At 41.0% G+C, this 461373-nt stretch carries 408 protein-coding genes, 36 tRNA genes, 9 rRNA genes, 3 other RNA genes and 13 pseudogenes (1 of these 469 only partly in view); 391 read left to right on the forward strand and 78 right to left on the reverse strand.

Annotated elements, in window-relative coordinates; translation table 11 throughout:
• The first annotated feature begins 100 nt into the window (after positions 1 to 100).
• The 5 genes and pseudogenes from dnaA to L6410_RS00025 all read left to right on the forward strand — a co-directional run.
• Positions 101 to 1465 carry a chromosomal replication initiator protein DnaA gene (gene dnaA / locus L6410_RS00005; RefSeq protein WP_237395535.1) on the forward strand — a complete coding sequence of 455 codons (1365 nt, stop codon included), beginning with the start codon at positions 101 to 103 and terminating at the stop codon, positions 1463 to 1465.
• A gap of 154 nt (positions 1466 to 1619) precedes the next feature.
• Complete coding sequence (gene dnaN / locus L6410_RS00010) at positions 1620 to 2756, forward strand: DNA polymerase III subunit beta (protein WP_024391649.1); 1137 nt, start codon at positions 1620 to 1622, stop codon at positions 2754 to 2756.
• 91 nt (positions 2757 to 2847) lie between these two features.
• The gene (locus tag L6410_RS00015) at positions 2848 to 3729 is read left to right on the forward strand and encodes a diacylglycerol/lipid kinase family protein (protein ID WP_237395536.1); all 882 of its coding nucleotides are present in this window, start codon (positions 2848 to 2850) and stop codon (positions 3727 to 3729) included.
• 9 nt (positions 3730 to 3738) lie between these two features.
• Complete coding sequence (locus L6410_RS00020; RefSeq protein WP_024404576.1) at positions 3739 to 3942, forward strand: DUF951 domain-containing protein; 204 nt, start codon at positions 3739 to 3741, stop codon at positions 3940 to 3942.
• A gap of 101 nt (positions 3943 to 4043) precedes the next feature.
• Positions 4044 to 4160, forward strand: a pseudogene (locus L6410_RS00025) (helix-turn-helix domain-containing protein); the annotation flags it as partial.
• A 613-nt stretch (positions 4161 to 4773) separates the two neighbouring features.
• Here the strand turns inward: L6410_RS00025 and L6410_RS00030 are convergent.
• The 3 genes from L6410_RS00030 to L6410_RS00040 form a co-directional block, all read right to left on the reverse strand.
• A complete protein-coding gene (locus L6410_RS00030) occupies positions 4774 to 5640 on the reverse strand; it encodes an aminoglycoside 6-adenylyltransferase AadE (protein ID WP_001255868.1) in 867 nt (288 codons plus the stop codon).
• Between the two features lie 175 nt (positions 5641 to 5815).
• On the reverse strand, positions 5816 to 6361 hold the full coding sequence (locus L6410_RS00035) for a P-loop nucleotide/nucleoside kinase family protein (protein ID WP_001071501.1): 546 nt from the start codon (positions 6359 to 6361) through the stop codon (positions 5816 to 5818).
• A 28-nt stretch (positions 6362 to 6389) separates the two neighbouring features.
• On the reverse strand, positions 6390 to 7193 hold the full coding sequence (locus L6410_RS00040) for a helix-turn-helix domain-containing protein (RefSeq protein WP_002334816.1): 804 nt from the start codon (positions 7191 to 7193) through the stop codon (positions 6390 to 6392).
• A gap of 338 nt (positions 7194 to 7531) precedes the next feature.
• On the opposite strand from L6410_RS00040, the gene L6410_RS00045 reads away from it, so the two are divergent.
• The 38 genes from L6410_RS00045 (at position 7532) to pcsB (ending at position 33564) form a co-directional block, all read left to right on the forward strand.
• The gene (locus tag L6410_RS00045; protein WP_002588751.1) at positions 7532 to 7945 is read left to right on the forward strand and encodes a cysteine-rich VLP domain-containing protein; all 414 of its coding nucleotides are present in this window, start codon (positions 7532 to 7534) and stop codon (positions 7943 to 7945) included.
• 111 nt (positions 7946 to 8056) lie between these two features.
• The gene (locus L6410_RS00050) at positions 8057 to 8452 is read left to right on the forward strand and encodes a replication initiator protein A (protein ID WP_237395537.1); all 396 of its coding nucleotides are present in this window, start codon (positions 8057 to 8059) and stop codon (positions 8450 to 8452) included.
• Positions 8453 to 8635: 183 nt separating this feature from the next.
• Positions 8636 to 9580: a MobV family relaxase gene (gene mobV / locus L6410_RS00055; RefSeq protein WP_002334814.1), complete on the forward strand. Its 945-nt coding sequence runs from the start codon at positions 8636 to 8638 to the stop codon at positions 9578 to 9580.
• 72 nt (positions 9581 to 9652) lie between these two features.
• Positions 9653 to 9847, forward strand: a complete 195-nt coding sequence (locus L6410_RS00060) for a hypothetical protein (RefSeq protein ID WP_002334813.1) — start codon at positions 9653 to 9655, stop codon at positions 9845 to 9847.
• A 99-nt stretch (positions 9848 to 9946) separates the two neighbouring features.
• Positions 9947 to 11569: a recombinase family protein gene (locus L6410_RS00065; RefSeq protein ID WP_002334812.1), complete on the forward strand. Its 1623-nt coding sequence runs from the start codon at positions 9947 to 9949 to the stop codon at positions 11567 to 11569.
• Positions 11570 to 11940: 371 nt separating this feature from the next.
• Positions 11941 to 13056, forward strand: a complete 1116-nt coding sequence (gene ychF / locus L6410_RS00070; protein WP_024391654.1) for a redox-regulated ATPase YchF — start codon at positions 11941 to 11943, stop codon at positions 13054 to 13056.
• A gap of 587 nt (positions 13057 to 13643) precedes the next feature.
• Complete coding sequence (pth, locus tag L6410_RS00075) at positions 13644 to 14213, forward strand: aminoacyl-tRNA hydrolase (protein ID WP_024391655.1); 570 nt, start codon at positions 13644 to 13646, stop codon at positions 14211 to 14213.
• Positions 14213 to 17707, forward strand: coding sequence for a transcription-repair coupling factor (gene mfd / locus L6410_RS00080; protein WP_237395538.1), 3495 nt, complete (start codon positions 14213 to 14215; stop codon positions 17705 to 17707). Before pth ends, mfd begins: the two co-directional genes overlap by 1 nt.
• Positions 17708 to 17757: 50 nt before the next feature.
• Positions 17758 to 18030, forward strand: a complete 273-nt coding sequence (locus L6410_RS00085; protein ID WP_024391657.1) for an RNA-binding S4 domain-containing protein — start codon at positions 17758 to 17760, stop codon at positions 18028 to 18030.
• Entirely contained in the window at positions 18017 to 18388 is a 372-nt protein-coding gene (locus L6410_RS00090) for an FtsB family cell division protein (protein ID WP_160864063.1), read from the forward strand. Before L6410_RS00085 ends, L6410_RS00090 begins: the two co-directional genes overlap by 14 nt.
• The gene (locus tag L6410_RS11000) at positions 18381 to 18494 is read left to right on the forward strand and encodes an SP_0009 family protein (RefSeq protein WP_032512079.1); all 114 of its coding nucleotides are present in this window, start codon (positions 18381 to 18383) and stop codon (positions 18492 to 18494) included. The genes L6410_RS00090 and L6410_RS11000 overlap by 8 nt, the downstream gene beginning before the upstream one ends.
• Before the next feature lie 22 nt (positions 18495 to 18516).
• Positions 18517 to 19797 (forward strand): serine hydrolase, encoded by a 1281-nt coding sequence (locus L6410_RS00095; RefSeq protein ID WP_024396357.1) that lies wholly within the window; start codon positions 18517 to 18519, stop codon positions 19795 to 19797.
• Positions 19798 to 21066, forward strand: a complete 1269-nt coding sequence (gene tilS, locus L6410_RS00100; protein ID WP_237395540.1) for a tRNA lysidine(34) synthetase TilS — start codon at positions 19798 to 19800, stop codon at positions 21064 to 21066.
• Between the two features lie 7 nt (positions 21067 to 21073).
• Entirely contained in the window at positions 21074 to 21616 is a 543-nt protein-coding gene (gene hpt, locus L6410_RS00105; RefSeq protein WP_024396359.1) for a hypoxanthine phosphoribosyltransferase, read from the forward strand.
• Positions 21617 to 21637: 21 nt separating this feature from the next.
• Positions 21638 to 23608 (forward strand): ATP-dependent zinc metalloprotease FtsH, encoded by a 1971-nt coding sequence (gene ftsH, locus L6410_RS00110; protein WP_024396360.1) that lies wholly within the window; start codon positions 21638 to 21640, stop codon positions 23606 to 23608.
• A 453-nt stretch (positions 23609 to 24061) separates the two neighbouring features.
• Positions 24062 to 25618, forward strand: a 16S ribosomal RNA gene (locus tag L6410_RS00115).
• Positions 25619 to 25670: 52 nt separating this feature from the next.
• Positions 25671 to 25743: transfer RNA gene (locus tag L6410_RS00120), tRNA-Ala, on the forward strand.
• 301 nt (positions 25744 to 26044) lie between these two features.
• Positions 26045 to 28948 (forward strand): 23S ribosomal RNA (locus tag L6410_RS00125).
• Between the two features lie 124 nt (positions 28949 to 29072).
• Positions 29073 to 29188: ribosomal RNA gene (gene rrf / locus L6410_RS00130) — 5S ribosomal RNA — on the forward strand.
• Together the 16S, 23S and 5S rRNA genes with 17 tRNA genes alongside form the textbook arrangement of a ribosomal RNA operon.
• A 25-nt stretch (positions 29189 to 29213) precedes the next feature.
• Positions 29214 to 29286: transfer RNA gene (locus tag L6410_RS00135), tRNA-Val, on the forward strand.
• A 113-nt stretch (positions 29287 to 29399) separates the two neighbouring features.
• A tRNA-Asp gene (locus L6410_RS00140) sits at positions 29400 to 29472 on the forward strand.
• Positions 29473 to 29537: 65 nt separating this feature from the next.
• Positions 29538 to 29610 (forward strand) — tRNA-Lys (locus L6410_RS00145).
• Positions 29611 to 29613: 3 nt separating this feature from the next.
• Positions 29614 to 29695 (forward strand) — tRNA-Leu (locus L6410_RS00150).
• Between the two features lie 15 nt (positions 29696 to 29710).
• Positions 29711 to 29783, forward strand: a tRNA-Thr gene (locus tag L6410_RS00155).
• A gap of 12 nt (positions 29784 to 29795) precedes the next feature.
• Positions 29796 to 29867 (forward strand) — tRNA-Gly (locus L6410_RS00160).
• A gap of 6 nt (positions 29868 to 29873) precedes the next feature.
• Positions 29874 to 29957: transfer RNA gene (locus tag L6410_RS00165), tRNA-Leu, on the forward strand.
• 19 nt (positions 29958 to 29976) lie between these two features.
• Positions 29977 to 30050, forward strand: a tRNA-Arg gene (locus L6410_RS00170).
• A 47-nt stretch (positions 30051 to 30097) separates the two neighbouring features.
• A tRNA-Pro gene (locus L6410_RS00175) sits at positions 30098 to 30171 on the forward strand.
• Between the two features lie 10 nt (positions 30172 to 30181).
• Positions 30182 to 30255 (forward strand) — tRNA-Met (locus tag L6410_RS00180).
• A 13-nt stretch (positions 30256 to 30268) separates the two neighbouring features.
• A tRNA-Ile gene (locus L6410_RS00185) sits at positions 30269 to 30342 on the forward strand.
• 3 nt (positions 30343 to 30345) lie between these two features.
• Positions 30346 to 30435 (forward strand) — tRNA-Ser (locus L6410_RS00190).
• Between the two features lie 11 nt (positions 30436 to 30446).
• A tRNA-Met gene (locus L6410_RS00195) sits at positions 30447 to 30520 on the forward strand.
• A 22-nt stretch (positions 30521 to 30542) separates the two neighbouring features.
• Positions 30543 to 30615 (forward strand) — tRNA-Phe (locus L6410_RS00200).
• Positions 30616 to 30651: 36 nt separating this feature from the next.
• Positions 30652 to 30725, forward strand: a tRNA-Ile gene (locus tag L6410_RS00205).
• Between the two features lie 11 nt (positions 30726 to 30736).
• A tRNA-Ser gene (locus L6410_RS00210) sits at positions 30737 to 30824 on the forward strand.
• A 63-nt stretch (positions 30825 to 30887) separates the two neighbouring features.
• On the forward strand, positions 30888 to 31712 hold the full coding sequence (gene mreC / locus L6410_RS00215) for a rod shape-determining protein MreC (RefSeq protein WP_172090069.1): 825 nt from the start codon (positions 30888 to 30890) through the stop codon (positions 31710 to 31712).
• Between the two features lies 1 nt (position 31713).
• On the forward strand, positions 31714 to 32229 hold the full coding sequence (gene mreD, locus L6410_RS00220) for a rod shape-determining protein MreD (protein WP_172055142.1): 516 nt from the start codon (positions 31714 to 31716) through the stop codon (positions 32227 to 32229).
• 84 nt (positions 32230 to 32313) lie between these two features.
• On the forward strand, positions 32314 to 33564 hold the full coding sequence (gene pcsB / locus L6410_RS00225; protein WP_172055141.1) for a peptidoglycan hydrolase PcsB: 1251 nt from the start codon (positions 32314 to 32316) through the stop codon (positions 33562 to 33564).
• Between the two features lie 49 nt (positions 33565 to 33613).
• Here pcsB and L6410_RS00230 read toward each other — a convergent pair whose 3' ends face one another.
• The gene (locus L6410_RS00230) at positions 33614 to 34870 is read right to left on the reverse strand and encodes an ISL3 family transposase (RefSeq protein WP_237395183.1); all 1257 of its coding nucleotides are present in this window, start codon (positions 34868 to 34870) and stop codon (positions 33614 to 33616) included.
• A gap of 223 nt (positions 34871 to 35093) precedes the next feature.
• Here L6410_RS00230 and L6410_RS00235 point away from each other — a divergent pair, with 223 nt between their 5' ends.
• The 32 genes from L6410_RS00235 (at position 35094) to L6410_RS00385 (ending at position 67278) form a co-directional block, all read left to right on the forward strand.
• The gene (locus L6410_RS00235) at positions 35094 to 36059 is read left to right on the forward strand and encodes a ribose-phosphate diphosphokinase (RefSeq protein ID WP_237395543.1); all 966 of its coding nucleotides are present in this window, start codon (positions 35094 to 35096) and stop codon (positions 36057 to 36059) included.
• Positions 36060 to 36148: 89 nt separating this feature from the next.
• Positions 36149 to 37327: a pyridoxal phosphate-dependent aminotransferase gene (locus L6410_RS00240; protein WP_237395544.1), complete on the forward strand. Its 1179-nt coding sequence runs from the start codon at positions 36149 to 36151 to the stop codon at positions 37325 to 37327.
• Positions 37314 to 38096 (forward strand): DNA repair protein RecO, encoded by a 783-nt coding sequence (gene recO / locus L6410_RS00245; protein ID WP_237395545.1) that lies wholly within the window; start codon positions 37314 to 37316, stop codon positions 38094 to 38096. Before L6410_RS00240 ends, recO begins: the two co-directional genes overlap by 14 nt.
• Positions 38093 to 39100, forward strand: a complete 1008-nt coding sequence (plsX, locus tag L6410_RS00250; protein WP_024392875.1) for a phosphate acyltransferase PlsX — start codon at positions 38093 to 38095, stop codon at positions 39098 to 39100. Before recO ends, plsX begins: the two co-directional genes overlap by 4 nt.
• Positions 39093 to 39341: a phosphopantetheine-binding protein gene (locus L6410_RS00255; protein ID WP_024392874.1), complete on the forward strand. Its 249-nt coding sequence runs from the start codon at positions 39093 to 39095 to the stop codon at positions 39339 to 39341. The genes plsX and L6410_RS00255 overlap by 8 nt, the downstream gene beginning before the upstream one ends.
• Positions 39342 to 39458: 117 nt before the next feature.
• A complete protein-coding gene (purC, locus tag L6410_RS00260) occupies positions 39459 to 40166 on the forward strand; it encodes a phosphoribosylaminoimidazolesuccinocarboxamide synthase (RefSeq protein WP_237395546.1) in 708 nt (235 codons plus the stop codon).
• Between the two features lie 121 nt (positions 40167 to 40287).
• Entirely contained in the window at positions 40288 to 44004 is a 3717-nt protein-coding gene (locus L6410_RS00265) for a phosphoribosylformylglycinamidine synthase (RefSeq protein WP_172025380.1), read from the forward strand.
• Between the two features lie 49 nt (positions 44005 to 44053).
• Positions 44054 to 45514 carry an amidophosphoribosyltransferase gene (gene purF / locus L6410_RS00270; protein WP_024392871.1) on the forward strand — a complete coding sequence of 487 codons (1461 nt, stop codon included), beginning with the start codon at positions 44054 to 44056 and terminating at the stop codon, positions 45512 to 45514.
• 72 nt (positions 45515 to 45586) lie between these two features.
• Entirely contained in the window at positions 45587 to 46609 is a 1023-nt protein-coding gene (gene purM, locus L6410_RS00275) for a phosphoribosylformylglycinamidine cyclo-ligase (protein WP_160864439.1), read from the forward strand.
• The gene (gene purN / locus L6410_RS00280; RefSeq protein ID WP_024397576.1) at positions 46606 to 47163 is read left to right on the forward strand and encodes a phosphoribosylglycinamide formyltransferase; all 558 of its coding nucleotides are present in this window, start codon (positions 46606 to 46608) and stop codon (positions 47161 to 47163) included. The genes purM and purN overlap by 4 nt, the downstream gene beginning before the upstream one ends.
• The gene (locus L6410_RS00285; RefSeq protein WP_105127391.1) at positions 47160 to 47318 is read left to right on the forward strand and encodes a phosphoribosylaminoimidazolecarboxamide formyltransferase; all 159 of its coding nucleotides are present in this window, start codon (positions 47160 to 47162) and stop codon (positions 47316 to 47318) included. Before purN ends, L6410_RS00285 begins: the two co-directional genes overlap by 4 nt.
• Before the next feature lie 25 nt (positions 47319 to 47343).
• The gene (gene purH, locus L6410_RS00290) at positions 47344 to 48891 is read left to right on the forward strand and encodes a bifunctional phosphoribosylaminoimidazolecarboxamide formyltransferase/IMP cyclohydrolase (RefSeq protein ID WP_172025379.1); all 1548 of its coding nucleotides are present in this window, start codon (positions 47344 to 47346) and stop codon (positions 48889 to 48891) included.
• Positions 48892 to 48984: 93 nt separating this feature from the next.
• On the forward strand, positions 48985 to 49284 hold the full coding sequence (locus L6410_RS00295) for a hypothetical protein (protein ID WP_237395547.1): 300 nt from the start codon (positions 48985 to 48987) through the stop codon (positions 49282 to 49284).
• A gap of 134 nt (positions 49285 to 49418) precedes the next feature.
• On the forward strand, positions 49419 to 50681 hold the full coding sequence (gene purD, locus L6410_RS00300; RefSeq protein WP_172025377.1) for a phosphoribosylamine--glycine ligase: 1263 nt from the start codon (positions 49419 to 49421) through the stop codon (positions 50679 to 50681).
• Between the two features lie 27 nt (positions 50682 to 50708).
• Positions 50709 to 51197: a 5-(carboxyamino)imidazole ribonucleotide mutase gene (gene purE, locus L6410_RS00305; RefSeq protein WP_172025376.1), complete on the forward strand. Its 489-nt coding sequence runs from the start codon at positions 50709 to 50711 to the stop codon at positions 51195 to 51197.
• The gene (gene purK, locus L6410_RS00310; protein ID WP_237395548.1) at positions 51184 to 52251 is read left to right on the forward strand and encodes a 5-(carboxyamino)imidazole ribonucleotide synthase; all 1068 of its coding nucleotides are present in this window, start codon (positions 51184 to 51186) and stop codon (positions 52249 to 52251) included. The genes purE and purK overlap by 14 nt, the downstream gene beginning before the upstream one ends.
• A 181-nt stretch (positions 52252 to 52432) precedes the next feature.
• Positions 52433 to 53725, forward strand: a complete 1293-nt coding sequence (gene purB / locus L6410_RS00315; RefSeq protein WP_237395549.1) for an adenylosuccinate lyase — start codon at positions 52433 to 52435, stop codon at positions 53723 to 53725.
• Between the two features lie 504 nt (positions 53726 to 54229).
• Complete coding sequence (locus tag L6410_RS00320) at positions 54230 to 54979, forward strand: amino acid transporter (protein ID WP_237395550.1); 750 nt, start codon at positions 54230 to 54232, stop codon at positions 54977 to 54979.
• Between the two features lie 10 nt (positions 54980 to 54989).
• Positions 54990 to 55577, forward strand: a complete 588-nt coding sequence (locus L6410_RS00325) for a CPBP family intramembrane glutamic endopeptidase (RefSeq protein WP_237395551.1) — start codon at positions 54990 to 54992, stop codon at positions 55575 to 55577.
• Positions 55578 to 55591: 14 nt separating this feature from the next.
• Positions 55592 to 56011 (forward strand): Msa family membrane protein, encoded by a 420-nt coding sequence (locus L6410_RS00330; RefSeq protein WP_024397565.1) that lies wholly within the window; start codon positions 55592 to 55594, stop codon positions 56009 to 56011.
• Between the two features lies 1 nt (position 56012).
• Positions 56013 to 56882, forward strand: coding sequence for an ABC transporter ATP-binding protein (locus tag L6410_RS00335; protein WP_024392859.1), 870 nt, complete (start codon positions 56013 to 56015; stop codon positions 56880 to 56882).
• Positions 56883 to 56886: 4 nt separating this feature from the next.
• Positions 56887 to 57633, forward strand: a complete 747-nt coding sequence (locus L6410_RS00340; protein WP_222367817.1) for a hypothetical protein — start codon at positions 56887 to 56889, stop codon at positions 57631 to 57633.
• 4 nt (positions 57634 to 57637) lie between these two features.
• Positions 57638 to 59350: an ABC transporter ATP-binding protein gene (locus L6410_RS00345; RefSeq protein ID WP_024392857.1), complete on the forward strand. Its 1713-nt coding sequence runs from the start codon at positions 57638 to 57640 to the stop codon at positions 59348 to 59350.
• A 108-nt stretch (positions 59351 to 59458) separates the two neighbouring features.
• On the forward strand, positions 59459 to 60727 hold the full coding sequence (locus L6410_RS00350) for a MerR family transcriptional regulator (RefSeq protein ID WP_237395552.1): 1269 nt from the start codon (positions 59459 to 59461) through the stop codon (positions 60725 to 60727).
• A gap of 1085 nt (positions 60728 to 61812) precedes the next feature.
• Positions 61813 to 61965, forward strand: coding sequence for a class IIb bacteriocin, lactobin A/cerein 7B family (locus tag L6410_RS00355; RefSeq protein WP_079269043.1), 153 nt, complete (start codon positions 61813 to 61815; stop codon positions 61963 to 61965).
• Between the two features lie 61 nt (positions 61966 to 62026).
• Positions 62027 to 62155, forward strand: coding sequence for a hypothetical protein (locus L6410_RS11005; protein WP_261311026.1), 129 nt, complete (start codon positions 62027 to 62029; stop codon positions 62153 to 62155).
• Positions 62152 to 62313: a hypothetical protein gene (locus L6410_RS00360; RefSeq protein ID WP_237395554.1), complete on the forward strand. Its 162-nt coding sequence runs from the start codon at positions 62152 to 62154 to the stop codon at positions 62311 to 62313. Before L6410_RS11005 ends, L6410_RS00360 begins: the two co-directional genes overlap by 4 nt.
• Before the next feature lie 470 nt (positions 62314 to 62783).
• Positions 62784 to 64937: a peptide cleavage/export ABC transporter ComA gene (gene comA, locus L6410_RS00365; RefSeq protein ID WP_237395556.1), complete on the forward strand. Its 2154-nt coding sequence runs from the start codon at positions 62784 to 62786 to the stop codon at positions 64935 to 64937.
• Positions 64938 to 64948: 11 nt separating this feature from the next.
• A complete protein-coding gene (locus L6410_RS00370; protein ID WP_024397560.1) occupies positions 64949 to 66301 on the forward strand; it encodes a bacteriocin secretion accessory protein in 1353 nt (450 codons plus the stop codon).
• A gap of 388 nt (positions 66302 to 66689) precedes the next feature.
• Positions 66690 to 66869 carry a class IIb bacteriocin, lactobin A/cerein 7B family gene (locus tag L6410_RS00375; protein WP_237395558.1) on the forward strand — a complete coding sequence of 60 codons (180 nt, stop codon included), beginning with the start codon at positions 66690 to 66692 and terminating at the stop codon, positions 66867 to 66869.
• On the forward strand, positions 66870 to 67070 hold the full coding sequence (locus tag L6410_RS00380; RefSeq protein WP_237395559.1) for a hypothetical protein: 201 nt from the start codon (positions 66870 to 66872) through the stop codon (positions 67068 to 67070).
• 16 nt (positions 67071 to 67086) lie between these two features.
• Positions 67087 to 67278 (forward strand): hypothetical protein, encoded by a 192-nt coding sequence (locus L6410_RS00385; protein WP_024392851.1) that lies wholly within the window; start codon positions 67087 to 67089, stop codon positions 67276 to 67278.
• 684 nt (positions 67279 to 67962) lie between these two features.
• Here L6410_RS00385 and L6410_RS00390 read toward each other — a convergent pair.
• Genes L6410_RS00390 through L6410_RS00405 form a run of 4 tightly spaced genes read right to left on the reverse strand, consistent with a single transcriptional unit; the run spans position 67963 to position 70913 of the window.
• Positions 67963 to 68832 (reverse strand): cysteine ABC transporter substrate-binding protein, encoded by an 870-nt coding sequence (locus L6410_RS00390; protein ID WP_205028832.1) that lies wholly within the window; start codon positions 68830 to 68832, stop codon positions 67963 to 67965.
• A gap of 12 nt (positions 68833 to 68844) precedes the next feature.
• Entirely contained in the window at positions 68845 to 69591 is a 747-nt protein-coding gene (locus L6410_RS00395; RefSeq protein ID WP_237395561.1) for an amino acid ABC transporter ATP-binding protein, read from the reverse strand.
• A gap of 4 nt (positions 69592 to 69595) precedes the next feature.
• Positions 69596 to 70273, reverse strand: coding sequence for an amino acid ABC transporter permease (locus L6410_RS00400; protein ID WP_024392848.1), 678 nt, complete (start codon positions 70271 to 70273; stop codon positions 69596 to 69598).
• Positions 70254 to 70913 carry an amino acid ABC transporter permease gene (locus L6410_RS00405; protein WP_237396593.1) on the reverse strand — a complete coding sequence of 220 codons (660 nt, stop codon included), beginning with the start codon at positions 70911 to 70913 and terminating at the stop codon, positions 70254 to 70256. Before L6410_RS00405 ends, L6410_RS00400 begins: the two co-directional genes overlap by 20 nt.
• A 127-nt stretch (positions 70914 to 71040) precedes the next feature.
• Between L6410_RS00405 and ruvB the strand changes: the two genes are divergently transcribed.
• The 17 genes from ruvB (at position 71041) to L6410_RS00490 (ending at position 87045) form a co-directional block, all read left to right on the forward strand.
• Positions 71041 to 72039: a Holliday junction branch migration DNA helicase RuvB gene (gene ruvB / locus L6410_RS00410; RefSeq protein ID WP_237395563.1), complete on the forward strand. Its 999-nt coding sequence runs from the start codon at positions 71041 to 71043 to the stop codon at positions 72037 to 72039.
• The gene (locus tag L6410_RS00415; protein ID WP_237395564.1) at positions 72039 to 72785 is read left to right on the forward strand and encodes a GNAT family N-acetyltransferase; all 747 of its coding nucleotides are present in this window, start codon (positions 72039 to 72041) and stop codon (positions 72783 to 72785) included. Before ruvB ends, L6410_RS00415 begins: the two co-directional genes overlap by 1 nt.
• Before the next feature lies 1 nt (position 72786).
• Positions 72787 to 73401: an HAD-IA family hydrolase gene (locus tag L6410_RS00420; protein WP_237395566.1), complete on the forward strand. Its 615-nt coding sequence runs from the start codon at positions 72787 to 72789 to the stop codon at positions 73399 to 73401.
• Between the two features lie 155 nt (positions 73402 to 73556).
• Complete coding sequence (locus L6410_RS00425) at positions 73557 to 74459, forward strand: transcriptional regulator (RefSeq protein WP_172075747.1); 903 nt, start codon at positions 73557 to 73559, stop codon at positions 74457 to 74459.
• A gap of 207 nt (positions 74460 to 74666) precedes the next feature.
• Positions 74667 to 75887 carry a bifunctional folylpolyglutamate synthase/dihydrofolate synthase gene (locus L6410_RS00430; protein ID WP_237395568.1) on the forward strand — a complete coding sequence of 407 codons (1221 nt, stop codon included), beginning with the start codon at positions 74667 to 74669 and terminating at the stop codon, positions 75885 to 75887.
• A 181-nt stretch (positions 75888 to 76068) separates the two neighbouring features.
• Positions 76069 to 77589 (forward strand): quinol oxidase, encoded by a 1521-nt coding sequence (locus tag L6410_RS00435; protein ID WP_237395570.1) that lies wholly within the window; start codon positions 76069 to 76071, stop codon positions 77587 to 77589.
• A gap of 117 nt (positions 77590 to 77706) precedes the next feature.
• Entirely contained in the window at positions 77707 to 79644 is a 1938-nt protein-coding gene (mutL, locus tag L6410_RS00440) for a DNA mismatch repair endonuclease MutL (protein ID WP_237396594.1), read from the forward strand.
• A 38-nt stretch (positions 79645 to 79682) separates the two neighbouring features.
• Positions 79683 to 80273 (forward strand): Holliday junction branch migration protein RuvA, encoded by a 591-nt coding sequence (gene ruvA, locus L6410_RS00445; protein ID WP_237395572.1) that lies wholly within the window; start codon positions 79683 to 79685, stop codon positions 80271 to 80273.
• Positions 80274 to 80786: 513 nt separating this feature from the next.
• The gene (locus tag L6410_RS00450) at positions 80787 to 81356 is read left to right on the forward strand and encodes a DNA-3-methyladenine glycosylase I (RefSeq protein ID WP_237395574.1); all 570 of its coding nucleotides are present in this window, start codon (positions 80787 to 80789) and stop codon (positions 81354 to 81356) included.
• Between the two features lie 35 nt (positions 81357 to 81391).
• Entirely contained in the window at positions 81392 to 82573 is a 1182-nt protein-coding gene (locus L6410_RS00455) for a competence/damage-inducible protein A (protein ID WP_237395575.1), read from the forward strand.
• Between the two features lie 51 nt (positions 82574 to 82624).
• Positions 82625 to 83779, forward strand: coding sequence for a recombinase RecA (gene recA / locus L6410_RS00460; protein ID WP_024392836.1), 1155 nt, complete (start codon positions 82625 to 82627; stop codon positions 83777 to 83779).
• A gap of 214 nt (positions 83780 to 83993) precedes the next feature.
• Positions 83994 to 84392, forward strand: a complete 399-nt coding sequence (gene spx, locus L6410_RS00465; protein ID WP_024392835.1) for a transcriptional regulator Spx — start codon at positions 83994 to 83996, stop codon at positions 84390 to 84392.
• Positions 84393 to 84501: 109 nt separating this feature from the next.
• Positions 84502 to 84768, forward strand: coding sequence for an IreB family regulatory phosphoprotein (locus tag L6410_RS00470; RefSeq protein ID WP_024392834.1), 267 nt, complete (start codon positions 84502 to 84504; stop codon positions 84766 to 84768).
• Positions 84768 to 85187 carry a Holliday junction resolvase RuvX gene (gene ruvX / locus L6410_RS00475; protein WP_079269042.1) on the forward strand — a complete coding sequence of 140 codons (420 nt, stop codon included), beginning with the start codon at positions 84768 to 84770 and terminating at the stop codon, positions 85185 to 85187. The genes L6410_RS00470 and ruvX overlap by 1 nt, the downstream gene beginning before the upstream one ends.
• A gap of 11 nt (positions 85188 to 85198) precedes the next feature.
• Positions 85199 to 85519, forward strand: a complete 321-nt coding sequence (locus tag L6410_RS00480; RefSeq protein ID WP_024392832.1) for a DUF1292 domain-containing protein — start codon at positions 85199 to 85201, stop codon at positions 85517 to 85519.
• A 324-nt stretch (positions 85520 to 85843) separates the two neighbouring features.
• On the forward strand, positions 85844 to 86392 hold the full coding sequence (locus tag L6410_RS00485; protein WP_237395576.1) for a nucleotidyltransferase family protein: 549 nt from the start codon (positions 85844 to 85846) through the stop codon (positions 86390 to 86392).
• Between the two features lie 182 nt (positions 86393 to 86574).
• Positions 86575 to 87045, forward strand: a complete 471-nt coding sequence (locus L6410_RS00490) for a sigma-70 RNA polymerase sigma factor region 4 domain-containing protein (protein WP_024392830.1) — start codon at positions 86575 to 86577, stop codon at positions 87043 to 87045.
• 377 nt (positions 87046 to 87422) lie between these two features.
• Here the strand turns inward: L6410_RS00490 and L6410_RS00495 are convergent.
• The 3 genes from L6410_RS00495 to L6410_RS00505 all read right to left on the reverse strand — a co-directional run bounded on the left by L6410_RS00495 (position 87423) and on the right by L6410_RS00505 (position 89086).
• Positions 87423 to 87495 (reverse strand) — tRNA-Lys (locus L6410_RS00495).
• A gap of 9 nt (positions 87496 to 87504) precedes the next feature.
• Positions 87505 to 87698, reverse strand: a non-coding RNA gene (gene ssrS / locus L6410_RS00500) — 6S RNA.
• A gap of 110 nt (positions 87699 to 87808) precedes the next feature.
• Positions 87809 to 89086: a replication-associated recombination protein A gene (locus L6410_RS00505; RefSeq protein WP_024397541.1), complete on the reverse strand. Its 1278-nt coding sequence runs from the start codon at positions 89084 to 89086 to the stop codon at positions 87809 to 87811.
• 73 nt (positions 89087 to 89159) lie between these two features.
• Between L6410_RS00505 and L6410_RS00510 the strand changes: the two genes are divergently transcribed.
• From L6410_RS00510 to L6410_RS00530, 5 genes are all read left to right on the forward strand, one after another.
• Complete coding sequence (locus L6410_RS00510) at positions 89160 to 89630, forward strand: DUF3013 family protein (RefSeq protein WP_237395577.1); 471 nt, start codon at positions 89160 to 89162, stop codon at positions 89628 to 89630.
• A gap of 1 nt (position 89631) precedes the next feature.
• Positions 89632 to 89985: an ASCH domain-containing protein gene (locus L6410_RS00515; RefSeq protein ID WP_014636733.1), complete on the forward strand. Its 354-nt coding sequence runs from the start codon at positions 89632 to 89634 to the stop codon at positions 89983 to 89985.
• A 595-nt stretch (positions 89986 to 90580) separates the two neighbouring features.
• Positions 90581 to 91534 carry a 50S ribosomal protein L11 methyltransferase gene (gene prmA / locus L6410_RS00520; RefSeq protein ID WP_237395578.1) on the forward strand — a complete coding sequence of 318 codons (954 nt, stop codon included), beginning with the start codon at positions 90581 to 90583 and terminating at the stop codon, positions 91532 to 91534.
• A 1-nt stretch (position 91535) separates the two neighbouring features.
• The gene (locus L6410_RS00525; protein WP_237395579.1) at positions 91536 to 92282 is read left to right on the forward strand and encodes a 16S rRNA (uracil(1498)-N(3))-methyltransferase; all 747 of its coding nucleotides are present in this window, start codon (positions 91536 to 91538) and stop codon (positions 92280 to 92282) included.
• A 3-nt stretch (positions 92283 to 92285) separates the two neighbouring features.
• Positions 92286 to 93002 carry a DUF554 domain-containing protein gene (locus L6410_RS00530; RefSeq protein WP_237395580.1) on the forward strand — a complete coding sequence of 239 codons (717 nt, stop codon included), beginning with the start codon at positions 92286 to 92288 and terminating at the stop codon, positions 93000 to 93002.
• Positions 93003 to 93039: 37 nt separating this feature from the next.
• Here the strand turns inward: L6410_RS00530 and L6410_RS00535 are convergent, their stop codons facing one another.
• Both L6410_RS00535 and L6410_RS00540 read right to left on the reverse strand, forming a co-directional pair.
• Positions 93040 to 93588 (reverse strand): GNAT family N-acetyltransferase, encoded by a 549-nt coding sequence (locus L6410_RS00535; protein WP_237395581.1) that lies wholly within the window; start codon positions 93586 to 93588, stop codon positions 93040 to 93042.
• Positions 93589 to 93626: 38 nt separating this feature from the next.
• Positions 93627 to 96173, reverse strand: coding sequence for a bifunctional 2',3'-cyclic-nucleotide 2'-phosphodiesterase/3'-nucleotidase (locus L6410_RS00540; protein WP_237395583.1), 2547 nt, complete (start codon positions 96171 to 96173; stop codon positions 93627 to 93629).
• Positions 96174 to 96592: 419 nt separating this feature from the next.
• On the opposite strand from L6410_RS00540, the gene L6410_RS00545 reads away from it, so the two are divergent.
• The 6 genes from L6410_RS00545 to L6410_RS00570 all read left to right on the forward strand — a co-directional run bounded on the left by L6410_RS00545 (position 96593) and on the right by L6410_RS00570 (position 101717).
• A complete protein-coding gene (locus L6410_RS00545; RefSeq protein WP_237395585.1) occupies positions 96593 to 98797 on the forward strand; it encodes a RelA/SpoT family protein in 2205 nt (734 codons plus the stop codon).
• Between the two features lies 1 nt (position 98798).
• Positions 98799 to 99242, forward strand: coding sequence for a D-aminoacyl-tRNA deacylase (gene dtd, locus L6410_RS00550; protein WP_024396732.1), 444 nt, complete (start codon positions 98799 to 98801; stop codon positions 99240 to 99242).
• Between the two features lie 76 nt (positions 99243 to 99318).
• A complete protein-coding gene (locus L6410_RS00555) occupies positions 99319 to 99504 on the forward strand; it encodes a hypothetical protein (RefSeq protein WP_024396731.1) in 186 nt (61 codons plus the stop codon).
• A 382-nt stretch (positions 99505 to 99886) separates the two neighbouring features.
• Positions 99887 to 100084, forward strand: a complete 198-nt coding sequence (locus L6410_RS00560) for a hypothetical protein (protein WP_237396597.1) — start codon at positions 99887 to 99889, stop codon at positions 100082 to 100084.
• Positions 100085 to 100186: 102 nt separating this feature from the next.
• Entirely contained in the window at positions 100187 to 101023 is an 837-nt protein-coding gene (locus L6410_RS00565) for an ABC transporter ATP-binding protein (RefSeq protein WP_024396730.1), read from the forward strand.
• Positions 101016 to 101717: an ABC transporter permease gene (locus tag L6410_RS00570; protein ID WP_237395586.1), complete on the forward strand. Its 702-nt coding sequence runs from the start codon at positions 101016 to 101018 to the stop codon at positions 101715 to 101717. The genes L6410_RS00565 and L6410_RS00570 overlap by 8 nt, the downstream gene beginning before the upstream one ends.
• A gap of 27 nt (positions 101718 to 101744) precedes the next feature.
• Here the strand turns inward: L6410_RS00570 and L6410_RS00575 are convergent, their stop codons facing one another.
• The gene (locus tag L6410_RS00575; RefSeq protein ID WP_024396728.1) at positions 101745 to 102404 is read right to left on the reverse strand and encodes a metal-dependent transcriptional regulator; all 660 of its coding nucleotides are present in this window, start codon (positions 102402 to 102404) and stop codon (positions 101745 to 101747) included.
• A 125-nt stretch (positions 102405 to 102529) separates the two neighbouring features.
• On the opposite strand from L6410_RS00575, the gene L6410_RS00580 reads away from it, so the two are divergent.
• The 7 genes from L6410_RS00580 to leuS all read left to right on the forward strand — a co-directional run bounded on the left by L6410_RS00580 (position 102530) and on the right by leuS (position 111697).
• On the forward strand, positions 102530 to 103453 hold the full coding sequence (locus tag L6410_RS00580; RefSeq protein WP_237395587.1) for a metal ABC transporter solute-binding protein, Zn/Mn family: 924 nt from the start codon (positions 102530 to 102532) through the stop codon (positions 103451 to 103453).
• A 132-nt stretch (positions 103454 to 103585) separates the two neighbouring features.
• The gene (locus tag L6410_RS00585; protein ID WP_024396726.1) at positions 103586 to 104356 is read left to right on the forward strand and encodes a metal ABC transporter ATP-binding protein; all 771 of its coding nucleotides are present in this window, start codon (positions 103586 to 103588) and stop codon (positions 104354 to 104356) included.
• Complete coding sequence (locus L6410_RS00590; protein ID WP_024396725.1) at positions 104349 to 105209, forward strand: metal ABC transporter permease; 861 nt, start codon at positions 104349 to 104351, stop codon at positions 105207 to 105209. Before L6410_RS00585 ends, L6410_RS00590 begins: the two co-directional genes overlap by 8 nt.
• Entirely contained in the window at positions 105202 to 106041 is an 840-nt protein-coding gene (locus L6410_RS00595) for a metal ABC transporter permease (RefSeq protein ID WP_024396724.1), read from the forward strand. The genes L6410_RS00590 and L6410_RS00595 overlap by 8 nt, the downstream gene beginning before the upstream one ends.
• A gap of 55 nt (positions 106042 to 106096) precedes the next feature.
• A complete protein-coding gene (locus L6410_RS00600) occupies positions 106097 to 107989 on the forward strand; it encodes a M13 family metallopeptidase (protein WP_237395588.1) in 1893 nt (630 codons plus the stop codon).
• 222 nt (positions 107990 to 108211) lie between these two features.
• Entirely contained in the window at positions 108212 to 109054 is an 843-nt protein-coding gene (locus L6410_RS00605; RefSeq protein WP_024396722.1) for a patatin-like phospholipase family protein, read from the forward strand.
• Between the two features lie 141 nt (positions 109055 to 109195).
• Positions 109196 to 111697, forward strand: a complete 2502-nt coding sequence (gene leuS / locus L6410_RS00610; RefSeq protein WP_237395589.1) for a leucine--tRNA ligase — start codon at positions 109196 to 109198, stop codon at positions 111695 to 111697.
• A gap of 130 nt (positions 111698 to 111827) precedes the next feature.
• On the opposite strand, the gene L6410_RS00615 is transcribed toward leuS, so the two are convergent.
• The gene (locus L6410_RS00615) at positions 111828 to 113084 is read right to left on the reverse strand and encodes an ISL3 family transposase (RefSeq protein ID WP_237395183.1); all 1257 of its coding nucleotides are present in this window, start codon (positions 113082 to 113084) and stop codon (positions 111828 to 111830) included.
• A 307-nt stretch (positions 113085 to 113391) separates the two neighbouring features.
• On the opposite strand from L6410_RS00615, the gene L6410_RS00620 reads away from it, so the two are divergent.
• The 9 genes from L6410_RS00620 (at position 113392) to ltrA (L6410_RS00660) (ending at position 123908) form a co-directional block, all read left to right on the forward strand.
• Complete coding sequence (locus tag L6410_RS00620) at positions 113392 to 114750, forward strand: 6-phospho-beta-glucosidase (RefSeq protein ID WP_237395590.1); 1359 nt, start codon at positions 113392 to 113394, stop codon at positions 114748 to 114750.
• Positions 114747 to 116147, forward strand: coding sequence for a glycoside hydrolase family 1 protein (locus tag L6410_RS00625; RefSeq protein ID WP_237395591.1), 1401 nt, complete (start codon positions 114747 to 114749; stop codon positions 116145 to 116147). The genes L6410_RS00620 and L6410_RS00625 overlap by 4 nt, the downstream gene beginning before the upstream one ends.
• A 9-nt stretch (positions 116148 to 116156) precedes the next feature.
• Positions 116157 to 117263: a DUF871 domain-containing protein gene (locus L6410_RS00630; protein WP_237396599.1), complete on the forward strand. Its 1107-nt coding sequence runs from the start codon at positions 116157 to 116159 to the stop codon at positions 117261 to 117263.
• A gap of 91 nt (positions 117264 to 117354) precedes the next feature.
• Positions 117355 to 119349 (forward strand): BglG family transcription antiterminator, encoded by a 1995-nt coding sequence (locus tag L6410_RS00635; protein WP_237395592.1) that lies wholly within the window; start codon positions 117355 to 117357, stop codon positions 119347 to 119349.
• Positions 119350 to 119361: 12 nt separating this feature from the next.
• Complete coding sequence (locus tag L6410_RS00640) at positions 119362 to 119673, forward strand: PTS sugar transporter subunit IIB (RefSeq protein WP_012027953.1); 312 nt, start codon at positions 119362 to 119364, stop codon at positions 119671 to 119673.
• Position 119674: 1 nt separating this feature from the next.
• Entirely contained in the window at positions 119675 to 119989 is a 315-nt protein-coding gene (locus L6410_RS00645; protein WP_014638781.1) for a PTS sugar transporter subunit IIA, read from the forward strand.
• A gap of 18 nt (positions 119990 to 120007) precedes the next feature.
• Positions 120008 to 120448, forward strand: coding sequence for a DUF3284 domain-containing protein (locus L6410_RS00650; RefSeq protein WP_237395593.1), 441 nt, complete (start codon positions 120008 to 120010; stop codon positions 120446 to 120448).
• Between the two features lie 43 nt (positions 120449 to 120491).
• Positions 120492 to 121868, forward strand: a complete 1377-nt coding sequence (locus L6410_RS00655; protein WP_237395596.1) for a PTS sugar transporter subunit IIC — start codon at positions 120492 to 120494, stop codon at positions 121866 to 121868.
• A 762-nt stretch (positions 121869 to 122630) separates the two neighbouring features.
• Positions 122631 to 123908: a group II intron reverse transcriptase/maturase gene (gene ltrA / locus L6410_RS00660; protein ID WP_237395598.1), complete on the forward strand. Its 1278-nt coding sequence runs from the start codon at positions 122631 to 122633 to the stop codon at positions 123906 to 123908.
• Between the two features lie 273 nt (positions 123909 to 124181).
• Here ltrA (L6410_RS00660) and L6410_RS00665 read toward each other — a convergent pair whose 3' ends face one another.
• Complete coding sequence (locus L6410_RS00665) at positions 124182 to 124946, reverse strand: alpha/beta fold hydrolase (RefSeq protein ID WP_237395600.1); 765 nt, start codon at positions 124944 to 124946, stop codon at positions 124182 to 124184.
• 159 nt (positions 124947 to 125105) lie between these two features.
• Between L6410_RS00665 and L6410_RS00670 the strand changes: the two genes are divergently transcribed.
• From L6410_RS00670 to tkt, 4 genes are all read left to right on the forward strand, one after another.
• Positions 125106 to 125687, forward strand: a complete 582-nt coding sequence (locus L6410_RS00670) for a CHAP domain-containing protein (RefSeq protein WP_024391558.1) — start codon at positions 125106 to 125108, stop codon at positions 125685 to 125687.
• A gap of 262 nt (positions 125688 to 125949) precedes the next feature.
• Entirely contained in the window at positions 125950 to 126897 is a 948-nt protein-coding gene (locus L6410_RS00675) for a LacI family DNA-binding transcriptional regulator (protein ID WP_237395602.1), read from the forward strand.
• Between the two features lie 191 nt (positions 126898 to 127088).
• Positions 127089 to 133490 (forward strand): pullulanase, encoded by a 6402-nt coding sequence (locus L6410_RS00680; RefSeq protein WP_237395604.1) that lies wholly within the window; start codon positions 127089 to 127091, stop codon positions 133488 to 133490.
• A 299-nt stretch (positions 133491 to 133789) separates the two neighbouring features.
• Positions 133790 to 135760 (forward strand): transketolase, encoded by a 1971-nt coding sequence (tkt, locus tag L6410_RS00685; RefSeq protein ID WP_237395606.1) that lies wholly within the window; start codon positions 133790 to 133792, stop codon positions 135758 to 135760.
• A gap of 397 nt (positions 135761 to 136157) precedes the next feature.
• Here the strand turns inward: tkt and L6410_RS00690 are convergent, their stop codons facing one another.
• Positions 136158 to 137489, reverse strand: coding sequence for an Nramp family divalent metal transporter (locus L6410_RS00690; RefSeq protein WP_024391562.1), 1332 nt, complete (start codon positions 137487 to 137489; stop codon positions 136158 to 136160).
• A gap of 413 nt (positions 137490 to 137902) precedes the next feature.
• On the opposite strand from L6410_RS00690, the gene tadA reads away from it, so the two are divergent.
• From tadA to L6410_RS00735, 9 genes are all read left to right on the forward strand, one after another.
• Positions 137903 to 138415 carry a tRNA adenosine(34) deaminase TadA gene (gene tadA, locus L6410_RS00695; RefSeq protein ID WP_172041138.1) on the forward strand — a complete coding sequence of 171 codons (513 nt, stop codon included), beginning with the start codon at positions 137903 to 137905 and terminating at the stop codon, positions 138413 to 138415.
• Between the two features lie 38 nt (positions 138416 to 138453).
• Positions 138454 to 138547: signal recognition particle sRNA small type (ffs, locus tag L6410_RS00700), an RNA gene on the forward strand.
• A 338-nt stretch (positions 138548 to 138885) separates the two neighbouring features.
• Complete coding sequence (locus L6410_RS00705) at positions 138886 to 139428, forward strand: hypothetical protein (RefSeq protein WP_160864317.1); 543 nt, start codon at positions 138886 to 138888, stop codon at positions 139426 to 139428.
• A gap of 81 nt (positions 139429 to 139509) precedes the next feature.
• Positions 139510 to 140859, forward strand: a complete 1350-nt coding sequence (locus tag L6410_RS00710) for a glucose-6-phosphate isomerase (protein ID WP_024391565.1) — start codon at positions 139510 to 139512, stop codon at positions 140857 to 140859.
• Positions 140860 to 140924: 65 nt separating this feature from the next.
• Complete coding sequence (locus tag L6410_RS00715; RefSeq protein ID WP_237395607.1) at positions 140925 to 141665, forward strand: metallophosphoesterase; 741 nt, start codon at positions 140925 to 140927, stop codon at positions 141663 to 141665.
• 75 nt (positions 141666 to 141740) lie between these two features.
• Positions 141741 to 142439 (forward strand): 2,3,4,5-tetrahydropyridine-2,6-dicarboxylate N-acetyltransferase, encoded by a 699-nt coding sequence (gene dapD, locus L6410_RS00720; RefSeq protein WP_013730634.1) that lies wholly within the window; start codon positions 141741 to 141743, stop codon positions 142437 to 142439.
• 9 nt (positions 142440 to 142448) lie between these two features.
• A complete protein-coding gene (locus L6410_RS00725; RefSeq protein WP_237395608.1) occupies positions 142449 to 143576 on the forward strand; it encodes an N-acetyldiaminopimelate deacetylase in 1128 nt (375 codons plus the stop codon).
• A gap of 41 nt (positions 143577 to 143617) precedes the next feature.
• On the forward strand, positions 143618 to 144160 hold the full coding sequence (locus tag L6410_RS00730) for a 5-formyltetrahydrofolate cyclo-ligase (protein WP_172041315.1): 543 nt from the start codon (positions 143618 to 143620) through the stop codon (positions 144158 to 144160).
• Positions 144144 to 144821, forward strand: a complete 678-nt coding sequence (locus L6410_RS00735; RefSeq protein WP_172041316.1) for a rhomboid family intramembrane serine protease — start codon at positions 144144 to 144146, stop codon at positions 144819 to 144821. The genes L6410_RS00730 and L6410_RS00735 overlap by 17 nt, the downstream gene beginning before the upstream one ends.
• 24 nt (positions 144822 to 144845) lie before the next feature.
• Here the strand turns inward: L6410_RS00735 and galU are convergent, their stop codons facing one another.
• Together galU and L6410_RS00745 are read right to left on the reverse strand one after the other, a co-directional pair.
• The gene (galU, locus tag L6410_RS00740) at positions 144846 to 145748 is read right to left on the reverse strand and encodes a UTP--glucose-1-phosphate uridylyltransferase GalU (protein WP_237395609.1); all 903 of its coding nucleotides are present in this window, start codon (positions 145746 to 145748) and stop codon (positions 144846 to 144848) included.
• A 42-nt stretch (positions 145749 to 145790) separates the two neighbouring features.
• Positions 145791 to 146807 carry an NAD(P)H-dependent glycerol-3-phosphate dehydrogenase gene (locus tag L6410_RS00745; RefSeq protein WP_024396701.1) on the reverse strand — a complete coding sequence of 339 codons (1017 nt, stop codon included), beginning with the start codon at positions 146805 to 146807 and terminating at the stop codon, positions 145791 to 145793.
• A 471-nt stretch (positions 146808 to 147278) separates the two neighbouring features.
• Between L6410_RS00745 and L6410_RS00750 the strand changes: the two genes are divergently transcribed.
• From L6410_RS00750 to L6410_RS00760, 3 genes are all read left to right on the forward strand, one after another.
• The gene (locus tag L6410_RS00750) at positions 147279 to 147725 is read left to right on the forward strand and encodes a MarR family winged helix-turn-helix transcriptional regulator (protein WP_024396700.1); all 447 of its coding nucleotides are present in this window, start codon (positions 147279 to 147281) and stop codon (positions 147723 to 147725) included.
• Complete coding sequence (locus tag L6410_RS00755; RefSeq protein ID WP_172025314.1) at positions 147718 to 149427, forward strand: ABC transporter ATP-binding protein; 1710 nt, start codon at positions 147718 to 147720, stop codon at positions 149425 to 149427. Before L6410_RS00750 ends, L6410_RS00755 begins: the two co-directional genes overlap by 8 nt.
• A 139-nt stretch (positions 149428 to 149566) precedes the next feature.
• Entirely contained in the window at positions 149567 to 151351 is a 1785-nt protein-coding gene (locus L6410_RS00760) for an ABC transporter ATP-binding protein (RefSeq protein WP_172055048.1), read from the forward strand.
• Positions 151352 to 151405: 54 nt separating this feature from the next.
• Here the strand turns inward: L6410_RS00760 and L6410_RS00765 are convergent, their stop codons facing one another.
• Both L6410_RS00765 and L6410_RS00770 read right to left on the reverse strand, forming a co-directional pair.
• Complete coding sequence (locus L6410_RS00765; RefSeq protein ID WP_153309178.1) at positions 151406 to 152545, reverse strand: hypothetical protein; 1140 nt, start codon at positions 152543 to 152545, stop codon at positions 151406 to 151408.
• A gap of 15 nt (positions 152546 to 152560) precedes the next feature.
• The gene (locus L6410_RS00770) at positions 152561 to 153202 is read right to left on the reverse strand and encodes a YiiX/YebB-like N1pC/P60 family cysteine hydrolase (RefSeq protein ID WP_172055049.1); all 642 of its coding nucleotides are present in this window, start codon (positions 153200 to 153202) and stop codon (positions 152561 to 152563) included.
• Between the two features lie 379 nt (positions 153203 to 153581).
• On the opposite strand from L6410_RS00770, the gene L6410_RS00775 reads away from it, so the two are divergent.
• The 4 genes and pseudogenes from L6410_RS00775 to L6410_RS00790 form a co-directional block, all read left to right on the forward strand.
• Complete coding sequence (locus L6410_RS00775) at positions 153582 to 154448, forward strand: helix-turn-helix domain-containing protein (RefSeq protein WP_024396695.1); 867 nt, start codon at positions 153582 to 153584, stop codon at positions 154446 to 154448.
• Positions 154449 to 154542: 94 nt separating this feature from the next.
• Entirely contained in the window at positions 154543 to 154689 is a 147-nt protein-coding gene (locus tag L6410_RS00780) for a hypothetical protein (RefSeq protein ID WP_153309001.1), read from the forward strand.
• Positions 154690 to 154857: 168 nt separating this feature from the next.
• Complete coding sequence (locus tag L6410_RS00785; protein WP_024391579.1) at positions 154858 to 155079, forward strand: hypothetical protein; 222 nt, start codon at positions 154858 to 154860, stop codon at positions 155077 to 155079.
• Positions 155080 to 155097: 18 nt separating this feature from the next.
• Positions 155098 to 155586, forward strand: a pseudogene (locus L6410_RS00790) (virulence RhuM family protein); the annotation flags it as partial.
• 122 nt (positions 155587 to 155708) lie between these two features.
• On the opposite strand, the gene L6410_RS00795 reads toward L6410_RS00790, so the two are convergent.
• The 4 genes from L6410_RS00795 to L6410_RS00810 form a co-directional block, all read right to left on the reverse strand.
• Positions 155709 to 156500 carry a formate/nitrite transporter family protein gene (locus L6410_RS00795; RefSeq protein WP_024391580.1) on the reverse strand — a complete coding sequence of 264 codons (792 nt, stop codon included), beginning with the start codon at positions 156498 to 156500 and terminating at the stop codon, positions 155709 to 155711.
• 84 nt (positions 156501 to 156584) lie between these two features.
• Complete coding sequence (locus tag L6410_RS00800; RefSeq protein ID WP_024396694.1) at positions 156585 to 157820, reverse strand: NAD(P)H-dependent oxidoreductase; 1236 nt, start codon at positions 157818 to 157820, stop codon at positions 156585 to 156587.
• 15 nt (positions 157821 to 157835) lie between these two features.
• Positions 157836 to 158438, reverse strand: a complete 603-nt coding sequence (locus L6410_RS00805; RefSeq protein ID WP_024391582.1) for an NADPH-dependent FMN reductase — start codon at positions 158436 to 158438, stop codon at positions 157836 to 157838.
• A 171-nt stretch (positions 158439 to 158609) separates the two neighbouring features.
• Positions 158610 to 160361, reverse strand: a complete 1752-nt coding sequence (locus L6410_RS00810; RefSeq protein ID WP_237395190.1) for an IS1634 family transposase — start codon at positions 160359 to 160361, stop codon at positions 158610 to 158612.
• Positions 160362 to 160554: 193 nt separating this feature from the next.
• Between L6410_RS00810 and L6410_RS00815 the strand changes: the two genes are divergently transcribed.
• The 11 genes from L6410_RS00815 to gltX all read left to right on the forward strand — a co-directional run bounded on the left by L6410_RS00815 (position 160555) and on the right by gltX (position 170070).
• On the forward strand, positions 160555 to 160914 hold the full coding sequence (locus tag L6410_RS00815; RefSeq protein WP_024396693.1) for a YbaN family protein: 360 nt from the start codon (positions 160555 to 160557) through the stop codon (positions 160912 to 160914).
• 194 nt (positions 160915 to 161108) lie between these two features.
• On the forward strand, positions 161109 to 161633 hold the full coding sequence (locus tag L6410_RS00820) for a hypothetical protein (RefSeq protein ID WP_024396692.1): 525 nt from the start codon (positions 161109 to 161111) through the stop codon (positions 161631 to 161633).
• Positions 161634 to 161659: 26 nt separating this feature from the next.
• On the forward strand, positions 161660 to 162103 hold the full coding sequence (locus tag L6410_RS00825) for a dUTP diphosphatase (protein WP_024396680.1): 444 nt from the start codon (positions 161660 to 161662) through the stop codon (positions 162101 to 162103).
• Positions 162104 to 162109: 6 nt separating this feature from the next.
• Positions 162110 to 162643 carry a histidine phosphatase family protein gene (locus tag L6410_RS00830; RefSeq protein ID WP_024391586.1) on the forward strand — a complete coding sequence of 178 codons (534 nt, stop codon included), beginning with the start codon at positions 162110 to 162112 and terminating at the stop codon, positions 162641 to 162643.
• Positions 162644 to 162649: 6 nt separating this feature from the next.
• On the forward strand, positions 162650 to 164017 hold the full coding sequence (gene radA, locus L6410_RS00835; RefSeq protein ID WP_024391587.1) for a DNA repair protein RadA: 1368 nt from the start codon (positions 162650 to 162652) through the stop codon (positions 164015 to 164017).
• Between the two features lie 123 nt (positions 164018 to 164140).
• Complete coding sequence (locus L6410_RS00840; RefSeq protein ID WP_024391588.1) at positions 164141 to 164635, forward strand: beta-class carbonic anhydrase; 495 nt, start codon at positions 164141 to 164143, stop codon at positions 164633 to 164635.
• Between the two features lie 195 nt (positions 164636 to 164830).
• The gene (locus L6410_RS00845) at positions 164831 to 165589 is read left to right on the forward strand and encodes a TIGR00266 family protein (RefSeq protein ID WP_024391589.1); all 759 of its coding nucleotides are present in this window, start codon (positions 164831 to 164833) and stop codon (positions 165587 to 165589) included.
• A gap of 171 nt (positions 165590 to 165760) precedes the next feature.
• Positions 165761 to 166207, forward strand: a complete 447-nt coding sequence (locus L6410_RS00850; protein WP_024396677.1) for a LytTR family DNA-binding domain-containing protein — start codon at positions 165761 to 165763, stop codon at positions 166205 to 166207.
• Positions 166208 to 166211: 4 nt separating this feature from the next.
• The gene (locus L6410_RS00855; RefSeq protein ID WP_237395610.1) at positions 166212 to 166886 is read left to right on the forward strand and encodes a LiaF transmembrane domain-containing protein; all 675 of its coding nucleotides are present in this window, start codon (positions 166212 to 166214) and stop codon (positions 166884 to 166886) included.
• Positions 166801 to 168252, forward strand: coding sequence for an MFS transporter (locus L6410_RS00860; RefSeq protein WP_336512755.1), 1452 nt, complete (start codon positions 166801 to 166803; stop codon positions 168250 to 168252). The genes L6410_RS00855 and L6410_RS00860 overlap by 86 nt, the downstream gene beginning before the upstream one ends.
• A 363-nt stretch (positions 168253 to 168615) precedes the next feature.
• On the forward strand, positions 168616 to 170070 hold the full coding sequence (gene gltX, locus L6410_RS00865; RefSeq protein ID WP_024396674.1) for a glutamate--tRNA ligase: 1455 nt from the start codon (positions 168616 to 168618) through the stop codon (positions 170068 to 170070).
• Positions 170071 to 170153: 83 nt separating this feature from the next.
• Here the strand turns inward: gltX and L6410_RS00870 are convergent.
• Positions 170154 to 171724 (reverse strand): IS3 family transposase gene (locus L6410_RS00870; RefSeq protein ID WP_237395611.1). Its coding sequence is split into 2 segments (ribosomal slippage): positions 170154 to 171079 and positions 171079 to 171724, totalling 1572 coding nucleotides; the frame shifts between segments, so codons are not numbered across the junction.
• A gap of 92 nt (positions 171725 to 171816) precedes the next feature.
• The gene (locus tag L6410_RS00875; protein WP_172019075.1) at positions 171817 to 172179 is read right to left on the reverse strand and encodes a MerR family transcriptional regulator; all 363 of its coding nucleotides are present in this window, start codon (positions 172177 to 172179) and stop codon (positions 171817 to 171819) included.
• A 60-nt stretch (positions 172180 to 172239) separates the two neighbouring features.
• Here L6410_RS00875 and L6410_RS00880 point away from each other — a divergent pair, with 60 nt between their 5' ends.
• Positions 172240 to 172530 carry a hypothetical protein gene (locus L6410_RS00880; protein ID WP_172075991.1) on the forward strand — a complete coding sequence of 97 codons (291 nt, stop codon included), beginning with the start codon at positions 172240 to 172242 and terminating at the stop codon, positions 172528 to 172530.
• On the opposite strand, the gene L6410_RS00885 is transcribed toward L6410_RS00880, so the two are convergent.
• On the reverse strand, positions 172477 to 173019 hold the full coding sequence (locus tag L6410_RS00885; RefSeq protein WP_237395612.1) for an NUDIX hydrolase: 543 nt from the start codon (positions 173017 to 173019) through the stop codon (positions 172477 to 172479). The genes L6410_RS00880 and L6410_RS00885 overlap by 54 nt on opposite strands.
• Positions 173020 to 173139: 120 nt before the next feature.
• Here L6410_RS00885 and L6410_RS00890 point away from each other — a divergent pair, with 120 nt between their 5' ends.
• The 9 genes from L6410_RS00890 (at position 173140) to rpmH (ending at position 180662) form a co-directional block, all read left to right on the forward strand.
• Entirely contained in the window at positions 173140 to 174015 is an 876-nt protein-coding gene (locus tag L6410_RS00890) for a VOC family protein (RefSeq protein ID WP_237395613.1), read from the forward strand.
• A 102-nt stretch (positions 174016 to 174117) separates the two neighbouring features.
• On the forward strand, positions 174118 to 174645 hold the full coding sequence (locus L6410_RS00895) for a transcription repressor NadR (RefSeq protein ID WP_024397302.1): 528 nt from the start codon (positions 174118 to 174120) through the stop codon (positions 174643 to 174645).
• 70 nt (positions 174646 to 174715) lie between these two features.
• A complete protein-coding gene (locus tag L6410_RS00900; protein ID WP_160863941.1) occupies positions 174716 to 175264 on the forward strand; it encodes a hypothetical protein in 549 nt (182 codons plus the stop codon).
• Between the two features lie 190 nt (positions 175265 to 175454).
• On the forward strand, positions 175455 to 176648 hold the full coding sequence (locus tag L6410_RS00905; RefSeq protein ID WP_237395615.1) for an argininosuccinate synthase: 1194 nt from the start codon (positions 175455 to 175457) through the stop codon (positions 176646 to 176648).
• A gap of 13 nt (positions 176649 to 176661) precedes the next feature.
• Complete coding sequence (argH, locus tag L6410_RS00910) at positions 176662 to 178056, forward strand: argininosuccinate lyase (RefSeq protein ID WP_024391600.1); 1395 nt, start codon at positions 176662 to 176664, stop codon at positions 178054 to 178056.
• A 70-nt stretch (positions 178057 to 178126) separates the two neighbouring features.
• The gene (rnpA, locus tag L6410_RS00915; RefSeq protein WP_024391601.1) at positions 178127 to 178486 is read left to right on the forward strand and encodes a ribonuclease P protein component; all 360 of its coding nucleotides are present in this window, start codon (positions 178127 to 178129) and stop codon (positions 178484 to 178486) included.
• Complete coding sequence (locus tag L6410_RS00920) at positions 178470 to 179282, forward strand: YidC/Oxa1 family membrane protein insertase (protein WP_024391602.1); 813 nt, start codon at positions 178470 to 178472, stop codon at positions 179280 to 179282. Before rnpA ends, L6410_RS00920 begins: the two co-directional genes overlap by 17 nt.
• An 18-nt stretch (positions 179283 to 179300) precedes the next feature.
• Positions 179301 to 180305: an RNA-binding cell elongation regulator Jag/EloR gene (gene jag / locus L6410_RS00925; RefSeq protein ID WP_237395617.1), complete on the forward strand. Its 1005-nt coding sequence runs from the start codon at positions 179301 to 179303 to the stop codon at positions 180303 to 180305.
• Positions 180306 to 180524: 219 nt separating this feature from the next.
• Positions 180525 to 180662: a 50S ribosomal protein L34 gene (gene rpmH, locus L6410_RS00930; protein WP_024391604.1), complete on the forward strand. Its 138-nt coding sequence runs from the start codon at positions 180525 to 180527 to the stop codon at positions 180660 to 180662.
• Between the two features lie 49 nt (positions 180663 to 180711).
• Here rpmH and L6410_RS00935 read toward each other — a convergent pair whose 3' ends face one another.
• Entirely contained in the window at positions 180712 to 181593 is an 882-nt protein-coding gene (locus L6410_RS00935) for a diacylglycerol/lipid kinase family protein (RefSeq protein WP_024391605.1), read from the reverse strand.
• Positions 181594 to 181742: 149 nt separating this feature from the next.
• Here L6410_RS00935 and L6410_RS00940 point away from each other — a divergent pair, with 149 nt between their 5' ends.
• The 3 genes from L6410_RS00940 (at position 181743) to L6410_RS00950 (ending at position 185430) form a co-directional block, all read left to right on the forward strand.
• Entirely contained in the window at positions 181743 to 182525 is a 783-nt protein-coding gene (locus L6410_RS00940) for a TatD family hydrolase (protein WP_237395618.1), read from the forward strand.
• Entirely contained in the window at positions 182509 to 183075 is a 567-nt protein-coding gene (gene rnmV, locus L6410_RS00945) for a ribonuclease M5 (RefSeq protein WP_237395620.1), read from the forward strand. Before L6410_RS00940 ends, rnmV begins: the two co-directional genes overlap by 17 nt.
• A 387-nt stretch (positions 183076 to 183462) precedes the next feature.
• Positions 183463 to 185430, forward strand: coding sequence for a retron Ec67 family RNA-directed DNA polymerase/endonuclease (locus L6410_RS00950; protein WP_237395621.1), 1968 nt, complete (start codon positions 183463 to 183465; stop codon positions 185428 to 185430).
• A 193-nt stretch (positions 185431 to 185623) separates the two neighbouring features.
• Here L6410_RS00950 and L6410_RS11065 read toward each other — a convergent pair whose 3' ends face one another.
• Positions 185624 to 185707, reverse strand: a complete 84-nt coding sequence (locus L6410_RS11065; RefSeq protein ID WP_221739394.1) for a putative holin-like toxin — start codon at positions 185705 to 185707, stop codon at positions 185624 to 185626.
• Between the two features lie 246 nt (positions 185708 to 185953).
• On the opposite strand from L6410_RS11065, the gene L6410_RS00955 reads away from it, so the two are divergent.
• The 4 genes from L6410_RS00955 (at position 185954) to L6410_RS00970 (ending at position 187696) form a co-directional block, all read left to right on the forward strand.
• Entirely contained in the window at positions 185954 to 186214 is a 261-nt protein-coding gene (locus L6410_RS00955) for a type II toxin-antitoxin system Phd/YefM family antitoxin (protein WP_172028539.1), read from the forward strand.
• Between the two features lies 1 nt (position 186215).
• Positions 186216 to 186473, forward strand: coding sequence for a Txe/YoeB family addiction module toxin (locus L6410_RS00960; RefSeq protein ID WP_237395623.1), 258 nt, complete (start codon positions 186216 to 186218; stop codon positions 186471 to 186473).
• Between the two features lie 114 nt (positions 186474 to 186587).
• Positions 186588 to 187463 carry a 16S rRNA (adenine(1518)-N(6)/adenine(1519)-N(6))-dimethyltransferase RsmA gene (rsmA, locus tag L6410_RS00965; RefSeq protein WP_172055060.1) on the forward strand — a complete coding sequence of 292 codons (876 nt, stop codon included), beginning with the start codon at positions 186588 to 186590 and terminating at the stop codon, positions 187461 to 187463.
• Between the two features lie 65 nt (positions 187464 to 187528).
• Positions 187529 to 187696, forward strand: a complete 168-nt coding sequence (locus tag L6410_RS00970; protein WP_237395624.1) for a hypothetical protein — start codon at positions 187529 to 187531, stop codon at positions 187694 to 187696.
• A gap of 120 nt (positions 187697 to 187816) precedes the next feature.
• Here the strand turns inward: L6410_RS00970 and L6410_RS00975 are convergent, their stop codons facing one another.
• A complete protein-coding gene (locus tag L6410_RS00975; protein ID WP_172055062.1) occupies positions 187817 to 188362 on the reverse strand; it encodes a cysteine hydrolase family protein in 546 nt (181 codons plus the stop codon).
• Positions 188363 to 188954: 592 nt separating this feature from the next.
• On the opposite strand from L6410_RS00975, the gene L6410_RS00980 reads away from it, so the two are divergent.
• The 8 genes from L6410_RS00980 to L6410_RS01010 all read left to right on the forward strand — a co-directional run bounded on the left by L6410_RS00980 (position 188955) and on the right by L6410_RS01010 (position 199329).
• Positions 188955 to 190718 carry a hypothetical protein gene (locus L6410_RS00980; RefSeq protein ID WP_237395626.1) on the forward strand — a complete coding sequence of 588 codons (1764 nt, stop codon included), beginning with the start codon at positions 188955 to 188957 and terminating at the stop codon, positions 190716 to 190718.
• Entirely contained in the window at positions 190699 to 191979 is a 1281-nt protein-coding gene (locus tag L6410_RS00985; RefSeq protein ID WP_237395628.1) for an LTA synthase family protein, read from the forward strand. Before L6410_RS00980 ends, L6410_RS00985 begins: the two co-directional genes overlap by 20 nt.
• A 10-nt stretch (positions 191980 to 191989) precedes the next feature.
• Positions 191990 to 193144 (forward strand): LTA synthase family protein, encoded by a 1155-nt coding sequence (locus L6410_RS00990; RefSeq protein WP_237395629.1) that lies wholly within the window; start codon positions 191990 to 191992, stop codon positions 193142 to 193144.
• A 512-nt stretch (positions 193145 to 193656) separates the two neighbouring features.
• Positions 193657 to 194520, forward strand: a complete 864-nt coding sequence (locus tag L6410_RS00995) for a helix-turn-helix domain-containing protein (RefSeq protein ID WP_237395630.1) — start codon at positions 193657 to 193659, stop codon at positions 194518 to 194520.
• Positions 194521 to 194616: 96 nt separating this feature from the next.
• Positions 194617 to 194730, forward strand: coding sequence for a TQQ cross-linked RaS-RiPP peptide (locus L6410_RS11125; RefSeq protein WP_014636519.1), 114 nt, complete (start codon positions 194617 to 194619; stop codon positions 194728 to 194730).
• A gap of 158 nt (positions 194731 to 194888) precedes the next feature.
• Positions 194889 to 196130 (forward strand): radical SAM protein, encoded by a 1242-nt coding sequence (locus L6410_RS01000; protein ID WP_237395631.1) that lies wholly within the window; start codon positions 194889 to 194891, stop codon positions 196128 to 196130.
• Complete coding sequence (locus tag L6410_RS01005) at positions 196127 to 197704, forward strand: ATP-binding cassette domain-containing protein (protein ID WP_237395632.1); 1578 nt, start codon at positions 196127 to 196129, stop codon at positions 197702 to 197704. The genes L6410_RS01000 and L6410_RS01005 overlap by 4 nt, the downstream gene beginning before the upstream one ends.
• 53 nt (positions 197705 to 197757) lie before the next feature.
• Positions 197758 to 199329: an ATP-binding cassette domain-containing protein gene (locus L6410_RS01010; RefSeq protein WP_237395633.1), complete on the forward strand. Its 1572-nt coding sequence runs from the start codon at positions 197758 to 197760 to the stop codon at positions 199327 to 199329.
• A 50-nt stretch (positions 199330 to 199379) separates the two neighbouring features.
• Here the strand turns inward: L6410_RS01010 and L6410_RS01015 are convergent.
• A tRNA-Leu gene (locus tag L6410_RS01015) sits at positions 199380 to 199461 on the reverse strand.
• A 124-nt stretch (positions 199462 to 199585) separates the two neighbouring features.
• Between L6410_RS01015 and rsgA the strand changes: the two genes are divergently transcribed.
• From rsgA to L6410_RS01045, 6 genes are read left to right on the forward strand one after another with little or no spacing between them, the layout of a single operon-like run.
• On the forward strand, positions 199586 to 200461 hold the full coding sequence (gene rsgA, locus L6410_RS01020; RefSeq protein ID WP_024391619.1) for a ribosome small subunit-dependent GTPase A: 876 nt from the start codon (positions 199586 to 199588) through the stop codon (positions 200459 to 200461).
• Between the two features lie 14 nt (positions 200462 to 200475).
• The gene (gene rpe, locus L6410_RS01025) at positions 200476 to 201135 is read left to right on the forward strand and encodes a ribulose-phosphate 3-epimerase (protein WP_024391620.1); all 660 of its coding nucleotides are present in this window, start codon (positions 200476 to 200478) and stop codon (positions 201133 to 201135) included.
• Positions 201128 to 201760, forward strand: coding sequence for a thiamine diphosphokinase (locus L6410_RS01030; RefSeq protein ID WP_024391621.1), 633 nt, complete (start codon positions 201128 to 201130; stop codon positions 201758 to 201760). The genes rpe and L6410_RS01030 overlap by 8 nt, the downstream gene beginning before the upstream one ends.
• On the forward strand, positions 201761 to 202999 hold the full coding sequence (locus L6410_RS01035) for a DNA recombination protein RmuC (RefSeq protein WP_105126371.1): 1239 nt from the start codon (positions 201761 to 201763) through the stop codon (positions 202997 to 202999).
• Positions 202989 to 203930 carry a 3'-5' exoribonuclease YhaM family protein gene (locus L6410_RS01040; RefSeq protein WP_024397117.1) on the forward strand — a complete coding sequence of 314 codons (942 nt, stop codon included), beginning with the start codon at positions 202989 to 202991 and terminating at the stop codon, positions 203928 to 203930. The genes L6410_RS01035 and L6410_RS01040 overlap by 11 nt, the downstream gene beginning before the upstream one ends.
• Positions 203930 to 204796, forward strand: coding sequence for an aminoglycoside phosphotransferase family protein (locus tag L6410_RS01045; protein WP_172076019.1), 867 nt, complete (start codon positions 203930 to 203932; stop codon positions 204794 to 204796). Before L6410_RS01040 ends, L6410_RS01045 begins: the two co-directional genes overlap by 1 nt.
• Before the next feature lie 33 nt (positions 204797 to 204829).
• Here L6410_RS01045 and L6410_RS01050 read toward each other — a convergent pair whose 3' ends face one another.
• Entirely contained in the window at positions 204830 to 205783 is a 954-nt protein-coding gene (locus tag L6410_RS01050; protein WP_237395634.1) for an IS30 family transposase, read from the reverse strand.
• 242 nt (positions 205784 to 206025) lie between these two features.
• On the opposite strand from L6410_RS01050, the pseudogene L6410_RS01055 reads away from it, so the two are divergent.
• Positions 206026 to 207583: pseudogene (locus L6410_RS01055) on the forward strand (IS1182 family transposase); the annotation flags it as partial.
• A 332-nt stretch (positions 207584 to 207915) separates the two neighbouring features.
• Positions 207916 to 208728 (forward strand): pur operon repressor, encoded by an 813-nt coding sequence (gene purR / locus L6410_RS01060; RefSeq protein WP_024391625.1) that lies wholly within the window; start codon positions 207916 to 207918, stop codon positions 208726 to 208728.
• 25 nt (positions 208729 to 208753) lie between these two features.
• On the opposite strand, the gene L6410_RS01065 is transcribed toward purR, so the two are convergent.
• Both L6410_RS01065 and L6410_RS01070 read right to left on the reverse strand, forming a co-directional pair.
• Complete coding sequence (locus L6410_RS01065; protein WP_237395635.1) at positions 208754 to 209620, reverse strand: RluA family pseudouridine synthase; 867 nt, start codon at positions 209618 to 209620, stop codon at positions 208754 to 208756.
• 1 nt (position 209621) lies between these two features.
• Positions 209622 to 210590: an NAD(P)/FAD-dependent oxidoreductase gene (locus L6410_RS01070; protein WP_237395636.1), complete on the reverse strand. Its 969-nt coding sequence runs from the start codon at positions 210588 to 210590 to the stop codon at positions 209622 to 209624.
• A 155-nt stretch (positions 210591 to 210745) separates the two neighbouring features.
• On the opposite strand from L6410_RS01070, the gene pbp2a reads away from it, so the two are divergent.
• From pbp2a to nusG, 4 genes are all read left to right on the forward strand, one after another.
• Positions 210746 to 212944 (forward strand): penicillin-binding protein PBP2A, encoded by a 2199-nt coding sequence (gene pbp2a, locus L6410_RS01075; protein ID WP_237395637.1) that lies wholly within the window; start codon positions 210746 to 210748, stop codon positions 212942 to 212944.
• A 49-nt stretch (positions 212945 to 212993) separates the two neighbouring features.
• On the forward strand, positions 212994 to 213146 hold the full coding sequence (rpmG, locus tag L6410_RS01080; RefSeq protein ID WP_032512074.1) for a 50S ribosomal protein L33: 153 nt from the start codon (positions 212994 to 212996) through the stop codon (positions 213144 to 213146).
• A 9-nt stretch (positions 213147 to 213155) separates the two neighbouring features.
• On the forward strand, positions 213156 to 213332 hold the full coding sequence (gene secE, locus L6410_RS01085; RefSeq protein ID WP_024391629.1) for a preprotein translocase subunit SecE: 177 nt from the start codon (positions 213156 to 213158) through the stop codon (positions 213330 to 213332).
• 153 nt (positions 213333 to 213485) lie between these two features.
• A complete protein-coding gene (nusG, locus tag L6410_RS01090; RefSeq protein ID WP_002940254.1) occupies positions 213486 to 214025 on the forward strand; it encodes a transcription termination/antitermination protein NusG in 540 nt (179 codons plus the stop codon).
• Positions 214026 to 214259: 234 nt separating this feature from the next.
• On the opposite strand, the gene L6410_RS01095 is transcribed toward nusG, so the two are convergent.
• Positions 214260 to 214451 (reverse strand): hypothetical protein, encoded by a 192-nt coding sequence (locus L6410_RS01095; RefSeq protein ID WP_024391630.1) that lies wholly within the window; start codon positions 214449 to 214451, stop codon positions 214260 to 214262.
• A gap of 519 nt (positions 214452 to 214970) precedes the next feature.
• A tRNA-Cys gene (locus L6410_RS01100) sits at positions 214971 to 215041 on the reverse strand.
• 198 nt (positions 215042 to 215239) lie between these two features.
• Between L6410_RS01100 and rpsB the strand changes: the two genes are divergently transcribed.
• Together rpsB and tsf are read left to right on the forward strand one after the other, a co-directional pair.
• Complete coding sequence (gene rpsB / locus L6410_RS01105) at positions 215240 to 216016, forward strand: 30S ribosomal protein S2 (RefSeq protein WP_024391631.1); 777 nt, start codon at positions 215240 to 215242, stop codon at positions 216014 to 216016.
• Between the two features lie 155 nt (positions 216017 to 216171).
• Positions 216172 to 217212 carry a translation elongation factor Ts gene (gene tsf / locus L6410_RS01110; protein ID WP_024391632.1) on the forward strand — a complete coding sequence of 347 codons (1041 nt, stop codon included), beginning with the start codon at positions 216172 to 216174 and terminating at the stop codon, positions 217210 to 217212.
• 158 nt (positions 217213 to 217370) lie between these two features.
• On the opposite strand, the gene L6410_RS01115 is transcribed toward tsf, so the two are convergent.
• Positions 217371 to 217709 carry a DUF6568 family protein gene (locus tag L6410_RS01115; protein ID WP_024391633.1) on the reverse strand — a complete coding sequence of 113 codons (339 nt, stop codon included), beginning with the start codon at positions 217707 to 217709 and terminating at the stop codon, positions 217371 to 217373.
• A 143-nt stretch (positions 217710 to 217852) separates the two neighbouring features.
• On the opposite strand from L6410_RS01115, the gene L6410_RS01120 reads away from it, so the two are divergent.
• The 5 genes and pseudogenes from L6410_RS01120 (at position 217853) to L6410_RS01140 (ending at position 222164) form a co-directional block, all read left to right on the forward strand.
• A complete protein-coding gene (locus tag L6410_RS01120) occupies positions 217853 to 218311 on the forward strand; it encodes a CtsR family transcriptional regulator (protein ID WP_024391634.1) in 459 nt (152 codons plus the stop codon).
• A gap of 5 nt (positions 218312 to 218316) precedes the next feature.
• Positions 218317 to 220770 carry an ATP-dependent Clp protease ATP-binding subunit gene (locus tag L6410_RS01125; protein ID WP_024391635.1) on the forward strand — a complete coding sequence of 818 codons (2454 nt, stop codon included), beginning with the start codon at positions 218317 to 218319 and terminating at the stop codon, positions 220768 to 220770.
• 214 nt (positions 220771 to 220984) lie between these two features.
• Positions 220985 to 221134 (forward strand): annotated as a pseudogene (locus L6410_RS01130) (adenylyltransferase/cytidyltransferase family protein); the annotation flags it as partial.
• 557 nt (positions 221135 to 221691) lie between these two features.
• On the forward strand, positions 221692 to 221925 hold the full coding sequence (locus L6410_RS01135) for a hypothetical protein (protein WP_024391636.1): 234 nt from the start codon (positions 221692 to 221694) through the stop codon (positions 221923 to 221925).
• Complete coding sequence (locus L6410_RS01140; protein ID WP_024391637.1) at positions 221922 to 222164, forward strand: hypothetical protein; 243 nt, start codon at positions 221922 to 221924, stop codon at positions 222162 to 222164. Before L6410_RS01135 ends, L6410_RS01140 begins: the two co-directional genes overlap by 4 nt.
• A gap of 126 nt (positions 222165 to 222290) precedes the next feature.
• Here L6410_RS01140 and dusB read toward each other — a convergent pair whose 3' ends face one another.
• The 4 genes and pseudogenes from dusB to gshAB all read right to left on the reverse strand — a co-directional run bounded on the left by dusB (position 222291) and on the right by gshAB (position 228097).
• Positions 222291 to 223295: a tRNA dihydrouridine synthase DusB gene (gene dusB / locus L6410_RS01145; RefSeq protein ID WP_237395639.1), complete on the reverse strand. Its 1005-nt coding sequence runs from the start codon at positions 223293 to 223295 to the stop codon at positions 222291 to 222293.
• Positions 223288 to 224154 (reverse strand): Hsp33 family molecular chaperone HslO, encoded by an 867-nt coding sequence (gene hslO / locus L6410_RS01150; protein ID WP_024391639.1) that lies wholly within the window; start codon positions 224152 to 224154, stop codon positions 223288 to 223290. Before hslO ends, dusB begins: the two co-directional genes overlap by 8 nt.
• Positions 224155 to 224358: 204 nt before the next feature.
• A pseudogene (locus L6410_RS01155) lies at positions 224359 to 225649 on the reverse strand (IS4 family transposase).
• A 216-nt stretch (positions 225650 to 225865) separates the two neighbouring features.
• Entirely contained in the window at positions 225866 to 228097 is a 2232-nt protein-coding gene (gene gshAB, locus L6410_RS01160) for a bifunctional glutamate--cysteine ligase GshA/glutathione synthetase GshB (protein ID WP_237395640.1), read from the reverse strand.
• 364 nt (positions 228098 to 228461) lie between these two features.
• Here gshAB and L6410_RS01165 point away from each other — a divergent pair, with 364 nt between their 5' ends.
• The 6 genes from L6410_RS01165 (at position 228462) to L6410_RS01190 (ending at position 235279) form a co-directional block, all read left to right on the forward strand.
• Positions 228462 to 229754: an adenylosuccinate synthase gene (locus L6410_RS01165; RefSeq protein ID WP_024391664.1), complete on the forward strand. Its 1293-nt coding sequence runs from the start codon at positions 228462 to 228464 to the stop codon at positions 229752 to 229754.
• A gap of 109 nt (positions 229755 to 229863) precedes the next feature.
• A complete protein-coding gene (gene yajC, locus L6410_RS01170; RefSeq protein WP_024396366.1) occupies positions 229864 to 230187 on the forward strand; it encodes a preprotein translocase subunit YajC in 324 nt (107 codons plus the stop codon).
• Between the two features lie 113 nt (positions 230188 to 230300).
• Positions 230301 to 231056: an isoprenyl transferase gene (locus L6410_RS01175; RefSeq protein ID WP_024391666.1), complete on the forward strand. Its 756-nt coding sequence runs from the start codon at positions 230301 to 230303 to the stop codon at positions 231054 to 231056.
• 9 nt (positions 231057 to 231065) lie between these two features.
• Entirely contained in the window at positions 231066 to 231872 is an 807-nt protein-coding gene (locus L6410_RS01180) for a phosphatidate cytidylyltransferase (RefSeq protein ID WP_024396368.1), read from the forward strand.
• A gap of 9 nt (positions 231873 to 231881) precedes the next feature.
• Entirely contained in the window at positions 231882 to 233141 is a 1260-nt protein-coding gene (gene rseP, locus L6410_RS01185; protein ID WP_237395641.1) for an RIP metalloprotease RseP, read from the forward strand.
• 275 nt (positions 233142 to 233416) lie between these two features.
• Positions 233417 to 235279 carry a proline--tRNA ligase gene (locus tag L6410_RS01190; protein WP_237395642.1) on the forward strand — a complete coding sequence of 621 codons (1863 nt, stop codon included), beginning with the start codon at positions 233417 to 233419 and terminating at the stop codon, positions 235277 to 235279.
• 77 nt (positions 235280 to 235356) lie between these two features.
• On the opposite strand, the gene L6410_RS01195 is transcribed toward L6410_RS01190, so the two are convergent.
• The 4 genes from L6410_RS01195 to dhaK are packed head-to-tail and all read right to left on the reverse strand — an operon-like array spanning position 235357 to position 238023.
• Positions 235357 to 236067, reverse strand: a complete 711-nt coding sequence (locus L6410_RS01195) for an MIP/aquaporin family protein (protein ID WP_237395643.1) — start codon at positions 236065 to 236067, stop codon at positions 235357 to 235359.
• A gap of 9 nt (positions 236068 to 236076) precedes the next feature.
• Positions 236077 to 236451: a dihydroxyacetone kinase phosphoryl donor subunit DhaM gene (dhaM, locus tag L6410_RS01200; RefSeq protein ID WP_141600231.1), complete on the reverse strand. Its 375-nt coding sequence runs from the start codon at positions 236449 to 236451 to the stop codon at positions 236077 to 236079.
• Positions 236448 to 237023, reverse strand: coding sequence for a dihydroxyacetone kinase subunit DhaL (gene dhaL / locus L6410_RS01205; RefSeq protein WP_237395644.1), 576 nt, complete (start codon positions 237021 to 237023; stop codon positions 236448 to 236450). Before dhaL ends, dhaM begins: the two co-directional genes overlap by 4 nt.
• A 10-nt stretch (positions 237024 to 237033) precedes the next feature.
• Positions 237034 to 238023 (reverse strand): dihydroxyacetone kinase subunit DhaK, encoded by a 990-nt coding sequence (dhaK, locus tag L6410_RS01210; RefSeq protein WP_237395645.1) that lies wholly within the window; start codon positions 238021 to 238023, stop codon positions 237034 to 237036.
• A gap of 145 nt (positions 238024 to 238168) precedes the next feature.
• Here dhaK and dhaS point away from each other — a divergent pair, with 145 nt between their 5' ends.
• The 13 genes from dhaS to L6410_RS01275 all read left to right on the forward strand — a co-directional run bounded on the left by dhaS (position 238169) and on the right by L6410_RS01275 (position 254144).
• Positions 238169 to 238714 (forward strand): dihydroxyacetone kinase transcriptional activator DhaS, encoded by a 546-nt coding sequence (gene dhaS, locus L6410_RS01215; protein WP_237395646.1) that lies wholly within the window; start codon positions 238169 to 238171, stop codon positions 238712 to 238714.
• A 10-nt stretch (positions 238715 to 238724) separates the two neighbouring features.
• Entirely contained in the window at positions 238725 to 239714 is a 990-nt protein-coding gene (gene dhaQ, locus L6410_RS01220) for a DhaKLM operon coactivator DhaQ (RefSeq protein ID WP_237395647.1), read from the forward strand.
• 121 nt (positions 239715 to 239835) lie between these two features.
• Positions 239836 to 244227, forward strand: a complete 4392-nt coding sequence (locus tag L6410_RS01225) for a PolC-type DNA polymerase III (protein WP_237395648.1) — start codon at positions 239836 to 239838, stop codon at positions 244225 to 244227.
• A gap of 152 nt (positions 244228 to 244379) precedes the next feature.
• Positions 244380 to 244982, forward strand: coding sequence for a nitroreductase family protein (locus L6410_RS01230; RefSeq protein ID WP_237395649.1), 603 nt, complete (start codon positions 244380 to 244382; stop codon positions 244980 to 244982).
• A gap of 644 nt (positions 244983 to 245626) precedes the next feature.
• Positions 245627 to 246868: an aminopeptidase gene (locus tag L6410_RS01235; protein ID WP_024391423.1), complete on the forward strand. Its 1242-nt coding sequence runs from the start codon at positions 245627 to 245629 to the stop codon at positions 246866 to 246868.
• A gap of 59 nt (positions 246869 to 246927) precedes the next feature.
• Entirely contained in the window at positions 246928 to 247161 is a 234-nt protein-coding gene (locus tag L6410_RS01240) for a GlsB/YeaQ/YmgE family stress response membrane protein (protein ID WP_024391424.1), read from the forward strand.
• 657 nt (positions 247162 to 247818) lie between these two features.
• Entirely contained in the window at positions 247819 to 249381 is a 1563-nt protein-coding gene (locus tag L6410_RS01245) for a 2-isopropylmalate synthase (RefSeq protein WP_024391425.1), read from the forward strand.
• A gap of 8 nt (positions 249382 to 249389) precedes the next feature.
• Entirely contained in the window at positions 249390 to 250442 is a 1053-nt protein-coding gene (gene leuB / locus L6410_RS01250) for a 3-isopropylmalate dehydrogenase (protein ID WP_024391426.1), read from the forward strand.
• The gene (gene leuC, locus L6410_RS01255; protein WP_024391427.1) at positions 250439 to 251830 is read left to right on the forward strand and encodes a 3-isopropylmalate dehydratase large subunit; all 1392 of its coding nucleotides are present in this window, start codon (positions 250439 to 250441) and stop codon (positions 251828 to 251830) included. Before leuB ends, leuC begins: the two co-directional genes overlap by 4 nt.
• Entirely contained in the window at positions 251830 to 252423 is a 594-nt protein-coding gene (gene leuD, locus L6410_RS01260) for a 3-isopropylmalate dehydratase small subunit (protein WP_024391428.1), read from the forward strand. The genes leuC and leuD overlap by 1 nt, the downstream gene beginning before the upstream one ends.
• 340 nt (positions 252424 to 252763) lie before the next feature.
• The gene (locus L6410_RS01265; protein WP_024391429.1) at positions 252764 to 253549 is read left to right on the forward strand and encodes an L-threonylcarbamoyladenylate synthase; all 786 of its coding nucleotides are present in this window, start codon (positions 252764 to 252766) and stop codon (positions 253547 to 253549) included.
• Between the two features lie 111 nt (positions 253550 to 253660).
• The gene (gene relB, locus L6410_RS01270; protein ID WP_024391430.1) at positions 253661 to 253882 is read left to right on the forward strand and encodes a type II toxin-antitoxin system RelB family antitoxin; all 222 of its coding nucleotides are present in this window, start codon (positions 253661 to 253663) and stop codon (positions 253880 to 253882) included.
• 1 nt (position 253883) lies between these two features.
• Entirely contained in the window at positions 253884 to 254144 is a 261-nt protein-coding gene (locus L6410_RS01275) for a type II toxin-antitoxin system RelE family toxin (RefSeq protein WP_024391431.1), read from the forward strand.
• A gap of 72 nt (positions 254145 to 254216) precedes the next feature.
• On the opposite strand, the gene L6410_RS01280 is transcribed toward L6410_RS01275, so the two are convergent.
• Entirely contained in the window at positions 254217 to 255077 is an 861-nt protein-coding gene (locus tag L6410_RS01280; protein WP_237395650.1) for a helix-turn-helix domain-containing protein, read from the reverse strand.
• Between the two features lie 130 nt (positions 255078 to 255207).
• Between L6410_RS01280 and L6410_RS01285 the strand changes: the two genes are divergently transcribed.
• The 3 genes from L6410_RS01285 (at position 255208) to L6410_RS01295 (ending at position 258713) form a co-directional block, all read left to right on the forward strand.
• The gene (locus L6410_RS01285) at positions 255208 to 255420 is read left to right on the forward strand and encodes a hypothetical protein (RefSeq protein WP_024391433.1); all 213 of its coding nucleotides are present in this window, start codon (positions 255208 to 255210) and stop codon (positions 255418 to 255420) included.
• A gap of 69 nt (positions 255421 to 255489) precedes the next feature.
• A complete protein-coding gene (locus tag L6410_RS01290) occupies positions 255490 to 256374 on the forward strand; it encodes an ABC transporter ATP-binding protein (protein ID WP_024391434.1) in 885 nt (294 codons plus the stop codon).
• Entirely contained in the window at positions 256371 to 258713 is a 2343-nt protein-coding gene (locus L6410_RS01295) for a hypothetical protein (protein WP_024391435.1), read from the forward strand. The genes L6410_RS01290 and L6410_RS01295 overlap by 4 nt, the downstream gene beginning before the upstream one ends.
• 44 nt (positions 258714 to 258757) lie before the next feature.
• On the opposite strand, the gene def is transcribed toward L6410_RS01295, so the two are convergent.
• Positions 258758 to 259372: a peptide deformylase gene (gene def / locus L6410_RS01300; protein WP_024391436.1), complete on the reverse strand. Its 615-nt coding sequence runs from the start codon at positions 259370 to 259372 to the stop codon at positions 258758 to 258760.
• 129 nt (positions 259373 to 259501) lie between these two features.
• Between def and L6410_RS01305 the strand changes: the two genes are divergently transcribed.
• Genes L6410_RS01305 through L6410_RS01315 form a run of 3 tightly spaced genes read left to right on the forward strand, consistent with a single transcriptional unit; the run spans position 259502 to position 262068 of the window.
• Complete coding sequence (locus L6410_RS01305; RefSeq protein WP_024391437.1) at positions 259502 to 260662, forward strand: MFS transporter; 1161 nt, start codon at positions 259502 to 259504, stop codon at positions 260660 to 260662.
• A gap of 36 nt (positions 260663 to 260698) precedes the next feature.
• The gene (locus L6410_RS01310; protein ID WP_032512068.1) at positions 260699 to 261349 is read left to right on the forward strand and encodes a GNAT family N-acetyltransferase; all 651 of its coding nucleotides are present in this window, start codon (positions 260699 to 260701) and stop codon (positions 261347 to 261349) included.
• The gene (locus tag L6410_RS01315) at positions 261340 to 262068 is read left to right on the forward strand and encodes a pseudouridine synthase (RefSeq protein ID WP_024391439.1); all 729 of its coding nucleotides are present in this window, start codon (positions 261340 to 261342) and stop codon (positions 262066 to 262068) included. The genes L6410_RS01310 and L6410_RS01315 overlap by 10 nt, the downstream gene beginning before the upstream one ends.
• Before the next feature lie 42 nt (positions 262069 to 262110).
• Here L6410_RS01315 and L6410_RS01320 read toward each other — a convergent pair whose 3' ends face one another.
• On the reverse strand, positions 262111 to 262692 hold the full coding sequence (locus L6410_RS01320) for a xanthine phosphoribosyltransferase (RefSeq protein ID WP_024391440.1): 582 nt from the start codon (positions 262690 to 262692) through the stop codon (positions 262111 to 262113).
• A 213-nt stretch (positions 262693 to 262905) separates the two neighbouring features.
• On the opposite strand from L6410_RS01320, the gene L6410_RS01325 reads away from it, so the two are divergent.
• A complete protein-coding gene (locus L6410_RS01325; RefSeq protein ID WP_024391441.1) occupies positions 262906 to 264213 on the forward strand; it encodes a nucleobase:cation symporter-2 family protein in 1308 nt (435 codons plus the stop codon).
• Positions 264214 to 264406: 193 nt separating this feature from the next.
• Positions 264407 to 265096, forward strand: a pseudogene (locus L6410_RS01330) (aspartate/glutamate racemase family protein); the annotation flags it as partial.
• Positions 265097 to 265161: 65 nt separating this feature from the next.
• Here L6410_RS01330 and L6410_RS01335 read toward each other — a convergent pair.
• The 3 genes from L6410_RS01335 to L6410_RS01345 are packed head-to-tail and all read right to left on the reverse strand — an operon-like array spanning position 265162 to position 267247.
• Positions 265162 to 266550, reverse strand: a complete 1389-nt coding sequence (locus tag L6410_RS01335; RefSeq protein ID WP_024396647.1) for a DUF4153 domain-containing protein — start codon at positions 266548 to 266550, stop codon at positions 265162 to 265164.
• Positions 266547 to 266765: a helix-turn-helix domain-containing protein gene (locus L6410_RS01340; RefSeq protein WP_024396648.1), complete on the reverse strand. Its 219-nt coding sequence runs from the start codon at positions 266763 to 266765 to the stop codon at positions 266547 to 266549. Before L6410_RS01340 ends, L6410_RS01335 begins: the two co-directional genes overlap by 4 nt.
• A gap of 8 nt (positions 266766 to 266773) precedes the next feature.
• The gene (locus L6410_RS01345) at positions 266774 to 267247 is read right to left on the reverse strand and encodes a DUF2975 domain-containing protein (protein ID WP_024396649.1); all 474 of its coding nucleotides are present in this window, start codon (positions 267245 to 267247) and stop codon (positions 266774 to 266776) included.
• Positions 267248 to 267526: 279 nt separating this feature from the next.
• Here L6410_RS01345 and L6410_RS01350 point away from each other — a divergent pair, with 279 nt between their 5' ends.
• The 11 genes from L6410_RS01350 (at position 267527) to rpsO (ending at position 275705) form a co-directional block, all read left to right on the forward strand.
• On the forward strand, positions 267527 to 268516 hold the full coding sequence (locus L6410_RS01350) for a zinc-binding dehydrogenase (protein ID WP_024404378.1): 990 nt from the start codon (positions 267527 to 267529) through the stop codon (positions 268514 to 268516).
• Positions 268491 to 268940, forward strand: a complete 450-nt coding sequence (locus L6410_RS01355; protein ID WP_024404377.1) for a MarR family winged helix-turn-helix transcriptional regulator — start codon at positions 268491 to 268493, stop codon at positions 268938 to 268940. Before L6410_RS01350 ends, L6410_RS01355 begins: the two co-directional genes overlap by 26 nt.
• The gene (locus tag L6410_RS01360; RefSeq protein ID WP_237395652.1) at positions 268933 to 269664 is read left to right on the forward strand and encodes an ABC transporter ATP-binding protein; all 732 of its coding nucleotides are present in this window, start codon (positions 268933 to 268935) and stop codon (positions 269662 to 269664) included. Before L6410_RS01355 ends, L6410_RS01360 begins: the two co-directional genes overlap by 8 nt.
• Positions 269664 to 271178 (forward strand): ABC transporter permease/substrate-binding protein, encoded by a 1515-nt coding sequence (locus L6410_RS01365; protein ID WP_237395653.1) that lies wholly within the window; start codon positions 269664 to 269666, stop codon positions 271176 to 271178. Before L6410_RS01360 ends, L6410_RS01365 begins: the two co-directional genes overlap by 1 nt.
• A gap of 9 nt (positions 271179 to 271187) precedes the next feature.
• On the forward strand, positions 271188 to 271949 hold the full coding sequence (locus tag L6410_RS01370) for a nuclear transport factor 2 family protein (protein WP_237395654.1): 762 nt from the start codon (positions 271188 to 271190) through the stop codon (positions 271947 to 271949).
• 81 nt (positions 271950 to 272030) lie between these two features.
• The gene (locus L6410_RS01375; protein ID WP_237395655.1) at positions 272031 to 272540 is read left to right on the forward strand and encodes a hypothetical protein; all 510 of its coding nucleotides are present in this window, start codon (positions 272031 to 272033) and stop codon (positions 272538 to 272540) included.
• 146 nt (positions 272541 to 272686) lie between these two features.
• Positions 272687 to 272905, forward strand: coding sequence for a helix-turn-helix transcriptional regulator (locus tag L6410_RS01380; protein WP_024378860.1), 219 nt, complete (start codon positions 272687 to 272689; stop codon positions 272903 to 272905).
• Positions 272886 to 273359 carry a DUF6773 family protein gene (locus L6410_RS01385; protein WP_237395656.1) on the forward strand — a complete coding sequence of 158 codons (474 nt, stop codon included), beginning with the start codon at positions 272886 to 272888 and terminating at the stop codon, positions 273357 to 273359. The genes L6410_RS01380 and L6410_RS01385 overlap by 20 nt, the downstream gene beginning before the upstream one ends.
• 218 nt (positions 273360 to 273577) lie before the next feature.
• A complete protein-coding gene (locus L6410_RS01390; protein ID WP_237396600.1) occupies positions 273578 to 274855 on the forward strand; it encodes a uracil-xanthine permease family protein in 1278 nt (425 codons plus the stop codon).
• 78 nt (positions 274856 to 274933) lie between these two features.
• On the forward strand, positions 274934 to 275284 hold the full coding sequence (locus L6410_RS01395; protein ID WP_237395657.1) for a hypothetical protein: 351 nt from the start codon (positions 274934 to 274936) through the stop codon (positions 275282 to 275284).
• A 151-nt stretch (positions 275285 to 275435) separates the two neighbouring features.
• Positions 275436 to 275705: a 30S ribosomal protein S15 gene (rpsO, locus tag L6410_RS01400; RefSeq protein WP_024391455.1), complete on the forward strand. Its 270-nt coding sequence runs from the start codon at positions 275436 to 275438 to the stop codon at positions 275703 to 275705.
• A 105-nt stretch (positions 275706 to 275810) separates the two neighbouring features.
• Here rpsO and L6410_RS01405 read toward each other — a convergent pair whose 3' ends face one another.
• The gene (locus L6410_RS01405; RefSeq protein ID WP_237395658.1) at positions 275811 to 276338 is read right to left on the reverse strand and encodes a GNAT family N-acetyltransferase; all 528 of its coding nucleotides are present in this window, start codon (positions 276336 to 276338) and stop codon (positions 275811 to 275813) included.
• Positions 276339 to 276551: 213 nt separating this feature from the next.
• Here L6410_RS01405 and pnp point away from each other — a divergent pair, with 213 nt between their 5' ends.
• The 17 genes from pnp (at position 276552) to ltrA (L6410_RS01490) (ending at position 293581) form a co-directional block, all read left to right on the forward strand.
• Positions 276552 to 278771, forward strand: a complete 2220-nt coding sequence (pnp, locus tag L6410_RS01410) for a polyribonucleotide nucleotidyltransferase (protein WP_172039606.1) — start codon at positions 276552 to 276554, stop codon at positions 278769 to 278771.
• Between the two features lie 55 nt (positions 278772 to 278826).
• Complete coding sequence (gene cysE / locus L6410_RS01415) at positions 278827 to 279444, forward strand: serine O-acetyltransferase (protein WP_024403247.1); 618 nt, start codon at positions 278827 to 278829, stop codon at positions 279442 to 279444.
• 43 nt (positions 279445 to 279487) lie between these two features.
• Positions 279488 to 280348, forward strand: coding sequence for a GNAT family N-acetyltransferase (locus tag L6410_RS01420; RefSeq protein ID WP_237395660.1), 861 nt, complete (start codon positions 279488 to 279490; stop codon positions 280346 to 280348).
• A 1-nt stretch (position 280349) separates the two neighbouring features.
• Positions 280350 to 281123, forward strand: a complete 774-nt coding sequence (locus tag L6410_RS01425) for a nucleoside phosphorylase (protein ID WP_237395662.1) — start codon at positions 280350 to 280352, stop codon at positions 281121 to 281123.
• Entirely contained in the window at positions 281117 to 281302 is a 186-nt protein-coding gene (locus L6410_RS01430; protein ID WP_024391464.1) for a hypothetical protein, read from the forward strand. The genes L6410_RS01425 and L6410_RS01430 overlap by 7 nt, the downstream gene beginning before the upstream one ends.
• Before the next feature lie 10 nt (positions 281303 to 281312).
• A complete protein-coding gene (gene cysS, locus L6410_RS01435) occupies positions 281313 to 282656 on the forward strand; it encodes a cysteine--tRNA ligase (protein ID WP_237395664.1) in 1344 nt (447 codons plus the stop codon).
• On the forward strand, positions 282649 to 283053 hold the full coding sequence (locus L6410_RS01440; protein WP_237395666.1) for a Mini-ribonuclease 3: 405 nt from the start codon (positions 282649 to 282651) through the stop codon (positions 283051 to 283053). Before cysS ends, L6410_RS01440 begins: the two co-directional genes overlap by 8 nt.
• A 700-nt stretch (positions 283054 to 283753) precedes the next feature.
• A 16S ribosomal RNA gene (locus L6410_RS01445) occupies positions 283754 to 285310 on the forward strand.
• A 52-nt stretch (positions 285311 to 285362) separates the two neighbouring features.
• A tRNA-Ala gene (locus L6410_RS01450) sits at positions 285363 to 285435 on the forward strand.
• A gap of 301 nt (positions 285436 to 285736) precedes the next feature.
• A 23S ribosomal RNA gene (locus tag L6410_RS01455) occupies positions 285737 to 288640 on the forward strand.
• Positions 288641 to 288848: 208 nt separating this feature from the next.
• A 5S ribosomal RNA gene (gene rrf, locus L6410_RS01460) occupies positions 288849 to 288964 on the forward strand.
• 109 nt (positions 288965 to 289073) lie between these two features.
• A tRNA-Val gene (locus L6410_RS01465) sits at positions 289074 to 289146 on the forward strand.
• A 5-nt stretch (positions 289147 to 289151) separates the two neighbouring features.
• A tRNA-Gly gene (locus L6410_RS01470) sits at positions 289152 to 289222 on the forward strand.
• Between the two features lie 41 nt (positions 289223 to 289263).
• Positions 289264 to 289337: transfer RNA gene (locus L6410_RS01475), tRNA-Ile, on the forward strand.
• An 8-nt stretch (positions 289338 to 289345) separates the two neighbouring features.
• A tRNA-Glu gene (locus L6410_RS01480) sits at positions 289346 to 289417 on the forward strand.
• 77 nt (positions 289418 to 289494) lie between these two features.
• Complete coding sequence (gene recG / locus L6410_RS01485; protein ID WP_419580012.1) at positions 289495 to 291507, forward strand: ATP-dependent DNA helicase RecG; 2013 nt, start codon at positions 289495 to 289497, stop codon at positions 291505 to 291507.
• Positions 291508 to 292303: 796 nt separating this feature from the next.
• Positions 292304 to 293581, forward strand: a complete 1278-nt coding sequence (ltrA, locus tag L6410_RS01490) for a group II intron reverse transcriptase/maturase (RefSeq protein WP_172006496.1) — start codon at positions 292304 to 292306, stop codon at positions 293579 to 293581.
• 65 nt (positions 293582 to 293646) lie between these two features.
• Here the strand turns inward: ltrA (L6410_RS01490) and L6410_RS01495 are convergent, their stop codons facing one another.
• Positions 293647 to 294606 carry an asparaginase gene (locus L6410_RS01495; RefSeq protein WP_222383127.1) on the reverse strand — a complete coding sequence of 320 codons (960 nt, stop codon included), beginning with the start codon at positions 294604 to 294606 and terminating at the stop codon, positions 293647 to 293649.
• 72 nt (positions 294607 to 294678) lie between these two features.
• Between L6410_RS01495 and L6410_RS01500 the strand changes: the two are divergent.
• A pseudogene (locus tag L6410_RS01500) lies at positions 294679 to 296044 on the forward strand (HAD-IIB family hydrolase).
• 20 nt (positions 296045 to 296064) lie between these two features.
• On the opposite strand, the gene L6410_RS01505 reads toward L6410_RS01500, so the two are convergent.
• The gene (locus L6410_RS01505; protein WP_024397621.1) at positions 296065 to 296517 is read right to left on the reverse strand and encodes a universal stress protein; all 453 of its coding nucleotides are present in this window, start codon (positions 296515 to 296517) and stop codon (positions 296065 to 296067) included.
• A 150-nt stretch (positions 296518 to 296667) separates the two neighbouring features.
• On the opposite strand from L6410_RS01505, the gene L6410_RS01510 reads away from it, so the two are divergent.
• Positions 296668 to 297882, forward strand: coding sequence for a pyridoxal phosphate-dependent aminotransferase (locus L6410_RS01510; RefSeq protein ID WP_024391780.1), 1215 nt, complete (start codon positions 296668 to 296670; stop codon positions 297880 to 297882).
• Between the two features lie 157 nt (positions 297883 to 298039).
• Here the strand turns inward: L6410_RS01510 and L6410_RS01515 are convergent.
• Positions 298040 to 299330 (reverse strand): annotated as a pseudogene (locus L6410_RS01515) (IS4 family transposase).
• A gap of 220 nt (positions 299331 to 299550) precedes the next feature.
• Here L6410_RS01515 and codY point away from each other — a divergent pair.
• The 5 genes from codY to gatB all read left to right on the forward strand — a co-directional run bounded on the left by codY (position 299551) and on the right by gatB (position 304229).
• On the forward strand, positions 299551 to 300339 hold the full coding sequence (codY, locus tag L6410_RS01520; protein ID WP_024397619.1) for a GTP-sensing pleiotropic transcriptional regulator CodY: 789 nt from the start codon (positions 299551 to 299553) through the stop codon (positions 300337 to 300339).
• A 1-nt stretch (position 300340) separates the two neighbouring features.
• The gene (locus tag L6410_RS01525) at positions 300341 to 300892 is read left to right on the forward strand and encodes a cysteine hydrolase family protein (protein ID WP_024391782.1); all 552 of its coding nucleotides are present in this window, start codon (positions 300341 to 300343) and stop codon (positions 300890 to 300892) included.
• 129 nt (positions 300893 to 301021) lie between these two features.
• Positions 301022 to 301324 carry an Asp-tRNA(Asn)/Glu-tRNA(Gln) amidotransferase subunit GatC gene (gatC, locus tag L6410_RS01530; protein WP_024391783.1) on the forward strand — a complete coding sequence of 101 codons (303 nt, stop codon included), beginning with the start codon at positions 301022 to 301024 and terminating at the stop codon, positions 301322 to 301324.
• Complete coding sequence (gatA, locus tag L6410_RS01535) at positions 301324 to 302790, forward strand: Asp-tRNA(Asn)/Glu-tRNA(Gln) amidotransferase subunit GatA (protein WP_237395670.1); 1467 nt, start codon at positions 301324 to 301326, stop codon at positions 302788 to 302790. Before gatC ends, gatA begins: the two co-directional genes overlap by 1 nt.
• Positions 302790 to 304229: an Asp-tRNA(Asn)/Glu-tRNA(Gln) amidotransferase subunit GatB gene (gene gatB / locus L6410_RS01540; protein WP_237395671.1), complete on the forward strand. Its 1440-nt coding sequence runs from the start codon at positions 302790 to 302792 to the stop codon at positions 304227 to 304229. Before gatA ends, gatB begins: the two co-directional genes overlap by 1 nt.
• Positions 304230 to 304286: 57 nt before the next feature.
• On the opposite strand, the gene L6410_RS01545 is transcribed toward gatB, so the two are convergent.
• Complete coding sequence (locus L6410_RS01545) at positions 304287 to 305285, reverse strand: LacI family DNA-binding transcriptional regulator (RefSeq protein WP_237395672.1); 999 nt, start codon at positions 305283 to 305285, stop codon at positions 304287 to 304289.
• Positions 305286 to 305418: 133 nt separating this feature from the next.
• On the opposite strand from L6410_RS01545, the gene L6410_RS01550 reads away from it, so the two are divergent.
• The 23 genes from L6410_RS01550 (at position 305419) to glgP (ending at position 328364) form a co-directional block, all read left to right on the forward strand.
• Positions 305419 to 306591 (forward strand): galactokinase, encoded by a 1173-nt coding sequence (locus tag L6410_RS01550; RefSeq protein WP_172006320.1) that lies wholly within the window; start codon positions 305419 to 305421, stop codon positions 306589 to 306591.
• Positions 306592 to 306600: 9 nt separating this feature from the next.
• Positions 306601 to 308082, forward strand: a complete 1482-nt coding sequence (gene galT, locus L6410_RS01555) for a UDP-glucose--hexose-1-phosphate uridylyltransferase (protein WP_237395673.1) — start codon at positions 306601 to 306603, stop codon at positions 308080 to 308082.
• A 148-nt stretch (positions 308083 to 308230) separates the two neighbouring features.
• Positions 308231 to 309133, forward strand: coding sequence for a DMT family transporter (locus tag L6410_RS01560; protein WP_237396601.1), 903 nt, complete (start codon positions 308231 to 308233; stop codon positions 309131 to 309133).
• A gap of 34 nt (positions 309134 to 309167) precedes the next feature.
• Positions 309168 to 310015, forward strand: a protein-coding gene (locus L6410_RS01565) for an IS630 family transposase (RefSeq protein WP_172016537.1) whose coding sequence is annotated in 2 segments (ribosomal slippage) — positions 309168 to 309471 and positions 309471 to 310015 — 849 coding nt in all. Because the reading frame shifts where the segments join, the coding sequence is not laid out codon by codon here.
• Between the two features lie 71 nt (positions 310016 to 310086).
• Positions 310087 to 310716 carry a copper homeostasis protein CutC gene (locus L6410_RS01570; RefSeq protein ID WP_024397612.1) on the forward strand — a complete coding sequence of 210 codons (630 nt, stop codon included), beginning with the start codon at positions 310087 to 310089 and terminating at the stop codon, positions 310714 to 310716.
• A gap of 367 nt (positions 310717 to 311083) precedes the next feature.
• Positions 311084 to 311767: an SEC10/PgrA surface exclusion domain-containing protein gene (locus L6410_RS01575; protein WP_172089983.1), complete on the forward strand. Its 684-nt coding sequence runs from the start codon at positions 311084 to 311086 to the stop codon at positions 311765 to 311767.
• A gap of 122 nt (positions 311768 to 311889) precedes the next feature.
• On the forward strand, positions 311890 to 312417 hold the full coding sequence (locus L6410_RS01580; RefSeq protein WP_024391791.1) for a YqeG family HAD IIIA-type phosphatase: 528 nt from the start codon (positions 311890 to 311892) through the stop codon (positions 312415 to 312417).
• Positions 312418 to 313524, forward strand: a complete 1107-nt coding sequence (gene yqeH, locus L6410_RS01585; RefSeq protein WP_024397609.1) for a ribosome biogenesis GTPase YqeH — start codon at positions 312418 to 312420, stop codon at positions 313522 to 313524.
• Between the two features lie 24 nt (positions 313525 to 313548).
• Positions 313549 to 313938 (forward strand): DUF5301 domain-containing protein, encoded by a 390-nt coding sequence (locus tag L6410_RS01590; protein ID WP_237395674.1) that lies wholly within the window; start codon positions 313549 to 313551, stop codon positions 313936 to 313938.
• Between the two features lie 32 nt (positions 313939 to 313970).
• A complete protein-coding gene (gene yhbY, locus L6410_RS01595; RefSeq protein ID WP_024404207.1) occupies positions 313971 to 314282 on the forward strand; it encodes a ribosome assembly RNA-binding protein YhbY in 312 nt (103 codons plus the stop codon).
• Between the two features lie 12 nt (positions 314283 to 314294).
• Entirely contained in the window at positions 314295 to 314927 is a 633-nt protein-coding gene (locus L6410_RS01600) for a nicotinate-nucleotide adenylyltransferase (RefSeq protein ID WP_024391794.1), read from the forward strand.
• Positions 314924 to 315511 (forward strand): bis(5'-nucleosyl)-tetraphosphatase (symmetrical) YqeK, encoded by a 588-nt coding sequence (gene yqeK, locus L6410_RS01605; protein ID WP_024397607.1) that lies wholly within the window; start codon positions 314924 to 314926, stop codon positions 315509 to 315511. The genes L6410_RS01600 and yqeK overlap by 4 nt, the downstream gene beginning before the upstream one ends.
• A 1-nt stretch (position 315512) precedes the next feature.
• Positions 315513 to 316022, forward strand: coding sequence for a cysteine hydrolase family protein (locus L6410_RS01610; RefSeq protein WP_024397606.1), 510 nt, complete (start codon positions 315513 to 315515; stop codon positions 316020 to 316022).
• A gap of 1 nt (position 316023) precedes the next feature.
• Positions 316024 to 316383: a ribosome silencing factor gene (rsfS, locus tag L6410_RS01615; RefSeq protein WP_237395675.1), complete on the forward strand. Its 360-nt coding sequence runs from the start codon at positions 316024 to 316026 to the stop codon at positions 316381 to 316383.
• A 213-nt stretch (positions 316384 to 316596) separates the two neighbouring features.
• Entirely contained in the window at positions 316597 to 317343 is a 747-nt protein-coding gene (locus L6410_RS01620; RefSeq protein WP_237395676.1) for a class I SAM-dependent DNA methyltransferase, read from the forward strand.
• Positions 317340 to 318428, forward strand: a complete 1089-nt coding sequence (locus tag L6410_RS01625) for a nucleotidyltransferase (protein ID WP_237395677.1) — start codon at positions 317340 to 317342, stop codon at positions 318426 to 318428. The genes L6410_RS01620 and L6410_RS01625 overlap by 4 nt, the downstream gene beginning before the upstream one ends.
• 98 nt (positions 318429 to 318526) lie before the next feature.
• On the forward strand, positions 318527 to 320182 hold the full coding sequence (locus L6410_RS01630) for an SWIM zinc finger family protein (protein WP_237395678.1): 1656 nt from the start codon (positions 318527 to 318529) through the stop codon (positions 320180 to 320182).
• A gap of 12 nt (positions 320183 to 320194) precedes the next feature.
• Positions 320195 to 320626: a UPF0158 family protein gene (locus tag L6410_RS01635; protein WP_237395680.1), complete on the forward strand. Its 432-nt coding sequence runs from the start codon at positions 320195 to 320197 to the stop codon at positions 320624 to 320626.
• A gap of 60 nt (positions 320627 to 320686) precedes the next feature.
• On the forward strand, positions 320687 to 321415 hold the full coding sequence (locus L6410_RS01640; protein ID WP_237395681.1) for a MerR family transcriptional regulator: 729 nt from the start codon (positions 320687 to 320689) through the stop codon (positions 321413 to 321415).
• 71 nt (positions 321416 to 321486) lie between these two features.
• Positions 321487 to 321897 carry a peptide deformylase gene (locus L6410_RS01645; RefSeq protein WP_172037031.1) on the forward strand — a complete coding sequence of 137 codons (411 nt, stop codon included), beginning with the start codon at positions 321487 to 321489 and terminating at the stop codon, positions 321895 to 321897.
• Between the two features lie 417 nt (positions 321898 to 322314).
• A complete protein-coding gene (locus tag L6410_RS01650; RefSeq protein ID WP_024397601.1) occupies positions 322315 to 324414 on the forward strand; it encodes an AAA family ATPase in 2100 nt (699 codons plus the stop codon).
• 184 nt (positions 324415 to 324598) lie between these two features.
• Positions 324599 to 326107: a 4-alpha-glucanotransferase gene (malQ, locus tag L6410_RS01655; protein WP_024391807.1), complete on the forward strand. Its 1509-nt coding sequence runs from the start codon at positions 324599 to 324601 to the stop codon at positions 326105 to 326107.
• Positions 326100 to 328364 (forward strand): glycogen/starch/alpha-glucan family phosphorylase, encoded by a 2265-nt coding sequence (glgP, locus tag L6410_RS01660; protein ID WP_024391808.1) that lies wholly within the window; start codon positions 326100 to 326102, stop codon positions 328362 to 328364. Before malQ ends, glgP begins: the two co-directional genes overlap by 8 nt.
• 249 nt (positions 328365 to 328613) lie before the next feature.
• Here glgP and L6410_RS01665 read toward each other — a convergent pair whose 3' ends face one another.
• A complete protein-coding gene (locus L6410_RS01665) occupies positions 328614 to 329321 on the reverse strand; it encodes a UTRA domain-containing protein (protein WP_024391809.1) in 708 nt (235 codons plus the stop codon).
• Between the two features lie 196 nt (positions 329322 to 329517).
• Between L6410_RS01665 and L6410_RS01670 the strand changes: the two genes are divergently transcribed.
• The 9 genes from L6410_RS01670 (at position 329518) to L6410_RS01710 (ending at position 339210) form a co-directional block, all read left to right on the forward strand.
• Positions 329518 to 330309: an endonuclease/exonuclease/phosphatase family protein gene (locus L6410_RS01670; RefSeq protein WP_160864257.1), complete on the forward strand. Its 792-nt coding sequence runs from the start codon at positions 329518 to 329520 to the stop codon at positions 330307 to 330309.
• A gap of 32 nt (positions 330310 to 330341) precedes the next feature.
• Positions 330342 to 332510, forward strand: a complete 2169-nt coding sequence (locus tag L6410_RS01675) for a PTS transporter subunit IIBC (RefSeq protein ID WP_172055528.1) — start codon at positions 330342 to 330344, stop codon at positions 332508 to 332510.
• 110 nt (positions 332511 to 332620) lie between these two features.
• The gene (locus L6410_RS01680; RefSeq protein WP_105113568.1) at positions 332621 to 333337 is read left to right on the forward strand and encodes a YebC/PmpR family DNA-binding transcriptional regulator; all 717 of its coding nucleotides are present in this window, start codon (positions 332621 to 332623) and stop codon (positions 333335 to 333337) included.
• A 264-nt stretch (positions 333338 to 333601) separates the two neighbouring features.
• The gene (locus L6410_RS01685; protein WP_237395683.1) at positions 333602 to 334450 is read left to right on the forward strand and encodes an SAM hydrolase/SAM-dependent halogenase family protein; all 849 of its coding nucleotides are present in this window, start codon (positions 333602 to 333604) and stop codon (positions 334448 to 334450) included.
• Positions 334451 to 334477: 27 nt separating this feature from the next.
• Entirely contained in the window at positions 334478 to 335023 is a 546-nt protein-coding gene (locus L6410_RS01690; RefSeq protein WP_024397599.1) for an ECF-type riboflavin transporter substrate-binding protein, read from the forward strand.
• A gap of 193 nt (positions 335024 to 335216) precedes the next feature.
• Positions 335217 to 336200, forward strand: coding sequence for an oxygen-dependent tRNA uridine(34) hydroxylase TrhO (gene trhO / locus L6410_RS01695; protein WP_024391814.1), 984 nt, complete (start codon positions 335217 to 335219; stop codon positions 336198 to 336200).
• Between the two features lie 143 nt (positions 336201 to 336343).
• Positions 336344 to 338014, forward strand: coding sequence for an ABC transporter ATP-binding protein (locus L6410_RS01700; RefSeq protein ID WP_237395687.1), 1671 nt, complete (start codon positions 336344 to 336346; stop codon positions 338012 to 338014).
• The gene (locus L6410_RS01705) at positions 338014 to 338847 is read left to right on the forward strand and encodes an energy-coupling factor transporter transmembrane component T family protein (RefSeq protein ID WP_024391816.1); all 834 of its coding nucleotides are present in this window, start codon (positions 338014 to 338016) and stop codon (positions 338845 to 338847) included. The genes L6410_RS01700 and L6410_RS01705 overlap by 1 nt, the downstream gene beginning before the upstream one ends.
• Positions 338848 to 339006: 159 nt before the next feature.
• The gene (locus L6410_RS01710; protein WP_024391817.1) at positions 339007 to 339210 is read left to right on the forward strand and encodes a cold-shock protein; all 204 of its coding nucleotides are present in this window, start codon (positions 339007 to 339009) and stop codon (positions 339208 to 339210) included.
• Positions 339211 to 339251: 41 nt separating this feature from the next.
• Here the strand turns inward: L6410_RS01710 and rsmG are convergent, their stop codons facing one another.
• From rsmG to recU, 3 genes are read right to left on the reverse strand one after another with little or no spacing between them, the layout of a single operon-like run.
• Positions 339252 to 339965: a 16S rRNA (guanine(527)-N(7))-methyltransferase RsmG gene (gene rsmG / locus L6410_RS01715; protein ID WP_024391818.1), complete on the reverse strand. Its 714-nt coding sequence runs from the start codon at positions 339963 to 339965 to the stop codon at positions 339252 to 339254.
• A gap of 57 nt (positions 339966 to 340022) precedes the next feature.
• The gene (gene pbp1a / locus L6410_RS01720) at positions 340023 to 342212 is read right to left on the reverse strand and encodes a penicillin-binding protein PBP1A (protein WP_024397595.1); all 2190 of its coding nucleotides are present in this window, start codon (positions 342210 to 342212) and stop codon (positions 340023 to 340025) included.
• Complete coding sequence (gene recU / locus L6410_RS01725) at positions 342193 to 342810, reverse strand: Holliday junction resolvase RecU (RefSeq protein WP_024391820.1); 618 nt, start codon at positions 342808 to 342810, stop codon at positions 342193 to 342195. The genes pbp1a and recU overlap by 20 nt, the downstream gene beginning before the upstream one ends.
• Positions 342811 to 342876: 66 nt before the next feature.
• Between recU and L6410_RS01730 the strand changes: the two genes are divergently transcribed.
• The 5 genes from L6410_RS01730 (at position 342877) to L6410_RS01750 (ending at position 346881) form a co-directional block, all read left to right on the forward strand.
• Positions 342877 to 343416: an SLOG family protein gene (locus tag L6410_RS01730; RefSeq protein WP_237396603.1), complete on the forward strand. Its 540-nt coding sequence runs from the start codon at positions 342877 to 342879 to the stop codon at positions 343414 to 343416.
• A gap of 71 nt (positions 343417 to 343487) precedes the next feature.
• Positions 343488 to 343820, forward strand: coding sequence for a cell division regulator GpsB (gene gpsB / locus L6410_RS01735; protein ID WP_024397592.1), 333 nt, complete (start codon positions 343488 to 343490; stop codon positions 343818 to 343820).
• A 19-nt stretch (positions 343821 to 343839) separates the two neighbouring features.
• Positions 343840 to 344203: RNase P RNA component class B (gene rnpB, locus L6410_RS01740), an RNA gene on the forward strand.
• A gap of 53 nt (positions 344204 to 344256) precedes the next feature.
• Complete coding sequence (locus L6410_RS01745) at positions 344257 to 345423, forward strand: THUMP domain-containing class I SAM-dependent RNA methyltransferase (RefSeq protein ID WP_172040425.1); 1167 nt, start codon at positions 344257 to 344259, stop codon at positions 345421 to 345423.
• A gap of 9 nt (positions 345424 to 345432) precedes the next feature.
• Complete coding sequence (locus L6410_RS01750; protein ID WP_237395688.1) at positions 345433 to 346881, forward strand: cell division site-positioning protein MapZ family protein; 1449 nt, start codon at positions 345433 to 345435, stop codon at positions 346879 to 346881.
• A 289-nt stretch (positions 346882 to 347170) separates the two neighbouring features.
• Here the strand turns inward: L6410_RS01750 and L6410_RS01755 are convergent, their stop codons facing one another.
• The gene (locus tag L6410_RS01755) at positions 347171 to 347653 is read right to left on the reverse strand and encodes an S-ribosylhomocysteine lyase (RefSeq protein WP_172025114.1); all 483 of its coding nucleotides are present in this window, start codon (positions 347651 to 347653) and stop codon (positions 347171 to 347173) included.
• Positions 347654 to 347860: 207 nt separating this feature from the next.
• Between L6410_RS01755 and L6410_RS01760 the strand changes: the two genes are divergently transcribed.
• The 14 genes and pseudogenes from L6410_RS01760 to L6410_RS01820 all read left to right on the forward strand — a co-directional run bounded on the left by L6410_RS01760 (position 347861) and on the right by L6410_RS01820 (position 362715).
• The gene (locus L6410_RS01760) at positions 347861 to 349474 is read left to right on the forward strand and encodes a ribonuclease Y (RefSeq protein WP_237395690.1); all 1614 of its coding nucleotides are present in this window, start codon (positions 347861 to 347863) and stop codon (positions 349472 to 349474) included.
• Between the two features lie 210 nt (positions 349475 to 349684).
• Positions 349685 to 350311, forward strand: coding sequence for a guanylate kinase (gene gmk / locus L6410_RS01765; protein ID WP_171989522.1), 627 nt, complete (start codon positions 349685 to 349687; stop codon positions 350309 to 350311).
• A 23-nt stretch (positions 350312 to 350334) separates the two neighbouring features.
• Positions 350335 to 350649 (forward strand): DNA-directed RNA polymerase subunit omega, encoded by a 315-nt coding sequence (gene rpoZ, locus L6410_RS01770; RefSeq protein ID WP_024391829.1) that lies wholly within the window; start codon positions 350335 to 350337, stop codon positions 350647 to 350649.
• Positions 350650 to 350841: 192 nt separating this feature from the next.
• Positions 350842 to 353232, forward strand: coding sequence for a primosomal protein N' (locus L6410_RS01775; protein ID WP_237395695.1), 2391 nt, complete (start codon positions 350842 to 350844; stop codon positions 353230 to 353232).
• A 163-nt stretch (positions 353233 to 353395) separates the two neighbouring features.
• Positions 353396 to 354334, forward strand: a complete 939-nt coding sequence (fmt, locus tag L6410_RS01780; RefSeq protein WP_237395697.1) for a methionyl-tRNA formyltransferase — start codon at positions 353396 to 353398, stop codon at positions 354332 to 354334.
• Positions 354285 to 355634, forward strand: a complete 1350-nt coding sequence (rsmB, locus tag L6410_RS01785) for a 16S rRNA (cytosine(967)-C(5))-methyltransferase RsmB (RefSeq protein WP_419580008.1) — start codon at positions 354285 to 354287, stop codon at positions 355632 to 355634. The genes fmt and rsmB overlap by 50 nt, the downstream gene beginning before the upstream one ends.
• 39 nt (positions 355635 to 355673) lie before the next feature.
• Entirely contained in the window at positions 355674 to 356411 is a 738-nt protein-coding gene (locus L6410_RS01790) for a Stp1/IreP family PP2C-type Ser/Thr phosphatase (RefSeq protein ID WP_172040420.1), read from the forward strand.
• Positions 356411 to 358141: pseudogene (pknB, locus tag L6410_RS01795) on the forward strand (Stk1 family PASTA domain-containing Ser/Thr kinase); the annotation flags it as partial. The gene L6410_RS01790 and the pseudogene pknB, both read left to right, overlap by 1 nt.
• Positions 358130 to 358384, forward strand: a pseudogene (locus tag L6410_RS11130) (PASTA domain-containing protein); the annotation flags it as partial. The pseudogenes pknB and L6410_RS11130, both read left to right, overlap by 12 nt.
• 187 nt (positions 358385 to 358571) lie before the next feature.
• The gene (gene liaF, locus L6410_RS01800; RefSeq protein ID WP_024396193.1) at positions 358572 to 359267 is read left to right on the forward strand and encodes a cell wall-active antibiotics response protein LiaF; all 696 of its coding nucleotides are present in this window, start codon (positions 358572 to 358574) and stop codon (positions 359265 to 359267) included.
• Positions 359267 to 360283, forward strand: a complete 1017-nt coding sequence (locus L6410_RS01805) for an envelope stress sensor histidine kinase LiaS (RefSeq protein ID WP_237396608.1) — start codon at positions 359267 to 359269, stop codon at positions 360281 to 360283. Before liaF ends, L6410_RS01805 begins: the two co-directional genes overlap by 1 nt.
• Positions 360255 to 360896: a response regulator transcription factor gene (locus L6410_RS01810; RefSeq protein WP_024391837.1), complete on the forward strand. Its 642-nt coding sequence runs from the start codon at positions 360255 to 360257 to the stop codon at positions 360894 to 360896. The genes L6410_RS01805 and L6410_RS01810 overlap by 29 nt, the downstream gene beginning before the upstream one ends.
• A 51-nt stretch (positions 360897 to 360947) precedes the next feature.
• Positions 360948 to 362348: a bifunctional Cof-type HAD-IIB family hydrolase/peptidylprolyl isomerase gene (locus L6410_RS01815; RefSeq protein ID WP_237395701.1), complete on the forward strand. Its 1401-nt coding sequence runs from the start codon at positions 360948 to 360950 to the stop codon at positions 362346 to 362348.
• A 1-nt stretch (position 362349) separates the two neighbouring features.
• Entirely contained in the window at positions 362350 to 362715 is a 366-nt protein-coding gene (locus L6410_RS01820) for a S1 RNA-binding domain-containing protein (RefSeq protein WP_024391839.1), read from the forward strand.
• 145 nt (positions 362716 to 362860) lie between these two features.
• Here L6410_RS01820 and cysK read toward each other — a convergent pair whose 3' ends face one another.
• The 3 genes from cysK to L6410_RS01835 form a co-directional block, all read right to left on the reverse strand.
• A complete protein-coding gene (cysK, locus tag L6410_RS01825) occupies positions 362861 to 363787 on the reverse strand; it encodes a cysteine synthase A (protein ID WP_172040418.1) in 927 nt (308 codons plus the stop codon).
• Between the two features lie 90 nt (positions 363788 to 363877).
• A complete protein-coding gene (locus tag L6410_RS01830; RefSeq protein ID WP_237395705.1) occupies positions 363878 to 364510 on the reverse strand; it encodes a YigZ family protein in 633 nt (210 codons plus the stop codon).
• 79 nt (positions 364511 to 364589) lie between these two features.
• A protein-coding gene (locus L6410_RS01835) for an IS630 family transposase (protein ID WP_172016537.1) occupies positions 364590 to 365437 on the reverse strand; the annotation gives its coding sequence in 2 pieces (ribosomal slippage) (positions 364590 to 365134 and positions 365134 to 365437; 849 coding nt in all).
• A gap of 18 nt (positions 365438 to 365455) precedes the next feature.
• On the opposite strand from L6410_RS01835, the gene L6410_RS01840 reads away from it, so the two are divergent.
• The 16 genes from L6410_RS01840 to L6410_RS01915 all read left to right on the forward strand — a co-directional run bounded on the left by L6410_RS01840 (position 365456) and on the right by L6410_RS01915 (position 374769).
• The gene (locus L6410_RS01840; RefSeq protein ID WP_237395707.1) at positions 365456 to 366757 is read left to right on the forward strand and encodes an ATP-dependent helicase ComFA; all 1302 of its coding nucleotides are present in this window, start codon (positions 365456 to 365458) and stop codon (positions 366755 to 366757) included.
• A complete protein-coding gene (locus L6410_RS11050; RefSeq protein WP_024391843.1) occupies positions 366750 to 367415 on the forward strand; it encodes a ComF family protein in 666 nt (221 codons plus the stop codon). The genes L6410_RS01840 and L6410_RS11050 overlap by 8 nt, the downstream gene beginning before the upstream one ends.
• A gap of 76 nt (positions 367416 to 367491) precedes the next feature.
• On the forward strand, positions 367492 to 368031 hold the full coding sequence (gene hpf / locus L6410_RS01850) for a ribosome hibernation-promoting factor, HPF/YfiA family (RefSeq protein ID WP_024391844.1): 540 nt from the start codon (positions 367492 to 367494) through the stop codon (positions 368029 to 368031).
• A gap of 474 nt (positions 368032 to 368505) precedes the next feature.
• Positions 368506 to 370062, forward strand: a 16S ribosomal RNA gene (locus tag L6410_RS01855).
• Between the two features lie 52 nt (positions 370063 to 370114).
• Positions 370115 to 370187: transfer RNA gene (locus L6410_RS01860), tRNA-Ala, on the forward strand.
• Between the two features lie 308 nt (positions 370188 to 370495).
• Positions 370496 to 373399 (forward strand): 23S ribosomal RNA (locus L6410_RS01865).
• 192 nt (positions 373400 to 373591) lie between these two features.
• Positions 373592 to 373707: ribosomal RNA gene (gene rrf / locus L6410_RS01870) — 5S ribosomal RNA — on the forward strand.
• 129 nt (positions 373708 to 373836) lie between these two features.
• Positions 373837 to 373909 (forward strand) — tRNA-Val (locus L6410_RS01875).
• Between the two features lie 113 nt (positions 373910 to 374022).
• Positions 374023 to 374095: transfer RNA gene (locus tag L6410_RS01880), tRNA-Asp, on the forward strand.
• Between the two features lie 40 nt (positions 374096 to 374135).
• A tRNA-Lys gene (locus L6410_RS01885) sits at positions 374136 to 374208 on the forward strand.
• A gap of 3 nt (positions 374209 to 374211) precedes the next feature.
• Positions 374212 to 374293 (forward strand) — tRNA-Leu (locus tag L6410_RS01890).
• Positions 374294 to 374308: 15 nt separating this feature from the next.
• A tRNA-Thr gene (locus L6410_RS01895) sits at positions 374309 to 374381 on the forward strand.
• A gap of 12 nt (positions 374382 to 374393) precedes the next feature.
• A tRNA-Gly gene (locus L6410_RS01900) sits at positions 374394 to 374465 on the forward strand.
• 6 nt (positions 374466 to 374471) lie between these two features.
• Positions 374472 to 374555, forward strand: a tRNA-Leu gene (locus L6410_RS01905).
• A gap of 19 nt (positions 374556 to 374574) precedes the next feature.
• Positions 374575 to 374648 (forward strand) — tRNA-Arg (locus tag L6410_RS01910).
• A 47-nt stretch (positions 374649 to 374695) separates the two neighbouring features.
• Positions 374696 to 374769, forward strand: a tRNA-Pro gene (locus tag L6410_RS01915).
• Positions 374770 to 375024: 255 nt separating this feature from the next.
• On the opposite strand, the gene L6410_RS01920 is transcribed toward L6410_RS01915, so the two are convergent.
• The 5 genes from L6410_RS01920 to rlmD all read right to left on the reverse strand — a co-directional run bounded on the left by L6410_RS01920 (position 375025) and on the right by rlmD (position 378594).
• Positions 375025 to 376377, reverse strand: a complete 1353-nt coding sequence (locus L6410_RS01920; protein WP_172006064.1) for an IS66-like element short variant transposase — start codon at positions 376375 to 376377, stop codon at positions 375025 to 375027.
• Positions 376331 to 376537, reverse strand: a complete 207-nt coding sequence (locus tag L6410_RS01925) for an IS66 family transposase (RefSeq protein WP_105126552.1) — start codon at positions 376535 to 376537, stop codon at positions 376331 to 376333. The genes L6410_RS01920 and L6410_RS01925 overlap by 47 nt, the downstream gene beginning before the upstream one ends.
• 50 nt (positions 376538 to 376587) lie before the next feature.
• The gene (gene tnpB / locus L6410_RS01930) at positions 376588 to 376938 is read right to left on the reverse strand and encodes an IS66 family insertion sequence element accessory protein TnpB (RefSeq protein ID WP_024407179.1); all 351 of its coding nucleotides are present in this window, start codon (positions 376936 to 376938) and stop codon (positions 376588 to 376590) included.
• Positions 376919 to 377104: a hypothetical protein gene (locus L6410_RS01935; protein ID WP_024404060.1), complete on the reverse strand. Its 186-nt coding sequence runs from the start codon at positions 377102 to 377104 to the stop codon at positions 376919 to 376921. Before L6410_RS01935 ends, tnpB begins: the two co-directional genes overlap by 20 nt.
• Before the next feature lie 134 nt (positions 377105 to 377238).
• The gene (gene rlmD, locus L6410_RS01940) at positions 377239 to 378594 is read right to left on the reverse strand and encodes a 23S rRNA (uracil(1939)-C(5))-methyltransferase RlmD (protein ID WP_237395709.1); all 1356 of its coding nucleotides are present in this window, start codon (positions 378592 to 378594) and stop codon (positions 377239 to 377241) included.
• 37 nt (positions 378595 to 378631) lie between these two features.
• On the opposite strand from rlmD, the gene recX reads away from it, so the two are divergent.
• The 4 genes from recX to L6410_RS01960 all read left to right on the forward strand — a co-directional run bounded on the left by recX (position 378632) and on the right by L6410_RS01960 (position 381284).
• Entirely contained in the window at positions 378632 to 379408 is a 777-nt protein-coding gene (gene recX / locus L6410_RS01945) for a recombination regulator RecX (protein WP_237395710.1), read from the forward strand.
• A gap of 76 nt (positions 379409 to 379484) precedes the next feature.
• Positions 379485 to 380018, forward strand: coding sequence for a nucleoside tri-diphosphate phosphatase (gene ntdP, locus L6410_RS01950; RefSeq protein WP_024396634.1), 534 nt, complete (start codon positions 379485 to 379487; stop codon positions 380016 to 380018).
• A 55-nt stretch (positions 380019 to 380073) separates the two neighbouring features.
• On the forward strand, positions 380074 to 380391 hold the full coding sequence (locus L6410_RS01955) for a DUF960 domain-containing protein (RefSeq protein ID WP_024392821.1): 318 nt from the start codon (positions 380074 to 380076) through the stop codon (positions 380389 to 380391).
• 155 nt (positions 380392 to 380546) lie between these two features.
• Complete coding sequence (locus L6410_RS01960; protein ID WP_024392822.1) at positions 380547 to 381284, forward strand: GntR family transcriptional regulator; 738 nt, start codon at positions 380547 to 380549, stop codon at positions 381282 to 381284.
• Positions 381285 to 381395: 111 nt separating this feature from the next.
• Here L6410_RS01960 and L6410_RS01965 read toward each other — a convergent pair whose 3' ends face one another.
• Positions 381396 to 382106 carry a GntR family transcriptional regulator gene (locus tag L6410_RS01965; protein WP_024396633.1) on the reverse strand — a complete coding sequence of 237 codons (711 nt, stop codon included), beginning with the start codon at positions 382104 to 382106 and terminating at the stop codon, positions 381396 to 381398.
• Between the two features lie 218 nt (positions 382107 to 382324).
• Between L6410_RS01965 and L6410_RS01970 the strand changes: the two genes are divergently transcribed.
• From L6410_RS01970 to L6410_RS02010, 9 genes are all read left to right on the forward strand, one after another.
• The gene (locus L6410_RS01970) at positions 382325 to 384100 is read left to right on the forward strand and encodes a glycoside hydrolase family 35 protein (RefSeq protein WP_237395713.1); all 1776 of its coding nucleotides are present in this window, start codon (positions 382325 to 382327) and stop codon (positions 384098 to 384100) included.
• A 13-nt stretch (positions 384101 to 384113) separates the two neighbouring features.
• Positions 384114 to 384599: a PTS sugar transporter subunit IIB gene (locus L6410_RS01975; RefSeq protein WP_024391485.1), complete on the forward strand. Its 486-nt coding sequence runs from the start codon at positions 384114 to 384116 to the stop codon at positions 384597 to 384599.
• A gap of 38 nt (positions 384600 to 384637) precedes the next feature.
• Positions 384638 to 385534: a PTS mannose/fructose/sorbose/N-acetylgalactosamine transporter subunit IIC gene (locus L6410_RS01980; RefSeq protein ID WP_024391486.1), complete on the forward strand. Its 897-nt coding sequence runs from the start codon at positions 384638 to 384640 to the stop codon at positions 385532 to 385534.
• Positions 385521 to 386339: a PTS system mannose/fructose/sorbose family transporter subunit IID gene (locus tag L6410_RS01985; RefSeq protein ID WP_172040588.1), complete on the forward strand. Its 819-nt coding sequence runs from the start codon at positions 385521 to 385523 to the stop codon at positions 386337 to 386339. The genes L6410_RS01980 and L6410_RS01985 overlap by 14 nt, the downstream gene beginning before the upstream one ends.
• Positions 386339 to 386740 carry a PTS sugar transporter subunit IIA gene (locus L6410_RS01990; RefSeq protein ID WP_024391488.1) on the forward strand — a complete coding sequence of 134 codons (402 nt, stop codon included), beginning with the start codon at positions 386339 to 386341 and terminating at the stop codon, positions 386738 to 386740. The genes L6410_RS01985 and L6410_RS01990 overlap by 1 nt, the downstream gene beginning before the upstream one ends.
• Positions 386741 to 387159: 419 nt before the next feature.
• Positions 387160 to 388863 (forward strand): dihydroxy-acid dehydratase, encoded by a 1704-nt coding sequence (ilvD, locus tag L6410_RS01995; RefSeq protein WP_172040586.1) that lies wholly within the window; start codon positions 387160 to 387162, stop codon positions 388861 to 388863.
• Positions 388864 to 388968: 105 nt separating this feature from the next.
• Positions 388969 to 389973 carry an aldose epimerase family protein gene (locus L6410_RS02000; protein ID WP_172055684.1) on the forward strand — a complete coding sequence of 335 codons (1005 nt, stop codon included), beginning with the start codon at positions 388969 to 388971 and terminating at the stop codon, positions 389971 to 389973.
• A gap of 186 nt (positions 389974 to 390159) precedes the next feature.
• Positions 390160 to 390245: transfer RNA gene (locus tag L6410_RS02005), tRNA-Leu, on the forward strand.
• 217 nt (positions 390246 to 390462) lie between these two features.
• Complete coding sequence (locus L6410_RS02010; protein ID WP_024396627.1) at positions 390463 to 391344, forward strand: class II fructose-bisphosphate aldolase; 882 nt, start codon at positions 390463 to 390465, stop codon at positions 391342 to 391344.
• A 509-nt stretch (positions 391345 to 391853) separates the two neighbouring features.
• Here L6410_RS02010 and L6410_RS02015 read toward each other — a convergent pair.
• On the reverse strand, positions 391854 to 393707 hold the full coding sequence (locus L6410_RS02015; RefSeq protein ID WP_237395720.1) for a helix-turn-helix domain-containing protein: 1854 nt from the start codon (positions 393705 to 393707) through the stop codon (positions 391854 to 391856).
• Positions 393708 to 394135: 428 nt separating this feature from the next.
• Here L6410_RS02015 and L6410_RS02020 point away from each other — a divergent pair, with 428 nt between their 5' ends.
• The 15 genes and pseudogenes from L6410_RS02020 to L6410_RS02085 all read left to right on the forward strand — a co-directional run bounded on the left by L6410_RS02020 (position 394136) and on the right by L6410_RS02085 (position 411370).
• Complete coding sequence (locus tag L6410_RS02020) at positions 394136 to 394408, forward strand: DNA repair protein (RefSeq protein ID WP_160864352.1); 273 nt, start codon at positions 394136 to 394138, stop codon at positions 394406 to 394408.
• Positions 394389 to 394988 (forward strand): signal peptidase I, encoded by a 600-nt coding sequence (lepB, locus tag L6410_RS02025; protein ID WP_172040579.1) that lies wholly within the window; start codon positions 394389 to 394391, stop codon positions 394986 to 394988. Before L6410_RS02020 ends, lepB begins: the two co-directional genes overlap by 20 nt.
• A gap of 228 nt (positions 394989 to 395216) precedes the next feature.
• A complete protein-coding gene (locus tag L6410_RS02030) occupies positions 395217 to 400244 on the forward strand; it encodes an InlB B-repeat-containing protein (RefSeq protein WP_237395721.1) in 5028 nt (1675 codons plus the stop codon).
• A 181-nt stretch (positions 400245 to 400425) separates the two neighbouring features.
• On the forward strand, positions 400426 to 401802 hold the full coding sequence (locus tag L6410_RS02035) for a SpaA isopeptide-forming pilin-related protein (RefSeq protein ID WP_237396615.1): 1377 nt from the start codon (positions 400426 to 400428) through the stop codon (positions 401800 to 401802).
• A gap of 144 nt (positions 401803 to 401946) precedes the next feature.
• The gene (locus L6410_RS02040; protein WP_237395725.1) at positions 401947 to 402891 is read left to right on the forward strand and encodes a class C sortase; all 945 of its coding nucleotides are present in this window, start codon (positions 401947 to 401949) and stop codon (positions 402889 to 402891) included.
• Positions 402884 to 403024, forward strand: a complete 141-nt coding sequence (locus tag L6410_RS02045) for a hypothetical protein (RefSeq protein WP_172040573.1) — start codon at positions 402884 to 402886, stop codon at positions 403022 to 403024. Before L6410_RS02040 ends, L6410_RS02045 begins: the two co-directional genes overlap by 8 nt.
• Before the next feature lie 105 nt (positions 403025 to 403129).
• Positions 403130 to 403600 (forward strand): ribosome maturation factor RimP, encoded by a 471-nt coding sequence (gene rimP / locus L6410_RS02050; protein ID WP_172025325.1) that lies wholly within the window; start codon positions 403130 to 403132, stop codon positions 403598 to 403600.
• Between the two features lie 86 nt (positions 403601 to 403686).
• Positions 403687 to 404829 (forward strand): transcription termination factor NusA, encoded by a 1143-nt coding sequence (gene nusA / locus L6410_RS02055; RefSeq protein ID WP_024391499.1) that lies wholly within the window; start codon positions 403687 to 403689, stop codon positions 404827 to 404829.
• Positions 404830 to 404845: 16 nt separating this feature from the next.
• Complete coding sequence (gene rnpM / locus L6410_RS02060; protein ID WP_024391500.1) at positions 404846 to 405142, forward strand: RNase P modulator RnpM; 297 nt, start codon at positions 404846 to 404848, stop codon at positions 405140 to 405142.
• Positions 405099 to 405437, forward strand: coding sequence for a YlxQ-related RNA-binding protein (locus L6410_RS02065; RefSeq protein WP_050571150.1), 339 nt, complete (start codon positions 405099 to 405101; stop codon positions 405435 to 405437). Before rnpM ends, L6410_RS02065 begins: the two co-directional genes overlap by 44 nt.
• A 17-nt stretch (positions 405438 to 405454) precedes the next feature.
• Positions 405455 to 406193 (forward strand): annotated as a pseudogene (locus L6410_RS11070) (translation initiation factor IF-2 N-terminal domain-containing protein); the annotation flags it as partial.
• A 104-nt stretch (positions 406194 to 406297) separates the two neighbouring features.
• Positions 406298 to 408277, forward strand: a pseudogene (infB, locus tag L6410_RS02070) (translation initiation factor IF-2); the annotation flags it as partial.
• 133 nt (positions 408278 to 408410) lie between these two features.
• The gene (rbfA, locus tag L6410_RS02075; protein WP_237395727.1) at positions 408411 to 408764 is read left to right on the forward strand and encodes a 30S ribosome-binding factor RbfA; all 354 of its coding nucleotides are present in this window, start codon (positions 408411 to 408413) and stop codon (positions 408762 to 408764) included.
• A gap of 582 nt (positions 408765 to 409346) precedes the next feature.
• Entirely contained in the window at positions 409347 to 410036 is a 690-nt protein-coding gene (locus tag L6410_RS02080; RefSeq protein WP_237395728.1) for a colicin lysis protein, read from the forward strand.
• Between the two features lie 170 nt (positions 410037 to 410206).
• Positions 410207 to 411370: a carbohydrate-binding domain-containing protein gene (locus L6410_RS02085; RefSeq protein WP_237395731.1), complete on the forward strand. Its 1164-nt coding sequence runs from the start codon at positions 410207 to 410209 to the stop codon at positions 411368 to 411370.
• A 43-nt stretch (positions 411371 to 411413) separates the two neighbouring features.
• Here the strand turns inward: L6410_RS02085 and L6410_RS02090 are convergent, their stop codons facing one another.
• Positions 411414 to 412073 (reverse strand): trimeric intracellular cation channel family protein, encoded by a 660-nt coding sequence (locus tag L6410_RS02090; RefSeq protein ID WP_024404117.1) that lies wholly within the window; start codon positions 412071 to 412073, stop codon positions 411414 to 411416.
• A 234-nt stretch (positions 412074 to 412307) separates the two neighbouring features.
• Between L6410_RS02090 and L6410_RS02095 the strand changes: the two genes are divergently transcribed.
• From L6410_RS02095 to rpsR, 16 genes and pseudogenes are all read left to right on the forward strand, one after another.
• Entirely contained in the window at positions 412308 to 413276 is a 969-nt protein-coding gene (locus tag L6410_RS02095) for a thiamine pyrophosphate-dependent dehydrogenase E1 component subunit alpha (RefSeq protein ID WP_024391508.1), read from the forward strand.
• A gap of 538 nt (positions 413277 to 413814) precedes the next feature.
• A complete protein-coding gene (locus L6410_RS02100) occupies positions 413815 to 414810 on the forward strand; it encodes an alpha-ketoacid dehydrogenase subunit beta (protein ID WP_024396612.1) in 996 nt (331 codons plus the stop codon).
• A gap of 233 nt (positions 414811 to 415043) precedes the next feature.
• Complete coding sequence (locus tag L6410_RS02105) at positions 415044 to 416426, forward strand: dihydrolipoamide acetyltransferase (RefSeq protein ID WP_024396611.1); 1383 nt, start codon at positions 415044 to 415046, stop codon at positions 416424 to 416426.
• Positions 416427 to 416695: 269 nt separating this feature from the next.
• Positions 416696 to 418456: a dihydrolipoyl dehydrogenase gene (lpdA, locus tag L6410_RS02110; protein WP_024391511.1), complete on the forward strand. Its 1761-nt coding sequence runs from the start codon at positions 416696 to 416698 to the stop codon at positions 418454 to 418456.
• Between the two features lie 811 nt (positions 418457 to 419267).
• Positions 419268 to 420638 (forward strand): anthranilate synthase component I, encoded by a 1371-nt coding sequence (gene trpE / locus L6410_RS02115; RefSeq protein ID WP_024405150.1) that lies wholly within the window; start codon positions 419268 to 419270, stop codon positions 420636 to 420638.
• The gene (locus L6410_RS02120) at positions 420622 to 421188 is read left to right on the forward strand and encodes an aminodeoxychorismate/anthranilate synthase component II (protein WP_237395732.1); all 567 of its coding nucleotides are present in this window, start codon (positions 420622 to 420624) and stop codon (positions 421186 to 421188) included. Before trpE ends, L6410_RS02120 begins: the two co-directional genes overlap by 17 nt.
• Positions 421185 to 422189 (forward strand): anthranilate phosphoribosyltransferase, encoded by a 1005-nt coding sequence (gene trpD, locus L6410_RS02125; protein WP_237395733.1) that lies wholly within the window; start codon positions 421185 to 421187, stop codon positions 422187 to 422189. The genes L6410_RS02120 and trpD overlap by 4 nt, the downstream gene beginning before the upstream one ends.
• The gene (trpC, locus tag L6410_RS02130; protein WP_024405153.1) at positions 422186 to 422953 is read left to right on the forward strand and encodes an indole-3-glycerol phosphate synthase TrpC; all 768 of its coding nucleotides are present in this window, start codon (positions 422186 to 422188) and stop codon (positions 422951 to 422953) included. Before trpD ends, trpC begins: the two co-directional genes overlap by 4 nt.
• Positions 422940 to 423521: a phosphoribosylanthranilate isomerase gene (locus L6410_RS02135; RefSeq protein ID WP_172006358.1), complete on the forward strand. Its 582-nt coding sequence runs from the start codon at positions 422940 to 422942 to the stop codon at positions 423519 to 423521. The genes trpC and L6410_RS02135 overlap by 14 nt, the downstream gene beginning before the upstream one ends.
• Positions 423518 to 424726, forward strand: a complete 1209-nt coding sequence (gene trpB, locus L6410_RS02140; RefSeq protein WP_024391517.1) for a tryptophan synthase subunit beta — start codon at positions 423518 to 423520, stop codon at positions 424724 to 424726. The genes L6410_RS02135 and trpB overlap by 4 nt, the downstream gene beginning before the upstream one ends.
• A gap of 1 nt (position 424727) precedes the next feature.
• Entirely contained in the window at positions 424728 to 425510 is a 783-nt protein-coding gene (gene trpA / locus L6410_RS02145; RefSeq protein WP_237395734.1) for a tryptophan synthase subunit alpha, read from the forward strand.
• Positions 425509 to 426108, forward strand: a pseudogene (locus tag L6410_RS02150) (family 1 glycosylhydrolase); the annotation flags it as partial. The gene trpA and the pseudogene L6410_RS02150, both read left to right, overlap by 2 nt.
• 134 nt (positions 426109 to 426242) lie before the next feature.
• A complete protein-coding gene (locus L6410_RS02155) occupies positions 426243 to 427232 on the forward strand; it encodes a lipoate--protein ligase (protein WP_237395735.1) in 990 nt (329 codons plus the stop codon).
• 141 nt (positions 427233 to 427373) lie between these two features.
• Positions 427374 to 427664 carry a 30S ribosomal protein S6 gene (gene rpsF, locus L6410_RS02160; protein ID WP_024391536.1) on the forward strand — a complete coding sequence of 97 codons (291 nt, stop codon included), beginning with the start codon at positions 427374 to 427376 and terminating at the stop codon, positions 427662 to 427664.
• Between the two features lie 11 nt (positions 427665 to 427675).
• On the forward strand, positions 427676 to 428170 hold the full coding sequence (locus tag L6410_RS02165; protein WP_002942409.1) for a single-stranded DNA-binding protein: 495 nt from the start codon (positions 427676 to 427678) through the stop codon (positions 428168 to 428170).
• A gap of 32 nt (positions 428171 to 428202) precedes the next feature.
• Positions 428203 to 428442, forward strand: a complete 240-nt coding sequence (rpsR, locus tag L6410_RS02170; protein ID WP_002939250.1) for a 30S ribosomal protein S18 — start codon at positions 428203 to 428205, stop codon at positions 428440 to 428442.
• Positions 428443 to 428984: 542 nt separating this feature from the next.
• On the opposite strand, the gene L6410_RS02175 is transcribed toward rpsR, so the two are convergent.
• The gene (locus tag L6410_RS02175; RefSeq protein WP_237395737.1) at positions 428985 to 429641 is read right to left on the reverse strand and encodes a DUF1129 domain-containing protein; all 657 of its coding nucleotides are present in this window, start codon (positions 429639 to 429641) and stop codon (positions 428985 to 428987) included.
• A gap of 15 nt (positions 429642 to 429656) precedes the next feature.
• The gene (locus tag L6410_RS02180) at positions 429657 to 430601 is read right to left on the reverse strand and encodes a magnesium transporter CorA family protein (protein ID WP_024391538.1); all 945 of its coding nucleotides are present in this window, start codon (positions 430599 to 430601) and stop codon (positions 429657 to 429659) included.
• An 832-nt stretch (positions 430602 to 431433) separates the two neighbouring features.
• Between L6410_RS02180 and uvrA the strand changes: the two genes are divergently transcribed.
• The 5 genes from uvrA (at position 431434) to nusB (ending at position 436881) form a co-directional block, all read left to right on the forward strand.
• Positions 431434 to 434259: an excinuclease ABC subunit UvrA gene (gene uvrA / locus L6410_RS02185; protein WP_172024985.1), complete on the forward strand. Its 2826-nt coding sequence runs from the start codon at positions 431434 to 431436 to the stop codon at positions 434257 to 434259.
• A gap of 108 nt (positions 434260 to 434367) precedes the next feature.
• Positions 434368 to 435429 carry a M24 family metallopeptidase gene (locus tag L6410_RS02190; protein WP_237395739.1) on the forward strand — a complete coding sequence of 354 codons (1062 nt, stop codon included), beginning with the start codon at positions 434368 to 434370 and terminating at the stop codon, positions 435427 to 435429.
• A 62-nt stretch (positions 435430 to 435491) separates the two neighbouring features.
• Complete coding sequence (gene efp, locus L6410_RS02195) at positions 435492 to 436049, forward strand: elongation factor P (RefSeq protein ID WP_024391541.1); 558 nt, start codon at positions 435492 to 435494, stop codon at positions 436047 to 436049.
• Positions 436050 to 436076: 27 nt separating this feature from the next.
• Positions 436077 to 436469 (forward strand): Asp23/Gls24 family envelope stress response protein, encoded by a 393-nt coding sequence (locus L6410_RS02200; RefSeq protein WP_024396589.1) that lies wholly within the window; start codon positions 436077 to 436079, stop codon positions 436467 to 436469.
• Positions 436459 to 436881 carry a transcription antitermination factor NusB gene (nusB, locus tag L6410_RS02205; RefSeq protein ID WP_024391543.1) on the forward strand — a complete coding sequence of 141 codons (423 nt, stop codon included), beginning with the start codon at positions 436459 to 436461 and terminating at the stop codon, positions 436879 to 436881. The genes L6410_RS02200 and nusB overlap by 11 nt, the downstream gene beginning before the upstream one ends.
• A gap of 71 nt (positions 436882 to 436952) precedes the next feature.
• Here nusB and L6410_RS02210 read toward each other — a convergent pair whose 3' ends face one another.
• Both L6410_RS02210 and L6410_RS02215 read right to left on the reverse strand, forming a co-directional pair.
• On the reverse strand, positions 436953 to 437918 hold the full coding sequence (locus L6410_RS02210) for a LacI family DNA-binding transcriptional regulator (protein ID WP_024392546.1): 966 nt from the start codon (positions 437916 to 437918) through the stop codon (positions 436953 to 436955).
• Complete coding sequence (locus tag L6410_RS02215) at positions 437899 to 439353, reverse strand: sucrose-6-phosphate hydrolase (RefSeq protein ID WP_237395741.1); 1455 nt, start codon at positions 439351 to 439353, stop codon at positions 437899 to 437901. The genes L6410_RS02210 and L6410_RS02215 overlap by 20 nt, the downstream gene beginning before the upstream one ends.
• Before the next feature lie 201 nt (positions 439354 to 439554).
• Here L6410_RS02215 and L6410_RS02220 point away from each other — a divergent pair, with 201 nt between their 5' ends.
• The 7 genes from L6410_RS02220 to lacD all read left to right on the forward strand — a co-directional run bounded on the left by L6410_RS02220 (position 439555) and on the right by lacD (position 449746).
• Entirely contained in the window at positions 439555 to 441501 is a 1947-nt protein-coding gene (locus tag L6410_RS02220) for a sucrose-specific PTS transporter subunit IIBC (RefSeq protein WP_024392548.1), read from the forward strand.
• A 127-nt stretch (positions 441502 to 441628) separates the two neighbouring features.
• Positions 441629 to 442510 carry a fructokinase ScrK gene (scrK, locus tag L6410_RS02225; protein WP_024392549.1) on the forward strand — a complete coding sequence of 294 codons (882 nt, stop codon included), beginning with the start codon at positions 441629 to 441631 and terminating at the stop codon, positions 442508 to 442510.
• A 454-nt stretch (positions 442511 to 442964) separates the two neighbouring features.
• Positions 442965 to 445490 carry a preprotein translocase subunit SecA gene (gene secA / locus L6410_RS02230; RefSeq protein ID WP_024403624.1) on the forward strand — a complete coding sequence of 842 codons (2526 nt, stop codon included), beginning with the start codon at positions 442965 to 442967 and terminating at the stop codon, positions 445488 to 445490.
• A gap of 236 nt (positions 445491 to 445726) precedes the next feature.
• On the forward strand, positions 445727 to 446086 hold the full coding sequence (acpS, locus tag L6410_RS02235; RefSeq protein ID WP_172089522.1) for a holo-ACP synthase: 360 nt from the start codon (positions 445727 to 445729) through the stop codon (positions 446084 to 446086).
• Positions 446079 to 447182 (forward strand): alanine racemase, encoded by a 1104-nt coding sequence (gene alr, locus L6410_RS02240; protein ID WP_237395744.1) that lies wholly within the window; start codon positions 446079 to 446081, stop codon positions 447180 to 447182. Before acpS ends, alr begins: the two co-directional genes overlap by 8 nt.
• A 346-nt stretch (positions 447183 to 447528) precedes the next feature.
• A complete protein-coding gene (gene nagA, locus L6410_RS02245; RefSeq protein WP_237396626.1) occupies positions 447529 to 448674 on the forward strand; it encodes an N-acetylglucosamine-6-phosphate deacetylase in 1146 nt (381 codons plus the stop codon).
• A 70-nt stretch (positions 448675 to 448744) separates the two neighbouring features.
• On the forward strand, positions 448745 to 449746 hold the full coding sequence (gene lacD, locus L6410_RS02250; protein ID WP_237395748.1) for a tagatose-bisphosphate aldolase: 1002 nt from the start codon (positions 448745 to 448747) through the stop codon (positions 449744 to 449746).
• Positions 449747 to 449848: 102 nt separating this feature from the next.
• Here lacD and L6410_RS02255 read toward each other — a convergent pair whose 3' ends face one another.
• Positions 449849 to 451198 carry an aspartate kinase gene (locus L6410_RS02255; protein WP_172103306.1) on the reverse strand — a complete coding sequence of 450 codons (1350 nt, stop codon included), beginning with the start codon at positions 451196 to 451198 and terminating at the stop codon, positions 449849 to 449851.
• A 177-nt stretch (positions 451199 to 451375) separates the two neighbouring features.
• Between L6410_RS02255 and L6410_RS02260 the strand changes: the two genes are divergently transcribed.
• From L6410_RS02260 to L6410_RS02315, 12 genes are all read left to right on the forward strand, one after another.
• Positions 451376 to 452017 carry an HAD family hydrolase gene (locus tag L6410_RS02260; protein WP_024392558.1) on the forward strand — a complete coding sequence of 214 codons (642 nt, stop codon included), beginning with the start codon at positions 451376 to 451378 and terminating at the stop codon, positions 452015 to 452017.
• A gap of 192 nt (positions 452018 to 452209) precedes the next feature.
• Positions 452210 to 453001, forward strand: coding sequence for an enoyl-CoA hydratase (locus L6410_RS02265; RefSeq protein ID WP_237395749.1), 792 nt, complete (start codon positions 452210 to 452212; stop codon positions 452999 to 453001).
• A 79-nt stretch (positions 453002 to 453080) separates the two neighbouring features.
• Entirely contained in the window at positions 453081 to 453515 is a 435-nt protein-coding gene (gene fabT / locus L6410_RS02270) for a fatty acid biosynthesis transcriptional regulator FabT (protein WP_160863908.1), read from the forward strand.
• Complete coding sequence (locus L6410_RS02275) at positions 453512 to 454489, forward strand: beta-ketoacyl-ACP synthase III (RefSeq protein WP_237395750.1); 978 nt, start codon at positions 453512 to 453514, stop codon at positions 454487 to 454489. The genes fabT and L6410_RS02275 overlap by 4 nt, the downstream gene beginning before the upstream one ends.
• Before the next feature lie 59 nt (positions 454490 to 454548).
• A complete protein-coding gene (locus tag L6410_RS02280; RefSeq protein WP_002938891.1) occupies positions 454549 to 454773 on the forward strand; it encodes an acyl carrier protein in 225 nt (74 codons plus the stop codon).
• 486 nt (positions 454774 to 455259) lie between these two features.
• Entirely contained in the window at positions 455260 to 456225 is a 966-nt protein-coding gene (fabK, locus tag L6410_RS02285; protein ID WP_237395751.1) for an enoyl-[acyl-carrier-protein] reductase FabK, read from the forward strand.
• Position 456226: 1 nt separating this feature from the next.
• Positions 456227 to 457147 (forward strand): ACP S-malonyltransferase, encoded by a 921-nt coding sequence (gene fabD, locus L6410_RS02290; RefSeq protein WP_237395753.1) that lies wholly within the window; start codon positions 456227 to 456229, stop codon positions 457145 to 457147.
• A gap of 9 nt (positions 457148 to 457156) precedes the next feature.
• Positions 457157 to 457891, forward strand: coding sequence for a 3-oxoacyl-[acyl-carrier-protein] reductase (gene fabG, locus L6410_RS02295; protein WP_237395755.1), 735 nt, complete (start codon positions 457157 to 457159; stop codon positions 457889 to 457891).
• 25 nt (positions 457892 to 457916) lie between these two features.
• Positions 457917 to 459152, forward strand: coding sequence for a beta-ketoacyl-ACP synthase II (gene fabF, locus L6410_RS02300; protein WP_237395757.1), 1236 nt, complete (start codon positions 457917 to 457919; stop codon positions 459150 to 459152).
• Complete coding sequence (gene accB / locus L6410_RS02305; protein WP_024392566.1) at positions 459153 to 459626, forward strand: acetyl-CoA carboxylase biotin carboxyl carrier protein; 474 nt, start codon at positions 459153 to 459155, stop codon at positions 459624 to 459626.
• Positions 459623 to 460045 (forward strand): 3-hydroxyacyl-ACP dehydratase FabZ, encoded by a 423-nt coding sequence (gene fabZ / locus L6410_RS02310; protein WP_172040491.1) that lies wholly within the window; start codon positions 459623 to 459625, stop codon positions 460043 to 460045. The genes accB and fabZ overlap by 4 nt, the downstream gene beginning before the upstream one ends.
• Positions 460046 to 460070: 25 nt before the next feature.
• Positions 460071 to 461373 carry the 5' portion of an acetyl-CoA carboxylase biotin carboxylase subunit gene (locus L6410_RS02315; protein WP_237395759.1) on the forward strand. It continues 71 nt past the right edge of the window, so the window shows 1303 of its 1374 coding nt (coding positions 1-1303); it begins with the start codon at positions 460071 to 460073; the stop codon falls past the right edge of the window.

Here is a 461373-nt window from a genome sequence, read left to right on the forward strand (position 1 = left end):
TAACTTTTATAAACAGTGTGGATTTTTTAAAACACCTGTGGAAAACTTTTCTTTTTTATGGTAAACTATTAGGACGATAACAAAAAGAAGGGAGGATGTTATGAATCAAGAACAACGTTTTTGGCATCGTTTTTTAGAATTGGTGCAATCGAATTTTAAACCGTCTGTATATGACTTTTACGTTGCTGATGCAAAACTACTGACTATTCAACATCAGACTGCCAAAATATTTCTGAATCGTGATTTCAAAAAAGAATTTTGGGAAAAGAATTTTGAAGAATTAATGGTAGCTGCAAGTTTTGAAGTATACGGTGAACCTATTACGATTCAGTACCAGTTTACTGAAGAAACTACACAATATACTCCTCAGAGTGGGGCAATACCACCAATAGAAAATAGCATAGCTGAGGCTGCACCTGCTGAAATTCTTCCTGCTGTTCATCCTGATATTAAACCTCAATATACATTTGAAAACTTTGTGCAAGGGGACAATAATCAATGGGCAAAAGCAGCCGCACTGGCTGTCTCTGATAATCTGGGAGGCTTATACAATCCATTATTTATTTTTGGAGGCCCAGGACTCGGTAAGACTCATATTTTGAATGCAATTGGAAATAAGGTATTAAGTGATAATCCTCACGCGCGAATTAAGTATGTCTCTTCAGAAACCTTTATCAATGACTTTTTAAAACATCTGCAATTAAACGATATGGATAGTTTTAAGAAGACCTATCGGAATTTAGACTTGCTACTCATTGATGACATTCAATCATTGAAAAATAAAGCCTCTACGCAAGAAGAGTTTTTCAATACATTTAATGCACTCCACACCCAAGATAAACAAATTGTATTGACAAGTGACAGAAACCCTGATTTCTTAGATAACATTGAAGAGCGCTTGGTAACACGTTTTAAATGGGGATTAACAAGTGAAATAACTCCGCCAGATTACGAAACTCGAATTGCGATTCTACGAAATAAATGTGATGAATCGCCCTATACATTTACCAATGAAACACTCTCTTATCTAGCAGGACAATTTGATTCCAACGTTCGTGATTTAGAAGGAGCATTGAAAGATATTAATCTTTTGGCATCCATGCGAAATCTTTCTGAAATTACCGTTGAAGTTGCAGCAGAGGCTATTCGTTCTAGAAAACAAACAAGTCCTCAAAACCTAGTCATACCAATTGAAAAAATTCAAAATGAGGTAAGCAGTTTTTACGGTGTTAGTGTAAAAGAATTGAAGGGCTCTAAACGAGTGCAACATATTGTTCACGCGCGCCAGGTGGCTATGTATCTAGCAAGAGAATTGACCGATAACTCTCTTCCAAAAATAGGAAAAGAATTTGGTAATAGAGACCATACAACTGTCATGCATGCCTACAATAAAATTAAATCTCTCTTGTTAGATGACGATAATTTAGAAATAGAGATAACTGCTATAAAAAATAAAATCCGCTAAGCTGTGGATAACTTCTATCAAAACCTGCCAAGTTATCCACACTTTGTGAACAAGTAGAAATCCTTGATTTATCTATAGTTTTTTAAGTTATCCACACTTTTCACAGAACCTACTATTACTATTAACCTTATAGATACTAAATAAAGGAGAATCCATGATTCAATTTTCAATAAATAAAACTATATTTTTACAAGCATTGAATGTTACTAAAAGAGCTATTAGTAGTAAGAATGCTATTCCAATTCTTTCAACTGTTAAAATTTCAGTAACAAGTGAAGGAATTACTTTAACAGGTTCAAATGGACAAATTTCAATTGAACACTATATTTCAACTCAGGATGAAAATGCTGGTTTATTAATCTCTTCACCAGGTTCTATTCTTTTAGAAGCTGGATTCTTCATCAATGTTGTTTCTAGCATGCCAGATCTAGTATTAGATTTCGCTGAGATTGAACAAAAGCAAATTGTTTTAACAAGTGGAAAATCTGAAATTACTTTAAAAGGGAAAGATTCTGAGCAATATCCTCGTCTACAGGAAGTTCCTACCTCAAAACCTCTGATATTAGAAACAAGTACACTTAGACAAACCATCAATGAAACAGCCTTTGCGGCATCTACCCAGGAAAGTCGTCCAATTTTGACCGGTGTTCACTTTGTTTTGACAGAACATAAAAATCTAAAAACAGTAGCAACAGACTCGCACCGAATGAGTCAACGTAAACTTGAATTAGACACATCAGGAGATGACTTTGATGTTGTCATCCCAAGTCGATCCCTTCGTGAATTTACAGCTGTCTTTACAGATGATATTGAGACAGTAGAAGTATTCTTCTCCAATAATCAAATTCTATTTAGAAGTGAATCAATTAGCTTCTATACTCGGTTATTAGAAGGAACATATCCAGATACTGATCGTTTGATTCCAGTAGAATATAAAACAACTGTTGTTTTTAATACTGCTTCTTTACGCCACTCTATGGAACGCGCACGCTTACTGTCAAATGCTACTCAAAATGGTACTGTAAAACTAGAGATTACCAATAGCATAGTTTCTGCCCACGTAAATTCGCCAGAAGTTGGACGGGTGAATGAGGAATTAGACACTGTCGAAGTATTGGGTGAGGACTTAGTAATCAGCTTTAACCCAACTTATTTGATTGAAGCTTTGAAAGCCACAACTAGTGAACAAGTGAAAATTAGCTTTATTTCTTCAGTTCGACCATTTACCTTGGTGCCAAATAATGATGGTGAAGACTTTATTCAATTGGTAACCCCAGTTCGCACAAACTAATATGAACAAGAACGGCCAAACAGGCCGTTTTTATGTTATACTAAAAAAATAATACTCTGTAATAATCAATGTGACTAGTGACGGGAAATAGATGACTTTATATATCTTAGCAAATCCGAATGCAGGTAGCCATACTGCCAAAAGCATCGTATCAAGCATTAAGGATAATTATCCGCAATTTACAATAAAAGAGTTTATGACTGCAGGGCCAGGGGACGAAAAAAATCAAATAGAGGCCATTTTAAGAGAATTTTCGTACAGAAAAGATCACTTTATCATCATAGGTGGAGATGGTACTTTATCAAAGGCTCTTACTTTTTGGCCTGCAGAATTACCTTTTGCTTACTTTCCGACCGGATCTGGGAATGATTTTGCAAAAGCTATGAATATCAAAAATTTATCTACAGTTATAGACTCAATCCTAGAGGGAAAAAGACAAAGCATATATGTTTTACAGAGTTCTATTGGAACAGTTGTGAATAGCATGGATATTGGGTTTGCAGCACAAGTAATCAATAGTTCTACAGATTCAGCTTTAAAAAGAATGTTAAATAAAATAAAATTAGGTAAATTAACTTACTTATTTTTTGGTATCAAAACCCTATTTTCAAAGCAATCCATTAATATAGAAGTGATTCTTGATGAAAAATCCTATCCATTAGACAATCTCTTTTTTCTTTCGATAGCCAACAGTAGTTATTTTGGTGGTGGAATTATGATTTGGCCAACAGCAAGTACTAAAAAGAAAGAAATTGATCTTGTTTACTTTGAGAATGGTTCGTTTTTTCAACGAGTTCAGTCATTGTTATCTATGGTTTTGAAAAAGCATGAATTATCACCAACTATTCGTCATCTAACAGGCTTACACGTAGTACTTAAATCAAATGAAAAACTATTATTACAGATGGATGGAGAGATTACTACAGCAAACGAAGTAAGTTTAATCTATCAAGAAAGAAGTATGTATCTTTAAGGAGGAAGTATGTATCAATTAGGATCCTTTGTTGAAATGAAAAAGCCTCATGCCTGTGTCATCAAATCGACCGGAAAGAAGGCCAATAAGTGGGAAGTAATCCGTCTAGGAGCGGATATCAAAATCCGCTGTAGCAACTGTGACCATGTAGTGATGATGAGCCGGCATGATTTTGAGAAAAAAATGAAGAAAGTTCTGCCAAGCGAAGGCTAGTTGACAACTTGCAACCATTGGTTGCGAAAATTTCTGAAGTGTTGCTAGTCAGCGACTCATGTCTAAGTTATACTAATCTTAGAAATCAGGAGGAATCTATCATGACTCAATTAGCCCAACAAATTCGAGCTTTACGCACAGCTAAGAATTTATCCCAAGATGGATTGGCAGAAAAACTCTATATTTCCCGTCAGGCTATTTCCAAATGGGAAAATGGAGTTTCCCAAAGTTAAAGATACCACATCAATCCCACGCGGACTTTTGCTCAACCGATACAGCCGGAGGGCTGGATAACAAGAAAAGGCGGTATGCGCCCCGTGGAGGGGTAGCGTACCGCCTTTTCTTGTGGGGGTTTCCAAAGGGGGCAACGCCCCCATTTGGCACACGACTTTGCGAAGCAAAGTGTAGTGTGTTATACGCTCTGCCGGCGTTGCCGTGAAAATGCCGTTGCCGCCGGGGAGGGCAAGGGCATTTGAAGCGGCAGGAAAACAGGGCTGTGCTTGCGTGGCGTGGAGCCGCAAGCGCAGGTCTGGACTCATCAGCAGACAGGGCGTATATGAAAGCCCCAGTTCCTCGTCCTACGCTCCAACTTGTGGACAAAGTGTCCCGAAGTTGTGGCCACACTCCCGGAAAAGTAGCAGGACAACGGGCAACCGTCAAGGCTGAAATGAACGGGTTTACACCCGGCCTTGACCTCCGCCCGCTGTCCCGCTGGATGGGTGGACAAGGCGGCCAATCCCTCAAAGTGCTTGGCCGCTCTCTTTCTGATTTTGAGGTATTCAGTTTTTCAAAATTGAATAATCAAAATAAATTTTTTCGATTGAAAAAATTTTATTTGTTATCATCTTCAATGCCATATTTTTTCTTTTGCCGAATCACATAATTACTGATTTTTTCATCATATAGTGGATACTGGTAATCCAACTGGCATGCCACTTCTGACGAAACCTCCCGGAACAATGCCATACATTGTTCAAAGGATTCCCACATATGGGGATAGGAATCCATATTATAAGTGGACATAAGTCGTTCCCACAATTCCTCTGGGACATATTGCTTCATAAATTTATAGTTTTTTCCCAAACTGAAATGAAATCCCTGTTTGATACCAATCAGCCAGGAAATCATGCGAAGCAATTCTTTTCGTACTATATCATTCATATGGTCAATAGCAAAAAGAATTTCTTTGCGGCATAAGCCCTTTACTACATATGTTGTAGTATTCCAAAATTCATTACAGCAATCGTCAAACATTCTTTGAGTAGGCTTCTGCAAGTGGTAGTCTATATCCGTTGGTATTGGCGGCTTTACGATACGGTTGTCTTTATCCAACAGTAACTTTACCAGTTTATCCCATGTAAAATACTCGTCTATCAGTTCCAGCGGCAGCAAAGTTAAATCTATCTTAACATCATCAGTAAACAGCATTAAATATGAAAATCCCTTTTCTACAGCTGGAAATAATTCCATATCTTCCGGCTTTTGCAGAATCAACCTTTCACCAAATATATCTAGCCATTTATCATCACTTGTGAAGCTGTCCATATCCGTAACAAAAAAAGTAATATCAAAATCCTGAAAATCATCAGGCGGAATATTTGTATTTGTTCTAGATCCTTCCAAAGTAACCATGCGAATGCGTTTGTCTGTTTTTGCAAAATTCAAAACAATATCATAAACTTCCTTTTCTGATCTCATTTTTATCTCCTCCAATTATTGAAATAGGTGTGAAGCCATTTTAGGGCTTTCCCGCCTTGATTACCCTTTAGCAAAGACGGGCGGGACTGTCAACGGCGGCGCATGAAATGCGCCGTTCATCTTGACCGTTGACTGGCTCGGCTGGCTTTGCTATCTTCCTGACAAATGGGAATGTCTAAGATAGTAAAGACGTCCCACATGCAACTCTTTCTTTTATTGCGGAAACCGTATCTTTAATTGTGAATGTAGTTGTGTCTATGACATTTGATTCATATACTCCCAAACCGGAAAATTGCTCCCACATTGTTTCCACTAATTCAATATTTGTTTTTCTATCTAATTTTGAGCGTTCCACAGCTCGCTTCATAGTTTCTTTTTTACTCGCTCTTAATACAATATAGTGTACCTCGTAATCTTCTTGGGCAAGAGCTTTCCATGGCTCCAAAAACCATGGCCCGACAATCCCATCTACAATTACATCATATCCGCCACGAGCATATCGCTTTGCAGCTTCTAAAAAGGCTTCAATGACAACCAGATTTTGCTCGTTGGATTCTGGCAAATGTGGTGGTATTGCGCCTTTGCTTAAGTAATGAAAAAAGTCATCGGTGTGCATATGCACTGATTTATCCATATCTGATTCCTTTGCGACAATTGACGCAGTTGTTGTTTTTCCTGTCCCCGGTGAGCCTGTAATCACAATAATTCTTCCTTGATTCATCTGTATTTTCCCTCACAATTCAAATTTATCACTTTGTTCCTGCCTGCTCAATCATCTTCTTCGCAAACTGCTGGAACATTTCAACAGTTTCTTTATCCATCGGTGTAAGCTGTCCGATCTGTCCAGCTATCATCGCCGTTACATCGTCAATGGAAAGTGGTTTTTGTTTCTGTTCCGCCAGTGCGTCCCGCATGGCTTGGAACATAGCGGCGGTCACAGCTTCTCCCGGCTGTTCCCCGTTGTCAATGTCTTTCTTAATGTCCCGCAGGATAGCCAGGAACACATTTTTGATTTTTTCAATCTCCGCTTCATGTTCCCCTATCTTTTGGGCGTTCAAAAGCTGTAAATCCTGCTTCGCTTCTGCCCGGTGTTCCGGGTGTTCTTTCATCAGGTCGGACAGGGAAGCCGTTGCCATCTCGATAAGCTGGTTTCTTGCTGTTATGCCCTTTGCCGCCGTATCCTGAAAATAAATCCGTATCAAATCTATCAGCTTAGGAAAATTCCTGTGTTCCAACAGGCGGTTGAGGATTTGCACATCAACAGCACCCGTCACAAGCCCCCTCACGGCTCCCTCGGACAAGCCTAATTCAGAAATATCGTAGCTTTTACGAACGCTCACGGTAGACAAGCCCAGTATGTAGTCTGTCGATACCTTAAATTCCTTTGCCACACCTATGAGAATATCACTGCTGACCGTTCTTGTTTCGCCGCTGACAATGCGGCTCAACTGGGAAGCGGAAACGCCTATCTTCTCCGCAAGTTCCTTTTGTGTGATGTGGTTCCCGTTGCATAAATCGGAAATCCGCTGTCCGGGCGTTCCGGGTAAAGCCATAGATACGCACCTCCTCCGCATACTTCCATTATACAGAATGATTGCAAAAATGCAATTTCCAAAGTGTAAACTTCATCAAAATGCAATTCTCGCAATATTCCGGGAATTGCATTTTTTTCGTGTAGACTTAGGGTAGTTCATCGATGGACGGCACCTTGAAAACAGAATGACCGTCCGAAAAGGAATACCCCGGCTGGGGAAGCACCGCAAGGAGTCGGACTTCGGGACAAAATGTCCCGAAGTTGCGAGGAGCGTGCCAACGCCGGAACACGCCGCAGGAATGGGGCAGGAAACCTTTTCGGGGAGAACGGCAACGGAAAGCAAAATGGAGGGAACGCATGAGAGATAACCCCTATAAAGACTTGCCGCCGCTGGAACGCAGGCCGGACGGTTCCCTTTACCGCATGACCCCGGCGCAGAGAAAACAGGCGGCCAGCCTGATACGCCGGGAGTGCTGTTGCTGTGAGGACGGCAACTGCATTGTCCTTGACGATGGGGACACCTGCACCTGTCCGCAGACGATTTCTTTCTCGGTCTGCTGTAAGTGGTTCCGCTGGGCGGTCTTGCCGCTGGACGGGACGCTGGAAGCGGAGATTTTCCGGGATAAGGACTTGAAACGCTGTGAGGTCTGCGGCGGTGTGTTCGTCCCCAAATCCAACCGGGCAAAATACTGCCCCGGCTGTGCCGCCAGAGTTCACAGGCGGCAGAAAACAGAAAGTGAACGGAAAAGGAGGTCTGCTGTGGACAGTTAGGAGCGAAAAAAGCCTTGATTTATCAGGCTTCGCAAGCCCCAAACCGGGGCTGGTGGTATAAAGTATCGCCCGCCCCGGAAAACGGGCTTCTAACCGTCCACAAAACGCACTATGACAAATACCATCTATATCCATCAGCCGGAAAAGGCGTTCAGCTTCACCCGGCTCCCGAATTTCCTCTTTGAAGCCCCCACATTCAAGCCCTTGTCCAACGAGGCAAAGGTTCTGCACGCCTTTATCCTGCGCCGGACAGAGTTATCCCGCAAGAATGGGTGGGCGGATGATTGCGGACGGATTTATCTGTACTATCCCATCTGCGAGGTGGTTGACCTGCTCCACTGTGGGCGGCAGAAAGCGGTAAACACCCTGCGGGAACTGCAATACGCCGGGCTGGTGGAGATCCAGAAGCAGGGCTGTGGAAAACCCAACCGCATTTTCCCAAAATCCTATGAAGCGGTTCCAAACACCGACTTCAAGAAATCCGGTTCTGGTACGCCGGAGGGCTGAAAACCGTACTTATGAAGTGAGGAAATCACTCCCCGGAAGTACGAAAACCGGACGGTATATAGAAATACAAAGATTAAAAAGATTTATTTATATTCTATCCATTCCAATCCTATCCGAGCTAATTTCTGCGGGATTTTCCCTGTGGAAAACCCCGGATAGGAAAGGAATGGGGAAAGGAGCAGAATGGCACAACACGCAATTTTGCGGTTTGAGAAGCACAAGGGCAACCCGGCAAGGCCGCTGGAAGCCCATCACGAAAGACAGAAAGAACAATACGCCAGCAACCCCGACATTGACACAAGCCGGAGCAAGTACAACTTTCATATCGTCAAGCCAGAGGGCAGGTACTATCATTTCATTCAAAACCGCATTGAACAGGCCGGGTGCCGAACCCGCAAGGACAGCACACGGTTTGTCGATACGCTGGTAACTGCCAGCCCGGAGTTTTTCAAGGGGAAATCCCCAAAGGAGATACAGGCGTTTTTCCAGAGGGCGGCGGACTTCCTCATTGGCCGGGTAGGACGGGAAAATATCGTGTCGGCGGTGGTACACATGGACGAGAAAACGCCCCACCTGCATTTGACCTTTGTTCCGCTGACAAAGGACAACCGCCTGTGTGCAAAGGAGATTATCGGCAACCGGGCAAACCTGACGAAGTGGCAGGACGATTTTCACGCCTATATGGTGGAGAAATATCCTGACTTGGAGCGTGGGGAGAGCGCCAGCAGGACAGGCCGGAAGCATATCCCCACCCGGCTTTTCAAACAGGCGGTTTCCCTCTCCCGGCAGGCAAGAGCCATTGAAGCCACACTGGACGGCATTAACCCGCTGAACGCCGGAAAGAAAAAAGAGGAAGCCCTCTCCATGCTGAAAAAGTGGTTCCCGCAGATGGAGAATTTCTCCGGGCAGTTGAAAAAGTACAAGGTCACAATCAATGACCTGCTGGCGGAGAATGAGAAGTTGGAAGCAAGGGCAAAGGCCAGCGAAAAAGGAAAGATGAAAGATACGATGGAACGGGCAAAGCTGAAAAGCGAACTGGACAATTTACAGCGGCTGGTTGACCGTATCCCGCCGGATATACTGGCGGAACTGAAACGTCAGCAGCGGCACACGGTAAAGGAAAGGTGATAGATATAAGCAGAAATTTTCGCCGCCTCTGTGCGGCATTGTACCTTGAAAACTGAATATGGAGGACACTGGATGGCAAAAAGTGAAAGCGATATTTTTACACCCCGAACAGGGCAGGTTATACAAGCAGAGAACGGCACGCAGTATTTTGTATGTGGGAACAACCGTATAAAAATCTCCGAACACTTCGCCGCAGGCGGGAAGCCCCTCGGTGATCTGATTGTAGATGTGGTGCGGCATACCGCAGAAAAAGCCGCTTCAACCTGATAGCCCATCATTGATAACACGCCCACGCTTATGATATAATTGCCATAGAGCAAAAGTATTGTAAGCGTGGGTTGTTTCTTTAGAAGGAGGATTTTTACGGTGAAACAACCTTACAATACTACGATTTACAACACGGCGCTTTATATGAGATTGAGCCGGGACGATGAACTGCAAGGAGAAAGCGGGAGTATTCAGACACAACGCATGATGCTCCGGCAATATGCCGCCGAGCATGGCCTGAATGTCATAGATGAATATATCGACGATGGATGGTCTGGAACGAACTTTGACAGGCCGGATTTTCAGAGAATGATTGATGACATTGAGGACGGGAAAATCAACTGCGTTGTTACGAAGGATTTATCCCGCTTAGGCAGAAACTACATTCTGACCGGCCAGTACACGGAAATCTACTTTCCCAGCAAAGGCGTCCGCTATATCGCTGTCAATGACAATGTGGACACCATCAACGGAGAGAATGAGCTTGCCCCATTCCTCAACATTCTGAATGAAATGCACGCCCGCCAGACCAGCAAAAAGGTAAAGGCGGCCATGCGGACACGGTTCGCAAATGGCGCACACTATGGAGCCTATGCTCCGCTTGGCTATGTCAAAGACCCAGATAAGAAAGGCCATCTTCTGATTGACCCGGAAACAAGGTGGATTATCGAAAAGATTTTTGACCTTGCCGTTCATGGCCGGGGAGCCGCCAGCATTACACGGATTTTGGTCGAAGAAAAAGTACCTACTCCCGGCTGGCTGAATTTCCAGAGATACGGCACTTTCGCAAATATCTATGCCGGAGCGCCGGAGGAAAAAGCCTATGCGTGGACGATAGCGCAGGTGAAAAGTATTCTGAAAGAGGAAACCTATATCGGACACAGCGTCCACAATAAGCAGACCAACATTTCATTCAAAAACAAGAAGAAAGTACGCAAGCCAAAAGAGGAATGGTATCGTGTGGAGAACACCCACGAAGCGATTATTTCCGAAGATGTGTTCCGTCAAGTACAGGAGCAGATTTGCAACAGGCGCAGACGGCAGAAGAACGGCACAACACAGATATTTTCCGGGCTGGTAAAATGTGCGGACTGCGGCTGGTCGCTGGCCTATGGTATGAACAGCCAGAACAAAAATCCCTATGCCCACTACCATTGTAGCAAGTACGGGCAAGGATTGCACCAGTGTTCCATGCACTATATCCGCTATGATGTGCTTTACGCCTATGTCCTTTCCCGTCTGCAATACTGGTCTGTGCTGGCACAGCAGGATGGGGACAAACTTCTGAAACGGCTACTTAACGCCAGCGACAAGGAACGCAATACTGCAAGGAAGCGGCAGACAGCCGAACTGAAAAAGGCGGAAAAGCGCAAAGCAGAAGTAGACACCCTGTTTGCAAAAATGTATGAGGACTGGTCTGCCGGACGCATTACAGAATACAATTTCAATATGCTGTCCGAAAAGTATCAGGGCGAACAGCGAGAATTGGACGTAAAAATTGAACGGCTTCACGAAGCGATGGAGACCGCCGCCCAGACAGCGGTTGACGCTGAAAAGTGGATAGGTCTGATGAAACAGTATGTCAATCCCACAGAATTGACGGCTGAACTTCTGAATACGCTGATTGAAAAAATCCTTGTCCATGAAGCGGTCAAAAGTGAGGACGGAAGCCGGGAACAGGAAGTGGAAATCTTCTACCGCTTTATCGGCAAAATCGAATGACACATCTTGAGATACCCAACAATATCTTTAACTAAGGGAAACGGGTGAAGCAACGCCAGATATTGATAAACTGGTCCAGCTGGCAGAAATTTTTGATGTCAGTCTAGACTATCTGGTTTTAGGAAAAGAACCTGAGAACAATACCAAGGAAACAGGAACATATCAAACAGCAGAGCAAAAAATGGATATTTGGCAATTTATTGCTGGCTATTGGTGGATTGTGCTCTCTATTTTGGGATATTTATCTTGGTTTCTACCTCATATTTTGCCATCTATTTTTGGATGATACAAAGCTTGTTGATTCGCAAGCTTTTTTTCAAATTTTCTGCTATAATAGTCATGATTGAATTTTTAATTGGAGAGTAAAAAACATGGCTTTAACAGCAGGAATCGTAGGTTTACCTAACGTAGGTAAATCAACCTTATTTAATGCAATTACAAAGGCAGGAGCGGAAGCAGCAAACTACCCGTTCGCAACAATTGATCCGAACGTCGGTATGGTGGAAGTACCTGATGAGCGGTTACAAAAATTGACCGAACTCATTACCCCTAAAAAAACAGTGCCAACTACTTTTGAATTTACCGATATTGCTGGTATCGTCAAAGGTGCTTCAAAAGGTGAAGGGCTTGGAAATAAATTCTTGGCCAATATCCGTGAGGTGGATGCCATTGTTCACGTTGTCCGTGCTTTTGATGATGAAAATGTTATGCGTGAACAAGGCCGTGAAGATGCATTTGTGGATCCAATCGCAGATATTGATACCATTAACCTAGAATTGATTTTGGCGGACCTAGAGAGCATCAACAAGCGTTATGCGCGTGTTGAAAAAATGGCCCGTACTCAAAAAGACAAGGATTCTGTGGCAGAATTTACGGTTCTTGAAAAAATTAAGCCAGTTTTAGAAGATGGAAAATCTGCCCGTACCGTATCATTTACTGATGAAGAACAAAAGATTGTGAAACAGTTGTTCCTCTTGACTACTAAGCCAGTACTCTACGTAGCCAATGTTGATGAGGATAAGGTAGCTAATCCAGACTCTATCGCATATGTCCAACAAATTCGTGATTTTGCTGCGACAGAAAATGCAGAAGTGGTGGTGATTTCTGCGCGTGCAGAAGAGGAAATTTCAGAACTAGACGATGAAGACAAGGGTGAGTTTTTGGAAGCTCTTGGTTTAACAGAATCTGGCGTGGACAAATTAACCCGTGCAGCCTACCACTTACTTGGATTAGGTACTTACTTTACAGCAGGAGAGAAGGAAGTACGTGCATGGACTTTCAAACGGGGGATTAAAGCACCTCAAGCTGCAGGTATTATTCACTCAGATTTTGAAAAAGGCTTTATCAGAGCAGTAACCATGTCCTATGATGATTTAATCAAGTATGGTAGCGAAAAGGCTGTAAAGGAAGCTGGGCGTCTTCGTGAAGAAGGAAAAGAATATGTCGTTCAAGATGGTGACATCATGGAGTTCCGTTTTAATGTCTGATAGCCAACAATTCCCATTCTCTAATACCGTATTTACAAAGTGCTTAGGTAGAGGAATTGATAGAAAAAGAGTTCGTAGAATAATAGGACTAGTATTCGGTTGGGAAGTATTTTCCAGCCTTTTGGTATTTCTGATTGTTTAGTTTGTTTTTAGCACTAGGCATCGAACTATTGGCAGTACTAGAGTACAGCAAAGTGAGTGTGAAGTAACTTGACCAGTTCAAAAAGAGTACCTCCTCACTTCCAAATATGTAGGTTCGGGCTTCTATGGTCACCTTCTAATTTTACGGTGACCAGCTGAAACAGTTTTCCAAACAAGCCTCGCTTTTATTTTTTTAGCTCGGGTTAAAACAGTCATTTCCCTGACAGTTTTAATCCACCCCACTGGACTATTTTGACACAAACTTCGTTTGTTTTATTTCCTACCTCTAAGAATCTCCCAGATTGTTAGAGCAATCAACCACTGCGCTGAGATGTTGACACGAACTCTGAGAAGTGGTCCTGGGCTTGAGCCTAGCCTCATCTGGAAATAAGGAAACGGTTCAATGAAGTAATAAAAGATAAACTAAATGACAATAAGGAGGATAAATGACACGATTGATTATTGGTCTAGGGAATCCAGGAGACCGTTATTTTGAAACCAAGCATAATGTTGGTTTTATGCTTATTGATAAAATTGCTAAGCGTGAAAATGTAACCTTTACCCACGATAAGATTTTTCAAGCTGATATTGCAACAACTTTCATTGATGGAGAAAAAATCTTTTTAGTTAAACCAACTACGTTTATGAATGAGTCAGGAAAAGCTGTCCATGCTCTGATGACCTACTATGGTTTAGACGAAAAAGATATTTTAGTTGCATACGATGATTTAGATATGGCTGTTGGGAAAATTCGTTTTCGCCAAAAAGGTTCTGCTGGCGGCCATAATGGAATAAAATCTATCGTTAAATATATTGGAACACAAGAATTCGATCGGATTAAAATTGGAATTGGTCGCCCTAAAGGGAAGATGAGTGTTGTCAATCATGTCTTATCAGGATTTGATGCAGAGGATCGCATTGAAATTGATTTAGCACTAGATAAACTTGACAGTGCTGTCAACTTTTATTTAGAAGAAGATGATTTTGAAGCAATTATGAGAAAGTTTAACGGATAATGAATATATTAGATATACTTCACAAGAATAAGCAAATCAACCAATGGCAGTCAGGATTGAATAAATCAACTAGGCAATTGCTGTTGGGGCTTTCTGGAACGAGTAAATCTTTAGTCATGGCTACTGCTTATGATTGTCTAGCAGAGAAAATAATGATAGTGACTGCTAGTCAGAATGAAGCTGAAAAGCTAGTAGCAGATTTAACAGCGATAATTGGTAGTGAGAATGTTTACAACTTCTTTACAGACGATAGTCCGATTGCAGAGTTTATATTTGCCTCAAAAGAACGAATCCAGTCAAGAATTGACAGCTTGAATTTTTTGACTGACACCACTCGGTCAGGAATTATTGTTGTCAGTATGGCAGCTTGTAGGGTTTTATTGCCAAATCCAGTAGCCTATAAAAATGCAAAGATTCAAATTGAAATAGGTCAAGAATTTGAAGTTGACACTCTTGTAAAGAAACTTGTTAATATTGGTTATAAGAAAGTGTCTCGTGTCTTAACACAGGGAGAATTTAGCCAACGTGGTGATATACTAGATATTTTTGATATGCAAGCAGACTCACCATATCGCATGGAATTTTTTGGAGACGAGATTGATGGTATTCGAATTTTTGATGTGGATAGTCAAAAATCTTTAGAAAATCTAGATAAAGTCACCATTGCTCCTGCTTCAGATATCATTTTGTCTTCGGAAGATTATGAGCGAGCGAGACAAAAAATTCAAACAGCCATTGAACATTCAAGTATAGAAGATCAGCAGTCTTATTTACGCGAAGTATTAGCAGATATGCAAGCGGAGTATAGACATCCAGACTTGCGTAAATTCTTGTCTTTTTTATATGAAAATTCATGGACCTTATTGGACTATTTACCTAAGAGTTCGCCTCTATTTTTAGATGATTTTCATAAAATTGCTGACAAACAAGCACAGTTTGAAAAAGAGGTTGCTGAATTATTGACAGATGATTTACAAAATAGTAAATCCGTGTCAAGTATACAGTATTTTGCATCAACGTATTCAGAATTAAGAAAATATAAACCTGCTACCTTCTTTTCGAGTTTTCAAAAGGGGTTGGGAAATGTAAAATTCGATGCACTTTATCAATTTACACAACACCCTATGCAAGAATTCTTCCACCAAATTCCACTTTTAAAGGAAGAATTGACTCGGTATGCTAAGTCAAAGAATACGGTCATAATTCAAGCAAGTTCTGAATCAAGTTTACATACTTTACAAAAATCTTTACAAGAGTATAATATCCAACTACCATCTTATCCATCAGATAAGTTGGTAGAAGGTCAACAACAAGTTACTATTGGGCAATTTACAGCTGGGTTTCATCTGATGGATGAAAAGCTTGTTTTGATTACTGAAAAAGAGATTTTTAATAAAAAAATTAAGCGTAAGGTTCGAAAAACGAATATTTCTAATGCTGAGCGCATAAAGGACTATAGTGAGCTAGCTGTTGGTGACTATGTTGTTCACCATGTTCACGGTATTGGTCAGTATTTAGGAATTGAAACCATTGAAATTTCAGGAATTCATCGTGATTATCTGACTGTCCAATATCAAAATGCAGATCGAATTTCCATTCCAGTCGAACAAATAGATCTTCTCTCCAAATACTTAGCATCTGATGGAAAAGCTCCAAAAGTTAATAAATTAAATGATGGTCGTTTCCAGCGAACAAAACAAAAAGTTCAAAAACAGGTAGAAGATATAGCAGACGATTTAATTAAACTATATGCTGAGCGTAGCCAACTAAAAGGCTTTGCCTTTTCACCAGATGATGAGAATCAGGTTGAGTTTGACAACTACTTTACACATGTGGAAACCGACGACCAACTTCGTTCCATTGATGAAATTAAGAAGGACATGGAAAAAGACTCTCCAATGGATCGTTTATTAGTAGGAGATGTTGGTTTTGGTAAAACAGAAGTAGCTATGCGTGCTGCCTTTAAAGCTGTCAATGATGGCAAACAGGTTGCTATTCTTGTACCAACGACTGTTCTGGCCCAACAACATTATGCGAATTTCCAAGAACGGTTTGCAGAGTTTCCTGTAAATGTGGATGTTATGAGTCGTTTTAAAACAAAGGCAGAGCAGGAAAAAACACTTGAGAAGTTGAAAAAAGGACAAATTGATATCCTGATTGGGACCCATCGTCTTCTATCAAAAGATGTTATTTTTGCAGATTTAGGTTTACTGGTTATTGACGAAGAGCAACGGTTCGGTGTCAAGCATAAGGAACGCTTGAAGGAACTGAAAAAGAAAATTGATGTCTTAACATTGACTGCTACCCCAATTCCTCGCACTCTACAAATGTCTATGCTAGGGATAAGAGATTTATCAGTAATTGAGACTCCACCGACCAATCGGTATCCTGTTCAGACATATGTGATGGAAACAAATCCATCTGTAATTCGAGATGCAGTTCTAAGAGAAATTGATCGAGGAGGGCAGGTTTACTACCTTTACAATAAAGTTGACACTATTGAACAAAAAGTGTCTGAATTGAGAGAATTAGTCCCAGAAGCTACTATAGGATATGTTCATGGTCAAATGTCAGAAATCCAATTAGAAAATACTCTCTATGCCTTTGTAGAGGGTGAGTATGATATTCTAGTGACTACAACAATCATCGAAACAGGTGTTGATATTCCAAATGCTAATACACTGTTTATTGAGAATGCAGATCACATGGGACTGTCAACTCTTTATCAACTTAGAGGACGTGTTGGCCGTTCCAGTCGGATTGCCTATGCCTATCTCATGTACCGTCCAGACAAGTCCTTGACAGAAGTAGCTGAAAAACGTTTGGAGGCAATCAAGGGCTTTACAGAACTAGGATCAGGTTTCAAGATTGCTATGCAAGATTTGTCTATTCGTGGTGCAGGTAATATTTTAGGTGCTGCCCAGTCAGGATTTATTGATTCTGTAGGTTATGAACTGTATTCACAATTGCTAGAACAGGCTATTTTAGAAAAACAAGGCAAGTCAGCTCAGCGTCAGAAAAGTAACTCTGAGGTCAACCTACAGATTGATGCTTATCTACCAAGTGACTACATTGCTGACCAACGGCAAAAAATCGAAATTTACAAACGCATCAAGAGCATTGACAGTCGTGTAAACTATCAAGAATTACAAGAAGAATTGATAGACCGTTTTGGTGAATATCCAGATGTTGTTGCATACTTACTTGAAATTGGACTTCTTAAATCATATCTGGACCAGGTCTTTTGTCATACTGTTTTAAAACGACAACATCAGGTGATTGTCACATTTGAACCGATGGCAGGTCAAATTTTTCTGACGCAAGATTATTTCGAAGCACTTTCTTCCACTAATTTAAAAGCTCAGATAACAGAAAATAGAGGAAAGTTGGCAATTATTTTTAATGTGCAACAGAAAAAAGAATATGAGATTTTAGGAGAAATGATTTCTTTTGCTGAAAAGTTGCAAGAAATAAAGGCTAGAAAGGCAGAATAAATTTCTCAATTGAATGAAAAAATGGTAGAATATTTACTTGAGGTAAAGGTATGAGACTAGATAAATATTTAAAAGTTTCTCGCATTATCAAGCGTCGAACAGTTGCAAAAGAAGTAGCTGATAAGGGAAGAATAAAAGTCAATGGCATTTTAGCAAAATCTTCAACAGATTTGAAAATAAATGATCAGATTGAAATCCAATTCGGCAATAAACTACTCACTGTTAAAGTACTTGAAATGAAAGATTCTACAAAAAAAGAAGATGCGCTGAAAATGTATGAAATAATCAGTGAAAAAAGGATAGAAACAGATGAAAAAATCTAACATCCTCCAACTGAATAATGCCTTTATTCAGTCAGAACGCCAAAAAGATCAACATTTTCATGAAGAACGACAACGAAAAAATCGTTTTATGGGAGCCATACTTGTTTTAGTCATTTTTTTGTTTATATTGCCGACTTATAACTTAGTTCAAAGCTATGGTAAGTTGCAAGAAAATGAAAAGAAATTGGTTGAATTAGAAACACGGTATGAAGAATTAGTTGATGTTGAAAAGCAAGAATCTCAATTGGTAACCAAATTAAAAGATGAAGATTATGCTGCCAAATATGTTCGAGCAAAATATCAATACTCCAAAGAAGGGGAATTTGTCTACAATATTCCAGGGTTACCAAATGACTGAGTCTATTTTACAAATTGTGGAGCAATTTTTACAGCATTCTGACGAAAAATTAGAAGAATTATCGCAAAAAAATAGGGAACTGAAGCTAGAAGAAAAGGAAACATAGAATAGAGAGGAAAGGAGGGAATATGCAGAAAAAACTGATCGTATGGTTGTTACCAATTTTATTTGGATGGCAAGTGGTTGATAGTACTGAAATACCATTTGAACTCACAGCGCAAGAAGAATATGAATTAACGCAAACTGTTTATGATCAGTATTTTCAAACAATCCCTCAAAATCCAAATGTTTTTCAAACTGAAAGTATCTATTCTGATGTAAACTTGACTCAGGTAAGTGGACAAATAAAACCAAATCAAGATTTTTCTATCACTGGTGTAGCAATCAATGAAAGGAAAGAGTTAGTGTATCAATTAGATAATACTTACTATATTCTTGCAAGTAAACAGCTACTCTTTGATGATAGGATTGTGACCGAATCCTCTGTAGAACAAACTTATTGGCTTAAACAAGGTTTTACTGTATTGTCTTCCCCAATTTCTAATCAAGCAAAGGAATTGAAAACAGACTTGCGGGCCTATCAAGCAATTACCATTTCTAAAATTGCGACAACTGCCATTGGAGACTTTGCCTATATCAGTGATAGAGGCTGGATTTCACTAAAAGATTTATCAGAAAAAGACAATAGAATGGAAGCTGTTCAAGCATTGTTGAGTAGCAACTATTCAAAAAATAATATAGGTATTTATGTAAAAGATTTAACAACTGAAACGGAAGCAGGTGTTAATCAAGACAAGATATTTTATTCTGCAAGTATTGCTAAGCTCCCTATTTTATACTATGTCCAAGAGCAACTGAATGCTGGTCAAGTTGTTTTGAACACTACAGTTAAATATACAGCAGAATCAATCTCATTTAATGGGGCATATAAAGTCTCTGGTAGTGGTTCCTTAGCAAAAACACCCGATAACAAAGACTACACCATTGAGGAATTAATTAATAAAACAGCTAAAGAGTCAGATAATGTAGCAAGTAATTTACTTTCATATTATATAGCAAATAAATTTGATGATGATTTTTATCAAGTGACGACTGCTGTAACAGGTAGTAGATGGGATATGGTTTCACGTGAAACATCAGCTCAAGTTGCAGGAAAAATGATGGAAGCCTTATATGAACAAAATGGCTATGTCATAGAAAGTTTATTATCTACCCAATTTGATAACCAACGCATTTCGAAAGACATTCCAGTCCCAGTTGCTCATAAGATTGGTGATGCAGATGATGTGAAACATGATGTGGCAATTGTATATGCAGAATCTCCTTTTGTTTTATCCATCTTTACGGATAAATCGAGCTATGATGAGATTACCCAAATCGCAAATGATATTTATGGTATATTGAAGTAAATGAAAAATAAATTTTTAAAAGTGACACAGGAAGGTCACTTTTTTGATAAACACAAGAAAGTATTAGTAGCCGTATCAGGTGGTTTAGATTCTATGAATCTATTTCATCTCTTGCACGAATACAGCAAAGAATTAGGCATTGAACTTGGACTTGCCCATGTCAACCATGGACAAAGAGAGGAATCTGTTACTGAGGAAAAATATCTCAAACAGTTAGCAAAAGATTGTGAAGTACCTTTCTATTTATCCCGCTTTGAAGGAATATTTTCAGAAGAAGCAGCACGTAAATGGCGCTATACATTTTTTGCTGAAGTTATGGAGAAAGAGGGATACACTGCTCTAGTCACAGCCCATCATGCTGATGATCAAGCCGAGACGGTGTTGATGCGTTTGATAAGAGGGAGTCGACTGCGCCACCTATCTGCCATTAAGTCTATTCAATCCTTTGCCTCAGGTGAGCTTATCCGACCACTATTATCTTTCCATAAAACCGAGTTTGAAGACCTATTTCACTTTGAAGATAGTAGTAATACAGATTTGGGATATTTTCGAAATAGAGTCAGAAATAACTACATTCCACAGTTAAAACAAGAAAATCCTAAAATTGATGTGGCACTCAATCATCTAGCAGATGATACCAATTACATCTATCAAGCATTACGAGACTTAACAAAGAATATATCAACAACTGATTTGGTAAGTTTTCAACAACAGACACCGGCGGTTCAACGCGTCTTAATTGAAGAGTATTTAGATAATTTTCCTGAATTACAACTCTCTCGTTCTCAGTTCGAGCAATTGATACATATATTACAATCGAATAAGAACTATTATCATATATTAAAAAATGACTATGTACTAGAGAAAAACTATCAGAATTTTCGTATCTATAAAATAGGACCAGAGACGTATAGCCAACAGGAAAAAATCGTGGTAAAATCAGAAGGTATTTTTTCATATGATTCTTATATTTTTTCTCTGAACCTCCCCTTAAAAGATGCGGATTGGGTAATTTATTTTCCAACAGATGAACCAATTTTATTAAGAGGAAGACAAGCAGGAGATGCTATCCTAGTAAATGGCATCACTAAAAAACTCCGTCGCTGGTTTATTGACCATAAAATTCCACAAAAAATTAGACAGGATGCTATTATCATCGAACAATCGGATAAAATATACGGAATTGTAAAACTAGTGACTAGTGATTTGAGTAAATTTGCAAAGAATGATATAATTAAGGCTACATTATATATAAAAATGAAAGAGTAGAACAACTATGTTGGACAAAGATATAAAGAAAATTCTTGTTTCAGAAGAAGAGATAGTCGAAAAAAGTAAAGAACTCGGACAAATTATTGCGAAAGAATATGCTGATAAGAACCCACTTCTCGTTGGTATTTTGAAAGGTTCTATTCCTTTTATGGCAGAACTTATCAAACATATTGATGCCCATATTGAAACAGACTATATGGTTGTTTCAAGTTACCATGGTGGTACTGAAAGTAGTGGGACAGTTAAAATTGTCAAAGACTTAGACAATAGTGTTGCTGGTCGTCATATTATTTTTGTAGAAGATATCATTGATACTGGTCGCACACTGAAAGAATTAAAAGAACTCTTTGCATTGCGACAAGCTGCATCAATTAAAATTGCTACACTTCTAGATAAACCTGAAGGTCGTGTTGTTGAAATAGAACCAGACTATACTTGTTTCACCATTCCAAATGAATTTGTAGTAGGGTTTGGATTAGATTATGACGAAAATTACCGTAACCTTCCTTATGTTGGTGTACTCAAAGAGGAAGTTTATACAAAATAGAAAAAGGTTTCCTAGAATATTATGAACAATCAACCAAATAAAGGATTTATAAAAAATCCTTTTCTCATTATTCTCGTTATAGCGACCTTAGTTACAGCTTTTCAATTTTTTAATGCTGGTCAACAGGTTGCAACACAAGAAATTAGCTATTCACAAGTCATTACGGAATTAAAAAATAACAATGTATCTGAAATTACATATCAACCTGATTCAAGTGTCATCGAAATAACAGGTACATATAAAGAAGAACAAGAAGCTAATGATGAACTCGCATCTTCTATCAAATTATTCCAAGTCTCTAGTACAATTAAATATAAAAACTTTAAGGCTCTAATACTTCCATCTGAAACAAGTTTGTCAGAATTACAAACACTTGCGGATGAAAATGGTGTTAAAGTTACAGTTAAACCAGAGAGTACAAATGGCTTATGGTTTAGTATCTTGATAAATCTTGTTCCACTCATCATTTTTGGTGTATTTTTCATGATGATGATGAACCAAGGTGGCGGTGGAGCACGCGGAGCAATGAACTTTGGTCGAAACAAAGCTAAAGCTCTTGAACAAAGCAATATAAAAGTACGTTTCTCAGACGTCGCAGGCGCAGAAGAAGAAAAACAAGAACTGGTAGAAGTTGTTGAATTCTTGAAAGATCCTAAACGTTTCACGAAATTAGGTGCTCGTATTCCAGCCGGCGTCCTTTTAGAAGGCCCTCCGGGAACAGGTAAAACACTACTTGCTAAAGCTGTGGCTGGTGAAGCCGGTGTACCATTCTTTTCTATTTCAGGCTCTGATTTTGTTGAAATGTTTGTTGGTGTTGGTGCTAGTCGTGTACGTTCACTTTTTGAAGATGCTAAAAAAGCAGCCCCAGCCATTATTTTCATCGATGAAATTGATGCCGTTGGTCGCCAACGTGGCGTCGGCATGGGTGGCGGTAATGATGAACGTGAACAAACTCTTAACCAACTCTTGATTGAAATGGATGGTTTTGAAGGAAACGAAGGAATTATTGTTATTGCTGCAACAAACCGTAGTGATGTACTCGATCCAGCTTTGCTTCGTCCAGGGCGTTTTGACCGTAAAGTATTGGTTGGCCGTCCAGATGTTAAAGGTCGCGAAGCTATTCTTAAGGTTCATGCTAAAAATAAACCACTTGCAGCAGACGTTGATTTAAAATTAGTAGCACAACAAACACCAGGTTTTGTTGGTGCAGATTTAGAGAATGTTCTTAACGAAGCAGCCCTTGTAGCTGCACGTCGAAACAAGACTGTCATTGATGCTTCAGATATTGACGAAGCAGAAGATCGTGTCATTGCAGGTCCATCTAAGAAAGATCGTCAGGTGTCTGCCAAAGAACGTGAAATAGTTGCCTATCATGAAGCGGGACACACTATTGTAGGTCTTGTTTTATCAAACGCTCGTGAGGTACATAAAGTAACTATCGTCCCACGTGGTCGTGCAGGAGGTTACATGATTGCACTACCTAAGGAAGACCAAATGCTTCTTTCAAAAGATGATATGAAAGAACAATTGGCAGGCCTTATGGGTGGACGTGTAGCAGAAGAAATTATTTTCAATACACAGACTACAGGAGCATCAAACGACTTCGAACAAGCAACCCAGATGGCGCGTGCAATGGTTGCAGAGTATGGTATGAGTGAGAAAATGGGTCCAATGCAGTATGAAGGGAACCATGCAATGTTTGGTGGTCAAACCACTCAGAAATATATTTCAGAACAGACTGCTTATGAATTAGATAATGAAGTCAGAGACTTATTAAATGAAGCTCGAAACAAAGCAGCAGATATTATCCAGTCAAACCGTGAAACGCATAAACTCATCGCTGAGGCATTGCTCAAATATGAAACACTTGATAGTGTCCAAATAAAATCACTCTATGAAACAGGCAAAATGCCTGAGCATACCGAACATGGTGAGGATGACGTCCATCCACTTTCATATGATGAGATAAAAAATAAAATGAATGATCAGTAATAAAATAATTCAAAATATAAATGATTATTCAAAATAAATTTCCATAGCGCTCTTAATCGAGAGCGCTATGTTTGGTATTTAGGGAAATAGAGGCCAAAGAAACTTCACTAAGATATTAGTATAAAAATAAATGAAAATACAGTTTGAAAAGAAACAAAAAAGTTTGAAAAAGTAGTTGACAAAAGTAAGTGAAGATGATAGAATAATTGAGTTGTCTCTTGAGGGAGTTCGATACAAAGGGAACGAAAAAAAGTTTCAAAAAAGTGTTGACAAGACCTTGAAGAAATGATAAACTAAGATAGTTGTCGCAAGGACGCGACAACGACAAGACCTTTGAAAATTAAAGAAGACGAACCAAACGTGCAGGGTGATTTATCTAAGGATAAATCGTCAATGACAAAACAAAAACAATAAAACGGAAAGCTAGCAATAGCTTGAGTTTGAATCAAAACTTTTAATGAGAGTTTGATCCTGGCTCAGGACGAACGCTGGCGGCGTGCCTAATACATGCAAGTGGAACGCATGATTGATACCGGAGCTTGCTCCACCATTAATCATGAGTCGCGAACGGGTGAGTAACGCGTAGGTAACCTACCTCATAGCGGGGGATAACTATTGGAAACGATAGCTAATACCGCATAACAGTATTTATCGCATGGTAAATGCTTGAAAGGAGCAACTGCTTCACTATGAGATGGACCTGCGTTGTATTAGCTAGTTGGTGGGGTAACGGCTCACCAAGGCTTCGATACATAGCCGACCTGAGAGGGTGATCGGCCACACTGGGACTGAGACACGGCCCAGACTCCTACGGGAGGCAGCAGTAGGGAATCTTCGGCAATGGGGGGAACCCTGACCGAGCAACGCCGCGTGAGTGAAGAAGGTTTTCGGATCGTAAAGCTCTGTTGTAAGAGAAGAACGTGTGTGAGAGTGGAAAGTTCACACAGTGACGGTATCTTACCAGAAAGGGACGGCTAACTACGTGCCAGCAGCCGCGGTAATACGTAGGTCCCGAGCGTTGTCCGGATTTATTGGGCGTAAAGCGAGCGCAGGCGGTTTGATAAGTCTGAAGTAAAAGGCTGTGGCTTAACCATAGTACGCTTTGGAAACTGTCAAACTTGAGTGCAGAAGGGGAGAGTGGAATTCCATGTGTAGCGGTGAAATGCGTAGATATATGGAGGAACACCGGTGGCGAAAGCGGCTCTCTGGTCTGTAACTGACGCTGAGGCTCGAAAGCGTGGGGAGCGAACAGGATTAGATACCCTGGTAGTCCACGCCGTAAACGATGAGTGCTAGGTGTTGGGTCCTTTCCGGGACTCAGTGCCGCAGCTAACGCATTAAGCACTCCGCCTGGGGAGTACGACCGCAAGGTTGAAACTCAAAGGAATTGACGGGGGCCCGCACAAGCGGTGGAGCATGTGGTTTAATTCGAAGCAACGCGAAGAACCTTACCAGGTCTTGACATCCCGATGACCGCCCTAGAGATAGGGTTTCTCTTCGGAGCATCGGTGACAGGTGGTGCATGGTTGTCGTCAGCTCGTGTCGTGAGATGTTGGGTTAAGTCCCGCAACGAGCGCAACCCCTATTGTTAGTTGCCATCATTCAGTTGGGCACTCTAGCGAGACTGCCGGTAATAAACCGGAGGAAGGTGGGGATGACGTCAAATCATCATGCCCCTTATGACCTGGGCTACACACGTGCTACAATGGCTGGTACAACGAGTCGCAAGTCGGTGACGGCAAGCTAATCTCTTAAAGCCAGTCTCAGTTCGGATTGTAGGCTGCAACTCGCCTACATGAAGTCGGAATCGCTAGTAATCGCGGATCAGCACGCCGCGGTGAATACGTTCCCGGGCCTTGTACACACCGCCCGTCACACCACGAGAGTTTGTAACACCCGAAGTCGGTGAGGTAACCATTTAGGAGCCAGCCGCCTAAGGTGGGATAGATGATTGGGGTGAAGTCGTAACAAGGTAGCCGTATCGGAAGGTGCGGCTGGATCACCTCCTTTCTAAGGAAACGGAACCTGTACGTTAGTCTTCTTTAATTTTGAGAGGTCTTGTGGGGCCTTAGCTCAGCTGGGAGAGCGCCTGCTTTGCACGCAGGAGGTCAGCGGTTCGATCCCGCTAGGCTCCATTAGGATAGAAATCCTACTAAACTGAATACCAGTGAAGTTGAATTCACGACTAACTTCTTAGGAAAATAGATTATCTTCCTTGTGTCTAAAGACACAACGTCAGATTCCTAATTTTCTACAGAAGTTTCGCAAAAGCGACCGTCGTTCATATCCTAAACTTGTCCATTGAAAATTGAATATCTATCAAACATTCCTTGTGTATCTGTAAGGATACATAAAGAAATAGTAACAAGAAAATAAACCGAAAACGCTGTGAATATTTAATGAGTTTTCTAATTTTTGAAAAAATTAGGTTAATAAGGTTAAGTTAATAAGGGCGCACGGTGGATGCCTTGGCACTAGAAGCCGAAGAAGGACGTGACTAACGACGAAATGCCTTGGGGAGCTGTAAGTAAGCAATGATCCAGGGGTGTCCGAATGGGGGAACCCGGCAGGTAATGCCTGTCACTCACTACTGTTAAGGTAGTGTAGAGGAAGACGCAGTGAACTGAAACATCTAAGTAGCTGCAGGAAGAGAAAGCAAAAGCGATTGCCTTAGTAGCGGCGAGCGAAACGGCAGGAGGGCAAACCGAGGAGTTTACTCCTCGGGGTTGTAGGACTGCAATGTGGACTTAAAGAGTATAGAAGAACTACCTGGGAAGGTAGGCCAAAGAGAGTAATAGCCTCGTATTTGAAATATTCTTTATACCTAGCAGTATCCTGAGTACGGCGAGACACGCGAAATCTCGTCGGAATCTGGGAGGACCATCTCCCAACCCTAAATACTCTCTAGTGACCGATAGTGAACCAGTACCGTGAGGGAAAGGTGAAAAGTACCCCGGAAGGGGAGTGAAATAGAACCTGAAACCGTGTGCCTACAACAAGTTCGAGCCCGTTAATGGGTGAGAGCGTGCCTTTTGTAGAATGAACCGGCGAGTTACGATATGATGCGAGGTTAAGTTGAAGAGACGGAGCCGTAGGGAAACCGAGTCTTAATAGGGCGCATTAGTATTATGTCGTAGACCCGAAACCATGTGACCTACCCATGAGCAGGTTGAAGGTGCGGTAAGACGCACTGGAGGACCGAACCAGGGCACGTTGAAAAGTGCTTGGATGACTTGTGGGTAGCGGAGAAATTCCAAACGAACTTGGAGATAGCTGGTTCTCTCCGAAATAGCTTTAGGGCTAGCGTCGACATTTGAGAATCTTGGAGGTAGAGCACTGTTTGGATGAGGGGGCCATCTCGGTTTACTGATTTCAGATAAACTCCGAATGCCAAAGATTTATGGTCGGCAGTCAGACTGCGAGTGCTAAGATCCGTAGTCGAAAGGGAAACAGCCCAGACCACCAGCTAAGGTCCCAAAATAATTGTTAAGTGGAAAAGGATGTGGGGTTGCACAGACAACTAGGATGTTAGCTTAGAAGCAGCTATTCATTCAAAGAGTGCGTAATAGCTCACTAGTCGAGTGACCCTGCGCCGAAAATGTACCGGGGCTAAAACAATTTACCGAAGCTGTGGATAACACTTAAGTGTTATGGTAGGAGAGCGTTCTATGTGTGAAGAAGGTATACCGTGAGGAGTGCTGGAACGCATAGAAGTGAGAATGCCGGTATGAGTAGCGAAAGATGGGTGAGAATCCCATCCACCGTAAGACTAAGGTTTCCAGGGGAAGGCTCGTCCGCCCTGGGTTAGTCGGGACCTAAGGAGAGACCGAAAGGTGTATCCGATGGACAACAGGTTGATATTCCTGTACTAGAGTATGAAGTGATGGAGGGACGCAGTAGGCTAACTAAAGCGGGCGATTGGAAGTGCCCGTCTAAGCAGTGAGGTGTGATATGAGTCAAACGCTTGTATCTATAACATTGAGCTGTGATGGGGAGCGAAGTTAAGTAGCGAAGTTAGTGACGTCACACTGCCAAGAAAAGCTTCTAGCGATGTATCATACTCTACCCGTACCGCAAACCGACACAGGTAGTCGAGGCGAGTAGCCTCAGGTGAGCGAGAGAACTCTCGTTAAGGAACTCGGCAAAATGACCCCGTAACTTCGGGAGAAGGGGTGCTGACTTAAAGTCAGCCGCAGTGAATAGGCCCAAGCAACTGTTTATCAAAAACACAGCTCTCTGCTAAATCGTAAGATGATGTATAGGGGGTGACGCCTGCCCGGTGCTGGAAGGTTAAGAGGAGGGTTTAGCGTAAGCGAAGATCTGAATTGAAGCCCCAGTAAACGGCGGCCGTAACTATAACGGTCCTAAGGTAGCGAAATTCCTTGTCGGGTAAGTTCCGACCCGCACGAAAGGCGTAATGATTTGGGCACTGTCTCAACGAGAGACTCGGTGAAATTTTAGTACCTGTGAAGATGCAGGTTACCCGCGACAGGACGGAAAGACCCCATGGAGCTTTACTGCAGTTTGATATTGAGTATCTGTACCACATGTACAGGATAGGTAGGAGCCTACGAAATCGGGACGCCAGTTTCGATTGAGGCGCTGTTGGGATACTACCCTTGTGTTATGGCTACTCTAACCCGGTAGGTTTATCATCTACGGAGACAGTGTCTGACGGGCAGTTTGACTGGGGCGGTCGCCTCCTAAAAGGTAACGGAGGCGCCCAAAGGTTCCCTCAGAATGGTTGGAAATCATTCGCAGAGTGTAAAGGTATAAGGGAGCTTGACTGCGAGAGCTACAACTCGAGCAGGGACGAAAGTCGGGCTTAGTGATCCGGTGGTTCCGTATGGAAGGGCCATCGCTCAACGGATAAAAGCTACCCTGGGGATAACAGGCTTATCTCCCCCAAGAGTTCACATCGACGGGGAGGTTTGGCACCTCGATGTCGGCTCGTCGCATCCTGGGGCTGTAGTCGGTCCCAAGGGTTGGGCTGTTCGCCCATTAAAGCGGCACGCGAGCTGGGTTCAGAACGTCGTGAGACAGTTCGGTCCCTATCCGTCGCGGGCGTAGGAAATTTGAGAGGATCTGCTCCTAGTACGAGAGGACCAGAGTGGACTTACCGCTGGTGTACCAGTTGTCTCGCCAGAGGCATCGCTGGGTAGCTATGTAGGGAAGGGATAAACGCTGAAAGCATCTAAGTGTGAAACCCACCTCAAGATGAGATTTCCCATAACATTAAGTTAGTAAGAGCCCTGAGAGAAGATCAGGTAGATAGGTTGGAAGTGGAAGTGTGGTGACACATGTAGCGGACCAATACTAATCGCTCGAGGACTTATCCAAACTAAGTAATGAGAACGTTGTAGTTCGAATACAATTACTTATAAAAACCGAAGTCAATATTGACAGCGTTGGTAAAACTTGTTAGAATATAGATATTCAATTTTGAGTTGACAAGACTCAGTAGTTAAGTGACGATAGCCTAGGAGATACACCTGTACCCATGCCGAACACAGCAGTTAAGCCCTAGAACGCCTGAAGTAGTTGGGGGTTGCCCCCTGTTAGATACGGTAGTCGCTTAGCAAGATTTGGAGAGAAATCTCCATATGGGAGTTTAGCTCAGCTGGGAGAGCATCTGCCTTACAAGCAGAGGGTCAGCGGTTCGATCCCGTTAACTCCCATATCATGTTACTAAAAGCGTTAAGAAATCCGTATGAAAATAGGAAACTGACACAGAGTCGATGACTCTAGGAAGTCTATCTTTTTCACTAGGATTTTAGCTTGAGTACAGATAGGTCCCGTAGTGTAGCGGTTATCACGTCGCCCTGTCACGGCGAAGATCGCGGGTTCGATTCCCGTCGGGACCGTTCAAATAGTCTGGGAGACTATTTGAAGTTGGAAATGGAGCAAACGGAGTTTGCGTCATATTAAAGACTCGTTAGCTCAGTTGGTAGAGCAATTGACTTTTAATCAATGGGTCGCTGGTTCGAGCCCAGCACGAGTCATATGCGGGTTTGGCGGAATTGGCAGACGCACCAGATTTAGGATCTGGCGCTTTCGGGCGTGGGGGTTCAAGTCCCTTAACCCGCATAGGAATAGAAATAGGCCGGCTTAGCTCAGTTGGTAGAGCATCTGATTTGTAATCAGAGGGTCGCGTGTTCAAGTCATGTAGCCGGCATTCAGAAGAATTGCGAACGTAGTTCAGTGGTAGAACACCACCTTGCCAAGGTGGGGGTCGCGGGTTCGAATCCCGTCGTTCGCTTTAAGAGCCGGGGTGGCGGAACTGGCAGACGCACAGGACTTAAAATCCTGCGATGGCAACATCGTACCGGTTCGATTCCGGTCCTCGGCATGGACTACATATATAGTTAGCACCCTTAGCTCAATTGGATAGAGTACCTGACTACGAATCAGGCGGTTAGAGGTTCGACTCCTCTAGGGTGCATCACTCGCTTAATGGAGACGTTAGGGGAGCTTTATTTTTAATGATATCGGGAAGTAGCTCAGCTTGGTAGAGTACTTGGTTTGGGACCAAGGTGTCGCAGGTTCGAATCCTGTCTTCCCGATTCAATATTTGGCGGTGTAGCTCAGCTGGCTAGAGCGTCCGGTTCATACCCGGGAGGTCGGGGGTTCGATCCCCTTCGCCGCTATTAACTTGTTGCTGGACCTTTAGCTCAGCTGGTTAGAGCTCTCGGCTCATAACCGAGCGGTCGTAGGTTCAAGTCCTACAAGGTCCATTTGGAGGATTACCCAAGTCCGGCTGAAGGGAACGGTCTTGAAAACCGTCAGGCGTGTAAAAGCGTGCGTGGGTTCGAATCCCACATCCTCCTTTACTTACTATCGCGGGATGGAGCAGCTAGGTAGCTCGTCGGGCTCATAACCCGAAGGTCGTAGGTTCAAATCCTGCTCCCGCAATTTTATTTATATTGTGGATTATGGCTCGGTAGCTCAGTTGGTAGAGCAATGGATTGAAGCTCCATGTGTCGGCGGTTCGATTCCGTCTCGCGCCATTACATGGCTATGTCCAAGTAGTTGTTTTATTTCTTGGGCGCGTAGCTCAGATGGTTAGAGCGCACGCCTGATAAGCGTGAGGTCGGTGGTTCGATTCCACTCGTGCCCATAAAATAATATGGAGAATTACTCAAGAGGCTGAAGAGGACGGTTTGCTAAATCGTTAGGTCGGGTAACTGGCGCAAGGGTTCGAATCCCTTATTCTCCGTAAGTGAACGAGATTATCTATTGATATTCTCGTTTTATTGTATTTTCAGTAGAGGGTTCTTTAATGAATAAATTGTCTAAGCTCATCATAGCCTTTTTCGTTTTCCTAATTCTATCATTTTCATTGCTGTTTGTTACGACAAGTGGTAGTCATGATATTCCGTTTCTTTCTAATATTGTTTCTGGAGTCATGACGCCTATAGAAAAAATTTTTTCACCAACCGTTTCATTTATTACCGCACAAAGAACAAAGATTGAGGATCTTTTTTCTACTTTTAATGAAAATCAAGAATTAAAACAATCTATCGCTTCACTTGAGAATATTTCTGAAGACAATGAAACTTTACGTTTAGAGAATGAGTCTTTAAGAAAAGATTTAGGGATTGTAGCTTCATTTCCTGAAAAATCTTTTCTTTCTAGTTTTGTTTTAGTTAGAAATCCTGTATCTTGGACTGAACAATTGATTATCGATGCTGGAACTGAACAGGGTGTTGTTGAAAATATGTTAGTTGTAGCGAATGGTGGCCTTGCTGGGATAGTTACAAATGTTGAGTCTTCTTCTGCTAATGTTAAATTGTTAACTAATTCTGATGAATTTACTAAAATACCAGTTAAAATTTCAACTCAATCTGGGGATATTTATGGTATTTTGTCTGGTTATGATTCAGATTCAAATAGTTTTGTTGTGAATCAACTTAATTCTATGGATGACATTAAAATTGATAGTAATGTTGTAACTAGCGATTTAGCAGGGACAACACCTGCAAATATTCAAGTTGGGAAAGTCAAATCTATTAGTTCAACAAGCAATAGTTTGAATAGAGAAGTTTTTATTGAGCCAACTACCGATTTTTCTGAGATTTATTCGGTCTTATTAGTGGAGGAATAATATGAAATATAGCTCATTACGCTTATTAGTTTTTCCTTTGTTATTCTTCATTTTTTTGATTGATAGCCAGTTATCAACTTTATTTACTACAGTTTCTTTTAGTCATTTTTCTATTTCGAGCCATCTTTTGCTTTTAGCTGGTCTGTATCTAATTGACCTCATTTCTTTGCCGTCGTCCCTATTTATTTTTATTGTACTCGGTTTAATTTATGACCAATATTATCTGAATATCCTTGGAATTGCAACAACAATTTTTCCGCTCCTGATATTTGTCATCTATTATTTCTACAAATCCTTCGAACGCAATTGGTTCGTTGATTTACTAGTTTTTTTGGTGTTAATCTTCTATTTTGAATTTGTTAGTTATTTGTTTGCTAGGATTTTTCATCTGACGAATTTATCAGTCTTTATTTTTACTTTTTATAATCTGTTACCTAGTTTAATCATAAATAGTGTTATGTATTGTCTAGGAAGACCGGTTTTTAAACGTTTTTTTGACATTACATATAAGACATAAAAATGTAATAATTGCGTAATATTATTACGCTTTTTTTTTGTTAAAATGATAGAGTCAGAATATGAAAGAGGAGTCTAATTTAGTATGAAGAAAAAAATCTTAGCTACATTGATGTTGAGTACTGTTGTTTTATCGAATGTTAGCTATGTGGCTGTAATTAGCGCGAATGATATTGATAGTCAGATTGAAGCTAAAAACCAAGAAATTAGTAGTCTCACTGCACAGCAAGCAGCTGCACAACAACAAGTTGATAATATTCAAGGTCAGGTTGACGAAATTGTTGCTGAGCAGGCTAAATTAAATGAAGAAAATGCTCGTTTAGAAAGTGAATCTGCATCATTAGCGGCTGAAATTGAACGTTTGTCTGCTGATATTGTGTCTCGTGATGGTGCATTGAAAGAACAAGCTCGTAGCGCACAAGTTGATGCTTCAGCATCTAGTTACATCAATACTATTTTAGATTCAAAATCAATTATTGATGCAGTGTCACGTGTGAATGCTATGCGTGAAATTGTTGCTGCTAATAATCGTATGTTAGAGCAACAAAAAACTGATAAGGAAGCTATTGTAGAAAAACAAAAAGCAAACCAAGAGGCAATTAAGACTTTGGCGGCTAATCGTCAAAAACTTGAAGATGATGCTCAAGTTTTGGAAGTGCGTCAGGCTGAGTTAAAAGCAGCTCAATTAAATCTGGCGGCAGAAAAAGCGACTGCTGAAGATGAGAAGTCAGCGTTGTTGGCAGAAAAATCTGCTGCTGAAGAGGCAGCTCGTCAGGCTGCAGCTCGTCAAGCTGCGTATGAAGCTCAACAAGTTGCTTTGGCTCAACAACAGGCGGCCTCAATTATTTCAACACCTGTTGCACAATCTAGTACTGAAACAGTTGCAACTTCTTCTCAAAGTCAAGTAGTTGAACAATCAACAACTGTATCAACACCTTCAAATTCATCCTCTTCATCATCCTCTTCGTCTTCATCAGCAGCATCTAATAATGCAAGATACAATGCTTCATCTTATCCTGTAGGTGAATGTACTTGGGGTGTTAAATCTCAAGTGTCATGGGTTGGCCCTTATTGGGGTAATGCTAACCAGTGGGTTGCATCAGCACGTGCAGAAGGTTTTAGCGTTGGGACAACTCCGCAAGTTGGAGCAGTTGCTGTTTGGGTTGGTGGAGCATATGGTCATGTAGCTTTAGTTACTGCTGTTGAAAGTTCTACAAACATTCAAGTCTCAGAGTCCAACTATATGGGTCGTCGTTATATTGGTAACCACCGCGGTTGGTTTAATCCTACGACAACTTCTGAAGGTGCAGTTTATTATATTTATCCTTCATATTGATTTGTTATTTTTATAGGCTCTTTGTCAACTGTAGTGGGTAGATGAAAAGCTAACACCTAGAGAGGACGAACTTCGTTCTCTCTTTCTTTATGTTCAAAGCAATCAAAATCCGTTTTTTAAAATTTTCAAAGTTCCTGAAACCAAAGGCATTTCTTTTAATGACTTTGATGAGATTATTGGTAGCTTCCAGTTTGGCGTTGGAATAAGGCAATTCCATGGCGTTTAAAACCTTGTCTTTATCCTTTAGAAATGTCTTAAATACCGTCTGAAAAATAAGATTAACAGTGGCTACTTCCTGTTCGATGAGGTCAAAGAAATGGTCTGAGTTCTTCTCTTGGAAATGGAATAAGAGCAATTGATAGAGTTCATAGTGCTGTCGTAGTTCCTTGGAGAAAGACAGGAGTTTTTCTAGGATTTCCTTGTTAGTCAAATGCATTCGAAACATAGGGCGATAAAATCGTTTATCGCTGAGTTTACGGCTATCTTGTTGTATCAATTTCCAGTAGCGTTTCAAGACTCGGTATTCCTGCGATGTTCTGTCGAATTGATTCATAATTTGAATACGGACACGGTTCATAGCCCGGCTAAGGTGTTGAACAATATGAAAGCGGTCTAGTACGATTTTTGCATTCGGAAAAAGCTGTTTAGCAAGTTGATAATAGGGACTAAACATATCCATGGTAATCACTTTGACCTGATTTCTAACCTTTCTAGGATAGCGTAGAAAGTGGTTTCGGATGGTTGCTTGAGTTCTTCCGTCGAGAATGGCGATGACATTTAGGGAGTTGAAATCTTGAGCGATGAAGCTCATTTTCCCCTTCTTGAAGGCATACTCGTCCCAACTCATCACCTCAGGTAGGGTATTCCAATCCGTTTCAAACTTGAACTCATTGAGCTTTCTCATAACTGATGATGTTGAGATAGCTAGCCTGTGTGCGATATGTGTCATTGCTTGATTTTCGATGAGTAATTGGGCAATTTTCTGGTTAACAGCGACAGATATTTGATGGTTTTTCTTAACAAGAGGAGTTTCAGCGACCGCCATTTTCCCACATTCTTTACACTTGAAACGACGCTTTTTAAGGCGGATAAGGAGTGGATAACCAGCGGTTTCTAGGTAGGGAATTTTTGATGCTTTCTGGTAGTCGTACTTAGCCATTTGTCCCTTGCATTTTGGGCATTTAGGAGCCATGTAATCCAAGTAACCGTGGAGTTCTAAGTGAGTTCCCATATCATATTCATCAGTGATAGTGATATTTTTGTCTTTAATTCTGAGAAAATTTGTGATAAGATTTAGTTGTTCCATATGAGTCTTTCTAAAATGATAGTTTGAGCACTTTTCATTATAGGTCATATGGGACTTTTTTTCTATACTCAAAAAGGCTCCATAATCTCCACGGTGGTTTTACCCACTACAGAAATTATAGAGCCTTTTTATAAGAGCGTAATCATTGTGCGCTCTATTTTTTATTGAAAAATGAAGTAAAAAACGTTAAAATAGTAAAGGTAGAAAAATATAGGAGGCAGTCATGTCGTTTACTGACTTAAAATTGTTCGCACTATCATCTAATCAAAAGTTAGCAGAGAAAGTGTCACACATCATAGGGATCCCTTTGGGAAAATCAAGTGTTCGTCAATTTTCAGATGGTGAGATTCAAGTCAATATTGAAGAGTCTATCCGTGGTACGCATGTGTACATTCTTCAATCAACTAGCTCACCAGTCAATGATAACTTAATGGAAATTTTGATTATGGTAGATGCTCTAAAGCGTGCATCTGCAGAATCAGTAAACGTTGTTATGCCTTACTATGGTTATGCACGTCAAGACCGTAAAGCACGTGCACGTGAGCCAATCACTTCTAAATTGGTTGCTAATATGTTACAGACAGCCGGAGTTGATCGCTTGTTAACGATTGATTTACATGCCGCGCAAATTCAAGGTTTTTTTGATATTCCTGTTGATCATTTGATGGGAGCTCCTTTAATTGGTGATTATTTTGAGCGTCGTGGTATGGTAGGAGATGGCTATGTGGTTGTATCTCCAGACCATGGTGGTGTGACTCGTGCTCGTAAATTAGCTCAATTCTTAAAGACTCCGATTGCAATCATTGATAAACGTCGTAGCGTTGATAAGATGAATACGTCAGAAGTTATGAATATTATTGGTGATGTTGAAGGGAAAACCTGTATTTTAATTGATGATATGATTGATACAGCAGGTACGATTTGTCATGCTGCAGATGCGTTAGCAGAAGCGGGTGCAATAGCTGTCTATGCTTCTTGTACTCACCCGGTTTTATCAGGACCAGCGATGGATAACATTAGTAAATCAGCTATTAAGAAATTAGTTGTTTTGGATACAATAGAGATTGCTGAGGATCGCTTGATTGACAAGATTGAACATATTTCGACAGCTGAATTATTGGCAGAAGCGATTATTCGTATTCATGAAAAACGTCCACTGTCACCTTTGTTTGAAACAAGTCGTGGTTAATACGTATAAGAAGAGTTAAATGACTCTTCTTTTTTACATTTATTTGGAAATTATATTATAATAGTTCTATATGTTTTTGAGGTGACAGTATGGACTTATTAAATCGTTTCAATAAAAATTTAAATCGAATTGAGGTATCAATGATTCGTCAATTTGATCAGTCAATTTCTGATGTGCCTGGGATTTTAAAACTGACCTTGGGAGAGCCTGATTTTACAACACCGGATCATGTGAAAGAGGCAGCAAAAGCGGCAATTGATGCGAACCAAAGTCACTATACAGGTATGGCTGGACTGCTGGATTTGCGTGAAGCTGCGGCTGAATTTGTAGCTGAAAAATACAATTTAACTTACAATCCAAATACTGAGGTTTTATCAACGATCGGTGCGACCGAGGCTTTATCAGCTAGTTTAGTGGCCATTTTGGAGGCTGGTGATACTGTTCTCCTGCCTGCTCCTGCCTACCCTGGTTATGAACCTATTGTCAATATGGTAGGGGCAGACATCGTTGAAATCGATACGACTGCTAATGATTTTGTATTGACACCTGAGATGTTGGAAGAGGCGATACTTGAGCAGGGGGATAAGCTAAAAGCGGTCATTCTCAACTATCCTGCCAATCCAACGGGTGTGACTTACTCACGGGAGCAAATTCAGGCTTTTGCGGATGTCATTCGGAAGTATCCAATTTTTGTCTTGTCTGATGAGGTTTATGCAGAGTTGACATATACTGGTCAGCAACATACATCAATTGCAGAATTTTTACCAGAGCAAACCATTTTGATTCAAGGACTTTCTAAATCTCATGCTATGACAGGATGGCGGATTGGCTTGATTATGAGTCAAGCTCCGATTATTGCTCAAATAATTAAAAGTCACCAGTATCTAGTAACAGCCGCAGCGACAGCTATGCAATATGGTGCAGTGGAGGCCTTAAAAAACGGTAAGGATGATGCCCTACCGATGCGGGCGGAGTATGTCAAGCGACGGGATTATATCATCGAAAAGATGACTGACTTGGGCTTTAAGATTATCAAACCTGATGGTGCTTTTTATATCTTTGCCAAAATACCTGCGGAATACAATCAGGATTCATTTAGTTTTTTACAGGATTTTGCTAAGAAAAAAGCAGTTGCCTTTATTCCAGGTGCAGCTTTCGGTAAATACGGGGAAGGGTATGTACGTATTTCTTATGCGGCAAGTATGGAAACAATTCAAACAGCCATGGCTCGTTTGAAGGAATATCTAGAAGAAAATGGAACGAATTGAAACTAGGGGATTAGTCCTTTATAATCGGAATTTTCGAGAAGATGACAAGCTGGTCAAGATTTTTACGGAGAAGGCTGGCAAGCGAATGTTTTTCGTGAAACATGCCTCTAAGTCCAAGCTGGTAGCCTCTATTCAGCCGTTGACACATGCGGATTTTATCGTCAAAATCAATGATGACGGTCTGTCTTATATCGAAGATTTTCATCAGGTACAGCCATTTAAGAATATTAACGGCGATATTTTCAAGCTTAGCTATGCTACCTATATCTTAGCCCTGGCAGATGCGGCCTTGCAGGACAAGGTCTATGACCCAGCCCTCTTTGCATTTTTGGTCAAGACCTTAGATTTGATGGAGTCGGGTTTGGACTATGAAATTTTGACCAATATCTTTGAAATTCAGCTCTTGGGACGATTTGGGATCAGTCTGAATTTTCACGAGTGTGCTTTTTGTCATCGGGTTGGCTTGCCTTTTGACTATTCCTACAAGTACAGCGGTGTCTTGTGTCCGCAACACTATCAACAAGATGAGCGACGGGCTTATCTGGATCCAAATGTTCCCTATCTACTTGATCAATTTCAGGCTATTTCCTTTGATGAGCTGGAAACCATTTCTATCAAGCCTGAGATGAAGCGAAAATTACGGCTTTTTATTGACCAGCTGTACGAGGAATATGTGGGGATTCACTTGAAATCCAAGAAATTTATAGATGATTTGTCTTCTTGGGGGCAGATTATGAAACCAAGAACAGAAAATGAGGAAACAGAATGAAACGTATTGCAGTAGATGCTATGGGTGGGGACCATGCCCCTCAGGCAGTGGTAGAAGGTGTCAATCAAGCCTTGGCTGCCTTTCCAGACATTGAAATTCAACTTTATGGTGATGAGGCTAAAATCAAGCAGTATTTGACAGCGACAGAGCGTGTCAGCATCGTCCATACGACGGAGAAAATCAATTCAGATGATGAGCCTGTCAAGGCTATTCGTCGTAAGAAAGATGCTTCTATGGTCCTAGCGACCAAGGCTGTCAAGGATGGTCAGGCAGATGCAGTCTTGTCAGCTGGAAATACAGGTGCTCTTTTGGCGGCAGGCGTCTTTGTCGTCGGTCGCATCAAGAACATCGACCGTCCTGGTCTTATGTCTACCTTGCCGACTATGGACGGTAAGGGATTTGATATGATGGACTTGGGGGCAAATGCTGAAAATACAGCTCATCACCTCTATCAGTATGGTATTCTTGGCTCATTTTACGCGGAGCACGTGCGTGGAGTTAAACAACCTCGTGTGGGACTTTTGAACAACGGTACGGAAGATACCAAGGGCACGCCAGTTCACCAAGAAGCCTATAAACTCTTGGCGGAAGACAAGTCGATTAACTTTATCGGAAATGTGGAGGCGCGTGAGTTGCTTAACAGCGTGGCGGATGTGGTCGTGACGGATGGTTTCACGGGAAACGCTGTGCTGAAAACAGTTGAAGGGACTGCAAAATCCATCGTTGGTCAGTTGACTGGCTCAATCAAGAATGGTGGGCTGCGTGCTAAATTGGGTGGTCTTTTGGTTAAACCAACCTTGAAAAAGGCCTTGGGGGCTATGGACTATAAAACTGCAGGTGGTGCTGTCTTGCTTGGTCTGAAAGCACCTGTCATCAAGGCGCACGGATCCAGCGATGCTCAGTCAATTTTCTATACGATCAAGCAGACACGTTCGATTTTGGAGGCTGGCATTGTTGAAAAATCAGTGGCCAAATTTTCAGTAGTGGAGGAAAGTCATGACTAGAGAGCAGGTCTATCAGCGGGTTGTTGAATTGATTCAAGATGAAAAAGGTGAGGATTTCAATGTTCAACCTGAGTCGACTTTGGCTGATAATATTGCTGCAGATTCTGTTGAAATTATGGAATTTGTGCTGAATTTGGAGGATGAGTTTGGAATTGATATTCCAGATGCTGCAATTGAGCGCTTTGAAACCCTTTCTGATATTGTTGATTTTGTTTATAAAGAAACACAAAAACGTTCGTAGTTTACGGGCGTTTTTCTTTACTTTTACAGGAAGATTAAGGTATTTCTTGAATATACGAACAAGCTGTGATAAAATAAACAAAAAGGTTAGAATAATTTGTGAAAGGCGAACATTTTTATGAAAACAGACCTTATCTATTCAGGAAAAGCTAAAGATATTTTTGCTACAAGTAATGATAATCAAATTGTTGCAGTGTACAAGGATCAGGCAACGGCTTTTAATGGTGGTAAGAAAGAACAGATTGCTGGGAAGGGTCGGCTTAATAATCTGATTTCTTCGCTTATTTTTGAAAAGTTAAATGAGGCTGGTGTAAAAACGCATTATATCAAGCGTTTATCAGATACGGAACAATTAAATTCGAAGGTGGATATCATTCCTCTTGAGGTGGTATTGCGTAATATTACAGCTGGATCATTTTCAAAACGTTTTGGTGTGGAAGAAGGTATTGAGTTAACTCATCCTATTGTTGAGTTTTACTATAAAAAAGATGAGCTGGATGACCCTTTTATTAATGATGAACATGTTGCGTTTCTCAATATAGCTAGCCAAGAGGATATTGCTTATATTAAAGAAGAAACTCGCCGAATCAACGTTCTCTTGAAAGAGCTGTTCGCTCAGATTGGTTTAACGTTGGTAGATTTCAAATTGGAATTTGGATTTGATAAAAGAGGACAAATTGTATTGGCTGATGAATTTTCACCGGATAATTGTCGTCTGTGGGATGTGGATGGAAACCATCTTGATAAAGATGTGTTCCGTCGTGGTCTTGGAGAGTTGACCGATGTTTATGAGGTTGTTTTAGAAAAATTGCAGAGCGTGAAATAGGGGATTTTAGAAAGGGATTGAAACCGTCCGGAAAAATATGATTAGACTGAGAATCCACTAAATGTATTTGGTGATTTCTAAGTGTAAGACAGCTTTTCTTGTCGGACTTGGTATCTTGAATATGGCAAAACGTATTTTTGTTGAAAAAAAAGCAGATTTTCAAATTAAGGCAGAAGCTCTTCTCGAAGAATTGGTTCACAATTTGCAGTTGACTAGTCTATCCAGTCTTCGATTAGTACAGGTATATGATATTTTCAATTTAGAGGAAGAATTGCTTGAACAAGCGATTAAGCATATCTTCATGGAACAGGTAACAGATAAGGCGTTGTTGGAAGAAGAACTGGGTTTAGAAAGCTCAGTCTATTTTGCCATTGAGGCTCTCCCTGGTCAATTTGATCAACGTGCAGCTAGTAGTCAAGAGGCTCTCCTTTTATTGGGTAGCCGCCAAAATGTACGTGTTCATACTGGTCAGCTTTTTATCTTAAATGGAAATGTACTAGAAGAAGAATTGGCTGCAATTAAGAATTATCTTCTTAATCCTGTTGATTCTCGTTTCAAAGATATGGAATCACCTTTGCTGGAACAGGAATTTTCTGTTTCAGATAGCTCTATTCCAAATTTGGAATTTTTTGCAAACTATAGTGCTGAAGACTTTGCGATGTATAAGCGTGAAGTTGGTTTGGCCATGGAAGTGGAGGATTTATTATTTATCCAAGACTATTTCAAATCAATCGGTCGAGTTCCAACTGAAACAGAGCTCAAAGTCTTAGATACTTATTGGAGTGATCACTGCCGTCATACGACATTTGAAACAGAACTCAGAACGATTGACTTTTCAGCTTCAAAATTCCAAAAGCAATTGCAGGCGACATATGACAAATACATTGCGATGCGTTCAGAACTAGGTCGATCAGATAAGCCTCAAACTTTAATGGATATGGCTACTATTTTTGGTCGCTATGAGCGTGTGAATGGTCGGTTGGATGATATGGAAGTTTCTGATGAGATTAACGCTTGTTCAGTAGAAATTGAAGTGGACGTGGATGGAGTGAAGGAACCTTGGCTTCTCATGTTCAAAAATGAAACACATAATCACCCAACAGAAATTGAACCATTTGGTGGGGCAGCAACTTGTATTGGTGGTGCTATCCGTGATCCGTTGTCAGGTCGGTCTTATGTCTATCAAGCAATGCGGATTTCAGGTGCAGGAGATATCACTCAACCATTAACTGCAACACGTGATGGGAAATTACCACAACAAATCATTTCAAAAACAGCTGCACATGGCTATTCTTCTTACGGCAACCAAATTGGTCTTGCGACGACCTATGTCCGTGAATACTTCCACCCAGGTTTCGTTGCCAAACGTATGGAACTTGGAGCGGTAATTGGAGCTGCTCCGAAAGAAAATGTAGTCCGTGAAAAACCGGTGGCTGGTGATGTGGTCATCTTACTTGGTGGTAAAACTGGACGAGATGGTATCGGTGGAGCAACAGGTTCGTCTAAGGTTCAGACTGTCGAATCGGTCGAAACAGCTGGTGCAGAAGTTCAAAAGGGAAATGCTATTGAAGAACGTAAAATTCAGCGTTTATTCCGAAATGGACAAGTGACACGACTGATTAAAAAGTCGAATGACTTTGGTGCAGGAGGTGTCTGTGTAGCGATTGGTGAGTTAGCAGATGGTTTGGAAATAGATTTAGATAAGGTGCCACTCAAGTATGCAGGTTTGAATGGAACTGAGATTGCCATTTCAGAATCACAAGAGCGGATGAGTGTAGTCGTTCGTCCAGAGGATGTAGAAACTTTTATCGAAGCCTGTCGTGAAGAAAATATCCATGCTGTTGTAGTAGCTAAAGTGACGGATAAACCAAATCTAGTCATGACTTGGAATGGCCAAACGATTGTTGATTTGGAACGTTCTTTCCTTGATACAAATGGTGTTCGTGTAGTAGTTGATGCAAAAGTAGTTGACAATGCTGTCAACCTTCCCGAATTACGTCAGACATCACCTGAAACCCTAGAAGAGGATTTGAAGACAATTCTTTCAGACCTCAACCATGCTAGCCAAAAAGGATTGCAGACTATTTTTGACTCTTCAGTTGGTCGTTCAACAGTGAATCATCCGCTTGGTGGGCGTTATCAGTTGACGCCGACAGAAAGTTCCGTTCAAAAGTTACCTGTCCAAGATGGTGTGACGACAACAGCTTCGGTTATGGCGCAAGGTTACCATCCATATTTAGCAGAGTGGTCTCCATATCATGGTGCAGCGTATGCGGTGATTGAAGCAACAGCTCGTTTGGTTGCAACAGGTGCAAACTGGTCTAAGGCCCGTTTCTCTTATCAAGAGTATTTCCAAAGAATGGATAAACAGGCGGAACGGTTTGGACAGCCTGTAGCGGCTTTACTTGGCTCAATTGAGGCTCAAATTCAGCTAGGTTTACCATCTATTGGGGGTAAGGACTCTATGTCTGGTACTTTTGAAGAACTAACGGTTCCTCCGACACTAGTTGCTTTTGGTGTAACCACTGCAGATAGTCGCAAGGTTCTTTCTCCTGAGTTCAAAACAACCAGTGAGAATATCTATTATCTTCCAGGTCAAATTTTATCGGAAGACATAGATTTTACATTCATCAAGTCAAACTTTGAGACTTTTGAAAAATGGCAGAATACTTATGCGATTACAGCAGCAAGTGCTGTTAAGTATGGTGGTGTTTTAGAAAGTATAGCTCTTATGACCTTTGGAAATCAGATTGGTGCGACAATTGAATTAGAAACCGTAGAAACATGTCTGACAGGTCAATTAGGTGGTTTTGTCTTTACTTCTACTGAAGAAATATCAGGAGCAGTGAAAATTGGACAGACAACTGAAGAGTTTACACTTGTTGTCAATGGTGTCAAGTTGTTTGGACATGATGTACAAGCTGCTTTTGAAGGAAAACTTGAAGAGGTCTATCCGACAGAATTTAGACAAAACACTTCTATAGAGGATGTCCCAGCCATTGCGAAAACAACGATTCGTAGAGCCAAGAAAAAAGTTGATGTTCCACTGGTGTACATTCCAGTTTTCCCAGGAACTAACTCTGAGTATGACTCAGCCAAGGCGTTTGAACAAGCTGGTGCCCAGGTAAATCTAGTACCATTTGTAACCTTAGATGGAAAGAGTATCGAACATTCCGTTGACACAATGGTGGACAATATTGACAAGGCTAATATTCTTTTCTTTGCAGGTGGTTTCTCAGCAGCCGATGAGCCAGATGGTTCTGCTAAATTTATCGTGACTATCTTGCGAAATGCCAAGGTCCGTTCAGCTATTGACCAGTTTATCGAAAAAGGTGGTCTCATTATCGGGATCTGTAATGGTTTCCAAGCCCTTGTTAAATCAGGCTTATTACCTTATGGGAATTTTGAAGAAGTAGTGGAAACCAGTCCAACTCTCTTCTATAACGATGCTAACCAGCACGTTGCAAAAATGGTTGAGACACGCATTGCTAATGTAAATTCTCCATGGTTATCAGGAGTTCAAGTTGGAGATATTCACGCTATTCCAGTTTCTCATGGTGAAGGGAAATTTGTAGTTACTGATGAAGAATTTGAAGTTTTGCGCAACAATGGCCAAATTTTCAGTCAATACGTGGATTTCACTGGTCAACCAAGTATGGATTCAAAATACAATCCAAATGGCTCATATCATGCGATAGAAGGAATTACTAGTGCCAATGGTCAAATCATTGGGAAAATGGGACATTCAGAGCGTTATGAAACTGGTCTCTTCCAAAATATTCCGGGGAATAAAGACCAGGGCTTATTTGCATCAGCGGTTCGCTATTTTACAGAATAAGAAAGTTCAGTCATCATTCTGGTTGAATAAACATAATAAAGGGAATAACATGTACGAAGTTAAATCACTTAATGAAGAATGCGGAGTCTTTGGGATTTGGGGTCATCCGCAAGCTGCTCAGGTCACATATTTTGGACTCCATAGTTTGCAGCACCGAGGTCAAGAAGGCGCAGGGATTTTAGCAAATGATGAAGGACATTTACGTCGTCATCGGGATACAGGGTTGATTGCGGATGTTTTTAAAAAGTCAGAAGACCTAGAACGTCTCACTGGGAGAGCAGCGATAGGTCATGTTCGCTATGCCACGTCAGGTTCAGCTTCTATCCATAACATTCAACCTTTTCTCTTTGATTTTTCAGATATGCAAGTTGGACTAGCTCATAATGGCAATTTGACTAATGCAGTTAGTTTAAAGGCAGAATTAGAAAAAAATGGTTCGATTTTTTCAAGTTCATCTGATACTGAAATTTTGATGCATTTGATTCGTCGCAGTCATAATCCAGACCTGATGGGTAAAATCAAGGAAGCTCTTAATACTGTCAAGGGTGGATTTGCCTACTTGATTATGTTAGAAGATAAAATGGTTGCAGCCTTGGATCCAAACGGTTTTCGTCCATTATCTATTGGAAAGATGAAGAATGGGGCTTGGGTCGTTGCCAGCGAGACATGTGCGTTTGAAGTCGTTGGAGCAGAATGGGTTCGTGATGTTGAGCCGGGAGAGATGGTCATTATTGATGATTCAGGAATTCGCTATGATACCTATACGACGGATACACAACTTGCAGTCTGTTCGATGGAATATATCTACTTTGCGCGTCCAGATTCTGTCATTCATGGGATAAATGTTCATACTGCCCGAAAAAATATGGGGCGCCGTTTGGCTCAAGAATTTCAACACGAAGCAGATATTGTTGTTGGTGTGCCTAATTCATCACTTTCAGCTGCAATGGGTTTTGCAGAGGAGTCCGGTTTGCCAAATGAGATGGGGCTGATTAAAAATCAGTACATTCAAAGGACCTTTATCCAGCCTACACAGGAATTACGGGAACAGGGTGTTCGCATGAAGTTATCAGCTGTTTCCAGTGTTGTTAAGGATAAGCGCGTGGTTATGATTGACGATTCAATTGTTCGAGGAACAACGAGTCGTCGTATTGTCCAACTGTTACGTGATGCTGGTGCGAAAGAAGTCCATGTTGCTATCGGTAGTCCTGAACTGAAGTATCCATGTTTTTATGGAATTGATATTCAAACACGTAGAGAACTGATTTCAGCCAATCATTCTGTAGATGAGGTTTGTGAAATTATAGGAGCTGATAGCCTTACCTATCTGTCATTAGATGGTTTGATAGACTCGATTGGTATAAAAACAGATGCACCTAAGGGTGGGCTCTGTGTGGCGTATTTTGATGGAGAATTTCCAACGCCCCTTTATGACTATGAGGAAGAATATCTTCGAAGCTTAGAAGAGAAAACTAGTTTCTACATAGAGAATGTCAAAAGAGATAAATGAGTGTCAATCAATATTGACAACCTTGTAAACCTTGTCAATCAACTGTAAAGTTTTTAGAGGAAAGGAAATAAAATGACGAATAAAAATGCTTATGCTCAGTCAGGAGTGGATGTCGAAGCGGGTTATGAAGTAGTTGAACGTATCAAAAAACACGTTGCTCGGACAGAACGATTGGGTGTCATGGGGGCACTAGGTGGTTTTGGTGGTATGTTTGACTTAACCAAATTAGATGTAAAAGAGCCTGTTTTAGTATCAGGAACTGATGGTGTTGGTACTAAGCTTATGCTTGCAATTCAATATGACAAACATGACACAATTGGCCAAGATTGTGTTGCGATGTGTGTCAATGATATTATTGCAGCAGGTGCAGAACCGCTTTATTTTCTTGACTATATTGCGACAGGGAAAAATGAGCCAGCTAAATTGGAACAAGTAGTGGCGGGTGTTGCAGAAGGCTGTGTCCAAGCAGGGTGTGGGTTGATTGGTGGTGAAACTGCTGAAATGCCTGGCATGTACGGCGAAGATGATTATGATTTAGCCGGTTTTGCAGTCGGAATCGCTGAGAAATCACAAATTATTGACGGAAGTAAGGTCAAAGAAGGTGATATCTTACTCGGCTTAGCTTCAAGTGGCATCCACTCTAATGGTTATTCATTGGTTCGCCGTGTTTTTGCGGATCTTGATGGTGACGCTCTGTTGCCAGAGCTCAATGGCAAAGCTCTTAAGGATGTCTTACTAGAACCAACGCGTATTTATGTCCAACAAGTACTACCATTGGTAAAAAATGAACTTGTAAATGGTATCGCTCATATCACTGGTGGTGGATTTGTTGAAAATATCCCTCGTATGTTTTCAGATGATTTAGCGGCAGAGATTGAAGAAGATAAGATTCCGGTCCTTCCTATCTTCACTGCCCTTGAAACATATGGCAAAATCAAACACGAAGAAATGTTTGAAATCTTCAACATGGGGATTGGTTTGGTGTTAACAGTCAGTCCTGAAAAGGTTGACAAGGTTCGAGAATCAGTCAATGAAGAAGTTTATGAAATTGGTCGTATTGTAATCAAAGAAGACAAGAGTGTGATAATCAAATGAAGCGAATAGCAATTTTTGCCTCTGGTAATGGTTCCAATTTTCAAGTTATAGCTGAACAATTCAAGGTACATTTTGTTTTTTCAGATCATAGAGATGCTTTCGTTTTAAAGAGAGCTGAAACATTAGGAGTTCCAGCCTATGCTTTTGAACTGAAGGAGTTTGCTGATAAACAGGCATATGAAAAAGCACTTATTGACTTATTGGACAAACACCAGATTGATCTGGTTGTTTTAGCTGGCTATATGAAGATTGTTGGCCCTACATTGCTTGCTAAGTATGAGGGACGGATTATCAATATTCATCCGGCTTATCTGCCAGAATTTCCAGGAGCCCATGGGATTGAAGATGCCTGGAAAGCTGACGTTCCAGAGAGTGGTGTGACGGTCCACTGGGTCGACAGTGGTGTCGATACAGGTCAAATTATTAAACAAGTCCGTGTACCTAGGTTGGCTGATGATTATTTGGAGCAGTTTGAGGAACGGATTCACGCTGCAGAATATCAGCTTTATCCAACAGTTTTAGAAGAGCTGGGGGTAGAAAGGATAGAGTTATGATAAAGAAAATAATCTCATTCGTTTTGGTATTTGTTTTAGCTGCTCTGCTATTTAATAGCTTTATTTTTGCAAACTTAGAAAATCCAGCACGTTTGATATTGGCCTATGGATTATCCTTGATTTTATCAGGATTTTTAATGACTCAAATCAAATAGTAAATGTGTAGAAAAAGGAGTAAACATGACAAAGCGTGCGTTAATTAGCGTATCTGATAAAAATGGTATCGTTGAATTTGCTAAGGAATTAAACAGTTTTGGTTGGGAGATTATCTCAACTGGAGGTACAAAAGTTACATTGGATCAGGCGGGTATTCCCACTATTGCCATTGATGATGTGACAGGTTTTCCAGAGATGATGGATGGTCGTGTCAAGACTCTTCATCCGAAAATTCACGGTGGTTTGTTGGCGCGTCGGGATTTGGACAGCCATTTGCAAGCTGCTAGCGACCATGAAATTGGCTTGATTGATTTGGTGGTAGTCAACCTTTATCCTTTCAAAGAGACTATTTTACGTCCAGATGTGACCTATGATTTAGCGGTGGAGAATATTGACATCGGTGGTCCCTCTATGCTTCGTTCGGCAGCCAAGAACCACGCCAGTGTGACAGTTGTGGTAGACCCGGCAGATTATCCAACAGTTTTAGGAGAAATAGCAGAGCAGGGGGAAACTAGCTACTCAACGCGTCAGCGATTAGCAGCGAAGGTCTTTCGTCATACCGCGGCTTACGACGCTTTAATAGCTGATTATTTCACTAAGCAAGTAGGTGAAGAGAAACCTGAGAAACTTACTCTTACTTATGACCTTAATCAGCCAATGCGCTATGGAGAAAATCCACAACAAAATGCGGATTTCTACCAAAATGCCCTTCCGACTGCATATTCCATTGCATCTGCTAAGCAGTTAAACGGGAAGGAACTATCCTTCAATAACATTCGTGATGCGGATGCCGCTATTCGTATTATCCGTGATTTCAAGGACCGTCCAACTGTTGTAGCTCTTAAACATATGAATCCATGTGGTATCGGACAAGCAGAAACTATTGAAAAGGCGTGGGATTATGCTTATGAGGCTGATCCAGTATCGATTTTCGGAGGCATCGTCGTGCTGAACAGGGAAGTAGATGCTGCGACGGCTGAAAAGATGCACCCGATTTTCTTAGAAATCATCATCGCACCGAGCTACTCGGCAGAAGCATTAGCAATTTTGACCAATAAAAAGAAAAATCTTCGCATTTTAGAATTGGCTTTTGATGCTCAAGATGCTAGTGAAGTAGAAAAGGAATTCACAGGCGTTGTTGGTGGTCTCTTGGTGCAGAATCAGGACGTGGTGGTGGAAAACCCAGTGGACTGGCAGGTTGTGACTGAGCGTCAACCGTCCGAGCAAGAGTGGGCGGCTATGGAGTTCGCCTGGAAGTCTTCTAAGTATGTCAAATCCAACGGGATCATCATCACCAATGACAAGATGACCTTGGGAGTGGGACCGGGGCAAACCAACCGTGTGGCTTCCGTCCGTATCGCCATCGAGCAGGCCAAGGACCGTTTGGAAGGAGCCGTTTTGGCATCGGATGCCTTCTTCCCCTTTGCTGATAACGTGGAAGAAATCGCTGCCGCAGGCATCAAGGCTATCATTCAGCCGGGGGGTTCTGTCCGTGACCAGGATTCCATTGACATGGCCAATAAGTACGGCTTGACCATGGTCTTTACGGGAGTAAGACATTTTAGACATTGAGAAATTTGGAGAAAGAGGAACACCCCAGCTGGAGAAGTTGGGGTGGTTTTTTAGAATATTTTCAGTCTAGTCCGTTAAGCTGTTCTCATAAATATGAAAGTGAGGATAATAGCGATGTTAAATAAAAATCAGTTTAGTGAATTGGGACTGGAACTAGGAATAGCCACAGAAAACTTACGTTTACAGGTTGCGACTGTAGATTTACTACACTCTTTTAACAAACCAGAAAACAGTGATTTGGTACGGATTCACCTTCATAATATTACAGATGCCCTTCACTCCAACTTACAAGATGTTATAAATCGTATCGATAATGTAGCTAGTAAATTATTTTCTGAAATGGAGCAGTTGGAAAAAGAGGAGGCTAGGCAAGTAGAGACTACTATTCAATAACAGTACATTCTTTTAGATAATTTGCTCACCTCGGTGAGCTTTTTCCATTCCCGAACATTCCCCTGTTTTCTCTATTAAAATCCGTCTGTTTTTGCTATACTGTTTATATAAAATCCGTTTTTGAGGTATAATAAATGAAACTTTTGGTTGTTGGGTCTGGTGGTCGTGAACATGCTATTGCAAAGAAATTGTTAGAGTCTGATCAGGTAGAAAAGGTCTTTGTCGCTCCTGGAAATGATGGAATGCTTTTAGATGGGATTGAATTGGTAAATATCGGTATTTCCGAACATTCTGCTCTCATCAACTTTGCTAAGAAAAATGACATTGCCTGGACTTTTGTTGGTCCAGACGATGCTTTGGCAGCAGGTATCGTTGATGATTTTGAACAGGCTGGGTTAAAGGCATTTGGTCCGAGTCGTCTCGCCGCGGAGCTAGAGTGGTCAAAAGACTTTGCTAAGCAAATCATGGTCAAATACGGCATTCCAACAGCAGCCTTTGGCACATTTTCCAACTTCGAAGAAGCCAAAGCCTACATCGAAGAGCAGGGTGCACCAATCGTGGTCAAGGCGGACGGATTGGCGCTGGGCAAGGGTGTGGTCGTGGCGGAAACCGTCGAGCAGGCGGTCGAAGCGGTACGGGAGATGCTCTTGGACAATAAGTTCGGTGACTCGGGTGCCCGCGTAGTCATCGAGGAGTTCTTGGAGGGTGAGGAGTTCTCGCTCTTTGCCTTGGTCAACGGCGACCAGTTCTATATCCTGCCGACAGCCCAGGACCACAAGCGTGCCTTTGACGGCGACCAAGGTCCTAACACAGGCGGCATGGGGGCTTACGCTCCTGTTCCCCACCTGCCTCAAAGCGTGGTGGATACAGCAGTTGACACCATTGTCAAGCCTATTCTTGCGGGCATGATTGCTGAAGAGCGACCTTATCTTGGCGTGCTCTATGCTGGCTTGATTCTGACAGATCAAGGTCCTAAAGTCATTGAGTTCAACGCTCGGTTTGGCGACCCAGAAACTCAGATTATCCTACCTCGCTTGACCTCTGACTTTGCTCAGAACATTGACGACATCCTCCACAAACGTCCGACCCAGCTGACTTGGCTAGATAGTGGCGTGACACTTGGGGTAGTGGTGGCATCAAATGGCTATCCTTTGGATTACGAAAAAGGTGTGGTCTTGCCAGCAAGGACCGAGGGAGACATCACGACCTACTATGCAGGGGCTCGTTTTGCGGAAAATAGCAGAGCACTGCTATCAAACGGCGGTCGGGTCTATATGTTAGTCACCACAGCAGACACCATCCAAGAAGCCCAGGAAAAAATTTACTCGGAGCTGAAAAATCAAGATACCACAGGCCTCTTTTATCGTACAGATATTGGAAGTAAAGCTGTTAAATAACTTGGTATAAGAAAAGGAAGTGCAAATATGAACATTCCAATTTCCATCATTATGGGTTCTAGTTCTGACTGGAAAACCATGAAAAAAGTAGCCGAAGTGCTGGATAAATTTGGCGTAGCCTATGAAAAGAAAGTGGTATCTGCCCATCGCACGCCCGACCTCATGTTCCGTCATGCCGAGGAAGCGCGTGGCCGTGGCATCAAGGTCATCATCGCAGGAGCGGGCGGTGCGGCTCATTTGCCGGGTATGGTGGCAGCCAAGACAACCCTGCCTGTCATCGGAGTCCCTGTCCAATCTCGTGCCCTAAGTGGTGTGGATTCCCTCTATTCTATCGTGCAGATGCCAGGCGGTGTGCCTGTTGCAACCATGGCTATTGGTGAAGCAGGTGCGACCAATGCAGCTCTGACAGCTCTTCGCATTCTCTCCATTGAAGACCAAACCATTGCAGCTCAGCTGGCAGATTTTGCCAAGGAACAGGAAAAAATTGCGGAGGCTATGTCAGATGAACTCATCTAAAACGATAGGTATTATTGGCGGTGGTCAGCTAGGTCAGATGATGGCCATTTCCGCTATTTATATGGGTCACAAGGTGATCACGCTGGATCCAGCTGCAGACTGCCCAGCCTCCAAGGTCAGCGAGGTTATCGTCGCTCCCTATCACGATGTGGCGGCCCTCAAACAGTTGGCGGAGCGGTGCGATGTCTTGACCTACGAGTTTGAAAATGTCGATGCCGACGGACTGGATGCAGTCATCAAGGACGGACAGCTCCCTCAGGGGACAGATCTCCTCCGTATTTCCCAAAACCGCATTTTTGAGAAGGATTTTTTGGCCAAAAAAGCTGGCGTGCAAGTCGCCCCTTACAAAGTTGTCACATCTAGCCTAGACCTAGAAGGTCTGGACCTCAGCAAAAACTATGTTTTAAAAACAGCCACTGGGGGCTACGACGGACATGGCCAGAAGGTCATTCGAGAAGCAGCGGACTTGGGGGCGGCTAGTCAGTTAGCTAACTCTGCCGAGTGTGTATTGGAAGAGTTTGTGAATTTCGACCTGGAAATCTCCGTCCTTGTGTCTGGGAATGGCTCCGACTACACAGTCTTTCCTGTGCAGGAAAATATCCACCGCAATAATATTCTTTACAAAACTATCGTGCCTGCCCGTATTTCAGATGAACTAGCTGAAAAAGCCAAAACAATGGCCTTGCAAATAGCAGATAAACTTCAATTAGCAGGCACCCTTTGTGTTGAAATGTTTGTGGCAGGGCAGGAAATTCTTGTGAATGAAATTGCCCCTCGACCACACAATTCAGGACACTATTCTATTGAAGCTTGTAATTTTTCACAGTTTGATACCCATATACAGGGTATCCTTGGTCAACCCCTCCCTCCTATTCGCCTGCTCTCTCCAGCCGTTATGATCAACGTCCTCGGACAAGACATGGAAGCAGCACAAGCCTTTTCTCAAGAAAATCCTAACGCATATCTTCATTTTTATGGTAAACTAGAAGCGAAGCACAATCGCAAAATGGGACATGTGACGGTGTTGGGGGAGGATGTTGAGGTAGAGTTGTAGGGGATTTCGAAATTCAAGTAAAACCCAATACATTTAAAGATAGAAAGGAGAGAGGGCAAGTTCGAGTATTTTAACTCGGTCTAAAAGCGTCGGAAAAATGATAAACGGTCGTGTGTGCTAGCACACAGTGGCAGTTTCCTATTTTTCTTTTGTGTTCTTAAAGCCCTCTGCATCATAAACAATGATTGATCGTTATTCGCGCCCAGAGATGGCGGCTATTTGGAGTGAAGAAAACAAGTACAAGGCTTGGTTGGAGGTGGAAATCCTCGCTGATGAGGCTTGGGCTGAGTTGGGTGAGATCCCCAAGGAAGATGTGGCTTTGATTCGTGAGAAGGCGACTTTTGACATCGACCGCATTTTAGAGATTGAAGAGGAAACCCGTCACGATGTGGTGGCTTTCACCCGTGCGGTTTCGGAAAGTCTTGGTGAGGAACGCAAGTGGGTCCATTACGGTCTGACATCGACCGACGTGGTGGACACGGCTTACGGCTACCTTTACAAGCAGGCCAACGACATTATCCGTCGTGACCTTGAAAACTTTACCAATATCATCGCCGACAAGGCTCGTGAGCACAAGTACACCATTATGATGGGTCGGACTCACGGTGTCCATGCGGAGCCAACGACCTTCGGTCTTAAATTGGCGACTTGGTATAGCGAAATGAAACGCAATATGGAGCGTTTTGATGTGGCAGCCAAGGGTGTTGAGGCTGGTAAAATTTCAGGTGCGGTTGGTAACTTTGCCAACATTCCTCCATTTGTGGAAGAGTATGTTTGTGGCAAATTAGGCATTCGTCCGCAGGAAATTTCTACCCAGGTTCTTCCTCGTGACCTCCACGCAGAATATTTCTCAGCTCTAGCCTTGATTGCAACGTCTATCGAGCGTATGGCGACAGAGATCCGTGGGCTACAAAAATCTGAACAACGCGAAGTCGAAGAGTATTTCGCCAAAGGCCAAAAAGGCAGCTCTGCTATGCCCCATAAACGCAACCCTATCGGCTCTGAAAATATGACCGGTCTGGCTCGTGTGGTGCGTGGACACTTGGTGACGGCTTTTGAGAATGTGGCTCTCTGGCACGAACGCGATATTTCCCACTCGTCAGCGGAGCGGATTATCACACCGGATACGACCATTCTAATCAACTATATGCTTAATCGTTTTGGTAATATCGTCAAGAACTTGACGGTTTTCCCTGAAAATATGAAACGCAATATGGAGTCGACTTTTGGCTTGATTTATAGCCAGCGTGTCATGCTCAGCTTGATTGAAAAAGGTATGACCCGTGAGGAAGCCTATGACTTGGTGCAACCAAAAACGGCGCAGTCTTGGGACAATCAAGTGGACTTCAAGCCTCTTCTTGAAGCGGATGAGCGTGTGACAGCTAAACTTAGTCAGGAAGAAATCGATGAACTCTTCAACCCAGACTACTATGCTAAGCGGGTTGATGATATCTTTGAACGACTTGGATTATAAAAAAATCAAAATTCTTTGGATTTTCCAGAGAATTTTTTGTTTACTTGCGAATAAACAAGTGTAGGAAAAATGAAAGGAGAAAGAATATGAAGAAACTTTTTCGTCAAACATTGGGGCGTTGTGAATTAAACCTAGGTTTTTTGAAATTTGGTTATCGTGGTAAAGTCTTCTATTGGTAATAATACCTGAAATACATATATGTTCTAAAATCGTTATGAATCTGATGATTCCGAATAAGAATATATGTATTAGTTTACTAGAATAGAAAGATTGATTTTGTCTTATTAAATAATAAATAAAATAGATAGGAGATAAATATGCATAAATTGTTTGGAAAAATTGCTTCTCGTTTTGAACTTAATTTTGGTTTCTTAAAATTTGGGTACAAAGGCAAGAGATTCTATTGGTAATCAAATAAAATAAAGTGAAAATTTGGAAACAAAAGAAGTTAGACGTGTATCTATTTACGCGTCTAGCTTAGTTTATAAAAACAGAGGAAAAGAAATGAAGGAATTATTAAAACCTGTTTTTCGTTCAATTTTAAGTAAGAGAGAAATAGTATTATTTTTAATTTGTATGATATATCCGTTGATAACTGCTTTAGTCAGTATTTTTCAAGCTGGTATTGCAAGTTACGCTGAAGGAGAACAGATTTCGTTTATCATGTTTTGGCAGATAATTGTGCATACTCAGTGGCAACTCACAATTCCAACATTATTATTAAGTTACAGTGTGATGAGTGTCTTTAGAAATGAAATTTCTTCAAAACGTCTGTTTTTATTTAAAGATATCGAAAAACCACTCATATTTAAAGCGAAGATCTATAACCTGATGAAAATTTTAGGAATTTTTACTATTGGTACATTTATCACATCATTTATTTGTTATTATGTGTTCATGTTGCCTCATAACTATATTTCAGGACATTTCTTCCCAAGTTCCCCCCAATCACTATCACATCATTTATTGATTATTTTAGCCCGAATAGCAGTATATGTTATTGTTATTCTTTTAGTAGCTAATCTTTCTATCCGGTATAATATTGCAGCATCGGTGCTTGGAGGGGTACTATTTATGCTATTTTCAAATGTAGCTCCTCAATTATCGTTAGGTAAATTCTTATTTCCAACAGGGTATGCTGAGTTGGGTGGCTCAACCTTATTTGCTGTATTTGGATTAATTTTTATTAGTGGTGTTTATTGCTGCACTTTCTATTATTTAGGAATGAGGGCATTTGAAAAAATAGAATATTAGGAGATAGTTTGTGAATACACATGCTAAAAATAATAAAATATTTTATTTGATAATAGTTGTTGCTCTTATTATGTTAGCTGGTTTAATAGCAAATATTGGCAATGTTGCATTAATAATGTTGGGAATTCTACAGAATGATAGTGGTCATTTATTTGTTAAGTTAGTAGGAATGAGTACAGGATTTATTTTAATTCCCACTTTTATTTCAAAGAAAATTGGAATCGAGTTTGAAGAGGAATTGGTTCCGTTTAGCAAAAATCAGTCTATATTGATACTCGTTATCATTCTTCTGATGAATTCAATTTTTATTAAATCAGATGAAATTTTTACAGCACTGATTGTTGCAATCTGTGAGGAATACTTATTTCGATATGTCGCATTTCATATTTTATTTAAGGAATATCATACGTTTTTCACTATTATAGTGACATCATTACTTTTTGGGTTATTACTTCATATAAATGGAGATTTTTGGTTAAATGCGATGATTAAAGTACCTGCAGGTTATCTGTTGTCTAGGGTAGGTCTGAAATTTGGTTTACAATATTCTATTGCCATTCATTGGTTACACAATGTAGTGGTTGGGAAAATTATTTAAGGAGAAGAATATTTATGTTGTTTGTTGTTTCCATGTTATATGCTGCTTTAGTATTTATATCCATAACATTTTTGAGCGATATGCCTCTAATTGTTTTAGCTGGTCTTCTATATGTGTTACCACTTATCGTTAGTGTTGTTGTTACGAATAAATTAATAAAACAATCTAAGAATACAGGCATAGCGAAACTGATCATGGTACCACTATTATCACTACTATTTTATATTTCTTTTGGTATTTTTGCTGAACAAAGTGGAGAATGGCAACAATATATTTTACAAAACACAGTACAGACAAGTAATTTTACAGTGGAGGTAAGTAATTCTCTACTTTATCCTTCTCAGTTAATTTTTGCCACAATTCTATATTTTAGTATATTTGGATTAAATTACTATTATCAGATGCATAGAAATACAACACTAGTGGAGGCATAGTATGTTAAAAATAGAGAATTTATCAAAAAGATTTTCAGGAAATGATTTCTACTCTTTAAAAGATGTGAATCTAACGATTAATCAAGGAGATATTGTAGGATTAATCGGGAAAAACGGAGCAGGAAAGTCTACTTTATTGAAGTTAATTGCAAAATCTCTAAGACCAACGGATGGGAGCATTGAGTATTTTGGACATAATATTCATCAGACAAAGCATATTCTGTCAAATTTTGGAATCATGATTGAACCAGTTTTTTATCCAGAAATGACAGTAATGGACAATTTGAAATTTTATCTAGATATTCATGGAAAAAAAGAACAATATTCTAATATTGAGAAAACACTTCGTTTAGTTGATTTATGGGAAGCAAGAAATAGGAAACCAAAAGGGTTTTCATTTGGAATGAAACAAAGGACAGCCTTGGCTATAGCCCTGGTATCGGAGCCAGAATTCTTGTTGCTTGATGAACCATTTGTTGGACTAGATCCATTAGGAGTAAATCAATTAATTTCGATACTAAAACAGTGGTCACAAGAACGAAATATTTCAATGATTATCTCTAGTCACCAATTAGGAGAATTAGAGGCTTTATGCAATCGTTATGTATACATTGAAGGAGGCAGGCTTGAAACGGAAATGCAGATTCAATCTGCTCCAAGTGTTATTATTCAATTGAAAGATGATTTATCAGAAGTCCAATTACCTCTTGAACTGTTTGAAAGTATCCAAGATGGTAAAATTGAGGTTACAATCGATTCGGAGGCGGATTATTTGAATCAATTAATGTATACACTATCCAGTCAAAAAGCCATTAAAAAAATTGAAATAAAAGAAAACCATTTGAAAGATTATTTTGAGATGGGAGACTAAAGATATGATGTTTTTTCCAGAATTACGCTCAACTTTAAGTCGTAAAGAAACCAAGATATTTCTGTCACTTTGTTTAACGCCAGTTTTATATTTGATATCAACATTGTTGAATTCTAGAATGTTCTCTTTTGCGGGCCCTGAAAATATTAAAATCGCATTTTTTGATTTTTATTATGGCCAATTTAATCTACAGTTCAACTCGATCATCCCATCTATTGCATTAGCTTTTGTTTCAATCAGTATGATGCGTCAAGAGGTTCAATCAAAAAGACTGTTATTATATAAGGATATAAATAGATTTAAAATTCTACTGATGAAATTATTAAGTATGCTTACAGTAATTTTGATTTATAGTATAGGGTACTTTATCATTTCGCTCGGTGTGTACTATCTTCAAGTTGCACATCTGCCGTATGGGAGTTTAAATTTTTGGAGTCAAGATTTTAATTATTCTATTCTTTCAGTAATCTCAGTAATTTCGTCATATGTTATTGTTGGGGTTGTGACAAGTGTGTGTGCGCTATATTTCAGGAACGGTATTACATTAATCATTGCGTTAATCCTTAATACATTAATGAGTATCGCAATATTCTTTCCATCATTGGCCCCATTCTTTCCGAGTGGTTATGTCACTGTCTTTGAAAAATCAAATATTACCATAGGCTGTTTAATGTTATTGGGCGTAGGCATTATTTATTGTCTATTCTCTTATGTTGCAGGTGCATTTCGTATGAAAAATTTGGAATTTTAGTACTATGAAAAAAATAGTCAGGCTAATATATCGTCATCTGAAAAAGAATCTATTCATTTTAGGTATTTTATTAAGTATAACAGGTGTAATTTTGGGACTATTTGTACCAAAAGTTATCGGACAGTTCCTAGATCGGCACTTCCTTGTTGATTTATTAGAACATCCTATCAAACTGATTGGTTATCTTTCACTTTTTATCTTAATTAATGTAATAAAAGTTTTTGGAAACTATTTGATTTGTAGGGTTGGAAATTTGGCGATAAAGGAGGTACAAGTAACAATATATTCTGATTTGTTACACTCGGAAGTTTCTGCATTGGATCACTTTCAATCAGGGGACATTGCCAGTCGTCTAACCAATGATATGTCTGCTGTTTTAAATTTTATAACGGTAGTTCTTCCGAATTTATTCATGAATGTTCTTATTCTACTAGGCTCTATTTATTTTCTTTGGACTATTAGTTCCTCTCTCACTCTCATGAGTCTACTGCTGATGCCTCTTATAGCTTTAGTAATGGTGCCAATGAGCCACAAATTAGAGAACAGCTATTCAAATTATCAAAAGGGTTTGGGTGACATTTCTAGCCGTATCAGTCATAAATTTACTCATTTCCGTTTGATGAAGGCTTTTCAAGGAGAAGAATCTGAATTACATAGTATGACAGAAGCTTTTGACCGTTTAGCTCTCAGTTTTGAAAACATAATAAAATATTCAGTTGTGCAACATTCGCTAGTTAGTAGCTTAATGATGGGATTAATTATCTTAATGTTACTTGTTGCAGGAATGGAAGTAACAAACGGAATGATGACAATAGCAACACTAACAACCTTTGTTTTATACATGATGCAACTGATTGAACCTGTGATTGATATGGTTTCATCTTTGAATGAATTGACAGAATTTAAAGCGATTTCTAAGAGACTGGTAGAATTATTAGAACAGAGTAAGGAAGAACAACCATTAACTGAATTGATGATTCAAGATGCTTCAATTCAATTGAAAGATGTTCATTTCTCATACAATGAAGATCAAGTATTGAATGGTCTTTCCGTGGAAATCCCTGCGGGCTCGCATGTGGCTGTTGTTGGTCCAAGTGGTGCTGGGAAATCAACGATTTTTTCTTTGTTGATGAAGTTTTATGAAGATTACCAGGGAGATATTTTGATTGGTGGTCACTCGCTATCGTCAATTTCTGCAAAACAAGTGAGAAGCATGATTTCTTATATTCCACAGGACAATACGCTTTTCCATGGAACGATTAGGGAAAATCTTATATATGGTAAAAATGAAGCTGTATCGGAGGAACGAATTTGCTTTATTTTAAAAGAGTTGGGTCTCAATAAGTTAGTTTCGGAGATGGAACAAGGCTTAGATACACAGATTCTAGAAAATGGTGCAGGTCTGTCAGAGGGTCAGAAACAACGCTTAAATATTGCGAGAGCTTTGTTACTAGAGCACCCTATCTATCTTTTAGACGAAGTAACAGCAAGCTTAGATAATGTGACGGAACACATCATTAGCAAAGCGATTGATCGTCTAACAGTTGGAAAGACACGCTTGACCATTGCTCACCGCCTACATACTGTAAAAGGAGCTGACGCTATTCTTGTCTTGGATAAAAATGGGCAGGTTTCTGATTATGGGAACCATCAACAGCTAATGACTCGTAGCCATTTGTACAATGATTTTCTAAGAAACTTACCAAATGCAAGTTAATAAAGCGGGAGTTGATAGCTCCTGTTCTTATTTTTTTTCAGTTAAGTCTTGACTCAACCCTAGGGGAATAGTGTATGCTTTATGTATTAACAAATATGGAGAATTAAGATGCGAGTAAAAGATGTGGAAAGGTTGACAGGGCTGTCAACTAAGGCAATACGTCTCTATGAGGAGAAGGGATTGATTTCTGTGGAGAGAAATCCGGTCAACGATTATCGTGACTATTCAGTGGAAAATGTGCGGCAACTTCGTTTGATTAAGTTGCTCCGCTATTTCGATTTTTCTTTATCAGAGTTAGAAGAATCTTTTACATGGTCAGAAGAAGGGTTGAAATCGGCTTTGTTGAGAAAAAAGCAAGCCATCATTCAGAAGCAAGAAAGATTGACGAATAAGATTGATTTGCTAGACCAAGTGGTCAAAGACTTGGGGAAGAATGATGGTTGGCTTGAAGAAATACAGAATTCGATTACTCATATGGAAAGCGATGATTTCCAAGAGTTGAAAAAAGACATAGAATATGCCTTGCTACCGAGTATTTGGATGACTCTTTTGCAGACGTTCATATTATCAGGTCCGATTCTTTGGTTGTTTACAAGAATTCAACAAGGCCGCCAAGAAAACCTACTCTTACTATCTATTCTCTCGCTTTTTGCTTCCGCCTGGATAACACTCCTGTGGAGAGATTATCTTGTGAATTGGTGGAAGAATCGGGACAAGGTTTGTAAGAAAAACCGCAGTCAAGTTTGGTGGATTCCCATAGCACTAGTTTCCCTTGTGGTCGGGATTGTCTGCTTTATCTTGGTTAGCTGGTTGATAGAAACTTTTTTTCTACCAAGTGATTGGCTCTTTTATGAGTATTCGATTGGTCTGAGTAAGGTTTTTATATTATTTATCATGACTTTTCTTATATTGCTTTTTGGAAAACTGGCGAGACTGTTGAGGCTGTCATGGAAATATCTACTTGCTCTGATAGGAAGTTGTATCTTGTTGATGGCTCTGCTAATTAGTACAACAACAGCTGTCACTAATAATCGTATCATTGAAATTAATCTGATTGTTCCGTCCAAAGAATTTGTTTACAGCGATGTCAAGTCGGTCTGGACAGGATTTGGGACAAAGTTGTTTACACTAGATGAGACTAAACGACAGGGAACATTTAGCTACTGTATTGATTTAGATGGGGAAGAAAAAGTGTTCATGCAACCGACTGTCAATCAGAAATTAGTGTCAGATGACACCTATATTGAGCTAGAAGAATTTGATCAGCGACTGATGGAATTGGGAATTTCCAAAGAAAGTTCGGCAGAAGGTAGTCAGTACAATGATTTGGATCCACATTATGTAGAGCGATTTTTACGGATTATTGAAAATAAATAGTATTGAGGGATCATTCTGATTCATCTCTCTGCAGTTTGAAAAGCTTATTCCTCATCATTGTGAAGATAGCGAAACTTCAAGGAAGGGGCTGGGAAAATTCGAAATCCAACTAATATTTTTAACTTTTTAAAAATTTCTATTGCATAATAATATGAAAGAGGATCTAGACATTAATTTAGCTAGATTCTTTTTTTTTTAAAGAGTGTAGTTTGATTTATATTTGGAAAAGATTGTAACAATATGTTTAAGGATTAAATACTTTATATAAAATACCTAAGCAAGTTTCAATGTTACAAAAGGTACATCTGGTTTAATTTAGTATACTTTTGACTACGAATAACACGAATAGTATTAATATTTTTTAAATTTTTGATAGTTTGTCTTTTTCTTACGAATAAATAGGTGAGGGGGAATTAAAACTCTTACTTATTTAAAAAATGTAAAACATCTAAAAAAAAATAAAATAGTTTACGAATAAGTAAGTGAGAGGAAGAATTCCCTCAAGGAGATGCGCACTTGAAAACAAATCAAATAGTACTGATTTATGAAAAGACAAGTGTAAGAAAATGAAAGGAGGAAATTTGATGATTAGTTACATGTTTCCGCTTGTATGGCTCAGAACCTTGTTTAAAAACTACTAATACTAATGAAAAATAATATTTTTCATTAATTATGCAATGATATATCAGGGAGGTGAATATGAGTATAGAAACATACAAGAGCATTGATAAAATTGATTATCAAGATTTGGAGAACAAAGATTTAGTTGAGTGTTGCGGCGGGATGATCATTTTTCCATATTTTATAAGACGGAGATCACAGCCAGTCACACCAAGGAAAAATCATTACTTAACTATAATTTTATAACAGAATAAATAGTTATTGAAAGATATTCCGCCCTAGTTTGTCTAGAAATATTGAAGGTGATATTTTTTAGGAGATAATTCAAAGAAGAATTAAAGTTGACTACTAAAAATAAATGGTGGAATTATCGCAATTACAACATCAGTAGTTTGACCTTAAAAAGGTTGCAACATAGATTTCTAAAAATTGAAAATAAAGAATATATATAAGGAGAAAATAATATGACTAAATTTGAAACATTAGATAACTTGAATACAAACTTTGTAACATTATCAGAAAATGAATTGATGGAATTGGAAGGTGGTATTGCTCCCGCAATTATTTACGGTGGAGCAGTTGCAGGAGGATTATTGCTGGGTTGGCTTCTAGGTTAAGTTTTTAGGTATTATTATGAAAAGATACTTACATTTAGTTATATTTTGCATCATTTTTTTTATGGTAGTACTATATGACGCAAATTTAATAAATTATGGCATTGGAATATCATTACCAATAGCTACAGCAATTTTCTTAATGGTAGATGAGTCAGTAAATAATAATCAAAAGAAAGAGGATAATAAATGAATAATATTGAATTAACAAATAATCTTACTACAAACTTTTCAACACTTACAGAAGATGAGTTAATTGGAACAGAAGGCGGGAGTGTATTAGCAATAGCTATTGGACTTGCAGGTTTTGCATATACAATTGGAAAAGATCTGAAGAGAAAGTACGGTTAATTGATTTATGATTCCTTATGAAAAGTAAGAAGTTCTTCTTAATCAGCATCATTTTTGATAATATGGTTATCTTTTTGAATTGAAGTAAGTACTAATAGAGAAAAACATCAGATTGGTGATTGTCTCATATTGATTTGGAAGATGAGTTCAGAACTCAAATTTATCAATAAAATTGGAAGTTTTTAAATGCATGAAATCGTATTACTAAAATATGATTTTATGCTTTTTTTATACAGATTCTTTGGTAAAGTAGTTTTGTTATTTATTTAAATAATAAGTTACTTATACAATGTATTATCTTAACTACCCTGTTTATCGTAAAAATTAATTGTTAATGTAGGAAGTTATTGTCTATTTCTATCTGCTAGTGGCTACTTTGAATTGAAATATTTTAGTAATTTTTTTCTTTTTTACGAATAAATTAATTGAGGAGGCTCTTCTCAAAAATTGTGGTGAAAAAGGGAATAGGTATGAAATTTGGAAAACGTCATTATAGAGCACAAGTAGATACACGAGACTGTGGTGTAGCAGCGCTTGCTATGATCTTGGAATATTATCGTTCTCATCATTCTTTAGCAAGTTTGCGAGAAATGGCAAAGACAACTATGGAAGGCACGACAGCATTTGGTTTAGTAAAGGTTGCTGAAGAGCTAGGGTTTGAGACGCGTGCGATTAAGGCAGATATGTCTTTGTTTTCGATGAGGGAAGCGGTCTATCCTTTCATTGCCCATGTGGTAAAAGATGGCACGTTACTACATTATTATGTTGTCATTGGGGCAGATAAGAAATATATCTATATTGCAGACCCGGATCCATCAGTGAAATTAACAAAGTTATCCCATGAACAATTTGAAAAGGAGTGGACAGGAGTTTCGCTATTCATGGCTCCCAAACCGGAATATCAACCTCATAAAGAGAAGAGTCATGGGTTACTTTCTTTCATTCCATTGTTGACTAAACAAAAGGGATTGATTACAAATATTGTTCTCGCAACGCTCTTGGTTACTTTCATCAACATTGTGGGCTCCTATTATTTACAATCCATTATTGACACTTATGTTCCAAATCAGATGAAAACAACATTAGGTGTCATTTCAGTCGGTTTGGTGGTTGTTTATGCCCTGCAACAATTGTTATCTTATTCCCAAGAGTATTTATTAATCATTCTTGGGCAACGACTCTCTATTGATGTGATTTTGTCTTATATTAGACATGTTTTTCATCTACCAATGTCATTTTTTGCTACTCGGCGAACTGGGGAAATTGTTTCACGATTTACAGATGCCAATTCTATTATTGATGCTTTAGCTAGTACCATTCTATCAATATTTTTGGATGTATCTATTGTTGTGGTTGTTTCGGTAGTGCTGTTTAGTCAGAATGTCTATCTTTTCTTTATTTCCTTGTTGGCATTGCCAATCTATACTCTAATCATTTTTGCGTTTATGAAACCATTTGAAAAGATGAATCAAGAAGTGATGGAAAGTAATGCAATTCTTTCTTCGTCTATCATTGAAGATATCAATGGTATTGAAACCATAAAATCATTGACAAGTGAGAAACAACGTTATCAGAAAATTGATAGAGAATTTGTAGATTATTTACAAAAATCATTTGCATACAACAAGGCCGAAGGGCAGCAAAAAGTGTTAAAGCGCTTGGCCCAACTCGTATTAAATGTAGCTATTCTTTGGTTAGGAGCTTGTCTTGTTATGGATCAGAAAATGACTTTGGGGCAGCTAATCACCTTCAATACCTTATTGGTCTATTTCACGAATCCATTGGAAAATATAATCAATTTACAAACAAAATTACAGACAGCTCAAGTTGCCAATACCCGCTTGAACGAGGTCTATTTGGTTGAATCGGAATTTGCTGAAAAGAAATCCGTGACGGACCTTTCGTTACTTTCGGGGGATATTGAATGCAACAAAGTGCATTATAAATATGGCTATGGTAGGGATGTTTTGACAGATATTAATTTGAAAATTAAACGAGGGGAAAAGGTCTCCTTTGTTGGAGTTTCTGGTTCTGGGAAGACGACGTTGGCTAAAATGATGGTGGATTTTTATGATCCTTACAAGGGTGAGATTCGATTAAATAATGTCAACATTAATCAAATCGATAAGCAAACACTTCGTCAGCATATCAATTATCTTCCACAGCAACCCTATGTTTTTAATGGGACAATTCTCGAAAATCTATTGCTAGGTGCAAAAGAGGGAACAAGTCAAGAAGATATTTTGTGGGCTGTTGAAATGGCATGTATTAGAGAAGATATTGAAAAAATGCCACTGAATTACCAAACGGAATTGACTTCTGATGGAGCCGGAATTTCCGGTGGACAACGGCAGCGAATTGCCTTGGCGCGTGCCCTTCTTACGGATGCCCCTATTATGATTTTGGATGAGGCAACCAGTAGTCTGGATATTTTGACAGAGAAGCGTATTGTGGACAACCTATTGTCATTGGACAAAACACTGATTTTTATTGCTCATCGTTTAACCATTGCAGAGCGTACTGAACATATTGTTGTGCTAGATAAGGGAAGAATTGTAGAACAAGGGAGTCATAAGGAATTGTTAGACAAGCAAGGGTTCTATGAATATTTAGTAAATAGTTAGGAGAGTGAGAGATGGACCATCATCTGTTAGAAAGTGCGGAATTTTACAACAGACGTTATCATAATGCAGCCAGTAGAGTGATTATTCCTAGTTGTGTATTGTTTTTGTTTCTCATTCTTTTTTCAATCGTTGCTAAAAAAGAAATGACCATTTCAACAAGAGCAACCGTAGAACCTGTACAACGATTGGCACAGATTCACTCAACCAGTAATCATCAGATTCTGAGGAATCATTTAATCGAAAATCAAGAGATTTCAGTTGGAGATTTATTAGTAGAATATCAATCAGAGAATGAGCAAATCCAAGAAGACAAGGTCAAAGAAAACATAGCTGTTTTGAAAAATCAGATTTCTCAACTCAATGTCTTGAAGAAGAGTTTGGAATCGGGAAGTAATCAATTTGAGAAAGAAGATCAATATGGTTATTCTCAAATGTTTAAGGATTATTGCAATCAATTAGAAACATTGGCAAGTACGATTGATCAACAAAATGCAACGATTGCATCTCAAAATCAAGCCGCAAAACAATCACAATTGGAATTGGAAAAAGTAATGCATCAAACGGAGAAAGCCTTAGCAGACTATAGAGAATTGAAATGGGCCATTCAGTCTGATGGTGTCATTGATGAGGAGAATGTTGGCTATTCAATCTATGCACAGTATCAGTTAGCACAATCAGAGGATGCAGTTGCCAGTCAAGAATCATTCGTCGCTCAAATCGATAATCAAATCAGTCAAGTAGAGACTCAACTGGCCAGTTATAAATTGCAATATGCTGGTGCAGGAGTACAACAATCGTATACGAATAGCTTGGATAGTCAGTCGGCATCATTGGAAGCTCAATATTTAACCAAGGTTGGTCAGGAAATGACCTTGTTGTCTTCTCAATTAAGAGAACTAGAAGCAACACTTACGGTTCAAAAACAAGCAATGGATAAGACAAAAATTATTGCTGATCAGGCAGGGGTCGTTCATTTAAATACAGAAGTTGAAGGCTCAATGATGATTCCAGAAGGAACAATTATTGCATATGTTTATCCCGTTCTAACGGAAGCTAAGAAAATGAAGATTACAGCATATATTCCTTCGAAAGATATTGCAAGCATCTCATTAAAGGATAATATCCAGTTTTCATTACAAGGGAAGGGAGAGAAACGACTAGCACTGCAGTCCAACATATCAGAAATTGCAAGTACTGCCATTCAAACGGAAGCTGGTAATTTTTTCAAAGTTGAAGCAGAAACCAGGATATCAACAGAAATGGCTGAACAATTGAGGTATGGAATGGAAGGCCAGTTTGTCGTGATTACAGGTAAGAAGACGTATTTTCAATATTTCATAGATGAATTTTTAGGTAAGGAATAGAAGAAGGGGCATGTCTATCAGATTGATAGACAAGTCCTTTTTTATACTAGTCGTGAAAGATTCCGCGCTTTGAAGTTAGTGAATTTCATTCTCATTGAGTAGTAATAAATGATATTAAGGAAAAATTGTGGTTTGTTTACGAATAAGTAAAGTGAGGGAGCTATCCTTCACATGTCACAATGAATGGAAAGGAGGGGAAGGGTATACTGAGGTATTTATGCAATGTGCAAGGGCGTAACATACCAACTATTTGCTTGAAAATACAATTCATCAATTCAATGTCAATTAACGGGCCTCCAGTTGTCGAGTAAGATAGTTCAGAGAGCAGATTGTAATCTGATTGAAAACCAACACAGATATATTACAAATAATAAGGAGGAAAAAATAGATGTTTGGTGAATTAGAAATGAAGTACTCATTGGTAATGGATGAACAACTACAAGATTCTTCAGGAGGTAGCATCTTTTTAGGAGTTGCAATAGCAAGTGGTGTTGCAATTGCTGGAACCTATATTTTTGGAGCATTAGATGGTGCTTTTGAAGCGAAAGCGAAACGAAGAGGCTTCTAGATGGGGAATATGCTGCAGTCGATTGACTTAGGGTTTCAAAAGCTGAATCAGCTTTATGATCAACAATCTCCTGTTGTAAAAATAGTTACTTTTGTTGTTGGGGTTATTCTTGTATATTGCCTAGCAACACTGGTGTTAGGACCAGTTTATTCTGCTGGGAAAGACTTTGGTCGCTATGTTTACAATGCAATGTTTAGGTAAGAAAGGAAAATAAGCAATGAATAATTTTGGAAAACTGGAAAATCAGTTCCTGTGTCTAAGTGATACTGATTTACAATATGTAAGTGGCGGTAGTTATAATTTTAAAGTAGATGTTGATAAGTTAGTAGATTATGCAACTCGTGCTTTTGGTAGTATTTATAATGCAGGAAAAAGCTTTGGTCGCAATTGGTATAATGCATTTTACTAATCGTGTATTGATTCAAAAATGGAAAAGTGAAGAGTAGCAGACTGTATCTTAAAATAAAAAACTAGAAAAGGATATAAGACAGGAGCGTAAATAAAAAAAATAAGCTCAACTATTCATTTTAGTTTCCCTTAAGCTTGGCGAGTTATACTAAATCCAAGCTAGAAATAGCTCATCACTTTCAGTATCGTCATCCGTAAGAGCTAAAGCTCAAACGGCTGGCATATCTTTTTCATATAATCTCCGAGATAGCTGACGGTCTCCCGTCAGCTGTTTTTGTCCTTTAAAAGCATAATGAAGGAAGGAGATAAGAAGATTGGATAAACTAAAAAGGAGAGTGGGAAAGAACTCGACCAGTCTAAAAAGAGTTTGTCAACAATTTTTCGTTTTAAGTTGTTGAGCTGAAACAGTCTATCCCCAGACTGTTTCACTCCCACCCCCGCACACCTCAAACTGTCTGGGAGACAGTTTGAGGTTGGAGATAAAGCGAACTTTGTTCGCAACAGTCGTAATGGTCAGATTTGGAGAGTGAAACACGAATTGCTGAGATTTGCTTCGCAAATCTTATCTCCAACCTTTAACAGTCCACTGGACTGTTAAACCCAATCAACCACTGCGCTGAGATGTTGATACGAACTCTGAGAAGCGAGGCTGGACTTTCTGCCCAGCCTCTTTTTGTATAAAAAATTATTTAACAACTCCACCTTCTACAACAAGATCATCAGCTTGAGCAGCATCACCATATACTGGTTGAAGGGTTTCTTGGTAGGCTTTATGGAAGAATTCTTCCTCACCAAGTTTTTCAATTGTTTGGTTGATGAAATCAAGTAATTCGGTGTTTCCTTTTTGGACGGCAGGAGCGATAGTGTCTACATCCCCTAGCGCTTTTACACCAACCTCGAAACCTTTGTTTTCCAAGGCCCATGCGAGAACTTCAGTATTGTCTGTACTCATGGCATCGCCACGTCCGTCTAAGAGGGCAGCATAGGCTTCGCTGTATTGGTTGTATTTTTGAAGTTTGACTTCTGGGTAATTCTCTTCGAAATAAAGTTCAGCTGTGGTACCTTTGCTGACGATGAGGGTTTTACCATTGAGTTGTTCTGGATCAGTGATGACAGCAGAGCTTGGAGATACAATACCGAGGGATACTTTCATGTAAGGAAGGGCGAAGTCTACTTGTTCTTTTCGCTCATCTGTTACTGTGAAGTTGGCTAGGATGATGTCAACCTTGGCAGAAGTGAGATACTCCACACGGTTTGCGGCTTCGACAGGGACGTATTCTACCTCAACGCCCAATTCTTTTGCCAAGCGGTTGCCTAGATAGACGTCATATCCTTGGTATTCACCATTTGCATCCACATAGCCAAATGGTTTCTTGTCACTGAAAACACCGATTTTGACTGTTCCACTTTCTTTGATTTCTTCAAGAGTACGTGCGGTTGCTCCACTTGTGGAACTGCTGGAACTAGTTGAAGAAGTGCTTGTATTACTGCAGGCAACTAAAATAATCGCAGCTATGACACTAAAAATAGCAAAAATAGGTTTAAAGATTTTCATAAAATTCTCCTTTTAAAAATGATTAAAGTCAAAAGTTGTTAGAAAGGCTTGAGCCCGTTGAGTTTGTGGATGTTGGAAGAAATTCTGAGCAGTATTCTCTTCGATAATTTCTCCCTTGTCCATGAAAATGATGCGGTCAGCAATGGCGCGTGCGAATTCCATTTCATGCGTCACAATCAGCATGGTCCGTCCTTCTTTTGCCAAATCATTGATGAGAACCAAGACTTCCCGAACCATTTCTGGGTCAAGAGAAGCAGTGACTTCATCAAATAATAAAATTTCAGGGTGCATCAGGAGGGAACGAATGATAGCTACCCGTTGCTTTTGCCCGCCAGATAATTCTCTAGCATAACTATGTTTTTTCTGTTCAAGTCCTACCCGTTTTAGCAAGGTCTCGGCTTCTGCTTGGACCTCTTCTTTGTTGCGTTTTAGGGCTTTGACAGGTGCAAGGGTCAGATTTTGTAAGACATCCATATGGGGAAATAATTCATAATCTTGAAAGACCATGCCAATTTTTTGCCGAATATCCTGTAGAGAAAGTGAACCAGACAGAATAGATTGGCCATCTAGTAAAATATCGCCCTCTTGAATGCTTTCTAACTTGTTAATACAGCGTAGTAGTGTGCTTTTTCCACAACCAGAGGGGCCTAAGATGACGACCACTTCTCCTTCCTTAACGGATAAGGAAAGATGGTTGAGAATGGTTTGCTGACCAAAATTTTTAGTAATATTTTGTAATTCTAAGACAGGTTGACTCACGACTTCACTCCTTCCAAATCGATTCAAGATAGCGAGAAAATGCAGATATTGGGAAACAAATCATAAAGTAAATACAGAAAATCACTCCGTAAATCCATAAGGACACGCTTGGAGAGCTAGTCCTGTAAAAATCAATAATCTGTTGCCCGATTTTATTGACCTCAACCACGCCAATGAGGATAACCAAGGAGCTGGTCTTAATCATGCGGGTGACCAAGTTAATTGCCTGTGGGAGTAGTCTGCGTAGAACTTGAGGAATGATGACATAGCGATAGAGACTTCGTTTGCTTAACCCTAATGCTAATCCGCTATCGAATTGGTGTTTAGGTAGAGAAGTGATGGCTCCTCGAACTAAATCTCCCATTTCAGCTGTCCCCCAAAGCGAGAATACTATAATCGCGGCCAATTCACCTGAAATATTGATATTGAATCCCCGTGCTAATCCAAAGTAGAAAAGGAAGAGTAGAACCAGCTGTGGAACAATTCGAATGGTTTCTAAGTAAATTCTGAATATCCATACTATCAGTCTATTTTTTGATGTCATGATGATTCCTACTAATAGCCCTGCAACGCTTGAAATGCCAATGGAGAGAAAGGAAATCCAGAGTGTGACACTCAGTCCGACTAATAGTCGTTGTAAATTATTCCCCTCCAGTAAGACTTTAATGCCCATATCCTGCATGGCGAATCCTCCTTTCAAGATAATAGAAGAAGAGCGAAAGCGGTAGCAAGATGATTAAATAGGAACTCACTAGGAGAAAGAGCGCTTCGTCAGTTTCGTATTGTAGTCCGATCAAATCTTGAGCGACGTACATGAGGTCGGCTAAGGCAATAATGGAGAAGACGGAAGTTTCTTTTATTAGAAAGATAATATTAGCACTAAATGAAGGCAAGGCGATAGCTAGTGATTGAGGTAGCAAAATATATAGGAAAATTTGCCAGTTTGTTAGCCCCAAACTAGCTCCGATTTCTATCTGACTTTTCTTGATAGCTTCAAAGCCACTGCGGAAAGATTCTGCCATGTAAGAACCACCAAGAAAAATCAAACCAGCAATTGCACAAACTTCTGCATCAAGTACAATTCCCAATCGCGGTAAACCATAGTAGAGGAAGAAAAGTTGAATGACCAAGGGAGTATTGCGTGACAACTCAATATAAGCTGTAGAAATCTGTTGAAGAAGAGGAATACGGTAATAACGGATGATACTAATGAGCAGTCCCAATCCGAAAGCTCCAACAATGCCTAGAAATGCCAGCCGAACAGTGAGAAAGAGTGCTTCCTGGTAGACTGGTATGGATTCTTGAATAAAGTTCCAATCCAGAAGATTCACCTCCTTTGTGAAGTATTGAATTTATAGTAACATATATGCTTTTGCTTGAAAATTTTATTTTTTTAAAGAGGGATATAAGTTTTTCCTATCAGTCAATTTGCTATGTTATAATAGAGGTATGACAAGAATTTTAGATATGGAACCGATGCAGGACGAGGAATACGTTGAGCGTACCTTACGTCCGCAAAAATTAAATGAATATATTGGACAAGATAAGGTCAAGGATCAGCTGAAGATTTTTATTGAAGCTGCCAAATTACGGGATGAAGCCTTAGACCACACTCTTCTTTTTGGACCTCCAGGGTTGGGTAAGACCACCATGGCTTTTGTTATTGCCAATGAGTTGGGAGTTAATATCAAGCAGACCAGCGGTCCTGTTATTGAGAAAGCTGGCGATTTGGTTGCATTACTCAATGATTTGGAACCGGGAGATGTTCTCTTTATCGACGAAATTCATCGTATGCCGATGGCGGTTGAGGAAATACTCTACAGTGCCATGGAGGATTTTTACATTGATATTATGATTGGATCTGGAGAAGCTAATCGCTCAGTACACCTGGACTTACCACCCTTTACTTTGATTGGTGCTACCACACGTGCAGGGATGTTATCCAATCCACTGCGGGCTCGTTTTGGTATTTCTAGTCACATGGAGTATTATGAGTTGGCTGATTTGACTGAGATAGTCGAACGCACAGCAGATATTTTTGAGATGGAGATTACCCACGAAGCAGCGATTGAGCTGGCTCGTCGGTCAAGGGGGACCCCTCGTATCGCTAATCGCCTTCTTAAGCGGGTACGGGATTTTGCCCAGATTATGGGAGATGGGTTGATTGATGAAACGATCACTGATAAGGCTTTAACGATGTTAGATGTGGACCGTGAGGGGTTGGACTATGTGGATCAAAAGATTCTCCGTACCATGATTGAGGTGTATGGCGGTGGTCCCGTCGGTCTCAATACCCTTTCGGTCAATATCGCTGAAGAGCGCGAAACAGTGGAAGATATGTACGAACCCTACCTAATTCAGCAAGGTTTCCTCATGCGGACCCGGACGGGGCGGGTCGCGACCGCCAAAGCCTACGAGCATTTGGGCTATCCATATAGGGAAAAATAATGGCAGAGCAGATGAGACGAGTAGCTAGCTTATTTGGAGACTGGCCTGAACCCCTTATCTGGACCTGTTTAGAAGGCACAATGGGGCAAGTTTATGTTGATGATAGTCAGTCGCCCCAGTCAGCTCTAGCTCTTTATGGACGGCAGAGCTTCTTTGGTTTTTTGGCCGGAAAACCAAATCTAGACTTGCTAAAAATGTGTGAGGGAAAGGATATTATTTTAGTCCCCCAAACCCAAGCCTGGTCTGACTTGATTGAAGGGACATACGGAGACAGGATTAGGGCCTTTACCCGTTATGCAACGAAGAAAGATACAGCCTTTGACCTCGGGTATTTACAGTCTTTGGTAGAGAATTTGTCAGCTGATTTTGAATTATATCCGATTCATTCAGAGCTTTACCAGACTTGTTTACATGAGGAATGGTCACGCGATTTGGTTGGCAATTATGCGGATGTGGCACAGTTTTTGGAGTTGGGGCTAGGCTATGTCATCGTGCACAAGGGGCAAGTTGTTTCTGGTGCTTCGTCTTATGCCAGTTATTCCGGGGGGATTGAGATAGAGGTTGATACTAGAAAAGACTATCGAAGGATGGGTTTGGCAGCAGTTTGTGTTGCCAAATTGATATTAGTCTGTCTAAAGCGTGGTCTCTATCCTAGCTGGGATGCCCATACTCTGACTTCCTTGAAACTCGCAGAAAAAATGGGCTACCAATTGGACAAGCCCTATCAAGCATTTGAATGGAGATAAGATGACACCGACATTTATTTGGGATTTGGATGGAACACTTCTGGATTCGTATGAAGCGATTTTGGCTGGAATTCAGGAAACCTATGAGCAATTTGAACTTCCTTTTGACCGTGAAGAGGTGAGAAAATATATTCTCCGCTATTCTGTTAAAGACTTGCTGGTGCGTGATGCAGATAAGTATGGTCTGGATAGTGATGAACTCAACCGTGTACGAGCGACTTCCTTGAAGGAGAAGAATACACAGATTCCCTTGATGGCTGGTGCGCGTGAAATTCTGGATTGGACAGCAGAGAAAGGAATTCAAAATTTCGTTTATACACACAAAAGTGACAATGCTTTTCAGGTTTTGGAGGATTTGGGTGTCCGTCACCATTTCACAGAAATCTTGACCAGCGATTCTGGTTTTGCTCGCAAACCAAGTCCAGAAGCTCTGCTATTTCTCATAGACAAGTACGGTCTGGAAAAGGAACATACTTACTATATTGGTGACCGTCTGCTTGATGTGGAGACAGCTATTCATGCGGGAATACATAGTATCAACTTGCAGATTGACGGGATAAAAGAGAACAAAAAGATCACCAATTTACAGGAGATTGTGGAGCTAAATTTTAGTTAGAGGTGGAGTTTATATCTCAGCCTCTATTTTTATGTGCACATCGTTCGTTCTATTCATATTGTTAACGGTATCATTTTTATAAGTGCAAAAAAATATATTGTGAATTTATTAACAAATTTGTTATAATATACAAAAAATACTTGGGAGGATAGCGGGTGAACGATAAGGAATTTGGGCAACGTGTGAGATATTTACGGGAGAAATTAGCCATTACGCGTGAAGAATTCTGTGAAGATGAACTAGAATTATCTGTTCGTCAATTGAGTCGTATAGAAGCGGGACAATGCAAACCAACTTTTTCAAAGATAGGTTTTATAGCGAGCAGGTTGAATATGGGTTTATATGAGCTTATGCCGGATTATGTCCAACTTCCGGAACGCTATTCGCGTCTAAAATATGAGGTATTACGAACTCCTACCTATGGAGACCAATTTTTGGTAGAGCAACGCAATCAAATGCTGACAATCATTTATGATGAATATTACGATGAGCTCCCAGAAGAAGAACAAATAGCTATTGATGCTTTTCAGTCTAAGATAGATGCTTTTCAAACAAAGTCTACTCAATATGGAAAGTCAATATTAGATGATTATTTTGAACAGGTTATTCGTAAAACTATATTTGATGTCAATGACTTATTGATTATCCATTTATACTTAATTCATCTTGATAGTGAACCAGAAAATATTATTGAAAATCAATATTTTTTGGAAATGGTAAATCGACTCCATGATCAAATGGAGATTATGAATTTGAATGAATTATTCGTTTTAAGGGATGTGATGATGACGTCTGTTGGTATTTTGGGGAAAATAGAAGCTTACGACTTAATGCCTTCGCTTTTTAATGCCCTAGATAAAATAATGGTTTTAACTCAAGATTTTCAAAAGAAACCCATTTTAAATTTATTGAAATGGAAATATGAGTTATATGTTAACAAGGATCAAGTGGCAGCATACCAATATTATGAAGATGCTGTGAAGTTTGCTCAACTTATTGGAAATGATTATTTGGTTAGGAGAATAAAGGAGGATTGGGAAGAGGAGGACCACCTATAGGACATAAATGTCCTGTTTGAATCCGATCATTTTCTTTAAACTAAGATTACAAATAAAGTTTAAAGGAGATGACTATGAGAAATTTTTTACGATCTTTCTGTGTATTTGGAGCTTCTTGGTCAATGTGGTGGGCTGACTAAAAATACGAAAAAAGCTAACTACGTAGTTAGCTTTTTTGTTATACTAGACAGTATGTAGGAGGTGGCTATGTTAGAAAATTGGTTAAACACCAAACAAGGTCAGGTTTTTCATTACAAGATGGAAAAGATTGAGTATGCCCTAGAACTGCTAGGGAATCCCCAGTTTGCAGTTCCGGTCATTCATGTCGCTGGAACTAATGGCAAGGGATCGACCATTGCCTTTATGCGCCAGCTATTTCAGGCACATGGTATGCGTGTTGGAAGTTTTGTATCCCCCCACATGGTGAGTGTGCACGACAGGATTTGTATTGACAGCCAGCCCATTTCAGACCATGATTTTCAGCACTATTTACAGAAAGTCTACGATTTGGAGCAGGAAATCGCCACTCGTTATGAGCCTTTTCGCTATTTTGAGGTCATGGTGCTCATTATGTTCCTCTATTTCGAAGCTCAACAACCCGATGTGGCACTAGTAGAGGTGGGCATCGGAGGGCTTTTGGATACGACGAATGTCGTGGCCCCAGCCCTAAGCGTTATCACCTCCATCGGCGTGGACCATCAGGATTTACTAGGCTCGACTTTAAGGGAAATAGCAGAGCAGAAAGCAGGGATTATCAAAGAAAACGTGCCTGTCGTCCTTGGACCACTTTTTCCAGAAACCACAGCCATCTGTCGACAAATTGCCCTTGACAAACAAGCACCTGTCTACCAATTTGGTCAGGAATTCACCTATAAAGCAGGACAGTTCAGCAATCCGGACATCGACCTGTCAGAATTGGTTTTGGGTCTGGCTGGCCATCACCAAGAAGAGAATGCGGCCGTAGCCCTACAAACTTTTCTACTCTATATGACCAATATCCAAAAAGACATTCAGCCTCAGTTGATTCAACAAGCTCTTGCCCAAACCAGCTGGCCTGGTCGCTTGGAATTGGTTGCTCAAGAGCAGAAAATCTATTTGGATGGAGCCCACAATGTCCCAGCTATCGAACGTCTTGTTGAATTTATTCAAGAACAAGAAGAACCTGTTACTATTCTCTTTTCGGCCCTTCGGCGTAAGGACTTTCAAGAAATGTTGGGATTGTTAGAGAAAAGACTGCCTCATGTTCCCCTTATTTTGACCAGCTTTGCTTATGACGGTGCCTTGTCCGAGGAGAATCAACAAGATCGAGACTTTGTTGCGGATTATCAACAATTTATTGAGAAGTGGCAATCTGAAGGGCAAGGGATTTTGATTATCACTGGCTCTCTCTACTTTATCTCAGAAGTTCGTCAGAATTTTATAAAATAAGCAACTTTTCAAATGAACGGTTGAACATTGTAGAAAAAAGCTTCTCAAAGGAACAAAAAACGCCAAAGAGCCTTATTTTTTGCGAATTAGCATGGAGTGAAAATGTTTAGAACTCCCGATAGGAAATGACATTGGGAGGGCTTTTTGATATAATAAGAAAAGCAAATCTGAGGAGAAAAAAATGACAGAATTAGAAATAGTTTCTGAGGTCGTTGATCACGAAGCAACCTATCGACGTAGCCGTAGAGCATCACGTAAGCAGTCAGTTAAGCTAAACAAAGAATTTGGTAAGACAATATTAAAAACAAAGGTTTGGCCAGCGCTTGTCTGGAGTATTGTCTTAAGTTTTTGTAGCGTAGCAAACCCGTTGCTAACATCGTTTGCGACCAACATACAGACTCAGAATTTATATGCAGGAATGGCCATGATGAAGGGCCAAATTCCATACGGTGATTTTTTTGGAACAAGTGGTTTATTATTTTACTTATTGGCCTTATTAGGGAATGTGGGTGGAAACTTTATCATTTTTGGCGTTCTCCAATTCATCGCATTGCTGATAGCAGGAGTCTATTTTTATAAGATTATTGCTTATTTTAGCCGGTCCGAAAAAGTTGCCCTTAGTGCAAGCCATTGGTTTTATATATTCATCTTTGCTCTTGGCTTCGGAGGATTGTATGCTGAGATGTTTGCCCTCCCTTTCATTTTAACCAGCATCTGGTTTTTAGTTCGTTACTTTGAGAACGCAGTGACTGACGAAGCATTTATTCTTTATGGCATAGATGCCGCCCTCGTTTTTCTTATCTATCCGAAAAGCTTAATTCTTTGGGTAGTAGCAGGCATAGTTTTAGTTGTATACAATGTTCAGCACCATCAGGTGGCTCGCGGATTTTACCAATTATTAGCAGCTGTTTTTGGATTTCTGCTTATTTTGTATTCGGTCGGGTATTATGCATTTGAAGCACAAGTTTTAGGAACAGCAATTCAGCAGACCTTTTTATATAATCTTCGTTTAGATTTTCAACATGCGACAGTATTTATGGATTTGACAATTGTCATTCTTTTCCTCCTATTGTCTGGATTTGTAAAAAATGCCATCCAAACCTTATTTTCATTTAGACAAGAAAAATATACTTACATTAAGGTCTTAATGTTACTAGTATTCACTATTCAATTAATTTTCATCGTTGGAAGTGCACATTTTCAGTGGAGTCAATTGGTCCTACTTTTGCCATATGGATTTGTGATGGCGGTAATACATACTCAGGAGGAACATGAGGATACTAATAGTAGTTATGCACGTCGTCATTTCTTTCTACCTGTATTTATTGGATTAGGAATTCTTGCACAACCTGCCTATATTTACTTAGTTCAAGGAGGTTTAAGAGCCGATCGTCAAGAAGTTGCCCAGTACATCAGTAGCCAAACAGAAAACTCAGACAAAGTTTATGCTTGGGATAATAGTGCAGGTGTTTACCTTTCAAGCCAGCGTTTATCGGCAGCGACGATAACGACAGCAGAGCCATTTCTAAATACAGATGAAAATGTGAATAGTTTGATATACGACTTAAATAAGAGTGAAGCAAAATACGTGGTTGTAAATAAATATATTTCCATGTTAGACAAGGTGAAAACAATTCTCGAATCTCAATATAAAGCTGTTCAAACAACGGACCATTTTATTATTTATCAAAAGAATGAATGATTGCTCAGGCAGTCATTTTTTCTTTAGCTTATCTAGGAAAAGGAGGGAAAGTGGATATGTGGTATAATGGAAAAATAAGTACTCAGGAAAAATTATCAAAAGAATGTAGGAGAAATGATGTCACATATTATTGAACTACCAGAAATACTAGCCAACCAGATTGCGGCTGGTGAGGTCATTGAGCGACCAGCCAGTGTGGTTAAGGAGTTGGTGGAAAATTCCATTGACGCAGGGGCTAGTCAAATTGAAATTAGTGTTGAAGAGGCTGGCCTTAAAATGATTCAAATCACGGATAACGGTGAGGGGATTGCCCCTGATGAAGTAGCGCTTGCCCTCCGCCGTCACGCCACCAGTAAGATAAAAAATCAATCGGATTTGTTTCGTATTCGCACCCTCGGTTTTCGTGGAGAAGCTCTGCCTTCCATTGCTTCTGTCAGTCAGATGGTTATTGAGACAGCTACGGCAGACTCTGCACATGGACTTCATTTGGAGGCCAAAGGCGGTGTCATCAAGAAAGAGGAGCCAGTTAGTCGTCCAGTTGGTACGCAGATTACTGTTTCGGATTTATTTTACAATACCCCTGCTCGTCTCAAATACGTTCGCAGTCAACAGGCTGAATTATCACATATTGTTGATGTTGTAAATCGATTGAGTCTAGCTCATCCGGAAATAGCTTTTGCCTTAGTAAACGAAGGACGAGAATTAATTAGAACTGCAGGGACAGGGAAACTTCGTCAGGCAATTTCAGGGATTTATGGGATTGCTTCTGCCAAAAAAATGGTTGAAATTGAGGCAGAAGATCTGGATTTTCAGATTTCAGGTTACGTTTCCTTGCCAGAGTTGACTCGTGCCAACCGCAACTACATTTCCATTTTCATCAATGGTCGCTATATCAAGAATTTTTTGCTGAATCGAGCGATTTTGGAAGGTTATGGTAGTAAGTTGATGGTTGGACGCTTTCCGCTGGCAGTCATTTCTATAGAAATTGACCCTTATCTTGCTGATGTCAATGTGCATCCGACCAAGCAGGAAGTTCGCATCTCCAAGGAAAAAGAACTTATGACCTTGATTCGAGAGGCGATTAGTCAAGCGCTTAAAGAGCAGGACTTGATACCAGATGCTCTTGAGAATTTAGCTCAGTCAAGTACTCGACCAAAAGTAAAAGTAGAGCAAGGCACCTTACCACTCAAAGAGCCAAAAATCTATTATGATACGATTAAGCAAGACTTCTTCTTAAAACCAGATGTGGTCGCTGAGGATGTCAAACCTCTCGAAGAGGATAGGCAAGAGATTGTTGAGTCGCCTGTCGAAAATAAACCGACATCCGTTCAATTTGCAGAACGTCAGTCGGTGGAATCAGGAGATCAGGAGCATCCTAATCTAAGTGCAAAAGAATTGGCAAAACTGGCAGATAAATTAGACCGGGAGGAAACATCGACATTTCCAGAGTTAGAATATTTTGGTCAAATGCATGGGACGTATTTATTTGCACAAGGCAAGACAGGACTTTATATCATTGACCAGCATGCCGCACAAGAGAGGGTCAAATACGAATACTATCGTGAGAAAATTGGACAGGTTGACAATTCAGCTCAACAGTTATTGGTGCCATATATTTTTGAATTTCCGCAGAATGATGCCCTTAACCTTGTCCACAAAATGGATGCTCTTCGTCAAGTTGGTGTCAACTTAGAAGAATATGGAGCTAATCAATTTATTCTGCGTGAACATCCTATTTGGATGAAGGAAGAAGAGATTGAGTCTGGCATTTATGAGATGTGCGACATGTTGCTTTTGACGGATCAGGTGTCTATCAAGCAGTATCGGGCAGAACTGGCTATCATGATGTCTTGTAAACGGTCAATCAAGGCCAACCATGCTTTGGATGATTATTCGGCGCGTGATTTATTGAGACAATTGTCTTACTGCCAAAATCCCTATAACTGCCCGCACGGTCGCCCAGTCTTAGTGCATTTTAGCAAATCGGATATGGAAAAAATGTTCCGTCGCATTCAAGAAAATCACACGAGTTTGCGAGAATTGGGGAAATATTAACATAGTTGAAAAAGTTGACACATTAGCAAAGGAAGTATATGTACGACTATATCAAAGGTATTTTAACGAAAATAACTGCAAAATACATTGTGGTAGAAACGCATGGAGTAGGCTATATCTTGCAGGTTGCGAATCCCTACGCCTATTCAGGACAAGTCCAGCAAGAAGTGACTGTCTATACTCATCAGGCGATTCGTGAGGATGCTCATCTGCTCTACGGATTTGCTACAGAAAATGAAAAATCCGTCTTTCTGAGTCTGATTTCAGTATCAGGTATTGGTCCAACAACAGCTCTGGCTATTATTGCTGTCGATGATAATGATGGGCTTGTTCGTGCCATTGAGCAGAAAAACATTACCTACCTGACCAAGTTTCCAAAGATTGGCAAGAAAACAGCCCAGCAGATGATTTTGGACTTGGAAGGCAAGTTTGTCATGAGCGAAGAAGCGAGTCCTGTTCAACAAATAGCACCATCCAGTGAAAATATCGCCCTCGAAGAAGCTATGGAAGCCATGGAAGCCCTTGGTTACCGACCAGCCGAACTCAAGAAAATCAAGAAATTCTTTGAAGGAACCAACGACACCGCCGAAAACTACATCAAGTCAGCCCTTAAAATGTTGATGAAGTGATAAGATACAAAGGACGTAAAGGACAAAGAGAAAATAGGAAACCTAACGCAGAGCCTTTAGGCTCTAGGCAGGTTTATCTTTTTCTCACAGTCCTTAGTCCGTGTTCAATTAACGTACCAGTATGATGGTTACTAAAGTAACTCATCCTACTACGGCAATCGCTATTTGCGACTTGCCTAGGTACCTTACTAATTCGCCACAAAAATAATATCGATTTTTGCGGCTCATGTCGTGTCCAGATACAAAGGACGTAAAGGACAAAGAGGAAATAGACGGCCGAACAGAAATTTTGTTAGAAATTTCGTTGTGAGACCTCCGCAATGACAGCTAGGTAAGAGGCGAGTTTTAACGACGCCTCTTGCCAGATGTCAACTGCGTTATTCGGTGATATTTAGGACTTAGGGTTATGTTTCTCACAGTCCTTAGTCCGTGTTCAATTAACGTACTAGTATGATGCTTGCTGAATTAAGTAGCTAAAAGTATTAAGTGAACCGTATGTAAAAAGGAGTTTCTATGTCCCGTTGTGCTTGGGTTAATCTAAATAATCCACTTTATATTGCTTACCATGATGAAGAATGGGGCAAGCCACTTCACGATGAGCAGTCTTTGTTTGAGTTGCTTTGCTTGGAATCCTACCAAGCAGGACTTTCCTGGGAAATTGTTCTCAACAAACGGCAGGCTTTTCGCTCCGCATTTTTCAACTATAATATTCAAAAGGTTGCAACAATGACCGATGAAGATTTGGATGCACTTTTGGATAATCCACATATCATCCGTCACAAGGCAAAGCTGTACGCTACCCGTGCCAATGCCCAGGCTTTTCTTCGAGTACAGGAGGAATTCGGTACGTTTGATACGTATCTTTGGGAATGGGTGAACGGTGCAACAATTGACAACCCTGTCAAGTCCTTCCGAGAATTGCCGACCAAGAATGACTTGTCTGAGCGGATTTCAAAAGATTTGAAGAAACGAGGTTTCAAGTTTGTAGGGCCTGTCTGTATTTACTCCTATTTGCAGGCCGCAGGTCTTTTAAATGACCATGAAGAAACCTGTGAAACTGGAAAGAAATTACGAATTAATTAGATGAGCGAGCAATCGTATCTTAGTTAGGGAGGAACATGAAAGCAGAATTAATTGCTGTTGGAACAGAAATATTGACAGGTCAAATTGTGAATACGAATGCTCAATTCTTGTCAGAAAAATGTGCAGAGCTAGGTATTGATGTATACTTCCACACTGCTGTAGGTGATAATGAACAGCGACTATTGTCTGTACTTGAAATTGCAAGTAAACGGAGTGATATGGTCATTTTATGTGGTGGTTTAGGTCCAACTGAAGACGACTTGACTAAGCAAACTTTAGCAACATTTTTGCAAAAGGAGTTGGTTGTTGACGAACTAGCGATGGCAAAATTAGACCGTTTCTTTGCCAGTCGACCAGGTCGAGTTCGCACACCTAATAATGAGCGTCAAGCACAGATTGTGGAGGGAAGTCAGGCGCTACAGAACCCAGCTGGTTTAGCTGTTGGTGGTATGCTTGAGCAAGATGGTGTGACCTATATTGTTTTGCCCGGACCACCAAGTGAACTCAAGGCTATGTTTTCTGAGAGTCTGTTACCTTTTTTGACTCAATCTCAGCAGCAACTTTACTCGCGTGTCCTACGCTTTTTTGGCATTGGCGAAAGCCAGTTGGTAACTGTTTTGGCTGACTTGATTGACAAGCAGACAGACCCGACTCTTGCGCCTTATGCAAAAGTTGGAGAGGTGACGCTTCGTTTATCTACGAAGGCAGATAGTCAGGAAGAAGCGAACGTGCGTTTGAATCAGTTGGAAGAAGAGATATTGCAACGTGACCATTTGAGAGATTTTTTCTATGCATATGGGGATGATAATAGTTTGGTTAAAACCGTAGCGACTCTTTTAGAGGAAGAGAAACAATCTTTGGGCATCCTAGAGCATGGAACAGGTGGTTTATTACAAGCAGAATTGAGTCTGGCTTTGGCTGGTCAGCCGTATTATAGCGGAGGAAAAATCATCGGTCAGCTAGGGACAGAATCGGGCGGGTTATCAGAAGAAGCAAGTCGTATTCGGGAGGAACTACAAGCTGATTTAGGGCTAGTAGTGTCGGTGGCAGTCGAGCCAGAATCAACAATAGACAACGTACTTGCTAGAGTATATCTAGCCTTGGCCAGTACCTCGGGGATTTCCAAAAAAGAGGTAGATTTAGGAGGTTATTCATGGCAATACCTTCGACAACTTGCTTGTTTACAGGCGTTAGATTTTGTACGAAACACTTTGTGAAATAGCAGATATTTGCTATAATAGTTTGACTAAGAAAAGAGGAGAAAATCATTGGCTAAGAAACCAGGAAAAAAACTAGAAGATATTACAAAAAAATTTGGAGATGAACGTAAAAAAGCGCTGGATGATGCACTAAAATCTATTGAAAAAGATTTTGGTAAGGGAGCTGTCATGCGTCTCGGTGAACGTGCAGAGCAAAAGGTTCAAGTTATGAGCTCAGGTAGTCTGTCTATTGATATTGCGCTTGGGGCAGGTGGTTATCCCAAAGGGCGTATCATTGAAATTTATGGTCCAGAAAGTTCAGGTAAGACAACAGTTGCTCTTCATGCTGTGGCTCAAGCACAGAAAGAAGGTGGAATTGCAGCCTTTATTGATGCAGAACATGCTTTGGATCCAGCCTATGCAGCAGCCCTAGGGGTAAATATTGATGAATTACTTTTGTCGCAACCAGACTCAGGGGAACAAGGTCTTGAGATTGCAGGTAAGTTGATTGACTCTGGCGCGGTTGACTTAGTTGTCGTTGACTCTGTAGCAGCTCTTGTACCTCGTGCAGAAATTGATGGTGATATTGGTGATAGTCACGTAGGTTTGCAAGCACGCATGATGAGTCAGGCTATGCGTAAGCTGTCAGCTTCTATCAACAAGACCAAGACAATTGCTATCTTTATCAACCAGTTACGTGAAAAAGTTGGGGTGATGTTTGGTAACCCTGAAACAACACCTGGTGGACGTGCTCTTAAGTTCTATGCATCTGTTCGTATGGATGTCCGCGGAAATACGCAGATCAAAGGTACTGGCGATCAAAAAGATCAAAACGTTGGTAAGGAAACCAAGGTCAAGATTGTGAAGAATAAGGTAGCTCCTCCGTTTAAGGAAGCTGTCGTTGAAATCATGTATGGAGAGGGAATTTCTCGCACAGGTGAATTAATCGAGATCGGTAGCAACCTTGGTATTATTCAAAAAGCAGGTGCCTGGTATTCTTATAATGGAGAAAAAATCGGACAAGGCTCTGAAAATGCTAAGAAATTCTTGGCAGACAATCCAGCAATCTTTGATGAAATCGACCGTAAGATTCGTATTCACTATGGTTTGATTGAAGCGGATGAAGAACAAGAAGTAGTGGAAGCAGAAGAAAAGACGATTGCTGTTGAAGATATACAAGATGTTGTACTTGATCTAGATGGTGGCATTGAGTTAGAAGATTAGGATGTTGAAATGGGAGGGAAAGATTTCTCCCTTTTCTCTTTTTTAGGAGAATAACCACGAAAGAAACGTATATTTTGAGGAATTTTAATTGGGATTTTCCGAATTTTCGCCAATAAATTTTGAGTTTTTCTAAAAAATAGGTCTACAGACTGAGTATTTATATGGTATAATGTAATATAATGTGCTTAATAAAATGTAGCAAAGGAGTGACTACATGATAAAAATTTATACAGTATCTAGTTGTACCTCTTGTAAAAAAGCAAAGAATTGGTTGAATGCACATCAACTATCCTATAATGAACACAATTTGGGAAAAGAGGCAATTACAAAAGAAGAAATTCTTAACATCTTAACAAAGACTGAAAATGGGATTGCAAGCATTGTTTCATCGAAAAATCGTTATGCAAAAAGTTTAGATTTTGATATTGAGGAGTTAAGTGTGAACGAAGTAATCGATTTGATTACCTCTAATCCTCGCATTTTAAAAAGTCCAATATTAATTGATGAGAAAAGACTCCAAGTTGGCTATAAGGAAGATGATATCCGTGCATTTTTACCTCGTTCTGTAAGAAATGTTGAGAATGCACAGGCCCGCATGAGAGCAGCTTTATAAATTGTGTTGAGAGAGCTCTAAAATACAGGGTTCTCTTCGTTTATTTATTTGAGAAAAATGTCCAAATATGGTATAATGACTAGACCATAAAATGAAAGAAGGTGTAAGTATGGGATTCACGGAAGAAACTGTTCGTTTTCGTCTAGATGATACCGATAAGCAGGAAATCAGCAAAACATTGATTAGTGTTTATCGTTCTTTGGAAGAGAAGGGCTACAATCCAATTAACCAAATCATCGGTTATGTATTGAGCGGGGACCCTGCTTATATTCCGCGTTATAATGACGCGCGTAACCAGATTCGTAAGCATGAACGTGATGAAATCATTGAAGAATTGGTACGCTATTACCTGAAAGGGAATGGGATAGACCTTTAATGAGAATAATGGGATTAGATGTTGGTTCTAAAACTGTAGGGGTCGCTATTTCAGATCCATTAGGTTTTACAGCTCAAGGTTTGGAAATCATTCCGATTGATGAAGACAAGGGTGAATTTGGCTTGGAACGATTGACAGAGCTTGTTGAACAATACAAGGTTGATAAGTTCGTTGTTGGCTTACCAAAGAATATGAACAATACAAGTGGCCCTCGAGTAGAAGCTAGTCAAGCTTACGGTGATTTATTAACCGAGCGATACAAACTTCCGGTAGATTATCAGGACGAACGGTTGACAACTGTTGCAGCAGAGCGAATGCTAATTGAACAAGCAGACATTAGTCGAGGAAAACGTAAAAAAGTTATTGACAAATTAGCAGCTCAGCTGATTTTGCAAAATTATTTAGATAGAACATTTTAAAGGAGACACCTATGGCACACCATCACGATCATGAACATGACCATAATCACGACGAACCTGAATTGATTACTTTAGTAGACGATCAAGGTAATGAAACACTTTTTGAAATCTTGTTGACAATTGATGGTCAGGAAGAATTTGGAAAGAACTACGTCCTCCTGATTCCTGCTAGTGCAGAAGAGGATGAGAACGGAGAAGTTGAAATCCAAGCCTACTCATACATTGAAAATGAGAACGGCACAGAAGGCGATTTGCAACCTATCCCAGAAGACGCAACAGCAGAATGGGATATGATTGAAGAAGTTTTCAACAGCTTTATGGAAGAGGAATAAAAAGGTCCAGTGGACCTTTTTATCATGAGCCTGAAAACAATAGAGCGAATTAAGGTCCAGTGGAGTGAAACAGTCTGGGGATAGACTGTTTCAGCCCGAGCTAAGAAACAGTAAGGCGAGGCATGCATCATGAGCCTGAAAACAAGAAAGCGAATTAAGGTCCAGTGAAGTGGAACAGTCTGGGAAGAGACTGTTCCAGCCAGAAATCGGAAATAGAAGAGTGAAGTTTTTTGGTTGGTTTAATCGAGGATTCTACTCTGAAGAACTAGACCCTCCTTCTGGAAAACGATTGTACTAGGAAGTTTTGTTGAGCTGGAGAATGAGATGAGTGGAGAACTGGAAAAGTATTTGAGAGCAAACTCAGATATCATTAGGATTTTGGAAATCGTTAGGGAACTTGATTTAAAAGATTCTTGGCTATGTGCTGGGACGATTCGTAATTTCATCTGGAATCAATACCATTTTGATAGGACAACTGATGTTGATATTGTATTCTTTGACGAAGGAATATCCTATGAAAAAACTTTAGAAATAGAAAACTATTTGCATTATATGTATCCAGAATATAAATGGGAATTAAAAAATCAGGTCTTTATGCATATTCACAGTCCGAACAGTCTTCCTTACCAGTCATCAAAAGATGCAATTGAAAAATTTCCAGAAAGATGTACAGCTGTTGGTGTACGACTGCTAAAAGAGGGAAACATGGAGCTGTTTGCCCCATTTGGACTGGAGGATATCTATCAATATAGAGTACGGCCTACCCCTCATTTTTTAGCGGACAAAAACCGTATGCAGTTGTATAAAACGAGAGCTTCTAAGAAGAACTGGGATCACAAATGGCCGCAAATAATCATTTCATTTGAAGAATAGCTAAATAGAGATAAGTTCTATTTGGCCTTTTTTATTTATCCAAATGTATATTCGCGTTGCTTGAATGATGAGAGCAAAATGACCACATTCTAAAAAGAGGACAAAAATGTCATGTAAAGTATTGCTTGTTTTCGATAAACTATAGCCAACGAATTAAGAAAAAACTAAGAGGTTAATAGTTTATGAAATTTGAACAAACTTATGCAAAGGTTAGTGGTATTGTACATAAGGCTCGTCAAGAATTTTATATCAAGTTATGGGAAAAGTCAGACTGGGATCAAGAAGGAATGATGGTATTATATGAATTATTAGAAAAACAACCCCAGCTATATGATGATAAAGAAAAATTATATGTATATTTTAAAGTAAAATTTAGAAATCATATAAAGGATGTTATACGCAAGCAAGAAAGTTACAAAAGAAAATTTGACAGAATGGCACATGAAGACATCCATGACCTATCCCATGTTGTGAAATCACCTGGACTGGTTAACGATGAATTTATTCTTCTGCAAGATATGTTACAGTCTTATCGGCAACAGTTAAATTCAGAACAACTAGAGCAATACGAAAAATTGATGGCAGGGCAGAGTTTTAGTGGCCGAAAACAAATGATTCGTGATTTGCAAGACTATTTAGCAGATTTTAAATAAGGTAGGTCAAGACTGGATAATATGCATTTTTTCTATCAACTTAGGACGTGTAAAATACCATGATAGGTGTCTATGACAGTTTCTCCATTGAATAGTAAAAATGAACAAGAAGTCCTCACTAAGTGAAGAATCTTAGCAAGGGCTTTTGGTTTACGACTTATTGATTTTAATAATCAAAGACAAAACGGATGCGCTCTACTGACGAGCTCTCCCAAAAGCACAGCCTTCGATTGCTAAAAGAAACAAGGTGATTCATCTAAATTAATTACATATTTACTTTGAATGAAGCAATATCGATTCTTTGTGACTGAATTTTTGTTTTTTACGCAAGGAACCACCTGCCCCTTCGGACAGGTGGTTTCCCACATATCAACCAATCCTCCCTGTAGGGATCGAACCTACGACCCACGGATTAAGAGTCCGCTGCTCTGCCAGCTGAGCTAAGGAAGGATAAAAAATAAAAATGCTGTATTGGTACCGGTTATCCATGATTTGTATTGATCCCGCACGCTAGAAGCAGGTGGGTGACGCGTTTCTGACTTAGTTGCTTCTGGGTGCGCCAGCTTGCATACTGTCAGAGGATCTTTGTCTCCCTAATAATACAAAAATAGTCGGTCAACACATAGGTATGAATTCGTATACCACAGCAGTTCTTATCTATAATCTAATCTTACCACTTTTTTTAGAAAAATCAAGAGAAAAAATTAAAAAATGTAAGCGTTACCAACACGTTATTGGTTAAAAACCTTGTGTTATCAAGGTTTTATCTATTATTTTTTTTCAAATTTTTTATCTTTTCTTGGGTCATACCCAAGGCACGCTCGTATTTACCGGTGTCATTGGCGGTAAAGTAGTCCGCATGAAGTAACTTATCGGGCAAGTATTGCTGGTCCACCCATTTTTCAGGATAGGCATGCGGATACTGGTAGCCAATAGCATTTCCCAGCTCCTTACTACCGGCATAGTGACCGTCCCGAAGATGATTTGGAATGGGCAGATGGCCGTTTTTCCGCAAATCAGCCAGAGCTGCATCCATAGCCTGATAGGCAGAATTAGACTTGGGCGAGAGAGCCAAATCAATGACCACATTGGCAATCAAAATCCGTGCTTCTGGGAAGCCGATTTTTTGGGCGGCTTCAAGGGCAGTCACTGTATGAATCTGTGCCTCTGGATTGGCCAAGCCAATGTCTTCATAGGCAATGACCGTCAAGCGACGGGCCAGGCTAGGTAGGTCTTCAGCCTCAATCAAACGAGCGGCGTAGTGGAGGCTGGCATTGACATCGCTACCCCGAATGGATTTTTGTAGGGCTGAGAGAATGTCGTAGTGGGCATCGCCGTTCTTGTCCATGCTGATGTAGGACTTTTGCAAGCTATTTTCCACGGCATCCAGATCAATGTGGCGACTGCCGTCGTCACTTTCCTTGGTAGAAAGCACAGCCAGCTCTAGTGAATTATAGGCGGCACGAAGGTCACCGTTGGTAGCATTGGCTAGGAAGTCTAGAGCCTCAGGTTCAATGGTGACGGGGAAGTCAAAACCACGTTCGCTGTCTGTCAGAGCCAGTTCCAAGGCTTGTCGGATATGGCTGGTTTGCAAAGGCTGCAATTCAAAAATCTGAACCCGACTACGAATGGCAGGCAGAATCGAGAAGAAGGGATTTTCCGTCGTTGCCCCAATCATGATGATATTGCCATTTTCCAAAAGAGGAAGCAGAAAGTCCTGCTTGGTCTTGTTGAGACGGTGAATCTCGTCGAGTAGGAGGACTAGGCCACCAGAAAATTTAGCTTCTTCAGCGATTTCCTGCAGGCGTTTTTGGTTGTCTGTCGTGGCATTAAAGGTCCGAAAGGCATACTTGGTCGTGCCAGCAATGGCGGACGCAATCGAGGTCTTGCCAATCCCTGGCGGACCGTAGAGAATCATGGACGACAGCATATTGGCATCAATCATGCGACGGATAATCTTTCCAGGACCGACCAGGTGCTCCTGACCGATGACTTCATCAATGGATTTGGGCCGCATACGAAGGGCGAGATTGGCTGGCATAGGCTTCCTTTCGTTTCTTTTGTTAGCTGATTATGGTACACTTATTATAACACAAAATCGAAAGAGGACTGACATGGCAAAACATGGCTTTTTAGATGTGCTGGAAGTGGCACTGGACAAACATTTTACCTACGATTACGAGCTCAACTGGGACAAGAAAAACCACGCAGTTGAGCTGGCTTTCATCTTAGAAGCACAGAACGCGGCAGGGATTGAAACGGTGGACGACGAAGGCAATGCCTCTGCGGAGGATATTTTCCTAGAGGAGTATGTCCTATTCTACAACCAGGACAAGTCCCGCTTTGACGAGGAAGACTACCTGGTTGCTCTGCCATTTGACGCCAAGAAGGGCTTTTCAGCAGAGTTTCTGACCTACTTCGCAGGTTTTCTCAAGGACACCGCCGATCAAGGTTTAGATGACCTCATGGACTTTTTGGCGGATCCAGAAGCCCAAGAATTTGCGGTTGCATGGGATAGCGAGGCCTTTGAAAAAGGCAGGGCAGACTTGGTAGAGGGGGAGTTTTACCCATATCCGAGGTATTGAGATGGTTCATGAAATGTTACTGGCTCCAAAACCGTTTGAAATGATGAAGTCTGGTCAGAAGACCATTGAGCTACGACTTTACGATGAGAAGCGCAAGCATATACAAATTGGAGATCGCATCCGTTTTTATTGTACAGAGAATCAGACGCAAACGATCGAGGTGCAAGTATTAGATCTTCACATATTTGATAATTTTGCTCAGTTATACAAAGAACTGGATTTATTATCTTGTGGGTATACGCAAAGCAGTATCAGAGAGGCGAAACCAGAAGATATGGAAGTTTACTATTCGCGAGAACAGTTAGAACAATATGGTGCAGTAGGTATAGAATTGAGGGTAATAGATTCTATTTGACATTCCGTTTCCTCTCTTGCTTGACTGCAGGCGAAACTTTTGCTATTATAAAAATAGAAAAGACGTTGAGTTCCAGCTCAACGCCCAGTAGGACCGCTAAACGGTGGTTCAGTTCGTTAGATTAAATAACCGTCAGAACTGTGTCAAAGTTTGCTGACGGTTATTTTTTATCTCGAATAGCTAAAATGATGACGATTATCAAATTCAGCATTCCAACAAGTAGACTTGATAAATATAAATCCAGAGATCTCCGACGTGAGAGTTTTGAAACGATATTTTTCAAAACTCGAGCTAGTGCGTGTCCTAGACAAATCTTATAGGATTTGTCGTTGCCAGATGAGTAAGTTTACTTACCATCTGGCATGGGCTAGCCTTTCTAGCAGATTTGCTGTCCACTTCCATGGGCATCACCTCCGTTCAGAAACTTGGAACCACCGTCTTAAACTTTCCTACACATGTTTATTCGCAGTGCGAATAGAAAATTTTCGAAAAGTATTATTAGGGCTCCATCGCGTAACATTAACTTGTAAAATGGGTTAGAAATCGGTACAATAATACAGTGATTGACGCATAGAAAAGAAAAGGAACAACAAACATGAACTCATGGCAAGAATTAACGATTCACGTGCATCGTGATGCAGAGGAAGCAGTTTCAAATCTGATGATTGAAACGGGCAGTCAGGGGGTGGCCATTAGCGACTCGGCTGACTATGTGGGACAGGAGGACCGTTTCGGTGAACTTTATCCCGAGGTGGAGCAGTCGGATATGATTGCGATTACGGCCTATTATCCTGATACCTTGGATATTGAAGAAATCAAGGCAGATTTGGCGACTCGCTTGGCGGATTTGACAGGCTTTGGCTTGGAAACTGGTCAGGTCAGTCTAGAAAGTCAGGAACTAGCAGAGGAAGACTGGGCGGACAACTGGAAGAAATACTATGAGCCAGCCCGCATTACCCACGATTTGACCATTGTGCCGTCTTGGACCGACTATGAGGCGACTGCTGGTGAGAAGATTATCCGTCTGGATCCAGGCATGGCTTTCGGTACGGGTACTCACCCGACGACCAAGATGAGCCTCTTTGCCTTGGAGCAGGTACTGCGTGGTGGCGAAACAGTCATCGATGTCGGCACAGGCTCAGGCGTTCTCTCAATCGCTAGCTCTCTTCTTGGGGCTAAGGAAATCTTTGCTTACGATTTAGATGAAGTGGCGGTGCGTGTGGCTCAGGAAAACATTGACCTCAACGCCCATACCAGCAATATTCATGTTGCGGCAGGTGACCTGCTTCGTGGCGTTGACATTGAAGCGGAGGTCATCGTTGCCAACATCTTGGCGGACATTCTCGTTCATTTGACGGATGATGCCTACCGTCTTGTCAAGGACGAAGGCTACCTGATTATGAGCGGCATCATCGCGGACAAGTGGGACATGGTGCGAGCATCTGCGGAGGCGGCTGGCTTCTTCCTCGAGACCCACATGATTCAGGGCGAGTGGAATTGCTGTATCTTCAAGAAAACGGCTAACCGCTCAGGTGTGATTGGAGGCTAGGATGCAGCAGTATTTTGTCAATGGCAGAGCACCGCAGGGTATTTTCCAGATTAAGGATAAGGACACTGCCAAGCATATGTTTTCTGTTATGCGATTACAGGCAGATGACCAAATTGTCCTAGTCTTTGATGATGGCATCAAACGCTTGGTGCGAGTAGTGGATAGCCAAAGTCAATCTGTTGAAATCATCGAAGTATTGGCAGACAATGTTGAATTGCCCGTTTCCGTGACCATTGCCATGGGCTTTCCAAAGGGAGATAAGCTCGAGTTTGTCGCTCAAAAGGCAACAGAGTTAGGCATGTTAGCCCTCTGGGCCTTTCCAGCTGATTGGTCTGTGGTCAAATGGGATGGTAAAAAATTAGGCAAAAAAGCAGAGAAGCTAGAAAAAATTGCCCAAGGAGCAGCAGAGCAAAGCAAACGCAATCGTATTCCGGCTGTTCGATTATTTGAGAAAAAATCGGATTTCCTAGCTCAACTAGCAGGATTTGACCAGATTATCTTAGCCTACGAAGAGGCTGCAAAAGAGGGCGAACAAGCTAACTTGGTGAAAATCTTATCTGGCTTAGAAGCTGGCCAATCAGTCCTTGTCATCGTCGGTCCAGAAGGTGGCGTGTCGCCTGAGGAAGTAGCCGCATTTGAAGGAGCGGGAGCGGTCAAGACAGGTCTTGGTCCTCGTATCTTACGAGCGGAGACGGCTCCCCTCTACGCCCTTTCTGCCATTAGCTACGCGACGGAGTTGTTGAGGTAGTGTATGTTTGCTTTAGGAACGATTATCAATACCTTGGCCATTGCCCTAGCAGGTTTGCTAGGGTCTTGGTTTGGACATTTACTGAAAGAACGGCATCAGTCGGGGTTGACGATGGCGAGTGGTGTTGCTGTTCTTTTTCTGGGGATTTCTGGTAGTTTAGAGGGGTTACTGACAGTTGTAGATGGTCAGATCACAAGTCAGAATAGTATGCTTCTGGTCATTAGTTTGGCGTTAGGAACCTTGGTGGGGGAAGTACTCCATATCGAAGGCTGGTTTGAGCAACTTGGTATTTGGCTCCGTGAAAAATCGGGAAATAGTCAAGATTCTCAGTTTTTAGATGCCTTTTTGACGGCTACCTTGACTGTTTGTATTGGAGCTATGGCCATTATTGGTTCTATTCAAGATGGTTTGACGGGAGATTATCGATTATTAGCTATTAAAAGCATTTTGGATTTTATAATTATTTTGATTATGACTTCTAGTTTAGGTAAGGGAGCAGGGTTTTCGGCCGTACCCGTCTTCTTTTTCCAGGGCTCAGTAACGATTTTGGCACGTTTGATTGAACCGATTATGACGGAACAAGCACTTGTGAACCTTTCTCTAATAGGGTCAGTTCTTATTTTTTGTGTCGGAGTTAATATTGTTTGGGATCGAAAAATCCATGTGACTAATATGTTGCCTGCCATCTTAGTAGCAGTTGTTTGGACGTATTTTGTATAATCTTTTTATGAAAATTTACAGAAAAGCAGCTTGAACCTCAGGCTGTTTTTAACGTGTAGAGAAGCAAGTCGACTTCTCCCAACCCTTTCCAGTTTGCGGAAGTCTGATTACTAAGAGTAAAACCATTTTTTAGCAATACTCTTTGGGATGCTTGATGTTCAGGCATGACGAAGGCAAGGATTTCTGAGATGGGATACTCCTGTATTAAGAAACGGCAGAGCAGACTGACCGCTTGGCTGGCTAGACCTTGATTCCAGAAAGCATGATGAAGACGGTAGCCAATGGTCACCGACGCAGTTCGTTTTTTGTAGTCGAAAACTTCCAAGACGCCAATCAATTTCCCTTGAAATTCTAGTCCTAAAAACAATCTTTTTTTCTTATCAAAATCACGTTGGAAATGACTGATTCGTTTGCGAAGGGTTTCTTTATTTTTAGTTGATGTGTTAGGAGTGTATTGGAAATGAAGAGGATTGGAATAGATTTCCCAAAGGTCGTCGAGGTCTGTTTCCTCTATTTTTCGCAGTTGGAAGGAGGCGGCTTGTAGAGTAGGGAAAGTGTCAAATATGGTCGTCCTTTCAAAAGACAAGAGCTTGGTAGACCCAAACTCTCGACTTTTATCTATGTTTAGTTTTCTTTTTTCTTGCGAAGTGCACCAACAAAACCAATCAAGCCGAAGCCAAGAAGACTGAGCATGGAGCTTGCCTCACCAGTAGCTGGGAGTGTTTTTTGACCTGCTTGAGCTGTTGAAGTGGCAGTGCTTGCTTTTGCAGGGCTAGCAAGCTTGTGTTTTGGTGCGGGTACTGTTGTTTTTTCAGCTGGAAGGGTAATAACTTGACCAGACGGAAGTGTGATTTGAACACCTGTTTGATTAGTTGCTATGTTCGTATTGGTATCTGTTTGAACAGTTGGAGGTGTCACTGCTTTTGGCTCGGTATAGACAAAGCGGAACTCACCGAAACCTTCATTTTCAGTAGAGGCTTGGAGGTAAACCAGGCCTTCTTGATCCGCTAGCAAGTCTTTTGCACGATCTGCCGTCAAGAAGCGGAGGTCTAATCCTTTGATGCTATCGGTAAAGGTCCAGTTATTGTCTGCTGTTGGGTTGATGACCTTTTCAGCGATGATGTAGTTGATGATAGCTTGGCGGTTTTCCAGATTGAGTAAGTAGTTGACAGAGGCGTCTTTGACACCTGGGAAGGTACCATTTGCACGGTAGTTGTTGGTCACCACGATAAACTCTTGCTCATCTGTAACAGCCTGTCCATTGTACTGAAGGTTGCGAACACGGCTTGCTGTTTCGTTAACCACCTTACCGTTGCGGTCGTACTTGTTTGGCTGGGTGATGTCGTATTGATAGGTTACGCCGTCAATTACATCGAAGTTGTAGGTCCGGTAGTCAGTATTGACCAGGTTTTGTGGCTCAGTAGAGCTTGGATCGATTTGGTTGAACTGACCTGCGGACATTTCTAACCATTCTTTGAGTTGGGAACCGTTGATTTTTAAGATGGCAACTACGTTATCGTAGAGGTAGAGGTCCGCTACGTTTTTGATAGCGATTGGGCCAGCTGGAATGTCTGTGTAGGCTGTTGCATCGCCACGGGTTCCAGCCTTGAATGGGGCCGCTGCAGAAAGGATTGGTAGGCCAGCTTCAGGCGTTCCTGCTAGTTGCTGTTTGGCATACCAGATTTGGGCATTGTTGACGATTTGAACAGATGGGTCATCTTGCACTAAGGCGAAGAAGCTGTTGATTGGTGCAGTTGTTTCACCGACTTGCTGGCGGACGTAGTTGATGGTTTCAGTGTGGGCTTCTTTAGCCAGGTCAATGATACGGCTGTCGGCCACAGATGACTTGGTATCAATCTTGCGGATGGCAGCCTTGCTAGAAGTTGTGGTCCATTTACCGTCAGTATACGTCAGATTAAGGTCAATCACACCAAGGTGGTCACCGTATTTTCCAGCCATAGTGACAGGAGTGCCGTTGATTTTACCATTTGTGTCGTCCACGCCAGTATATTTAGCGTAGAAGCTTGGTTTTTCAGCTGTCCCTGGAAATTCTGCGTGGGAGTGACCTGTAATCACCGCATCAACTCCTGACAGGCTGGCGATTTGGTAACCGACATTTTCTTCGCCAACTTCATACTGATCATCACCGATACCCGAGTGAGAAAGAACCAAAACGATGTCTGCGCCATTTTCACGAATAACAGGAACAATGTCACGGACTGCTTCAACCGCATCGCGCACGATGACCTTGCCTTCCAAATAGGCCTTGTCCCAGTTGAGGATTTGTGGCGGAACGATTCCTGTGATACCGACTTTCAGGCTGACAGACTTGCCAGTAGTATCTGTAAAGGTTTTGTCAACGATAGTGTAAGGTTGGTAGATGAAATCTTTGGTTGTAGGGTTGAGAACATTGGCGTTGAGAAGGGGCATGCCAGCTGTTGAAATCACCTTGCGGAGGTAGTCTAGACCGTAGTTGAACTCATGGTTACCGAGGGTGCCGGCATCGAAACCTAGCGTATCCAAGGCGGTGTACATAGGATGTTGTTCACCATCTTCAATCGGATCAATGAGAGACTTGTAATTGCCAAGCGGTGTTCCTTGGATGGTGTCACCGTTATCCACAAGGATGACGTTTGGATTTTCAGCCTTGGCATCTTCAATTAGCACGGCCGTTTTTGCCAACCCGAGTGTTTCCACAGGTTTATCTTGGTAATAGTCGTAGTTGACCAAGTTAGTATGGAGGTCCGTTGTTGCTAGGATACGGACATCGACAGATTGGCCTTCGACAGGAGTTGTTGTCTCTGTCGTGGCTGCGCGTGTTTCGGTTGTAGGGTTAGTTGTTGTCTCGTCGCTAGTTGCTACAACGCTAGCTGGAGTGCTAGTTTCAGTTGTAGTTTCAGCGCTTGCAAAAGTCTCAGTTGCTGTAGTTGTTTCTGCTGTTTCAGTTGAAGTCGTCTGATCCTCTGATGTAACTTCCTCAGAGCTTATTTGACTTAATTTGGTTGCTGTCTCTGTTGAGCTAACTGCTGCTTCAGAGGTTTGTGATGCTTGCTCAATTTCTGTGGTACTAGCAAGTGTTCCGTCTACTTCTTCTGCTTGAACGAAGTTAGGACTAGTTGCTAGCAAGGCTAGACTTAATGCGATAGCACATTTGCTAAAACGAAAATTCATGAGAATCCTCCATTTTCTTTTTATAATAATCTTCCACCATCATTATACAGGGGTAAAACCAAAAACTCAAGACAGAATCTGAACGTTTAGGTAATTTTGTTTGAAAAAAACATGAAAACAGAGTGAAAACCGAATATTTTTTCTGATTTTAGTAGAAAAAGAAACTTAGAACCTGTATTCAAAGTTCAGTACTTCCACCTAAGGCTCTTTTTTCAGCTACTCATCGTTCTTTTTTCAAAATACAGTCAGCGTTCCCTCAAAAAAAGCCTTGATTAGCGAAAAAACGATCTCCTATCCACAAGCACGTCACTTGTGAATACAGGTTCTTAGTTTTTATCTGTGTTAGTGGTGCTAGATTCCTTTTTCTTTTTTCATGAAAATGGTAAAATAGTAGGAAATATAAGAGGAAGAGTAATGATATGAAAGAAATAAATTATACTGGGGAGGAAGTGGTTGCCTTAACGGCCACCTACTTACCGGAAGAGGATGTTGCCTTTGTCAAAAAAGCATTAGATTTTGCTACAGAGGCGCACAAAACACAATTTCGAAAATCAGGTGAGCCCTATATTGTACACCCTATTCAGGTGGCAGGTATTTTAGCAGGTCTCAAGCTAGATGCTGTGACGGTTGCATGTGGTTTCTTACATGATGTGGTTGAAGATACAGAGGTGACCTTGGATGAGATGGAAGCTGAATTTGGCCCGGAAGTCCGCCATATTGTCGGCGGTGTGACCAAACTGGGTAAGGTTGAATATAAATCTCATGAAGAACAACTAGCAGAAAACCACCGAAATATGTTAATTGCTATGTCTCAAGATATGCGGGTGATTTTGGTTAAACTCGCTGACCGCTTACACAACATGCGGACTCTTAAGCACTTGCGCAAGGACAAGCAGGAACGTATTTCACGTGAAACAATGGAAATCTATGCACCTCTTGCTCACCGATTAGGTATTTCTTCCATTAAGTGGGAATTGGAGGACATGTCTTTCCGCTATCTCAATGAAGTTGAATTTTATAAAATTACACATATGATGCGTGAGAAGCGCCGTGAGCGTGAGGAATTAGTGACTGAAGTCGTCAACAAACTGCGAGAGTATACAGAGGAACGCCATCTTCACGGACAAATCTATGGTCGTCCAAAGCATATTTATTCTATTTATCGAAAAATGCATGATAAGAGGAAGCGTTTTGATGAGTTGTACGATTTGACTGCTATTCGTTGTATCATGGATACTCAAAGTGATGTTTATGCGATGCTAGGTTACATACATGAGTTGTGGAAACCAATGCCAGGAAGATTTAAAGATTACATCGCAAATCAGAAAGCAAATGGTTACCAATCCATTCATACAACTGTATATGGGCCTAAAGGTCCAATCGAATTTCAAATCCGTACTGTAGAGATGCACCAAGTTGCAGAGTACGGGGTTGCAGCACACTGGGCCTATAAGCGTGGTGGTAAGGCGACCGCTTCTGAAAAAGAATTGCGTTGGATTAATAATTTGATCGAACTTCAAGAAGGTGCTGGTGGAGACGCACAAACCTTTGTAGATTCTGTCAAAGAAGACATTTTTACAGAACGAATTTATGTCTTCACTCCTGATGGTGCGGTACGGGAACTGCCTAAGGACTCTGTGCCAATCGACTTCGCATATGAAATTCATACCAAGGTAGGTGAGCGAGCGACAGGTGCTAAAGTCAACGGTCGCATGGTCCCTCTGACAACCAAACTCAAAACAGGGGATCAGGTAGAAATTATTACTTCAGCCAATTCCTTTGGTCCGAGTCGTGACTGGGTTAATCTTGTAAAAACCCATAAAGCCCGTAACAAAATCAAGCAGTTCTTTAAAAATCAAGATAAGGAATTATCGGTTTCCAAAGGACGTGAGATGCTTCAAAGCTTGCTTCAAGAAAATGGCTACGTTCCGAACCAGTATTTAGATCGTCGTCACATGGATGAAGTTTTGCAAAAGACCAGCTATAAAACAGACGAGGCTCTTTATGCGGCAGTCGGTTTTGGAGAAGTTTCTGCCGTGTCAATCTTCAATCGTTTGACAGAAAAGGAACGTCGTGAGGCCGAACGTGCCAAGGCAAAAGCGGTCGCAGATGAACTGGTTAATGGTGGAGGGGTCAAACACGACAATAAAGACAGTTTAAAAATCCGACACGAGGGTGGTGTGGTTATCGAGGGCGCTTCTGGCTTGCTGATTCGGATTGCCAAATGTTGTAATCCAGTACCGGGTGATGAGATTGTTGGTTATATCACCAAGGGGCGTGGGGTGGCTGTTCACCGTGTGGACTGTATGAACCTTAAGAGTCAAGAAAATTACGATGTGCGCTTAATTGATGTTGATTGGGAAGATGATAATTCAACAAAAGAGTACATGGCCAATATTGATATTTATGGACTGAATCGCTCGGGACTTCTCAATGATGTTTTGAAAGTATTGACTAATGCTAGCAAAAACATTTCGTCCGTTAATGCACAACCAACCAAGGATATGAAATTTGCGACGATTCATGTATCCTTTGGGATTTCCAATTTGGCAACCTTGACCAGTTTGGTCGACAAAATTAAGTCGGTTCCAGAAGTTTATTCAGTGAAAAGGACCAACGGATAAGATGAAAATAGTATTACAACGTGTTTCTCAAGCCAGTGTGACTATCGAAGATATAGTACATGGGCAGATCAAGCAAGGCCTTCTTCTTTTAGTCGGTATTGGTCCGGAAGATGGTCAAGAAGATTTGGATTATGCTGTGCGAAAAATCGTTAATATGCGGATATTTTCAGATGAGGCAGGTAAGATGAACAAATCTGTTCAAGATGTGGAGGGTAAGATATTATCCATTTCTCAATTTACTCTTTTTGCGGATACAAAAAAAGGCAATCGCCCTGCATTTACAGGAGCGGCAGCTCCTGCTCTGGCCAGCCAACTCTATGATGAGTTTAATCAGGCCTTGTCTGAATTTGTACCAGTCGAGGTGGGTGTTTTTGGGGCTGATATGCAGGTCAGTCTAGTCAATGATGGACCGGTTACCATTATCTTAGATACAAAAAACAGGTAAGAATTTTAGAAATAGTCTGTACTCTCTATCTCTATTTTGATATACTAATGTCGAAAGGTAGTTATGGAGGCTGGCTATGAAAAAATTGTTCACCAATCATTTCTTTTATTTGACGATTGCATTTATTTTGATTCTAGTGATTTTCTTTAGCGGAGTGGATAAACGCTGGATTATTCTTGTGAGTTTTCTTTACTTCATCCCTTCGCAGATTTTATATCGGCGTCGCCTAAAAGAGCGACTACAAGAAGACCAGCCCAAGTAGGCTGGTTTTTGATGTAAATTGGACTACAATTTTTTATTAACTGTGCTATTATAGTTTTTGCGGAAAAGTAAAGACGGTGGCTCTAATTTCTGAAAGTTAGGTGGGTGTGGTACAGAACACAACTAGTAGAAAATGAGTTCCTTTTGCCTCCATATTTGTAGTTTCAGGCTAAAATACTCTACTGGACTATTTTACTACCGCCCCGCACAGCTCAAAAGGTTCAGTGAACATTTTGAGGTTGGAAATGGAGCGAACTTGTTCGCAACAGTCGTATAGGTCAGATTTGGAGTGCGAAGCACGAATTGCAGAGATTTGTTTCACAAATCCTATCTCCAACCTTTAACAGTCCACTGGACTGTTAAAGCCAATCAACCACCAAATCATTGAGGAATCAACGAACTATCAACACAAACCAGTAGTCTACGTTTTTGAGGCAAAATACTATCTAGAAGTGGAAAATGATAAGGAAAAAGTAGAAGAATTATATGATAAGGCAATTGCCTTCGCAAAGATGCTTAATGATGATATTCTAGTGAAGAATCTTAAGATGGAAAAGGAAAACGATTTAGCACGTTTCTAAAGAGCTGAATATGCAACCTGACATAGATGTCATGTTGCTTTTTTTATTTTTTTCTTATACTAGGACTATAAAGAATGACACGATTAGTTAAGGAGATAAGTTATGAAAGAAACTATGATTGTAGCAGATACGATTACCAAGTCGTTTGGGAGTAAAGTTGCATTAAATAGTATTAGTTTTGAAATCCGTGAGGGGAACATCTTTGGATTCTTAGGGCCGTCTGGTTCTGGTAAAACAACGATGATTAATATTTTAACAGGTCAGATAAAGGCAAACCAAGGGAAGGGTAAGTTGCTAGGCAAAGATTCTTCTGATTTGACTCCATCGGATTTAGAAGAAATTGGAATTGTCAGTGACAAAAGTGGTTTTTATGAGAAATTATCATTGGAAAAGAATTTACAGTTGTATGGAAAATTATTTGGTGCGAAAGCAGGGAAAATAGATGAATTATTGAAACAGGTTGGCTTGTTTGACAGCAAGAAGACACCTGCTGAGAAGTTATCAACTGGTATGAAACAACGCATGCTACTTGTCAGGGCATTACTAAATAATCCAAAAATTCTCTTTCTTGACGAACCAACAAGTGGGTTAGATCCAACTACCTCTCAATCCATACATGCCTTACTTATGGATTTGAAAAAACAAGGAACAACGATTTTCTTGACAACTCACGATATGCGTGAAGCTACCTTGCTCTGTGATGAGTTAGTCTTACTAAACAAAGGTAGGTTAGTGGAAAAAGGTCTTGCGAGAGATATTATTCAAAGATACAATCAGGATAAAGTGGTAAGAATTACCTATTCTGATTTTAGTCAAAAAGAAATTCCGTTTGCAAACTTTACCAATAATGACCTATCGAATGCGATTGCCGTCCACTCATGCGAGCCAACGCTCGAAGATATCTTTATTCAATTGACAGGAGAGAAGCTAAATGTTTAGAAGAATGAATGCCTTAATTTGGCTGAGAAATCAAATTTTATTAAGCAATAAAAATCTATCCGTTCAGATTCTATTGCCTTTCATGCTCGTTCTACTTTATAAAAATTTTATGGAAGCCTCAGGAATGAAACTCATGTTTGTCTGTTTGTCCATGGCGATTTCAATGTCTATTGGGATGACGATTTCAACCATGATTGCGGAAGAGAAAGAAAAAAACATGCTCAAAACTCTGTTGCTGAGTGGCGTGAGATACCATGAATATATTCTGTCTGTCCTTATACATCCACTGATATTAACGGTGATTACTTTGATTCTATTTCCGGTGATGACCGATGCCAATTTAGAAGGAATCTATATCGAATATATAGTAGTTATGTTTCTAACCACGGTAGCAGTGATGCTGATTAATATGTGTATTGGTTTGTTATCTGATACACAATCAAAAGCCCAAATTAATGGACTGCCTATTACATTTATTGTAGCCTTGTTGCCGATGTTTTCGTTGGCGAAGGAAGGAGTGGCAACCGTTGTAAGTTATACTTTCATGGGAGCCTATACAGATTTCTTTATTGAAACAAATTTTTCTATGAGTGATAACTCTATTAAGATTCTGTTACTTTGGAATGTTATTCTTATCGTGCTTACTATTCTTGCGATAAAGAGAAGTAAGGTAATAGTTACTGATAAAAAGTAGTTGGATACTAAAAACCAATCGCTCTGTTTAATTGGGGTGATTGGTTTTTTCTATGTATAATTGTTGAGCAATAGTGGTGGGTACTGCGAGTTCTTTACCCTTGTACTGAATAGTAATCGTTTGGGCAAAACTATCAAAATCTGTTACAACCAGCTGATCTCCGACAGCTAAATCATGTTGTTCTAAGTACTGGAGGAGCTGATAAAAGTCGTGTATACGGACAAGTTGGTAGTATCCAGTTTCAGTGAGTTGGGAGAGTCGTGTCTGGTAGCGTTCGATGAGTGGCTGACCTGCTTGAGGAATGCTTCCGCCGTGAGGACAAGTTTGGGGCTGTTCTAGTAGTAGGTCTAGGCGATTGATAAAGTGATCTGAAACAGTGTGCTCTAAAATCTCAGCCTCTTCATGGACTTCCTCTGGAGAATAGCCGAGTTGTTCCACCAGAAAGACTTCAATCAGACGGTGCTTGCGGTAGAGGCTAGATACCATCTCAAGTGCGGTTTGGCTGAGGAGATAGCCTGCCTTGGTATCCTTAGAAATGAGCCCTTCGGCTACCATTTTTTTTAGCATTTCAGAAACGGCTGGTGCGGAGAAGGCCATCTTCTCTGCGATGAGTTTATTGGTAATTTTTTGGTCTAATTGACCTAATTCATAAATACATTTTAGGTAATCTTCTTTGTTTGGTGTCATGAGAACTCGCTTTCTACTGAGACTATTATATCAAAAAATTTAAAAATCAGTTGACAAAATGAATTTTTTAGCTTAATCTAATTATATAGTTAGGTATGCTTAATAAAAATAAAAGGAGAACCTATATGAAGAAAATGTTGTTCAGTTTTGCTCTGCTATTGTCCCTAATAGGACTAGGAGCTTGTCGTCCATCGCAAACCACAGAAGGCTCTAGTAAGCCAAGGGTGGCCGTGACTACTTCCTTCCTCAATGATATGGTCTATCAGTTGGCGGGTGATGAGGTGGAACGTGATTTGCTGATTCCAGCAGGAGAAGACCCTCATTTGTACGTAGCCAAATCTAGTGATTTATCAAAATTACAAAAGGCTGACCTTGTTCTCTACCACGGTTTGCACTTTGAAGGTAAAATGGTTGAAGCTTTGGAGAAGACCGGAGTAGCTGTTTCTAAAAACTTTAACGCAAAAGACTTGAATACGATGGATGAGGATGGGGAAGAGATTGTCGATCCCCACTTCTGGTTTTCAATTCCCTTGTACAAGTCAGCTGTAGCTGTAGCTTCAGAGGAACTACAAAAACTCTTACCTGCTAAAGCTGAGATGATTCAGAAAAATGCAGAAAAATACCAAGTGCAGCTAGATGATTTGCATGCCTGGGTAGAAAAAGAATTGAGTGTGATTCCAAAAGAATGTCGCTATTTGGTAACACCGCATGATGCCTTTAATTACTTTGCTGCTAGCTATGACTTCACTCTATATGCTCCTCAGGGAATTAGCACGGATTCCGAAGTGGCTAATAGTGATATGATTGAGACAGTTAACCTAATCATTGACCATAATATCAAAGCTATCTTTACAGAGTCTACAACTAATCCAGAACGCATGGAGAAATTGCAAGAGGCAGTAAAAGCCAAAGGCGGTCAGGTTGAAGTTGTTACTGGCGAAGGTAAGGAGTTATTCTCAGATTCCTTGGCACCAGAAGGCGAGGAAGGGGATACCTTTATCGACATGTACAAACATAATGTTACATTGATTGTTAAATATCTAAAATAAAATTGTTATGGGAGACGGAAACTGTATGATATCTATTGGAGCTATGGTTTGAAAATCATATTTAAATAGCAAAGTAAAATATTTGACTACGCCTACAAATGTAGAATGGATGGTAGAACAAAGGGGGGAAATATGTCAGCAATCATTGAATTAAAAGATGTCAATTTAGCATATACAGCCAGCCAGACCATGGCTTTAGAAGATGTCAATTTGGTGATTCCCAAAGGGAGTCGGACGGCTATTGTTGGACCAAATGGTGCTGGGAAGTCCAGTCTATTCAAGGTCATTTTGGGGTTGGAAAAACCTATCACAGGACAGGTTCGCTTGCTTGGTCAGGAGGCAGGTCTAGAGAGGTTGATTGCTCAAAAAGTAGCCTATATTCCCCAATCCAGTCAAGTAAACTGGCAATTTCCTGCAACAGTTTTTGAAATTGTTCTGATGGGACGCTTTGCTCATAGTAAGGGGATGTTTAGAAGACCGACTAAAGCTGATAGACAGATTGTTGAGCAGGCTCTAGAACGGTTAAAAATTGCGGATTTACGCCATCGTCAGATTGATCAGCTTTCAGGTGGGCAGCGTCAGCGGGTATTTTTAGCGAGAGCCCTGGCACAGGAAGCAGAATTGTACCTTATGGATGAACCTCTGGCAGGGATTGATCAGGCAACAGAAATCATGATCATGGATATGCTCAAGGAGTTCCAATGTGAAGGGAAAACTTCCATTGTCATTCATCATGACTTAACGACGCTGGATGCCTACTTTGATCACCTTGTCTGGCTTCATAAGCATGTGATTGATTCTGGTCCGATGGATGAGACTTTGACAAGTGAGAATTATCAGGCGACCTACGGTATAGGAAATGGGCTGTTTCTAGGAAATGCCAAAGGAGGCAGTCATGTTTGAGGTTTTCAAAGAGTATTCTTTCTGGACAGTCGCTTTAGGGACCGTTAGCCTAGCTGGGGCAGCCAGTACTATCGGAAGTATATCTGTTCTTACTAAACAGAGCTTGCTTGGGGATGCTCTTGGGCATGCTTCTTATCCTGGAGTGATTGTCTCTTTCATGATTTTTCAGTCGCGACATCCTCTCTACTTGCTGTTAGGAGCAGTGTTGTCAGGCTACCTTTCTTATGCACTTGTCCATTGGCTGTGTCGAAAAGGTGGTCACAGTCTAGTCAATGCCCTTTCATTGGTATCTGCTTCTTTCTTTGGTTTGGGAATGGTCTTGAAAAATGCTATTCAGGGAAATGAAGCCTTTGCAGGGGCTTCCCAAGCTGGATTGCAAACCTATCTATTTGGACAGGCAGCCTTTATTCAGCTGGATGATGTGATACTCATCGGACTCATTTCCCTATTGGCTTTGGTATTGTTTGCTTTCTTTTATCAAGACTATAAGCTGTATCTGTTTGATCAAACTTTTGCAAGGGTTATTGGTGTTCGTGTAAAGTACTTACAGCAGTTGACGATGTTTTTGATGATTTGCCTAATTGCAGTAGGATTAAAGTTAGTCGGGGCTATTTTGATGAGTAGTTTTTTGATTGCACCAGCTGTCTTTGGCTTAATGCTGGGAAAAACGTATCACAAGAGTCTGTTACTGGCAGGAATCGTTGCAATTGGGTCGGCTTTCGTAGGGACCTGGATTAGCTCTAGTGTATCTGGTTTGTCGACCGGACCGACTATTATCGTCTGTCTGACAGGTCTGACCCTGTCTGCATTCGTGTATGTTACCTATGTCAGAAAGGAGAATGGTCGTGTTTGAAGTATTGCTCATTTTGATGGTTATTGCTAGTTCTTGTGGCTTGCTCGGCTCGATATTGGTTGTAAAAAATCAATCGATGCTGGCAGATGCTCTCTCACATTCTGTCTTGCTTGGGATTGTTCTGGGATTTTTTATTAGTCATAGTTTGGATTCGCCATTGCTAATAATTGGTGCCAGTCTGTTTGGGTTATTATCGGTTCTTGCCATTGACCGTCTGCATAGTCGAAAGATAGCGCATGATGCCGCAACAGGTCTGGTTTTTTCTTTCTTTTTTGCGGTGGCGGTTTTGCTTATTTCTCTTTTTGCTCGCAATGTTCATTTGGATGTGGATATGGTTTTGCAGGGGGAAGTACTTTTTGCTCCGCTCCATCGTATGGATGTTCTAGCCTCGTCACTCCCTGTTAGTCTGGTCAAGTCAAGTTTGGCTTGGTTGGTTATTGTTCTATTTTTGGCTTGGGCTTACCATCGTTTGCAAGTGTATCTATTTGACAGCAACCATGCTCGTTTGTCTGGCTTACGAACAAGGATGTTAGAAATGGTCATTTTGATTCTAGTTTCCTTAACTACTGTTCTGGCCTTTGAAGCGATTGGCTCGATGACTGTTATTGTTTTCTTGGTGGCACCAAGTATGGCTGCCCTACGTTGGGTCAAATCCTTTTGGCAATTGCTTCTTTTAGGGCAAGGTATCGCTATTCTAACGGTTGTGCTTGGTTTTTTAGTGGCCAATCAACTGGATTTAACCATGTCAGGAACCTGTGCCGTTGTCAGCCTTCTTGTGGTTTGCTCGAGTATTATTCTGAAAAATACTTGGTCACGGTCATCTGATAAGTGAAATTGTCAGAATTTTTTGTTATTATAGTCATTAAGAAAGACAAAGGAGAAAATCAATGACACGTTTACAAGATGATTTTTACGAATACGTCAATGGTGAATGGGCAAAAACAGCCGTGATTCCAGACGATAAGCCAAGAACAGGTGGCTTTTCTGATTTGGCGGACGAGATTGAAAAGCTCATGATTGATACGACAAATGCTTGGTTGACAGGGGAGAATGTCCCAGAAGATAGCGTTTTGCAAAACTTCGTGGCTTTCCACAAACAAGCAGCCGACTATGAAACCCGTGACCGTTTGGGAGCGGAGCCTGCTCAGGCCTTGATTGCGGAGTACAAGGCTCTTAACTCTTTCGAAGAATTTACCAGCAAGTTGGCAGAGTTTGAGTTGGCCGGCAAGCCAAACCTCATGCCTTTTTATGTGGCACCTGACTTTATGGATGCGACAATAAATGTTCTTTGGGCAGATTCATTAGGTATTATCTTACCAGATACGACCTACTATGAAGAAGGTCATGAAAAAGGAGCAGAATTGCTAAAAACGTGGAGAGAGAGTCAAGAGGCCCTCTTACCTAAGTTTGGTTTTTCAGATGAAGAGATCAAGGACCTTCTGGACAAACGTTTGGAACTGGATGCCAAGGTTGCCAAGTATGTCTTGTCAAATGAAGAAGGTTCTGAGTACGCCAAACTTTACCACCCGTACGAGTGGGCAGATTTTACTGCCTTAGTACCAGAGTTGCCTTTGGATGATTTCTTCACAGCGATTTTGGGGCAAACACCAGACAAGATTATCGTTCCAGAGGAACGTTTCTGGCAAGCAGCTAAGGACATTTACAGTGCGGATAATTGGGAGCTTTTGAAGGCGACCTTGATTTTGAAAGCGGCAGGAGCTTATACAGCCTTTCTGTCGGATGAAATTCGTATTCTAGCAGGAGCCTATAGCCGTGCCCTTTCTGGTACACCGCAGGCTCAAAACCAAGAAAAAGCAGCCTACAATCTGGCACAAGGCTACTTTGACCAAGCCCTCGGTCTTTGGTACGCTGGAGAAAAATTCTCGCCAGAAGCCAAGGCCGATGTGGAAGCAAAAGTTGCCAAGATGATTGAGGTCTACAAGTCTCGTTTGGAAACTGCAGACTGGTTGGCTCAGGAAACGCGTGACAAAGCTATTGTCAAACTCAATGTTATCAAGCCTTACATTGGTTACCCAGATGCCTTGCCAGAGCGTTATTATAAGAAGATTATTGACCCAAGCAAGTCCTTGGTGGAAAATGCTATCGAACTAAACAAGATTGACATTGCCCATAGTTGGAGCAAGTGGAACAAGCCTGTGGATATTAAGGAATGGGGCATGCCAGCTCACATGGTCAATGCCTACTATAACCCACAGAAAAACTTGATTGTCTTTCCAGCAGCCATTTTGCAGGCGCCTTTCTACTCTCTGGAGCAGTCTTCATCAGCTAACTACGGCGGTATTGGTGCTGTCATTGCCCACGAGATTTCCCATGCCTTTGACTCAAACGGGGCCTCCTTTGATGAGTATGGTAGTCTCAATAACTGGTGGACAGAAGAAGACTATGCAGCTTTTGAAGCTCGTACCCAGCAGGTCATTGACCAGTTTGAAGGTCAGGATTCTTATGGTGCCAAAATCAATGGTAAGTTGACTGTGTCAGAAAATATTGCCGACCTTGGTGGGATTGCAGCAGCCTTGGAAGCAGCCAAGTCAGAAGAAGACTTCTCCGCTGAGGAATTCTTCACCAACTTTGCTCGTATCTGGCGAATGAAGGCCCGTCCTGAGTTCATGCAGATGTTGGCAAGTGTGGATGTCCATGCACCAGGTCACCTGCGTACCAACATCCAGTTGCCAAACTTCGATGAATTCCATGAAACCTTTGGCGTTCAAGAAGGCGACGGCATGTGGCGTGCTAAAGAAGACCGTGTGATTATTTGGTAACATTGTAACACTCAACATCGAACCTTGGTAATTCGATTTGCTAAGTAAAAGGGTCTAGTGGTTCTTTTCAGCTAATTCCCTTGAAATAGAAAAAGAACAGATCCCAAGCTGTTCCTGCATTACCCGATCGGATGTTCAGTTTCATTGAATATCATATAGCAAAAATCTCGTTTCGACGGGATTTTTTGCTACAATAGAAGGTAATTTTAGGAGGTGCTACAGATGAAAGTTGGTCTAGTTTTAGAAGGTGGGGGTATGCGAGGCCTTTATACTGCGGGTGTTCTAGATGCTTTTTTAGATGCTGATATTCATGTTGATGGGGTGGTTTCAGTTTCCGCAGGAGCACTTTTTGGCGTTAATTTCCTTTCCAAACAAAGAGGCAGAGCGATTCGCTATAATAAGCGTTTTATTAAAGATAAGCATTATATGGGATTGAGATCCTGGTTGACAACAGGAAATATGGTCAACAAAGACTTTACATATTACAAGGTACCAATGGAGTTAGATAGGTTTGATCAAGATTCTTTTGCGCAGTCAGGAGTTCCGTTCTATGTGACGGTGACCAATATTGAAACCGGTCAGCCAGAATATTACAAAATTGATCATGTCTTTGAGCAAATGGAATTGTTGCGCGCCAGTTCAGCATTGCCTCTCGTTTCAAAAATTGTCGAAGTTGATGGTAAAAAATACTTAGATGGTGGATTATCAGATTCTATTCCTGTTGAATTTGCCAAAAGTCTTGGCTTTGACAAACTCATTGTTATCTTGACGCAGCCAATTACTTATCGTAAAAAGGCTTCAAGCGGACGGATTTACCGTATGTTTTATGGAAAGTATCCTAAATTTGTATCTGTCGCATCAAAACGGTATCAACATTATAATCAAACTGTCGAAAAAATCATCCAGCTAGAAAATGAAGGCCAGATTTATGTTATCCGTCCTCATCAAGCTTTACAAATTGGCCGTTTAGAGAAGAATCCAGAAAAATTTGAAGAAATTTACCAGGCTGGATTACAAGATGGGATGGGAGCGATTGAGGATGTAAAGGAATACTTGGAGAAATGATGATCGATTGATGTAAAAAAAACAACATTATTTTTGTTTTTTTCCTCTGGATACCCAGTAGTTTGCGTTTATTTCTACCTTTTTTCTTTCCTTATTTCGTGATATAATAGTAAAGATAATTTATTGACATGGAGAAATGATATGAGCTTCTACAATCACAAGGAAATCGAGCCCAAATGGCAGGAATTTTGGGCAAAAAATCACACATTTAAAACGGGAACAGATGCAGATAAGCCAAACTTTTATGCCCTAGACATGTTCCCTTATCCGTCTGGTGCAGGCTTGCACGTTGGTCACCCTGAGGGCTATACGGCGACGGACATTCTCAGCCGTTACAAGCGTGCCCAAGGCTACAACGTCCTTCACCCAATGGGGTGGGATGCCTTTGGTCTTCCAGCGGAGCAATACGCTATGGATACGGGAAATGACCCAGCTGACTTTACAGCAGAAAACATTGCCAACTTCAAGCGTCAGATTAACGCCCTTGGCTTTTCTTACGACTGGGACCGTGAGGTTAATACAACAGATCCTAACTACTACAAGTGGACTCAGTGGATTTTCACTAAGTTGTATGAAAAAGGCCTGGCCTACGAGGCAGAAGTGCCTGTAAACTGGGTAGAAGAATTGGGAACAGCTATCGCCAACGAAGAGGTCCTTCCTGACGGAACATCTGAGCGTGGTGGCTATCCAGTTGTCCGCAAGCCAATGCGTCAATGGATGTTGAAAATCACTGCCTATGCAGAACGTCTGCTCAATGACTTGGAAGATGTTGATTGGCCAGAGTCGATCAAGGATATGCAACGCAACTGGATTGGCAAGTCAACTGGTGCCAATGTGACCTTCAAGATCAAGGACACAGACAAGGACTTCACCGTTTTCACAACTCGTCCAGATACCCTCTTTGGTGCGACTTATGCTGTTCTTGCCCCTGAGCATGACTTGGTTGATACCATTACATCGCCTGAGCAGGCAGAAGCTGTGGCAGAGTATAAACGCCAAGCTTCTCTTAAATCAGACCTTGCTCGTACAGACCTTGCTAAAGACAAGACAGGTGTTTGGACAGGTGCCTATGCTATTAACCCAGTCAATGGTCGTGAAATTCCGATCTGGATTTCAGACTACGTGCTTGTGAGCTACGGAACAGGTGCTATTATGGCTGTTCCTGCCCACGATGAGCGTGACTGGGAATTTGCCAAACAGTTTGGTTTGGACATCATTCCGGTTTTGGAAGGTGGTAATGTAGAAGAAGCACCTTACACAGAAGATGGTCTTCACATTAATTCAGACTTCCTAGATGGTCTGAATAAGGAAGAGGCCATTGCTAAAATGGTTGCTTGGTTGGAAGAAAATGGTGTCGGTCAGGAGAAAATTTCCTACCGCCTCCGTGACTGGCTCTTCAGCCGTCAGCGTTATTGGGGTGAGCCAATTCCAATCATCCACTGGGAAGACGGCACTTCCACAGCAGTACCTGAAAATGAGTTACCTCTGGTATTGCCAAAAACCTCAGACATCAAGCCTTCAGGTACAGGTGAATCACCACTTGCTAACTTGACAGACTGGTTAGAGGTGACACGTGAAGACGGCGTCAAAGGTCGCCGTGAAACCAACACTATGCCACAATGGGCGGGTTCTAGCTGGTACTACCTCCGCTATATCGACCCACACAACGATGAGAAATTGGCAGACGAGGAGCTTCTCAAAGCTTGGTTGCCAGTGGACATCTACATCGGTGGTGCCGAGCATGCAGTCCTTCACCTGCTTTATGCTCGCTTCTGGCACAAGTTCCTCTATGACCTTGGCGTTGTACCGACCAAAGAGCCATTCCAAAAACTCTTTAACCAAGGGATGATTTTGGGAACTAGCTACCGCGACAGCCGTGGGGCCCTTGTAGCGACAGATAAGGTGGAAAAACGTGAGGGTTCCTTCTTCAACATCGAAACTGGTGAAGAGTTGGAGCAGGCACCTGCTAAGATGTCTAAGTCTCTTAAAAACGTGGTCAATCCAGATGATGTGGTCGAGCAATTCGGTGCGGACACCCTTCGCGTTTATGAAATGTTCATGGGCCCACTTGATGCGTCAATCGCTTGGTCAGAAGAAGGTCTTGAAGGTAGCCGTAAGTTCCTTGACCGTGTTTATCGCCTCTTGACAACCAAGGAGCTTGTGGCGGAAAATAGCGGAGCGCTTGATAAAGTTTACAATGAAACTGTGAAGACGGTGACAGAGCATATTGAAGACCTGAAATTCAACACGGCTATCGCTCAGCTCATGATTTTTGTCAATGCGGCCAACAAAGAAGACAAGCTCTATGTCGAATACGCCAAAGGCTTTGTCCAATTGATCGCCCCATTTGCACCACACTTGGCAGAAGAGTTATGGCAAGGTTTGACTAAGTCAGCTGAGTCTATCTCATATGTCGCTTGGCCAACATATGACGAAAGTAAGCTGGTAGAAAGCGAAGTGGAAATCGTTGTCCAAATCAAGGGTAAAGTAAAAGCTCGCTTGACTGTAGCCAAAGACTTAGCACAAGCTGAACTTGAAAAAGTTGCCCTTGCAGACGAAAAAGTCCAAGCTGAAATCGCTGGGCAAACAGTGGTGAAGGTGATTACGGTTGTAAACAAATTGGTTAATATCGTTATCAAGTAACGATTGCCTCGTTTGTTTGTTTATCTCCAACCTCCAACAGTCTATCCGCAGACTGTTGGAGCCAACTAAACTTGTTAATATCGTAGTAAAATAAATGGCTCTTTGTCAACTGTAGTGGGTAGATGAAAAGCTAACACCTAGAGAGGACGAACTTCGTTCTCTCTTTCTTTATGTTCAAAGCAATCAAAATCCGTTTTTTAAAATTTTCAAAGTTCCTGAAACCAAAGGCATTTCTTTTAATGACTTTGATGAGATTATTGGTAGCTTCCAGTTTGGCGTTGGAATAAGGCAATTCCATGGCGTTTAAAACCTTGTCTTTATCCTTTAGAAATGTCTTAAATACCGTCTGAAAAATAAGATTAACAGTGGCTACTTCCTGTTCGATGAGGTCAAAGAAATGGTCTGAGTTCTTCTCTTGGAAATGGAATAAGAGCAATTGATAGAGTTCATAGTGCTGTCGTAGTTCCTTGGAGAAAGACAGGAGTTTTTCTAGGATTTCCTTGTTAGTCAAATGCATTCGAAACATAGGGCGATAAAATCGTTTATCGCTGAGTTTACGGCTATCTTGTTGTATCAATTTCCAGTAGCGTTTCAAGACTCGGTATTCCTGCGATGTTCTGTCGAATTGATTCATAATTTGAATACGGACACGGTTCATAGCCCGGCTAAGGTGTTGAACAATATGAAAGCGGTCTAGTACGATTTTTGCATTCGGAAAAAGCTGTTTAGCAAGTTGATAATAGGGACTAAACATATCCATGGTAATCACTTTGACCTGATTTCTAACCTTTCTAGGATAGCGTAGAAAGTGGTTTCGGATGGTTGCTTGAGTTCTTCCGTCGAGAATGGCGATGACATTTAGGGAGTTGAAATCTTGAGCGATGAAGCTCATTTTCCCCTTCTTGAAGGCATACTCGTCCCAACTCATCACCTCAGGTAGGGTATTCCAATCCGTTTCAAACTTGAACTCATTGAGCTTTCTCATAACTGATGATGTTGAGATAGCTAGCCTGTGTGCGATATGTGTCATTGCTTGATTTTCGATGAGTAATTGGGCAATTTTCTGGTTAACAGCGACAGATATTTGATGGTTTTTCTTAACAAGAGGAGTTTCAGCGACCGCCATTTTCCCACATTCTTTACACTTGAAACGACGCTTTTTAAGGCGGATAAGGAGTGGATAACCAGCGGTTTCTAGGTAGGGAATTTTTGATGCTTTCTGGTAGTCGTACTTAGCCATTTGTCCCTTGCATTTTGGGCATTTAGGAGCCATGTAATCCAAGTAACCGTGGAGTTCTAAGTGAGTTCCCATATCATATTCATCAGTGATAGTGATATTTTTGTCTTTAATTCTGAGAAAATTTGTGATAAGATTTAGTTGTTCCATATGAGTCTTTCTAAAATGATAGTTTGAGCACTTTTCATTATAGGTCATATGGGACTTTTTTTCTATACTCAAAAAGGCTCCATAATCTCCACGGTGGTTTTACCCACTACAGAAATTATAGAGCCAAATAAATGTAAATAACAAGAACCGACTTCCGTATTGGAGGTCGTTTTTGTATTTTATAGAATGATCCTGTTGTCTTAATTTCCGTTGTGATACGGAAAAAGAGGGTCTGTGTATCCGTTTACAATCGATGTGCACTGAAATATAATAAGAATATAAAAGAAGATGAGGGAGGGAAAGTGTATTGAAAACTCTTAAATTAGTGACAATTGGTGGCGGTTCAAGTTACACACCCGAATTGGTTGAAGGTATGATTCTTCGTGCACATCAATTACCCATTCGAGAATGGTGGTTTGTTGATGTTGAACAAGGCGCAAAAAAACAGGAGATCGTAGTTGAGTTAGCACGGCGAATGGTCGAAAGAGCAGGCCTGGACTGGAAGATAGAGTCGACCTTAGACAGAAGAGAAGCATTGATAGAGGCTGATTTTGTAACGTCTCAGTTCCGAGTTGGCCAACTACCTGCAAGATACTTAGATGAGACCATTCCCTTGAGTTATAGGATGCTGGGGCAAGAGACCAATGGGGCTGGAGGAATCTTTAAAGCTTTTAGGACCATTGAAGCATATAAAGGGATTATCAAGGATATGAAGGACTTGTGTCCGAATGCTTGGTTGATTAATTTTACGAATCCTGCTGGTATCGTAACGGAAGCCATTGCTAATGAACTCCACTGGAAGAAAGTTATTGGTCTGTGTAATATCCCTATTGGTCAAAAGAAACTTGCTGCTCGGATTTTAGGCCAATCAGAAGGAGACCTAAGTACGCGCCATATTGGGTTAAATCATTTTCACTTTCATGAAGTTTGGGATAAGTATGGGGAAAATCGTACGCAAGTAGTCTTAGAAACATTGTATGGGGATTTGAGAGAGGAGACGCCAGAAGCAGTCAAAAATATTACCAATATAGAGTTTCCTATTCAATTGCTTCGGACGATTGGAATGTTGCCATGTGATTACCATCGTTATTATTTTTTGGAACAAGAAATGTTAGAGGATGCTTTGGAACAGTATCGTCAGGGTAATGTACGAGCCAAGGTTGTTCAAGAAGTAGAGACAGAATTGTTTGAGCTTTACAAAGACCCACAATTGAAAGACAAACCAAAACAACTGGAACTACGTGGGGGTGCCTACTATAGTGATGTTGCCTGTCAAATCATTTGTGCTATCCATAATGATAGTAGAGAAGAATTGACCGTATCTACTGTAAATAGAGGAGTTATTCCCTATCTACCTGAAAATTGTGTGGTAGAAGTCACCTCGATTATCTCTGCGCAAGGAGCAACACCACTAGCTTGTCCACCAACTCCGCCGATTGTAACCGGCTATTTACAACTGATGAAGCAAATGGAGCTTGTCACTGTTCAGGCAGCAATGACAGGTGATTATTCACTGGCTTTACAAGCTTTTACACTCAACCCGCTTATTTCAAACGGACCACAAGCTGAAGCGCTATTACAAGATATGTTACTTGCACATGAGAATTATTTGCCACAATTCGCACCAGTTATACAGCACATAAAAGAGAGAAGGAACAATCAATGACTAAAGACAAGGTATTTTATCAATTTCCAACAAATTTTTTGTGGGGTTCTTCTACATCAGGACCTCAAAGTGAAGGAATCGAGCCAGGTGATGGAAAAGGACAGAACAACTGGGATTATTGGTATAGTATTGAGCCTGAACGATTTCATAACAAAATTGGCCCTAGTCAAACATCAACATTTTACAAACATTATGAAAAAGATATTGATCTATTAGTTGAAACTGGGCACACTGTATTTCGGACTTCCATTCAATGGTCGCGTCTCATACCAACAGGTACTGGAGAAATTAATCAAGAGGCGGTGTCCTTCTATCGTTCGGTTTTTTCTTTGGTAAGAGCAAAGGGAATTCAGCTCTTTGTCAATCTTTATCACTTTGATCTTCCCTATTGTTTACAAGAAAAAGGTGGTTGGGAAAATAAGGAAATTGTTCGAGCCTATGAAGCATATGCACGTACATGTTTTGAATTGTTTGATGACTTAGTCGATCGTTGGATTACCTTTAATGAGCCGATTGTTCCAGTAGAGTGTGGTTATCTAGGAAATTATCATTATCCATGTAAGGTTGATGTAAAAGCGGCAGTTGCGGTGGCTTATCATACACAGTTGGCAAGTTCTTTAGCTGTAAAGGCATGCCATGAGGTAAATCCTCACAAAAAAATCGCTATTGTCTTGAATCTAACTCCAGCCTACCCTCGTAGTGAGCAAGCAGAGGATATAAAAGCAGCTCGAATTGCAGAATTGTTTCAAACAAAGAGCTTTCTAGATCCGTCTGTGTTAGGAGAATATCCCGATGAATTAGTCGAGCTGATTGATGCATATGGGCTAATGCCAGAGGTCAGTGATGAGGAATTAGCCATTATTAAGGAAAATCGTGTGGACTTCCTAGGGGTGAATTATTATCAACCCCTTCGGGTACAAGCTCCAACCAATAGTTGGAAAGAGGGAGAGCCTCTTACTCCGGAACATTTTTTTGCCCCATATGATATGCCAGGTAAAAAAATGAATCCGCATAGAGGTTGGGAGATTTATGAAAAAGGGATATATGATATTGCGATAAATATTAAGGAAAATTACCATAATATCGAATGGTTTGTAACAGAAAATGGTATGGGAGTTGAAGGAGAGAGCGCATTTAAAGACAATGGACTCATTCAAGATGATTACCGGATTGAATTTATCGAAGATCATTTAATTGAATTACATCGAGCTATCCAAGAAGGGGCGAATTGTAAAGGATACATGTTATGGACCTTTATTGATTGCTGGTCTTGGTTAAATGCATACAAGAATCGCTATGGGTTAGTTGAACTGGATCTAGACACGCAAGAAAGAATTGTTAAGAAATCAGGCAAGTGGTTCAAAAAATTGAGCGATGCTAATGGTTTTCATCGCTAGGAGGGAATGATGGTGGAACTGGGCTTTTCAATTTATCCTGAAAACTATTCGCTAGAAGAGAGTCAAGCTTACATTAAACTTCTGCACCAATACGGAGCAAGTCGCCTATTTATGAGTTTGTTGCAACTTGAAAATGGAGACCGAACAGTTTTCGAATTGTATCAAAGACTAATTGACTATGCAAATCAATTAGGGATGACTGTCATTGCAGATATCAGTCCCCATTTTATCGTAGCGCAAGGTTGGGATGGGGCATTGATGGAGCGTGCAGCTGAACTGGGGGTGGCTGGGATTCGTCTTGATGAAGCTCTTCCTTTGGAAGAAATCATTGAGATGACACATAATCCACACAACATAAAAGTTGAATTGAATTTGAGTACAGATAGGACCTTGCTGTCCAATCTTTTGGCTAGTGTTGCAAACAGGGATAATATTATTGCCTGCCATAATTTTTATCCTCATGCTTTTACAGGTTTATCCGAAGAGCACTTCTTAGAGATGTCATCTTTTTATCATCAATCCGGTATAAGAACTGCGGCATTTGTCAGTGCACAAACAGCTTCTGAGGGGCCGTGGCCATTATCTGAAGGTCTACCAACTTTAGAAGATCATCGATTCTGGCCTCTTCCCTTGCAAATTGCTTGGATGAAGGCAACGGGTTTTATTGATTCTATTTTGATTTCAAACCAATTTATCTCGGAGGAGGAACTACAATCCATTCAAACAGTTTTAAATGAAGATACAATCAGCCTCATGGTTGATATTGAGGAGGGGTTGACTCCCGTTGAAAGAGAGATTGTAGCGTTTGATCATGTTTATAGAGGTGATATTTCTGCTTATGTTCTGCGTTCAACCATGCCCCGTGTGGTGTATAAGGACGCATCGGTACCGGCTCGGTCAGACCAAGCAATTCCTGTGGGACGAGGGGATATCTTAATTGATAATGATTTATATGGTCGCTACAAGGGTGAATTGCAAATTGCACTCAAAGAATTTACCATCAGTCCAAAGGTAAATAAGGTCGGACGAATCAGCCCAGACTATCTTCCCTTGTTACGCTTTATTAAACCGTGGCAAGAGTTTAAACTGGTCATAGCTTCCGAGCACTTTCATTAATGATGCGGAAAAAGTAGGCACCTCTAGAAATCGCTTTCATGTTATAATGTACATATAAGAAATCAAAGATTGTTGGCGGAAAGGAGGGAGCATGTTATCTAAAAAAGAAGTACGCTTGTTAGAGGCTTTACTTGCAAAACAGGAGACATTCGTACCAAGCATCGAGCTAGCCAAGGTATTATCAGTGAGTGATCGAACGGTAAGAACGTATATTCATCAACTGACATCTTCTTTAGAAAATAGCGGCGCTCATATCCTTTCAAAACAAGGTAGTGGTTATTGTTTACAGATTGAACGGCCAGTTGAGTTTGAAATGTTTTGGCAGGAGCAATTGCTCCTAAAAAAGCGGTTAACTGATTTAACTCAACTAGAAGAAGCGGGTGATCGGCAACGGTATATTCTCAATAAGCTCTTGTTTGAGGATCCGATTCAGTCACCAGATTGTTTACAAAGAGAGCTATTCATTGGAAAGACTACGCTTCATTCCATTTTGGCGGATATTCGAAAACTATTTATCCCCTATCAATTAGAACTCCTTGTGACACGTAAAGGAATTGAACTAAAGGGGGATGAACCTGCTATCCGTCACTTTATTATGGATTACTTTTTTGATGAGGGAAATGTTCAATCTGTTTATGGGGTTGTCGAAACCAATCTATTGCCAGATATACGGTTCACAGACTTAATGTTAATCGTCTTAGACGAGTGTCGGGATGCTAAATTACGTTTATCAGATTTTGTCATGCAGAATCTAGTGCTCCATATCGCTCTTCTTTTACAACGGTTGAAAATCGGGTCTGGTCTAGACCGATTCCCGATACCGGAGCGTATTCAGTCGTCTCAAGAGTATCTTGTGGCACAACGGATTATAGACCGAATCGAAGAAACGTTTCAAGTGACGATACCGTCAGAGGAAGCAAATTACATTGCGTTGCACCTTAAGGTAAAACTAACGGGGAATCCAAATCAAGATGGTGAGGTGGAAGAGATATTTAGACAGAATGTGGAGAATAGTCTTCTACATTTGTCACATTTAACAGGCCTAGAGTTGTCAAAGGATCAGCAGCTATTCAAAGGAGTTCTGGCCCATTTGATGCCGTTACGTATTCGTTTGGAGAATAATATTCAACTGGGAAATCCCCTAACTGCTGAAATTAAAGACCAATATTTTGAGGCTTTCGAATTAACAAAAACGGCATTTGCAGCGATACCAGAACTAATGGGGTATTCGATTTCGGATGATGAGTGGGCTTACCTTACCTTACATGTGATGGCGGCAATTGAACGTTATCAGGGATTTAAGAAGACCAGAGTATTGGTAGTCTGTGCTACCGGAATTGGAAGTGCATTGATGTTAAAGAATCGCTTGGAGAAAGAATTTTCATCCAGCTTAGAAATTCTTGATACGGTTAGTTATTATGAAGTTACAGAGGAACGACTAAAAGATGTTGATTTGATTATTTCATCCATTAGCTTGTCGAATCTAATTTTTATGACACCGGTTATCAATGTCAGCGTCTTCCTATCAGAGAAGGACATTGAGGCTATTCGATCTCATTTACAGCAAACGACCCCAGTTATTCCTGACCAAGGGGAAAATGTGCTAATGGAAGTAGGTCGGGCTAAGCAGATTGCAGAAGCAGTATTTGCTCCACATAGAATAATCTATCTTGAGGAGGATTGTGATCGAGAAGTAGCCTTGAAGCAACTAGTAACTACTTTGAACGAATCCATTGAGCCTGATTTTGTTAATCGCTTTATAGAACAAGTGAATTTACGAGAATCTTACAGTCCGATTGTCTTTGGGGATCGGTTAGCCTTCCCTCATCCAGCCTTGCCGATGAGTTATTCAGAACAAATTGTTGTAGGGATATATAAGAATGCTGTCGATTGGGGCCATGGAAAGCAAGTTCAATTCGTCTTCCTATTGTCACCGTCAAAGGGTCGAAATGCATTTCTGAAGTATATCTCACCTTGTCTGGTTGATTTTGTTCAAGATAGAGTTCTCCAAGAACGTTTGTTACATCATCCAAATTATAAAGAATTAATTGATATTTTTATTCCCCTCATTCAAAGAAAGGGGTAGGAGGAGTTTTTTATGAAACACATTATGTTAGTTTGTAACGCAGGTATGTCTACAAGTATGCTTGTAACTAAGATGCAAAAAGCAGCAGAAGAAACAGGGGTTGAAGCAACTATTTGGGCTGTTCCAGTATCTGAAGCCGATAATGAAGTTGCTCAAAAAGAGATTGATGTATTACTCTTAGGTCCACAAGTAAAATTCCTATTGAACGACTATAAGGCAAAATTTGAGCCAACTATTAAGGTAGATGCTATCAATATGATGGATTACGGAGTGATGAACGGAGCTAAGGTGCTAGAGGCTGCCCTAAAAATGATGGAGGGGTAGTATGAATTCTCCAGAGTATCTTGAAGCGATTATGGGGCTAATCATGTACGGTGGTGAAGCAAAGGGCTTCGCTAGCCAGGCGATTCGAGCAGCCAAAGAAGGTCGTATTGACGAAGCGGAACAGCTGCTCCAAGACGCAACAGCTTCATTGAATATTGCCCATAAATCACAAACACAATTATTAGCAAAAGAAGCAAGTGGAGAGTCTGTTGAATTATCTTTGTTAATGGTACATGGACAAGATCACTTGATGAATGCTTTGACATTTATTGATTTAGCGAAAGAGTTCGTAGATCTTTATAAACAGATTGGATAATTATAGGAGGACTGGGTTATGAAGCTATCAAAAATAGGTCAAGTTCCAATTGAGCGACTTTTCGCTACTATTCGCCAATCCTTAAAAGATGATTTTCAGCAAAATACGGGTTCCACCTTGCAAGATCAAGACATTACCCAGGGACTTACTTATACTAAAACATTTGGTGATAAAGGACAACATAGTGTCAAGGTAACTGTCGAAGAGTTTACAGCTCCTTATTGCTATGCAGTTTGTTTCCATTCTAATCGAGGAAAAGAGCATGTTCGCTACCAGTTAGAGGATTTAGGAAATGCTCAAACCAATATAGAATATTCTTATGAGATGGAGGCTGGTGATATTTTTGTAAAAGGTAATCAATTTCTCATGGAAAAAATCTTTTCAAAAAGTATAAAACGTCAGACAAACGCCCAGTTAGAAGCACTGATTCGTTGCTCAGTTGAGCCGGTATCAGTTTAACATTTAGGACATATAAAACAAAAAATAGAAAAGGAGACAGAATATGTCAAATATTTCTGAGAAATTCATGGAAATATCTGGGAAAATTGGTTCGCAACGGCATTTGATTGCGATTCGTGATTCCTTTATTTCTATGATGCCCATTACGATGGCAGGTACAGTAGCCGTTCTATTGAACGTCTTTCTGAGAGACATCCCAAATAATATGGGATGGACTGGTTTTGCTGAGGCCATGCAACCAGTGATAGATATAAATGGCTACGTTTATTTTGGAACCATCGGGATTATGGCACTTGTATTTGCCTTTACCTTTGGTTATAATTTATCACTCATGTATAAGGTGAATCCTTTAGCAGGTGGTTTAATTTCCTTTGCATCATTCATCTCTACTATTCCTCAAAGTGTAACGATTTCCACTACTTTAGACGGAGTTGATAAGTCAGTTGTTTCTGCTTTGGAAGGTTTGGGATTATCCATTGTGACGACAGATGGAGTTTCAGCCTTGGAAACAAGCCAGTGGGGAGCTATCGCCTTGAAATATGGCGGTGCAACAGGTTTATTTACAGCACTGTTTATTGGATTTCTCGCTACATGGGTCTATGCAAGTCTTGTAAAACGGAATGTCATTATTAAATTGCCAGATTCTGTTCCACCGGCAGTTAATAAGGCCTTTGCTGCCATAATCCCTGGTACTGCTGCGATTTATGCGTCATCCATTGTGGCATATCTTGTCTTTGCCCTAACTGGACAATCTTTGAGCGATGTTGTATCAACTTATATTCAGTTGCCACTTCTTGGCCTGTCACAAGGCTTGGGCTCTGTCGTTCTTTTAACTTTCCTTGTACAGCTTTTCTGGTTCTTCGGTCTCCATGGTCACAATGTCTTGGCACCGATTATGGATGGCATTTACGGTATTGCATTAAATGAAAACACTGCTATTTACAATGCGACTCACAGTGCGGCAAACTTGCCTTGGCTTTGGACTCGTGGTTCCTTCGATGCCTATGCTCAAATGGGTGGATCAGGGGTGACTCTAGCTTTGATTATTGCTATTTTCCTCTTCTCCAAACGAGAAGAATACAAAATGGTAGCTAAATTATCTGCTCCAATGGGGGTATTCAATATTAATGAACCAATTACCTTTGGTATTCCAATGGTATTGAATCCACTGTTTGTTATTCCATGGCTAATTGTTCCACCAGTATGTGCATCTATCGCATATTTAGCGACAGCAGCTGGCCTAATCCCACCTGTTTTCCTTGCAGTTCCATGGATTACCCCTCCAGGACTCTACGCTTATCTAGCAACAGGTGGTAACATTATGGCTGCGTTGGTTTCACTATTCAACCTCTTTGTTGCCTTCCTGATTTGGACACCATTTGTTATTGCAGCCAATAAGGTTAAGGCTGGTGAGGAATAATGTTTTCCAAGAACAGATCTCCCTTCTTACTGGCGTTAGGATTTTTCCTCATTGCCATTAGTCCGCTTTATGGGAATAAATATCTAAACATTATATCTGGTTTGGTCTTTATTCTAATCAGTGTACTTAGGAGTAGGAGAAAATAATTACACTAAATAGAAAACGACTTCCGTATTAGAGGTCGTTTTTGTATGTACGACGGGCATGTCGTACATCTGAGGTGAAAGTCCTCCGTGGACACCCGCTACCGGTGAACCCCAAAGCGACTCCCAAGCCTGACTATCGTGAGGTAGCGGGGAGAGGAAGGGATAGCGAAATCGTGGCTCTACGAACAGAAACGTGATAACAAGGCGTATATAGGGGATGAGGGGGCATACAACTCTAAAGTCCAAAAAGGTAGTCGTAACCTATAGACGTAAATCACGAGAGTAAACGAGGAAAGATGTACGACTTATCCCGTGAGGTCTCATGAGCGTCAAAGACGTAGTAACAACGAATCATGAGAAGTCAGCCGAGGCCATAGTAGCGATGAAACTTCTGTAATAGAGGTGGAGCGAAGGGCTGAATATTTCAACAGTCAGGGGAGTGACTGTTGAAAGTTTGACATTGAAAATAAAGGCTGTCAAACCGAAGTATACCTACTTCACTTGTGTCTGTAAAACTAGCGGTCTGATAGAACTGGGTGCGGTCACGTATTGACTAGAGGAAAGTTCACCAATATAAGACGTCCCTCAGACACCGAAACAAGAAAGGAATACGCACATGTCACAGTTACTAGATAATATCCTATCTCGGTCCAATATGCTTGAAGCCTACAATCAAGTTAGAGCCAATAAAGGTTCAGCAGGAATTGACGGCGTAACTATTGACGAAATAGATGACTATCTCCGCAAACACTGGCGTTCAACTAAAGAACTCATAAAGCAGAGGAAGTACAAACCTCAGCCAGTCTTACGAGTTGAAATTCCCAAACCTAACGGCGGAGACCGTCAGTTAGGTATCCCAACGGTCATGGATAGAATGATACAACAAGCTATTGTCCAAGTCATTAGTCCTATTTGTGAACCCTATTTCTCTGAGAGGAGTTACGGATTCAGACCCAATCGGTCATGCGAACAAGCTATTATCCAGTTATTAGAATACCTTAATGACGGTTATGAGTGGATAGTAGACATAGACCTGGAGAAGTTCTTTGATACCGTTCCTCAAGATAGACTGATGTCGCTTGTTCATAACATTATCCAAGATGGAGATACAGAATCTTTAATTCGTAAGTACCTTCATTCAGGTGTAGTCATCAACGGACAACGGTATAAAACACTAGTTGGAACTCCACAGGGAGGAAACCTATCACCGCTCCTGTCCAATATCATGCTTAATGAGCTAGATAAAGAGTTGGAAAATCGTGGACTTCGCTTCGTTCGCTACGCAGATGACTGCGTCATCACAGTCGGTAGTGAGGCGGCGGCTAAACGTGTGATGCATTCAATTAGTCGTTATATTGAAAAACGATTAGGTTTGAAAGTCAACATGACCAAGACCAAGATTGTGAGACCGAGCAAATTAAAGTACCTAGGATTTGGGTTCTGGAAATCATCTGAGGGCTGGAAAAGTCGTCCGCATCAGGATAGCGTACAGAGTTTCAAGAGAAAACTCAAGAAACTAACGGCCCGTAAGTGGAGTATTGACTTAGACAGCCGAATTGAGCGACTAAACTGGGTCATCCGAGGTTGGATAAACTACTTTTCTATGACGAACATGAAATCAGTCATGGAAAGCATTGATGAACGACTAAGAACTCGAATAAGAGTTATTATCTGGAAACAATGGAAGAAGAAATCTAGGCGATTATGGGGACTTCTCAAATTAGGAGTACCGAAGTGGATAGCGGATAAAGTATCTGGCTGGGGAGACCATTATCAATTAGTGGCTCAGAGGTCTGTACTGAAACGTGCTATATCAAAACGAGTCCTCGCTAAACGTGGACTGGTTTCTTGCCTAGATTATTATCTAAAACGACATGCGTTAAAAGTTAGTTGAACCGCCGTGTGCCGAACGGCACGCACGGTGGTGTGAGAGGGACTAGAAATTAGTCCCTACTCGATTTATACTCAATAAAAATCAACAGTAGCCTAGCTTCAACTATTTTGGAAATCTTGAAGGCTGAAAATAACGAGAACTGTGTTCGCATCATTAAGCCGAAGATAGAACTCTGTCACTTTCTCATTTCAAAGTGACAGGCTGAAAAGCGCCATTAGTGCTTTTTATTCATCAAGGCACTTAACAACGGATATTTTAGATGTTCGAAGAGTATTAGATAAATTCCTGTTCTTCCAACCATGCTCGAATAACAGAAAGGGTTTTACCTTGAAATTTTCCAGTTGGGTACATATGATCAGCCCCTGTTAGTGAGACTAGAACAGAATTTTTGTAATTATGTGCTGTTTTTCTGGCGATGGCAGAGACAGTCATTTTGTCCTCACTTCCTGTGATGACTAAGACAGGCCCGGTAATGCTACGAAAGTCCACATAGCCTGCTCTGCTTTTATCTAGGAATGGAAAGGCCATTTGTGTGTAAACCTTGCCTGAGTCAGGGACGAGGTTTTGATAGAGCTTTTCTTTTATACTAGGATCCTGCGCATTGAGGCAGTAAGAAAAGAAGGCTTTTTTATAAGGTGGAATAGGTTTTTTCCAAAATCCCCAGCGAAGAAAATGGGGTAAGAAACTGGCAAGCATGGTTGGATAAAGAGCGAAGATATCAGCAGTTGGGGCAGGGCCCATGAGAATCATGCCAGCAACAGGGGTCCGTTCCGCAACCATTTGGGCTAAGAGACATCCAAGTGAGTGACCCAGAAGTAAAGGTGGCTCTTCTAGATTTTCGACCAAGGATACCAAGTCATCCACGTAGTCTGTCAAACTAACGTCACCGACTTTTTTGATCCCTTCTTCATAGGGTAAATCGTGATAGCGTAAACTAGGGGTATAGATCTGTAAGCCGGTTTTTTCTAACTGACTAGCAAAGTCTCCCCAGAATGTGCCATTGCACCAGGTGCCATGTATTAAAACGATGCTTTTCATAGGTTTACTCCTGACTTTTTCTTAATTATAGCATGAGAAAAAAACAATTGTTAAGTATTTGCAACCTATCTGTAATATTTGTTACGTTATTTTAAGCTCTATGCAAGAATTGTTCTATAGGATGGATTGGGTGAAAAAAACTTAAAGGAATCGAATAATATGAACCACCAAATTATCAAAAGATATCTTAAATTAGGGCTATTTGCTCTGTTTATGGGAAATCTGTTTTGGACGGGAACATCCACTATTCTTGCGGATGACCTAACTGTAAATGATAGACCTTCGTTAGAAATATTAAAAAAGCAGGCTTTAGCAACAAAAGCTGCAGCGAAAAAAAGAGCTGAAGAAGCAGCATTAGCTACAAATATGGTTTCAGAGGTGAAGGTTGAATATACATCCAATACTTACCCAGCAGGTCAATGTACATGGGGAGCAAAAGAAATGGCTCCATGGGTTGGGAACTATTGGGGAAATGCTGGAGATTGGGCGGCCAGTGCAGCTTCATTAGGCTATGAAGTTGGAACAATACCAAAAGTTGGCGCAATTGCAGTCTGGACAGATGAAAATGGTGGCTACGGGCATGTTGCCTATGTGACAGATGTGGCTACCGATGGTCAAATTCAAGTCACTGAGTCAAACTATAATGGATCCTATTATCCAAGTAATATTCGAGGTTTCTTTGATCCGACAAAAACCAGTGAGGGAACGGTAAGTTATATTTATCCCCCTGCTGGAGTGTGAAACTGCAAGATTTTTGTCAATGAAAAAGGTTTGGCTTCTTTGAATATCATCTCAAAGTATAAAACTAATAACACAAGATAAAACTACCTCCATGGGTGCGACCGAATATGGTTAAATCCAAGGGGGTAGTTTTTGTATACAAATCTTACTTATTTTTAATAAATATATATTGAAAGGGCTTTACTTTTTAGTGGTCAATAGTATATAATAACAATAAGAAAACGTTTGCACTTTATGGCTTTGAAATCTAAAGGGGAGAAATATGACGACGTTGGCGGATGTGGCGAAAAGGGCCAATGTTTCAAAGATGACTGTTTCTAGGGTTCTGAATCATCCGGAACTTGTCACAGAAGAGTTAAAACAAATGGTCCAATTAGCGATGAAAGAGTTAGACTATCAACCAAATGTTGTAGCAAAAGCCCTTGCTCAACAACGGACATTGACAGTTCAAGTTATCATTCTAGAGGAGATGGAGATTGTAGAGCCTTACTATGCCGAATTGATCGCAGGGATTGCTCTTGGATTGAGTGAAAAAAATTACACGATGCAAATTGTGACCGAAAAGCACCAAGTAACAGACCAATGTGATGGTTATATCGTTACTGGCGCACGGACTTCAGACTATAGTTGGCTGAAAAGTTTGAATAAACCAGTAGTACTTTTTGGAGAGAATCGAGCAGGGATACCTTTTGTTGATACACAGAATAAAGAGGCAACCTATCAAGCCAGTAGATTTGCAACAAGAAAAGGATATCATCAAGTTGTATTTGTGGGAATCGATTTAACAGATACTTTTGCTCAAGCTAGAGAAGCTGGATACTTAGAGGCTATGGATGAGTTAGGTCAAAAACCAAGGGTTTACCGATTAGAAAATCGGTCAAGGATAGCAGAAAAGTTCATTACACAATTTAATAAGTTAATGCCGAATACATGCTTTATCTGTGCCTCAGACCGAATAGCTTTGGGAATTGCTCGAGGATTAATGAATATGTCAAGGAATGTACCTGAAGATTACGGGATTATTGGGTTTGATGGAATATTTATTGATCGAGTTTCTAATCCACAGTTGACAACGATGAAACAACCCTTTCGTCAAATGGGAAGAATTAGTGTTAGCCAGTTGATGCACTTGGTTGAAGGACGGGAATTGAAAGAATACAAACGGTATTGTCAAGCGAGTTTAGTCGAGAGAGAGAGCACTCGGTCTTAACAATTAAAAATTTTCATAAATAGGGAATTGTCCAAAGTACAGTTAGAAACTATCTAACAATAAGTTCCAGCGGCACAACTCCTTTATTTTTTAAGCAAAACTGTTACCGCTAACAATTAAGAAAACGTTTGCAAAGAAACAGCTGTTTTTTATATACTATTATTATATTAGACATACCAAAGGAGAATGGAATGAATAGAAAACGTTTGCGTGTAGCAAAGAAATCACCAATGTTTGAAAAAAAGGTTATTTTTGGGATACGTAAGTTCACGGTGGGTGTTGCATCAGTCGGTATTGCAACAGCTTTTTTGATATCCGGAACTGGTCAATTAGTTAAAGCAGAGGAAGTAGCAACTCCCTCCACAGAAATAACAGCTCCCGTTAATACAGATCAAACGTCAGATGTTGATGCTACTGCATCAGTCGCTGGCAGTGAGTTGGTTGAAGAGGTTGCAACTTCTGACACAACTGCTACAGAGGCATCAACGCTAGTTGCTGAAGCAGGTGAAGCTTTCGATGCACAATTAAATACAGCATCAGTAGAAAATGTTGCAACTGCAACAGAAACAACTACATTGTCCACCCCAGCAGAAGCGCCAATTGAAGAAGGTAGTATTCGTCTGCACTTTGAAAATGTAGACGAAACAGTACCAGAAAGTCAAGGTTTGTGGACTTGGGGAGGAGTTGAAACACCATCTGATGGAAATAAATGGCCAACTGATACGGTGAATTTCTCAAGTAACCAAGTGGATGACTTCGGCCATTATGTTGATATTAAAAAATCTGAGACACCAGGCACAATCGGTTATTTGGTCCTTAAAGATGGGGAAAAAATAACAGAATCGGACCAAAAAGTGGAGCTTCTTGTTCCGGAACAAAATGAGGCTTGGATTGCTAGCGATTATACTGTTTCTAGCTATGAGCCACTCAAGGATGACAATGTTCTCCGCATCAATTACACACGTGAAGACAACAATTATGATGGTTGGGGCGTATGGACTTGGGGAGATACGACTGAAGCAAGTAGCGGCTGGCCAGCAGGTGCCGTTGATTTTAAAGTTGGGAAATACGGTGCTTATGTTGACATTCCCCTATCGAATGGTTTAGATTCTAAGCTTGAATTTCTACTAATCAATCAGAATAATCCAGATCTTGCTGGCAATAAATCGATTGATTTAGCTTTTGCAGATCGTAAACGGCATAGCCAAATTTTCCTTCGAAACGGTGACGACAAAGTTTACACAAATCCATATTTTATCGAAGAGAAAGTAGAATTAGATACAAGTAAAGCTACTCCGGGTACAAAAAATGTGACTGTTGAGGCTAGTAGCAAAGCTCCATTCAACTACAATGAGAGCGGCTTGGTATCTGTAACTGTCACCAACCCTGAAAATGCTGAGATTGTCAAAATGGAAGTCGATACAAGCGCCATCGGCGGAGGTCTTGTGCCAATCTCTACTGAGCTCAATCGTGTGACCATTAAAGCGACGTCTAGCACAGCGCCAGGGACCTATAGTCTTCCTGTAAAAGTCTATGATAAAGACAATGGTTACTACGAAACAAAATTGGATGTGACCGTTACAGAGCGCATTAAGGCAGAAGGTGAAAAAGACTGGGACGAGCAAGTCATCTACTTCATGATGACCGACCGTTTCTACAATGGAGACACCAGCAATGATCAGGTGGTTGACGGAGACGTGACCAATCCTCGCGGTCTTTACCAAGGCGGTGACTTCAAAGGAGTGACAGCCAAGCTGGATTACTTGAAAGAATTGGGTGTAGATTCTATCTGGTTGACACCAATTGTTGAAAATATTCCACAGAATGTTGGCAGCGTAAAAGATGGAGAGTACTATGCTTACCATGGTTATTGGGCATCCAATTTTGAGAAACTAAATCCGCATTTGGGAAGTTTAGCTGATTTCCATGAATTGATTGATGCCGCAGCCGAAAAAGGCATCAATATTATTGTTGACGTGGTACTTAACCATGCTGGCTATGGTACAGAAGAAACCTTTGCAGGTATGGTACGGACTAAGGAAGAAGATAAGCAGGGAGATGACCAATTAGGCTCATTATCTGGTTTACCAGACTTCAAGACAGAAGAAGCTACCGTTCGCAATCAGTTGGTTGCTTGGCAGGCATCTTGGTTGGAACGCTCAACAACTGCTAAAGGTAATTCAATCTATGGTTTCCGTGTCGATACAGTCAAACACGTTGATGATACCACATGGCAACATTTCAAAAATGAATTGGTGGATAGAGACCCTGACTTCCACTTGATTGGAGAAACATGGGGAGCTAACTATAAAGATACCAAGGGTGACTTGGGAATCGGTACGATGGACAGCTTGTTGGACTTTGGCTTCAAGGATATCGCCAAGTATTTAGTCAATGGTCAACTGAAAGCAGCTGGAAAAGAGCTAGAAGAACGTAGCAAGGTTCTGACTAGCGCAGCTTCTCTGGGTCAATTCTTGGGCAGTCATGACGAAGATGGTTTCCTTTACAGTCTCGGTGGCGCAGAAAAAGAAGGAAATCTGGATAAACTGAAATTGGCTGCTAGTCTCTTGATTACTGCTAAAGGTCAGCCAGTCATCTACTACGGTGAAGAATTAGGTCAATCTGGACAAAACAACTGGCCAGTTTATGACAACCGGTACGATTTCGATTGGAGTAAGGTAGAGACAAGTGACATAGAGGACCATTACCAAAAATTGTTGGCTTTCCGTAATGCCAATTCAACATTGCTCTCACGTGGTGATACAACAACACTTGCTGGAAATGATAGCCAAGGTTGGCTTATCAGCAAACGCAGTTACCAAGATCAAGCTGCCTATCTTGTCTTCTCAACCAATACCGAGAACAAGGAAATGGCGATTGAAGTATCTGGTAAAGATGTGGTTGTTACAGATGCCTACACAGGAAAATCTTATCAAGCTATCGAGAAAGACGGTAAATGGGTTGTTCAGGTCGAACTTCCAACTATCGGTCAAGGTGGCACCATGCTCCTTCAGACAGAAGCAGGTGACATCGTCAATGCAAGTGTGCAAGGAGCAACTGAAGAACCAATTGAAGCAGGCTACTTCCGTGTTCACTTTAAAACTCTACCATCTGATAATTTATCTAGCTTAGGTTTATGGACATGGGATGATGTCGAAAAACAATCGTCAGATGTTGGTGCTTGGCCAACGGGTGCAACCAATTTCAGTACCGCTAAACAGGATGACTATGGCTATTATCTGGACATCAAGATGAAAGATGAAACAGCTAGCAAGATTAGTCTTTTGATTAATAACACTTCTGGTGAGAACATCACAGGTGATAAGACCATTGAACGGATTAGCACCAAGATGAATGAAGTTTGGTTTGATGAAAACTATCAACTCAGCCTCTATCAACCACTCAAAGAAGGCTATATCCGTATCAATTACTTCCGTACAGATGGCGATTATGACCAAAAAGGTCTCTGGATCTGGGGAGATGTGACTGATGTTGCCTTGGGTGATTGGCCAAATGGTATTGATTTTGAAAACCAAGGCAAGTATGGTGCCTATATCGATGTCAAATTGACAGATTTACCAAGTACCATTGGCTTCCTGCTATTGGATGAAAGCAAGTCAGGAGATGATGTGAAGATTCAGCAGAAAGATTATAGCTTTAAAGATTTGAAAAATCAGACACAAATCTTCCTCAAGGATGATGATGCGACTATTTACACCAACCCTTATTTTGTCAATAATGTCCGTGTGACAGGTGTTTCTCATGTTAGCCTAACAGCTCTAGAAGCAGCCTTTACAACGCTTGAAGGTGCGGATAAGGATAGCATCTTGGAGAAATTGTCTGTAACAGATAAAAATGGCCAGACAGTTGCTGTGACGGACCTTGTCTTGGATCTTACTAGCAACAAGGTGCGAGTCCTCGGGGATTTCAACCAAGAAAATGCGGGCTATACCCTCAAATATGGCAATGATAGCTTCACAACAACTATGAGCTGGCAATTGAAGGATGAGCTCTATGCTTATGATGGAGAACTTGGTGCGCGTGTGCGTCAGGCTGGTAGTGTCGTTGATATGACTCTCTGGTCTCCAAGTGCAGACAGTGTAGCAGTTGTTCTTTATGATAAGGATGACCAATCTAAGGTGGTCGGTAAATTAGCCATGACCAAGGGCGATAAAGGACAATGGGATCTTGAATTGAATGGTCAATCAGGTCTTGGTATTTCGGACTATCGTGGTTACTACTACCATTATGAAATCACTCGTGGGGATCAATCTGTTCTTGTTTTAGATCCATATGCTAAGTCTTTAGCTGAGTGGAATAGTGATTTGGCAGATACAGATCCATCTTATCGTATTGCAAAAGCTGCGATTGTGGATCCATCAGAAGTTGGTCCAAGTGATTTGAACTATGCCACAATTCCTAACTTCAATCAGCGTGAAGATGCGATTATCTATGAAGCACATGTTCGTGACTTCACATCAGATCCTGCTATTTCCGATGAATTGACAGCTCAGTTCGGCACCTTTGCAGCCTTTGCAGAACGTCTCAGCTACCTAAAAGAACTGGGTGTGACCCATATTCAACTGCTCCCAGTTATGAGCTACTATTTTGTCAATGAATTGAAAAATGCAGAGCGGATGAGTGAGTATGCATCAAGCAACAGCAACTATAACTGGGGTTATGATCCACAGAGCTACTTTGCCTTTACAGGTATGTATTCTACAGATCCGACAGATCCAATGAAACGCATCGAAGAGTTCAAAAACCTGGTCAATGAAATTCACAAACAAGGCATGGGTGTGATTTTGGATGTGGTGTATAATCACACTTCTAAGACTTTCTTATTTGAAGATTTAGAGCCAAACTATTATCACTTCATGGAGGCAGATGGTACGGCTAAATCAAGCTTTGGTGGTGGTCGTCTGGGAACCACTCACTACATGAGCCGTCGTGTCTTAGTTGATTCCATCAAGTATCTTGTGGACGAGTTTAAGGTAGATGGTTTCCGTTTCGATATGATGGGGGACCATGATGCCGAAGCAATTGAGCTGGCCTTTACTGAAGCTCAAAAACTCAATCCAAACATTATTATGCTTGGTGAAGGATGGAGAACCTTTACAGGTGATGCCAATCAGCCTGTTCAGCCAGCGGACCAAGACTGGATGAGTTCAACAGATACTGTTGCGGTATTCTCAGATGAAATTCGCAATACACTTAAATCTGGTTATCCAAACGAAGGTCAGCCAGCCTTTATCACAGGCGGTGCTAAGAGTGTTGAGTCTGTCTTTAATAACATCAAGGCACAACCAGGCAACTTCTTGGCAGACGATCCAGGTGATGTGATCCAGTATATTGCTGCGCATGATAACTTGACGCTCTTTGATATCATCGCTCAGTCCATCAAGAAGGATCCATCAATCGCTGAAAATTACACTGAAATTCACCAACGTCAACGTTTGGGTAACTTGCTAGTCTTGACTGCTCAAGGGACACCGTTTATCCATTCTGGTCAGGAGTATGGACGGACCAAACAGTTCCGCCATCCTGATTACAAGAACCCAGTTACAGAGGACAAGGTACCAAACAAGGCGCATTTGTTGACCAATGCAGATGGAACGCCATTTGACTATCCATACTACATTCATGACTCTTACGATTCATCTGATGCAGTCAACAAGTTTGACTGGACCAAAGCGACAGATGATGCGCTCTATCCAGAGAATACCCGTACTCAGGCCTTTACAAAAGGATTGATTGCCTTGCGCAAATCAACAGATGCCTTCCGTTTGGGAACAAAAGAAGAAGTTGAACAGAAGGTTAGCTTGATTTCAATTCCAGGTCAAAATGGCATTGCTAAAAATGATGTGGTCATTGCCTATCAAACCATTGCAAGCAACGGTGATCGCTATGCTGTCTTTGTCAATGCTGACAGTAAAGAACGTAGTTTTGTTCTTTCAGATATTTACAAAGACTTACTGCAGGGTCAAGTACTGGTTGATGGTGAACGTGCAGGTGTAGAAGCATTGTCTGATTTAGTGGGTGTCGAATTGACTGATAGCGCAGTTGTTCTTGCACCTTTGACTGCAACAGTGATTCGTTTGCCTTATATCATCACAGAAGTTCCAGATACAGCACCTACTGCTGAAGAAAAACCAACCCTAGACTTTACTACGAAAGAACGTACAGAAGAATCTGTCCTTCCGATTGCAGAGGAAGTTCGCTATGATGCAACTCTTGCAAAAGGTCAATCTTATGTGCTTCAAGAAGGTAAGGCAGGTAAGAGAGTCTTGGTTTATCAAGATGTCTTAGTTGACGGCAAGGTGATTGCTACTAACTTGTTATCAGAATCAGTTGTAGATGGTGAGGCACGGATTGTTGTTAAGGGTAGTATGGAGGCTAAGGATGTGGTAGAAAAACCAAGTCTTTCTACTCCAACAGCTCAAGTGTCTGAACAAACCACAAGTGCATCAAACAAAGAAAGCCTACCAGCTACAGGTGACCGACAAAGTGATTTGGCACTTCTAGGTCTCGGACTTGCTGGACTTGGTTTGACAGTTGCTGCACAAGGAAGAAACAAAAAATCAGAAGAATAGTATTCTTCGGTCGTAACAATAGTTTTTACAGTTTTTGGGAAAAGCTCAAAATGTAGTAAAATTATTGAGATAGACCACATTATAAAACGCATAGAATCAAAGGTTTAGTAACGCAATGATTCTATGCGTTTTTTTAATGAAGAATTTACTTAGATTTCAAAAATTGTAATTTGTTTCATACATTTATTGATTCCCCTTCTCTCAAAAAAATTTCGTTATATAGAAACAAGAATATTCTGACAGACATAGAAAACGCTTTATGGTATAATGAAAACATGACTTTATAAAAGGAGAAAAACATGTCAAATCTTTCAGTCAATGCGATTCGTTTCCTTGGTATTGATGCCATTGAGAAATCGAAATCAGGTCACCCTGGCATCGTTATGGGTGCAGCCCCAATGGCTTATAGCCTCTTTACTAAAGAACTTCGTGTAAATCCATCCCAACCGAATTGGATTAACCGTGATCGTTTCATCTTATCAGCCGGCCATGGCTCCATGCTTCTTTATGGCCTCCTTCATTTGTCAGGATTTGAAGATGTCACAATGGATGAAATAAAGAATTTCCGTCAATGGGGTTCAAAAACACCTGGTCACCCAGAATTTGGTCATACAACAGGTGTAGATGCGACTACAGGCCCTCTTGGACAAGGGATTTCAACTGCGACAGGTTTTGCGCAAGCAGAGCGTTTCCTTGCAGCTAAGTACAACCGCGATGGCTTCCCAATCTTTGATCACTATACTTATGTGATTTGCGGTGATGGGGACTTGATGGAAGGTGTTTCCTCAGAGGCTGCTTCTTATGCAGGACTTCAAAAATTAGAAAAACTCATCGTTCTCTATGATTCAAATGACATCAACTTGGATGGTGAAACGAAAGATGCCTTTACAGAAAGTGTACGTGCACGTTACGATGCATATGGTTGGCATACAGACCTCGTAACAGATGGTACAGATGTAGATGCCATCTTTGCGGCTATTAAAAAAGCAAAAGCTGCTGGTAAACCATCACTTATCGAAATCAAGACAGTTATTGGTTATGGTTCACCAAATAAAGCTGGAAGCAATGCGGCTCACGGTGCTCCTCTTGGTCCAGAAGAGGCAGAAGCAACTCGTAAGGCGCTTGATTGGAACTATGCTCCGTTTGAAATTCCAGCTGAAGTCTATGCAGACTTCAAAGCTAATGTAGCTGACCGTGGAGCAGCTGCGTATGATGCTTGGGTGAAATTGGTGGAAGACTACAAAGTAGCACATCCAGAATTGGCTGCAGAAGTAACAGCTATCTTGGAAGGTCGTGAATTGGCTGAGTTGACAGAAGCTGATTTCCCTGTCTATGAAAATGGTTTCTCACAAGCAACTCGTAACTCATCACAAGATGCGATAAATGCAGCAGCGGCTGTATTACCAAATTTCTTTGGTGGCTCAGCTGACTTGGCACATTCAAATATGACTGTCATTAAGGGGGAAGGACTTCAAGACTCTGCTAATCCTCTGAATCGCAATATCCAATTCGGTGTGCGTGAATTTGCTATGGGTACTATCTTGAATGGTATGGCAGCACACGGTGGACTTCGCGTTTTCGGTGGTACCTTCTTCGTCTTCTCAGACTATGTGAAGGCAGCAGTTCGTTTGTCAGCCCTTCAAGGTCTTCCTGTGACTTATGTCTTTACGCATGATTCAATTGCAGTCGGTGAAGATGGCCCAACTCACGAGCCAATCGAGCACTTGGCAGGACTTCGTGCCATGCCAAACCTCAATGTCTTCCGCCCAGCAGATGCGCGTGAAACACAGGCAGCTTGGTACTTGTCATTGACCAGCAAATCAACACCATCAGCCCTTGTTCTCACTCGTCAAAACTTGACAGTTGAAGAAGGAACAGCCTTTGACAAGGTTTCAAAAGGTGCTTACGTTGTCTATGAAGCATCAGGCTTTGATACCATCCTTCTTGCATCTGGTTCAGAAGTGAACTTAGCTATAAAAGCTGCCAAAGAGCTAGAAGCATCAGGCACTAAGGTTCGTGTGGTTTCTGTACCGTCTACTGAGCTCTTTGATGCGCAAGATGCAGCTTATAAGGAAGAAATTCTTCCAAATACCATCCGTCGTCGATTGGCCATTGAAATGGGTGCAACTCAAAGTTGGTACAAGTATGTCGGTCTTGATGGTAAAGTCCTTGGTATCGACACGTTCGGTGCCTCAGCTCCAGCACAAACAGTTATTGACAACTACGGCTTCACAGTAGAAAACGTAGTGAAATTGGTTGGCGAATTGTAATAAAGTCAGAAACAGCCTTTCGGGGCTGTTTTTCAAGTTCGTTTCAATTGTTATGGACAATACTATGTAATTTTGAACATTGATACTCTTCGAAAATCAACATAATCCGTTGTCAAGAGCCTTTATGAGTGAAAAGCTCCCAGCCTGTAACCTTGAAATGAGGTAGTAATAGAGTTCTATCTTCGGCTTAATGACGCGAACACTGTTTGCAATTTTTCTAGCCTCCGACTATCTCCCAGATAGTTGAAGCTAGGCTACTTTTGATTTTCATTGAGTATGACAATCAAAAAAACGCACAATGATTATTCTAATGGAGAGATATCATCCTGCGTTTGTGTTTAGCGTTTTAATTGTAGTTGCCTTTTGGTTTAAAAAATAAATAGGGAAATAAAATATTCTACAGAACGTCATAGATAAGTTTGAAGTTGAGTAAGGTTAATATGAAAGCCACAAGGTAGCCGAAAAGAGTGTTCCAACGGGCATTAACCATATTTCCCATTATTTTAGGGTTAGACGTAAAGTAAACAAGTGGAAAGATAGAAAATGGCAGAGCAAGTGAGAGGAATACTTGTGAATAGACAATTAGTTGATCTAGAACGGCTTCTTTATCCCCGTAAAATACAGCTGCAATGACTACTGGTAATAAGGCTAAGAGTCGAGTTGTTAATCGGATACTCCATTGTGGGAGTTTGAGGTTAAGAAAGCCTTCTGTGACAATCTGTCCAGTCAGTGTTCCTGTGATGGTTGAATTCTGGCCACTAGCCAATAAAGCGACTGCAAATAAAGTTGATAAGAAGCCGCTAGCAATACTCCCTGCAACTGAGGAGTCATTGAGTGCATTATACATTTGTGAAAAAGCACTGATATCACTAGAGTGTCCATAAAATAGTGTGGCTCCAAGAATGAGAAGTAAAGAATTGACAAAAAATGCTAGGCTTAGTTGTAAGTTTGAATCCCAACTCATAAAGCGTACCGCTTCAGAGATTGACTTATTATCTTCATAATTTACTTTCCGTGTCTGTGAAATGGACGAGTGCAGATAGAGATTGTGTGGCATGACTGTAGCGCCAATGATACCAAGAGCTAGAGTTAGTTGGCTATTAGTAGTAGTTTGATGAAGGTTGAATATAGAGAGATGAGGAAGGTATCCGTGTAGAATCCCTGAAAAACTAGGTTTGGACAATGCTACTAGATAAATGAAAATGCCTAAAATAGTTAAAATTAACGTTGTTACCACGGCTTCTATTTTTCGAAAACCCAATCTCATCAGTGACAAGAGTAAGAAGACATCCAGTATGGTAATGAGAATGGAGAATAGTAATGGCCAGCCAAAGAGTAAATGAAGAGCAATACCAGAACCAATAACCTCAGCCAAATCAGTCGCCATTAAGGCTAATTCTATGACGATAAACAGCAGATAGCGTAGCCAACTAGGTAAATGTGCTGCTGTCATTTGGGCTAAATCTTGGCGAGTAACAATACCTAACTTTCCGGCCATTTGTTGCAGTTGCATGGCAATAAGAGAAGATATCAAGATAACAGATAATAATAGGTATTTATAACTGGCACCACCTATAACACTAGTAATCCAGTTCCCTGGATCCATATAACCAACAGCTACTAGTGCTCCAGGTCCTAAAAATGCCTTTAGAGTCTTGAAAAAACCACCATTTTTTGGAACAGCAATACTTTGATTTACTTCACTAAGCGATATTTTTGTTTTTTTCATAGTGTTACTTCTTTCTGATGAAAGATATTATAACAGAAAAAAATCAATTTGTTAACAATGTTTAAATTATTTATTTGGCACACCTAAAATGTCAGATGCTAACGAATCCAATATGCAATAAAATAGAAATTATTGTACCTAGAGTAATTGATTTCTTGCATTGGATGGGAAAAAGAGAAGGAGTTCGATTTGATTTTGTAGCTTTAAGTCGGAAGATAATTTGCGTCACTTTTAAGAACTTAAATCATTATCTGAGTATATGAGGTTACTGGCTTAGCCATCAATTCGATTCTTCAAAGTTGGAGAGGGTATCACGCTAAAGTATGGTTACTTATTCTCAAGTATCTTTATTTCTTTTTCGAAATTTCCATTAGCGAAAGAGTTCGTTTCGGATTTTCTGATATAATAGACCTATGCACTATACAGACGAAGAAAAAGAATATTTTATGAGACAAGCCTTAGAAGAGGCACGAAAATCCCTTGAAAAAGATGAAATCCCAATCGGTTGCGTAATTGTGAAGGAAGGGCAGATTATTGGTAGAGGCCACAATGCGCGTGAAGAGCTCAATCAGGCGATTATGCATGCTGAAGTTATGGCGATTCAAGAGGCTAATCGTGTTGAGGGGAATTGGAGGTTGCTTGAGACCACACTTTTTGTGACAATTGAACCCTGTGTCATGTGTAGCGGGGCTATTGGTCTCGCACGCATTCCAAGGGTGATTTATGGAGCCACCAATCAAAAGTTTGGTGCTGCTGGGAGTCTTTATGATATTTTAGCGGACGTCCGTCTGAATCATCGAGTAGAGGTGGAAAAGGGAATATTGGAAGAGGAGTGTGCCCAAATGATGCAAGTTTTTTTCAGACAACGTAGGGAGAAGCAAAAAGCTGATAAGCTGGCTACTAAATCCAAAGTGGATCAATCCTAATCGACTCTCCACTTGCACTCTAGTCAAATTGTGTTATAATAATAAACGGAGCAACATTCGTGCGTGAAGCGGGTCAGGGGAGGAATCCAGCAGCCCTAAGCGAATTCGAGTGTGTGCTCTTTTTGTGTATAGTCTAAAAACCCTTTGAAATCAAGCTTTCGGAGGGTTTTCTTTGGCTTATTTTTAGAAATAGGAGCAAAATAGGAGCAAAATAGGGGCGGTCAAATCAAACCACGAACGAAAGTAGCCAAGCTACAATAACCCAACTCATAACGAAAAGAATAAAAGTCAGGCACTGTCAGGGTGGAGGCAGTTTGAAGTATTCTTTGTCCCTTATTGTTCGAATTCTTTTTCATGGTCACATAACATGTCGTGTTTGAATTAATAACAGATGGCTCTGTTTTTCGAATATTATTAAGAAAACTTTTGGACTGCTCTGCTATTCTATTGAAAAAGAAGGAGGAAAGTCTATGTTTGTATTTGCCTTTCCAGGTATGGGGAAAACGACTCTTGCTAAGAAATATAGCAGTGTAGTGGACTTAGAAATGTCTGATATTAAATACGATAATAGTAGTGTACAGCATTTGAGTAAGGAAGAACGAAAATCAACGAGGCGTCCTTTAAAGGATAAGCGCTATAAAACAATCTATGTGGATAAAGCATATAGTCTCTACGAGGATGGAAAAGTTGTTTTAGTAGCACTGAATTTTTTAGCCAGAATGCTAGCCGCAATGATAGTACGTGGTGGGGTCTTGTTTCATATTTTCATTCCACATCCATTTTTAAAAGAGGAATATCGCCAACGCTATATTTCTAGAGGAAACAACCAACGCTTTATCTTTGAGGTTATGTTTATTTGGTACATCGCTCTGATTCCACTGTATATGCTAGCTAAGCTATTTCCCTACTGGATTACTGTAACACACTCGGGAGAGACCCTAGAAGATTATTATAAATGTGAAAATTTCATAGAATTTTCAAGAAAACCAAAAATTGCGCAAACCATTTCATGAAAATGAATGAAAATTGATAAATTCCTTGAAAAAAACCTGATAAAGCGTTATCATATTATGGTATACAAATGGAGGAAAAACATGACACATATTACATTTGATTATTCAAAAGTCTTAGGCCAATTTGTTGGTGCACAAGAAGTTGATTATATGCAACCACAGGTTACATTGGCTGACCAAATGCTTCGTCAAGGTACAGGTCCTGGTAGCGACTTTATTGGTTGGTTGGATTTGCCAGAAAACTATGACAAAGAAGAATTTGCTCGTATCAAGAAAGCTGCAGCTAAGATCCAAAATGAAAGTGAAGTTTTGGTGGTTATTGGTATCGGTGGTTCATACCTTGGTGCCAAAGCAGCGATTGACTTTTTAAGCAATTCTTTTGCTAATTTGCAAACTCGTGAAGAACGCAAAGCGCCACAAATCCTTTACGCTGGAAATTCTATCTCATCAAGCTACCTTGCTGACTTGGTTGACTACGTGGCAGATAAAGATTTCTCTGTTAACGTGATTTCTAAATCAGGTACAACAACAGAGCCTGCGATTGCTTTCCGTGTCTTTAAAGAATTGCTTGTGAAAAAATACGGTCAAGAAGAAGCTAATAACCGTATCTATGCTACAACAGATAAAGCCAAAGGTGCTGTAAAAGTGGAAGCAGATGCAAATGGTTGGGAAACTTTTGTTGTTCCAGATAACGTTGGTGGACGCTTCTCAGTATTGACAGCAGTTGGACTTTTGCCAATCGCAGCATCTGGTGCAGATATTGACGCTCTTATGGAAGGTGCAAATGCTGCCCGTACGACATTCACATCTGATAAAATTGCTGAAAACCAAGCATACCAATATGCTGCAGTGCGTAACATTCTTTACAGAAAAGGTTATGTAACAGAAATCTTAGCTAACTACGAGCCATCACTTCAATACTTCAGCGAGTGGTGGAAACAATTGGCTGGTGAGTCAGAAGGTAAGGACCAAAAAGGTATCAATCCAACATCTGCAAACTTCTCAACAGACTTGCACTCACTTGGACAATTTATCCAAGAAGGAAACCGCAACATCTTTGAAACAGTTGTTCGTGTTGACAAACCTAGAAAAAATATTCTTATCCCTGAAATGGAAGAAGACCTTGACGGTCTTGGCTACTTGCAAGGAAAAGACGTTGACTTTGTAAACAAAAAAGCAACGGATGGTGTGCTTCTTGCTCACACAGATGGTGGCGTACCAAACATGTTTGTAACTCTTCCACAACAAGATGAGTTCACACTTGGTTACACCTTCTACTTCTTTGAATTGGCTATTGCTATCTCTGGTTACCTCAATGCTATCAACCCATTTGACCAACCAGGTGTAGAAGCCTACAAGAAAAATATGTTCGCTCTTCTTGGCAAACCAGGATTTGAAGAACTCGGTGCAGAATTAAACGCACGTTTGTAAGAAAACCAAACTGATCGGAAACGGTCAGTTTTTATTTGCTTATTAAATGTGGTAGAATAGAGTCTATGAAAAATGAATTTTTTGTAGTGGGTGATGTCCATGGAGAGTTTGAGCTCCTACTAGATATTTTAAATAAATGGAATGAAGAGCGACAACAGCTAATTTTTCTGGGAGATTTGATTGACCGTGGAGAAAATTCAAAGGCCTGTTTAGAACTGGTTTGGCAGTTGGTTCGCGAAAAGGAAGCTATCTATCTGACAGGTAACCATGAACGTATGTTTTTAGCTTGGTTGCGGAATCCCTTGGAACGCTATGACCATTACCGGAGGAATGGAGGAGATACGACCATTAACTCTCTTCTTGGGCGTCCCTTGGATACACCTGTGGATGGCTTAGTCGATGCCAATGCGGTGATGGAACAATACGAAGAATTGATTAACTTTGTCAAAACATGCCCTTACCATGTAGAAACCGAGCACTATATTTTCGTTCATGCGGGTGTGGATCTGACCTTGTCTGATTGGCGTGCAACGAACAACCATGATAAGGTATGGTTGCGCAAGCCATTCCATGAGGCTAAAAATACAACCGGAAAGACCATTGTTTTTGGTCATACACCTGTGTATAGTCTTTATCAGACCAATCTCCGCATTAGTCAAATTTGGACTAGCCCAGACGGTAAAATGGGGATTGATGGCGGAGCTGTTTACGGCGGAGTTCTCCATGGGATTGTACTGGATGACACAGGTCTGGTAAAAGATAATATTATTGGTACTGTTTATCCAAGGAAACATACGAGTGATTGAGAAAACAAAATTTCCCCAAATTTTCTGAAAATTTTGATATAATAGAAAAAATATTATTTTTAGATTGGAATCATTATGACTGCACAAAAAATGACTGCACAAGAAATCATTGCCTTTATCGGTAATGCTGTGAAAAAAACAACTGTGAAAGTAACTTTTGAAGGGGAATTGGCTGGTCCTGTTCCTGCAGAAGTGACAAAACTTGGCAACGTCCTCTTCGGTGACTGGAAAGACGTCGAGCCACTTTTGACAAACTTGACTGAAAATGTAGACTACGTGGTTGAGCAAGACGGCCGCAATTCAGCTGTGCCCTTGTTGGACAAACGGAACATCAATGCCCGTATCGAGCCAGGTGCGATTATCCGCGATCAAGTGACCATTGGCGATAATGCCGTTATCATGATGGGTGCTGTGATCAACATCGGTGCGGAAATCGGCCCAGGTACCATGATTGACATGGGTGCTATCCTAGGTGGTCGTGCGACGGTTGGTAAAAACAGCCACATCGGTGCAGGTGCGGTCCTTGCAGGTGTCATCGAGCCAGCTTCGGCTGAGCCAGTGCGTGTTGGCGACAATGTTTTGGTCGGTGCCAATGCCGTTGTTATCGAGGGCGTGCAAATCGGTAGTGGCTCTGTTGTCGCAGCGGGTGCTATTGTGACTCAAGACGTCCCTGAAAATGTTGTGGTGGCAGGTGTGCCAGCCCGCATCATCAAGGAAATCGACGCTCAAACCCAACAAAAAACAGCCTTGGAAGAGGCTTTGCGGACACTCTAAGAGGTAGCTATGCTAGATTTAATCGCGACACGCCGAGCCCTCCACCAGATTCCAGAGCTGGGCATGGAGGAGTTCAAGACCCACGCCTTTCTTATGGAGACCATTGCAAATCTGCTTCAAGACTGCTCTTTTGCCCAAGTTCGCACGTGGGAGACGGGTATCTTGGTTTATCTGACAGGTTCTGCACCTGAAAAGACCATTGGTTGGCGGACGGATATTGACGGCCTGCCTATCGTGGAAGAAACGGACCTGGACTTCAAGTCCCTCCACCCAGACCGTATGCATGCCTGTGGACATGATTTCCACATGACCATTGCCTTGGGGCTTTTGGAGAAAATGGCAGAGCAGCAACCGAAAAATAACCTACTCTTCTTGTTTCAGCCTGCGGAGGAAAATCTAGCGGGTGGTATGCTCATGTATGAAGCGGGGGCCTTTGGTGATTGGTTACCAGATGAATTTTATGGGCTCCATGTCCGACCAGATCTCAAAGTTGGTCAAATGGCCACCAACCGTGCGACACTCTTTGCTGGGACCTGTGAAGTCAAGATACGGTTTACAGGAAAGGGTGGTCACGCAGCATTTCCCCATACCGCCAATGACGCCTTGGTGGCAGCCAGCTACTTTGTGACCCAGGTTCAGTCAGTGGTGAGTCGAAATGTCGACCCAATCGAGGGAGCTGTGGTGACCTTCGGCTCCATGCACGCGGGCACGACCAACAACGTTATTGCCGAAACAGCCTTTTTGCATGGCACCATTCGGGCCTTGACCCAGAGTATGAGCCTCTTGGTGCAAAAACGAGTGCGTGAAATAGCAGAAGGGATTGCCTTGTCCTTTGGAGTGGACTTGGACATCGAGCTCAATCCAAGTGGTTATCTGCCTGTGGAGAACAATCCTCAACTGGCAGATGAACTGATGACCTATTTTGAACAGGTTGATGGTGTGGAAATGATTGACTGTCCACCTGCCATGACGGGTGAAGACTTTGGCTACCTGCTCAACAAGGTTACAGGTGTAATGTTCTGGCTGGGTGTGGATACGCCTTATCCCCTTCACAATCCTCGTCTCAGTCCCAAAGAGGAAGTACTTCCCTTTGCTGTGGATAAGTTGAGCGATTTTTTGAAAATGAAAGCAAACTAGACTGGGCTTTCCAGTCTTTTTCTGAAAGAAAAGGAGTTTCTGTGGATAAAAAAGAAATTCGGAAAGAAGTGCTAGGGACTTTGCAAGGACTAACGAGTAGTCAACGAGCAAGATGGAGTCAGCAACTAACAGAAAGGCTCCTTTCTTCTGACACCTATAAGTGCTCAAAGTCGCTTGGGACCTACCTTTCTATGGGACATGAGTTCGATACTAGTTACTTAATTGAACAGGCTCAAAAGGATGGAAAATGTATTTTCATTCCTAAGACCTATTCACAAGGACGCATGGATTTTGTAGAATATAATCCTGATGATTTGGTTAAAACCAGGTTTGGAGTTTGGGAACCAGGGACTTATTCACAACCTGTGGATAAGTCTGTGGTTAACTGGATTCATGTCCCTGGATTGGCTTGGAATCTAGCAGGGTTTCGGGTTGGCTATGGGGCAGGGTTTTATGACCGCTACTTGTTAGATTATCAGGGGGAGACGGTATCGACCTTGGGCTCTTTCCAGTTATATGATTTTGAACACCAGACATTTGATATCCCAGTAAAGGAGTTGTTGATTTTTGAAGAATCTTTTTGATAAGCGCTACCCTGTGACCAATGGCTTGTTGGCAGCTACGGCTCTTGTTTTTCTATTTATACAAATATTTCGCTTTGGGCAGACCACTACAGCCTATACGATTTTTGAATTCGGTGGTATGTATGGGGAAGTAGTGCGTTATGATCCGACTCAGTTGTGGCGCTTGGTTTCGCCTATTTTTGTCCACATTGGTTGGGAGCATTTTCTATTCAATGGTATTACTTTACTTGGTTTAGGTTATCAATTAGAGGGGCTTTTTGGGGCCCGGAGGTTCTTTCTTCTCTATCTATTATCTGGTATTATGGGGAACCTTTTTGTTCTCTTCTTTACACCAGATGTAGTTGGTGCAGGTGCGTCGACCTCGCTCTTTGGTCTATTTGCAGCCATGGCTCTTTTGAGAAAATTTAGTCGTAGCCCTTATTTACAAGTTCTTGGTCAGCGTTACATGCTTCTTCTAGGTCTGAACTTGGCATTAGGCCTTTTTACCCCATCCATTAGTATGGCGGGACATATTGGAGGAGCAATCGGTGGTTGTTTAGTCGTTATTTTTTTACCGCCGCTTACAGAGAAAAATTTATTTACTGGGAAACAGGTTTTTTACAGTTTCATTGGTTATTTGGCTTTGATTGCTTTGCTACTGGGCATATTCTATTTCATGTAAAAAAACTAGCGGATGCTAGTTTTTTTACTTTTCTTCTTCAGTGTGGAACTGTTTAGCAAGTTCAATGATGTAATCTTTGACATCATCTTTAACCTGTGGATGGGTCAATGCGTAATCAATTGATGTTTTCATGAAACCAAATTTATCTCCGACATCATAACGTTTGCCTGTAAATTCACGTGCGAAAACACGTTGCGTTTTGTTCAGAGTATCAATGGCATCTGTCAACTGGATTTCATTGCCGGCACCTGGTTCTTGATTTTCCAAGATATCAAAGATTTCAGGTGTCAAAAGGTAGCGACCAATGATGGCAAGGTCAGATGGTGCGTCTTCTGGTTTTGGTTTTTCAACAAAGGTTTCCACGCTGTAAAGACCGTTTACTCCTTCGCCGTGAGGTGCAATCACACCGTAAGATGAAACTTCTTCGTGTGGAACTGGCATCACTGCAATGGTAGAAGCATGTGTTGCTTCGTAGTCCTCGATCAATTGCTTGGTTATTGGAGTGGCTGTAGGATCGGTAATATCCATGAGGTCATCGCCCAACATAACAACGAAAGGCTCATTTCCAACAAAGGCCTTGGCCTGTAATACTGCATCACCCAATCCCTTTGGATAACTTTGGCGGATAAAATGAAGTCGGATGGCAGTCGCATCATCGACCAATTTCAAAAGATCATTCTTCCCTTTTTCCTTGAGGTTGTATTCCAATTCAAAGTTTGAGTCGAAGTGATCTTCGATGGAACGTTTTGATTTGTTGGTTACGACCAAGATATCTTCGATACCAGATTTGAGGGCTTCTTCAAAGATAAATTGAAGAGTTGGCTTGTCCACAATCGGTAGCATTTCTTTTGCGAGTGCTTTTGTTGCTGGAAGGAAACGTGTTCCCAATCCTGCAGCAGGGATGACTGCTTTTCTAACTTTTTTCATAGTTCATATATTCCTTTGTGCAATTATTTTCAACTAAAAGAATTAGTGCCATTCATTTTCATGGCGGAACTCACCAGTCATGATTTCCTTAATGGCATCTTCAATATTAGCTCCTTGGTAGATGACCTTGTAGATTGCTTGAGTAATTGGCATATAGACACCTAGTTCTTGTGCTAATTCATAGGCAGCTTTGGTTGTCGAAATTCCTTCGATAACCATCCCCATATTGCGCTCAACGTCCTCCAGTTTTTCACCACGACCGAGCTGGTCACCGGCTCTCCAGTTACGTGAATGGACAGAGGTACCGGTAACAATTAAATCACCGACACCAGAAAGGCCACTATAAGTTAAAGGATTAGCCCCCATAGCAACGCCAAGACGTGTGATTTCAGTTAAACCACGGGCGATAATGGCAGCCTTGGCATTGTCCCCATAGCCCAAACCATGTAAGGCACCCGCACCAACTGCAATAATGTTTTTCAGAGCACCTGCTGTTTCTACACCAATGACATCATTATTAGTATAAAGTCGGAAGTAACGATTACTAAATAGGTTTTGAACGTAGGTGGCTGCCTCCATGTCTTTTGATGCAGCAGAAATCAATGTTAAATCACGAACGATTGTTTCTTCTGCATGGCTAGGACCTGATACAACTACGATTTCGGAACGAAGTTGTGCTGGAATTTCTTCTTCTAAAACCTCAGACAAACGTTTGTGACTATCAGGTTCCAAACCTTTAGAGGCATGCATGATAACGACTTTGTGCTTGAGCACTTGCGCCACTTGTTTGGCCACCAGTCGAGTTACCTTGGTTGGGACAACAAAAAGAACAGCATCAACTCCGTCAAGAGTCTCTGATAGGTCTTTGTATGCCTTAATTTTTTCATCTAGAACAATATCTTTAAAATATCGAGTATTCGTATGTTGTTCATTGATTTCATCAATTTGTTCGGAAATATTTCCCCAAATACGTACCTCATGTCCATTATCGTTTAAGACTTGAGAGAGAGCTGTTCCCCATGATCCAGGACCAAGAACGGCAATTTTTTGTTTTTCCATGACCTCTCCTTGCATAGATTATTACTAATATTATATCACAAGTAGGTATATTCTCACAGAAAAATCATTGGCTGACTTTCATTCAATTGATGTGCAATTATAGTGGTTCATTTGGGAGAGTTTCAAACAGGAGGGATGGGAATATGAGGTGGAAGAGAGTGAGGAATGTACGGAACAATGAAGAACGAATTACTTCTAGAAAGCCTAATGGTATTGCAACAAATTGGAATTAGAGAGAGACGTAACCGAGTTCTATTTTAAACATAATATAAAAGTTAGATATTGAGAAAGGTTGTTAAAGCTAGTATAAACGAAATGGAAAAATATAAAAATAAATCTTTTTTTTTTGCTGTTTTTCAGTTCTATGGGATCATTTTTTCAAATTAATGAAAAAAAGAGAGCAGTAGACTTGACATTAGTTCTCTTAAGAACTATAATAATCAGCGTGCTAACAAAAAAGGAGGGTTCTTGATGTCACATATGGCAGACTTACGACATGTTTTTCACCAGTTAGAATACTTGAGTGATAAGATTGCAAAACACTATGGTGTCGAGCATTTGGCTGGTCCGCAGGGTCATGTCTTACACTTTTTAGGTGATAATATGGATAAGGAAATTTTTGTAAAGGATATTGAAACTGAACTGAAAATATCTAAGTCTGTCGCCAGTAACTTGGTTAAGCGTATGGAAAAAAATGGCTTTGTTCAAATCATTCCATCTGTGGTAGATAAGCGATATAAGCAAGTTGTTTTGACGCCATTGGGTCAAGAGAAGTTGCAACCATTAAGGGACTGGCACCAAGAAATGTCGGAATCAATTTTTAGGGGAATCCCTCGGGAAGATTTCCAATCAATGATTCGGCTGATTGATCAGTTGAAGGAGAATATTAATCAGTATAAGGAGAATAATGATGTTTAAAAATGCAATTCTACGCTACAAGTGGCACGCATTGACGTCGGTTGTGCTAACATCCATTGTTGTTATTACAACACTTTTGCAACCAAGTTATCTCAAAGATGTCTTGACGGCAGTTTTGTTAAATGATCAAGATGAGATTTTTCGGGTTGGGAAAATTCTTTTAGTTATTGCTGGAATTGGCTTACTTGCAGGACTTGCTAATACTATCAATGCTGCGAAAATTGCTCAAGGAGTTTCTGCGGATATTCGTGAAAATACATTCAGGAAGATTCAAAGTTTTTCATATGCAAATATTGAAGAATTTAATGCTGGAAATTTAGTTGTCCGCATGACCAATGACGTCACGCAAATTCAAAATTTGACCATGATGCTATTCACAATATTAATGCGAGTACCTTTGCTATTTATTGGTGCTTTCATTATGGCGGTAAGAACCCTGCCAGAACTTTGGTGGATGATTATTGTCATGGTGATTTTGATCGTAGCCATTATGGCCATTGTGATGGGACAAATGGGACCACGTTTTGGGAAATTCCAAACCTTAATGGATCGCATGAATAGCATTGCCAAGGAAAATTTACGTGGTATTCGAGTGGTAAAATCATTTGTCCAAGAAAAAAATCAATACGATAAATTCAAGGAAGTTTCAAATGAGTTGCTTGATTTAAATATTTTTATCGGGTATGGTTTTTCAATTCTGCAACCATTGATGATGTTTATTTCCTATATGGCTATCTTTGCTTCTCTCTACCTCGTTTCTGGTATGGTAGATACAAACTTGGAAGCTGTAGGAGGCTTTACTTCGTTCATGAGTTACCTGATGCAAATCATGTTTGCAATCATTATGACGAGCTTTATGGGAATGCAGGCATCTCGTGCTGCCATTTCAATTAAACGAATTACAGAAGTATTAAATACTGAACCTGCTATGACTTTTGCAGATGTGCCAGATGAAGAATTAAATGGGAAGATTGTTTTTGATAATGTGACATTCACCTATCCACACGATACAGAGCCAACCTTGAAAAATATTTCATTTGAGATTGAATCAGGACAAATGGTTGGGGTTGTTGGTGCAACAGGTGCCGGTAAATCAACCTTGGCACAGTTGATACCTCGACTCTTCGACCCACAAGAGGGTAGTGTCTCTATTGGTGGTCGCGATGTGAAAGAGGTGAGTAAAAATACCCTTCGCAATACCGTTTCGATTGTACTTCAAAAAGCAATTCTTTTCTCAGGAACGATTGCGGACAATTTGCGCCAAGGGGCTCCGAGAGCGGATATTCTTCGATTGGAACGTGCAGCGGGAATTGCACAAGCGAAAGAATTTATCGATCGCTTAGATGAAACCTATGAAAGTGAAGTCGAGGAACGTGGAAACAACTTTTCTGGTGGTCAAAAGCAACGGATTTCGATTGCCCGTGGTGTAATAGGGGAGCCAAAAGTACTTGTTTTAGACGATTCAACTTCAGCTTTGGATGCGAAATCTGAGAAGTTGGTTCAGGAAGCTTTGAACCATGAATTAAAAGCGACCACAACGGTTATTGTTGCACAGAAAATTTCATCAGTCATTAAGGCAGATAAAATCCTAGTACTCGACGAAGGTCGTCTGATTGGGGAAGGAACCCATGCTGAACTGGTGGAAAATAATGCTGTTTATCGCGAAATCTATGAAACACAGAAAGGGAAGGAGGAAAACTAAGCAAGTGCAGTCTATATAGTACGATTGCATTTGAACTCGCTCGGAAAGCTTCGAAAAAAGATAAACCGCCTAGCGTTTCGGAATGCGGCGTTGGTTTCCTATTTTTCGGTCGCATTCTGGACGATCTTAGTATCATGTTATGAAAACACTTAGATTTTTCTGGTTTTATTTTAAACGTTATAAAGTATCCTTTGTCTTTATTTTTCTAGCTATTGTTGTAGCAACCTATTTGCAAGTCAAAAGTCCAGTTTTGCTTGGTGATGCAATTGCAGAAATGGGAAAAATTGGTCAAAGCTATGCTGTTGCTAAGCAGATGGGACAATCAGGATTTGAAGCAGATTTTTCAGATTTTAATAGCATCATGTTCAAACTCTTTCTTGCCTATGCGATGACAGTTGTAGCGAACTTAATTTATAGCTTACTGTTTACTCGCATTATTGCGAATTCAACAAGTCGTATGCGAAAAGGGCTTTTCGGCAAGTTAGAACGATTGACGATTGCTTTCTTTGATCGACATAAGGATGGAGATATTCTTTCACGCTTCACATCTGATTTGGATAATATTCAAAACACTTTCAACCAATCATTGACACAAGTGATGACCAACGTTGCCTTATATATTGGTTTGATTATTATGATGTTCCGTCAAGATGTTCGTTTGGCTTTAGTGACTGTAGCTTCGACACCTGTTGCTTTACTTGCTTTGGTAGTCATTGTTCGTCTTGCACGGAAATACACTAATCTTCAGCAAGCAGCAGTTTCGAAATTAAATGCCTACATGGATGAAAAAATTTCTGGTCAAAAAGCGATTATTGTCCAAGGTGTGCAACAAGAAACAATTGATGGCTTTTTAGAACTCAATGAAGAAGTTCGTCGCACAACCTTTAAAGGTAGATTATTCGGGGGTATTCTCTTCCCATTTATGAACGGGATGAGCTTGGTAAATACAGCGATTGTTATTTTTGTTGGTTCTACGATTGTCCTCAATGATAGTTCATTAGAAGCGGCTGCGGCATTAGGTTTGGTTGTTACCTTTGTACAATATTCTCAACAGTATTACCAGCCAATGATGCAGATTGCTTCAAGTTGGGCTGAACTTCAGCTGGCCTTCACTGGTGCTCACAGGGTCCAAGAAATGTTTGATGAGCCTGAAGAAGTTCGCCCTCAAAATGCACCGTTGTTTACTGAATTGAAGGAAGGCGTTGCTATTAAGAATATTGATTTTGGATATTTGCCTGGTCAAAAAGTTCTTAATAATGTCTCAATCACTGCTCCTAAAGGAAAAATGATAGCAGTCGTTGGTCCAACTGGATCAGGCAAGACAACAATCATGAACCTCATTAACCGTTTTTATGATGTAAATAGTGGTAGTGTAGAGTTTGACGGTCGTGATATTCGTGAATATGATTTGGATAGTTTACGAAATAAAGTCGGTATTGTTCTGCAGGAATCGGTGCTCTTTTCGGGAACCATTGCGGATAATATTCGATTTGGTAGCGATGATATTTCACAGGAAATGGTTGAAACTGCAGCGCGTGCTACGCATATTCATGATTTCATTATGAGTTTGCCAGAAGGGTATGACACTTATGTAACGGATGATGAAAATGTATTTTCAACAGGTCAGAAACAGTTGATTTCCATTGCCCGTACATTGTTGACAGATCCACAAGTATTGATTCTGGATGAAGCAACGTCTAACGTTGATACCGTGACTGAAGCTAAAATTCAAAAAGCTATGGAGGCCATTATCGCAGGACGGACCAGCTTCGTCATTGCCCACCGCCTTAAAACCATTCTAAACGCAGATGAAATCATTGTATTAAAAGATGGTCAAGTCATTGAACAAGGAAACCATAGTGAGTTACTCAAACTCAATGGCTTCTATGCTGAACTCTACCACAACCAATTTGTGTTTGAATAGAGGGATTATAGAAAAAGGTCTGAAACCTGATGAGCTGGTTTTAGACCTTTTTTGTTAACCGTTGGATAGATCGTTCTTGAACATGATAACCTCGGCAGATTCAATGCCGTATTCGGTCAGGTCATAGACGACCTGTTCCTGGGTATCGTAGTTGTATTTAACCAATTTTGTATCAAAAAGGAAATAGTAGTTGCCGTCGTATAAAGTAGAGAATGGATTCCATTCAGCAGGATATTCATCGCGATCAAACTCCAAGATACGTTGATCACCAGTTGTTAGGTTAATCAAGGTCCAAGTGTAGGGGTTCACCTGAGTCTGATCGTGTAAGGTCTGTAGTACATTCCGCTCTTTATCGAAATGTAATTTAGTTGGAGCTACTGTTTTTAAGGGAATAAATTCCTTGTCACCTGTTCTAATATTGTATCGCAGTATGTTTTGGCCAGTCGTATCTTTTTCCCGTGTCCAAGTATATGACTCGGATAAGTAGAAAGTATCACCTATTTGAATAAACTGGTGATAGTTATGGTATAAATTAGGGTCTCCGATTCCCTGTAGGTCAAATCGCTGTAAGACCTCAAGATCTTCAGAAAGCTCCCAAATCTCGGTGAACACAGCACCATGGTAATTTACGGGGTCGTTCATAAATTTTTTCAAATCTTCAAACTTTTCCCCAGAGATGGAAAGATAGAGTTTACCCTCTTTTGTTATTATGTCGTAGACCATCAGCTGTCCCCACTCTTCGATGCCGAAATCCTTTTGTAGTATCAACTCAAAGTCGGTATCGTACTTGTAAATCTCGACACGGTCTGAAAATATTGCAACAGAGTAGAAAAATTTACCATTAAAAGTAGCAGGATAGGCATCTTTTCCTTTGGGTTTCACTATTTTTTCCATTTTCAGTTTTTCTTTGTTAAGACGGTAGTGCTTGAATTCGACAGGATAGGTGTGTAGTGTTGTTCCGTAGATCATCCCCTGACTTTCAAAAAAATCCACATTTTGTAGCTGCTTCCCATCTGAAAAAAGGTTTCGGTCCTCTATTTTTGTTAACTTGACTTGTTCATCATTAAACGTAATCGCTCTTTGGTCATCGAAGATAACAAAATCGTAGTCTTTAGCATCATTGGTCGCTAGTGTGCTACAGGCTGAGAGTAGAAAGAGAGGTAAGATACTGAGTAGGATTTTCTTCATTCTCACAGGAGAACCTCCTAATTATTTTTTGCGGTAGATAACAAGGGTATTTGGATGATCCCGTAGTTCATATGGGTGGATGGCGACACCGTATAGGCTCGAACTAAGGTCTGCACCCGAACCACTAGTATCTCGATAGGCTGCCCAGACTAACTGAGAGCAGTAGAAGCGTTCACGATTCCAAATATCATTGAAGTTGGTGTTATAATACTTTCCAATTTGAGCCATAGCCCATTTAGCAGCAGCGCTATCTTGCTCAGCCGAAGTATTTTTAACATTCAATTGCCAAACCTGATTGGCATCGTCCCATCTTTTTCTTTTGGCTTGTACTCCATCAAGCAGATTTGCTTCAATAATATACGTGTGTCGGTTTCCGGCACCCATGATGCCAGCGTGTCCAACTGAGATGATACCGCTGACTTTACCGTCTCTGACCACGATGATTCCAGGACGAGTGGACCAGGAGCCTAGAGGAGCACGTGTGTATTCTTTACTATCTGCTTCAATAGGTTTGGGGGCTTCGACATTCCATTCGGCCATTTGTTCTTCTGTAAATAGGTCTACATCACGTACCATCTCTTGAGTGAATGAGTCGGGTATAGTTTCATTGGCCTGTACAGGATTTACGAATAATAAGCCACTGGTCGCAAGTAATGCAATCATAGTTAGATAGCTCTTTTTCATACGTTTTTCTCCATTCTATTTAAATGAACAATGGTTCTTGTAACGTATTGTAATTTGTCACCTACTGTCATCCCCTCCACCCAACATATAGTTTCCAGTCATTTTCCTCCTTTCCAGAGTGGTGAGATGGTAATAGCTTATTTATTGATAATCGGCCAAATTAATATCCATCCACCCCCTAAAAGTTGAGGAGTTAGTAGGATGGTTGCGTAAGTTAAAAGCATAAGATAGTTTTTCCAAGTTTTCATAAGAGTGCCTCCTTATTATATTATTTTTTGTTTTTCTTTAGTATTATGATATCATATAGTAAATTCGATTGATGAAAACGTAAACATTTCTCACGTTTTGGGAGGTTATAATGAAGTGGGATTTTGGGACAGTCTTAAAAGAAATTCGCAAGTCCAAAGGGCTTAGTCAGCAGGAAGTTTGTGGAGATGCCCTATCACGGACAACCCTATCAAAAATTGAAAACAACAAAGAATACCCGACCATTGCTCACTTTTCCCATATTCTTCGTCAGTTGGATATGACCTTTGCAGAGTTTGACTATATCTGCCATGCCTATCAGCCTTCGGAACGTTCTTCTATCATCCATCGCTTTGAAAATCTGAGAGGACAATTTTTTTCTGAATCAAACTGTCAAGATTTTTTGTACCAAGTAAATCAGTATTTGAAGAAGCAAGAAGATATACGGGTTCAGCGGATAGAACAACAGATACAGTTAGCTCTCTCTATCTATCAAACAGGAGATGGGGAGCGAACCAGACAGTTGGGTCAAGCACTCTGGAAGGAATTGGAGAAGTCAGGCACCTGGTATCTAGCTGACTTTCGTAAGCTAGGTCTGGTACTCCCTATCATTCCTGTATCTCGTTTGAAAGGCTTTGTAGATAAAATCTTGCTTTCCTTGGACAAGTATAAGGACTTCAGAGATGTACAGGTTAGCCAGTTTGCTTTTCTCAATAATCTATCGACCGTTTTACTGAAAAATGGGGAGTATCAACTTTGTGTTTCAGTAATGGAGAGAGTTTACACTATGGCTCAGGAAAGTATGCGGATTGATTATGTAGGCATGGCCAATGTTCGTATGGGTATCTTTCAGCAGGATAGAGGGATGGTGGACAAGGGGATTGCTATTCTCCGAGCCGCAGACTTGCTAGAGGTGGTTGAACATTTGGAGAAAGAAGTCGAGGAGTATTGGGAGATTTTTGGCTCGGAAGTGGTTTGAACTGATTGAGCTTGTTTATAGTGGTAGCACCTGTTTGTCAGGTGTTTTTTTGTTGACAATCGCAGGCTTTGATGAATTAGTGCATAATAGACCTATGAAAAGACAGAGTGCTAGGGTTGAACTGTTTCCCCTGAAAAAGGAAGATATCCTTGCCTACTTAGATGACAAGGAAATTTTGGTAAACGACTATTTCAAGACTTACCTTGCTCATCCTGCTTATCAAGAAGTGGTGGAGAAATAGAAGTGTTTAGTTGAGATTGTCAGTCTAGCCGACATGGGATTTGATAGGGAAGCGACTGCTCTTCAAATAGAGGAGAGAGCCGTGGAGATGGGTTATCGGTTACCACCAGCTCATCTGGGAGTCTATCTTCGATTGGCCTTGTTGGAATAGGAAGTCAGTCAAGATGCCATGCTTTCCCAAGGAAAATCACCAGACGGAGCCATTTGCCTGCTGTCGCCTCAGTTTGAAGAAGAATTCACCTTCCCTCGCAGTGTTTATCTCCGCAAGGTTGACCAAGACTTGTGGCTACGTGCGGCTCGCTTTGATGATGAGTATGTCTTTCCCTTAACAACAGTTTTTGCATTTGTGGTGAAAAATGTGAATGAATCTGTAGTAGGGAGTGAGCCCTAAATAATAAAAGAGGCAAATATGAAGGAATTACAATTTTTAATTTACCGAGCAGAAAATGACCAAGAAAAGGCTAGTGTTATCGTCGGTGACGAGACGATTTGGGCCAGTCAAAAGGAAATGGCAAGATTATTTGATGTTGGTGTACCAGCTATCAGCAAACATTTGAAAAATATTTTTGAAGAAGGCGAACTAGATGAGCATTCAGTTATTTCCAAAATGGAAACAACTGCAAGTGATGGTAAAAATTATCTAACTAGCTATTACAATCTCGATGTCATCATTTCAGTCGGTTATCGTGTCAATTCTCAAAAGGCTACTAAGTTTAGGCAGTGGGCAACAACTGTGCTTCGAGAATACATGATTAAAGGTTTTGCCATGGATGATGAGCGTTTGAAGCAAGGCGAAAACCTGTTGGAAAAAGATTATTTCCGTGAGCTCTTAGAATGAGTTCGTTCTATCCGTGCTAGTGAACGACGAATTTGGTTACAAATCACAGATATTTTTGCAGCCCCGTTCATTTGGACATGTTTTGCAATCTGATATACCTAAAATATTATTTGATTGTGATAAATTTAAAAATAAAACAGCACCGAATTTGCGACATTCGGGCTGCTATGTTTTTAAGTTTACTATTCAAGGTGGTTGGTTTTAGTCTGATTGAGCCAAGCATAAGCAATTCCAATAAAGAGACCGGCTCCAAGCCAATTTCCAAAGAAAACAACAATCCACTGACGAAGAATATTCACGATGGTAAAGGTATCTACATTTGTACGAGCAGCGTTGAAGGCTAAGAGCATGAATGATGCGAAATTAGCAACTAAGTGTTCGTTGATAAGGAAAACAAACATAAAAATAGCAGATACAATAACAAAGAATTTGGCGGATTGTTCCTTGAGTAGCATATACCCAAGGATAGCCATATTCACAAACATATTGGCAGTAATTCCCTCAAAGAAGTTACTCCAGTCGGATTTTCCTAGTTTGATGGTGACAGCGTTGACAACAAAACTTTCGTCAGATAAGTTAAGGTAGGAGAAGGACTGATTGAAAAGCCAAGCCAGAATGGTAGCACCTACAAAGTTGAAGAAGGTGCAGTAAAGTAACATCAGCGTTACTTTTTTCCAAGTAATTTGCTTATAATAGGCACCAGTCGTTAGATACATCATATTAGATGTAGCCAATTCGCCACCAAAAATAAGAACAAAAATCAGTCCGATAGCAAAGATAAAGGTAAAAACAAAACGCGAAAGACTTGGGAATTGACTGGAGATGACATCAGCTCCAATAATACCAACAGCTGTTGACATGGTCAAATAAGCTCCTGCATACATGGAGCGTAAGGCGTAACGGCTTAGACTTTCATCAAAAAGGGATTCTTTTTTTGAAACTGCAATCGAAATTTTTTCTTGAAATGGGGACATGGGGCCTCCTTGTGACATAATAATCAAAAATTTATTGAAAAAAATATAGTGGAAAGGGAGCCCCTTCCCACTAGTTTTTATTTGTTAGTGAGCAGATGCACCAGAATTGGCATCTGTCGGTGTGGAAGCTGTATGGGTACTACCTGTATCTGAAGCGCCAGAGGTTGCATCAACATGGGCAGGAGATGTAGTGTTTCCTGCCCCCCCCACCAAGCGTTGTCCAGTGGTTTCAAGATACCAATCTAACCATGGCTTAAAATTAAAGATAATTTCATTGATGCCAGCGTAGGACCCGTCAGGATAGTACATAGCTTGGTAGTTATGAGTATTGATAATTTCAGGTGGTGTGCCTGGGACGATTGTTCGAACGTACTCTTGGTTACCATTACGTAAGGTTCCAACAACCCATTCGACATTTTTCATACGAGCAGGTGGTAAAGTGCCGTGAACTGTTGACAAGCGATTCCCTACTTGTTCAGGGACCCGTTTACCAAGCATTGTTTCCGGCTCTTGGTGACTATTATTATAGTAGAGGAATTGGTTGTTATCGTCAGCAAAGGTTAACTCAAAGGGCATGGCGTTGAGGAACATATTGAGTTGGTTAACTGTTAAAAGACCGTTATCTAATTTAACATACGTATCTCCCTCGACAGCGTTGACCAATTTAGAAGCCTTATCCAGCCAGTCTGGGTCATCTGGGTCCACACCTATGATGGTCGTTGCGATTGGCTGGGTACAGTCTAAATCTTCGGGTGCAATTGGCTTGGGTTGTTTCAATTTAGATACAACGCCGACATACTTGATAAAGTTGTCTAGACAGCTTTCCAAGAATTTCACAGTCCCTTCATTAATAATGTTCCCTTTATCATCAAAAGCTTCTTTCGCTTTACCAAGGAGGAATTCATTACCTGGTAGTGTATAGGCATTGACACCTGGAGCATCCAAAATTTTTCTCAAGTGGACTTGAGCACGAGACGTTCCTTGGTCGTAGTAAGAAGCCCCGATAATCATAACGGGCTTATTTTCAAATGGATGTAAGTTGAAACTGAGCCACTCTAGAGTACTCTTAAGAGCAGGTGTGATGGTGTGGTTGTGCTCAGGTGTAGCAATGATGACACCATCAGCACGTGTGATTTTGTTGTAAAGGTATTGGATCGCAAAACTATTAGACTGATCTTCGTCCTGATTGAACATTGGGACATCTTTGATTTCTAATAGTTCTAATTCAAATTTTACTTTAAAGTGGCGTTGAATAAATTGCAATAGCATGCGGTTATAAGATTGGTCTGCATTAGACCCGACAATTCCGACAAATTTCATGATTGTTCTCCTCTCTTACAAGTTTTCCCAGTCAAAGTTTTCAGCTTCTTTTTGAAGTAACTCTTTGGCGCTAGACAGTTTACTTGTCATCTTGACAAAGAGACGGAAGTCATCAAAGATGGCATCCAGTTTTTGACTGATTTCTAAATCAATGAGCTCACCGTTTGTATCAAAGGCTTTCATGGAATTAGATAGTAAGAACTCATCTGGTAAAACAGTAGCTTTGAGTTCAGGAGCATTGAGAATTTGGCGTAGTTGCAATTGAGCACGGGAAGAACCGAGCGTCCCGTATGAGGCACCTGTAATCATAACCGGCTTGTTAAGCATAGGGTAGACTCCATATGATACCCAAGCTAGTGCATTCATAAGAACAGCGGGGATCGAGTGGTCATACTCAGGTGTTCCGATGATGACACCATCAGCACTTTCAATCTTTGCAACTAATTCTTTAACACTTTCTGGCAGTTCACGATTAGCCGGTTTATTGAAGACTGGAAGGTCCTTGATTTCAACCAATTCAATATCTGCCTTGTCAGCAAAATGCTGTTTGATGTACTGCAAGAGTTTGCGGTTGGTTGAGCGAGCGGAGTTGGTTCCGACAAGTCCTAGAAGTTTCATAGCATCTTCTCTCTTTTCTAAATGTAATATCCTTATCATACCAGTTTACAGGGTGTAAAGCAAGCGCTTTCCTAAACCATACAGAAAATGTTCAAAAAATCACGAACTCTTTTGGTATAATCTCGAGTTTATCAGTTAAAAAATGAAAAAAGCTCCCTAAACGCTGTCAAATCAACGTTTAGGGAGCTTTTTTGAGTCATAAATTGTGTTGTGTATGCAGTTTTTCCCTAACTTTTGAATATCTTCATGTCTGACAGTTCCACGATCCCAAGTGATTCCTAATAAATGAAGTAACTCACTTGCTTCATGGTTCTGCTTGACTCTATATATCCCTTGTCCCATATCTGCAGCTAACATACTGTTTAAGCCCTCTATCATTCGAGCAGGACTCATTTTCTTATCGGTAATGTAATACAATAAGCGTATCATCACTAAACTGATAAAGCAGGTTAGGAAATGGCCTTCAATATGTTCATTTTTTCGTACATAAACAGGTCTCGTTTCAAACTCTGTTTTTGTAATTCGGAAACAATTCTCAATCGCAGATAATTCTTGATAGGCCTCTAATATGGCATCATCTTCCATCTCAATCTCACTGGTCACAAGGACATGAACCCCATCAAATTGAGCATCAAATTCGACCTGTTCTTGGTCAATTCGGATAAGTGGCGAAAATGGTTTAACCTCTCCGGTTTCCTTATCCAAATAGCTCAACTCAAGGTATTTCTTTCCACCCTTCTTGCTCGTTTGTCGAAACAATTCCGCATCAGTTAGCTTATTGGCATAGTCAAGAGCCCCTTCACGTCGAATCCGTTCTCTATCTTCATATTTCTTTGACCAGGTCAGTAGTACTTTTTCTTTAACGGTTGGAGAATCCTTCTTGGTCCCAAGTTTTCTCTCTCGAATGTAAGACTTTTTAGCGAAAGTGATATCTTGATTAAACTGCCAACCAGATTCTTCCAATATTTTTTCTTGAATATCCTTCGGAGCACCTCGTTTCCCACGGTGCTTTTGCGAGAAGATCCAGCCGTCATTGTTCTTTATAGTGGCATTCAGGTTATTTGTGCTGTTCATCGCTTTGTCTGCGACCACTACCAACCGTTCAATCCCAAACTGTTTCTTTACTTGCTCAATTGCTGGAATATAAGTGATAGGGTCTGTAAGGTTTCCTCGAAATAGTTTATAAGCGATAGGAATACCGTTCATATCCATGAATAATCCCATTTGGATAATGGGGTCTTTCCTATATTCTTTACTAGCTCCTCTTCGACGAAGCCCCTCGACAAGAAGGTCTCCATTTTCATCACGGATATCTTCATCAGGAACATCAATTTCAAAAAAATAGTTGGTAACATCATAAAACACTAAGGTTCCAGTTCGATTCGTTAATTGGCTAACTTCTTGATGTAAGTGCTGTTGAATTTCTGATTGAAAGGTATTTAAGATATCTAGTGACCGATAAACTGAATTATATGGAACATTCCAATCTCCGAATAGGGAAGCTTGGTGGTAGAAAGTTTTATATTTACTTCCCGGATTAAGAATTCGTTGAAAAATCAGTAGTTTAACTGTTTCATCTAAGTCCATCGTCATTTTTGACGGCTTATTCTTTTTAAAGAATTGATGTAACTTAAGTGTAGTATAAAGATCTTCTAAAATCTTCCAACCAATGTTTTCGTCAGGTTTGTTCATTGGATCTTTCAAAGAAAGTTTTATCAGAAATTCCTCAGACTTAGCTTGTGAGTTTTCCTTTGCTTCACGTTTTAATCGCTCAAGAATGCCTGGTTCTTTCGCTTCCAATTCGTCCAACAAACCATATTTATAAAGAATCCGTTGTTTTGACTTTCCGTTCTCACGATATCCTTCAACAAGATAAACATGTTTACGGCCTTCTCTGTTTTTTGTAATTCGAATAAATGCCATAAATATATTATAACATACACCGCCGTTCACAACAACAAAAATATCAATAAAATGTTAAAAAAATACCGCTGTTATCGCAAAAACAGCGGTTGTGAAATGAATTAACTGATAAACTCGAGTGTAAAGCAAGCGCTTTCCTAAACCATACAGAAAATGTTCAAAAAATCACGAACTCTTTTGGTATAATAGTATTATGAAAAAAATCGTTTATCTAGTAGCTGGTTTTGTTAGCCTTGCTATTGGCATGATTGGGATTGTTCTACCTATAATTCCAACAACGCCTCTTTTACTTTTGGCTGGATTTTATTTTGCTAGAAGCTCTAAAAATTTTGAAAAATGGCTACGCAATACAAAAATTTATCAATTTTATGTAGCGGATTATGCTGAAACCAAAGCCATTTCCCGTAAACGGAAAAAACAAATTATCTGGCAAATCTACATACTCATGGGGATTTCCATTTGGTTGGCTCCTGTACTATTTGTCAAAATTGGACTTGGCTTGCTGACAGTCTTTATTACTTACTATCTTTTTTGGGTTATACCAGAGAAATAGATCCAGACTTGCGGATGAAATCATCGTTCTCAAAGACGGAAAAGTCATCGAGCAAGGCAACCATAGTCAACTCCTTAAACAGGGCGGCTTCTATGCTGAACTCTACCACAACCAGTTTGTGTTTGAATAAATTCAAAATTCCAGCCATTAGGTTGGAGTTTTGCTTTACCCTGTATTTCCTGTATAATAGACCTATGAAAAGACTGAGCGTTCGAGTTGAATTATTTCCCCTAAAAAAAGAAGAAATCCCTGCCTACTTAGATGACAAGGGTGTTTTAGTAAATGACTATTTCAAGACCTACCTAGCTCACTCGGCATATCAAGTGGTGGAGGAGCAGCAAGGGTGCTTGGTTGAGGTTGTCAGTCTAGCTGATATGGGATTTGATCGGGAAGCAACTGCTCCTCAGATAGAGGAGAGAGCCGTGGAGATGGGGTATCAATTACCACCAGCTCATCTGGGAGTTTATCTTCGCCTGGCCTTGTTGGAACAGGAAGTCAGTCAAGATGCCATACTCTCCCAAGGGAAATCACCAGACGGAGCTATTTGCCTGCTGTCGCCTCAGTTGGAAGAAGAATTCACCTGCCCTCGCAGTGTCTATCTCCGTAAGGTTGACCAAGACTTGTGGCTACGTGCAGCTCGCTTTGATGACGAGTATGCCTTTCCCTTAACAACACTTTTTGCATTTGTAACGAAAAATGCGAATGAATACTATGAATAAAAAGAAGAAATGATGAAGGAGTTCTTATGAAAATCCGTGGATTCGAACTGGTCAGCCAGTTTACAGATGAAAACTTATTGCCAAAACGTGAGACAGCCCACGCAGCAGGTTACGACCTGAAGGCTGCGGAGAGGGTTAGCTTGGAGCCAGGTGAGATTAAGCTGGTGCCGACAGGTGTCAAGGCCTATATGCAGGCCGATGAGGTCCTCTATCTCTACGACCGCTCGTCCAATCCTCGCAAGAAGGGCTTGGTTTTGATCAACTCGGTTGGGGTCATCGACGGCGACTACTACGGCAACCCAGCCAACGAAGGTCATATCTTTGCTCAGATGCGAAATATCACAGAAGAAACCGTTGTGGTGGAAGCCGGCGAGCGGATCGTACAGGCTGTTTTTGTACCCTTCCTCTTGGCTGACGGCGACCAGGCCGACGGCGTTCGGACGGGCGGCTTTGGCTCAACGGGGAAATAGACTACGATGCAGATTCTCTTTGTGCGGCATTCCGAGCCCGACTACAGTGTGTTTGACCAGCATGACAACCCTCGGCTGTACGCAGGTTTTGGACGGGATCTGGCTCCCCTGACTGAAAAGGGGAGGGCTTTGGCCCAGGAAGTTGCCAGCTGTCCTGTTTTTGCTCAGGCTCAGGTGGTTATCGCTTCAAGCGTCACGCGGGCCTTGGAGACTGCAACTTACATTGCTCATGCTCAGCAACTACCTCTTCTGGTCGAGCCCTTTTTTCATGAGTGGCGACCAGACCTGATGGGGAAAAATGCCAGTCAAGATGAGGCTGTCTTAGCTCATCGATTATTTTTGGAAAATAGCGGAGCGGTGCCTGAGTCTTCACCTGTTCGCTATGAGACTGCTGCGGAGATGAGAGAGCGATTTTTACAGGCCCTTGAAAAATACAAAGCCTATGACCGAATCGTTATCGTCTGTCACGGTATGCTGATACGCCAGTTTGTTCCCAAAGAAACCATAGCTTACTGCGAAATCCTAGAATACACTCTATAGGAGGAAATCATCATCGCTAAGAAAAAAACAACCTTTGTCTGTCAATCCTGCGAGTACCACTCGCCCAAGTATCTGGGCCGTTGTCCAAACTGTGGCTCCTGGTCTAGCTTTGTCGAGGAAGTGGAAGTCACTGAAGTCAAGAACGAGCGGGTCAGCCTGACAGGTGAGAAGACCCGTCCCATGAAGCTCAATGAAGTTTCCTCCATTCAAGTGGCTCGCACCAAGACCAACATGGAGGAGTTCAACCGGGTCCTCGGTGGCGGTGTGGTCCCAGGCAGTCTGGTCCTGATTGGAGGCGATCCAGGAATCGGGAAATCCACCCTGCTTTTACAGGTATCTACCCAGCTTTCTACTATTGGCACGGTCCTCTATGTGTCGGGGGAAGAATCTGCCCAGCAGATTAAGTTGCGGGCGGAGCGTCTGGGCGACATCGATAGCGAGTTCTATCTCTATGCGGAGACCAATATGCAGAGCATTCGGACCGAGATTGAGAAGATAAAACCAGATTTCCTGATTATCGACTCTATCCAGACCATTATGAGCCCTGACATCTCCAGCGTGCAAGGCTCTGTCAGTCAGGTCCGTGAAGTGACCAATGAACTCATGCAGATTGCCAAGACCAACAACATCGCAACCTTTATCGTCGGTCACATGACCAAGGAAGGAACCCTGGCTGGACCGCGGACCTTGGAGCATATGGTGGACACCGTTCTCTATTTTGAGGGCGAGCGGCAGCACACCTTCCGTATCTTGCGGGCGGTCAAAAACCGTTTTGGCTCCACCAACGAAATCGGCATTTTTGAAATGCAGTCGCAGGGTTTGGTCGAAGTCCTCAATCCAAGCGAAGTCTTTCTGGAAGAGCGTCTGGACGGGGCGACTGGCTCTGCGATTGTCGTGACCATGGAGGGCACCCGCCCTATCCTTGCTGAAGTGCAGGCCCTGGTGACGCCGACCATGTTTGGCAATGCCAAGCGGACCACGACAGGATTGGACTTCAACCGTGCCAGCTTGATTATGGCGGTTTTGGAAAAACGGGCAGGCCTGCTCCTCCAAAACCAAGATGCCTACCTTAAGTCAGCTGGTGGTGTTAAACTGGATGAGCCAGCTATTGACCTAGCGGTCGCAGTTGCCCTTGCCTCCAGTTACAAGGATAAGCCAACCAACCCACAAGAGTGCTTTATAGGCGAGATTGGTCTGACAGGTGAAATCCGCCGTGTCAATCGGATTGAACAACGGATTAACGAAGCCGCTAAATTGGGCTTTACCAAAGTCTATGCTCCTAAAAATTCCCTGACCGGTATCAAGGTGCCCAAGGAAATCACGGTTATCGGCGTGACAACAATTGGCGAAGTCTTGCAAAAAGTGTTTAACTAATAAAAATATTCGGGAGTAACAGATTGTTGCTCCTTTTTTTGCGACAAATACAAAAGAATGTGTTAAGCTAGAAGTAGTTATTGTCTGAAAATTTTAGAAATTCTCATCGATATAGGAGGAATTATGTCATATTTTGAACATTTTATGCAAGCTAATAAAGCGTATGTTGATTTACATGGAGATTATCACTTACCATTGCGTCCCAAGACTAGGGTGGCCATTGTAACTTGTATGGATTCACGTTTGCACGTAGCGCAGGCACTTGGTTTGGCACTAGGGGACGCGCACATTCTGCGGAATGCGGGTGGGCGAGTGACGGATGACATGATTCGTTCTTTAGTCATTTCCCAGCAACAAATGGGGACGCGTGAGATTGTCGTACTACATCATACGGATTGTGGAGCTCAGACCTTTACGAATGAAGACTTTGCACGCCATATTCATAAGGAATTAGGTGTAGATGTAACCGGACAGGATTTCTTACCATTTACAGATGTAGAAGACAGCGTTCGTGAGGATATGGAATTGCTTCGCAAATCTCCACTAATTCCAGAGGATGTTGTTATCAATGGTGCTGTATATAACGTGGATACAGGTGTGATGACAGAAGTTAAATAATGCAGAGGGAATCTGGTTGCTCGGATTCCTTTTTTTGTAAAAATACTTGACACTTCCCTTGTTTAATTGTAGAATTGTGTTATAAAAATAATACAGCCGGAGTTAAAAATGATTTGGTTTGTTTTAGCTTGTTTTTGGTTGATTATAGCTATCTTGTGGTTAACAGGAACTTTTCGTAAAAAATAGGAGGCAACTATGTCAGACAATCGAATGAAATACACTATTGATAGTAATATGCAATTTCCTTTAGTAGAGATTGCTTTGGAAGCTGGTGAGTCAGCTTATATCCAGCAGGGAAGTATGGTTTACCACACGCCAAGCGTAACATTGAATACTAAGCTCAATGCGCGCAGTGGTTCTGGTTTTGGTAAACTCATGGGAGCTATCGGTCGTTCCATGGTATCAGGGGAATCCATGTTTATCACCCAAGCAGTTTCGAATAGCAATGACGGAAAAATAGCTTTGGCTCCTTCTACTCCTGGACAGGTCATTGCCTTAGAACTTGGAGCTCAACAATATCGCCTAAATGATGGTGCATTTCTTGCTCTTGATGGTTCTGCTCAGTATAAGATGGAACGTCAAGGTGTAGGTAAAGCTTTCTTTGGTGGTCAGGGCGGTCTCTTTGTTATGACTACTGAGGGTTACGGTACTCTTTTAGCAAATGCCTTTGGTTCAATTAAGAAAATTGAGTTAACAGGTGGTAGTATTACAATTGATAATGCGCATGTCGTTGCTTGGAGCCGAGAGCTAGATTACAACATCCATATGGAAAATGGTTTCTTACAATCAATTGGTACAGGTGAAGGGATTGTCAATACATTCTCCGGTTACGGTGAAATCTATGTACAAAGTTTGAATATTGAAACCTTTGCTCAAGTTATCGGTAATCATATTGTCGGTACAGGTGGCGACGGTGGTGGCGGTAGCACATCACTTCTTGATGCGATTTTTTAAGAAGTTAATACTGAAATTTCCAACATAAAAGCAAGGTCCCTCGTGTAAAGCAAGGGACTTTGCTTTATTCATTTCTACCACTTACCTTCAATTTGTAACCACTTACTGAAATTCCCTTGTATTCCCCGAATTGCCTGTTATAATAGGAGTATCAAAAGCAAAGGAGGGTTTATGAAAGTTAGGATTGAATTTGATGACAGCTTAGATCAGGTTGAAGTTATCATTAGAGCGAGTCAACTTGGACCTGAAATAGAGCAAATCCAACAAGTTTTAGGACAATTGAATCGCCCCAGCTTAGTATTTTATAAGGGAACGAGTGAATTTTTCTTAAAACTGGAAGACTTACTCTTTTTTGAAACGGATGGAAATAAGATGATTGGTCATACCAGAGATGATGCCTATGAAGTCAAGATGAAACTATATGAATTGGAAGACTGCCTTCCGGCGTATTTTTGTCGGGTTTCTAAATCAACGATTGCCAATGCTAGAGCTGTGTATTCATTGGATAAGTCTTTTTCAGGAACTAGTCGAATTTCCTTTCATAAAACCCATAAGGAAGTTCATGTGTCACGGCATTATTATCATTTGTTAAAAGAAAAATTACAAGAAGTGAGGTAGGGAGATGAAACGACTTATTATAGGATACTTGGTTATAGGTTTGGCAGTCTTAGTACTGATAAGAGATGCATTAGGCTTTAATCTATCAATGCCTTTCTGGACAACTGTTTGGTTTGTCATTACAGTAGTTACTGGATTTCATCGTCTGGTAAAATTGGATTGGCGTTCAAGTATTTTTTGCTTCGGCCTAGCATTTATCGCAGCAAATTCAGTTTATGAATGGGTTAGTTTTGGGACTTGGAACATGGTTCTTTCTCTTGGGTTGCTCTGCTTGGGATTGAACTTGATTTTTAAGCCAAAGAAAAAAAGAGCAATGAGCGACGGACAAGAATTTGGTTCAGGAGTGATTGACGATAAGGGGCGTGATACAGCTTTTGGTTCCTCGACTCGTTATATCTATGAGGAGAATTTTATTCATGACAGTGTTGATGTAGCTTTTGGCTCTAGTACTATTTATTTTGACCAAGCAGTGATTTTAGGAGATAAAGCTAGTTTTGAAATTAATGCAGCCTTTTCTTCACTGACATTATATTTGCCAGACAACTGGCAAGCAATTGTGGAACTAGATAGTGCCTTATCAACCACCAATAATTATGCAAGCGAACCGAGTGAGAAAATCCTTCACATTACAGGTGATTTGGCTTTTTCAACCCTTACGATTTACTCAACGAAAGGTTAAAAGGCTAGAGGAAAGTCAAATTTGGCTCCTCTACAGATTAAATAGTCGGAATATTCTGGAAATTATTCAAAAGAAAGGGATTATCATGAAAAAGATTTTGAAAAATGCTACATACCTATGGGTACTGACGGCGGATATGCTGTCCAATTTTGGTGATGTTGTCTATTATCTGGCCCTGATGAACTATGTCTTGCTGGTGCCAAACAGCCGTCTGGCGCTGGCGATTGTGACCTTCTCAGAAATCTTTCCTAGCTTTATGGGCCTCTTCACAGGCTATCTGGCAGACAAGACGGTCAACAAAATCAGTACTATCAAGCTGACCCTTCTCTTCCGTGTCCTTCTCTACCTCATCCTCGGATTCTGCATGGGCTTTAAGCCGGCCCTTTGGATTGTCGTGATGGCGTCGGTTTTCAATGTTTGTGCAGACTTTGCTGGCTTTTATGAAAACGGCCTCTATACACCTCTGGGATTACGCGTAGCGCCCAAAGAAGAGCGGGAGCAGTATTCAGCCTTTCGTCAGACCGTGACCAGCCTCCTAAACATCGCCTTTCAGGCCCTCTCTGCTCTCTTGGTCGGCCTACTCTCCTACCAAAACCTGGCCTTTCTCAACGCCGGCACCTTTTTAGTCTCCCTCCTCATCATGCAGTTGCTGACGCCAGCCTTTCGCAAACTCCTGACGGAGCAACCATTGAAAAATGCAGAGCTGCCCAGCCAGACAGAGAAGGAAGCGAAAGGGCTAGGAATTTTAGCTTCTTTTAAACAAGCGGTTAGGGAGCTGCGCAAGATACCTGAGTTTCGCCTGGTCTTGATTACCAGCCCTATTATCAATGCCTGTGGGGCCATACTTTATCCAATCTTAGTCTTGTTAATTAGCGAGGATCCTAGTTTGGTAGTAATAAATATTGAAACAAGCCTCGCAACCATTTTATTTATCTTCTTTGCGGGAAATATTTTGGGCTCCTCTTTGGTCTTTACCTTGTTCAAAAAGACCAGCATGGTTACGCTCGAAGTGGCAGCTACTTTTTCTCTATTGGGGGTATTTGTAGGAATGTTGACTCACCAATTGCCTCTCATCCTATTCTTTTTAGCGACTATGGGAATTGGTTTCGGAGCCAGTGGTCCAAAATTTAATGCAAAATTTGTCAATTCCATGCCAGAGGAGCAGTTGGCAACGATAGGAGGTGGTGTTTCCACCTACTTCATGTTGGGTCAAGCTCTATTTCGGCTGGTTGTATCCGGTTTAGTTTTGCTATTATCAGTTGATCAGATTAGCTGGATTTTCCTGAATGCTAGTGGCTTTTTAGCCTTATATGTTATCTACTGGCTTATCAGAAATCAAAAAATACCTCAAAATCAGTCTGTATAGGCTGATTTTTCTGTTTTCTTACTCATATCTGTGCTATAATGTTCTTGATTGTTACTCTGCGAAAATCAAATTCAGGCATAGTTGAACTTGTCAGACTGCTACTTGAAAAGAAAAAGTAGCGGGTCAATCTACACCATGGTTGACGGAATGGGAAAGAATTCGACTAGAAGCAGTCTCTTGACTCCCAATTGGAAGTTTGGACTTCTATGATCGTTTACTTGTTTATAGGTGACCGGCTGAACCAGTTCCCTGAGCTGTTGCACTCCACTGGATTATTTTATTTCCACCTTTAACTATCACTCAGATAGTCGAAGTTCGTTTGATTTTGATTTTTTTGAGTATGAAATTTTACAGGAGAGAATCATGACTAAACCAATTCGTGTGCGTTATGCACCAAGTCCAACTGGGCTTTTACATATCGGAAATGCCCGTACAGCATTGTTTAACTATCTTTTTGCCCGCCATCACGGCGGTACGTTCCTCATTCGTATTGAAGACACAGACCGCAAACGTCATGTGGAAGACGGAGAGCGCTCTCAGCTTGAAAACCTGCGTTGGTTGGGTATTGATTGGGATGAGAGTCCAGAAACTCATGAGCAATACCGTCAATCAGAGCGTTTGGATATTTACCAAAAGTATGTTGATCAGCTCTTGGCAGAAGGCAAGGCCTATAAGTCTTACGTGACAGAAGAAGAATTGGCAGCGGAGCGTGAGCGTCAAGAAGCTGCGGGCGAAACACCTCGCTACATCAATGAATATCTGGGTATGTCTGAAGATGAAAAAACAGCCTACATCGCAGAGCGTGAGGCGGCTGGCATTGTTCCAACTGTTCGCTTGGCTGTCAATGAAACAGGTATCTACAAATGGAATGACATGGTTAAGGGCGAAATCGAGTTTGAAGGTGGCAACATCGGTGGCGACTGGGTTATCCAGAAACGTGACGGCTACCCAACCTATAACTTTGCCGTGGTTATTGACGATCATCTCATGGAAATCTCGCACGTTATCCGTGGGGATGACCACATTGCCAATACACCTAAGCAGCTCATGGTCTACGAAGCACTTGGTTGGGAAGCGCCAGAATTTGGTCACATGACTTTGATTATCAACTCTGAGACTGGTAAAAAACTGTCCAAACGTGATACCAACACTCTTCAGTTTATCGAAGATTACCGTCGTAAGGGTTACATGCCTGAAGCTGTCTTCAACTTTATCGGTCTCTTGGGTTGGAACCCGGGTGGTGAAGAGGAAATCTTCTCTCGTGAGCAATTTATCCAACTCTTCGATGAAAAACGCCTTAGCAAGTCACCAGCAGCCTTTGACCAGAAGAAAATGGACTGGATGAGTAATGAGTACATCAAGAATGCTGATTTGGAAACTATTTTCAACCTTGCCAAACCATTCTTGGAAGAAGCGGGTCGCTTGACAGATAAGGCAGAGAAATTAGTGGAACTTTACAAGCCACAATTATCTTCTGCAGATGAAATTGTTGGTTTGACAGACCTTTTCTTCTCTGATTTCCCAGAATTGACTGAGGAAGAAAGAGAAGTGATGGCGGGAGAAACTGTTCCGACTGTCTTAAATGCCTTCAAGGAAAAATTGGAAGCCATGACAGACGAAGATTTCCAACCAGACAATATTTTCCCACAAATCAAGGCAGTTCAAAAAGAAACAGGTATCAAGGGCAAAAACCTCTTCATGCCGATCCGTATCGCCGTTTCAGGCGAGATGCACGGACCAGAGTTACCAAATACCATTTACCTGCTCGGCCGTGAAAAATCTATCCAGCATATTGACAATATGTTAAAGAGTTTGTAAAGTCATCATTTAAGGCTATTAAAGAATCCCCGCTGTTCACTGTGAACAGCTCCCTGTCAAGTGGACAATGAAATAATAAATGATTAGGCGACGGCCTTGTTCCTCATTTCAAGAGGGGCAAGGCCGTTGTTGCGTTCTTGAAATCGTTGATGATTATAAAAAAAGATGTAGGCATCAATATCTGACACCAGCTCCTCAAAAGTCTTATACTTCTTCAAATCATAGCACTCCGTCTTAAAGTGCCCAAAGAAGCTCTCAATTGGTGCGTTGTCAATACACTTACCAACACGAGACATGGAGCGGGTCATCTGATACTTGGTCGTTAAACGGTAATAATCTTTCGAAGTATATTGTGAACCTCGGTCGCTGTGAATCAATGGTGTCGCTTCAGGATTAGCTTTTCGGGCTTTACGAAGTGTTTCTAATACCAATTCATTATCATTCAACTGACCGACCACATAAGCGACAATTGAGCCGTCGTAGAGGTCCTTAATAGCACTCAAATAGGCCTTACAACTGAGACCGTACTTCAAGAAAGTCACATCTGTACACCATTTCTGATTGGGGGCAGTAGCTGTAAAATCACGGTTGAGAATGTTGTCTTCTACATTGACAAAGCTGGTCTTGGTACAGTAGCCCTTAGCTCTTCTGATAATGGAACGAATGCCTAAAATGTGCATCAATCGTCGAATCCGTTTCTTGTTGCAGCTTGTTCCAAGCTTGCGATTGACAAATAGCGTCATACGACGATAACCAAGAATACCATTATGTTGGCTATGAAGTTCCTTGATGACATTCATCAATCCTAAATTTTCCTGTTCAGAAGCTGTTTCCTGGTGTTGTAACCACTTATAGTAGCCTGAGCGAGATACCTTTAGAATACGGCACAAGTGGCTGATAGAAGCCTCTTTCTGTTCTTCCGCATATTCTTTAATCGCTTGGAAGGATTCCAAGTGGCGACCTAGTCTTACCATCGGTTTCGTCGCTTGATTTCTTCTAACTTTTTTAGCAGGCCGTTCTCCATTTCAAGATACTTAATCCGTTCTTCCTGTTGCTTGATTTTTAGGCGTAACTCTTCTTCCAAAGTCAGATTAGGCTTGCTTTCCAAACCTTTTCCACGACGGTCGAGGAGGCCGTTAGAACCGTCCTTCTCAAACTTTCTGACCCACGAATAGACCTGTTGGTAGGAAACCCCATACTTCTCAACAGCCCCTTGGTAATCTTTCTCGTGGGCAAGGGTAAAATTGACAATCTCAACCCGTTCGTCAAATGTTGTCTTGCGTCCTTGTTTCATGCGACTCATTCCTCTACTAGTAGCTTTCAATTCTTTACCACTAGTATAACTTTTTATCCATGATCTGAGAACACGAGGGTCAGAAATTCCATATTTTTTGGTCAGATCTTTGAGACTTCCCAAACCATCAAGATAGTCGGAAACAGCTTGTTCCTTTAGTTCCTTACTATACTTCATCCAGCGACGGCTTTCCTCTAGCCCCTCAACACCAGCTTCTTTGTATTTCCGAACCCAGTTTGATAGAGTGTCGTTAGACACACCATGGCGCCTAGCTAACCAACTAATTGATTTCCCTTCTTCCGAGTGAAGTAGAACAAGTTCTAGTTTCTCAGAGACAGATTTTGGACTTCTTTTGGACATGATAAAACTCCCTTTATAGTTTCTAGTGAAAATTTTTGTTTTTTCACTGTCCACTATAAGGGGAGTATATCACTGTGACGGCGGGGGTTTTGTTATAAATTCTGTAATTTTTCCTCAATCTGCTGGAGTAGATTTTCTAGATTTTCCTTCTGTTCTTGGAGCAGGAGGATTTGTTTTTCACGGTCGGCAATTTCATCCAGTATGACCTGTTTGTTTTCTTTTAGCTGTTCGAGACTTCCACATTTGGTGTCGTGAAGTTCTTTGATACGGATGATGGCTTTCACAGATAGGCCTAACTGGCGAAGTCCGAGGATATTTTCTAGGTTATTGATTTCTTCTTTGTTCCAGTAGTATTTGCCGTCAATCAGTTGAGGCTGTAGCAATCCTTGTTCGATGTAGAAACGAAGCGTATCACGTTTGATACCAAACTGTTTCATAACTTGTCCTGTTTTCATAATCTCCTCTTGACAGTGCCTTACCCCCTCATGATACATTGATGGGGAAAGGAGTTATATATGGTCATTGTTGTTAAATGCTTGATTGTGCTTTATTTGGGGCTGTTGCCGCTATCTGCTTGGGTATATCGCAAGCAACTTCCTAGCTGGTTACTGGTTTTATATGCTTGCCCAGTCTTGCTCAGTTTGTTGGGCTGGTGGACAGTTTGGGGATTTATTCTCGGTTTATTTTTGGCTTGCGGTGTGCGTGTCTTAGGTGGTCGCATTCTTTTTGGGAGAAATCGTCTCAGTCACTTTTTATCTCATATTGTACTGAGTTTCATTCTCGCTTTTACCCTGTTCTTGTTCTAAAAACAACCTCTCCACATAGTCCTTCTGCCTTGGAATGACTAGCTCTGTTTCCAGGAAATCTTTCAGTTTTTCCTGTGGGACCCAGATGTAGTGGCTGGTTTCTTCGGCTTGGAGTTGGATGGCAGATTTGTCCCAGTCGGTTTCAGCCCAGTAGCAGTGGAAGATACACTGGTCGTCATGGGCAACAAAGTGTGTATGGTGGCGGAGTTGGGTCGCTGTCAGTTCAATGCCTGTCTCCTCGCGGACCTCTCGTAAAATGGCCTGCTCTGCTATTTCCCCAAATAAAGCCGAGCCTCCTGCTGTCGCTTCATAATAGTCAGGGTAGGAGGGCTTGGTGCTGTCGCGTTTCATAAAGAGGGTGCTGCCGTCACGGTGGCGGATGATGCACTCGACGACTAGGTGGTAGAGACCATCGGGAATGGCTTCTCCGCGTATGAGGGTGTGGTCGGTCAAGTGACCGTCGGCTGTGTAGGCGTTCCAAGTTTCCATTTCATTCTCCTGTCAATTTTGTAGTTATTCAGTATAGCACATCTATAAGTGCAAAGCAACACGTTTTGTTTTTGTACGGACAAGTGTTATACTGGGGCTACTAACTCAAAGGAGAAAACAATGCAAACTATTATCCCACATCTCTGGTACAATACAGAGGCAAAAGAAGCTGCAGAGTTCTATGTGGACCTTTTCGGAGGCAAGATTGACTGGACCTATACCATTACGGATACGCCATCAGGTAATGCGGATTTGGTTCAGTTCCAACTGGGGGACATGACCCTGGCAGCGATTAGTGCAGGGCCTTATTTCAAACTCAATGAGTCTATGTCGCTCATGGTAAATGTAGCTAGTAAGGACGACGTAAGCCGTCTTTATGAGGCGCTATCAGACGGTGGTCGTGTGCTTATGCCATTCGCAGAATATCTCTTCAGCCCTTATTATGTCTGGCTGGAAGACCGCTTTGGTCTGTCTTGGCAGCTTTCGTATGAACCCGATTTGGATGTGCCCTATAGCTTCGACATCTGCCTGCTCTTCTCGCAGGATCAGGTTGGTTTGGCCCAGCCTATGTTGGACTACTACAAGGACAAGCTCCCTCAGGCTAGTATCGGTCAACTTTCCTACTACGGTGAAGGGGAGGCTGCTGTTGAGGCTGCCAAACTGAATTATGCGGAACTTCTCGTCGGTGGACAGAAACTGATTGTCATGGACCACGGTTACGGTGGCGAAGCTTCATTCAACGAAGCCTTTTCGCTCATGGTCTATGTGGATAGTCAGGAAGAAGCGGATAGCTGGTATGAGAAGGTATCGGCAGTTCCAGAAGCGGAGATTTGCGGTTGGGCCAAGGATCAATTTGGGATTTCCTGGCAAATTGTGCCGCGTATTTTGATGGAGGCATACGATTCAGCTAGCCCAGAACAGATTCAGGCTGTGAATGCTGCAGTAATGACAATGAAGCGTCTAGATATCGCCTCTATTCAAGCCTTATTAGATTAATAAGATGTAACAGGGACTGGGTTTCAGTTTCTGTTTTTTTATTAGGCAAGGATGAATTGGCTCGGTTTTTGGTATAATGAAAGAAAGTAGAGGGGAGACCACATGAAAGCAATAGAAAGACGAAAGCACATTTTATCACTTTTACAGGAAACATCTCAACCACTTTCAGCGAATTACCTAGCAAAAGAATTTGGAGTGAGCCGTCAGGTGATTGTGGGAGATATAGCCTTGCTTCGAGCAGAGGGGGATCTGGTTTTGGCGACTCCGAGAGGCTACCTACTGCAGTCTTCTCTGGCGCCTCTTGAAGGTGCTTATATTCGTAAAATAGCTTGTCAACATGGACCAGAAGATGTTGAAAAAGAGTTGACTATCCTATTAGAGGGAGGAGCTCAAATCCTTGATGTCGAAATTGAACATCCTATTTACGGTCTATTATCTGGCAAACTAAATATTACCAGTTTTGAAGATCGGGACCGTTTTTTAGATGATTTGAGTCATTATAAAGGAGTGCTATTGAGTAATTTAACAGAAGGAGTTCATACTCACACTGTCTCATTTCCCTCGGTTCAAGCCTACCAAGAACTTTCTTTGGTATTAAAGGCTGCAGGAATTTTGCTAGAAAATCAATAAAACATTACAGGTGTCTTGACACCTGTAATGTTTTAGTTTATAATCGAACCTATAGAAAGAGAGGTTCCTTATGTCACAATTAACACTATCATCTAAAAGTTCCGTCAAGCAGCTGTCCATTAGTGCGATTCTTACTGCATTTGCTATTTTGATTCCATTGATGATGCCGATTAAAATTGTTATTGGTCCGGCATCCTACACACTTGCTAGTCATATTCCGTTGTTTATTGCAATGTTTATTTCACCAGCAACGGCCATATTGGTAGCATTGGGCTCAAGTCTAGGCTTCTTTTTAGCAGGATTTCCTATTGTCATCGTATTTCGTGCATTAACCCACTTGATTTTTCTTACTCTGGGAGCTTTTTTAATAAAACGATTTCCAAGTTTTATGGACATTAAGCGCTTCATCATATTAGGGATTGGTCTCAATCTACTTCATGGCTTAGGGGAGTATATTGTGGTCATGGCCCTGACTTCGGGCGGGCAGATTTCAGATACTTATTGGATGACTATGCTTGGCTTAGTTGGTCTAGGTTCTGCACTTCATGGATTGCTCGATTTTAGTTTGGCATATTATTTTTGGAAAATCTTGAAAGAACGGAAAATTTATCAACCTTAATGTGAGTTGAGATAAAATATAGTCTAGAAGTCGGAGAAAATTCTCTGGCTTTTTCTTGTTTTTTCTGTAAATGTACGAGATTTATTCAATTTTTTAATAAATGTGTATAAATATGTTGCAAAAAGTATAAATATACACTATAATAGTCACTAAGTTTTATTTGCTAATTTAAATAGAAATGAGAATGCTTATGACGAAAGAAAAATTAATCCTAGCTTATTCAGGTGGCCTTGATACTTCAGTTGCGATTGCATGGTTGAAAAAAGACTACGATGTCATTGCGGTTTGTATGGATGTTGGTGAAGGGAAAAATCTCGAATTTATTCATGACAAGGCCCTTTCCATCGGTGCAATTGAATCGCATGTTTTGGATGTGAAAGAAGAATTTGCTCAAGAATACGTTTTGCCTGCCCTACAAGCTCATGCATATTATGAACAAAAATATCCGCTAGTATCAGCACTTAGTCGCCCTCTGATTTCTAAAAAGTTAGTGGAGATGGCGCACAAGACTGGTGCAACGACCATCGCTCATGGTTGTACAGGGAAGGGAAATGACCAGGTACGGTTTGAAGTAGCTATTGCGGCTTTGGATCCAACTTTGAAAGTTGTAGCACCTGTTCGTGAATGGAAGTGGGCGCGTGAAGAGGAAATCCTATTTGCCAAGGAAAATGGTGTTCCGGTTCCAGCAGATTTGGATAGCCCTTATTCAGTTGACCAAAATCTTTGGGGCCGGGCTAATGAATGTGGTGTATTAGAAAATCCATGGAATGAAGCACCAGAAGATGCTTTTGGAATCACTACTTCTCCAGAAAATGCACCAGATCTTCCTGAGTATGTAGATATCGAATTTAAGGCTGGTGTCCCAGTTGCTATCAATGGAGAAACGCTCAGCCTTGCCAATCTCATTCAACAACTCAATGAGATTGCTGGTAAGCATGGTGTTGGACGAATTGACCATGTTGAAAACCGGTTAGTTGGGATCAAATCACGTGAAATTTATGAGTGTCCCGGAGCCATTACTCTTTTAACAGCTCATAAGGAAATTGAAGATTTGACCCTAGTGTGTGAAGTATCTCATTTCAAGCCAATTGTATCTAATGAACTCTCGAATCTGATTTACAATGGTTTGTGGTTCAACCCTGCAACACAGGCATTGAAAGCTTATCTGCAAGCAACTCAATCAGTCGTGAATGGAACCGCAAAAGTGAAATTGTATAAAGGATCAGCGAAAGTAGTTGCCAGAAAATCACCAAATTCTTTGTATGATGAAGATTTGGCAACCTATACAAGTGCTGATACATTTGATCAAGATGCTGCAGTTGGTTTCATCAAGCTTTGGGGATTACCAACCAAAGTGAATGCAGAAATTCATAAAAAGAACTAGAAAGTAGGAGCTTATGGAAGCAAAGAAGTTATGGGGTGGTCGTTTTGAGGCCAGTCTTGAGGAATGGGTTGAAGAATTCGGAGCCTCCATTCGCTTTGATCAAAAACTGGCTAAGTATGATATTCAAGGGTCATTAGCTCATGTACAAATGCTTGGGGCAACAGGTGTTATTAGCCTTGAAGAAGCTCGGTCTATACAGGTTGGTCTGGAAGAACTTCTGAATGAATATGAAGCTGGAAAGCTAGTATTTGATATTCGAAACGAAGATATTCACATGAATATCGAAAGTCTCCTGACTGAGAAGATCGGGTCAGTGGCAGGGAAATTGCATACAGCACGTTCTCGTAATGATCAAGTTGCAACAGATATGCATCTCTATTTGAAGGATACCTTGTTCCAAATAGTAGATAAATTGACCAATCTACGCCAGACATTGGTCAATCTTGCACAAGAGCATATCGAGACGGTTATGCCGGGCTATACCCACTTACAGCATGCTCAGCCAATTAGTTTTGCTCAGCATATGTTGGCCTATTACAATATGTTCAGCCGTGACAGTGAGCGTTTTGCATTCAACATTCAGCATACAGATATATCTCCACTTGGTGCGGCAGCATTGGCAGGAACTACATTTCCAATCGACCGTCAACTAACGTCGGACTTAATGGGTTTTTCTCATCCCTATTCAAATTCCTTAGATGCTGTATCAGATAGGGATTTTATCTTGGAATTCTTATCAAATGCGAGCATTTTGATGATGCATATGTCTCGTCTCTGTGAGGAAATCATTAATTGGTGCTCACATGAATACCAATTCGTTACTTTATCGGATACCTTTTCAACAGGTTCTTCCATCATGCCTCAGAAGAAAAATCCAGATATGGCTGAGCTGATTCGGGGGAAAACAGGTAGAGTTTATGGGAACTTAGTTGGCCTACTGACAGTCATGAAATCCTTACCGTTGACTTATAACAAGGATTTGCAGGAAGACAAAGAGGGAATGTTTGATAGTGCGGAAACAATTTTGGTATCTATCGATATTTTGGCAGGTATGCTACAATCTATGACAGTTCATAAGGAAAGAATGGCTCAATCAACTGAGAAGGACTTTTCGAATGCTACAGAGTTGGCAGATTACTTGGCTAGCAAGGGTCTACCATTTCGTCAGGCGCATGAGATTGTTGGAAAACTGGTCTTGGAATGTAGTAAAGCTGGCTACTATTTACAGGATGTTCCTTTAGAACGTTATCAGGAAATTTCATCTATTATTGGACCGGATATATATACAGCTTTAGAGTCTCAAACGGCAGTTTCACGAAGAAATTCGCTTGGAGGAACCGGTTTTGAATCCATTCGCTGGCAAATTCAGCAAGCAAAAGAGCAATTATCAGCTTCAAAAGGCCTCTAAACGTGATGTTTATTGGCTTTTTTGAATTTTATGGTATAATAGTAGTAATTTTGAAAGATGGAGTGAGAGTTTGAGAAAAAGCTATCGTGTCAAGCGTGAACGAGATTTTAATGACATTTTCACCAAAGGAAATAATGTGGCAAATCGTCGATTTGTAGTCTATTGGCTAGCGAAAGAACAACCGCATTTCCGAGTAGGGCTTTCTGTCAGTAAAAAATTAGGAAACGCTGTCACGCGGAATAAGATTAAGAGGAAAATTCGGCATGTTCTTATTGAGCATCAGGAACAACTTGTAACGAATGATTTTGTTGTCATTGCTCGTAAGGGTGTTGAAGAATTAAACTATCAGGAAATTAAGAAAAATCTTCTCCATGTTTTAAAACTTGCCAAACTTTATCAGGAAGGTGTTGAGATTGAAAAAGAAAGCTAAGTGGGTTGGTTTACTCGCGGCGTCCCTGTTTGTATTGACAGCCTGTGGGACAGGTCCAGTAACTAGCCAGTCGTCTGGTGCATGGGACCAGTTAATCTATTGGTTCGCTAGTGTCATCCAATTCTTGTCCATCAACGGTCAAATTGGAGTAGGGATTATCCTATTTACTATTTTGATTAGGACCCTGTTATTGCCTTTGTTCCAAATACAGATTAATTCTTCGCGAAAGATGCAAGAGTTGCAACCGAAGTTGAAAGCGCTACAGGCTGAATATCCAGGAACAGATATGGAGAGTCGCCAACAACTTTATGAAGCAACACAGGCACTCTACAAAGAAAACGGCGTTAGTATGAGATCGTCTATGATTCCGCTTCTCATTCAAATGCCAATCTTATTGGCTCTTTTCCAAGCTCTAACACGCGTTGAAGCCTTGAAAGTTGGTCATTTTCTTTGGTTAAATCTCGGGGAACCTGATCCGATTTTTGTCTTGCCTGTTCTGGCTGCTGGTTTCACATTCCTCAGCACATGGTTGACCAACAAGTCTGCAATTGAAAAAAATATGGCTATGACAGTTATGACTTTTGCCATGCCAGTCATGATTTTTTTCTTTGCTTTGCCGGCTGCGAGCGGGGTATCCTTATACTGGACTGTATCAAATGCTTATCAAGTGGTTCAAACTTTAGTATTTAATAATCCATTCAAAATAATAGCGGAGCGTCAAGCCAAAATTGATGCGGAGAAAGAACTTCAGTCTAAGAAGCGAAAGGCTCAGAAAAAGGCCAAGAAAAAGAAATAGGATTCTAGGAGAGAGAAAATGAAATTTACAGGATCAAGTGTTGAAGAAGCTATTCAAAATGGCTTGGTAGAGTTAAATATTCCTCGGAAGAAAGCACATATTACTGTAGTTGCGCGTGAGAAAAAAGGCTTCCTCGGTTTTGGGAAAAAACCAGCTATTGTTGATATTGATGTCATCAATGAGACAACGGTAGTGAAAGCTAATCAAAAAGCTGTTCGTGGAGTTCCAACTGAAATTAATGAGTTGAATGAGCCAGTTAAAAGTGTCTCAGAAGCGACGATTGACCTAGGAAAAGTTGTTGCAGCTGTTAAAGAATTTGAAAAATCTGGACAAACGCTTGAAGAGGATATCAAGGCTCAGATTTTAAAAAATGAAAAAGAGGCAACTACAATTCTGGAAGAGACAGGTCGCATAGAGATTTTACCAGAAGAGCTGCTTCATCCATCATCTGCAGATCAGCTTATCGATGAAACAATTCAAGACCAACCTGCTACCACAAATCAAAGTGAATCAACTTCTGAATTTGCTGATATTGATATTAAGGTGGAATCACAGTATGACATTGAACAAGTTGTAGCTGAAGTGTCAGAATATGTTCAAGAAATCTTGGATGATATGGATGTAGAGGCTCGTATCGAGACAAGTCACAATAGACGAACTATTAACATTCAAGTCGATACAAACGAGCCTGGTCGTGTCATTGGTTATCATGGTAAAGTATTAAAAGCCTTGCAACTCTTAGCACAAAACTTTTTGTATAATCGATATGAACGTAATTTCTATATCACTATCAATGTGAATGACTATGTAGAACACCGTGCAGAGGTACTACAGGGATATGCTCAAAAACTGGCAGAGCGTGTGATAAGCGAGCAAGAAGCTTATCATACAGATCCTATGTCTAGTAATGAGCGCAAAATAATCCATCGCATCATTTCAAAAATGGATGGATTGACAAGCTATTCAGAAGGTAGCGAGCCTAATCGATACGTTGTCGTAGACATCGAAGGAAATCGTGATTAATTATCAAATGTTTAAAGAGAGGATGAAGTGTTCCTCTCTTTTTATTAAATATGAAGAAAAATATTTGTTCCGATTGGCTGATTTTTGGATTCTTGGTGAAAAGTCAGTCAGAACACCTTGACAAATAGTTTAATTTCTTATAAAATAGATTGGTATGTTTAGTAACTGATCAAAACTAGCCGGCTAAACGAATACGAAAATCTAGAGGAGGTATTCATCGTGAAACGTACTTTTCAACCAAGTAAAATCCGTCGCGCACGTAAACACGGTTTCCGTAACCGTATGGCAACAAAAAATGGCCGTCGTGTGTTAGCAGCTCGTCGCCGTAAGGGACGTAAAGTGCTTACTGTAGCGTAATTGATGAACAAGAAACCAGCAGAAACTCGAGTCTGCTGGTTTTTCTTTCTTAATAGTAAATGGAAATGTGAGAAGGGAGTACTTTGACATGGATAGGAAGATGATCCCCCTCGTCACCGTCAATATTTATTTGCAAATCACCGTCGGTGATTGAGATTTTCCCTTCTGTGAAGGTTTCGTAACCTAGACTGGATGACTCTTCTGTAACCCCTTTTATTAATTGAGGGATAGCAGATACTGTGTCTAGAAAATGACTGTCCTTTAGATAAACTAAGTGGAGTAAGCCATCATCTACCTTGGCATTCGGTAGTAGTGTCTCGAATCCACCGATTGAATTGGTTAATCCGATTATCAGCGTTGAAGAAGTGATAATTTTTGAAACGTTATTCAACTCTACTTCAAATTGGTAACTTTGGTTATTAACTAATTCTTTTACCCCATTTATAAAATAAGCTAACTTACCAAATCGTGTCTTCTCTTCAGGAGATACATCATTAATTCCTTGAGGGATGGCACCAATTGCGGCGACATTCATAAAGTAACTATTATTGACCTGTCCGATATCAAGGGGGCGCTTTCGAGAAGAATCGAATTGAGCAATTGCGGTTGCTGGATCTAAGGGAATGCCCAATGCTCTGGCTAAGTCATTTACTGTACCTAAGGGGAAGAATCCGAAGGTTGGTCGGTAAGGTTCATTAGCAAGGCCGCTAATTCCTTCATTGACGGTGCCATCACCACCCATAACAAATACACTATCAAATTTTTCTTGGGCAGCCTCTTTAGCGTAGCGAGTAGCATCGCCAGCTTTTTTAGTTTCTTTGACCACAACACAATCAAAAAAGTTTTCTAGCTTCTCTTTGGCCAGTTTTTGGAATTCTGGTGCTTTTTCGCCACCAGAACTAGGATTAACAACTAACAAAGCTTTTTTCATAGCGATTCTCCTACTGATTTTTATGATATTATTTATTATACAATTTTTTACATAGCAGATGCAACTAACCGCTTCCTTATTAGTTAACGTACAGGTGGAAAAATGGTATACTACTTAGTAGTTTGAAAGAGGAGCTTATAAAAAAGAGAATGGTAACTATTTTTGACACCCACACCCACCTCAACGTTGAACAGTTTGACGGTCGGGTCCAAGAAGAATTAGACTTTGCCAAGGAGATGGGGGTCACCCTCCACAATGTGGTCGGTTTTGACCGTGCAACCATTGACAAGGCTATGGAGCTTGCTGACCAGCATCCCGAAATCTATCTGACATTGGGTTGGCATCCGACAGAGGCTGGCACCTATGACGAGGAAGTAGAAAGCTACTTGCTTGATGCACTCAAACATCCCAAGGTCATTGCCCTGGGGGAGATTGGGCTGGACTACTACTGGATGACGGCAGATAAGGAAACTCAGGCTCGTGTTTTCAAGCGACAGATGGAGCTGGCCAAGCAGTTGGACTTGCCCTTTGTGGTTCATACTCGCGACGCTCTGGAAGATACTTACCAGATCATCAAGGAAGTCGGCGTCGGTCCGCGTGGAGGCATCATGCACTCCTTCTCTGGAACGCTGGAGGAGGCTCAGGCCTTCATGGACTTGGGGATGCACATCTCCTTCTCGGGAGTAGTGACTTTCAAAAAAGCTGTCGAACTTCAAGAAGCGGCGCAGACATTGCCCCTAGAAAAAATCCTGGTCGAAACGGACGCACCCTACCTGGCGCCTGTTCCTAAGCGTGGTCGGGAAAATCGTACCGGCTACACCCGATATGTGGTGGAAATGCTGGCCCAGCTTCGCAACCAATCGGTCGAAGAAGTGGCGAGAGCGACCTACGAGAATGCAAGGAGTTTGTTCAGAATTGACTCAGAAAATTAAGATACAAGAAGTCCTCGTTGTCGAGGGAAAGGACGATACGGCAAACTTGAAGCAGTTTTACGAGGTGGATACCTACGAAACAAGAGGCTCTGCCATATCAGACCATGACTTAGAACGCATCGAGAAACTCCATGACCTGCGGGGCGTCATTGTCTTTACTGACCCAGACTACAATGGCGAGCGGATTCGGAAGATGATTATGCAGGCCATTCCCACGGTCAAACACGCTTTTTTACAGCGGGACGAGGCTATACCTAAGTCCAAGACAAAAGGGCGGTCCTTGGGCATTGAGCACGCCAGCTTTGAGGACTTGGAAAAGGCCTTAGCAGGTGTGCGTGGTCATTACGATGACGAAAATAACTTTGACATTAGCAAGTCAGACCTGATTCGCTTAGGCTTACTGATGGGGGGCGACAGTCGTAAGCGGAGGGAGTATCTGGGAGAAAAACTCCGGATCGGCTACTGTAACGGCAAACAACTCCTCAAACGCTTAGAACTGTTTGGGATAAGTCTGGCGGAAATGGAAGAGGCTATGGGGGAGTATGAATAAAGCGGGAACTGTCAGCTGGCTTCTGTTCTTATACGTATAGTATCTCTATTTTTATTGGATAAAACGCAGAAGGCCAAATATATATTTAAATCAATTCCAAAAAAGGTATAGAGTACATTTAATAAATGTAGTAGATTAAGAAAAAGAATTATGGTACAATATCTGTGCGTATGATTAGATTTTTGACTTGTGTGTTCGCAAGAATTAACAAAAAGGTTACACGGTGTTTAGCTCACTCAAGTGCCCCTTCAGAGAAACGAAAGTCAATCCATTAGTGGAATAAATGTTTATAGTAGTTTTTAGGCTATTTTCGGAATTATTTTCATACTTTCGTTCGCGTAAGAGTTTTCATACGCTTTTTTGTTGCATTAAGGGATAATAAGTTAGATGAATAGATTAAAGCAGGTAACTAATAAAGATGATTTTGCTAAACTTCTTGGCTTTAAAAATAGCAGATACATTAATTATGTGCTGTATTGCATAGGGACAGACAAGTTATATAAGGAGTTTGAGATTCCCAAAAAGAATGGAGGAGTACGGATTATTTGTGCCCCCAAACCAGAGTTGAAACTTTTGCAGAAAAAACTAGCATATGTTTTGTGGGATTGTTTTGTAGATGATTTATCATCAAAATCAAAAGAAAAAAATTATAAAATACCTATGCTATCACATGCATTTGAAAAGAATAAGAGTATTATTACAAATGCTCAAGCCCACAGAAACAAAAAATATATTTTAAATGTTGATTTAAAAGACTATTTTGAAACTTTCAATTTCGGTAGAGTAAGAGGTTTTTTCATAAAAGATAAAGATTTTCAAGTATCTCCTGAAGTCGCAACAGTTATTGCACAAATCGCTTGTTATCAAGGAAAACTTCCTCAAGGGGCTCCCTCATCCCCTATTATTACGAATTTAATTACTAGAATTCTTGATTATCGTATTGTCAAAATTGCTAAGAAATATCGATTTACTTATACTAGGTATGCAGATGATTTGACTTTTTCGACTAATCGTAAATTATATTCTAATAAACTGAAAGCTACCAAAGAATTAGATAAATTTTTGGAAGAGCTTGAAAAATTAATTGTTTCTTCAGGATTTGAGATAAATTCGAAAAAGACAAGACTGAGCGATGCCATGCAACGTCAGGAAGTTACGGGTCTAATTGTCAATAAAAAACTTAATGTAAAGCGGGAGTATATTAAAAATACTCGCGCGATGGCTTTTAAATTATATAAAGATGAAAAATTTGAAATTGATGGAAAACAGGGAACGATTGAACAGTTGACAGGTCGCTTTGCATTTATTTTTCAAATCGATCAATATAATAACTATCTTTTGTACAAAAAATCATTGGTTGAGAATAGCCTAAATTCTCAAAAAAATCTTTTGGGGAGGAACCTGTCAAAAAAATCAGATTCTAAGTATTACTGGAAATATATTTTTTACAATAGAGATTTAAGGAAAGAATTATTTTACAATAAGCAACACAAAACTTATAACCTTCCCAAAGAGTTCTATGCTATTAGTAAGGAAGATAAGAAAAACTATATGGCTTTCTTCGATTCTAAAGAAAAAGAATATAAAAAGTTTCTATTTTATAAATATTTCTACGGAAACAGTAACCCTATTATAGTGCCTGAAGGAAAAACAGATCCCAGATATATAAAAGCGGCTTTAAAGAATCTGTATCTAAAGTACCCTGAGTTAATTAAGAAAAGTGGGAATAAATTTATATTTGAAATTGATTTTTTAAAACACAGTAATACGATAGAGTATCTTTTCAATGTTCCAGAGGGTGGTCCAGGTTTTCAGTATTGGTATAATTATTTTTCTGATAAGAAGGATTTTCCAATGTCAGATAAAGAAAAGTTATTATATCCCAATTACATAGAATATTTCTACAATCAAACCTCAGCGCATCCGAAAAAACCAACAATATTTTTATTTGATAATGAGCCATCAGGCAATCCGCTTTATGCTTTTGTGAATTACGCAAAAGATTTAGAAATAAGCTCCTCTAATCTGAATCAGATTAGAGGAAGCAGCTTTTCTAAAATTGTAAAGAAGAATAGTCTATATATTATGGCTACTCCATTGATAAAAAATTGGAATCAGGGTACGTCATCTGATATAGAGGACCTGATAGTTTCCAATGACAAAAATATAGAACCTATACAAAATTTTATGAAAATAAATAAGATTGACTCACTTAATGTACTAGATGTAAAAAAACACAAAGAGATCTTTTCTAAATTTGTGCTAAGAAATTTTAACAAATTTGATTTTACGGCATTTATTCCTTTATTGGATGGGATAAGAGATAATATTTTAGATTATAAAATGAAAAAATAATAGCAAATGTCAATAGAAGCAAATTGCCGATTAACTTGACAATCTCGCTTAAAAAGCCTACAATAAAAACAGAAAGGTCCTCAAGTTTTCACTTGAGGACCAATAGGACCGTTTTAAAGACGGGACGGATTTGCAGATAACAGAAAAACCGCTACTTACAGACCGGTCAAAGTTGGAAGTGCGGTTTTACTGTTTATTTTTTTCGTTGAAATGTTAAAATAGCCAGTAAAAGAATGCCAAAGTTTATCATTAGCTCAATCGCTTCGTAAACTGACATCGACGGTCACCTTTCTAAGGAGTTGTGCCATGGCCTCACCTCCTGAATCAGATTTCCGTCCCGCCTTCGGAACTTCCCTACACTAGATTAATTCGGAAAACAACAAGCATTTTGTTCCGCCTTTTTAAAATAAAAGGCAAAAAAATGAGAAACACACATAAGAATCGCTAAAGAGTTGTACAAGAAGTTTGACAACTCTTTTTTTCTATGCTATAGTAAGCCTAGAAACGATGAGAGGTATTGCTTATGGAAGCTATTGTATATTCCCATTTTCGAAATCACTTAAAGGACTATATGAAAAAGGTAAATGACGAGTTTGAGCCTTTGGTCGTGGTTAATAAAAATCCAGAAGAAGATATTGTTGTACTCTCAAAGAGCGAGTGGGATAGTTTACAAGAAACCCTCGCTGTTGCTCGGAACACTTATCTGTCTCAAAAAGTTTTGCGTGGTATGGCTCAAGTCAAAGCAGGGCAAACCCAAGAACGCCATCTGATAGAGGCAGACTAGCATGGGAATCCATTTTACAGAGGATGCTTGGGAAGACTATCTCTACTGGCAGGGTCAGGATAAGAAAACACTGAAGAGAATCAATAAGATTATCAAGGATATGCAGCGACATCCTTTTGAAGGCATTGCCAAACCAGAACCTTTGAAGTATGACTATCAAGGTGCCTGGTCAAGAAAGATTGATGCGGAAAATCGGTTGATTTATATGGTGGAGGCCGACCAGTTGTATATCTTGTCGCTAAAGGACCATTATGGGTGAGAGTAGAAGAAACTGAGATAAAAGATGCAGATAATCAAACTGACTAAAATTGATTTTGTTGCCTCGCTGTCTATCTGAAGCTTGCCTAGAAATAAAAAACAAGAAAGAACACACATGAGAATCGCAGACAAAAACGTTACTCGTGCCGTCCTTGAACGCCACGGGTTTACCTTTAAGAAATCCTTCGGTCAGAACTTTTTGACCGATACCAATATTTTACAGAAGATTGTGGACACGGCAGAGATTGACCGAAATGTCAATGTCATCGAGATTGGTCCTGGAATCGGGGCCTTGACCGAGTTTTTGGCGGAAAATGCCGCCGAGGTCATGGCCTTTGAGATTGATGACCGCCTGATTCCAATTTTGGCGGACACCTTGGGTCGCTTTGACAATGTGACTGTGGTCAACCAAGACATCTTGAAGAGCGACCTACAGACCCAGATTCAGAATTTCAAAAATCCTGACCTACCTATCAAGGTCGTGGCCAACCTGCCTTACTACATCACCACACCCATCCTCATGCACCTGATTGAGAGCAAGATTCCCTTCAGCGAGTTCGTGGTTATGATGCAGCGAGAGGTGGCCGACCGCATTTCTGCCGAGCCAAACACCAAGGCCTACGGTAGCCTGTCCATTGCGGTCCAGTACTACATGACTGCCAAGGTGGCCTTCATCGTGCCTCGGACCGTCTTTGTGCCCGCACCAAACGTGGACTCCGCCATTCTCAAAATGGTCTGCCGTGACCAACCCCTGGTGAGCGTCAAGGATGAAGAATTCTTCTTCCGGGTGTCCAAGGCCAGCTTTGTGCACCGCCGCAAGACCCTGTGGAACAACCTGACCAACCATTTCGGCAAGTCCGAAGAGGTCAAGGACAAGCTGACGCAGGCACTTGGCATGGCAGAGCTAGAAGCCAGTGTCCGTGGAGAAGCACTTTCTATGGCTGACTTCGCGCGTTTGTCTGATAGCCTCCAGGAAGTTGGCTTATCATGATACTAGCGCAGGCAGTTAATCAATTAGCCCAGTTTTGTGGATTGAGATAACTGTCCTCCTTGATAATGCAAGCTCTCCAAGCCGAGCAAGGACTAGAACAAGTAAATGTTCTAGCCTTTTTTGGTGGTTCCATTCTAGCTGGTGGTGAACAACTGGCAGAAGCTATTCGAAACACGCTCGCCAAGACCTACATCATCGTAGGTGGAGCAGGTCATGTTTTTGATCTTCATTGAATAATAGAGCAAAAATAAAAAGCTCGTCAATAGCAAATATCCGTTGGTATCCTTTGAGATGTAAAGTTTCAAGGAAAAGATATACGAAATGTGCTTTGATTGAGCTTTTAAAATAATGATTTATAGACTATCTAAAATTTGTTGGGTAGATAAAATAGTGGCAAATTCTTCGTTCAGACTAGCCAAAGTCGAGTCTTGAATTTCTTGGGCACTAAATATTCTACCTTTATGGTCATGTAGTGGGAATGATGCAGTAGCGTCTTCCGCTAATGTGACTGAAAAACCTAAATTTGTTGCCATACGGGTGGTGGTGGATACACAATGAGGGGTTGTCAAACCGGCAATAATTAAACGACTGACACTTTGTTCTCTGAGAATTGCTTCTAAACTTGTTCCGATAAAAGCACTGTTAACGGTCTTGGTGATGACTAATTCATCTTCCAAGGGTTTCACTATATCAATAGCAGAGAACCCGTTTGATTTAAAATAGAAACGAGAATCTGGATGCTGGCTCCAATGATGGATATGAAAAATAGGTAGTTGGTTTTGTCTAAAATGTTTTAGCAACTTAGCTGCCTGGACTTCGGCCTGATCATTACTAGAAGAGCCCCAAGACCCATCTCGAAATGTTTGTTGAAAGTCAATTAGTACTAATGCCGTTTTCATTTTAACTCCTAAAAAAATAAATTTATGGTATTCTAACACAGATAAAAGTTGTAGTAAAGTAATATGGTTGTGCTGGCTCGCTTTTCATACTTCGCGCTCACATAATGAAATTGAATTCGTTTACTTGGTTGATTGGGGTGGAACTTCTGTGTTATTCATTGACTGACTCACGAAAGCTTGTTATACTAAAGGGAACTGAGGCTGGGCAATATTGTTCCAGCCTTATCCTTTGAGGTAGGGTGCTCGATACTCGTTTAAACTCAATGAAAAATAAAAATAGCTTAGTTCCAAAGGTTTGATTTACCTTTGAAGGTTGGAAATAAATCGATTTGTGTTTGTGTCTCCAAGCCGAAGGTAGAACTTTATTTCGTTCTTAACTCAAGTTTATTGGTCAAAAACCTCCATTGAATCTGTTATTCATTAAGTCTCTGGACAAGGCATATTTTTGATTTTCGGAGAATGATAGATATTATTTTGGTGTTCCGTTAGTATGATTCTTGTTTAGAGATAGCACTCACAACTGTATAAGTAGATAAATTTGAATATAGGTAACAAAATAGAAGAAAATTTTTCTTCAGATGAAGGTATAAATATGTTTAAAAAGTTACAAAAAAAACATCCCCACCTTGTGGCAATTAGCCTATTTGTGGGCTTTTCTATTTTATTATTAGTTCCACATTTAGTGACTAAGGGGATGGTAACAGGAGCAGATTTGATTTTCCATTACAATCATTTTTATGATGGAGCAATGCAACTGAAGGAGGGAAACTTCTCTTATATTATCAGTTTGTATGGCTATCAACAGTCTGGTCGAATTGTTAATGCTCTCTATGGCCCGTATTTTGCATACTTGCAAAGCGTCTTGGTATTGTTGAGTGGTACTTGGTACCGCTATCAGATTGTTTCTAATTTATTTTTGGGAACACTGAGCGCAACTTCTTTATATGTTCTCTTCCGCGAGGTTAAGGTCAAGTACTCACTCTCTCTTTTACTATCAATGTTTTTCGTGACAACTTATTCTATTCAATATTGGTGGGTATCCCAAGGTTTCACTAGCTGGGGAGTGGCACTGTTTCCGCTTTGTCTTATTCCAGCAGTGCGTTTCTTGCAAACTAAGAAAGTTCCTATTTTCCTTATGGCAGGAGCAGTAGGATTGATGTTGCAGGTTCACATGTTGTCAACGTTATTCTTAGTTATTGCTTATGGAATCATCTTTCTTTTTGGTTGGTTAAAATCAGAACAAAAGTTTAAGATTGTTGGAGATGTTGCCAAATCAATACTTGTTTTCCTACTGCTAACAATGAATATTTGGTTACCACTCATTAATATTGAGGTGACAAATACTTTGATACCCCCATTTGTGAATAAGAAGTTTGTATTATCAACAGTCACTCACCTCAAAATCCGATTCTTGTACTATCCGTATTCCTTGCCACTCTACTTTGGACTTTTTCTTTTCTTTTTGGTAAAAAATTGGAAAAAGCATTCTCGGGTTCTTGTAGGATTATCTATAACCTATACGATATATCTAATTTTATCAACTAATCTATTTCCTTGGCAATTAGTAGCAGGGAAGGGAATTGCCATTATTGAGCTGATTCAATTTCCTTCTCGATTTTTCCTTTATGCTAATGTCTTTTTACTAGTTGTCGTTGGATTGCAAATAACACGCCTATCCGAGAAGTGGCAAAAAGTTTTTTCTAAGATAGTTTTAATGTCTCTTTTTATCGGAGTTGGGTTTATATGGTATCAAAATGGTAAAGACATCCAAGAGGACTACTATAGTGATACCTTTATGCAACACCGGATCTATACTTCCCTTTATGGTTCGGCTGATGAATTGCGTGATTCTCTCCATTCATCAGACTTGAGTGAATTTATTTATCTTGCTCAGAAATCAACTCCAGACTACTTACCAAATTTAGAAGAAAAATCCGGACCTGCAACAAATGAAGAGACACGTAAGGCCTATCATGCTTACCATGACCAGATTATTCTTCCAAATAATAATTTTGAAAAGCAGGTTAAAGGGAATCAGTTAGTGATTACATGGACAGCAAAAGAAGCAGAAGAAACGGCGGTTCCGATTATTGTTTATCAAGATAGCCAGCTGGTCCTAAACCATCAAGTGTTAAATAGAGAAGATATGAAACTTTCCACTATCGGTGTTCCAACAGTCACAAGCCAAAAAGGGCAGAATACCCTTGTTTTGTCCTATAAGCAACAATGGTGGTTGTTACCGGTGATTGCGATTAGCTTGATGGGGTGGGGATTATGGCTTTGTTATTATATGGCTTTCTATCGCAAATCAAAACTTTTAAAATTGAGAATATACAATGAAACAAATCAATCCTAAAGTAAGTAAGCAATTTGTCCTTGTCATGGTGATGACTGTGATTCTAGCAATGGGGCGTGCTCTGCTACTGAGTGGTATGGCTTATCCAATATGGTTTATTCCTTTATCGATAATAGCCTATCTCATCTTTACTTTTTATATTTTGGTCTTATTAGAAAAATATGAAGAGTTTATCAGAACTAAAACGTTTGCAAAATATGTTGGTTATTTTCTAGGCTTTCTCTACCTTGTTACGTTAGTCTATCGGCTCAATGCTAAGAAGTTTCAACCCTGGAATATTTTTCGGAACAATCTTTTTCAAATTGAGCTGCTTTTGATGCTGGCATTACCAATTATTTTGGCTCTTTTCTTACATAAGAATAGAGTGGTTCGTGAAAGGCTTCGTTCTTGGTCGACAAAGCATTTGGTACCCGATGTTTATTTATTATTAACGACTTTGTTCTCACTTAGTCCATTAGCAATTTCATATTGGAAAGATAGCCATTATGAGAGTTTAATTGAAAATGGTTCTTATACGGAATTTTTCAGCCAGACTCCCATTTTTGCGACCATACATTTTGTGGCAATGTATTGGTTTCTACGCTATCTTTACAAATGTTTTAATGAGTTTAAAGCAAATCGGACCAATGTGCACAGTATGCTTTTCATTAGTTTAGCCTTGGCAACCATTTCGCATATTGGTTATCAAGCATCTATGGCAGGCGGCACAGGTTCTTATTTTACTAGGCACCTTTTCCCAGGGGCGATTGTTTTTCAAATTGCGTGTCTCTTTTTCTTAAATGTGATAATCAGTTTGGTCATCAATCGACAAATTTTATCAGTTGCATTAATCGCCTGTTTGAATGTAACTTTGATAACAGCTAATTTTCTTAAGTTCCGTTATCGTTCAGAGCCATTGACTCCAAATGATTTCAAGTGGATTGGGAACATTGGGATGATTTTTAGTTTTATTAGCGTGAGAGTGGTACTCGTTACGCTTCTATTCTTGGTTATTCTGATTTTTATTTATCGCCGTTTTCGTACTCGTTATTTTTTAGGGGCAATTGTTCAATCCTTTTGGAAGCGACTCGTCGGAATTTCTGTCATTGTCTCTTTGATTGTTGGAATGGGATGGGCGATTCGTAATGAGAAAGATCACAAGATTGTTGGTTGGATTCCAATTCTTTCTCAGGTTAACAATTGGCGGAATGTTGACTGGAAAGGCTATGCTTTTGTGGCACGTTACCGTACAATTATCCTTTCTCTGGTTACAACAGCTTAGCAAGACAAGTATGGAGGAACCTCAAGATTACGCCGAGAAAACAATGAAGGCCATAGTTAAAAAATATACAGAGTTAGCTGAGGAGATTAATGTAGAACGGGCAGGTCAGCTAACAGATCAAACGGTTATTTATCTATTGAGTGAAAGTTTTGCGGATCCTCGTCGTGTTCCGGGAGTGACGATCAGTCAAAATGTAATACCTAATATTGAATACATTATGAGTCAAACAACAAGTGGTTTGATGAAGAGCGATCATTATGGTGGTGGGATGGCTAATATTGAATTCCAAGTATACAGTGGCTTGCCTTTCTACAATTACAATTCCTCTATTTCATCGGTCTATTTGGATGTAGCACCGAATATGAAGAAATTTCCAAGTATCAGTGACTTATATGATGAAAGTAATCGGGTCGCTATTCATCCATACTACGATACCAGTTACAACCGTAATACTATTTATAAACAGTTGGGGATTGATCGGTTCTATACCTTGAATAGTTCACAGTATCCGATAACTGTAGCGGATACAGATTACCAAGGGAATTTTGTTAGTGATCGAAAGACTTATGATTTGATATTGGATCAGGTTCGTTCTACTGACAATAAATTTGTGTCAGCCATTACCATGCAGAACCATGTGCAGTGGAATTCTTCAGAGCCTGCTACAATTACAGCAACTGGTCAAGGTTTTACGGCTGAGGAGAATGAAAACCTAAATAGCTATGTTCGTCTCTTATCCTTTACGGATCAGGCAACAAGGGATTTTCTAGACCAGCTTAAGACCTTGGATAAGAAAGTGACAGTTGTTTTTTACGGTGACCACCTACCAGGTTTGTATCCAGAGTCCGCTTTCGTGACGGACCCAAGCGCGCAGTACAAGACAGATTATTTCGTGTGGAGTAATTTTGAAACAGAAGACTACCATTATGATTTGGTCAATTCTAGCGATATGAATGCTCTTATGCTGGAGACGACCAATAACAAGGTCAGTCCTTACTATGCTCTCTTGACGGAAGTGCTCCACAAGGATCGAGTGGGTCAGGCAGAACGCGACGCAACAGTTGCAGAAGTGCTCAAACTGGTCCAATATGACCTATCTACAGGAAAAGGCTACCTTTTGAAATACAAAGACTTTTTCAAAGTAGCGACTGAAACGACAGAATAAAAATAGGACCAAGTCAGATAGCTGTCAAATAGTTGGCTTGGTTTTCTTTATGTGAAAAAGGACACAAACATGGCGAGTTGTGGTATAATAACGGTGTTTATACTCTTCAAAAATCAAAATTATCCGTTGTCAAGAGTCTTGATGAATGAAAAACTTCAGTGGAGCTTTTCAGCCTGTTACCTTAAAATAAGAAAGTAACAGTGTTCTATCGTCGGCTTGAAGACGCAAACATTGTTTTCTGTATTTTCCACCTTCAACTATCTTCCAGATAGTTGAAGGTGGTCTACTTTTGATTTTCGTTGAGTATTATTATTTTATAACAATGATTGGTGGAATGTCTTTTAGGATACTAATAAGTAAAATTAAAACGATAGTGATGTTTGCAATTAGATAATTTTGTTTCATTGATATTCCCCATTGTTGAATATAGATAATATTTATTTTAAAATCATGATAACATCTATTAAGTTATGCTTTAAACAAATCCCTTATATATAAAAGGAGGTCTGGGTATGAGTTGTTTTGGGAAAACGTTGAAATTTATCAGAGAGGGAAAGGGGAAGAGTCTGGCGGAGGTCGCCAAGGGACATATTTCTACTTCTCAACTTTCTCGGTTTGAAAATGGGGAATCCGACATTACTGTTAGTAAATTATTTGGTGTACTGGCGGAAATGAATGTGGATGTAGACGAGTTCGTGTACGCCAGTCAGGATTTCAAAAAAGATGAACTGACTAGACTTTTGGAACAAATCAAAGAATCGCTATATATTGGAAAAGTAGCGAAATTAAAACAACTGTTGTCAGAACAAATGAGAAAATCTCAGGGGGGAGAACGGGAGGAGTTTCATCGGTTGAATGCTATTTTAATCGCTTATAAACTGAGAAACTTAGATAAGACAGTAGTTGTTTCGAAAGAAGATACAGCCTTTTTAACGGATTACTTATTTCGAGTTGAGAATTGGAGCTACTATGAAATCTTACTATTTGCGAATACGATTGACAAATTGGGTCATCAAACAATGATGCTTTTTTGTAGAGAGTTAATCCATCGTACACAGTTTTACCGTGAAATGAAACAACATCGATTGGTAGTTTCTCAAGTTCTCCTTAGTGCTTATCTAGTCAGCGTTCAAACTAAGGAACTTGTCGACGCAATCTTTCTCGAAAAGACTATCGAAGGTTTGCTTTTCGACGAGACAGAAATTTTTGAACGCATTTTGTTTAAATTTGGTAAGGCTTTTTATGATTATCAAAATACCGGAACCTCTAATGCTATTTTGGATATGAGAAAGTGTATTGGACTTTTACGAGCGGTTGATAGCCAGAATATAGCAGATTGGTATGAAAGTATATTGGAAAAGATACTTATTGAGTAGTGGTTGCGTATAAGGGACATATTTTGTTGTCCTATATTTATAATTTATTATTAATAATGCGTAAATTTATTTATTGGACAAGAAAAGGAGAAGAATATGTCTGTAATTGAATTTAAAAAGTTGTCTTCAAAATTATTAAAAGTAAGTAAAATTGAAACCCTCAGTGGATGTGGAACAAAAAGAACACAGCAAACAAAAGGATGGTATTAATTTTTGGTTTTTCGATTGGTAAAATTAGTCTAGTTGACAGAGATTTTTTATATTATTATCGCTACAAGTTTCGTTGATTAAACTTATTGTATTTTAAAAACATAATAGTGTATTGATTCCATTAAATAAATTTACGTATTTTTAAGGAGAATATGATAATGAAATTTATGCTAAATTGTGATTACTACTACCATTATTTTGGTGAAGATTTGATGGTTATAGGAAAATACGGTCAATACTTATTAAATGAATATCAAGCGTTAGTTTTAAAACAGATAAACGAAACGGGTAGTGTAGAAAGTTTGATAGGTTACTTCTCTGATATAGCGGGGGAATGTGAAACAAAAATAAAAAAGCTATTATTGGATACATTAAAATTATTCTTGGAGAAAGAGTTTATTGTTAAAGGAGTTTCTGCTTATCCGAAGCATATTTATGGTGAAGTTGGGAAATTTTACCCTAGGAAAATAGTTATAGAATTAACGAATAAATGTCATTTACAGTGTATACACTGTTTTAAGGAAGCTGGACCAATTAACAGGAATTTTTTGAAATATGAAGAGCTAATAAATTTTTTAGATAGGGTAAAAGGAAAGGTTTATGAAATACAGTTAACGGGTGGGGAGCCGATGGCACATCCTCATTTTAAAGAGATTTCAAAATATGTTACGGAAAACTTTCAAGAAGTAACAATGACAACCACTGGTCATTTAATTAATTCCAAAAGTATAATTTATTTGAAGGGAATGAGCTACATTCAAATTTCTTTATATCATCATAATCCGATTCTAAACGACCAAATTACCAATGGAAAGGATACATTAAATAAAACGATTAGAGGAATAAGATTTCTAAACAATGAGAATTTAGACTATTCAGTGACCAATATTGTCCGAAACAGTCTTATAGATGAATTTGATAATTTTATAGAATTTTTAATGCTAAACCAAGTAAAAGCGGTGAGATTTGGGCTATTTAGTCATTTGGGTAGAGGTAAGTTAGTCGGATCAGATTGGTTTTTAAGTCCCGCTAAAGTAGAAGAATTTTATGAGATGCTTATAGAAAAAAGTAGAGAGTATAGGAGCAGAATTAATATACATACATGGGAAGAAGATAATTGCTTTAACTATTTTGAAGACATTGTAGATGGTACAATGCGTTGCGGAGCAGGTGTTATTGAATGGACAATCAATGAGAGTGGCCATATTAAGCCGTGTACATTCTTTCCGGATGGTGAGTTTTCTTCTTACTCTCTTCAAAATTTTGAAGAATATTCAATGCAAAATCACGAACAGAATATTGTAAAGAAAATAAATGATTGGGAAGGTTTGCTCCAGACGGTTGGGTTGTCAACTAGAAATATTTGCGAAGAAATCTATAAAATGGTGGAAAAGAAATGAAAAAGAGGAATTTTTGGCTAACCTTATCTTGTATTTTTACAGTAGCCCTGCTCAATGTTGGCTTTCTGTACCAATATCGCTATATTATTGATGCTATTGCGGCTGGAGATAGACAGGCCTTTGTGTCTTATTTTGTGCTGATGGGGCTAACTGTCCTTGTCATGCTGGTCTTTGAATACATTCGTCAGATTGCCAATGTCAGCTATCTCAATCAAGTAGGTTTCCAATTGCAGGCGACCTTTATTGGGAAAATTTTTGATTTGCCTTTTAGAGAGTTCGTTGAGCAGGGGGCAGGGGCCTATATTTCTCAGCTCAATAATGATTTGGAGACGGTGAAAGAAGATTATTACGACGCCTTTTTTACGATTTTTCAAGGTGCTTGTACCTTTGGCATTGCCAGTTTGGCCCTTCTTAGCTTGGATGGTCTGACCGCTATTTTCTTAATTTTGATTTCATTCTTGCCAGTTGTGATTCCCTATTTGTTTAAAAAGCGGAGAAGGCTCAATCAGGAGGCGATTTCGGACAGTCAGCAGGTCTATAATACAAGGGTTTCAGATGTCTTTCTAGGTTATTTGCAAGTGAAAAATAGCCGCCAAAGACAGCAGGTTTTAGATGAGCTGAATGATCGCTATCAAGCAGTCAATGACAAGGTTGATCAGGCCAATCGAACGACAGTAACCATGCGGCTCTTAGTCGGTTTCGTCTTTTATCTGACCACTCTTTCGATTATCTTTATCGGTGGTTTTCAAGTCTTTTCTGGCGCCTTGACCATCGGTGGCTTGACAGCTATTCTGACCATTTCAGAGCAGTTGGTGGATCCCATTAATAGCATTGCGGCAGCCTTTTTGGACAGGCATGCCGTTAAGGAATTGAAGCAAGAGTTTGAGCTATCTACTTTGGGGCAAGAAACGAAGGGACAGGAACTAGCTTCAGCTTTCCAGAGCATGCAACTGGTCAAGGCTAGTTATGCCATCGGTGAGAAGCAGGTCTTTGAAGACCTGACAGTAGCGTTTGAACGTGGCAAGAAGTATTTAATTCTTGGGGAAAGTGGTTCTGGCAAATCTTCCTTGGCTCTTATTTTGACCAAGAATAGCCAACTGCAAGCAGGGGATATTTACTTTGATAAAACCTCTCTTTCAGACTTATCCTACCAAGCCATTCAAGACAAGATTGCTTATCTGCCACAAGAGGGATCCCTTTTCCATGATACGGTTCTTTACAACTTGACCATGGGACGGGAGGTTTCAGAAGATAGGATGATGTCCCTCATTAAAACCATGAACCTTGACAGTCGTTTTCCAAGTTATGCTTCTTTGAGCGAGGAAATCAGTGATAATAGCGGACTGTCTGGCGGACAAAAGCAACGCCTGCTCTTGATTCGTGCCTTGCTGCAAGATAAGGACATCTTGTTGCTGGATGAAAGTCTGTCTGCCTTGGATCAGGAAACCTATACAGTAATTGAAGCCTACCTTACCTCACTAGCAGATAAGACGCTCATTCATATTTCCCACCGTGTGTCCGATGAGGTCCTTTCTCGTTATGATGAGGTGGTACGGATTGGGGAGAGCAATTAATTTTTGTCAGATTGTTCCTATCTAGGAGGAGTTATGAAAAAATTGTCTATCAATTGCGATTTGTTATTGCCATTCAGTTGGTTTTCCATATCTTATATAGTTTGACAAATGTCGTTTTGCCGGAGTTAAATAAGTATCTTTTTGACCATATTTTTCAGATGGGCTGGATAGGACTTGTCTGGCTCTTGTTGGCCTACGCTTTGACCATCATTGCCAATTCAGTTTTTCAGTACATTTCCCAGGTTTATGAGTGGAAGGTGTCTCAGGGCTTCTATGTCACGGCTAAAAAAGGTCTGGCAAACAGCTTGTTATCACAGCCTTTATCCAAATTTTCAGAGAAGAATGTTTCTGCCTATCTGTCCATTTTTGACAATGATTTGGAAACCATTGAGGAGAGTTATCTGAGTCCTCTCATGGACATTATCCGCTCTAGTTCGAGCATGATTATCTATGCATTTTCTCTCTTTCTCTTTGTTCATCCGCTGGTTGCGGTTGGGATTATTCTGTTGTCTGCCTTGGCGGTCTTCATTCCCAAGTGGATTTCTGGCCCCCTTTCTCAGCGGCAGCGGGCATTTTTACAGAGTTTGGAAAGTTATTTTCAGGTGGTGACTGACCTCTTTTCTGCCAAGAATCGTGTCAATACCGAAACTTTCGGCTCCATCAGCCGTGTCCACCATCGGTCAGTAGAAGAAAGTGAGCAGGCTCGTTTTCACTTTGGGCAATTCAAAACCCTGGCCAATGTTGTCAATGGATTTTCCATGTTTTTGGTGCAATTAACGGCTTTTGGCTTGGTCGGCTACCTCTTGCTACAAAAAGAGGTGACCATCGGTGCAGCCATTGCGACCTTTAGCTATGTTGAAAATTTCATCTATCCTATGAAATACATCCTCTTGGATGTCAATTATATCCATTCGACCAAGGAAACAGTTGCCAACTTAGAAGGTTATCTTGCTGGTCAGGTCTTGTCTGAGCAAGTGCCAAGCTATCCCAATGTGACAGCCTTAGAAGTCAGGGATGTGGCCTATCATGTGGGAGAATTAGCGGTCGCAGATTTTTCCTATCGGTTTGACAAGGGGAAAAAGTATGCCATCATTGGTCCGTCAGCCAGCGGAAAATCCACTTTTCTACGAGTGTTGGCAGGAGAACTAGCTCTGGACAAGGGAAGTGTTTCCTATTTGGAACATGATGTTTTGCATGAAATGGAAGCAGCTACTGCCTTCTATCTCAGCCAGTTTGAGCATCTTTATCATACTGATTTTGAAAGCAATGTGTCTGTCTTTGGAACCTATGATAAGGGAAGAGATGCCATGCTTGGCTTGTTAAGGAGCTTGCCAACGAGTTTACAGGACACTTTGATGACCACAAGCGATCCTAGTCAGTTGAGTGGTGGCGAGAAAAACATCCTGTGTCTGCTCCGTGCCCTGATGAGTGGTAAGGATGTCTTGCTCTTGGATGAACCGACCGCTCATTTAGACCCTGCCCTGACCAAACAGGTTTTGACCAACCTCTTGCAGTTGGAGGACAAACTTATCATTACTATCTTGCACCAATCAGACCCAGCTATCCTAGACTTGTTTGATGTGGTTTTGGAAATGCGTGATGGGAAATTGAGTGAAAAGATATAAAAATGACCCCAAGTCAATAATTCTGACTTGGGGTTATCCTTTATAAATAATGCGGAGGAAGGGATTTGAACCCTCACACCCGATGGGCACATGCGCCTGAAGCATGCGTGTCTGCCGTTCCACCACCTCCGCTTGCTTTTTATTATACTATTTTTCAATTGAAATAACTAGAGTAAAATGTAAAATCGAAACCGCTTGCGGTTTTTTCTTAGGAAATTTGGTATAATAGGAACAAGTACATACAAAGGAGTCTTCATTGCAAGGAAGAATTATCAAGGCCTTGGCTGGTTTTTACTATGTCGAGGCAGATGGACAGATTTATCAAACCAGAGCCAGAGGAAATTTTCGTAAGAAAGGCCAAACGCCCTATGTGGGTGATTTTGTGGATTTTTCTGCGGAGGAAAACTCAGAAGGCTATATTTTAAAAATCCATGAGAGGAAAAATAGTCTAGTTCGACCTCCTATCGTCAATATCGATCAGGCGGTAGTTATCATGTCGGCCAAGGAGCCTGATTTTAATGCTAATTTACTTGATCGTTTCCTAGTACTTTTAGAACAAAAGGATATGGATCCCATTATCTATATCTCTAAGATGGACTTGGTAGAAGATCGGACGGAAATTGATGCCTTCAAGGCTATCTATGAGAAAATTGGCTATCCTTTTGTCTATAGTTTGGAGGAATTGACGCCATTATTGCAGGATAAGGTGACGGTCTTTATGGGGCAGACAGGGGTTGGCAAATCGACTCTTCTCAATCGCATTGCACCAGAATTAGCCTTGGAAACAGGGGCGATTTCAGATAGTCTGGGGCGTGGTCGCCATACCACTCGTGCGGTCAGTTTCTACAATGTCTTCGGTGGGAAAATTGCGGATACGCCAGGTTTCTCATCTCTAGACTATGAAGTCAAGGAGGCTGAGGCACTGACAGATTGTTTCCCAGAGATTGCGGAAGCCAGCCAGAACTGCAAATTTAGGACCTGTACCCACACCCATGAGCCGGATTGTGCAGTCAAAGAAGCTGTTGCCAGCTCTGCCATTTCCCAAAGTCGCTTTGACAATTATCTCCAATTCCTCAGCGAAATCCAAAATCAGCGTGAAACCTATGCCAAGGTAAGTAAGAAATTCAAATAGAAAGTTGGTTCTGTATGTCACATTATAAGATCGCACCGTCTATTTTGGCGGCAGATTATGCAAATTTTGAAAAAGAGCTCAAGCGTCTAGAAAAGACAGGTGTGGAGTATGTGCACATTGATGTCATGGACGGTCATTTTGTGCCAAATATTAGCTTTGGGGCGGATGTGGTTGCGGCTATGCGTCCTCATAGCAAGCTGGTTTTTGATTGTCATCTCATGGTGTCCAATCCTGAAAATCATATTGAGACCTTTGCACGTGCGGGTGCAGATATTTTAACCATTCATGCAGAAGCAACGGTTCACCTGCATGGAACCCTGCAAAAAATTCGTGCTGCTGGTATGAAGGTGGGCGTGGTCATCAATCCAGGCACACCTCTTGTGACCATTGAGCCTGTGCTCAACTTGGTGGATCAGGTGCTCCTCATGACGGTTAACCCAGGTTTTGGTGGTCAGGCCTACATTCCAGAAGTGGCTGAGAAGATTGAGGCCTTGGTCAAACTCCGTGAAGCCAAAGGCTTGAACTTTGACATCGAAGTGGACGGTGGGATTGACGATAAGACCATTCATTCAGCCAAAAATGCGGGTGCCAATGTCTTTGTGGCAGGTTCCTACCTTTTCAAAGGCGATTTGGATGCCAACGTTGCTAAATTGAAAGCAGCCCTCCATGATTAAGATTGCCTTAATAGCAGGTGGTTCATTTGACTGCCTTCCTGAGCCTGCAGACCTCTATGTAGGGGTAGATGCAGGCTCACTTCGTCTATTGGAACATTCCCTACCTCTTGACTGGGCTATCGGTGATTTTGACTCGGTGACACCTGAAGAATTAGGGCGGATAAAGGATCTAGCAGAGCGGTTCCTACAAGCACCTGCTGAAAAAGATGACACAGACTTAGAGTTAGCGTTAAAGGAAGTGTTCAAAGTTTATCCGCAGGCCCAGGTTCACATATATGGTGCTTTGGGTGGACGCATGGATCATATGATGGCTAATCTCTTTCTAGCTGCAGAGCCTGACTTGGCCCCCTACATGGAGCAAATTGAATTGGTGGACAGTCAGAACATTGTTCGTTTTCGACCTGCAGGACGTCATGTCATTCAACCTATTCAAGGAATGACCTATATTTCCTTTATGCCAGAAGATGGCAGCCGCTTGACCATTCGTCATGCCAAGTACCCGTTGGATGCCAGTAATTATTTTTTCAAAAAATGCTATTCCTCTAACGAATTTATAGATAGAGACATAGACATTCAACTGGATAAGGGCTACGTGGTCCTTATCTACAGTAAGGATAAGAATTAGATGGATATTGTATTACTTATTTTGCTGATACTGGTCTTGCTCGCCTTGGTTTTTCTTTATGGAAAATGGCAGAGCTTGGCCCTGCTTTTGCAAGATCAGGCAGAAGACACAGCAGACAACTTGTCTGATCAGCTCAGCTATCAACTTGAAAATGCAACCCTCAAACAGCAACAGGCCATTCATCAGGAAGTGGAAAGACTCCGCACGGAGCTTTACCAACAGCTAACCGACATCCGTCATGAGCTGAATAAGAGCCACTTGGAAACGCGAGATGCCACCGACCGCCGTTTGCAGGCCATTCAGGAGTCCAATGAAAAACGCCTGGAAGAAATGCGGCAGACAGTTGAGGAAAAGCTGGAGAAAACCCTGCAAACCCGCCTACAAGCCTCCTTTGAAACGGTGTCCAAGCAATTGGAATCGGTCAATCGTGGTCTGGGAGAAATGCAGACGGTGGCGCGTGATGTGGGTAGTCTTAACAAGGTACTGTCTGGGACCAAAACCCGTGGCATCATGGGTGAATTGCAGCTGGGACAGATTATCGAGGATATTTTGACACCTAGCCAATATGAGCGAGAGTTTGCCACGGTTTCAGGCTCTAGTGAGCGCGTGGAGTATGCGGTCAAGCTACCAGGACGGACTGAAGGCGATTATATCTACTTGCCAATCGATTCCAAGTTTCCGCTGGCGGATTACTACCGCTTGGAAGATGCTTATGAAAGTGGGGACAAGGACCAGATTGACCTTCATCGGAAAAATCTCTTGGCTGCTATTAAACGTTTTGCCAAGGACATTCAGAGCAAGTACCTCAATCCGCCTGAAACCACCAACTTTGGCGTGTTGTTCTTGCCAACCGAAGGGCTTTATTCAGAGGTGGTCCGCAATCCGATTTTCTTTGACGACCTTCGCCGTCAGGAAAATATCGTGGTAGCAGGACCGACCACCCTTTCTGCCCTGCTCAATTCTCTCTCTGTCGGCTTTAAAACCCTCAACATTCAACGGTCGGCCGATGATATTTCCAAGGTCTTGGGCAATGTCAAGCTGGAATTTGGCAAGTTTTCTGACCTCTTGGTCAAGGCCCAAAAGCAACTCAATCAGGCCAGCAGCAATATTGACAAACTCCTAACGACTCGCACCAACGCTATCGAGCGTAGTCTTCGAGCCATCGACCTATACGAAGATGACCAAACTAAGGGACTGCTTGGCTTGTCCCCATTAGATGAGGAAGATAATGAAAATTAACCAAATGAAAAAAGATGAATTCTTCGAAGGATTCTATTTGATCAAAGCAGCAGAAGTCCGTCAAACACGGGCTGGCAAAGACTACCTAGCTCTGACCTTCCAGGATGATACTGGTGAGATTGAAGGCAAGGTTTGGGACGCCCAACCAGGGAAAATCAAGGATTTTACTGCTGGAACTGTAGTTCATATGCAGGGACGCCGTGAAGTCTACAATAATTCACCCCAAGTCAATCAGTTGGTTCTCCGTTTACCAAAAGCTGGCGAACCAAACGACCCTGCTGAGTTCAAGGAAAAGCCACCTGTGGATGTCAAGGACACCAAGGACTACCTAAATCAGATGATTTTCCGCATCGAAAATGCCACTTGGCAGCGGATTGTCCGTGCTCTTTACAGTAAATATGAAAAGGAATTTTATTCCTATCCAGCAGCCAAGACCAATCACCATGCCTTTTATTCAGGCTTGTCCTTCCATACCGCGACCATGGTCCGCTTGGCAGATAAAATTGGTGATATTTATCCTCAGCTCAATAAGAGCCTGCTCTTTGCAGGAATCATGCTTCATGACCTAGCCAAGGTGATTGAACTGACAGGTCCTGATAACACAGGCTACACTGTCCGTGGAAATTTGATTGGGCACATTTCCTTGATTGATGAAGAGATTACCAAGGTTTTGGTGGAATTGGGCATTGATGACAGTCTGGAGGAAGTGACTGTTCTGCGCCACGTTATCCTCAGCCACCACGGCCTCTTGGAGTATGGTAGCCCAGTCCGTCCGCAGATTATGGAGGCGGAAATCCTCCACATGATTGACAACATCGATGCGGAAATGATGATGATGCTATCGGCCTTGGACAAGGTCGGTCCAGGCGAGATGACCAACCGCATCTTTGCCATGGACAACCGCGCCTTCTATAAGCCCAATATCGACTAGTGGTAGTTAAGATTTTATCTCGACAGCCCCTCACCAAAGGCTGGTCCACGGACCAAAAGTACAAGGTCCAGCTAGAAGATGGCCGCTTTGGTCTGTTGAGAATAGCAGAGCGGCCAGCCTATGAGGCTAAGCGATTAGAGTTTCAGTTAGTTGAAAACCTGTTTGGTTTAAGTTTGCCTGTGGCAGAGCCGCTAAGATTTTGGGCGGATGATTTGTCAGTCTACACCCTTTATGAATGGGTGGAAGGACAGGATATGAATGAAGTGGCTTCCGATTTGCCTGATTCTGTCTTGTATGAATTGGGCTGTCAGGCTGGAAAGTTTTTACGCGCCCTGCATGGTCTGCCTATTGATCAAAGTCTGCGCGACTGGAACAGTTTTTATCAGGCAAAGATTGACAGTAAATTAGCTGCCTACCAAGCAGCTAGTCATTCCTATCCAAATGGTCAAGCCATGATAAACTTTGTCCAGGCCAATCGTCACTTGCTTGAAGGGAGGCCGATTGCCTACCATCATGGAGATTTTCATACAGGGAATTTTCTACTGGGAAGAGATGGAAAACTAAAAATCTTAGACTTTGATCGCTACGATATAGGAGACCCCTGGGAAGAATTTAATCGATTGATTTTCACGGTAGATTTGTCTCCAGCCTTTGCACGTGGTCAGGTGGATGCCTATTTTGATGGCGCTATTCCAGAGGAATTTTGGAGACTCACTGCTCTTTATGTCACAGTAAATAGTCTAGGAGCTCTTTCTTGGGCAGAACAAGTAGATCCCGAACAAATTCCCTTGATGCAGTCACAAGCTGAGAGAATAGTTGGTTGGTATGAACACTATAGGCTTTATTCCCCCTCATGGTATCGGTAGTATTTCTATAAAATCCCAAATTTCAAGTTGAAATTAGCCACTCATAAGAAATTCACTCGGCGACTTGTAGTCCAAGCATTTTTTAGGGTAATTGTTAATCCAATTTTCGATAAAAGCGACTTCTTTCGGGGTCGTTTTCTTGGTTCCTTTTGGTAACCATCTCCGAATCAATCGATTGTGATTTTCATTCGTTCCCCTCTCCCATGAAGAGTAGGGATGCGCATAGTAGATATGTTCCTCAGGAAACACTTCAGCCAGACGACTAAATTCTGTACCATTATCTGCAGTTATAGACAGGATACGATGTTCCCTCAAGATTCCCTCCAGTGCCCGATTGACTGATTCAGTGGTTTTGTTAGGTATCAAACGGATGATTTGGTGTCTACTCCGACGGTCGGTTAAGACTAAAAGGCAATGATTTTTCACTCTGGTTAGTAGAACTGTATCAATTTCATAATGACCGTTTTCCAAGCGAAGATTAATAACGTCAGGACGTTCTTCGATAGATTTGCCTGCTGGTTTAAAGTTAGGACTAGCTTGCTTCTTGACACTTTTCCCTTTTCTAGGGTAAAGCATATCTGCTTTCGTCAATCCTAAATGGCCATTATGAAACCAATAGTAAATGGTTGAAATAGCCACTTTTATTTTCTTCTTCTTAACCATCATTTCAGGAGAAAATTTTTGCTTAGTATAGTGTAAAATTTTCTCTTTCATTTCTTTCGTTAGGATTATCTTTTTTACCGAACGTTTTCGATTCGTTTGGTAAACAGTCTGTGCGTACTCGGCTGAATAGACCATTTTATATACCCCTTTTCGCACTTGTTGTAAGGTTGTACCCCGATTGATCTCGTTATTGATGGTCTGAGGAGCCTTTCCAAGTAAGTCGGCAATTTCACGATTAGACTTTCCCTCAATCTTCCACTTTTCAATTAGGCGACGGTTATCAATTGTCAAATGTTTTCCTTTTAGTGTATAATATTTTTGCATCTCTGTGCCTCTTTCTTGTGTTTGTGGTGAACTACAAGTATAGCACAGAGGTGTTTTCTTATACCTTAAAATGGATTTCCTTTGACAACAGGAACCCTTGAACCTGTTTTGGTAGCTAAAGAGGCTGGGCAAAAACTAGCTTCTCACAATAAAAAAACGAGCAATTCCAATTAGGAGTTGCTCGTTTTCCATTTCATGCTTTATAATTATAATAACCACAAAACAACTAGAAAGGCATGAAAATGTATAAACAGTATAACACAAATCAGCTTAGTTTGGAATTAAATATTGCTTGGGACTTACCTGCAACGCATGAGGCTCGTCTGATTAGTCAGTTTGTGGATACTATTCCTCAATCCATTCTATTGGAAGAAACTTCCCATACTGGTCGTCCAGCCTTTCATCCAGCTATGTTGCTTAAAATGACACTGTTCGCCTATGCTCGTCAGGTATTCTCTGGTCGGAAAATCGTTCAAATGAATGAAGAAGTTATTCCTATGAAATGGCTGAGTCAGGATACCTATGTCTGTTATCGGACCATAAATAGCTTTCGGGCTAGCACACACGCCAATCAGCTCATCAAAACTGCCTTCATCTACTTCACCCTCCTCCTCAGAGAGAATGGATTGATTGAAGATGAGGCTCTCTTCATTGACGGGACTAAGGTAGAAGCTGATGCCAACAAGTATTCTTTCACGTGGAAAAAGGCCGTTGAACGCTATGAAGATGCCTTGAATGGAAACATTTCTGCCCTTTATGACAAACTAGTTCAAGAAGGGGTGAATACTGCCTTGTCCAAGGAAGAATGCCTCACTAGCGAGGGGCTCAAACAACTCCTACAAGAAACCGAACAAGTATTGGACGAGGTGGAAGAAGCTATCTCACAAGAGCCTAAAGTCATCAAAGGTGGCTCTGCCAACAAACAGAAACGAAGAAGAATTAAAAAACTAAAGAGAAAGTTGAAAGAGGATTTTCTTGTTCGGAAACAGAAGTACGAACGAGATAAGCAGATTCTACAAGAGCGAAATTCCTATTCTAAAACGGATCACGATGCAACATTCATGCGAATGAAAGAAGATCATATGAAGAACGGTCAGCTCAAACCAGGCTACAACCTACAACTTGGCACAAACAGCCAGTTTGCCTTAGCTTACGGATTGTATCCGAATCCAACTGACACTCGTACACTCAAGCCTTTTCTTCAATCCATCCAAACCTTAGAACTCTTTCAACACATTGTCGCGGATGCAGGTTATGGTAGTGAAGAAAATTATAGCTTTATCGTTGATGACCTGGAGAAAACACCTCTGATTCCTTACGGAACTTATCAGAAAGAGCAGAAGAAAAGCTATAAGAAGAGTGATGCCAATCCTGAAAACTGGACCTATCTAGAAGATTCTGATCAGTGGATAAAGCCAGATGGGGTTGTGTATTCATTCAAGAATTATTCACGAAGAACGGATAAGTATGGATTTGAGAGAGATATTAAGATTTACGAAGCTGATCCAGTACAAGCTAGTGAGGAATTAGACCAATTAGCACGGACGGAAAAAGGAAATCTCAAACAAATTCAGTATAATCCTACGTGGAACTATTTCAAGAACTTAGTCAAAGATGAATTGACAAGTAAAGTGGGAACCCGCATTTATGCCAAACGCAAGGTGGATGTCGAACCTGTATTTGGTAGGATGAAGGGTGTTTTTGGCGTGCGCAGAGTTCATGTCAGAGGACAAAAAGTGGTTGAAACAGAGATAGGATTTCTCCTAATGAGCATGAATCTAACGAAATTGGCTAAGAAAATAGTCCAAGATAATAGAGATAAAAGAAAAACACAGACAGTTCGGCTGAATTTCATCAAAATCAGCTTGAATCTATCTGTGTTTTTTATTTACTGGCTAGTTTTTGCCCAGCCTCCAACTTAGCCTAACAGCTTCAAGCCTGTTATCAAATGAAATCAATCGCTAAATCATATATAGTAAAGCAGCTGAATTTGATTAAGGTAAAGTGGCTAACTTCATTATAGAACTTTCAATTTCTATAAAATGCGAAAAAAGACGGACTTTTTATATAAAAAGTTCGCTTTTTGTTGTTTTTGTGATATAATAGAAAAAATAAATTTAGAGGATGATTATATGAAGTTAAGAAGAAGCGAACGGATGGTAGTGATTTCCAATTATCTCATCAACCACCCTTATGAATTGACAAGTTTGAATACCTTTGCTGAAAAGTATGAATCAGCTAAATCTTCCATTTCCGAAGATATTGCCATCATTAAAAAGGCTTTTGAAGAAAGCTCCATTGGGAAAATTGAAACCATCACGGGTGCTAGCGGAGGTGTTGTTTTCACACCGTCCATCTCAAAAGAAGAGTCATTGCAAATCGCAGAGACACTGCGCAGTCAGATGGCTGAAAGTAGTCGTATCTTACCTGGCGGTTATATTTATTCCTCAGACCTCTTATCAACACCTCACATCCTAAAAAATGTAGGTCGCATTATTGCTAATGCATTTAAAGATGAAAAAATCGATGCTGTCATGACAGTTGCAACAAAAGGTGTTCCATTAGCGAATGCGGTTGCCAATGTTCTTAATGTACCATTTGTCATCGTTCGCCGTGATTTGAAAATTACTGAAGGGTCAACTGTTTCTGTCAATTATGTGTCAGGATCTAGCGACCGTATCGAAAAGATGTTCCTGTCTAAACGTAGTTTGAAGGCTGGAAGTCGTGTCCTAATCGTCGATGACTTCTTGAAAAATGGTGGAACTATCAATGGTATGATTAGCCTCTTGTCTGAGTTTGACTCGACCTTGGTAGGTGTGGCTGTCTTTGCGGAAAACCAAAAAGGGGACCGCAGCGTAGCGAATTACAAATCCCTGCTGGCTGTGACGGATATCAATGTCAAGGAAAACCGCGTTGACGTCGAATTGGGGAATATTTTTGAATAACATACATGCAAAAAAGAGCTGGTTTTCAGCTCTTTTTTACTATTCTCTCAAAACTCTCCGACCGTGCTTCCACGCTGATTTTTTCCAGAGTTAGCGGATGCGTTAAGCTGAGTTTTTGGGCGTGGAGCATGAGGCGGTGGGCAGCTACATAACTATAAAGTGGGTCGCCAATCAGAGCATGACCGTGGTGGGCTAGATGAACCCGAATCTGGTGGGTCCGACCTGTCTGGAGGCGACAGGCGACCAAACTATTTTTGCCAATGGTCTTCAAGAGGTGGACTTGAGTGAAGGCTGCTTGTCCTTTTTGGTTGTCAACGACTCTCTTTCTGCGATCGTGGCGGTCCCGTCCAATCTTATCGGTAATGGTCCAGTCGGTCTTTTTTAACTGTCCTTGGCAGAGGGCTAGGTAGTCACGGTAGATGACCTTGTCTTCCAAAAGCCGATTGAGAATGGGAAGGATAAAGGGATTTTTGGCGAAGAGAATGGCTCCGCTGGTTTCCATATCGAGTCTGTGGACCACATAGCAGGTCTGTCCAACATAGGCAGATACATGGTTGAGCAGGGCAATCTCTGTCGGCTCGTTACCGTGGGTCTTCATATCTTCAGGCTTGTTGACAATTATCATATGTTCATCCTGATAAAGTTCTTCCACCATGTCCGCCTGTCCCAGAGGAATACTTTTTTCAGGATAGTCTTCTTGGTCAAAAGTCAATTCTAGCAAATCACCTGCTGCTATGGTGCTCTGCCAGTTTATCAACTCACCGTTGACACGGACGTGTTTCTTGGTGCGAAGGAAATGGCGGATTTTTCTAGGAATAAGAAAATAATCTTCCAAGACTTCCTTAACAGTGAGTTGTGGAAAGGCTTGGGGAATGCGAATGTCAATTTTCATCTTACAGACTGGTTGAGTGCTTAGGTTGCACTTTTTCATTTGGATTGAGGTAGTTCATGGCATTGTTGACGGCGGTTGGGGCTTCGCCAAGACCAGTCGCAATCAGGTCAACCTTGCCCTCGTAGAAGCAACAGTCACCGATGGCATAAATACCTGGAACAGAAGTTTCTTGCTTGCTATTGACAACGATGCGGTGACGATTGAGCTCCAAGCCCCATTCTTTTAGCGTTCCAACGGATGATTTAAAACCGTAGTTGACAAAGAGGTGATCGAAAGGCAGGGTGAGCTTGTCCTCGCTCTTAACCTTGTCGAAATGAATGGCAGAAGCTCTGCCGTTTTCCCCAGAAAGTCCTTTAGGGACAAAAGGTGTATGGATGGTGACGCTGGACTGCTTGAGTTCCTCTACGCTGTGCTCAAGGGCGCGGAAGTTGTCGCGACGGTGGACAATATGAGTAGTTTTAGCGATTTTCTCAAAAGCTAATGACCAATCAACCGCGGAGTCTCCTCCACCTAAGATGACAACATCTTTGTCAGCATATTGTTGGATATTGGATACATGATAGTGAACGTTTTCAAAGCTGTCTGCTCCCTCAATTTCCAGTGGACGAGGCTTGAAGGCCCCACCTCCCATGGCGATAAGGAGAGTTTTTGTCTGGTGGATGCCTTTGGTGGTTGTCAGGGTAATAACTTCTCCTGGTTCAATGGCGGTCAGAGTTTCATTGAGGCAAATGGTTGTTTCAAAAGTTGAGAGTTGGGCAAGGAGATTATCGGTTAATTCTTGTCCTGTTAAGCTAGGGAAGGCTGGAATATCCAAAATTGTTTTTTCTGGATAGAGAATTGCCGGCTGCCCCCCAAGCTGTGGTAAGGAGTCAATGATTTTGACTTTAGCTTGGCGGAGATGGGCATAGAAGGCGGCAAATAGACCAACTGGTCCGCCACCAATAATGGTAATATCATATACTTGTGTCATTGGAAATCCTTTTCTGATTCAGAATCTCCCTATTTTATCATATTTTGCCAAAAATTTCCGCTGTTCGGCTGTGACAGGTTTGCAGTAGTGTTTTTCTCAGCTAGCTGAAAGAAAATATTGTATAATGGTACAAAATCACTAGAAAGAGGTGTTCTATGGACGATTTGCAACATCAGCCGATTGAAGTTCCAGATGATTTTCAATCTGACAATGATGACAGACCTAGCCGTAGTCGCAGGGGAAATCGTGGTCATTCAGACAAACCAAAGAAAAAGTCTCGCATTCCAGAGCCAGTTCGTAAATTTTGGCGGCGCTATCAACTGACAAAAATAGTTTTGATCTTGATAGGCGTAATGGTTCTTACGGTAGGTGGTTACCTATTCTTTCTTGCAAAGACTGCGAATGTTGGGGATTTGCAGGAAGCATTAAAGGCTACAACGATTATTTATGATAAGGATGGTGCTGAGGCAGGGACCTTATCTGGTCAAAAAGGGACTTATGTAGAATTAGATGCTATTTCTGATAATCTTGAGAATGCGGTGATTGCTACAGAAGACAGGAGTTTTTATAAAAACTCAGGGATAAACTATCAACGAACCATCTTAGCTGTTTTGACCTTGGGGCGTTCAGGTGGTGGTTCAACGATTACCCAGCAGTTAGCTAAAAATGCATTTTTGACACAAGAGCAGACCATTAGTCGAAAAGCTAGAGAGTTCTTCCTAGCCCTTGAAATCAATAAAAAATACAGTAAGCAAGAAATACTTACAATGTATCTCAACAATGCCTATTTTGGTAATGGGGTTTGGGGAGTTGAAGATGCTAGTCAAAAATATTTTGGTATTTCTGCAAGTGATTTGACGATTGAACAATCAGCTGTTTTAGCAGGGATGCTTAAGGGTCCAGAAATTTATAATCCCTATTATTCCTTAGAAAATGCAATCAATCGCCGAGATACAGTCTTGCAAAATATGGTCAATGCTGGCTATATTGATCAGGCAACTGCCGATGCAGGTTTTCAAGTCGATTTAGCGAGCCAGTTAGCAGATACCTATACGGGTAAGCAAGATAACTATTCTTATCCATCTTACTTTGATGCGGTTATTGCTGAAGCGATTGATCGCTATGGCCTTAAAGAATCAGATATCATTAATAACGGCTATCGAATATATACCGAAATGGACCAAAATTCTCAAGCGAGTATGCAGGTTATCTTCAATGATGAAACTATGTTTCCGACTTCAAGCTATGATGGAACCTCGGCTCAAGCTGCTAGTGTAGCTTTGGATCCTACAACTGGCGGTGTTCGAGCCTTGGTTGGGCGCGTGAATAGTTCGGAAGATGCTGTGTTTCGAACATTCAACTTTGCGACTCAAGCTAAGCGTAGTCCCGGTTCAACTATTAAGCCCCTTGTTGCCTATGCGCCAGCAGTAGCAGCGGGTTGGGCTATTGATACACCATTGGATAACCATACGGAAACCTATGGGGATTATACCTTACACAACTATGACTATTCAACTTCGGATACCATTCCAATGTACCAAGCTTTAGCTCTATCTTACAATCTACCAGTTGCATATATTGTAAATACCTTAGGGATTGACAAAGCTTTTGAATTTGGTCAAAAGTTTGGTCTTGATATGGAAAGTGTTGAAAAGGTACTTGGTGCGTCAATCGGATCAGGGGTGGAAACGAACCCCTTGCAAATGGCTCAGGCCTATAGTGCTTTTGCAAATGATGGTGTAATGAAGGATGCTCATCTAATTACACGTATTGAAACAGCAAGTGGAAAGGTATTGGCTCAGCATCGCGAGACAAGTACAAAAGTAATTGACCGCTCGGTTGCAGATAAAATGACTTCTATGATGCTTGGGACCTATACGAATGGTACAGGTGTATCTGCAGATGCGACGAATTACTATCTTGCAGGAAAAACGGGAACAACCGAAACAAGTTTTGATGTAAATCTTGTTAATGACCAGTGGTATATTGCTTATACACCTGATTTGGTTATCAGTCAGTGGGTTGGTTTTGAACAGACGGATGAGAATCACTACATTGATAGCAGTAGCTACTGGATGGCTCCAACAGTCTTCCGTACAATAGCTGATGCGATTTTGCCAAATACAGCAGGGACTGCCTTCGATGTGGAGAATGCCTATGTTCAAAATGGTATTGTAGCGATTCAAGAAGAGGATACAAGTGCTTCAGATTCGGTCGTTACCTCTGATCAAGTGCAAGATATTACTACTCAAGCACAGGATTTGATTGAAAAGACAAAACAACAAATCCTAGATGCCAATATTCCAGAACGGGCGAAAACGTTATGGGATACGGTAAGAAGTTGGTTTGAGTAGTTGTCAAACTGAATAAAACATGTTAGAATAGTAAAGATGGAGGGCTATGATGGCACTAAAAAAAGCAAGTTTAGCCTGTACAGTTTGTGGCTCTCGAAATTATTCGATAAACCTTTCGAGCAATCCCAAACCAACACGGTTAGAAGTAAATAAATTTTGTAAACATTGTGGTCAGTACACTGTTCACAAGGAAACCCGATAGGAGTTGCATATGAAATTCGTTTCAGATATTTTTAGCATTTTAAAAGAGACTGCTTGGCCTACTGGAAAACAAAGCTGGAAAGACTTTGCTTCGGTAATTCAGTATTCCGCATTCTTTGTTGCTCTCATTTACCTATTTGACCTTATTTTGTCAAAAGGAATTATGAGTTTAATTAATCTTTTCTAGAAAATGCTTGCCATATTCAAAATGGAAGTGATATAATAGAGAAAAGCGAAAGCCTTCGGGCTTTTTTTAGCGTCTTCAAATGACATACCGTAGTTTTTGAATGAATCTTTCATTGAAGAATACGAGGCACAGGTTCCAGAGAAAGGAAAGATAATGTACGATAGTTTTGATAAAGGCTGGTTTGTTTTACAAACTTATTCTGGTTATGAAAATAAAGTAAAAGAAAACTTACTTCAACGTGCGCATACTTATAATATGCTGGAGAATATTCTTCGTGTAGAAATTCCGACTCAAACAGTACAAGTTGAGAAAAATGGCGAAGTTAAGGAAGTGGAAGAAAATCGCTTCCCGGGCTATGTATTGGTTGAAATGGTCATGACTGATGAGGCCTGGTTTGTGGTGCGTAATACTCCAAACGTTACTGGTTTCGTGGGCTCGCACGGGAACCGTTCAAAACCAACACCACTTTTGGAAGAAGAAATCCGTCAAATCTTGGTATCAATGGGTCAAACTGTACAAGAATTTGATATTGATGTGAAAGTTGGTGATACTGTTCGCATTATTGACGGAGCCTTCACAGACTATACAGGAAAAATCACAGAAATTGATAACAATAAGGTCAAAATGGTTATCTCTATGTTTGGTAATGATACCATTGCCGAAGTTAACTTGAGCCAGATTGCTGAGTTGTAAGAAAAGAAATATTAAGGGGCGAGAAATCGCTCTTTTTTTGTATCACATTTTTGATTAATAGGATTGCTCCTAATGAGCATGAATCTAAGGAAATTGGCTAAGAAATTAGTCCAAAATAAAAGAGATAAAAAAACACAGAAAGTTCGGCTGGATTTCATCATACTCAGCTTGAATCTATCTGTGTTTTTTATTCACTGGCTAGTTTTGCCCAGTCTCTTTCTTTTGTGATGGAATTTATTTTTTCAAACTTTCATAGTATGCAGTTATCTTTATCACTTTATCAAAAGACATGCCACCAATATCAGTCCGACATTTGACATAGTTTGCCAGGGTCTGCTCTGATATACCCGTGGCTTGTGCAATTTGATAGCGTGAATGCGTCTGGAAGAAGTTCATCATTTCTTCCTTTGATAATACTTGGATCATAGATACTCCTTATCCGAAAACCAACCAGAGTATCAATGCAATGAACAATGACTATAATAGGAAGGCTTTCCAGTCAAAACCGTGTTTATTTACTTTGTATTTTACTTTCATAGCATTTTTTGATAACATTTAAGTACACTCCCGAGGGGGTGGATAGTGATTATTCACTATCCAATTCGATGTGCCACTCAATGGTTAGGATGATAAGGTTTAGTTTGACGGCCAGCTTATTAGCTCTAATCTTGAATGGCTTTTTAAGTACTTAAACATTTATTACTCCTTCCTGTTAGTTTCCTTGCCTAAGGTAACCTCCCCTTACCTTATGTATCTATTACACTATTATTTATAATAGTAATCAAGTGTTTTACAAACTTTTTTAAAATTTGTTTAAAAAGTTCTTGTCCAAAGTTTGTCCCGAAACTTTTTCTGTTTTAACTGAATTTAACCAAATGAAAAGTCAAAAAAGCCCGAAAATTCGGGCTTTTAACTTGTAGTAATTTGGATAAATCCCTAAAATAAAGGCGGTAGACGGATTTGAACCGACGATCAAGCTTTTGCAGAGCCGTGCCTTACCACTTGGCTATACCGCCATAACAGAAACTATTTTACCGAAAAAAATGCCATACGTCAAGTGGAAATTCCTTGTCAAAAGTGAAAAAATTTGGTATGATAATAGAGTTGCTGTAGCAACAAATACTCATCTCGAACCAATTGTGACCCTGTTGCCGTAAGGTTGGGCTGCAAGTCGAAGTTTGGGAGAGGAGAAAAAACAAAAAGGAGAAATACTCATGGCAGTAATTTCAATGAAACAACTTCTTGAGGCTGGTGTACACTTCGGTCACCAAACTCGTCGCTGGAATCCTAAGATGGCTAAGTACATCTTCACAGAACGTAACGGTATCCACGTTATCGACTTGCAACAAACTGTAAAATTGGCTGACCAAGCATACGACTTCATTCGTGATGCTGCAGCAAACGACGCAGTTATCTTGTTCGTAGGTACTAAAAAACAAGCTGCTGAAGCTGTTAAAGACGAAGCTATTCGCGCTGGTCAATACTACATCAACCACCGTTGGTTGGGTGGAACTCTTACAAACTGGGGTACAATCCAAAAACGTATCGCTCGTTTGAAAGAAATCAACCGCATGGAAGAAGATGGAACTTTCGAAGTGCTTCCTAAGAAAGAAGTAGCATTGTTGAACAAACAACGTGCACGTCTTGAAAAATTCTTGGGCGGTATCGCTGACATGCCACGCATTCCAGACGTAATGTTCGTTGTTGACCCACATAAAGAGCAAATCGCAGTTAAAGAAGCTAAGAAATTGGGTATCCCAGTTGTAGCGATGGTTGACACAAACACAGATCCAGATGATATTGATGTTATCATCCCAGCTAACGATGACGCTATCCGGGCTGTTAAATTGATTACAGCTAAAATGGCTGACGCTATCATCGAAGGTAACCAAGGTGAAGACAGCGTAGCAGCAGTTGAAGCTGAATTGGCAGCTGAGCCAGCATCTACAGAATCAATCGAAGAATTGGTTGAAGTTGTAGAAGGAAAATAAGTAACGAAGGCGTTAAGAAAAGCATTAGATTTATCTAAATTTTAGCTTTTTAGTCCGAGTACACTCTACATCATTTATCAAACACAAAAACAATCCTAGAGGGGCAGGGCTGAGCCCGCTCCTCTATTTTATAAATACAAACAAGGAGAATAGACATGGCAGAAATTACAGCAGCTCTCGTTAAGGAATTGCGTGAAAAATCAGGTGCTGGCGTTATGGACGCTAAAAAAGCATTGGTTGAAACTGAAGGTGATATCGAAAAAGCGATTGAATTACTTCGCGAAAAAGGTATGGCTAAGGCGGCTAAGAAAGCTGACCGTGTAGCAGCTGAAGGTTTGACAGGTGTTTACGTTGACGGTAACGTTGCAGCAGTTGTTGAAGTGAATGCTGAAACTGACTTTGTTGCGAAAAACGCTCAATTCGTTGAATTGGTAAACACTACTGCTAAAGTAATTGCAGAAGGTAAACCAGCTGACAACGAAGCAGCTCTTAAATTGACTATGCCTTCAGGTGAAACCCTTGAAGAAGCATACGTAAATGCAACTGCAACAATCGGTGAGAAAATCTCATTCCGTCGCTTTGCTTTGGTTGAAAAAACAGATGCTCAAGCATTTGGTGCATACCAACACAATGGCGGCCGTATCGGTGTTATCTCAGTTGTTGATGGTGGTGACGAAACTCTTGCAAAACAAATCTCAATGCACATCGCTGCGATGAAACCAACTGTTCTTTCTTACACTGAATTGGATGAGCAATTCGTTAAAGATGAGTTGGCACAAATCAACCACAAAATCGAACAAGACAACGAAAGCCGTGCAATGGTTGACAAACCAGCATTGCCATTGTTGAAATACGGTTCAAAAGCTCAATTGACTGACGAAGTGATTGCAGCAGCTGAAGAAGCTATCAAGGCTGAATTGGCAGCAGAAGGCAAACCAGAAAAAATCTGGGACAAAATCATCCCAGGTAAAATGGATCGCTTCATGCTTGACAACACTCAAGTTGACCAAGCTTACACACTTCTTGCTCAAGTTTACATCATGGACGACAGCAAAACAGTTGAAGCTTACTTGAACTCAGTGAACGCTTCAGTTGTAGAATTCGCTCGTTTCGAAGTGGGTGAAGGTATCGAGAAAGCTTCAAACGACTTTGAAGCAGAAGTTGCAGCTACTATGGCAGCAGCACTTGGTAAATAATCATATATAGAAGAACTTCCGAAAGGGGGTTCTTTTTTAAAATCGGTCTTAGGGCTGATGAATGAACAGGTTGAATGAGCTATACTAATATCAATCCTAAATATTTTTCATATCTCCTTAAAAAGCACCGGCTAGATGGCAGGTGCTTTTTTTAGGTATTATTCCTCAATAAATGCCGCAATCTCTTCTTCGGTCATGCTGGAGTCGCAGCGGACTTGGACCCCGCTTGCTTTTGCGACAAGAAGACCTGGGACAGTTGGCACATGGTAGTGGTCGCGTAAGGCTTGAAGTTCAGGGCTATTTTGGCTAGAATCAATAAAATGTACTGTTGCTTGTTTATCCTGAGCTACCTTGTGTAGTTTTGGCGCGAACCGATTGCAGTATGGGCAGGTTGCGCGTCCGATAAAGAGGATGCCTCCCTCTTTTGCTGAAAGCAAAGTTTGGGCCTGCTCCACGTCAATTGTAATAAAATCTTGAATATATGTTTTGAAATCCATTATTTACTCCTTTTTCTTCCTATTATAAAGAATTTTAGGATTGATTTCAAAAATCTACTACGGTCGACTCTGTTGCTTTTACTTTAAAAAAATCTATTTTTACGGTATAATGGTCAAAGAATGTCAAAGAAAGAGGCGATACTATGGCGATGAAAAATACATCGGATTATATCGAGGAACATATCAAGGCCATTCTAGATCAAGTCAGTGTTGCTGAATTGCGTCGGAGTGAATTAGCCAGTCAATTTGAAGTGGTTCCGAGTCAGATTAACTATGTCATCAAAACACGATTTACTGCAAGCCGTGGCTACATTGTAGAAAGTAAGCGTGGCGGAGGAGGGTATATTCGTATTGGTCGGATTACCTTCTCGGACAAACATGAATTGGTACATGATCTAATAAAAAATATGGGTGAGCAATTATCAACAACAGTATTTGCTGATATATTACAATTGTTGTTTGATGAAGGCTTGATGACAGAACGCGAAGGAAATTTGTTTTTAGCAACGGGTTCCGACGATGTCTTGGGGAAAGATGCGGATAAAATTCGAGCGCGAATGATGCTGCAACTACTCCGTCGTTTAGATAGGAAAGAGGATTAATTTTCATGAAAATTTCAACAGGCTTACAACGGGTTTTTGAAGATGCTCAGTTGATTGCCCAACGGTATGCATGCGATCATTTAGAAACGTGGCATATTTTGCTAGCATTTGTCATCAATCACGATACGGTAGCTGGTGCTGTTTTGGCAGAATACCCAATGAGTATTTCAGATTTCGAACATGCTACTTTTGTTGTTACAGAAAAAGTATACCGTGAAGAATTGGATAAATTTAATATTCTACCCTCCTCAAAGAGATTAGACGATACAGCTCAGTTCGCTAGAAAGATTGCAGAAGTCGTTAAGGCAAAAGAATTAGGAAGCGAGCATTTGTTTCAGGCAATGCTGTTAGACAAACGTTCGACCGCAAGTCAAATTCTAGATAAAGTAGGTTTTCATTTTGAAGAGATAGAAGATGAATTCCGTTTTGTTGATTTGCGTAAAAACTTAGAGTATCGTGCAGGATTCACCAAAGAAGATTTGAAAGCTATCCGTAGCGTGATGAAAGGTGGAAAGGCTAAAACAGCAAGTGTAGGTCAAATGATGGGCATGCCACCAACTGCTCAAAGTGGTGGATTGGAGGATTATACACGAGATCTGACAGCCTTAGCCCGCGAGGGGAAAATTGAACCTGTTATTGGTCGCGATGCTGAAATTTCACGGATGATTCAAATTCTATCACGTAAAACGAAGAACAACCCAGTTCTAGTTGGTGATGCTGGTGTCGGAAAAACTGCGCTTGCTTTGGGTCTTGCTCAACGTGTTGCTGCAGGTGATGTCCCTGTCGGCTTGGCTAAGATGCGGGTTTTGGAACTTGACTTGATGAACGTTATTGCAGGAACTCGTTTCCGTGGTGACTTTGAAGAGCGGATGAATAATATCATCAATGATATTGAAGAAGATGGTCAGGTTATCCTCTTTATTGATGAATTGCATACTATTATGGGGTCGGGTTCGGGAATTGATTCAACCTTAGATGCTGCCAATATTCTCAAACCGGCCTTGGCTCGAGGGACCCTACGCACTGTTGGTGCAACGACACAGGATGAATACCAAAAGCATATTGAAAAAGATGCTGCCCTGGTCCGTCGTTTTGCCAAAGTGACTATTGAAGAGCCGACAGTTGAGGACAGTATAGCCATTTTGACAGGGCTTAAAGGAACTTTTGAAAAATACCATAGGGTCCGTATTGGAGATGCGACTGTTGAGACAGCTGTGACCTACGCTAAGCGGTATTTGACCAGTAAAAACCTGCCAGATTCTGCCATTGATTTGCTGGATGAAGCCAGTGCAACGGTACAAAATCGAGTGAAAGGGCAGGCTGAGGAAACAGGACTGACGAGTATTGACAAGGCCTTGATGGATAAAAAATATAAGACTGTCAGCAAGCTTTTGATTAAAACGAAAGAAGATGCTGAGGCTAGTCAAAACTATGACCTTGAAGTAACAGAAGAAGATGTTTTAGAAACACTTAGCCGCTTGTCAGGTATCCCAGTAGCCAAGCTTAGCCAATCAGATACTAAGAAGTATCTGAATCTGGAAGTAGAATTGCACAAGCGTGTGATTGGGCAGGAAGAAGCTATTTCTGCAGTTAGCAGAGCTATTCGCCGTAATCAGTCAGGGATTCGTACAGGTCGCAGACCGATTGGTTCCTTTATGTTCTTGGGACCAACTGGTGTCGGTAAGACAGAGCTTGCTAAAGCCTTGGCAGAGGTTCTCTTTGATGATGAATCTGCTCTTATCCGTTTTGATATGTCTGAGTATATGGAGAAATTTGCGGCCAGCCGTCTCAATGGAGCGCCTCCAGGCTACGTGGGCTATGAAGAAGGTGGCGAATTGACGGAGAAAGTTCGTAACAAACCTTATTCTGTTCTTCTTTTTGATGAGGTTGAAAAGGCTCATCCAGATATTTTCAATGTTCTCTTGCAGGTCTTGGATGATGGTGTTTTGACAGACAGTAAGGGACGTAAGGTTGATTTCTCAAATACTATTATTATCATGACGTCAAACCTTGGAGCAACAGCCCTTCGTGATGATAAGACAGTTGGTTTTGGTGCCCTTGATTTATCTAAGGACCACAAGGAAGTGGAGAAACGCATTTTTGAGGAATTGAAAAAAGCCTATCGTCCAGAATTTATCAACCGTATTGACGAGAAAGTTGTCTTCCATAGCTTGACGGAAACTCATATGCAGGATGTTGTCAAGGTCATGATTAAACCTTTGTTGGCTGTAACAGCTGAGAAAGGAATTAACCTTAAACTGCAACCGTCAGCCCTTAAGTTATTGGCTAAACAAGGTTACGACCCAGAAATGGGGGCTCGTCCTCTTCGTAGACTCTTACAAACCAAATTGGAAGATCCGTTGGCAGAAATGTTGCTCCGTGGTGACCTGACTACTGGTTCGACCTTGAAGGTTGGGGTCAAGGGCGAAGAGCTCAAGTTTGATGTGGTAAAGGGTTAAGGAGCGCCTCTTGTTACTAGACTTTCCAGATGCAGAATTGTTCTTCCGTTTTGAAAAGAGTATGAATTAGTTGGAGAGGTGAGCTTGCTCGCCTCTTTAACGATTAGAAAGGAAATCGATGATTCAAACCATAACTGTTGTTTTTGGGACCTTTGCTCCCATGCACAAGGGATATTTGGCTAGAACGTTTGCTTGGTATGTTGGGCTGGTCTGAATATCGTTCTATGTGTCTGAGGAAGAATACGCTCAGGAACTGCAAAATCGAGGCTATCAAGCTCATTTTAGTCCTAGAAAATTTGGTATTTCAGCAACTTTCATTCGCGAGAATCCTGAGAAGTATCGAGACTATATTGCCCCTGCCTTTGTTGACTTTTTTGAAGATAGGGAAGATATGTAATCAGTATGGAAAAATGCATAAAATCGGGGTATAACCCTGGTTTTATGCGTTTTTTTATATCCAAGAACTTTTAAAAGTCTTACCATCATTAACGAAAGTTCGGAAAAAACGTTAACATTCCAATAAATATTTGATTTTTTTGTTACTATATACTAATAAAAAGGAGGTGGTTCTTATGAAAAAGAATCTTTTGAAAAAACGATCGTTTGTTTTATTAACTTGCTTATAGTGTTGATGACAGTTGTTCCACCAGAGGTGCCTGTTCAAGTTGCTAGTCGAATCGAAACACCTGTTGAAACAAAATCGAAGCATTTTTCGAATTTAGCTGGAGGTAGAGAATGATCCGATAATACCCTTTTCTGGTTATTCAAATAGATGCGGAACAGTGGCATCTGGTAGATCTGGTACATATTTCGGACCAAAAGGAACTTACTGGAAACTATTTAATCGAAAAAGTCAACGAATAGGTACATATGACAAGTATGGGAATTACCTACGTCCATAGTAAATAAACTAGGAGAAATATGCAAATTATTCAATTAAATAATTTTGAAATTAGGATTTCAGAAAGATTACACTCTATTTATGATGGCAAAGATGAGATATTAGTTATCTTTCCAGACCATACCACAATCTGCGGTCGGGTTAAAATTTCTCAAGCAGGCAGACTATTGATAGATACATTTTGGGGTGTGGAATTTGAAATCTCAGGTAACGTAGTAACAATCTATTATACGGATGAGGAGGAATCGGAATGAAACAGTATATATTTAGAAAATATGCTATCCATGTTCATCCAAGTCTAAATGTTTTCATTGGAAATGATGAAACAGAAATGGTTTTCTATAGCAAAGAACCTGATTTCACACTTTTTGCCTTGTTAAGATGGTTACCAGATAAAAATTCTATTCGTATTATCAACCGTTGGAAATTAACCTTTGAATACGACGGTAACAATAATATCTACATTCATTATGATCCCGACTATCGTTACTAAACATAAGAGTTGAGGTTCTAATCACTAAGAAAAAACGCATAAAATCAGGTTACAACCTTGGTTTTATGCGTTTTTGTATCGGCTTAATGTTAGTGAATGCCACTCTATTCAGATTTTCATTGAGTATTACTTAGTGATCCGTTCTTGATAGGCTTCTCTAGCTTGGTCAAAGAGTTCTTGGACCTGCTCGATAGTCTCTGCTCGGGCAACGGCGCCACGGATCTTGGCAGCACCTGCTGAACCACGGAGGTAGTGTGGGGCAAGACCACGGAATTCTCGAACGGCAATGGATTCGCCTTTGAGATTAGTCAATCGGGTCAGGTGGTCGAAGGCGATATTGAGTTTGTCATCGAAGGAGAGGTCGGGCAGGACTTCTCCAGTTTCAAGATAGTGGTTGATTTGGTTGAAGATGTAAGGATTTCCCATAGCGGTCCGTCCGACCATGACGGCATCGGCACCAACTTCCTCGATACGTTGACGAGCATCTTCGACAGTGCGAATGTCGCCGTTTGCGATGAAAGGAATCTTGGTCAGGCTGCCAGCCACCTTGGTCAAGGTTTCTAGGTCAACGGTTCCTGTGTACATCTGCTCGCGGGTCCGTCCGTGCATGGCCAGGGCAGACACACCGGCACTTTCTGCGGCCAGGGCATTTTCGACCGCTAGGTCGGTATTGTTCCAACCCGTCCGCATTTTAACAGTCAAGGGAATATCGAGGACTGAGGTCACTTCCTTGATGATATGGTAAATCTTGTCGGGGTCCTTGAGCCACTTGGCACCAGCTTCGTTTTTAACGACCTTGTTGACAGGGCAGCCCATGTTAATATCTACGATATTAGCCTTGGTGTTGGTTTGGATGAAGTCGGCAGCCCGTTTCAGTCCTTCGGCATCGCCACCAAAGAGCTGGATAGACATAGGGTATTCGTTGTCGTCAATATGGAGCATATGGAGGGTCTTCTCGTTGTTGTAGAGAAGGCCTTTTTCAGAGATCATTTCCATAACGACCAGACCTGCGCCCATTTCCTTGGCAATGGTGCGGAAGGCCGAGTTGGTCACGCCAGCCATAGGAGCTAGCACGCAGCGATTGGGGATTTCCACATCACCAATCATAAAAGGGGTGTTGAGATTAGCCATTGATGAGTTCCTCCAAATCGTTTTCGTCAAAGTGGTAATGGGTCTGGCAGAATTGACAGGTGATGTCCACGCCCTTGTCTTCTTCTTTCATCTCTTGCAGGTCCGTTTTTGGCAGGCTGGCTAGAGCATCGAGGAAGCGGTCTTTAGAGCAGTCGCAGACAAAGCCGATTTCCTCTTCTGACAGTCGTTTGAAGTCGTCGTCGCCATAAATGGCGGATAGCAGAGCTTCTATATGGTTTTCAGAAGCCAGCAAGCTCGAAATGGTAGGCATTTCTTGGATTCGTTTCTCGAAACGGGCAATTTCAGCCTCGGTCGCACCCGGAAGTACTTGTAGCAAGAATCCGCCAGCCACCTTGACCTTGTCTTCCTCGTCCAACAAGACGTTTAGTCCCACCGCAGAAGGCGTCTGCTGGCTATCTGTTAGGAAGTAGGCAAAGTCTTCACCGATTTCACCAGAGATTAAGGGAGTCATGGAGTTGTAAGGATGACCTGTTCCGTAGTCTGTGATGACTAAGAATTGACCGTTCCCCACAAGAGGTCCAACGATGACTTCACCAGTCGCTGTCCGTTTGTAATCCAAGTCCGGATTTTGAATGTAGCCCTTGACCTGACCTTTGGTATTGGCAACGGAGATAATGGCACCAACGGCACCAACGGCCAAGATTTTCAGGGTGATTTTTGTATCGCCTTTTTCATTGGCAGCCAAAATTTGATTGGCAATGAGAGTGCGACCCAGAGCAACGGTGGACGACGCCATAGTATCGTGTTTTTTTTGAGCCGTTTTTACGGTTTCTGTGCTATCTAGCACAAAGGCACGGAAATGCCCGCTATTTGATAGTGTTTTAATAATTTTATCCATAACTTTAATTATAGCACAAGTAAAGAAAATGCGGAAAGGAGACGACCATAAGAAAAAACTGACCGTGTCAGCCCAATGTCATTAAGTTAAGCATTTAAGCAGCTAAAGAAACTATTCCCGTCTGAGCAGTTGATGACAAGACGGGAATAGTTTTTGTATTTAGGGCGCACAAAAAGGAAGGTTTTTAACCCTATTTTTCAACTATTATGTTACTCTATAAGTGAAGCTTACGGGAGCCTGGCTTTTTATCTTTCTTTGGAAGGTTCGATTGGGTCGAATAATGGATAAATGCTTAGCAATGTAGGTTTCTAATTGGAAGGAAGTAAGTTCTTCTCTAAGAAATTTTCGACAGGCATAAACAGAGTCTGAAAAACAAATTTTATAAGTCTGTTTTAACTTTGATGTTTTAATGGTAACGTGTGAGGTTAGCCATTTACAAACATTAAAATTGATAAAGCGAGCGTAGATTTCTTGGAGAATTCCTTCCTTCTTTTTCGCATGAAAATGAGTCAACCCAATACTGTATTTTAGGTCACGAAAACTGGTATCTATGCCCCATCTGTAGGCATAGAGATTTTTTAATTTTTCTGGTGAATAATCCGTATTTGTCACCAAAGTTTCAAAGAAACCTGGCTTGATTTCGAGGCGCACCATCCGAAAATGAAGGTCATAAAAACTGATTGGATCACTTTTTCGACTAGAGTTTGGTAAAAAGTCAAAGGAAGCATTATGAGGTAAAAAATGATACTGATTAGGGAAGTCTCGATACAGTTCTTTCATGTCATTGGTTTGTTTGCGACAGATGTTTAGGTCAAATGCCTCATCAAAACAAGGAGTATCAGGGAGACGAAAACTCTTTTTCATCGAATTATTTCCCTCGCGAATACGAATAATATACGACCAATTTTTCTCCTGGCAATGCGCCATGACATCGTAGGATTCATACCCCCTATCCATTATCACCAGAGCTTGTTCAAAAGGGACAACTCTCCATCATGTCGATGAAAGCCGCACGCTCATCAACCTCCCGATTATCCTGAATTCGTAGGTCATGATAAATCTCTTGTTCAAGATTGTAGAGAGCATTGATATGAATGAGATTGTAAGGAGTGTGGTGTGGTCCAGTTTGGAACGAGGTTGTTTTATCAGAACGATTTCTTGGTAGAACCACATCACTACCATCAACAGCTAGGATAGGGAGATCTTTAGAAGTTGGAATTTTAGAAGTAATATTGGCAAACAGGGTTTTAAAAGCTTGATGTTTGATCCGATATCGTCGTTGGACAAAGGCAGATTGAGTGACTGGCAAATCTAAATCAAGTAGCTCTTTGGCTAAGGCATTACCACCCATGGTCAGTATAGCTTGAATCATGGTTTTCATCGTTAGCTGACTTTTCCGACTAAAATCTTTTTCAGGATGAAGTACAAACTGGTCGGCAGAGGAAACGATGTCATTGATACTTTCAAATAAATGAGATTTAATCTGGTCTAGCATGATTTTTCCCCTTTTATTTTTAGTGTAACATAAAAAACTAACCTACCACAAAATGTGATAGATTAGTTAACTTAATGACATTGCGTGTCAGCCAGTTTTTATTTAATGCATTAGAAAGAAAGTAAACTATGTAACTTTTAATTTCGTGGGAATTGAGAGAAAAGTTCCTCTGGATTCATTTACTCATTAAGGCTTTTGACAATGGAGCATTCAGTATTAAATTTCCGCAAACAGTTTCCGTAGAACTTTCGGTGTGATACTTTGTCCTGGTCCTGCAAAGGTATAGGTGTGCAGGTACATAGCTGGGTTAAAGTTGAGTTCGATACAAGTGCAGTTCGGTTTTTCTTTGCTGGTTGCCTGATGTATATCTGGGATAATCAAATCTACACCGCAAGCCCAGGCCCCCATTGCGCGTGCCATGTCGGCAGCTAATTGCTTGTAAGATTCACCCATCTGGTCAGTCATATCGATAGAGTCACCACCCGTTGAGATATTAGAATTACCGCGTAGAAAGGCTTGAATGCCCTCGGGAAGTACTGTATCTGGAGTATAGCCCTGCTGTTCTAACATAAGTAGTTCAATTTCACCGAGATTGATGATTTCAAGTGGTGAACGATGGTCACGTCCTCTCAGAGGGTCTTGATTTTTTTGAGCGACCAATTCTCGGATAGTTGAATGCCCATCACCTACGACATTAGCTGCGACACGGAGCAGAACAGCCTCACATTTTCCATCTAGTATGAAGAAGCGGTATTCGGTACCGGCTATGAACTCTTCTACCAACACATGACTATCTTCTGAAAAGGCGATGTCTAAGGCTTTTTCATAATCTACAAGACTAGCAGGTTCTTGGAAGATTGATATTCCTAAGCCAAAGTTGGTGGATTTAGGCTTGACGACAATGGCAGAGCTGGAAATTTGTCCATAATAGCGCAGGGCATCTGTTTTATTTGCAAATTCTGCTCCCGCAGGAACTGGGAAACCAGCCTCTGCTAAAATTTTCTTAGTGACAACCTTGTTGGCCATGGCAAGGGGAACCACGTAGTTGTCCTTGGATGTCATATTGCCATTTTTGATGTATTCAATATGGTCATCATGCCAAAGTTTGAGAAATTGGTCTTCTTCATCCAAAATCTCCACATTCAAGCCCATCTGGATAGCATCGAAGAGAATCATCTGAGTAGAGAGTTCCATATTTTCATAGCCTTTAAGGGCGTAAGGGGCTGTCCAAGCATAATCATGAAAGGCTTGTCCTTGCTGCTGACCAAAGTGCTCCAGAGATCCATCTTCAACCTGCTCTGCTATTTTTCCAGAAAGGGTCAGTCTTGGGTCTTGAAGAGCTGCCTCCACATGTGCAATGAGCTGGCTATAGTAGTCATCCAGTCCAAAGTGTGCGACGATGGTTTTCATGGTAGTCAAGATTGGTGTGGGATCAGCATCGCTAGGTAGAGGTGTATGGGGGTGGCTTAGGGCGATGAGGTTGTTCAGTCTATCTGCTTTTGTTAAAGCATTGTCTACGTCAGCTAGTTGGTCCAGCCAAAGGAGGGCTAAGAGAAAGAGATGAACGGTGTCGAGGGTTTCTTGACTAATAGCAAGTGGGTCATAGGGGTTAAGGTCGAAGGTACGGAATTCCAGATAAGAAATCCCCTTGCTGAGATAGTCGCGACTCGTTTTTGCCCCACGTAGTCGAACAGAGGAATAAAATTCTTTTTCGGCGGATAGTTGACCAGACTGGACAGCTTGTTCGATGTCAGCCACGTATTGTTCGAGAGAAGAGAAAGAAATATGAACGTCTTCGGCATTAACATAGCCATGTTTGGAGTTGCGAATGGAACGAACGCAACCGACTTCCTCGGATAAAAATCCTTTTTCGGCTAAACTACTTGCTCCATATAAGTAAGTTAAGAGCCAGCGATAGTTGAGGAAGTTTTGTGCCAACTTGAGGTAGAGGGTATTTTTGAATGCGACAAAATCTGTTTCCTCGCTTAATTCAAAAAGTTGTTGGGTTAAGTCTTTCCCTAATTCAAAATTGTAATGAATGCCTGACATAGACTGGAGGAGCTTACCATACCGTTCTCCTAAGCCGACGCGATACTGGTATTCGTAGTCACTTTCTAGTTGAGCAATTTGGATGTCGTCCTCTGAAATGACAGGTGGCATGGATAAGGGCCAAAGGTATTCGCTCTTATCCATTGATCGCATCGCTACGTCTGTAATCGCACCAAGGAATCGTCTCGCTTCCTTAGTGGAATGAGCAATGGGGGTAATCAATTCAATTTGTGGCTCACTATAGTCAGTTTGAATATACGGATGAAAGCTACGTGAACCTAATTTTTCTGGGTGAGGTGTTTGAGCAACTTTGTGGTTTGCATTGATGCGTAAGGATTCTCGTTCAATACCGAAGGTGGCCTGAAGAATAGGGCTATTTGGAGATAATTTCTGTAACATATTCAGTCCTTCTTATTTCTGTTAAAGTCTTATTCCAATTTTATCTAGTTTGATAGATAAATACAAATTTCTGCTACGTTTTTTTGTGAAAATATCATTGAAAATAATTGAAAGTGATAAAAGACTTCGGAAATCCTTTGTAAAAACTTTTTTAAAAATGCTTGAAGGTGCAATTTGTTCAGAATATTTCGTGAAAATAAGAAAATTTAACAGCAATGTTCGTAATAATTGAAAATAATGGAAATTCTTGAAAAAATGTTCGTTTTTTGATAAAATAATGTGTAAAACGAAACTTGCAGGTGAGATTCCTGCCAGAAGTAGAAGAAAGGCTGGACTGGTCAGCCAGTTCAGAAAAAGAGTGAATATGACATCAGTAGTTGTTGTAGGAACCCAGTGGGGCGATGAAGGTAAGGGTAAAATCACAGACTTTTTATCTGCTAATGCTGAAGTAATTGCGCGTTATCAAGGTGGAGATAATGCTGGGCATACTATCGTTATCGATGGGACTAAGTATAAATTGCACTTGATTCCATCAGGAATCTTCTTCCCAGAAAAGATTTCTGTTATCGGTAATGGTGTGGTTGTCAATCCAAAATCATTGGTGAAGGAAATCAACTATCTCCATGATTCAGGTGTTACAACAGATAACTTGCGGATTTCAGACCGCGCACACGTTATCTTGCCTTACCACATCAAATTGGATCAATTGCAAGAAGAATCAAAAGGTGAAAATAAGATTGGTACAACCAACAAGGGTATCGGCCCTGCGTACATGGACAAGGCTGCGCGTGTTGGTATCCGTATTGCAGATCTGTTGGATAAAGATATTTTCGCAGAGCGTTTGCGAGTAAACTTGGCAGAAAAGAATCGTCTATTTGAAAAAATGTACGAGTCAACACCAATCGAATTTGATGAAATCTTTGAAGAATACTACGCATATGGTCAAGAAATCAAGAAATATGTGACCGATACCTCTGTTATTTTGAATGATGCTCTCGACCAAGGCAAACGTGTCTTGTTTGAAGGGGCGCAAGGGGTTATGTTGGATATTGACCAAGGTACCTACCCATTTGTAACTTCATCAAACCCTGTTGCAGGTGGTGTGACAATCGGTAGTGGTGTCGGCCCAAGCAAGATTGACAAGGTAGTTGGTGTATGTAAGGCCTATACTAGCCGTGTTGGTGACGGACCATTCCCAACTGAATTGCACGATGAAATTGGAGACCGTATCCGCGAAATCGGTAAGGAATACGGTACGACAACTGGCCGTCCTCGCCGTGTCGGTTGGTTTGACTCTGTTGTCATGCGCCATAGCCGTCGTGTATCAGGTATTACAAACTTGTCACTCAATTCTATTGACGTTCTGTCAGGCCTTGAAACAGTGAAAATCTGTGTGGCTTATGATTTGGATGGTGAGCGTATTGACCACTATCCTGCAAGTTTGGAGCAATTGAAGCGTTGTAAACCAATTTATGAAGAGATGCCAGGTTGGTCAGAAGACATTACAGGTGCGCGTAGTTTGGATGACTTGCCAGAGGCAGCACGCAACTATGTTCGACGTGTTAGTGAATTAGTTGGCGTTCGTATTTCAACTTTCTCAGTAGGTCCTGGTCGCGAACAGACTAACATTCTTGAAAGTGTATGGAGTGCAAAATAGTGTATGAAGACTGAACGAATGTTCGGTCTTTTTTGGCCAAGTCTAATTTTGCTTTCTTGTTTAGAATTTGGTATAATCAAGCTTATCAAACAAAAAATGAGGTAAACAAATGGAAGGTTTATTTTTGCCACTTGTCATGGTTGCCATGATTGGCTTTATGTTTTATTCGCAACGTAAACAACAAAAACAACGCCAAGAAGCATTGAACCAAATCAAAAAAGGTGATGAAATTGTGACAATTGGTGGTTTATATGGTATTGTCGACGAAATCGATGATAAAAAGGTTGTTCTTGATATCGATGGTATCTATTTAACATTTGAGCGTGGTGCGATTCGTAATCGTGTCGCTAGTTCTAACACATCAACTGCTGTAGTTGAAGAAGTTGCAGTTGAAACGAAAGAAGCAACCCCAGAATCTGCTATTGAAGAATAAGGATGAGAAACCGAGGGAAACCTTGGTTTTCTCTTGTTTTAGACTTGCCTGATTTTTGCTATCCTAGCAAAAAATATGGTATAATGAAACGATTATAAATGAAGGAAAATAGCATGTTTACGTTTAAGTTTAAAAAGAAAGAAAGCATTGAGACGGCAATAGAAGTTCCAAAGCATATTGCGGTCATTATGGATGGTAATGGTCGTTGGGCGAAAAAGCGGATGCAACCCCGTATTATGGGGCACAAAGCAGGTATGGATGCCCTACAAAAAGTTACTAAGACTGCTTCTGACTTGGGTGTTCGAGTATTGACAGTGTATGCATTTTCTACAGAAAACTGGTCTAGACCAGAAAAGGAAGTAAAGTTTATAATGAACCTTCCTGTGGAATTTTATGATAAGTATGTACCTGAACTCCATGCCAATAATGTCAAAATTCAGATGATTGGTGACCATTCCAAACTACCTCAAGCCACCCTTAATGCTCTCTATAAGGCTGAGCAAAAAACGAAGAATAATACAGGACTAATTCTCAACTTCGCTTTGAACTACGGTGGTCGTGATGAAGTGACTCGAGCAGTTAAGGCCATAGCGCAAGATGTCTTGGATGCCAAGTTTAATCCTGGAGATATTGACGAGAAATTAATTGCGGACTACCTCTATACAGGGACCTTATCACCAACGCTACGCGATCCCGATCTAGTTATCCGTACAAGTGGCGAACTCCGTCTCAGCAATTTTCTGCCTTGGCAATCAGCATATAGTGAGTTGTATTTTACAGACGTTGCTTGGCCTGATTTTGATGGAGATGCCCTTAAATTAGCAATTAAAGAGTATAACCGACGTCATAGACGATTTGGTGGTGTATAAGGAGAAGTTATGACAAATGATTTACAGAAACGAGTGATATTTGGTGCAATTGCTTTAGCTATTTTCACTCCCTTCTTGCTAGCTGGAGGCATGGCCTTTCAATTTTTTGTCGGTTTATTAGCAATGATTGCGACAGCTGAGCTGATTAAGATGCATCGTCTAGCACCGAATTCAATTGAAGGTGTTTTAGCCATGTTGGCAAGTCTAGTATTGACGCTTCCGTTACAGAATTATCTAACATTCTTGCCGACAGATGGGAACTATACAGCATATGCGATTGTAGTCTTCCTTCTTCTTGGGGCTACAGTTTTCAATATTGGACGATACAATTATTCAGACGTAGTCTTTCCAATTGCATCAAGTTTCTATGTAGGAATTGGTTTCCATAGCTTGGTATTGGCTCGAATGGATGGTCTAGATAAGGTCTTTTTTGCTCTCTGTTTGGTTTGGGCTACGGATATAGGCGCTTACATGATTGGACGCCAGTTTGGACGCAGAAAACTATTACCAAAGGTTTCACCGAATAAAACAGTTGAAGGCTTTGTAGGTGGTATTCTTTCTGCGGTGGTAGTTGCTATCATTTTCTTGATTATCGATAAGTCTTTGTTGGCTGGTTATTCCATCGGCATGATGTTGTTGCTAGTTGTGATTTTCTCGATATTCTCACAATTTGGAGATTTAGTTGAAAGTGCTATTAAACGCCATTTTGGTGTAAAGGATTCTGGAAAAATTATTCCAGGACATGGTGGTATATTGGATCGCTTTGATGGTATGATTTTTGTCTTTCCGATTATGCACTTCTTTGGCCTATTTTAAGGAGGTCCTATGAAGGGAATTTTAGCATTTATTTTTATTTTTGGTGTCATTGTAGTTGTCCATGAATTTGGTCACTTCTACTTTGCTAAGAAAGCGGGAATCCTTGTAAGGGAATTTGCGATTGGTATGGGGCCAAAGATTTTCGCTCATACAGGTAAGGATGGGACGCTTTACACGATTCGTATTCTTCCACTTGGTGGTTATGTTCGAATGGCCGGTTGGGGCGAGGATAAGACAGAGATTAAGACAGGGACTCCTGCTAGCCTCAGCTTGAATGAAACTGGTGTTGTGACGCGGATAAATTTATCTGGAAAACAGCTAGATAACCTTAGCTTACCGATGAATGTGACTAGTTTTGATTTCGAAGAAAAATTAGAAATCACAGGCTTGGTCTTGGAAGAAAGCAAGACTTATAAAGTTGATCACGATGCAACGATTGTCGAGGAAGATGGCACTGAAGTTCGAATTGCTCCGCTGGATGTTCAATACCAAAATGCGACAGTCTGGGGGCGCTTGATCACCAACTTTGCTGGGCCGATGAATAACTTCATTTTGGGCATCTTAGTTTTTATTCTTTTGATGTTTATGCAAGGTGGGGTCGCCGATTCGTCAAGTAATGCAGTTAGTATTACTGATGGTGGTGCCTTACAAGCAGCTGGACTTGTGACTGGTGATAAAATTTTATCTGTCAATGGTGATGCAACAGACAGCTACACAGAAGTCGCGACGATCATTAGCAGGGCGGCGGCAGATGCAACAACTGCTCCAAGCTTTGATTTGGTTGTGGAACATGATGGAGCAACCAAAAATGTGACCGTTACTGCGGAGAAAGTGGATGGAACCTATCGAATTGGGATTTCACCAATCTTGAAGACGGGATTCGTTGATAAAATAGTCGGTGGTTTCCAAGAAGCAGGTGCGACGGCACTCTTGATTGTAACAGCTTTGAAAAATCTAATTGCAAACTTTGATGTGAAACAATTGGGTGGTCCTGTAGCCATCTATAAAGTTAGTGCCCAAGCTGCTGAATTTGGTTTGGCATCTGTATTGGGGCTAATGGCCATGCTTTCCATTAACCTTGGAATATTTAATTTGATTCCAATTCCAGCCTTAGATGGTGGTAAAATTGTGATGAACATTCTGGAAGCAATACGCAGAAAACCATTAAAGCCAGAAACAGAATCTTATATTACCCTAGCGGGTGTGGCCGTAATGGTAGTTCTTATGATAGTAGTCACATGGAATGACATTATACGTGTTTTCTTCTAGACTAATTGAAATTTATATAAGGAATTGAATGCGTGCTAAACGCAGGATGTTCTGAAAACTACGAAAAAGAAAGGAACAGAGAGTTTCAGATTTGAACTCGAGCGTCAGCGAGGATTTTGAAAAAATAATTCTTTGTCTTCCAATCAAGTAACTACGAAAGGAATTGAATGCGTGCTAAAAACTTTACGAAAAAGATAAACCTGCCTTGTGCCAAAGGCACTGCGTTAGGTTTCCTATTTTCGTTTCGTTTTCTTAACGCACTTATATCTTAAATTATGAAACAGTCTAAATTGATTATCCCTACTTTGCGGGAGATGCCTTCGGATGCGTCGGTGATTAGCCACGCTTTGATGTTGCGTGCGGGCTATGTCCGTCAGATTTCTGCTGGTATTTACAGCTATTTGCCATTGGCAAACCGTGTGATTGAAAAAACGAAAAAAATCATGCGTGAGGAGTTTGACAAAATTGATGCTATTGAATTTTTAGCGCCAGCGCTTTTGTCAGCAGATATCTGGCGTGAGTCAGGTCGTTACGAAACATATGGCGATGACCTTTACAAACTCAAAAACCGCGAAGGTTCTGATTTTATCTTGGGACCAACCCACGAAGAAACGGTGACACTTTTAGCGCGTGATGCAGTTCAATCTTATAAGCAGTTGCCGCTTAATATCTATCAAATCCAACCAAAATACCGCGACGAAAAACGTCCTCGTAATGGTCTCCTCCGTGGTCGCGAGTTCATCATGAAAGATGGCTACAGCTTCCACGCTAGCTATGAGAGTCTGGACCAGACCTACGATGACTACAAGGCGGCTTACGAGGCAATCTTCACTCGTGCAGGCTTGGAGTTTAAGGCCATTATCGGTGATGGTGGTGCAATGGGTGGTAAGGATAGTCAAGAATTTATGGCTATCACCCCAGACCGTACCGATCTAAATCGCTGGGTTGTCTTGGATAAATCGGTTGCTTCTTTTGAGGAAATCCCAGAGGATGTCCTTGAAGCGATTAAAGCAGAACTCTTGGCTTGGTCTGTATCTGGTGAAGATACCATCGCTTACTCAAGCGAATCTGGCTACGCTGCCAACTTAGAGATGGCAACGAGTGAGTACAAACCAAGGACAGCTGTGGTTGCTGAAGAGACATTAGTAAAAGTTGCTACACCAGATGCAAAAACAATTGATGAAGTGGCCGCCTTCTTGAATGTTGCGGAAGAGCAAACCATTAAAACCATGCTCTTTATGGCAGATGGGGAGCCTGTTATTGCCCTACTTGTTGGCAACGACCAGGTCAATGATGTTAAGTTGAAAAACCACCTTGGAGCAGATTTCTTTGATGTAGCAGGCCCAGCGGATGCGGAAAAAGTCTTCGGTGCAGGTTTTGGTTCCCTTGGACCAATCGGCTTGCCAGAAAACATCAAGATTATTGCAGACCGCAAGGTTCAAGATGTGAAGAACGCTGTAGTTGGTGCCAACGAAGACGGTTTCCACTACACAGGTGCCAATGCAGGACGTGATTTCCAAGTGACTGAGTATGTGGATATTCGCGAAGTCAAGGAAGGGGAGCTATCACCAGACGGTCACGGGGTTCTCAACTTTGCCCGTGGTATCGAAATCGGTCACATCTTCAAACTCGGTACACGCTATTCAGACAGTATGAATGCCAACATCTTGGATGAGAATGGTCGTTCAATGCCGATTATCATGGGATGCTATGGAATCGGTGTTAGCCGCCTCTTGTCAGCCGTTCTTGAACAACACGCTCGCCTCTTTGTTAATAAGACATCAAAAGGTGAATACCGTTACGCTTGGGGGATCAACTTCCCTAAAGAATTGGCACCGTTTGATGTGCATTTGATTCCAGTTAATGTCAAAGATGAAGCGGCAATGGAATTGACTCAGGCTATCGAAGCAAGTTTGGTTGGTGCAGGATATGAAGTCTTAACTGACGACCGAAATGAGCGTGTCGGCGTGAAGTTCTCTGATAGTGACTTGATTGGCTTGCCAATCCGTGTGACTGTTGGTAAGAAAGCAGCGGATGGCATTGTTGAAGTGAAAATCAAGGGCACAGGTGATACTGTAGAAGTCCATGTGGACCAACTCCTTGAAACCTTGCAAATCCTTACAAAAGAAAATGAATAACAGAAAAAGACTTGGTTGATGATAGCCAAGTCTTTGTTGATAAAATAGGCTTGGTTCTAATCACCCAAGCCTATTTTTTATAACATATTTAGTAGGAGGTTATAGAGGATAGCTCCTGCGACTCCTCCAAGAATTGGGCCAGCAACTGGGATCCAGCTATAAGACCAGTCAGAATCTCCCTTGTTAGGAATTGGAAGGATAGCGTGCATGATACGAGGACCTAAGTCACGAGCTGGATTGACTGCGTAGCCTGTCGTTGATCCTAGTGAGAAGCCGATTGCAAATACGATAAGTCCCACGATGATTGGGCCGAGGCCAGCGCTGACATTGTTAGGTCCAATTGCAAGGATTCCTATGACTAAGACAGCTGTACCAAGAGCCTCGCCGAGCAAGTTTGAAGCAGTGTGACGAAGAGCTGGTCCAGTAGAGAAGGTAGCAAGGATTGTTCCGCTATCTTTTGTTTCCTGCCAATGTGGGTAGAAATGGAGATAGAGGACTATGGATGCCAACATTGCTCCTGCAAATTGAGCGAGTAGGAAGCCTGGGACTTCAGCCCAAGGTAGGGAGCCGATAGATGCCATTGCGATAGTGACAGCTGGATTCAGGTGGGCAGGTCCAAAAACTCCTGATACGTAGGCAGCGATTGTTACGGCGATGCCCCATCCTAGTACGATGGTCAGCCAGCCGCTATTTTCAGCCTTAGTTTTTGAGAGGATGCAGGATGCAACCACACCATTTCCAAGTAATACTAGTATGAAAGTTCCAAGTAATTCTCCAATCAGATTCATATTGACCTCCTATTTATTGATTGTCAGTTCTTTTAATTGTTCAAGAATAGTCTCCAAGTCAGCTCCAGCCTGTAAGAGAGCTGCGGCAGTATAGCAACCTTCGACGACTGGTACGGTTTGAATAAGAATTTGTTTGTCTGTAAAATCGGCAGCAAGTTCCATGTTCATTCGGGCGCTACCTAAGTCGAAAAAGGCAAGGAGGGTATCAGCAGAGTTTGCCTCAATTCGCTCTTGTACGATTTCAAAGCTGGTACCGATGCTACCATCTTCTAGTCCGCCACTATAGGTGATGGGAATATCTTTTGCGACTTCAGATACGAGGTCAATGATTCCTTGTGCCAAATTTTTTGAATGGGATACGAGTAAGATACCAACCTTTGTCATAGTCCCACCTCCAACATGGCTTCAAAGAGAAGTCCAGATGAGAAAGAACCTGGATCAATGTGTCCAATAGACCTTTCCCCAACATAGGACGCACGGCCCTTGGTTGCAGTAATATCCTTTGTCCCTTGAACGGCTTTATGGATAATTTCCGTTGTCAGCTGGCTTTCTCTTAGGGCAGCAATGACGGGAATCCAAACGTCTACCATGGTTTTCTCGCCCAATTCAGCCTTGCCGCGTTTTTGGATCATCTCCAAACCTGCTTGAAGTGTGTCTGCCAAATCAGCGCCTGCTTGACTGGCTTTAGTAATACCCATAAAGGCAGAGCCGTAGAGAGGACCAGAGGCACCGCCAACCTTGCTGAGAAGTTGCATGGCAACCACTTTAAAGACTTGGCCGGCAGTCTCATAGTCTTTTTCAGATAGCTCCTGCATGACCGCAACCATTCCTCGCGCCATGTTGCCCCCGTGATCTCCATCTCCGATTGGAGAATCTAGCTCACTCAAATAATCTTTGTTTTCTTGAATTTTCTTGTTGAATGTCTCCATCCAGAGCAATGCTTGTTTTGCATCCATAGTCTTTCTCCTACCAAGCTACCACTTCAACAGGGGCCTGCAAAGCGTCAATCCAGCTTGGGTCTTCTAGTTTGATTAAGGTCAATGAGAGTCCAGCCATATCAATCGATGTCATGTAGTTACCGATTTTCTTGTAGTCAACGACCACGCCTTTTTTAGCCAGCAATTGAGCAACGTTGTTGGCAAAGACATATTGTTCCATCAGAGGGGTTGCGCCAAGACCGTTAATCAAGATACCGTAATGTTCACCTTCTTGGATGCCAAAGCCTTCAGCCAATTTGTCAACTAATTCTTCTGCCAATTTTGCAGATGGTTGGAGTTTTTCTTTCTTATAGCCAGGTTCGCCATGGATACCGACACCGTATTCAAATTCATCCTCTTCAAGGACGAAGCCTGGTTTGCCCACTTCTGGTACCGTAGCACCTGATAGGGCTAAGCCGATAGTCTTGATTTGTGGGACGAGACGGTCAGCCAGTTCCTTAATCTCAGCTAGAGATTTGCCTGTTTCTGCAGCGTGACCGAGAATCTTGTGGACAAGGATGGTACCTGCTACACCACGACGTCCTTGGGTGTAGAGGCTGTTTTCCACAGCGATGTCATCGTCCACAACGACACTGTCCACTTCAATGCCCTCCATTTCCGCCAATTCTTGCGCCATCTCAAAGTTCATGATGTCGCCAGAGTAGTTTTTGATGACCATAAAGACGCCAGCTCCCTCGTCAGCAGCCTTGATGGCTTCCAAGATTTGGTCTGGGGTTGGTGAGGTAAATACTGCGCCACATACAGCAGCGGCCAACATGCCCTTGCCAACAAAGCCTGCATGAGAAGGTTCGTGACCAGAGCCACCTCCTGAGATGATGCCGACTTTACCAGTTTTTTCAGCCTTGCGGATAATCACATCAAATCCATCGATACGATCGACAAGATCTTGGTGCATAAAGACAAGTCCTTTTAGCATTTCATCAACGACATGTTCAGGTTGATTGATAATTTTTTTCATGAGAAAACTCCTTTGTTTTTGTTTACGCTTTCATTGTACTTTGTCCTAACGAATAATGGAAGGGACAGATAATCCAAAATGTCCCTTTTATTTCAAAGAAACGCATGATAGGGTATAATAAAGAGGAAGTGAAAGGAAGTGACATATGCCAACCTCGTTGATTACAAAGAAAAGGATTGCAAAGGCTTTCAAAAAACAGCTATCTCAAAAATCCTTTGATAAAATCTCAGTTGTCGACATCATGCAAGAAGCAGGGATTCGTCGTCAAACCTTTTACAACCATTTTTTAGATAAGTATGAGTTGTTAGACTGGATATTTGAGACAGAATTGCAGGAGCAGGTTACAGATAATCTGACCTATATCAGTGGGTTAAAGCTATTAGAAGAATTATTGTATTATATCGAGAGCAATCAAATCTTTTATCGTCAGCTTTTTGAAATTAAAGGACAAAATGATTTTGTTAGTTATCTGGAAGGCTACTTTATGGTTTTGATGGAGAAAATTATCAACGAGTACCAGCGACAGGAGGGAAAGATGATTTCCCAACAAGATAAGCATTTTTTGATTCTCTATCACTCGAATGCTTGGATAGGTCTGATAAAGGAGGGACTGATTCAGTCCCCTTGTCAAATTCATAGTTATTGGAAGCAAATGGTAACTCTTGTGCGGGAGTCATTTTCAATTTTGTAGGAGTGAATGTATGGTATTTATTAGGAATAGACAAACAACGATTATTGAAGAATATATGGATGGTTTTTGTCGGACGAACGTAGAAGTGAAAAAAGTTAGTGGTTTTCCAATTGTGCTTCAGAAAATGCAGGATGGTCAATCGGTCCCGATTATTTCTGGCGGTGGTTCTGGTCATGAACCAGCCCATGTTGGCTTCGTCGGTAAAGGAATGCTGACTGCAGCAGTATATGGAGAAATATTTATGCCCCCAACCACTGAAGAAGTCTTGGCAGCCATTCGTGCAGTAGATAAGGGCAAGGGAGTTTTTCTGATTGTGAAAAACTTTGAGGCGGATCTTCTTTCTTTTGGGAAAGCTATTGAAATGGCTCGACAAGAAGGGATAGCGGTAAAGTATATTGTATCCCACGATGATATTTCTGTTGACACGAAAAACAACTTCCGTATGCGACATAGGGGGCTAGCTGGGACAATTCTATTGCATAAAATTCTAGGGGCAGCAGCTCTTTCTGGGTATGATTTGAATGCATTGGAACAATTGGGGTTGTCCATAGCAACAGAAATTGCAACCATCGGTTTTGCGACCAAGTCGACCTATTTGCCCAATGCCGCCCTGCCTTTGTTTGATTTGGAAGAGGGACAAATATCTTTCGGCATCGGTATCCATGGAGAAGAGGGCTATCGGACGGTTGCATTTGAATCTTCTGAGCAACTAGCGAATGAAATTGTCAATAAATTAAAATTAAAATTCCGTTGGAAGGAGGGCGAGGAGTATATTCTTTTGGTCAATAATCTTGGTTCTATGTCGGAGATTGAGCAAGGAATCTTTTTGAATGACATTTGCCAATTTTTAGAATTAGAAGGTCTAAGAATTTCATTTATTAAAACTGGGAAATTTATGACAAGTCTTGATATGGGAGGAATTTCAGTCACTCTGTGTCGTGTCAAAGACCAAAAGTGGTTGGATTTCTTACAGGCTCCTACAACTGCCTTGGCTTGGTAGATTTTCATTTCATTGAACCGTTCCTCTTAGGGTATGATCTAAGAGGTTTTTCTTTCTTAGTCCAAGAAAAATTCCTCCATTTGTGGTAAAATGATTCTAACTAATTACAAAGGAAATGGTCATGTCAGATAAATTTCAGCTTTTGCTTCAACAAATCGGGATGCCTCTTGATGCACGACAATCAGGGGCTTTTTCGACTGCAAAGATTGAGAAAGTGGTCTTGCACAAGGTCAGTAAATTATGGGAGTTTACCTTCCGTTTTGAAAATCCCCTACCACTTTTAGATTATCAACTCTTTAAGGCTCATTTGAAAACAGAGTTTGAAAAACTAGGAAACAAGATTCAATTTTCTTTGGTAACAGATGCGGACCGTTTTGAGGCGGGTTTGGTGGAAGCCTATTATCCAGAAGCTTTTATGGAAGATTTGTGCCAGAGTGCTGGGTTCAGGGCACTGTTTCAGCCACTTGCTGTGACTTATCGAGACGGGGTTCTGTGGATAAAAGGACCAGAAACGATTGATACAGCTCATTTTCGCAAGAATCATTTGCCGAATTTAGTTGAACAATACAAGCGATTTGGTTTTGGGAATCTAATTGTAGATATTGAAGTCTGCCAAGAAATGACGCAACAACAGGCAGAGGTTTTCCATGCAAAAAATGAAGAAATTTACCAGCAGGCAAATGAGGAAAATTTAGCGGCCCTGGAACAACTATCTCAAATGGCTCCACCACCAGAGGCAGCTCAGCCATTTGTCCCAGAATATAAGAAAAACCGTCCTGCTAAGGTCAATATTGAGAAAGCGGATATTACTCCGATGATTGAGGTGGACAGTGAAGAAAATCGTATTGTCTTTGAAGGGTTGGTTTTTGATGTTGAGCAGAAAACCACGAAGACGGGACGAGTCATTATCAATTTCAAGATGACCGACTATACATCTTCTTTTACCATGCAGAAATGGGCTAAAAATGAAGAAGAGGCTCAAAAATTTGATATGGTAAAAAAAGGTAACTGGTTAAGGGTTCGTGGAAATGTGGAGACCAATAATTTCACGCGTGATTTAACCATGAATGTACAGGAAGTTCAAGAGGTCAAAAAAGAAATTCGTAAGGATCTGATGCCTGACGATGAGAAACGTATTGAATTTCACGCCCATACCAATATGTCAACGATGGATGCCCTGCCAGCAGTTGAGGATTTAATCGCGCGTGCAGCAGCGTGGGGTCATAAGGCTGTGGCGATTACGGATCACGGCAACGTTCAATCTTTCCCACATGGTTATCATGCTGCGCGAAAAGCCGGAATTAAAGCTCTCTTTGGAATGGAAGCTAATATCGTTGAGGATTCTGTTCCGATTGCCTACAATGTAGCAGATGTGGTGCTATCAGATGCTACTTATGTGGTTTTTGACGTGGAAACAACAGGCCTATCTGCAGTCAATAATTCCCTGATTCAGATTGCGGCTTCTAAAATGCATAAAGGAAATATCGTTGCTGAATTTGATGAATTTATCGATCCAGGTCATCCGCTGAGTCAGTTTACGACTGAGTTGACAGGGATTACGGATGAACATGTGAGAGGCTCAAAACCACTTGAGCAAGTCTTACGTGAGTTTCAAGACTTCTGTCAGGGTTCGATTTTGGTTGCGCATAATGCTACTTTTGACGTCGGTTTTATGGATGTCAACTACGAGCGGGCTGGTCTTCCAACGATTAGTCAACCTGTGATTGATACCTTGGAGTTTGCTCGAAATCTATATCCAGATTATAAGCGACATGGTCTGGGGCCGTTGACAAAGCGATTTGGGGTTGCCTTAGAACATCACCATATGGCGAACTACGATGCGGAGGCGACGGGGCGCTTGCTCTTCATCTTCTTAAAAGATGCCTTTGAAAAACATCAAATAGCGAATCTTAACCAACTCAATACCGAACTAATTGTAGAAGATTCTTATAAGAAGGCTCGTGTCAAACACGCCACTTTATATGTCACCAATCAAGTTGGTTTAAAAAACATCTTCAAGCTCGTATCTCTGTCAAATACTAAATATTTTGAAGGTGTTCCTCGCATACCAAGAACGGTTCTGGATGCCCATCGCGAAGGACTAATACTAGGGACAGCTTGTCAAGAAGGTGAAGTTTTTGATGAGCTTCTGTCCAAGGGAATGGATGATGCGGTAAAAAAGGCTACCTACTATGATTTTATCGAAGTTATGCCTCCAGCTCTGTATGCACCAATGATTGCCAAGGAACAGTTTAAGAATATTGCAGAGATTGAGGAAACTATCAAGCAGTTAATTGAGGTAGGGCGTAGGGCAGGACTGCCAGTTTTGGCGACTGGGAATGTTCACTATATAGATCCCGAGGAAGAAATCTATCGGGAAATTATTGTACGGGCTCTAGGGCAAGGTGCGCCGATTAACTGGACTATTGGAAATGGGGAAAATGCCCAACCAGCTCCACTGCCTAAGGCTCACTTTAGAACGACCAGCGAGATGTTGGACGAGTTTGCTTTCTTGGGAGAAAGTTTAGCTCGTGAGATTGTCATTACAAATCCTAATGCGATGCTGAATCGGTTTGAAGATGTAGAAGTCGTGAAGACGGATCTGTATACTCCTTATATTGAAAAGGCAGAGGAAACAGTCGCTGAATTAACCTATCAAAAAGCCTTTGAGATTTATGGTAATCCTTTGCCAGATATTATTGACTTGCGGATAGAAAAAGAGCTGTCTTCTATTCTTGGTAATGGGTTTGCAGTGATTTACCTGGCATCGCAGATGTTGGTACAACGATCGAATGAACGGGGCTACTTAGTTGGTTCTCGGGGATCGGTTGGTTCTAGTTTCGTAGCAACCATGATTGGGATTACAGAAGTAAATCCAATGCCTCCTCACTACGTCTGTCCAAATTGCCAGCACAGTGAATTTATTACAGATGGTTCCTACGGTTCAGGCTTTGATTTACCAGATAAGGTATGTATCAATTGTGGAACCAAGTATAAAAAAGATGGCCAGGATATTCCTTTCGAAACCTTCCTAGGTTTTGATGGAGATAAGGTTCCCGATATTGACTTGAACTTTTCTGGAGATGATCAACCATCTGCTCACTTAGATGTGCGTAAGATTTTTGGTGAGGAATATGCCTTCCGTGCGGGAACAGTTGGTACAGTAGCTGCTAAGACGGCCTATGGTTTTGTACGTGGGTATGAACGTGATTATGGAAAATTCTACCGGGATGTGGAAGTGGAGCGTTTAGCAGCAGGAGCAGCTGGTGTGAAACGAACAACGGGTCAGCACCCGGGGGGGATTGTTGTTATTCCTAATTATATGGATGTTTATGACTTTACCCCAGTACAATACCCGGCTGATGATATTACCGCAAGTTGGCAAACTACTCACTTTAACTTCCATGATATTGACGAAAACGTTCTTAAGCTCGATGTTCTCGGACACGATGATCCGACGATGATTCGGAAGTTGCAGGACTTGTCAGGCATTGATCCACAGACGATTCCCGCAGATGATAAAGGAGTCATGGCTCTTTTCTCAGGAACAGAAATTTTAGGTGTTACCCCTGAACAGATTGGGACACCGACTGGTATGTTAGGAATTCCGGAATTTGGGACTAACTTTGTTCGAGGGATGGTTGAAGAAACCCACCCAACAACTTTTTCGGAATTACTTCAGTTATCTGGTCTATCACATGGTACAGATGTGTGGTTGGGCAATGCGCAAGACTTAATCAAATCCGGGATTGCTGACCTATCTACGGTTATCGGTTGTCGGGATGACATTATGGTGTACCTCATGCATGCTGGTTTGCCACCGAAAATGGCCTTTAACATCATGGAACGGGTACGGAAAGGGATGTGGCTCAAGATTTCAGAGGAAGAGCGAAATGGCTACATCCAAGCCATGAAGGACAACAAGGTACCTGATTGGTACATTGAATCATGTGGTAAAATCAAGTACATGTTCCCCAAAGCCCACGCGGCTGCCTATGTTATGATGGCCTTGCGGGTTGCCTACTTCAAGGTTCATTATCCAATCTACTATTACTGTGCCTATTTCTCTATCCGGGCCAAGGCCTTTGATTTGGCGACCATGTCAGGTGGATTGGATAAAGTCAAGTCCAAGATGGAAGAGATTGCCCTCAAAAAGAAGAACAACGAAGCTTCAAACGTTGAACAGGATCTTTATACCACGCTTGAATTGGTCAATGAAATGCTGGAACGTGGTTTCAAGTTTGGTAAATTAGATTTATACAAATCTCATGCTACAGAGTTCTTGATTGAGGGGGATACCCTTATCCCTCCATTTATTGCCATGGATGGTCTGGGTGAAAACGTTGCTAAGCAGGTCGTTGCAGCACGTGCTGAAGGAGAATTTCTCTCCAAGACTGAACTCCGAAAACGCGGAGGATTGTCAGGTACGCTTGTTGAAAAAATGGATGAAATGGGAATCCTGGGTAAAATGCCAGAGGATAACCAGTTGAGTTTATTTGATGATTTGTTTTAATAAGGAAGGTCACTGTTTCTCGTTATTTTGAGAGACAGTGATTTTTTACAAAAAAAGAATTCAAAACCCTTGATTATTTTTTTGAATAGGTTTATAATCTCTACATAGTGATAAAAATTACTAGATAGTAATAAACAGAAAAGAGGAATTCAATGTCAAATTTTGCAAAACTTCAAGAAACTCGTCGTACTATTTATGCACTCGGTAAAGAATTGCCAGTATCAAATGAAGAAGTAGTAGCTCTCGTTGAGAAAGCTATGAAGGAATCACCATCAGCTTTCAACTCACAATCAAGTCGTGCAGTAGTACTTTTTGGTGCTGAATCAGAAGCTTTCTGGAACGAAATTGCCTACATCGAATTGGAAAAAGTAACGCCAGCAGAAGCGTTTGAAGGCACTAAAGGTCGTTTGGCTAGCTTTGCTGCAGGTGCAGGTACGATCTTGTTCTTCGAAGACCAAGACGTAGTTAAAGGCTTGCAAGAAAGCTTCCCACTCTATGCAGAAAACTTCCCAATCTGGTCTGAACAAGCTCATGGTATCAACTTGTACGCAGTTTGGTTGGCATTTGCTGAGAAAAATATCGGTATGAACGTGCAACACTACAACCCATTGGTAGATGCACAAGTTGCTGAAAAATACGGTATCCCAGCTAACTGGAAACTTCGTGCACAAGCTCCATTCGGTAGCATCGCAGCTCCAGCAGGGGAAAAAGATTACATGGCGGATGGGGACCGTGTAAAGGTTTTTGGTAACTAATAAAGTTTACAGTTTGCTTTATTACGTCGTTAACTCGCCTTGCCTAACTCCAGTTATGTCTGCGGCTCGTTGCCTAGTACTAAATGCAAACTGAAAACTTTACCCTGCGATGGGATCAGACGTTGTTGACTTGATGTGATGAACTTAAGTTCGATCTACATCTGCGTCGCCTAGTCTGACTTCAATTTTCATTGAGTATACATACTTATAGTTTGCTTTATTACGTCGGCAGATGGGGAAACTTCGTTTCCTTATTTCCAACTTCAAACGATCCACTGGATTGTTTGAACTCGCTTTGGCGTACTTTACGAGTGTTACTTACTATCGTAAGTAAGATTTCCAACCTTCAACAGTCACTACCCTGACTGTTGAAGTAGCCTGCAGCTGTTGACACAAACTCTGTTCGTTTTATCTCCCACCTCTAACTATCTCCCAGATAGTTAGAGCTAGTACTAAAAGCAAAATGAAAACTTTATTCTGCGAAAATTGGAAATATCCCTTGTCAGCTTGCCTAGTTGAGTGTAAAGCTTCAGTGAATATGACACAACCTTCCCACTAACTTCCTGTTTTGCAGGAAGTTTTTTTATCTGCCCTTTACCAAAATATGATACAATAATCTAGTATAATAACCTAAGGAGATGAACATGGTATTACCTAATTTTAAAGAAAATCTTGCGAAATACGCGAAACTTTTGGTATCAACTGGTATCAATGTCCAACCAGGTCATACAGTCCAATTGACAATTGCTGTTGATCAGGCTGAGTTAGCCCGTTTGATCGTTAAAGAAGCTTATGCACTCGGTGCAGCAGAAGTCTTAGTGAACTGGTCAGATGATGTCATTGCTCGCGAACGTTTGGTCAATGTAGATGTAGAACGCTTGGAACAAGTTCACCCACAACGTGTTACTGAAATGAATTATTTATTAGAGCACAAATCTAGTCGTTTGGTTGTCTTGTCTGATGATCCTGGTGCATACGATGGTGTTGACCCTGAGAAATTGTCTCGCAGTGCACGCGCAATCAGCCAAGCATTGAACCCAATGCGTCAAGCCACTCAAGCTAACAAAATCAGCTGGACACTTGGTGCAGCATCTGGTTTGGAATGGGCCAAAAAAGTGTTCCCGAATGCAACGTCTGACGAAGAAGCAGTAGATCTACTTTGGGACCAAATTTTCAAGACTTGCCGTATCTACGAAGAAGATCCAATCAAAGCCTGGGAAGAGCATGAAGCACGCTTGGTAGCAAAAGCTAAGGTTCTTAATGACGAGCAATTTGTCAAATTGCACTACACAGCACCAGGAACCGATCTCGTTCTCGGTATGCCGAAAAACCACTTATGGGAAGCGGCTGGTTCGATCAATGCCCAAGGTGAGAAGTTTATTGCCAACATGCCAACAGAAGAGGTCTTTACAGCACCTGACTATCGTGTGGCCGATGGTTATGTAACTTCTACAAAACCGCTTAGCTATAACGGCAATATTATCGAAGGTATCAAAGTAACCTTTAAAGATGGTGAGATTGTAGATGTGACTGCTGAAAAAGGCGATGAAGTCATGAAGAAACTGGTCTTTGACAATGCTGGTGCACGCGGTCTGGGTGAAGTTGCCCTTGTTCCAGACAAGAGCCCAATCTCTCAATCAGGTGTAACTTTCTTCAATACTCTCTTTGATGAAAATGCTTCAAACCACTTGGCAATCGGGCAAGCCTATGCTTTCTCAATTGAAGGTGGTACAGAAATGAGCCAAGAAGAGTTGAAAGAAGCAGGTCTCAACCGTTCTGATGTCCACGTTGACTTCATGATTGGTTCAAACAAAATGAACATTGATGGCATTCGTGAAGATGGAACTCGCGTCCCTATCTTCCGCGACGGTGAGTGGGCTATCTAATAGTCATCTTATAAGACTGGGCAACCAGTCTTATTTTGTAAATATTGGAGGAAAATAAGATGTTAACAAGTATTATCGCAGGTGCCATAATTGGTATGATTGCAGGAGCACTTACTTCGTCAGACGATCGTCGTGGTTGTCTGGGAAATATTATCCTTGGGCTTGCTGGTTCGTGGATTGGGCAGTTGCTCTTTGGTGATTGGGGGCCACAATTTGCTGGCATGGCCCTGGTACCGTCAGTCTTTGGAGCAGTATTGTTGGTGGCCATTTTTTCAAGTTCAAGACGGAGTTAATAAATATAGCCGAGCTTTGAAAAAGAGCTTGGCTTTATTTATTATGTGAATTTGCATGAATTGCCGTATTGTTCGGATTTTTCAGAAAATTTCCATTTTTCTATTGACAAGTGAAAAAAAGTAAGGTATTATTGTAAACAACCAAGAACCTGTATTCACAAGTGAAGTGCTTGTATATAAGAGATAGTTTTTCGCTAATCAAGGCAGTTTTTTGAGGGAATACTGACGTATTTTGAAAAAAACTAACGATGAGTAGCTGAAATACTAGCCTTAGATGGAAGTGCTGAACTGTGAATACAGGTTCCAGAACACTGAAAGGACAAAGTCAAATGAAACCAGTCACTACAAACTTTACTTTGTTGTTGCGACGGTTGGGCTAGTGCACTAGGTAGCATTAGTCCTGTTTGGCTTACCAAGCGGGCGCTGTTGACAACATCTCGCAGGTAGTAGTCCTCGAGGTGTTTTCTTTTTACCACAGTCCATTCCCTTTTCTTTTATTACTGCGTTAACTCGCTTTGCCGTACTGTAGTACTGTCTTCAGCTCGTTGCCTTGTACTAAAAGTAAGTTGAATGGACTGTCAAGAACTTTAGACTAATGAATTAGCTACCGAGTTATTTTATATTTTTAAGTTGAAGGTTGTTTAGAAAGGTATTCTTATGCGTGTGATTGAATTTTTAGATACGACTTTACGGGATGGTGAACAGACGCCTGGTGTGAATTTTTCTATCAAGGAAAAAGTGACCATTGCCAAGCAGTTGGAGAAATGGGGGATCTCTGCCATTGAAGCGGGTTTTCCAGCGGCCAGTCCTGATTCTTTTGAAGCGGTTCGTCAGATTGCAGCGGCTATGACCAAGACGGCTGTGACAGGTTTGGCTCGGTCAGTCAAGTCAGACATTGATGCTTGTTATGAGGCTCTGAAAGATGCCAAGTATCCGCAGATTCATGTTTTCATTGCGACCAGTCCCATTCACCGTAAATATAAACTTCAAAAGACCAAAGAAGAAATTTTGTCGCAAATTACTGAACATGTCAGCTATGCCCGTGAGCGTTTTGAGGTGGTGGAGTTCTCGCCAGAGGATGCAACGCGGACAGAGTTGGATTATTTGCTAGAAGTAGTGCAGACAGCGGTAGATGCTGGTGCGACCTACATCAACATTCCAGATACAGTCGGCTTTACGACACCTCAGCACTACGGAGAAATTTTCCGTTACTTGACAACAAACGTCAAATCGGACCGTGAGATTATTTTCAGTCCCCATTGCCATAATGACCTAGGTATGGCTGTTGCCAATACCCTTTCAGCTATTAAAAACGGTGCCGGTCGTGTCGAGGGAACTATCAACGGTATTGGTGAGCGGGCAGGAAATGCGGCCCTTGAAGAAGTAGCTGTTGCCCTTGAAATTCGGAAAGATTTCTATGATGTGACCAGTCCAATTGTCCTAAAGGAAACGCTCAATACTTCGGAATTAGTCTCTCGCTTTTCAGGGATTGCCATTCCACGCAATAAGGCGGTGGTCGGTGGCAATGCCTTCTCTCACGAGTCAGGTATTCACCAAGATGGTGTCTTGAAAAATCCATTGACTTATGAAATCATTACACCTGAGTTGGTAGGGGTCAAGAAAAATTCTCTGCCACTGGGTAAACTATCTGGTCGCCATGCCTTTGTGGAAAAGCTGAAAGAATTAGACTTGTATTTTGAAGAGAGTGACGTTGCTGGTCTCTTTGCTCGCTTTAAAAATCTGGCGGACAAGAAAGAAAAAATCACGGACGCAGATATTCGTGCTTTGGTAGCTGGGACAGAAATCAGCAATCGTGATGGTTTCCAATTTAAAGATTTGCGTTTGGATAGTCAGTCTGACGGAAGCATTCAGGCTCAAGTTACCTTTATCAATCAAGATGAGGAAGAAGTGGTTGTTGTTGAGTCAGGCAAGGGTTCGGTTGAGGCTGTCTTTAATGCCATTGACCAATTCTTCCAGCAGGAAATCAGCTTAGAACGCTATCATATTGACGCTATTACCGATGGAATTGATGCCCAAGCGCGTGTGCTTGTCGCCGTAGAAAACAAGGCAACAGAAACCGTCTTTAACGCCTCTGGTATTGACTTTGACGTATTGAAGGCTTCTGCAATTGCCTATATTCATGCCAATGTCATGGTACAGAAAGAAAATAGCGGACAGATTGATAAGAAACTATCTGAGAAAGAGTTGCCAACTAGCTAGGAGGAAATATGACGAAAAAAATTGTAGCCTTGGCTGGTGATGGAATCGGTCCTGAAATCATGGAGGCTGGCCTAGCAGTCCTCGAGGCTGTTGCTGGGCAAGTAGGATTTGATTATGAGATTGAGGAGAGAGCTTTTGGTGGCGCTGGGATTGATGCGGCTGGCCATCCTCTACCAGATGCTACCTTACAAGCCTGCCGTCAGGCGGATGCGATTTTGTTAGCAGCTATCGGTAGCCCTCAATATGATGATGCAGCTGTTCGACCAGAACAAGGCTTGCTTCAACTTCGGAAGGAATTGGGTCTCTTTGCCAATATCCGTCCGGTCAAAATTTTTGATAGCCTGAAAGACTGTTCTCCTCTGAAAGCCGACCGGCTGGACGGTGTGGATTTGGTCATGGTACGAGAGTTGACAGGTGGGATTTATTTTGGAGAGCATATTCTGGAGACAGACCAAGCCAGCGATAGCAATACCTATCAGGCAGAAGAGATTGAGCGGGTTGTCCGCTCTGCCTTTGACCTAGCCCGAAAAAGACGGAAAAAAGTCACCAGCATTGATAAGCAAAATGTACTGGCGACGTCAAAATTGTGGCGGAAGGTAGCGGATGAGGTGGCTAAGGACTACCCAGATGTGACCTTGGAGCACCAGTTGGTGGATAGTGCAGCCATGCTTTTGATTACCAATCCTAGTCGATTTGACGTCTTGGTGACGGAAAATCTTTTCGGAGATATTTTGTCGGATGAGGCCAGCGTATTAACAGGAACGCTAGGGGTTCTGCCTTCTGCTAGTCATGCGGTGGCAGGTCCCAGTCTCTACGAACCTATCCATGGTTCGGCACCCGATATTGCAGGTCAGGGCATTGCCAATCCTGTCAGTATGATTCTATCTGTTGCCATGATGCTGGAAGAAAGTTTTGATTTGATCCAAGCAGGTCAGGGCATTCGCCAAGCCGTTGAAGAAGTCTTTGCCAAGGGGATTTTCACTAAAGACCTAGGTGGTAGCGCCTCTACCAAAGAAATAACCGCGACTATTATTGAACAGCTTGAAAGGAGGTCAACATGAGTGGCAAATCCATTTTTGACAAGCTATGGGATCGCCATGTGATTACAGGGCAGGAAGGTCAGCCCCAGCTCCTCTATGTCGACCAACATTATGTTCATGAGGTGACCAGTCCCCAGGCCTTTCAAGGACTGAGGGATACAGGGCGACCTGTTCGGCGCCCAGACTTGACCTTTGCGACTTTTGACCACAACGTACCAACCGTCGATATTCACAATATCCGTGATGTCATTTCCAAGGCTCAGATGGATGCCTTGGCGAAGAATATAGAAGATTTCGACATTCCCCACGTAGCCCACGGTTCGGAACATCAGGGCATTGTCCACATGGTTGGACCAGAAACAGGTCGGACCCAGCCAGGTAAGTTCATTGTCTGTGGGGATAGCCATACGGCGACCCACGGAGCATTTGGAGCCATTGCCTTTGGGATCGGCACTTCCGAAGTGGAGCACGTTCTCGCTACCCAAACAATCTGGCAGGTCAAACCTAAGCGACTCCTAGTGGAGTTTGTCGGTCAGGCCCAAGCAGGTGTCTATGCCAAGGACTTTATCCTGGCTCTGATTGCCCGCTACGGCGTGGATTGTGGTTTGGGTCATGTGGTGGAGTTTGCTGGTCCAGTCATCGACCGACTCAGCATGGAAGAGCGGATGACCATTTGTAATATGTCCATTGAGTTCGGCTCTAAGATGGGCATTATGGCTCCAGACCAGACCACTTTTGACTACCTGCGAGGTCGTGAGTGTGCACCAGCGGACTTTGAGGCGGCGGTGGCAGACTGGAAGGAGCTCTACTCAGATGCCGACACCGTCTATGACAAGCATCTAGTCCTTGATGTGTCGGACTTAGCACCGATGGTCACTTGGGGGACCACGCCTGCTATGGGGGTTAGCTTTGACGAAACCTTCCCAGCCATCCGTGACCACAACGACGAGCGGGCCTACGCTTACATGGACTTGGCTCCAGGGCAAAAGGCTGCGGACATTCCCGTTGGCTATGTCTTCCTAGGCTCTTGTACCAATGCTCGCCTCAGCGATTTGCAGCTGGCAGCTAGGATTGTTAAGGGGCGGAATATAGCAGAGCAGGTTACGGCCATTGTCGTTCCAGGTAGTCGCCCTGTCAAGCGAGCTGCAGAAAAGCTTGGGCTAGACAAAATTTTCATGGAGGCAGGCTTTGAATGGCGAGATCCAGGTTGCTCCATGTGTCTGGGTATGAATCCAGACAAGGTACCTGCTGGTGTCCACTGCGCCTCTACAAGTAATCGAAACTTTGAAGACCGACAGGGCTTTGGGGCCAAGACCCACTTGTGTAGTCCTGCTATGGCTGCCGCAGCTGCGCTTTTTGGACGATTTGTCGACACTAGACAGCTAGACATTCTCAAGGAGGGAGTTTAATGCACCAATTTACCACATGGACAGGAACAACCGTTCCGCTCATGAATGATAATATTGATACTGACCAACTCCTGCCCAAGCAGTTTCTCAAGCTGATTGACAAAAAAGGATTTGGCAAGTATCTGCTCTATGCTTGGCGGTATTTGGATGATAACTACACGGATAATCCTGACTTCATTCTCAATCAGCCTGAGTATCAAGGAGCTAGTATCCTCATATCTGGGGATAACTTCGGAGCAGGTTCCTCTAGGGAACACGCTGCTTGGGCTCTGGCAGATTATGGCTTCAAGGTCATCATTGCAGGCTCCTTTGGAGATATTCATTACAACAATGACTTGAACAACGGCATTCTGCCCATTATCCAGCCCAAAGAAGTCAGGGACCAACTGGCTCAGCTGGCTCCTGACCAAGAAATCACGGTTGACTTGGCAGACCAGTTGATACGGACGCCTTTTGGGGAATTCCCATTTGACATCGAACAGGACTGGAAACACAAGTTGCTCAATGGTTTGGATGATATTGGTATTACATTGCAGTATCAGGATTTGATTGCTGAGTATGAACTGAATAGACCAAGCTACTGGCAAAACTAGAGTCTTCCATTTTATCTTTTATTACTGCGACGAACGAGGAAACTCCGTTTCCCTATTTCCAACTTCAAATAATTTCATCATTATTTGAACTCGCTTTGCCGTACTTTACAAGCGTTACTTACTATCGTAAGTATGATTTTAAAACTTCAACAGTCACTACTCTGACTGTTGAATCTATCTGCGGCTCGTTGACACGAACAATGTTCGTTTTATCTCCAACCTCTAACTGTCTCCCAGACAGTTAGAGCTAGTACTAAAAGCAAACTGAAAGACTCCTACAAAATATGAAGAAAACATGCAGGTCGCTCTGCTATGAAATAAAAGAAAAGAGGAAATTATTATGACGAAACAAATTCACTGGGATGGCGCACTTTCACAAGAAGGTCTTGACATTATCAAGGGTGAGGGGGGCGTGATTGTCTGCCCGACTAAGGTTGGCTACATCATCATGACATCTGACAAGGCTGGCTTGGAGCGTAAATTTGATGCCAAAGAGCGCAAGCGTAATAAGCCGGGTGTGGTCCTTTGTGGTAGCATGGAGGAGCTTCGTGAGTTGGCTCAGTTGACTCCTGAGATTGATGCTTTCTACCAAAAACATTGGGATGAGGACATTTTGTTGGGTTGTATCCTGCCTTGGAAACCAGAGGCTTACGCCAAGTTGCAGGCTTATGGCGATGGTCGTGAAGAGTTGATGACCGACGTTCGTGGTACTTCTTGCTTTGTTATCAAGTTTGGTGTGGCTGGCGAGCAGATTGCTAAGGAAATGTGGGAAAAAGAAGGCCGTATGGTCTACGCTTCATCTGCTAACCCATCAGGTAAAGGAAATCGTGGTAAGGTAGAAGGTATCGGTGAGCGTATCGCGTCTAAGGTAGATTTGATTATCGAGGCGGATGACTACGTGGCCTCTATCCAGCCAGACAAGACCATTGAAACCCGCTATGAGCAAGGGGTTATGGTGTCTATGGTAGACAAAGATGGTAAACTGATTCCAGAACAAGGTGCAGATAGCCGTTCTATCAGCCCATGCCCAGTTGTCATCCGTAAGGGTCTGGACATCGATAAAATTATGATGCACTTGTCTGATCACTTCAACTCTTGGGATTATAGACAAGGGGAATATTACTAAGATAATTGAGAACGATCCGAAAGGGTCGTTTTTTGCTCTAATCTATCTAGTATTGGTTTACAATTTTCGCAAAATGTGTTACAATGTAACACAAAGAAGTGAGGTGAACTGATGAGTACAGTAACTATCCGATTAAACAAAGAGGAAGAAGTATTTTTCAAGAGCTATGCTCAATTGACTGGTCAAAGTCTTTCAAGTTTATTTAAGAAGGCGCTTGAGCGTGATATTGAGGATGAGTATGATTTGAGCATTTACCATCAAGCCTACGAGGAGTACCAGAAAGATCCTGAAACCATCAGTCATGCTGATTTCAAGAAGGAACTTGGTCTGTAATATGTTTCATGTAGAGTATTCTAAGAAGGCGCAGAAACAAATCAGAAAATTGGATAAGCAAATCCAAAGATTATTATTTGCATGGGTGGATAAACACTTAGACGGTACAGTTAATCCGAGGTTGCATGGCAAGGGATTGACAGGGGACCATGCCAATGAGTGGCGTTATCGTATCGGTGATTATCGGCTGATTTGCGATATTCAGGATGATAGGATGGTTATTCTGGCACTTGAATTTGGTCATCGTAGAGATATTTATTAAAAGCTGGTCTAATATAAGGTAGAACGATCCGAAAGGGTCGTTTTTTTGTACCAGAAAAAACTGACCGAGATTTCAGTCAGTTTGGTGTTGTTTGATAAGTGATTGGAGGTTGTCGAATAGGTTTTGCTCGTCTGTCAGTTCTAAGATTTGTAACCCTTTTTCCATCAGTTCTTGCTTGTTTTGGGCTATACCTAGATAGACATAGGCACGGGCTAGTTGATCATAGCGTTTTTCTTTCTTAGCTAGGTCCATGAGTTTGGTGGCGAAAAAAGTAGACTTACTGTACTGTCTTTGTTCCAAGAAAAAATAAGAAAGTGATCGATAATGTGACAGTATAGTGGGTTGAATTTTCTTGTAATCCTTGTATTTTTCTAATCGCTTTAGAAGAAGATTGGCAGTTTCTTCAAGAGTATCAAGTGAAGAAATCTTGGATAAGAGAGTACCGACTAAGATAATATCATTATGGTACCAGTTGTCATATCGCTCCAATTCTGACCAGAGGAGCTTAGAAAGAGTTTCAGCTTCTTCGGAAAGTTGATTGAAAGAAGTACTGTTTCGAACGGCTACTACAGTTTTTAAAAGTTGACATTTTCGACGGATAGGACCATCATCTGGTTCTTTTTTCAAATGGTTGTGGCAACGCTTTATCAAATCCTCCATGGTCTTAGTGGTCGGATTTTTGAGATTATCTATATCATAGAGCAATTGTTGGCGTTGGCTAGGCTGATAGTAGTTACAGAGGTATTCAAACTCCTCGAAGTTCATATCCACCTGTTTGAGTAAGAAACGCATGAGCTCATAGCTAGGAATGTTCTGATTTTTCTCGAAACGTACCAAGGTCGTTCGATTGATATAATCCCCACAAATCTGCTCCTGACTCAAACGTTTACTTTTCCGAATGCTCTTATAAACACTTCCGTAATTCCATCTCATGTTCAAACTCCTTCAAAAAATGTGATTATTTGCAACAAAATGAATTAGCATTATAAAAATAGTATATCATAATAATGTGGAAATATTGTTTTTCTGCATATAAAAATAGGTTGATAAAAGGAGTAACCTAATGAAACAGATTGATAAAAGTACTTTATTTTTAAGTAGTGTCATTGTTCTTTCGTGTAGTGTCCTATTGTTTCATATGGACCCGATTCAGATTGTAGATAGAGAGATTTGGCTCTGGCTAAATTCATTTATTCATGTACTATTTTTAAAACCTGCTGCTAGTCTAGGCGTTCTTGTGGGGCTTTATTTGCTGTATAAGGCTTTCAAGAAGTAGTCTAGCCAATAATATGCTGATGAAAGGCTGTTGTTTTGCTCTGCCATTTCTCCAAAGAAAGGAGTTTCTATGCTAAAAGTAGTCGATGTCTGTAAGCGATACGGTGCCCACCAGGTCTTGTCTTATGTGTCCTTTGAGTTGCAAGCGGGGGACTTGGTGGCCCTGGTAGGTCCCAATGGTGTGGGAAAATCCACCCTCCTAAATATCATCAGCAATACAGAAACCGTTGATCGTGGGTCGGTAACTATCAATGGTCGGCCCAATAGTGACCGAGCGATTTTTCAGGATATGTCTGTCATGTTGGATGCTCAAGCTCTTTATCCACAGTTGACGGGTTATGACCATCTGACTTATGTGGCTGCCACCCACAAGCTGGGGAAAAAGGAAGTGGATGTCCTAGTGGAAGAACTGGGGATGGGCTACTATGTCAAAAAGCGGGTGGCTGGCTATTCCATGGGTATGAAGCAGAAGCTGCTCTTTGCCATGGCTGTCCTTCCCAAGCCCAAGCTCTTGTTGCTGGATGAACCCCATATCGGCTTGGACCCGACCAATATCATCCAGCAGCGGGAATTTCTTCTAAACCTACAAGCAGAAGGTGTTGCCATTTTTCTTTCTTCCCACCATCTGTCGGAGATTGAGAAGCTGACCAATCAGGTTTATTTTCTCAAGGCCAGCAAGTTGATTGCCACAGAAGTGGAGTTGACGGCGGATTATGATTACCATCTTGCTGTGGAAAACTCCAAGCAGGTTCAGGAATTTTTACGGGATTATCCTCAACTCTTGTGGAAAAAGGCAGAGCAGGGTCTGGTGGAAATCTTCTTACCCGAGCGAGATTTACTGGATTGTTTGGATCGTATTCCAATCCAGCAGGTGGCTGGCCTTACAAAAGCCAGCGACTATATGGAAACCCTCTATCGTGATCTCTACGTGGAGGAAGGTGGTGAGGGGATATGAGGCTGAACTTTGAAATCAAGAAAATCCTCTGGTCGCCTCTCTACTGCTTGCTCGTGCTGGGTTTTTTAGGTCTGGCCTACCTTCCCATCTCGCAAAGGCAAGTCCACCAAGCGGCCTATGTGGAAACCTATAAAGAAGAACTGAGTGAATTGGTTAGTGTCTTGGCAGATATAAAAATTGAGGAGGAGTCAGAAGAAGCACCACGGATGCTGGGCTTGAAATCCGATATAGAAAGTGTCGGTCAGGCCTTAGATGAGGGGAAGTTTGAAGCTATCCCCAACTACCGCAAACTCATGTATCAGGATTTGGACTATTTTATCAGTCGCAATCGGCAGCTTTTTCAAACGCGACAATCCTTGACGCTTAGTGAAGTCGAGTGTTTGGCCAGATGGAATGACTGGTTGCTTGCCTACCAATTGCCTGATGGTCCTGAAAACAAGGCTTGGTCAACAGGGCGTATTGTTCAAGCCTACTTAGAAAGTTTGTTTGGTTTTCTTCCTGTATTTTTGGTGCTTGGTTTTCTACTTGCCAATCAGCTGGCGGAAAAGACATTTGCGCATCAAGTTTGGCAGTTGCGGCAATGGGATAGTCTGAGTTTGCAGGGGATGAGGCGTTTGGTTGCTTCCTTGCTTTCGCTTTTGCTGGCTGTGGGGATAGGTTTACTTTTTATCCTGGTCTATGATGGGCTGACAGGTCAGTTGGCTGTATCTAGTTTTCAAGTTCCTGTTGAGATTTTGGGTCAGAGGCAGTTGATAGGCTCTTGGCTTTACGGGCTTATCTTGCTTGGTTTTTGGCTAATCTTACTCCTAGCTGTTCGCCTACTTTTTGGATTTTTGGACCACTTGTTAGCCAGTCGGCTGACTTTTGTGGTGACGGGGTTACTGTTAGCTCTGGGGCTTTCCTATCAGGCAGGTGCAGTAGCTGGTTGGTCAGGTCAAATTCTGCCCTTGCTTGCCTTTCCGAGTTTTTTAGACACAGGTGCATTTTCACAGGTCTTTGTAGAGGTGGATGTCTTGCTCCTGCTGATCATTGGGCTTTTCGTTGCTTATTATGTGCTGACAGAAAAGAAAAGACTGGTCTTGACCGTGGGGCATCAGAAGGAGTTAGACACAGGGCGTTTAGACAAGGTTTGGTCTTTTGATGTTCTCATCCTTAGTCGGCTCAATTCTTGGAAAGGGCTCGTCTTAGGAAACTTGCTCCTAGCTCTGCTTTTTTCCCTACTGACGGGACTAGAAAAGCAAGAGGTTGCCCAGGAGGAGAGGGTTTCGATGGAGTTGGTTGCCCAGTCCTATGAGCAAGATGGGGCCTATGTGGAGAGTTTGCAGTCGGAAATCAACCGTCTGAGGCAGTTGGTCAAAGAGGATACGAGCTATCAAGAGGAGTTGGAGCTGAGGCTTGGTCTCTTGCAAGAATATCGTGTCTATAAGGACCTCTATGTCAAGCAATGGCAGGTATATCAGGAAAAACCTCAGGCTCTGCCGGCTAGTCACCTTGCTATGCTGGAGGCAGAGCAGGTCTATCTATGGGCTAGAGAGGAGAAGGCTTTTGCCAATGGTGATATTGGGGCCAGTCAGACGGTAGATAATCTTCGCCGTTACCAGACCCGCAATCAGGTCAGTCAGTATTACTGGCAGCAGCTGATGGAGGCTGGGGTGCCTGCTACCAAGCGGGGCAAGGATGTCATTTTGACCAGCTTGGAAAATCGTTTTGATACCAATGATGCCTTGGTTCCAGTAGACGATCCTTCTTGGGACCGTTCCAGAGATCTGTCAGGTATTGGCAGTCTGCGCTCTCTCTTTGATGGTCCGGCCTATTTGTTGGTGCTCTTGCTGGCGGTTTGGCTGGGCAGTCGAGGTAAGGCGGTGGAGGTTGCAGGGAAAAACTGGCGTCTCTATCAGATCCAGCCTGTGGATTTGCGCAAGGTTCTACTCACCAAGTGGTTGCTGGGACTGGGGCAGACTCTTTGTTTTACAATGCTCTTTCTAGCTAGTCTTTTCCTAGTCAATAGTCTGGTCGGAGGAATCGGTTATCTGGAAGATGGCCTTATCTTGCTTTCGCATTCGGAGAGGGGGATTTTCCTTAATCGCTTGAGTAACCAGGATTTATGGGCTTGGTTCCTTCCTAATGCTAAGTATCTCTTATTTATGGTGCTTGGCTTGCTTGTCTTGGAAATTGTCTTGGTTAGTCTCAATCATCTCTTGCAAGTTCGGTTTTCAAATCGCTTAGTGGTTTTCATCCTACTAGCTGGTTTGCTGGCTCTGCTGGACTATCTCCTCTTTCAAGACCTGATTTTGGATGGGCAGGAAATTTTTAGGCAGTTAGCTCTGCTATTTTCATGAAAAAAAGAAAAAACTGGCTGAAAATTTCAGTCAGTTTCTTAAGTTTATTCAATCACCAGCATGCCTTCTTTAACAGCCAGTGGGTGTTCTGGGTCAATGCGGTCGTAGAACATGACACCGTTGAGGTGGTCGATTTCGTGTTGGACCACGATGGCATTATAGCCCTTGAGCTTGATGCGGTGGGAATTGCCATTTTTGTCCAGATAATCTACAGTTACACGCGCGTGGCGGATTACGTAACCTTGGACTTCGCGGTCAACAGATAGGCAACCTTCTCCTCCTTCAAGGGCGGCTTCTTGGACAGAATGAGCCACGATTTTAGGATTGTACAATACTTCTTTTAGAGAGTAGGCTTGGGCAGGTGGATTTCCTTCCTCATCCTCTGGGTTTGGTACTAAAACAGCGATGATGCGTTTAGAAACATCCAATTGGGGAGCTGCAAGACCAACTCCGCCACGGAGTTTCATTTTTTCAGCCATGACAGGATCCTGAGAATGTTTGAGGAATTGCATCATTTTTTCACCTAAAATCACTTCTTGATCAGAAAGTGGAAATTGGACTTCCTCTGCAACTTGGCGTAGGGTTGGATGCCCTTCACGGATGATGTCATCCATGTCAATCAAATGGGCAGGTTTTGTAAGGTTTTCAATTACAGACATACTTCTCTCCTTTGGGTATTATTAAAATAAGTATAGCATGAAATGAAAGAGAATAAAAGCCTCACTCGCCTATCTATTCTGTTGCAAATCTGCTATACTAGTAAAAGACGAACGTTGAAAGGGAGAATGATGAAAAGAATTTTAGAAAAAGCTAGCCTATTGGCTTTATCCACCATGCTGGTATCAACATTTGCAGTATCCCCTGCTATTCCACAGATGATTGACCATTTTGCCCAAGAAGGGATTGCGGCCAGTCAAGTAGAAAACTTAATTACAGTTACCTCATTTGCTATTATGGCAGCTCTCTTGATGAATGGTCTGATTGTTCGATTTATTTCTGAACGGAATATTATCATTCTTGGGTTATTACTCCTTGCTATCGGTGGTTCCATGCCTATGTTTTTATCGGCCTTCCCAATGATTTTCTTGGCTAGAATTTTGCTGGGATTAGGGATCGGTCTGATAAATGCACGGGCCATTAACATTATTGGTAATTTTTTCACTGGTCAAGAACGTGTGCAGATGATGGGATTGCGTGGCTCGGCAGAAGTGTTGGGGAGTGCAGGCTTGACCCTATTGGTAGGATGGTTGACTCAATTTGGCTGGCAACCAGCCTTTATGGTCTATCTCTTTGCTTTGGTCGTTTTAGCCCTCTTTTTATTGTTTGTACCTCAAGAAGAGTTTGTGGCCCATAGCGAGTTGAAAAATGATAGTGGTTCTAAGGTCAAACTGGATAAGAAAATGTGGCAAATGGGGATCTACCTCGCATTTTTAGCTTTCTTTGTTATCAATGTCAATACTTTCTTGACCATTCGGATTCCACAGATTGTTTTGGACAAGGGAATTGGGACTGCTCAGCAAGCTAGTCTGATTCTCAGTTTGATGCAAATAATGGGGATTGTGGCAGGAACGGTTTTTAGTAGCTTGGTTGGCCGCTTGAAGGACTGGCTTTTAGCAGTTTCCTATGTAATCTTTGGACTCGCAGTTATCGGCATTGCCTTTGCGGATAATCTTTGGGTATTGGGCCTAGGCGGTATGGTATCAGGATTTTTCTATAGTATCGTTCTGACCATAGTTTTCAGCCAAGTAACGGATAGAGCACCCAAAGCTCTTCTTAATACAGTAATGACGATTGTTTTGATGGGCTGTAATATTGGTGGGGCAACATCGGCAATCTTACCAACTTTTCTGGAAAAACTCAACCCAACACCAACTGGTGCCTTTGGTATCTACGCCATCGGTTGCGCCTTGATAAGCGCAGGTTTAATCTATCAACAAATAAAGAAATAGGGAGTGGATTTCCGCTCCTTTTGGTATAATGGTTTTATGTTAGAAAACAATCAGCTCAATCAATTAATGTTGCGTTTCCCTGAAGATGTCCAATTGATTTTTAATGAAATGATCCCTTCTTATCAATTAGGTTATGCTGACTATGTCTATCAGACAGACGATGTTGCTACTCAGAACCGACGAATTAAAAATCTTGCTAAAAATTTTCGCAAGATGGATTACTTTTACATCATGCCCTTGCCCCAGGATCTGGCATTGGAAATTGCCAATCAATGGCGCTATCAACCACCTTTGGAGGCCTATTCTATCAGTGCAACTCCTGAGGCTTATGCAGAGATGATTTCCCCCGAGGCGCGTGGAGACCGCTTTTTTTCAGTCATTCGCAATGCAGCCCTCATGGGTTACTTTCAAGTGGAGCAAGTTGGTAAGGAACTCAGCCTTCAATTAGGGATGAAGCCGTCTTTGATGGGGAGGGGAAATGGCAGAGCTTTCTATCAGACGATTGAAGATTACATTGTTGAACATTATCATCCAGAGCAACTTAGCCTGACTGTAGCCATATGTAACCAACGAGCTCAAGCTCTCTTTCGAGCAGTTGGATTTTCTGTAAACGGTCATAGTATTCAAGTTTGTGATGGAAAACAGTATGAATGTGTCAGAATGGAAAAGAAATTAGCATGCGATTAGATAAATTTTTGGTAGACTGTGGTGTTGGTAGTCGGACAGAAGTCAAGAAACTTTTGAAAAACAAGCAAGTCACAGTCAACGGCCAAGTAGAGACGTCTCCTAAACAACAAATAAATGAACAGGTGGATCAGGTAGCAGTAGCTGGCGACATTCTCCACCATGAACAATTTGTTTACTACCTTCTCAATAAACCCAAAGGAGTTATCTCAGCAACTGAAGATGACCACCATCGGACGGTTTTAGATTTATTGGATGAAATAGCTCAACATAAGGAAGTTTTTCCAGTTGGACGCTTGGACATCGATACCCATGGCTTGCTACTTTTGACCAACAATGGCAAATTAGCCCATGCCATGCTCTCTCCTAAAAAACATGTTGATAAACTCTACCGTGCACAGGTTGACGGAATCATGACCCAAGAGGATGTCGCGCGATTTGCGGCAGGAATTGATTTAAAAGATTTTACCTGTCAGCCAGCCCAGTTGACTATCCTATCGACAGATGAGGCCAAAGAAACTTCACTGGTTGACATTACCATCCGAGAAGGAAAGTTTCACCAGGTCAAACGGATGGTGCAGGCTTGTGGTAAGATGGTGACGGATTTGCAACGGATATCAATGGGGCCCTTATGGTTGGACTCCGAACTAGCGATTGGAAAATACCGTAGATTAACAGCTGACGAATTGAAGCAATTAGAAGTGTTTGGTGTGGAATTATAGATAAAATAGAAGAGACTTGCCCCCGATTGGAAGCAAGTCCTTTTAAATATCCGCAGCTGCAAAAACAACCTGACCATCTTGGAATTTTTCAATACGAGCGAGTGAAGTAACAGGGACACCTGCATCTATCAAGAGTTGACGTCCGTCTTGGAAGGATTTTTCGATGATAATACCAACGCCAATTACCTGAGCACCAGCCTGTTGGATAATATCAATCAAGCCTTTTGCTGCTTGCCCATTGGCCAAAAAATCATCAACGATTAGAACCCGGTCTTCCTGCGACAAAAACTTGCTAGCAATAGAAACGGTACTGGTTACTTGCTTGGTGAAGGAGTAGACTTCAGATGTCAAGATTCCTTCTGTCATCGTAATATTTTTATGTTTTTTAGCAAAAATCATTGGCACATCTAAACTTTCAGCGACATAAACAGCTGGAGCAATGCCGGATGCCTCAATAGTGACAACTTTTGTAATTTGCTTAGAACGGTATGCTTCTGCTAACACTTGTCCCATTTCTTTCATCAATTTAAAATCAACCTGATGGGTCAGGAATGAATCAACTTTTAAAATATTTTCTCCTAACACCTGACCATCTTTTAAAATACGTTCTTCCAAAATTTTCATGATTCTTCCTCCAAATGATTCCTTGGTGTATTATAGCATTTTTTTATCATAAGCAAAACAATAAACGAATTATTGTTATAAAAACATGTAAAAAAACAGGTAAAATAACCAAAAGACGAACAGAAACAAAAAAATATCATTAATTGTATTGAAATAAGTGGATTTTTCTGATAGACTAAAAAATATTATTTAGGAACAAAAAAAGGAGAAACAATGTCTCAGAAAACAACAAATGAACATTCATCAGAAATGCTCTATGGAATTGATGAACAACCACCAAAAGGGATGGCTGTGTTGCTTGCTTTTCAGCATATCTTAGCAGCTTTTGCAGGCATCATCGCAGTGCCTCTTGTCGTTGCAAGTGCTTTGGGGCTATCAGTAGAAGATACTTCTATTATGGTATCAGCCTCTATCTTTGTTGCTGGGATTGCAACTATTTTGCAATCTAAAGGTTTGGGCCCAGTAGGTTCACGTGTCTCTGGTATGATGGGAACGGACTTTACCTTTGCCAATCCAGCTATCAGTGTTGGTAGCCAATTGGGAATTGCTGGTATCGTGGGTGCAACCATTGCGGGTTCATTTGTTGAAATCATTTTAAGTCGTTTTGTGAAACCCTTGATGCGTTTCTTTCCGCCATTGATTACAGGGACCGTTGTTTCCCTCATCGGTATTACCCTCATGCCAGTGAGTATGGACTGGGCAGCTGGTGGTGCTGGCGCTACAGATTATGCCTCTGTTGAAAATATCGGTATTGCCTTTATCGTCTTGGTCTTTACTTTGGCATTGAATCATTATGGTAAAGGAATGCTGAAAACAGCGTCAGTCTTTTTCGGTATGGTCTTTGGATATGTCCTCTGTATTTTGCTTGGAAAAGTAGATATGTCTGCTGTTGGAGAAGCAGCCTGGTTTGCTCTTCCTAAAATTTTCCATTACGGTGTAAAATTTGACCTATCTTCTATTCTAGCCTTTATTCCTGCTTATGTTGTATCCTTGATTGGTACGGTAGGGATTATGATGGCAATTGGAGAAGCGTCTAACCAAAAAATTTCTTCTGAGCGGGCAGCAAATGGTGTTTTAGCAGATGGCGTTGGTTCCTTGATTGCCGGTGTGTTTGGGGCTGGTCCAAATACAGCCTTCTCACAAAACGTTGGCCTCATTACTTTGACAAAAGTTGCTAGTCGTCATGTCATGATCATTGCGGGTGTTATTCTTGCCTTACTTGGTGTCTTTCCAAAATTATCAGCCTTGATTTCCATTATGCCCCAGCCTGTTCTTGGTGGTGTTGGGATTATCATGTTCGGTTTGGTTGCTGCCCAAGGGATTAAGACTCTTGCAACGGTTAAAATTGGGGACCGTGAGCTCTTGATTATTTCCATTGCCTTTGCGCTGGGGATTGGTGTGACGGTACGTCCAGAGTTGTTAAGCCATCTTCCATCAGCTCTTCAAATGGTCTTCTCATCAGGTATTTCAACAGGGACCTTAGCTGCACTCATTTTGAACATGGTTTTAAAAGAAAAATAATATTCAGATAGGCTATCCTCGTGATAGTCTATTCTTATAGATAGTCATAATTTATTGGTATTGGCCGAGAGAATTTGGTTTTGGTATACTAATAGTAAATGGTAAACAGGAGGTATAAATGACACACTTTAGAGCAAGTATTGAACAAGCTGGGCAATTGGATTAGTTCTATCAGGTACAAAATGCCTCTGTAGCAGGATTTTCGATTGGGATTATCACTATCGATTTTAACTACGTCAAGTTGCCGGGTAATGTAGCCAACGCGACTACTTTTTCTTTTCCAGTTGTCTATGAGGATATTGTTTTGGAAATTGAGGATCTGTTCCATGGTGAGGAGAAACTGTTGGGAATGGTCATTGAGGCAGCTAAAAAGTTAGAGAAAAAGGGTGTGCGGGCCATTGTAGGTGCCTGTGGTTACTTTAACCATTTTCAGGAGCAGGTGCGAGATGCTGTAGCAGTTCCTGTTTATTTGTCTAGTGTGCTTCAAATTCCTTTGATTAAAATGGGACTCAAACCAGACCAGAAAATTGCGGTACTAGTAGCAGATGGCGAGGGAGCGAGTGTAGACTTTTTCGCCAAAGCCAACGCTTCCATTTCAGACTGTATCGTCAAAGAGATAGGTAGTCTGGATAGTTTCGCTCCAATTCGCTACAACAAGCCTTTTTTGGACAATGGGCGTTTGAAGTCAGACTTAGTAGCAGTCGTTCAGGATTTGCAAGCTAACCACCCAGAAATTGGTGCTATTTTGCTGGAATGTAGTGACCTACCTCCCTATGCAGCTGTTCTTCATAGAGAAACAGGACTACCAGTTTTTGATTTTACCACTTTGATTAACTGGGTCCATTCTGCAGTCGTTCGCAGAGAATTTTATGGATATATGTAAAAAAGCCTGCAGATGCAGACTTTATCAAGAAAGCTGTTGGCTGAGCCAGCAGTTTTTTAATGCCCTTACAGGACAAGTGCATAAATATAGACTGTTACTGTAAAACTTACAAAAGCATAGAGCAGACCGTATCGAATGGCTTGAATGGGCCTAAAGAATCGTATGAGAGCTAGGCCACACCAAACCAAGAGGACCAGAATAAACCAGCCAGATAGGAGCCGTAGGGGAGTTGGTCCATACATGAAAATGTAGATAGCAAAGAGTTTCCAAGAAGCTAGTAGAGCGAATAGTCCTGCGAAGGTGAAGAGGCAGGAAATCATCCAGCGAGTAATGGTGGCTTCCCATAGAGGCTGTTCGCCGACCAAGTAAAACCCTCCCAATACTACGAAGTTTAGCAAGGAAACACGGACTAATTGCCAAAAACCAGAGACGGCTGTTAAGGAAGCTTCTTGCGGAGAGATGGTCTGTAAGGATAGCAGATTTCCAATTTCGGAAATACTGACGACAAAGAAGAGACCATACATAAGACATAGGCTTCCAATGATAATGTAGGCTGCCAGTGGCGGAAATACTCGAAATGGTCTTAAATGTGCTTGGAAGATCGCATAGTTTAAGCGTTTTCGAGGGGTGCTCAGTAGGCTGCCCGCCACCAGTCCAAAGAGCCAAGCTCCTACAGGAAGAGACAGAATCCAACGCCAGAAGATTGTGGATATGTTTACTTGGTTTAGAGACTGTAAAATGTTGACAAAGGCCTGGTTAAAATCGTGGGTTACAGCTGAAAAAGTCGAGGATACTTGAGAGAGTTGCCCGCCAACGAATCCGACGAGGACAAAGGAGAGGCTAATGCTGATAGTAAGGACTCCAACTGTCTGTAATTGATTGAGGCGATGTTTCTTCCATTTTTTAACCGTCTGTACAGGTTGATAGAATAAGGTAGTTAGTCTAAGGAGGAAGTGACGGAAGGGAAGGAAAACAAATCCAGTCAAGGCATCGTACCAAACTAGGATTCCCAACCGACCTTGTGTCAACCAACCATTTCGAGCTAAAACATAAAAGACGAAGGAAATATGTACCATCAGAAATTGGGCAAGACCAAATTCAGTTTCTTCAAATCCCCAAAACGTCAGAGCTAGAGCTTGAGTTAAGGTGGCAAATAGAAAGACGAATGATTCAGTCTGCCTAAAAGCTATTGGCTGTAGGCTGTTGTTACAATAGTGCATCCATTCGATATAGGCTACAAATGATAAGGCGAGTGGGAAAAAATAAACAGTCTTGTCCTCTGTTAAAATTGTCTGATACATATAGGCTAGTAGATAGCTTAGCCAGACTCCAATTTTATAGCCGGTGAGCTGAAAATTATTTAACGTTGTTAGTAAACTATGGACGGTCTGTTTTGGCGGACTCGTTAATAGGTCCGATCGAACGGTATTGACATTGCTAGTTAGGTGATTCATTCACTTATCTCCTCATCTGGAATATATTCTAAAATATCACCAGGCTGACATCCCAGCTCTCGACAGAGGGCGTTTAAGGTGGAAAAGCGGACAGCCTTGGCCTTATTATTTTTCAAAATGGATAAATTGGCAGGAGTCAGGTCGATCAACTCTGCCAATCGCCCAGCACTAATACGTTTTTGGGCCATAATAATATCTAAATTTATTTGAATCATAGCACCTCCTAGATGGTGTAATCCACTTGGTCCTGTAATTCGACTGCCTTTCCAAAAGCATTTCGAATGACACGAATAACCAAGGTAAGTGCGATTCCTGCAACCGTGATGAGCAGGACAGGAATGTAGCAACTAATTCCTAAAAGGAAGGAAACAAGGGTTGCCAAGCCGACTTCCCGGCCCAATATTTGTAAACTACGTACATTTTGTGGGATAAATACCTGCTCCTTACCGATACGAGTGACCAGTTGGTAGAGGTGAATGAGAAAAATGATTGCGAGAACTCCAAGTGTGTAACCCAGGATAATCATTGTGAGATAGCGGCTATCGCCCTGCAAGAAAGGAGAGGGATAGATAATAGCTAAATCTACGACCCAGGTTCCGGTTGACATGAGTCCGACAGCAGCGATAAACAAAAGGATAAGACAGATCTTAGTCAGACGAATGCTCCAATCTTCGTAAGTAGGTTTTGATGTAGACATATAGCCTCCTTCAGTAATTTTTCTCTATCTTAACACGATTTTTATCGAATATCAATAAATATATAACAAAAAACAATAAAATTTTCTTGATAAAGAATAAAAACATAGCTAAGAGTATAGAGTTGATGTTTTTCCTAAAGCAAAAATGCAGTTATTCTGACTGGCAGTATGGAAGATGTTGACTAGTTTATTAGCTGAAAAATAGTCAAAAAAATTGACTATCTTTCTTTTTCTGATAAAATAGCAAAAAAGATTGACTAATTATAAAGGAGAGAGCAGATGAAAGCTGTTGTAGTTTCAAAAGCTGGTGGGCCAGAGGTTTTGGAAGTAAAAGAAATTGCCAAACCGCAGGTGAAAACAGGATGGTCTTTGGTGAACATCAAGGGCTTTGGCATCAACCATTCGGAGATTTTTACTAGACAGGGTCTGTCACCAAGTGTAGTATTTCCACGGATTTTGGGGATTGAATTGGTCGGCGTGATTGAGGAAACGACAGAGCCAGACAGGTTACCAGTCGGGCAAAAGGTTGTATCGATCATGGGTGAGCTGGGTCGAGCCTTTGACGGTGGCTATGCAGAGTACGCCCTGGTGCCTAATCAAATCCTCTACCCTGTTCAGACTGATCTGGGCTGGGCGGAGCTAGCTAGTGTCCCTGAAACCTACTATACCGCCTACGGTTCCATGAAAAATCTCAAGCTGGAAGCGTCAGATCGGATCTTGGTGCGTGCGGGGGCTAGTGGGGTTGGACAGGCCTTTGTCAAATTGGTGCGGAGCCAGTTTCCAGACCTGCCTATCTACGCTTCTGTCCGCAAGCTAGAAAAGACCGATCAGCTGCTTGCCTCTGGTTTCAGCCAAGTCATCCTCGAAAAAGAGGGGCGTTTGCAGACAGAGCTGACCTTCAGCAAGATTCTTGAGCTGGTTGGTCCTGCTACTCTAGAGGATTCCCTGGCTCATCTGGAGGAGGGTGGTATCATCTGCTCGACTGGGCAGCTGGGTGGCAAGTGGTATCTGGAGGACTTTGACCCCATTGAACAGTTGCGGCAGAATGTCTATTTGACTACTTTTTATTCGGGCAATGTCAATCAGGACAAGTTGCAGGAGATGTTTGACTACCTAGCTCATTATCAGGTGCCAGTTGGTCCTGAGAAGATTTTTAGTTTGGATACCATACAGGAGGCTCACCGCTATTTAGAGGGGGCGGAGGCTTTTGGCAAGGTGATTGTGCTGAATAGGGAGGAAGATGATGACAGAATTGAGACAGCGGAGTAAGAACTTGGCCCGTATCTTTGACCAGCAGGTCGGGCTCTACGAGGGTTATGCAAGGCGACAGGGGCTAAACGGCAAGTGCTTATCGATCCTTATGTGGCTTTATTATTATCCCAGAGGTGTGACACAGAATTTGGTCAGTAAGAAGACTTACTCTAGTAAGCAGGTGGTCAATGCCACCATTAAGAAATTTCTTGATAAGGGCTATGTCTTCTTTGAGGAAAATCCAGCAGACAAACGGTATAAGAAGTTCAAATTGACCGAGGAAGGCCGTGTCTATGCCAGTCGGATTTTGGACCCCTTGGAAGAGGCGGAAAAAACAGCCCTGTCCCAGTTCAGCTTGGAAGAACAGGAGCAGTTACTAGACCTCTTTGGTCGCTATGGGCAGGCCTTGACGGAAATCTTAGGAGGAGAAACCAATGATTGAGTACCAAAATGTGTCCTTGACCTGTCAGGTCAGCGGGCCAATCTTGAAGAATTTGACCTTTGATATTCAAGAAGGGGAGTTCTTTGTCCTGATTGGACCAAGCGGTAGCGGAAAAACAACCACGCTGAAACTGATCAATCGCCTGATTGAGCAGACAGACGGAGATATTCGGATTCAGGGCAAGCGGCTGAAAGACTTTGACCTACGAGAACTACGCTTGGAAACTGGCTACGTCCTGCAACAGATTGCTTTATTTCCAAATATGACAGTGGCTGAAAATATCGCTCTTATTCCTGAGATGAAGGGGATGAGCAAGCAAGATATTCTAAAAAAATCCAGAGAGCTTTTGACTAAGGTAGGTTTGGATCCAGATAGTTATCTGGGGCGTCTACCCAAGGACTTGTCTGGGGGAGAAAAACAGCGGATTGGGATTCTGCGGGCCATTATTGCCAATCCCAAGGTCTTGCTGATGGACGAACCTTTCTCAGCCTTGGATCCAATTAGCAAGGGGCAGTTGCAGGACTTGATTAAGGAGTTACACGAGGAATTCAAGATGACAACGGTTTTCGTTACCCATGATATGGATGAGGCGGTTAAGCTGGCAGACCGTATCTGCTTGATGAGGGCAGGAGAAGTGGTTCAATTGGGTACGCCTGATGAACTTCGTAACCAGCCTGCCAACGACTTTGTCATCGAATTTATGAAAAATAGGGGAGGTGCCTAATGGATCAGTTGATTGCAACTTTTATCGAACGCAAAGCAGACTGGCTGACAGCCCTCTTTGAGCACCTGCGAATTTCCCTCTTGGCTTTGAACATCGCTATCGCTATTGCGGTGCCACTTGGCTTGGTCTTGTCCAATAAGAAAAGGCTGACCGAGTGGAGCTTGCAGGTGACAGGTGTTTTCCAAACCATTCCATCCTTAGCACTTTTAGGTCTTTTTATTCCCTTTATGGGTATCGGTACTTTGCCTGCAGTAGTGGCCTTGGTCATCTATGCAATTTTCCCTATTTTACAAGGGACTTTAACTGGACTTTCGGAAATCGATCCGTCGCTGGAAGAAGCTGCGACAGCCTTTGGGATGACTAAGCTAGAAAAACTGCGTAAATTCGAGCTGGCCTTAGCTATGCCTATTCTTATGTCTGGTATTCGGACGGCTTCCATTATGATTATCGGGACGGCAACGCTTGCTGCCTTGGTCGGTGCAGGTGGTCTAGGCTCTTTTATTCTCTTGGGAATTGACCGAAATGACTCAGCCCTGATTTTGATTGGAGCAGTGTCGTCAGCTGTCTTGGCAGTTCTCTTCGGCTCAATTATCAAGTTCTTGCAGGACAAGAAGCCACGGACCATTTTGGCGGCTCTTTTGGTGACACTCTTGACAATTGGAGCTAGTTATGTTCCACTCAATCAGTCGTCATCGAAAAAGCTGGTCATCGCTGGGAAATTGGGGGCAGAGCCTGAAATTCTCATCAATATGTATAAACTCTTGATTGAAGACCAGACGGATATCGAGGTGGAGCTGGAGCCAAACTTTGGCAAGACCAGCTTCCTCTATGAAGCCCTCAAATCAGGCTCGATTGATATTTATCCTGAATATACTGGTACCATTACGACCACTCTTCTGACCAATCCGCCGTCTGATTTGTCCAATAATCCTGATGAGGTTTACACCTACGCAAAAGAAGCGATTTTAGAACAGGACGGCTTGGTTTATTTGGCTCCGACGGATTTTCAAAATACCTTTGCCTTGGCAGTAACGGAAGACTATGCTCAAGTTCATGGTCTTGAGAAGATTTCGGACTTGGCAAAAGTGCAGCAGACAGCTGTAGCAGGCTTCTCTTTGGAGTTTAATGACCGTGAGGACGGGAATGTCGGTCTGACCAATCTTTATGGACTAAACCTCAATGTCAAGACCATGGAGCCAGCCCTTCGCTACGAAGCCATTAAAAACGGAGATGTGCAAATTGTAGAAGCCTTCTCGACAGATAGCAAGGTGGTCACTTACAAACTGAAAATCCTGGAAGACGACAAACAGCTCTTCCCACCTTACCAAGCCGCTCCGCTATTGACCAAAGAAACCCTTGAGAAATACCCTGAGTTGGAGCAAGTCCTAGGGGTGTTGGCGGGCAAAATCTCGACCGAGGAAATGACTCAGATGAACTATGCGGTCGATGTGGAAGGCAAGTCGGCAGAGCAAGTGGCTAGGGAATACCTCGAGAAAGAAAATCTACTAAAATAGGAGAAAATCATGTCACATCAACTAGAAAACGCTAAAAATCTCTACCTCCGTGGCATTCGCGACGGGGAAATCAAGGAAGTTCATGAGCACTACATGGGGGCTACTTACACCCAGCATAGTACAGGAGTGCCGGATGAAAAAGAGGGCTTTGCGGCTTTCTTTGAGGACTTTTTCACACGCAATCCCAAGCGGGAAATAAATATTGTACGTGCCATTGAAGACGGAAATTTTGTCTTCGTTCATGTCCACCAGAAACTCAATGATGGTGAGGCTGAGTGGGTGACAGCGGACATCTTCCGTTCAGATGCTAATGGTCGTATCGTTGAGCATTGGGATGTTATCGATGCCTATCCAAAAACCATTGGCCAAACAGACCCGATTTACGCTGACTTTGAGCTGACAGACCTAGACAAGACCAAGGACAACAAGAAAATCGTCCGTCGTTTCTTGGTCGATGTCCTTCAAAATGGGGAAATCGAGAAATTTGACGACTATGTGGCAGCTGATCTTATTCAGCACAACCAAGAGATTGCCCAAGGCGGTGCGGCCTACAAGGACTATCTTGTAGAGAATCAAGTCACCTACGACTTTGTCTTCAAGGTGATGGGACAGGGTGATTATGTTGTGGCTTACTCGAAGGTCTGGATTGCAGGTCAGGACTACGCCCACTTTGATATCTACCGGCTCAAAGAGGGTAAGATCGTCGAGCACTGGGATAACAAGGAAGTCATGCCAGAGAAAAAAGACTTGACGAATTTAGGGAAGTTTTAAGAGGGGATGTCTCCTTCTTTTTTCTTGACTTGTTTGGTTTCTTGGTTGATAATAGAAAAAAAGATAGTGGAGTAGTTGCTCATGCTTAAATACCTTCGTGCTCTTCCCTTGATTGTTGTGGCAGGTGCTGTTGTTTATCTTTCAATTTGGATGTGGATTGATAATGGGGACTGGACTTACATTATTGCCAGATTGTCTGGTATGACGGAGAAACATGCTAACAATCTATCTCTAATCGCCATTGCCATTCAGTCCTTGTTTTTTACGTCCGATTGGTTTTATAGCCGCATTCGTGCCTTTCTCAATCGTCGTTTGGAAAAAGCCAGAGGGCTCAATCGGCATATTTATCTGGGCTACAAGACTGGAATTGAGTTTTTGATGGCACTACCCAAACGGACTATCTTGTTTAGCTTTTACCTAGTCCTGACTATTTTGGAAACCTTAGGTGTGATTGATAGTGCCAAAGATTATGCGGTGGTCATTGTGTTTATAATTGCTGTGGACCGTGTGACTAAGATCTGGCCAGAAGAAAAGAGGAGAATGGTTGAGTTTAGCCAGAAGATTAAGAAAGGTATTAAGAGTGTGGGGTAGGGATAGACCTGCTAGATAGTTTAAGAAGGCAATTTTGTCTTCTTTTTTTGTTAAAAAAACCAAACAAAATGTAATGTATATGTTGCAAAATAGAAAATATAGTGTATAATACAACTATAAAAATACGAAAGGAGGACAGCTATGATATGAAGAACATACGGCTTAAGCTGGCTCGTGTAGAAAAAGATATGACCCAAGGGGACTTGGCGGAGGCTATCGGAGTGACCCGCCAGACCATCGGTCTGATTGAGGCGGGGAAATACAATCCCAGTCTTAGTCTTTGTCTATCGATTTGCCACTGTTTAGGGAAAAGTTTAGATCAATTATTTTGGGAGGAACCAACTAATGAAAAAAATTGTGACTGATGAGCGTGTTCGACAAGAAGAAAACCAAGTCTTTGCCTGGGTAGGCAGGACCATGAATTTTCTTTTGCCCCTCTCATTTCTCATCAAGAGCCTGGTCTTAAAATGGCCGTTTGAAGCCTATGTTTTTGAACTGTTTGGCATGGTGGTAGTTTCAGCCTATCTCTTTTACGGTTATTGGAGGAAGGGGCTTGATATGGAACGGGGAACTTCTTGGCAAGGTTACTTCTATTTAGGAGGGGTAATCGTTGGTACAACTATCTTAATGGCTTGGACCAACTACCAGACCTATGGACAGCATTATTCTGGTGTCTGGGATTGGCATTTTTGGGCGGTGATTTTGATATTCTTTCTTTCTGTCACAAGTCTCATTTTCTTACTGGCGAATCTTCTCTCTTGGGCGAATAAGTACCGTCAGAAGCAGGTGGAAAAAGAGCTGGTAGATGAACTCGAATAAGCAATCGAGTTCTTATCCTCGCTCTGCCATTTTCCTAAAAAATAAAACTTTTTAAAATTCCTTGCCAAAATCTGAATGTTTATGATACAATGAAAAAAGCGTAGGTTTTTAAACTCATCCCGTGAGGTGAGAAAGACAACAGGATAATTCATTAAGGGCCTATGACTATGAAAATTTAGAAAGTCTGGGTCTTTTTGTGTACCCAGAGCGGGAGAATGATGAATACAAAAGCCAACCTTTTGTTTGATGTCCATGAGAAACCAGCTCCTCTTCAGGGGATTTTGCTCAGTTTCCAACACGTGTTTGCCATGTTTGGTGCAACGATTTTAGTACCTTTGATTTTGGGAATGCCCGTATCCGTGGCCCTATTTGCATCTGGTATTGGAACCCTGATTTACCAAGTAGCTACTCAATTTAAAGTACCGGTTTATCTTGGTTCTTCGTTTGCCTATATTTCAGCTATGGCCTTAGCTATCAAAGAAATGGGCGGAGATATCTCAGCAGCACAAACAGGTATTTTCTTTGTTGGTCTGATTTATGTACTGATTGCAGGTCTTGTCAAAGCCATTGGTACAAAATGGATTGATACTCTATTACCACCCGTGGTTATTGGGCCTATGATCATCGTTATCGGTCTTGGCCTTGCCAATTCGGCAGTTACTTCTGCAGGTTTTGTGGCAGACGGTGACTGGAAAAATGTTGTTGTAGCTATTGTCACTTTCTTAATCGCGGCTTTTGTCAATACCAAAGGGAAAGGCTTCGCCAAGATTGTTCCATTCTTAATTGCCATTATCGGTGGTTATATTGTTGCTCTCTTGCTTGGTCTGGTGGATTTCACACCTGTACTCGAAGCAGCATGGTTTGAGTTGCCAGGATTCTATTTACCATTTGAAACAGGTGTATTCAAATCGTATAATTTTTACTTCGGACCTGAAATGGTTGCCATTTTACCAATTGCTGTAGTGACTGTAGCTGAACATATCGGTGACCATACAGTTCTCAGCCAAATCTGTGGTCGTCAGTTCTTGAAAAACCCAGGTCTCAGTCGTACCTTGATTGGTGATGGTGTAGCGACAGCTGTTTCAGCTTTAATCGGGGGTCCTGCCAATACGACTTATGGAGAAAATACAGGGGTTATCGGTATGACTCGCATCGCGTCAGTATCGGTTATTCGCAATGCTGCTTTGATTGCAATTGCTTTCTCATTCTTGGGTAAATTTACAGCTCTTATTTCGACCATTCCAAGTGCCGTTCTCGGAGGAATGTCTATCTTACTATATGGTGTTATTGCATCAAATGGTTTGAAAGTATTGATTGAAAGTCGAGTAGATTTCGGTCAAGTTCGTAACCTGATTATTGCAAGCTCAATGCTAGTCTTGGGACTTGGTGGTGCAGTTCTGAATATTGGTACGATAACCCTTTCAGGAACAGCCCTCTCGGCAATCGTTGGGATTATCCTTAACCTCATTTTGCCCAAAAATGAAAAAGCCAAGTAATTACACTCAATTTTGAAGTCAGCTCAGGCTGGCTTTTTTTACGGATTGTGGTATAGTAAAGGGAAAAAGGAGAAGCTCATGAAAGAATTAGCTAAAGAAATGTATAGCAACACTCTTCATATTTGGTATGAGACAGATGTAATGGCAGACCACGAATATGGTCGAATTTTTGATACTAGTTCAGCCCGCTTAAATGAAGTTGCGGTCAGAATACAGGCAGATGTTGTGGACAATCCAAGTGTCGAAGCTATCTATTGGTATTTGGGGCAAGGGTTGGATCAAATCGTGCTGATGGCTCGTTACCAAAAAGACAGATTGCAGGTTCAAGTGAATCTCAAGGATTTTGATTTTGCCTTGCATGTAGATGCGATTGAAATATGGAAAAACGACTTAATTGAAGCAGTTCAAACAGGTCTTTCGGAGAAATAGCAGAGCAGCTCAGCAATTGCTCAAATCAGTTGACAAAAGCACCATTCCTTGATAGAATGGATAAGGTCCGAAAGGACAAATCTAGCTTTTTCTTGGTCACAGGTCGCCAACCTGTCACTCGGATTGAGCTCAATAAAAAGGAGTATACATTATGGCAATCTCAAAAGAGAAAAAAAATGAAATCATGGCACAATATGCGCGTCATGAAGGCGACACAGGTTCAGTTGAAGTACAAGTAGCAGTACTTACTTGGGAAATCAACCACCTTAACGACCATATCAAACAACACAAAAAAGACCACGCTACTTACCGTGGTTTGATGAAAAAAATCGGTCGCCGTCGTAACTTGTTGGCATACCTCCGCCGCACAGACGTTAACCGTTACCGCGAATTAATCAATTCACTTGGCTTGCGTCGTTAATTAGCAGGTATAGAACAAAAAAACACAGCACCAGTATCTTGTATACTGAGCTGTGTTTTTTTCGATTCTACAAGCAAATTATTACTCAATTTTCGGGTTTTTATTTTACAAATTTTCAATCCAATATCGAAGCATACGCTCGCTACTATTAGGGTCAATACGGGTATCCTCATAAACTCCACCATTTGCAAGGATGGTTTTTTGAGAGGCGATATTCCAATCTGCAGCGGTGATTAAGACTTGGGCAATTCCCAATTTCTTAGCTTCCAGCAGGGCAAGTCGTAGTTGTTCAGTCGCATAGCCTTTTCTTCGCTCTTCTGGGTGAATAGAATAGCCGATATGACCAATATAATTCTTTAAATGCTCGTGATTAAGATCATGGCGAATAGTGCAAATGCCAACCATCTGTTGATCTATTTCACGAATACAAAGAAATGTAGAAGAAGGAGAATGTTCTGTATGACTTGTCCCATAAGATGACACTGCTTTAATGTGTTCTAGCCATTCCTCAACTGCTTCAAATTGCTGCAGTTTGGCACCACCATGAAGATGTTCATTGCTGAATGCTTTTTTATAGGCTAAGATTTGATTCTTCCATTTTAAACTAGGAACTACAAGATGGCAAGTTTCCATTTTCTACCCCCAACTATTTTGAATAGTTTATCATTGAGTTTATCATGAGTATGTTTTCTTGTCAAAAATAGTTTCAGGCCTTTATTTCTACCTAAAATATGATAAAATAAGAATTATGCGTGATTTTGTGCAAAAGAGAGTGAAACAAGCTGTTTGATTGTCTTTTGTAGAAAACACGCTAGAAAAATTTCAGAAAAAAACAGGAGACAATTCATGTCAAAACAAGTATTTGAAACGGTTTTTGCTGGCAAGAAACTAGTCGTTGAAACTGGTCAGGTTGCCAAACAAGCCAATGGTGCAGTAGTTGTTCGTTATGGAGATTCAACAGTATTAACTGCAGCTGTTATGTCTAAGAAAATGGCAACTGGTGATTTCTTCCCTCTCCAAGTTAACTACGAAGAAAAGATGTATGCTGCTGGTAAATTTCCTGGAGGTTGGATGAAGAGGGAAGGACGTCCATCTACGGATGCTACTTTGACAGCTCGTTTGATTGATCGTCCGATTCGTCCAATGTTTGCGGAAGGTTTCCGTAACGAAGTTCAAGTCATCAACACAGTGCTTTCTTATGATCCAGATGCATCTGCTCCAATGGCAGCCATGTTTGGTTCCTCATTGGCACTAGCGATTTCAGACATTCCGTTCAATGGTCCAATTGCTGGTGTTCAGGTTGGTTATGTTAATGGCGAATTGATTATTAACCCAGATCAAGCTCAACAAGAAGCCTCCCTTTTAGAATTGACAGTTGCTGGTAACAAAGACGCTATCAACATGGTTGAATCGGGTGCCAAAGAATTATCAGAAGAAGTGATGTTGGAAGCACTCTTGAAAGGTCATGCGGCTATTCAAGAACTTTTGGATTTCCAAAATCAAATCGTGGCAGCGGTTGGTAAGGAAAAAGCAGATGTGGAGCTTCTTCAAGTGGACCCAGAATTGCAGGCTGAGATTGTTGCAGCTTACAATGACGATTTGAAAAAAGCGGTGCAGGTTGAAGAAAAATTGGCCCGTGAAGATGCGACCAATGCCGTGCGTGAAACCGTCATCGCAGCTTACGAAGAAAAATACGCTGAACACGAAGAATTTGACCGCATCATGCGTGACGTTCATGAAATCTTGGAACTCATGGAGCACGCAGAAGTTCGTCGTTTGATTACTGAAGACAAGGTCCGCCCAGACGGTCGCCGTGTGGATGAGATTCGACCGCTAGATGCAGAAGTAGACTTCTTGCCAAATGTTCACGGCTCAGGTCTCTTTACCCGTGGTCAAACGCAAGCCCTCTCTGTCTTGACCTTGGCACCAATGGGTGAAACCCAAATCATCGACGGTTTGGATGATGAGTACAAGAAACGCTTCTTGCATCACTATAACTTCCCACAATACTCAGTGGGATCAACAGGTCGTTACGGAGCACCTGGTCGTCGTGAAATTGGTCACGGAGCCCTTGGTGAGCGTGCTCTTGAGCAAGTCTTGCCAAGCCTAGAAGATTTCCCTTACGCTATCCGCTTGGTGGCAGAAGTCTTGGAGTCAAACGGTTCTTCATCACAGGCTTCTATCACAGCTGGTACCCTTGCCCTTATGGCAGGTGGTGTGCCAATCAAGGCACCCGTTGCAGGGATTGCCATGGGTCTGATCTCAGATGGTACCAACTACACCGTCTTGACCGATATTCAAGGTCTTGAGGACCACTTCGGCGACATGGACTTCAAGGTAGCTGGTACTCGTGACGGTATCACAGCCCTTCAAATGGACATCAAGATTGACGGTATCACACCGCAAATCTTGGAAGAAGCCTTGGCACAGGCTAAGAAAGCTCGTTTTGAAATCCTCGATGTGATTGAAGCAACTATCCCAGAAGTTCGTCCTGATTTGGCACCAACTGCACCGAAGATTGATACCATCAAGATTGATGTAGACAAGATTAAGATTGTCATCGGTAAGGGTGGCGAAACTATTGATAAGATTATTGCAGAAACTGGCGTGAAAATCGATATTGACGAAGATGGTCTTGTGGCTATCTTCTCACCAGATCGCGATGCGATTGAACGGACCAAGGAAATCATTGCAGGTCTTGTTCGTGAAGCAAAAGTGGACGAAGTCTTCCAAGCAAAAGTGGTTCGTTTGGAGAAATTCGGTGCCTTTGTCAACCTTTTTGACAAGACCGACGCCCTCGTCCACGTTTCTGAAATGGCTTGGACACGTGTCAATAAACCAGAAGATTTGGTTGAGGTTGGCGATGTTGTAGATGTTAAGGTGATAAAAATTGATGATAAGGGACGTATTGATGCTTCTATGAAAGCCCTTCTACCAAAACCAGAAGGCTACGTGGAACCAGAAAAACGTGAACGTTCGGAAAAACCTCGTCGTCATAAAGAACACAAAGAGAAAAAAGATAATAACTTTGGTGAATTTAAATTTCATAAAGTAGATAAAAAATAATGGTGAAGTAGGCAAGTCCCGAAATGGACTTGTCTTCTCGCTAGAAGGAGAAGTCATGGGTTGGTGGAAGGATACCATAGAAATTGTAAAAGAAAAAGATCCGGCGGCACGGAACTCCTTGGAAGTCCTTTTGACCTACCCAGGAGTCAAGGCATTGGCTGCTCATCGTCTCTCTCACTGGATGTGGCAAAATGGTTTTAAATTATTAGCTCGGATGCACAGTCAGTTTTGGCGATTTTGGACCAACATTGAAATTCATCCAGGTGCAGAAATTGCTTCGGGAGTCTTTATTGATCATGGCGCAGGATTGGTAATCGGTGAGACTGCAATTGTCGAATCTGGTGTAATGTTATACCATGGAGTAACTCTTGGAGGAACAGGGAAGGATACAGGGAAGCGCCATCCAACAGTTCGAAAAGGGGCACTCGTTTCTGCTCATGCCCAGGTGATTGGCCCAGTTGAAATCGGAGAAAATGCGAAAGTAGGTGCTGCTGCTGTTGTCTTAGCAGATGTTCCAGCAGACGTGACAGTTGTCGGTATGCCTGCTAAAATAGTCCGTGTTCATGGGAAAAAAGATGAGCAAGCCATTCATGATATGGAAGGCGGTCGTGAATACTACACAACCAAGCTAGCAGAACTGAGAGAAGCTAGCCATCGCTCCTCACATTTGTAAGAAAGCCTTCCTATTTGAGTAGTTTTGGAGATAAGAGGTAAGTATGATTATAGCAACTAATATCCTGGATCCTAGTCAGTTATCCGCAGCAAAAACTCTGATAAGCACAGTACAATCCTATGACGGAACCTATCGTGATCCTTACCTGTCAAATATGCTCAACTTTGACCCTGAAATGCCAGCTTTTTTCTTGGCTTATCAAGGTGAACAGTTGGTGGGACTTTTGACTGTATATGCCGATGATGAGGATGTGGAACTGGCGATTCTCGTGCATCCAGACTACCGCAGACAGGGGCTGGCACGCAAGCTCTATGATTGCTATCAGACGAAGACGGCTAACTATCCTATCGCTAGTGTGACCTTTCAGACCGAACGTGTCTTTCTAGATAAGCACCCAGACCTTGCGACAGCTTGGAACTTGATAGAAGATACGGATACTGAGACATGGTTGGGTCGTGAACGAGTGCCTTATCAGCTTTCACAACAGGCTGAGCTCACAGTAAGTTTGGCACAGGGTCATCATGCAGACAGTATTGCACGCTGTAAGACTGCGGCATTTGGTAACGACTATGAGGTGGCCCTCCGCTACGTGCGTGAAGCCATTGCGGATGCGGATAGTTTGCTTTATGTTTTGGAACATAGCGGAGCGGTTATCGGCTCTTGCACAGTAAACATTTCGACCGATGATAACTATCTTTACGGTTTAGCTATCGCCCCAGACCAGCAACAAAAAGGTTACGGCACTTACTTAGTCAAAGCTGTCATCAATGACCTTATCACGAAAAACGAAAAACCTTTTCAAATCGCCGTCGAAGATGACAACCTCATTGCTAAGCGGCTGTATGAAAATATCGGTTTTACCAAGCAGACACAAGTGATCTACTTAGACCCGAAAGAAGGTTGATATGCTACTAGAAGAATTTGAACAAAGTCCTGCTGTCATTGAACCGACGGACAAGGCTATTCGTGGTGGCGGTGAGGTATGTGAGACCATGATTTTCTCTTTCAATGGGGAAATCGTAGACCGGGTCCGTCAGCTACCTGAAAGTAGAGAAGGTGGCTACTTAGAAAGCATTAACGGTTGCCATCCTTGGTATATTTTGGAAAGAGATGGACTGCGAGTTGCGGTCATGTTGGCAGTCGTCGGTGCTCCCATGGCGGTTGGTCACTTGGAGGAACTGAAAGCCTGTGGCTTTGAGAATTTTATCGTTCTGGGTTCTTGTGGGGTCTTGGACGAATCACTTGCTGCGGATAAGATTATCCTTCCTAGCTCTGCTCTTCGGGATGAAGGAACCAGCTTCCACTACGCTCCTGCCAGCGATGAAATCAGCTATGACCCTGCTTTGCTATTGACCATGGAAAAGGCCTTGGATCAAGCAGGAATCGAACATGTTCGGACTAAGACATGGACGACAGATGCATTTTATAGAGAAACAGCAGCTAAGGTTAAACGTCGCTTGACTGCTGGGGCAATGGTGGTTGATATGGAAGCATCAGCTATTATGGCATGGTCCCAGTTCCGACAGGCTAATGTTTATCAATTTTTCTACACAGCTGATTATGTGGATCACCATAACAATGAGTGGGATACTCGTCGTGAGGAGAGAAATGTTGACTGTATGACTTTCTTTGAAATCGCGATGGACATTGCTAAAAAATTAGAAAGTACAGTATGTTAAAAGAATTAGTGAAACAGAATTGGCCCTATATCTTGACTTCCATCGTTGGAACGATTCTATTTGTCGTTAAATTTTCACAAGGTAATTGGCAGGTTGGGATGATTTGGTTGGCAGCAACAGCCTATTGGCTAGTAAAACTATATCAAAAATACCAAATCTTGAAGAATGTTCAGAAGTAAAGGAGCATCTATGATTAAAATTTACGATACCATGACCCGCAGTTTACGTGATTTTGTACCCTTGGAAGAAGGCAAGGTAAAAATGTATGTCTGCGGTCCAACGGTTTATAACTATATTCATATCGGTAATGCACGAAGTGTGGTAGCTTTTGATACCATCCGCCGTTATTTTGAATACCGTGGCTTTGATGTAGCTTACATTTCAAACTTTACGGACGTGGATGACAAGATTATCAAAGCTGCAAATGAAGCTGGTATGACAACAAAGGAATTATCTGATAAGTTTATTGCGGCATTTAAGGATGACGTGGCAAAATTAGGAGTTAAACCTGCAACCAAGAATCCTCGTGTTATCGATTATATGGACCAAATCATTGATTTTGTCCAAGCTCTATTGGATAAGGGCTATGCATATGAAGCAGAAGGGGATGTTTATTTCCGTGTTGAAAAGGCAAGGAATTATGCCCGTTTGGCCAATAAAACTTTGTCAGACTTAGAAGCTGGAGCATCTGGGCGTGTTGATGGAGAGGGGCAGTTGAAAGAACATCCATTTGACTTTGCCTTGTGGAAATCAGCGAAGCCAGGAGAAGTGTCATGGGAAAGTCCGTGGGGTCACGGGCGTCCAGGATGGCATATCGAATGTTCGGTTATGGCAACAGAGATATTGGGAGACACCATAGATATTCATGGTGGCGGAGCAGACTTGGAGTTTCCGCACCATACAAACGAGATTGCCCAATCAGAATGTAAAACAGGACAGACATTCGCAAATTACTGGATGCACAATGCCATGCTCAATATCAATGATGAAAAAATGTCCAAGTCATTAGGGAATTTTTTAACTGCACATGAAATGTTGGAGAAAATTGATGGGCCAGTTCTACGATTTTTCCTTGCGACCCAGCACTACCGCCGACCACTGAACTACACGGAGAAAGCTATCTCCGATGCGGAAACAAATTTAAAATATTTAAAAAACACCTATACTCAACCAGTGCTGAATGTGTCTGATCACACGGTATTAGCTAAACATTTAGCGGCGTTCGAGACTGCAATGGATGATGATTTTAATGCTGCAAATGGCATTACAGCAATTTTCGACTTTGCCAAATGGATCAACTCCGGAAACTATGATGCCATTGTCAAGGAAGCCTTTGGAAAAATGTTGGCAGTCTTTGGAATTGTCTTTGAGGAAGAGGTCTTAGACAGTGAGATTGAAGCCTTAATTGAGGAGCGGCAAGTAGCGCGTGCCAATAGGGACTTTGCAACAGCGGACCGTATTCGGGATGAATTGGCGGAGCAAGGGATTAAATTATTAGATACAAAAGATGGCGTGAGGTGGACACGTGACTAGTGTAGTTGATGTGAACCTTATCAACGGAATTGCTCTTGCTTTTGAAGGTGACGCAGTATATTCTATGTATATCAGGCGACATTTGATATTCAAGGGATTGACCAAGCCCAACAAATTACACAGTGAAGCAAATAAATACGTCTCGGCAAAGGCACAAGCCAGTCTTATCGTAGCTCTCTTAGAAACTCAGCTACTAAATGAGAAAGAAGAAGAAATCTATCGAAGAGGTCGTAATGCAAATAGCCACACAAAGGCTAAAAATGCAGATATTGTGACTTATCGTATGTCTACAGGTTTTGAGGCAGTTTTGGGCTACCTCCATATGACAAATCAATTTGAACGACTCGATGAGCTTATCTCTTGGTGCATTGAAACAGTAGAAAACAAATCCATATAAGAAGATAGTCTGATAAGATTATCTTCTATTTTATTTATAAGATAAGATTTTGAATAGAATTTACTCTCCCTGCTAATTGAAATTACCCAGTAGAACCATCCTTCTGCCTCCGAAAATACGAAACAAACATAGCTCTAGCTTCAACCAGTAAACATGAACAATGCTTTTTCTAATTCCTACATTCCATTACCTACAAAAAAGTTAATACATAACCACTGTTTATTGAATTGTCAAAGGATATAATCTTTGCTATGACACGCTGATTCTTCAATTCTAAACAATTTACTGGATCGTCAAAAATAAAAAAGTGAAAAAAACAGGAAAAACTACTTGACAATGATGGATAAGATTTGATAGAATAACTGAGTTGTCTCGCAAGACTAGTCAGCTAAACAAACAACGAAAAAAAGTTTGAAAAAGTAGTTGACAATAGTAAGTGAAGATGATAGAATAATTGAGTTGTCTCTTGAGGGATTGGTTAACAGAGGAACGAAAAAAAGTTTTAAAAAAGTGTTGACAAGACCTTGAAGAAATGATAAACTAAGATAGTTGTCGCAAGGACGCGACAATGACAAGACCTTTGAAAATTAAAGAAGACAAACCAAACGTGCAGGGTGATTTATCTAAGGATAAATCGTCAATGACAAAACAAAAACAATAAAACGGAAAGCTAGCAATAGCTTGAGTTTGAATCAAAACTTTTAATGAGAGTTTGATCCTGGCTCAGGACGAACGCTGGCGGCGTGCCTAATACATGCAAGTGGAACGCATGATTGATACCGGAGCTTGCTCCACCATTAATCATGAGTCGCGAACGGGTGAGTAACGCGTAGGTAACCTACCTCATAGCGGGGGATAACTATTGGAAACGATAGCTAATACCGCATAACAGTATTTATCGCATGGTAAATGCTTGAAAGGAGCAACTGCTTCACTATGAGATGGACCTGCGTTGTATTAGCTAGTTGGTGGGGTAACGGCTCACCAAGGCTTCGATACATAGCCGACCTGAGAGGGTGATCGGCCACACTGGGACTGAGACACGGCCCAGACTCCTACGGGAGGCAGCAGTAGGGAATCTTCGGCAATGGGGGGAACCCTGACCGAGCAACGCCGCGTGAGTGAAGAAGGTTTTCGGATCGTAAAGCTCTGTTGTAAGAGAAGAACGTGTGTGAGAGTGGAAAGTTCACACAGTGACGGTATCTTACCAGAAAGGGACGGCTAACTACGTGCCAGCAGCCGCGGTAATACGTAGGTCCCGAGCGTTGTCCGGATTTATTGGGCGTAAAGCGAGCGCAGGCGGTTTGATAAGTCTGAAGTAAAAGGCTGTGGCTTAACCATAGTACGCTTTGGAAACTGTCAAACTTGAGTGCAGAAGGGGAGAGTGGAATTCCATGTGTAGCGGTGAAATGCGTAGATATATGGAGGAACACCGGTGGCGAAAGCGGCTCTCTGGTCTGTAACTGACGCTGAGGCTCGAAAGCGTGGGGAGCGAACAGGATTAGATACCCTGGTAGTCCACGCCGTAAACGATGAGTGCTAGGTGTTGGGTCCTTTCCGGGACTCAGTGCCGCAGCTAACGCATTAAGCACTCCGCCTGGGGAGTACGACCGCAAGGTTGAAACTCAAAGGAATTGACGGGGGCCCGCACAAGCGGTGGAGCATGTGGTTTAATTCGAAGCAACGCGAAGAACCTTACCAGGTCTTGACATCCCGATGACCGCCCTAGAGATAGGGTTTCTCTTCGGAGCATCGGTGACAGGTGGTGCATGGTTGTCGTCAGCTCGTGTCGTGAGATGTTGGGTTAAGTCCCGCAACGAGCGCAACCCCTATTGTTAGTTGCCATCATTCAGTTGGGCACTCTAGCGAGACTGCCGGTAATAAACCGGAGGAAGGTGGGGATGACGTCAAATCATCATGCCCCTTATGACCTGGGCTACACACGTGCTACAATGGCTGGTACAACGAGTCGCAAGTCGGTGACGGCAAGCTAATCTCTTAAAGCCAGTCTCAGTTCGGATTGTAGGCTGCAACTCGCCTACATGAAGTCGGAATCGCTAGTAATCGCGGATCAGCACGCCGCGGTGAATACGTTCCCGGGCCTTGTACACACCGCCCGTCACACCACGAGAGTTTGTAACACCCGAAGTCGGTGAGGTAACCATTTAGGAGCCAGCCGCCTAAGGTGGGATAGATGATTGGGGTGAAGTCGTAACAAGGTAGCCGTATCGGAAGGTGCGGCTGGATCACCTCCTTTCTAAGGAAACGGAACCTGTACGTTAGTCTTCTTTAATTTTGAGAGGTCTTGTGGGGCCTTAGCTCAGCTGGGAGAGCGCCTGCTTTGCACGCAGGAGGTCAGCGGTTCGATCCCGCTAGGCTCCATTAGGATAGAAATCCTACTAAACTGAATACCAGTGAAGTTGAATTCACGACTAACTTCTTAGGAAAATAGATTATCTTCCTTGTGTCTAAAGACACAACGTCAGATTCCTAATTTTCTACAGAAGTTTCGCAAAAGCGACCGTCGTTCATATCCTAAACTTGTCCATTGAAAATTGAATATCTATCAAACATTCCTTGTGTATCTGTAAGGATACATAAAGAAATAGTAACAAGAAAATAAACCGAAAACGCTGTGAATATTTAATGAGTTTTCTAATTTTTGAAAAAATTAGGTTAATAAGGTTAAGTTAATAAGGGCGCACGGTGGATGCCTTGGCACTAGAAGCCGAAGAAGGACGTGACTAACGACGAAATGCCTTGGGGAGCTGTAAGTAAGCAATGATCCAGGGGTGTCCGAATGGGGGAACCCGGCAGGTAATGCCTGTCACTCACTACTGTTAAGGTAGTGTAGAGGAAGACGCAGTGAACTGAAACATCTAAGTAGCTGCAGGAAGAGAAAGCAAAAGCGATTGCCTTAGTAGCGGCGAGCGAAACGGCAGGAGGGCAAACCGAGGAGTTTACTCCTCGGGGTTGTAGGACTGCAATGTGGACTTAAAGAGTATAGAAGAACTACCTGGGAAGGTAGGCCAAAGAGAGTAATAGCCTCGTATTTGAAATATTCTTTATACCTAGCAGTATCCTGAGTACGGCGAGACACGCGAAATCTCGTCGGAATCTGGGAGGACCATCTCCCAACCCTAAATACTCTCTAGTGACCGATAGTGAACCAGTACCGTGAGGGAAAGGTGAAAAGTACCCCGGAAGGGGAGTGAAATAGAACCTGAAACCGTGTGCCTACAACAAGTTCGAGCCCGTTAATGGGTGAGAGCGTGCCTTTTGTAGAATGAACCGGCGAGTTACGATATGATGCGAGGTTAAGTTGAAGAGACGGAGCCGTAGGGAAACCGAGTCTTAATAGGGCGCATTAGTATTATGTCGTAGACCCGAAACCATGTGACCTACCCATGAGCAGGTTGAAGGTGCGGTAAGACGCACTGGAGGACCGAACCAGGGCACGTTGAAAAGTGCTTGGATGACTTGTGGGTAGCGGAGAAATTCCAAACGAACTTGGAGATAGCTGGTTCTCTCCGAAATAGCTTTAGGGCTAGCGTCGACATTTGAGAATCTTGGAGGTAGAGCACTGTTTGGATGAGGGGGCCATCTCGGTTTACTGATTTCAGATAAACTCCGAATGCCAAAGATTTATGGTCGGCAGTCAGACTGCGAGTGCTAAGATCCGTAGTCGAAAGGGAAACAGCCCAGACCACCAGCTAAGGTCCCAAAATAATTGTTAAGTGGAAAAGGATGTGGGGTTGCACAGACAACTAGGATGTTAGCTTAGAAGCAGCTATTCATTCAAAGAGTGCGTAATAGCTCACTAGTCGAGTGACCCTGCGCCGAAAATGTACCGGGGCTAAAACAATTTACCGAAGCTGTGGATAACACTTAAGTGTTATGGTAGGAGAGCGTTCTATGTGTGAAGAAGGTATACCGTGAGGAGTGCTGGAACGCATAGAAGTGAGAATGCCGGTATGAGTAGCGAAAGATGGGTGAGAATCCCATCCACCGTAAGACTAAGGTTTCCAGGGGAAGGCTCGTCCGCCCTGGGTTAGTCGGGACCTAAGGAGAGACCGAAAGGTGTATCCGATGGACAACAGGTTGATATTCCTGTACTAGAGTATGAAGTGATGGAGGGACGCAGTAGGCTAACTAAAGCGGGCGATTGGAAGTGCCCGTCTAAGCAGTGAGGTGTGATATGAGTCAAACGCTTGTATCTATAACATTGAGCTGTGATGGGGAGCGAAGTTAAGTAGCGAAGTTAGTGACGTCACACTGCCAAGAAAAGCTTCTAGCGATGTATCATACTCTACCCGTACCGCAAACCGACACAGGTAGTCGAGGCGAGTAGCCTCAGGTGAGCGAGAGAACTCTCGTTAAGGAACTCGGCAAAATGACCCCGTAACTTCGGGAGAAGGGGTGCTGACTTATAGTCAGCCGCAGTGAATAGGCCCAAGCAACTGTTTATCAAAAACACAGCTCTCTGCTAAATCGTAAGATGATGTATAGGGGGTGACGCCTGCCCGGTGCTGGAAGGTTAAGAGGAGGGTTTAGCGCAAGCGAAGATCTGAATTGAAGCCCCAGTAAACGGCGGCCGTAACTATAACGGTCCTAAGGTAGCGAAATTCCTTGTCGGGTAAGTTCCGACCCGCACGAAAGGCGTAATGATTTGGGCACTGTCTCAACGAGAGACTCGGTGAAATTTTAGTACCTGTGAAGATGCAGGTTACCCGCGACAGGACGGAAAGACCCCATGGAGCTTTACTGCAGTTTGATATTGAGTATCTGTACCACATGTACAGGATAGGTAGGAGCCTACGAAATCGGGACGCCAGTTTCGATTGAGGCGCTGTTGGGATACTACCCTTGTGTTATGGCTACTCTAACCCGGTAGGTTTATCATCTACGGAGACAGTGTCTGACGGGCAGTTTGACTGGGGCGGTCGCCTCCTAAAAGGTAACGGAGGCGCCCAAAGGTTCCCTCAGAATGGTTGGAAATCATTCGCAGAGTGTAAAGGTATAAGGGAGCTTGACTGCGAGAGCTACAACTCGAGCAGGGACGAAAGTCGGGCTTAGTGATCCGGTGGTTCCGTATGGAAGGGCCATCGCTCAACGGATAAAAGCTACCCTGGGGATAACAGGCTTATCTCCCCCAAGAGTTCACATCGACGGGGAGGTTTGGCACCTCGATGTCGGCTCGTCGCATCCTGGGGCTGTAGTCGGTCCCAAGGGTTGGGCTGTTCGCCCATTAAAGCGGCACGCGAGCTGGGTTCAGAACGTCGTGAGACAGTTCGGTCCCTATCCGTCGCGGGCGTAGGAAATTTGAGAGGATCTGCTCCTAGTACGAGAGGACCAGAGTGGACTTACCGCTGGTGTACCAGTTGTCTCGCCAGAGGCATCGCTGGGTAGCTATGTAGGGAAGGGATAAACGCTGAAAGCATCTAAGTGTGAAACCCACCTCAAGATGAGATTTCCCATAACATTAAGTTAGTAAGAGCCCTGAGAGAAGATCAGGTAGATAGGTTGGAAGTGGAAGTGTGGCGACACATGTAGCGGACCAATACTAATCGCTCGAGGACTTATCCTAGATAAGAAAAATTCAACGAAGTCAATATTGACAGCGTGGTTGTTTCTTGTTAGAATATAGATATTCAATTTTGAGTGGATAAAGTGAAGTAACGAGGGCGTTACAAAATCCGTAAGAAAATAGGAAACTGACGCAGAGTCAATAGACTCTAGGAAGTTTATCTTTTTCACTAGGATTTTAGTCCGAGTACAATTCCATTCAACAGTAGTTAAGTGACGATAGCCTAGGAGATACACCTGTACCCATGCCGAACACAGCAGTTAAGCCCTAGAACGCCTGAAGTAGTTGGGGGTTGCCCCCTGTTAGATACGGTAGTCGCTTAGCAAATTGGGAGTTTAGCTTAGTTGAAAGTGAGAGGAATTCGAGCTTTCAAGTTGGAGATGAGGAAAACGCAGTTTTCTCCATTGCCCAGCTGAGCTAAGTCCCACCCATTGGGAGTTTAGCTCAGCTGGGAGAGCATCTGCCTTACAAGCAGAGGGTCAGCGGTTCGATCCCGTTAACTCCCATTTAAGCGGGTGTAGTTTAGTGGTAAAACTACAGCCTTCCAAGCTGTTGTCGCGAGTTCGATTCTCGTCACCCGCTTTGAACATTTCGTTCTTTTTACCAAACTTTTATAATAGTTTGGGCGCGTAGCTCAGATGGTTAGAGCGCACGCCTGATAAGCGTGAGGTCGGTGGTTCGATTCCACTCGTGCCCATTTTATATGGTCCGTTGGTCAAGGGGTTAAGACACCGCCTTTTCACGGCGGTAACACGGGTTCGAATCCCGTACGGACTATATTTTGTGAGGAGCTAATGCTCCTTTTTTTGTTTTTAAACTCGTATTTTCTTTTCTTTTGATATAATAGTTCTATGATGAAATTATCGAATAACTTATCTGTATTACCTGGTATAGGTCCAAAATCAGCTGAAAAGTTTAGTAAGCTTGGGATTGATACAATTGAGGATGCCTTACTTTATTTCCCTTTTCGTTATGAAGATTTTGAAGTTAAATCTGTATTTGATTTGCAGGATGGCGAAAAAGCTGTTCTAAAGGGTCAAGTTGTAACTCCGGCGACGGTCCAATATTATGGGAAGCGAAATCGGTTAAGATTTTCTATTAAGCAGGGCGAAATTGTTGTTTCTGTCTCTTTTTTTAATCAATCATATTTGGCAGATAAGGTTGTTCCTGGACAAGAACTGGTCGTTTGGGGAAAATGGGATAAGGCGAAGGCTAGTTTGACTGGGCTTAAGATTTTATCACATCAAAGCGAGGACTTACAGCCAGTTTATCATGTTTCACAAGGTATTACTCAGGCCAGTATTGCGAAATTAATTCATTCTGCTGTATATACGGGCTATTTGGATTTGGTTTCTGAAAATATTCCAGAGATTCTATTAAGCCATTATCAATTAATGGATAGAAAACGAGCTATTTATGCTATGCATTTTCCGAATGATTTGGAAGAATATCGCCAAGCCCTCAGAAGAGTTAAATTCGAGGAATTATTATATTTCCAATTGCAGCTACAATTGTTAAAACATGAAAATCGGAATATTTCAAATGGATTAGAAATTCAGTATGTTGAGGACTCTCTTCAAAGAAAATTAGAAACCTTGCCTTTTTCACTGACAGATGCGCAAGAGAATGCTTTAAATGAAATTTTACAAGATATGAAGCATCCAGGTCATATGAATCGTTTATTACAAGGTGATGTTGGTTCTGGTAAGACGGTTGTTGCTGGTTTAGCCATGTACGCTACGGTGACTGCCGGTATGCAGGCTGCAATAATGGTTCCGACAGAAATTTTGGCAGAGCAGCATTATGAAACTCTTAGTTCTTTATTTCCTGAATGTAAAATTTCATTATTAACTGGTAGTATGAAAGCTGGAGAGAAAAGAGAGGCGTTAGAGCATATTGCTAGTGGAGATGTCCATATGATTGTTGGGACACACGCTTTAATTCAAGAAGGTGTTATTTATCACAAATTGGGATTAGTCATTACGGATGAACAACATCGTTTTGGGGTCAAACAACGGAAGTTGTTTCGTGAAAAGGGTGAAAACCCTGATGTGCTAATGATGACGGCTACTCCAATTCCTCGGACATTGGCAATCACTGCTTTTGGAGATATGGATGTTTCCATTATTGATCAATTACCAGCAGGAAGGAAACCAATTGTAACAAGATGGGTGAAGCATGCTCAATTGCCAGTTGTATTGTCGTGGCTTGAGAAGGAATTGAAAAAAGGGGCTCAGATTTACTTTATTTCACCTTTGATTGAAGAATCCGAGACGCTTGATTTAAAAAATGCCATTGATTTAAAAGTGGAGTTGGAACACCATTTTGGTTCAAAAGCATCGATTGAATTATTGCATGGAAAAATGAAAAATGATGAAAAAGAAGTAATCATGCAGGAGTTTAAGCATGGGCATGTAGACATATTAGTTTCAACTACAGTTATAGAAGTTGGTGTCAATGTACCGAATGCTACGGTAATGATCATTATGGATGCGGATCGTTTCGGGCTGAGTCAATTACACCAGTTGCGGGGTCGTGTAGGTCGTGGAGTGAAGCAATCTTACGCCATCTTGGTCGCGGATCCAAAAACAGAATCTGGTAAAGAGCGTATGGCCACAATGACCGAGACAACGGATGGTTTTGTTCTGGCAGAAGTTGATTTAAAAATGCGGGGTTCAGGTGAAATTTTCGGAACACGACAATCGGGCTTACCGGAATTTCAAGTTGCCAATATTATTGAAGATTATCCTATTTTAGAAGAGGCTAGGCGTGTGGCTCAGCGAATTGTCACGGAAGAAAATTGGCAGAACAATCCAATGTGGTTCTGTTTACTGGAAAATTTAGAACATCAATCGATATTGGATTAAATGTTTGAGGAACCTTTGGGATTATAAGTAGTGCAAATATGTTCTCTTTCTTAATCTGAAGATAATACCTTATTAATCTTTAATTACACAGCAATTGACTGAAAGTGATTTGTTGGAGCCTTACCGTTTTCATGAAGCTTACCATGGGAAATGGTTGATTATTAAGAATATCTATTTTTAGCAAAAAAACACAATAGGTGCATGAAAAAATCGTGCACCTATTGTTTGTACGACGGGCATGTCGTACATCTGAGGTGAAAGTCCTCCGTGGACACCCGCTACCGGTGAACCCCAAAGCGACTCCCAAGCCTGACTATCGTGAGGTAGCGGGGAGAGGAAGGGATAGCGAAATCGTGGCTCTACGAACAGAAACGTGATAACAAGGCGTATATAGGGGATGAGGGGGCATACAACTCTAAAGTCCAAAAAGGTAGTCGTAACCTATAGACGTAAATCACGAGAGTAAACGAGGAAAGATGTACGACTTATCCCGTGAGGTCTCATGAGCGTCAAAGACGTAGTAACAACGAATCATGAGAAGTCAGCCGAGGCCATAGTAGCGATGAAACTTCTGTAATAGAGGTGGAGCGAAGGGCTGAATATTTCAACAGTCAGGGGAGTGACTGTTGAAAGTTTGACATTGAAAATAAAGGCTGTCAAACCGAAGTATACCTACTTCACTTGTGTCTGTAAAACTAGCGGTCTGATAGAACTGGGTGCGGTCACGTATTGACTAGAGGAAAGTTCACCAATATAAGACGTCCCTCAGACACCGAAACAAGAAAGGAATACGCACATGTCACAGTTACTAGATAATATCCTATCTCGGTCCAATATGCTTGAAGCCTACAATCAAGTTAGAGCCAATAAAGGTTCAGCAGGAATTGACGGCGTAACTATTGACGAAATAGATGACTATCTCCGCAAACACTGGCGTTCAACTAAAGAACTCATAAAGCAGAGGAAGTACAAACCTCAGCCAGTCTTACGAGTTGAAATTCCCAAACCTAACGGCGGAGACCGTCAGTTAGGTATCCCAACGGTCATGGATAGAATGATACAACAAGCTATTGTCCAAGTCATTAGTCCTATTTGTGAACCCTATTTCTCTGAGAGGAGTTACGGATTCAGACCCAATCGGTCATGCGAACAAGCTATTATCCAGTTATTAGAATACCTTAATGACGGTTATGAGTGGATAGTAGACATAGACCTGGAGAAGTTCTTTGATACCGTTCCTCAAGATAGACTGATGTCGCTTGTTCATAACATTATCCAAGATGGAGATACAGAATCTTTAATTCGTAAGTACCTTCATTCAGGTGTAGTCATCAACGGACAACGGTATAAAACACTAGTTGGAACTCCACAGGGAGGAAACCTATCACCGCTCCTGTCCAATATCATGCTTAATGAGCTAGATAAAGAGTTGGAAAATCGTGGACTTCGCTTCGTTCGCTACGCAGATGACTGCGTCATCACAGTCGGTAGTGAGGCGGCGGCTAAACGTGTGATGCATTCAATTAGTCGTTATATTGAAAAACGATTAGGTTTGAAAGTCAACATGACCAAGACCAAGATTGTGAGACCGAGCAAATTAAAGTACCTAGGATTTGGGTTCTGGAAATCATCTGAGGGCTGGAAAAGTCGTCCGCATCAGGATAGCGTACAGAGTTTCAAGAGAAAACTCAAGAAACTAACGGCCCGTAAGTGGAGTATTGACTTAGACAGCCGAATTGAGCGACTAAACTGGGTCATCCGAGGTTGGATAAACTACTTTTCTATGACGAACATGAAATCAGTCATGGAAAGCATTGATGAACGACTAAGAACTCGAATAAGAGTTATTATCTGGAAACAATGGAAGAAGAAATCTAGGCGATTATGGGGACTTCTCAAATTAGGAGTACCGAAGTGGATAGCGGATAAAGTATCTGGCTGGGGAGACCATTATCAATTAGTGGCTCAGAGGTCTGTACTGAAACGTGCCATATCAAAACCAGTCCTCGCTAAACGTGGACTGGTTTCTTGCCTAGATTATTATCTAAAACGACATGCGTTAAAAGTTAGTTGAACCGCCGTGTGCCGAACGGCACGCACGGTGGTGTGAGAGGGACTAGAAATTAGTCCCTACTCGATTTATCCTTGAATATAATCAGCTAAATCCTGCCCGTTCAAGCCAGCATTTAGGGCAATCAGTAATTTGATACGGGCTTTTTGGGAATTCAGTTCTTTTACAAATAAGACTCCTAATTCTTCCAATTGTATTCCGCCACCATCGTAGGCATATACTGGTTCTGCAATACCATTGAAGCAACGTGACACGAGCACGATAGGGAGTTGCTTATTGATAAGTTTTTTAATGGCTGAAATACTTGCTGGTGGTAGGTTTCCAGCTCCTAAGGCTTCTATTACTAAGCCAGAAATGGGGGCCTCTACAAGTGCATCCAGTAAGATAGTATCCATATCTGCGTATGATTTTATGATTGGGACAACACCGTTGATGGCCTGTAAATCAAAGCGGACACGTTTGTCGGCTGCCTTGAAAAAGAGTATTTCCCGTTTTGTCACAAGGCCCAAGGGTCCATGAGTTGGTGTTTGAAAGGTTGAAACATTTGTTGTATGTGTTTTTGTTACATACTTCGCAGCATGAATTTCATCGTTCATGACCACAAGAACACCTTTGTCAGCAGATTTTTTATCAGCAGCAACACGAAGTGCAGTTCTATAATTATAGATTCCATCGCTTCCTAATTCGTTAGAAGAGCGCATAGCACCTGTCACCACTATTGGTTTTTGTGGAATAGACATTGTGTCCAAAAAATATGCTGTTTCCTCTAGGGTATCAGTTCCATGTGTGATGACAAACCCGTCAAAATGGGAGGCTTCTTCTCTAATTTTTTTATAAATCATCATCATGTGCTCAATTTGAATATGAGGACTAGGAAGATTCAAAAAATCAACGGACACTACTTCAATGTTCTCTATTGGTGAAGTGACTTGGGTCATTGGATTAATGGGACTTGATTCGACAGCGCCGTTTTGATCTGCTTGCATGGAAATTGTTCCCCCAGTATGGAGAACGAGAATTTTTTTCATAAATTTTCCTGATTCTTTCAAAATATGCTATACTTAATTGTAACACAATTCTAATGAAAGTAGGTGGGATGGTTGACAGTGAAGGCAGTTTTTTTTGATATCGACGGAACCTTATTGACGGACCACCGAACTGTGAGTAAGTCAACTATTCTTGCCATTAACCAGTTGAAAGCAAGAGGAATCTTGGTTGGTTTGGCAACTGGTCGAGATCCGCGCTTTATCTTACAATATATGGCTAGTCTGGGACTTGATATGGCAGTTGCTTACAATGGACAATATGTTTTTACAAGAGATGAAGTGGTTTTCAGCCAGCCAATTGAAAAAGAGGACATCGATAAAATGATTGCGTATGCTGAAAAATTCCAACGTGATCTTTCATTTGGTACTGCATTAGGGGTAGTTGGTAGTGGCATTATGAGTATGGGGACTGGGAATTTTGCTTATCGAATTTCACGTATGGTCCCTGAAGTTTGTGCGGGCTTTGTAAACTTTATTTTTAACCATATTATCCGTATTGTGAAACCGCAAAATAAGGGGAGCTTCAATCATTTGATTACTCAACCCATTTACCAAATGATGCTATTAACGATGGAAAAAGAGGCGCAGCGATTAGCGGAGCATTTTCCACAATTAACTTTTACTCGTTCAAGTCCTTATGCGACGGATATTATTTGTAAGGGGAATTCAAAACTGATTGGTATCAAACGGTTAGGAGATTTTTATCATTTTTCGACCGATGAAGTGATGGTTTTTGGAGACTCAAATAATGATATTGAGATGTTGGGGGAGGTGCGGTATTCTGTTGCCATGAAAAATGGGACAAAGCAAGCCAAACAAGTGGCTTCTTATATAACTGATACGAACAATAAGGATGGTATCTATAAAGGCTTACGTCATTTTAATCTAGTAGAGGAACAAAATGTTTAAAAGTAAGGATCAACATTTTAATCGTGTAAAAGAGTTTCATCATCTGATGGATGGTCAAACTCAAGAGTTTCCAAAGGAGTATGATTTTGAGACAGCCGTTTTCAGGGCAGGGTTTAAAATTGAAGAAATTGTTGAATTTGTTCATGCTTCCTCACAGAATGAGAGTGGTTTTAGAGAAGGGATTGAGTGGCTACACTCTGAATTAGATAAGGCTGCTGCTAAGATAGAAGGAAAAAAAGAGGCAAAGGTTTCTTTGCATGATCAAGTGGATGCTTTATTGGACCTTTTGTATTTTACCTATGGTTCTTTTGTATTAATGGGAGTGGATCCAGAGCCGATTTTTCAGCTAGTCCATGAAGCTAATATGGGCAAAAGATTTCCGGATGGACGTGCTCATTTTGACCCAGTCACTCATAAAATTTTAAAGCCAAATGATTGGGAGGAACGTTTTGCTCCTGAGAGAAAAATTGAAGAAGAGCTAAAGAGACAGATGAAAGGACTTGATCACTAACATCAAGTCCTTTATGATTTTTATAAAATTTTCTCGCCCTCGCGTACTATCAATAAGTCAATCGTTGCATGACGCATGATATACTCTGAAGAGGAACCAATGAGCAATCTTTCAAAAGCATTTAACCCAGTTGCACCAAGTAGCATTAGGTCAGCACCGGTTTCCTTTGGAATATCTACCGCTAAGAGTGTTTTTGGGTTTCCAAATTCTATACGGATTTGAACATCTTCTATTCCGGCATTCAGTGCTTCCTGTTTATAATCTTCTAGTAATAGTTCAGCTTCACGTTCTAAAGACTCATAGACTGTTGCATCAAAAGCAACCACGTTATGTAACGCTCGTGTATCAATGACATGGGCAATTATCAGTCGTGCCTGATTTCGTTTTGCGACGTGGATAGCCTTGTGTAGTGCTAGTTCAGCACCGGCTGAACCATCAACAGCGACTAGAATTGTTTTATAAGATTGAGACATACCAATCACTCCTTTCAAGTGGAGAACACAAATAAGCAGTGTATTCGCTTACATTTTTATTATAAGTCTTTTTTGAAAAAATGTAAAGTATTCTTGTGATTTTTTTACTTTTACAGTACAATATAAACCATAAGAAAGTCGAGGTGACTTATGAGAAAATTTGAGAAGTCAATGAAATTAGATGACGTTGCGTACGATATTCGTGGTCCAGTCTTGGAAGAGGCTATGCGGATGCGTGCTAATGGTGAGCAGATTTTAAGGTTGAATACCGGAAATCCTGCTGAATTTGGTTTTACTGCGCCAGACGAGGTCATTCGTGATTTGATCCATAACGCTCGTAAATCAGAAGGTTATTCGGATAGTCGGGGGATTTTCTCAGCTCGTAAGGCGATTATGCAATACTGTCAACTCAAGAAATTTCCAAATGTTGATATTGATGATATTTATCTTGGTAATGGTGTAAGTGAGTTGATTGTCATGTCTATGCAGGGCTTGTTGGACAATGGTGATGAGGTGTTGGTACCGATGCCTGACTATCCTTTGTGGACAGCAGCGGTAAGCTTAGCTGGTGGACATGCAGTTCACTATGTTTGTGATGAGTCTGCAGACTGGTATCCTGACTTAGCAGATATGGAATCCAAGGTGACATCACGGACTAAGGCTATTGTTCTTATCAATCCTAATAATCCAACGGGTGCTTTATATCCAAAAGAAGTGTTGGAAGGAATCGTTGAGATTGCTCGGAAACATGAGCTCATTATTTTTTCTGATGAGATTTATGACCGTATGGTATTTGATGGAGCGGTTCATATTCCAATTGCGACCTTGGCACCGGATTTATTTGTTGTAACGATGAATGGTCTATCAAAATCACATCGTATTTGTGGGTTCCGTGTTGGTTGGATGGTGTTATCAGGCCCTAAACATCATGTGAAAGGGTATATCGAAGGCTTAAACATGCTGTCCAATATGCGTCTATGTTCCAACGTATTAGCCCAGCAGGTGGTGCAGACATCGTTAGGTGGTGTACAATCTGTTGATAAATTATTGACTCCAGGTGGGCGACTTTATGAACAACGTGAGTTCATTACAAGGGCGATTCAAGATATACCTGGACTGTCTGCTGTTAAACCCAAAGCAGGTCTGTATATTTTCCCTAAAATTGATCGAGAAATGTATCGTATTGATGATGACGAGCAGTTTGTTCTTGATTTCTTGAAGCAAGAAAAAGTATTGTTGGTTCATGGACGAGGTTTTAACTGGAAAGAGCCAGATCATTTCCGTATTGTTTATTTACCACGTGTTGACGAACTAGCAGAAATTCAAGAAAAAATGACACGATTCTTAGCGCAATATCGACGTTAGGAGTGAAGAAAAGTCGGGGGTTCTCCCAATGTCATTAAGTTAAGCATTTAAGCAGCTAAAGAAACTATTCCCGTCTGAGCAGTTGATGACAAGACGGGGATAGTTTTTGTATTTAGGGCGCACAAAAAGGAAGGTTTTTAACCCAATTTTTCAACTATTATGTTACTCTATAAGTGAAGCTTACGGGAGCCTGGCTTTTTATCTTTCTTTGGAAGGTTCGATTGGGTCGAATAATGGATAAATGCTTAGCAATGTAGGTTTCTAATTGGAAGGAAGTAAGTTCTTCTCTAAGAAATTTTCGACAGGCATAAACAGAGTCTGAAAAACAAATTTTATAAGTCTGTTTTAACTTTGATGTTTTAATGGTAACGTGTGAGGTTAGCCATTTACAAACATTAAAATTGATAAAGCGAGCGTAGATTTCTTGGAGAATTCCTTCCTTCTTTTTCGCATGAAAATGAGTCAACCCAATACTGTATTTTAGGTCACGAAAACTGGTATCTATGCCCCATCTGTAGGCATAGAGATTTTTTAATTTTTCTGGTGAATAATCCGTATTTGTCACCAAAGTTTCAAAGAAACCTGGCTTGATTTCGAGGCGCACCATCCGAAAATGAAGGTCATAAAAACTGATTGGATCACTTTTTCGACTAGAGTTTGGTAAAAAGTCAAAGGAAGCATTATGAGGTAAAAAATGATACTGATTAGGGAAGTCTCGATACAGTTCTTTCATGTCATTGGTTTGTTTGCGACAGATGTTTAGGTCAAATGCCTCATCAAAACAAGGAGTATCAGGGAGACGAAAACTCTTTTTCATCGAATTATTTCCCTCGCGAATACGAATAATATACGACCAATTTTTCTCCTGGCAATGCGCCATGACATCGTAGGATTCATACCCCCTATCCATTATCACCAGAGCTTGTTCAAAAGGGACAACTCTCCATCATGTCGATGAAAGCCGCACGCTCATCAACCTCCCGATTATCCTGAATTCGTAGGTCATGATAAATCTCTTGTTCAAGATTGTAGAGAGCATTGATATGAATGAGATTGTAAGGAGTGTGGTGTGGTCCAGTTTGGAACGAGGTTGTTTTATCAGAACGATTTCTTGGTAGAACCACATCACTACCATCAACAGCTAGGATAGGGAGATCTTTAGAAGTTGGAATTTTAGAAGTAATATTGGCAAACAGGGTTTTAAAAGCTTGATGTTTGATCCGATATCGTCGTTGGACAAAGGCAGATTGAGTGACTGGCAAATCTAAATCAAGTAGCTCTTTGGCTAAGGCATTACCACCCATGGTCAGTATAGCTTGAATCATGGTTTTCATCGTTAGCTGACTTTTCCGACTAAAATCTTTTTCAGGATGAAGTACAAACTGGTCGGCAGAGGAAACGATGTCATTGATACTTTCAAATAAATGAGATTTAATCTGGTCTAGCATGATTTTTCCCCTTTTATTTTTAGTGTAACATAAAAAACTAACCTACCACAAAATGTGATAGATTAGTTAACTTAATGACATTGGGGGGTTCTCCGACTTTTTTGATGTCAGAGTGAGAAATTGTCAATATTTTACCAACAATAGTAAATTTTCTGATAATTATTGAAATTTCACTCAATTTTTGCTATACTGAAAGCAATTACAGTGTAAAGAGGAATTTATGACAACATTATTAGAAAAAACACGGAACATTACATCGATTTTGAAACGTTCCGAGGAGAAATTGGCAGAAGAATTGCCTTACAATGCGATAGCGGAGCACTTATCTGATATTATAGACTGCAATGCCTGTATTATCAATAGCGAGGGTGAAATTTTAGGTTATCACATGAACTATAAGACCAATAATGACAGGGTTGAAGAGTTCTATATCAATAAACAGTATCCCGAAGAGTACGTAAAAGCTGTCGCCCAGATCTATGATACTCAAGTCAATTTGCCAGTAGAAAGTGAATTGACGGCTATCCCTGTTGAGTCACGTTCGACGTATCCAAATGGTCTGACTACGATTGCCCCTATTCACGTGACAGGGATTCGTTTTGGCTCACTTATTATTTGGCGGAATGATCGTCAGTTTCTTGATGATGATTTGATCTTGGTTGAGATTGCTGCGACTGTGGTGGGAATTCAATTGTTGAACTTCCAAAGAGAAGAAGATGAAAAAAATATTCGTCGACGTGCTGCTGTGAATATGGCGGTTAATACACTTTCATATTCAGAGATGAAAGCTGTCGCGGCTATCTTGGGTGAGTTAAATGGCAATGAAGGTCAGTTGACGGCATCTGTTATTGCAGATCGTATCGGTATTACACGCTCTGTTATTGTGAATGCGCTACGTAAATTAGAGAGTGCAGGGATTATTGAAAGTCGTTCCTTAGGAATGAAAGGTACTTATTTGAAAGTACTGATTCCAGCAATTTTTGATGAAATAAAGAAACGTGATTACTAAGATGACAAAAGCACTGATTTCAATAGATTATACGATAGATTTTGTCGCAGATGAGGGAAAGTTAACTGCAGGTAAGCCTGCACAAGCCATCTCAGAACGGATTGCTCAGGTTACATCTGAAGCATTTGAAAATGGAGATTATATTTTCTTTGCGATTGATGGGCATGAAACAGGTGATGAGTTTCACCCTGAAAGTAAGCTCTTTCCGCCTCATAATATCATCGGTACGTCAGGTCGGGATTTATATGGTCCTTTAGCAGACTTTTATCTGGAAAATAAGGATCATGAGCGTGTCCGTTGGATGGACAAACGGCATTATTCGGCCTTTTCTGGAACAGATTTAGATATTCGTTTGCGGGAACGTGGTGTGGATACGGTTGTTTTAACAGGTGTATTGTCTGATATCTGTGTCCTCCATACGGCTATCGATGCCTATAATAAGGGGTATCGGATTGAAGTAGTTGCATCAGCAATTGCTGCATTGACGGAGGAGAGTCATCAGTTTGCACTGAATCACCTGCGTCATGTACTCGGTGCGACGGTTATTGAATAATGTTTAGCAACCAGTCTGTGGACTGGTTTTTTGCTGAATAATCTTACATACTCAGTTATCTCAACCTTTATGGTGGGTTAGAAATATGATATAATGAGAAGATAGATTTCCATTAGGAGGAAAGTTAGAATGAAGATTTCTGAAGCTGAAGTCCGTCATGTTGCCAAGCTGTCTAAGCTAGAGTTTTCGGATCAAGAAACTGCGGAATTCGCGACTACTTTGAGTAAAATTGTTGATATGGTTGAATTGCTCAATGAAGTAGATACAACAGGTGTTGCAGTAACAACAACTATGGCTGATCGTAAGAATGTGTTGCGAGCAGATGTTGCTCAACAGGGTGAGAGTCGTGAGGAACTCTTTAAAAATGTACCTGAATCTCAAGATCATTATATTAAGGTACCAGCAATTTTAGATGGGGGAGGAGATGCATAATGACTTTTAACAATAAAACCATTGATGAATTGCATGACCTCCTTGTCAAAAAGGAGATTTCTGCAACGGAGTTAACCAAGGCAACCTTGGAAGACATTAAAAGCCGTGAGGGGGCAGTGGATGCTTTCTTGACGATCACTGAGGAAAAGGCTTTAGCGCAAGCTGCCGCCTTAGACGAAAAGGGGATTGATGCGGACAATGTTATGGCTGGGATTCCTTTGGCAGTCAAGGATAATATCTCTACTAAGGGGATTTTAACCACGGCAGCTTCAAAAATGCTCTATAACTACGAGCCGATTTTCGATGCGACATCGGTTGCTCAGGCCTATGCCAAGGATATGATTGTTGTTGGTAAGACCAACATGGATGAGTTTGCCATGGGTGGTTCTAATGAGAACTCTGCCTTCAAGCCAACGAAAAATGCTTGGGACCAGACAAAAGTTCCTGGTGGTTCTTCAGGTGGTTCAGCCGCTGCAGTTGCTGCTGGTCAGGTCCGTTTGTCACTCGGTTCTGACACGGGTGGTTCCATTCGTCAACCAGCAGCCTTTAATGGGATTGTCGGTATGAAGCCAACTTATGGTACAGTATCACGTTTTGGTCTGATTGCCTTTGGTTCATCTCTTGACCAGATTGGTCCATTCTCACAGACGGTTAAGGAAAATGCCCAGTTGCTCAATGTCATCTCTGGTCATGATGTAAAGGATGCAACATCAACGATCAATGAAATTGCAGACGTCACTAGCAAGATTGGTCAAGACATTAAAGGCATGAAAATTGCTTTGCCGAAAGAATACATGGGCGAAGGGATTGATCCGCAGGTCAAGGAAACTATTCTCAAGGCGGCTAAGCACTTGGAAAGTTTGGGGGCGATTATCGAGGAAGTCAGCCTGCCACATTCTAAGTATGGGGTTGCTGTTTACTATATTATTGCATCATCAGAGGCCTCTTCTAACTTGCAACGTTTTGACGGTATCCGTTATGGTTTCCGTGCAGAAGATGCGACAAACTTGGATGAGATTTACGTGAAAACTCGTAGCCAAGGTTTTGGTGAGGAAGTCAAACGTCGTATTATGTTGGGAACCTTTAGCCTGTCATCTGGTTACTACGATGCCTACTTCAAGAAGGCTGGTCAGGTGCGGACCTTGATTATCCAAGATTTTGAGAAAGTCTTTGCGGACTATGACTTGATTTTGGGTCCGACAGCTCCGACAGTTGCCTTTGGTTTGGACACGCTTAACCATGACCCTGTGGCTATGTACTTGGCGGATCTCTTGACTATTCCTGTCAACTTGGCAGGTCTTCCAGGGATTTCGATTCCTGCTGGTTTTGTAGAAGGATTGCCAGTTGGTTTGCAGTTGATTGGTCCAAAATACTCAGAAGAAACTATTTACCAAGTGGCTGCTGCCTTTGAAGCGACAACAGACTATCACAAGCAACAACCAGTGATTTTTGGAGGTGCTAATTAATGAACTTTGAAACGATTATTGGTCTAGAAGTCCATGTGGAGTTGAATACCAACTCGAAAATTTTCTCACCTTCATCTGCTCATTTTGGTGAGGATCCAAATGCTAATACCAACGTGATTGACTGGTCTTTCCCAGGTGTCCTTCCTGTCCTTAACAAGGGCGTTGTGGATGCGGGGATCAAGGCTGCCTTGGCTTTGAACATGGACATTCACAAGGAAATGCACTTTGACCGTAAGAACTATTTCTATCCTGATAACCCTAAGGCCTATCAGATTTCCCAGTTTGACGAGCCAATCGGCTACAATGGTTGGATTGAGATTGAGCTAGAAGACGGATCAACCAAGAAAATTCGTATCGAGCGTGCGCATTTAGAAGAAGATGCAGGTAAAAATACCCACGGTACAGACGGCTATTCTTATGTAGACCTCAACCGTCAAGGAGTGCCACTGATTGAGATTGTATCAGAAGCAGATATGCGTTCGCCCGAAGAGGCATACGCATACTTGACAGCCCTCAAGGAAATTATCCAGTACACTGGTATTTCAGATGTGAAGATGGAAGAGGGTTCTATGCGCGTGGATGCCAACATCTCTCTTCGTCCCTATGGTCAAGAAAAATTTGGTACCAAGACTGAGTTGAAAAACCTCAACTCCTTCAACTACGTGCGCAAGGGCTTGCAGCACGAAGTAGAACGTCAGGCCAAAATCTTGCGTTCTGGTGGTCAAATCCAGCAGGAAACTCGCCGTTACGATGAATCTACTGGTGAAACCATTCTCATGCGTGTCAAAGAGGGTTCAGCTGACTACCGTTACTTCCCTGAGCCAGACCTGCCACTCTATGAGATTGATGATAGCTGGATTGAGGAAGTTCGTGCAGAATTGCCAGTCTTTCCAAAGGCTCGCCGTGCTCACTATGTGGAGAACTTGGGCTTGACAGCGTACGATGCAGGTCAGTTGACGTCTACCAAGGCTCTGTCTGACTTCTTTGAAGCAGCAGTGGCAGCAGGTGGAGATGCCAAACAGGTTTCCAACTGGTTACAGGGTGAGGTGGCTCAATTCCTCAATGCTGAAGGTAAGACTATTGAGCAAATCGCTTTGACACCAGAAAACTTGGTTGAGATGATTGCCTTGATTGCGGATGGCACTATTTCATCTAAGATTGCCAAGAAAGTCTTTGTTCACTTGGCGAAAGAAGGTGGCTCTGCTAAGGCTTACGTTGAGAAAGCTGGCTTGGTACAGATTTCAGACCCAGCGGTCCTCATTCCGATTATCCACCAAGTCTTTGCGGATAACGAAGCAGCCGTAGCTGACTTCAAGTCTGGCAAACGTAATGCTGATAAGGCCTTCACAGGCTTCTTGATGAAGGCAACCAAGGGACAAGCCAATCCCCAAGTTGCTCAACAACTCTTGGCTCAGGAATTGGCTAAGTTGTTGGATTAAAATGAATAGAAGAAAACCCGAGAATTCGTTTGAACTCTCGGGTTTTCTTATGCACTTTTAGTAAGAACTCTCCCGTATAACCAACTGGGTACCTAGTTTAATCTTACGGGGATGGTGGGGTTGCGGGCTTGCAATGACACGGTCTAGCAGTTGCATGGCTTCCTGGCCCATTTCTTCGGTAAAGACGCTTATAGAAGACAGGGCTGGATAGACCTGGCGCGTGATGGCGGTGTCGTTAAAGGTGATGAGTTGAACTCTTTCTGGCACTGCGATTTGACGCTCTTGAAGTGCTCGAAGGGCGCCGACAGCCAGGGTATCGTTTGCCATGAAGAAAGCTGGCGGTAGTTGGTCGCCTAAGTCCTCAATTGCCTGGCTCATCAGCTCGTAGCCCGACTGGGTGGAGAATTTTCCTTGGTAGATGTAGTCTTCTCGAAGTATGCCTAAGGTGTCTAGATAGGATCGAAAGGCGATCAGGCGTGGGTCTGTTGGCAGTTGGTGACCATCTGTGGTTTCTTCCTGTCCGACCAATAGGCCAATGTCTGTCAAACCTTGTGAACAGAAGTGGTCAATAACTGTCTGAACAGAGTGTTGAAAGTCAGTCGTGACGCAGGAGAATCCCTCGGTTAGTGTGTCAGAGTCCACAAAAATCAGCTTTGGAGATAGGCTGGCCAGCTCTGCTATTTGCCCAGAAGAAAATTTACCAACTGCGATGATGCCGTCAACTTCTTGAAGGAGGGGATTGGTCAAGTTGTTGAAGGAGCGAACGATTTGATAGCCGAGAAGACTGGCTGTTTGCTCGATGCTGGCGCGAATCGAATAGTAGTAGAGGTCAGCTAGTTCCTCACTTTCAGTGTACCACTGGACAATTCCGATGGTGCCTTTTTGTTGAGGAGACTGTTTTTTAAGGTGTTTTGTATAGCCTAATTCTTGTGCTATGTTCAAGATTTTTTGCCGTGTTTCTTGGCTAACGGATAGACTAGCATCGCCATTTAAAACTCTTGAAATGGTTGCGGGGGATAGGTCAGCTTGTTTTGCGATATCTTTAATGGTAACCATATTATTTCTCCTGTCTGTTTGTATCTAGTATAGCACAAAAAATAAGATTAGTAAATTTTTAGTAAATATATTGACTTTTTATTTAGAGAGTTGTACAATAAAAGAAAACGATTACAGAAAATGGGAGGTTCTCATGAATTCAGAACAACTTAACCAAGCCTTTCTCGATGTTTTTGGACAAGAGGCTGATGCAACTTTTTTCTCACCAGGGCGCATTAATTTGATTGGTGAGCACACGGATTACAATGGTGGTCATGTTTTTCCTGCGGCCATTACCTTGGGAACATATGGGGCTGCTCGCAAACGTGAAGATCAACTTTTGCGTTTCTATTCTGCTAACTTCGAGGAAGTAGGTATTATTGAGGTAGATTTGAATCATCTGGTCTTTGATAAGGCGGATAACTGGACCAATTATGCCAAAGGTGTTCTTAAGTTCTTGCAAGAAGCAGGGCACAGCATTGACACAGGTATGGAAGTCTTTGTCTATGGTAACATTCCAAATGGTTCAGGCTTGTCATCATCAGCTTCTCTAGAACTCTTGATTGGAATTATCGCAGAAGAATTGTATGGTCTAGAATTGACTCGCCTTGATTTGGTGAAAATTGGGAAACAAACGGAAAATCACTTTATCGGTGTCAATTCTGGTATCATGGACCAGTTTGCTATCGGTATGGGAGCAGATAATCGGGCGATTTACCTTGATACCAATACCTTGGAATATGACTTGGTACCGCTGGATTTAGGGGACCATGTTATTGTGATCATGAACACCAATAAACGTCGTGAATTGGCAGATTCTAAGTACAATGAGCGTCGTGCGGAATGTGAAAAAGCGGTGGAAGAATTGAATGCAGTCTTGAATATTCAAACTCTGGGAGAATTGGATGAGTGGACTTTTGATCAATATAGCTACTTGATTAAGGATGAAAACCGCATCAAGCGTGCCCGCCATGCTGTTCTTGAAAACCAACGGACCTTGCAGGCTCGTAAGGCCTTGGAAGAAGGAGATTTGGCAACCTTTGGTCGTTTGGTCAATGCTTCTCATGTTTCTTTGGAGCATGATTATGAAGTGACAGGTTTGGAATTGGATACCTTGGCTCACACAGCTTGGGAGCAAGAAGGTGTTCTTGGCGCTCGGATGACAGGAGCTGGTTTCGGTGGCTGTGGTATTGCCATTGTCCATAAGGACAAGGTTGCTGCCTTTACTGAAAATGTTGGTAAGACCTATACAGAGGTTGTTGGCTATGAACCAAGCTTCTATGTAGCGGAGATTGCTGGAGGCTCTCGCGTTTTATCTCGAAAATAGATTGGAGAAATGATGGCTGGATTGGTGGATCGTTTTGTTGAGCAGGTCATTGCCAACAGTGATTTTGAAGAAATGGATGCTCTTTACCTGCGCAATCGGGTCTTGGCTTTGGTGGGAGACCAGGTTCTGACTGTTCAAACAGATTTAGAGGACTTGATTGAATTAAAAGATGAATTATTGGCTCATGGAGTTCGAACTGGTTTTGTGGGTGAATTGCTGGAAGAGCAGGACATGGTTGGGGCTTGTTTGATGGATTTGATAACACCAATTCCAAGTCAGGTCAATCGTAATTTTTGGCAGACCTATCAGCACAGTCCAGAGCAAGCGATTGGTGACTTTTATGAATTGAGCAAACGTAATGACTATATCAAGATGGCTGCGATTGCGAAAAATATCTATTATCAAGTTTCAACTGAGTATGGGGATTTGGAAATCACAATCAATCTGTCTAAACCTGAGAAGGATCCAAAGTCTATTGCAGCTGCTACGAAAGCTGAAGCAAGCAATTATCCCAAATGCCTACTCTGTATGGAAAATGAGGGCTATCAGGGACGGATTAATCATCCTGCACGCGCCAACCACCGCATTATTCGCTTGGAGCTTGGACAGGAAAAGTGGGGCTTCCAGTATTCGCCCTATGCTTACTATAATGAACATGCTATTTTCCTAAATCAGGAGCATGTGCCGATGGTCATTAGTCCGCAAACATTTGAACAGCTGTTGGACTTGCTTGACATCTTTCCAAATTATTTTGTCGGTTCCAACTCTGATCTACCAATCTCGGGTGGCTCAATCTTGACACACAATCACTATCAAGGTGGGCGGCACAGTTTTGCCATGGAAAGGGCGCCGATAGAACGCCAGCTGGTCTTTGACGGCTTTGAGTCTGTCTCGGCAGGCATTGTCAAGTGGCCCATGTCAGTTATCAGATTGAACTCCGATGACAAGCCAGCGCTTTTGAGCCTAGCGGCTAAGATTTTAGAAAAATGGCGGAGCTACTCAGATGATAGCGTTCAGATTAAGGCTGAGACGGATGGAACACCCCATCATACCATCACCCCAATTGCTCGGAAACGAGGCGATTTGTACGAACTGGATTTGGTTCTCCGCGATAATCAAACTTCAGAAGAGTTTCCAGATGGCATCTATCATCCACATCCAGATGTGCAACATATCAAGAAAGAAAATATCGGCTTGATTGAGGTCATGGGCTTAGCGATTTTACCCCCACGCTTGAAGGCAGAATTGGCTGAAGTAGAAAAATTCTTACTGGGTGAAGATAGTCAGGTGGCTGACTATCATCAGCCTTGGGCTGAAAGCCTGAAAACAGCTCACCCATATGTGACAGAGGAAACTGTCGAACAAGTTGTACGTGAGTCAGTGGGACAAATTTTTGCGCGTGTATTGGAAGATGCAGGGGTCTACAAACGTACTCCAGAAGGACAGGCAGCCTTTCTACGATTCGTAGAATTTGTAGGTTTAGCAACATAATTGCAAGAAAGAGTGGGAGTGGGACAGAACTCGACCGATTTAAAGAGTTCGTTTTCCCACCCCCGCACAGAGGTTGGACCTGTCTTTTTGCCTCCCTTCCTGCTCTTTTGGTATAATGGAAGTATTCACAGTGTGAGAAGGAGATATGATGGCGGAAAAGAGATTGGGGACACTGATTACATTAATAGCAGGTATAGCCTGGGGCTTGTCTGGAGTGAGTGGACAGTACTTGATGTCTCGTGGTGTTTCAGTGGATATGATTACCTCCTTGCGTTTGTTAGTATCGGGATTCTTTCTCGTTGGCCTGGCTTATGCTACAGCGAAAGAACAGCTGTTGGCAGTTTTGAAAGATAAAAATGCTTTGCTAGGAATTTTTATCTTTGCCCTGCTTGGCTTAGTACTTAATCAGACAGCCTATTTACAAGCCATCTATCATACCAATGCGGGAACGGCTACGGTTTTACAATACCTTTGCCCTATCTTAGTCTTAGCTTATACCTGTTTGAAAAATAGGGAAAAACCATCAGGGATTGAGTTGATTTCAATTATCTTAGCTGTAGCAGGAACATTTTTGATTGCGACTCATGGCAAATTAGATGAATTGTCAGTGGCTCCAATCGGTTTGTTCTGGGGAATCTTCTCAGCCTTTACTTATGCGCTATATATTATTTTGCCAGGTAAATTGATTCGTCAATACGGCAGTATAACGGTTATTGGCCTAGGGTTGTTGATGGGTGGTATAGTAGTAACACTTGGAGTACAAACGTGGAAACAGAGTCTACCTTTGGATATTGGAACTGCATTTGGTTTGCTAGGGATTGTTGGTGTGGGAACTATTTTCGCCTATACAGCCTTTTTGAAGGGAGTCAGTTTAGTTGGTCCTGTAAATGGGAGTCTATTGGCTTCGATTGAGCCGATTGCATCAGTCTTTTTTGCGGTATGGTTGGTCAATGAACAATTTTATACTATTGACTTTGTTGGGATGTTGTTGATTTTACTTGCAGTTTTTTTGATTTCCTTGAAAGATTTAATGATTAGTATAGTAAAATGAAACAAAAATAGTACATTTATGGTATAATGTACTTATGGCATATTCATTAGATTTTCGTAAAAAAGTTCTCGCATACTGTGAGAAAACCGGCAGTATTACTGAAGCATCTGTTGTTTTCGATATTTCCCGCAACACCATCTATCAATGGCTAAAATTAATGGAGAGTACAGGCGAGCTTCATCACCAAGTTAAGGGAACCAAACCAAGAAAAGTTGATAGAGAAAAATTAAAGAACTATCTTGAAGCTCATCCAGATGCTTTTTTGACTGAAATAGCTTCTGAATTTGGCTGTCATCCAACAGCTATTCATTACGCTCTCAAAGCTATGGGGTATACTCGAAAAAAAAGAGCTGTACCTACTATGAACAAGACCCTGAGAAAGTAAATCAGTTCCTTAAAGAATTTAATAACTTAAGTCACTTGACACCTGTTTATATTGACGAGACAGGGTTTGAGACATATTTTCATCGAGAATATGGTCGATCTTTGAAAGGTCAGTTGATCACTGGTCAGGTCTCTGGAAGAAGATTCCAGCGGCTATCTTTAGTCGCAGGTCTTATAAACGGTGAGATTATAGCCCCAATGACCTACAAAGAAACCATGACTAGTGACTTTTTCGAAGCTTGGTTTAAAACATTCTTACTACCCACTTTAGATAGACCATCTGTTATCATTATGGACAATGCAAGGTTTCATCGGATGAGTAAGCTAAAAGAGTTATGCAAGGAGCAGGGTCATAGACTTTTACCACTTCCTCCTTACTCACCTGAGTATAATCCCATTGAGAAAACATGGGCTCAAATTAAAAAACACCTCAGAAAAGTATTGCCAAATTGCGATACTTTTCTTGAGGCACTTTTGTCCTGTTCTTGTTTCAATTAACTATAGAAAGAGTATTGGTTAATATACTCTTTTTTGTTATACTAAAGGAAAAAGACTTGAAAGGAATAGAGATGATTAAAGAATTTTGTTCCGAAAATCATGTAGCTGTGGTGAAAGCTCTTTCTCTGGGTGCTCAAAGAGTTGAACTGTGTGATAATTTAGCGGTTGGAGGAACGACCCCTAGTTATGCAGTGATCAAACATGTTTGTCAACTAGCTCATGAACAGAACGCCACAGTCATGACCATGATTCGTCCACGTGGTGGGAATTTTTGTTATGACCAAACTGAAATTGAGATGATGGTTGAGGATTGCAGAATCGCCATAGAGCTGGGGTCAGATGGTTTGGTATATGGTGTTTTAACAGAGGAAAATTGGTTGGATGAGGTAGCTTTAGAACAATTGCTGGCTGTTTCAACAGGTCACCAAGTTGTCTTTCATATGGCATTTGATCAGATTCCTCGTAGTCGTCAATTTGAAGCAATTGATTGGTTGGCAAGTCACGGAGTAACACGGATTTTGACGCGTGGAAGTCTGACAGGTTCAGCATTGCAGAATATTGATTGGTTAAGAGACATTCAAGCCTATGCGGATGGAAAAATTGAAGTTCTTGTTGGCGGTGGATTAACCATAGAAAATGTTCCAACTTTATTAGAAGCATTACCAATCAATCAAATACATGGAACGAGATTATTTTGGTAAGGTGCATTGAACCTAATAAAAATTACAGGATAATAAACGTGCGTCTTTTAGAAGTATTTTTAAGTTAAGGTTTGTTTAAGCATTGGAAGATACAATATATTTATTCTTTTTCATATAATCTCCACGAAAGCAGTCGACACAGTCGGCTGTTTTCATTTTTGGTTGTTAAAGTTCTTTACACAGCCTAGAAACTGCTACGGGAGAGCTTCGATAACTTTTTTACGAGATTCAAGTTAACATATCTGATATCGATAGCGCTTGACAATAGTTTTTTATGTGAAATAAGCAGGTAGATTTCCGAGTTGAAAATGTTTACAAAAAAAAGCAAACTTGCTAGAATAGCAATATAAAGTAGCAGGAGGATATCATGGGAACAGCTAGACTTCATGAAATATTGGACAAGATAGTATTGCCAGAAGGGTATTATGAAAAACTTTTAGAATATGCCAAAGAGGGAAAATCCGGTTTCGATGCTGAATTGGAAAGACTTGGTGAACAAGGATTACTGCTTAATATTTATCAAGGAAATGAAGAAGATCGAAATATTATCTTGCCAAATATTGAAAATGTAGACAAGGAAATTAGAGAAGAATTGGCTCAATATGCTGCGTCTCTCTTGAATCCCCTACGTAAAGAATTAGGAACTGTGGCTGTTGAAGTGAGTGATTTAGCATTGGATTATGCCGTTCGCTTAGCTCAATCATTGAATAGTACCCTGCGCTATCATAATTATGACAGTCTAATTGCGATTGCAAAAACGACAGGTGTGGAGCCGAGAGGGAAAGATTGTCAGTCATTTTCGGAATACCGAGAACAATACAGTCTCTATGATGCTAAAAAATTAATCTATCGTGCTCTGATATGGCGATTGTTTGATGATAGTCATGCGGATTACGGACATGCATTGACCATTTTAGGGTTAGATGAGGATGAGTCAGGGATAGAGCAGATTGGTTTTGCTTTTTCAAAATTTACTCTTGACATTGACTGGTTACTGACCCATATGATTTTTATTCCGAAGGATTGGATTTTGGAAAAAGGTCAGATTTAATTGAGATACCAAGATGATTCCATTCAGAGAGCACTCGGTCTATCCGAGTGTTTTCTATTATCGGTTCGCATTTTTCTTAAAAAAATGGTATAATTATCTGATAAAAACCTTTGGAGACGATAGTGAGTTTAGAGAATTATATGCCAGATTTTGCCTTGGAAAAGGCTTATGATGTGACAGTTGATAGCTTGAAAAAACATGGGATTAAGGTTGTGTTTGTTGACTTGGATAATACTTTAATTGCCTGGAATAATCCTGATGGAACGCCAGAAATGCGTCAATGGTTACATGACTTACGTGATGCGGGAATTCCTGTAGTAGTTGTTTCCAACAATAAATATGAGCGTGTCAAACGGGCAGTTGAAAAATTTGGGATTGAATTTGAAGCCTTCGCTCTCAAACCGTTCACCTTTGGGATTAACCGTGCACTGAAACGCTTTAATGTCCAGCCACATGAAGTGGTCATGATTGGCGATCAGTTGATGACAGACATTCGTGCGGCTAAGCGAGCTGGACTTAAGTCGGTCTTAGTCAAGCCCTTGATTCGGACAGATTCTATTAATACACAGATTAACCGTTGGCGCGAAAGACGGACAATGAAAAAAATCATCGCTACTTACGGAGCGATAGACTATAAGAGGGAGATGTAAGTGGAAGAATTATTTTGTATTGGTTGTGGTGCTCAAATTCAGACGACAGATAAAGATGTTGCAGGATTTACTCCTCAATCAGCCTTAGAAAAAGGTTTAGAAACTGGTCAATTATACTGCCAACGTTGTTTCCGTTTGCGTCATTACAATGAAATCTCTGATGTCAATATTTCCGATGATGATTTCTTGAAACTTCTCCATAGTGTGGGAGAAAGTGATGCCTTGGTGGTCAATGTCATTGATATTTTTGATTTTAATGGTTCAATCATTCCTGGTTTGCCTCGCTTTATTTCAGGAAATGATGTGCTTTTGGTCGGCAACAAGCAGGATATTTTACCCAAGTCTGTAAAGACAGGCAAGGTCACCCAGTGGTTGACCGAACGGGCGCATGAAATCGGCATGCGACCAGTCGATGTGGTTCTGACTTCTGCCCAAAACAAGCAGGCTATCAAGGATTTGATTGAAAAGATAGAACAATACCGCAAAGGTCGGGATGTCTATGTAGTCGGAGTGACCAACGTCGGCAAATCAACCTTGATCAATGCTATTATCCAAGAAATCACAGGGGATAAGGATGTTATCACAACTTCACGATTCCCAGGGACAACTTTAGATAAGATTGAGATTCCTCTGGATGATGGTTCTTTCATTTACGATACGCCAGGGATTATTCACCGTCATCAGATGGCACATTACCTGACGGCTAAAAATCTCAAATATATCAGCCCTCGGAAGGAAATCAAGCCAAAGACCTACCAGCTCAATCCAGAACAAACCTTGTTCTTGGCAGGTCTTGGACGATTTGACTTTGTATCTGGCGAACGCCAAGGTTTCACAGCGTTTTTTGACAATGAACTTCAACTCCATCGGACCAAGTTACAAGGTGCTAGTGATTTTTACCAGAAACATGCGGGGACTTTGTTAGTTCCGCCAACCAGTAAGGAACTAAAAGAGTTTCCAGAGTTGGTCCGCCATGAATTTACCATTAATGAAAAGATGGATGTGGTTTTTTCAGGTCTTGGTTGGATTCGTGTCAATGAAAAAGCCAAGATTGCCGCTTGGGCTCCTAAGGGTGTTGATGTTGTCATCCGCAAGGCCATTATTTAATGAGCGCTTAAGAGGGATTCTCTTATGAAAAAAGTAGTTGGTATGCTGGCCGTTGTCGGTTTGTGCGTACTGGCCTATTGGTTTTGGCCAGGGGAAGAACCAATTCTTCCCAAACCCAGTGAGGTCCGGGACATTCGTTTGGTCCAAGGTCAAGAAGTAGTCCAAATCGACCAGTCTGAAGAGATAGCAGTCTTTTTGGCAGAACTAGGAAATGCAAAAAAGACCCATCAAGATAGTGTTCACGATGCACCGTTGGTTTCACCCCATGTGCGGATTGCTTTTGTCATGGCAGAAGGTGAAACCACAGCATTTGCCTATGAAGGAATACTTAACAGCTATCTGGAGTTTCCCTACATTGGTATCTACAAGCTGAAAGAGTCTCCTCAAGTGATTCAGAAAATGCTAGCAGACTAGGTCTGCTTAGTTTAGTAAAGAAAAGAGAAATTATGTCATTAACTTCAAAACAACGTGCCTTTTTGAACAGTCAGGCACACAGTCTCAAACCAATTATTCAGATTGGGAAAAATGGTCTCAATGACCAGATTAAAACCAGTGTTCGTCAAGCGCTTGATGCACGTGAGTTGATAAAGGTTACCTTATTACAAAATACAGACGAAAATATTCACGAGGTCGCAGAGATACTGGAAGATGAAATTGGGGTCGATACAGTTCAAAAAATTGGTCGTATCTTGATTTTATTTAAACAATCTAGCAAGAAAGAGAACAGAAAAATTTCTAAAAAGGTTAAAGAAATCTAAGAAGGAGAGCCTATGGCTATTGAACTCTTAACACCCTTTACCAAGGTTGAATTAGAGGTTGAAAAGAAAGAAACCAATCGCAAACAAGTTGGAATTCTAGGTGGGAATTTCAACCCTGTCCACAATGCTCATTTGATTGTAGCTGATCAGGTGCGCCAGCAATTGCAACTGGATGAAGTGTTGCTGATGCCTGAATTTATTCCACCACATGTAGATAAAAAAGAAACAATTGATGAGTATCATCGTTATTCCATGCTCAAGATGGCTATTGCAGGTATTGAGGGGTTGGGTATAGAAACTATTGAATTGGAGCGCCGGGGTGTCAGCTATACCTATGACACTATGAAATTGTTGAAGGAAAAAAATCCAGACACAGATTATTATTTTATCATTGGTGCGGATATGGTGGATTATCTTCCAAAATGGCATAAGATTGATGAACTCGTTACTATGGTTCAGTTTGTTGGCGTACAACGTCCACGTTATAAAGCTGGGACTTCCTACCCGGTTATCTGGGTAGATGTGCCGCTCATGGATATTTCTTCTAGCATGGTGCGTGATTTTATTAAACAAGGTCGAGTACCAAACTTTATGGTCCCACACGAGGTGTTAGATTATATTGAGGAGAAGGGGCTTTATCAATGATCAATTCAGATTTAGACTTCAATCGCGAAGCCTTGTTAGAAAAAATAAGTGTCGCTATGAAACCGAAACGATTTCAACATGTTTTGGGGGTGGAAGAGGCAGCTCTTGAATTGGCTGACCAATATGGCTGTGACCCGAAAAAAGCTAGTCTTGCAGCACTTTTGCATGATTATGCCAAAGAAGAGGAAGACCAAGTCTTTCTGGACTTGATTGCCAAGTATGAATTGGATAAGGACTTGCTCAACTGGGATAATAATATCTGGCACGGTGTAGTAGGAGCCTATAAAATCGCAGAAGATTTTGGTTTGGAAGATGAGGAGATTTTACAAGCCATTCAACGGCATACAGTTGGTGCGCGAGAAATGACCTTACTGGATAAAGTGCTCTATGTAGCGGACTATATCGAACCCAATCGGGATTTTCCTGGGGTGGAAGAGGCACGACGGATTGCAAAAGAGTCTTTGGACAAGGCTGTAGCCTTTGAAACTGCCCAAACGATTTCTTACTTAGCTAAGAAGGGGATTCCCATTTATCCACAGACCTTGGAAACGTATAATGCTTATGTCGGAGAGTTAAGTAGGTAAGATGAAGTCAGCACTATTAGTCATTGATATTCAGAATTTGGTAGTGGAGGGTAAGCCATTTGCTATTGAAGAAAGGCTCCAGCTTTGGCAGGATAGTCTTGCACTGGTTCGACAATCAGGGATCGAGGTTATCTATATTCGCCATCATGATCAAGAATTGGTCAAAGATACGCCTGATTGGGAAATTCATCCTTTGGTTGCACCCTTAGAAAATGAAATGATTTTTGATAAAACTTTCAATAGTGCTTTCAAAGAGACAGGGCTTAATTCTTACTTGCATAAACAAAAGATAAACAAGCTCATCATCATGGGCATGGTGACCAATTTTTGTGTTGATACGACGATTAAAGTAGCCTTTGAACTAGGCTACAAGGTAGCTGTGATTCAGGACGGAACGACGACAGGTTATACTGGAAAATTGGATGCCAAAGACTTGATTGACCACTACCAAAACATCTGGTCATGGAATTTTGCCCAGGTAGATACATTAGAAAATATTATTAGAGGATAAAATGAAAGAACTAGATTTAGTAAAAGTTGTAGTCCAGGCTGCTGATGATAAGCGAGCTGATGACCTTGTTGTGGTTGATGTTCAGGGTGTGACTAGCTTGACAGATTATTTTGTAATTGCCAGTTCAATGAATAGTCGCCAGTTGGATGCTATTGCGGAAAATATCCGTGAAAAGGTTGCAGAAGCCGGTATTAAAGGCGGCCGTGTCGAAGGTGATAGCACTGGTGGCTGGGTCCTTTTGGATCTCGGTAGTGTTGTGGTGCATATTTTTTCTGAAGAAATGCGAGACCTCTACAACCTTGAAAAATTATGGCACGAAGGTAGCTTCTTGGAAGTCGCAGACTTTTTAGACGAGGAATAGTGAAACAGTTTGGTGGATATGAAAAGTCCGGTGGGCTATTCGTACCTGACCTAAAATAAAGTAAGGAAGCGTTTCAGCTGGTCACCTTGAAACTCGAAAGTGACCAAAATGAGTTCACTATTATGTGATTAGAAGTGATAGACTTCTTGAATAAAGTGTGAGTTAATGAAGCAGTCGATTGGCTGCTTTTTATGAAAGGAAAAATGGGAAAATATGGCAACTTATGAAACATTTGCGGCGGTCTATGATGAAATCATGGATGACAGCTTGTATGATAAATGGACAGATTTTAGCTTGCGGAACATGCCAAAAGACACCAAGACTATTTTAGAATTGGCCTGTGGGACAGGGATTCAGGCTGTGCGTTTTGCTCAAAAGGGTTATGAAGTGACTGGTCTGGACTTGTCCTATGAAATGCTGGAGTTGGCCCAGAAAAAGGCAGAAGCTGCTGGGGTCATGATGGAACTGGCCCAAGCAGATATGATGGCTTTGGAAGGTGTTGGAGATTTTGATGCTGTGACTTGTTACTCAGATAGTCTTTGCTACATGGCTGACCAAGAAGCTGTTTTGCGGGTCTTTGAAGGCGTTCATTCTGTTCTCAATCCAGGAGGGACCTTCCTTTTTGACGTTCACTCTATTTATCAAATGGAGGAAGTGTTTGCAGGCTATAGCTATCATGAAAATTATGAGGATTTTGCCTTTGTCTGGGACACCTATGAAGGTGAGCATGAGTATTCGATTGTTCATGAATTGACCTTCTTTGTCAAAGATGAGGACAGTCAAGAGGAGCGGTTTATCCGTCGGGATGAAGTTCATGTAGAGCGGACCTATCCGATTGATACCTATGTGGAATTATTGAAACAAGCTGGTTTTGCATCTGTGGAAGTCTTTACGGACTTTGAAGACGAAGCTCCAACTGAAACCAGCCAGCGGTGGTTTTTCAAGGCGGTCAAGGCATGATTTCAGGGATTATTGCAGAATACAATCCATTTCACACGGGACATAAATACCTGCTGGACCAGGTGGAAGGATTGAAAATTGTGGTTATGTCTGGCAATTTTATGCAACGGGGTGAGCCAGCCATCGTGGATAAGTGGATACGGGCTCAGATGGCTTTGGAACACGGGGCAGATCTTGTTGTTGAGATGCCCTTTTTGGTGTCGGTCCAGTCGGCTGACCATTTTGCTAAGGGAGCAATTAGCATTTTACACAGGTTAGGTGTGGAAAAACTGGTTTTCGGTACGGAAGAAATGCTGGATTATCAGAAAATTGCAGACATTTATGTGGATAAGTCGGAAGAAATGGAAAATTTTGTGAAAAACTTGCCAGACAATCTCTCTTATCCACAGAAGACCCAGGCCATGTGGCAGGAGTTTGCTGGGCTGACCTTCACAGGTGATACACCCAATCATATTCTGGGCTTGGCTTACGCTAAGGCGGTGGCTGGAACAGGTATTCAGCTTGGTCCTGTTCAGCGGCAGGGGGCTGGTTTTCACTCGGAAGAGGTGGAAACGACCTACGCTTCGGCGACAGCTATCCGAAAGGGTGCTGACCAGTTGGAATTGGTGCGTGACTTTTTACCTTCTGCCAGTCTCTTTGAAGAGGCGACCAAGGTAAGCTGGAGAAATTATTTTCCCCTGCTCCGCTACCAGATTGCGACCCACCGAGATCTCAGTCAGGTCTTTCAGGTGAACGAAGAACTAGCCAGTCGTATCCGCTCTGCCATTGGGAGCGCAGCGACCGTGGAGGAGCTAGTGGATGCTGTTGCGACCAAGCGCTACACCAAGGCGCGGGTGCGGCGGGTGCTGACCTACACCTTGGTCAATGCGGTGGAAACTCCCTTGCCAGAAGCGGTCCATGTCCTAGGCTTTTCGGCTCGAGGCCAGGCCTATCTCAAGACCGTCAAGGAGCGAGTGGGCTTAGTGACGCGGATCGGCAAAGAGCCCTGGGACAGCCTGACCCAACAGGCGGATGCAGTCTATCAACTGGGCGCTGACGCAATAGCAGAGCAAACCTACGGGCGCGTGCCGGTGAGGGTGGAGTGAGATGAATTCATCAAAGAATAGGAAGTTTTTGTAGTTGACTTGAAAACTTTCCTATTTTTTTTGTATAATTTAAGTAGAAAAATCAAAGGAAATAAATCATGAAAAATTGGATGGACTATTTTAAGCCTCACATTGTTGATAGGGGCTGCAGTTTGTTTTTAAATGACGCTGTTCAAGAGCTTGAAGAGACAGATGAGGGCTACTGTGCACATGTCATTGGTAGTCAAGTCTACGAGGTTGCGATTGACTTTGAGTATGGTCAGCTGGTCAGTATGTGGTGTGAGTGTCCCTATGCTCAGGAAATGAATCATTGTAAGCACATGGCTGCAGTCTTATTTGCTATTTCGGAGTTGGAGAACCAGCCAGTTGTCGAGGGCAAGGATGTGTCACTTGTCCAGCTCCTGGATAAATTGACAGTTGAGCAACTACGGGCTTTTGTTCTTGAATTAGCTCAAGAAGATAGGGAACTGGTCAATCGAATTCATCTGCGTTTTTCAGATCAGTTAACCACTCAGCAAGTGGAAAATGTGAAAAAGGAAATCAGAGACCTGGGGATTCCTTTTGAGGACAGGCGTTTGGGCTATATCGAGTATAAGCGGACTGGAGATTATGAACTGGCTGTGGAAAAGGCTATGGCTCGATATCTCCAACCACTACTTGATAGAAGTGAGTATGAGAATTTTTTAGCGGTATCAGATACTTTTTACCATCAGCTTTGCCAGCAGGAGTTGGATGATTCCGATGGAACGATGGATAATTTGCTTTTTAGACTTGTAGGCTACTGGAAGAAATTATTGACCGTAGCTCCTTATTCGATTGCCCAGGAATTGCTGGACTGGTGTTTAGAAAAGCTAAATGGCTATGAGGTTGCAGAAGATTTTCTTATGGAATTTGTTGAGATGGAGTTTCAAGAAGAACAATTTCTTCAGCAGAAATTGACCTATTTTCAAGCAGACTTGCAGGCGATAATAGAAAAAGGAGATATGTCCTCTTGGTCATGGAAATTCCGTCGTGATCGCATTGCCTTACTGTGCTACAGGTTGCAGGTTCAATTGGGTTCTATGGAGGCAGATTTGCTGAACTTCCAGGCCAAACATTGGGAGGTGGCTGGTCTCCGCAAACTGGCTATTGCTCAGGCTGTGGAAAATCAGCAACTAGAGCGTGCAGTTCACCTCTTGCAGGAAAGTAAGCAGTTGGATGCCCAGTATAGGGGACTGGTGTCAGATTATAGCCAGCAGTTACGGGACATCTATCGGTCTCAGGGGCAAGATGACAAGGTTAGAGAAGAACTGCTGGAGATGATTTTTTCAGCAGGTGATACTGATTTGAAGCTGATAGAGGAGTTACAGGACTTTGTTTCTAAAGAGGAATGGCAGAGCTACTTAGATGATTTGCTGGAGGATGGTCGTTTCCAGTCACAACAGTTGAGGTTGTTGCAATTGGCAGACCGACCGCAGGAATTATTGGACCGCATTACAGAAAGTTACTGGTTCTTAGAAAATTTGGATTGCTTCGAGGACTATTTATCAGAGAAATTGCCTGAGCGATTACGAGATGCCTACGCTCAAGCGGTCTGTCAGCAGATGGAGGCAGCTAGTAGTCGAAGTCGCTATCGTCAGTTAGCAGGGTATTTAGTAAAAATTGCAGATTTACCTGATGGAGAAGCGGTGAGTGAAAGTCTTCGTGCTTTGTGGAAAGTCCAGTATCCGCGACGCAAAGCCATGATAGAGGAATTAGATGCGGTGAGGTGGTAAGATATTGCAGTCTTGCTACAAGATGTAGTTGATTCGTTGCAGATGATTAGTCAAGGTGATAGGTACTATTATGGTAGTCACTTAGACGAATTGGTCTATCTGTCTGTTGAGGAGACGGGACCTGAAGCCCGTGAAGGTTTAGAAGAAGAGATTGAGGAGGATGTGGCTGAAAGGTTTGTTGGTCTACCGACTTATTTTGACTTCTACCCTTACACATTTATGAAACTCTATGTTTCTGATTTGACTGATGGAGACTTGTCTGGCCGTCTATCTCGAGCTATTCGAGGGCGAGGGGCTTTTAGACGTTTTAAGAATGAGTTAGAGAGATATGACCGTTTGGAAGAATGGTATGCCTTTGAAACACAATGTTACAAAGAACTTGTACTGGAATGGTGCCAGGAAAATAAGATTGCTATTGTAGCTAATCAGCATAAAAAGATGTAATTTTTCCCTTGACTCTCACCTTACGTTATCCCTTATACTGGGTATAGAGAGGAGATTTCTATGAACGAAAATTGGACAGTAAAGCAGGTCAGTCAGTTGACAGGATTGACGGTGAGGACCTTGCACCACTATGACCAGATTGGTTTGCTCAAACCAGCATTAGTGGCTGAAAATGGTTATCGCTACTATAATCGGGTGAATTTGGCTCGTCTGCAAGAAATTCTATTGTTTCGTGAGTTGGATTTTCCTCTCAAAGACATTCAGCAGCTTCTGGATGTGACAGAAGTCAATCGTCAGCAGGTCTTGCGGGATCATATCACCCTTTTAGAGCTCAAAAGGGAACGGCTGGATCGCATCATCAATCACGCCAGATTGCTCACAGAAAAAGGAGGAGAAGTCATGGATTTTCACGCATTTGACAGCAGTCAACTAGAAGCCTACAAGGCGGAGGCCAAGGAGCGTTGGGGGAATACCTCAGCCTTTGCGGAATTTGAAGAGAAATACGATGCCAGTAAGGACCGGGTGTTTGCCCAAGAGATGCAGGCTATTTTTGAAGCTTTTGGAAAAATGCAGAATATAGAAGTTAGTCATCCAGATGTGCAGGCTCAGGTAGCGAATTTGCGGGCCTATATCACGGAACATTTCTACACCTGCACAAAGGAAATTTTGCAAAATCTGGGTTTCATGTATGTTGAAGATGAGCGATTTTCAGCCAATATCGACCGAGCAGGTGGACCAGGCACAGTAGCTTTTGTCAGTCAAGCCATTGCGATTTATTGCCAAGAATAAATAAGGAAAGTCTAGTGAGAACTAGGCTTTTTTGGTATACTAGATGTAGCTAGAGTGTAAGGAGGCACCCCATGATTCAACCTATTATGAAAGATATTTTCTTCCTGCAGCAGAAGTCTGAGCCTGCGACTCAGCTAGATGTGCAGGTAGGTCAAGATTTACAGGATACTTTGGTAGCCAACGCTCACGCCTGCGTGGGTATGGCGGCCAACATGATTGGCGTCAAAAAGCGGATAATCATCGTCAACATGGGCTTCACCAATCTGGTCATGTACAATCCCGTCCTCATCAGCAAGGCCAAGCCCTACCAGACAGAGGAAGGCTGCCTGTCGCTAGTAGGTACTCGCCCGACCACTCGCTATCAGGAAATTGAAGTAGAGTTTTTTGATGCTTCTTGGAAAAAGCGGAGACTAAAACTGACTGACTTCCAAGCCCAGATAGTTCAGCATGAACTAGATCATTTGGAAGGGATTGTTATCTAGTAGCTACCGAATCTACCGTCAGGTAGATTTTTTATCGTCGTTTAGTTTATCTTTTATTACGTCGTTAACTCACCTTGCCTAACTCCAGTTATGTCTGCGGCTTGTTGCCTAGTACTAAAAGTAAACTAAAAGACTATATCAAAAAGTCAAAAAAGGTCAAACAAAACTATTGACTTTTACTGACCAATGATGTAAAATAAGATTCGTAAGGTAAAGGACCTTACGAATTCTTTGAACAAAAGGTCAGTTTAGGTCAAATGAAAAGGATTTGACTTACTCTAGGACCTATTGGTCAGTAAAAGTTAAACTTCTAAGGAGGTTGTTATGAAAGACAGGATTATACCCTACTAGCAATTTTTTTAAAACAAAGGTCAGTAAAAGTTAAAAACAATAGAATTTATAGACGAGGTAACTACTATGAACAACAATTTCAATAACTTTAACAATATGGACGATATTTTCAATCAACTCATGGGTAACATGGGCGGTTACAGTACAGAACGACGTCGCTATTCTATCAATGGTCGTGAAGTGACACCAGAGGAATTTGCCATGTATCGTCAGACTGGTAAATTGCCACAATCAGAAGAAGTGGCACAAGCACCATCTAAAGGTCAGATAAAGTCAGATGGAATACTAGCAAAATTGGGTCGCAATTTGACTCAAGAGGCTCGTGAAGGGAAATTGGATCCTGTTATTGGGCGAAATAAAGAAATCCAAGAAACATCTGAAATTTTGGCACGTCGTACTAAGAATAACCCCGTCCTAGTTGGTGATGCAGGTGTTGGTAAGACTGCAGTAGTTGAAGGTTTGGCACAAGCTATAGTTAATGGTGATGTGCCAGCAGCCATTAAGAATAAGGAAATCATTTCCATCGACATTTCGGGCTTGGAAGCTGGGACTCAATACCGTGGAGCTTTTGAGGAAAATGTACAAAACCTTGTTGATGAGGTTAAAAATGCTGGAAATATCATTCTTTTCTTTGATGAAATTCACCAAATTTTAGGGGCTGGTAGCACTGGTGGAGATTCAGGTTCTAAAGGCCTGGCAGACATCCTGAAGCCTGCTCTGTCACGTGGTGAACTGACTGTGATTGGAGCTACAACACAGGATGAATACCGCAATACAATTCACAAAAATGCTGCCTTGGCTCGTCGCTTTAATGAAGTGAAGGTTAATGCTCCATCTGCAGAAGATACCTATCTTATTTTGAAAGGCATTAAACCACTTTATGAAGCCCATCATAATATTGACTTGCCAGACGAAGTCTTGCATGCAGCAGTTGATTATTCTGTCCAGTATATTCCACAACGCAGCTTGCCGGATAAGGCTATTGACTTGATTGATGTGACCGCGGCTCACTTGGCTGCTCAACATCCAGTGACTGATATAAAGACCTTAGAAGCAGAGATGATAGAAGCTAAAAAATTACAGCTTGAAGCGGCTGAAAAAGAAGACTATGAGAGAGCCTTGAATGAAAAAGTAAGGATTGACCATTTGCAAGAACAAATTAATAATCATACAGAACGTCAGAAAGTTGTTGCGAATGTGAATGACATTGCTCAAGCAGTAGAAAGAATGACAGGTATTCCAGTCTCACAAATGGGGGCTTCAGATATTGAGCGTCTTAAAGGACTCAAAAATCGTTTAGCTACAAACGTTATTGGTCAAGAAGATGCCGTTGAAGCTGTATCTCGTGCGATTCGTCGTAATCGTGCTGGCTTTGACGATGGCAATCGCCCAATTGGTTCCTTCCTCTTTGTTGGACCAACGGGAGTCGGTAAAACTGAGTTGGCTAAGCAATTGGCGCTTGATTTATTTGGTAATAAAGAGGCAATCATCCGCTTGGATATGTCTGAATATAGTGATCGGACAGCTGTTTCAAAATTGATTGGTACGACAGCGGGTTATATAGGCTATGATGATAATTCACATACACTTACTGAGCGCGTACGTCGTAATCCCTATTCAATTGTCTTGTTGGATGAAATTGAGAAAGCTGATGCACAAGTCATCACTCTACTTTTACAAGTTCTTGATGATGGTCATTTGACTGATGGACAAGGTAATCAGGTTAATTTTAAAAATACCATCATTATTGCAACATCCAATGCTGGGTTTGGCTACGATATTCCAGAAGATGAGGAAAAACGTGATATCATGGACCGGATTGCGCCATATTTCCGTCCTGAATTTCTCAACCGTTTTAATGCGGTAATTGAATTCAAACACTTGGACAAAGAAGATCTTAAGGCGATTGTCGAATTGCTATTAAAACAGGTCAATAACACCTTAGCGAAAAAAGGTATTCATTTGGTGGTAACGGAAGCGGCTAAGGAATTACTGATGGAAGAAGGCTATGATAAAGCCATGGGTGCTCGCCCACTTCGTCGTGTAATCGAAAGCCAAATTCGGGATAAGGTTACAGACTTCTATTTGGATCATATTGAAGCTAAAAATTTAGAAGCTGATGTGGTAAATGGAACCATCCAAATCCAAGAGCAAAGCTTTGCTTAAAAAATATAAAAAATAGAGAAAATTGGCATTAAAAATTCCAATTTTCTTTTTTTGTTACTCGCTAACAAATGCGATAAAACAGGCACTTTTTCGATGATTAGAAACTTTTTTTATAAAATACTTGACAGGTGCAAACGTTTGCGTTAAACTAATATACGTAACCGACAGAAAGGAAAACGTTTTTATGACAAATCGTACCAGCGGAATATTAATGCATATTACCTCACTTCCAGGTAAGTTTGGTATTGGTACTTTTGGACAATCAGCCTATGATTTTGTTGATTTCTTGGTAGAAACAAAGCAAACTTATTGGCAGATTTTACCACTAACAACCACAAGCTACGGAGATTCTCCGTACCAGTCTTTCTCAGCAATTGCAGGAAATACACACTTGATAGACTTCGACCTTTTGGTAGAAGAGGGGTTGTTGGCACCAGAAGATTTCCAAGATGTCAATTTCGGGGACAATCCTGAAAAAGTAGATTATGCACTCATTTATCAAGCACGTCGTCCAATTTTGGAAAAAGCTGTCCAAGCATTTTTACAAGATGATAAGAAAAAAGCTACTTTTCTAGAGTTTGAAAAAGCTAACTCATCTTGGTTAACAGATTATGCTGAATTTATGGCTATCAAAGAATACTTTGGCAATAAAGCGCTCCAAGAATGGGAAGATAAAAAGGTGGTCGCTCGAAATGAAGAAGCACTTGATAAATATCGCTTAGAATTAGCCAATCAAATTGACTACTACAAAGTCACACAGTATTTCTTCTTCAGCCAATGGAAACAGTTGAAAGAATACGCGAACAAACACCACATCAAAATCATCGGAGATATGCCTATCTATGTATCCGCGGATAGTGTTGAAGTGTGGACAAAACCTCAACTATTCAAATTAGATAGTGAACGCAAGCCGCTTTATGTAGCTGGTGTACCTGCTGATAACTTCTCAGCGGATGGTCAATTATGGGGAAATCCTATTTATGATTGGCCAGAACATGAAAAAACTGGCTATAACTGGTGGATTTATCGAATTCATGAAAGCTTTAAGCTGTATGATGTCCTTCGAATTGACCACTTCAAAGGTTTCTCAGACTTCTGGCAAGTCGATGGTAAGGCTGAGGTGGCCAAAGTAGGTACTTGGGAACCAGGCCCTGGCTACAGTTTATTCAAAGCTGTTAAAGAAACACTTGGAGACCTTCCAATTATCGCGGAAGACCTTGGAAATATTGATGCCAAAGCTCGCAAATTGCTTGCAGATTGTGGCTATCCAGGTATGAAAATCTTAGAATTTGGTTTCTTTGACGTAACAGGTAAGAGCATTGATGCACCGCATCGTTGCATTCCTAATTCGGTTGCCTACACTGGAACTCATGATAATGAGGTTGTCAATGGTTGGTACAATAATCTTGAACCAGAGCAACAAGAATATGTAGATGCTTACAGCAATCGTAAACCGATTGAAAAAGTTAGCCAGGCAATGCTCCGCATGTTATTTGCAACAGTAAGTGATACTGCTATTGCAACCATGCAAGACATCCTAGATTTGGGTGAAGAAAGTCGAATGAATATGCCATCTACTATCGGTGGAAACTGGGAATGGCGTATGAAAGCAGAAGATTTAACGCAAGAACGTAAAGACTTCTTGACAAAAATGACATTACTATATCAAAGAGGAAATGAACAACATGACTAAATTTACAACATTTGCAGAAACAAATACTTCGAAAAAATTAGCTGATTTAACAAACGAAGAAATCTATCTTCAATTGTTAAACTACGTAAAAGAAGCTGCAGCTACAAAACCAAAAAATACAGGAAAACGTAAGGTTTACTATATTTCAGCCGAGTTCCTTATCGGTAAACTCTTGTCAAACAACTTGATTAACTTGGGTGTGTACAAAGACATTCAAGCAGAATTGGCAGCGGCTGGTAAGTCATTGGCTCAAGTTGAAGACGTTGAACCAGAACCATCACTAGGTAACGGTGGACTTGGTCGTTTGGCTTCATGTTTTATTGACTCTATGTCAACACTTGCTATTAACGGTGAAGGTGTGGGTCTTAACTATCACTGTGGCCTTTTCCGTCAAGTATTTAAGAAAAATGAACAAGAAGCAGAACCAAACTTCTGGATTGAAAATGATTCTTGGTTGATTCCAACAACTATTAGCTATGATGTTCCATTCAAAAACTTCACTTTGAAATCAAAATTGGACCGTCTTGACATTCTTGGCTATAAAAAAGAAACTAAGAATTACCTTAACTTATTTGATATTGAGTCAGTGAATTACAACTTGATTACAGATGGTATTTCATTTGACAAGACTGATATTAAAGAAAACTTGACACTCTTCTTGTATCCAGATGATTCTGATAAGAACGGTGAATTACTCCGTATCTACCAACAATACTTCATGGTATCAAATGCTGCTCAACTTTTGATTGATGAAGCAATTGAGCGCGGTTCAAACTTGCATGACTTGGCTGACTACGCTTATGTGCAAATCAACGATACTCACCCATCAATGGTAATTCCTGAGTTGATCCGTCTTTTGACTGAAAAACATGGTATTGAATTTGCGGAAGCAGTTGCCATCGTTAAGAATATGACTGGTTACACAAACCACACTATCTTGGCGGAAGCACTTGAAAAATGGCCACTTGAGTTCCTTGAAGAAGTGGTGCCACACTTGGTTGATATCATCAAAGAATTGGATGCCCTTATTCGTGCAGAAATCAAAGACCCAGCAGTCCAAATCATTGATGAATCAGGTCGTGTACACATGGCTCACATGGATATCCACTTCTCTAACTCAGTGAACGGTGTAGCCGCGCTCCATACAGAAATTCTTAAAAACTCTGAATTGAAAGCTTTCTACGAGCTTTACCCAGAAAAATTCAACAATAAAACAAACGGTATCACTTTCCGTCGTTGGTTGGAATTTGCGAACCAAGACCTTGCTGATTACATCAAAGAATTGATTGGTGATGAGTACTTAACAGATGCTACTAAACTTGAAAAATTGCTTGCATTTGCTGATGACAAGGAAGTTCATGCTAAGTTGGCTGAAATCAAATTCAATAATAAATTGGCTTTGAAACGTTACCTTAAAGACAACAAAGGTATCGAACTGGATGAAAATTCTATTATTGATACACAAATCAAACGTTTCCACGAGTACAAACGCCAACAAATGAATGCCTTGTATGTTATCCATAAATACCTTGAAATCAAGAATGGTAACCTTCCAAAACGTAAAATCACTGTTATCTTCGGTGGTAAAGCAGCTCCAGCTTATATTATCGCTCAAGACATCATTCATTTGATTCTTTGCTTGTCAGAGTTGATCAATAATGATCCAGAAGTAAATAAATACCTCAATGTTCATTTGGTTGAAAACTACAATGTAACTGTAGCTGAAAAATTGATCCCTGCAACTGATATTTCAGAACAAATCTCATTGGCTTCTAAAGAAGCGTCAGGTACTGGTAACATGAAATTCATGTTGAACGGTGCATTGACACTTGGTACCATGGACGGTGCAAACGTTGAAATCGCAGAACTTGCAGGTAGTGAAAATATTTACACATTTGGTAAAGACTCTGATACAATTATTGATCTTTATGACAAAGCAGGCTATGTTTCAGCTGACTACTACAACGGCGATGAAAATATTAAACGTGCAGTTGACTTTATCGTAAGCGATGAAGTGAAGGCGCTTGGTAACGAAGAACGTCTTGCACGCTTGCACCATGAATTGATTTCGAAAGACTGGTTCATGACCTTGATTGACTTGGCTGAATACATCGAAGTAAAAGAACAAGTCTTTGCAGATTACGAAGATCAAGATTCATGGAACAAGAAAGTTGTTCATAACATCGCTAAAGCTGGATTCTTCTCTTCAGACCGTACGATTGAACAGTACAACGAAGACATTTGGCACAGCAACTAATTTAAATTGGCAAAAAGGGAAGTTGATTGAACCACTCCAACAATTTATCAGATCAACCTATTCCTTGATATGAAAATCAAACTGCTTTGGACCTGACAGCTTTGATTTTCAAAACTACTTTTGAGCCCTCCTTATATTATATTAATGAAAAGAAAGAATGTTTCGAAAAAGAGACATTCTTTTTTTCGAGAAAGTACTGACTAGTTTTTAATAATTGCACAAAAAAAGGAGCTAGAATGCTAGTTCCTTTTACCGTTTTGCCATTGAGACAAAGCTTACTTTGTCTGGACGGTAGCTAATTGTTCCATATTGAAAGGCTTGACCGTTTGAGAGATAGGTAACGCTGGTAACCACGACCACCATCTCAAAGTCGGCTAGGTCCATTAATTGCTTTTCTTCTTCATTCGCAAAGCGGAAAGAAATTTCCCGTCGAGAATGAGAGATTGTTAACTTTAATTCTTTCTCTAAATAGCGATAGATAGAGCTTTCAGCAATTTCTTTACTGAGATAAGGGACGACTCTACGGTCAAAATAGGAAATTTCATATTCCAAACGCTCACCATCTATCGTCCTTACCCGACTCACTCTATAAAAATCTACTTTATCATCAACTTCAAAGGTAGACATTAAATCATCTTGCCCCTGAACAATATATAGTGAGGTAAGTTCTGTTTGAATCTGGTGTTTAGAACGTTTGTTCAATTCTCCAGCGGTCTTAATTTCAGAAAGATACTGTTCCTTCATTAACCCGTGTTCGATTACAATTGAAGATTTCCCTTGTTTTTTTTGAATGTAGCCATCCATTTCAAGAAGGGATAAAGCCTTTCGAATGGTGTCTTTAGAGTAAGAGTAGATCTCCATCAATTCATTCTCAGTTGGTAATGCTTGTCCTGTTGACCAGACTTGATCCTCAATCTTTTTCTTGATATCTTGATAAACTTTCTTATATTTACTCATTGTATTTCCATCTTTCTATTCATTAGTGTATCATAAAAGGCTTAGAAAAGGGAAATACAGCTGTATTTTTAATACCTTTATTAAGTTTTACGTAAAAGTTTAAAATATTACGGAAAAGCTATTGACTAATGCAAACGTTTACGCTATACTATGGATATAAAGAAAACGGTTACGTATTATTTAGGAAAGGAGAGTCATGAAATTACTGACAGTAAATGTCCATGCTTGGTTAGAAGAAAACCAGGATGAAAAACTAGATATTCTAGCTCAAACAATTGCCGAAAAGGCCTATGATGTCATTGCTCTTCAGGAGGTTAATCAGCTTATAGCTTCTAAATTCGTCACAAGAGAATTGAAGATGGATAATTATGGCTTGATTTTATTAGAAAAATTAAGAAATCTTGGGCAGTTTGATTATTCCTATCATTGGAGTCATTCTCACATTGGCTATGATCGTTATGAGGAAGGGATTGCCTTTTTGACAAAGCTTCCTGTCTATGAGGCTGATTCATTTTATTGCAGTCAAAATAAAAGTATTCATTCTATCTTATCTCGAAAAATTATGGGGTTGACAGTTTTCTATCAAGACCAGTTAATTGATATCTATTCGTGTCATATTAATTTACCAGGTAGTGAAGAAGAGGACCAGTTGGACAATATTCGAACAATTGTCGAACGTACGGGTCATCAGCGGTTTAAAATTCTGATGGGGGATTTTAATACTGATGCAATCTCAGACCGGGATGCCTACGATGCAATCAAGAATCTTGGGCTCCATGATACCTACGAGTTAGCGCTAGAAAAAGATAAAGGAATAACTGCTGAAAAAGCAATTGATGGTTGGGCAGGTCATAGCCAAGAGAAACGGTTAGACTATGTTTTTTTCAACCAAGAAAAAACAGTTTTATCTAGTAAGGTTATCTTTAATGGACATAACCGTCCTATCATTTCAGACCATTTTGGTGTGGAAGTTGAATTTAGTGTATAAATGGCGTAAGGCCGAAAAATAAAGGAGAAAAAATGAAAAAATTTCTTAGTTTCGAATTTTGGCAAAAATTCGGTAAGTGTTTGATGGTCGTGATTGCAGTTATGCCTGCAGCAGGTCTCATGGTTTCTATTGGGAACTCTATCCCATTGATTAGTCCAGAGTCAGAACTATTGATTCGTATTGGGAATATTATTGCCCAAATTGGTTGGGGTATTATTGGGAATTTGCACTTGCTTTTTGCTTTAGCAATCGGTGGTAGCTGGGCTAAAGAAAAAGCTGGCGGTGCATTCTCGGCAGGTCTAGCCTTCATATTGATTAACTTGATTACAGGTCACTTTTTCGGTGTGACTACGGATATGCTCGCTGATGCTGCTGCAACAGTAACAACTGTTTTTGGTACTGAAATTCCTGTTTCAGGTTACTTTGTAAACATCTTAGGACAACCAGCTCTTAATATGGGTGTTTTCGTTGGTATTATTGCTGGTTTTGTGGGTGCTACAGCATATAATAAATACTACAACTATCGTAAATTACCAGATGTATTAACATTCTTTAATGGAAAACGTTTTGTACCATTTGTTGTTATTTATCGTTCAATTTTGGTGGCACTCTGTTTAGCGATTTTCTGGCCAGTTGTTCAAACAGGAATCAACAGCTTCGGTAAATGGATTGCAAGTTCACAGGATACAGCACCAATCTTAGCACCATTCGTTTATGGTACCTTGGAGCGTTTGCTTCTTCCATTTGGTCTTCATCATATGTTGACTATTCCGATGAACTATACATCACTAGGTGGTACTTATGACATCTTGACAGGTGCACAAGCGGGTACACAAGTATTTGGACAAGATCCACTTTGGTTGGCTTGGGTTACAGACTTGATTAATCTGAAAGATGCTGGCGATATGACTCAATACAATGATCTTCTTGCTAACATCACACCAGCACGTTTCAAAGTTGGTCAAATGATTGGTTCTTCAGGGATTTTGATGGGCTTAACTTACGCAATGTATCGTAATGTTGACGAAGACAAGAAACATAAGTATAAAGGGATGTTTATTTCATCTGCTTTAGCGGTATTCTTGACAGGTGTAACAGAACCAATTGAATTCATGTTCATGTTTGCGGCTATGCCTCTTTATCTAGTCTATGCATTCGTACAAGGTGCTGCTTTTGCGATGGCCGATGTCGTTAATTTACGTGTGCATTCATTTGGTAATATTGAATTCCTTACTCGTACACCAATGGCGATTAAAGCCGGCATCGGTATGGACGTTGTAAACTTTATCTGGGTATCAGTACTCTTTGCTGTTCTTATGTACTTCATTGCTAACTTTATGATTAAGAAATTTAATCTAGCAACAGCAGGACGTAATGGTAACTATGATACTGAGACAACAGATGTAGTTTCTAACTCAAATGTAGATACTGCGGATGCAAATTCACAAGTGGTGCAAATTATCAACCTACTTGGTGGTCGTGATAATATTGAAGATGTTGATGCTTGTATGACTCGTCTACGTGTTAGTGTGAAGGATGTTGCACAAGTCGGAGATGAGAATGCCTGGAAACAGGCTGGTGCTATGGGCTTAATCATCAAAGATTCAGGTGTTCAAGCCGTCTATGGACCAAAAGCAGATGTTCTCAAATCAGACATTCAGGATTTATTAGAATCTGGTGTTGCAATTCCTCGTTCAGAAGTGGTTTCTACTAATACAGTGACAGTTGAAACTAAGTTCAAAGGAATCACTGAAGCTGTTTACTCAGTAGCAGATGGACAAGCTGTATCTATTACTGAAGTGAATGACCCTGTTTTTGCACAAAAAATGATGGGTGATGGGTATGCAGTTGAGCCTGTAAATGGCAATGTCTACGCACCAGTTTCTGGTATTGTAACCAGTGTTTTCCCTACTAAACATGCTGTTGGTATCTTGTCAGACCAGGGTGTAGAAGTTTTGGTACACGTTGGATTAGACACTGTTGCGCTTAATGGGGCACCGTTCTCAACAAAGGTGGCAGATGGACAACATGTTCAAGCTGGTGACGTACTCCTTGTAGCAGATTTGGATGCTATCCGTTCAGCTGACCGTGAAACAACAATTGTAGTAGCCTTTACAAATTCTGCAGAAATTAAATCTGTCAGTCTTGTAAACCTTGGACAAGTAAGTAAAGATAGTCAAGTTGCAACTGTAGAATTATAAGAATTGAGAGACAAGTTCATTTTGAGCTTGTCTTTCAATTTTAAAAATCTTCTCAATCCTTGTTATTTGTGGTATAATAAAGCGATTTTATAAAATGTAGGAGGTTCCCCATGGGACGTAAATGGGCCAATATTGTAGCCAAGAAAACCGCAAAAGACGGTGCTAACTCAAAAGTTTACGCCAAATTTGGTGTTGAAATCTATGTAGCAGCGAAAAAGGGTGACCCAGATCCAGAAACAAACTCAGCGCTGAAATTCGTTATCGACCGTGCTAAGCAAGCGCAGGTTCCAAAACATATCATTGATAAAGCCATTGACAAGGCAAAAGGGAATACTGACGAAACCTTCGTGGAAGGGCGTTACGAAGGTTTTGGACCAAATGGTTCAATGTTAATTGTTGATACACTTACTTCAAATGTAAACCGTACAGCTGCTAATGTTCGCTCTGCCTTTGGTAAAAACGGTGGGAATATGGGTGCATCTGGTTCAGTATCATTCATGTTTGATAAAAAAGGTGTTGTAGTTTTTGCTGGTGATGATGCAGATGCCATCTTCGAATTGCTTCTTGAAGCAGATGTTGAAGTTGATGATGTAGAAGCAGAAGACGGCACAATCACTGTCTATACAGCCCCAACTGATCTGCATAAAGCAATCGTGGCACTTAAAGAATCTGGAATCCAAGAGTTTAACGTCACTGAACTTGAAATGATCCCACAATCAGAGGTATCACTTGAAGGCGATGACCTCGCAACATTTGAAAAACTCTACGACGCCCTCGAAGACGACGAAGATGTACAAAAAATCTACACGAATGTAGATGGGTTTTAATATAAAAAAAGTGCTAGTAGCACTTTTTTTATATTAAAAGGTTGAAATAGAAATCGTCGGCAGACGATTCTCATTGGACGTGGGACGTCCTAGAAGGTCGGAGATTGGAACTGCCTGCAGGCAGTTTTCTTTGTGAATTTGAGAAAAATTGATAGAATTAGGTAGTTGATATAAAGATAGACTATAAAAGGTCTTTAAAAATATCTATTTGAACGGTTATTGTTTTTCTGTTATCATAGAACGGTAGTAATATAAGGAGAAAGTATGTCAAATAACTTACTTGTTTTACAGTCAGATTTTGGATTGGTTGACGGCGCAGTATCTGCTATGATAGGAGTAGCACTTCAAGAATCAAGAGATCTTGTTGTTCACAATCTGACGCACGATATTACCCCCTACAATATTTTTGAGGGCTCATATCGTCTCTTCCAGACAGTGGAATACTGGCCGGAGGGAACAACTTTTGTTTCGGTTGTTGATCCAGGTGTGGGCTCCAAGAGAAAAAGCGTTGTTGCCCTAACTAATAAAAATCAGTATATTGTCACACCAGATAATGGAACCCTATCTTTTATTAAGAAACATGTTGGGATAAAAGCTGTTAGGGAAATCTCAGAAGTCGCTAATCGTCGTGCGAATACCGAGCATTCCTATACGTTCCATGGACGAGATGTTTACGCTTATACGGGGGCAAAGTTAGCTTCAGGTCATATTAGTTTTGAGGAAGTTGGTCCAGAACTTAGTGTAGATTATATTGTTGAGATTCCAACTGTTACCACAGAACTTGGAACGGATTTTGTCAAAGGCGCTATTGATATCCTGGATGTTCGATTTGGATCTCTTTGGACCTCGGTCACTCGTGAAGAGTTTTATACTCTTTTACCAGAATTTGGGGATCGATTCGAGGTAACGATTTACAACAACGATATGTTGGTCTATCAGAATCAAGTGACTTATGGAAAATCCTTTGCGGATGTGCGGATTGGTCAACCTTTGCTCTATATCAACTCACTTTATCGTGTTGGACTTGCAATTAATCAAGGATCGTTCGCCAAGGCTTATAATGTCGGTGTCGGTCAGAACTGGCATATTGAAATTAGACGTATAGTCAATTAATTACTTTATTTTACAAGGAGACTTATAATGAAAAATAATTCGATTAAAACTGTTGTTGCAACTGGTATTGGTGCTGCTCTTTTCGTTGTAATTGGCTTGGTAATCAATATTCCAACCTTTGTACCTAATACGAGCATCCAGCTTCAATATGCTGTTCAGGCTCTTCTATCCGTTCTTTTTGGTCCTGTTGTTGGATTCTTTGTTGGATTTATTGGTCATGCTCTTAAAGACTCTATTCAGTATGGTCCATGGTGGTCTTGGATTTTAGCTTCAGGTGTATTTGGGCTTGTTGTGGGTGTAGCAAAAAGTCGTCTTCGTATCCAAGAAGGAATTTTTGAAGGGAAAGACATCCTTGTGTTCAATGTCTTCCAGATTGTGGCAAACATTGTTTCTTGGGGTATCATTGCACCAGTACTAGACATTGTTATTTATAGCGAACCTGCTAATAAAGTTTTTGTACAAGGTTTAGTTGCGGGCATTGCAAATAGTGTTACTGTTGCTATTGCTGGTACGATTTTATTGGCTGTGTATGCGAGAACACAAGTAAAATCTGGTAGCCTATCAAAAGACTAATAAAATAGGATGAGCTGTTACAAAACAGTTCATTTTTTTGATGTGAAATATCAATATAGTTTTTTGTTGTATCAAAACAGGTTTCAGTTCAGATTTTTGTAATATTGACTGGTACACGATATAATCTTAGAGAGTCGTTTATTAGAAATGACAGAGTTTTATCATCTATTGCAAAGATTGAGAAGGAGAAATTATGTCAAAAGACATTCGTGTATTGCTTTATTATAAATATGTCCCAATTGAAAATGCAGAAGCCTATGCTGCCGAGCATCTAGCTTTCTGTAAGTCTATCGGACTCAAAGGACGTATCTTGATTGCCGATGAGGGAATCAACGGTACTGTTTCTGGTGATTATGAAACAACACAAAAATACATGGACTACGTTCATGAAAACCCATTGTTCAGCGATTTGTGGTTTAAGATTGACGAAGAAAATGAGCAAGCTTTCAAGAAAATGTTTGTTCGTTATAAAAAAGAAATTGTTCACCTTGGTTTGGAAGACAACGACTTTGACAACGATATAGATCCACTTGTAACAACAGGTGCCTACTTGTCACCAAAAGAGTTCAAAGAGGCTCTCTTGGATGAAGATACAGTTGTTTTGGATACGCGTAATGACTACGAGTACGACCTAGGTCATTTCCGTGGTGCGATCCGCCCAGACATCCGTAACTTCCGTGAATTGCCACAGTGGGTCCGTGATAACAAAGAGAAATTCATGGACAAGCGCGTAGTTGTATACTGTACTGGTGGTGTTCGCTGTGAGAAATTCTCGGGCTGGATGGTTCGTGAAGGTTACAAGGATGTCGGCCAGCTCCACGGTGGTATCGCAACCTATGGTAAAGATCCAGAAGTTCGTGGCGAATTGTGGGATGGTAAGATGTACGTCTTTGACGAGCGTATCGCTGTCGATGTTAACCATGTTAACCCAGTTGTCGTTGGTAAGGACTGGTTCGATGGCTCACCATGTGAGCGCTATGTCAACTGTGGCAATCCATTCTGTAACCGTCGTATTTTGACATCGGAAGAGAATGAGCATAAGTATGTTCGAGGCTGTTCAGCTGAATGTCGTGCACATGAGCGTAACCGCTACATTGTTGAAAATGGTTTGACACGACAAGAATGGGCAGAACGATTGGAAGCAATCGGGGAGAGTTTGGCGCCTGTAAATGCTTAATAAATCAATTGCATTGAGAAATCAGTGCAGTTTTTGTTATAAATGATATTTCTGATTGAGAAATATTGACAGAACGTCTTCACAAAGGTGGAATCTAGTGATTCTTCCTTTTTTTCAAAGCCAATTTACGTTATAATGGTTCTATGAAAAAAATCATTGAATTTAAAGATTTTACATTTAAATATCAGGTACAGCAGGAGCCAACTTTAAAGGATATTCAACTATCCATTTATCAAGGGGAGAAAGTCTTAATCATTGGACCATCTGGCTCCGGAAAGTCAACGTTAGGGCAGTGTCTCAATGGCATTATTCCCAATATTTATAAGGGAGAACACAGTGGGAGCCTGATTTTGGATGGTCAGGAGGCTTTTGATTTATCAGTTTATGATAAATCTTTACTAGTATCAACAGTTCTTCAAGATACAGATGGACAGTTTATTGGCTTGTCGGTTGCAGAAGATCTTGCCTTTGCCCTAGAAAATGATATGGAAAGTCAACAGATCATGCATCAAAAGATAGGGGATTGGGCAGAAAGACTGTCACTAACAGACTTATTGGCCCAACGGCCACAAGATTTATCTGGAGGTCAAAAGCAACGTGTCAGTTTAGCTGGAGTGTTAATAGATGAAAGCCCTATTTTATTGTTTGATGAACCACTTGCTAATTTGGATCCTAAATCAGGTCAGGATACGATTGATTTGATTGACCGACTGCATCGACAAGAAGGCACCACAACGATTATTATTGAACATCGTTTAGAAGATGTTTTGTACCGTCATGTGGATCGGGTGGTATTGATAAATGATGGTCAAATTTTATTTAATGGAAACCCAGATCAATTATTGAAGACTTCCTTGTTACAAGAAAATGGGATACGTGAACCTCTCTATGTTTCTACCCTTCGAGCGTTGGGCTATCCAATTGAAGACGCAGAGCATCTTGCTTCAGTATGGGAGGTTGATGTAGCATCCTTGACTGTTGGTCAACTACCAGCTTTGCATTTTGAAAGTGAGTCAGAGGAAGTATTATTAGAAGCAAACCATCTACATTTTTCCTATCCAGAGAAGCAGGTGTTAAAAGATATTAACCTTACCATTCATAAGGGTGAGCGGTTGGCAATTGTCGGAAAGAATGGTGCTGGCAAATCGACCTTAGCCAAGGCACTTTGTGGCTTTATTCGGCCAGAGGGAGAACTTCTTTGGAATGGTCAATCTATTCAGAATGATTCTATTAAAGAGCGTGCCGAGCGTATTGGATATGTTCTTCAAAATCCTAACCAGATGATAAGTCAAAGTATGATTTTTGATGAGGTGGCACTTGGTCTCCGTTTGCGTGGAGTAGATGAGGAAGTAGTTGAACAGCGCGTTCTCAGTATATTAGAAGTTTGTGGTTTATACCCATTCCGTAAATGGCCTATATCGGCACTTTCCTATGGTCAGAAAAAAAGGGTGACAATTGCTTCTATCTTGGTTCTCAATCCGGAAATTATTCTACTAGATGAGCCGACAGCCGGGCAGGATCAGCGACATTATCGAGAAATGATGGATTTTTTGGACCAATTAAATGCTAAAGGGCATACCATTGTCATGATTACCCATGATATGCAACTTATGCTGGATTATTCAGACAGAGCAGTTGTAGTGGTGGATGGGCAGATTATTGAAGATGCTAGTCCAGCAGAAATATTATCAGATGTTGCTGTGATAGAACAGGCCAGTTTGAAAGAAACCTCTATATTCCATTTGGCAGAACGTCTGGGAGTGAATCCTTTAGAGTTGACGATGTTTTATATGCAAGAAGAGAGGAGGAACTGATGAATCGCCAGTCATTAATTGGTTATCGTAATGGACAAGGTTTTATCTACAATCTTTCAGCGGTCAGTAAATTATTGTTCTTTCTAGCAGTTTCCGTCGTTGCGATGGTTACTTATGATACTCGTCTTATTTTATGTATTGCCTTGTTCTCCCTTAGCTTGTTTAAATTATCGGGCATTCGTTATCGGGATGTTTCCTTTGTTCTCTTGTTTACAACAGTATTCGCCTTGCTGAACGCACTGATGGTGTATCTATTTGCCCCAACTTATGGTGTGACTTTATATGGAGCAGAGACCGTTTTGTGGTCGGGGTTTGGAACTTATTCTATTACGAGCCAGCAACTATTTTATCTGCTCAATTTGTTATTGAAATATTTTTGTACAGTTCCTGTTGCCTTGATTTTTTTAATGACCACTCATCCCAGTCAGTTTGCATCAAGTTTGAATAAAATTGGGGTTTCATATAAAGTCGCTTATGCAGTAAGTTTGACTATGCGGTATATTCCAGATATCCAAGAAGAATTTTATACGATTCGAATGTCTCAAGAGGCCCGGGGTCTAGAGTTGTCTAAAAAAGGGAGATTAATGGATCGGATAAAAGGGAATTTATCACTTGTGATCCCTTTGATTTTCAGTTCTTTGGAACGAATTGATACCATATCAACTGCCATGGAATTACGGCGCTTTGGAAAAAATAAAAAGAGAACCTGGTACACCTACCAGCCTCTGAAACAAATGGATTACATCGTCTTAATTATCATTTTCCTCCTCATAGGCATTACCATTACCCTCTTTATTGCAAATCAGGGGAGATTTTATAATCCGTGGAAGTGAAATGATGAAGTTTATGAAATGATCAACCTTTATCGTTGACAGATGATGATTATCCTGTTAAAGTAGAGAATGTAAATAAGTTTAGAGTTTAAGTATCAGTTTCATCTTTTGTTTTTCCTCTTGATTCGTTTTACAAATAAATAAAAAGAGGTAACAAAAATGGTACAAGGTACAGTTAAATGGTTTAATGCAGAAAAAGGATTTGGTTTTATTTCACAAGAAAATGGACCAGATGTATTTGCTCACTTTTCTGAAATTCAGTCTAATGGTTTCAAATCTTTGGAAGATGGTCAAAAAGTGACATTTGAAGTGGAGCAAGGCCAACGTGGTCTTCAAGCAACCAATATTACAAAAATTGGATAATAAAAGAGCGGGTTTCTTAGTGAAACTCGCTTTTCTTATGTTTAAAGGGGTCTTTTATTTGGCATACCAGCTTTGCGTGGAAACTTGTTTGGAGTTTCCTTTTTCTTTTCAACAATGGTCAATGTTCGTGGGTCGCCGTTTGGAAGGGTGTAATCATGGTTTTCAATCACTTTTGCAAAAAGAAGATTCAGAGCGTTTTTGGCTTGAGTTAATTCATCTTCCGCACTGGAGGCTTTGAGCGCGATTAATTTTCCGTTTAGTTTAAGATATGGAATTGTTAGCTCGGACAAGATTTGCATACGAGCGACAGCGCGTGCTGTTACCAAATCAAATTGTGCTCGAAAATGTTTATCGTGTGCATAGTCTTCCGCACGACCATGGTAAAAATGAACGCCTTTAAGTCCTAGTTCTTCTGAAAGAGCTTGTAAAAAGTTGATTCGTTTATTAAGAGAATCGATGATAGTAACCTCTATTTGAGGGTAGATAATTTTCATTGGTAGGCTAGGGAATCCAGCTCCAGCTCCAATATCCAAGAGCCGAATTGGCTCATTTTGAATATGACCTTGAAGGATTGGTGCGATAGAATCATAGAAGTGTTTCAGATAGACGTCACTTTCCTCTGTAATAGCTGTCAAGTTAATTTTCTCATTCCATTCCACCAACAGTTGAAAGTAACGATGAAATTGTTGTTTTTGTTGGTCAGTTAATTGAATGCCTTGGTCTGCCACGGTTTTATAAAATAATTCAGGTTTCATATTCCTATCTTATCACATTTTTGAGAAAAGAAAAACCCAGAAGAATCTGGGAATCTCTTATTGGTTTGTATTTTCAGTATTACCATTATTCTGTTGGTTTGATGAAGTATCTGAAGTCGATGTACCATCAGAAGTGGAAGTTTCAGTCTGTGTACCATTATCATGTGTCCCAGAAGCTGATGTACTTGAAGAAGAACTGCTTGACGTTGAACTACTTGATGATGATTGTGACAAACTATTATAGTAATTTATATAAGCATTTTTAAGTGAAGAGCTATCTCTTAAATAGTAATTTCCACCAAAGTTAACAACTCCACTTGGAACTTCCCAATCGGTTGCAGTGTAATCAGAGTGCATAAAGGTCATCATATTATGGTAAACATCTGATGCAATCCGCATGCTATTATCTAAAATTGGGGTCATGCGATTTGTATATCCTGTCCAAACCGCCATCGCATACTGACTAGAATATCCTATAAAGTTCTCATCTGGGACCACCATGGTGTTATAGGCTGCTTCTGGAATGGCAGCGATAATTGATTCCATCTCAGTATCGGTATAGTTTGAGGTACCAGTTTTCCCGGCCATCGGAACGCCAGAAACAGAAGCATTTAGTCCATATCCAACTTCCATTACTGACTTCATCATATCGGTCATCAAATAGGCTGTCTCTTCTGACATAACACGAGTTCCTGTTTGAGGAAATTCTTTTACGGTTCCATCTGAGAATACGATTTTATTGACGTATTGAGGTGCATAATAAGTTCCTCCATTTGCGAATGCGGCATAGGCAGCAGCCATTTTCTCACTGCTTGCCCCATATTCACTACTTGTATCAGAAGTGTTACTTGAAATCGCATTAGAGTAATGAATTTCTGGGTAATTAATTCCAACTGAATTTAGGAACTTCAATGATTTTTCTAGTCCAGTTGCTTCTAGTGCCTTGACGGCTGTAACGTTACGAGAATATTGTATTGCAGATTTGACAGTGAGACTACCGAAATATTGTTTGTCCCAGTTATTTACGGGTGTTGAGGTTCCCGGATAATTGTAGGGTTCATCAACAATGATATCTGCGGTTGAGCTGTATACCCCATTTTCGAAAGCCGGGGCATAATCAGTTATTGGTTTCATAGTTGATCCGAAATCACGATTAGTTTCGACAGCCTGGTTTGTTCCGAAAGAAACATTGCTTGGTTGGTTTCGAGCCCCTAATTGAGCGACCACCTTACCATTTGATACGTCAATAATAGTAGATGCAACTTGCAATAATTCATCTGGATACGATACATACATATCCGTATTATAAATGTTCCACAACTGTTGTTGAGCAGCTGAATCAACGTTTGTGTAGATATCCATCCCTGTAGTTAAGAGATTATAGCCTGTATTTTTTTCAACTTCCTCAATAACTTGTTTGAGGTAATTATCCATGTAAGCAGGATAGGCAGCATCGTTGGAAAGTGGAAGGAGACCGTCTGTTACAGGCGTTAGAATGGCTTGTTCATACTGACTATTGTCAATATACTTCTCAGCCAACATTTCTGAAAGAACGAGATCTCGTCTATTTTTTGCATCTTCAGGGTGGGAATATGGATCGTACTGGTTTGGTGCTTGTGGCATACCCGCTAACAATGCCAATTGGGCAAGGCTAAGTTCTTTTAATTCTTTACCATAAAAAATTTCTGCTGCAGTTTTCATGCCATATGTCCCATTTGACATATAGACTTTATTTACATAATAAGTAAGAATTTCCTGCTTGGTCTTCGTCTGCTCAAGCTGTAATGATAACCAAGCTTCTTGTACTTTACGCTTGAGATTCTGGTCTTCTGCAGAAGTTGAGAAGTAGGTCAACTTGATAAACTGTTGATCAAGTGTAGACCCCCCTTGCAGATTTCCGCCTGCAAGGTTATTAAGCAAGGATCCAGCAATCCGAATAACATCTATCCCTCTATGGTTATAGAAGCGTTGGTCTTCAATTGCGACGATTGCATTTGCAAGATCAGTCGGAATTTCTTCAGTCGTTGCATTCGACCGTTTCTCAGTTCCTAAATCTGCAATCAATTGGCCATCCTTATCATATATTTTACTGGAAACAGTCGCAGTTAAATCTTCTTCTGTTAATTTAGGAGCACTTAAGATATAGGATCCAACTAAAACTGCAGCAGCAACTATGCCCACTAAGGCAAGAGCCAATAAGATATTTACCAAACCTAGTAAATATTTTTTAAAGGTTGTTGTTTTCAAAAGAGTCACCACCTAATAGATTTTTTTCAATCACTGAAAGATAGGGAAGAGATGGAAATGAGTTCATCTCGATAACATATCCGAATTCTCTAATATATGTCAAAGGCATTGATTTTGTACCTTGATCAGAATGATAGTAGTGAATTAGATGAATTGCAGGTAATAAGTAGGTTTCCTTCAATGTTGAAAAGTGAAGAAGGACGAAACAAATTCCACCTTGCTCTACAACTTGTCGCATGTGCTCAATCTGGTGAGCATGGAAGTTTTTTAGAGGCATTGATTTTTTTTGGCGCGTTTCTTTTGCTTCAAAATCTATATAGTGTCCCTTAAAAACCCCAGAATAATCTGTCGTGGATGCTTGACGGAAATAAGCTTCAACAATTTTAGCTCGGCTTCGTTTCGGATAATCGACTTTTACAATTTGCACCGGAGTAGGTTTTTTATGAATCACTGCTAATCCATGAGCAAGGTAATATGCATTGCTTTCGTTAATTGCAGATTCAAAAGACATCCCACGATTTGCAAAGTCAATATGCTGAGATATGTTAGAGCTAGTTCTAGTGATTTTTTTTCCGATTTTATGTGGATAATTGACCATAGAACCCCTTCTTGATAAAATAAATATCAGCATATTATATCATAATTGAAGAAAAGAGTACAAGGAATGCATACTAATACCTTGTTGGTAAGTGGTTACAAGCACACAGATTTAGGAATTTTTAATGAGAAGGATCCCCGTCTTCCAATTATTAAGGCTGCTATCAGAAATGATCTTCTTCATTTTTTAGAGGAAGGGGTTAAATGGTTTGTTTTTACAGGAAATTTAGGATTCGAATATTGGGTTTTGGAAGTTCTTCAAGAGCTTCAATCAGAAGGGTACGAATGTAAATTAGCTTGTATATTTTTATTTGAAAATCATGGAGACCATTGGAATGAGTCCAATCAGGCAAAATTAACAAAATTTAAAAATGTTGATTTTGTGAAATTCACTTATCCGAACTATCAATCTCCAGCTCAATTTCGTCGGTACAATCAATTTTTGATTGAAAATACTGATGGTGTATATTTATTTTATGATAACGATAATGAAACAAATTTGAAATATTTTGTTCATCAAGCTTTAAAAGAAGAAGAGTATACTGTTAAAAAACTGACCTTCGATGAACTAAATGAAGTGGCTGAAAATTTTTCGAATTTTGAGTGATTTAACTTGCTTTTTCCATGTTTTTTTTAATATAATAGGATGAGTGACGTTTAAGGGTAAGGGAGAGAGAGATGGCAAGCATTAAGTTGACTACTAAAGATATTTTTGAGCAAGATTTTAAAATTGGTTTTCGTGGATATGATCAAGATGAAGTAAATGATTTTCTTGATGATATCATGAAGGATTATGATGCGTATGAAGCGATTATAAAGGAATTGAAGGGTGAGATTGCCCGATTAAAAGCTCAAGCAGCCAATAATTCTCGTTCAGTGACAACAGTCGCAGAGGAAACTACTGCTGTATTGCGAACAGAACGTCAATCTTCAGCGACTAATTTTGATATTTTACGACGTCTTAACCGATTAGAAAAAGAAGTTTTTGGGAAACAAATCGTTCAAGATTAGAAATAAGGTGAAAGTTGCAATTTTTGGATAATCGCGTGGTAGGATACTATCATGAGGAAAGTCCATGCTAGCACTGGCTGTGATGCCAGTAGTGTTTGTGCTAGGCGAACAAATAAGCCTAGGGACATCTTTGTATGTTACGGCGGTCAAACGAGCTAAGTCTTTGATATGCTTTAGTAGGCCTGAAAGTGCCACAGTGACGAAGTTTTTATGGAAACGTAAAAAATGGAACGCGGTAAACCCCACAAGTTAGCAACCCAAATTTTGGTCGGGGCATGGGATGGATGGAAACGAACAGAAATCCTGACTGTTTAGACAGTAGACAGATGATTATCGAAGGTGGCAGTACCTAGTGCCACTGGAACAAAACATGGCTTACAGAAAATTGCATATTATAGGTGGCTAGCTTTGCTAGCTTTTATTGTAGAGGAAATATATGAAAAAACAATTTGAATTCATTGCAACTGCAGCAGCAGGTTTAGAAGCAGTAGTTGGTCGTGAAATTCGTAACCTTGGCTATGAATGTCAAGTGGAAAATGGTCGTGTTCGCTTCCATGGTGATGTAAAATCAATGATTGAGACAAATATTTGGCTACGTTCGGCAGATAGAGTAAAAATAGTCGTTGGACAATTTCCAGCTAAAACTTTTGAGGAGCTATTTCAAGGAGTTTTTCATCTAGACTGGGAAAACTATTTACCACTTGGCTGTAAATTTCCAATTTCAAAGGCTAAGTGTGTAAAATCTAAATTGCATAATGAACCTAGCGTACAAGCTATATCTAAGAAAGCCGTAGTAAAAAAATTGCAAAAACATTTCTCCCGTCCAGAAGGAGTCCCTCTGCAGGAGGTTGGAGCAGAGTTCAAAATAGAAGTATCTATTTTGAAAGATGTAGCAACAGTCATGATCGATACAACAGGTTCTAGTTTATTCAAACGCGGGTACCGTGTTGAAAAAGGTGGCGCACCAATCAAAGAAAATATGGCAGCAGCTATTTTGCAATTATCGAATTGGTATCCAGATAAACCGCTTATTGACCCTACTTGCGGATCGGGAACTTTCTGTATTGAGGCAGCTATGTTGGCAAAAAATATAGCCCCAGGTTTGAAGAGAAGTTTTGCATTTGAGGAATGGCCGTGGGTTGAGGATCAATTGGTGGCTGCATTACGCAAAGAAGCGCAAGCTTCTATCAAATCAGACTTGGTGTTAGATATAACTGGTTCGGATATCGATGCCCGTCTGGTTGAGACAGCAAAAAGGAATGCCTATGCGGCCGGAGTTGAACAGGACATTGTTTTCAAACAGATGCGAGTCCAAGATTTGCGTACGGATAAACTAAATGGAGTTATTATTTCAAATCCACCATACGGTGAACGATTATTAGATGATAAAGCCATTGCTAGCTTGTACAAAGAGATGGGGCAAGTGTTTGAACCTCTCAAAACGTGGTCTATATTCATTCTAACGAGTGATGAACAGTTTGAAGTTCGTTATGGTCGGCAAGCAGATAAGAAACGGAAATTATATAATGGTACTTTAAAAGTTGATTTGTATCAATTTTTCGGACAACGGCTGAAACGCTCTACACAAGAAGTGCAGGCTTAGGAGGATATTGTGGTAGAAAAAAATAGTCATCACCTACCTCTAGATGAGGAAAATGTGTTGGATTTCGAGGTGGCAAAAGATTTAACGATTGAAGAAGCCGTCAAAAAACAAAAAGAAATAGAAGCTGGAGTAACAGAAGACGATGGATTGCTAGATCGTTATATTAAGCAACACCGTGAAGAAATTGAGTCTCAAAAATTTGAAACCCAAATTCATTCTGAGCCGTTACTTAAGCCGATTGAAAATGATGTTGAAAATAAAACGGAAACAACAAATTCAATTCTAACTGAAAAGTCAGAAGAGGTGGAAGATCATTCATTATTATCTAGCGAAGACGATACTGCTGAGTATCAGAGAGAAGTATTGGATGAAATTCCAGTTGTGTCAACAATATCGAACATTGAAACAAATGGGGTTTTGGAAGACAAAGGATTTGAACTAGCTCAAGAAGATGAAAATCAAGTAGGTCTTTCAGCCAAAAAACAAAGAAAGGTAGTTTATTTTTGGTCAGCAGCTGGTTTATTATTTGTTGGTGTGGTAGCAACTGCTTTAGTTTGGATGAATTCCGCCAATCAATCATCATCAAATACGGATGCTAGTTCCACAAGTACTAGTCAAACCACGACTTCATCATCATCAGATGCAAATGTTACTGCTTTTGAGCAACTGTATGCTAGCTTCTTTACTGACAGTAGTTTGACAAAATTGAAGAATTCTGAATTTGGTAAGTTGACTGAGCTAAAAGCGTTACTAGATAAGCTAGATAAAAGCTCTGATAGCTATAAGAAAGCGAAAGAGCAGTATGATGCACTTGAGAAGGCAATTACAGCTATCCAAGCGACCAATGCCCAATTCGATAAAGACGTCATAGTAGATGGTAAAATCGATACAACCGCAACTGTTAAAGCAGGAGAAACACTTTCTGCAACAACAACAGGAATTAGTTCAGTAGATGCATTATTAGCTTCAGTTGTCAATTTTGGACGTTCACAGCAAGAAGTTGCTTCATCTACTTTAGAGACAGAAGCAAGTGTTGTAGCAAATAATCAAGGTGCAGAAACAGCAGTTGATACAAGTACCTCAGGTGCAGCAATAACAGCGGGAGAAGAAGTAACAACTGCAACTGCAACTTCAACTTCATATGGGATTCCGATTCCAGCTGGAGTTACCTTGCAACGCGATCGTAGTCGAGTTCCGTACAATCAAGCGATGATTGATGATGCTAATAATGAGGCTTGGAATTTTACTCCGGGAACTTTAGAAAATATTGTGGCCATTTCACAACAACGTGGCTATATCACGGGCAATCAGTACATTTTGGAAAAAGTAAATATTATCAATGGTAATGGCTATTATAATATGTTTAAACCAGACGGCACCTACTTGTTCTCAATTAATTGTAAAACAGGTTATTTTGTTGGGAATGCTGCCGGTAATTCTGATGCTTTAGATTACTAATGCTTTCGAAAATCAATTTTATCTGTTGTCAAGCGCTAGTTCTAAGTTTTTGTATAAAATATCTCAACGAAAGGACTGGAGTGAAAAAAAGGAACAAATTGTAGTTGCTTCAACCCGAGTCTAGAAACTAGGAAATGAGGTAAAAATTTGAAGATGCAAGTCTCCACGATTTGTAATTCAAACTCAAAGTCTGGCTACAATATCGGTTGATTTTCATTGAGTAAAATAATTGAATAATACAAAAAGGTTTACAACCAGATTCGATGGAATAGGCTGTAAACCTTTTTTATTAAATAATGTTTCTCTCAAAGGCATCAGTAGAGATTCCTTGAGATAAAATTAATTTTGCCCATTCTTTTGCAGAGTGGAGACTGTGGTCTTTGTAGTTTCCGCATGACTCAATTGTTGTCCCTGGAACATCTTCCCAAGTAATTCCTTCAGCAATTTCCTCTAAACTTGATTTGATGACCTGAGCGATTTGAGTCGGGTCTTGTTTCCCCCACATAATCATATGGAACCCAGTTCGGCAACCGAATGGAGAACAGTCGATGAGCCCATCAATACGTTGGCGAATCAACTTTGCCAAGAGATGTTCAATAGTATGCAAACCAGCGGTATCCATTGCGTTTTCATTCGGTTGAATTAGACGAATATCAAAGTTGGTAATGATATCTCCATTTGGTCCAACTTCTTCGGAAATTAAGCGAATATATGGCGCTTTAACAATCGTATGGTCTAATTCAAAACTTTCAACAACAACATCTTTTTTCATCGTTTCCTCCATAAATAGTGATAAAATCATTATACCATATTTATGATTTTGGAATTGTGAAATCGTTTCAAATATGGTAAAATAGAAACAGATTTTGTGAAAATCGAATATTAAGTCTATGTTAGGATGCTGTTAGAAATCAATAAATCATTTCGATTTGACAACTGATGAAAAGAAGCAAAATAATATAGCTGAAAGAGGTAGAATATGGAAATCATTACAGTTGTAGTGACTCTTGTTTCTGCTCTCATTGGTTTAGTAATTGGTTACTTTGCCATTTCTTTGAAGATGAAAACTGCAAAAGAGGCTGCAGAATTGACACTTTTGAACGCGGAACAAGAAGCAAGTAATGTTCGAGGCCGTGCCGAAGATCAAGCTGAAGCCATCTTACAAACAGCAGAACGTGATCGTAAAACTTTGAAAAAAGAATTGCTTTTGGAAGCAAAGGAAGAGGCACGCAAGTATCGTGAAGAAATTGCAGAAGAATTTAAATCAGAGCGTCAAGAATTAAAACAAATTGAGTCTCGCTTAACAGAACGAGCAAGTAATTTGGATCGTAAAGACGACAATTTAACCAACAAAGAAAAGACTTTGGAGAAAAAAGAACAGAGTCTGACTGATAAATCTAAGCACATAGATGAGCGTGAGCAAGAAGTTGCAAAGTTAGAGGAGCAAAAAGCACTAGAGTTAGAACGGGTAGCGGCCTTAAGTCAAGATGAGGCGAAGGAGATTATCTTAGCAGATACGCGTGATAAGTTATCTCATGAAATCGCTACGCGTATTAAAGAAGCAGAGCGTGAAGTAAAAGAGCGATCTGATAAGATGGCGAAAGACCTATTAGCTCAAGCTATGCAGCGTATTTCTGGTGAATATGTTGCTGAACAAACGATAACCTCTGTCCATTTGCCAGATGATGCAATGAAAGGACGTATCATTGGCCGAGAAGGTCGAAATATTCGTACATTTGAAAGTCTGACAGGGATTGATGTGATTATCGACGATACTCCAGAAGTGGTTGTTCTTTCAGGATTTGATCCAATACGTCGGGAAATCGCTCGAATGACAATGGAGACATTGTTGCAAGATGGTCGTATTCATCCAGCTCGAATTGAAGAATTAGTAGAAAAATACCGTATTGAAATGGACAATCGCATCCGTGAATACGGGGAAGCGGCTGCTTATGAAGTAGGTGCTCCAAATCTGCATCCGGATTTGATAAAAATCATGGGTCGACTTCATTTCCGTACGTCTTATGGTCAAAATGTTCTTCGACATTCAATCGAAGTTGCAAAATTGGCAGGCGTGCTTGCAGCTGAATTAGGTGAAAATGTGAATTTGGCTCGCCGGGCTGGATTCTTACATGACGTTGGAAAAGCGATTGATCGAGAAGTTGATGGTAGTCATGTCGAAATCGGAACAGAGTTAGCCAAAAAATACAAGGAACATCCCATTGTTGTTAACGCAATTGCAAGTCATCACGGTGATGTTGAAGCGACAAGTACGATTGCAGTTATTGTTGCTGCGGCTGATGCTTTGAGCGCAGCCCGTCCGGGTTCACGTCGCGAATCAATGGAGGCTTACATTAAACGACTTCAAGATTTGGAAGAAATTGCTAATAGTTTTGATGGAATCAAACAATCTTATGCCATTCAAGCTGGTCGTGAGATTCGTATTATTGTGCATCCAAATAAGGTTAGTGATGATAAGATCACTATTTTGGCACACGATATCCGTGAGAAAATTGAAAACAATTTGGATTATCCAGGAAATATAAAGATAACAGTCATTCGTGAAACGCGAGCAATAGATATTGCAAAATAAAGTCTGAAAATGAATATGAAAGAGTCTGAATGAGATACCATCAAATGTTAGAGAAAATCTGGTAGTTGAAGGTGAATCAAATAGGCTCTTTTCTAGTTCTAAAATGTCTTTTAAAGATGAAAAAGGAAAATGTATGAACTACATTTAAAAGCAGTTGAAATTCAGACCAAATTTTGTTACACTAGAATGAAAGATTTAAAAGGAGATGTCATGCAAGAGCGAGGGTTACTCATTGTCTTTTCTGGACCATCGGGTGTTGGAAAAGGGACTGTTCGAAAGGAAATTTTTGAAAGCTCCGATAATAAGTTTGAATATTCTGTTTCCATGACGACACGTCCTCAACGACCAGGAGAGGTGGATGGCGTTGATTATTTCTTCCGTAGCCGAGAAGAATTTGAAGATTTGATTCGCCAAGGTCAAATGTTGGAATACGCTGAATATGTTGGTAATTATTATGGTACACCTTTAACATACGTCAATGAAACTCTCGATAAGGGAATAGATGTCTTTTTAGAAATTGAAGTTCAAGGTGCCCTTCAAGTGAAGAAGAAAGTTCCAGATGGAGTTTTTATCTTTTTGACGCCACCTGATTTAGAGGAATTACAAGATCGCTTGATTGGTCGGGGGACTGATAGTGAAGAGGTAATCCGTCAACGAATTGAACGTGCAAAAGAAGAAATCGCCTTGATGCGCGAGTATGATTATGCAGTTGTCAATGACGAAGTACCATTGGCGGCTGAACGTGTCAAACGGATTATTGAAGCAGAACATTTTCGTGTAGATCGAGTAATTGGTCGCTATGATGAAATGATTCGCGAGCAAATAGCAGAACGATAATAGAAAGAGAAGAGAATCGCATTATGATGTTAAAACCGTCTATTGATACCTTGTTAGATAAGGTACCATCTAAGTATTCTTTGGTTATTCTTGAGGCTAAACGGGCCCATGAATTGGAAGCAGGAGCGAAAGCAACCCAGGAATTTACTTCAGTTAAATCTACCCTTCGTGCTTTGGAGGAGATTGAATCTGGAAATGTGGTCATTCACCCAGATCCAAAAGCAAAAAGAGAAGCTGTTCGTCGCCGGGCTGAGGAAGCAAAGCGTTTAGCTGAGGAAGAAGAACGTAAAATCAAAGCTCAGATTGCTAAAGAAAAAGAAGACGGCGAAAAAATTTAAATATAAAACTCGGTTGGCACTACCATCCGGGTTTCTTTTCACTTTCAGATTGATAGACATGTTGATAGAAAGGAGGTAGGTCATTTAGTTTATCTTTTAATATTTGTTCCAACCAATAGTTGGAGTTTATACATAAAGTGAACCTTGTTCGCATCAGTCGTGGTATTAGAAGGTAAAATAAATGGAGATGGTATGTTAGCACAGATTATTGTAGACGTCCCTTTGATGCAGACAGATCAAGCTTATTCCTATCGAGTTCCAGCTGAGTTGGAAGAGGGGCTCAAGGTTGGTGTGCGTGTCCATGTACCCTTTGGTAAGGGAAATCGGCTGATTCAAGGGATTGTAGTTGACTTGATTGATGAAAATGATGAAAATAACTTACAAGACTTGAAAGAGCTTGCCGAGGTTTTGGACTATAGTCCTGTTCTCAATCAAGAGCAATTTTGGTTGGCGGACCAGATGAGGAAGTCGGTCTTCTCCTATAAAATTACTCTCTTAAAATCCATGCTACCCAGCTTGCTCAATTCGACCTATGACAAATTGATCCGTCCAGGGCTTGGTTTGGAAATGGCAGAGCAGCTTAGTCTGTTTGGTGATAAGGAACAGATTCGTTTTTCTGACTTGGACGTGACAGAGCAAGGAAAAATCATGCGTCTAGCCCAGTCTGGAAAAATCTTGGTAGACTATGTGGCCAAGGATAAGAAACAAATTAAGAAAGAAAAATGGTACCGAGTTTGTCTAGAGAGATTACGAGAAGCAGACATTAGTAATCGAGCAAAAAAACGGCAGCAGTTAAGGGAATTTCTTCTGGAACATTCTGAAGACCAGCTCCTTTCGAACCTAAAACCGGACTATTCAGCTGATACCCTTCGCTATTTCCAAGAAAACGGCTATATAGAAGTCTGGGAAGAGGAAGTGTCGCGGACTCAGGGAGTTTTTGATAAGGTGGAAAAAACGCAGGCCTTGGATTTGAATCCAGAGCAGGCGATTGCGGTTCGGGAGATTGTGGCCTCTATCGGTCAGGAGAGTCAGACATTTCTACTGCAAGGAGTGACAGGTTCTGGGAAGACGGAGGTTTATCTCCAGGTCATTGACAGGGTTTTAAAAATGGGGAAAACGGCCATTATGCTGGTGCCTGAAATATCCTTGACCCCTCAGATGACAAATCGTTTTATCTCTCGTTTTGGTCAGCAGGTTGCTATTTTGCACTCGGGCTTGTCTGATGGAGAGAAGTATGACGAGTGGAGAAAGATTGAGACGAGGAATGCCCAAGTGGTTGTTGGGGCACGTTCGGCTATTTTTGCACCATTGACAAACTTGGGCGTTATCATCATAGATGAGGAGCATGAGGCGACCTACAAGCAGGACAGTAATCCACGCTACCATGCGCGTGATGTGGCAAAGTTGCGGGCAGACTATAATCGAGCGACTCTGGTCTTGGGGTCTGCTACGCCGAGTCTTGAAACACGGGCTCGGGTTAGTCGAGGAGTCTATGGGAGACTGACTCTTAATCAGAGGGCCAATCCCTTGGCTCGTATTCCAGAAGTGGAAGTTGTGGATTTTCGAGATTACATTGGTCAGCAGGAGTCCAGTACCTTTACCCCTGTTTTGATTGATAAGATGAAAGAGAAGCTGGCTCGTAAGGAACAGGTAGTTCTTATGTTGAATCGGCGGGGTTATTCTTCTTTTGTCATGTGTCGTGATTGTGGGAGTGTTGACCAGTGTCCCAACTGTGATATTTCCCTGACGCTCCACATGGACACAAAGACGATGAATTGCCACTACTGCGGTTTTCAAAAGGGGATTCCTCAGACCTGTCCAAACTGCCAAAGTCGTTCCATTCGTTATTATGGGACGGGTACGCAAAAGGCCTACGATGAATTGCAGGAGCTTTTGCCAGAAGCTAGAATTTTGCGTATGGATGTGGATACTACCAAGAAAAAAGGTGCTCATGAGGACTTGCTCGAACGGTTTGGTCGAGGCGAAGCGGATATTCTTCTGGGAACCCAGATGATTGCCAAGGGCTTGGATTTTCCAAATGTGACGCTGGTTGGGGTGCTCAATGCTGATACGGCTCTCAATTTGCCTGATTTTCGGTCTTCTGAGCGGACCTTCCAGTTGCTAACTCAGGTAGCTGGTCGGGCCGGTCGAGCTGATAAGGAAGGGGAGGTCCTGATTCAGACCTACAACCCCAATCATTATGCCATTGCTTTTGCCAAGGAGCAGGATTATGAAGGTTTCTATCGTTATGAGATGGGCATTCGGAAAAATCTTGGTTATCCACCTTACTATTTTACGGTTGGCTTAACCTTGTCGCACAAGTCAGAAGAATTTGTCGTGAAAAAAGCCTATGAAACTGTAGCCTTTCTCCGTCAACACTTAACAGATGCAATTCAAATCTTGGGACCAACGCCCAAGCCTATTGCCAGAACCCATAATCTCTACCACTACCAGATTATCTTGAAATACCGGCATGAAGACCGTTTGGAAGAAGTCTTGAACCAGATTTTGGATTGGACACAGGAGAGAGAAAATCAAGATTTGCGGCTGATTATTGACAATGAACCGCAGAATATGATGTGAGGTCACTATTGATCTTGCATTTTTTTTATTCCAAATTTATTTTCATAGAGCGTTATTAATTCAAATAAACCTTGAATTAAGGAAAAAATAAGTATAAATGGTATAATTAGGAGATAGTATAATCAAAAATTAGTACGAATGAAAGGGAGATGAGAAAGGAAGCATGACAAAGTTAATTTTTATGGGAACACCAGCGTTTTCGGCTACTGTCTTAAGGGGATTATTAGCGGATGATAATTATGAAATACTTGCTGTTGTAACCCAGCCAGACCGAGCTGTTGGACGAAAAAAAGTCATCCAAATGACACCTGTGAAAGAAGTAGCCTTGGAATACAATTTACCAGTCTATCAACCAGAGAAGCTATCTGGAAGCCAAGAATTGGACGAGCTGATGAATTTAGGAGCAGATGGGATTGTGACGGCAGCTTTTGGGCAATTCCTACCAACCAAATTATTGAACTCAGTTGACTTTGCAGTCAATGTTCACGCTTCTCTTCTTCCTAAATACCGTGGCGGTGCCCCTATCCATTACGCCTTGATTAACGGTGATGAACGTGCCGGCGTAACCATCATGGAAATGGTCAAGGAAATGGATGCAGGAGACATGATTTCCAGAGATAGTATTGCTATTGAAGAAAGCGACAATGTCGGCACCTTGTTTGAAAAGTTGGCTGTTGTTGGTCGGGATTTATTATTACAAACCTTACCAGCCTATATTGCTGGTGACTTGAAACCAGTCGCTCAAAATCCAGATCAGGTAACCTTCTCACCAAATATTCAGCCAGAGGAAGAGGTTCTGGATTGGAATAAGACAGCTCGTCAATTATTTAATCAGATTAGAGGTATGTATCCTTGGCCTGTTGCCCATACTTATTGGCAAGGGGAACGGTTTAAAATTCAAGAAGCTGTAGAAACAGAAGGTGAAGGATCAGTCGGTCAGGTTATTGCTCGAAGCAAGAAAGAATTGGTTATTGCGGCAGGTCAGGGAGCCCTTTCTCTGAAAACAGTCCAGCCGGCTGGTAAGCCCAAAATGACAATTGCGGACTTCTTGAATGGAGCTGGTCGAGATATCAAGGTGGGAGATCGATTTGGTGGTCAATAAACAAGAATCAGCAAGAGGTCTAGCTTTGTCTGTATTGGAACAAGTCTTTGATCAAGGAGCTTACTCGAACATCGCTCTCAATAAGGCTCTAGAATCTTCTCAGTTATCAGCACAGGATAAGGGATTGGCGACCGAGTTGGTTTATGGGACGGTTTCTCGTAAAATGACTCTAGAGTGGTATTTGGCACATTTTATTGAGGATAGAGAAAAGTTAGATACATGGGTTTACTATCTACTCATGTTGAGTCTGTATCAGCTACTCTATTTGGATAAACTGCCTATTCACGCAGTTGTCAATGAGGCTGTACAAATCGCAAAAAGAGGCCGAGGTGCAGACAAGTTTGTTAATGCAGTTCTTCGTAAAATCAGTCAAACTTCGTTGCCAAGTCCATCTGATATTAAGCGAAAGAATAAACGGTTATCTATTCAATATTCTGTACCTGTTTGGCTGGTCCAAACTTTAATTACGGAATACGGTGAGGACCGCGCAGAGAAGATTTTTCAAAGTCTGCACACTCGAAACAAAGCCAGTGTGCGCGTGACAGATAGTAAACAAGTAAATCGTTTAGCAAGAGAATTAGGTGCGGATGTTTCAAAATTATCACCTTTTGGTCTGGTAAAATCTCATGGACACTTTGCAGGAACAGATTATTTTAAAGACGGGCTTTTAACGATTCAAGATGAAACCAGTCAATTGGTAGCTCCGACTTTGGATATTCAAGGAGATGAAATCATCTTGGATGCCTGTGCAGCTCCGGGTGGAAAGACCTGTCATATAGCGAGTTATCTTACAACAGGTAAAGTCACTGCATTGGACCTTTATGATCATAAGTTGACGTTAATTGAAGAGAATGCTCATCGATTGGGGTTGACAAATAAAATAGAAACAATGCGATTGGATGCAAGTCAAGTTCATGAAACATTTGGTCCCGATAGCTTTGATAAAATATTGGTGGATGCTCCATGTTCCGGAATAGGGCTTATCCGTCGTAAGCCAGATATTCGTTACAATAAAGCTGCAATGGATTTTGATTCGTTGAAACATATTCAATTGCGAATATTAGACAGTGTTTGCCAAACTCTGAAAATAGGTGGTATAATAACCTATAGTACTTGTACGATTATTGCCAAGGAAAACCAAGAGGTGATTCAGGAGTTTTTGGCCAATCATCCGAATTTTGAGCAGGTGCCTCTTGAGCATCCTCTGCCGGATATTGTAGTGGATGGTTGTTTATTGATTACACCGGAGCTATATGAGACAGATGGATTTTTCATTAGTAAAATAAGAAGAAAATCCTAGAATAAGAGGAGGAAGTTGCTTAGCAACTGTATTATAAATATGGAAATTGCATTATTAACTGATGTGGGACTTAAACGTTCAAACAACCAAGATTACGTGAATCGGTATACCAATAGAGCTGGGATTGATTTAATTGTGTTGGCAGATGGTATGGGTGGGCATAGAGCGGGACATATTGCTAGTGAAATGACAGCAACTGACCTCGGAATCGCTTGGGTTGATACTCAATTATCAACATTGAATGATGTTCGCGAATGGATGGTCCATGTCATTGAACAAGAGAATAAAAAAATCCATGAATTGGGACAAACCGAAGAATACAAAGGGATGGGTACAACTTTAGAAGCTGTTGTCATTATCGATAATCAAATGATTTTTGCTCACGTTGGAGATTCACGTATTGGATTGATTCGTAATGGTGAATATACTCGCCTTACAAATGACCATTCTCTAGTTGGAGCCTTGGTAAGAGCAGGTCAATTGACGGAGGAAGAAGCTCAACGCCATCCGCAAAAGAATATTGTTACTCAATCTATTGGTCAAGCAGATCCAGTTGAACCTGATATTGCTTTAAAGACGTTAGAGGCGGGTGATTTTATCGTTGTTAATAGCGATGGTTTGACCAATATGGTTTCAGTCGAAGATATACGAGATATTGTGCTTAGCGAGGTTGCGCTGGAGAGTAAGGTTGAGACCTTGATTCGATTTGCGAATAATGCCGGCGGTTTGGACAATATTACAGTTGCTCTTCTACACGTAACGGAGGAGGCGCACTAATGATTCAAATCGGTAAAATTTTTGCCGGTCGGTATCGAATTATTCGGCAAATTGGTCGCGGGGGAATGGCAGATGTTTACCTTGCAAAAGATTTGATATTAGATGGTGAAGAGGTTGCTGTTAAAGTTCTTCGCACCAACTATCAGACTGACCAAATTGCGGTTCAGCGTTTTCAAAGAGAAGCACGAGCGATGGCAGAATTGGATCACCCGAATATTGTTCGTATCTCAGATATTGGCGAGGAAGATGGCCAACAATATCTGGCTATGGAGTATGTCAATGGATTAGACCTGAAACGCTATATTAAAGAAAATGCACCTCTTGCAAATGATGTAGCTGTTCGTATTATGGGACAAATTCTATTAGCAATGCGTATGGCACATACTAGAGGAATTGTTCACAGGGATTTAAAACCTCAAAATGTACTTTTGACAACGGATGGAGTTGCAAAGGTGACAGACTTTGGTATTGCAGTTGCATTTGCTGAAACAAGTCTGACTCAAACAAATTCAATGCTTGGATCAGTTCATTACCTCTCTCCTGAACAAGCTCGTGGTGCAAAAGCGACGATTCAAAGTGATATCTATGCAATGGGGATTATCCTTTTTGAAATGTTGACAGGGCGAATCCCATATGATGGAGATAGTGCAGTTACTATTGCATTACAACATTTCCAAAAACCCCTGCCATCAGTTAGAGAAGAAAATGCTAATGTTCCACAAGCTCTCGAAAATGTTGTGTTAAAAGCAACGGCAAAGAAGCTTAGTGAACGGTATAAGTCTGTTGCAGAAATGTATGCGGATTTAGCTTCATCACTTTCAATGGACAGAAGAAATGAGCCTCGAATTGTTTTAGAAGGCAATAGAGTCGATACCAAAACCTTACCAAAATTATCACAGGTAAACGTTGAGAATAAGAGTCAGGAAGACAGTGAAAAAAATTCCAAGGAATTGCCTAATAACCAGACCTCTCCTTCAAAAAACGTATCAAAGCAGGCCTTGAAACCACGACGCGGGATGAGGACGCGATACAAAGTTTTAATTGGAGCGATTGTTTTGACAATTGCGGCTTTGGGATTTTTGATATACAGTACCCCTTCTACAGTACAAGTTCCTAATGTAGTTGGTGAAACCTTAGATGTTGCAAAGGAAAAAATTGAGGTCGCAGGACTGGTTGTTGGAGATGTAAAAGAAGAGGCCTCGACAGAATATAAGGAAGGAACTGTTATTCGGACTAGTCCTGGGGCCAATACTTCTAGGATGGAAGGTAGCAAAGTTGACATTGTTGTAGCCAGTGTCGCTATGGTTACAGTACCAAATTTAATTGGAAGCGATGCAGACTCCGCTCAAAAAGAATTGGAAGATTTAGGGTTTAAGGTAACGCTTAAAAAAGAATATAGCGATACTGTAGAAGAAGGCTATGTCATTAAGACAGACCCTGTAGCAAATAGTTCAAAAGAAAAAGGCAGTACAATTACGGTGGTAGTGTCTAAAGGGGCACAACCAAAAACAGTTCCGGATGTTACCGGAAAATCACAAGACACTGCGAAACAACTTCTTGAGGCAGCGGGATTCATTATAGGTACTATTTCAGAAGAGTATAGTGATAGTGTTGCAGAAGGAAATGTTATTAGTACAGATCCTCAAGCAAATGTAGAATTAGAGAAAGGTTCTATTGTTAATATGGTAGTTTCTAAAGGGAAGGAAGTTATCATGCCGGATCTTGTTTCTGCAGGCTACACTTACTCCGAAGCTCGAAATCAGCTACAATCCTTAGGTGTTACCACAATAGAAAAACAAGAGGATCGCAGTTATACAACCACAACTAGTGATATTGTCGTAGGTCAGTATCCTGCTGCGGGCACTGTCATTGATGGACCAGTGACATTGTATGTATCAGTCGCGACTACGAGCACAAATTCTACCAGTACGACAGGTTCCTCCTCAAGTACTTCTACTAGTAGTAGCGAATAGTTTTCATATTTAGTATTATTTATAAAGAGAGAACGATAATGTTCTCTCTTTTAATGTTAGTAAATATACGTATATTTTTGTTTTATGGACATAATTTAATTGGATATCTTGGTTTTAAATATTCCATCTAAAGAAGGAGTTATTTTTCTGAAATTTTGATAAAATAATATAGAAAGGAAGTAATGATATGTGGAAAATTAGAATATTTCTACTTTTAGAGAGTGTTCTGTTCACTCTAGCCTTGTTCGATGTGGTGGCAAATGAAGCAAGTAGAACACTATTATTGATGGCTATACTGCTTCTTGTGATTTGGAATTTTTTAGGAAGAGAGCTCAGTAGCGTCCTATTAATTAGCGCAGTCTCTTTAATATTTTTAGTATTTGTATTAAATCCGTTCTTTATCATTGGCATAATGATGCTCGTGGTGTATATGTTGGTGAACTTCTTTTCACGATATGAAAAACGAAATCAGTATACTCATATTATTTTTGATGATCATGCATTGGTTGCCCAAAAAGAAAAAAATAGGTGGTTTGGTGGCCAAAACCATTCGCAGGATCGGTATGGATTTGAAGATATTAATATTGTCCGTCTCTTTGGTAACGATGTAGTTGACTTAGACCAAACAGTACTTGTTGGTCGCGATAATATTGTTGTTATACGCAAAACATTTGGAAAAACAAAAATTATTTTGCCTATCGATGTTGAAATTTCTGTATCTGCTTCAAGCATATATGGTCGTGTTCAATTTTTAGATCTCTCTTTTTGGGATTTGCGAAATGAAAGTATTTCTATAGCTAGCCCAGGTTATCGTGATTCACATAAACGGGTAAAAGTAGTAGTCAATAGTCTGTTTGGTGATGTGGAGGTAATCCGCGTATGATTAAAAGAAGAACCTATTTTCTGCTTGTTTGGCTATCAGCACTGATTGTATTAGTTGTCATTGCATCCGTATTACCATTGTTGAATTATTCGTTATTGAATCCGTCTCTCTGGGTTTCTACGAATCAATTTATAATGACAATCGTTCTATTGATTATTGTGCTGAGCCTTTTTTTGGGAATTTTGGTCCAAACAGTATCCCTCATATCCACTCAAGTAATGCGCTTGAAATTGCAGGCAATTTTGAAAAACAAGTCGATTAGGGACAACCATGAAGAAGATCCCCTTTTATTACAATTATCTGATAAAGTTAAAACTTTAACTAGACAGGTTCAATTGTTAGATAATCAAGACTTGGTAAACCGTGAAGAGATTGTCGAGGGGGAAAGAAAAAGGATTGCAAGGGATTTGCATGATACGGTTAGTCAAGAATTGTTTGCGACGAGTATGATTTTGTCTGGTCTTTCATCTAATATTGCCTCGCTTCCACAAGAAACAGTTCAGGAACAGTTGGTTTTAGTAAAGGATATGATTGAGTCTGCTCAAAGAGATTTAAGGATATTATTGCTTCATCTACGTCCAAGTGAACTTGAAAGTAAGACCTTAGTAGAAGGATTTGAACTGATATTACGTGAAGTGAGCGATAAAAGTAGTATTGTTGTCCATTTTCAACATGAAGTAAGTGAATTACCAAAGTTAATAGAAGAACACCTTTTCCGTATTGCACAGGAGATCATTAGCAATACGTTGCGGCATGCCAAAGCCAAGCATTTGGATGTGTACTTATTGCAAAAAGAGACAGAGTTACAGTTGAAAATGACTGATGATGGTATTGGTTTTCAACAGGGTGCTGATGATGAATTGAGTTACGGATTACAAAATATACGTGAGCGGGTTGAGGATATGGCTGGGACGATTAAAATTCGCACGGCTCCGAATAAGGGGGTTGCCATTGATATTCGTATCCCTCTATTGAAAGGAAAAGAAGATGAATACGATTCGAGTGATGTTGATTGATGACCATGAAATGGTCCGTTTAGGATTAAAAAGTTACTTAAATTTACAGCAAGATGTTGAGGTAATAGCGGAAGCTGGAGACGGTGAAGAAGGTTTAACAAAGGCACTTGAGGTCAAACCAGATGTCGTTGTGATGGACTTAGTTATGCCTAAAATGACTGGCGTCGAAGCTACTTTAGCATTGTTGAAGGAATGGCCTCAAGCACAAATTGTGATACTAACATCCTATTTAGATAATGAAAAGATTTACCCAGTGTTAGAAGCAGGTGCACGAGGCTATATGTTAAAAACCTCGAGTGCAGATGAAATTTTATCTGCGATTCGTAAAGTTGCGCGTGGAGAATATGCAATCGAAACTGAGGTTGAGAAAAAAGTGGAGCATCACAAGCGTTACCCAGATTTACATGAGGACTTGACGGCTCGCGAGCGTGAAATATTAACCCTTTTAGCAAAGGGGTATGATAATCAACGAATTGCTGATGAATCCTTTATTTCTTTGAAGACGGTCAAAACTCACGTATCTAATATTTTATCTAAGCTAGCGGTTAGTGATCGGACACAAGCAGTTGTTTATGCGTTTCAGCATGGTCTTGTAGCACAAGATGAAGAATAGTGATATAATAGAAAGATAGTTAGTTAGCTTCCGGAAAGGATATCGAATATATTGGATGCAAAATTAAAATATAGAGCCAAAAAAATCAAGATAGTCTTTTTTGATATTGATGATACACTTCGGGTTAAAACCACTGGATATATGCCAGAATCTATTCAGCAGGTTTTTAAATCCTTGAAAGAAAAGGGTATTCTAACAGGAATTGCCTCTGGTCGTACACCATATGGAATAGTGCCAGAAATTAAGGCATTGCAACCGGATTATTTTGCCATGATTAATGGCTCATATGTTGAAAATGCCAAAGGCCAAGTAGTCTACCATCAACCAATGTCTTCTGAGTTGGTGAAGTCTGTAATAGACTGGACGAAGGAAGTTGGTATTGAATATGGATTACTAGGTAGTAAAAAAGGAACTCTATCAGCTCGGACCGATCGGATTAGTCAAGTGATTGATTTGATTTATGATGGCCTAGAAACCGCCCCTGAATTTTACAAGGGGAATGATATTTATCAAATGTTGACCTTTGAAAATGATGGACAAAAAGTCGAGTTGCCAGCTCAATTGCAGGAAGATTTGCGAACGGTTCGTTGGGATGCTATTTCATCAGATATTGTTTTAAAAGATTCCTCTAAGGCAACTGGTGTGGCTAAAATAGTTGAAAAACTTGGTTTAAAACCAGAGAATGTTCTTGTTTTTGGGGATGAGCTCAATGACATTGAATTATTTGAGTATGCAGGGATTGCAATTGCAATGGGGCATTCACATCCAGAATTGCAAAAACGTGCTGATTATATTACAAAAAAAGTAGAAGAAGATGGCATTTTTGATGCCTTGGAGAAATTAGGTATGGTCGAGAAAGAAAAAAACTATCCACAATTAGACGTGGCTAACGCTGAAGGTCCAATTGCACATATTAAGACGAATCATGGAGTTTTAAATGTAAAACTTTTCCCTGAGATTGCTCCAAAAACAGTGGCAAACTTTGTAGCTCTTTCTAAGGATGGCTATTATGATGGTATTATTTTCCATCGGATTATCAAAGATTTCATGATTCAAGGTGGAGATCCAACTGGAACTGGTATGGGTGGTGAATCAATCTATGGTAGTTCATTCGAAGATGAGTTTTCAATGGAAGCCTTTAACCTTCGTGGTGCCCTCTCAATGGCAAATGCCGGACCAAATACCAATGGCAGTCAATTCTTTATTGTCCAAAATCAACACTTTCCTTATAATGCAAAAGAGTTAGAACGTGGTGGATGGCCAAAACAAATTGCTGAAGCATATGTTGACAATGGTGGAACACCGCATTTAGATCAACGGCATACAGTATTTGGACATTTAATGGATACAGCATCATTTGATGTATTAGATACCATTGCAGCGGTGGCGACGGATTCAGCAGATCGACCGCATGAAGATGTTGTGATTGAGATAATCGAGATTGAGGATTAAAATGAAAATCGGTGATAAGGTTAAAGGGACAGTTACGGGTATTCAACCGTACGGGGCCTTTGTAGATTTGGACAATGGTCAAACTGGGCTCATTCATATTTCTGAAATTAAGACTGGATTTGTTGATAATATATTTGATTATCTTAAACTAGGTCAGGAAGTGTTTGTACAGGTTGTTGATTATGATGAATATTCAGGAAAAGCGAGTTTATCTACTCGCACACTTGAAGAAGAACAACAAAAAATTCCTCGTCATCACCGTTTTACGAATGAACGTCATAAAATAGGGTTTGCTCCGTTAGCCAAACATTTGCCAACATGGATTAAGGAAACAAAAGAATTTTTAGATAAAACGAAAAAGGCTTAGGGATTTCCCTTAGCCTTTTTGAAATAGTATGTTTTCGCAATCTACATTATCAGTTGTCAACAACCATAACAAGCGAAAAGCTCCAAGGGGAGCTTCCGATCTGTTCTCTAAAAATAAGAATATAGTAGAGTCCAATCATTGAAAATTAGTCATTAAATTCGTAAAGTGCAGTTGATAAATAGCGTTCGCCATTATCTGCCAAAATTGCTAAAACTTTTTTGCCTGCACCTAATTCCTTGGCAACTTCAATAGCTGCGTGTATCGCTGCACCAGATGAAATACCAACAAGGAAACCTTCTTGTCCACCGATGGCACGTCCAGTAGCTAAAGCATCATCAGATTTTACTCGAATGATACCGTCGTATGAATCGGTATCCAAAGTATCTGGAATGAAACCAGCTGAAATTCCCTGAATCTTATGTGGGCCAGGTGCTTCGCCGGAAAGAACAGCGGACTCATCAGCTTCTACAGCATATACAGCAATGTTAGGATTGGCAGCTCTCAAAACATGAGAAACGCCACTTACGGTACCTCCGGTACCAACGCCAGATATAAAAGCGTCTAACCCAGCTGGACCAAAATCTTCCAAAATTTCCTGTCCTGTTGTATCTTCATGAATTTTTGGATTTGAAGGATTGGCAAACTGGAATGGGACCCAACCATTTTTTTCTTTAGCAATTTCTTGTGCTTTAGCAATTGCACCTTTCATACCTTCGCTACCGGGAGTAAGTACTAAATCAGCCCCATAAGCTTGGATAATTTTGCGACGCTCAATACTCATTGTTTCAGGCATAACAATAATCACTTTATAACCTTTTGCCGCACCAACCCATGCAAGTCCGATTCCGGTATTACCACTTGTTGGCTCTACAATTGTATCACCTGGTTTGATAGTACCAGCTTTTTCTGCATCTTCAATCATTGCCAAAGCAATGCGATCTTTAACAGAAGAACCAGGGTTAAAAGCTTCCAACTTAACATAGACTTCTGCCGCACCTTCAGGTACGATATTGTTGAGTTTAATAATTGGTGTGTTTCCTACTAATTGAGTAATATTTTGATAAATAGCCATAAGGCACCTCCATTTAAAGCTACTGATTATTATATAGTAGAAAATGAAAAAAGTATAATATAAAAAAACTATCTCAGTGATAGTCTTTTTTTAATAGATTGGGACCTCAACAATTCGAGAGTTGGTTTTTTCTGCGGTTATTTTTCCATGGTAAAATTCAGTTAGACTTGCCAAGGTTTGCTCTAAACAATCCTTATCCACAAAAACCATGGATGAAACTTCAGTAGTAAACTGGGTATCAAATTCTTCTAAGCCCTGCTCTGCTCGCCAATTGGCAAACTCTTGATATTGGGTGTAGGACATAACAATAGAAATTCCTTCTTGTTCCTTGACTTCTACAATTCCAATATTTTTTACTGCATTAGCCACTGCTCCTGCGTAGGCACGAATGAGACCACCCGCCCCTAATTTTATGCCTCCGAAATACCGAGTGACGACAGCTACGACATTTGTCAACTGGTGGTTTTCTAAAACGGTTAGCATGGGTACGCCGGCTGTTCCAGAGGGCTCCCCATCATCTGAGGAACGCTTGGTTTCCATACTTTCTCCAAGGATGAAAGCAGAGCAGTTATGGTTAGCTTTGTAGTGTTCTTTTTTTATCTTGTTGATAAAGTCGCGAGCTTCCTCCTCGCTAGTCACTCGTTTCATAAAGCAGATAAAGCGGGATTTCTTAATTTCTTCCTCAACCAGACCATCTTTTTTAATTGTCTTAAATTCTTTCATAATCAAATTGTACTAATTTTTTTACAAGCTGACAAGAATTTCCGAATAAATAAGTGATGAATGAACTAGAGAATTATAGTTAATTGAAACAAGAACAGGACAAAAGTGCCTCAAGAAAAGTATCGCAATTTGGCAATACTTTTCTGAGGTGTTTTTTAATTTGAGCCCATGTTTTCTCAATGGGATTATACTCAGGTGAGTAAGGAGGAAGTGGTAAAAGTCTATGACCCTGCTCCTTGCATAACTCTTTTAGCTTACTCATCCGATGAAACCTTGCATTGTCCATAATGATAACAGATGGTCTATCTAAAGTGGGTAGTAAGAATGTTTTAAACCAAGCTTCGAAAAAGTCACTAGTCATGGTTTCTTTGTAGGTCATTGGGGCTATAATCTCACCGTTTATAAGACCTGCGACTAAAGATAGCCGCTGGAATCTTCTTCCAGAGACCTGACCAGTGATCAACTGACCTTTCAAAGATCGACCATATTCTCGATGAAAATATGTCTCAAACCCTGTCTCGTCAATATAAACAGGTGTCAAGTGACTTAAGTTATTAAATTCTTTAAGGAACTGATTTACTTTCTCAGGGTCTTGTTCATAGTAGGTACAGCTCTTTTTTTTCGAGTATACCCCATAGCTTTGAGAGCGTAATGAATAGCTGTTGGATGACAGCCAAATTCAGAAGCTATTTCAGTCAAAAAAGCATCTGGATGAGCTTCAAGATAGTTCTTTAATTTTTCTCTATCAACTTTTCTTGGTTTGGTTCCCTTAACTTGGTGATGAAGCTCGCCTGTACTCTCCATTAATTTTAGCCATTGATAGATGGTGTTGCGGGAAATATCGAAAACAACAGATGCTTCAGTAATACTGCCGGTTTTCTCACAGTATGCGAGAACTTTTTTACGAAAATCTAATGAATATGCCATAAGTACATTATACCATAAATGTACTATTTTTGTTTCATTTTACTATACCATGGAAGACTTTTTACTAAATACCAATTAACGTCAGAAGAAAGAGAAAGAGCAAAAACAATTTCCAGTGTAGTAGGAAAGAATTCTTGTTTCCGATGCGGTACATCGTTTGAGGAAGAAAACAAGCTGCCAAATGCTGCGTATTATTGTCGGGCTTGTCTCCTTTTGGGGAGAGTTCGAACAGATGAGAAACTCTACTATTTTCCACAGAAAGATTTTTCAATGAATGCTTGTCTTCTATGGAAGGGGGCGCTGACCGATTGGCAACAACGAATATCAGATGGATTAGTTGCGAATGTGGAAAAACGACAAGCAACGCTTGTTCATGCTGTAACAGGTGCGGGCAAAACGGAAATGATGTACCATGCTGTTGCATCAGTAATTAATAAAGGAGGTGCTGTATGTCTAGCCAGTCCAAGAATTGATGTTTGTATTGAACTCTACAAGCGACTACAAAATGATTTTTCGGTCCCAATTAGTCTGCTACATGGGGAATCAGACCCATATTTCAGAACGCCACTCGTTGTTGCGACCACTCATCAGTTGTTAAAGTTCTACCAGGCATTTGATTTGGTCTTGATCGATGAAGTAGATGCTTTCCCCTATGCAGACAACCCTATATTATATCAAGCAGCAGATAATGCAGTTAAAGTAGACGGAGTTTTAGTATTTTTAACAGCAACCTCTACGGATGAATTAGATAAAAAAGTCAAATCAGGCAAATTACAAAAACTCAGTCTCCCTAGACGTTTTCATGGAAATCCGCTTGTGGTTCCGCAAAAGGTCTGGTTTTCCAAATTCGATACATATTTGAAGAAAAACAAATTAGTTCCAAAACTCAGAAATGCCATTCAAAAGCAAAGAGAAACAGGCTATCCATTACTTATTTTTGTACCAGAAATTTCGAAAGGATTGGAATTTACAAGTATAATGGAACAAATCTTTCCAGAAGAAACAATTGGTTTTGTATCGAGTCAGACAGACAATAGGCTTGAAATAGTGGAAGGATTTCGCAACAAAGAAATTACAATTTTAATTTCTACTACAATCTTAGAGCGAGGTGTAACATTCCCAGGAGTAGATGTCATTGTCGTTCAAGCCAATCACTACTTATACACCTCATCTAGTCTTGTGCAAATTTCAGGTCGCGTCGGAAGAAGTATGGACCGCCCGACGGGCTTGCTTCTGTTTTTTCATGAAGGAAGTACGCGATCAATTGAAAAGGCAATTGCAGAAATTAAACAAATGAATAAGGAGGCAGGTTATGTCTAGTTGTTTGCTCTGTTCCCAGAACCTGAAAAACCAGATAAAATTTTCGGAGATATTCATTTTTGGTAGAAAAAAATCAGGTATCTGCTCAGATTGTTCAACTTCTTTTAAAGCAATATCGGAAAAACATTGTCCGTATTGCTATAAAAATGGAATTATCGAACGTTGCACGGATTGTCAGTATTGGTTAAGTAAGGGAATGTCGGTTTCCCATACTGCATTATTCAAATACAATAAAGCAATGGCAAATTATTTTAGTAAATACAAATTTCAGGGGGACTATATTTTAAGAAATGTTTTTGCAAAAGAGATTAATATAGCACTAAGTCAATTCCCTGGTTATACAATTGTTCCAATTCCAATTAGTGAAAATCGAAAAGAAGAACGTGGTTTCAATCAAGTAGAAGGGTTATTGGCCGCAGCTAATATATCCTTTGAATTACTTTTGGGAAAACAGGATAGTAAAAAACAATCATCGCAAAATAGGAAGGAGCGTTTAGAGATGCACCAACAGTTTTTTCTCCAAGATGAAAAAAATATCCCTGACAAAATTTTATTGATTGATGATATATACACAACAGGCTCAACATTACAATCAGCAAAACAGACGATTATGAAAACAGGAAAGAAAGAAATCAAGACATTTTCACTAGCAAGGTGAGAAAACGGTTGCAATTTCGTAATAATATGGTATAATAATAGAGAAGAAAGGCGAAAGCCAAGAAAGAGGTACTAATATGATTAAATTCAGTATTCGTGGAGAAAACCTTGAAGTGACAGATGCTCTTCGTACTTATGTTGAAGAAAAAGTTGCAAAAATTGAAAAGTATTTCACTGAAGAGCAAGAATTGAATGCGAAAGTAAATCTCAAAGTGTACAGAGATAAACGTTCAAAAGTTGAGGTGACTATTCCCCTCGGAGGTATTACACTAAGAGCAGAAGATATTTCTCAAGATATGTATGGTTCAATTGATTTAGTGGTTGACAAAATTGAACGTCAAATCCGTCGCAATAAAACAAAAATTGAAAGAAAACATCGACAAAAAGTGGCAACTGGTCAAGTCTTTACAGATGAATTAGTAGAACAAGTAGAAGATGAAGTAAAAGTTGTTCGTACAAAGCAAGTTGATTTGAAACCAATGGATATGGAAGAAGCAATCTTGCAACTTGAGTTACTCGGTCATGATTTCTTTATCTATACAGATGCAAATGACGGAACAACTAATGTATTGTATAAACGTGAAGATGGTAATTTAGGACTACTTGAAGTTCGCTAATAATATAAAATCTGAAATACAGTTGAGTCGCAAGAGAACTTGCGGCTTTTACTATTTCTATATTCAAGTTTATACAAATCATCGATTGCATCTTATTCAAATATCCTCCATTGATTAGTTAAAATGAGCAGGTGCCTAGAACCAAAATTTCAGCCCAAATTTCAAGAAAAGAAACAAAAAAGTTTGAAAAAGTAGTTGACAAAAGTAAGTGAAGATGATAGAATAATTGAGTTGTCTCTTGAGGGAGTTCGATACAAAGGGAACGAAAAAAAGTTTCAAAAAAAGTGTTGACAAGACCTTGAAGAAATGATAAACTAAGATAGTTGTCGCAAGGACGCGACAACGACAAGACCTTTGAAAATTAAAGAAGACGAACCAAACGTGCAGGGTGATTTATCTAAAGATAAATCGTCAATGACAAAACAAAAACAATAAAACGGAAAGCTAGCAATAGCTTGAGTTTGAATCAAAACTTTTAATGAGAGTTTGATCCTGGCTCAGGACGAACGCTGGCGGCGTGCCTAATACATGCAAGTGGAACGCATGATTGATACCGGAGCTTGCTCCACCATTAATCATGAGTCGCGAACGGGTGAGTAACGCGTAGGTAACCTACCTCATAGCGGGGGATAACTATTGGAAACGATAGCTAATACCGCATAACAGTATTTATCGCATGGTAAATGCTTGAAAGGAGCAACTGCTTCACTATGAGATGGACCTGCGTTGTATTAGCTAGTTGGTGGGGTAACGGCTCACCAAGGCTTCGATACATAGCCGACCTGAGAGGGTGATCGGCCACACTGGGACTGAGACACGGCCCAGACTCCTACGGGAGGCAGCAGTAGGGAATCTTCGGCAATGGGGGGAACCCTGACCGAGCAACGCCGCGTGAGTGAAGAAGGTTTTCGGATCGTAAAGCTCTGTTGTAAGAGAAGAACGTGTGTGAGAGTGGAAAGTTCACACAGTGACGGTATCTTACCAGAAAGGGACGGCTAACTACGTGCCAGCAGCCGCGGTAATACGTAGGTCCCGAGCGTTGTCCGGATTTATTGGGCGTAAAGCGAGCGCAGGCGGTTTGATAAGTCTGAAGTAAAAGGCTGTGGCTTAACCATAGTACGCTTTGGAAACTGTCAAACTTGAGTGCAGAAGGGGAGAGTGGAATTCCATGTGTAGCGGTGAAATGCGTAGATATATGGAGGAACACCGGTGGCGAAAGCGGCTCTCTGGTCTGTAACTGACGCTGAGGCTCGAAAGCGTGGGGAGCGAACAGGATTAGATACCCTGGTAGTCCACGCCGTAAACGATGAGTGCTAGGTGTTGGGTCCTTTCCGGGACTCAGTGCCGCAGCTAACGCATTAAGCACTCCGCCTGGGGAGTACGACCGCAAGGTTGAAACTCAAAGGAATTGACGGGGGCCCGCACAAGCGGTGGAGCATGTGGTTTAATTCGAAGCAACGCGAAGAACCTTACCAGGTCTTGACATCCCGATGACCGCCCTAGAGATAGGGTTTCTCTTCGGAGCATCGGTGACAGGTGGTGCATGGTTGTCGTCAGCTCGTGTCGTGAGATGTTGGGTTAAGTCCCGCAACGAGCGCAACCCCTATTGTTAGTTGCCATCATTCAGTTGGGCACTCTAGCGAGACTGCCGGTAATAAACCGGAGGAAGGTGGGGATGACGTCAAATCATCATGCCCCTTATGACCTGGGCTACACACGTGCTACAATGGCTGGTACAACGAGTCGCAAGTCGGTGACGGCAAGCTAATCTCTTAAAGCCAGTCTCAGTTCGGATTGTAGGCTGCAACTCGCCTACATGAAGTCGGAATCGCTAGTAATCGCGGATCAGCACGCCGCGGTGAATACGTTCCCGGGCCTTGTACACACCGCCCGTCACACCACGAGAGTTTGTAACACCCGAAGTCGGTGAGGTAACCATTTAGGAGCCAGCCGCCTAAGGTGGGATAGATGATTGGGGTGAAGTCGTAACAAGGTAGCCGTATCGGAAGGTGCGGCTGGATCACCTCCTTTCTAAGGAAATGGAACCTGTACGTGAGTCTTCTTTAATTTTGAGAGGTTTTGTGGGGCCTTAGCTCAGCTGGGAGAGCGCCTGCTTTGCACGCAGGAGGTCAGCGGTTCGATCCCGCTAGGCTCCATTATCTAGGATACAGAGTAACCTAGATAACTAAGATAACTGAATACGAACCTAAACTTCCTAGGAATAAGTCAAAACCACCTAGTGTCTAAAGACACGTCGTTGGTTATCTCCTTATTCTACGAAAGTTTTGCGACAAGTCGCACCGGTTCTTAATATCTTAGAACTTGTCCATTGAAAATTGAATATCTATCAAACATTCCTTGTGTATCTGTAAGGATACATAAAGAAATAGTAACAAGAAAATAAACCGAAAACGCTGTGAATATTTAATGAGTTTTCTAATTTTTGAAAAAATTAGGTTAATAAGGTTAAGTTAATAAGGGCGCACGGTGGATGCCTTGGCACTAGAAGCCGAAGAAGGACGTGACTAACGACGAAATGCCTTGGGGAGCTGTAAGTAAGCAATGATCCAGGGGTGTCCGAATGGGGGAACCCGGCAGGTAATGCCTGTCACTCACTACTGTTAAGGTAGTGTAGAGGAAGACGCAGTGAACTGAAACATCTAAGTAGCTGCAGGAAGAGAAAGCAAAAGCGATTGCCTTAGTAGCGGCGAGCGAAACGGCAGGAGGGCAAACCGAGGAGTTTACTCCTCGGGGTTGTAGGACTGCAATGTGGACTTAAAGAGTATAGAAGAACTACCTGGGAAGGTAGGCCAAAGAGAGTAATAGCCTCGTATTTGAAATATTCTTTATACCTAGCAGTATCCTGAGTACGGCGAGACACGCGAAATCTCGTCGGAATCTGGGAGGACCATCTCCCAACCCTAAATACTCTCTAGTGACCGATAGTGAACCAGTACCGTGAGGGAAAGGTGAAAAGTACCCCGGAAGGGGAGTGAAATAGAACCTGAAACCGTGTGCCTACAACAAGTTCGAGCCCGTTAATGGGTGAGAGCGTGCCTTTTGTAGAATGAACCGGCGAGTTACGATATGATGCGAGGTTAAGTTGAAGAGACGGAGCCGTAGGGAAACCGAGTCTTAATAGGGCGCATTAGTATTATGTCGTAGACCCGAAACCATGTGACCTACCCATGAGCAGGTTGAAGGTGCGGTAAGACGCACTGGAGGACCGAACCAGGGCACGTTGAAAAGTGCTTGGATGACTTGTGGGTAGCGGAGAAATTCCAAACGAACTTGGAGATAGCTGGTTCTCTCCGAAATAGCTTTAGGGCTAGCGTCGACATTTGAGAATCTTGGAGGTAGAGCACTGTTTGGATGAGGGGGCCATCTCGGTTTACTGATTTCAGATAAACTCCGAATGCCAAAGATTTATGGTCGGCAGTCAGACTGCGAGTGCTAAGATCCGTAGTCGAAAGGGAAACAGCCCAGACCACCAGCTAAGGTCCCAAAATAATTGTTAAGTGGAAAAGGATGTGGGGTTGCACAGACAACTAGGATGTTAGCTTAGAAGCAGCTATTCATTCAAAGAGTGCGTAATAGCTCACTAGTCGAGTGACCCTGCGCCGAAAATGTACCGGGGCTAAAACAATTTACCGAAGCTGTGGATAACACTTAAGTGTTATGGTAGGAGAGCGTTCTATGTGTGAAGAAGGTATACCGTGAGGAGTGCTGGAACGCATAGAAGTGAGAATGCCGGTATGAGTAGCGAAAGATGGGTGAGAATCCCATCCACCGTAAGACTAAGGTTTCCAGGGGAAGGCTCGTCCGCCCTGGGTTAGTCGGGACCTAAGGAGAGACCGAAAGGTGTATCCGATGGACAACAGGTTGATATTCCTGTACTAGAGTATGAAGTGATGGAGGGACGCAGTAGGCTAACTAAAGCGGGCGATTGGAAGTGCCCGTCTAAGCAGTGAGGTGTGATATGAGTCAAACGCTTGTATCTATAACATTGAGCTGTGATGGGGAGCGAAGTTAAGTAGCGAAGTTAGTGACGTCACACTGCCAAGAAAAGCTTCTAGCGATGTATCATACTCTACCCGTACCGCAAACCGACACAGGTAGTCGAGGCGAGTAGCCTCAGGTGAGCGAGAGAACTCTCGTTAAGGAACTCGGCAAAATGACCCCGTAACTTCGGGAGAAGGGGTGCTGACTTAAAGTCAGCCGCAGTGAATAGGCCCAAGCAACTGTTTATCAAAAACACAGCTCTCTGCTAAATCGTAAGATGATGTATAGGGGGTGACGCCTGCCCGGTGCTGGAAGGTTAAGAGGAGGGTTTAGCGCAAGCGAAGATCTGAATTGAAGCCCCAGTAAACGGCGGCCGTAACTATAACGGTCCTAAGGTAGCGAAATTCCTTGTCGGGTAAGTTCCGACCCGCACGAAAGGCGTAATGATTTGGGCACTGTCTCAACGAGAGACTCGGTGAAATTTTAGTACCTGTGAAGATGCAGGTTACCCGCGACAGGACGGAAAGACCCCATGGAGCTTTACTGCAGTTTGATATTGAGTATCTGTACCACATGTACAGGATAGGTAGGAGCCTACGAAATCGGGACGCCAGTTTCGATTGAGGCGCTGTTGGGATACTACCCTTGTGTTATGGCTACTCTAACCCGGTAGGTTTATCATCTACGGAGACAGTGTCTGACGGGCAGTTTGACTGGGGCGGTCGCCTCCTAAAAGGTAACGGAGGCGCCCAAAGGTTCCCTCAGAATGGTTGGAAATCATTCGCAGAGTGTAAAGGTATAAGGGAGCTTGACTGCGAGAGCTACAACTCGAGCAGGGACGAAAGTCGGGCTTAGTGATCCGGTGGTTCCGTATGGAAGGGCCATCGCTCAACGGATAAAAGCTACCCTGGGGATAACAGGCTTATCTCCCCCAAGAGTTCACATCGACGGGGAGGTTTGGCACCTCGATGTCGGCTCGTCGCATCCTGGGGCTGTAGTCGGTCCCAAGGGTTGGGCTGTTCGCCCATTAAAGCGGCACGCGAGCTGGGTTCAGAACGTCGTGAGACAGTTCGGTCCCTATCCGTCGCGGGCGTAGGAAATTTGAGAGGATCTGCTCCTAGTACGAGAGGACCAGAGTGGACTTACCGCTGGTGTACCAGTTGTCTCGCCAGAGGCATCGCTGGGTAGCTATGTAGGGAAGGGATAAACGCTGAAAGCATCTAAGTGTGAAACCCACCTCAAGATGAGATTTCCCATAACATAAAGTTAGTAAGAGCCCTGAGAGAAGATCAGGTAGATAGGTTGGAAGTGGAAGTGTGGTGACACATGTAGCGGACCAATACTAATCGCTCGAGGACTTATCCAAGATAAGTAACGAAGGCGTTACAAATTCTGTATGAAAATAGGAAACTGACGCAGAGTCAACAGACTCTAGGAAGTTTATCTTTTTCACTAAGAATTTAGCCTGAGTACAATTAAAACCGAAGTCAATATTGACAGCGTTGGTAAAACTTGTTAGAATATAGATATTCAATTTTGAGTTGACAAGACTCAGTAGTTAAGTGACGATAGCCTAGGAGATACACCTGTACCCATGCCGAACACAGCAGTTAAGCCCTAGAACGCCTGAAGTAGTTGGGGGTTGCCCCCTGTTAGATACGGTAGTCGCTTAGCAAGATTTGGAGAGAAATCTCCATATGGGAGTTTAGCTTAGTTGAAAGTGAGAGGAATTCGAGCTTTCAAGTTGGAGATGAGGAAAACGAAGTTTTCTCCATTGCCCAGCTGAGCTAAGTCCCACCCATTGGGAGTTTAGCTCAGCTGGGAGAGCATCTGCCTTACAAGCAGAGGGTCAGCGGTTCGATCCCGTTAACTCCCATATCATGTTACTAAAAGCGTTAAGAAATCCGTATGAAAATAGGAAACTGACACAGAGTCGATGACTCTAGGAAGTCTATCTTTTTCACTAGGATTTTAGCTTGAGTACAGATAGGTCCCGTAGTGTAGCGGTTATCACGTCGCCCTGTCACGGCGAAGATCGCGGGTTCGATTCCCGTCGGGACCGTTGAAACATCACAGTATGATGTTTCAAGTAATATAAAAAAGACTCGTTAGCTCAGTTGGTAGAGCAATTGACTTTTAATCAATGGGTCGCTGGTTCGAGCCCAGCACGAGTCATATGCGGGTTTGGCGGAATTGGCAGACGCACCAGATTTAGGATCTGGCGCTTTCGGGCGTGGGGGTTCAAGTCCCTTAACCCGCATAGGAATAGAAATAGGCCGGCTTAGCTCAGTTGGTAGAGCATCTGATTTGTAATCAGAGGGTCGCGTGTTCAAGTCATGTAGCCGGCATTCAGAAGAATTGCGAACGTAGTTCAGTGGTAGAACACCACCTTGCCAAGGTGGGGGTCGCGGGTTCGAATCCCGTCGTTCGCTTTAGGAGCCGGGGTGGCGGAACTGGCAGACGCACAGGACTTAAAATCCTGCGATGGCAACATCGTACCGGTTCGATTCCGGTCCTCGGCATGGACTACATATATAGTTAGCACCCTTAGCTCAACTGGATAGAGTACCTGACTACGAATCAGGCGGTTAGAGGTTCGACTCCTCTAGGGTGCATCACTCGCTTAATGGAGACGTTAGGGGAGCTTTATTTTTAATGATATCGGGAAGTAGCTCAGCTTGGTAGAGTACTTGGTTTGGGACCAAGGTGTCGCAGGTTCGAATCCTGTCTTCCCGATTAATCCAGAGAACTTAAGGTTCTCTTTTTGGCTCTTTGTCAACTGTAGTGGGTAGATGAAAAGCTAACACCTAGAGAGGACGAACTTCGTTCTCTCTTTCTTTATGTTCAAAGCAATCAAAATCCGTTTTTTAAAGTTTTCAAAGTTCCTGAAACCAAAGGCATTTCTTTTTTTTATTTTTAAATTTCGTAAGCGCCCAATAACAAAGTATATTGAAAAAGGCTCCAAAGTCCTGTCGACTCTGGAACCTTTTTCTATTTACATGCTCTTTTAATTTTTTCCTTCCATGGCAAATAAGCCTCTAGCACCTCTTTTTTTGCGAGCGTCTCCTCGTTAGGTAAGTGTTCTAGAAGATAGGTCATATATTTTTCTGCATCAAGGCCATGTCGTTTAGCAGTTTCCAAAAGACTCAGAATGACAGCTGTCGATTTGGCTCCCTCAAAGCTCTGAGAGAATAACCAATTTTTTCTGCCAATCACTAAGGTCTTCATTGCCCTCTCAGCCATATTGTTAGACAAGACTAAGTCACCGTCCGAGAGAACGGTTCGGAAAGTGGTTTCGTAGTTGAGGCTATACTCTATTGCAGTGCCCAATTTGGAGCCTGGCAAAACAGATTGCTCACGACACCAGTCAAAGAATTCGTCCATCAAGGGAGCCAACTCTGTCTGGCGTTTATGCAGTCGCTCCTCGCTAGACAAGTCAGCCCAGTCATTCTCTAAGGCAAATAGGCGGTCGCAATAGGCTAATCCCTTGGCTCCTAATGAAGTCTTGTCGGTCTTCTTAGGAGTCGCCTCAAAAAACTTTCGTCTGACGTGAGCCCAACAGCCAACCAGCTGAGCCTTGTCTAATTGACGATAAGCACTCCACATGTCACAATGAACGTAGCCCGCATAGTCCCCAAGAAATTTCTCCACAACTAAGCCACTCCGTCGTTTGTCGTGATGATAGAGGGTGATACCCTTTTTCTCATGCTTACCAGACAAGAAGGTCCAGTAGAAGGTTAACTCACTATCATTTTCTAAGACCTTGTAGGAGGTCTCATCCGCATGAAGAATAGGCTGCTCCAACAATTTCTCGTGCAACAGGTCATAAATTGGTTCGAAATAATACTGACTAGACTTGATGTGCCAGTTGGCTATTTCCTTCCGACTGATTGGCAGACCAAGCTTATGCCAGTCCTCTTCCTGACGGTAATTGGGCACCTTAAGATTGAACTTCTGATGAATAGTATGGGCGATAATAGAAGCCGAACCCAAGCTGTGTGCCAAAGGTGCCTTAGGAACGGGAGCCTTGATAATCTTATCGCTTAGATTCTTCTGACTACATGCCTGACACTTGTATGCGTGTTGAACATGGTCAATCCGCTTTAATTGTGCGGGAATAAAGACCAACTCTTGTCGTTGAACAGTAGAACCAATCTCTTTCAACTGTCCATGACAGTCTGGACAAGTGCAGTCTTCACCCTGCAGTTCGTGATGAACAATCTCTGGAGTGAACTGACTAAAAATAGCCTGACGAACTCCCTTAGCTTTCTTGCGTTTATAGGTAATCGTTTCTGTTTCAACTGGGTAAGTCAGCTTCTTCTTCAGGGAGACTTTCCTCCCCAAACAAGCTCAGCTGACCGGGTTGATACACAACCTTCTCTGATGATTTTCCGTAGAGTTTCTGTCTCAGATACTCAACCTGTTCACGAAGGAGAGTGAGTTCATTAGCCATCATCTCTATCGTTTTTGACTGTGTTTCAATAATTTTTTCTAGTGATGACATAACCAATCTCCTTCTTTTTGTCTTATTATACACAAAGAAAAGCCATGATTTCAATAGAAATCACGACTTTTTGAAACATTTATTTTTGGACTGATAGAAAAACCTTTCATGAGCCAGTCCACCTGTTCGGAAGTGAGGGCTTTAACCTCCTCTTCATTGTTTGGCCAGGTCAATTTCCCATTTTCAAAACGTTTATACAATAACCAAAATCCCTGTCCATCCCAGTAAAGAGCTTTGAACCGGTCTTTTCGACCTCCGCAGAAGAGATAGACCTGACCTGAAAAGGGATCCAGATTGAATTGACTTTTGACAAGGTAGGCGAGAGAATCAATCCCTTGACGCATATCTGTTTTCCCGCAAACCAAATAGACTTGACCTAAATCACTGAGCCGGATTGTCATAGAACAGTACCTTATCCAAGATTGTTTCCAATACCTCTTGGTTGATAGAGTGAAAGAAAGTGAGTTCTACTTTTTCGAGACGAATTTTCATCAGAATCTCATTTCTACTTTTCTTTTTAAAGCGTCGTGATTTGGGAACAGTCAATGGGACAATGGGTTGTGACATAAAAAAATCCTCCAGTTTTTTTATTACAGTATACTGGAGGAGTGAATGATTGGATAGGTACCTTGTTATGGGGCGCTTACTAAATTTCAGAGAAAAAAGTCCGAATAGTGGCATTCGGACTATATGATGATGAGTTATTCGGTTCTTGTTAATTTCACAACCGCCTCTGTTCTAGCGGTATGAGGGAACATGTCAACAGATTGAATATATTCAACCTGGTAGGCTTTAGTTAATTCAACCAAGTCTCTTGCGAGTGTCGAAACATTACAAGAAACATAGACCATTTTTGATGGTTTGTACTTAAGGATTGTTTTTAGGAGTTTTTCGTCTATTCCAGTCCGTGGAGGATCAACAATGAGTGCATCTGCGTGATATCCTTCTTGATACCATTTTGGAATTATATCTTCAGCTTTACCGGCTTCGTAATGTGTATTATTTAGCCCCATTCGTCTAGCATTTGCTTTTGCATCTTCAATTGCTTCGGGAATAATATCCATACCACGTAATGATTTGACTTTTCTGGCAAAGGCAAAGCCGATAGTACCAACTCCGCAGTAGGCATCAATGAGGTCTTCATCTCCAGTAATATCCAAAGCTTTTACTGCTTCATTGTAAAGTACTTCGGTTTGCTGGGGATTTAATTGGTAAAATGCCCGAGGTGATAGAGAAAAATCATAGTCCAACACAGCCTCATCAATAGCTTGTTTCCCCCACAGTATTTCAGTTTTTTCTCCATAGACTTCACTTGTTTTTTGTTTGTTCCAGTTTAAGGCAATTGTAACGATACTTGGAAACTGACTGATGAGTTCATCAATTAGTTTGATAAGATTAACTTGACAAGAGGTGATAAAAATTAGTTGGACTTCTCCCGTCTGACGAGCTCTACGTACCATGACAGTGCGAATACCTTGTTCCTTGCGTTCGTTGTAAATTGGGATACGGTGCTTAGTGAGGAGTTCCGCAACACTGTTAATAATTCTCTGTGTTTCTTGATCCTGGACATAACAGTCAGTAATTCCAATTAGACGATGTGAATTTTCTGCATATAATCCAGCTTTGACGCCACCTTTAGTAGTACGAGTTTGAAATTGTAATTTGGCACGGTAGTGACTGGGGTGATCCATCCCAATGGTTGGATGGATGGTGTATTGCTCGTAGCCAGAAGGTTTGAATTTTTTTAGTGCTTGCTGTAGCAAGTCTTTTTTAAAATCCAATTGCTTATCATAGCGGAGGTGCATGATTTGGCAACCGCCACAGACTTCATAAATAGCACAAGGTGGTGTGACACGGAATTTGGATTGCTTGTTGATTTTCAATAATTTTGCCTCAACAAAATTCCGTTTGATTGAGGTAATTTGGCAATATATTTCTTCACCTTTAAGAACACCGGGAACAAAGACAAGCGTTTTTTGATAAAAACCTATTCCTTCTCCATTGATGCCCATTCGTTTAATTTTTAAGGGGATTCGTTGATTAACTTGTAGATTCATATTATTATTTTACCGAAAATTCCTGTATAATGAAAGAATGAGAATAACAAAAATTGTAAAGAAAAAAAGACTATATTTATTAGAGCTTAATAGTCAAGAATCTTTGTATATAACTGAGGATACAATTGTTCGTTTTATGTTGAGTAAGGGTAAGGAAATCACTGAAAATGAACTTCAAGAAATTCGTGATTTTGCTCAGTTCTCTTATGGAAAAAATTTAGCTTTATATTATATTTCTTTCAAACAGCGAACAAAGAAAGAAGTGTTGGATTATTTAAAAAAATATGAAATTGAAGAAGCAAATGCTGTGAAAATTATTGCCGTTCTAGAAGAAGAGAAATGGATTAATGATAAGAGTTATGTGGAAACCTACGTTCGACAAAATGGGTTGAATGGTGACAAGGGTCCGGCTCTGATTCGGCAGAAATTAATCACGAAAGGGATTTCTAAATCTGTTATTGATAGTTGTTTAGTTGAGGTAGATTTTTCTGAGCTGGCTGAAAAGGTTGCTGAAAAATTGCTTAGAAAGTATCAGGATAAATTACCTATTCGAGCTCTGCAGGATAAGATTGTTCAAGGATTGATGAATAAGGGGTTTACGTATGACTTGGCAAGAAAAACGGTTAGTCAGTTAGATATTTCAGCAGATGACAATATGGAAGTAGATTTAATTAGTAAGGAATTAGAGAAACAGTATCGAAAATATAGTCGAAAATATGATGGATATGAGTTGAAACAGCGTTTGATTCAGGCTTTAGCAAGGAAAGGTTTCGAGTTTGATCGGATTCAGGCAGTGCTTAGGGATTATCTGTGATGAAATATTCCCACATGAGTCAAAAATATGATATAATGATAAAGATAAATTGAAATTGTAGAAAGTTGGTAACAGTGTGAAATTACCAAGAGAAGGCGACTTTATTACAATTCAAAGTTATAAGCATGACGGAAAAATCCATCGCACTTGGCGTGATACCATGGTATTAAAGACAACAGAACATGCAATCATTGGAGTCAATAATCATACTTTAGTGACAGAAAATGATGGCAGACGTTGGGTAACAAGAGAACCAGCTATCGTATATTTTCATAAAAAATACTGGTTTAATATCATTGCAATGATTCGTGAAAATGGTGTTTCTTATTATTGTAATCTTGCTAGTCCGTTTGTATTAGACAACGAAGCACTCAAATATATTGATTATGATTTGGATGTGAAAGTCTTTGCGGATGGTGAAAAAAGATTACTTGATGTGGATGAATATGAACGACATCGCAAGGATATGAAGTATTCAGATGATATTGATTATATTTTGAAGGAAAATGTAAAAATATTGGTTGATTGGATTAATCATCAACGTGGGCCATTCTCTCCTGCCTATGTAAATATCTGGTATAAGCGCTATTTAGAACTGAGAAGTCGATAAAGTTATTCAAGAAAAACCTGTTTAGCAGGCTTTTTTCTTACTGTGAGGTAGAAAGATGGCATTTGATAAGACGGTAGGGAGATATGCAAGTTTTGGTATTGTCACTTCGCTCCCAGGTGAAGTGATTGATAGTTTCTGGTACGTCATTGATAACTATTTAAAGGGAGTTATCCCTTTGAAAAGTGTGATTCAATTTTCTATTAAAAACCGAGGTGGTAAAATTACCCTAGTTTTCTCACAAGAGCGGTATAAAAATGTGTTGGCGGTTGATTTGTCAAGTCGTTTCGATCCGTTTTATCCTTCTACAGTATTAGTTGTAGATAAGCAAGGACAGGAAACGATAACATTGCCTGATGAAGTTAGTTTTATTTAATGAACAAACATACTCGTCATGCAAGTTAAAGTATTTCGAGTGGAAACTAGATTCCTCATCTGAATGAACATTTTATGGTTTGGAAAGACTATTTTATTAAAAAATGATATAATAACAGTATAATATGATTTACCTAGTTGAAGTGAGGTTGCGCTATGTCAATTAATGGCCAAGAAAAACCACTCTATTTACAATTAGTGGATGAGTTGGAAGTGAAAATTCGAGAAAGCATGGTGCCAAATGAAAAATTGTTTTCAGAGAGAGAATTAACGCATTTATATGGTGTAAGTCGTATTACAGTTCGGCTTGCGTTACAAGAATTAGAAAAACGTGGTTTGGTCTATAAAAAACATGGTAAAGGGACCTATGTTTCGGAAATTTCAGAACCAGCTGTTGATTTATCTCAGGTTTATAGCTTTACCGAGCAAATGAAAGTGATGGGTAAGGTACCACAAACTATAATTCTTTCATTTCAAGAAATAGAAGCTTCGGAATATATTTCACAGCAGTTGATGATTGATATTGGTGAACATGTTTATGAATTAGAACGACTACGTTTGGCAGATGGTATTCCGATGATGTTGGAGCGTACCTACATTCCGGCCTCTTTATTTGATGGACTAACTATTGCAGATTTGGATAATACAGCATTATACGAGGTATTCTCTGAAAAATATAATCAATTTATTCGAATGGCGGTCGAAGAGTTTTATGCTAGTATCGCCTTGGATAATGAAGCGAAGCTCTTGGGGGTAAGGGGAAATAGTCCTGTCCTTCATTTGTTACGAAAATCATACAATGATAAGAATCGTATTATTGAGTATACGTTTAGCATTGCGAGGGCTGACCAATTTCGGTATCGGATGGTTCATAAGCCAATGAATGAAAACTAAGTCTGTAAATGATGTAAATAATAAAAAGATTGTATATAAAGTCAGATTAATGACCATTATATACAATCTTTTTATTATTTATTGGAAGCAAAGTGTTTGTTTCAAAAGGAATTATCGGTTATTCGCTGAGATTTCAAATTTATAGTATTTCCAATGTTTATAAGTTTCAGTATATTCGATAATTTCTCCACTAGCACTATTGGTTGTCAATTTATTTTGCAAAATAGTTGGTTGATTTGGATCAATTTCTAACCCCTCAGCAATTTCCACGGGTGTTGGGAAGCTTACTTCGTTTGTTTCAACAAAGGGTTCTTCGAACATGTGGATATTAAAATCAATTTTTAGACGCTGATAGATTGATTGGAAATGTTCAAGGGGAGCATCAGGCGTTTGAATATAACGTTGAGGTATGTAGGAATTATGATAAATAAATGGAATTCCGTCGGCTTTACGAATACGAACGATTTTATAATAATAGTCATTCTTATCTAAGTTCAATTTCTCGAGAATTCGTGTATCATTTCCCTTTTGACAAGCAAGAACAATTACTTGCTCATTTTCAAGTGGGAAAATTTCAACATCTGAAAATTCAACCAAACGGCCCTTACGTGAACGGGAAACAAATGTACCCTTCCCTTGTTGGCGAATTAAATAACCATCTTTAACTAACTCATTGACAGCCCGAATAACAGTAATTGAACTTACATTGTATAACTTTGTTAATTCCGCTTCTGTATAAAATTTATCACCATTTTCAAATTTTCCCGAAATGATTTGTTGACGAAGGCTATTCTGGATTAGTTGGTATTTAGGGACTTTCATTTTATACCTCCTTTCTGTGATTAGTATACTAAATTATCTTACAAAAATCAAAAGATATTAGTATGATTCCGTAGCTTTTTTAGCAAAAAATAGCCATTTATTATTTTACATCTATTTGCTTAAAAAAATACAAAAATTTTTTCCAAAAGTACTGGACATAACCACAAGAAAGTGTTAATATACTAATAGAAAAGGTAAACGGTTACATGGAGGTAGAAATGAGCGATTTCCAGATAAAAGATCAATTCTATTTAGATGAAAAGCCATTTAAAATATTATCTGGTGCAATTCACTATTTTCGAGTACATCCAGATGACTGGTATCATTCTTTATTCAACCTAAAGGCTCTTGGGTTTAATACGGTTGAGACATATGTTCCTTGGAATTTGCATGAGCCTAAAAAAGGACATTTTTGTTTTGACGGAATTCTAGATGTTGAACGATTTCTAAGAATTGCTCAAGAACTAGGGCTTTATGCAATTGTACGTCCTTCCCCCTATATTTGTGCAGAGTGGGAATGGGGTGGACTCCCCGTTTGGTTGATGAAGGAAGAGCTGAGAGTACGTTCGAGTGATCCTATGTATTTGAAGCACTTAGCTGAATATTACGCTTCTCTTCTTCCTAAATTAGCCAAGTTCCAGCTCGCACAAGGAGGAAACATTCTCATGTTTCAAGTTGAGAATGAGTATGGTTCCTATGGTGAAGAAAAAGACTATTTAAGATCGGTTGCGAATTTGATGCGTAAACATGGTTTGACTGCTCCCTTCTTCACATCAGATGGTCCATGGAGAGCTTGTTTGCGTGCAGGTTCACTCATTGCCGATGATATATTGGTCACTGGAAATTTTGGTTCAAGAGCGAACGAAAATTTTCAAATGATGCAAGCTTTCTTTGATGAATATGGAAAGACTTGGCCACTGATGTGCATGGAATTTTGGGATGGATGGTTCAATCGCTGGGGTGATGAAGTGATTCGTCGTGAGCCAGAAGAACTAGCTCAGTCAGTCATGGAGTGCATTGAACTTGGTTCGATTAATCTCTACATGTTTCACGGAGGTACGAACTTTGGTTTCATGAATGGATGCTCTGCGCGAGGTCAAATTGATTTGCCTCAGGTGACATCTTATGATTATGATGCAATTCTAGATGAAGCTGGAAATCCAACGCAGAAGTTTTATATTCTTCAAAAGCTGATGATGGAAAGATATCCAGAATTAGACTATGCAGAACCAATAGTGAAAAAAGCTAAGGCGTTTGAGCCAGCTGAGTTAGTGAATAAAGTTAGTTTGTTTGAAACCATTGATGCCATCAGCGAGTGTCATCATTCATTCTATCCTAAGAATATGGAACAATTTGATCAATCCACTGGCTATATTCTCTATAAAACCGAATTGGAACAAGATAAGGAAGAAGCAGAACGTTTTCGTGTGATTGATGGTCGGGATCGGATTCATGTTTTTGCTGATGGGCGTAAGGTTACAACACAATATCAAACGGAGATTGGTGAAGACATTACGCTAGATTTCAAAAGCAAGCAATTGGATTTAGCTATTCTTGTGGAGAATATGGGACGTGTTAACTACGGCCACAAATTAACAGCTCCAACTCAATCTAAAGGTTTGGGAAGAGGAGCGATGGCAGACCTCCACTTTATTGGAAACTGGAAAATCTATCCACTACCACTTGAGTCGGTTTCAGCTGTTGATTATAGTAAGACTTGGCAAGAAAATCAGCCTGCATTCTATCGCTATACTTGTAACTTGTCAGAATTGGCGGATACCTACATAGACATGACAGGTTTTGGTAAAGGTGTTGTATTTGTAAACAATGTAAATATTGGACGTTTCTGGGAAAAAGGTCCGATTCTCTATCTCTATATTCCAAAAGGATACTTAAAGAAAGGAGAGAATGAAATAGTCGTCTTTGAGACGGAAGGAAAATATAGAGAAAGATTACCTTTTTCTCAAGAACCCATCTATAAAGATTTAAAATAAAGGAGAAATGAGTATGGCAATTATTGCTACACGTATCGATGGTCGTTTGATTCATGGTCAAGTTGCTAACTTATGGACGACTAAATTAAATATTAGTCGTATTATGGTAATTGATGACGCTGTTGCTCAAAACGACATTGAAAAACAAGGATTGAAGTTGGCTTGTCCTCCAGGAGTAAAACTTTCTATTTTACCGATTGAGAAAGCTGCAAATAATATTAAAGAAGGAAAATATGATGCTCAACGCTTGCTTATTGTAGCACGTCGTCCTGAAAACTTCCTTCGCCTAGTGGAGTATGGTGTAAGCCTTCCTGAACTTAACGTTGGGAATATGTCTCAGACTCCTGAAACACGGTCTGTCACACGTTCAATCAATGTGGTAGATAAAGATATCGCAGATTTTGATGCATTGGCAGCTAAGGGTGTGAAGCTCTTCGCTCAAATGGTTCCTGGCGATTCACCTAAAGACTTTATGCCATTATTGGATAAGGTTAGATAACATTCGGATTTTTTGAAAAATTTTAAAGGAGGATCACTATTATGCAATGGTGGCAAATATTACTTTTAACGCTCTACTCTGCTTACCAGATTTGTGATGAGTTGACCATCGTATCGTCAGCAGGTTCACCTGTCTTTGCAGGGTTCATCTCTGGTTTGATTATGGGAGATATGGCAACAGGCTTAGCAATTGGTGCTAGCTTGCAATTAATGGTACTTGGTGTAGGTACTTTCGGTGGTGCATCACGTATTGATGCGACTTCTGGTGCAGTTTTGGCAACTGCTTTCTCAGTTTCACAAGGTATTGACCCTGAGCTTGCTGTAGCAACAATTGCGGTTCCAGTAGCAGCGCTTCTTGTCTATACTGATATTTTGGGTCGTTTCTCAACTACCTACTTCGCTCACCGTGTGGATGCTGCAGTTGAAAAATTTGACTATGCAGCTATCGAACGGAACTACTTACTTGGTGCAATTCCTTGGGCCTTGTCTCGTGCACTACCTGTTTTCCTTGCCCTTGCATTTGGTGGTGAATTTGTAGATTCAATGGTTTCTGCTATTCAAGAATACCAATGGATTGCTAATGGTTTGACTCTTGCAGCACGTATGCTTCCTGGTCTAGGATTTGCAATCTTGCTTCACTATCTTCCACTTAAACGCAATCTTCACTATTTGGCATTTGGTTTTGCTTTGACAGCTATGTTGACTGTTCTTTACGGTAACGTATCTACTTTAGGTGGTGCCGTTGCTGGTATTGTTGGTACCCTTCCTGAAGATTCAGGTGTAGCATTTGTAAACAACTTCAAAGGCTTGTCAATGATTGGTATCGCTATTGTGGGTGCATTCCTTTCTGTACTTCACTTCAAAAATAGCCAAAAAGTAACTGTAGTTGCTCCATCAAATTCAGAAAGTGGGGAAATTGAAGATGACGAAATCTAATTACAAATTAACAAAAGAAGATTTTAATCAAATCAACAAACGTAGCTTGTTCACTTTCCAACTTGGTTGGAACTATGAGCGTATGCAAGCATCAGGCTACCTCTACATGATTTTACCTCAATTGCGTAAAATGTACGGTGATGGTACTCCTGAGTTGAAGGAAATGATGAAATTGCATACTCAATTCTTCAACACTTCACCATTCTTCCATACTATTATTACGGGTATCGATTTGGCGCTTGAAGAAAGCGATGGTGTAGCATCTAAAGATGCGGTAAATGGTATCAAGACTGGTTTGATGGGTCCATTTGCTCCTATCGGTGACTCTATCTTTGGTTCCTTAGTTCCAGCAATCATGGGTACAGTGGCTGCAACTATGGCCGCAACTGGTAACCCAGCAGGTATCTTCCTTTGGGTAGCAGTAGCGGTTGCGTATGATATTTTCCGTTGGAAACAATTGGAAGTTGCCTATAAAGAAGGTACTAAACTCATCACAACAATGCGTGATCGTTTGACAGCACTTGTTGATGCGGCATCTGTAATGGGTGTCTTCATGATGGGCGCATTGATTGCAACTATGATTAACTTTGAAGTGACTTGGGCTCCAACAGTTGGTGAAAAAGTAATTGATATTCAAGACTTGCTCAATACTATCTTCCCTCGTCTTGTTCCAGCTATCTTCACAGGTTTTGTCTTCTGGTTGCTAGGACGTAAGGGTATGACTTCAACAAAAGCTATCTTGATAATCATTGTCCTTGCGATTGCCTTGTCAGCAATTGGTCACTTCGTATTTGGTATGGCATAATGGTTAGAAGTTTAGTATTAGTAAGTCATGGCATCTTCTGTGAAGAATTGAAAAAATCCACTGAAATGATTATGGGTCCACAAGAGGACATCTATACAGTGGCTTTGTTGCCAGAAGAAGGTCCAGAAGACTTCCAAAGAAAATTTGAAGAAACAATTGCTAAGCTTGATGACTTTGTTGTTTTTGCAGATTTGTTGGGAGGAACACCAGCTAATGTAGTTTCTCGGAAATTACTCGATGGTGGTCAGTTTGATCTATATGCAGGTATGAACATGCCCATGGTCATTGGTTTCTTGAACGGCGTTCTATTAGGTGAAGCTGTAGACTATGTGGAGTTTGGTACAAGCAATTTAGTTCATGTCAATTCCTTATTAACAAGTAGTGAAGATGATGAGGAGTGAAACAGTTCGGGGAACTGTTTCAGATGGTCACCTTGAAATAAGAAAGTGACCACAGAAAGCCCGAGCCTAGAAACGGGAGAATGAGGACAGTCAGTGACTATTTCGGTTAGAGATCATCTTCGTCAAGTAAAAATAATACTGTAGTCAAATTGGCTTTAAGTATCCTGAGACTGGGGAAACTCGGTCTCTTTTTGTATGGAGTATCATTTGTCATATTTCTTGTTACATTGCTCTATCCTATCATGTTGTGAAACTCCTTCCTACCATTCTTAGTCTATGGAGAGGAATAATATGCCAGTGAATGAATCCATTCACAGAAAAAAACAAAAATGACAAAATTTTCTGAAAATTTATTGACATTCACTTTTAAAGTGGTAACATGTAATGTGAGGAATCATTTTAAATACAAGGAGAATCCAATGAGAAGTGATATGATAAAAATCGGGATTGACAAGGCTCCAGCGCGTGGCTTATTATACGCGACAGGACAAGTGAAGTCTGCAAAGGATTTTCAAAAACCCTTTATTGCGATTTGCAATTCCTACATCGATATTGTACCTGGACATGTTCATTTGAGAGAGTTGGCGGATGTGGCAAAAGAAGCGATAAGGGAAGCTGGTGGGATTCCGTTTGAGTTTAACACCATTGGGGTTGATGACGGTATTGCCATGGGACACATTGGAATGAGATACAGTTTACCTTCAAGGGAATTGATAGCAGATGCGGCTGAAACAGTCATCAATGCGCATTGGTTTGATGGAGTTTTTTATATCCCAAACTGCGATAAGATCACTCCTGGAATGATTTTAGCAGCTATGCGAACCAATGTTCCAGCAGTATTCTGTTCTGGAGGACCTATGAAGGGTGGTGTCGATATGACAGGGCATCATGCCAGCCTTTCTAGTCTATTTGAGGCAGTTGGTAGCTACCAAGCTGGGGAAATGTCAGAACAGGAGTTTGAATTTCTAGAAAAAAATGCTTGTCCAACTTGCGGTTCTTGTTCGGGAATGTTTACAGCCAATTCAATGAATTGTTTGATGGAGGTATTGGGACTTGCATTGCCAGGGAATGGTACAATTCTTGCAGTGTCGGATGAACGACGAGAACTTGTTCGTCAAGCGGCCAAATACTTAATGGAAAATGTTAAAAAGAATATTAAACCTAGAGACATTGTAACGAAAGAAGCAATAGATGATGCATTTGCTTTGGATATGGCAATGGGAGGGTCAACGAATACAGTATTACACACGCTAGCCATTGCCAGAGAAGCTGGGATTTCCTATGATTTGAAAGATATTAATGAAATCGCTGAAAAAACACCTTATCTTTCTAAATTATCTCCGTCATCAGCTTACACTATGCATGATGTACATGAGGCGGGAGGGGTTTCAGCGATTATCAATCAATTGATTAAGAATGGTTCTATCAAAGGGGATCGCATAACTGTAACAGGTAGAACTTTGAAAGAGAATGTTTCAGGTTGTGAGATTAAGAATGAAGAGGTTATTCATCCATTAGATCATCCATACTCACCAGTTGGTGGCTTATCCATTCTTTATGGGAATATTGCCCAAGATGGTTCCGTTATTAAGGTAGGTGGGGTAGACCCTTCTGTAAAAACATTTAAAGGTGAGGCTCTTTGCTTTGACTCTCAAGATGAAGCGCTTGAGGCAATTGATAATGGTACAGTTCAGAAAGGTCATGTTGTTGTGATTCGTTACGAGGGGCCACAAGGCGGACCTGGAATGCCAGAAATGTTAGCTCCTACTTCAAAAATTGTCGGTCGAGGTTTGGGGAAAGATGTTGCACTTATAACGGATGGTCGTTTCTCTGGTGCAACTAGAGGGATTGCGATTGGTCACGTCTCTCCAGAGGCAGCTGCTGGTGGAAATATTGCTTTGATTGAGGATGGAGATGAGATTGTGATTGATTTGATCAATCGTACGATAGATGTTCTTGTGGATGATGAAGTACTTGCTGAACGTCGTCGTCACTTAAAATCATTCAAGCCTAAAATAGCAAGTGGTTGGCTGCGTCGTTATACACGTTTTGCTTCTTCGGCCAACTTTGGTGGTTCGATGATGACCGATGAGGAGTTTGCAGAACGCCAAGCAGAGCGCTAGAATAATTAGTATAAAATGAAAAAGGAATTCTTGTAGATTCCTTTTCATTATGGTTTATTAATGATATACTATTCATATATTAAATCAATAAAAATAGGAGCTCGTATGATTGAACAAAGTCAGTTTGGAAAGGGGGAAGCCCTTCATTTCTTCCTTTCGAATGCTAATGGTATGAAGGTTGGTTTGACAAATTTTGGAGCTCGTATCGTTGAGGTTCTTCTTCCTGTTGAGGAAGATGGAGGGGTTCGGAATGTTAGCCTTTCTGCTTCAACAGATGAGGAGTATAGACGAACAGATTTGTATCCTGGTTCTACAATTGTCCCAGTTGCAGGTCGTATTTCAGGGGCACAAACAGAAATAAATGGAGTGAAGTACTGTTTTACAGAAAATGAGCCGGGTCGAACCCTCCATGGTGGGATTGATACTGCAAATGAGCAATACTGGGAGACAAGTGTAGATCAGGAGAATAATCAAGTTACCTTTGGTATTACCTTAAAGGATGGTTTCAATGGATTTCCTGGTGATGTACGTGTTTTAGCAACTTATCGATTGTCGGATGAAAATGAACTTTTTGTAGAGTATCGGGCAGAGTCTGATAAGGATACCATTTTTAATCCAACCAACCATATCTATTTTAATTTGACAGGTGATTTCCAACAGTCTGTAGGGGCACATCAAATCAGAATTGCAGCAAATCGCTATGTCCCACTTGGTGAGGATAATCTTCCAATTGGAGTTTTGGAAGAAGTAATTGATACGCCGTTTGATTTTAGAGATTTTGCTTCGTTTTCTCAGGGCTTTAATAGCCAACACACTCAGAATCTCCTCGTGAAAGGCTATGATCACCCATGGATACTGGAAGATGTAGCAACTCCCGTAGAAGTATTAAGTCCTGATGGGAAAATTAAACTAAGTGTTGTAACCAATCAACCATCCGTTGTTATTTATACTTACAATTTCCCGGTTGAAGAGTTAGCTGCTTTCCATGGCGCCTTTAGTCTAGAATGCCAGGGGCTTCCGAATGCATGTAATGTTGATGGTTTTGGATCTATTTTGTTGGAACAAGGAGATTGTTTCTTCTCACAAACAGCCTATCGTTTTTCTTGGTAGCGATTCTCCTTTTCCTCACAGTTAAAGTGGTTAGCCCTCTTTGTGATTTTTACTTACCTCTTTGTATGATATTTTGCTTAGAGGGCTGAATGCTTTACAAGTATAAATCAGCTCAAAAGATTTCAAAAAATAAATAAAAAGTATTGACAAGGCCCCCTCCTCATGTTATACTAGTTCTTGTGTTGAGCGGGGATGGCGGAATTGGCAGACGCGCAGGACTAAGGATCCTGTGACCGCTTTAGGTCGTGTGGGTTCAAGTCCCACTCTCCGCATAGTAGACTAGCTGAGGCTAGTCTTTTTTTTTGTTATAATATGAGTGGCTACACTAACCCCTTTTCCACCTTTTGTTGTCCAATTTGCAGGGAGTTTCATGAAAATACATGTGAAAGTTTTCTCAAAAATATGGTTTCAACTAGCATTTTCAAAATAAAAATGGTAGAATAGAGGAGTATGAGGTGCAACCTCAAAAAATATTAGGAGGCTATCGAAATGCCATTAGTTTCAGCAGAAAAATTTGTCCAAGCAGCGCGTGACAACGGTTATGCAGTTGGTGGATTTAACACAAACAACCTTGAGTGGACTCAAGCTATCTTGCGTGCAGCAGAAGCGAAACAAGCTCCTGTTCTTATCCAAACTTCAATGGGTGCAGCTAAGTACATGGGTGGTTACAAAGTAGCTCGTAACTTGATTGCAAACTTGATTGAGTCAATGAACATCACAGTTCCAGTTGCTATTCACCTTGACCATGGTCACTACGAAGATGCTCTTGAATGTATCGAAGTTGGTTATACTTCTATCATGTTTGATGGTTCACACCTTCCAGTAGAAGAAAACCTTGCAAAAGCTAAAGAAGTTGTAGAATTGGCACACGCTAAAGGTATCTCAGTTGAAGCTGAAGTAGGTACTATCGGTGGTGAAGAAGATGGTATCATTGGTAGCGGTGAATTGGCTCCAATCGAAGATGCAGTAGCAATGGTTGCAACTGGTATTGACTTCTTGGCAGCAGGTATCGGTAACATCCACGGCCCATACCCAGCAAACTGGGAAGGTCTTGATCTTGACCACTTGCGTAAATTGACTGAAGCTGTACCTGGTTTCCCAATCGTATTGCACGGTGGTTCTGGTATTCCAGATGAGCAAATCCAAGCAGCAATCAAATTGGGTGTTGCTAAAGTTAACGTTAATACTGAGTGCCAAATCGCATTCGCAAACGCAACTCGTAAATTTGCAGCAGCTTATGAAGCAAACGAAGCAGAATACGATAAGAAAAAACTCTTTGACCCTCGTAAATTCTTGGCAGACGGCGTGAAAGCTATCCAAGCTTCTGTTGAAGAACGTATTGACGTATTCGGTTCAGCGAACAAAGCGTAATTCGTTTTACATCTCTAACCTAGCGAAATGCTAGGTTTTTTTGTTGCGTGGCGTGTATGTTGTGTATCTAAGGCGAAAGTCCTCCATGGCACCTGCCTACAGGGGAAGTCAATAGAACTTTCTAGCAAGCCTGATTACTACGGGTGGACGCATTAAAAATAGTCTGGGAGAGAACGCTTTAAATCAGTCGAATGAGAGGATGGGAAAGTGAACTCCTCTCGCTATGAATAGACATGAAATAGTACGTTTTATATAGCGTATGATATATCTGGATTAGGGGACTATCATCAATTAATGTCTTGGAGGTCAGTAGTGAATCGTGCCATATTAAAACCAGTCCTTGCAAAACCTGGACTGGTTTTTTGTTTAGATTATCATCTAGTGTGACATGTGTAAAAGTTAATTGAGGTGCAATAAAAAATGATTAGAATTGTATAGCTTAGGTCAACTGCTTTTGCCGCTTTTACGTGATAATATTTATGTGGTTGACGAATGAAAATAAGAATGCCTTATTGATTTTGCTCTATATAATTGTCAACTCGGAAGATATGCTCAAGGATATTTCTTGTAATTTCAATACTGCTAATATTGTATTTATGGAGTAACTGTTTTTGATAGAGTTGAAGTACTCTTTGTAAAATAGGATTTGTAAAGATAAAAGCAGTTTGTGGGAAATCATTTTTTAAGACAATGACGTGCTTGTCTCCTACTCTTACTTGCATATTATGAAAGTATTCTGTCTCTTGTAAGAGTATGTGGAAATTATCATAGCTTTGATACAGGGAAAGGATATTTTTTAGATGCGTTTTATACTCTTCAATATCGTAATAAATCTCTTTATTAATGGCAATATTGTTTAAGTCTAAGGGAACTTTTCCAGCTAATATAGTTTTTTTATCAAAAAGTGGAAGGCAATGTGTATAATCATTGCCGTTTTCTAAGCAATGCATTAGATAGTTTCTTTGAATTTTCCAAAAGGTTAGAAAGGCGTCTTTTTCTTCTTTAGTGAAAGAATGTTTTTCAATAATAGAATTTACTAACTGTTGCGACATGGTAGATACTGGCAAAGTAGAAAGTAGACAATTACCTTTTTCGATAGGCAGGTGGGACAGGCAAAATAAGAAATTATCTCGATCTCCTAATGTAAAGGATTTAAGGAGTGGCGCGGAGTATTTCATTAAGCCATCAAATTGTTTTTGAAGTGAAAAAATTTCATAAGAAGTAGTGTAATACTTGTAATTGCCATACTTTTCGAAGCCACGGACATGTGTTGCTTCAATGGCACAAACACCAGGACATATAAATAATGTATTAGAAAAGCGAACATCAGCCTCCTTTTTGCAATAATATGAATCTATTTTCCCGGATAAGTAGAGTGGCAACCAGAATTTAATACAGGAGAACAATTCAGAATTTTCACGATGGATATTGTGAATTACTTTTATTTTCAAACCAGAGCTAATGCAGTGATTCATCAAAGCAGACCATCTTGGTAGAAAATTGGACTCCTCTGTCATCCAATCGATACTTTGATCAGAGTAAATCCATACTTCACTGCCTTTTAAAATGGCAGTAGTTAATAGGCGAAGAACGGCGTGACGCATTCCTTCAGTAGAATGGTAAGTTTCCGTAGAACTATGCATAATTTCTTCGGTAGCAATTTCAGATATTTTTGGTAAAGGATCAATTTTAATATTTAAATCGCTGACCTGTTCAAATAGATTGCCCACAGGTAATAGTGGCAGTCTTGTACCTGTATCGCTCAACCAAGTAATAAGGATCTGCTTTATTTCTTTTTGATTAGTTGGGATTGGTTTTTGGTAGAGAACTAATTCTCTAAGCTCATTATACTTTTTTTGTGATTTTATCTGATTGGTCAGAAATTCACAGAGATCTTTAAAAATGCGATTGTTGATTTGAGGTACTCTCTTCCCAGATCGGAAATGACTAATGTAAGATGGATCAACATTTAGAGCTTTTGCAAGCTTAATATTAGAGATGTTTAATAGGCTCATAAGGGAAGTTAATTTTTCACCAAAATAGGGTTTGCTTTTTCCATTTTTTTCCAAATTCGTTTTCTCAGGATTGTATAGCCAAAGTTTTAAAGCCTCTTTTGTCTGAAATTGTTCATTTGGAATAGTGTCTCCGATAATTGAGTAGAGTATGGAGAGACGATTGGTGTGACTAGCAAATTCATACACACCATTAATAAAATGTTGGATTGCTTGACTATTTTTTTGAGGTTTACTTGTACCGGTACGAATACGGCTGACAACGGAAGGGTTAACAGCCATATAATGGGCAATATCAGAATTACTTGCCTCGAGTTGTGATAATAGGAATCGAACTTTACTTGTAAACATAATAATCCTCCTTCAGTAACTGTAGAAGTTTATGTATTAACCTATTATTATTATACAACAACATATTAGTTTTTTAAAATGATTTGAGGCTTAAGAGCATCATTTTAATCTAATATTTTAGTGATTCGTTACTATAGTTTTATTTATTTATTGTAGTTCGTTGTTATAAGATTAAGCATTTCTAAGTCATAAATTTGTCAGTGACAAATTTATGACTAGTGTTGAATAGGTTCATTTATCCCTGTATAATTAGGGTAAAGGGTAATGATACCAAACGTGAAAAAGGAAAATTCGAAGTTCAAAAACTTTGAAAGCGATAAATTAATAACGATGAAATGTTCTTAGAAAGACATGGTTAAATAAGCTTTCAAAAGCATTTGTTAACGCTAACAACTCTAAGAGAGTTCTAGATTCAAGGAGTGGTTGGGATGGATGAGAGGAAATTACGAAGATTAAAAAAAGTGGAGTTATTGGGTATTATGCTAGCCCAAAGTCGGAGAATTGATGAGTTAGAAAAAAAAGTAGAGGAAATGGAGCGACAATTATCAGAAAAAAGAATTAAGGTAGAGAATGCTGGAAGTCTAGCAGAAGCTGCAATACAATTGACATCGATATTCGAAGAAGCACAGAAAGTGGCTGATATCTATTTGACCAATTTAAAAAATGGCAATGGAGGTGCTTATGAGATGGAAACAGACTAATATAAAAGTTGCAGAGGAAATCCCAAGTACAAAAGAAATAGAAAGTTTCTATCTATCTTTACGGTATAGACAACGCTTTTTAGGAACAATTAGAAGTACAGTATTTACATTGATTGTCGTTGCAGCTTCAGCAGTATTAGTATCGGTTTTTTTCTTACCAATATTAAAGATTTATGGTAATTCGATGAACACAACTTTAAATAGTGGAGATATTGTTGTTTCTGTGAAAAGCAGTCATTTAGATAGTGGGGAAGTTATCGCATTTTACTATAATAATAATATTTTGGTAAAACGGATAATTGCTACGTCTAATCAATGGGTAGACATAGATGAATTTGGAAATGTATATGTAGATAATCAGTTGTTAGAGGAAAAATATCTCATTTCAAAAGATTTTGGAGAAAGTAATATTCATTTTCCTTATCAAGTGCCGGAAGGACGATATTTTGTAATGGGTGATAATAGAGAGATTTCAATTGATTCTAGGAATACAGCTGTGGGGACAGTATCTGAGGAACAAGTTGTTGGAAAATTGATTTATAGAATTTGGCCGTTTTCAGAAATTGGTTTTATCCAATGATGTTGTTAATAACAATATACGGGCCTGTTGAGATTTGTTCTTTTATAATATTTGTTTGTAGATCTGAAAGGAGGCGAATCACATTTTGAATATCAGTATTTCGAAGATAAAAGGCAGGTTTTTGCCTTAGAAGTTTCACTTTCCTTGGTGAATTTTTATTTGATATCCAGTGTCTGTTTTTTTCGATGAAAATTTTACCAACATGTCATTTCGTATGAAAGGAGGTAAATGATGAATTGGATAAAAAAGTATCTTGTTTTTCTGGCTGAAAAGAAAAATAAAATATTATTGGTTTTGGTCGCAATTGTTCTATTTTGTACCATCTACGCATTGATTCTTCCAGCACTATCCATGGATGAAACAATTGCTGTTAACCAAAATGGTGTAGAACTCCTTGAGGGAACTAGTATTGATTCAAAACAAACAATAGAATTGCAAGAAACAACAGAAAAATTACACGTTGGCGAAGACAAAACAGAAGATACCATTTCCGTGGCTGAAACCATCACTTCTTTGACAGAAACTGAAAGTGACAGTGACAGTGGTCAAACATTTACCCAAGAAGCACAATTGAATACGCCAGAAGCTATTGAGAAATCATCGAGTAATCCAGTTACTTTTTTTACAGGGAAGCTTATCCATGAAGGTTTAGATTATTGGGTTGAAGTTGATGTGTCTGAAGAGTCTCAGTTGCCAAGTGGTACCGAATTGATTGTTAAAGAACTTCCATCAAATGATGAATCTTATAAAGAATACTTAGATAAGACTAAGAAGCAGGTGACAAATGCCACTTTAGTTTATGCTCGGTTTTTTGACATTTCATTTTATTTAAAAGGAGAAGAAATAGAGCCTGCTGAGGCTGTTACTGTGACGATTAAATACAGCACTCCATTTGATATAGGGAGGGACACCGAAATTGTTGCGATTCATTTTGATGATGAGAAAAATGCAAATCAAATATCGGTTGAATCGGATGTACATTCGAGTGATAAGTTTTCTGAAGTTACTTTTGATACAGGTGATTTTTCAGTTTATGGAGTTTTAGGAATTGAAAAACTACAAGCTCGTTCCATTCCTGTAGAGGGGAAGGAATACTATGAAGTAAAATTTGTTTATAAGGATGTCGATAATTGTGAGCAAGTGGTGACGTCTAAATTAATAGAAGTAACAGAGCAATCAATTATAGGGTCATTGCCACAAGCACCGTTTAAAACAGGCTATCGTTTTATCAATTGGGTGAAACGGGGCAGTAACCAAGTGATTACTCCAGAAACTTTGGTGACAAATGACATGATTGTGGAGGCTCATTTTGAGATTATTTCCATTTATACAATTACTATCAATTATTACTATTACAACAAAGAATTATCAAAAGAAATCATCTTTGATACAGCAATTTTCCAAAAAGAAGATAGGGATATGCCTTTTAGTCATCTGCCACATACTTCTACAAAAGTGACACCACAAAATGATAATACTTTACCAGCGGATGCTACCTATTATCCTGAATGGTCAATCATTAAAATATTGAGAGAAGAGCTTGTAGAAAAGGATTTGGCTGATGGTCTTCTGGATAATAAAATAACGATTAATATCCAGTATGTACCCTATACAGCTGAATTTGACTATGTATATATGCTCAAGGATTTAGATGGCAATGACTATTCGAAAATTGAAACGGTCCATGCATACGGAGTACTAGGTTCAACTGTTAGTCCCCAAGTTTTGACTTATCCATATGCTACATTTGAACATACGGAAGCGACTGAAATTACACAAGCAAGTGGTCAAAAACTATATGTTTATTATCGTCGCAATCGGTTTACTCTAACTTACAATAGTAATGGTGGTGACTATGTCAATCAGCAAACAGGTCAGTATGGCAGTCAGGTGCCTATTTCTTCAAGTATCCCGACTCGCACAGGATATGATTTTGCGGGGTGGTATGATAATCCACAGTTGAATGGTTCACCTGTAACTGATACGGTCACACTGGATAAAGATCGCACCCTTTATGCTAAGTGGACAGGTAAGACTGTGAAATACACAGTAGTCTATTTAAAAGAAATCTATGATAATGCTACAGCAAGTACTCATTATGATTATGAACGGTCAGCTGTTCAGGAGGCGAAAGTTGGGTCGACTGTTTATGCTAGTTCGGCAAATGGCATAGATTTGGGTCAAGCATATGAGGAAAATGCAGCTTTGAATGCAGATTCAACAGTTGAAATCCTTGCGGATGGTTCTTCGGTCTTAAAAGTCTATTACAAGTTGAAATTATTTACATTTGTATTTAACCTCAATCAATATTGGGGGTGTATTCGAATGAACGGAACGGTCTATACCGGTTCTGATTATCGAATTTCTAATGTTGTTTTAGGCCAGGACATTTCAAGTAGGTGGCCGAGTGGTACTGAGCAGGTATATGCGACTTCTGGTAGAAAAAAATTTGATTCTTGGGATCATCCAGGTTTAAGTGAGCATTTTAAAACCAAGCGGTTTGAAGTGACTGAGGATATGCTTCGAGGAGCAGATCCTTCAAATCAAATTATCATGACAGGAAATTGGAGTGATAATATGATTTCTAAATCTGTAGAGTATTATCTGCAATCGGCTGATAATCCTAGAACTTACATCAAATCAGATACCTATAGCCAGACTTTTTATCAACGTGAAAATGTTTTGTTAAATGCTAAGGATATAAAAGGATTCGATCACTTAACAAATACTCCTTCGGGTTATAGACCTTCGGAGGGCTACATTTATCGTTTTTACTACAATCGTAAAAAATATACTATTGATTACTATTTCGGTAGTCAGAAGTTGAAAACTGAAGAGGTTAAATTTGATGCAAATCTGAACACCTCATATTATAATTACACTCCAAATCGCCCAACAGGAATGGATGAAGATTACACATGGGGAGGATGGTGTGCAGATTCTGAATTGTTAACACCATATACCTTTGTAACCATGCCTGATCATAACGTGATACTTTATGCCAAATGGGTTGTTCCGACCTTTACGGTATTTTTTGAAACGAACGGAGGTGCTCAACATTTTCCGACCCAGACCGTCGAAAAACACAGACAAATAAGCTATCCTGGAAATCCAACACGTGATGATTATGATTTTGTTGGTTGGTACACTCATCCAACGGGTGGTGAACGGTATGATTGGCTGAAACCAGTCACAGCAAATATTACATTATACGCAAGATGGAAGTTAAAACCGTTGACTTATATTGTGAGGTACTTAGAAGAAGGAAGTAATAATCCCTTATCTGTAGAAAAAGTTGAAACAAGCCCTGCCTTTAGCTTTGGTCAAGAAATCAAGGAGTCAGCACTTGGAATTGTCGGCTACCGTCCATATGAGCGTGAGAAGAAGTTTACGTTGAACAATAATAACCAAATGATTACTTTCTACTATACAAAAAAATCACCAAAAATTACTTATAAAATACGTTATGTTTCAGCAATTAACGAGTCAATTGAGGTAGCACCTACAATTGAAAGAGAAGTAGATGGTAATACGATTGAAGCTCTTGAAAAGGCAGTTCCTGTAGATAAAAGCCATATGCAAGGACAAGAGCATGTTACAGCTGAAATGGTTAATCTCGACTATTATCCATTGACAGATGTTGAGAGTACGGTCTTATCAGCAACGGACACTGAAAACGTTATTACGTTTAAATACGCTAGTTATGATACTGCACAAATTACAATTAATTATTTAGATATGGATGGACAGGCGATTCCAGGTCAGGAATCTGTGACAATTCTTCAGAAGAAACCAAGTTATTATCTTGTTCATCGCAAGCTGTTAGACGGTTATCAGTTCCATCATTCTATGGATAATCATGGGCAAGAGAATCTTCAATTCTATAACATTGATGGTAGTCAACATCAATCTTGGGTTATCAATCTATATTACAAAAAAACTATTACTCTAACAGCTAACAGTAAATCTAAGGTTTATGATGGATTGGCACTAACTAGTAGTGATTTAGGAGACCTTCAAATGAACTATCAAGATTACTTGATGAAGGATGATCGGATAGTCTCAGTTGAATTTGAAGGTAGTCAGACTGATGTAGGATTAAGTGCCATTATCCCTAAGAATGCCGATATTAAGGATATTAATGATGTTAATCGGACTTACTATTATGATATTCAGTATGAAACAGGGAATCTGGAAGTTACGAAGAGACCGTTGATTGTAACGGTTACAGGAGAAAATAAGGAAAAAATTTATGATGGACAACCAGAAACAATTACCTATAGTGTAGCTTTTATAGATGAAACTGGAAAATATACGGATAGCGATTACGCATATATCGGTCAAGAAGTCGATCAACAACTGATAAAAACAGATGCCGGCAACTACTCACTTAATCTTCAGCATAAATTCATTAATAATAATCATAACTTTGATGTGGAGTTTATTGTTATTGATGGACGTTTGAATATAAAACAACGGTTGATTACGCTTCGTTCAGAGGATGGAATTAAGCCGTATGACGGCAGTATTCTGAAGAAGACATCGGTTAAAGTGATAGATATGGACGATCCCACGACAACAGGATTTGCTGAGGGTGAAAGCTTTATATATTCAGTTACTGGTAGTCAAATGGTACCTGGTTCTTCTTTGAATACCTATACCTACGCACCAAGTCCTTCAACAAAACTTGAGAATTATGTCGTTATACAAGAAGAAGGAATTCTCAAAGTGATACCGACTGTTAACTTACAAAAGACAGATTCTCAATGGAAACCTCTGGCAGGGGGACAATTTACCTTAACTAAATGGGATGGCAATCATTGGTCGGCGATTACTGATTTGTCCAATTTAATCATTTCAACAACAGAAGGGGTTTCCGTTCATGGGTTGGAAGCAGGTTTGTACCGAATCAATGAACAAGCAGCGCCAGAAGGATATATTGTACTTGATGTTCCGTTATTCTTTAAAGTTTTAGAAGAAGTTGAGGGTGAGGGTCATACCAGATATGTGGTTTTGGTAACGAATGAGGCAGGGGAGCCGATCGAGTCTTCAGTTGCGAAATTACAAGTTTCAGAGAACGGGGAGGTATTTAGTCATCGAATCCAAATAGCCAATGAGCCCGGACAGGCTCTACCAAATACAGGTGGAATAGGAAAAGAATTCTATATTTGGTGCGGTCTGATTATACTCTTATCGTGTTTATTTAGCACCGTGTACATGAAGTATAAATGGGAAAGGAGGTCTGGAGACTATTGAGGTAGTCATAAATTGCTGATTTAGATTGCTATGAGTAGACGAATTCACTTTCAGTGTTGCTGGATTATCTGTGTAAAATTTGCGGAAATAATTATCATTAGGCTATTCTAGTAGTTATTAGCTCAATAGAAATTTGTGTCAACTTTCTTAATCCGAAAGAAGTAAAAGAAAGAGGTTTATGATGAAAAAGTTAAGAAAAATGCTATCCCTCATAATAGCAGCAGTAACGATAGTTGTCATGGTAGTACCTGTAAGTGCTAAACAAATAGTAGATACTGGTGGAGGCGGAACGGCATCTATTACAGTTACCAATACTTCCCAAGGTCAGACTTATACACTCTATAAGTTATTTAATGCCACTCAAAGTGAAGATGGTATTTCCTACACAGTTCCGAGTGGTAAGTCAATAGAGCCAACCAATGCTTGGTTTGAAGTAGATAATGCGGGAAATGTCTTGCAAAAGACAGGTGCAAATGTTGCAACAGATGAGTTTAAAACTTGGGCAGAAGGGTTTGGTACAAACGTTACTTCTGTTAAAGCAACAGGGGCTACCGTAACATTTGATAAGCTTGCTTTTGGGTACTATTTCATAAAATCATCGCTTGGTGCAGTTTTAACTGTCGACTCAACCAATCCTAATGCAACAGTTATTGATAAAAATGAAACAGAGCCAATTATCCCTGATGGTGGTGGGAAAAAGGTTCAAGTTGGTGCAAATTTAGCAGATACCGCAACAGCAAAAATTGGTGAAATCCTTGATTTCAAAGTGACTTTCCAGGCAACTAACTTTATCACAAAAAATGGAGTGACAACTCAGATTACTAAATTTACCATCGAGGACGTTCCGACGGCTTTATCTATTCAAGCATCATCTATTAGTGTAACTGTTGCTGGATCAGCTGTGACGCCGGAAATTGCAAGAGTAGATGAGTCAACCGGAAAAATGACTATTGAACTTAAATGGGCAAATTCAGATGGTAGTACTATTTATGCTTCACCAGCAGTAGTTGAAGTGAGCTATAAGGCTATTGTCACAAAGGATGCGCAAGAAGGGACAGCTAGAAACCAAGCAACTATTAAATTTAATGATAAAGATTTAACAGATGAAATAATTGTTAACACTTATAAAATTACTTTATCTAAAGTAAACAATGCGGGCAAGACCCTAACTGGTGCACAGTTTAGGTTGTATGATGCTGAAGTCAATGGTCATGAAATACCGGTTGTGAAAAACGACGATGGAACGTACCGTGTGGCTGAAACAGGTGAAACTGGGGTTCCCATTGATGCAGGAACTGCAGTTATCAAGGGGCTAAAAGGCAATACTAGTTATTGGTTGGAAGAAACAAAGGCACCTGCAGGATACAATAGATTAACTAGTCGTCAAGAAGTAGTTTTGCAAGAGGAAGATGCGGAAGTGAAAATTGTTAACCAAGCAGGAACAGAATTACCATCGACTGGTGCGATGGGAACCTCTTTGCTCTACATAATTGGAACTGTTTTAGCACTGGGTTCAGCAGTTCTACTTGTATCAAAACGACGGATGCAAAATCAGTAACCTCAAGTTAATATGTTCATCTGAAAATCGTTCTTTTATCATACTTCGGGATTGCCAAAGCAGTCCCGAAGATGTTTGGAAAACAGATGTAGATTATTGAAGTGCCTTAAAGTTGAACTTTTGTGAAAGAGATAGGAGGGGGAAATGGCTGGAAAAAAATTGTTTTCTGTCTGGTTGACAATTGGTTTTTTATCAGGTCTCCTTTTGCTACTCTATCCTTCCTTTAGTGATTACTGGAATTCCTTTCACCAATCTCAAGCTATCATGTCCTATGCTGAAAATGTTTCTCAGATGACCGAGGAAGATTATAAGTCTTTCTTCAAACAAGCACATGAATATAACCAAACGATTGCTAAGCAAGTAGTGAGTTTAAAATTGAATGATGGGGATCGAGAGAGGTATCAATCACAGTTAAATATTAACGGTGATGGTATTATGGGGTATATATCCATTCCAAAAATTGATGTGAAACTAAGTATTCATCATGGAACAGATGATGCGGTACTCCAAACTGCGGTTGGTCACGTAGAAGGTACTTCGCTTCCTATTGGGGGGAAAGGGACCCACTCAGTGCTCTCAGCACACAGAGGACTTCCTTCTGCTAAACTTTTTACAGAGTTAGATCAATTAAAAGAGGGAGATTTATTTACACTACACATATTAAATGAGACCTTGACATATGAGGTTGATCAAATAAGAGTTGTTTTTCCGACAAATTTAACCGATTTGGCGATGGTGAATGATGAGGATTATTGTACGTTGGTAACTTGTACTCCTTACGGGATTAATACTCACCGACTGCTGGTTCGTGGTCATCGTATTTCTAATGTCAATGGGGATGTGAAGCTTGTAGCAGATGCTTTACAAATTAAGCCATTTCTTGTAGCACCGATTTTAGCGATACCTGTTTTGCTTGGTTTGATTTTGTTTATCTATGTTTCGACCAGTTCATTTATCCAAAAGCGGAAAGTAAATTTTGAAGAATATGGTGGGCTAAATTATAGAATGGACACACTTCATGCACAGGTAGTATCTGCTTTGGAAGAGGATATAAAGAAAGAAAAGACTTTGAGGAGTGAAAATGAATAGCAGATTAGTTCATTTCCATCGTTTTCCTTTACAAGTAATGAAAGATATGTTAGAATGGCAAGAGTTAATAATGAGAAAGGGGGTTGGCGTCAGTCAACCCTTTCCCTATACACTGATTTCTACATGTAAATAGAAGGTGTTGTGTATAGGGTGTGGTAAATAAGGAATATGGTTATCCAATGGTAGAGATGATTTTTTGGAAACCTATTTCTACCTACTGCAGAAATAGGAGGTGTTTATGTCATCAATTATTGATTTGGTCACAGCAGCAATTACCCCCGCAATTCAAGCTCCATATGAGTTGGTAGATGTGGAATATGGTAAGATGGGCGGTGACTACGTTTTATCTATTTTTGTCGATAAAGAGGGGGGGATTTCTCTTCAAGATACGGCAGATTTGTCAGAAGTCATTAGTCCAATTTTGGATACGATTAAGCCGGACCCATTTCCGGAGCAGTATATGTTGGAAGTAACAAGTCCAGGTTTGGAACGTCCTTTAAAAACGGCAGATGCTGTTGAAAAGGCAGTTGGAAAGTACATCCATGTCAAGCTCTATCAGGCAATTGATAAAATCAAGGTTTTCGAAGGGACTTTGCTCTCCTTTGATGGAACAGACCTAATTATGGAATATATGGATAAAACCCGCAAGAAGGAAGTGACGATTCCTTACCAGACGGTGGCTAAGGCCCGTTTGGCTGTCAAATTGTAATAGGTTGCGATACTCGATCGTATTAGAGTATGTTAATAGATTTTAGACTTTAAGAAAGGACCTTTTGAGCGCAAAAGGAAAACAACATGAGTAAAGAAATGCTAGAAGCCTTCCGTATTTTAGAGGAAGACATGGGTATTAACAAAGCGGACATCATTGATGCTGTAACAGAATCACTTCGTTCAGCTTATAAACGCCGTTATGGTCAATCAGAATCAGCAGTGATTGAATTTGACGAGAAAAAAGGCGATTTCCATGTATTTACTGTTCGTGAAGTAGTAGATGAAGTATTTGATAGCCGACTAGAAATTAGTCTAAAAGATGCCTTGGCTATTTCATCAGCTTATGAAATGGGTGACAAAATTAAATTCCAAGAAGACCCAACGGAATTTGGGCGTGTGGCTGCTCAATCAGCTAAACAAACCATCATGGAAAAAATGCGCAAACAAAAGCGTGCCATTACCTTCAATACTTACAAGCAACATGAAAATGAAATCATGTCAGGTACGGTAGAGCGTTTCGACAATCGCTTTATCTATGTCAACCTTGGTACAATTGAAGCTCAGTTATCAAAACAGGATCAAATTCCTGGTGAGGTTTTCCAATCTCATGATCGCATCGAAGTTTATGTCTATAAGGTAGAAGACAATGGTCGTGGTGTTAACGTATTTGTCAGCCGTAGCCATCCAGAAATGATCAAACGCCTCATGGAACAGGAAATTCCAGAAGTATACGATGGAACAGTTGAAATCATGAGTGTTGCCCGTGAAGCTGGAGACCGTACGAAAGTGGCTGTTCGTAGCCATAATCCAAACGTAGATGCTATTGGTACTATCGTTGGTCGTGGTGGTTCAAATATTAAGAAAATCACCAGTAAGTTCCACCCAGCTCGTTATGATGCTAAGAATGACCGTATGATTCCTACTGAGGAAAATATTGATGTCATCGAGTGGGTAGCTGACGAAGCGGAATTTATCTACAATGCTCTAGCACCTGCTGAAGTTGACCAAGTGTTGTTTGACACGGAAGATGGGAAACATGCGACAGTCGTTGTACCGGATGATAAGTTATCATTGGCAATTGGTCGTCGTGGTCAAAACGTTCGTTTGGCAGCACATTTGACAGGATTCCGTATCGACATCAAGTCAGCATCAGAATACGAAGCATTTGAAGCTGAGCAATATGCGACGGACGAAGTTGTAGAAGAAGTCGCAGAAGAACAAGAATAAGGCAAAAGGAGCAACCATGGCAAAAGCTAGAAAAATACCCTTGCGCAAGTCTGTGGTGTCCGGTGAAATCATCGACAAACGGGATTTGCTCCGTATTGTAAAAAATAAAGAAGGCCAAGTATTTATCGATCCAACAGGCAAGGCAAATGGTCGTGGAGCTTACATCAAGCTTGACAATAATGAGGCAAGCCAAGCTAAGAAACGTCGTGTCTTCGATCGTTCCTTTAGTATGGAAGTAGCTGAGGAGTTTTATGATGAGTTGATTGCCTATGTTGATCATAAGGTCAAGAGGAGAGAACTTGGACTCGAATAAGAGACAGAAAATCTTAAATTTATTGGGATTGGCGCAGCGTGCTGGTCGTATCACCTCTGGTGAGGACTTGGTTGTTGAAGCTATCCAAAAAGGGCAGGCAAAGTTGGTGTTTTTAGCCAACGATGCAGCTGGAAATTTAAGCAAAAAAGTAACAGATAAAAGTCATACCTATCAAGTAGAAGTTGTAACAGTGTTTTCAACACTGGAATTGAGTGCAGCTGTCGGCAAGGCTAGAAAAGTCATTGCAGTGACAGACGCTGGATTTACAAAGAAGATGAGGTCTATTATGGAATAGAACAGGAGGACAAGGCATTGTCTAAGAAGAGATTGAATGAAATCGCCCGAGAAATAGGCGTCAGCAGCAAGGAAGTTGTTGCTAAGGCTCAAGAATTGGGATTTGATGTAAAAAGCCACGCTTCTAGTGTGGATGATGCAAGTGCAAAACGTCTGGCGGAAAGTTTTAGAGCGCAGCAACCAGTCCAAGCTAATTCTGTAGAAGCAGTTACTCGAGTTGCGGAAGCACCAAAAGTAGAAACTGCAAAAGTAGAAAAAGTCGCTACTTCAGAGCCAGTATCAAAAGAAGTGCCTAAAGCAACAGGTACACAAACTACTGCGCACCGACCACAGAGTCGCAACTTTAAAGCTGAGCGTGAAGCACGTGCTAAAGAACAAGCTGCTAGACGAGCTCAAGGCCAACAAGGAAAAGCTGGTCAACAAGCTAAGAATGGTCAAGAACGTCGCGATAACCGTCAACAGGGTCAAGGACGACCAAATAATGAACGAAATGATCGCCGTGAACCACGTCGCGACAAGCGAACAGAAGATCGGAAGGAAAACCGTTTTGCTGACCGACGTGAAGGACGAGATAATCATCGTCAGGACAACCGGTCCGGTCAACAGAATGGGTTCGGCCGTAAAGAAGAAGTCAAAAAGGTTGAGACACCTAAGATTGATTTCAAAGCCCGTGCAGCTGCTCTAAAAGCAGAGCAGAATGCAGAATATGCTCGTACTAGTGAAGAACGATTCCGTCAGGCTCAAGAAGCTAAGAAGCAACCTAAGAAGCCAAAAGAAATTAAGTTCGAAGAACCGGTTGTAGAAAGCAAACCATTTGTGAAACCTACACCAGTTGAAACAGTATCAGAGCAAGTGGCAGAAACTACTGTAGATACCCGTCGTAAGAAACAAGCTCGACCAAATAAAAAACGTGACTTCATTGGTGACGAAGAAGATGGTCCTAGAAAACAACAAAGAAATCGAAATAGTCAAAATCAAGTGAGAAATCAAAGAACAAGTAACTGGAATAACAACAAGAAAAACAAAAAAGGCAAGACAAATCAGCCTATTAAGCCTGTCACAGAACGCAAGTTCCATGAATTGCCAACAGAGTTTGAATATACAGCTGGCATGACCGTTGCTGAGATTGCTAAACGGATCAAACGTGAGCCTGCTGAAATCGTGAAAAAACTCTTCCTTATGGGCGTAATGGCAACTCAGAACCAATCTCTTGATGGAGATACTATCGAGCTCCTCATGGTTGATTATGGTATTGAAGCGAAAGAAAAGGTTGAGGTCGATAACGCAGATATCGAGCGTTTCTTCGTAGAAGAAGGCTATCTTAATGAGGATGCAATGACAGAACGTCCACCGGTTGTGACCATTATGGGACACGTTGACCATGGTAAAACAACCTTGTTGGATACCCTACGTAATTCTCGTGTGGCTACAGGGGAAGCTGGTGGTATCACACAGCATATCGGTGCCTACCAAATTGAGGAAGCTGGTAAGAAAATTACCTTCTTGGATACTCCAGGACACGCGGCCTTTACTTCTATGCGTGCGCGTGGTGCATCTGTTACAGACTTGACTATTCTAGTCGTTGCTGCAGATGATGGTGTTATGCCACAAACAATTGAAGCAATCAATCACTCAAAAGCTGCGAATGTTCCAATTATTGTTGCCATCAACAAGATTGATAAACCAGGTGCTAATCCTGAGCGTGTGATTGGTGAATTGGCAGAACATGGAGTTATTTCAACTGCATGGGGTGGTGAATCTGAATTTGTAGAAATCTCTGCCAAATTCAATCAAAATATTGATGAGTTGTTGGAAACAGTTCTGTTAGTTGCTGAAATTCAAGAACTGAAGGCAGATCCAACTGTACGCGCAATCGGTACAGTTATCGAAGCTCACTTGGATAAAGGAAAAGGTGCGGTTGCTACCCTACTAGTCCAACAAGGAACATTGAATGTGCAGGATCCAATTGTTGCAGGGAATACCTTTGGTCGTGTTCGTGCCATGACCAATGACCTTGGACGTCGCGTGAAGGTTGCTGGTCCATCTACACCTGTCTCTATCACAGGGTTGAATGAAGCACCGATGGCTGGTGATCATTTTGCAGTCTATGAAGATGAGAAATCTGCTCGTGCAGCTGGTGAAGAACGTGCAAAACGTGCCCTTCTCAAACAACGTCAAGCAACACAACGTGTTAGTCTTGAAAACCTCTTTGATACACTTAAAGCAGGTGAAGTTAAGTCTGTTAATGTCATCATTAAAGCTGACGTACAGGGTTCTGTAGAAGCACTCGCATCATCACTTCAAAAAATTGAAGTAGAAGGTGTCAAAGTGAATATCGTCCATTCAGCAGTTGGTGCCATTAATGAATCAGATGTCACTTTGGCTGCGGCATCCAATGCATTAATTATTGGTTTCAACGTTCGTCCAACCGCAGAAGCGCGCAGTCAAGCCGAAACAGACGATGTTGAAGTACGCCTTCATAGCATTATCTACAAGGTCATCGAAGAGATGGAAGATGCGATGAAAGGGATGCTTGATCCTGAATACGAAGAAAAAATCATTGGTGAAGCGATTGTACGTGAAACCTTTAAGGTATCTAAAGTTGGAACAATCGGTGGTTTCATGGTCGTTCGTGGTAAAGTTACCCGTGATTCAAGTGTTCGTGTTATTCGTGATGGAGTTGTTGTATTCGACGGTCAATTAGCAAGCTTGAAACATTATAAAGATGATGTGAAAGAAGTTGGTAATGCTCAAGAAGGTGGATTGATGATAGAAAATTACAATGACTTGAAAGTTGATGATACGATTGAAGCCTATATTATGGAAGAAATCAAAAAATAAGATCATTGAAGAACAGTTCATGATTTATTCATCTTGATTTTTATAAGACTGAGCTTCTGCCTAGCCTCGTCTTACTTGGATTATTCAAGCTGAGGCAACTCAGCTTTTCTATCCTGTTAGAAAGGAAAAGAATATGGCAAATCATTTTCGTACAGACCGTGTTGGGATGGAAATCAAGCGTGAAGTCAATGAGATTTTACAAAAGAAAGTCCGCGATCCCCGTGTGCAAGGTGTAACCATCACTGATGTTCAGATGGTTGGTGATTTATCAATGGCCAAAGTGTACTACACAATCATGAGTGACTTGGCTTCCGACAATCAAAAAGCACAAACTGGTTTGGAAAAAGCAACAGGAATAATAAAAAGGGAACTTGGTCGTATGTTGACACTTTATAAGATTCCTGATTTGGTGTTTGAAAAAGATCAATCAATAGAGTATGGAAACAAAATTGATCAAATGCTCCGTGCTCTCGAACAGAAAGATTAAGAAAGTCGAATGGAAACATTCGGCTTTTTTGGGCTCTATTGAAATGATTTCAACGACCTAAAATATTTATAGAAATTAAAATAGTTTGCCGACAACCATTTATACTCAATGAAAATCAAAATCAGACTTGCTCCAAAGGTTCGGGGAACCTTTGGAGGTTGGAAATAGTCGAACGTGTTCGTTTCGCTCTGATGCAGGTTACTATTTTGTTTCAAGGTAACAGGCTGAAAGGCTCCACTGGAGCCTTTCACTCATCAAATCAAGTCAACAACGCCTGATTTTGATTTTCGAAGAGTATTAGTCGAATTTTGTCCACTCTCCTCTCATCCATCAAGGTTTTTTACATTCGATTTTTTTCAAAGAGTTAAAATAGATTATTCGTACAATGGCATCCGACACTTTTTCTAAAAGTTGTAGTTCTAGTTTCTTTATGATTAAGTTATCCTAGTAGCAATATAGTTTTAAATGTACACTTGATAGAGCATGGTTTCGGCTAATCGAGATGGGAGAAAAATGGTGAGCGTTTACAAGCTTTTCTAAAGATGGTATACTAATATAAAAGAGATTGCGTAGGAGGAAGTTATGAAAAAGCTTATTAGTCGTATAATGTTGGTGTCCACGGTTGTGTTATTAGCAGCATGTCAATCCACTCAGACCAAGGAAGATGAAACTTCCAATACTAGTTCATCGAGCCAAGTTACAACTAGTTCGGACCAACAATCTACCCCAGAGTCTTCCTCAGAGCCTACATCTAGTTCAGACTCACAAACAGAAGCCACTTCTACAAATACACAGACGATACCGACTGTGTACCAGTCCGTTATCGATCGTTACCAAGCCAATTTAGGTCAGGTTTCTGAAGCGATTAATCAGGACGAGGTTAGTAGTTATCTAAGTTTACTGACGAGTCAAGGCCAAGAATACAGCGGAGCATTCTATAGCCTATACGATATTGATCAAGATGGGACAGAGGAATTGCTCTTAGCCTTGAATAAATCTGGTGACTATATCCTCATTGATCTTTACACACAGCTATCTGGGGAGAGTTTCCGTTTAGTAGATAATTTCCGAAATATTGGATTTGAAATTGGGCCGGATGCCATTCTTCGTCCTTTACAGGATGGAACCTATTTATTTGAAGGGGGTGGAGTATACCGGATTTATCAGTACAATGCAATGATTCCAGGATTGAAACGGATTTCTGAATCGGATACTAATCCTGAAACATCCCCTTTACTTGATTTATCAAGTTTGAATTGGGTTAACTTATAGTGTAAAATAAGAATGGATAGAAGCTGGGGTTTCCAGCTTTTTTTTTATTTAAGTAGTACTTTAAGTTTTCTTTTGGTAATCTTTAATCTTTCTTTTAGGTAGGGAAGGTAAACTAAGAGCATATCAGGAAGGCATCCCAAAACCTCCTAAGAAAGAAAAGGAATCTATTTATGAAAACAAATTTAAAAAAACTGCTTTATTCAGGTGTCACGTTGATGAGTATCGGTGTCTTGGCGGCATGTTCATCAACTTCTAGTTCAACGACAACATCAAGTTCTAAAGCTACAAGTCAATCAAGTGCAGCAACTACTTCCAGCAATAGCACCTCATCTGACTCAAGTTCATCATCATCTTCGATTGACTGGTCAGCCCTTCCTACTACAGAAGTAACGCTTTCAAATGATGGATTGAAAATAACGGAAGGTGGAACCTATATTCTAACAGGTTCAACAACTGCAGGTATAACGGTTGAAACAGATGCAAATGTCCGTATCATTTTAGCAGGTGCCGAGATTTCAAGCTCAGATACTGCCGCAATTAATGTTATTAGTGCAGATAATGTTGAATTAGAACTTCAAGATGGAACGACAAACACTGTGAAAGATACGAGCAATCACACTGATACAAATATTGAAGGTGCCATTCATGTTGAGGCAGATTTAACCATTACGGGGAATGGTAGCCTGACAGTAGAAGGAAACTTTCAAGATGGTATTGTATCAACTGATGATCTAGTTATTGACGCAGGAAATATCACTGTTACAGCAGTAGATGATGGCATCCGTGGTAAAGATTCAATGACTATCAATGGTGGAACTATCACTGTAACAGCAGGTGGAGATGGTATCAAGTCAACCAATGATACAGATACAACTAAAGGCTACACAACAATTACAGGTGGTGAAATTACTGTAAAAGCAGGAGATGATGGTATCAAAGCAGAAACAGCCTTGACAATTGACGGTGGCACAATTTCTGTACCAGAATCAGTAGAAGCCTTGGAAGGAACCAATATCACAATCAATGGTGGTACCATCGATGTATACGGATCGGATGATGCTATTAATGCGGCAAGTACAGCGTCATCAGATATCTTTATCAAGGTAACTGGTGGTGACTTGACAGTCGCTGTAGGTAGTGGGGATACGGATGCCTTTGATGCTAATGGAGATATCTATATCTCCGGAGGTACAATTGATGTAACAGCTCCAACTTCAGCCTTTGACTTCGATGGAACTGCTGAATTGACAGGTGGTACTGTGACAGTTAACGGTGAGCAGATTACTCAAATCACAGCAACAGGACCAGGTGCAGGTGGCCACGGTGGCTGGTAATTGATCGTCAAATTATAATAAAAAGGTCTGAGTTTTGAGAAACTCAGGCCTTTCGTTTTGTTTCCATATTTGGAAGATTGATTTTATATTTAATGACCAATAATCGAATGATTAAAGAAATGGCAAAAATAGTGATGAAGGTTGGAATTTGTGGTAATCTCCAATCTACAACACAGAGATGATATAAGATACCAGAAAAGAGTGCTAACACAGCATAGACATCTTCCTTTAGGACAATCGGTGTCTCATTGACTAATAAATCACGAGCAATTCCGCCACCAACTCCTGTTAGAGCTGCTAAAATACCACTCGTTACGGCATTTAGTTGAAGTTCAACTCCTGTACTTGCTCCAATAAGGGCAAAAATGGATAAACCGACGGCATCGAAGATCAAATTAGTTTGGGATAGAAAATGAATCATCTTTTTATCAAGTGGTTTGTCCTGCCTTAGATTGATGACAATCAAGTACATCACAATAGCCACAACAAGAGATAAGTAGATAGCAGTCGGGTCGGTTAAGGCAGTCGGAATCCTATTTGCCATTGTATCACGAATGATGCCACCACCAACAGCAGTAATGATGCTGAGGAGACTAATTCCAAAAATATCTAACTTTTTCTTGAAACCTTTTACTGCACCCGATACAGCAAAGGCAATTGTGCCAATATAGTTGCACATCATAAGAAACAAATCGAATTCCATAAGCACCTCCTTTTCTATATTAACAGAAAGGAAAATGACTGACAAGACTCTTTTTGAGTTTGTGAAAAAAGTTTCAAACGAGACAGTTTGTCATTTGTTGAAATTTGTGAAAAAACGCACGAAATAAAGGTTTTTCACAAAAATTTCTGCAAAAAGAAAACGGTTCAATTATTTGCCATTTGTGAAATATTGGTCTATCATAATACAGAAAGAGAAAAACCTTTGGAGGAAATTATGGTATCTATCTCAAAAGAACAACACTTGGATATGTTCTTGAAAATGCAACAGATTCGTGATGTTGATATGAAATTAAATAAATTGGTGCGTCGTGGCTTTGTACAAGGAATGACCCACTTCTCAGTTGGTGAAGAAGCAGCTGCTGTTGGACCAATCGTTGGTTTGACTGATCAAGATATTATCTTTTCACATCACCGTGGTCATGGTCATGTTATTGCAAAAGGTATTGACATCAACGGTATGATGGCTGAACTTGCTGGTAAGGCAACTGGTACATCCAAAGGCCGTGGTGGCTCCATGCACTTGGCCAATGTTGAAAAAGGAAACTTTGGTTCAAACGGTATCGTCGGTGGTGGCTATGCCCTTGCAGTAGGAGCGGCTCTCACACAACAATACCTTGGGACAGATAATATCGTTATCGCCTTCTCAGGTGACTCAGCAACAAACGAAGGCTCATTTCATGAGTCAATGAACCTGGCGGCTGTCTGGAATTTACCAGTTATATTCTTTATTACAAATAACCGATATGGTATCTCAACAGACATTTCTTATTCAACAAAAATTCCTCACCTCTACCAACGTGCGGCAGCATACGGTATTCCAGGTCACTATGTTGAAGATGGTAATGACGTCATTGCTGTTTATGAAAAAATGCAAGAAGTAATTGAGTATGTTCGTGCAGGAAATGGCCCAGCGATGGTGGAGGTTGAATCGTATCGCTGGTTTGGACATTCGACAGCTGATGCCGGAGCCTACCGTACAAAAGAAGAAGTTGCAGCTTGGAAAGCAAAGGATCCACTTAAGAAATACCGTACATATTTGACCGAAAACAAGATTGCAACAGATGAAGAATTAGATGCAATTGAAACACAAGTTGCTGAACAAGTTGAGGCTGCTGTGAAATTTGCACAAGAAAGTCCAGATCCAGATATTTCAATCGCATACGAAGACGTGTTTGTAGATTAAGTAACGAGAACGTTAAAAGGACACAGCGAAAATAGGAAATCAGCCAAGGAAATTGGGATTTCCTGCTGATTTATCTTTTTCGCACAGTCCTTAGTTCGAGTACAATTCTAACTAAGTTGTGAGGTCGTCTAAAAAACGACTGAAAAATAGGGAACTGACACAGTGTGCTTGCACACAAGGAAGTTCGCACCTAAAGGTAGCCACATCCGTAATTCAGCTGAAGCTGAAACGGTTGCGTCTCTTTTTTCCGAGTTTTTAGACCGAACACAATTCTAAGGTGCCTCAAGCTGAGGCTATAAACAATTATAGTCTTTTAGTTTGCTTTTAGTACTAGGCATCGAGCCGCAGGCATAACTGAAGTTAGGCAAGGCGAGTTCAAACAATCTAGTGGAGTGTTTGAAGTTGGAAATAAGGAAACAGAGTTTCCTCTTACGTCGAAGTAATAAAAGAAAAACTAAATGACGAAATATTGTGGTAATTGATTGATTTTCGTTAGTACAGTAAAAGTAAATTGATATAAGTAGGAGAAATTGTAAAAATGGCTGAAACAAAAGTAATGGCCTTGCGTGAAGCGATTAACTTGGCTCAGAGCGAAGAAATGCGTAAGGATGAAAAAGTATTCTTGATGGGGGAAGACGTCGGTATCTACGGCGGTGACTTCGGTACATCTGTTGGTATGTTGGACGAATTCGGTCCAAAACGTGTTCGCGATACGCCTATCTCTGAGGCAGCAATCGCTGGTTCTGCGGTTGGTGCGGCTCAAACAGGTCTTCGTCCAATCGTTGACTTGACTTTCATGGACTTCATCACAATTGCCCTTGATGCGATTGTTAACCAAGCGGCTAAAACCAACTATATGTTTGGCGGTGGTTTGAAAACGCCTGTAACCTTCCGTGTGGCATCTGGTTCAGGTATCGGTTCAGCGGCACAGCACTCACAATCTCTTGAAGCTTGGTTGACTCACATTCCAGGTATCAAAGTTGTTGCACCTGGTACAGCTAACGATGCAAAAGGTCTTTTGAAATCATCTATCCTTGACAACAACCCAGTTATCTTCTTGGAACCAAAAGCTCTTTACGGTAAAAAAGAAGAAGTGAACTTGGATCCTGATTTCTACATTCCACTTGGTAAAGGTGAAATCAAACGTGAAGGTACTGATGTAACTATCGTTTCATACGGTCGTATGTTGGAACGTGTTTTGAAAGCAGCTGAAGAAGTGGCTGCAGATGGCATCAGTGTAGAAGTGGTAGACCCACGTACCCTTATCCCATTGGATAAAGAATTAATCATCGAATCTGTGAAGAAAACTGGTAAGGTTATCTTGGTCAACGATGCTTACAAAACAGGTGGTTTCATCGGTGAAATCGCATCAATCATCACAGAAAGCGAAGCATTTGACTACTTGGATGCACCAATCATCCGTATCGCTTCAGACGATGTACCAGTTCCTTACGCAAACATTCTTGAAAATGCAGTATTGCCAAACGTAGAGAAAATCAAAGTGGCAATTTATAAGCAAGTAAACAAGGGCTAAAGACAAAATGGAAGGACGGGCAACCGTCCTAACCCTGTTTGAAGGAATGTATGAAAAGAATTGACCTGGTTCAATGAATATCATTGGAGTCGGTTCTTAGATAACGTAAGAAATTGAAAGAAAGGAATTGAACCCGTTCGGAAAACTTGAAAATGAATGAATCGATTGAAAATCAATATTATCTACGATTTCCTATATTCAATTGTTTTCTGTTCGGACTTGGTATCTAAAAAATGGCAGTAGAAATTATTATGCCTAAACTCGGTGTGGACATGCAAGAAGGTGAAATCATCGAGTGGAAAAAACAAGAGGGTGATTTCGTCAATGAAGGTGATGTTCTCTTGGAAATGATGTCTGACAAGACCAGCATGGAGTTGGAAGCAGAAGAGTCAGGTGTCTTATTAAAAATTGTTCATGGAAATGGGGCAACGGTTCCCGTTACTGAAGTGATTGCCTACCTAGGCGCAGAAGGTGAAACAGTAGAAGCTGGAAGTGCACCTGTTGTTGAGCAGGCTGCAGCGATTGAAGAAGTGCCAGCGGGCCGTGCACCAGTGATTGTGGCACCTACTGTTGCAGCGAAACCACAAGGTGGTGGTAAAGTGCGCGCAACTCCAGCGGCCCGTAAGTTGGCTGGAGAATTGGGCATTGATTTGGGTCTTGTTCCAGGAACTGGTGCAAATGGCCGTGTTCACAAGGTTGACGTAGAAGACTTCAAGGGTGCAGCTCCTAAGGCGACACCGCTCGCAGCCCGTATTGCAGCTGACCATGGTGTTGATTTGTCAACAATCACAGGAACGGGTGTCAATGGTAAAATTGTTAAGGAAGATGTACTTGCTGTTCTTGCTCCTGTAGAAGCAGAAGTTGTGGCTCCAGCTCCTAAAGCGGAAGAGAAACCAGCTAAAGAATTGCCAGAAGGCGTTGAAATCATTAAGATGAGCCCAATGCGTAAGGCGATTTCAAAAGGTATGGTCAACTCTTACTTGACTGCTCCAACCTTTACGCTTAATTACGATATCGACATGACCAACCTCATGGCGCTTCGTAAGCAAGTCCTTGAGCCAATTATGAACAAGACTGGTCTGAAAGTGACCTTTACAGACTTGATTGGTCTCGCGGTTGTTCGTACGTTGATGAAAGAAGAACACCGTTACATGAACGCTTCTTTGATTAACGATGCACAAGAAATCGAATTACACAAGTTTGTCAACCTTGGTATCGCAGTAGGTTTAGATGATGGCTTGGTGGTGCCAGTTGTTCATGGTGCAGATAAGATGAGCTTGTCTGAATTTGTTGTGGCATCAAAAGATGTTATCAAGAAAGCTCAATCTGGTAAGTTGAAGGGGGCTGAAATGTCAGGATCTACCTTCTCTATCACCAACTTGGGTATGTTTGGTACCAAAACCTTTAACCCAATTATCAACCAACCAAACTCAGCCATCCTTGGTGTCGCAGCAACTGTTCAAACTCCAGTAGTTATTGATGGTGAAATCAAAATCCGTCCAATTATGGCACTTTGCTTGACCATTGACCACCGTATCATTGATGGTATGAATGGTGCTAAGTTCATGGTTGACTTGAAGAACTTGCTGGAAAACCCATTGGAATTGTTGATCTGAGATAAGATGCAAAAGGCGTTAAGAAAACCGTATGAAAATAGGAAATCAACGATGTGCCTTGAGGCACGAGGCGATTTATCTTTTTCAATAGGTTTTTAGCCTGTGCTCAATTTGGTAAAGAGAAAAAATAAAGAAAGGATGTAGAACGGGTTCGTGATATTTGAACACGAACTAAATGCTCGGAATTTAGATAGTCCGCCTTGGATGTACTCATCCTGCGTTGGACTCCTAAAATTCAGTCGCATTTGGACGTTCTTTGTATCATAATTATGGCAATTGAAATTATTATGCCGAAACTTGGTGTAGACATGCAAGAAGGCGAAATCATCGAATGGAAAAAACAAGAGGGTGATTTTGTCAATGAAGGTGATGTTATCTTAGAGATGATGTCAGATAAAACAAGCATGGAGTTGGAAGCGGAAGAATCAGGTGTTCTTTTGAAAATCGTTCACGGTAACGGTGCAACAGTTCCTGTAACAGAAGTTATTGCTTACCTTGGTGCAGAAGGTGAAACAGTTGAGACTGGTGCTACACCGGCTCCAGCAGAAGTTGCACAAGCAACTGCTGATTTGAAAGCAGCTGGTTTGGAAGTGCCTGCAGCTCCTGCAGTAGCTCCACAAGCTCCTAAGGCTGAATTGGCAGCAGACGAGTACGATATGGTTGTTGTCGGTGGTGGTCCTGCTGGCTACTATGCAGCGATTCGTGGTGCCCAACTAGGTGGTAAAATCGCAATCGTTGAAAAATCAGAATTTGGTGGGACTTGCTTGAACAAAGGATGTATCCCAACTAAGACCTATCTCAAGAATGCTGAAATTCTTGATGGATTGAAGATTGCGGCTGAACGTGGTATCAATCTTGCATCTACAAACTACACTGTAGATATGGATAAAACAGTTGACTTCAAGAACAAGGTTGTGAAGACTTTGACTGGTGGTGTAGCAGGTCTCTTGAAAGCCAACAAGGTAACCATCTTCAATGGTCTTGGACAAGTAAACCCTGATAAGACAGTTGTGATTGGTGATAAAGTGATTAAAGGTCGCAGCATCATTCTTGCAACTGGTTCTAAGGTTTCTCGTATCAACATCCCAGGTATTGATTCTAAATTGGTGCTAACTTCTGATGATATCCTTGACTTGCGTGAAATTCCTAAGTCACTCACTGTTATGGGTGGTGGCGTAGTCGGTGTGGAACTTGGTTTGGTTTACGCGTCTTACGGTACTGAAGTAACAGTTGTTGAAATGGCTGACCGTATCATTCCAGGTATGGACCGCGAAGTGTCTGTTGAATTGCAAAAAGTCCTTTCTAAGAAAGGTATGAAATTCTTGACATCAGTTGGAGTATCTGAAATTGTTGAAGCCAACAATCAATTGACAATTAAATTGAACGATGGTTCAGAAATTATTTCTGAAAAAGCTCTTCTTTCAATTGGACGTGTACCTCAATTAGCTGGTCTTGAAAATCTTAACCTTGAGTTGGATCGCGGTCGTATCAAGGTTAATGCTTACCAAGAAACATCTATCCCAGGAATTTATGCACCTGGTGACGTTAATGGTACTAAAATGTTGGCACACGCTGCTTATCGTATGGGTGAAGTTGCTGCTGAGAATGCTATCAACGGCAACCACCACAAGGCTAAATTGGACTTCACACCAGCAGCGGTTTACACACACCCTGAAATCGCTATGGTTGGTTTGACTGAAGACCAAGCGATCGAGAAATACGGTAAAGAAAATATCCTAATCGGTCGCAACAGCTTCACTGGTAACGGTCGTGCAATTGCTTCTAACGAAGCACATGGTTTCGTAAAAGTTATTGCTGATAAAAAATACCATGAAATCCTTGGTGTTCATATCATCGGTCCAGTTGCAGCTGAAATGATTAACGAAGCAGCAACTATCATGGAATCTGAATTGACTGTTGATGATGTGGCAGCTTCTATCCATGGTCACCCAACCTTCTCAGAAGTGATGTACGAGGCCTTCCTCGATGTTCTTGGTGTGGCGATTCACAACCCACCAAAACGTAAATAATATAACATTCAGTTTATCTTTTATTACTTCGTTAAATCGATTTGCCGTACTCTACAGAAGCGACTTGCCTCGCAAGTCCTATTCCCAACCTAGAACAGCCTTGAGGCTGTTCTAGCAACCTGTATCTTTTGATGCGAACGCAGTTCGCCTTATTTCCAACCTCCAACTATCTCCCAGATAATTGGAGCTAGTACTAAAAGCAAACTGAAATGCTAACATCAAAAAGAAAGTCCACGTGGCTTTCTTTTTTTAAAATAATGAAAATAGAAAGGGTTTGGAGAATAACTTGAAATTTGGTCATAAATCAATTTCTGTGCATTTCTATTCCTGGTAATGTTTGCAAGCTTTGTTGCAGATTTTTTCGTAACAAGCCTGTTGGCAAGAAATTCTGTTGATTATCCAAGAATATTACCTTCTCTACTTGGTAAAGATAATACTCTACAGGAAAATTGGTTGTAAAAACCGAATATTCTGAAAATTTATAAAAATATACTTGACATATTTTGAAAATAGTATAAAATGAATACTAATCAGAAGAAGTAATCTTCAAGTTTGTTTTCAGAAAACTGACGGTTGTTGCGAGTCAGTAGCAAACGAAGATGAAATGGGCTGATGTTTGATATGAGAAGGTAAACAATATCCTTCCGGTTGGCACCCCTTACCGTGCGACTCCTTGTTGGAGGAGTTTGAGATGACAAGGTTTTTTGTGTACCCTTGTTAATGGAGGTGGCACCGCGCTAGCTTTGATTAGACGCCCTCGCACAGATTTTTTTCTGTGTGAGGGCTTTTTGTATTCACAAAAGGAGTTCCCATGCACAACGTACTACCAGCAGATATTTTAACCCCCATACTAGCGTTTATGCGACTAAAAGGTAAGCATAAGATTATCCTAGAATCCATTCCGAGAGAAAAGGGAAATGCTCGTTTTTCCATTATTGCCTATAATCCTGTTTACGAAATCAAATATGACCATGGTGTGTTGACCAACAATGGAGAAGTGGTGGAAGGTGATCCATTGGAATACCTACAATCTGTGGTGGAAGGTTCGAATTTGACTGGGGAGGCTCCTTTTCAAGGAGGGGCGATTGGATTTGTTGGATATGACTTGATTAGTCTCTATGAACCCATTGGTCATATCCCCAAGGACACCATTGGAACACCGGATATGCATTTCTTTATTTATGAATCGTATTTAGTATTTGATCATAAGAAGGAGATTCTCTCCATTCATGAAGATAATACCTATAGTGGCCGTAGTTCGAGTGAGATGGAGAAAGCTCTAGCAGGTGTTTTAGCCGAATTAAAAAATCCAGCACCCGATGAATTTGCACCCCATGATCTTCAATCATTATCCTTCAAGAGTCATCTGGAAAAAGAAGAATTCGAAAATATGGTTAGGTCAGCAAAACAATTGATTCGGCAAGGCGATATGTTTCAATGTGTCCTCAGTCAACGTTTTTCATCAGATATTTCTGGCAACCCCTTTGATTATTACCGTAATTTACGGGTTACCAATCCATCGAATTATTTATATTTTTATGATTTTGAAGATTACCAAATAATCGGCGCTAGTCCAGAAAGTCTTGTGTCTGTAAAAGATGGAATCGTGACAACTAATCCAATTGCTGGAACTCGGCCTCGTGGAAATGATGATGAGGAGGACCAACGATTGGCGGCTGATTTATCAACAGATACGAAAGAAGTTGCTGAACATAGAATGTTGGTTGATCTGGGACGAAATGATATTGGTCGAATTGCACAAATTGGAACTGTCGAAGTTACTAAGTATATGGAAGTTGAATATTTCCGTTATGTGATGCACTTAACAAGTATTGTCAAAGGACAATTATTGGAGAATTTGACTGCATTAGATGCATTAAAAGCTACCCTACCTGCTGGAACAGTCTCAGGAGCACCGAAAATTAGAGCCATGCAGCGCATCTATGAATTAGAAAAGGAAAAGCGCGGCATATATGCAGGAGCAATTGGCTATCTATCTGCTACAGGAGATATGGATTTTGCGATTGCTATTCGCACCATGGTAGTGAAAAATGGCAAAGCCTATGTGCAAGCAGGTGCAGGAATTGTATATGATAGTGTTCCAGAAAATGAATACCAAGAAACGCTGAACAAGGCAAAGGCGATGACGAAAATAGGAGAGTGCTATGATTCTTTTAATTGATAACTATGATTCATTTACCTATAACTTAGCCCAATATCTAGGACAGTTTTCACATGTGCAGGTATTGAGAAATGATGCGGAGAATCTATTCGATGAAGCAAATAAAGCAAAAGGTTTGGTATTTTCTCCAGGACCAGGTTGGCCAGCAGATGCTGGAAAAATGGAAGAAATGATACAGACTTTTGCAGATAAAAAACCAATATTGGGCATTTGTTTGGGACATCAAGCAATCGCTGAAGTTTTTGGAGGGCAATTGAGATTAGCCAAAACGGTTATGCATGGGAAGCAGAGTCAGATGCGAGTGGAAGGTAACTCTCCAATTTTCAATGGTTTTCAGGGAGATGTAGAAATCATGCGTTATCACTCGATTGTCATTGATGAAATGCCAAAAGATTTTATAGTGACTGCTCGTACAACAGATGATGACGAAATTATGGCTATCCAACATAAGCAATTACCGATTTTTGGTTTGCAATTTCATCCAGAAAGTATAGGGAGTCCAGAAGGCTTACAAATGATTGAACAGTTTGTTAGAGAGGTAGTAAGATGAAAGAAATTTTTGAAAAATTAGCTACAAAACAAGACTTATCTGAGGGAGAAATCGAAGGAGTTTTTAATCGTATTCTGAATGGAGAATTGACAGAAAGTCAGATTGCAGCCCTGTTACTAGGCTTGAAAATGAAAGGTGAAACAGTTGATGAAATTGCAGGTGTCGTAAAGTCTTTGAAAAAACATGCTGTACAATTGCCTCAAACATATTCGGACGCAATGTGCAACTGCGGTACGGGTGGGGATCAATCGTATAGTTTTAATATTTCGACGACGGCTTGCTTTATCTTGGCAGCTGGGGGTATTCGTTTAGCGAAGGCGGGAAATCGATCGATTTCATCGAAGTCAGGTTCTGCAGATGTACTTGAAGAATTAGGGATAAATATTGCAGCGAATCCAGAAGTATTATCAAAAGCATTGTCTGAGGTTGGATTGGCTTTTGTCTTTGCTCAAACCATGCATCCAGCCATGCGCTTTATTGGTCCAGCCAGACGGGCATTGGGAGTTCCAACAATTATGAATATTGTTGGTCCTTTAGCCAATCCCCTATCATTAGACAGTCAATTAATGGGTGTCTATCGAGAAGACTTACAGTTTGATCTGGCTCAAGTTATGAAAAAATTGGGAAGACGACGGGCACTACTTATCACAGGACCAAACCATATGGATGAAGCGGCATTATTTGGAGAGAATCACTACACTTTGCTTACAGATGGGAATATCCATCAGGGCAGATTTACCTTTGCTGATGTGGGTCTGAATCCATTAGAACTCGCGGATATTCAGGGTGGAGATGCTGTGGAGAATGCAGAAATTTTGTTGTCAGTTCTACATAATCAAGCAAGTCCTTACTTAGAAACGACGGTTTTAAATGCAGGTCTAGGCTTTTATGCAAATGGTAAGGTTTCAAGTATCCGTGAAGGAGTTGGATTGGCTCGAAGTCTACTTGCTGACGGTTCTGCTCTGAGAAAATTGGAAGAACTAAGGGAGGTTCAGATATGAGTCAGGATTTTTTACAGACAATTTTACAGCAAAAGGAGGCAGAGGTTGCTGAGCTGGTAAATGAGCCAGTAGAATCTGTTCGTTCAACCTATTCGTTATTTGATTTTCTTACCAAGCAGAAGGGTCAACTACAACTGATTACTGAGGTAAAAAAAGCTAGCCCTAGTATGGGAGATATCAATCTGACGGTGGATATTACTGAGCAAGCACGCCAATACGAAGCAGCAGGGGCTGCTATGATTTCAGTATTGACTGACCAAATTTTCTTTAAGGGGGATGTACAGTTTCTTCGTCAAATCTCAGATTTGGTTTCAATTCCGACATTAGCGAAAGATTTTATCATTGATGAAAAACAAATTATTCGCAGTCTTAATGCAGGTGCTACAGTGATACTATTGATTGTGGCGGCTTTGTCCGAAGACAGGCTCAAAGAATTGTTTGAATTTGCAACCCGTTTGGGTCTGGAAGTATTGGTTGAGACTCATAATCTTTCAGAATTAGACATTGCTCATCGCATTGGCGCAAAGATAATTGGTGTCAACAATCGGAACCTAACAACATTTGAAGTATCCCTTCAAACTAGTCTTGACTTAGCACCTCATTTTCTACCGGACAGAGTGTATGTATCAGAATCAGGCATTTTTACAAATGAACAAGCTGAACTCCTTGCTCCCTACTTTCATGCACTCTTAGTCGGAACAGCACTGATGCAGTCGGAAGATGTTGCGCAAAAAGTAAAGGAGTTATCGATTGACAAAGGTTAAAATTTGTGGGCTATCTACTAAGGAGGCGGTGTATGCTGCAGTTGAAGCAGGAGCGGATTATATTGGATTTGTATTTGCACCAAGTAAGCGGCGAGTGAGCTTTGAAAAAGCACATGAGTTGGCCCAGTTGATTCCTTCTACAGTAAAAATAGTAGGGGTATTTGTCCAACCAAGTTTGAAAGAACTAGAAGCGGCTATTTCGGTGGTTCCATTGGACTTGATTCAGATCCATGGTAACTGGGATGAATGTCTATCGCATCACATTTCAGTTCCAATCATTCGAGCCATTCAACTGGACAATACCCTAGGGCAGTTGAATACAAATGCAGACTACCTTCTCTTTGATGCTCCAAAGGCAGGATCGGGTCAACTTTTTGATTGGAAACTATTAGCCCGTCATAACATTGAAAAACCATTTTTCATTGCAGGGGGCTTGACAGTGGACAATGTAGCAGAAGCACAATCCTTATTTACTCCTTATGCCGTAGATGTCTCCTCGGGTGTTGAGACAAATGGGCAAAAGGATGTTGAAAAAATAAAAGCATTTATAGAAAGAGTGAAACTATGACTTACCAACAACCAAATAAAGACGGATTCTTTGGAGAATACGGCGGTCGATTCGTGCCAGAGACATTGATGACTGCTGTATTAGAACTAGAACAGACCTACCGAACTGCCAAAGAAGATCCAGCCTTTCAGGCGGAATTTGAAGAATTGCTTGTCCAGTATGTTGGACGAGAAAATCCCCTCTACTTTGCCAAACGCCTTACAGATTACTGCGGAGGTGCTAAAATCTATCTAAAACGCGAAGATCTGAATCATACGGGTGCCCATAAAATTAACAATTCGTTGGGGCAGGTATTGCTTGCGAAACGGATGGGAAAGAAAAAAATTATTGCTGAAACTGGCGCGGGGCAACACGGTGTTGCAACAGCTACCGCAGCAGCCCTCTTTGATATGGAATGTACCATTTATATGGGGGAAGAGGATGTTAAACGCCAGGCTCTCAACGTTTTTCGCATGGAATTATTAGGTGCAAAGGTTCATGCCGTAACGGATGGGTCGCGCGTGCTAAAAGATGCGGTAAATGCAGCTCTTCGAGCTTGGGTTGCTCAAGTTGAAGATACCCATTATGTTATGGGATCTGTCCTTGGACCAGCACCATTTCCAGAAATTGTCCGTGACTTTCAGAGCGTAATTGGAAAAGAGGCAAAACGTCAATTTGCAGAGATTTCTGGTGGACGGTTACCAGATGCTCTCTTGGCATGTATAGGTGGAGGATCTAATGCAATGGGCCTTTTCTATCCTTTTGTGGATGATACCTCTGTTGCAATGTATGGTGTTGAGGCTGCAGGACTTGGATTGGAGACAGACTTCCATGCGGCAACTTTTGCTAAGGGACGACCAGGAGTTCTTCATGGGGCTTTGATGGATGTTCTACAGGATGAAAATGGTCAAATTTTAGAAGCATTCTCTATTTCGGCAGGTCTTGATTATCCTGGGATTGGTCCAGAACATAGTTACTTTAATGCAATTGATCGCGCTACCTACGTTTCTGTAACAGATGAAGAGGCTTTAGAAGGCTTTAAGCTCTTATCCCGTTTAGAAGGTATTATTCCTGCTCTAGAGTCCAGTCACGCTATTGCATATTTGCCAACCCTGGCAAAAGAATTAGGGCCAGATAAATCCATCATTGTTTGTCTTTCAGGTCGAGGGGATAAAGATGTTGCACAAGTTCGAGAAAGGCTACAAGCAGAAAAAAAGGAGAACTAATATGACCAAAACCTTACAAGTTCGTTTACAGGAATTAAAGAATGCTCAAAAAGGAATTTTTATTCCTTACATTATGGCTGGTGACCATAATCAGGGGTTGGATGGGCTATTCGAAACCATTCAATTCCTTGAACAATCGGGTGTTTCAGCAATCGAAATAGGTGTACCCTTTTCAGACCCTGTAGCTGATGGACCTGTTATCGAGGCCGCAGGCCAACGAAGCCTAGCTAAGGGAGTGACATTAGCTTCCATAGTCAAAAAATTGAAAGAGGAGGCTAGTCAAGTTCCTCTGATTATCATGACGTATTTTAATCCAGTATTCCAATATGGTTTAGAACGATTTATTGATGATTTAGAACAAACGAGTGTCAAAGGCTTGATCATTCCAGATTTGCCTTATGAGCAAGAATCAATTTTGAAAGCTTATTTGCAAGAAAGAGATATTTGCCTGATTCGTTTGGTTAGTTTGACGACTGATGAGGATAGACAAAGGCAGTTGGTGCAAGATGCTCAAGGATTTGTTTATGCTGTGGCTATTAATGGGGTCACAGGGAAATCTAACCAATACACAGATGATTTAGATTATCATTTGCACGAATTAACAGAACTGTCACCTGTGCCAGTTCTTACAGGTTTTGGTGTCTCTAGTCAAGAAGATATCCTACGTTTCAATCGTGTTTCTGACGGTGTTATTGTTGGATCAAAAATAGTGGCAGGCTTGTTTAACGGACAGCAAAATGATGTTCAAAAGTTAGTAACATTTGGATGTGGAGTTGAAAAGTGAAAATTATTTCTTCATCGATGTTCAGGCACGTGGCTATTATCCAAACTATGCCAAGAAGAAATGGGAGCGTGCAGGCATTGAGATTGAAATGACCGACGAAGACCTAGCACTCCTGAAAGAGCATACGGTGGACTTTATTTCCTTCTCTTACTACTCTAGCCGTGTGGCTTCTGGAGATCCTGTAGAGAAGGAAAAAACAGCAGGCAATATCTTTGCTTCCATTAAAAATCCTTACCTAGACGCATCAGAATGGGGCTGGCAGATTGACCCGCTCGGTTTCCGCATTACCATCAATTCCATATGGGATCGCTATCAAAAACCACTCTTTGTGGTTGAAAATGGTCTGGGAGCAGTTGACACACCAGATGAAAATGGCTATGTAGAAGATGATTACCGTATCGACTACCTCCGTCAACACGTCTTGGCAATGAGAGATGCTATTGTCGAAGACGGTGTAGAACTCTTGGGTTACACCACTTGGGGCTGTATTGACCTAGTGTCTGCTGGAACGGGCGAAATGAAAAAACGCTACGGCTTCATTTATGTTGACCGTGACAATGAGGGGAATGGCACACTCAAACGCTCTAAGAAAAAATAATTTGATTGGTATAAAAAAGTCATCTCTACAAATGGAGCTGACGTGGAATAATGTTTGAAAGACAGGTCTTCGGACTTGTCTTTTGTTATCGTTTCCACTATAATAAAAATTAGTTAACAATAAAGGAGTTTTGCATGAAATATATCGTAAATAACAGCAATGACCCAGCTTACAACATTGCCCTAGAAGCCTATGCATTCAAAGAATTAACTGATATTGATGAAATTTTCATCCTTTGGATTAATGAACCAGCTATCATCATTGGAAAGCATCAAAATGCTATCCAAGAAATTAACAAGGAATATACAGATGCTCATGGTATCCATGTTGTTCGCCGTTTGTCCGGTGGTGGAGCGGTTTACCATGATTTAAACAATCTCAACTACACCATTATTTCAAATAAATCTGAAGAAGGTGCATTTGACTTTAAAACTTTCTCTAAGCCCGTTATCGATACTCTTGCAACACTCGGCGTAGAGGCTAACTTTACTGGTCGTAATGACCTTGAAATTGACGGCAAGAAAATTTGTGGTAATGCCCAAGCATATGCAAAAGGTCGTATGATGCACCACGGTTGCTTGCTCTTTGATGTTGATATGTCTGTCCTAGCAAGTGCTCTTAAAGTCAGCAAAGACAAAATCGAGTCCAAAGGTGTTAAATCCGTTCGTGCCCGTGTGACCAACATTAACAACGAGTTGCCAGAGAAGATGACCGTTCTGGAGTTCAAGGATGCCATCCTCAACCAGATGAAGCAAGAATATCCAGAAATGGATGAATATGTGTTGACTGAGGATGATTTGGCTCGAATCCAAGAAATCCGTGATTCGCAGTTTGCAACATGGGATTGGACCTACGGTCAAACACCAGAATACACTGTGGAGCGTAGCGTTCGTTACCCGGCTGGTAAAATCACAACCTATATCAAGGCTGAAAAATCTGTCATCGAATCCATCAAGATTTACGGTGACTTCTTCGGTATTGGGGATGTAGCTGATGTTGAAGACTTACTAGTTGGTACACGTTATGAATATGCGGATGTACTTGCTAAACTTCAAGAGATTGATACTACTCATTATTTCTCGCGTATGACAACAGAAGAAGTCGCAAAAGCGATTGTTGCATAGATTATTGAATGTGAAATTGTTTTCAGTAAAGTATTTTTACTTGCACATTTTCTATATTATGGTATAATTATTTTCTGTGAGTATCCCTCACTTACTCGTGGCTAGACCATGAGTCATTAGACCAAAAGGAGGAACATATCAATGGCTAAATACGAAATTCTTTATATTATTCGTCCAAACATTGAAGAAGAAGCTAAAAACGCTTTGGTAGCACGCTTTGACTCTATCTTGACTGACAACGGTGCAACTATCGTTGAATCAAAAGCATGGGAAAAACGTCGCCTTGCATACGAAATCAAAGATTTCCGCGAAGGTTTGTACCATGTCGTTAACGTTGAAGCTAGCAACGATGAAGCTCTTAAAGAGTTTGACCGTTTGTCAAAAATCAACGGCGACATTCTTCGTCACATGATTGTCAAACTTGACGCGTAAGAAGGTACTTTATGATTAATAATGTAGTATTGGTTGGTCGCATGACCCGTGATGCAGAACTTCGTTATACTCCGTCTAACCAGGCTGTTGCGACTTTTACCTTGGCGGTTAACCGCAATTTTAAAAATCAAAATGGTGAACGTGAAGCGGACTTTATTAACGTAGTCATTTGGCGCCAACAAGCTGAAAATTTGGCGAATTGGGCTAAAAAAGGTGCGCTGATTGGTGTTACAGGTCGTATTCAGACTCGTAGCTATGATAACCAACAGGGGCAACGTGTCTACGTTACAGAGGTAGTTGCAGAAAGTTTCCAACTATTGGAAAGCCGTACTGCCCGTGAAGGCCAAGGTGGCGGTTATTCAGCTGGTAATTCCTTTGCTGGTGGCAATGATTATAACTCGCCTTATCAAGCGCCTGCGCAATCTACACCGAACTTCGCTCGAGAAGAAAGTCCATTTGGAGCAAGCAATCCAATGGATATATCAGACGATGACCTACCATTCTAGGTCAGAAACTAATAATATAAAGGAGAACACACATGGCTCAACAACGTCGTGGCGGTTTCAAACGCCGTAAAAAAGTTGACTATATCGCAGCTAACAAAATTGAATATGTTGATTACAAAGATACTGAGCTTCTTAGCCGTTTCATTTCTGAACGTGGAAAAATCCTTCCACGCCGTGTAACTGGAACTTCAGCTAAAAACCAACGTAAAGTAACAACAGCTATCAAACGTGCTCGCGTTATGGCTCTTTTACCATTCGTAAACGAAGATTAAAAAAATCGCCCTGTGTGGCGATTTTTTCTTGCGCTCTAGAAATGCGAAAAGCGCAATAACAGTATGGACTGTTTTTTCATGAGCTCGGAAATTAGAAGGCGAATTGAGACCCTGACGGGTCTTTTTAGCTTGCGCCCTAGAAACTGGAAAGGCGCAACGGCGAGAGTGGACCGTTTTTTCTTGAGTTTGAAAATTTGAGTACGAGTAATGGTCTGGTGGATTGAAACAGTCTGGGGATAGACTGTTTCAACCCGAGCCAAGAAATGCAAAAGCGAGGTCCAGTCTGGTGATAGACTGTTTCAACCCGAGCCAAGAAATGCAAAAGCGAGGTCCAGTCTGGTGATAGACTGTTTCAACCCGAGCCAAGAAATGCAAAAGCGAGGTCCAGTCTGGTGATAGACTGTTTCTATGGCTTCCTTTTCCAACCTCCAAAGGTTCCCCGAACCTTTGGAGCAATTTTGATTTTCATTGAGTATCAGATGATTTGATAGCTGGACTGTATAGATAGACAAAAGCGACTGGAAAATCCAATCGCTTTGTTTTTATTGAACAGGTGTCATAGCACTGCGGATATTATATTTCTTTTTCAAAAGATAACGAATACCGAATGCTGTTGCTCCGATAAGGATAGTAACAATAGGGTGTAAAATAGGATTGAGTGATGATGGAATCAATGCAGCTAGAATGAAGACGACTGACCAAGCCAAGGTAGCGAGTCCAAGGAAAGCGATGGCCTTCAATAATTTAGGGCGTTGGCCAGTTTTGATTTGCTCTCTATAAACGAAGTGGTACATAAAGTACATACCAGCGCCGACTCCAAAACCAATGACTAATAAAGTAACTAGACCGTATTGAGCACCTTGACCGAAGAGGTTCATCAATCCATTGACACCAGCGATAATTGCTAACATAAGCAAACTAGAATCAACCCACATGAGCCATGGATTTTCATTGTATTCTACTTGGTCATTCTTCTCTTTAGCAGAAGTAGATTTACTAGATGCCCATTCACTCGGTGCCCCATACAAGTTACGTGCAGTAGTACCATTTTTTTGATTCTCAATGATAGTCGGTAGAATCTCTTCTAATAACTCTTTTATTTCGCTATCTGATTTTCCATCTTTAATCAGTTGGTTAGTAGCAATATGGATAAATTCTTGATTTTTCTTCGTCAATCCGTTGATTTCTGTAAATGACATATTCATCTCCTTAAGTTAAAACCATCTCTTACGAATGAAGTAGAAGGTAAGTGATAAGCTAATAGCAAAGGCAAATAGGATAATCCACCAAAATGCATATGGGATATCATTAAATGGGATAATATTATCCTTGAAGTTCATACCGTAGGCAGAAAATACCATGGTTGGAATAGACATAACAATGGTCATGAGAGCCAATGTCTTCATGATTGTATTCTGGTTATTTGAGATAACGGAAGCAAAGGCATGTGTCATCGAATTCAAGATGGAACCATAGATATCTGCCATCTCAATAGCCTGTTGCGTTTCGACTAATGTATCTTCCAACAAATCTTCATCTTCTTCATATTTCCGAAGTAAGCGTGTAGAACTTGCCAGTTTTTTAACCAATCGTTCATTGGTTTTTAGGGAAGCTTTGAAGTAGACGATTGTTTTTTCCAATTCCATCAGTACAATTAGTTCTTCGTTTCGTGTTGCTTCATGCAGTTGTTTTTCAATTTCTTCGCTCTTTCTGTCAATTGTACGTAGGGCAGAAAGATATAGCTGGGCATTACGATAGAGAATTTGGAAAACAAAACGAGATTTCATAAAGGTAAAGAAATTTCGTATGCGACGATGAATAAATTGTTCAAATAATGGTAACTCTTCTAAACAAGTAGTGATGATGGCTTCATCTGTCAAAATGATGCCGAGCGGAATAGTGATGTAATACGTTTTATTATTCCGTTCTTCCAAAATAGGGACGTCTACGATAATGAGTGTATAGTCATCTTCAACAGTAATACGAGAAGATTCCTCAGCATCGAGTGGAGCCCGTAAATCGGCAATGTCAATCTTGTAGTGCTCAGCTACTTCCATAGATTCGCTCTGGGAGGGGTTAACCAAATTAATCCAAGCCCCTGGTTCAAAGGTTTGGATTTCTTCTAAATCAGTCATTGTTGATAGAAAAATCTGTTTCATATCTTTGCCCTCCTTTTGATTTGATTCGTTAACGCAACCTCTATTATACCAAAAAAGTACCATAACGGAAAGGTTTTCTGAATAAATGTGATATAATATGAAGACGTTTAATAAGTAAGTTGTACGGATTTTTAAGGGGTTGAATGATTGAAAATTATAGTCCAAACCTTTTTCTCTTTCAACTAATGAAAGTCCTTGAGGAAGGAAATGAACACGTGCTAAATGCGGTGTGAAAAAGTACTAGTTGCCTCATGTTTCAGCATGGAAACTGGCTTCTGCGTCGTAGACATCTGTGCTTTCTTCGGCTTTCGACCTGTGAAAGCACTAGTTGTCTTGACGGGGGTGCGTCTTCGAAATCAAAGATTTCGGACTTACCGCCTATTTTCACCTTGCGTTTTACGGGCTTTGTATCTTAGAAAGGAAATGAACACGTGCTAATGATGTTGGTGAAATGAGGAAAACTGCGTTTTCCCTACTTCCCGATTGTATCAGTCTCCCAGACTGTTACAACGCCCTCTGTATCTTAAGAAAGGATTTGAATGCGTGCTAAAAGCGTCGAGTTTTATACGGTTTCTTGACGTGAGATTTTCAAAACGATATTTTTTGAAAATCGAGCTAATACAAGATATAGAAATTGCCCATAGGCAGTTTCGTCTGGTGACGCGGAGTTAATCGACCGTCACCAGTTATCTTGTGAACGCACTTATAATTAGAAAGGAAATGAACACGCCCTAAACGCTGTGTGAAAAAGATAAATCCTCCTAGAGCGTTAACGCTCTTCGTCGAATTTCCTATTTTCACCTTGCGTTTTACGGGCTTTGTATCTTAAATTATGCAAGAAAATATTGTAATTCATGGGGCGCGTGCCCATAATTTAAAAAACATTGATGTGACCATTCCGCGTGAGAAGTTGGTGGTGGTGACTGGTTTGTCAGGGTCTGGTAAGTCGAGTTTGGCTTTTGATACCTTGTATGCCGAAGGTCAACGTCGTTATGTGGAGTCTTTGTCTGCCTATGCTCGTCAGTTCTTGGGCAACATGGACAAGCCTGATGTGGATTCCATAGAGGGGCTCAGCCCTGCTATTTCCATAGACCAAAAAACAACCTCGCGTAACCCACGCTCGACAGTGGGGACGGCTACTGAAATCAATGATTATCTCCGTTTGCTCTATGCACGGGTCGGAGTTCCTTACTGTATCAATGGTCATGGTGCAATTGCGGCATCTTCAGTCGAACAAATCGTTGATGAGGTTTTGGAATTGCCTGAACGTCAGCGGTTACAAATCTTGGCGCCGATTGTACGTAAGAAAAAAGGGCAACATAAGACGATTTTTGAAAAAATTCAGAAGGATGGCTATGTTCGGGTCCGTGTCAATGGAGATGTCTATGATGTGTCGGAAGTTCCAGAGTTGTCAAAGAGTAAGGCACATAATATTGAGGTTGTTGTCGATCGGATAGTCATCAAAGAGGGCATTCGTTCTCGCTTGTTTGATTCGGTTGAGGCAGCGCTTCGAATTGCAGACGGCTATGTTATCATCGATACCATGGATGACAAGGAAATGCTATTCTCCGAATACTATGCCTGTCCAGTTTGTGGTTTTACGGTGCCAGAGTTAGAACCTCGTCTTTTCTCATTTAATGCTCCTTTTGGGTCTTGTAGTGATTGTGATGGGCTTGGCATGAAGCTCGAAGTGGATACAGATTTGATAGTCCCAGATGCCAGCAAGACCTTGCGTGAAGGTGCTTTAGCCCCTTGGAATCCAATTTCATCGAATTATTATCCTCAAATGTTGGAACAGGCCATGAATCACTTTGGGATAGATATGGATACGCCATTCGAGCAGCTAACTGAGGTTGAAAAAAATCTGATTTTCAATGGCTCTGATGGGAAAGAATTCCATTTCCACTATGAAAATGAATTTGGTGGGGTGCGGGATATTGATATTCCATTTGAAGGATTGATTACGAATATAAACCGCCGCTACCGTGAAACCAATAGTGATTATACACGGACAGTCATGAAGACTTACATGAATGAATTGACCTGTGGGACCTGCCACGGCTATCGCCTCAATGACCAAGCTCTTTCTGTTAAGGTTGGTGGGGAGGAGGGACTTCATATCGGGCAGTTGTCTGACTTATCCGTAGCGGATCATTTGCAAGTCATTGAAAATCTGACCTTGTCTGAAAATGAAGCGACGATTGCTACGCCAATTGTCAAGGAAATCAAGGATCGCCTGACTTTCCTCAACAACGTTGGTCTTAACTACCTGACGCTGTCCCGAGCAGCTGGGACCCTATCAGGTGGTGAGAGTCAGCGGATTCGTTTGGCGACTCAGATTGGCTCAAACCTGTCTGGTGTCCTTTACATCTTGGATGAGCCGTCAATTGGTCTGCACCAGCGGGACAATGACCGTCTGATTGCTAGTCTTAAGAAAATGCGTGATTTGGGCAATACATTGATTGTGGTGGAGCATGATGAGGACACCATGCGTGAGGCGGACTGGTTGATTGACATTGGTCCAGGTGCGGGTGTCTTTGGTGGAGAAGTTGTTGCTTCCGGGACTCCGGATCAAGTTGCTAAAAATAAAAAGTCTATTACAGGCCAGTACCTTTCTGGGAAGCGCCAAATTCCAGTTCCTTTAGAGCGTCGTGTTGGAAATGGTCGTTTCTTAGAGGTGATAGGTGCCAAAGAAAACAACCTGCAAGATGTAACAGTTCGTTTCCCACTTGGAAAATTTGTAGCGGTGACAGGGGTGTCTGGCTCTGGTAAGTCAACTTTGGTCAATTCCATTTTGAAAAAAGCTATTGCACAGAAACTCAATCGCAATTCGGACAAGCCAGGCAAGTTCAAGTCCATTTCTGGAATTGAACATTTGGATCGCCTGATTGATATTGACCAAAGCCCGATTGGACGGACACCGCGTTCCAACCCAGCCACTTACACAGGTGTATTTGATGACATTCGAGACCTCTTTGCTCAGACCAATGAAGCGAAAATCCGTGGCTACAAGAAGGGACGCTTCTCCTTTAACGTCAAAGGTGGTCGTTGTGAAGCTTGTTCTGGTGACGGGATCATCAAGATTGAAATGCACTTCCTTCCAGACGTATTTGTCCCATGTGAAGTCTGCCATGGTCAACGCTATAATTCTGAAACCTTGGAAGTACACTACAAGGAGAAAAATATTGCTCAGGTCCTTGATATGACGGTCAATGATGCGGTGGAATTCTTTAAACATATTCCAAAAATCGAACGGAAGCTCCGCACCATTCAAGATGTGGGCTTGGGTTATGTTACTCTTGGACAACCTGCGACAACCCTGTCAGGTGGTGAAGCCCAACGGATGAAATTGGCATCGGAGCTTCACAAGCGATCAACTGGTAAATCTCTCTATATTCTGGATGAGCCAACGACTGGCCTGCATACCGAGGATATTGCCCAGTTACTCAAGGTCTTGGCCCGCTTTGTCGATGACGGTAATACTGTTCTGGTCATTGAGCACAATTTGGATGTGATTAAGACAGCTGACCACATTATTGATATGGGACCAGAGGGTGGTATTGGTGGTGGTACTGTTGTCGCAACAGGAACACCAGAAGAAGTTGCTCAAAATCCATCTAGCTTCACAGGCCAATATCTGAAAATGAAGTTGAAATAAGCAAGTTAATAAAGTCGCTCTAGCGGCTTTTTGCTTGTCCTGCTAAGAATTTATTGGTATTTATCTTCATTTCTGCTATAATAGTTACAAAATCTTCGGAGGTGTAGGATGCAAAAAAGACTTGGGAAATTTGAAGCAAAATTAGCTCAATCAGAGGTTGGCGGAATCTTAGTGACAGGGCAAAATAATATTTATTATTTAACCGGTTTTTGGGGAACGGAGGCGACAGTGTTCATCAGTAGCAAACGTCGCTTGTTTGTGACTGATTCGCGTTATACCTTGATAGCCAAGGCATCAGTAAAAGGTTTTGATATTATCGAGAGCCGTTTTGCCCTTGAAGAGATTGCAAAGGTGATTAAGGAAGATGGGGTTGAAACCATTGGTTTTGATAGCGAGGTGACCTATGGTTTCTATCAAAGTCTGACCAGCATTTTTGAGGAATATCAACTGGTTGCTATGTCAAACTTTATCGAAGACTTGCGCATGATTAAGGATGAAAAAGAAATTGCGACCATTCGCCGTGCATGTCAAATTTCGGATCAGGCTTTTATTGATGTTCTTGACTTTATCAAACCAGGTCAGACGACTGAGATGGACATCAATCATTTCCTTGACCATCGCATGCGTCAACTAGGTGCAGAAGGGGGATCATTTGAGTTTATCGTGGCATCTGGCTACCGCTCTGCTATGCCTCATGGAAGAGCATCTGAAAAGGTTATCCAAACTGGTGAGACCTTGACGCTGGATTTTGGTTGCTATTACCAACATTATGTCAGCGATATGACACGGACCATCCATATCGGTCATGTGACAGATCAAGAGCGTGAGATTTACGATGTGGTCTTGCGGGCCAATAAGGCTTTAATTGAGCAAGCCAAGGAAGGAGTCACCTACCGCGAGTTTGACGCTATTCCTCGTGAGATTATCAATGCGGCGGGGTACGGAGCCAACTTTACACATGGCATCGGTCACGGTATCGGTTTAGATATTCATGAGTATCCGTATTTTGGAAAATCTGACGAAGCTATCAAGGCAGGTATGGTCTTGACGGATGAGCCGGGTATCTATTTGGATGACAAATATGGTGTCCGGATTGAAGATGACTTATTAATCACTGAAACAGGGTGTGAAGTTTTGACGCTAGCTCCAAAAGAATTGATTGTCATTTGAGAAATTTGCTGATTTATGGTAAAATAAAACGAATAAATTATTTTTAAGAGGTAAACATTCAAATGATTGAAGCAAGTAAACTTAGAGCAGGTATGACCTTTGAAGCGGAAGGCAAATTGATTAAGGTCTTGGAAGCAAGTCATCACAAACCTGGTAAGGGAAATACAATCATGCGTATGAAGTTGCGTGATGTGCGTACAGGATCTACTTTCGATACAACTTACCGTCCAGATGAAAAATTTGAACAAGCTATTATCGAGACTGTTCCAGCTCAATATCTTTACCAAATGGATGACACTGCTTATTTCATGAACACTGAAACGTATGATCAATATGAAATTCCAGTAGCTACAATCCAAGAAGAATTACTATACATTTTAGAAAACTCAGATGTAAAAATTCAATTCTATGGAACAGAAGTGATTGGTGTCACTGTCCCAACAACTGTTGAATTGGTCGTTGCTGAAACACAACCATCTATCAAAGGTGCAACAGTGACAGGTTCTGGTAAGCCAGCGACTATGGAGACTGGTCTTGTTGTTAACGTACCAGATTTTATTGAAGCAGGTCAAAAACTTGTTATTAATACAGCAGAGGGAACATACGTTTCACGCGCTTAAGCGTTTCCTCTTAGGAAAGGAGAGCCTATGACAGTAGAATATCAGGGCGAAATTGTTATTGCGCCACGCGTTCTTGAAGTAATTACAGGCATTGCTGCCGCTAAAGTGGATGGGGTACATTCCCTCCAGAATAAAAGAGTAGCAGATAGCTGGTCAAAAACATCTCTAAATAAAGGAATTTACCTTGAGACGGATGAAGAAGGTCGAGTAACAGCAGATATTTATGTTTATTTAGAGTATGGTGTCAATGTACCTGCCGTATCTATGGATATTCAACGTGCTGTTAAAACAGCAGTTCTAAATTATGCAGATGTACAAGTTGATGCTGTCAATATCCATGTCAATGGCATTGTTCCTGATAAGACACCAAAACCAGCATTGAAAGATTTATTCGGAGAGGATTTCCTTGATGAAGAATAATAGACATGCCTTGCGGAAATGTGCGTTGCAGGCAATCGTATCGCTTGAATTTGGACAAGAACCCGTTCAAGCTGCTCAGTTTTCTTACCTTTATGATAAAGAAGATGAGCAAGAAGGAATTGAAATTCCACTTTTCCTTCTTAATCTTGTCAATGGTGTAGCGGATTATCGTGAGGAGTTGGATAAAGAATTATCCACTCGACTAAAATCAGGCTGGACCTTGGATCGTTTGACTTTAATTGATAAGAATATCATGCGATTAGGATTATTTGAAATTTTATATTTTGAAGAAACGCCAGATCGTGTTGCAGTCAATGAAGCAGTTGAACTAGCCAAAGAATTTTCAGATGATGCATCTGCTAAATTTGTCAACGGTGTACTAAGCCAGTTTATAAAAGAAGAAGCCAAATAAGGTTTCTTCTTTTATTGTAGAATGAAAAGTGAAAAAGACTGTACTTGATCTCAACTCAAGTACAGTCTCTTTTATACACTCGCCCCAGCTAAAAGGGTGATTGGTAAAATATAGTCTGTTTTTGGGAGTTTCTTTCCCTCAATCTTATCAATCAGTAAATCAACTAACAACCGTGCGATCTCGACCAATGGCTGTTTGATGGTTGTTAATTGAGGATAATAACTCTCAATAAAGCTCGTACCGTCATAACCAATTAATTTGATATCCTCTGGAATGGATAATTTTAAAGAACGAGCCACATTCCAAACCAGCATAGCTGTCGCATCGCCAGAAACAAAAATGCCATCTGGTTTGTATTTTTCAAGTATTGAGCGAATCTCCATTTCTTTTCTTACTGGGGATAAGTCGCTTGCGATTTTAAAAACTTTAGCTTCATCTAAAATAGAAGTGAAGCCTACTTGTCGTAGTCCAGTTGGAGAATTAGAGTCGTCATTTCCCGTAATCATTAATGGATTGTGACATCCCGCTTTTTGTAAGGTTTGGGCAGCTAATATCCCGCCAGCAAAATTATCAGAAGAGACAATGGGAATGGAAGGAGAGAGGTTGCGGTCAAAAGCAATAATTGGTGCGACGACGCGATCGTAGTCTTGAATTCCCAAATTGTGACTACCTGAAATAATACCATCAACTTGGTTTGCTGCCAGCATTTCTAGATATTCACGTTCCTTATCGGATTCATGTTGGCTATTACAAATAATGGTTTTATAACCTCGATCAAAAAGTTCTTTTTCTAGATGTCCTATTAGCTCAGAATAGAAAATATTGTTGATGGTTGGAAAGATGAGACCAACTAATTTTGCGGATTTACCTTGTAAGCTACGTGCCAGGTTGTTCGGTTTATAACCTAGTTCACGCATGGCTTCCTCAACATTGCGAATGGTTTTTTCAGAAAGGTATCCTTTTTTATTGATAACGCGTGAGACAGTAGTGGGGCTAACCCCAGCTAACTGTGCTACATCAGTTAGTTTTGCGACCATAATCTAAGTGGTAGTAGGTTCCAGTCGGTGCCCCTGTTCGGATGACAATTCCGTTTTGATCGGCATCTGGGAAGACGCGGCCTGAAAATACTTTTTCTCCTTTATTAATAAAAATTTCAAAGACTGACTTATCGATAAAGATATTTGCAGTTATTGCTCCAGGTTCAACTTCACATGAACGAGTTGTCCCAAATTCCAAAGCAAATGGCTTGCCACAGTTGCCTCGGTCTAAGGTAATCTGACCGTTTTCTGTATCTACTGTCAGGATCAAGCCGTTCTTTTCTTCATTTGCAAATAGAACTAGTTCGTGCTTGTTTCCAGCTGAGAAGTCAAGTTCCAATTCGTAAACATTATTAGTTTCTTTTTGGGCTGAAAATGGCTGAGCTTCTTTACGAAGACTGGTAATAGCATCGACTGGATATTGGTAGAGCTTACCGTCCTTGATGGTTAATTCTTTAACCAATGACAGACAGCCTTGGTAGTCATAAGCATCGGTTGGGTATTCCACATCAGGAAGAGCCAACCAGCTTACAGAGAGTGTTCGACCGTCTGGTGCATTAAAGGCCTGGGTTGCATAGCACTCAAAACCATAGTCCAAATTGGTCAATTCACCTGGTTCTACAATAGTAGCTGTCTGAGGATCGAAACTCTGACCAATCTTGTACATATTTGGATAGATATTGCCGTAGTCCAAAACCTTTTTGTCCAAACCTTGAGGACAGTAGAGAAGGATGGGTTGCTCACCAACAAAAGCAATATTCGGACATTCCATCATATAAGCGGTCGTATCATTGGCAAAATCTAGGTCACCAACATAGGACCAGTTGAGGTAGTCATTATTTTCAGCTTTATAAAGTTTGACAATTCCTTTTTTATCCAGATTTTGTCCACCGACGATAGCGTAATATTGCCCTTTATAGTTGAAAATTTGTGGATCACGGAAATGGTCAGTGGTATCTTCTGGTTGCTCAATCAAGACTTTATCAATCTTTTCAATCTTACCATCTTTGTCCATCAAGGCACCGATTTGGTATGGATGGCGAACCCAATTTTCATCGCGGACATTTCCAGTATAGAAGAGAAAGAGCTTGTCGCCAAATTCCATGGCAGAGCCAGAGTAAGCGCCGTGACTGTCTAAAGGAGTATCTGGATAAAGGACTGTACCTGTTTCTTCAAAATGAACCAGATCGGTTGATTCAGTATGTACCCATGATTTTAGGCCGTGGGCTGCACCAAAAGGAAAGTATTGATAAAACAAGGTCCATTTTCCATTAAAATAAGAGAACCCATTGGGGTCGTTCAAGAGTCCATGCGGTGTTTCGATATGGAAGTTGGTTCTCCAAGGTGAACTTTCAGTATTCTTTTTAATTTTTTCAATGTATTCGGGTGTCCAGTCAGCGTAAGCTCTGTAACGTTCCTCAGTTGTGAATGTCATAATTGTCTCCAAAATTCTATTTTTTCAATTAATATAGTAAACGTTTTCTTGCAAAAAATCAAGTTTTAACAGTGGTTTTGATAAATTCGAAAAAAAATATGATAAACGTTTGACATATAGCTGGAAAATGATATAATTAAAGCATCGAAAGTTTGAAAACACTTTCAAAAACAAAAATATACAAAAAGGAGATTTTTGTAAATGGATTATAAAAAAGTTTCTGCCGAAGTGATCGAAGCGGTTGGGAAAGATAATCTAGTTGCGGCAGCACACTGTGCAACTCGTCTTCGTTTGGTTCTGAAGGATGAATCCAAAGTGAACCAAGAAGCACTCGATGACAATGCAGATGTCAAAGGGACATTCAGTACGAATGGTCAGTATCAAGTTATCATCGGACCTGGTGATGTAAACTTTGTATATGCAGAGCTCATCAAGGCTACAGGCTTAAAAGAAGTTTCAACAGATGATTTGAAACAGATTGCAGCGCAAGATAAGAAGTTCAATCCATTGATGGACTTGATCAAGCTCTTGTCAGATATCTTTGTGCCAATCATTCCGGCTCTCGTTGCTGGTGGTCTATTGATGGCGCTTCGTAACTTCTTGACTTCTCCAGATTTATTTGGTCCAAAATCAATTGAGGAAATGTATCCTGCTATCCAGGGTGTTTCTGCGATGATTCAGTTGATGTCAGCAGCTCCATTCATGTTCTTGCCAGTCCTTGTAGGTATCTCCGCTGCGAAACGCTTTGGTGCAAACCAATTCCTCGGTGCGGCTATTGGTATGATCATGACCACTCCAGATTTGGGTGGTAAAGAAGCATTTTGGGATATTTTGGGTTTCCAAGTAGCTCAAACAAACTATGCATATCAGGTTATTCCAGTTCTTGCAGCAGTATGGCTTCTTGCGACGCTTGAAAAATTCTTCCACAAGAAGTTGCCATCAGCAGTTGACTTTACATTCACACCATTATTGTCAGTAATGATTACAGGTTTCTTGACATTTACAGTCATTGGTCCTGTGATGTTGACTGTATCTGATGCGATTACTAACGCAATTGTTTGGTTGTACGATACAACTGGTGCGCTGGGTATGAGTATCTTTGGTGGTACTTACTCATTGATCGTAATGACTGGTCTTCACCAATCATTCCCTGCCATCGAGACACAACTATTGTCTGCTTACAACAATAATGGTACAGGATACGGAGACTACATCTTTGTAGTTGCTTCAATGGCTAACGTTGCGCAAGGTGCTGCAACTCTTGCTATCTATTTCTTGACAAAAAATGCAAAAACAAAAGGTTTGTCCGGTTCAGCAGCAGTTTCTGCCTTTCTTGGAATTACAGAACCTGCCCTCTTCGGGGTTAACTTGAAGTACAGATTCCCATTCTTCTGTGCTCTTGCCGGTTCAGCTATCGGTGCCCTCTTTGCAGGTTTGACTCATGTTATCGCTGTATCTCTTGGAGCAGCTGGTTTCATTGGATTCCTCTCAATCAAAGCATCGTCTATCCCAATGTATGTAGTTGCTGAGGTGATTGCTTTTGCTGCAGCCTTTGCCTTTACTTACGTTTATGGCAAGACAAAAGCATCAGCAGTTTTCGCTGATGAAGCAGCAACAGCAGCTGCGGCAGCAGTGACAGCGTCTGTAGTTGAAACTTCAGAAGAAGTTGAAGAAACTGCAGAAATCTCTACTGCACAAGAAACTCTTGTTTCTCCACTTTCAGGTAATGTAGTTGCTCTTGAAAATGTTAATGACCCAGTCTTCTCATCAGGAGCTATGGGTAAAGGTTTGGCTGTTAAACCTTCTGAGGGTGTTGTTTATGCACCAGCAGATGCAGAAGTAACAATTGCTTTTGAAACAGGTCATGCTTACGGATTGAAAACAGCTTCTGGTGCTGAAATTCTTATCCATATTGGTATTGACACTGTTTCAATGAACGGTAACGGATTTGAAAAATTAGTAGTAGCTGGCGATAAAGTAAAAGCTGGTACTCCAATCGCTAAATTCGATGCTGCGAAAATTGCTGAAGCAGGTCTAGATGATACTACGATGGTGATCGTAACAAATACAGCAGACTTTGCTGAAGTTTCACCACTTGCTGAAGGAACCATTGCTCACGGAGCAGACTTCTTGAAAGTAGCTAAATAAGATCGTGAACCGATTTTAAGGAATCTTAGTTATATTGAACAAAGAGTAGGGAAAAGGTGGAATAGCCTTTTTCCTCTGTTTGTTTCTATGGTATAATACTAGTGACAAAATTTTTGGAGAACATCACATGACAAAATTATATGGTAGCTTGGAAGCGGGTGGTACAAAGTTTGTTTGTGCCGTAGGAGATGAACAATTCCAAGTTGTTGAAAAAACGCAATTTCCTACGACAACTCCTTATGAAACGATTGAACGAACAGTCGAATTCTTCAAACGCTATGAGGACCGGTTGGCAGGAATTGCTATTGGTTCATTTGGTCCAATCGATATTGACCCAAACTCTCAGACCTATGGGTACATTACTTCAACCCCAAAACCACATTGGTCAAATATTGATTTACTTGGTCTGATTGCTAAGGAATTTAACATTCCATTCTACTTCACGACAGATGTGAATTCATCAGCTTTTGGTGAAACATTGGTTCGTAAAGGGGTAAAGAGCTTAGTTTACTATACAATCGGTACAGGTATTGGTGCAGGTGCTATTCAGAATGGTGAATTTATCGGTGGATTAGGTCATACCGAAGCTGGTCATACTTACGTTGCCCTACACCCATACGATGTAAAACATGAATTTAAAGGGATGTGTCCATTCCACAATGGATGTTTGGAAGGCTTAGCTGCAGGTCCTTCTCTTGAAGGCCGTACAGGTATTCGTGGGGAATTGATCGAGCTCAACTCAGACGTTTGGGATGTGCAGGCTTACTACATTGCTCAAGCAGCCGTACAGGCAACCTTGCTTTATCGTCCGCAAGTAATTGTATTTGGTGGAGGAGTTATGGCTCAAGAGCACATGCTTAATCGTGTACGTGAGAAGTTTGTCGGTTTGATGAACGATTATCTCCCAACACCAGATGTCAAAGAATATATCGTAACACCAGCTGTTGCTGAAAATGGTTCTGCAACTCTTGGTAATTTTGCCTTAGCAAAAAAAGTATCTGAAAAATAAAAGTGAGATAAGTTGAAATGGCAACCCTGTTAATGAGAGGGTTGCTATTTTTTCAGAATAAAAAGATATGTTGGAAAGATAAATCTTATACTCTTCGAAATGTAAAACAGACCTTATTGACTTGATTTTCATTGAGTATTAGTGACTGGATATTCTATATAGAATGTGAAAGTTAGTTTTCCCATTTTAAGGTATGCAAAAAATATAAGTGACTTTTCAAAGTACAAGTGTTTCAATATTAAAATTTACATATTTAGACAGGCAAGTATTAGGATAGTTAAATAACTTTGAAATGTTGTGTTATGAACTAATTTGAGCTTATTTTTCTTTGATTATTTTTTTGGTTTTCATAAACTCTCTTTATTTTATTGACTTTTAGCCGTATTCTTGCCAAAACAGCATATTCAAGGTATAATATATTATTGAACTAAAACGAGAAAATAGGATGAACAGTATGGTAACAAATGTGCTTCGTTCTCTCATTGAAAATGACAAGGGAGAGCAAAGAAAACTTGAAAAAATGGCAGACAGAGTATTTTCTTATGCTGATGAAATGGCTGCGCTCAGTGACGAGCAATTGCAAGCAAAGACTACTGAATTTAAAGAACGTTACAGCAAGGGAGAATCCTTAGATGATCTTTTGTATGAAGCGTATGCAGTTGTTCGAGAAGGAGCTAGACGTGTATTAGGTCTCTATCCATATAAAGTTCAGGTTATGGGGGGGATTGTTCTTCACAATGGTGATGTACCAGAAATGCGTACTGGTGAAGGGAAAACGTTGACTGCGACTATGCCTGTTTATTTGAACGCCCTTTCAGGAAAAGGTGTTCACGTAGTTACGGTAAATGAATATTTGACAACCCGTGATGCGACCGAAATGGGTGAGTTATATTCTTGGCTTGGACTATCAGTCGGAATTAACCTGGCCGCTAAATCACCGCTAGAAAAACGTGAAGCCTATAACTGCGATATTACCTACTCTACCAACTCAGAAATCGGTTTTGATTACCTTAGAGATAATATGGTCGTTCGTGCAGAGGATATGGTGCAACGTCCATTAAACTATGCCTTGGTCGATGAAGTGGACTCTATCCTGATTGACGAAGCTCGTACCCCACTGATTGTTTCTGGTCCTCAAGGTTCTGAAACAAATCAATTATATTTCTTGGCGGATAACTTGGTTAAATCATTGGATAAGGAAGACTATATTATTGACGTTCCTTCAAAAACAATTGGTTTATCTGATACAGGTATTGATAAGGCTGAAAAATTCTTCAAATTAAATAATCTATATGACATTGAAAATGTAGCCATCACTCACTTCTTAGACAATGCCCTTCGTGCTAATTACATCATGACCTATGATGTTGATTATTTGGTAAATGAAGATCAAGAAGTCATGATTATCGATCCATTTACAGGACGTACCATGGAAGGTCGTCGCTATTCTGATGGTCTACACCAAGCAATCGAAGCTAAAGAAGGTGTGCCTGTTCAAAATGAATCGAAGACCAGTGCTTCGATCACTTACCAAAACCTCTTCCGTATGTATAAAAAATTGGCAGGTATGACGGGTACAGGTAAGACAGAAGAAGAAGAGTTTCGTGAAATCTATAATATCCGTGTTGTACCAATTCCAACAAATCGACCTATTGCTCGTGTTGACCATGAAGATTTGCTGTATCCAAGCTTAGAGTACAAATTTAACGCCGTTATCGCTGATGTGAAGCGCCGTTATGAAAAAGGTCAACCAGTACTGGTTGGTACAGTTGCGGTTGAAACATCTGATTTGATTTCACAAAAATTAGTTGCTGCAGGCGTTCCGCATGAGGTATTGAATGCTAAAAACCATTATCGTGAAGCTCAAATCATCATGAATGCTGGTCAGCGTGGGGCTGTTACGATTGCAACAAACATGGCTGGACGTGGTACAGATATTAAGTTAGGTCCTGGTGTGCGAGAATTAGGTGGGCTATGTGTGATTGGTACAGAACGTCATGAGAGTCGCCGTATTGATAATCAGCTTCGTGGACGTTCAGGTCGTCAGGGTGATCCAGGGGAATCTCAGTTCTACTTATCACTCGAAGATGATTTGATGAAACGTTTTGGTTCAGAACGGATCAAGGTGTTTATGGAACGTATGAACCTGTCAGAAGAAGAGTCTGTAATCAAATCGAAAATGCTCACACGTCAAGTTGAATCAGCACAGAAACGTGTAGAAGGAAATAACTACGATTCACGTAAACAAGTTCTACAATATGATGACGTTATGCGTGAACAACGTGAAATCATCTACAAACAACGTCAAGATGTGATTACAGCGGATCGTGATTTGGCACCTGAAATCAAGGCAATGATGAAGCGGACCATTGAGCGTCAAGTGGAAGGTCATTTCTTGGGTTCAAAAGATGAAGCCATTGATGGGATTATTAAGTTTGCTCATACAACATTGGTTGAAGATGGTACATTGCATGCGGAATCCTTTAAATCAATGAATAAAAAAGAAATCATTGATGAATTGTATGAACTAGCTTTGAGAGTCTATGATTCACAAGTGAAGAAGCTTCGTGATGAAGATCGAATTCGCGAATTCCAGAAGGTACTCATTCTACGTGTTGTAGACAATAAATGGACTGATCATATCGATGCAATGGATCAATTACGTAATGCGGTGAGCTTACGTGGCTACGCGCAAAATAATCCAATTGTAGAATATCAATCAGAAGCTTTTACAATGTTTAATGATATGATTGGTGCAATTGAGTTTGAAGTTACACGACTCATGATGAAAGCGCAGATTCATGACAATATTGAACGGGAACGCTCAGTACAAGAATCACGTACAACGGCAGTTAAGAACATTATGCCAAACCAACCTGTCCAAACTAAAGATGCTGTTTCATTTGAAGGTGTTGATCGGAATGATCCATGTCCATGTCAGTCTGGTAAGAAATTTAAAAATTGTCACGGCCGTAAATAAGAACTTGTATTCACAAGTAATCTGCTTTTATTTAAGAAATAGTTTTCGCTCATCAAGGCAGTTTTTTGACTGGAATACTCCTGTATTTTGAAAAAACGAACGATGACTGACTTAGAAACTAGTTCTAAGATGGAAGTATGACCGGTGAATACAAGGTCTAGGGATGAATGAAGGACTGGACGGCTGTCCAGTCTTTTGAAGTATTTAAAATATTGTATAAAGAAGGAGCACGATTCATGATTGTTGGACATGGGATTGACCTTCAAGATATAAAGGCTATCGAGCGTGCTCGCGAAAAACATCAGGGGTTCCCAAAAAAAGTACTGACTGCAAAAGAATTTGAACGCTATCAGGATTTGCAAGGGCGACGACAGTTGGAATATTTAGCTGGTCGTTGGGCTGTCAAAGAAGCATTTTCTAAGGCATTAGGAGTCGGTATTGGAACAGTGGGTTTTCAAGATATTGAAGTATTAAATAATCGCCAAGGGGCTCCCTACATTGCGAAGAGTCCGTTTAGTGGAAAAATTTGGCTGAGCATTAGTCATTCTGGAGAATTTGTACAAGCAAGCGTGATTTTGGAGGAAAATAATGATTGAAAGTGACCATCGACCCAGTTATATAGAGGTTCAATTAGATGCTATAGCAGCTAATCTTGAACAAGTGATTGAACCTTTGCCTAGAAAGACACAGGCATTTGCAGTTATTAAAGCAAATGCTTATGGACATGGTGCTGTTGCAGTAGCTCGACGGTTAGCGAGCCAAGTAGCAGGTTTTTGTGTTTCAAACTTGGATGAAGCGTTCGAATTACGTCAGGCTGGAATAGAGCACCCAATCTTGATTTTGGGAGTTATACCTGTTGACGATCTGCATTTAGCATTGAAGTTAAATATCAGTGTCACTCTTGCAAGTTTAGAGTGGTTAGAGCTGGTTAAAGCATCTGGTCAGGATCTAGCTGGTTTAGCTGTTCATGTTAAACTAGATACTGGAATGGGGAGAATTGGATTCAGAGACTGGTCTGAGTTGGAGAAAGTGCTTGATCTTATGAGTGAGATGGATCTTGAATTTGAGGGTATTTTTACCCATTTTGCAACAGCAGATGAAGAAGATGCACATTACTTCCGCGAGCAATTGACACGTTTTAAGGAATGGTTAGATAGGTTACCGGAATTGCCTCGTTGGATTCATGCAAGTAATTCAGCGACAAGTATCTGGCATGCAGATACGGTGTTTAACATGGTTCGATTAGGGGATGTTCTGTATGGTCTAAATCCTAGTGGACGTACCTTAACACTACCATTTGAGCTCCAACCTGCACTGGGATTGTACTCTGAACTCGTACATGTTAAGCAAGTCGAGGCAGGTACCTTTCTTGGATATGGGTCAACGTATCAGAGTTCAGAGACTGAGTGGATAGGTACTATTCCTGTTGGATACGCTGATGGTGTAGTGCGAAGACTCCAAGGTTTCCATGTTCTGGTCGATGGTCAATATTGTGAAATTATTGGACGTATTTCCATGGATCAAATGACGATCCGTTTGCCGAAATCATATCAAGTTGGAACAAAAGTAACCTTGATAGGCCGTGAAGAAGACAAGGAAATAACGGTTCAAGAATGGGCTGATTATATTGGTACGATAAATTATGAGATTGTATGTTTATTGACAGATCGTTTGCCTCGTAAACATCAATAAGATAAATAAATCAACTTTTAATCAAAAAATCTATCATTTTCCGGTGGTAAGCGAATCTACCAGAAAATGATAGATTTTTTTGTTCTCTATCTCCTGACTGAGGGAATGTCACACTCATGGTTCTAAAATGTGTCATAATCTGATGTTACATGTATTAATGAGTGGAAGTGGTAATAGACAAATGGATATCTATACCAAAGAAAGTACCTATAGTACTTTATGTTGATGATTGAGGTCTAATGAATGCTGGTAATTACTTGACATTAAAAGAGAATCGGTCTACAATATAATCATATATGGTTATAACCAGTTTAAGAAAATATATATGAAATATAAGGGGGCCACTATGGTTAGCTACATCAAAGCAAAATCAATTATTCTTGCAGATAGTGAGAAAGTTGATGCATATTTGGAAATTACTGATGATGGGCGGTTCGGTCATATTTTTACCGAAAAACCAGATGGAAAAATAATAGATTACTCAGACTATCATATCGCACCGGGCTTGGTGGATACCCATATCCACGGCTATGCGTCACATGATGTGATGGATAATGATTTTGAAGGAATTAAAGTTATTTCAGATGGCTTGCTAGCCTGTGGTGTTACTTCTTGGTTGCCGACAACACTGACAGATTCGACTGAAAATTTAGATGCTGTCTGTGAAACGATTGGTCAACATGCAGGTGAAGAAACAGGGGCTAAAATTCAAGGTATCTTTTTGGAAGGGCCATTCTTTACAGAAAAATACAAGGGAGCTCAAAATCCTAAGTATATGAGTGATCCTTCTATTGAGAAGTTAGACCACTGGCATAGTCTATCGAATGGTTTGGTGAATAAGATTGCTATTGCTCCGGAACGAGAAGGAGTTAAAGAATTCATTGAATTTGCAAATAGCAAAGCTATTCATACCGCTTTAGCACACAGTGATGCAACCTTTGCTCAAGCGCAGGCTGCGGTTGAAGCAGGTGCTAATATTTTTGTACATGTCTATAATGGTATGAGTGGACTACATCATCGTGAACCTGGCATGGTCGGTGCAGCTTTAAGTTTACATGATGTTTATGCAGAAATGATTTGTGACGGACATCATGTTCATCCAGCGGCAGCGGAAATTGTGGTTAAGGCCCGTGGAGCAGAAGAGACAGTTCTAATCACTGACTGTATGAGAGCCGGAGGTATGGGCGAGGGCGAATCAAGACTTGGGGAATTTGAAGTCATTGTTAAAGATGGAACGGCTCGCCTCAAAGAAAGTGGAAGTTTGGCAGGTTCTATTTTGGAATTGATTGAAGCTGTACAAAATGTGGTGAGCTGGGGATTGGTCAGCCTTCCCGATGCATTACGTATGGCTTCATTAGCACCAGCACGTTCTGTCAATATTGATCATATTTGTGGCCAAATTGCTGAAGGTCGTGCAGCTGATTTTATTGTAGTAGATGATGCAGGACATCTGAAAGCTACTTATTTAGATGGTGTGAAACGATTCGGCTAATCAACCGAAAAAATCATGTTAAAAAACTTGGTTAATAATTATCTATTATATATTCTTAAGGAGGATTCTAATGACAAAATTGCAACTGTCACAAGCTAAGTTTGAACATATGACTCGCTTGTCAAATGAAAATCAGGTTATCGCAGCACTAGCGATTGACCAACGAGGTGCCTTGAAACGGTTGTTGGCAGCAGCCGCTGGTGGTGGAGATTTTGGTGATGACATTTTGGTGGACTTCAAAAAAGTCATTTCTAGCGAACTAACCCCATACGCCAGTTCCATTCTTCTTGATGCAGAGTATGGAGTGCCTGCGTCTGAACTGCGTCATGCAGATTGTGGGTTTATCGCTGCCTATGAAAAAACCGGATATGATGCTTCGACACCAGGACGTTTACCAGATCTTCTTCCAAATTGGTCAGCAAAACGTATCAAAGAATTAGGTGCAGATGCGGTTAAAATTTTGTTGTACTATGACGTAGACGACAAACCTGAAATTAATGATATTAAACATGCTTGGGTTGAACGGATTGGTAGTGAATGTATTGCGGAAGATATTCCTTATTTTGTAGAAATTCTAACCTATGATGCAAGTGACATGGATGTAACTTCACGGGAGTATGCAAGCTTAAAACCTCATAAGGTAAACGGTGCAATGCGTGAATTCAGCAAACCACGGTATAATGCAGATGTTCTTAAGGTAGAAGTCCCTGTAAATATGAATTTTGTCGAAGGCTATACAAGCGAAGAACCTGTTTATACTGCAGACGAAGCAAGAGCCTATTTCAAAGAGCAATCGGAAGCTACTCATTTGCCATTTATATATTTGAGTGCAGGTGTCTCAGCTAAACTTTTCCAAGAAACTCTTGTCTTTGCAAAAGAATCAGGTTCGACCTTTAATGGTGTGCTCTGTGGTCGTGCGACATGGAAAGATGCAGTGGCTATTTTTGCCAAAGAAGGTGAAGAAGCTGCTAAGGCTTGGTTAGCAGATCAAGGTCGCCGAAATGTTGAAGAATTAAATGACGTCCTTGTAACAACAGCAAGTCCATGGACTGAAAAGGTTGAAGTGAACTAATTCATATAGCTTAATAAGAAAAATCCAGAGCTTTTAATAACTCTGGATTTTTTAGGATTCATGACCTGGAACTGAAAAACTTCTAAAGGTAAGAAGACGTTTTTAGTTAAAAAAGGCTGCATATAATGCCTGTAAAGCTTTTTCTTTTTCTTCTGTTTTGACTACGAACATGACAGAAACTTCACTAGCACCTTGTGAAATCATAGCCAAATTAACATTTTGGTTGGATAAGGCACTAGTTGCGGTCGCAGTTACACCGACATGGCTCTTCATATTTTCACCGACAATCATGATAATAGACAAGCCGTGTTCGATTTCAGCCTTATCAACTTCCATTTTTGTTTTCAATTGACGTAGAATTTCAGCTTCTTTGATTGGTGTCAATTCTCTATTTCTAAGTACGATGGACAAATCATCAATACCAGTTGGCATATGTTCAAAACGAATGTTTAAATCCTCTAAAATTTGAAGGACTTTGCGCCCGAATCCGACTTCACGGTTCATGAGGTATTTAGAAATATTGATGCTGACAAAACCATCATCTGCAGCAATCCCAACGACAGGGAGAGTTTGATCTGTATGATCAAGAACAATTCTAGTACCTGGGTGGCTAGGGTTATTGGTGTTTTTAATAACCAATGGAATACGACCGCGATAAGCAGGAAGAAGGGCCTCATCATGAAGAACGGAGAAACCAGCATATGCTAGTTCACGCATTTCACGATAGGTTAGTTCTTTGATAGAGTGTGGGTGTTTGATAATTCCAGGGTGAGCAGCAAAGATCCCATCTACATCTGTAAAGTTTTCATACAGATCTGCCTTAACCCCTGCAGCAACGATGGATCCTGTGATATCAGATCCTCCCCGTGAGAAGGTACAAATTTGATTGTCAATAGTCACTCCAAAGAATCCAGGGATGATCAAGACTTCCTCTGCATTTCGCAATTCTTCAATTTTATCATAGCTCGAAGGAAGAATTCGTGCATTTCCTGGTTCAGAACTTACAATAATGCCAGCCTTTTTCGGATGAACATAGCGTGCTGGTAATCCTCTAAAAGTAAAGTATTCAGCGATTAATTTTGCATTGTTATCTTCCCCAGCGGCTAAAAAAGTATCGTAAAGGAATTCGTTATCATCAATTGGTAAGGTTGCAAGAGAAATGATGTTTTCAGCAATTTTCTTCATGCTATTAGCTGAAAAACCGAGTTCATCGACCATTGCCTGGTAACGGTTGATAATCCACTCTTGGCTTGCTGTTACATCTTTCCCATCAACATATTCTCTGTAATACTTAATTAATGCATCTGTAACCTTTGTATCTTCGGCATTGCGTTTTCCAGGGGCTGAAACAACAACAAAACGGCGTTCAGAATCCGATTGAACAATGTTGAATACTTTTTCCAATTGACCGGCAGAAGCAAGGGAACTTCCACCAAATTTTACCACTTTCATTCCAATCTCCTTGAATATTTTTTACTATTATAGCAGAATAAGGCGGAATTGTCAGTATGTTCAGAAAAATCTTGGTGAGAAACCTAATAAAATACGAACAAGGTTTGTTGTTGAAACATTTCAGAAAATCGAAAATCTTAATTGACTATGATACAATAGAGAGGTTAGGAGGCCAGAATGGTAAAAGCAATTATTTTTGACATGGATGGAGTAATTTTTGATACAGAATCATTTTATTTTCAGCGGCGTATAGATTTCTTGGTGACGAAAGGGTTATCAGTGAGCCATCTAAAACCATCTTTTTTTATTGGAGGACGTGCTGGTCAAGTATGGCAACGTATTTTAGGAGATGATTACGATAAATGGGATGTTCCTGCGCTGGAGGAGGAGTACCGAATTTATAAGGAGAATCGTCCCACACCTTACGCTGAACGAGTATTTCCAGATGTCAAGTCTGTCTTAGAGCGACTCAGTTTACATTCTATCCCGCTTGTTCTGGCATCAAATACTGATCGAAGTGATATTGAGAGAGCTTTGGAAGAATCGGGAATTCGCTCGTATTTCAGTCAAATCTATTCAGCAATGGATTGTATAGCTCCCAAACCAGATCCAGCTGTTTATGATCAAGCTGCAAAAGCAACAGGGGTTCCAAAATCGGACATTTTGGTTTTTGAAGATAGCGCCAAAGGGATAGAGGCCGCAAAAGCAGCTGGTTTAACTGTATGGGCTATTCGTGATCAACAGTTTGGAATGGATCAATCCAAAGCGGATAAGTTGGTTGATAGCCTTGAACAGGCCTTGGAATTGCTACAACTCTGACACCAATTCCTACTTACTCGTCATAACTAAATTTCTTTGAAAGTTGGCTTTGCCAGCTTTTTTTCGGACGTCACACTTTCCTTACTAGAAAAAAAGTGACAATTGTAAAAACTGTGTTACAATGGAAAACAAGAATTTGAACTTTGATATTCAAACCTTTTAAACATCAAATTATTTTAGAAGGAGGATGGTATGGCCTACCAAACAATTCGTTATGAAGTAATTGATTCCGTAGCGATTCTAACTTTAAACAGACCGGAAGTGGAAAATGGGTTTAATATTCCTATGTGTGAGGAAATATTAAATGCCATTCAACTTGCAGAAAATGATGAAACTGTAAAAATCTTACAAATTCAAGCAGAGGGCTCCGTTTTCTCAGTAGGGGGAGATCTGGTGGAGATGAAGCGTGCCGTAGATGAAGATGATATTGGTTCGCTCATCAAAATTGCTGAGCTTGTCAATGATATTTCGTTTGCGCTGAAGAAAATGCCTAAAATTGTTTTAATGGTAACAGATGGGGCGGTTGCTGGAGCAGCTGCCAATATGGCAGTAGCGGCAGACTTTGTTATTGCATCAAGTAAAACAAAGTTCATTCAAGCCTTTGTAGGTGTTGGGTTAGCCCCAGATGCGGGTGGCATCTTCTTGCTTAGTCGGGCGATTGGTAGCAATCGTGCTAGTCAATTAGCCATGACTGGAGAAGGGTTATCCGCTGATAAGGCCCTGGAGTATGGCATTGTTTATAAACTGGCTGAGCCAGATAAATTAGAGAAGACAGTTGCCCAAGTGTTAAAAAAACTCTTGCGTGGCTCTGTTAACTCCTATGCTGCCATTAAACAATTGGTTTGGGAAAGTCAGTTTAAGGACTGGGAGTCTTATCGTCAATTGGAGTTAGCCATGCAAGAATCTCTAGCCTATAAAGAGGATTTTAAAGAAGGTGTTCGGGCACATGCTGAACGTCGGAGACCGATGTTTATCGGGAAATAATGACAGATTGTTCAAAAAATGTTTGACATTCAAAGTTTTATGGTTTATACTTTGACTATCAAAGTAAAGGAGGCCTGTTTTGAAAGATCCAAAAGTGAATGACTATTTAACGGCCATTTTTAATAATGTGTTAGTGATTGAAGAAACAAGTCTGCGTAGTAGCCGATTTAATGACATTTCCATAAAAGAAATGCACACGATTGATGTGATTGGAAATATTGATGGGGCTACACCGAGTGATGTAGCTCGGACTTTGATGGTTACTTTGGGAACCGTGACAACCAGCCTGAATAATTTGGAACGAAAAGGATACGTGGAACGGATTCGTTCGACTAAAGACAGGCGTGTGGTGCATATCTATTTAACAAAGAAGGGCCGATTGGTCTATCGATTGCATCAACGATTTCATAATGAAATGGTGAAGCAAATCACGGATGGAATGGATGATACGGAATACCAAGTGATGAGGAAAGGACTCATGAAACTCTATCACTTCTTGGAGGATTTGAAATGAGAAACCATGCTAAAATCAGTCAGGTGGCCCATTATCTTCCGAAGAAGATTGTGACCAATGATGATTTGGCCCAGCAAATGGATACCAGTGATGAATGGATTCGTAGCCGTACAGGTATCAGACAACGACATGTTGCTACGGACGAGACAACTAGTGAATTAGCTAGTCAGGTAGCAAAGAAATTATTAGAAAAGTCTCAGCTAGATGCTTCTGAAATTGATTTCATCATCGTCGCAACGATTACTCCAGATGCATCCATGCCATCAACGGCAGCTATGGTTCAAGCAGCAATTGGTGCGCAAAAGGCTTTTGCCTATGATCTCGTTGCAGCTTGTTCAGGATTTGTTTTTGCGCTATCAACAGCAGAAAAATTGCTTGCTTCAGGAGTCTATAAGAGAGGACTTGTCATTGGAGCAGAGACCCTATCTAGGTCTGTCGACTGGTCAGATCGATCAACGGCTGTTTTATTTGGAGATGGTGCTGGAGGAGTTTTACTGGAAGCGTGTGAACAACCGAGCTTTTTAGCAGAAATCTTGCGAACGGATGGCGGTCGAGGTGCTAGTCTGACAGCAGGGATAGACCAGAAAGAGACGCCATTCTCGACACAAAGCCGTCAGCAACCCTTTATCCAAATGGAGGGCAGAGCTATATTTGAATTTGCGACGAGGGATGTCACGGCAACCATGGCAGAGCTGCTAGAACAAGCTGATATGACTGTGGATTGCGTTGATTATTTCTTGCTCCACCAAGCCAATATACGTATCCTGGATAAGATGGCTCGTAAATTGGGAGTGGCGCGTGAAAAATTTCCAGCAAATATGGATAAATATGGTAATACCAGCGCAGCAAGTCTTCCTATTCTCTTATCAGAATGTGTAGAGAGCGGAATGTTGCGATTGGATGGAAGCCAGACTGTTCTCATGGCTGGTTTCGGTGGAGGCCTCACATGGGGAACTCTACTCTTACAACTTTAGTTAATTCCTTGCCCTAGGCAAGATTAAAATATTTTATTTTCCAAAAGGAGACATTTATCATGGCAGTATTTGAAAAAGTACAAGAAATCATCGTTGAAGAATTGGGTAAGGATGCCGAAGAAGTAACCCTTACAACAACCTTTGAAGATTTGGATGCAGATTCATTGGATCTTTTCCAAGTTATCTCTGAAATCGAAGATGCCTTCGATATTCAAATCGATACTGAAGAAGGTTTGACAACTGTAGGCGATTTGGTTGCTTATGTTGAAGAAAAAACAAAATAATTATAGTCATTCAGTTTATCTTTTATTACGTCAACGAATGAGGAAACTTCGTTTCCTTATTTCCAACTTCAAATAAACTTTTGTTTATTTGAACTCGCAATGCCGTACTCTACGAATGTTACTTGCTATCGTAAGTACGATTTCCGACCTTCAATAGTCCACTGGACTATTGAAGCTATCTAGAGCAATTGACACAAACTTCGTTTGTTTTATTTCCGACCTTTACCAGTCTATTCCTAGACTGGTAAAGCTAGTACTAAAAGCAAACTGAAAGACTATAGTATTCCTCTCCTTATTTCAAAGATAATATAAGGAAGAGGATAGCTAAGAAAAGTGCTGGTGAGCATTTTTCTTTGGGCAGATGATTTGATATTCAAAACATTGAAACATCAAACTAATTTTTAGTGAGGGCTTGGCCCTCGCTTGTTTAGCTAATGGTTTGATATTCAAACGATTAGGTAAGCAAGAAAAAAAGAAGAGGGAATTATGAAGACGAAAATAACAGAACTGCTCGATATTCAGTATCCAATTTTTCAAGGTGGTATGGCTTGGGTAGCCGATGGAGATTTGGCTGGTGCCGTATCTAATTCAGGTGGTCTAGGAATCATCGGTGGAGGAAATGCTCCCAAAGAGGTGGTCATGGCAAATATTGACAAAGTTAAATCTATTACGGATAAGCCTTTCGGTGTCAATATCATGCTTTTGTCTCCTTTTGCGGACGATATCGTTGACTTGGTCATCGAAGAAGGTGTCAAGGTGGTGACGACAGGTGCGGGCAATCCTGGTAAATACATGGAACGCTTGCATGCAGCTGGTATTACGGTTATTCCAGTAGTTCCAAGTGTGGCTCTTGCCAAACGTATGGAAAAACTGGGTGTGGATGCCGTCATCGCTGAAGGAATGGAAGCAGGTGGTCACATCGGTAAATTGACCACCATGACCTTGGTTCGTCAGGTTGTTGAAGCCGTATCTATTCCTGTTATTGCTGCTGGAGGTATTGCAGATGGTGCAGGTGCAGCAGCAGCATTCATGTTGGGTGCAGAAGCGGTGCAAGTTGGAACTCGTTTTGTAGTAGCTACAGAGTCTAATGCCCATCAGGCTTATAAGGAAAAAGTTTTAAAAGCTAAGGATATTGATACAACAGTATCTGCATCTATTGTTGGACATCCTGTGAGAGCCATCAAGAATAAGTTGTCATCTGCTTATGCAGCTGCAGAGAAAGATTTCTTGGCAGGTAAAATTTCGGCAGATGCTATTGAAGAACTTGGTGCAGGAGCGCTCCGCAATGCAGTTGTTGATGGTGATGTAACAAATGGCTCCGTAATGGCTGGTCAAATTGCTGGTCTAGTTTCTAAAGAAGAATCTTGTGAAGATATTTTGAAAGATATCTATTATGGAGCAGCCAAAGTGATTAGAGAAGAGGCAAGCCGTTGGGCTTCGGTTGGAGAATAGGATGACAAAGACAGCTTTTCTTTTTGCAGGTCAAGGGTCTCAGACAGTGGGGATGGCTCGCGACCTTTACGAATATTCCCCGATAGTTAGAGAAACGTTTGATCAGGCTAGTCAGATTCTGGGGTATGACATTCGCGACCTAATTGACAATCAAGAGGATAAATTACATCAGACTCGCTATACCCAGCCTGCTATTTTGACAACTTCCCTAGCTATCTATCGTTTGTTGGCAGAAAAGGGGATTAAACCTGATATGGTAGCTGGTCTATCCTTGGGAGAATATTCAGCTCTGGTGGCATCGGGAGCTTTGGCCTTTGAAGATGCGATTGCCCTGATTGCTAAGCGTGGCGAATATATGGAAACGGCTGCGCCAGCAGGGACTGGTAAGATGGTTGCTGTTCTCAACACAGATATCAACTTGATAGAAGAAGTCTGTTCGTCAGTTACCTCTGGGATTGTTTCCCCAGCCAACTACAACACACCAGCCCAAGTCGTCATCGGAGGCGAGGTGGCTGCAGTGGATGAGGCGGTTGAATTGCTGAAGGAAGCAGGTGTCAAGCGGATGATTCCGCTCAATGTATCTGGCCCCTTTCACACGGCTCTCCTGCGACCAGCTTCGGAGCAATTGGCTCAGGCCTTGGAAGAAGTGGAATTTGCAGACTTCCAAGTAGAGTTGGTCGGTAATACAGAAGCCAAGGTCATGAAAAAAGAGGATATCAAGTCCCTCTTGACCCGTCAAGTGATGGAACCAGTTCGTTTCTATGAGTCAATCGCAACCATGCAGGAAGCTGGTGTGACTAACTTTATTGAAATCGGTCCAGGTAAAGTCTTATCAGGATTTGTCAAGAAAATCGATAAGACGGCGCATGTTGTAGCAATTGAAGATATAGAGGGGCTACAAATAGTATTGAATAAATTATGAGGAGGAATCATGGAATTAACAAATAAAAATGTTTTTGTAACAGGGTCAAGTCGAGGAATCGGCTTGGCCATTGCCCATAAGTTTGCTAGTCTTGGTGCCAATGTGGTACTGAACGGTCGTGGTCAATTAGGGCAAGAGATTCTGGATAGCTTTGCAGATTACGGTGTGAAAGTCCTAGCTATTTCAGGCGATATTTCCAGTTCGGAAGATGCCAAACGAATGGTGGCAGAAGCCATCGAAACCCTCGGTAGCGTCGATATTTTGGTCAACAATGCAGGGATTACCAAAGATGGTATGGCTCTTCGTATGACAGAAGAGGATTTTGATACGGTTCTGAAGGTAAATCTTACTGGAACTTTTAATATGACACAGGCTGTTTTGAAACCAATGACAAAGGCTCGTGAGGGAGCTATCATCAATCTGTCAAGTGTATCTGGCTTGATTGGGAATGCTGGTCAGGCCAACTATGCTGCTTCAAAGGCAGGTGTGATTGGATTTACTAAAGCCATTGCCCGTGAGGTTGCTGGGCGAAATGTTCGTGTCAATGCGATTGCGCCGGGCTTTATCCAGTCTGATATGACAGCTGTTTTATCCGACAAGATTAAAGAAGCTATGACTGCACAAATTCCGATGAAACGCTTTGGATTGACAGAAGAAGTAGCAGATGTAGCTGTATTCCTTGCTAAGCAAGAATATCTGACAGGTCAAGTGATTGCGGTTGACGGCGGCTTGACCATGCAGTAAGTTTCCTAATGAGAAAGGTTTGAAAATGACAAAATTAAATCGTGTAGTAGTAACAGGCTACGGTCTGACATCTCCAATCGGAAATACGCCAGAGGAATTCTGGGATAGCTTGGTCAATGGTAAGATTGGTATCGGAAAGATTACCAAGTTTGATACTAGTGAATACTCTGTTCATAATGCGGCCGAAATTAAGGATTTTCCTTTTGATAAATACTTTGTAAAAAAAGATACAAATCGCTACGATAACTACTCACTCTATGCTCTTTATGCGGCTCGAGAGGCCGTAGCCAATGCCAATCTCAATACAGAAGCGGTTGACAGTGACCGTTTTGGCGTTATCTTATCAACGGGTATCGGTGGAATTTTGGAAATTGAAGAGCAAGTGGCTCGTATGAACGAAAAGGGGCCAAAACGTATTCGTCCCATGGCTCTACCAAAGGCTTTGCCAAACATGGCGGCTGGAAATATTGCCATGCAGGTCGGTGCAAATGGTGTCTGCAAGTGTGTCATCACAGCCTGTGCTTCGTCAAACGATGCCTTGGGTGAAGCCTTCCGTGAAATCAAGTTTGGCTTCCAAGATGTCATGCTGGCAGGTGGCTCAGAAGCAGCTATTACGCCATTTGCAATCGGTGGTTTCCAGGCTTTAACAGCTATGTCGACTACTGAGGATCCAGAACGTGCGTCTATTCCATTTGACAAGGACCGCAATGGTTTTGTCATGGGAGAAGGTTCCGCGGTCTTAGTATTGGAAAGTTTGGAACATGCAGAGGCGCGTGGGGCAACTATCTTGGCTGAAATCGTTGGTTATGGAAATACATGTGATGCTTATCACATGACGTCGCCACATCCAGAAGGTTTGGGTGCTATTAAAGCCATGAAATTGGCCATTTCAGAGGCAGGTTTAGAGCCAGCTGATATAGACTACATCAATGCGCATGGTACTTCGACACCGGCTAATGAAAAAGGGGAAAGCCAAGCTATCGTATCTGTCTTCGGCAAGAACACGCCAGTTTCTTCTACCAAGTCCTTCACAGGTCACTTGTTGGGTGCAGCGGGTGCCGTTGAAGCGGCAGCTGTCATTGAGGCTATGCGTCATTCTTACGCACCGAAGACAGCTGGTACGACAGAATTATCTGACTACATTGAGGCGGATGTCATCTACGGTCAAGGCCGTGACATGGAAATCCGTCATGCCATTTCAAATACATTTGGCTTTGGAGGTCACAACTCGGTGATTGCTTTCAAACGTTGGGAGGCTTAAGTGAATATTACAGAAATAAAGGACTTGATGAGTCAGTTTGACCAGTCAAGTCTGCGAGAATTTTCATATAGCAATGCTGGGGAAACCTTGCATTTCAGTAAAAATCAGCAGGCGATAGCGGCTCCGAGTCCAAAGGTAGAAGCTCCGCTTGCTCCAGTAGCTCTTGCAAGCCCAGCCATGCCAGCAGCTGAAACCAGTGAGCCATCTCCAGCAGAAGCAAGTGTAAGCCCTGTGGCAGAAGGTGCAGTGGTGGAAAGTCCTTTAGTTGGTGTAGCTTATTTGTCTCCATCGCCTGACAAGCCAGCCTTTGTAGCAGTTGGCGATACGGTCAAAAAAGGGCAAACCCTCATGATTATTGAAGCCATGAAGGTCATGAATGAAGTGCCAGCTGACCGTGACGGTGTTGTCACAGAGATTTTGGTGGCCAACCAAGATGTTGTAGAATTTGGACAAGGATTGGTACGCATCAAATGATTGATATTTTGAAAATTAAAGAGGCGCTTCCTCATCGCTATCCTATGCTCTTGGTCGATCGTGTCCTTGAAATATCGGAAGATGAGATTGTTGCCCTCAAAAATGTGACCATTAACGAGCCCTTTTTCAACGGGCATTTCCCAGACTATCCTGTTATGCCAGGTGTTCTCATCATGGAGGCTTTGGCACAAACCGCAGGTGTCTTGGAATTGTCCAAGGAAGAAAACAAGGGTAAGCTGGTCTTTTATGCCGGCATGGACAAGGTTAAATTTAAGAAGCAAGTTGTACCTGGTGACCAGTTAATCATGACCGCGACATTTGTCAAACGCCGTGGAACCATTGCGGTCGTTGAGGCAAAGGCAGAAGTGGACGGAAAACTGGCTGCGTCGGGGACGTTGACTTTTGCTATCGGGAAATAATATCTAAAAGGAGATAGGATTCATCATGTTTGAGAAGATTTTGATTGCCAATCGTGGTGAGATTGCGGTGCGGATTATTCGTGCGGCCAGGGAGTTGGGGATTGCGACCGTGGCTGTCTATTCAGAGGCTGACAAGGAAGCCCTCCACACTATGTTGGCAGATGAGGCTGTCTGTATCGGCCCGGCCCGTTCGACAGACTCCTATCTCAATATGCAGGCGGTCATCTCGGCGGCTGTTGTGACAGGTGCTCAGGCCATTCACCCTGGTTTTGGATTTTTGAGTGAAAACTCCAAATTCGCCACCCTCTGTGAAGAGGTCGGCATCAAGTTTATCGGGCCTTCCGGAACGGTTATGGATACCATGGGCGATAAAATCAATGCCCGAGCAGAGATGATTAAGGCTCAAGTGCCTGTTATTCCAGGCTCTGACGGTGAAGTTTTGACCAGCCAAGAAGCCCTTGAAATCGCTGAAAAGATTGGCTACCCTGTCATGCTCAAAGCATCGGCAGGTGGAGGCGGCAAGGGGATTCGTAAGGTGGAAAAAGCTGAAGACCTAGTGCCTGCCTTTGAATCAGCTTCCAGCGAAGCCAAGGCAGCCTTTGGCAACGGAGCCATGTATATGGAGCGTGTCGTCTATCCAGCCCGGCATATCGAGGTGCAGATTTTAGCGGACCAACACGGCCATGTTATTCATCTGGGAGAACGGGATTGTTCCCTTCAACGCAATAACCAAAAAGTTTTAGAAGAAGCTCCGTCTATTGCTATCGGCCAGACCATGCGGGACCGTATCGGTCAAGCAGCTGTGCGGGCTGCCCAGTCAGTTGGTTATGAAAATGCAGGGACCATTGAGTTCCTCTTGGATGAAGCCAAAGGCGAATTTTACTTCATGGAAATGAACACACGGGTGCAGGTAGAACATCCTGTAACTGAGTTTGTGACTGGTGTGGATATTGTCAAGGAGCAGATTAAAATAGCAGCTGGTCAGGAACTCAGTGTCCGCCAAGAAGATGTGAAGATTACAGGCCATGCTATTGAATGCCGTATCAATGCTGAAAATCCAGCCTTCAACTTCGCCCCAAGTCCAGGTAAGATTTCCAATCTCTACCTGCCAAGTGGTGGCGTTGGTTTGCGTGTTGACTCGGCAGTTTATCCTGGCTACACGATTCCACCCTATTATGATTCTATGATTGCTAAGGTTATCGTGCATGGAGAAAACCGATTCGAAGCTCTGATGAAAATGCAACGTGCGCTTTATGAACTAGAAATTGAAGGAGTGGTAACCAATACGGACTTCCAGTTGGACTTGATTTCTGACAAACGTGTTGTGG

It is taken from the genome of Streptococcus parasuis (assembly GCF_021654455.1).
GTDB classification, from domain to species: Bacteria; Bacillota; Bacilli; order Lactobacillales; family Streptococcaceae; genus Streptococcus; species Streptococcus parasuis.

Coding starts and splice junctions, on each gene's coding strand:
- L6410_RS00615 (WP_237395183.1), bottom strand. CDS start 113,084: ATGGAACAACTAAATCTTATCACAAATTTTCTCAGAATTAAAGACAAA.
- L6410_RS02165 (WP_002942409.1), top strand. CDS start 427,676: ATGATTAATAATGTAGTATTGGTTGGTCGCATGACCCGTGATGCAGAA.
- L6410_RS00935 (WP_024391605.1), bottom strand. CDS start 181,593: ATGAAAAAAGCTTTGTTAGTTGTTAATCCTAGTTCTGGTGGCGAAAAA.
- purH (WP_172025379.1), top strand. CDS start 47,344: ATGACAAAGCGTGCGTTAATTAGCGTATCTGATAAAAATGGTATCGTT.
- L6410_RS00885 (WP_237395612.1), bottom strand. CDS start 173,019: ATGGAAACTTGGAACGCCTACACAGCCGACGGTCACTTGACCGACCAC.
- L6410_RS01985 (WP_172040588.1), top strand. CDS start 385,521: ATGACGAAATCTAATTACAAATTAACAAAAGAAGATTTTAATCAAATC.
- dusB (WP_237395639.1), bottom strand. CDS start 223,295: ATGGCTAATCTCAACACCCCTTTTATGATTGGTGATGTGGAAATCCCC.
- yajC (WP_024396366.1), top strand. CDS start 229,864: ATGGAAGGTTTATTTTTGCCACTTGTCATGGTTGCCATGATTGGCTTT.
- L6410_RS00950 (WP_237395621.1), top strand. CDS start 183,463: ATGAATAGATTAAAGCAGGTAACTAATAAAGATGATTTTGCTAAACTT.
- efp (WP_024391541.1), top strand. CDS start 435,492: ATGATTGAAGCAAGTAAACTTAGAGCAGGTATGACCTTTGAAGCGGAA.
- L6410_RS01305 (WP_024391437.1), top strand. CDS start 259,502: ATGAAAAGAATTTTAGAAAAAGCTAGCCTATTGGCTTTATCCACCATG.
- L6410_RS00285 (WP_105127391.1), top strand. CDS start 47,160: ATGATAAAGAAAATAATCTCATTCGTTTTGGTATTTGTTTTAGCTGCT.
- L6410_RS01375 (WP_237395655.1), top strand. CDS start 272,031: ATGCTTAAATACCTTCGTGCTCTTCCCTTGATTGTTGTGGCAGGTGCT.
- L6410_RS00335 (WP_024392859.1), top strand. CDS start 56,013: ATGTTAAAAATAGAGAATTTATCAAAAAGATTTTCAGGAAATGATTTC.
- pcsB (WP_172055141.1), top strand. CDS start 32,314: ATGAAGAAAAAAATCTTAGCTACATTGATGTTGAGTACTGTTGTTTTA.
- L6410_RS01355 (WP_024404377.1), top strand. CDS start 268,491: ATGACAGAATTGAGACAGCGGAGTAAGAACTTGGCCCGTATCTTTGAC.
- L6410_RS02080 (WP_237395728.1), top strand. CDS start 409,347: ATGAAAAAGCTTATTAGTCGTATAATGTTGGTGTCCACGGTTGTGTTA.
- L6410_RS00515 (WP_014636733.1), top strand. CDS start 89,632: ATGGTTCATGAAATGTTACTGGCTCCAAAACCGTTTGAAATGATGAAG.
- L6410_RS02255 (WP_172103306.1), bottom strand. CDS start 451,198: ATGAAAGTGGTAAAATTTGGTGGAAGTTCCCTTGCTTCTGCCGGTCAA.
- L6410_RS01275 (WP_024391431.1), top strand. CDS start 253,884: ATGTTTCATGTAGAGTATTCTAAGAAGGCGCAGAAACAAATCAGAAAA.
- L6410_RS00630 (WP_237396599.1), top strand. CDS start 116,157: ATGGTGGAACTGGGCTTTTCAATTTATCCTGAAAACTATTCGCTAGAA.
- L6410_RS00020 (WP_024404576.1), top strand. CDS start 3,739: ATGTATCAATTAGGATCCTTTGTTGAAATGAAAAAGCCTCATGCCTGT.
- recG (WP_419580012.1), top strand. CDS start 289,495: ATGAAATTATCGAATAACTTATCTGTATTACCTGGTATAGGTCCAAAA.
- L6410_RS02280 (WP_002938891.1), top strand. CDS start 454,549: ATGGCAGTATTTGAAAAAGTACAAGAAATCATCGTTGAAGAATTGGGT.
- L6410_RS01140 (WP_024391637.1), top strand. CDS start 221,922: ATGAAACAGTATATATTTAGAAAATATGCTATCCATGTTCATCCAAGT.
- L6410_RS00825 (WP_024396680.1), top strand. CDS start 161,660: ATGAAAATCCGTGGATTCGAACTGGTCAGCCAGTTTACAGATGAAAAC.
- L6410_RS02265 (WP_237395749.1), top strand. CDS start 452,210: ATGGCCTACCAAACAATTCGTTATGAAGTAATTGATTCCGTAGCGATT.
- L6410_RS01035 (WP_105126371.1), top strand. CDS start 201,761: ATGGATATTGTATTACTTATTTTGCTGATACTGGTCTTGCTCGCCTTG.
- L6410_RS01245 (WP_024391425.1), top strand. CDS start 247,819: ATGCGTGTGATTGAATTTTTAGATACGACTTTACGGGATGGTGAACAG.
- L6410_RS01385 (WP_237395656.1), top strand. CDS start 272,886: ATGAAAAAAATTGTGACTGATGAGCGTGTTCGACAAGAAGAAAACCAA.
- L6410_RS01405 (WP_237395658.1), bottom strand. CDS start 276,338: ATGGAAACTTGCCATCTTGTAGTTCCTAGTTTAAAATGGAAGAATCAA.
- L6410_RS00850 (WP_024396677.1), top strand. CDS start 165,761: ATGAAAGTTAGGATTGAATTTGATGACAGCTTAGATCAGGTTGAAGTT.
- pbp2a (WP_237395637.1), top strand. CDS start 210,746: ATGGACGATTTGCAACATCAGCCGATTGAAGTTCCAGATGATTTTCAA.
- L6410_RS01570 (WP_024397612.1), top strand. CDS start 310,087: ATGATTAAAGAATTTTGTTCCGAAAATCATGTAGCTGTGGTGAAAGCT.
- L6410_RS01190 (WP_237395642.1), top strand. CDS start 233,417: ATGAAACAGTCTAAATTGATTATCCCTACTTTGCGGGAGATGCCTTCG.
- L6410_RS01390 (WP_237396600.1), top strand. CDS start 273,578: ATGAATACAAAAGCCAACCTTTTGTTTGATGTCCATGAGAAACCAGCT.
- L6410_RS02275 (WP_237395750.1), top strand. CDS start 453,512: ATGAGAAACCATGCTAAAATCAGTCAGGTGGCCCATTATCTTCCGAAG.
- L6410_RS00525 (WP_237395579.1), top strand. CDS start 91,536: ATGCAGCAGTATTTTGTCAATGGCAGAGCACCGCAGGGTATTTTCCAG.
- L6410_RS00390 (WP_205028832.1), bottom strand. CDS start 68,832: ATGAAAATCTTTAAACCTATTTTTGCTATTTTTAGTGTCATAGCTGCG.
- L6410_RS00455 (WP_237395575.1), top strand. CDS start 81,392: ATGAAAGCAGAATTAATTGCTGTTGGAACAGAAATATTGACAGGTCAA.
- L6410_RS00375 (WP_237395558.1), top strand. CDS start 66,690: ATGTTTGGTGAATTAGAAATGAAGTACTCATTGGTAATGGATGAACAA.
- dnaN (WP_024391649.1), top strand. CDS start 1,620: ATGATTCAATTTTCAATAAATAAAACTATATTTTTACAAGCATTGAAT.
- L6410_RS02015 (WP_237395720.1), bottom strand. CDS start 393,707: ATGTTTACAAGTAAAGTTCGATTCCTATTATCACAACTCGAGGCAAGT.
- recX (WP_237395710.1), top strand. CDS start 378,632: ATGAGAATAACAAAAATTGTAAAGAAAAAAAGACTATATTTATTAGAG.
- L6410_RS00085 (WP_024391657.1), top strand. CDS start 17,758: ATGAGACTAGATAAATATTTAAAAGTTTCTCGCATTATCAAGCGTCGA.
- L6410_RS00680 (WP_237395604.1), top strand. CDS start 127,089: ATGAATAGAAAACGTTTGCGTGTAGCAAAGAAATCACCAATGTTTGAA.
- dhaQ (WP_237395647.1), top strand. CDS start 238,725: ATGGTATTTATTAGGAATAGACAAACAACGATTATTGAAGAATATATG.
- L6410_RS00840 (WP_024391588.1), top strand. CDS start 164,141: ATGTCATATTTTGAACATTTTATGCAAGCTAATAAAGCGTATGTTGAT.
- gshAB (WP_237395640.1), bottom strand. CDS start 228,097: ATGTTACAGAAATTATCTCCAAATAGCCCTATTCTTCAGGCCACCTTC.
- L6410_RS01755 (WP_172025114.1), bottom strand. CDS start 347,653: ATGAAAAAAGATGTTGTTGTTGAAAGTTTTGAATTAGACCATACGATT.
- L6410_RS02180 (WP_024391538.1), bottom strand. CDS start 430,601: ATGAAACAGATTTTTCTATCAACAATGACTGATTTAGAAGAAATCCAA.
- dapD (WP_013730634.1), top strand. CDS start 141,741: ATGACTGCACAAAAAATGACTGCACAAGAAATCATTGCCTTTATCGGT.
- purC (WP_237395546.1), top strand. CDS start 39,459: ATGAAAACAGACCTTATCTATTCAGGAAAAGCTAAAGATATTTTTGCT.
- acpS (WP_172089522.1), top strand. CDS start 445,727: ATGATTGTTGGACATGGGATTGACCTTCAAGATATAAAGGCTATCGAG.
- L6410_RS02260 (WP_024392558.1), top strand. CDS start 451,376: ATGGTAAAAGCAATTATTTTTGACATGGATGGAGTAATTTTTGATACA.
- jag (WP_237395617.1), top strand. CDS start 179,301: ATGAAATTTACAGGATCAAGTGTTGAAGAAGCTATTCAAAATGGCTTG.
- L6410_RS01005 (WP_237395632.1), top strand. CDS start 196,127: ATGAAAAAGAGGAATTTTTGGCTAACCTTATCTTGTATTTTTACAGTA.
- L6410_RS00580 (WP_237395587.1), top strand. CDS start 102,530: ATGAAGAAAATGTTGTTCAGTTTTGCTCTGCTATTGTCCCTAATAGGA.
- dhaS (WP_237395646.1), top strand. CDS start 238,169: ATGCCAACCTCGTTGATTACAAAGAAAAGGATTGCAAAGGCTTTCAAA.
- L6410_RS00875 (WP_172019075.1), bottom strand. CDS start 172,179: ATGAAAACAGGACAAGTTATGAAACAGTTTGGTATCAAACGTGATACG.
- hpf (WP_024391844.1), top strand. CDS start 367,492: ATGATTAAATTCAGTATTCGTGGAGAAAACCTTGAAGTGACAGATGCT.
- tkt (WP_237395606.1), top strand. CDS start 133,790: ATGTCAAATCTTTCAGTCAATGCGATTCGTTTCCTTGGTATTGATGCC.
- L6410_RS00770 (WP_172055049.1), bottom strand. CDS start 153,202: ATGATTGCATTACTTGCGACCAGTGGCTTATTATTCGTAAATCCTGTA.
- ruvA (WP_237395572.1), top strand. CDS start 79,683: ATGTACGACTATATCAAAGGTATTTTAACGAAAATAACTGCAAAATAC.
- L6410_RS01115 (WP_024391633.1), bottom strand. CDS start 217,709: ATGGATTTCAAAACATATATTCAAGATTTTATTACAATTGACGTGGAG.
- recU (WP_024391820.1), bottom strand. CDS start 342,810: ATGGTCAATTATCCACATAAAATCGGAAAAAAAATCACTAGAACTAGC.
- L6410_RS00655 (WP_237395596.1), top strand. CDS start 120,492: ATGTCAAATATTTCTGAGAAATTCATGGAAATATCTGGGAAAATTGGT.
- L6410_RS02210 (WP_024392546.1), bottom strand. CDS start 437,918: ATGGTCGCAAAACTAACTGATGTAGCACAGTTAGCTGGGGTTAGCCCC.
- L6410_RS00330 (WP_024397565.1), top strand. CDS start 55,592: ATGTTGTTTGTTGTTTCCATGTTATATGCTGCTTTAGTATTTATATCC.
- L6410_RS01195 (WP_237395643.1), bottom strand. CDS start 236,067: ATGAATCTGATTGGAGAATTACTTGGAACTTTCATACTAGTATTACTT.
- L6410_RS01310 (WP_032512068.1), top strand. CDS start 260,699: ATGTTAGAAAACAATCAGCTCAATCAATTAATGTTGCGTTTCCCTGAA.
- L6410_RS00575 (WP_024396728.1), bottom strand. CDS start 102,404: ATGACACCAAACAAAGAAGATTACCTAAAATGTATTTATGAATTAGGT.
- tadA (WP_172041138.1), top strand. CDS start 137,903: ATGCACTATACAGACGAAGAAAAAGAATATTTTATGAGACAAGCCTTA.
- nusG (WP_002940254.1), top strand. CDS start 213,486: ATGTACGATAGTTTTGATAAAGGCTGGTTTGTTTTACAAACTTATTCT.
- L6410_RS01240 (WP_024391424.1), top strand. CDS start 246,928: ATGTTAACAAGTATTATCGCAGGTGCCATAATTGGTATGATTGCAGGA.
- L6410_RS00555 (WP_024396731.1), top strand. CDS start 99,319: ATGAAAAAATTGTTCACCAATCATTTCTTTTATTTGACGATTGCATTT.
- L6410_RS00240 (WP_237395544.1), top strand. CDS start 36,149: ATGGACTTATTAAATCGTTTCAATAAAAATTTAAATCGAATTGAGGTA.
- L6410_RS00340 (WP_222367817.1), top strand. CDS start 56,887: ATGATGTTTTTTCCAGAATTACGCTCAACTTTAAGTCGTAAAGAAACC.
- L6410_RS01420 (WP_237395660.1), top strand. CDS start 279,488: ATGATTATAGCAACTAATATCCTGGATCCTAGTCAGTTATCCGCAGCA.
- L6410_RS00665 (WP_237395600.1), bottom strand. CDS start 124,946: ATGAAAAGCATCGTTTTAATACATGGCACCTGGTGCAATGGCACATTC.
- L6410_RS00960 (WP_237395623.1), top strand. CDS start 186,216: ATGGGAATCCATTTTACAGAGGATGCTTGGGAAGACTATCTCTACTGG.
- cysS (WP_237395664.1), top strand. CDS start 281,313: ATGATTAAAATTTACGATACCATGACCCGCAGTTTACGTGATTTTGTA.
- L6410_RS01955 (WP_024392821.1), top strand. CDS start 380,074: ATGGCATTTGATAAGACGGTAGGGAGATATGCAAGTTTTGGTATTGTC.
- leuC (WP_024391427.1), top strand. CDS start 250,439: ATGAGTGGCAAATCCATTTTTGACAAGCTATGGGATCGCCATGTGATT.
- L6410_RS01505 (WP_024397621.1), bottom strand. CDS start 296,517: ATGTCTCAATCTTATAAAACAATTCTAGTCGCTGTTGATGGTTCAGCC.
- L6410_RS00035 (WP_001071501.1), bottom strand. CDS start 6,361: ATGAATCAAGGAAGAATTATTGTGATTACAGGCTCACCGGGGACAGGA.
- L6410_RS00350 (WP_237395552.1), top strand. CDS start 59,459: ATGCGAGTAAAAGATGTGGAAAGGTTGACAGGGCTGTCAACTAAGGCA.
- comA (WP_237395556.1), top strand. CDS start 62,784: ATGAAATTTGGAAAACGTCATTATAGAGCACAAGTAGATACACGAGAC.
- L6410_RS01675 (WP_172055528.1), top strand. CDS start 330,342: ATGAAAAAATTTCTTAGTTTCGAATTTTGGCAAAAATTCGGTAAGTGT.
- spx (WP_024392835.1), top strand. CDS start 83,994: ATGATAAAAATTTATACAGTATCTAGTTGTACCTCTTGTAAAAAAGCA.
- L6410_RS01040 (WP_024397117.1), top strand. CDS start 202,989: ATGAAAATTAACCAAATGAAAAAAGATGAATTCTTCGAAGGATTCTAT.
- L6410_RS00715 (WP_237395607.1), top strand. CDS start 140,925: ATGAAAAATGAATTTTTTGTAGTGGGTGATGTCCATGGAGAGTTTGAG.
- L6410_RS01425 (WP_237395662.1), top strand. CDS start 280,350: ATGCTACTAGAAGAATTTGAACAAAGTCCTGCTGTCATTGAACCGACG.
- L6410_RS01665 (WP_024391809.1), bottom strand. CDS start 329,321: ATGAGTAAATATAAGAAAGTTTATCAAGATATCAAGAAAAAGATTGAG.
- L6410_RS11065 (WP_221739394.1), bottom strand. CDS start 185,707: ATGTCAGTTTACGAAGCGATTGAGCTAATGATAAACTTTGGCATTCTT.
- L6410_RS02085 (WP_237395731.1), top strand. CDS start 410,207: ATGAAAACAAATTTAAAAAAACTGCTTTATTCAGGTGTCACGTTGATG.
- rnpM (WP_024391500.1), top strand. CDS start 404,846: ATGGCAAAAGCTAGAAAAATACCCTTGCGCAAGTCTGTGGTGTCCGGT.
- L6410_RS01380 (WP_024378860.1), top strand. CDS start 272,687: ATGAAGAACATACGGCTTAAGCTGGCTCGTGTAGAAAAAGATATGACC.
- cysE (WP_024403247.1), top strand. CDS start 278,827: ATGGGTTGGTGGAAGGATACCATAGAAATTGTAAAAGAAAAAGATCCG.
- L6410_RS00780 (WP_153309001.1), top strand. CDS start 154,543: ATGAAAAGACAGAGTGCTAGGGTTGAACTGTTTCCCCTGAAAAAGGAA.
- L6410_RS01575 (WP_172089983.1), top strand. CDS start 311,084: ATGGGAACAGCTAGACTTCATGAAATATTGGACAAGATAGTATTGCCA.
- L6410_RS01830 (WP_237395705.1), bottom strand. CDS start 364,510: ATGAAAGAATTTAAGACAATTAAAAAAGATGGTCTGGTTGAGGAAGAA.
- uvrA (WP_172024985.1), top strand. CDS start 431,434: ATGCAAGAAAATATTGTAATTCATGGGGCGCGTGCCCATAATTTAAAA.
- L6410_RS00975 (WP_172055062.1), bottom strand. CDS start 188,362: ATGAAAACGGCATTAGTACTAATTGACTTTCAACAAACATTTCGAGAT.
- trpB (WP_024391517.1), top strand. CDS start 423,518: ATGACTTACCAACAACCAAATAAAGACGGATTCTTTGGAGAATACGGC.
- L6410_RS00480 (WP_024392832.1), top strand. CDS start 85,199: ATGGCACACCATCACGATCATGAACATGACCATAATCACGACGAACCT.
- L6410_RS00600 (WP_237395588.1), top strand. CDS start 106,097: ATGACACGTTTACAAGATGATTTTTACGAATACGTCAATGGTGAATGG.
- L6410_RS01775 (WP_237395695.1), top strand. CDS start 350,842: ATGTTAGCACAGATTATTGTAGACGTCCCTTTGATGCAGACAGATCAA.
- cysK (WP_172040418.1), bottom strand. CDS start 363,787: ATGGCTATTTATCAAAATATTACTCAATTAGTAGGAAACACACCAATT.
- L6410_RS01680 (WP_105113568.1), top strand. CDS start 332,621: ATGGGACGTAAATGGGCCAATATTGTAGCCAAGAAAACCGCAAAAGAC.
- L6410_RS02090 (WP_024404117.1), bottom strand. CDS start 412,073: ATGGAATTCGATTTGTTTCTTATGATGTGCAACTATATTGGCACAATT.
- L6410_RS00815 (WP_024396693.1), top strand. CDS start 160,555: ATGAAAAAAATCGTTTATCTAGTAGCTGGTTTTGTTAGCCTTGCTATT.
- L6410_RS00855 (WP_237395610.1), top strand. CDS start 166,212: ATGAAACGACTTATTATAGGATACTTGGTTATAGGTTTGGCAGTCTTA.
- L6410_RS01840 (WP_237395707.1), top strand. CDS start 365,456: ATGTACTATTTTTGTTTCATTTTACTATACCATGGAAGACTTTTTACT.
- L6410_RS01820 (WP_024391839.1), top strand. CDS start 362,350: ATGAAAATCGGTGATAAGGTTAAAGGGACAGTTACGGGTATTCAACCG.
- L6410_RS00030 (WP_001255868.1), bottom strand. CDS start 5,640: ATGAGATCAGAAAAGGAAGTTTATGATATTGTTTTGAATTTTGCAAAA.
- L6410_RS00830 (WP_024391586.1), top strand. CDS start 162,110: ATGCAGATTCTCTTTGTGCGGCATTCCGAGCCCGACTACAGTGTGTTT.
- L6410_RS01630 (WP_237395678.1), top strand. CDS start 318,527: ATGAAAAATTGGATGGACTATTTTAAGCCTCACATTGTTGATAGGGGC.
- L6410_RS00565 (WP_024396730.1), top strand. CDS start 100,187: ATGAAAGAAACTATGATTGTAGCAGATACGATTACCAAGTCGTTTGGG.
- L6410_RS01510 (WP_024391780.1), top strand. CDS start 296,668: ATGAGAAAATTTGAGAAGTCAATGAAATTAGATGACGTTGCGTACGAT.
- L6410_RS00820 (WP_024396692.1), top strand. CDS start 161,109: ATGAAAAGACTGAGCGTTCGAGTTGAATTATTTCCCCTAAAAAAAGAA.
- L6410_RS00345 (WP_024392857.1), top strand. CDS start 57,638: ATGAAAAAAATAGTCAGGCTAATATATCGTCATCTGAAAAAGAATCTA.
- dhaK (WP_237395645.1), bottom strand. CDS start 238,023: ATGAAAAAAATTATCAATCAACCTGAACATGTCGTTGATGAAATGCTA.
- fabK (WP_237395751.1), top strand. CDS start 455,260: ATGAAGACGAAAATAACAGAACTGCTCGATATTCAGTATCCAATTTTT.
- L6410_RS02215 (WP_237395741.1), bottom strand. CDS start 439,353: ATGACATTCACAACTGAGGAACGTTACAGAGCTTACGCTGACTGGACA.
- gpsB (WP_024397592.1), top strand. CDS start 343,488: ATGGCAAGCATTAAGTTGACTACTAAAGATATTTTTGAGCAAGATTTT.
- L6410_RS00640 (WP_012027953.1), top strand. CDS start 119,362: ATGAAACACATTATGTTAGTTTGTAACGCAGGTATGTCTACAAGTATG.
- tsf (WP_024391632.1), top strand. CDS start 216,172: ATGGCAGAAATTACAGCAGCTCTCGTTAAGGAATTGCGTGAAAAATCA.
- L6410_RS01965 (WP_024396633.1), bottom strand. CDS start 382,106: ATGAAAGTCCCTAAATACCAACTAATCCAGAATAGCCTTCGTCAACAA.
- L6410_RS00650 (WP_237395593.1), top strand. CDS start 120,008: ATGAAGCTATCAAAAATAGGTCAAGTTCCAATTGAGCGACTTTTCGCT.
- gatB (WP_237395671.1), top strand. CDS start 302,790: ATGAACTTTGAAACGATTATTGGTCTAGAAGTCCATGTGGAGTTGAAT.
- secE (WP_024391629.1), top strand. CDS start 213,156: ATGAAATTCGTTTCAGATATTTTTAGCATTTTAAAAGAGACTGCTTGG.
- L6410_RS02155 (WP_237395735.1), top strand. CDS start 426,243: ATGAAATATATCGTAAATAACAGCAATGACCCAGCTTACAACATTGCC.
- relB (WP_024391430.1), top strand. CDS start 253,661: ATGAGTACAGTAACTATCCGATTAAACAAAGAGGAAGAAGTATTTTTC.
- tnpB (WP_024407179.1), bottom strand. CDS start 376,938: ATGACAATCCGGCTCAGTGATTTAGGTCAAGTCTATTTGGTTTGCGGG.
- ltrA (WP_237395598.1), top strand. CDS start 122,631: ATGTCACAGTTACTAGATAATATCCTATCTCGGTCCAATATGCTTGAA.
- nusB (WP_024391543.1), top strand. CDS start 436,459: ATGAAGAATAATAGACATGCCTTGCGGAAATGTGCGTTGCAGGCAATC.
- purB (WP_237395549.1), top strand. CDS start 52,433: ATGATTGATCGTTATTCGCGCCCAGAGATGGCGGCTATTTGGAGTGAA.
- purD (WP_172025377.1), top strand. CDS start 49,419: ATGAAACTTTTGGTTGTTGGGTCTGGTGGTCGTGAACATGCTATTGCA.
- L6410_RS00800 (WP_024396694.1), bottom strand. CDS start 157,820: ATGAAATTTGTCGGAATTGTCGGGTCTAATGCAGACCAATCTTATAAC.
- ilvD (WP_172040586.1), top strand. CDS start 387,160: ATGAGAAGTGATATGATAAAAATCGGGATTGACAAGGCTCCAGCGCGT.
- trpE (WP_024405150.1), top strand. CDS start 419,268: ATGCACAACGTACTACCAGCAGATATTTTAACCCCCATACTAGCGTTT.
- purF (WP_024392871.1), top strand. CDS start 44,054: ATGTACGAAGTTAAATCACTTAATGAAGAATGCGGAGTCTTTGGGATT.
- rpe (WP_024391620.1), top strand. CDS start 200,476: ATGTCACATTATAAGATCGCACCGTCTATTTTGGCGGCAGATTATGCA.
- L6410_RS01135 (WP_024391636.1), top strand. CDS start 221,692: ATGCAAATTATTCAATTAAATAATTTTGAAATTAGGATTTCAGAAAGA.
- gatC (WP_024391783.1), top strand. CDS start 301,022: ATGAAGATTTCTGAAGCTGAAGTCCGTCATGTTGCCAAGCTGTCTAAG.
- L6410_RS02000 (WP_172055684.1), top strand. CDS start 388,969: ATGATTGAACAAAGTCAGTTTGGAAAGGGGGAAGCCCTTCATTTCTTC.
- L6410_RS00450 (WP_237395574.1), top strand. CDS start 80,787: ATGTCCCGTTGTGCTTGGGTTAATCTAAATAATCCACTTTATATTGCT.
- dtd (WP_024396732.1), top strand. CDS start 98,799: ATGAAAATAGTATTACAACGTGTTTCTCAAGCCAGTGTGACTATCGAA.
- L6410_RS01000 (WP_237395631.1), top strand. CDS start 194,889: ATGAAATTTATGCTAAATTGTGATTACTACTACCATTATTTTGGTGAA.
- L6410_RS01970 (WP_237395713.1), top strand. CDS start 382,325: ATGAGCGATTTCCAGATAAAAGATCAATTCTATTTAGATGAAAAGCCA.
- L6410_RS01365 (WP_237395653.1), top strand. CDS start 269,664: ATGGATCAGTTGATTGCAACTTTTATCGAACGCAAAGCAGACTGGCTG.
- L6410_RS00985 (WP_237395628.1), top strand. CDS start 190,699: ATGAAACAAATCAATCCTAAAGTAAGTAAGCAATTTGTCCTTGTCATG.
- plsX (WP_024392875.1), top strand. CDS start 38,093: ATGAAACGTATTGCAGTAGATGCTATGGGTGGGGACCATGCCCCTCAG.
- L6410_RS00040 (WP_002334816.1), bottom strand. CDS start 7,193: ATGGCTTTACCCGGAACGCCCGGACAGCGGATTTCCGATTTATGCAAC.
- rsmA (WP_172055060.1), top strand. CDS start 186,588: ATGAGAATCGCAGACAAAAACGTTACTCGTGCCGTCCTTGAACGCCAC.
- L6410_RS01810 (WP_024391837.1), top strand. CDS start 360,255: ATGAATACGATTCGAGTGATGTTGATTGATGACCATGAAATGGTCCGT.
- L6410_RS00320 (WP_237395550.1), top strand. CDS start 54,230: ATGAAGGAATTATTAAAACCTGTTTTTCGTTCAATTTTAAGTAAGAGA.
- L6410_RS00635 (WP_237395592.1), top strand. CDS start 117,355: ATGTTATCTAAAAAAGAAGTACGCTTGTTAGAGGCTTTACTTGCAAAA.
- L6410_RS01990 (WP_024391488.1), top strand. CDS start 386,339: ATGGTTAGAAGTTTAGTATTAGTAAGTCATGGCATCTTCTGTGAAGAA.
- L6410_RS01230 (WP_237395649.1), top strand. CDS start 244,380: ATGTCAAATTTTGCAAAACTTCAAGAAACTCGTCGTACTATTTATGCA.
- L6410_RS00505 (WP_024397541.1), bottom strand. CDS start 89,086: ATGCCAGCCAATCTCGCCCTTCGTATGCGGCCCAAATCCATTGATGAA.
- L6410_RS00510 (WP_237395577.1), top strand. CDS start 89,160: ATGGCAAAACATGGCTTTTTAGATGTGCTGGAAGTGGCACTGGACAAA.
- L6410_RS02035 (WP_237396615.1), top strand. CDS start 400,426: ATGAAAAAGTTAAGAAAAATGCTATCCCTCATAATAGCAGCAGTAACG.
- L6410_RS00710 (WP_024391565.1), top strand. CDS start 139,510: ATGACACATATTACATTTGATTATTCAAAAGTCTTAGGCCAATTTGTT.
- L6410_RS01225 (WP_237395648.1), top strand. CDS start 239,836: ATGTCAGATAAATTTCAGCTTTTGCTTCAACAAATCGGGATGCCTCTT.
- L6410_RS00760 (WP_172055048.1), top strand. CDS start 149,567: ATGAAAACACTTAGATTTTTCTGGTTTTATTTTAAACGTTATAAAGTA.
- pnp (WP_172039606.1), top strand. CDS start 276,552: ATGTCAAAACAAGTATTTGAAACGGTTTTTGCTGGCAAGAAACTAGTC.
- scrK (WP_024392549.1), top strand. CDS start 441,629: ATGACAAAATTATATGGTAGCTTGGAAGCGGGTGGTACAAAGTTTGTT.
- L6410_RS02190 (WP_237395739.1), top strand. CDS start 434,368: ATGCAAAAAAGACTTGGGAAATTTGAAGCAAAATTAGCTCAATCAGAG.
- L6410_RS00725 (WP_237395608.1), top strand. CDS start 142,449: ATGCTAGATTTAATCGCGACACGCCGAGCCCTCCACCAGATTCCAGAG.
- L6410_RS00905 (WP_237395615.1), top strand. CDS start 175,455: ATGACGAAAGAAAAATTAATCCTAGCTTATTCAGGTGGCCTTGATACT.
- L6410_RS02220 (WP_024392548.1), top strand. CDS start 439,555: ATGGATTATAAAAAAGTTTCTGCCGAAGTGATCGAAGCGGTTGGGAAA.
- rsfS (WP_237395675.1), top strand. CDS start 316,024: ATGAAAGAACTAGATTTAGTAAAAGTTGTAGTCCAGGCTGCTGATGAT.
- L6410_RS00060 (WP_002334813.1), top strand. CDS start 9,653: ATGGCAAAAAGTGAAAGCGATATTTTTACACCCCGAACAGGGCAGGTT.
- L6410_RS00570 (WP_237395586.1), top strand. CDS start 101,016: ATGTTTAGAAGAATGAATGCCTTAATTTGGCTGAGAAATCAAATTTTA.
- lacD (WP_237395748.1), top strand. CDS start 448,745: ATGACAAAATTGCAACTGTCACAAGCTAAGTTTGAACATATGACTCGC.
- L6410_RS01960 (WP_024392822.1), top strand. CDS start 380,547: ATGTCAATTAATGGCCAAGAAAAACCACTCTATTTACAATTAGTGGAT.
- L6410_RS00370 (WP_024397560.1), top strand. CDS start 64,949: ATGGACCATCATCTGTTAGAAAGTGCGGAATTTTACAACAGACGTTAT.
- L6410_RS00860 (WP_336512755.1), top strand. CDS start 166,801: ATGCAAGCGAACCGAGTGAGAAAATCCTTCACATTACAGGTGATTTGG.
- L6410_RS01370 (WP_237395654.1), top strand. CDS start 271,188: ATGTCACATCAACTAGAAAACGCTAAAAATCTCTACCTCCGTGGCATT.
- L6410_RS01670 (WP_160864257.1), top strand. CDS start 329,518: ATGAAATTACTGACAGTAAATGTCCATGCTTGGTTAGAAGAAAACCAG.
- rimP (WP_172025325.1), top strand. CDS start 403,130: ATGTCATCAATTATTGATTTGGTCACAGCAGCAATTACCCCCGCAATT.
- lpdA (WP_024391511.1), top strand. CDS start 416,696: ATGGCAATTGAAATTATTATGCCGAAACTTGGTGTAGACATGCAAGAA.
- mreC (WP_172090069.1), top strand. CDS start 30,888: ATGAATAAATTGTCTAAGCTCATCATAGCCTTTTTCGTTTTCCTAATT.
- L6410_RS01685 (WP_237395683.1), top strand. CDS start 333,602: ATGTCAAATAACTTACTTGTTTTACAGTCAGATTTTGGATTGGTTGAC.
- L6410_RS01335 (WP_024396647.1), bottom strand. CDS start 266,550: ATGAATCACCTAACTAGCAATGTCAATACCGTTCGATCGGACCTATTA.
- malQ (WP_024391807.1), top strand. CDS start 324,599: ATGACAAATCGTACCAGCGGAATATTAATGCATATTACCTCACTTCCA.
- L6410_RS01925 (WP_105126552.1), bottom strand. CDS start 376,537: ATGTCATCACTAGAAAAAATTATTGAAACACAGTCAAAAACGATAGAG.
- L6410_RS00775 (WP_024396695.1), top strand. CDS start 153,582: ATGAAGTGGGATTTTGGGACAGTCTTAAAAGAAATTCGCAAGTCCAAA.
- L6410_RS01935 (WP_024404060.1), bottom strand. CDS start 377,104: ATGTCACAACCCATTGTCCCATTGACTGTTCCCAAATCACGACGCTTT.
- L6410_RS00265 (WP_172025380.1), top strand. CDS start 40,288: ATGGCAAAACGTATTTTTGTTGAAAAAAAAGCAGATTTTCAAATTAAG.
- L6410_RS00750 (WP_024396700.1), top strand. CDS start 147,279: ATGTCACATATGGCAGACTTACGACATGTTTTTCACCAGTTAGAATAC.
- rpsO (WP_024391455.1), top strand. CDS start 275,436: ATGGCAATCTCAAAAGAGAAAAAAAATGAAATCATGGCACAATATGCG.
- L6410_RS02175 (WP_237395737.1), bottom strand. CDS start 429,641: ATGTCATTTACAGAAATCAACGGATTGACGAAGAAAAATCAAGAATTT.
- L6410_RS01315 (WP_024391439.1), top strand. CDS start 261,340: ATGCGATTAGATAAATTTTTGGTAGACTGTGGTGTTGGTAGTCGGACA.
- fabF (WP_237395757.1), top strand. CDS start 457,917: ATGACAAAATTAAATCGTGTAGTAGTAACAGGCTACGGTCTGACATCT.
- argH (WP_024391600.1), top strand. CDS start 176,662: ATGGAAGCAAAGAAGTTATGGGGTGGTCGTTTTGAGGCCAGTCTTGAG.
- L6410_RS02200 (WP_024396589.1), top strand. CDS start 436,077: ATGACAGTAGAATATCAGGGCGAAATTGTTATTGCGCCACGCGTTCTT.
- L6410_RS02120 (WP_237395732.1), top strand. CDS start 420,622: ATGATTCTTTTAATTGATAACTATGATTCATTTACCTATAACTTAGCC.
- L6410_RS01395 (WP_237395657.1), top strand. CDS start 274,934: ATGAAAGAATTAGCTAAAGAAATGTATAGCAACACTCTTCATATTTGG.
- L6410_RS11050 (WP_024391843.1), top strand. CDS start 366,750: ATGTCTAGTTGTTTGCTCTGTTCCCAGAACCTGAAAAACCAGATAAAA.
- liaF (WP_024396193.1), top strand. CDS start 358,572: ATGTGGAAAATTAGAATATTTCTACTTTTAGAGAGTGTTCTGTTCACT.
- L6410_RS02030 (WP_237395721.1), top strand. CDS start 395,217: ATGATGAATTGGATAAAAAAGTATCTTGTTTTTCTGGCTGAAAAGAAA.
- L6410_RS01360 (WP_237395652.1), top strand. CDS start 268,933: ATGATTGAGTACCAAAATGTGTCCTTGACCTGTCAGGTCAGCGGGCCA.
- L6410_RS01165 (WP_024391664.1), top strand. CDS start 228,462: ATGACATCAGTAGTTGTTGTAGGAACCCAGTGGGGCGATGAAGGTAAG.
- L6410_RS01030 (WP_024391621.1), top strand. CDS start 201,128: ATGATTAAGATTGCCTTAATAGCAGGTGGTTCATTTGACTGCCTTCCT.
- L6410_RS00900 (WP_160863941.1), top strand. CDS start 174,716: ATGTCACAATTAACACTATCATCTAAAAGTTCCGTCAAGCAGCTGTCC.
- L6410_RS01325 (WP_024391441.1), top strand. CDS start 262,906: ATGTCTCAGAAAACAACAAATGAACATTCATCAGAAATGCTCTATGGA.
- rlmD (WP_237395709.1), bottom strand. CDS start 378,594: ATGAATCTACAAGTTAATCAACGAATCCCCTTAAAAATTAAACGAATG.
- L6410_RS00675 (WP_237395602.1), top strand. CDS start 125,950: ATGACGACGTTGGCGGATGTGGCGAAAAGGGCCAATGTTTCAAAGATG.
- L6410_RS02100 (WP_024396612.1), top strand. CDS start 413,815: ATGGCTGAAACAAAAGTAATGGCCTTGCGTGAAGCGATTAACTTGGCT.
- yqeK (WP_024397607.1), top strand. CDS start 314,924: ATGATCAATTCAGATTTAGACTTCAATCGCGAAGCCTTGTTAGAAAAA.
- def (WP_024391436.1), bottom strand. CDS start 259,372: ATGTCTGTAATTGAAAACCTTACAAAACCTGCCCATTTGATTGACATG.
- L6410_RS01180 (WP_024396368.1), top strand. CDS start 231,066: ATGACAAATGATTTACAGAAACGAGTGATATTTGGTGCAATTGCTTTA.
- L6410_RS01705 (WP_024391816.1), top strand. CDS start 338,014: ATGAATCGCCAGTCATTAATTGGTTATCGTAATGGACAAGGTTTTATC.
- L6410_RS01730 (WP_237396603.1), top strand. CDS start 342,877: ATGCATACTAATACCTTGTTGGTAAGTGGTTACAAGCACACAGATTTA.
- fabD (WP_237395753.1), top strand. CDS start 456,227: ATGACAAAGACAGCTTTTCTTTTTGCAGGTCAAGGGTCTCAGACAGTG.
- L6410_RS00890 (WP_237395613.1), top strand. CDS start 173,140: ATGCAAACTATTATCCCACATCTCTGGTACAATACAGAGGCAAAAGAA.
- L6410_RS01625 (WP_237395677.1), top strand. CDS start 317,340: ATGATTTCAGGGATTATTGCAGAATACAATCCATTTCACACGGGACAT.
- L6410_RS01645 (WP_172037031.1), top strand. CDS start 321,487: ATGATTCAACCTATTATGAAAGATATTTTCTTCCTGCAGCAGAAGTCT.
- L6410_RS11000 (WP_032512079.1), top strand. CDS start 18,381: ATGACTGAGTCTATTTTACAAATTGTGGAGCAATTTTTACAGCATTCT.
- L6410_RS02010 (WP_024396627.1), top strand. CDS start 390,463: ATGCCATTAGTTTCAGCAGAAAAATTTGTCCAAGCAGCGCGTGACAAC.
- tilS (WP_237395540.1), top strand. CDS start 19,798: ATGAAAAATAAATTTTTAAAAGTGACACAGGAAGGTCACTTTTTTGAT.
- rpmG (WP_032512074.1), top strand. CDS start 212,994: ATGGCACTAAAAAAAGCAAGTTTAGCCTGTACAGTTTGTGGCTCTCGA.
- L6410_RS01340 (WP_024396648.1), bottom strand. CDS start 266,765: ATGATTCAAATAAATTTAGATATTATTATGGCCCAAAAACGTATTAGT.
- L6410_RS01650 (WP_024397601.1), top strand. CDS start 322,315: ATGAACAACAATTTCAATAACTTTAACAATATGGACGATATTTTCAAT.
- L6410_RS01320 (WP_024391440.1), bottom strand. CDS start 262,692: ATGAAAATTTTGGAAGAACGTATTTTAAAAGATGGTCAGGTGTTAGGA.
- L6410_RS00045 (WP_002588751.1), top strand. CDS start 7,532: ATGAGAGATAACCCCTATAAAGACTTGCCGCCGCTGGAACGCAGGCCG.
- L6410_RS01125 (WP_024391635.1), top strand. CDS start 218,317: ATGAAAATTTCAACAGGCTTACAACGGGTTTTTGAAGATGCTCAGTTG.
- purK (WP_237395548.1), top strand. CDS start 51,184: ATGAACTCATCTAAAACGATAGGTATTATTGGCGGTGGTCAGCTAGGT.
- L6410_RS11005 (WP_261311026.1), top strand. CDS start 62,027: ATGGTAGTACTATATGACGCAAATTTAATAAATTATGGCATTGGAATA.
- L6410_RS01690 (WP_024397599.1), top strand. CDS start 334,478: ATGAAAAATAATTCGATTAAAACTGTTGTTGCAACTGGTATTGGTGCT.
- L6410_RS01700 (WP_237395687.1), top strand. CDS start 336,344: ATGAAAAAAATCATTGAATTTAAAGATTTTACATTTAAATATCAGGTA.
- L6410_RS00385 (WP_024392851.1), top strand. CDS start 67,087: ATGAATAATTTTGGAAAACTGGAAAATCAGTTCCTGTGTCTAAGTGAT.
- L6410_RS00540 (WP_237395583.1), bottom strand. CDS start 96,173: ATGAATTTTCGTTTTAGCAAATGTGCTATCGCATTAAGTCTAGCCTTG.
- L6410_RS02045 (WP_172040573.1), top strand. CDS start 402,884: ATGAATAGCAGATTAGTTCATTTCCATCGTTTTCCTTTACAAGTAATG.
- fmt (WP_237395697.1), top strand. CDS start 353,396: ATGACAAAGTTAATTTTTATGGGAACACCAGCGTTTTCGGCTACTGTC.
- L6410_RS01545 (WP_237395672.1), bottom strand. CDS start 305,285: ATGGTTACCATTAAAGATATCGCAAAACAAGCTGACCTATCCCCCGCA.
- L6410_RS01350 (WP_024404378.1), top strand. CDS start 267,527: ATGAAAGCTGTTGTAGTTTCAAAAGCTGGTGGGCCAGAGGTTTTGGAA.
- leuB (WP_024391426.1), top strand. CDS start 249,390: ATGACGAAAAAAATTGTAGCCTTGGCTGGTGATGGAATCGGTCCTGAA.
- L6410_RS00295 (WP_237395547.1), top strand. CDS start 48,985: ATGAAAGTGAGGATAATAGCGATGTTAAATAAAAATCAGTTTAGTGAA.
- purE (WP_172025376.1), top strand. CDS start 50,709: ATGAACATTCCAATTTCCATCATTATGGGTTCTAGTTCTGACTGGAAA.
- L6410_RS11125 (WP_014636519.1), top strand. CDS start 194,617: ATGTCTGTAATTGAATTTAAAAAGTTGTCTTCAAAATTATTAAAAGTA.
- gmk (WP_171989522.1), top strand. CDS start 349,685: ATGCAAGAGCGAGGGTTACTCATTGTCTTTTCTGGACCATCGGGTGTT.
- L6410_RS00235 (WP_237395543.1), top strand. CDS start 35,094: ATGTCGTTTACTGACTTAAAATTGTTCGCACTATCATCTAATCAAAAG.
- galU (WP_237395609.1), bottom strand. CDS start 145,748: ATGAAAAAAGTTAGAAAAGCAGTCATCCCTGCTGCAGGATTGGGAACA.
- rsmB (WP_419580008.1), top strand. CDS start 354,285: ATGGAGCTGGTCGAGATATCAAGGTGGGAGATCGATTTGGTGGTCAAT.
- gltX (WP_024396674.1), top strand. CDS start 168,616: ATGACTAAACCAATTCGTGTGCGTTATGCACCAAGTCCAACTGGGCTT.
- L6410_RS00230 (WP_237395183.1), bottom strand. CDS start 34,870: ATGGAACAACTAAATCTTATCACAAATTTTCTCAGAATTAAAGACAAA.
- dnaA (WP_237395535.1), top strand. CDS start 101: ATGAATCAAGAACAACGTTTTTGGCATCGTTTTTTAGAATTGGTGCAA.
- L6410_RS01345 (WP_024396649.1), bottom strand. CDS start 267,247: ATGTCTACATCAAAACCTACTTACGAAGATTGGAGCATTCGTCTGACT.
- L6410_RS00955 (WP_172028539.1), top strand. CDS start 185,954: ATGGAAGCTATTGTATATTCCCATTTTCGAAATCACTTAAAGGACTAT.
- secA (WP_024403624.1), top strand. CDS start 442,965: ATGGTAACAAATGTGCTTCGTTCTCTCATTGAAAATGACAAGGGAGAG.
- L6410_RS00590 (WP_024396725.1), top strand. CDS start 104,349: ATGTTTGAGGTTTTCAAAGAGTATTCTTTCTGGACAGTCGCTTTAGGG.
- prmA (WP_237395578.1), top strand. CDS start 90,581: ATGAACTCATGGCAAGAATTAACGATTCACGTGCATCGTGATGCAGAG.
- yhbY (WP_024404207.1), top strand. CDS start 313,971: ATGTCATTAACTTCAAAACAACGTGCCTTTTTGAACAGTCAGGCACAC.
- L6410_RS01280 (WP_237395650.1), bottom strand. CDS start 255,077: ATGAGATGGAATTACGGAAGTGTTTATAAGAGCATTCGGAAAAGTAAA.
- purM (WP_160864439.1), top strand. CDS start 45,587: ATGACGAATAAAAATGCTTATGCTCAGTCAGGAGTGGATGTCGAAGCG.
- rsmG (WP_024391818.1), bottom strand. CDS start 339,965: ATGAAACCTGAATTATTTTATAAAACCGTGGCAGACCAAGGCATTCAA.
- ltrA (WP_172006496.1), top strand. CDS start 292,304: ATGTCACAGTTACTAGATAATATCCTATCTCGGTCCAATATGCTTGAA.
- L6410_RS00095 (WP_024396357.1), top strand. CDS start 18,517: ATGCAGAAAAAACTGATCGTATGGTTGTTACCAATTTTATTTGGATGG.
- L6410_RS00400 (WP_024392848.1), bottom strand. CDS start 70,273: ATGCAGGATATGGGCATTAAAGTCTTACTGGAGGGGAATAATTTACAA.
- L6410_RS01070 (WP_237395636.1), bottom strand. CDS start 210,590: ATGACACAAGTATATGATATTACCATTATTGGTGGCGGACCAGTTGGT.
- dhaM (WP_141600231.1), bottom strand. CDS start 236,451: ATGACAAAGGTTGGTATCTTACTCGTATCCCATTCAAAAAATTTGGCA.
- L6410_RS02020 (WP_160864352.1), top strand. CDS start 394,136: ATGGATGAGAGGAAATTACGAAGATTAAAAAAAGTGGAGTTATTGGGT.
- L6410_RS00360 (WP_237395554.1), top strand. CDS start 62,152: ATGAATAATATTGAATTAACAAATAATCTTACTACAAACTTTTCAACA.
- purN (WP_024397576.1), top strand. CDS start 46,606: ATGAAGCGAATAGCAATTTTTGCCTCTGGTAATGGTTCCAATTTTCAA.
- L6410_RS00015 (WP_237395536.1), top strand. CDS start 2,848: ATGACTTTATATATCTTAGCAAATCCGAATGCAGGTAGCCATACTGCC.
- alr (WP_237395744.1), top strand. CDS start 446,079: ATGATTGAAAGTGACCATCGACCCAGTTATATAGAGGTTCAATTAGAT.
- L6410_RS00810 (WP_237395190.1), bottom strand. CDS start 160,361: ATGGCATTTATTCGAATTACAAAAAACAGAGAAGGCCGTAAACATGTT.
- L6410_RS00090 (WP_160864063.1), top strand. CDS start 18,017: ATGAAAAAATCTAACATCCTCCAACTGAATAATGCCTTTATTCAGTCA.
- L6410_RS01430 (WP_024391464.1), top strand. CDS start 281,117: ATGTTAAAAGAATTAGTGAAACAGAATTGGCCCTATATCTTGACTTCC.
- L6410_RS00485 (WP_237395576.1), top strand. CDS start 85,844: ATGAGTGGAGAACTGGAAAAGTATTTGAGAGCAAACTCAGATATCATT.
- trpC (WP_024405153.1), top strand. CDS start 422,186: ATGAGTCAGGATTTTTTACAGACAATTTTACAGCAAAAGGAGGCAGAG.
- galT (WP_237395673.1), top strand. CDS start 306,601: ATGATGGCTGGATTGGTGGATCGTTTTGTTGAGCAGGTCATTGCCAAC.
- L6410_RS00755 (WP_172025314.1), top strand. CDS start 147,718: ATGTTTAAAAATGCAATTCTACGCTACAAGTGGCACGCATTGACGTCG.
- L6410_RS00050 (WP_237395537.1), top strand. CDS start 8,057: ATGACAAATACCATCTATATCCATCAGCCGGAAAAGGCGTTCAGCTTC.
- L6410_RS00255 (WP_024392874.1), top strand. CDS start 39,093: ATGACTAGAGAGCAGGTCTATCAGCGGGTTGTTGAATTGATTCAAGAT.
- L6410_RS01550 (WP_172006320.1), top strand. CDS start 305,419: ATGAATTCAGAACAACTTAACCAAGCCTTTCTCGATGTTTTTGGACAA.
- mobV (WP_002334814.1), top strand. CDS start 8,636: ATGGCACAACACGCAATTTTGCGGTTTGAGAAGCACAAGGGCAACCCG.
- L6410_RS00970 (WP_237395624.1), top strand. CDS start 187,529: ATGCAAGCTCTCCAAGCCGAGCAAGGACTAGAACAAGTAAATGTTCTA.
- L6410_RS01265 (WP_024391429.1), top strand. CDS start 252,764: ATGACGAAACAAATTCACTGGGATGGCGCACTTTCACAAGAAGGTCTT.
- dhaL (WP_237395644.1), bottom strand. CDS start 237,023: ATGGATGCAAAACAAGCATTGCTCTGGATGGAGACATTCAACAAGAAA.
- L6410_RS00785 (WP_024391579.1), top strand. CDS start 154,858: ATGCTTTCCCAAGGAAAATCACCAGACGGAGCCATTTGCCTGCTGTCG.
- nusA (WP_024391499.1), top strand. CDS start 403,687: ATGAGTAAAGAAATGCTAGAAGCCTTCCGTATTTTAGAGGAAGACATG.
- L6410_RS00980 (WP_237395626.1), top strand. CDS start 188,955: ATGTTTAAAAAGTTACAAAAAAAACATCCCCACCTTGTGGCAATTAGC.
- L6410_RS01975 (WP_024391485.1), top strand. CDS start 384,114: ATGGCAATTATTGCTACACGTATCGATGGTCGTTTGATTCATGGTCAA.
- L6410_RS00795 (WP_024391580.1), bottom strand. CDS start 156,500: ATGTCCCCATTTCAAGAAAAAATTTCGATTGCAGTTTCAAAAAAAGAA.
- L6410_RS01610 (WP_024397606.1), top strand. CDS start 315,513: ATGAAGTCAGCACTATTAGTCATTGATATTCAGAATTTGGTAGTGGAG.
- L6410_RS00745 (WP_024396701.1), bottom strand. CDS start 146,807: ATGGAAAAACAAAAAATTGCCGTTCTTGGTCCTGGATCATGGGGAACA.
- rpsF (WP_024391536.1), top strand. CDS start 427,374: ATGGCTAAATACGAAATTCTTTATATTATTCGTCCAAACATTGAAGAA.
- fabG (WP_237395755.1), top strand. CDS start 457,157: ATGGAATTAACAAATAAAAATGTTTTTGTAACAGGGTCAAGTCGAGGA.
- L6410_RS02040 (WP_237395725.1), top strand. CDS start 401,947: ATGGCTGGAAAAAAATTGTTTTCTGTCTGGTTGACAATTGGTTTTTTA.
- codY (WP_024397619.1), top strand. CDS start 299,551: ATGACAACATTATTAGAAAAAACACGGAACATTACATCGATTTTGAAA.
- L6410_RS01295 (WP_024391435.1), top strand. CDS start 256,371: ATGAGGCTGAACTTTGAAATCAAGAAAATCCTCTGGTCGCCTCTCTAC.
- mutL (WP_237396594.1), top strand. CDS start 77,707: ATGTCACATATTATTGAACTACCAGAAATACTAGCCAACCAGATTGCG.
- L6410_RS02105 (WP_024396611.1), top strand. CDS start 415,044: ATGGCAGTAGAAATTATTATGCCTAAACTCGGTGTGGACATGCAAGAA.
- L6410_RS00430 (WP_237395568.1), top strand. CDS start 74,667: ATGTTAGAAAATTGGTTAAACACCAAACAAGGTCAGGTTTTTCATTAC.
- purR (WP_024391625.1), top strand. CDS start 207,916: ATGAAGTTAAGAAGAAGCGAACGGATGGTAGTGATTTCCAATTATCTC.
- L6410_RS01745 (WP_172040425.1), top strand. CDS start 344,257: ATGAAAAAACAATTTGAATTCATTGCAACTGCAGCAGCAGGTTTAGAA.
- L6410_RS00690 (WP_024391562.1), bottom strand. CDS start 137,489: ATGAAAAAAACAAAAATATCGCTTAGTGAAGTAAATCAAAGTATTGCT.
- L6410_RS00490 (WP_024392830.1), top strand. CDS start 86,575: ATGAAATTTGAACAAACTTATGCAAAGGTTAGTGGTATTGTACATAAG.
- glgP (WP_024391808.1), top strand. CDS start 326,100: ATGACTAAATTTACAACATTTGCAGAAACAAATACTTCGAAAAAATTA.
- mreD (WP_172055142.1), top strand. CDS start 31,714: ATGAAATATAGCTCATTACGCTTATTAGTTTTTCCTTTGTTATTCTTC.
- L6410_RS00545 (WP_237395585.1), top strand. CDS start 96,593: ATGAAAGAAATAAATTATACTGGGGAGGAAGTGGTTGCCTTAACGGCC.
- L6410_RS00670 (WP_024391558.1), top strand. CDS start 125,106: ATGAACCACCAAATTATCAAAAGATATCTTAAATTAGGGCTATTTGCT.
- L6410_RS00420 (WP_237395566.1), top strand. CDS start 72,787: ATGACACCGACATTTATTTGGGATTTGGATGGAACACTTCTGGATTCG.
- rpsR (WP_002939250.1), top strand. CDS start 428,203: ATGGCTCAACAACGTCGTGGCGGTTTCAAACGCCGTAAAAAAGTTGAC.
- L6410_RS00585 (WP_024396726.1), top strand. CDS start 103,586: ATGTCAGCAATCATTGAATTAAAAGATGTCAATTTAGCATATACAGCC.
- L6410_RS01760 (WP_237395690.1), top strand. CDS start 347,861: ATGGAAATCATTACAGTTGTAGTGACTCTTGTTTCTGCTCTCATTGGT.
- gatA (WP_237395670.1), top strand. CDS start 301,324: ATGACTTTTAACAATAAAACCATTGATGAATTGCATGACCTCCTTGTC.
- pth (WP_024391655.1), top strand. CDS start 13,644: ATGACACGATTGATTATTGGTCTAGGGAATCCAGGAGACCGTTATTTT.
- ftsH (WP_024396360.1), top strand. CDS start 21,638: ATGAACAATCAACCAAATAAAGGATTTATAAAAAATCCTTTTCTCATT.
- trpD (WP_237395733.1), top strand. CDS start 421,185: ATGAAAGAAATTTTTGAAAAATTAGCTACAAAACAAGACTTATCTGAG.
- hpt (WP_024396359.1), top strand. CDS start 21,074: ATGTTGGACAAAGATATAAAGAAAATTCTTGTTTCAGAAGAAGAGATA.
- leuD (WP_024391428.1), top strand. CDS start 251,830: ATGCACCAATTTACCACATGGACAGGAACAACCGTTCCGCTCATGAAT.
- L6410_RS01175 (WP_024391666.1), top strand. CDS start 230,301: ATGTTTACGTTTAAGTTTAAAAAGAAAGAAAGCATTGAGACGGCAATA.
- fabZ (WP_172040491.1), top strand. CDS start 459,623: ATGATTGATATTTTGAAAATTAAAGAGGCGCTTCCTCATCGCTATCCT.
- lepB (WP_172040579.1), top strand. CDS start 394,389: ATGAGATGGAAACAGACTAATATAAAAGTTGCAGAGGAAATCCCAAGT.
- L6410_RS00625 (WP_237395591.1), top strand. CDS start 114,747: ATGACTAAAGACAAGGTATTTTATCAATTTCCAACAAATTTTTTGTGG.
- L6410_RS01120 (WP_024391634.1), top strand. CDS start 217,853: ATGGCGATGAAAAATACATCGGATTATATCGAGGAACATATCAAGGCC.
- rpsB (WP_024391631.1), top strand. CDS start 215,240: ATGGCAGTAATTTCAATGAAACAACTTCTTGAGGCTGGTGTACACTTC.
- L6410_RS00705 (WP_160864317.1), top strand. CDS start 138,886: ATGTTTGTATTTGCCTTTCCAGGTATGGGGAAAACGACTCTTGCTAAG.
- L6410_RS01235 (WP_024391423.1), top strand. CDS start 245,627: ATGGTATTACCTAATTTTAAAGAAAATCTTGCGAAATACGCGAAACTT.
- L6410_RS00845 (WP_024391589.1), top strand. CDS start 164,831: ATGTCAGACAATCGAATGAAATACACTATTGATAGTAATATGCAATTT.
- L6410_RS00990 (WP_237395629.1), top strand. CDS start 191,990: ATGGAGGAACCTCAAGATTACGCCGAGAAAACAATGAAGGCCATAGTT.
- L6410_RS00895 (WP_024397302.1), top strand. CDS start 174,118: ATGAAAGCAATAGAAAGACGAAAGCACATTTTATCACTTTTACAGGAA.
- L6410_RS01525 (WP_024391782.1), top strand. CDS start 300,341: ATGACAAAAGCACTGATTTCAATAGATTATACGATAGATTTTGTCGCA.
- trhO (WP_024391814.1), top strand. CDS start 335,217: ATGTCAAAAGACATTCGTGTATTGCTTTATTATAAATATGTCCCAATT.
- L6410_RS01560 (WP_237396601.1), top strand. CDS start 308,231: ATGGCGGAAAAGAGATTGGGGACACTGATTACATTAATAGCAGGTATA.
- L6410_RS00380 (WP_237395559.1), top strand. CDS start 66,870: ATGGGGAATATGCTGCAGTCGATTGACTTAGGGTTTCAAAAGCTGAAT.
- L6410_RS01495 (WP_222383127.1), bottom strand. CDS start 294,606: ATGAAAAAAATTCTCGTTCTCCATACTGGGGGAACAATTTCCATGCAA.
- L6410_RS02065 (WP_050571150.1), top strand. CDS start 405,099: ATGTTGATCATAAGGTCAAGAGGAGAGAACTTGGACTCGAATAAGAGA.
- rseP (WP_237395641.1), top strand. CDS start 231,882: ATGAAGGGAATTTTAGCATTTATTTTTATTTTTGGTGTCATTGTAGTT.
- ruvX (WP_079269042.1), top strand. CDS start 84,768: ATGAGAATAATGGGATTAGATGTTGGTTCTAAAACTGTAGGGGTCGCT.
- L6410_RS00530 (WP_237395580.1), top strand. CDS start 92,286: ATGTTTGCTTTAGGAACGATTATCAATACCTTGGCCATTGCCCTAGCA.
- L6410_RS00435 (WP_237395570.1), top strand. CDS start 76,069: ATGACAGAATTAGAAATAGTTTCTGAGGTCGTTGATCACGAAGCAACC.
- hslO (WP_024391639.1), bottom strand. CDS start 224,154: ATGGATAAAATTATTAAAACACTATCAAATAGCGGGCATTTCCGTGCC.
- L6410_RS01095 (WP_024391630.1), bottom strand. CDS start 214,451: ATGATCCAAGTATTATCAAAGGAAGAAATGATGAACTTCTTCCAGACG.
- L6410_RS00805 (WP_024391582.1), bottom strand. CDS start 158,438: ATGAAACTTCTAGGACTTGTCGGAACCAACTCCGCTCGCTCAACCAAC.
- L6410_RS00605 (WP_024396722.1), top strand. CDS start 108,212: ATGAAAGTTGGTCTAGTTTTAGAAGGTGGGGGTATGCGAGGCCTTTAT.
- rbfA (WP_237395727.1), top strand. CDS start 408,411: ATGGCAAATCATTTTCGTACAGACCGTGTTGGGATGGAAATCAAGCGT.
- rpoZ (WP_024391829.1), top strand. CDS start 350,335: ATGATGTTAAAACCGTCTATTGATACCTTGTTAGATAAGGTACCATCT.
- L6410_RS01620 (WP_237395676.1), top strand. CDS start 316,597: ATGGCAACTTATGAAACATTTGCGGCGGTCTATGATGAAATCATGGAT.
- L6410_RS00940 (WP_237395618.1), top strand. CDS start 181,743: ATGGTAACTATTTTTGACACCCACACCCACCTCAACGTTGAACAGTTT.
- L6410_RS01285 (WP_024391433.1), top strand. CDS start 255,208: ATGAAACAGATTGATAAAAGTACTTTATTTTTAAGTAGTGTCATTGTT.
- L6410_RS02095 (WP_024391508.1), top strand. CDS start 412,308: ATGGTATCTATCTCAAAAGAACAACACTTGGATATGTTCTTGAAAATG.
- ruvB (WP_237395563.1), top strand. CDS start 71,041: ATGACAAGAATTTTAGATATGGAACCGATGCAGGACGAGGAATACGTT.
- leuS (WP_237395589.1), top strand. CDS start 109,196: ATGAGCTTCTACAATCACAAGGAAATCGAGCCCAAATGGCAGGAATTT.
- L6410_RS00470 (WP_024392834.1), top strand. CDS start 84,502: ATGGGATTCACGGAAGAAACTGTTCGTTTTCGTCTAGATGATACCGAT.
- L6410_RS01065 (WP_237395635.1), bottom strand. CDS start 209,620: ATGAAAATTGACATTCGCATTCCCCAAGCCTTTCCACAACTCACTGTT.
- trpA (WP_237395734.1), top strand. CDS start 424,728: ATGACCAAAACCTTACAAGTTCGTTTACAGGAATTAAAGAATGCTCAA.
- L6410_RS01050 (WP_237395634.1), bottom strand. CDS start 205,783: ATGCAAAAATATTATACACTAAAAGGAAAACATTTGACAATTGATAAC.
- L6410_RS01710 (WP_024391817.1), top strand. CDS start 339,007: ATGGTACAAGGTACAGTTAAATGGTTTAATGCAGAAAAAGGATTTGGT.
- ychF (WP_024391654.1), top strand. CDS start 11,941: ATGGCTTTAACAGCAGGAATCGTAGGTTTACCTAACGTAGGTAAATCA.
- L6410_RS01600 (WP_024391794.1), top strand. CDS start 314,295: ATGGCTATTGAACTCTTAACACCCTTTACCAAGGTTGAATTAGAGGTT.
- L6410_RS01590 (WP_237395674.1), top strand. CDS start 313,549: ATGAAAAAAGTAGTTGGTATGCTGGCCGTTGTCGGTTTGTGCGTACTG.
- L6410_RS01790 (WP_172040420.1), top strand. CDS start 355,674: ATGGAAATTGCATTATTAACTGATGTGGGACTTAAACGTTCAAACAAC.
- L6410_RS00880 (WP_172075991.1), top strand. CDS start 172,240: ATGGTCATTGTTGTTAAATGCTTGATTGTGCTTTATTTGGGGCTGTTG.
- L6410_RS01290 (WP_024391434.1), top strand. CDS start 255,490: ATGCTAAAAGTAGTCGATGTCTGTAAGCGATACGGTGCCCACCAGGTC.
- L6410_RS00415 (WP_237395564.1), top strand. CDS start 72,039: ATGGCAGAGCAGATGAGACGAGTAGCTAGCTTATTTGGAGACTGGCCT.
- L6410_RS00355 (WP_079269043.1), top strand. CDS start 61,813: ATGACTAAATTTGAAACATTAGATAACTTGAATACAAACTTTGTAACA.
- nagA (WP_237396626.1), top strand. CDS start 447,529: ATGGTTAGCTACATCAAAGCAAAATCAATTATTCTTGCAGATAGTGAG.
- recO (WP_237395545.1), top strand. CDS start 37,314: ATGGAACGAATTGAAACTAGGGGATTAGTCCTTTATAATCGGAATTTT.
- L6410_RS01640 (WP_237395681.1), top strand. CDS start 320,687: ATGAACGAAAATTGGACAGTAAAGCAGGTCAGTCAGTTGACAGGATTG.
- L6410_RS00645 (WP_014638781.1), top strand. CDS start 119,675: ATGAATTCTCCAGAGTATCTTGAAGCGATTATGGGGCTAATCATGTAC.
- L6410_RS00995 (WP_237395630.1), top strand. CDS start 193,657: ATGAGTTGTTTTGGGAAAACGTTGAAATTTATCAGAGAGGGAAAGGGG.
- mfd (WP_237395538.1), top strand. CDS start 14,213: ATGAATATATTAGATATACTTCACAAGAATAAGCAAATCAACCAATGG.